General features: G+C 65.2%; 379 protein-coding genes, 6 tRNA genes, 1 pseudogene and 1 riboswitch. Of the genes and pseudogenes, 213 read left to right on the top strand and 173 right to left on the bottom strand.

The window, feature by feature from the left end; translation table 11 throughout:
- The coding region (locus tag ACM43_RS25315) for a chemotaxis protein CheA (protein WP_271543680.1) at positions 1–1,674 on the bottom strand (1,674 nt) is incomplete at its 3' end.
- Positions 1,675–2,098: 424 nt separating this feature from the next.
- Entirely contained in the window at positions 2,099–2,581 is a 483-nt protein-coding gene (locus tag ACM43_RS25310; RefSeq protein WP_271543678.1) for a response regulator, read from the bottom strand.
- A gap of 422 nt (positions 2,582–3,003) precedes the next feature.
- Here ACM43_RS25310 and ACM43_RS25305 point away from each other — a divergent pair, with 422 nt between their 5' ends.
- From ACM43_RS25305 to ACM43_RS25290, 4 genes are all read left to right on the top strand, one after another.
- A complete protein-coding gene (locus ACM43_RS25305) occupies positions 3,004–3,162 on the top strand; it encodes a hypothetical protein (protein WP_271543676.1) in 159 nt (52 codons plus the stop codon).
- Between the two features lie 185 nt (positions 3,163–3,347).
- On the top strand, positions 3,348–4,046 hold the full coding sequence (locus ACM43_RS25300; protein ID WP_271543699.1) for a Crp/Fnr family transcriptional regulator: 699 nt from the start codon (positions 3,348–3,350) through the stop codon (positions 4,044–4,046).
- 155 nt (positions 4,047–4,201) lie between these two features.
- The gene (locus ACM43_RS25295) at positions 4,202–4,576 is read left to right on the top strand and encodes an Hpt domain-containing protein (protein WP_271543674.1); all 375 of its coding nucleotides are present in this window, start codon (positions 4,202–4,204) and stop codon (positions 4,574–4,576) included.
- A 141-nt stretch (positions 4,577–4,717) separates the two neighbouring features.
- Positions 4,718–4,966: a hypothetical protein gene (locus tag ACM43_RS25290; RefSeq protein WP_157286442.1), complete on the top strand. Its 249-nt coding sequence runs from the start codon at positions 4,718–4,720 to the stop codon at positions 4,964–4,966.
- Between the two features lie 62 nt (positions 4,967–5,028).
- On the opposite strand, the gene ACM43_RS25285 is transcribed toward ACM43_RS25290, so the two are convergent.
- A complete protein-coding gene (locus ACM43_RS25285; RefSeq protein WP_271543672.1) occupies positions 5,029–5,670 on the bottom strand; it encodes a helix-turn-helix domain-containing protein in 642 nt (213 codons plus the stop codon).
- A gap of 336 nt (positions 5,671–6,006) precedes the next feature.
- Here ACM43_RS25285 and ACM43_RS25280 point away from each other — a divergent pair, with 336 nt between their 5' ends.
- The 3 genes from ACM43_RS25280 to ACM43_RS25270 all read left to right on the top strand — a co-directional run bounded on the left by ACM43_RS25280 (position 6,007) and on the right by ACM43_RS25270 (position 8,931).
- Positions 6,007–7,170 carry a hypothetical protein gene (locus ACM43_RS25280; protein WP_271543670.1) on the top strand — a complete coding sequence of 388 codons (1,164 nt, stop codon included), beginning with the start codon at positions 6,007–6,009 and terminating at the stop codon, positions 7,168–7,170.
- Positions 7,171–7,421: 251 nt separating this feature from the next.
- Positions 7,422–7,673 (top strand): hypothetical protein, encoded by a 252-nt coding sequence (locus ACM43_RS25275; protein WP_271543668.1) that lies wholly within the window; start codon positions 7,422–7,424, stop codon positions 7,671–7,673.
- A gap of 49 nt (positions 7,674–7,722) precedes the next feature.
- A complete protein-coding gene (locus ACM43_RS25270) occupies positions 7,723–8,931 on the top strand; it encodes an EAL domain-containing response regulator (RefSeq protein ID WP_157286446.1) in 1,209 nt (402 codons plus the stop codon).
- Between the two features lie 42 nt (positions 8,932–8,973).
- Here the strand turns inward: ACM43_RS25270 and ACM43_RS25265 are convergent, their stop codons facing one another.
- Positions 8,974–9,828, bottom strand: a complete 855-nt coding sequence (locus ACM43_RS25265) for an NAD(P)H-dependent oxidoreductase (RefSeq protein WP_271543666.1) — start codon at positions 9,826–9,828, stop codon at positions 8,974–8,976.
- A 96-nt stretch (positions 9,829–9,924) separates the two neighbouring features.
- Here ACM43_RS25265 and ACM43_RS25260 point away from each other — a divergent pair, with 96 nt between their 5' ends.
- Positions 9,925–10,860: a LysR family transcriptional regulator gene (locus ACM43_RS25260; RefSeq protein WP_271543664.1), complete on the top strand. Its 936-nt coding sequence runs from the start codon at positions 9,925–9,927 to the stop codon at positions 10,858–10,860.
- 16 nt (positions 10,861–10,876) lie between these two features.
- Here ACM43_RS25260 and ACM43_RS25255 read toward each other — a convergent pair whose 3' ends face one another.
- Positions 10,877–11,737 carry a DMT family transporter gene (locus ACM43_RS25255; protein ID WP_271543662.1) on the bottom strand — a complete coding sequence of 287 codons (861 nt, stop codon included), beginning with the start codon at positions 11,735–11,737 and terminating at the stop codon, positions 10,877–10,879.
- A gap of 426 nt (positions 11,738–12,163) precedes the next feature.
- Positions 12,164–13,282 (bottom strand): FAD-dependent oxidoreductase, encoded by a 1,119-nt coding sequence (locus tag ACM43_RS25250; protein WP_271543659.1) that lies wholly within the window; start codon positions 13,280–13,282, stop codon positions 12,164–12,166.
- A gap of 593 nt (positions 13,283–13,875) precedes the next feature.
- On the opposite strand from ACM43_RS25250, the gene ACM43_RS25245 reads away from it, so the two are divergent.
- Positions 13,876–15,222 (top strand): DUF4365 domain-containing protein, encoded by a 1,347-nt coding sequence (locus tag ACM43_RS25245; protein ID WP_271543657.1) that lies wholly within the window; start codon positions 13,876–13,878, stop codon positions 15,220–15,222.
- Entirely contained in the window at positions 15,219–16,670 is a 1,452-nt protein-coding gene (locus ACM43_RS25240) for an argonaute/piwi family protein (RefSeq protein WP_271543655.1), read from the top strand. Before ACM43_RS25245 ends, ACM43_RS25240 begins: the two co-directional genes overlap by 4 nt.
- A gap of 307 nt (positions 16,671–16,977) precedes the next feature.
- Here ACM43_RS25240 and ACM43_RS25235 read toward each other — a convergent pair whose 3' ends face one another.
- The 4 genes from ACM43_RS25235 to ACM43_RS25220 all read right to left on the bottom strand — a co-directional run bounded on the left by ACM43_RS25235 (position 16,978) and on the right by ACM43_RS25220 (position 20,638).
- Positions 16,978–17,592, bottom strand: coding sequence for a GDYXXLXY domain-containing protein (locus ACM43_RS25235; RefSeq protein ID WP_271543653.1), 615 nt, complete (start codon positions 17,590–17,592; stop codon positions 16,978–16,980).
- Positions 17,589–18,860 carry a DUF2157 domain-containing protein gene (locus tag ACM43_RS25230; RefSeq protein WP_271543651.1) on the bottom strand — a complete coding sequence of 424 codons (1,272 nt, stop codon included), beginning with the start codon at positions 18,858–18,860 and terminating at the stop codon, positions 17,589–17,591. Before ACM43_RS25230 ends, ACM43_RS25235 begins: the two co-directional genes overlap by 4 nt.
- A 124-nt stretch (positions 18,861–18,984) precedes the next feature.
- Positions 18,985–19,500: a nuclear transport factor 2 family protein gene (locus tag ACM43_RS25225; RefSeq protein WP_271543649.1), complete on the bottom strand. Its 516-nt coding sequence runs from the start codon at positions 19,498–19,500 to the stop codon at positions 18,985–18,987.
- A 76-nt stretch (positions 19,501–19,576) separates the two neighbouring features.
- Complete coding sequence (locus ACM43_RS25220) at positions 19,577–20,638, bottom strand: aldo/keto reductase (protein ID WP_271543647.1); 1,062 nt, start codon at positions 20,636–20,638, stop codon at positions 19,577–19,579.
- Between the two features lie 92 nt (positions 20,639–20,730).
- Here ACM43_RS25220 and ACM43_RS25215 point away from each other — a divergent pair, with 92 nt between their 5' ends.
- Positions 20,731–21,633 carry a LysR family transcriptional regulator gene (locus ACM43_RS25215; protein ID WP_271543645.1) on the top strand — a complete coding sequence of 301 codons (903 nt, stop codon included), beginning with the start codon at positions 20,731–20,733 and terminating at the stop codon, positions 21,631–21,633.
- On the opposite strand, the gene ACM43_RS25210 is transcribed toward ACM43_RS25215, so the two are convergent.
- Entirely contained in the window at positions 21,634–22,614 is a 981-nt protein-coding gene (locus ACM43_RS25210) for a Bug family tripartite tricarboxylate transporter substrate binding protein (RefSeq protein ID WP_271543643.1), read from the bottom strand. It abuts the gene before it with no gap.
- A 73-nt stretch (positions 22,615–22,687) separates the two neighbouring features.
- Positions 22,688–24,328 carry an FAD-dependent oxidoreductase gene (locus ACM43_RS25205; protein ID WP_271543641.1) on the bottom strand — a complete coding sequence of 547 codons (1,641 nt, stop codon included), beginning with the start codon at positions 24,326–24,328 and terminating at the stop codon, positions 22,688–22,690.
- A 111-nt stretch (positions 24,329–24,439) separates the two neighbouring features.
- On the opposite strand from ACM43_RS25205, the gene ACM43_RS25200 reads away from it, so the two are divergent.
- Positions 24,440–25,351 (top strand): LysR family transcriptional regulator, encoded by a 912-nt coding sequence (locus ACM43_RS25200; RefSeq protein WP_271543639.1) that lies wholly within the window; start codon positions 24,440–24,442, stop codon positions 25,349–25,351.
- Positions 25,352–25,387: 36 nt separating this feature from the next.
- Here ACM43_RS25200 and ACM43_RS25195 read toward each other — a convergent pair.
- A tRNA-Ser gene (locus tag ACM43_RS25195) sits at positions 25,388–25,477 on the bottom strand.
- A 137-nt stretch (positions 25,478–25,614) separates the two neighbouring features.
- Between ACM43_RS25195 and ACM43_RS25190 the strand changes: the two genes are divergently transcribed.
- Positions 25,615–26,478 carry an alpha/beta fold hydrolase gene (locus tag ACM43_RS25190; RefSeq protein ID WP_271543637.1) on the top strand — a complete coding sequence of 288 codons (864 nt, stop codon included), beginning with the start codon at positions 25,615–25,617 and terminating at the stop codon, positions 26,476–26,478.
- 174 nt (positions 26,479–26,652) lie between these two features.
- On the opposite strand, the gene ACM43_RS25185 is transcribed toward ACM43_RS25190, so the two are convergent.
- A complete protein-coding gene (locus tag ACM43_RS25185; RefSeq protein ID WP_157286461.1) occupies positions 26,653–27,780 on the bottom strand; it encodes an ROK family protein in 1,128 nt (375 codons plus the stop codon).
- A gap of 332 nt (positions 27,781–28,112) precedes the next feature.
- On the opposite strand from ACM43_RS25185, the gene rplU reads away from it, so the two are divergent.
- The 3 genes from rplU to ACM43_RS25170 all read left to right on the top strand — a co-directional run bounded on the left by rplU (position 28,113) and on the right by ACM43_RS25170 (position 29,627).
- Positions 28,113–28,499, top strand: coding sequence for a 50S ribosomal protein L21 (gene rplU, locus ACM43_RS25180; RefSeq protein WP_157286462.1), 387 nt, complete (start codon positions 28,113–28,115; stop codon positions 28,497–28,499).
- Positions 28,500–28,601: 102 nt separating this feature from the next.
- The gene (gene rpmA / locus ACM43_RS25175; protein WP_025032812.1) at positions 28,602–28,871 is read left to right on the top strand and encodes a 50S ribosomal protein L27; all 270 of its coding nucleotides are present in this window, start codon (positions 28,602–28,604) and stop codon (positions 28,869–28,871) included.
- A gap of 162 nt (positions 28,872–29,033) precedes the next feature.
- Positions 29,034–29,627, top strand: a complete 594-nt coding sequence (locus tag ACM43_RS25170; RefSeq protein WP_271543633.1) for a GNAT family N-acetyltransferase — start codon at positions 29,034–29,036, stop codon at positions 29,625–29,627.
- Positions 29,628–29,804: 177 nt separating this feature from the next.
- On the opposite strand, the gene ACM43_RS25165 is transcribed toward ACM43_RS25170, so the two are convergent.
- Positions 29,805–30,719 carry a DMT family transporter gene (locus ACM43_RS25165; RefSeq protein WP_157286464.1) on the bottom strand — a complete coding sequence of 305 codons (915 nt, stop codon included), beginning with the start codon at positions 30,717–30,719 and terminating at the stop codon, positions 29,805–29,807.
- 270 nt (positions 30,720–30,989) lie between these two features.
- On the opposite strand from ACM43_RS25165, the gene ACM43_RS25160 reads away from it, so the two are divergent.
- The 3 genes from ACM43_RS25160 (at position 30,990) to ACM43_RS25150 (ending at position 34,519) form a co-directional block, all read left to right on the top strand.
- Entirely contained in the window at positions 30,990–31,472 is a 483-nt protein-coding gene (locus ACM43_RS25160) for a MaoC family dehydratase (RefSeq protein WP_157286465.1), read from the top strand.
- An 85-nt stretch (positions 31,473–31,557) separates the two neighbouring features.
- Positions 31,558–32,598: a GTPase ObgE gene (gene obgE / locus ACM43_RS25155; RefSeq protein ID WP_271543631.1), complete on the top strand. Its 1,041-nt coding sequence runs from the start codon at positions 31,558–31,560 to the stop codon at positions 32,596–32,598.
- Between the two features lie 286 nt (positions 32,599–32,884).
- Positions 32,885–34,519, top strand: a complete 1,635-nt coding sequence (locus tag ACM43_RS25150) for an alkaline phosphatase family protein (RefSeq protein ID WP_271543629.1) — start codon at positions 32,885–32,887, stop codon at positions 34,517–34,519.
- A 164-nt stretch (positions 34,520–34,683) separates the two neighbouring features.
- On the opposite strand, the gene ACM43_RS25145 is transcribed toward ACM43_RS25150, so the two are convergent.
- Positions 34,684–35,649 carry a Bug family tripartite tricarboxylate transporter substrate binding protein gene (locus ACM43_RS25145; protein ID WP_271543627.1) on the bottom strand — a complete coding sequence of 322 codons (966 nt, stop codon included), beginning with the start codon at positions 35,647–35,649 and terminating at the stop codon, positions 34,684–34,686.
- Positions 35,650–35,838: 189 nt separating this feature from the next.
- Here ACM43_RS25145 and proB point away from each other — a divergent pair, with 189 nt between their 5' ends.
- From proB to ACM43_RS25095, 10 genes are all read left to right on the top strand, one after another.
- Positions 35,839–36,960 carry a glutamate 5-kinase gene (proB, locus tag ACM43_RS25140; protein WP_271543625.1) on the top strand — a complete coding sequence of 374 codons (1,122 nt, stop codon included), beginning with the start codon at positions 35,839–35,841 and terminating at the stop codon, positions 36,958–36,960.
- A 106-nt stretch (positions 36,961–37,066) separates the two neighbouring features.
- Positions 37,067–38,362: a glutamate-5-semialdehyde dehydrogenase gene (locus ACM43_RS25135; protein WP_271543623.1), complete on the top strand. Its 1,296-nt coding sequence runs from the start codon at positions 37,067–37,069 to the stop codon at positions 38,360–38,362.
- A gap of 19 nt (positions 38,363–38,381) precedes the next feature.
- On the top strand, positions 38,382–39,026 hold the full coding sequence (locus tag ACM43_RS25130) for a nicotinate-nucleotide adenylyltransferase (protein WP_271543621.1): 645 nt from the start codon (positions 38,382–38,384) through the stop codon (positions 39,024–39,026).
- A gap of 209 nt (positions 39,027–39,235) precedes the next feature.
- Positions 39,236–39,592 (top strand): ribosome silencing factor, encoded by a 357-nt coding sequence (gene rsfS / locus ACM43_RS25125; protein WP_128265207.1) that lies wholly within the window; start codon positions 39,236–39,238, stop codon positions 39,590–39,592.
- A gap of 91 nt (positions 39,593–39,683) precedes the next feature.
- Positions 39,684–40,166, top strand: coding sequence for a 23S rRNA (pseudouridine(1915)-N(3))-methyltransferase RlmH (gene rlmH, locus ACM43_RS25120; RefSeq protein WP_271543618.1), 483 nt, complete (start codon positions 39,684–39,686; stop codon positions 40,164–40,166).
- Between the two features lie 32 nt (positions 40,167–40,198).
- Positions 40,199–41,563 carry a murein hydrolase activator EnvC family protein gene (locus tag ACM43_RS25115; RefSeq protein ID WP_157286472.1) on the top strand — a complete coding sequence of 455 codons (1,365 nt, stop codon included), beginning with the start codon at positions 40,199–40,201 and terminating at the stop codon, positions 41,561–41,563.
- Positions 41,560–42,921: a S41 family peptidase gene (locus ACM43_RS25110; RefSeq protein WP_157286473.1), complete on the top strand. Its 1,362-nt coding sequence runs from the start codon at positions 41,560–41,562 to the stop codon at positions 42,919–42,921. The genes ACM43_RS25115 and ACM43_RS25110 overlap by 4 nt, the downstream gene beginning before the upstream one ends.
- Before the next feature lie 146 nt (positions 42,922–43,067).
- Entirely contained in the window at positions 43,068–44,291 is a 1,224-nt protein-coding gene (locus ACM43_RS25105; RefSeq protein WP_157286474.1) for a divergent polysaccharide deacetylase family protein, read from the top strand.
- A 75-nt stretch (positions 44,292–44,366) separates the two neighbouring features.
- Positions 44,367–44,873 carry an RNA pyrophosphohydrolase gene (locus ACM43_RS25100; RefSeq protein ID WP_157286475.1) on the top strand — a complete coding sequence of 169 codons (507 nt, stop codon included), beginning with the start codon at positions 44,367–44,369 and terminating at the stop codon, positions 44,871–44,873.
- A 198-nt stretch (positions 44,874–45,071) separates the two neighbouring features.
- On the top strand, positions 45,072–45,572 hold the full coding sequence (locus ACM43_RS25095) for an RNA pyrophosphohydrolase (RefSeq protein WP_271543613.1): 501 nt from the start codon (positions 45,072–45,074) through the stop codon (positions 45,570–45,572).
- 164 nt (positions 45,573–45,736) lie between these two features.
- On the opposite strand, the gene ACM43_RS25090 is transcribed toward ACM43_RS25095, so the two are convergent.
- The 5 genes from ACM43_RS25090 to ACM43_RS25070 all read right to left on the bottom strand — a co-directional run bounded on the left by ACM43_RS25090 (position 45,737) and on the right by ACM43_RS25070 (position 50,815).
- Positions 45,737–46,144 carry a F0F1 ATP synthase subunit epsilon gene (locus ACM43_RS25090; protein ID WP_271543611.1) on the bottom strand — a complete coding sequence of 136 codons (408 nt, stop codon included), beginning with the start codon at positions 46,142–46,144 and terminating at the stop codon, positions 45,737–45,739.
- Between the two features lie 86 nt (positions 46,145–46,230).
- Positions 46,231–47,673 carry a F0F1 ATP synthase subunit beta gene (atpD, locus tag ACM43_RS25085; protein ID WP_036008750.1) on the bottom strand — a complete coding sequence of 481 codons (1,443 nt, stop codon included), beginning with the start codon at positions 47,671–47,673 and terminating at the stop codon, positions 46,231–46,233.
- Positions 47,674–47,707: 34 nt separating this feature from the next.
- Positions 47,708–48,583: a F0F1 ATP synthase subunit gamma gene (locus ACM43_RS25080; protein WP_225158377.1), complete on the bottom strand. Its 876-nt coding sequence runs from the start codon at positions 48,581–48,583 to the stop codon at positions 47,708–47,710.
- A gap of 142 nt (positions 48,584–48,725) precedes the next feature.
- On the bottom strand, positions 48,726–50,255 hold the full coding sequence (gene atpA / locus ACM43_RS25075) for a F0F1 ATP synthase subunit alpha (protein WP_057026554.1): 1,530 nt from the start codon (positions 50,253–50,255) through the stop codon (positions 48,726–48,728).
- A complete protein-coding gene (locus ACM43_RS25070) occupies positions 50,255–50,815 on the bottom strand; it encodes a F0F1 ATP synthase subunit delta (RefSeq protein WP_271543605.1) in 561 nt (186 codons plus the stop codon). Before ACM43_RS25070 ends, atpA begins: the two co-directional genes overlap by 1 nt.
- 659 nt (positions 50,816–51,474) lie before the next feature.
- Here ACM43_RS25070 and ACM43_RS25065 point away from each other — a divergent pair.
- On the top strand, positions 51,475–51,969 hold the full coding sequence (locus tag ACM43_RS25065; RefSeq protein WP_036008760.1) for a septal ring lytic transglycosylase RlpA family protein: 495 nt from the start codon (positions 51,475–51,477) through the stop codon (positions 51,967–51,969).
- 228 nt (positions 51,970–52,197) lie between these two features.
- On the opposite strand, the gene ACM43_RS25060 is transcribed toward ACM43_RS25065, so the two are convergent.
- Positions 52,198–54,402 (bottom strand): primosomal protein N', encoded by a 2,205-nt coding sequence (locus tag ACM43_RS25060; protein ID WP_271543602.1) that lies wholly within the window; start codon positions 54,400–54,402, stop codon positions 52,198–52,200.
- A 112-nt stretch (positions 54,403–54,514) separates the two neighbouring features.
- Here ACM43_RS25060 and ACM43_RS25055 point away from each other — a divergent pair, with 112 nt between their 5' ends.
- The gene (locus ACM43_RS25055; protein ID WP_157286481.1) at positions 54,515–55,480 is read left to right on the top strand and encodes a tyrosine recombinase XerC; all 966 of its coding nucleotides are present in this window, start codon (positions 54,515–54,517) and stop codon (positions 55,478–55,480) included.
- A 249-nt stretch (positions 55,481–55,729) separates the two neighbouring features.
- Positions 55,730–56,317, top strand: a complete 588-nt coding sequence (locus ACM43_RS25050; RefSeq protein WP_157286482.1) for a DUF4337 domain-containing protein — start codon at positions 55,730–55,732, stop codon at positions 56,315–56,317.
- A 189-nt stretch (positions 56,318–56,506) separates the two neighbouring features.
- On the opposite strand, the gene ACM43_RS25045 is transcribed toward ACM43_RS25050, so the two are convergent.
- The 10 genes from ACM43_RS25045 to zapE form a co-directional block, all read right to left on the bottom strand.
- Positions 56,507–57,037 carry a hypothetical protein gene (locus ACM43_RS25045; RefSeq protein ID WP_157286483.1) on the bottom strand — a complete coding sequence of 177 codons (531 nt, stop codon included), beginning with the start codon at positions 57,035–57,037 and terminating at the stop codon, positions 56,507–56,509.
- A gap of 34 nt (positions 57,038–57,071) precedes the next feature.
- Entirely contained in the window at positions 57,072–58,472 is a 1,401-nt protein-coding gene (gene lpdA, locus ACM43_RS25040) for a dihydrolipoyl dehydrogenase (protein WP_157286484.1), read from the bottom strand.
- Between the two features lie 52 nt (positions 58,473–58,524).
- Positions 58,525–59,286 (bottom strand): SDR family oxidoreductase, encoded by a 762-nt coding sequence (locus ACM43_RS25035; RefSeq protein ID WP_128265196.1) that lies wholly within the window; start codon positions 59,284–59,286, stop codon positions 58,525–58,527.
- Positions 59,287–59,340: 54 nt separating this feature from the next.
- Entirely contained in the window at positions 59,341–60,582 is a 1,242-nt protein-coding gene (gene odhB, locus ACM43_RS25030; RefSeq protein WP_271543598.1) for a 2-oxoglutarate dehydrogenase complex dihydrolipoyllysine-residue succinyltransferase, read from the bottom strand.
- 139 nt (positions 60,583–60,721) lie between these two features.
- Positions 60,722–63,679: a 2-oxoglutarate dehydrogenase E1 component gene (locus ACM43_RS25025; RefSeq protein ID WP_271543596.1), complete on the bottom strand. Its 2,958-nt coding sequence runs from the start codon at positions 63,677–63,679 to the stop codon at positions 60,722–60,724.
- Between the two features lie 137 nt (positions 63,680–63,816).
- The gene (gene sucD / locus ACM43_RS25020; RefSeq protein ID WP_036008780.1) at positions 63,817–64,701 is read right to left on the bottom strand and encodes a succinate--CoA ligase subunit alpha; all 885 of its coding nucleotides are present in this window, start codon (positions 64,699–64,701) and stop codon (positions 63,817–63,819) included.
- 36 nt (positions 64,702–64,737) lie between these two features.
- A complete protein-coding gene (locus tag ACM43_RS25015; protein WP_271543593.1) occupies positions 64,738–65,217 on the bottom strand; it encodes a DUF1579 family protein in 480 nt (159 codons plus the stop codon).
- A 4-nt stretch (positions 65,218–65,221) separates the two neighbouring features.
- Positions 65,222–66,421 (bottom strand): ADP-forming succinate--CoA ligase subunit beta, encoded by a 1,200-nt coding sequence (sucC, locus tag ACM43_RS25010; protein WP_036008785.1) that lies wholly within the window; start codon positions 66,419–66,421, stop codon positions 65,222–65,224.
- Positions 66,422–66,624: 203 nt separating this feature from the next.
- Positions 66,625–67,593: a malate dehydrogenase gene (mdh, locus tag ACM43_RS25005; RefSeq protein WP_025032846.1), complete on the bottom strand. Its 969-nt coding sequence runs from the start codon at positions 67,591–67,593 to the stop codon at positions 66,625–66,627.
- A 240-nt stretch (positions 67,594–67,833) separates the two neighbouring features.
- Positions 67,834–69,021, bottom strand: a complete 1,188-nt coding sequence (gene zapE, locus ACM43_RS25000) for a cell division protein ZapE (RefSeq protein ID WP_271543589.1) — start codon at positions 69,019–69,021, stop codon at positions 67,834–67,836.
- 161 nt (positions 69,022–69,182) lie between these two features.
- Here zapE and ACM43_RS24995 point away from each other — a divergent pair, with 161 nt between their 5' ends.
- Both ACM43_RS24995 and ACM43_RS24990 read left to right on the top strand, forming a co-directional pair.
- Entirely contained in the window at positions 69,183–69,437 is a 255-nt protein-coding gene (locus ACM43_RS24995) for a type II toxin-antitoxin system VapB family antitoxin (RefSeq protein WP_157286488.1), read from the top strand.
- Entirely contained in the window at positions 69,437–69,841 is a 405-nt protein-coding gene (locus ACM43_RS24990; protein WP_271543587.1) for a type II toxin-antitoxin system VapC family toxin, read from the top strand. The genes ACM43_RS24995 and ACM43_RS24990 overlap by 1 nt, the downstream gene beginning before the upstream one ends.
- A gap of 17 nt (positions 69,842–69,858) precedes the next feature.
- Here ACM43_RS24990 and thpR read toward each other — a convergent pair whose 3' ends face one another.
- Positions 69,859–70,395: an RNA 2',3'-cyclic phosphodiesterase gene (gene thpR, locus ACM43_RS24985; protein WP_027572985.1), complete on the bottom strand. Its 537-nt coding sequence runs from the start codon at positions 70,393–70,395 to the stop codon at positions 69,859–69,861.
- A 175-nt stretch (positions 70,396–70,570) separates the two neighbouring features.
- Positions 70,571–71,206: an arylesterase gene (locus tag ACM43_RS24980; RefSeq protein WP_271543582.1), complete on the bottom strand. Its 636-nt coding sequence runs from the start codon at positions 71,204–71,206 to the stop codon at positions 70,571–70,573.
- A gap of 55 nt (positions 71,207–71,261) precedes the next feature.
- On the opposite strand from ACM43_RS24980, the gene ACM43_RS24975 reads away from it, so the two are divergent.
- The 4 genes from ACM43_RS24975 (at position 71,262) to ACM43_RS24960 (ending at position 76,398) form a co-directional block, all read left to right on the top strand.
- Positions 71,262–71,981 carry an ABC transporter ATP-binding protein gene (locus ACM43_RS24975; RefSeq protein ID WP_036024603.1) on the top strand — a complete coding sequence of 240 codons (720 nt, stop codon included), beginning with the start codon at positions 71,262–71,264 and terminating at the stop codon, positions 71,979–71,981.
- On the top strand, positions 71,978–74,545 hold the full coding sequence (locus tag ACM43_RS24970; RefSeq protein ID WP_271543579.1) for an ABC transporter permease: 2,568 nt from the start codon (positions 71,978–71,980) through the stop codon (positions 74,543–74,545). Before ACM43_RS24975 ends, ACM43_RS24970 begins: the two co-directional genes overlap by 4 nt.
- A 282-nt stretch (positions 74,546–74,827) precedes the next feature.
- Positions 74,828–75,619: a Bax inhibitor-1/YccA family protein gene (locus ACM43_RS24965; RefSeq protein ID WP_128265191.1), complete on the top strand. Its 792-nt coding sequence runs from the start codon at positions 74,828–74,830 to the stop codon at positions 75,617–75,619.
- Positions 75,620–75,867: 248 nt separating this feature from the next.
- Complete coding sequence (locus ACM43_RS24960; protein WP_157286491.1) at positions 75,868–76,398, top strand: GNAT family N-acetyltransferase; 531 nt, start codon at positions 75,868–75,870, stop codon at positions 76,396–76,398.
- Between the two features lie 109 nt (positions 76,399–76,507).
- Here the strand turns inward: ACM43_RS24960 and ACM43_RS24955 are convergent, their stop codons facing one another.
- From ACM43_RS24955 to acnA, 3 genes are all read right to left on the bottom strand, one after another.
- Positions 76,508–76,879 carry a DUF2794 domain-containing protein gene (locus ACM43_RS24955; protein ID WP_271543576.1) on the bottom strand — a complete coding sequence of 124 codons (372 nt, stop codon included), beginning with the start codon at positions 76,877–76,879 and terminating at the stop codon, positions 76,508–76,510.
- Between the two features lie 533 nt (positions 76,880–77,412).
- Positions 77,413–78,189: a DUF1223 domain-containing protein gene (locus tag ACM43_RS24950; protein WP_157286493.1), complete on the bottom strand. Its 777-nt coding sequence runs from the start codon at positions 78,187–78,189 to the stop codon at positions 77,413–77,415.
- 231 nt (positions 78,190–78,420) lie between these two features.
- Complete coding sequence (acnA, locus tag ACM43_RS24945; RefSeq protein WP_036008823.1) at positions 78,421–81,141, bottom strand: aconitate hydratase AcnA; 2,721 nt, start codon at positions 81,139–81,141, stop codon at positions 78,421–78,423.
- A 241-nt stretch (positions 81,142–81,382) separates the two neighbouring features.
- Between acnA and ccmA the strand changes: the two genes are divergently transcribed.
- The 5 genes from ccmA to ACM43_RS24920 all read left to right on the top strand — a co-directional run bounded on the left by ccmA (position 81,383) and on the right by ACM43_RS24920 (position 84,364).
- Entirely contained in the window at positions 81,383–81,985 is a 603-nt protein-coding gene (gene ccmA / locus ACM43_RS24940) for a heme ABC exporter ATP-binding protein CcmA (RefSeq protein WP_271543698.1), read from the top strand.
- Positions 81,986–82,058: 73 nt separating this feature from the next.
- Positions 82,059–82,727 carry a heme exporter protein CcmB gene (gene ccmB, locus ACM43_RS24935; RefSeq protein WP_025032861.1) on the top strand — a complete coding sequence of 223 codons (669 nt, stop codon included), beginning with the start codon at positions 82,059–82,061 and terminating at the stop codon, positions 82,725–82,727.
- A 91-nt stretch (positions 82,728–82,818) separates the two neighbouring features.
- Positions 82,819–83,592, top strand: a complete 774-nt coding sequence (locus tag ACM43_RS24930; RefSeq protein ID WP_271543571.1) for a heme ABC transporter permease — start codon at positions 82,819–82,821, stop codon at positions 83,590–83,592.
- Positions 83,589–83,774 carry a heme exporter protein CcmD gene (ccmD, locus tag ACM43_RS24925; RefSeq protein ID WP_036040763.1) on the top strand — a complete coding sequence of 62 codons (186 nt, stop codon included), beginning with the start codon at positions 83,589–83,591 and terminating at the stop codon, positions 83,772–83,774. The genes ACM43_RS24930 and ccmD overlap by 4 nt, the downstream gene beginning before the upstream one ends.
- Entirely contained in the window at positions 83,771–84,364 is a 594-nt protein-coding gene (locus ACM43_RS24920; protein ID WP_271543568.1) for a DsbE family thiol:disulfide interchange protein, read from the top strand. The genes ccmD and ACM43_RS24920 overlap by 4 nt, the downstream gene beginning before the upstream one ends.
- Positions 84,365–84,529: 165 nt before the next feature.
- Here ACM43_RS24920 and ACM43_RS24915 read toward each other — a convergent pair whose 3' ends face one another.
- Positions 84,530–85,132: a septation protein A gene (locus ACM43_RS24915; protein WP_036008846.1), complete on the bottom strand. Its 603-nt coding sequence runs from the start codon at positions 85,130–85,132 to the stop codon at positions 84,530–84,532.
- Between the two features lie 122 nt (positions 85,133–85,254).
- Complete coding sequence (gene ftsY / locus ACM43_RS24910) at positions 85,255–86,199, bottom strand: signal recognition particle-docking protein FtsY (protein ID WP_271543565.1); 945 nt, start codon at positions 86,197–86,199, stop codon at positions 85,255–85,257.
- Positions 86,200–86,256: 57 nt separating this feature from the next.
- Between ftsY and ACM43_RS24905 the strand changes: the two genes are divergently transcribed.
- Positions 86,257–86,958: an RluA family pseudouridine synthase gene (locus ACM43_RS24905; RefSeq protein WP_198399943.1), complete on the top strand. Its 702-nt coding sequence runs from the start codon at positions 86,257–86,259 to the stop codon at positions 86,956–86,958.
- A 258-nt stretch (positions 86,959–87,216) separates the two neighbouring features.
- A complete protein-coding gene (locus ACM43_RS24900; RefSeq protein ID WP_271543562.1) occupies positions 87,217–88,326 on the top strand; it encodes a DUF2336 domain-containing protein in 1,110 nt (369 codons plus the stop codon).
- Positions 88,327–88,465: 139 nt separating this feature from the next.
- On the opposite strand, the gene mtaB is transcribed toward ACM43_RS24900, so the two are convergent.
- Positions 88,466–89,719 (bottom strand): tRNA (N(6)-L-threonylcarbamoyladenosine(37)-C(2))-methylthiotransferase MtaB, encoded by a 1,254-nt coding sequence (gene mtaB, locus ACM43_RS24895; protein ID WP_271543560.1) that lies wholly within the window; start codon positions 89,717–89,719, stop codon positions 88,466–88,468.
- Positions 89,719–90,594 (bottom strand): diaminopimelate epimerase, encoded by an 876-nt coding sequence (dapF, locus tag ACM43_RS24890; protein ID WP_225184116.1) that lies wholly within the window; start codon positions 90,592–90,594, stop codon positions 89,719–89,721. Before dapF ends, mtaB begins: the two co-directional genes overlap by 1 nt.
- A 245-nt stretch (positions 90,595–90,839) precedes the next feature.
- On the opposite strand from dapF, the gene ACM43_RS24885 reads away from it, so the two are divergent.
- Complete coding sequence (locus tag ACM43_RS24885) at positions 90,840–91,598, top strand: GyrI-like domain-containing protein (RefSeq protein ID WP_271543555.1); 759 nt, start codon at positions 90,840–90,842, stop codon at positions 91,596–91,598.
- Positions 91,599–91,603: 5 nt separating this feature from the next.
- Entirely contained in the window at positions 91,604–92,308 is a 705-nt protein-coding gene (locus ACM43_RS24880) for an SIMPL domain-containing protein (protein WP_271543553.1), read from the top strand.
- 154 nt (positions 92,309–92,462) lie between these two features.
- On the opposite strand, the gene ACM43_RS24875 is transcribed toward ACM43_RS24880, so the two are convergent.
- Entirely contained in the window at positions 92,463–93,527 is a 1,065-nt protein-coding gene (locus ACM43_RS24875) for an MBL fold metallo-hydrolase (protein WP_271543551.1), read from the bottom strand.
- Positions 93,528–93,984: 457 nt separating this feature from the next.
- On the opposite strand from ACM43_RS24875, the gene ffh reads away from it, so the two are divergent.
- From ffh to leuC, 6 genes are all read left to right on the top strand, one after another.
- The gene (gene ffh, locus ACM43_RS24870) at positions 93,985–95,541 is read left to right on the top strand and encodes a signal recognition particle protein (RefSeq protein WP_271543549.1); all 1,557 of its coding nucleotides are present in this window, start codon (positions 93,985–93,987) and stop codon (positions 95,539–95,541) included.
- 130 nt (positions 95,542–95,671) lie between these two features.
- A complete protein-coding gene (gene rpsP, locus ACM43_RS24865; RefSeq protein ID WP_025032875.1) occupies positions 95,672–96,004 on the top strand; it encodes a 30S ribosomal protein S16 in 333 nt (110 codons plus the stop codon).
- A 6-nt stretch (positions 96,005–96,010) separates the two neighbouring features.
- Positions 96,011–96,565: a ribosome maturation factor RimM gene (gene rimM / locus ACM43_RS24860; protein WP_271543697.1), complete on the top strand. Its 555-nt coding sequence runs from the start codon at positions 96,011–96,013 to the stop codon at positions 96,563–96,565.
- 117 nt (positions 96,566–96,682) lie between these two features.
- On the top strand, positions 96,683–97,438 hold the full coding sequence (gene trmD, locus ACM43_RS24855; protein WP_271543546.1) for a tRNA (guanosine(37)-N1)-methyltransferase TrmD: 756 nt from the start codon (positions 96,683–96,685) through the stop codon (positions 97,436–97,438).
- A gap of 110 nt (positions 97,439–97,548) precedes the next feature.
- Positions 97,549–97,929 carry a 50S ribosomal protein L19 gene (rplS, locus tag ACM43_RS24850; protein ID WP_212486588.1) on the top strand — a complete coding sequence of 127 codons (381 nt, stop codon included), beginning with the start codon at positions 97,549–97,551 and terminating at the stop codon, positions 97,927–97,929.
- Between the two features lie 445 nt (positions 97,930–98,374).
- Complete coding sequence (leuC, locus tag ACM43_RS24845; protein ID WP_036024581.1) at positions 98,375–99,781, top strand: 3-isopropylmalate dehydratase large subunit; 1,407 nt, start codon at positions 98,375–98,377, stop codon at positions 99,779–99,781.
- A 214-nt stretch (positions 99,782–99,995) separates the two neighbouring features.
- On the opposite strand, the gene ACM43_RS24840 is transcribed toward leuC, so the two are convergent.
- A complete protein-coding gene (locus ACM43_RS24840; RefSeq protein WP_271543542.1) occupies positions 99,996–100,559 on the bottom strand; it encodes a hypothetical protein in 564 nt (187 codons plus the stop codon).
- Between the two features lie 502 nt (positions 100,560–101,061).
- On the bottom strand, positions 101,062–101,337 hold the full coding sequence (locus tag ACM43_RS24830; protein WP_271543696.1) for a hypothetical protein: 276 nt from the start codon (positions 101,335–101,337) through the stop codon (positions 101,062–101,064).
- Positions 101,338–101,493: 156 nt separating this feature from the next.
- On the opposite strand from ACM43_RS24830, the gene ACM43_RS24825 reads away from it, so the two are divergent.
- The 4 genes from ACM43_RS24825 to ACM43_RS24810 all read left to right on the top strand — a co-directional run bounded on the left by ACM43_RS24825 (position 101,494) and on the right by ACM43_RS24810 (position 104,266).
- The gene (locus ACM43_RS24825; protein WP_157285946.1) at positions 101,494–101,892 is read left to right on the top strand and encodes a metallopeptidase family protein; all 399 of its coding nucleotides are present in this window, start codon (positions 101,494–101,496) and stop codon (positions 101,890–101,892) included.
- 242 nt (positions 101,893–102,134) lie between these two features.
- Positions 102,135–102,740 carry a 3-isopropylmalate dehydratase small subunit gene (gene leuD / locus ACM43_RS24820; RefSeq protein ID WP_027573022.1) on the top strand — a complete coding sequence of 202 codons (606 nt, stop codon included), beginning with the start codon at positions 102,135–102,137 and terminating at the stop codon, positions 102,738–102,740.
- A gap of 79 nt (positions 102,741–102,819) precedes the next feature.
- Positions 102,820–103,605: a hypothetical protein gene (locus ACM43_RS24815; protein WP_271543538.1), complete on the top strand. Its 786-nt coding sequence runs from the start codon at positions 102,820–102,822 to the stop codon at positions 103,603–103,605.
- 241 nt (positions 103,606–103,846) lie between these two features.
- The gene (locus tag ACM43_RS24810) at positions 103,847–104,266 is read left to right on the top strand and encodes a hypothetical protein (protein ID WP_271543536.1); all 420 of its coding nucleotides are present in this window, start codon (positions 103,847–103,849) and stop codon (positions 104,264–104,266) included.
- A gap of 8 nt (positions 104,267–104,274) precedes the next feature.
- Here ACM43_RS24810 and ACM43_RS24805 read toward each other — a convergent pair whose 3' ends face one another.
- Positions 104,275–105,048: an N-acyl homoserine lactonase family protein gene (locus ACM43_RS24805; protein ID WP_271543534.1), complete on the bottom strand. Its 774-nt coding sequence runs from the start codon at positions 105,046–105,048 to the stop codon at positions 104,275–104,277.
- A gap of 11 nt (positions 105,049–105,059) precedes the next feature.
- A complete protein-coding gene (locus ACM43_RS24800) occupies positions 105,060–105,953 on the bottom strand; it encodes an AraC family transcriptional regulator (RefSeq protein ID WP_271543532.1) in 894 nt (297 codons plus the stop codon).
- A gap of 209 nt (positions 105,954–106,162) precedes the next feature.
- On the opposite strand from ACM43_RS24800, the gene ACM43_RS24795 reads away from it, so the two are divergent.
- Positions 106,163–106,918 carry an SDR family NAD(P)-dependent oxidoreductase gene (locus ACM43_RS24795; protein ID WP_271543530.1) on the top strand — a complete coding sequence of 252 codons (756 nt, stop codon included), beginning with the start codon at positions 106,163–106,165 and terminating at the stop codon, positions 106,916–106,918.
- A 51-nt stretch (positions 106,919–106,969) separates the two neighbouring features.
- On the opposite strand, the gene ACM43_RS24790 is transcribed toward ACM43_RS24795, so the two are convergent.
- On the bottom strand, positions 106,970–107,158 hold the full coding sequence (locus ACM43_RS24790) for a hypothetical protein (protein WP_271543528.1): 189 nt from the start codon (positions 107,156–107,158) through the stop codon (positions 106,970–106,972).
- A gap of 78 nt (positions 107,159–107,236) precedes the next feature.
- Between ACM43_RS24790 and ACM43_RS24785 the strand changes: the two genes are divergently transcribed.
- Positions 107,237–108,109 carry a Crp/Fnr family transcriptional regulator gene (locus ACM43_RS24785; protein ID WP_271543526.1) on the top strand — a complete coding sequence of 291 codons (873 nt, stop codon included), beginning with the start codon at positions 107,237–107,239 and terminating at the stop codon, positions 108,107–108,109.
- A gap of 41 nt (positions 108,110–108,150) precedes the next feature.
- On the opposite strand, the gene ACM43_RS24780 is transcribed toward ACM43_RS24785, so the two are convergent.
- Positions 108,151–109,032 carry an HpcH/HpaI aldolase/citrate lyase family protein gene (locus ACM43_RS24780; protein WP_271543524.1) on the bottom strand — a complete coding sequence of 294 codons (882 nt, stop codon included), beginning with the start codon at positions 109,030–109,032 and terminating at the stop codon, positions 108,151–108,153.
- A 100-nt stretch (positions 109,033–109,132) separates the two neighbouring features.
- Between ACM43_RS24780 and ACM43_RS24775 the strand changes: the two genes are divergently transcribed.
- The 13 genes from ACM43_RS24775 to trmB all read left to right on the top strand — a co-directional run bounded on the left by ACM43_RS24775 (position 109,133) and on the right by trmB (position 121,020).
- Positions 109,133–109,774: a carbonic anhydrase gene (locus ACM43_RS24775; RefSeq protein WP_271543522.1), complete on the top strand. Its 642-nt coding sequence runs from the start codon at positions 109,133–109,135 to the stop codon at positions 109,772–109,774.
- Between the two features lie 159 nt (positions 109,775–109,933).
- Entirely contained in the window at positions 109,934–110,629 is a 696-nt protein-coding gene (gene tsaB / locus ACM43_RS24770; RefSeq protein WP_271543520.1) for a tRNA (adenosine(37)-N6)-threonylcarbamoyltransferase complex dimerization subunit type 1 TsaB, read from the top strand.
- Positions 110,626–111,111: a ribosomal protein S18-alanine N-acetyltransferase gene (gene rimI, locus ACM43_RS24765; RefSeq protein WP_157285952.1), complete on the top strand. Its 486-nt coding sequence runs from the start codon at positions 110,626–110,628 to the stop codon at positions 111,109–111,111. Before tsaB ends, rimI begins: the two co-directional genes overlap by 4 nt.
- Positions 111,112–111,151: 40 nt before the next feature.
- Positions 111,152–111,607 carry a Fur family transcriptional regulator gene (locus ACM43_RS24760; protein WP_109141846.1) on the top strand — a complete coding sequence of 152 codons (456 nt, stop codon included), beginning with the start codon at positions 111,152–111,154 and terminating at the stop codon, positions 111,605–111,607.
- A 195-nt stretch (positions 111,608–111,802) separates the two neighbouring features.
- On the top strand, positions 111,803–112,483 hold the full coding sequence (locus ACM43_RS24755) for an HAD family hydrolase (RefSeq protein WP_271543517.1): 681 nt from the start codon (positions 111,803–111,805) through the stop codon (positions 112,481–112,483).
- A gap of 197 nt (positions 112,484–112,680) precedes the next feature.
- Entirely contained in the window at positions 112,681–114,075 is a 1,395-nt protein-coding gene (gene miaB / locus ACM43_RS24750) for a tRNA (N6-isopentenyl adenosine(37)-C2)-methylthiotransferase MiaB (RefSeq protein WP_271543515.1), read from the top strand.
- 64 nt (positions 114,076–114,139) lie between these two features.
- Positions 114,140–115,135 (top strand): PhoH family protein, encoded by a 996-nt coding sequence (locus tag ACM43_RS24745; RefSeq protein WP_036008958.1) that lies wholly within the window; start codon positions 114,140–114,142, stop codon positions 115,133–115,135.
- A 59-nt stretch (positions 115,136–115,194) separates the two neighbouring features.
- Positions 115,195–115,704, top strand: coding sequence for an rRNA maturation RNase YbeY (gene ybeY, locus ACM43_RS24740; protein WP_271543512.1), 510 nt, complete (start codon positions 115,195–115,197; stop codon positions 115,702–115,704).
- 1 nt (position 115,705) lies between these two features.
- A complete protein-coding gene (locus ACM43_RS24735; protein WP_036008986.1) occupies positions 115,706–116,824 on the top strand; it encodes a hemolysin family protein in 1,119 nt (372 codons plus the stop codon).
- Positions 116,821–118,434 (top strand): apolipoprotein N-acyltransferase, encoded by a 1,614-nt coding sequence (gene lnt / locus ACM43_RS24730; RefSeq protein ID WP_271543508.1) that lies wholly within the window; start codon positions 116,821–116,823, stop codon positions 118,432–118,434. The genes ACM43_RS24735 and lnt overlap by 4 nt, the downstream gene beginning before the upstream one ends.
- Positions 118,435–118,653: 219 nt before the next feature.
- Positions 118,654–119,067: a helix-turn-helix domain-containing protein gene (locus ACM43_RS24725; protein WP_018319423.1), complete on the top strand. Its 414-nt coding sequence runs from the start codon at positions 118,654–118,656 to the stop codon at positions 119,065–119,067.
- Positions 119,068–119,152: 85 nt separating this feature from the next.
- Positions 119,153–120,310, top strand: coding sequence for a M20 family metallopeptidase (locus ACM43_RS24720; RefSeq protein WP_271543506.1), 1,158 nt, complete (start codon positions 119,153–119,155; stop codon positions 120,308–120,310).
- Positions 120,307–121,020 carry a tRNA (guanosine(46)-N7)-methyltransferase TrmB gene (trmB, locus tag ACM43_RS24715; RefSeq protein ID WP_271543504.1) on the top strand — a complete coding sequence of 238 codons (714 nt, stop codon included), beginning with the start codon at positions 120,307–120,309 and terminating at the stop codon, positions 121,018–121,020. The genes ACM43_RS24720 and trmB overlap by 4 nt, the downstream gene beginning before the upstream one ends.
- Positions 121,021–121,145: 125 nt before the next feature.
- On the opposite strand, the gene ACM43_RS24710 is transcribed toward trmB, so the two are convergent.
- Positions 121,146–122,228, bottom strand: coding sequence for a DUF2336 domain-containing protein (locus ACM43_RS24710; RefSeq protein ID WP_271543502.1), 1,083 nt, complete (start codon positions 122,226–122,228; stop codon positions 121,146–121,148).
- Between the two features lie 358 nt (positions 122,229–122,586).
- Here ACM43_RS24710 and rimP point away from each other — a divergent pair, with 358 nt between their 5' ends.
- The 9 genes from rimP (at position 122,587) to ACM43_RS24665 (ending at position 133,889) form a co-directional block, all read left to right on the top strand.
- Positions 122,587–123,342 carry a ribosome maturation factor RimP gene (gene rimP, locus ACM43_RS24705; RefSeq protein ID WP_271543500.1) on the top strand — a complete coding sequence of 252 codons (756 nt, stop codon included), beginning with the start codon at positions 122,587–122,589 and terminating at the stop codon, positions 123,340–123,342.
- Between the two features lie 2 nt (positions 123,343–123,344).
- On the top strand, positions 123,345–124,955 hold the full coding sequence (gene nusA / locus ACM43_RS24700; RefSeq protein WP_036024506.1) for a transcription termination factor NusA: 1,611 nt from the start codon (positions 123,345–123,347) through the stop codon (positions 124,953–124,955).
- A gap of 23 nt (positions 124,956–124,978) precedes the next feature.
- Positions 124,979–125,662 (top strand): RNA-binding protein, encoded by a 684-nt coding sequence (locus tag ACM43_RS24695; protein ID WP_025032907.1) that lies wholly within the window; start codon positions 124,979–124,981, stop codon positions 125,660–125,662.
- A gap of 70 nt (positions 125,663–125,732) precedes the next feature.
- The gene (gene infB, locus ACM43_RS24690) at positions 125,733–128,441 is read left to right on the top strand and encodes a translation initiation factor IF-2 (protein WP_157285962.1); all 2,709 of its coding nucleotides are present in this window, start codon (positions 125,733–125,735) and stop codon (positions 128,439–128,441) included.
- A gap of 155 nt (positions 128,442–128,596) precedes the next feature.
- Positions 128,597–129,028 carry a 30S ribosome-binding factor RbfA gene (gene rbfA / locus ACM43_RS24685; RefSeq protein WP_271543496.1) on the top strand — a complete coding sequence of 144 codons (432 nt, stop codon included), beginning with the start codon at positions 128,597–128,599 and terminating at the stop codon, positions 129,026–129,028.
- The gene (truB, locus tag ACM43_RS24680; protein ID WP_036009001.1) at positions 129,025–130,143 is read left to right on the top strand and encodes a tRNA pseudouridine(55) synthase TruB; all 1,119 of its coding nucleotides are present in this window, start codon (positions 129,025–129,027) and stop codon (positions 130,141–130,143) included. The genes rbfA and truB overlap by 4 nt, the downstream gene beginning before the upstream one ends.
- Before the next feature lie 2 nt (positions 130,144–130,145).
- Positions 130,146–130,415: a 30S ribosomal protein S15 gene (rpsO, locus tag ACM43_RS24675; RefSeq protein ID WP_008540131.1), complete on the top strand. Its 270-nt coding sequence runs from the start codon at positions 130,146–130,148 to the stop codon at positions 130,413–130,415.
- Positions 130,416–130,791: 376 nt separating this feature from the next.
- A complete protein-coding gene (gene pnp, locus ACM43_RS24670; RefSeq protein ID WP_271543493.1) occupies positions 130,792–132,954 on the top strand; it encodes a polyribonucleotide nucleotidyltransferase in 2,163 nt (720 codons plus the stop codon).
- 203 nt (positions 132,955–133,157) lie between these two features.
- Positions 133,158–133,889 (top strand): superoxide dismutase, encoded by a 732-nt coding sequence (locus tag ACM43_RS24665; protein WP_271543491.1) that lies wholly within the window; start codon positions 133,158–133,160, stop codon positions 133,887–133,889.
- Between the two features lie 91 nt (positions 133,890–133,980).
- Here the strand turns inward: ACM43_RS24665 and katG are convergent, their stop codons facing one another.
- The gene (katG, locus tag ACM43_RS24660; RefSeq protein WP_271543490.1) at positions 133,981–136,146 is read right to left on the bottom strand and encodes a catalase/peroxidase HPI; all 2,166 of its coding nucleotides are present in this window, start codon (positions 136,144–136,146) and stop codon (positions 133,981–133,983) included.
- 114 nt (positions 136,147–136,260) lie between these two features.
- Here katG and ACM43_RS24655 point away from each other — a divergent pair, with 114 nt between their 5' ends.
- Genes ACM43_RS24655 through ACM43_RS24640 form a run of 4 tightly spaced genes read left to right on the top strand, consistent with a single transcriptional unit; the run spans position 136,261 to position 139,182 of the window.
- The gene (locus tag ACM43_RS24655) at positions 136,261–137,187 is read left to right on the top strand and encodes a hydrogen peroxide-inducible genes activator (protein WP_271543488.1); all 927 of its coding nucleotides are present in this window, start codon (positions 136,261–136,263) and stop codon (positions 137,185–137,187) included.
- Between the two features lie 7 nt (positions 137,188–137,194).
- Complete coding sequence (locus tag ACM43_RS24650; RefSeq protein WP_271543486.1) at positions 137,195–137,662, top strand: GNAT family N-acetyltransferase; 468 nt, start codon at positions 137,195–137,197, stop codon at positions 137,660–137,662.
- 47 nt (positions 137,663–137,709) lie between these two features.
- Positions 137,710–138,573 carry a hypothetical protein gene (locus tag ACM43_RS24645; protein ID WP_271543484.1) on the top strand — a complete coding sequence of 288 codons (864 nt, stop codon included), beginning with the start codon at positions 137,710–137,712 and terminating at the stop codon, positions 138,571–138,573.
- A gap of 12 nt (positions 138,574–138,585) precedes the next feature.
- Positions 138,586–139,182, top strand: coding sequence for a glutathione S-transferase family protein (locus ACM43_RS24640; protein WP_109141855.1), 597 nt, complete (start codon positions 138,586–138,588; stop codon positions 139,180–139,182).
- 129 nt (positions 139,183–139,311) lie between these two features.
- Here ACM43_RS24640 and fabI read toward each other — a convergent pair whose 3' ends face one another.
- The 3 genes from fabI to fabA form a co-directional block, all read right to left on the bottom strand.
- Complete coding sequence (gene fabI / locus ACM43_RS24635; protein ID WP_271543481.1) at positions 139,312–140,109, bottom strand: enoyl-ACP reductase FabI; 798 nt, start codon at positions 140,107–140,109, stop codon at positions 139,312–139,314.
- Positions 140,110–140,247: 138 nt separating this feature from the next.
- The gene (fabB, locus tag ACM43_RS24630) at positions 140,248–141,471 is read right to left on the bottom strand and encodes a beta-ketoacyl-ACP synthase I (protein WP_036024480.1); all 1,224 of its coding nucleotides are present in this window, start codon (positions 141,469–141,471) and stop codon (positions 140,248–140,250) included.
- Between the two features lie 39 nt (positions 141,472–141,510).
- Positions 141,511–142,032 carry a bifunctional 3-hydroxydecanoyl-ACP dehydratase/trans-2-decenoyl-ACP isomerase gene (gene fabA / locus ACM43_RS24625; protein WP_036009034.1) on the bottom strand — a complete coding sequence of 174 codons (522 nt, stop codon included), beginning with the start codon at positions 142,030–142,032 and terminating at the stop codon, positions 141,511–141,513.
- Between the two features lie 346 nt (positions 142,033–142,378).
- On the opposite strand from fabA, the gene irrA reads away from it, so the two are divergent.
- Positions 142,379–142,867: an iron response transcriptional regulator IrrA gene (gene irrA, locus ACM43_RS24620; RefSeq protein ID WP_036009037.1), complete on the top strand. Its 489-nt coding sequence runs from the start codon at positions 142,379–142,381 to the stop codon at positions 142,865–142,867.
- Positions 142,868–143,012: 145 nt separating this feature from the next.
- On the opposite strand, the gene ACM43_RS24615 is transcribed toward irrA, so the two are convergent.
- Entirely contained in the window at positions 143,013–143,540 is a 528-nt protein-coding gene (locus ACM43_RS24615; protein ID WP_157285970.1) for an SH3 domain-containing protein, read from the bottom strand.
- Between the two features lie 319 nt (positions 143,541–143,859).
- Between ACM43_RS24615 and ACM43_RS24610 the strand changes: the two genes are divergently transcribed.
- Positions 143,860–144,861, top strand: a complete 1,002-nt coding sequence (locus ACM43_RS24610) for a 2-hydroxyacid dehydrogenase (protein ID WP_225129577.1) — start codon at positions 143,860–143,862, stop codon at positions 144,859–144,861.
- A 3-nt stretch (positions 144,862–144,864) separates the two neighbouring features.
- On the opposite strand, the gene ACM43_RS24605 is transcribed toward ACM43_RS24610, so the two are convergent.
- Positions 144,865–145,776: a LysR family transcriptional regulator gene (locus tag ACM43_RS24605; protein ID WP_271543472.1), complete on the bottom strand. Its 912-nt coding sequence runs from the start codon at positions 145,774–145,776 to the stop codon at positions 144,865–144,867.
- 112 nt (positions 145,777–145,888) lie between these two features.
- Between ACM43_RS24605 and ACM43_RS24600 the strand changes: the two genes are divergently transcribed.
- A complete protein-coding gene (locus ACM43_RS24600) occupies positions 145,889–146,896 on the top strand; it encodes an aldo/keto reductase (protein WP_271543470.1) in 1,008 nt (335 codons plus the stop codon).
- 9 nt (positions 146,897–146,905) lie between these two features.
- On the opposite strand, the gene ACM43_RS24595 is transcribed toward ACM43_RS24600, so the two are convergent.
- The gene (locus ACM43_RS24595; RefSeq protein WP_271543468.1) at positions 146,906–147,709 is read right to left on the bottom strand and encodes a HesA/MoeB/ThiF family protein; all 804 of its coding nucleotides are present in this window, start codon (positions 147,707–147,709) and stop codon (positions 146,906–146,908) included.
- Between the two features lie 263 nt (positions 147,710–147,972).
- Here ACM43_RS24595 and ACM43_RS24590 point away from each other — a divergent pair, with 263 nt between their 5' ends.
- Positions 147,973–149,325 carry a serine protease gene (locus tag ACM43_RS24590; RefSeq protein ID WP_271543466.1) on the top strand — a complete coding sequence of 451 codons (1,353 nt, stop codon included), beginning with the start codon at positions 147,973–147,975 and terminating at the stop codon, positions 149,323–149,325.
- Positions 149,326–149,690: 365 nt separating this feature from the next.
- The gene (locus ACM43_RS24585; RefSeq protein ID WP_271543464.1) at positions 149,691–150,434 is read left to right on the top strand and encodes a ParA family protein; all 744 of its coding nucleotides are present in this window, start codon (positions 149,691–149,693) and stop codon (positions 150,432–150,434) included.
- A gap of 234 nt (positions 150,435–150,668) precedes the next feature.
- Here the strand turns inward: ACM43_RS24585 and mutM are convergent, their stop codons facing one another.
- Positions 150,669–151,550, bottom strand: a complete 882-nt coding sequence (mutM, locus tag ACM43_RS24580) for a bifunctional DNA-formamidopyrimidine glycosylase/DNA-(apurinic or apyrimidinic site) lyase (protein WP_271543462.1) — start codon at positions 151,548–151,550, stop codon at positions 150,669–150,671.
- 81 nt (positions 151,551–151,631) lie between these two features.
- On the opposite strand from mutM, the gene ubiE reads away from it, so the two are divergent.
- From ubiE to ACM43_RS24520, 12 genes are all read left to right on the top strand, one after another.
- A complete protein-coding gene (gene ubiE, locus ACM43_RS24575) occupies positions 151,632–152,393 on the top strand; it encodes a bifunctional demethylmenaquinone methyltransferase/2-methoxy-6-polyprenyl-1,4-benzoquinol methylase UbiE (RefSeq protein ID WP_271543460.1) in 762 nt (253 codons plus the stop codon).
- A complete protein-coding gene (gene ubiB, locus ACM43_RS24570; RefSeq protein WP_225113801.1) occupies positions 152,390–153,964 on the top strand; it encodes a 2-polyprenylphenol 6-hydroxylase in 1,575 nt (524 codons plus the stop codon). Before ubiE ends, ubiB begins: the two co-directional genes overlap by 4 nt.
- Positions 153,965–154,020: 56 nt before the next feature.
- The gene (coaBC, locus tag ACM43_RS24565) at positions 154,021–155,463 is read left to right on the top strand and encodes a bifunctional phosphopantothenoylcysteine decarboxylase/phosphopantothenate--cysteine ligase CoaBC (protein ID WP_271543456.1); all 1,443 of its coding nucleotides are present in this window, start codon (positions 154,021–154,023) and stop codon (positions 155,461–155,463) included.
- Positions 155,460–155,918: a dUTP diphosphatase gene (gene dut, locus ACM43_RS24560; protein WP_225157651.1), complete on the top strand. Its 459-nt coding sequence runs from the start codon at positions 155,460–155,462 to the stop codon at positions 155,916–155,918. The genes coaBC and dut overlap by 4 nt, the downstream gene beginning before the upstream one ends.
- Before the next feature lie 205 nt (positions 155,919–156,123).
- Positions 156,124–158,628, top strand: a complete 2,505-nt coding sequence (locus tag ACM43_RS24555; protein WP_271543452.1) for a sensor histidine kinase — start codon at positions 156,124–156,126, stop codon at positions 158,626–158,628.
- Positions 158,625–160,142 (top strand): tRNA (adenosine(37)-N6)-threonylcarbamoyltransferase complex ATPase subunit type 1 TsaE, encoded by a 1,518-nt coding sequence (tsaE, locus tag ACM43_RS24550; protein WP_271543450.1) that lies wholly within the window; start codon positions 158,625–158,627, stop codon positions 160,140–160,142. The genes ACM43_RS24555 and tsaE overlap by 4 nt, the downstream gene beginning before the upstream one ends.
- 87 nt (positions 160,143–160,229) lie before the next feature.
- Positions 160,230–160,547 carry a PilZ domain-containing protein gene (locus ACM43_RS24545; protein WP_036009083.1) on the top strand — a complete coding sequence of 106 codons (318 nt, stop codon included), beginning with the start codon at positions 160,230–160,232 and terminating at the stop codon, positions 160,545–160,547.
- Positions 160,548–160,662: 115 nt separating this feature from the next.
- Complete coding sequence (locus ACM43_RS24540; protein WP_271543448.1) at positions 160,663–161,385, top strand: nucleotidyltransferase family protein; 723 nt, start codon at positions 160,663–160,665, stop codon at positions 161,383–161,385.
- 210 nt (positions 161,386–161,595) lie between these two features.
- A complete protein-coding gene (gene addB, locus ACM43_RS24535) occupies positions 161,596–164,742 on the top strand; it encodes a double-strand break repair protein AddB (RefSeq protein WP_271543446.1) in 3,147 nt (1,048 codons plus the stop codon).
- Positions 164,736–168,245, top strand: coding sequence for a double-strand break repair helicase AddA (addA, locus tag ACM43_RS24530; RefSeq protein ID WP_271543444.1), 3,510 nt, complete (start codon positions 164,736–164,738; stop codon positions 168,243–168,245). Before addB ends, addA begins: the two co-directional genes overlap by 7 nt.
- A gap of 70 nt (positions 168,246–168,315) precedes the next feature.
- Positions 168,316–168,636, top strand: coding sequence for a thioredoxin (trxA, locus tag ACM43_RS24525; protein WP_008540017.1), 321 nt, complete (start codon positions 168,316–168,318; stop codon positions 168,634–168,636).
- Positions 168,637–168,793: 157 nt separating this feature from the next.
- Positions 168,794–169,801: an ATP-dependent DNA ligase gene (locus tag ACM43_RS24520; RefSeq protein ID WP_271543695.1), complete on the top strand. Its 1,008-nt coding sequence runs from the start codon at positions 168,794–168,796 to the stop codon at positions 169,799–169,801.
- Between the two features lie 123 nt (positions 169,802–169,924).
- On the opposite strand, the gene ACM43_RS24515 is transcribed toward ACM43_RS24520, so the two are convergent.
- The 12 genes from ACM43_RS24515 to aroA form a co-directional block, all read right to left on the bottom strand.
- Positions 169,925–170,665 (bottom strand): metallophosphoesterase family protein, encoded by a 741-nt coding sequence (locus ACM43_RS24515; protein ID WP_271543442.1) that lies wholly within the window; start codon positions 170,663–170,665, stop codon positions 169,925–169,927.
- Positions 170,666–170,744: 79 nt separating this feature from the next.
- Positions 170,745–172,088, bottom strand: coding sequence for a bifunctional folylpolyglutamate synthase/dihydrofolate synthase (locus ACM43_RS24510; protein ID WP_271543440.1), 1,344 nt, complete (start codon positions 172,086–172,088; stop codon positions 170,745–170,747).
- Positions 172,085–173,026, bottom strand: a complete 942-nt coding sequence (accD, locus tag ACM43_RS24505; protein ID WP_157285988.1) for an acetyl-CoA carboxylase, carboxyltransferase subunit beta — start codon at positions 173,024–173,026, stop codon at positions 172,085–172,087. Before accD ends, ACM43_RS24510 begins: the two co-directional genes overlap by 4 nt.
- Positions 173,027–173,195: 169 nt before the next feature.
- A complete protein-coding gene (gene trpA / locus ACM43_RS24500; protein WP_271543438.1) occupies positions 173,196–174,032 on the bottom strand; it encodes a tryptophan synthase subunit alpha in 837 nt (278 codons plus the stop codon).
- Entirely contained in the window at positions 174,029–175,243 is a 1,215-nt protein-coding gene (trpB, locus tag ACM43_RS24495; protein ID WP_157285989.1) for a tryptophan synthase subunit beta, read from the bottom strand. The genes trpA and trpB overlap by 4 nt, the downstream gene beginning before the upstream one ends.
- Entirely contained in the window at positions 175,240–175,899 is a 660-nt protein-coding gene (locus ACM43_RS24490) for a phosphoribosylanthranilate isomerase (RefSeq protein ID WP_271543435.1), read from the bottom strand. The genes trpB and ACM43_RS24490 overlap by 4 nt, the downstream gene beginning before the upstream one ends.
- Positions 175,900–175,967: 68 nt before the next feature.
- Positions 175,968–176,360, bottom strand: a complete 393-nt coding sequence (locus tag ACM43_RS24485) for a lipopolysaccharide assembly protein LapA domain-containing protein (RefSeq protein WP_157285991.1) — start codon at positions 176,358–176,360, stop codon at positions 175,968–175,970.
- A gap of 82 nt (positions 176,361–176,442) precedes the next feature.
- Complete coding sequence (locus ACM43_RS24480; protein ID WP_124162406.1) at positions 176,443–176,748, bottom strand: integration host factor subunit beta; 306 nt, start codon at positions 176,746–176,748, stop codon at positions 176,443–176,445.
- Positions 176,749–176,920: 172 nt separating this feature from the next.
- Positions 176,921–177,901, bottom strand: coding sequence for a signal peptide peptidase SppA (gene sppA, locus ACM43_RS24475; RefSeq protein ID WP_157285992.1), 981 nt, complete (start codon positions 177,899–177,901; stop codon positions 176,921–176,923).
- Between the two features lie 374 nt (positions 177,902–178,275).
- Complete coding sequence (gene rpsA / locus ACM43_RS24470) at positions 178,276–179,982, bottom strand: 30S ribosomal protein S1 (RefSeq protein WP_036009120.1); 1,707 nt, start codon at positions 179,980–179,982, stop codon at positions 178,276–178,278.
- A gap of 266 nt (positions 179,983–180,248) precedes the next feature.
- A complete protein-coding gene (gene cmk, locus ACM43_RS24465; RefSeq protein WP_271543432.1) occupies positions 180,249–180,887 on the bottom strand; it encodes a (d)CMP kinase in 639 nt (212 codons plus the stop codon).
- Positions 180,884–182,221, bottom strand: a complete 1,338-nt coding sequence (aroA, locus tag ACM43_RS24460) for a 3-phosphoshikimate 1-carboxyvinyltransferase (RefSeq protein WP_271543431.1) — start codon at positions 182,219–182,221, stop codon at positions 180,884–180,886. The genes cmk and aroA overlap by 4 nt, the downstream gene beginning before the upstream one ends.
- A 158-nt stretch (positions 182,222–182,379) precedes the next feature.
- Between aroA and ACM43_RS24455 the strand changes: the two genes are divergently transcribed.
- The 3 genes from ACM43_RS24455 (at position 182,380) to ACM43_RS24445 (ending at position 183,351) form a co-directional block, all read left to right on the top strand.
- Entirely contained in the window at positions 182,380–182,787 is a 408-nt protein-coding gene (locus ACM43_RS24455; protein ID WP_036024433.1) for a TIGR02300 family protein, read from the top strand.
- Between the two features lie 94 nt (positions 182,788–182,881).
- A tRNA-Ala gene (locus ACM43_RS24450) sits at positions 182,882–182,957 on the top strand.
- Between the two features lie 157 nt (positions 182,958–183,114).
- Positions 183,115–183,351, top strand: a complete 237-nt coding sequence (locus ACM43_RS24445; RefSeq protein ID WP_271543430.1) for a GIY-YIG nuclease family protein — start codon at positions 183,115–183,117, stop codon at positions 183,349–183,351.
- A 4-nt stretch (positions 183,352–183,355) separates the two neighbouring features.
- Here ACM43_RS24445 and ACM43_RS24440 read toward each other — a convergent pair whose 3' ends face one another.
- On the bottom strand, positions 183,356–183,814 hold the full coding sequence (locus ACM43_RS24440) for a MarR family winged helix-turn-helix transcriptional regulator (RefSeq protein ID WP_157285996.1): 459 nt from the start codon (positions 183,812–183,814) through the stop codon (positions 183,356–183,358).
- Between the two features lie 155 nt (positions 183,815–183,969).
- On the opposite strand from ACM43_RS24440, the gene ACM43_RS24435 reads away from it, so the two are divergent.
- From ACM43_RS24435 to ACM43_RS24385, 11 genes are all read left to right on the top strand, one after another.
- Positions 183,970–184,395: an organic hydroperoxide resistance protein gene (locus tag ACM43_RS24435; RefSeq protein WP_036009140.1), complete on the top strand. Its 426-nt coding sequence runs from the start codon at positions 183,970–183,972 to the stop codon at positions 184,393–184,395.
- A 177-nt stretch (positions 184,396–184,572) separates the two neighbouring features.
- Entirely contained in the window at positions 184,573–185,775 is a 1,203-nt protein-coding gene (locus ACM43_RS24430; protein ID WP_036009143.1) for a CaiB/BaiF CoA transferase family protein, read from the top strand.
- 405 nt (positions 185,776–186,180) lie between these two features.
- Entirely contained in the window at positions 186,181–187,497 is a 1,317-nt protein-coding gene (gene ugpB, locus ACM43_RS24425) for a sn-glycerol-3-phosphate ABC transporter substrate-binding protein UgpB (protein WP_271543429.1), read from the top strand.
- A gap of 50 nt (positions 187,498–187,547) precedes the next feature.
- Positions 187,548–188,429 (top strand): sn-glycerol-3-phosphate ABC transporter permease UgpA, encoded by an 882-nt coding sequence (gene ugpA / locus ACM43_RS24420; protein ID WP_157285998.1) that lies wholly within the window; start codon positions 187,548–187,550, stop codon positions 188,427–188,429.
- Complete coding sequence (ugpE, locus tag ACM43_RS24415; RefSeq protein WP_157285999.1) at positions 188,429–189,277, top strand: sn-glycerol-3-phosphate ABC transporter permease UgpE; 849 nt, start codon at positions 188,429–188,431, stop codon at positions 189,275–189,277. The genes ugpA and ugpE overlap by 1 nt, the downstream gene beginning before the upstream one ends.
- Before the next feature lie 108 nt (positions 189,278–189,385).
- The gene (locus ACM43_RS24410; RefSeq protein ID WP_271543425.1) at positions 189,386–190,474 is read left to right on the top strand and encodes a sn-glycerol-3-phosphate import ATP-binding protein UgpC; all 1,089 of its coding nucleotides are present in this window, start codon (positions 189,386–189,388) and stop codon (positions 190,472–190,474) included.
- A 270-nt stretch (positions 190,475–190,744) separates the two neighbouring features.
- On the top strand, positions 190,745–191,170 hold the full coding sequence (locus ACM43_RS24405) for an Hsp20 family protein (RefSeq protein ID WP_024338612.1): 426 nt from the start codon (positions 190,745–190,747) through the stop codon (positions 191,168–191,170).
- Positions 191,171–191,220: 50 nt separating this feature from the next.
- The gene (locus ACM43_RS24400) at positions 191,221–191,493 is read left to right on the top strand and encodes a DUF1150 domain-containing protein (RefSeq protein WP_271543423.1); all 273 of its coding nucleotides are present in this window, start codon (positions 191,221–191,223) and stop codon (positions 191,491–191,493) included.
- Between the two features lie 395 nt (positions 191,494–191,888).
- Positions 191,889–192,530: a TetR/AcrR family transcriptional regulator gene (locus tag ACM43_RS24395; RefSeq protein WP_271543422.1), complete on the top strand. Its 642-nt coding sequence runs from the start codon at positions 191,889–191,891 to the stop codon at positions 192,528–192,530.
- On the top strand, positions 192,527–195,214 hold the full coding sequence (locus ACM43_RS24390; protein ID WP_271543420.1) for a molybdopterin-dependent oxidoreductase: 2,688 nt from the start codon (positions 192,527–192,529) through the stop codon (positions 195,212–195,214). Before ACM43_RS24395 ends, ACM43_RS24390 begins: the two co-directional genes overlap by 4 nt.
- A complete protein-coding gene (locus ACM43_RS24385) occupies positions 195,211–196,131 on the top strand; it encodes an FAD binding domain-containing protein (RefSeq protein ID WP_271543418.1) in 921 nt (306 codons plus the stop codon). The genes ACM43_RS24390 and ACM43_RS24385 overlap by 4 nt, the downstream gene beginning before the upstream one ends.
- Positions 196,132–196,339: 208 nt before the next feature.
- Here the strand turns inward: ACM43_RS24385 and ACM43_RS24380 are convergent, their stop codons facing one another.
- The 3 genes from ACM43_RS24380 to ACM43_RS24370 are packed head-to-tail and all read right to left on the bottom strand — an operon-like array spanning position 196,340 to position 199,908.
- A complete protein-coding gene (locus tag ACM43_RS24380) occupies positions 196,340–197,878 on the bottom strand; it encodes an acyl-CoA synthetase (RefSeq protein ID WP_271543417.1) in 1,539 nt (512 codons plus the stop codon).
- 57 nt (positions 197,879–197,935) lie between these two features.
- Complete coding sequence (locus ACM43_RS24375; RefSeq protein WP_271543415.1) at positions 197,936–199,066, bottom strand: DUF5938 domain-containing protein; 1,131 nt, start codon at positions 199,064–199,066, stop codon at positions 197,936–197,938.
- A gap of 38 nt (positions 199,067–199,104) precedes the next feature.
- Positions 199,105–199,908 (bottom strand): SDR family NAD(P)-dependent oxidoreductase, encoded by an 804-nt coding sequence (locus ACM43_RS24370; RefSeq protein WP_271543413.1) that lies wholly within the window; start codon positions 199,906–199,908, stop codon positions 199,105–199,107.
- 317 nt (positions 199,909–200,225) lie between these two features.
- On the opposite strand from ACM43_RS24370, the gene ACM43_RS24365 reads away from it, so the two are divergent.
- Positions 200,226–200,861: a TetR/AcrR family transcriptional regulator gene (locus tag ACM43_RS24365; protein WP_271543411.1), complete on the top strand. Its 636-nt coding sequence runs from the start codon at positions 200,226–200,228 to the stop codon at positions 200,859–200,861.
- 96 nt (positions 200,862–200,957) lie between these two features.
- Complete coding sequence (locus ACM43_RS24360; protein ID WP_157286008.1) at positions 200,958–201,584, top strand: GNAT family N-acetyltransferase; 627 nt, start codon at positions 200,958–200,960, stop codon at positions 201,582–201,584.
- 36 nt (positions 201,585–201,620) lie between these two features.
- Here the strand turns inward: ACM43_RS24360 and ACM43_RS24355 are convergent, their stop codons facing one another.
- The 11 genes from ACM43_RS24355 to ACM43_RS24305 form a co-directional block, all read right to left on the bottom strand.
- Positions 201,621–202,460 carry an outer membrane protein gene (locus ACM43_RS24355; RefSeq protein WP_271543409.1) on the bottom strand — a complete coding sequence of 280 codons (840 nt, stop codon included), beginning with the start codon at positions 202,458–202,460 and terminating at the stop codon, positions 201,621–201,623.
- Positions 202,461–202,685: 225 nt separating this feature from the next.
- Entirely contained in the window at positions 202,686–203,708 is a 1,023-nt protein-coding gene (locus ACM43_RS24350) for a glycoside hydrolase family 5 protein (RefSeq protein ID WP_271543407.1), read from the bottom strand.
- Between the two features lie 13 nt (positions 203,709–203,721).
- Complete coding sequence (locus tag ACM43_RS24345; RefSeq protein ID WP_271543405.1) at positions 203,722–205,005, bottom strand: O-antigen ligase family protein; 1,284 nt, start codon at positions 205,003–205,005, stop codon at positions 203,722–203,724.
- 348 nt (positions 205,006–205,353) lie between these two features.
- Positions 205,354–205,815, bottom strand: coding sequence for a PTS IIA-like nitrogen regulatory protein PtsN (gene ptsN / locus ACM43_RS24340; RefSeq protein ID WP_008141251.1), 462 nt, complete (start codon positions 205,813–205,815; stop codon positions 205,354–205,356).
- A gap of 229 nt (positions 205,816–206,044) precedes the next feature.
- Positions 206,045–206,650, bottom strand: coding sequence for a ribosome hibernation-promoting factor, HPF/YfiA family (gene hpf, locus ACM43_RS24335; RefSeq protein ID WP_036041026.1), 606 nt, complete (start codon positions 206,648–206,650; stop codon positions 206,045–206,047).
- 81 nt (positions 206,651–206,731) lie between these two features.
- On the bottom strand, positions 206,732–208,369 hold the full coding sequence (gene rpoN / locus ACM43_RS24330; RefSeq protein WP_271543401.1) for an RNA polymerase factor sigma-54: 1,638 nt from the start codon (positions 208,367–208,369) through the stop codon (positions 206,732–206,734).
- Positions 208,370–208,459: 90 nt separating this feature from the next.
- Positions 208,460–209,461, bottom strand: coding sequence for an LPS export ABC transporter ATP-binding protein (lptB, locus tag ACM43_RS24325; protein ID WP_157287273.1), 1,002 nt, complete (start codon positions 209,459–209,461; stop codon positions 208,460–208,462).
- A 223-nt stretch (positions 209,462–209,684) separates the two neighbouring features.
- Entirely contained in the window at positions 209,685–210,386 is a 702-nt protein-coding gene (locus tag ACM43_RS24320) for an LptA/OstA family protein (RefSeq protein WP_271543398.1), read from the bottom strand.
- Between the two features lie 5 nt (positions 210,387–210,391).
- Entirely contained in the window at positions 210,392–211,123 is a 732-nt protein-coding gene (gene lptC, locus ACM43_RS24315; RefSeq protein WP_271543396.1) for an LPS export ABC transporter periplasmic protein LptC, read from the bottom strand.
- Between the two features lie 270 nt (positions 211,124–211,393).
- Positions 211,394–212,008 (bottom strand): ribonuclease D, encoded by a 615-nt coding sequence (locus ACM43_RS24310; protein ID WP_271543393.1) that lies wholly within the window; start codon positions 212,006–212,008, stop codon positions 211,394–211,396.
- A gap of 207 nt (positions 212,009–212,215) precedes the next feature.
- Positions 212,216–213,505: a UbiA family prenyltransferase gene (locus ACM43_RS24305; RefSeq protein ID WP_271543391.1), complete on the bottom strand. Its 1,290-nt coding sequence runs from the start codon at positions 213,503–213,505 to the stop codon at positions 212,216–212,218.
- Positions 213,506–213,725: 220 nt separating this feature from the next.
- Here ACM43_RS24305 and ACM43_RS24300 point away from each other — a divergent pair, with 220 nt between their 5' ends.
- The 4 genes from ACM43_RS24300 (at position 213,726) to ACM43_RS24285 (ending at position 216,212) form a co-directional block, all read left to right on the top strand.
- Positions 213,726–213,983: a type II toxin-antitoxin system ParD family antitoxin gene (locus tag ACM43_RS24300; RefSeq protein ID WP_271543389.1), complete on the top strand. Its 258-nt coding sequence runs from the start codon at positions 213,726–213,728 to the stop codon at positions 213,981–213,983.
- A complete protein-coding gene (locus ACM43_RS24295) occupies positions 213,980–214,279 on the top strand; it encodes a type II toxin-antitoxin system RelE/ParE family toxin (protein ID WP_271543387.1) in 300 nt (99 codons plus the stop codon). The genes ACM43_RS24300 and ACM43_RS24295 overlap by 4 nt, the downstream gene beginning before the upstream one ends.
- A gap of 80 nt (positions 214,280–214,359) precedes the next feature.
- Entirely contained in the window at positions 214,360–215,625 is a 1,266-nt protein-coding gene (locus tag ACM43_RS24290; RefSeq protein WP_271543385.1) for an MFS transporter, read from the top strand.
- An 89-nt stretch (positions 215,626–215,714) separates the two neighbouring features.
- Entirely contained in the window at positions 215,715–216,212 is a 498-nt protein-coding gene (locus ACM43_RS24285; protein ID WP_271543383.1) for a lysozyme inhibitor LprI family protein, read from the top strand.
- Positions 216,213–216,372: 160 nt separating this feature from the next.
- Here ACM43_RS24285 and ACM43_RS24280 read toward each other — a convergent pair.
- Positions 216,373–216,459, bottom strand: a tRNA-Leu gene (locus tag ACM43_RS24280).
- 151 nt (positions 216,460–216,610) lie between these two features.
- Between ACM43_RS24280 and ACM43_RS24275 the strand changes: the two genes are divergently transcribed.
- Positions 216,611–217,576 carry a complex I NDUFA9 subunit family protein gene (locus ACM43_RS24275; protein WP_271543380.1) on the top strand — a complete coding sequence of 322 codons (966 nt, stop codon included), beginning with the start codon at positions 216,611–216,613 and terminating at the stop codon, positions 217,574–217,576.
- Positions 217,577–217,737: 161 nt separating this feature from the next.
- On the opposite strand, the gene ACM43_RS24270 is transcribed toward ACM43_RS24275, so the two are convergent.
- From ACM43_RS24270 to ACM43_RS24260, 3 genes are all read right to left on the bottom strand, one after another.
- Positions 217,738–218,478 carry an SDR family oxidoreductase gene (locus ACM43_RS24270; protein WP_271543365.1) on the bottom strand — a complete coding sequence of 247 codons (741 nt, stop codon included), beginning with the start codon at positions 218,476–218,478 and terminating at the stop codon, positions 217,738–217,740.
- A gap of 3 nt (positions 218,479–218,481) precedes the next feature.
- A complete protein-coding gene (locus ACM43_RS24265) occupies positions 218,482–219,807 on the bottom strand; it encodes an FAD-binding oxidoreductase (protein ID WP_271543363.1) in 1,326 nt (441 codons plus the stop codon).
- A 264-nt stretch (positions 219,808–220,071) separates the two neighbouring features.
- On the bottom strand, positions 220,072–220,878 hold the full coding sequence (locus ACM43_RS24260) for an undecaprenyl-diphosphate phosphatase (protein ID WP_271543361.1): 807 nt from the start codon (positions 220,876–220,878) through the stop codon (positions 220,072–220,074).
- Between the two features lie 169 nt (positions 220,879–221,047).
- Between ACM43_RS24260 and ACM43_RS24255 the strand changes: the two genes are divergently transcribed.
- From ACM43_RS24255 to ACM43_RS24245, 3 genes are all read left to right on the top strand, one after another.
- Entirely contained in the window at positions 221,048–221,740 is a 693-nt protein-coding gene (locus ACM43_RS24255) for a glutathione S-transferase family protein (RefSeq protein WP_036024387.1), read from the top strand.
- A 120-nt stretch (positions 221,741–221,860) separates the two neighbouring features.
- Entirely contained in the window at positions 221,861–222,997 is a 1,137-nt protein-coding gene (gene queG / locus ACM43_RS24250; protein ID WP_271543358.1) for a tRNA epoxyqueuosine(34) reductase QueG, read from the top strand.
- 37 nt (positions 222,998–223,034) lie between these two features.
- Complete coding sequence (locus ACM43_RS24245) at positions 223,035–223,832, top strand: acyl-CoA thioesterase domain-containing protein (protein ID WP_271543356.1); 798 nt, start codon at positions 223,035–223,037, stop codon at positions 223,830–223,832.
- Between the two features lie 122 nt (positions 223,833–223,954).
- On the opposite strand, the gene ACM43_RS24240 is transcribed toward ACM43_RS24245, so the two are convergent.
- Both ACM43_RS24240 and ACM43_RS24235 read right to left on the bottom strand, forming a co-directional pair.
- Entirely contained in the window at positions 223,955–224,422 is a 468-nt protein-coding gene (locus tag ACM43_RS24240) for a nuclear transport factor 2 family protein (protein ID WP_157287284.1), read from the bottom strand.
- Positions 224,423–224,451: 29 nt separating this feature from the next.
- On the bottom strand, positions 224,452–225,240 hold the full coding sequence (locus tag ACM43_RS24235; protein WP_271543354.1) for an alpha/beta hydrolase: 789 nt from the start codon (positions 225,238–225,240) through the stop codon (positions 224,452–224,454).
- Positions 225,241–225,491: 251 nt separating this feature from the next.
- Here ACM43_RS24235 and infC point away from each other — a divergent pair, with 251 nt between their 5' ends.
- Positions 225,492–226,031, top strand: a complete 540-nt coding sequence (gene infC / locus ACM43_RS24230; RefSeq protein WP_074447655.1) for a translation initiation factor IF-3 — start codon at positions 225,492–225,494, stop codon at positions 226,029–226,031.
- A 238-nt stretch (positions 226,032–226,269) separates the two neighbouring features.
- Here infC and ACM43_RS24225 read toward each other — a convergent pair whose 3' ends face one another.
- The gene (locus ACM43_RS24225) at positions 226,270–226,665 is read right to left on the bottom strand and encodes a hypothetical protein (protein WP_036024380.1); all 396 of its coding nucleotides are present in this window, start codon (positions 226,663–226,665) and stop codon (positions 226,270–226,272) included.
- Positions 226,666–226,939: 274 nt separating this feature from the next.
- On the opposite strand from ACM43_RS24225, the gene rpmI reads away from it, so the two are divergent.
- Both rpmI and rplT read left to right on the top strand, forming a co-directional pair.
- Positions 226,940–227,140, top strand: coding sequence for a 50S ribosomal protein L35 (rpmI, locus tag ACM43_RS24220; protein ID WP_008539890.1), 201 nt, complete (start codon positions 226,940–226,942; stop codon positions 227,138–227,140).
- Between the two features lie 80 nt (positions 227,141–227,220).
- The gene (gene rplT / locus ACM43_RS24215; RefSeq protein ID WP_028179126.1) at positions 227,221–227,580 is read left to right on the top strand and encodes a 50S ribosomal protein L20; all 360 of its coding nucleotides are present in this window, start codon (positions 227,221–227,223) and stop codon (positions 227,578–227,580) included.
- An 8-nt stretch (positions 227,581–227,588) separates the two neighbouring features.
- Here rplT and ACM43_RS24210 read toward each other — a convergent pair whose 3' ends face one another.
- Entirely contained in the window at positions 227,589–228,008 is a 420-nt protein-coding gene (locus ACM43_RS24210; RefSeq protein WP_271543352.1) for a hypothetical protein, read from the bottom strand.
- A gap of 152 nt (positions 228,009–228,160) precedes the next feature.
- Here ACM43_RS24210 and pheS point away from each other — a divergent pair, with 152 nt between their 5' ends.
- Genes pheS through ACM43_RS24195 form a run of 3 tightly spaced genes read left to right on the top strand, consistent with a single transcriptional unit; the run spans position 228,161 to position 232,474 of the window.
- Positions 228,161–229,243: a phenylalanine--tRNA ligase subunit alpha gene (pheS, locus tag ACM43_RS24205; protein WP_271543350.1), complete on the top strand. Its 1,083-nt coding sequence runs from the start codon at positions 228,161–228,163 to the stop codon at positions 229,241–229,243.
- A complete protein-coding gene (gene pheT / locus ACM43_RS24200; RefSeq protein WP_271543348.1) occupies positions 229,240–231,648 on the top strand; it encodes a phenylalanine--tRNA ligase subunit beta in 2,409 nt (802 codons plus the stop codon). Before pheS ends, pheT begins: the two co-directional genes overlap by 4 nt.
- A gap of 55 nt (positions 231,649–231,703) precedes the next feature.
- Positions 231,704–232,474: a sulfite exporter TauE/SafE family protein gene (locus ACM43_RS24195; protein ID WP_271543346.1), complete on the top strand. Its 771-nt coding sequence runs from the start codon at positions 231,704–231,706 to the stop codon at positions 232,472–232,474.
- A gap of 180 nt (positions 232,475–232,654) precedes the next feature.
- Here ACM43_RS24195 and ACM43_RS24190 read toward each other — a convergent pair whose 3' ends face one another.
- Positions 232,655–234,043, bottom strand: a complete 1,389-nt coding sequence (locus ACM43_RS24190) for a flavin monoamine oxidase family protein (protein WP_271543344.1) — start codon at positions 234,041–234,043, stop codon at positions 232,655–232,657.
- Positions 234,044–234,235: 192 nt separating this feature from the next.
- On the opposite strand from ACM43_RS24190, the gene ACM43_RS24185 reads away from it, so the two are divergent.
- Positions 234,236–235,201: a YiiX/YebB-like N1pC/P60 family cysteine hydrolase gene (locus ACM43_RS24185; protein WP_157287291.1), complete on the top strand. Its 966-nt coding sequence runs from the start codon at positions 234,236–234,238 to the stop codon at positions 235,199–235,201.
- Between the two features lie 219 nt (positions 235,202–235,420).
- On the opposite strand, the gene ACM43_RS24180 is transcribed toward ACM43_RS24185, so the two are convergent.
- Complete coding sequence (locus ACM43_RS24180; protein WP_157287293.1) at positions 235,421–235,696, bottom strand: metal-sensitive transcriptional regulator; 276 nt, start codon at positions 235,694–235,696, stop codon at positions 235,421–235,423.
- Positions 235,697–235,759: 63 nt separating this feature from the next.
- On the opposite strand from ACM43_RS24180, the gene ACM43_RS24175 reads away from it, so the two are divergent.
- The 3 genes from ACM43_RS24175 (at position 235,760) to ACM43_RS24165 (ending at position 240,071) form a co-directional block, all read left to right on the top strand.
- Positions 235,760–238,213 (top strand): heavy metal translocating P-type ATPase, encoded by a 2,454-nt coding sequence (locus ACM43_RS24175; protein ID WP_271543341.1) that lies wholly within the window; start codon positions 235,760–235,762, stop codon positions 238,211–238,213.
- 200 nt (positions 238,214–238,413) lie between these two features.
- Positions 238,414–238,860: a nickel-responsive transcriptional regulator NikR gene (nikR, locus tag ACM43_RS24170; RefSeq protein WP_271543339.1), complete on the top strand. Its 447-nt coding sequence runs from the start codon at positions 238,414–238,416 to the stop codon at positions 238,858–238,860.
- Between the two features lie 470 nt (positions 238,861–239,330).
- Positions 239,331–240,071 (top strand): sulfate transporter family protein, encoded by a 741-nt coding sequence (locus ACM43_RS24165; protein WP_271543337.1) that lies wholly within the window; start codon positions 239,331–239,333, stop codon positions 240,069–240,071.
- Between the two features lie 20 nt (positions 240,072–240,091).
- Here ACM43_RS24165 and nth read toward each other — a convergent pair whose 3' ends face one another.
- Positions 240,092–240,844 carry an endonuclease III gene (gene nth, locus ACM43_RS24160; RefSeq protein WP_271543694.1) on the bottom strand — a complete coding sequence of 251 codons (753 nt, stop codon included), beginning with the start codon at positions 240,842–240,844 and terminating at the stop codon, positions 240,092–240,094.
- Positions 240,845–240,866: 22 nt separating this feature from the next.
- On the opposite strand from nth, the gene ACM43_RS24155 reads away from it, so the two are divergent.
- Together ACM43_RS24155 and ACM43_RS24150 are read left to right on the top strand one after the other, a co-directional pair.
- A complete protein-coding gene (locus ACM43_RS24155) occupies positions 240,867–241,397 on the top strand; it encodes a DUF2244 domain-containing protein (protein ID WP_271543335.1) in 531 nt (176 codons plus the stop codon).
- Positions 241,398–241,451: 54 nt separating this feature from the next.
- On the top strand, positions 241,452–242,348 hold the full coding sequence (locus ACM43_RS24150; RefSeq protein WP_157287299.1) for a methylated-DNA--[protein]-cysteine S-methyltransferase: 897 nt from the start codon (positions 241,452–241,454) through the stop codon (positions 242,346–242,348).
- Positions 242,349–242,480: 132 nt separating this feature from the next.
- Here the strand turns inward: ACM43_RS24150 and ACM43_RS24145 are convergent, their stop codons facing one another.
- From ACM43_RS24145 to dnaK, 8 genes are all read right to left on the bottom strand, one after another.
- Positions 242,481–243,104 (bottom strand): 2,3-bisphosphoglycerate-dependent phosphoglycerate mutase, encoded by a 624-nt coding sequence (locus ACM43_RS24145; protein ID WP_157287300.1) that lies wholly within the window; start codon positions 243,102–243,104, stop codon positions 242,481–242,483.
- A gap of 24 nt (positions 243,105–243,128) precedes the next feature.
- Positions 243,129–243,944 (bottom strand): 4-hydroxy-tetrahydrodipicolinate reductase, encoded by an 816-nt coding sequence (gene dapB, locus ACM43_RS24140; RefSeq protein WP_271543333.1) that lies wholly within the window; start codon positions 243,942–243,944, stop codon positions 243,129–243,131.
- 165 nt (positions 243,945–244,109) lie between these two features.
- Entirely contained in the window at positions 244,110–244,421 is a 312-nt protein-coding gene (locus ACM43_RS24135; RefSeq protein WP_157287302.1) for a DUF1330 domain-containing protein, read from the bottom strand.
- Positions 244,422–244,442: 21 nt separating this feature from the next.
- Positions 244,443–245,153, bottom strand: coding sequence for an orotidine-5'-phosphate decarboxylase (pyrF, locus tag ACM43_RS24130; protein WP_271543306.1), 711 nt, complete (start codon positions 245,151–245,153; stop codon positions 244,443–244,445).
- 6 nt (positions 245,154–245,159) lie between these two features.
- The gene (locus tag ACM43_RS24125; protein ID WP_271543304.1) at positions 245,160–245,738 is read right to left on the bottom strand and encodes an NADPH-dependent FMN reductase; all 579 of its coding nucleotides are present in this window, start codon (positions 245,736–245,738) and stop codon (positions 245,160–245,162) included.
- A gap of 55 nt (positions 245,739–245,793) precedes the next feature.
- Positions 245,794–246,393 (bottom strand): class I SAM-dependent methyltransferase, encoded by a 600-nt coding sequence (locus ACM43_RS24120; protein ID WP_128265084.1) that lies wholly within the window; start codon positions 246,391–246,393, stop codon positions 245,794–245,796.
- A gap of 88 nt (positions 246,394–246,481) precedes the next feature.
- On the bottom strand, positions 246,482–247,618 hold the full coding sequence (gene dnaJ / locus ACM43_RS24115) for a molecular chaperone DnaJ (RefSeq protein WP_036024343.1): 1,137 nt from the start codon (positions 247,616–247,618) through the stop codon (positions 246,482–246,484).
- 272 nt (positions 247,619–247,890) lie between these two features.
- A complete protein-coding gene (gene dnaK, locus ACM43_RS24110; protein WP_036003245.1) occupies positions 247,891–249,792 on the bottom strand; it encodes a molecular chaperone DnaK in 1,902 nt (633 codons plus the stop codon).
- Positions 249,793–250,186: 394 nt separating this feature from the next.
- Here dnaK and ACM43_RS24105 point away from each other — a divergent pair, with 394 nt between their 5' ends.
- Both ACM43_RS24105 and pncA read left to right on the top strand, forming a co-directional pair.
- Positions 250,187–251,128, top strand: coding sequence for a hypothetical protein (locus ACM43_RS24105; RefSeq protein WP_036046067.1), 942 nt, complete (start codon positions 250,187–250,189; stop codon positions 251,126–251,128).
- 174 nt (positions 251,129–251,302) lie between these two features.
- A complete protein-coding gene (gene pncA / locus ACM43_RS24100; RefSeq protein WP_271543298.1) occupies positions 251,303–252,025 on the top strand; it encodes a bifunctional nicotinamidase/pyrazinamidase in 723 nt (240 codons plus the stop codon).
- A gap of 149 nt (positions 252,026–252,174) precedes the next feature.
- Here pncA and grpE read toward each other — a convergent pair whose 3' ends face one another.
- Together grpE and hrcA are read right to left on the bottom strand one after the other, a co-directional pair.
- Entirely contained in the window at positions 252,175–252,792 is a 618-nt protein-coding gene (gene grpE, locus ACM43_RS24095) for a nucleotide exchange factor GrpE (protein WP_271543296.1), read from the bottom strand.
- Between the two features lie 94 nt (positions 252,793–252,886).
- Positions 252,887–253,975 (bottom strand): heat-inducible transcriptional repressor HrcA, encoded by a 1,089-nt coding sequence (gene hrcA, locus ACM43_RS24090; RefSeq protein ID WP_036003234.1) that lies wholly within the window; start codon positions 253,973–253,975, stop codon positions 252,887–252,889.
- A 168-nt stretch (positions 253,976–254,143) separates the two neighbouring features.
- Here hrcA and rph point away from each other — a divergent pair, with 168 nt between their 5' ends.
- From rph to hemW, 3 genes are read left to right on the top strand one after another with little or no spacing between them, the layout of a single operon-like run.
- Positions 254,144–254,857 (top strand): ribonuclease PH, encoded by a 714-nt coding sequence (rph, locus tag ACM43_RS24085; protein ID WP_036024340.1) that lies wholly within the window; start codon positions 254,144–254,146, stop codon positions 254,855–254,857.
- Positions 254,858–254,868: 11 nt separating this feature from the next.
- Positions 254,869–255,504, top strand: a complete 636-nt coding sequence (gene rdgB / locus ACM43_RS24080; RefSeq protein WP_271543292.1) for an RdgB/HAM1 family non-canonical purine NTP pyrophosphatase — start codon at positions 254,869–254,871, stop codon at positions 255,502–255,504.
- Positions 255,491–256,648, top strand: a complete 1,158-nt coding sequence (hemW, locus tag ACM43_RS24075; protein ID WP_271543290.1) for a radical SAM family heme chaperone HemW — start codon at positions 255,491–255,493, stop codon at positions 256,646–256,648. Before rdgB ends, hemW begins: the two co-directional genes overlap by 14 nt.
- Positions 256,649–256,738: 90 nt before the next feature.
- Here hemW and ACM43_RS24070 read toward each other — a convergent pair whose 3' ends face one another.
- On the bottom strand, positions 256,739–257,971 hold the full coding sequence (locus tag ACM43_RS24070; protein ID WP_157285180.1) for a penicillin-binding protein activator: 1,233 nt from the start codon (positions 257,969–257,971) through the stop codon (positions 256,739–256,741).
- Positions 257,972–258,324: 353 nt separating this feature from the next.
- Here ACM43_RS24070 and rsmI point away from each other — a divergent pair, with 353 nt between their 5' ends.
- The 7 genes from rsmI (at position 258,325) to ACM43_RS24035 (ending at position 265,395) form a co-directional block, all read left to right on the top strand.
- Positions 258,325–259,275 (top strand): 16S rRNA (cytidine(1402)-2'-O)-methyltransferase, encoded by a 951-nt coding sequence (gene rsmI / locus ACM43_RS24065; RefSeq protein WP_271543288.1) that lies wholly within the window; start codon positions 258,325–258,327, stop codon positions 259,273–259,275.
- Complete coding sequence (locus ACM43_RS24060; RefSeq protein ID WP_036003220.1) at positions 259,262–259,663, top strand: YraN family protein; 402 nt, start codon at positions 259,262–259,264, stop codon at positions 259,661–259,663. Before rsmI ends, ACM43_RS24060 begins: the two co-directional genes overlap by 14 nt.
- 10 nt (positions 259,664–259,673) lie before the next feature.
- Positions 259,674–260,618: a glutathione synthase gene (gene gshB / locus ACM43_RS24055; RefSeq protein ID WP_036024326.1), complete on the top strand. Its 945-nt coding sequence runs from the start codon at positions 259,674–259,676 to the stop codon at positions 260,616–260,618.
- Positions 260,619–260,978: 360 nt separating this feature from the next.
- Positions 260,979–261,800 carry a Flp pilus assembly protein CpaB gene (cpaB, locus tag ACM43_RS24050; protein ID WP_036024324.1) on the top strand — a complete coding sequence of 274 codons (822 nt, stop codon included), beginning with the start codon at positions 260,979–260,981 and terminating at the stop codon, positions 261,798–261,800.
- Positions 261,801–261,810: 10 nt separating this feature from the next.
- Positions 261,811–263,328 (top strand): type II and III secretion system protein family protein, encoded by a 1,518-nt coding sequence (locus ACM43_RS24045; RefSeq protein WP_271543281.1) that lies wholly within the window; start codon positions 261,811–261,813, stop codon positions 263,326–263,328.
- 49 nt (positions 263,329–263,377) lie between these two features.
- Positions 263,378–264,109, top strand: coding sequence for a CpaD family pilus assembly protein (locus ACM43_RS24040; protein ID WP_271543280.1), 732 nt, complete (start codon positions 263,378–263,380; stop codon positions 264,107–264,109).
- Positions 264,106–265,395: an AAA family ATPase gene (locus ACM43_RS24035; RefSeq protein WP_271543278.1), complete on the top strand. Its 1,290-nt coding sequence runs from the start codon at positions 264,106–264,108 to the stop codon at positions 265,393–265,395. The genes ACM43_RS24040 and ACM43_RS24035 overlap by 4 nt, the downstream gene beginning before the upstream one ends.
- A 93-nt stretch (positions 265,396–265,488) precedes the next feature.
- Here ACM43_RS24035 and ACM43_RS24030 read toward each other — a convergent pair whose 3' ends face one another.
- Both ACM43_RS24030 and ACM43_RS24025 read right to left on the bottom strand, forming a co-directional pair.
- Positions 265,489–266,286 carry a tetratricopeptide repeat protein gene (locus tag ACM43_RS24030; RefSeq protein ID WP_271543276.1) on the bottom strand — a complete coding sequence of 266 codons (798 nt, stop codon included), beginning with the start codon at positions 266,284–266,286 and terminating at the stop codon, positions 265,489–265,491.
- A gap of 80 nt (positions 266,287–266,366) precedes the next feature.
- Positions 266,367–266,612, bottom strand: a complete 246-nt coding sequence (locus ACM43_RS24025; protein ID WP_018644993.1) for a PilZ domain-containing protein — start codon at positions 266,610–266,612, stop codon at positions 266,367–266,369.
- A gap of 229 nt (positions 266,613–266,841) precedes the next feature.
- Here ACM43_RS24025 and ACM43_RS24020 point away from each other — a divergent pair, with 229 nt between their 5' ends.
- From ACM43_RS24020 to ACM43_RS24000, 5 genes are all read left to right on the top strand, one after another.
- Positions 266,842–268,380: a YifB family Mg chelatase-like AAA ATPase gene (locus tag ACM43_RS24020; RefSeq protein ID WP_036003197.1), complete on the top strand. Its 1,539-nt coding sequence runs from the start codon at positions 266,842–266,844 to the stop codon at positions 268,378–268,380.
- Positions 268,381–268,489: 109 nt separating this feature from the next.
- The gene (locus tag ACM43_RS24015; RefSeq protein ID WP_271543273.1) at positions 268,490–268,957 is read left to right on the top strand and encodes a hypothetical protein; all 468 of its coding nucleotides are present in this window, start codon (positions 268,490–268,492) and stop codon (positions 268,955–268,957) included.
- Positions 268,958–269,165: 208 nt separating this feature from the next.
- Positions 269,166–271,409, top strand: coding sequence for a PAS domain-containing hybrid sensor histidine kinase/response regulator (locus ACM43_RS24010; protein ID WP_271543271.1), 2,244 nt, complete (start codon positions 269,166–269,168; stop codon positions 271,407–271,409).
- Positions 271,410–271,494: 85 nt separating this feature from the next.
- A complete protein-coding gene (locus ACM43_RS24005) occupies positions 271,495–272,124 on the top strand; it encodes a histidine phosphatase family protein (protein ID WP_271543269.1) in 630 nt (209 codons plus the stop codon).
- A gap of 71 nt (positions 272,125–272,195) precedes the next feature.
- Complete coding sequence (locus ACM43_RS24000; RefSeq protein ID WP_271543267.1) at positions 272,196–273,254, top strand: AI-2E family transporter; 1,059 nt, start codon at positions 272,196–272,198, stop codon at positions 273,252–273,254.
- A gap of 3 nt (positions 273,255–273,257) precedes the next feature.
- Here ACM43_RS24000 and ACM43_RS23995 read toward each other — a convergent pair whose 3' ends face one another.
- From ACM43_RS23995 to hisB, 8 genes are all read right to left on the bottom strand, one after another.
- Positions 273,258–275,228 (bottom strand): hybrid sensor histidine kinase/response regulator, encoded by a 1,971-nt coding sequence (locus tag ACM43_RS23995; protein ID WP_271543265.1) that lies wholly within the window; start codon positions 275,226–275,228, stop codon positions 273,258–273,260.
- A gap of 505 nt (positions 275,229–275,733) precedes the next feature.
- Positions 275,734–276,690 (bottom strand): type I pantothenate kinase, encoded by a 957-nt coding sequence (gene coaA, locus ACM43_RS23990; protein ID WP_036003185.1) that lies wholly within the window; start codon positions 276,688–276,690, stop codon positions 275,734–275,736.
- Positions 276,691–276,726: 36 nt separating this feature from the next.
- A complete protein-coding gene (locus ACM43_RS23985) occupies positions 276,727–277,050 on the bottom strand; it encodes a phosphoribosyl-ATP diphosphatase (RefSeq protein WP_271543263.1) in 324 nt (107 codons plus the stop codon).
- Between the two features lie 77 nt (positions 277,051–277,127).
- Positions 277,128–277,901 (bottom strand): imidazole glycerol phosphate synthase subunit HisF, encoded by a 774-nt coding sequence (hisF, locus tag ACM43_RS23980; protein ID WP_057025778.1) that lies wholly within the window; start codon positions 277,899–277,901, stop codon positions 277,128–277,130.
- 3 nt (positions 277,902–277,904) lie between these two features.
- Complete coding sequence (gene hisA, locus ACM43_RS23975; protein WP_271543692.1) at positions 277,905–278,642, bottom strand: 1-(5-phosphoribosyl)-5-[(5-phosphoribosylamino)methylideneamino]imidazole-4-carboxamide isomerase; 738 nt, start codon at positions 278,640–278,642, stop codon at positions 277,905–277,907.
- Positions 278,639–279,289: an imidazole glycerol phosphate synthase subunit HisH gene (hisH, locus tag ACM43_RS23970; protein WP_271543260.1), complete on the bottom strand. Its 651-nt coding sequence runs from the start codon at positions 279,287–279,289 to the stop codon at positions 278,639–278,641. Before hisH ends, hisA begins: the two co-directional genes overlap by 4 nt.
- Entirely contained in the window at positions 279,286–279,816 is a 531-nt protein-coding gene (locus ACM43_RS23965) for a DUF2628 domain-containing protein (RefSeq protein ID WP_271543258.1), read from the bottom strand. The genes hisH and ACM43_RS23965 overlap by 4 nt, the downstream gene beginning before the upstream one ends.
- A 64-nt stretch (positions 279,817–279,880) precedes the next feature.
- Positions 279,881–280,474: an imidazoleglycerol-phosphate dehydratase HisB gene (gene hisB, locus ACM43_RS23960; RefSeq protein WP_036044988.1), complete on the bottom strand. Its 594-nt coding sequence runs from the start codon at positions 280,472–280,474 to the stop codon at positions 279,881–279,883.
- A 191-nt stretch (positions 280,475–280,665) separates the two neighbouring features.
- Between hisB and hslV the strand changes: the two genes are divergently transcribed.
- The 5 genes from hslV (at position 280,666) to ACM43_RS23935 (ending at position 285,020) form a co-directional block, all read left to right on the top strand.
- Complete coding sequence (hslV, locus tag ACM43_RS23955) at positions 280,666–281,226, top strand: ATP-dependent protease subunit HslV (protein ID WP_036003154.1); 561 nt, start codon at positions 280,666–280,668, stop codon at positions 281,224–281,226.
- A gap of 190 nt (positions 281,227–281,416) precedes the next feature.
- The gene (locus tag ACM43_RS23950) at positions 281,417–281,899 is read left to right on the top strand and encodes a GNAT family N-acetyltransferase (protein ID WP_271543254.1); all 483 of its coding nucleotides are present in this window, start codon (positions 281,417–281,419) and stop codon (positions 281,897–281,899) included.
- Entirely contained in the window at positions 281,896–282,513 is a 618-nt protein-coding gene (locus tag ACM43_RS23945) for a DUF2585 domain-containing protein (RefSeq protein WP_271543252.1), read from the top strand. The genes ACM43_RS23950 and ACM43_RS23945 overlap by 4 nt, the downstream gene beginning before the upstream one ends.
- Before the next feature lie 49 nt (positions 282,514–282,562).
- Complete coding sequence (gene hslU / locus ACM43_RS23940) at positions 282,563–283,867, top strand: ATP-dependent protease ATPase subunit HslU (protein ID WP_036003145.1); 1,305 nt, start codon at positions 282,563–282,565, stop codon at positions 283,865–283,867.
- Between the two features lie 28 nt (positions 283,868–283,895).
- Complete coding sequence (locus ACM43_RS23935; protein WP_271543249.1) at positions 283,896–285,020, top strand: hypothetical protein; 1,125 nt, start codon at positions 283,896–283,898, stop codon at positions 285,018–285,020.
- Positions 285,021–285,178: 158 nt separating this feature from the next.
- Here ACM43_RS23935 and ACM43_RS23930 read toward each other — a convergent pair whose 3' ends face one another.
- From ACM43_RS23930 to ACM43_RS23920, 3 genes are read right to left on the bottom strand one after another with little or no spacing between them, the layout of a single operon-like run.
- A complete protein-coding gene (locus ACM43_RS23930; RefSeq protein WP_157285164.1) occupies positions 285,179–285,769 on the bottom strand; it encodes a Smr/MutS family protein in 591 nt (196 codons plus the stop codon).
- On the bottom strand, positions 285,766–287,301 hold the full coding sequence (locus ACM43_RS23925) for a murein transglycosylase A (protein ID WP_271543246.1): 1,536 nt from the start codon (positions 287,299–287,301) through the stop codon (positions 285,766–285,768). The genes ACM43_RS23930 and ACM43_RS23925 overlap by 4 nt, the downstream gene beginning before the upstream one ends.
- On the bottom strand, positions 287,279–287,986 hold the full coding sequence (locus ACM43_RS23920) for a Tim44/TimA family putative adaptor protein (protein ID WP_036044972.1): 708 nt from the start codon (positions 287,984–287,986) through the stop codon (positions 287,279–287,281). The genes ACM43_RS23925 and ACM43_RS23920 overlap by 23 nt, the downstream gene beginning before the upstream one ends.
- Positions 287,987–288,383: 397 nt before the next feature.
- Between ACM43_RS23920 and secB the strand changes: the two genes are divergently transcribed.
- On the top strand, positions 288,384–288,872 hold the full coding sequence (secB, locus tag ACM43_RS23915; RefSeq protein ID WP_036003132.1) for a protein-export chaperone SecB: 489 nt from the start codon (positions 288,384–288,386) through the stop codon (positions 288,870–288,872).
- On the opposite strand, the gene dnaQ is transcribed toward secB, so the two are convergent.
- Genes dnaQ through ACM43_RS23895 form a run of 4 tightly spaced genes read right to left on the bottom strand, consistent with a single transcriptional unit; the run spans position 288,863 to position 291,701 of the window.
- The gene (dnaQ, locus tag ACM43_RS23910) at positions 288,863–289,585 is read right to left on the bottom strand and encodes a DNA polymerase III subunit epsilon (protein WP_271543244.1); all 723 of its coding nucleotides are present in this window, start codon (positions 289,583–289,585) and stop codon (positions 288,863–288,865) included. The genes secB and dnaQ overlap by 10 nt on opposite strands.
- Before the next feature lie 29 nt (positions 289,586–289,614).
- Positions 289,615–290,214, bottom strand: a complete 600-nt coding sequence (coaE, locus tag ACM43_RS23905; protein WP_271543690.1) for a dephospho-CoA kinase — start codon at positions 290,212–290,214, stop codon at positions 289,615–289,617.
- Positions 290,215–290,237: 23 nt separating this feature from the next.
- Positions 290,238–290,846: a Maf family nucleotide pyrophosphatase gene (locus tag ACM43_RS23900; protein ID WP_271543242.1), complete on the bottom strand. Its 609-nt coding sequence runs from the start codon at positions 290,844–290,846 to the stop codon at positions 290,238–290,240.
- A 9-nt stretch (positions 290,847–290,855) separates the two neighbouring features.
- Entirely contained in the window at positions 290,856–291,701 is an 846-nt protein-coding gene (locus ACM43_RS23895) for a pyruvate, water dikinase regulatory protein (protein WP_036003121.1), read from the bottom strand.
- A gap of 462 nt (positions 291,702–292,163) precedes the next feature.
- On the opposite strand from ACM43_RS23895, the gene hemJ reads away from it, so the two are divergent.
- The 7 genes from hemJ (at position 292,164) to ACM43_RS23860 (ending at position 300,884) form a co-directional block, all read left to right on the top strand.
- The gene (gene hemJ, locus ACM43_RS23890) at positions 292,164–292,598 is read left to right on the top strand and encodes a protoporphyrinogen oxidase HemJ (protein ID WP_271543239.1); all 435 of its coding nucleotides are present in this window, start codon (positions 292,164–292,166) and stop codon (positions 292,596–292,598) included.
- Between the two features lie 255 nt (positions 292,599–292,853).
- Positions 292,854–294,119 carry a transcription termination factor Rho gene (gene rho, locus ACM43_RS23885; protein ID WP_008133567.1) on the top strand — a complete coding sequence of 422 codons (1,266 nt, stop codon included), beginning with the start codon at positions 292,854–292,856 and terminating at the stop codon, positions 294,117–294,119.
- 311 nt (positions 294,120–294,430) lie between these two features.
- Positions 294,431–295,786 carry a tRNA uridine-5-carboxymethylaminomethyl(34) synthesis GTPase MnmE gene (mnmE, locus tag ACM43_RS23880; protein ID WP_271543232.1) on the top strand — a complete coding sequence of 452 codons (1,356 nt, stop codon included), beginning with the start codon at positions 294,431–294,433 and terminating at the stop codon, positions 295,784–295,786.
- Between the two features lie 488 nt (positions 295,787–296,274).
- Positions 296,275–298,155 (top strand): tRNA uridine-5-carboxymethylaminomethyl(34) synthesis enzyme MnmG, encoded by a 1,881-nt coding sequence (gene mnmG / locus ACM43_RS23875; protein WP_271543230.1) that lies wholly within the window; start codon positions 296,275–296,277, stop codon positions 298,153–298,155.
- 23 nt (positions 298,156–298,178) lie between these two features.
- Positions 298,179–298,952, top strand: a complete 774-nt coding sequence (gene rsmG / locus ACM43_RS23870) for a 16S rRNA (guanine(527)-N(7))-methyltransferase RsmG (protein WP_404544981.1) — start codon at positions 298,179–298,181, stop codon at positions 298,950–298,952.
- 29 nt (positions 298,953–298,981) lie between these two features.
- Positions 298,982–299,848, top strand: coding sequence for a ParA family protein (locus ACM43_RS23865; protein ID WP_025033064.1), 867 nt, complete (start codon positions 298,982–298,984; stop codon positions 299,846–299,848).
- A 148-nt stretch (positions 299,849–299,996) separates the two neighbouring features.
- Positions 299,997–300,884 (top strand): ParB/RepB/Spo0J family partition protein, encoded by an 888-nt coding sequence (locus tag ACM43_RS23860; protein WP_036024286.1) that lies wholly within the window; start codon positions 299,997–299,999, stop codon positions 300,882–300,884.
- Positions 300,885–301,084: 200 nt separating this feature from the next.
- On the opposite strand, the gene holA is transcribed toward ACM43_RS23860, so the two are convergent.
- The 3 genes from holA to leuS form a co-directional block, all read right to left on the bottom strand.
- Positions 301,085–302,113: a DNA polymerase III subunit delta gene (holA, locus tag ACM43_RS23855; protein WP_271543225.1), complete on the bottom strand. Its 1,029-nt coding sequence runs from the start codon at positions 302,111–302,113 to the stop codon at positions 301,085–301,087.
- 64 nt (positions 302,114–302,177) lie between these two features.
- On the bottom strand, positions 302,178–302,729 hold the full coding sequence (lptE, locus tag ACM43_RS23850; protein ID WP_157285155.1) for an LPS assembly lipoprotein LptE: 552 nt from the start codon (positions 302,727–302,729) through the stop codon (positions 302,178–302,180).
- The gene (gene leuS / locus ACM43_RS23845; RefSeq protein WP_271543222.1) at positions 302,716–305,367 is read right to left on the bottom strand and encodes a leucine--tRNA ligase; all 2,652 of its coding nucleotides are present in this window, start codon (positions 305,365–305,367) and stop codon (positions 302,716–302,718) included. Before leuS ends, lptE begins: the two co-directional genes overlap by 14 nt.
- A 187-nt stretch (positions 305,368–305,554) precedes the next feature.
- Between leuS and ACM43_RS23840 the strand changes: the two genes are divergently transcribed.
- The gene (locus ACM43_RS23840; RefSeq protein ID WP_271543219.1) at positions 305,555–306,601 is read left to right on the top strand and encodes a GGDEF domain-containing protein; all 1,047 of its coding nucleotides are present in this window, start codon (positions 305,555–305,557) and stop codon (positions 306,599–306,601) included.
- Positions 306,602–306,660: 59 nt separating this feature from the next.
- Here ACM43_RS23840 and ACM43_RS23835 read toward each other — a convergent pair whose 3' ends face one another.
- Positions 306,661–308,364, bottom strand: coding sequence for a sensor domain-containing diguanylate cyclase (locus ACM43_RS23835; RefSeq protein ID WP_036003074.1), 1,704 nt, complete (start codon positions 308,362–308,364; stop codon positions 306,661–306,663).
- Between the two features lie 109 nt (positions 308,365–308,473).
- On the opposite strand from ACM43_RS23835, the gene ACM43_RS23830 reads away from it, so the two are divergent.
- Complete coding sequence (locus ACM43_RS23830; RefSeq protein WP_271543216.1) at positions 308,474–309,163, top strand: YggS family pyridoxal phosphate-dependent enzyme; 690 nt, start codon at positions 308,474–308,476, stop codon at positions 309,161–309,163.
- A 194-nt stretch (positions 309,164–309,357) separates the two neighbouring features.
- On the opposite strand, the gene ACM43_RS23825 is transcribed toward ACM43_RS23830, so the two are convergent.
- Positions 309,358–309,927 carry a L,D-transpeptidase family protein gene (locus ACM43_RS23825; protein ID WP_271543214.1) on the bottom strand — a complete coding sequence of 190 codons (570 nt, stop codon included), beginning with the start codon at positions 309,925–309,927 and terminating at the stop codon, positions 309,358–309,360.
- Positions 309,928–310,137: 210 nt separating this feature from the next.
- On the opposite strand from ACM43_RS23825, the gene ACM43_RS23820 reads away from it, so the two are divergent.
- Entirely contained in the window at positions 310,138–310,824 is a 687-nt protein-coding gene (locus ACM43_RS23820; RefSeq protein WP_008142830.1) for a response regulator transcription factor, read from the top strand.
- Between the two features lie 58 nt (positions 310,825–310,882).
- Positions 310,883–311,326 (top strand): cyclic nucleotide-binding domain-containing protein, encoded by a 444-nt coding sequence (locus ACM43_RS23815; protein ID WP_271543212.1) that lies wholly within the window; start codon positions 310,883–310,885, stop codon positions 311,324–311,326.
- Between the two features lie 122 nt (positions 311,327–311,448).
- Here ACM43_RS23815 and xth read toward each other — a convergent pair whose 3' ends face one another.
- From xth to ACM43_RS23775, 8 genes are all read right to left on the bottom strand, one after another.
- Positions 311,449–312,264: an exodeoxyribonuclease III gene (gene xth, locus ACM43_RS23810; RefSeq protein WP_157285151.1), complete on the bottom strand. Its 816-nt coding sequence runs from the start codon at positions 312,262–312,264 to the stop codon at positions 311,449–311,451.
- 160 nt (positions 312,265–312,424) lie between these two features.
- Positions 312,425–313,183, bottom strand: coding sequence for an outer membrane lipoprotein carrier protein LolA (locus tag ACM43_RS23805; RefSeq protein WP_271543686.1), 759 nt, complete (start codon positions 313,181–313,183; stop codon positions 312,425–312,427).
- Positions 313,184–313,335: 152 nt separating this feature from the next.
- Positions 313,336–315,816, bottom strand: a complete 2,481-nt coding sequence (locus ACM43_RS23800) for a DNA translocase FtsK (protein ID WP_271543210.1) — start codon at positions 315,814–315,816, stop codon at positions 313,336–313,338.
- A 9-nt stretch (positions 315,817–315,825) separates the two neighbouring features.
- A complete protein-coding gene (locus tag ACM43_RS23795; RefSeq protein ID WP_271543208.1) occupies positions 315,826–317,040 on the bottom strand; it encodes an aminotransferase class I/II-fold pyridoxal phosphate-dependent enzyme in 1,215 nt (404 codons plus the stop codon).
- A 323-nt stretch (positions 317,041–317,363) separates the two neighbouring features.
- Positions 317,364–318,812, bottom strand: a complete 1,449-nt coding sequence (locus ACM43_RS23790; RefSeq protein ID WP_157285148.1) for an ammonium transporter — start codon at positions 318,810–318,812, stop codon at positions 317,364–317,366.
- A 37-nt stretch (positions 318,813–318,849) separates the two neighbouring features.
- On the bottom strand, positions 318,850–319,188 hold the full coding sequence (locus ACM43_RS23785) for a P-II family nitrogen regulator (protein ID WP_008142813.1): 339 nt from the start codon (positions 319,186–319,188) through the stop codon (positions 318,850–318,852).
- Positions 319,189–319,497: 309 nt separating this feature from the next.
- Positions 319,498–320,796, bottom strand: a complete 1,299-nt coding sequence (locus tag ACM43_RS23780) for an ammonium transporter (protein WP_271543206.1) — start codon at positions 320,794–320,796, stop codon at positions 319,498–319,500.
- A gap of 134 nt (positions 320,797–320,930) precedes the next feature.
- Positions 320,931–321,269 (bottom strand): P-II family nitrogen regulator, encoded by a 339-nt coding sequence (locus ACM43_RS23775; RefSeq protein WP_008142802.1) that lies wholly within the window; start codon positions 321,267–321,269, stop codon positions 320,931–320,933.
- Positions 321,270–321,529: 260 nt separating this feature from the next.
- Between ACM43_RS23775 and ACM43_RS23770 the strand changes: the two genes are divergently transcribed.
- On the top strand, positions 321,530–322,408 hold the full coding sequence (locus ACM43_RS23770; RefSeq protein ID WP_271543204.1) for a DUF4339 domain-containing protein: 879 nt from the start codon (positions 321,530–321,532) through the stop codon (positions 322,406–322,408).
- Between the two features lie 140 nt (positions 322,409–322,548).
- Here the strand turns inward: ACM43_RS23770 and tesB are convergent, their stop codons facing one another.
- Positions 322,549–323,412: an acyl-CoA thioesterase II gene (gene tesB, locus ACM43_RS23765; protein ID WP_036003028.1), complete on the bottom strand. Its 864-nt coding sequence runs from the start codon at positions 323,410–323,412 to the stop codon at positions 322,549–322,551.
- 203 nt (positions 323,413–323,615) lie between these two features.
- On the opposite strand from tesB, the gene ACM43_RS23760 reads away from it, so the two are divergent.
- Positions 323,616–324,836: a ubiquinone biosynthesis hydroxylase gene (locus ACM43_RS23760; RefSeq protein WP_271543200.1), complete on the top strand. Its 1,221-nt coding sequence runs from the start codon at positions 323,616–323,618 to the stop codon at positions 324,834–324,836.
- A gap of 68 nt (positions 324,837–324,904) precedes the next feature.
- Here the strand turns inward: ACM43_RS23760 and ACM43_RS23755 are convergent, their stop codons facing one another.
- Positions 324,905–325,102, bottom strand: coding sequence for a Trm112 family protein (locus ACM43_RS23755; protein ID WP_271543198.1), 198 nt, complete (start codon positions 325,100–325,102; stop codon positions 324,905–324,907).
- A 344-nt stretch (positions 325,103–325,446) separates the two neighbouring features.
- On the opposite strand from ACM43_RS23755, the gene ACM43_RS23750 reads away from it, so the two are divergent.
- Positions 325,447–327,948: an EAL domain-containing protein gene (locus tag ACM43_RS23750; protein WP_271543196.1), complete on the top strand. Its 2,502-nt coding sequence runs from the start codon at positions 325,447–325,449 to the stop codon at positions 327,946–327,948.
- 14 nt (positions 327,949–327,962) lie between these two features.
- Here the strand turns inward: ACM43_RS23750 and ACM43_RS23745 are convergent, their stop codons facing one another.
- Positions 327,963–328,640, bottom strand: a complete 678-nt coding sequence (locus ACM43_RS23745; RefSeq protein ID WP_128265775.1) for an LON peptidase substrate-binding domain-containing protein — start codon at positions 328,638–328,640, stop codon at positions 327,963–327,965.
- Positions 328,641–328,745: 105 nt separating this feature from the next.
- Positions 328,746–329,669 carry a thioredoxin gene (trxA, locus tag ACM43_RS23740; RefSeq protein ID WP_025033093.1) on the bottom strand — a complete coding sequence of 308 codons (924 nt, stop codon included), beginning with the start codon at positions 329,667–329,669 and terminating at the stop codon, positions 328,746–328,748.
- A gap of 271 nt (positions 329,670–329,940) precedes the next feature.
- Between trxA (ACM43_RS23740) and ACM43_RS23735 the strand changes: the two genes are divergently transcribed.
- The 4 genes from ACM43_RS23735 to ACM43_RS23720 all read left to right on the top strand — a co-directional run bounded on the left by ACM43_RS23735 (position 329,941) and on the right by ACM43_RS23720 (position 333,512).
- A tRNA-Gly gene (locus tag ACM43_RS23735) sits at positions 329,941–330,015 on the top strand.
- Positions 330,016–330,090: 75 nt separating this feature from the next.
- Positions 330,091–331,077: an NAD-dependent epimerase/dehydratase family protein gene (locus ACM43_RS23730; RefSeq protein WP_271543189.1), complete on the top strand. Its 987-nt coding sequence runs from the start codon at positions 330,091–330,093 to the stop codon at positions 331,075–331,077.
- Between the two features lie 374 nt (positions 331,078–331,451).
- Complete coding sequence (locus ACM43_RS23725; protein WP_271543188.1) at positions 331,452–332,726, top strand: PQQ-dependent sugar dehydrogenase; 1,275 nt, start codon at positions 331,452–331,454, stop codon at positions 332,724–332,726.
- Between the two features lie 192 nt (positions 332,727–332,918).
- Positions 332,919–333,512 (top strand): c-type cytochrome, encoded by a 594-nt coding sequence (locus ACM43_RS23720; RefSeq protein ID WP_271543187.1) that lies wholly within the window; start codon positions 332,919–332,921, stop codon positions 333,510–333,512.
- A gap of 194 nt (positions 333,513–333,706) precedes the next feature.
- Here ACM43_RS23720 and panE read toward each other — a convergent pair whose 3' ends face one another.
- The 4 genes from panE to ACM43_RS23700 all read right to left on the bottom strand — a co-directional run bounded on the left by panE (position 333,707) and on the right by ACM43_RS23700 (position 337,498).
- Positions 333,707–334,630, bottom strand: a complete 924-nt coding sequence (panE, locus tag ACM43_RS23715) for a 2-dehydropantoate 2-reductase (protein ID WP_271543186.1) — start codon at positions 334,628–334,630, stop codon at positions 333,707–333,709.
- Positions 334,631–334,749: 119 nt separating this feature from the next.
- Complete coding sequence (locus ACM43_RS23710; RefSeq protein ID WP_271543185.1) at positions 334,750–335,364, bottom strand: 2-hydroxychromene-2-carboxylate isomerase; 615 nt, start codon at positions 335,362–335,364, stop codon at positions 334,750–334,752.
- Between the two features lie 102 nt (positions 335,365–335,466).
- Entirely contained in the window at positions 335,467–336,816 is a 1,350-nt protein-coding gene (locus tag ACM43_RS23705) for an MATE family efflux transporter (RefSeq protein WP_271543184.1), read from the bottom strand.
- Positions 336,817–336,904: 88 nt separating this feature from the next.
- A complete protein-coding gene (locus ACM43_RS23700; protein ID WP_271543183.1) occupies positions 336,905–337,498 on the bottom strand; it encodes a DUF2239 family protein in 594 nt (197 codons plus the stop codon).
- 150 nt (positions 337,499–337,648) lie between these two features.
- Between ACM43_RS23700 and ACM43_RS23695 the strand changes: the two genes are divergently transcribed.
- Positions 337,649–338,314 (top strand): glutathione S-transferase family protein, encoded by a 666-nt coding sequence (locus tag ACM43_RS23695; protein WP_271543182.1) that lies wholly within the window; start codon positions 337,649–337,651, stop codon positions 338,312–338,314.
- A gap of 29 nt (positions 338,315–338,343) precedes the next feature.
- On the opposite strand, the gene ggt is transcribed toward ACM43_RS23695, so the two are convergent.
- Entirely contained in the window at positions 338,344–340,095 is a 1,752-nt protein-coding gene (gene ggt, locus ACM43_RS23690) for a gamma-glutamyltransferase (RefSeq protein ID WP_271543181.1), read from the bottom strand.
- A gap of 100 nt (positions 340,096–340,195) precedes the next feature.
- Here ggt and ACM43_RS23685 point away from each other — a divergent pair, with 100 nt between their 5' ends.
- Complete coding sequence (locus ACM43_RS23685; protein WP_157285130.1) at positions 340,196–341,581, top strand: MFS transporter; 1,386 nt, start codon at positions 340,196–340,198, stop codon at positions 341,579–341,581.
- Between the two features lie 120 nt (positions 341,582–341,701).
- Here ACM43_RS23685 and purH read toward each other — a convergent pair whose 3' ends face one another.
- The 3 genes from purH to ACM43_RS23670 form a co-directional block, all read right to left on the bottom strand.
- The gene (gene purH, locus ACM43_RS23680) at positions 341,702–343,294 is read right to left on the bottom strand and encodes a bifunctional phosphoribosylaminoimidazolecarboxamide formyltransferase/IMP cyclohydrolase (RefSeq protein ID WP_271543180.1); all 1,593 of its coding nucleotides are present in this window, start codon (positions 343,292–343,294) and stop codon (positions 341,702–341,704) included.
- Between the two features lie 24 nt (positions 343,295–343,318).
- A riboswitch (ZMP/ZTP riboswitch) is annotated at positions 343,319–343,400 on the bottom strand.
- 59 nt (positions 343,401–343,459) lie between these two features.
- On the bottom strand, positions 343,460–345,178 hold the full coding sequence (locus ACM43_RS23675; RefSeq protein WP_271543179.1) for a heparinase II/III family protein: 1,719 nt from the start codon (positions 345,176–345,178) through the stop codon (positions 343,460–343,462).
- 157 nt (positions 345,179–345,335) lie between these two features.
- On the bottom strand, positions 345,336–346,682 hold the full coding sequence (locus ACM43_RS23670) for an RsmB/NOP family class I SAM-dependent RNA methyltransferase (protein WP_271543178.1): 1,347 nt from the start codon (positions 346,680–346,682) through the stop codon (positions 345,336–345,338).
- A 188-nt stretch (positions 346,683–346,870) separates the two neighbouring features.
- Here ACM43_RS23670 and ACM43_RS23665 point away from each other — a divergent pair, with 188 nt between their 5' ends.
- Entirely contained in the window at positions 346,871–347,080 is a 210-nt protein-coding gene (locus ACM43_RS23665) for a DUF1674 domain-containing protein (protein ID WP_271543177.1), read from the top strand.
- A 184-nt stretch (positions 347,081–347,264) separates the two neighbouring features.
- Here the strand turns inward: ACM43_RS23665 and cysN are convergent, their stop codons facing one another.
- From cysN to ACM43_RS23645, 4 genes and pseudogenes are all read right to left on the bottom strand, one after another.
- Positions 347,265–349,160 carry a sulfate adenylyltransferase subunit CysN gene (gene cysN / locus ACM43_RS23660; RefSeq protein WP_271543176.1) on the bottom strand — a complete coding sequence of 632 codons (1,896 nt, stop codon included), beginning with the start codon at positions 349,158–349,160 and terminating at the stop codon, positions 347,265–347,267.
- Positions 349,160–350,122, bottom strand: coding sequence for a sulfate adenylyltransferase subunit CysD (gene cysD, locus ACM43_RS23655; protein WP_271543175.1), 963 nt, complete (start codon positions 350,120–350,122; stop codon positions 349,160–349,162). Before cysD ends, cysN begins: the two co-directional genes overlap by 1 nt.
- Positions 350,123–350,127: 5 nt before the next feature.
- Positions 350,128–351,147: a sulfotransferase family protein gene (locus ACM43_RS23650; protein ID WP_271543174.1), complete on the bottom strand. Its 1,020-nt coding sequence runs from the start codon at positions 351,145–351,147 to the stop codon at positions 350,128–350,130.
- Positions 351,148–351,301: 154 nt separating this feature from the next.
- Positions 351,302–353,019: pseudogene (locus ACM43_RS23645) on the bottom strand (methyl-accepting chemotaxis protein).
- A gap of 203 nt (positions 353,020–353,222) precedes the next feature.
- On the opposite strand from ACM43_RS23645, the gene ACM43_RS23640 reads away from it, so the two are divergent.
- Positions 353,223–353,807, top strand: coding sequence for a thermonuclease family protein (locus tag ACM43_RS23640; protein WP_157285121.1), 585 nt, complete (start codon positions 353,223–353,225; stop codon positions 353,805–353,807).
- 53 nt (positions 353,808–353,860) lie between these two features.
- Here the strand turns inward: ACM43_RS23640 and ACM43_RS23635 are convergent, their stop codons facing one another.
- Both ACM43_RS23635 and acs read right to left on the bottom strand, forming a co-directional pair.
- Positions 353,861–354,376: a L,D-transpeptidase gene (locus ACM43_RS23635; protein WP_036024233.1), complete on the bottom strand. Its 516-nt coding sequence runs from the start codon at positions 354,374–354,376 to the stop codon at positions 353,861–353,863.
- 420 nt (positions 354,377–354,796) lie between these two features.
- Positions 354,797–356,743 (bottom strand): acetate--CoA ligase, encoded by a 1,947-nt coding sequence (gene acs, locus ACM43_RS23630; protein WP_157285120.1) that lies wholly within the window; start codon positions 356,741–356,743, stop codon positions 354,797–354,799.
- Positions 356,744–357,134: 391 nt separating this feature from the next.
- Between acs and ACM43_RS23625 the strand changes: the two genes are divergently transcribed.
- Positions 357,135–358,304 (top strand): DNA topoisomerase IB, encoded by a 1,170-nt coding sequence (locus ACM43_RS23625; protein WP_271543173.1) that lies wholly within the window; start codon positions 357,135–357,137, stop codon positions 358,302–358,304.
- Between the two features lie 110 nt (positions 358,305–358,414).
- On the opposite strand, the gene ACM43_RS23620 is transcribed toward ACM43_RS23625, so the two are convergent.
- Positions 358,415–358,870, bottom strand: a complete 456-nt coding sequence (locus tag ACM43_RS23620; protein ID WP_036002934.1) for an SRPBCC family protein — start codon at positions 358,868–358,870, stop codon at positions 358,415–358,417.
- A gap of 101 nt (positions 358,871–358,971) precedes the next feature.
- Between ACM43_RS23620 and ACM43_RS23615 the strand changes: the two genes are divergently transcribed.
- Positions 358,972–360,066, top strand: coding sequence for an adenylate/guanylate cyclase domain-containing protein (locus ACM43_RS23615; protein ID WP_271543684.1), 1,095 nt, complete (start codon positions 358,972–358,974; stop codon positions 360,064–360,066).
- 92 nt (positions 360,067–360,158) lie between these two features.
- Here ACM43_RS23615 and ACM43_RS23610 read toward each other — a convergent pair whose 3' ends face one another.
- From ACM43_RS23610 to tsaD, 3 genes are read right to left on the bottom strand one after another with little or no spacing between them, the layout of a single operon-like run.
- The gene (locus ACM43_RS23610; protein ID WP_271543172.1) at positions 360,159–360,572 is read right to left on the bottom strand and encodes an EVE domain-containing protein; all 414 of its coding nucleotides are present in this window, start codon (positions 360,570–360,572) and stop codon (positions 360,159–360,161) included.
- Positions 360,573–360,574: 2 nt separating this feature from the next.
- Entirely contained in the window at positions 360,575–361,555 is a 981-nt protein-coding gene (locus ACM43_RS23605; protein ID WP_271543171.1) for an NAD(P)H-dependent glycerol-3-phosphate dehydrogenase, read from the bottom strand.
- A 2-nt stretch (positions 361,556–361,557) separates the two neighbouring features.
- Positions 361,558–362,625, bottom strand: coding sequence for a tRNA (adenosine(37)-N6)-threonylcarbamoyltransferase complex transferase subunit TsaD (tsaD, locus tag ACM43_RS23600; RefSeq protein ID WP_271543682.1), 1,068 nt, complete (start codon positions 362,623–362,625; stop codon positions 361,558–361,560).
- A gap of 157 nt (positions 362,626–362,782) precedes the next feature.
- Here tsaD and ACM43_RS23595 point away from each other — a divergent pair, with 157 nt between their 5' ends.
- From ACM43_RS23595 to ACM43_RS23575, 5 genes are all read left to right on the top strand, one after another.
- On the top strand, positions 362,783–363,529 hold the full coding sequence (locus ACM43_RS23595) for a uroporphyrinogen-III synthase (protein ID WP_271543170.1): 747 nt from the start codon (positions 362,783–362,785) through the stop codon (positions 363,527–363,529).
- A gap of 64 nt (positions 363,530–363,593) precedes the next feature.
- A complete protein-coding gene (locus ACM43_RS23590; RefSeq protein WP_271543169.1) occupies positions 363,594–364,814 on the top strand; it encodes a COG4223 family protein in 1,221 nt (406 codons plus the stop codon).
- 36 nt (positions 364,815–364,850) lie between these two features.
- Positions 364,851–366,650, top strand: coding sequence for a heme biosynthesis protein HemY (locus ACM43_RS23585; RefSeq protein WP_271543168.1), 1,800 nt, complete (start codon positions 364,851–364,853; stop codon positions 366,648–366,650).
- Between the two features lie 99 nt (positions 366,651–366,749).
- A tRNA-Thr gene (locus ACM43_RS23580) sits at positions 366,750–366,825 on the top strand.
- Positions 366,826–366,958: 133 nt separating this feature from the next.
- A complete protein-coding gene (locus ACM43_RS23575) occupies positions 366,959–367,348 on the top strand; it encodes a hypothetical protein (RefSeq protein ID WP_157285113.1) in 390 nt (129 codons plus the stop codon).
- 172 nt (positions 367,349–367,520) lie between these two features.
- Here the strand turns inward: ACM43_RS23575 and ACM43_RS23570 are convergent, their stop codons facing one another.
- Positions 367,521–368,576, bottom strand: a complete 1,056-nt coding sequence (locus tag ACM43_RS23570; protein WP_271543166.1) for a polysaccharide deacetylase family protein — start codon at positions 368,574–368,576, stop codon at positions 367,521–367,523.
- 253 nt (positions 368,577–368,829) lie between these two features.
- Here ACM43_RS23570 and ACM43_RS23565 point away from each other — a divergent pair, with 253 nt between their 5' ends.
- Entirely contained in the window at positions 368,830–369,123 is a 294-nt protein-coding gene (locus tag ACM43_RS23565; RefSeq protein ID WP_036038816.1) for a hypothetical protein, read from the top strand.
- A 165-nt stretch (positions 369,124–369,288) separates the two neighbouring features.
- Positions 369,289–369,501 (top strand): hypothetical protein, encoded by a 213-nt coding sequence (locus tag ACM43_RS23560; protein WP_271543163.1) that lies wholly within the window; start codon positions 369,289–369,291, stop codon positions 369,499–369,501.
- 113 nt (positions 369,502–369,614) lie between these two features.
- On the opposite strand, the gene ACM43_RS23555 is transcribed toward ACM43_RS23560, so the two are convergent.
- Complete coding sequence (locus tag ACM43_RS23555; protein WP_271543161.1) at positions 369,615–371,303, bottom strand: MFS transporter; 1,689 nt, start codon at positions 371,301–371,303, stop codon at positions 369,615–369,617.
- A 136-nt stretch (positions 371,304–371,439) separates the two neighbouring features.
- Here ACM43_RS23555 and ACM43_RS23550 point away from each other — a divergent pair, with 136 nt between their 5' ends.
- The 7 genes from ACM43_RS23550 (at position 371,440) to ACM43_RS23520 (ending at position 379,301) form a co-directional block, all read left to right on the top strand.
- A complete protein-coding gene (locus ACM43_RS23550; protein ID WP_271543159.1) occupies positions 371,440–372,813 on the top strand; it encodes a hydrolase in 1,374 nt (457 codons plus the stop codon).
- A 35-nt stretch (positions 372,814–372,848) separates the two neighbouring features.
- Complete coding sequence (locus ACM43_RS23545; protein WP_271543157.1) at positions 372,849–374,219, top strand: cytochrome P450; 1,371 nt, start codon at positions 372,849–372,851, stop codon at positions 374,217–374,219.
- A gap of 50 nt (positions 374,220–374,269) precedes the next feature.
- Entirely contained in the window at positions 374,270–375,679 is a 1,410-nt protein-coding gene (locus ACM43_RS23540; protein ID WP_036038810.1) for an adenylate/guanylate cyclase domain-containing protein, read from the top strand.
- A gap of 298 nt (positions 375,680–375,977) precedes the next feature.
- Positions 375,978–376,499 carry a tellurite resistance TerB family protein gene (locus ACM43_RS23535; protein WP_271543153.1) on the top strand — a complete coding sequence of 174 codons (522 nt, stop codon included), beginning with the start codon at positions 375,978–375,980 and terminating at the stop codon, positions 376,497–376,499.
- A gap of 187 nt (positions 376,500–376,686) precedes the next feature.
- Entirely contained in the window at positions 376,687–377,466 is a 780-nt protein-coding gene (locus tag ACM43_RS23530) for an SDR family NAD(P)-dependent oxidoreductase (RefSeq protein ID WP_271543151.1), read from the top strand.
- 129 nt (positions 377,467–377,595) lie between these two features.
- On the top strand, positions 377,596–378,390 hold the full coding sequence (locus ACM43_RS23525; protein ID WP_271543149.1) for a glutamine amidotransferase: 795 nt from the start codon (positions 377,596–377,598) through the stop codon (positions 378,388–378,390).
- A gap of 98 nt (positions 378,391–378,488) precedes the next feature.
- Positions 378,489–379,301 (top strand): enoyl-CoA hydratase, encoded by an 813-nt coding sequence (locus tag ACM43_RS23520; protein WP_271543147.1) that lies wholly within the window; start codon positions 378,489–378,491, stop codon positions 379,299–379,301.
- A gap of 107 nt (positions 379,302–379,408) precedes the next feature.
- Here the strand turns inward: ACM43_RS23520 and ACM43_RS23515 are convergent.
- Positions 379,409–379,484 (bottom strand) — tRNA-Ala (locus ACM43_RS23515).
- A gap of 204 nt (positions 379,485–379,688) precedes the next feature.
- Here ACM43_RS23515 and ACM43_RS23510 point away from each other — a divergent pair.
- From ACM43_RS23510 to folD, 3 genes are read left to right on the top strand one after another with little or no spacing between them, the layout of a single operon-like run.
- Positions 379,689–379,979, top strand: coding sequence for a YggT family protein (locus tag ACM43_RS23510; RefSeq protein ID WP_036002872.1), 291 nt, complete (start codon positions 379,689–379,691; stop codon positions 379,977–379,979).
- 15 nt (positions 379,980–379,994) lie between these two features.
- Positions 379,995–380,360 carry a DUF167 domain-containing protein gene (locus ACM43_RS23505; protein WP_271543143.1) on the top strand — a complete coding sequence of 122 codons (366 nt, stop codon included), beginning with the start codon at positions 379,995–379,997 and terminating at the stop codon, positions 380,358–380,360.
- Positions 380,361–380,370: 10 nt separating this feature from the next.
- Entirely contained in the window at positions 380,371–381,255 is an 885-nt protein-coding gene (gene folD / locus ACM43_RS23500; protein ID WP_271543142.1) for a bifunctional methylenetetrahydrofolate dehydrogenase/methenyltetrahydrofolate cyclohydrolase FolD, read from the top strand.
- Between the two features lie 113 nt (positions 381,256–381,368).
- On the opposite strand, the gene ppa is transcribed toward folD, so the two are convergent.
- The gene (ppa, locus tag ACM43_RS23495) at positions 381,369–381,908 is read right to left on the bottom strand and encodes an inorganic diphosphatase (RefSeq protein ID WP_271543140.1); all 540 of its coding nucleotides are present in this window, start codon (positions 381,906–381,908) and stop codon (positions 381,369–381,371) included.
- A gap of 179 nt (positions 381,909–382,087) precedes the next feature.
- A complete protein-coding gene (locus ACM43_RS23490; RefSeq protein WP_024338772.1) occupies positions 382,088–382,597 on the bottom strand; it encodes a GNAT family N-acetyltransferase in 510 nt (169 codons plus the stop codon).
- A 267-nt stretch (positions 382,598–382,864) separates the two neighbouring features.
- On the opposite strand from ACM43_RS23490, the gene ACM43_RS23485 reads away from it, so the two are divergent.
- The 4 genes from ACM43_RS23485 to ACM43_RS23470 are packed head-to-tail and all read left to right on the top strand — an operon-like array spanning position 382,865 to position 386,024.
- Entirely contained in the window at positions 382,865–383,764 is a 900-nt protein-coding gene (locus tag ACM43_RS23485) for an alpha/beta hydrolase family protein (protein ID WP_271543138.1), read from the top strand.
- The gene (locus ACM43_RS23480; protein WP_271543136.1) at positions 383,761–384,228 is read left to right on the top strand and encodes a DUF2269 family protein; all 468 of its coding nucleotides are present in this window, start codon (positions 383,761–383,763) and stop codon (positions 384,226–384,228) included. Before ACM43_RS23485 ends, ACM43_RS23480 begins: the two co-directional genes overlap by 4 nt.
- Positions 384,229–384,236: 8 nt before the next feature.
- Entirely contained in the window at positions 384,237–385,556 is a 1,320-nt protein-coding gene (locus ACM43_RS23475; RefSeq protein ID WP_271543134.1) for an SDR family oxidoreductase, read from the top strand.
- Positions 385,557–385,616: 60 nt separating this feature from the next.
- Positions 385,617–386,024: a thiol-disulfide oxidoreductase DCC family protein gene (locus tag ACM43_RS23470; RefSeq protein WP_271543132.1), complete on the top strand. Its 408-nt coding sequence runs from the start codon at positions 385,617–385,619 to the stop codon at positions 386,022–386,024.
- Positions 386,025–386,047: 23 nt separating this feature from the next.
- Here the strand turns inward: ACM43_RS23470 and ACM43_RS23465 are convergent, their stop codons facing one another.
- The 6 genes from ACM43_RS23465 to ACM43_RS23440 form a co-directional block, all read right to left on the bottom strand.
- Positions 386,048–387,292, bottom strand: a complete 1,245-nt coding sequence (locus ACM43_RS23465) for a flavin monoamine oxidase family protein (RefSeq protein WP_271543130.1) — start codon at positions 387,290–387,292, stop codon at positions 386,048–386,050.
- Positions 387,293–387,393: 101 nt separating this feature from the next.
- Positions 387,394–389,220 carry a translational GTPase TypA gene (gene typA, locus ACM43_RS23460; RefSeq protein ID WP_036002847.1) on the bottom strand — a complete coding sequence of 609 codons (1,827 nt, stop codon included), beginning with the start codon at positions 389,218–389,220 and terminating at the stop codon, positions 387,394–387,396.
- Between the two features lie 238 nt (positions 389,221–389,458).
- Positions 389,459–389,746 (bottom strand): hypothetical protein, encoded by a 288-nt coding sequence (locus tag ACM43_RS23455; protein ID WP_271543127.1) that lies wholly within the window; start codon positions 389,744–389,746, stop codon positions 389,459–389,461.
- Positions 389,743–391,188, bottom strand: a complete 1,446-nt coding sequence (locus tag ACM43_RS23450) for a radical SAM protein (protein ID WP_271543125.1) — start codon at positions 391,186–391,188, stop codon at positions 389,743–389,745. Before ACM43_RS23450 ends, ACM43_RS23455 begins: the two co-directional genes overlap by 4 nt.
- Positions 391,185–391,901 carry a prolipoprotein diacylglyceryl transferase gene (locus ACM43_RS23445; RefSeq protein WP_271543123.1) on the bottom strand — a complete coding sequence of 239 codons (717 nt, stop codon included), beginning with the start codon at positions 391,899–391,901 and terminating at the stop codon, positions 391,185–391,187. The genes ACM43_RS23450 and ACM43_RS23445 overlap by 4 nt, the downstream gene beginning before the upstream one ends.
- A 67-nt stretch (positions 391,902–391,968) precedes the next feature.
- Positions 391,969–392,733 carry a Crp/Fnr family transcriptional regulator gene (locus ACM43_RS23440; RefSeq protein WP_128265822.1) on the bottom strand — a complete coding sequence of 255 codons (765 nt, stop codon included), beginning with the start codon at positions 392,731–392,733 and terminating at the stop codon, positions 391,969–391,971.
- A 178-nt stretch (positions 392,734–392,911) separates the two neighbouring features.
- Between ACM43_RS23440 and ACM43_RS23435 the strand changes: the two genes are divergently transcribed.
- Positions 392,912–393,292 carry a response regulator gene (locus ACM43_RS23435; protein WP_128265823.1) on the top strand — a complete coding sequence of 127 codons (381 nt, stop codon included), beginning with the start codon at positions 392,912–392,914 and terminating at the stop codon, positions 393,290–393,292.
- A 4-nt stretch (positions 393,293–393,296) separates the two neighbouring features.
- Here the strand turns inward: ACM43_RS23435 and ACM43_RS23430 are convergent, their stop codons facing one another.
- From ACM43_RS23430 to ACM43_RS23420, 3 genes are all read right to left on the bottom strand, one after another.
- Positions 393,297–393,920 carry a hypothetical protein gene (locus tag ACM43_RS23430; protein ID WP_271543119.1) on the bottom strand — a complete coding sequence of 208 codons (624 nt, stop codon included), beginning with the start codon at positions 393,918–393,920 and terminating at the stop codon, positions 393,297–393,299.
- 199 nt (positions 393,921–394,119) lie between these two features.
- Positions 394,120–395,661 (bottom strand): alkaline phosphatase D family protein, encoded by a 1,542-nt coding sequence (locus tag ACM43_RS23425; protein ID WP_271543117.1) that lies wholly within the window; start codon positions 395,659–395,661, stop codon positions 394,120–394,122.
- A 185-nt stretch (positions 395,662–395,846) separates the two neighbouring features.
- Positions 395,847–397,292 (bottom strand): TAXI family TRAP transporter solute-binding subunit, encoded by a 1,446-nt coding sequence (locus ACM43_RS23420; RefSeq protein ID WP_271543115.1) that lies wholly within the window; start codon positions 397,290–397,292, stop codon positions 395,847–395,849.
- A gap of 153 nt (positions 397,293–397,445) precedes the next feature.
- Here ACM43_RS23420 and ACM43_RS23415 point away from each other — a divergent pair, with 153 nt between their 5' ends.
- Entirely contained in the window at positions 397,446–397,736 is a 291-nt protein-coding gene (locus tag ACM43_RS23415) for a 4a-hydroxytetrahydrobiopterin dehydratase (protein WP_036002826.1), read from the top strand.
- An 89-nt stretch (positions 397,737–397,825) separates the two neighbouring features.
- Positions 397,826–398,218 (top strand): YkvA family protein, encoded by a 393-nt coding sequence (locus ACM43_RS23410; RefSeq protein ID WP_157285090.1) that lies wholly within the window; start codon positions 397,826–397,828, stop codon positions 398,216–398,218.
- A 29-nt stretch (positions 398,219–398,247) separates the two neighbouring features.
- Here the strand turns inward: ACM43_RS23410 and ACM43_RS23405 are convergent, their stop codons facing one another.
- On the bottom strand, positions 398,248–399,222 hold the full coding sequence (locus ACM43_RS23405; protein WP_157285089.1) for an NADPH:quinone oxidoreductase family protein: 975 nt from the start codon (positions 399,220–399,222) through the stop codon (positions 398,248–398,250).
- A gap of 132 nt (positions 399,223–399,354) precedes the next feature.
- Here ACM43_RS23405 and ACM43_RS23400 point away from each other — a divergent pair, with 132 nt between their 5' ends.
- From ACM43_RS23400 to ACM43_RS23385, 4 genes are all read left to right on the top strand, one after another.
- Complete coding sequence (locus tag ACM43_RS23400) at positions 399,355–400,194, top strand: SDR family oxidoreductase (RefSeq protein ID WP_271543112.1); 840 nt, start codon at positions 399,355–399,357, stop codon at positions 400,192–400,194.
- A 116-nt stretch (positions 400,195–400,310) separates the two neighbouring features.
- On the top strand, positions 400,311–400,979 hold the full coding sequence (locus ACM43_RS23395; protein WP_271543110.1) for an invasion associated locus B family protein: 669 nt from the start codon (positions 400,311–400,313) through the stop codon (positions 400,977–400,979).
- 178 nt (positions 400,980–401,157) lie between these two features.
- Positions 401,158–402,360: a 23S rRNA (adenine(2503)-C(2))-methyltransferase RlmN gene (rlmN, locus tag ACM43_RS23390; RefSeq protein WP_271543108.1), complete on the top strand. Its 1,203-nt coding sequence runs from the start codon at positions 401,158–401,160 to the stop codon at positions 402,358–402,360.
- 170 nt (positions 402,361–402,530) lie between these two features.
- Positions 402,531–403,025, top strand: a complete 495-nt coding sequence (locus tag ACM43_RS23385; protein WP_271543106.1) for a hypothetical protein — start codon at positions 402,531–402,533, stop codon at positions 403,023–403,025.
- The last annotated feature ends 245 nt before the right edge of the window (positions 403,026–403,270 follow it).

Raw genomic sequence — 403,270 nt, 5'->3', positions numbered from 1 at the left:
CAGATGGATCAGCGGCAGCAGCTTGTTGCGGAGCCTGAGCACCGCGGTGTCCTTGATGCGCTCGATGCGGTGCTCGCTATTGGCGCGGGCGCGGACCAATTCCACGACCGAGAGCTGCGGGATCGCAAAGCGGTCGCCGGCGGCTTCGACGATCAGCGCCGAGACGATGGCGAGCGTCAGCGGGATCTTGATGGTGACGGAGCTTCCTTCGCCGGCCACCGACTTGATGTCGATGGTGCCGCCGATCTGGTCGATATTGGTGCGGACCACGTCCATGCCGACGCCGCGGCCCGACACCGAGGTGATGGCAGCGGCAGTGGAGAAGCCCGGCGCGAAGATGAACTTGTGGATCTGGGCCTCGCTCATCTTCTCGAGCTCGGCCTCGGTGACGAGACCGGACGAGAGCGCCTTGGCCTTGATCTTCTCGGTGTTGAGGCCGCGGCCGTTGTCGGCGATGCAGATGATGATGTGGCCGCCCTCGTGATAGGCGGACAGGCGAATGGTGCCCTGCTCGCCCTTGCCGCTGGCGAGGCGCTCGGCGGGGGTCTCGAGGCCGTGATCGGCGGAGTTGCGCACCATGTGGGTGAGCGGGTCCTTGATCAGATCGAGCACCTGGCGGTCGAGCTCGGTGTCGGCGCCGTGCATCTCGAGCTCGATCTGCTTGCCGAGTTCGGATGAGAGGTCGCGGACGATGCGGGGCAGCTTCTGCCAGGCATTGCCGATCGGCTGCATGCGCGTCTTCATGACGCCTTCCTGCAGCTCGGCGGTGACGTTGGAGAGGCGCTGCAGCGGCACCTTGAACTCGGTGTCCTCGTTGCGGCGGGAGATCTCCAAGAGCTGGTTGCGGGTCAGGACCAGCTCGGAGACCATGGTCATCAGGTGCTCCAGCGTATCCACGTTGACGCGGATCGACTGGTTGGCGATGCGGTCGCCCTCGCCCGCCATCTCGTCGGCCATCGACTTCTTCGGCGCGGCCTTCTCCTTGGCGGGCTTTGCGGCTTCCTTCGCCACGGGCGCTTCAGCAGCCGGCTCGGCCTTGACCTCGGCCTTGGCCACGGGCGCGGGCACCGGCGCTTCGATCGCGGTCTCGCGGAAGGCGCGCTCGAGCTCGTCGAGCGAGACCTCGCCCGGACGCAGCGGGCGCTCCAGGGTCTGATCGACCAGCGTGCCCATGGTCATCTCCTTGGCGGGGGCGGCTGCAGCGGTGGGCGCTTCCGGCACCAGCGGCGGAGCTTCGGCGACGGGAGCCGCAGTGCCGGCAGTCGGCATCGGCTGCGCCGAGCCTGACATGGCGACCATGCCCTGCTCGACCATTGCCTCCAGCTTGTCGATGAGATCGCGGTCGTTCCCCTCCGGCTCGGCCTCGGTCGCCTCCAGGCCAGCCAAAATCTCCTTGATGCGGTCGATCGAGGACAGGATCACCGTCACCGCCTCGGCAGTCACAGGCATGCCGTCGCGGAATTTGCCCATCAGGGTCTCGCCGGCATGGGCCAGCGCTTCCAGCCGCGGCAGGCCGAGGAAGCCACAGGTGCCCTTGATGGTGTGGACCAGGCGGAAGATGTTATCCAGGATCTTGGCGTTGTTCGGCTCCTGCTCGAACTTCACCAGCTGATTGTCCACGGTGTCCAGGCTCTCGCTGGTCTCCGTCAGAAACTCCCGCAACAGATCATCCATGAGCTACGCCTTACTGACCCGGGCCGCAAACGCGACGTCCGAGCCACCCTTGGCACGGACGGACGCCCTATTTTGGATCGTTAGACATCCCCTTTCACAGTCCCGTTAATTTCATCCTCCGTGCTACTACGGATTTTGAAGAGAAGTTTGCGGTTCTGCCGCGTGTTGCAGCGCTTTTCGGCAAAGCCATCCCCGCGCCGCAACGGCGGGAGCCGCGCGGTAAACGAGCCACTAATCGCGCGACGAGACGCGTGGGAAAGGCCTGCTCGTGAAGAACGATAGAGCTGGGCCGCAGGCGGTTGGGGCGAGCCGCGCGCAACCGGCGGCGCTCTCGTCGCGCGCGTTCTTGGGCGTTGCCGCGATTTGCGCGTCTACGCTCGAGGTAAACGAAGCGTTACCCCGCGGGAAAGCGGCTCGTGTCGCGCTAACCGAGCTGCACGGCCGTGACAATGTCGGAGCGGGAGCGATGCTCTGCCCGGCAATCGTTGATGGCGGCGAGCAGCGCGTGCGGCGTGAACGGCTTGCGCAGACAGCGCGTGGCGCCGAGCTCCAGCGCCCTCCGCAGGAAGTCCGGCGCGGGCGAGTTCAAATTCGCGAAGGCGTAGCCGGACATCGCGATCAGCGGAATGACCGGAGCCAGCTCGTGGAAGATCCGGATCGATTCGAACCCGCGCATGTGCGGCATGAAGATGTCGATGATCATCAGATCGAATTGCTTGTGCTCGAGGGCGCGCAGTCCGGCTTCACCGCCCTCGGCGATCGTCACCCGAAAATTGTTGCGCTGGAGGTAGACCTCGATGGCCATGCACACCATCGCGTCATCGTCGACGACGAGAATATGGCGCACATCGTCTCGCCCTAATTGTCCTTCCAGTTTCGGCGATTCATCAATTGAATCGTGGGGCATCCTTTCCCCTTTGCTTTCGATGAGAGGTGAAACGAACATTCTTGCGGAAGCAGTCGAGGCGACGCGCGCTGGCCCGATGGCCAGCGCGACTGCAACGCCGTCCGGCTCCTGAGGCCCCCTTGCCGCTTGTTCCTGCGCAATCGTTTCAGGACAGCCGCCTCGTCAGCGAACCAGTGTGCGCTTCTTAATTCCGCCGCAAATGAGACAGGCTGTCTGCCCTCTAACGGGTATATGGACGATGCCACAACCTTTAGGTTAGCATGTTCGCGTCGTGCAACTGAGTGACGAGGGCGGCGCCCAGCGTCCATCGAACCCGCCGGATTGACCTGCATGACCGTGAGCGGCCACCAGCCCAACCAACTGCTGCAACTGCTCGATGCGGCGGATTTCGATCTGCTGCGTCCGCACCTCGCGACGGTTGAATGGTCAGCAAGTCTGTCCTGGGCGAGGTCGGCACTGCGCCGAGACATGTCTACTTCCCGCATAGTGCTTCCGAAGGACAGACGATGGAAATTGCGATGCTGGTCCGCGACAGCGTCGTGCGGGCTGGCGCGGCGCTCGCCGACGGAGCCGCGGCGTGACGGGAGCACGATGCGATCCCTGTATGCCGACGGCACGCGGCGTCGACGCATCGCCAGGGCCGGACAACTTGTCTCAATTGCCAATATGTCCCGCCGCGAAGATGATGGAATTTACCCGCGCACGACGTAAATCCGCGCGTTGCGATTCCCACGTGCAAGGTACGGGGGAGGCAGCTTTGGAAAGCATGGCGCGTCCGTCCAACGGCTTCCTGTCGGCATTGTCGGCGGACGATTATGAATTGATCCGCCCGCACCTGCGAACTGTGGATCTGCCCCACGGAGCGGTGCTGGTCGAGACCGGCGAGACGCTCAGGCGCGCCTATTTTCCTCACCGCGGCGTCATCTCGCTGGTGGTTGAACTGGCCAAAGGCGGGCATGTGCAAGTCGCCATGATCGGCCGCGACAGCCTGCTCGGAACGCTCGCCATGGTGGGCGATGCGTGTGCGTTGAACACCGCGATCGTGCTGGTTCCCGGCGTCGCCTCGGCGGTGGATCTGGACCGCCTGCGCATGGCCGCCGACCAGAGCAGCGTCCTGCGCACGCGGCTCACGCGTCACGGGTTGGCGGTCTACGCCCAGGTGCAGCAGACCGCGGGCTGCAATGCCGCCCATCCGGTGGAGTCGCGGCTGTCGCGCTGCCTGTTGCACACTCATGACCTGTCGGGCGAGTCGCGCCTGGTGCTGACCCAGGAGACCATGGCGCAGATGATCGGGGCCCGGCGCAACAGCGTTTCGCTGGTCGCCAATTCCTTGCAACAAGCCAATGTCATCCACTACAGCCGCGGACACATCCAGATCACCAACCTCGACGGGCTGCGACAGACGGCGTGCGAATGCTACGCCGCCGTGAAGGCCCAGTACGACCGGCTGCTCGGCCCGCCCTGAACGCCGCGCTCGCCTGGTAAACCGCAGGCTAACGCCGGCCTGCAAACACCGGCCATCCTGCTACCGGAACTGAAATTCGAAGGCCGTACACACGCGACATGCCTCGCGCCGCGACGTGCCGCGCGACAACGAACCGGATCAAGGCAGGCAAGGCCATGTTTGACGTCACCGTCGCGCTCGCAAAGGCACTCGATGCCGAACCCGCGCGCGAGCCGCGCGCGTACGAAGCGCTGGTGCGCGAGATCGGCGAGGATGGTGCCGGCGAAGTGCGCGACGTGTTCTGGAGCGAGACCTGCGCGCGCCTGCAATCGTTCCGAACGCTCTCGCCTGCGCAGCACCACGCCAGGATCGCGCGCGAAGCGCATTCGTTGAAGAGCGCGGCCGGAACGTTCGGCTATCTCAGGCTCGCCGCACTGTCGCTGCGGCTGGAGAAAACCGTGGAAAGCCTCGGCGAGGCCGAATTCCGCGCGCTCCTGGATCTGATGGATGCGGCCTACGCCGCCGCGCACGCGCAGGAGCCGCAAGGCTAGCTCGCGTTTGACGTGCAACTTCGCGTGAAAAGCGCCCCGAACTACCGGCGCGTGCACTCCCGCCGTACTTCTACGGTTTGCGATTTTCACAGAAGGCTAATCATAGCTGGCGATAGTCCCGGAAAACCAGGAGGGTTTTCCATGTTCACCTACGAGACCGCAGACCAGAAGGAGGTTCGTCGCTTCCGGATCGCACAGTTCAACGGCCGAATGGCGACGGTGCAGGCCGGCGAGTCGACCGTGACCGGTTTCGTGCGCTCGGTGCTGGAGCAGGAATCGAGCATGCCTCCCCGCTGGACCATCACCATCATTCCGAGCGCGCCGAAGGAAGAGATCAAGCCGCTGCGTCCCGTCTCGCGCGCACGTCCCTTCGCCGAGGATTATTTCTGAGCGCCAAGGGTTTCCAAATTTTCGAAATAGGCGTCGGGTCTCTGCGGGCGACGGGCCCGGCCTCAGTCGATCGAATGCAGCAGTGCCGCACGGACGAGGTCCGCGGTGTTGCGCGCACCGAGCTTGCGCATCGCCTCGGCGCGATGGCTCTCGAAGGTGCGCGGACTGATCTGCATGCGAAGCGCACCCTGCTTGTTCGAGTAGCCTTCGCTGATCAGCCTCAGCACCTCGCGCTCGCGCCTGGTCAGCCGCTTCTGGCCCGACGGGCCGATCAGATCGGCGCTCGGCGGCCGCGGCGGTTGCAGCACGCGGACGGCCTTCGATTCCGCTTCTTCGGACGGGCTGGGCAAGCCGCCCTTGGAGCCGCCCTTGGAGCCGCCCTTGGGCGGGCCGGCGAGCTGCTTGACCAGCCCGCAAACGCGCTCGGTCTGGGCCAGCGCGTTCTCCACCACCCGCTGCAAATAGGCGCGATCGCCGGTCGCGGGGACGAGCTGATCGCTGTGGTGCTTGATCTCGCCCATGTAGAGCAGCAGCGCGGTCAGGGGGCCATTGAGCTCGCGGGCGATGGCAGCCGCCATTTCGTCGGCCGCATTGGCACGCAAGGCGCTCAGGCGGGCGAAATCGGGCTCTTCAGCTGAAGCAGCGCTGCTCTCGTGCCATGCCGACGGCCGCGAATCGGTGGCCGTATCATTCTGTGACCCCATGTCACTCGTTTAGCGGAACCGGGGCGGGTCTGTGATTAACTTTCTGCTCCGTATGACTACGGTGATTTAGGCTCTTTTACGCTGAAATGACGACTTCGGCACAATTTGTGCTTGCGCGGCGTCGCCCGCGACCATGCAACGGTTGAGTTTTCTGCCAAAATCCTGGGCTGGGAAGGGGAAAAGCTCGTCGGCGGCCGCCTTGCTCCGACATCCATCCCCCGGATTTTACGGATTAATTAACGGCGACTTGCTTCTCTAGGGAGGTTGAGAGCGCGCAAATGCCTCCACGCATTGGGTCCGCAAGCCCGCGGGCCACGCTGCGAAAGATTGCGTGCCATGGACGAGATCGACCGGCTATCGGAATTTCTGCAGAGGCTGACGCCGCTGTCGCGCAGCTGTCTGCTCAGCGAGCTCGAACGGCTCGAGCTGTGCGGCATCGACATGCCGGGTTCGGCCGACATCCAGGCCCGCTTGCGCGCCGAATTCCGCAAGGACGGATCGACCCAGGTGCGCGCCACCAGCCCGTCGCGCTATTTCTTCGCGCCGCTCGAGCTGCTGCTGATCGACGGCGCGCCCGAGCATGCCAATATGGGGCGCATCTCGCGCAATACCCTCATCCCGATCTGGGAATGGATCTGCCGCGACCTGCTGCCGACGATGGCGCGCGACTACATCAAGGCGATCGGCGACCAGGTCGCGGCCAACAACCCGAAGGAGGTCCAGAAGATCGCCTCGACCTTCCAGATCAAGGTCGTCAAGGTCCTCGAGAGCACCCTCGCCTCGCCCGAGAGCACTGATGCCGCGCGCGCCAAGCTCGGGCAATACACGGCCTCGCGCACCGCCTTCGACGACGTCTTGAAGATGCTGCATGTGTTGCGCGCCGGCGATGCACTGCCGAAGTTCAACGAGAAGCTGCCCGACAAGATCGCGAAGTTCGACGACGGCCAGGTCGCCCAGATCACCGCGCAGCTCGACGCCTTCAAAAAGGCCCATCCCCAGGCGCTGCCCTTCGCGCTGACGCTGGTGGCGCGACGCCTCAGGACGTCCTGGCAATTGGTGCGGCTTGCCACCCGAGCCGCTGCGAGCAAGGCCGCCGCAGACGTCGCCGCCACCCCCTATGCCTGCGTCGTTCACATGGTGCTCGACCGGCTCGACGACAAGCGCCTCGCGCTTCGTGTCGCACTCCGGCACAACCGGGTGCTGATCGCCCGCGACCTGCTCGCGGACATCTACGACACCGAATATGCGCTCAAGGTCCGCATCGACGGCATCGAGCAATGCGAATGGGGCGTCCGCCTCCAGCAATTGATGGACGCGATCGCGGCGCTGGTCTCCGCCGAGGTGAGCCGCTTCCCTGCCAATGTCGGCCACATTCTCGGCTCGCGGCGGCTGCGCAGCCACGACACGCTCGGCGGCAAGCTGTCCTATCTGGCCTGGAAGGGACGCGACGCGATGCAGGACGGTGCGGCGGCGTTCCGCAAATTGATCGGGCAAACCTAAAGCGTTTGAGCATGATCTTTCCGGAAAACCGCTGCACACTTTTCCGGATCATGCTCTAGACCCGGTTCGGCCACGAAAAACCGTGTGCCGCGCGGCTAGCGCGGCAGGCACAGGAAGCGATCCATGAATCGCCCTGACAGCACGAACCTGAACCACCAATACATCATTCGCCGCATCGACATAGCTGTAATCCTCGACAGCCCTCCACCGGCTCGCGGGAGCTTTAGCGCGAGTGCGGCAACGCGCGTGTGATGTGCTTCACATTCTCGGCCGCCGGCGCGGACCCGTTGTCGCAGAACCGTCGCGAGCGAAAGGCGGCGGTGCGCGCATCGCGGGAAGACGCAAGCGTGAAAGCCGCCGCCGATTCACGTTGCGCCGGCTTCATCGCCGCCTCGCGACAACCGCGCACGCGCGGCGAAGATTTCGTCGACAAATTAGCTCGAATTGCAGGGCTTAACGTTACTCAGATAATTCAAGAACGAAGTGAAGCTCTCCTTATTTGAACCCACGCTCCGCGTTTATGAAACCGTCACGGAACGGGAGTGGTGTACGATGAACGATGGGATGATTGAACTCGTCGGACGAAGGCCTGTGACCTTCGGACGGCGAAAGGTGACGCCGCGCGCCTGCGTGGCCGACAGCAAGCGTCACTTGCGGGCGTTCCTCAGCGAGATCCTCGAGGATCTCGGCTTCGTCACCTGCGAATGTGCCAGCGCCGACGAGCTGAAGACGGTGCTCGCGAGCGAATTGCCGGACCTCATCCTGCTCGGCGTCGCCGCCGACGGCATCGAGCCGGGACGATTCCTCGAAGTCCTGGTGCGTGAGGCATTTGCCGGCAAGGTTCTCGCCGTCGGCGCCCGCGATTCGATCATCGTCAAGGCCGTGCGGCAGGTCGGCGACGAATACGGCCTTGCGATGCTGCCGCCGCTGACCACGCCCTTTGCCGCGGAGACGCTGCGCGAGCGCGTTGCGATGCTGCTGCCGGAGGAGCCGGCGCCGAGCCCGGCCGTGCATGTCGGCGAGGCCTTGCATGCCGGCTGGCTCGAGCTCTGGTACCAGCCCAAGATCGACGCGCGCACGCTGGTGCGCAACGGCGCCGAGGCCCTGGTGCGGATGCGGCATCCGACGTGGGGCGTGGTGCCGCCGGCCTATTTCATCCCGGAGCCGCACGATCCGCATTTTCGCGAGCTGTCGGAGTTTGTGATCGATCGCGCCATGCAGGACTGGCACTATCTTCTGGAGCAACAAAGTCCGGTCGATCTCTCGATCAATCTTCCCGCCGCCTATCTCAGGGAGCCGCAGGCGGTGCGCGATCTCTGCCGCCGCGTGCCGACGCATCCGGCCTTCGGCGGATTGACGGTCGAGATCGACAGCGAGGAGGCGATCCGCGAGCTCGATTTCCTGGCCGAGGTCGCGCGCGAGGTCGGCCTGCACAATATCGGCCTGTCGATCGACAATCTCGGCGCCAACTGGCCGTCGCTGATGGACCTCGACAAGATTCCCTTCGTCAAGCTGAAGGCCGACCGGCAATTCGTCACCGGCAGCGGCGGCGATCGGCTGAAGCGCACAGTGTGCCGTCACATCGTCGAGCTGGCGCAGACCTTTGGCGCGCGCGCTGTGGCGCAAGGGGTCGAGAGCCGCGCCGACCTCATCGCGGCGAGCGAGATCGGCTTCGATGTCGTGCAGGGCTTTCTGTTCGGCAAGCCGATGCCGCTGAAGAAGTTCGCGAAGGCCGCGCTGACGCGGACGGTGATGGGATGAGCGCGCTCCCGGCCTTGAGAGCGCGCCCGTGCAATCCCGCAACTACGCCGTTGCCGCGCGGAGATCCGCCGTCGACCGCATCGCCGCTGGCTTGCTGGGCGCGCCGCTTTCGTCAGCCTGATCGAGGTGGAGCGCGAAACCGCGCGCCCCGGGAGCCTCGAGCCCGGCGCGGAGCTGCATGCTCGGAATGACGTAATCGCCGCCATTCTGGCGCCGATAGGGAATCGGCAAAGTCGTCGCGAGCGTTCTCATGCGCTCGCGCAGGCGTTCGGCCGTCGCGCCGAAAGCGGCTTCATCGAACCTGTCGGCCTGATAGGCCACGAACGGCGGCAGGACGTCATAGCCGGGATAATAAAGAATGCCGTGATTGATCGGAAACAGCAAGTCGTCGATCGGCCCGTTGACCCCGCGAGCGGAATAATGGTCCTGCCAGCCGCCGGCCGTCACGATCAGCATCGCGCGCTTGCCCGCCAAGGTCCCTTCGCCGTAACGGTCGCCCCAGCGCTTGTCGCTGTGCTCGCCGACACCATAGCCGAAGCCGTAGGCGAACACGCGGTCGACCCAGCCCTTGAGGATCGCAGGCATGCTGAACCACCACAGCGGAAACTGCAGAATCAGAGCATCCGCCCACAGCAGCTTCTCGATCTCGCCCTTGACGTCGGCGGTCAGCGTGCCCGCCTCGAACGCCTGCTTGGATGCCGCGGCGACCGCGAGACGCGCATCGACCGGCAGCGACGGAAAGTCGCCGCGGTCGACCTCGGACTTCCAGCCCTCGGCATAAAGGTCGGAGACCCGCACCTCGTGCCCCTGCGCCTCGAGCTCTCTGACGGCGACATCCCGGAGCGAGCCGTTGAGCGAGCGCTGTTCAGGATGAGCATAGACGATCAACACTTTCATGTTCGGGCACCATTGGATTGAGGATTGTGGCTCGGCAGATAGCGCGGTGGCCCGCGATCCGGTAGACGTAGCCGATGGATAAGATTGTGCCGGAAAATGGATAGGTCGGAGGTTACGCTCGAGCGCATGCGCAGCTTCGTGCGCGTCGCCGAGCGCGGAAGCCTGTCCGCGGTCGCGCGCGAGCTCGGGGTCGGCCAGTCCACGGTGACTCGGCACATTCGGGAGCTGGAGCAAGCGGTCGGCGTGCCGCTGCTCACCAGGACCACGCGCAGGGTCACCGTGACGGAGGAGGGCCGCAATTACTACGCGGGCTGCGTGCATATCCTGCGTCTGGTCGAGCAGGCCGGTGATGAAGCGCGCTCGACGCGCGGCGCGCCGGCCGGAACGGTCCGGGTCTCCTGCACCGCTGCGTTCGGCGTGCTCCACGTCAGCCGCTTGATCTTCGCCTTCCAGGACGCTTATCCGGAGGTGTCGGTCGACCTCAGCCTGACCGACGAGCGGATCGACCTCATCAGAGAGGGCGTCGATGTCGCATTGCGTTTGGGACCGCTCGCCGAAAGCTCGATGAAGCTGAAGTCGCTCGGGCAGTCGCGGCGGCTGCTCGTGGCCGCACCCGGCTATCTTGCCGCGCGTGGCCGGCCTGCGCGCCCGCAAGACCTCGCCAAGCACGAGGGCGTTCGGATGTCCAACATCGCCGGCAGCGATGTCCTCGTGCTGCAGGGGCGCCGCGGTGGCCGCCATGCGATCCCCTTCGAGGGGCGGCTGCGCCTTGATCACGGGCTCGCCGCGCGTGAGGCGCTCGCGGCCGGCCGCGGCATTGCGCCGGCGCATCTGTGGCTGGTCAGCGACCTGCTCGCGGACGGCAGCCTCGAACGCGTGCTTCCCGATTATTCGCCGCCGCCGGTGCCGCTGAACATGCTGATCGTGCCGGAGCGGTCCGGCATTGCGCGCGTGCGCCTCTTGGTCGATTTCCTCGCCGGGGAGATCGCGCGACTACCGGGGATCGAAAGGCCTCAATCCGGCAGGAAATAAAGCGAGCGGGTGGCCCTCAAGCAAAGCGCCGTGCGAAGAAGACGCAGGCGACGACGATCGCGGTCGCTAGAATCATGCTTCCCGCGACCGGCTCGCCCAGCAGCAAACCTGCGAGCGCCAGACCAAAGAACGGCTGCAGCTGCTGCAGCTGGCCGACGCGGGCGATGCCGCCGACGGCGAGCCCGCGGTACCAGAAGATGAAGCCGACGAACATGCTGAAGACGGAGACATAGGCGAGCCCGATCCAGGCGGGCACAGAGATGCCGCTCCAGACCGGCGGCCACGTCAGCACTGCGAGCACCAGCATCAAGGGCAGCGCGAGCAGCAGCGCCCAGGAGATCACCTGCCAGCCGCCGAGGCGGCGCGACAGCGCGGCGCCCTCGGCATAGCCGAGGCCGCACAGCACGATCGCGGCGACCATCAAGAGATCGCCGGTGAGCGAGGCCGCGTCGTCGCCGGTGAGGGCAAAGCCGGCCACCGTGGCGCTGCCGAGACCAGCGAACAGCCAGAACAGCGGCCGCGGCCGCTCGCCGCCGCGTAGCACGCCGAAGATCGCGGTCGACAGCGGCAACAGGCCGATGAAGACGATGGAGCGCGCCGAGGTGATGTGCTGGAGCGCGAGCGCCGTCAGCAGCGGAAAGCCGACCACGACGCCGATGGCGACGATGGTGAGCGAGGCGAGATCACGGCGCTGCGGCCGCGCCTGCCGGAGCACGGCGAGCACCGCCGCCCCGATCAGCGCCGCGATGACCGCGCGCGCCGAGGTCAGGAACAGCGCCGAGAAGCCGCCGACCGCCACCCGCGTCGCCGGCAGCGAGCCGCTGAAGATGATGACGCCGAGAAGCCCGTTGCCCCAGCCGCTGGCCGAAGAGTGCATGTTGGTCTCGCTTGGGTAGGGGCCGGCGGATCGGGCCGCGGCGGTTGAACGCGTCGCGTGATGGCATGGAACAACAAAAGTTCGAAAACAACCCCATGCACAGTAGACGGGGGTTGCAAGATCAATGGGTTAGGTGGGGGGCGGGATCGGGCGCGCGTCGGGCGGGGTTTCGGGAGGCAAAAAGTCTAGTAAACGTGGTTTGTCGCGGCTGTTCGGCGCATCGGTGCAAGCCGACGAGATTGGCGGCGAGCGGTGTCGCCCATTCCGAATGACGTCTCCTGTCATTTGCTTCGTCGGGCAAAACAGGAGCATAGTGGCATCATCGCAGGAGGTCGGACAGGCAGGGCTTTCGCCCGGGTCTCTTGAAGGCGTCTGCCGCCGGACGGTGCGCGTTTTGTGCACTGTCAACGCAACATCCAGTACCGCTCAGGCGAATTGAGAATAGCGGGAAAGCTGAAAGAACGGTTCTGCCTGATAGGACGGATCGGTGGCAAGGCGAGCAAGCCTTTGCCCGATGGCGGGCGCGAACTTCGCACCGTGGCCCGAACACGCGGAGCAGACGATCAGGCGGGAATCCGGCCAGCGATCGATGATGAATTCCTCGCCCGCGTCTAGCAGGCGGTCGGCGGGCGCACTATTGGTGTAGAGGCAGACGTCGCGATCGATGATCGGCCCGGCCGCGCCGGGGACGAGGGCGGCCAATGCTTCGCCGATCGGGCGGAGCTCGGCATCGGTGGCCTGCGGACCCCAGTCGTCGGGGCCGACCACGGGCCCGTGGTTGTGAGGCGCAGCTTTGACGCCGCGCTGTTCGAAGTCCGGAAAGCCGTAGACCGTATCGTTCGGACCTCGGTCCAGAATGAAGATCGGGAAACGACCGAGCGCCACAGTGTCGGGGCGGGCCGGATCGAACCAGCCGACCGCCTGTCGGGTCACGTTCAGCAGCGCGCCTAGTCGCGGGAGCGCGCGACCGAGCCATGGGCCCAGCGCCAGTATAGCCCGCTCGGCGAAGAACTCTTCGGTCGCTGTGCGGATCGACACGCCGTCGCGGTGCGGCGCGAAGCTCGCGCGTTCCGCAATCACGCGGTTCCCGGCGCGTGCGCGCATCAGTTTCATGACCACCTCGGTCCGCAGGATCGCGCCGCCGTCCTGGACGACGACGTCCCAATCGTCAGGCAGGGTGAAAGCCGGAAATTCCTTGTTCGCTTGAGCCGCGGTCAACATCGGATCCGGCCGCCCATTCGCGATCGCGGCCGCGCCCGAGGACGCCACCATGGCGGAGCCGGGGCGGCCGGCCTCCAAAACAGGGGTTTCCGTCAGAACCGTTTGACCGCTTTCGCTCTGCAGCCGGATCCAGCCGGCATGAGCCTCGTCGCTCAGGCTGGTGTAGTTGGGGTTTTCGAAATTGAAGCGACGGAAAATGCGACATGAACCATGTGACGAGCCTCGATCCGAACCTGCTGCGACAGGGTCGAAGCCGAGCGCATCGACGCCGGCATCCAGCAATGCGCCCAGCGCTGCTCCGCCCATGAGCCCCAGACCCAGCACGGCAACTTCGCATTTTCGCATGAAGGCCTCGCGAGCGATGCTACGACGCGCCGATCATCTTGGTGATTTCGCGGGTTGACAAGGTCGACGGGAGGGCGGTTACGGCCGGCATCGACAACGCCGTATTAGATCAATGGTGCCGCATCGGCGCCATCAGGTCCGTTCCTGTCATCGATGGCCTGCTCGCGGCGACGGCGCTAATGCACGATCTGACGCTGGTGACGCGGAATGATCGGGACGTTGCGGGGCTGGGGGTGAGGGTGGTGAATCCTTTCGAGTGACGGGCATATTGCTCATTGCAGGCCCAATTCAGTCGCGCTTGCCAAACGGCCTTATCATTCGGCGCATTGTCGCCCTAGCGGCCGGTTTTCGAATCACACTGAGTACCCGTTTGACCCGTCGGGTAAAACAGGAGCATGATGCCATCATTGCAGAGCGTACGATTGACAAGGTCCCCCTAGACATTCGGAACATAGGCAATCCGCTTCCCTTCAGCGTCATCCTGGAAGCAACCTAAGGGCTGCGCGGCCTCGACAGGCGCGGCGCTCCTACGTCGAGAAGAAACTGAGCAAAACCCGAGACGGAGATGAGGCTTGAAGAAGATCGGGCGCAGCGACATCATCGGACAGAGAGGCATGTCTCTCATCGAGGGGGTCGTGCTTTCGATGGGCTTTATGTTCTACCCGACTGGTGGCGTTGAAGCGGGCATAGACGGCTTCATCGAGTTACGCGACACCGATACCGGCGAAGTAGGTAATTTGCTCCTGCAGGTACAGGGTAAGGCGACGGAGCGCGAACGACTGCAGGGCGACACAGGGGATACGTTCGAATTCCCATGCTCGGACGCTGACATTGCGTATTGGACCCAGGGCACGGCTCCGGTTCTTCTGATAGTCGCTTCGCTGAACGAGGGGAAAGCCTACTGGAAATCGATCAAGGAGTGGTTCGCCGACCCAGAGCGCATGAAGTCCCGCAAGGTCGTATTCGACAAGGCCAAGGACGAATTCACGCGAGCCTCCAAAGCTGCGCTGGTGTCGGTCGCAGCAGCGGTCAGGCCGGGCGCCTCGGGACCGAGCGTGAGGAAGAGCGAACAACTTCTCTCGAACCTTCTGGGGGTAAATTTCGCATCTAAGCTCTACTGGGCTCCGACTCCGCAATCGAACGATAAGACATTCGGAACTGCGCTCAGGGAGTTGGAGAAGAACGCGGGCAGCGAGTGGATCGTAAGGTCCAAATCGGTTCTGTCATTCCATCCCTTAGATGAATGGCCCTGGAATAAGCTCTGCGAATGGGAAGCTATGGAGGAATTCGACGTCGAAGAGTGGTCGAACAGCGATGACGAGGACCGGCAGCGCGACTTTGTAGCTCTCCTGAACAGGGCCATCGGCGAGTTCGTCAGACCGCAACTTTATCACGATCGCGATTCGGGTGTCTTCTATTTCCGAAAGCCGCGGGAACGGGACAACCTGAACTTCGCTTATCGCAGCCTGCAGAACACGACCACACGGCGCGTAGTGGGCCGCTACGGCAAGAAGAAGATAGATCCAACGAGGGCAGCTTACTGGCGCCATTCCGGCTTCATGCACCGCTTTGTCAAAATGGCTGGAAAGTGGCTCGTCGAAATTACCCCGACATACCACTTCACGCACAACGGCGAGGATGCGGACGCATTCGCAGGCGAGAGGCTCAAGAAAATCAAGGAGATCGAAAATAATGCCGCCGTAATGGGACAATTCGTGATGTGGCGCGATTTTCTCCTTACACATCGCACCGAGGATCTGCTTACTCAGCGCTATCCCTTTCTCTCCTTCAGCGCGACGGACCTGTTGGAGCTCGACATCGGCGTTCCGGACGAGCTCTGGAAATCGCAGGAATCGGATCCGTCCTCGCCACTGTTCGAATACGCGCTCTCCGGCGAGACCGTAGAGGACGTCTCGTGAAGCTGACTCATCTTAGCGAGCCGAAACTCGAGTTCGGGGGCGCGTTCCGACATCCCGACATACGCTTCGGAATCATGGACTATGGTCCGTTCGACGCGGGAATGGAAGGGGCGCCGAGACGCATCAAGCTGGGCATCGTTGGCAGCGCGGAAACCGTGGAAGGCACTGCGAAACTGATCGAACGATTCGCCACGGGCTTTCCGGCAAAGCAAAGCCGTCAGCCCAATCTATTTCCGCCGTTTCCCGGTGTGGATTTTGAAACCACGTTCCGGTGCGAGTTCATCACGTCTAGCGAGTTGCAGCGCGTGATGCCACCTCGCGAGATCGCAAGATTGGCCGCAATACCCGGGCAGCGGGAGGTCACTCAGGCGACCGTCGAAACCATCTCGACCGAGATCAGCGCCCTGTCCGAACGCACGGTGAAGCCGGACGTCGTTCTCGTCGCGTTGCCCGTCGAGATCATTGAGCGCACCTACAATGCGCGCGAAGTCGTCGGAAATGATGACGACGACGTGACGGAGGCAGGACCGACTCTGGACTTCCGTGGTATGCTCAAGGCCGCCTGCATGCGATTGAGGCTGCCAATTCAGTTGCTTTGGCCGACGACTTTCGATCCTTCGTTTAGGATTCCGAGAAAGCTGAAAGAGAGTAGCGAGAGGCGAACCCAAGATCCCGCCACCATCGCTTGGAATCTCTTGACGGCGACCTACTACAAGGCGGGAGGTTTGCCTTGGCGCCTATCTCGCGACGCGCGGCAGTTACGTACTTCTTTCGTCGGGCTGAGTTTCTACCGGTCCTTGGACGGCGAACAAGTTCACACAAGCACGGCCCAGATGTTCGATGAGCGCGGCGAGGGCTTGATCCTACGCGGCGGCCGGATGGTAGAAAGTGAGGAAGATCGCAAGCCGCACCTAACCGCAAGCGACGCATATGAACTACTGCGAAATTCGCTCAAGGTGTTCAGGGATCAGCACGGGCATTGGCCGGCCCGCGTCGTCCTTCACAAGACATCACGGTTCGACCGCAACGAACTCGACGGCTTCCACAAGGCGATCGACGAACGCGATATCGACTATGCGGATTTCGTTTGGGTACAGAAGTCTATGACCCGCCTCTATCGGCTCGGCGTCTATCCGCCGCTCCGCGGTACGCTGCTTCGCATCGACAAGGACCAAGCACTTCTCTACACGCGGGGCAGCGTCGAATTCTTCCGCACCTATCCGGGGATGTACGTTCCACGGCCCCTGATGCTGCGCTGCCAAGCACTGGGGCAGCCGCTTCAACACGTGGCGGAGGAGACGCTTGCGCTCACTAAGATGAACTGGAACAATACGCAATTCGACAACGGTATGCCAATTACGATCGCCGCGGCGAGGCACGTGGGCGAAGTACTGAAGTACGTTCCGGAAGGCGTGGAGATCGCGCCTAGATACAGCTTCTACATGTGAATGATGCGTCCAATTCGGAAACGGCTCGCCGCGTGCAACCGGTCGATGTTTCTGCGCAGCGCGCGGGAGCAGGTCTCGCCCCGAGCGGCGTCCACCTGAAGAATCTTCAAGGTGCACATCAGTATGGCGGAGAGGGAGAAGGGTTCGAACCCCGCGATGGCCTGCACCTACCCCGCGTTACGAGTGCGGTGCACTCAACCACTCTGCCACCTCCCCTGAAGGCGCCATTGAGAGACTGCGGACCCTCTCGCAAGCGGAAGAGGTGAACAAACGCCGCGGCAATCGATCCACCCAATCCCATCCCGCCCTAATACAACGGCTCCTCATACACCCGCTCGCCATCCAGCAGCAGCCGCTTGATCGCCGCGCGGCCGGAGGGCAGCACTGCGGCGACGATCCGGAGCTTCTGCTGGTTGCGGGCATCCTCGAGCTTCTTGCCCTCGCCTTCGGGCACGAAATAGCTTTCGAGGCCGTATTTGATCGGCAGCTTGTCGCAGAAGCGGCGCCGGTCGTCGCCACAGGATCCGCCGTAATTTCCGACGCGGCCGCGGATCAGCACTTCGGGGGCGGTGACGGGGACAGGCTCGGGATGCACCGATACGGCTTGATAGAGGCCGTTCGCATTGGGCGCGAGCTTGACGAAGATTTCGGGATGGCGCGCATCGGCGGGCTTGCCGGCGAGCGGGCCGGCCGGCACTTGCGAGATCTCGTAGCTGAGGACGACATAGTCGCCGCGCAGGAGATCGCGGGGATCGACCGGCTGCGTCTGCAAGGTCACCTCGACGCCTTCGCGCAGGATCTGCATGCGGTCGGCCACCATCAGCGCCAGCAACGCAGATTGCAGAAGGACGGCGGTGCCGAACAGCACGGCTTTGGGGATGCGCTGCCAGAACGCGGTGAGCGAAGCGATCAGCCCTTTCATCGCGCGGTCCTCGGCAGCATGCGGCCCATCGCGGTGGCAAAGGCGACGGCTGCGACGCCCGCCACTGCCAGGAAGACCGAGCGGCGCAGCAGCGAGCCCTTCACGGCCCAGGTGATGCCCGCGACCACGCCGGCGATGCCGAGCCAGCCGGCGACGATGCGCGGGCGCACATCGTCGAGCATGCCTGATACGACGAGGCACAGCATGGCTGAGAGCAGCGCGGCATAGGCGAACCAGGGCTCGCCGGCCGCAGGCGCCGGCCACAGCGGCGCGGCGAGCAGCACGAGGGCGATCGCGCCTGCCGCCAGCACTTCACCGGGGCGGCGGGTGAGCGCGGCGGACGCAAGCGCAAGGATCACGCCGGCGGCGCCGCAGACGATCGCCCACATCGGCTGCACTGAGGCCTTCGCGGTCCTGACGTGGATGATGTCGTCGACGGTCGTCACTTCGAGGAAGGCAACGCCAGCCAGCGACAGCGCGCCATAGACCGACAGCACGCCGCCGAGGCGGAGCGCGCGCGGCGACGATGTCGCGGCGACCGCGAGCCCGGCGCCGAACGCCAGCGCCGCGCCGTTGGCGAGCAGGAAGGACGGCTGGGCGCCATCGAGCTCGAAGCGAAGCGAGGTCGCGATCCACCACGGCAGCAGCGCGAGCGCGACGAGATGGGCCGCGACGCGCGAATTCCAGGCGAAGGCCGTCGCGGCGGCGACGAGCCAGACGATCAGGAACGGAAGATGCAGGATTTCGGGCGCATCATAGGTCCGCATGCAGGTCCAGATCGAGGCGGCGACGAGGCCGACCGCGAGCGCGCCGCGCGAGCCGGTCAGAAGCGCCGCGGCAAACGCGCCGATTGACCACAGCAGCATGCCGCCGGCAAAATCCTCGCCGAGATGGTACATCTGCCCGACCAGCGCGATACCGGCACCGAAGATGATGGCACCGACGCTGGCGCAGAGATCGGCGAGAACGTCGCGGCCGCGCGCGGCAAACCACGCGCCGAGGCCGCCGGCGAGGACCATTCCGGCGATCAGGATCGCAAACCGCGCCAGGCGCGCGATCTCGGTCCAGTGCGCCGCCACGAAGGCGAGGAACGCCGCGGCGATCAAGAGGCCGCCGAGGATGCCGACGACCACGGCGATGCTGATGCCGGGCGGAAGCGGCGGCAGCGCAGTGCGGATGGCGGCGGCCGCCGCCGGCGCAATCACGCCGTCGGCCTCCCATCGCGCAAGATCGGCTTCGAGGCGCTGCCGGTAGGTTTTGTCGAACATCGTGGTGGGGTCACCTGGGATCGCGCCGGATGGCGGGACCTTGCTAGGTCGGATCGTGCGGGCGATGGGTTCAACCGGGCACTGTCTGCGGGCTTGCTCCGCCTCTCCCGCTTGCGCAGCCGCCCTATTGGGCCGGCGCAGGAATACGCCGCAGGACGTCGTCATAGGGTGCGAGGTCGAGATAGGCCGTGACCTCCGCCGCCTTGCCGTCCTGCATCAGCAGGATCCACGCATAGCTGTTCGCGTAAGGCTTGCCGTCGCGCGCCACGCCGCTGCCTTGCCAATGCGCGATGACGTGGTCGCCATCAGCGAAGATCCTCACGGAAGTGGGGCGGACCGGTGTCGACAACCGGCTCGCGAACGGGCGGACCGCGCGATCGATGAAGACATCGCGGCCTCTGAACTCGCCGGCGCTTGGACCGGATCCCCTAATGCGCCAGACAACGTTCTCGTGCAGCAGGTCATTGAAGAAGGTGGTGCCTCCCGCCGCCCATCGATCGAACGCATCAGTGACGATCCGCTTGTTGTCGTCCTGCACGGAATTGGCCTGTCCGCAAGGTGCGGCCGTCGTCAGGGTGGAAGCGGTGACGATGACCGCGTAGACGCAGGACGCAAGCGCGCGGTTGAGCATGGTTGTCATTGGTGTCTCCCTTTCTGGTGCAACATGTCGTCTGCCCCGAAGTGATGCACGCAGGTCGGTCGCGTCGTTGCTCGACCTACCCGCGCCGCGCGACGGCGGCGCCGCCAAAGATGAGCTGCTCGACCATCGGGCGGCGCAGGAAGCGGCCTGGAAAAATGGGATCGGGCGCGGTCGCCTGGTCGAGGCGCGCCATCTGTTCAGGCGACAGCGATATCCCGACCGCACCGAAATTGTCTTCCGCCTGCTCCAGCGTGCGGGCCCCGATCACCGGCGCGGTGACTGCAGGATTGGCCAGCGTCCATGCGATGGCCACCTGCGAGGACGTGGCGCCGAGCTCCCAGGCGACGGATCGCACCACCTCGGCCGCGTCCAGCGATCGCTCGTTGAGAAGGCCTGAGGAGGCGATGATCGAGGCGCGCGTCGTTCCGACGGCGCGTTCCTGGGAATCCCTGAGATCAGCCCTTGTGTACTTGCCGGTGAGCACGCCGCCGCCAAGCGGCGACCAGGGCAGCACGCCGAGGCCAAGGCTCGCCGCCAGCGGAATGAGCTCATGCTCGATGGTGCGCTCGACCAGATTGTATTCGATCTGCAGGGCAACGAAGGGCGACCAGCCGCGCAGGTCTGCGATCGTCTGCAGCTGTGCAATGCGCCAGGCCGGCGTGTTGCAGATGCCGACATACAAAACCTTCCCGCTGCGCACGAGATCGTCCAGGCTGCGCATCACCTCATCCGGCTGCGTCGTCCCATCCCAGCCGTGGAGATAGAGCAGGTCGATGCGATCGGTGTCGAGCTGCCGCAGGCTCTGCTCCACGGAACGAACCATGTTGAGCCGGTGGTTGCCGCCGGAATTGGGGTTGCCGGGATCGCGGGCCATGGTGAACTTGGTGGCGAGCACGAGACGGTCGCGCTTGTCGCGGGCGAACTGGCCGACGAGGCGCTCGGACGCGCCGTTGGTGTAGTTCACCGCGGTGTCGATGAAATTGCCGCCGCGGTCGACGTAGAGGTCGAATATCCGGCGCGCCTCGCCGGCATCGGCTCCCCATCCCCACTCGGTCCCGAAGGTCATCGTGCCCAGGGCAAGGGGAGATATGCGCAGGCCGGAGCGGCCAAGCAGGCGGTATTGATCGAGCGACGTCATCAGAGCCTCCTTCGTATGGCTCGGAGATAGTCCCCGCTGAGAGGTGAGAGAAGTTGGCCAATGATGACTGGGGTGGTAAGCCTAGCTAACCAATGAGCACCGACCTGAACCTCGTCGCCGTCTTCATCGCGGTCGCGGAAGCGAAGAGCTTCCGTGGCGCCGCCGAGCGGCTAGGGGTGACCCGATCCGCCGTGAGCCAGGCCATCCGACGCATGGAAGACCAGCTGGGCGTGGCTCTCGTGCAGCGAACGACGCGCAGCGTCAGTCTGACCGAAGCCGGCCTGCGCTTGCACGAGCGCGTGGCCCCGGCGGTCGCCGAAGTCGAACGGGCGATCAACGGCGCCCGCGACCGGGACGCGCAGCCGACGGGGCAGCTGCGCCTCGCCGTCTCGTCGATCGCCGAGCGATTCATTCGCGGTCCGTTGCTGGCCGAGTTCACGCAGGCCAATCCCGGCGTGCAGGTCGACGTGACCGTGACCGATGAGGAATTCGACATCGTGGCCGAGGGCTTTGATGCCGGCGTCCGGCTAGGCGAAGTGATCGAGCAGGACATGATCGCCGTGCCTGTTTCGGGCGATCAGCGCCAGCTGGTGGTGGCAGCTCCGGCCTATCTGGAGCGGTTCGGCGCGCCCTCGCACCCGCGCGAGCTCTCACAGCATTGCTGCATCGGCTGGCGGCCGGCGCCGCACGTCGCCCCCTACCGCTGGGAATTTGCGGAAGGGGGGCGCGAGTTCGATGTCGCGGTGGAGCCGAGGATCACGACGAACGACATGTGGGTGATGGTGCGGACCGCCTGCGCGGGCGGCGGGCTGACCTTCGGCATGGAGGAGACGTTCAGGCCGTATATCGAACGCGGAGAATTGGTGCCCCTGCTGCAGGAATATTGCCCGTTCTTCCCCGGCTTCTTCCTCTACTTTCCGGATCGGCGGAATCTTCCGCCGAAGCTGCGCGCGCTGGTCGATCACGTGCGTTATCGGCCGGGCGGAAAGCGATAACTAGTTCGCCTTGATCCCGGCCTCGCTGATCAGCTTGCCCCATTTCGTGCTTTCGCTGTCAATGAAGCGGCCGAACTGTTCGGGCGAGGTCGGCGCAGGCTCCGCGCCGAGGGTCCGGATCTTCTCCGCCACGGCAGGATCCTTCAGCGCCTTGGTGAAGGCCTCGTTCAGCCGGGCGATGACCTCCGCAGGCGTGCCGGCGGGAGCAACGAGCCCGAACCAGCCGACGGATTCGAAACCGGCAAGGCCGCTCTCGGCCAGCGTCGGCACGTCGGGCAGGGATGACAGGCGGCGCGCGGAGGACACGCCGATCGCGTTGAGCTTGCCGTCGAGGATCAATTGTCGCGATGCCGGAATATCCAGCACCGCGAACGGGACATGGCCTGCGAGAACATCGACCGCCGCCGGCGCCGTCCCGCGATACGGCACCAGCTCCATCGCGATCCCGCTTTTCTGAGTGAACAGCGCGGCGGTCAGATGCATCGCCGTGGAGTTGCCGCCATGCCCGATCGAGAGCCCACCCGGCTTCGCCTTGGCGAGCGCGATCGTCTCCGCAGGTGTGCGCGCCGGGATGTTCGCGGATGCGACCAGCACAAAGGGAATTTCCGCGAGCAGGCTGATGGGCGCGAGATCCTTCAGCGCGAACGGCATGGAGGCATTGAGGTGCGGATTCACCGTCAGCGCGCCTGCCGGCGCCACGCCCAGCGTATAGCCGTCGGGCTTCGCCTGCGCGACCGCGGCCATGCCGATGTTGCCGCCGGCGCCGGCGCGGTTCTCGATCACCAGGCCCTGCTTGAGCTCGGCGGTGACCAGCGGCTCGAGCGCGCGGATGACCGTGTCGGCGCTGCCGCCGGGCGGGAAGGTCACGATGATCTTGATCAATTGCTCGGGATAGGCGGCTCGGGCTGCCGCCGGCGGCAACAGTGCGAAAGCGGCGGCCGTCAGCGCGGCCAGGATGCGGCGTCTTGCAACGTGAAACACGGTCTCCTCCTTGCGTTCTGTTCTTGAAACCAACCTGGCGAGCTGCGCCGCCAGGCCGTCCGCTCGTGTCGTCTTACGCCGCAGCACCGGTGATACGGGCCAGCAGGCCCAGCGGATTGTCCGGCGCGGACTGCCCGCGCCAGGCGATGTGCTGGTCGGGCCGCGCCAGCACGAGCTTCTCGACATAGGCGCCGTTCGCCTCCTCAGGCGCAATGTCGACCAGCGCGAGCGGCACGCCACGCTCCTTTGCAGCGTCTTGCAGCCGCGTCACATCGATTGCCGGGTCGAACCGCAGCAATGTGTAGCCAGGGCCGAAGGCGTCGTAGAGCGAGCGTCCGTCGCGCAGGAACAAATGCGGCGCGCGGGCGCCGGGCACGGTGGAGGGCGTGAAGCTGCCCATCGCGTAAGGCGGCGGCGTCTCGCCGTCATAGGCGATGATCGGCGAGGCATCGTAATAGTAGCCGAAGTTGAGGCCGGCGCAGCAATATTGCTGCACGTTGAGATCGTAAGCGGCTTTCGCCAGCGCCGCGCGCGCCGCGTGGCCGCGCGGCGTGTCATCCTCGATCTCGGCGGACACGCCGCCGCGCTGCGCCATCATCTTCATCGCATGGTCCATCGCAAAGCGCGACACCTGCTCGGTGATGGGCTGGCGCTCCGCCTCATAGGCATCGAGGATCTCAGCCGGCGCCCAACCGTTCAGATGCGCGGCCAATTGCCAGCAGAGATCGACGGCGTCCGCGATGCCGGCATTCATGCCGTAGCCGGCATAGGGCATCCACAGATGCGCGGCGTCGCCGCAGATGAAGACCCTGCGGTCGCGGAAGCGGTCGGCCACGAGGCGCCGTCCGACCCAATCCTCCTTGCTGAGCACGCGGTATTCGAAGCGCGCGTCGACGCCGAGGATGGCACGGATGGCCCAGTCGCGATCGACCGAGTCGAACTCGGGCTCATCCGGCTTCAGATGATTGTGAATCAGCCAGCGGTCGTGGCCGTCGATCGCAACAACGGTGCCGGAACGGCGCGGATTGAGCGAGAGCACCATCCAGGCCGGCTTGTGCGCCCCCATCAGCTCTTTCAGTTGCGGCGCTTCGATGAAGGTCGACTGCACGCGCTGGATCACCGGCGTGCCGGACAGGCTGGCACCGATTGCTTTTCTGACGAAGGATCGGCTGCCGTCGCAGCCGATCACGAAGCTGGCTTCGATGCGGAGCGAATTTCCGCTGTCGAGATCGCGCGCCAGCGCGACGACATGGTCGTCGTGCTGCTCGATGTCTGTGATTTCCGTGCGCGCCAGGATCTTGATGCGTGATTGCGCCGCGGCATGGCTGAACAGGATCGGCTCGAGATAGACCTGGTTGATTCGGTGCGGCGGCTCTGGCGTCGGCCACCAAGTGTCGGGGCCACCGGTCGCGCTATAGCGGCGCGCACGGGAGGGAATGTCGATGCGGCAAAGCTCGATCCCGGTCGCCGCGGTCCGATAGGAGCAATCGTTGGGAAAGTCCGCAGGGAGCCCCGCATCGCGCAAGCGGGCGGCAATTCCGAGCCGCCGAAAAATCTCCATCGAGCGCGCCGACACGTGATTGCACTTGACGCTGGGCGGATCGCCGGCGTGGCGGATTTCCGCGACGACGACATCGATTCCGCGCGAAGCGAGATCCATCGCTGCGGTCAATCCGACGGGCCCGGCCCCCACCACCAGCACTTGCGCTCTCATGCTCGCTCCAATCCTTGCCGCGGATTCTTTCCGTCCGCACAGCATGCATTTTATTGCAGGTCCGTTTATGCGATAAGTCGGAAAGAACTCATCAATTCATGAGCTTTCCAGATGAATGTTACACTGCGCCAGTTGCGGGTCTTCACCGGCGTGTACCGCACGCGCAGCATCACGCGGGCCGCCCGCGAGCTCGGCATCACGCAATCGGCGGCGAGCCTGTTGATCCAGCAGCTCGAGGCCGAGCTCAGCGTCAAGCTGTTCGACCGCTCCACGCGTTCGGTGCAGCCGACGCTGGCCGCCGACGAAGCGTTCGCCACTGCCGAGCGCATGCTGAGCGATGCGCAAGGCTTGTCGCGCCGCATGCGTGATCTCGCGCAGGCCCGCGCCGGCCGGGTCGTGTTCCTCGCCTCGGCCGGCACGGCATCGGCGCTGCTGCCCATGGTGCTGGCGAAATTCCGCGCTGGCCATCCCGACATCGAGATCGACATGCGCGACGTCGCCGCCGACGATCTCGTGCCACGGCTGAGCACGACCGATGCCGAGTTCGCGATCGGCAGCGTGGAGGGCGAATTCGCGGACATGACGATCGAGACGCTGACGAGCGGCCGCCTGAGCGCGATCGGCCGTCGCACCGCGGACTTCGCCGCGCGTCGGTCCCTGACCTGGGACGAGCTGGTGCAACTGCCCACCATCGCGATGCGCAGCGAGACACGCATCCGCATGCAGATCGATCAGGCCCTGAGCGCGCAGGGCAAGCGCCTCGATCCGACATATGAAGTGACCCTGATCAACACCGCGCTCGCCATGACGGCGCAGGGCCTCGGCCTCGCCATCCTTCCCGCGACGATGCTGCCAGCCGACCAGTTCCCGACACTGATCGCAAGACCGCTGGTGCGCCCCGCCCTCACCCGCCCCGTGTCGCTGCTGCAGCGCCAGGGCCGGACGTTGTCGCCGGCGGCGCAGGCCTTCGTGGCGACGGCGCGGATGGTGCTGGCGGGCCGAACGGCACCGGCATCAGGCTGATTTGACGGAGCTATTGCGGGAAGCTGGTCGTTGAGCTGGCGGAGAGGGAGGGATTCGAACCCCCGATAGGCTTGCACCTATGCCGCATTTCGAGTGCGGTGCATTCAACCACTCTGCCACCTCTCCTGAAGGCGCCATATTAGGAGCTGGGCCCCTGTGGTTGGGGGCGTTAATAGGCGAGGATGGCGGGCCAGACAAGGCGCGAACGAGCAAAATCCGCTGCCTCTTTTGCCCCGCGCCCGCCGCCTCTGGAAGGAACTGCCATGGAGCATCTCACGATCTCGGCCAATGGCGCCGATTTCCACCTGGTCCGCGCCGGACAGGGAAAACCGCTGCTTTTGCTGCATGGCTGGCCCGAATTCTGGCTGACCTGGGAGCCGGTGATATCGAGGCTTTCGGACCGGTTCACGCTTGTCGCGCCTGACCTCCGCGGCTTCGGCGACAGCGACAAGCCGGATGGCCCTTACGGGCCGGACGGCCATGCCGCCGACATGCTGGCGCTGATGGACCGGCTCGGCATCGACCGATTCGGCGTGGTCGGCCACGATGTCGGCGGCGCTGTCATGCAGCCGCTGGCCCGGCGGGCGCCCGAGCGGCTCGCGGGACTCTTCTTCTTCGATTTCGTCTATCCCGGGATCGGAGCGCGGATGGCGGCACCCGATCGGCTCAACCACATCTGGTACCAGTCCTTTCACCAGATGGAGATGGCGCCACAGCTCATCGGTGCGAGCCGGGAGAGCTGCCGGCTCTATATCAGCCATTTCCTCAAAGGCTGGGCGCACCGGACAAACGCCTTCGACGAGGTGCTGGACGCCTTCACGGACAATTTCCTGAAAGACGGCAACCTCGCCGGCGGCTTTGCGCATTACCGCGCCTCGCATGCCGGGCGCGTGGCGATGATGAAAGGCGAGGCGCCCAGGCTGCCGCCGATCGTGGTGCCGACCTGCGTGCGCTGGGCCGAGCACGATCCGCTGTTTCCCTTTGGCTGGACCGACCGGCTGTCCGAAACCTTCAGCGATCTCGACCTCGAGATGTTTCCCGGTGTCGGCCACTTCCCGCATCGGGAAAATCCGGATCGCGCGGCACGCGAGATCGCCGCGTTCTTTCAGCGTGTGGGGTGGAGCTGAGGAGAAAAACGGGGTGGGACCGCCAGACGCGGTAAACACTGGCGGTCCCGTGCCGCTCATTGAAATACTGGCCGTGAAGGGCGGCTTCGCCGGCCGAGTGGAAGCGACGATTCGACCCTAGCGTGCGGCGGGCGGTCCGCAACGCAATCCGGTCCTTAACCTAACCGGTCAAGGTTACTCCTTGTCCGCTTTACCTTTTTTCTTCCCGTTCTCCGTGGAATCCCGGTCCTTGCCGTTGCCTTCCTTGCGGCGGTTGGTGAAGCGCGCGTTGCCAAGTCCGGTGCCGATAGTGAGCACGCCCCAGCGCTGGACATGCTGCATGAACGGCACTTCCGACAGACCCTGCACCACGCCGTCATTGTGCATCAGGATCGCGGTGTCGTGCCCGCCAATCTGGGGAATCGCCTCCACGAGGCTCGCCGGCAGGTTGAACTTGCTGCTTTCCCAATTGCCGGGCAAGTTCTGCGCGCCCTTCTCGATCGAGCCGTTGGCAGCGATCACACCGGGACAGGCGATGCCGATGAAGGGTGCGAGCTTGAAGCCTTCGTTTTCGGCTTGCGTGACCAGCCCCTTCAGCATCTTGGTGAGCCGCTTCACCGCGCCTTCGCGGGTCGGCTCGTCGTCGGCATGACGCCACAGCTCCGAATGCACCACCTTGGCCTTCGACAGGTCCTGGGCCTTTTTCCAGCCGGTCTCGACGACGCCGCAGCGGATGTTGGTCCCGCCGATGTCAACAGCGAGAATGCTGTCATAGGCCTCGAAAATCCAGGACGGCGCGAGGTGCAGGGCTCCGATCAGGCCGGCATCGTCAGGATCGAAGCGGATCGGCACCAGGTCGACCTTGAAGCCTTCCGATTTCAGGATGATCTCGGCCCGGGCAATGGCGATCTCGCCGAGCCGGCTAGCGCGAAAGCCGCCCCCGACCACGATGCATTCGGTCTTGGCCCAGGCCTTGGTCTTGAGGAACCGCCGCGTGACGTAGGCGAGCTCCTGCGCAAAGTCCTCGATCGCGCTGTGCACGACGGCGGTCGCCTCGGTATCGTCGCCGACCAGAACGGCATCCAAGACCTTCTTGCTGATCTTGTCGGACGGCTCGTCGCCGAACGGATCCTCGCCGCTCTTGCGCAACGGCTTGCGCCATTCCTCGAGGATGTCGCGAAAGGCGCCCTTGCTGGCGCGGTCGCCGAGAAAGCCGTCCTCGTCCTTGATCTCGATGTTGAAGCTGTCGACATCGACCGACGGCAGCCGTTCGGCGCCATGCTGGGCGATGCCCGTTGTTTTGACCAGTTCGTCTGTTGCCATGAGAGCCCTTGCCCCGCTTGCTTGTTCCGGCCGGGACAACTGCGGGGGAACCCGTTTGTTGCAAAGCCCACCCGAGATTCGGCTGCGCGCTTTCAGCGCGGCCAAAGCCTTCAAATCCGGGCGGTTTTCGCCCAGTTTTCCTTGACTTGCGGCTGTTGGCCGCTATAAGTCCCACAGCCGGCGCGGGGCGTTTCTCGCGCCGCTTGTTTTTGCTTGGGTTTTCAAAGGGATAATTCCCGCCCACGCAGACTCGCATAAACCATAGCGACTGACAAAAAGCCGGCCCGGACGACGCTCGTCCCGAGGCCGGGATTGAACACGGAGAAAGAACGATGTTCGCAGTCATCAAAACCGGCGGCAAGCAATACCGCGTCGTGCCGGATGATGTTCTCGAAGTAGGCAAGATCGAAGGCGAAGTCGGCTCGATCGTGCAGCTGAATGAAGTGCTCGTGGTCGGCGGCGACACGCCGGTGCTGGGCGTCCCGACGGTCGCAGGCGCGTCCGTCGCGGTCGAGGTGCTCGACCACAAGCGCGGACCGAAGGTCATCGCCTTCAAGAAGCGCCGCCGCAAGAACTCGCGCCGCAAGCGCGGCTATCGCGACGAGATCACGGTTCTGCGCATCAGCGAGATTCTGACGGACGGCGCCAAGCCCACCAAGGGCCCGCGTCCGAAGAAGGAAAAGGCGGCGAAGGAGCCGGCAGCGGAAGCCGCCGAGTAACGGAAATCGATCACGCCAATTCACGAATTGATGCGTGCGACGTTTTGAAATGATTCCGTCAAGGAATTGACCTAGAACTACGCAGGATTTCGGAGACGAGCCATGGCTCACAAAAAAGCAGGCGGTTCATCGCGCAACGGTCGCGATTCCAAGGGCAAGCGCCTCGGTATCAAGGCGTTCGGCGGCGAGATCGTCACGCCCGGCAACATCATTGCGCGTCAGCGCGGCACGACCTGGCACCCCGGCCTCAATGTCGGCATGGGTACGGACCACACTCTGTTCGCCAAGATCGAGGGCCGCGTTGCGTTCCAAGCCAAAGCCAACGGCCGCACCTTCGTATCGGTGCTCCCGCTTGCCGAGGCTGCTGAATAGACGGTGGACAAAAACGGAGTCCGCCGGTCCCGACTGAACCGGCGGAGTCCTAGAGATCGCAAGAGATCGAAGGCTCCAAGGGGAGGCGGGAAACCAGCCTCCCCTTTTCTTTGCTCACTTTGTTCTTTGCACTTTGACTTAGTGACTTTCACGGAGCCGGACATGTTGCAGGATTTCTCGAGCGTGACCTTGGCCGAGGCGAGACCCAGCGTCGTCGCCACCGAGCGGCTGACCTTGCGGCGGCCGACGCTGGCCGACGTCAGGACCATCGCCCGGCTCGCCAACGACCGCCGTGTCGCCGAGAACACGCGCCGCCTGCCGCATCCCTATTCGCAGGACGACGCCGCCGAATTCATCCGCGCCACCGCCGAACTCGGAGCTGAGACCGTGTTCCTGATCGAGCACGACAGCGGGCCGGTCGGCATGGTCGGCATCGATTGCTCCAAGCCCGGCAATGCCGAGCTCGGCTACTGGCTCGGCGTCGAGCATTGGGGCCAGGGCTTTGCCACCGAGGCCGCGCGCGGCGCGATCGATTTCTTCTTCGAGGAGTTCGACGACGAGCATCTCTACGCCGGCGCGCGCGTCACCAATCCGGCCTCGCGCAAGGTGCTGGAGAAGTGCGGCTTCCAGTGGAGCGGCGTGCAGCTGCACCGCTTCCTGGCGCTGGGCTCCTCGACGCCCGTCGACTGCTTCCGCCTCTCGCGCGGCGTGTGGGCCTCGCTGAAGAGCTGGAGCAGTGCGAGGCGGCTGCGGTAGGCGAAGGCGCCGCACTCGCAATTGTCATCCCGGGGCGCGCGTAGCGCGAGCCCGGGATCCATAATCCCGGAGCGCATTGCGGGGCAAAGCGCCCACTCCCGGTCGTCGTTCAACTGCTCCCTGTGGGTATGGATCCCGGGCTCGCGCTTTGCGCGCCCCGGGATGACGTGAGGGTGGCTACGCCGGCGGATTGACCTCGTCGCTCTCACGTCCCAGATCGCGCTCCCGAAGATAGATGTAGAACCCGGCGCCGATGATGATTGCGGCGCCGACGAGTGTTGCGATGGATGGGACGTCGCCGAACACGACGAAGCCGAAGATCACCGCCCATACGATCATCGAATATTGATAGGGCACCACGACGCTGGCCGGCGCCAGCTTGAGCGAGCGGTTGACGCAGAACAGCGCCGTCACCGAAACGCATCCGGCGAGCGCGAAGATCACGAGGCTGCCGGGCGTCGGCGGCACCCAGTTGAACGCCGACAGCACCGCGCCCAGCGAAAAGGTGCCGACGAATTGCGAGGACGCCATCACGATGTCGGGCGTCTTGCGCAGGCTGCGCGTGATCAGCATCAGGGTTGCAAAGGAGAGGCTGCCGCCGAGCGCGATCAACGCCGGCAGGCTGACGGTCTGCGCCGACGGCCGCAGCGCGATCAAGACGCCGCAGAAGCCGATCAGGATCGCGGTCCAGCGCCGCCAGCCGACCTTCTCGCCCAGAAAGATTGCCGACATCGCGGTGACGAAGATCGGGCCGGCGAGATAATAGGTGATGACGTCGGCGAGCGGCAGATAGACGGTTGCGAGAAAGAAGGCCGCGACTTCCAGCGTCGACAGCACGACGCGAACCAGCTGCAGCCCCGGCCGCTCCAGATGCAGGAACAGGTGACGCTGCGTCCAGATCAGCGGCGACAGCAGCAGCAGCGCAGCGCAGGCGCGCAGGAACAAGAGCTGCCCCACCGAATAGGTCCCGACCAGGAACTTGCCCATGGCATCGCCGAACGAGAACATGAAGATCGACAGCACCATGAGCCCGATGCCGGCGAGGCGCGCGGAGCGATCGTCATAGGTGGAGAGATTCTTGAACAGGGGCATTGCGACGAGTTGCAGGTTCGGGGGCTCGTCATTGCGAGGAGCTCTTGCGACGAAGCAATCCAGAATCTTTCCGGGGAGGGATTCTGGATTGCTTCGCTGCGCTCGCAATGACGGGGAGAGAGCGGCGAAAGCAGGCGAATAGAGTCGCTTGCAGTCGTTTTAATGACGGCAGCCGCCGCGGCAAGCCCGCGCAAGCCGAATTGAACGGATTGTCGCATTGTTTGCATCGCGGTAGCGATAAGCGCCCAGCGACGAAAAGAGAGCTTTGACATGACCGACTTCGATCCCACCCGGCATCGCATGATCCCGACGCAACGCTGGTTTGAGGATTTCGTCGTTGGCGAACGTTTCGTGCTGCCGAGCCGCACCCAAACCTCGGCAGTGTTCGCCGCATTCCAGACCGCGAGCGGCGACACCCATCCCGTGCATTACGACTTGGAATATTGCCGCGCCCGCGGCATGCCGCATCTGCTCGCCCACGGCTTCCAGACCCTGATCCATACCGCGCCCGGCGCCGGCCTGTTTCCGTTCATGGTCGAGGACTCCCTGGTCGGCTTCCTCGAGCAGTCGAGCCGGTTCCTCAAGCCGGTGTTCGCCGACGACACCATCTATCCCGCGCTCGAAGTCACCGAGCTGGTGCCGGGGCGCAGCACCGGCGTGGTGACGCTGCGCAGCACCGTGTTCAACCAGCGCAAGGAGCTGGTGCTGGAGGGCACGCAGAAATTCCTGATCCGGCGGCGGCCGGCGGGTTAAGCAAGGGGTCCAATTCGCGGAATTTCGGCCGATTTGCGGACCGATCCGGGTTGCCGCAGGGGGCCGGCTGGCCTACCTATGGCCCATGAAATTCCTCGACGAAGCAAAGGTCTATATCCGCTCCGGTGACGGCGGGAACGGCTGCGTGGCGTTCCGCCGCGAGAAGTTCATCGAATTCGGCGGCCCCTCCGGCGGCAATGGCGGCCGCGGCGGCAATGTCATCATCGAGGTCGCCGACGGCCTCAACACGCTGATCGACTACCGCTACCAACAGCATTTCAAGGCCCAGAAGGGCGAGAACGGCTCGGGCTCGGACCGCCACGGCGCCAACGGCAAGAACATCGTGCTGAAGGTTCCCGTGGGCACGCAGATCTTCGACGAGGACCGCGAGACGCTGATCCACGACTTCACCAAGGTCGGCGAGAAGTTCGTGCTGGCCGAAGGCGGCAATGGCGGCTTCGGCAATGCGCATTTCAAATCGTCGACCAATCGCGCCCCGCGCAACGCCAATCCCGGCCAGCCCGGCGAGGAACGCTGGATCTGGCTGCGTCTGAAGCTGATCGCGGACGCCGGCCTCGTCGGCATGCCCAATGCCGGCAAGTCGACGTTCCTCTCCAAGGTCAGCGCGGCCAAGCCCAAGATCGCCGACTATCCCTTCACCACGCTGCATCCGCAGCTCGGGGTCGTGAATGCCGACGGCCGCGAATTCGTGCTGGCCGATATTCCCGGACTGATCGAGGGCGCGCATGAGGGCACCGGCCTCGGCGACCGCTTCCTCGGCCATGTCGAGCGCTGCCGCGTGCTCTTGCATCTCGTCGACGCCACCTGCGAGCATGCCGGCAAGGCCTACAAGACGGTGCGGACCGAGCTCGATGCCTATGGCGGCCAGCTCACCGACAAGATCGAGATCGTCGCGCTGAACAAGATCGACGCGGTCGAGCCGGACGAGCTGAAGAAGCAGAAGGACCGGCTGAAGCGCGCCGCCAAGAAGACGCCGCTGCTGCTGTCGGGCGCCACCGGCCAGGGCGTCAAGGAGGCGTTGCGCGCGCTGGCCGATGTGATCGGCGAAAGCCCGGTCTCCGCCAAGGCGAAGAGCGCGGCCGAAGCGGAGCCGTGGTCGGCTTGATTCGGATAATGTGACAACGCAGCGCTAATCCTGACACCTCCCCCGTAGCCGGGCAATCGCATTTGAATGTTGCAGAGGTCGTCATGCCCGGGCTTGTCCCGGGCATCCACGTTCTTTGTGCTGCGTGGAAAGGCGTGGATGGCCGGGACAAGCCCGGCCATGACGCTGTGGGGATAGTCGGTGCCCATAGCCACATCCCATATGCGATAGCCCTGCTACGGGAGAGGTTGTCATCGCCGCTTCTATATCGCAGCATCGAACGGCGAATTTGCGGAAAGGGCAAGGCATGGCGCGCGCGAAGAACGTTCTCTGGATCATGTGCGACCAGCTTCGCTACGATTATCTCGGCTGCACCGGTCATCCCACGCTGAAGACACCGAACATCGACGCCATGGCGAAGCGCGGCGTGCTGTTCAGCAAGGCCTATGTGCAATCGCCGATCTGCGGCCCGTCGCGGATGTCGTTCTACACCGGCCGCTACATGCGCTCGCACGGCTCGCACTGGAACGGCTGGCCGCTGCGGGTCGGCGAGCCGACACTCGGCGATCACCTCAAGAAGATCGGCGTGCGCAACGTGCTGGTCGGCAAGACCCACATGGCCCCTGATATCGAAGGCATGAAGGCGCTCGGCATTCCCCCGGAATCGGTGATCGGCGTGCATGTCGCCGAATGCGGCTTCGAGCCATATGAGCGTGACGACGGCCTGCACCCGACCGGACGGCCGCGGCCGAAATACGACGAATATCTGCGAAAGCACGGCTTTGAAGCCGCCAACCCCTGGGAGCATTGGGCCAATTCCGGCGCTGCCGAGGATGGCAGCTTGCAGAACGGCTGGCTGCTGGTGCACGCCGACAAGGCCGCGCGCGTGCCAGAAGAGCATTCCGAGACGCCCTACATGACGCGGCGCGCGATGGACTTCATCAGCGAGGCCGAGACCGACGGCCGGCCGTGGTGCCTGCATCTGTCCTACATCAAGCCGCACTGGCCCTATATCGCGCCGGAGCCCTATGCCAGCATGTATTCGACGGATGACATGATCCCGGTGATCCGCTCGGAGCGCGAACGGCAGAATCCGCATCCGGTGTTCGGCGCCTACATGGACATGCGCTACTCCCGCAACATGGCGCGCGATGAGGCCCGCGAGAAGGTGATCCCGACCTATATGGGCCTGATCACGCAGATCGACGATCAGATGGGCGTGCTGATGAAGTTCCTGGAGGACCGCGATCTCCTGGACACGACCATGATCGTGTTCACCTCCGATCACGGCGATTATCTCGGCGATCACTGGATGGGCGAGAAGGACCTGTTCCACGAACAGTCGGCGAAGATCCCGCTGATCATCATTGATCCCTCCAGGGAAGCCGACGCCACGCGCGGCACACGCAGCGACGCGCTGGTCGAGGCAATCGATCTCGCGCCGACCTTCGTCGATTATTTCGGCGGCAAGGTGCCGGGCCACATTCTCGAAGGACGTTCGCTGCTGCCGCTGCTGCGCGGGCCCACGCCATCAGATTGGCGCAAGGTGGCGTTCTCCGAATACGACTATTCCATGCAGGACGTGCGGCTGAAGCTGAACCAGCCGATCGAGCGCTGCCGCCTGTTCATGGTGTTCGACGGCCGCTGGAAATACATCCACGCCTCCGGCTTCCGCCCGATGCTGTACGATCTCGAAACCGATCCGGAGGAGTACGTCGATCGCGGCGACGATCCGGAATGCGCCGGCATTATCGCACGGCTCCAGGCCGAATTGTTCGACTGGGCGCTGCACCCGAACGATCACATCACCACGCCGCGCGAGAAGATCGCCGCCTATGCGGATAATCAGCTCCAGGTGAAGGGTGGGGTCTTGATCGGCATCTGGGACGAGAAAGAGCTTGCGGCGATCAAGGACGGCATCGCCCAGCGCGCGAAGATGTGAAGCACTTCGCCTCTCCCCGCTTGCGGGGAGAGGCCGGAATTTGCGAGAGCAAATTCCGGGTGAGGGGGACTCTCCGCGAGTCCAATTGCCAGCGGTTTCGCGGAGACAGCCCCTCACCCCAACCCTCTCCCCGTAAGAACGGGGAGAGGGAGAAGAGGCAGCCTTCAATTCGCGATCTTGTAGCCCGTCGCCTTCACGATCGGCTGCCACAGCGCGGTGTTCGCGGCGAGCTCCTTGGATAGCGCGTCCGCATTGCTGCCGATCGGAATCAGCCCGATCGCCGTCAACTTCTCCTTCACCTCCGGCTTGGCAAGCGCCGCGCTCGCCGCCGCCCCGAGCTTGCTCGCAAACTCCGGCGGGCTGCCGGCGGGAAGCCACATGCCGTACCAGGCGTCGGCAACGAGATCGATGCCGCTCTCCTTCAGCGTGGGCACGTCAGGCGCGAAGGGTGAACGTTCCGCGCTGGCGACCGCAATGATCTTCACGCCCTTGGCGCGATGCTGCGGCAGAGCGTCCGCCAGCGTGGTGATGCCGAACGAGATATGGCCGCCGACGAGGTCGTTGAGGATCGGCGCGCTACCGCGATAGGGCACGCGGGTCAGGGGAATGCCGAGATCCTTCTCGAGCTTGGAGCCGGTGAAATGCGGAATGGTGCCGTTGCTCGGCACTCCGAACGAGGTCTTGTCCGGATGCGATTTCAGCCACGCTACGAACGCTTTGAAATCGGCAGCATCAATGCCCGGGCCGATCACCAGCGCAAACTCGAAGCGCGCCAGCAGCGACACCGGCAGGAAATCCTTGGCCGTGTCGAAGCTCGGCGTCGCCTCCACCATTGGCAGCAGATACATGGTCGGCCCTGTCGTCACCAGCACCATGCTGCCGTCGGGGCTCGCGCCTTTCACCGCCTTGATGCCGATCAGGCCGTCGCCGCCGGTGCGGTTCTCGACCACGACGGTCCGCTGCAGCAGCGGGGCCATCTCCTGCGCGAGCAGCCGGCACAGCGTGTCGCCGCCGGCTCCGGCCGCAAACGGGAAGATGATCTTCGTCAGCCCGGCCTGCGCCCGCGCACCACCCGCCTGCGCGAACAGCGGCAGGCCGAGGCATCCGGCCATGAATTTGCGGCGATCCATTCGTTTCCTCTTTCGGCCCGTTTATCGTTGCCGCCATTAGAGCCAGATGGACGGCTGACACAAGGTCGACATGCGCCGTTTACCATCCCGGCTGCCTTGCGCCGGTCACCGTCCTGCTGCAAAAGCAGGGCTCATCGGCGCCGCCTGTCGCTCCGCCGTCATTCGCATCCAGCGCCAGCACAGAGAGACATGGCCAGCCCCGAACTCAGTCAATTCCGCCGCATCGTCGTCAAGGTCGGCTCAGCGCTGCTGGTCGATTCCGACAAGGGCGAGGTTCGGGCGTCCTGGCTCGCCGCGCTCGCCGACGACATGGCCAAGCTGCACCAGGAAGGGCGCGACGTCCTCGTGGTGTCCTCCGGCTCGATCGCGCTCGGCCGCAGCCGGCTCAAATTGCCGCGCGGCCCGCTGAAGCTGGAAGAGAGCCAGGCCGCGGCCGCGGTCGGTCAGATCGCGCTGGCGCGAATCTGGTCGGAGGTGCTTGGCGCCCACGGTATCGGCGCCGGCCAGATCCTGGTGACGCTGCAGGACACCGAGGAGCGCCGCCGCTATCTCAATGCGCGCTCCACCATCGGCAAGCTGCTGGAATGGCGCGCGATCCCCGTGATCAATGAGAACGACACGGTGGCGACCACCGAGATCCGCTACGGCGACAATGATCGCCTCGCCGCGCGCGTCGCGACCATGGCGAGCGCCGACCTGCTGGTGCTGCTGTCCGACATCGACGGGCTCTACGATGCCCCGCCGAAGAACAATCCGAACGCAAAGCTCATTCCCGTCGTCGACAGCATCTCATCGGAGATCGAGGCGGTGGCCGGCGATGCCGAGTCCGAGCTGTCGCGTGGCGGCATGCGCACCAAGGTCGAGGCCGCGAAGATCGCGACGACCGGTGGCACGCATATGCTGATCGCCTCCGGCAAGATCGAGCATCCCTTGCAGGCGATCGCCGATGGCGGCCGCTGCACCTGGTTCCTGACGCCGGCCAATCCCATCACCTCGCGCAAGCGCTGGATCGCGGGCACGCTGGAGCCGAAGGGTACGCTGACGATCGATGCCGGCGCCGTGACCGCGCTACGGGCCGGGGCCAGCCTGCTGCCGGCCGGTGTGATCAAGGTCGAGGGCCAGTTCGCCCGCGGCGATGCCGTGATCGTGCGCGGCCCCGACGGCAGCGAGGTCGGCCGCGGCCTGATCGCCTATGACGTCGATGATGCCGAGCGGATCAAGGGCCGCTCCTCCCCGGATGTGATGACCATCCTCGGTATCAGCGGCCGCGCCGAGATGATCCATCGGGACGATCTGGTGGTGGGCGGGTAAGGACCCCGCCACGCCCGCCGCCGGGAGACCTGCCATACCCTCCCCGCCCTTCGCAAACGCGGGATTTCCGTGCTAGGACACCGCCTTAGCAGAAGGTTTTGACCCCATGGCCGCCCCCCTCAAAGCCGTAGACGGCAATGCCGATCTTCAGGCGCTGATGTCCGATCTCGGAACCCGTGCCCGCGCTGCCGCGCGCGTGCTGGCGCTGGCGCCGCCGGAGCAGAAGAACCGGGCGCTCGAGGCGATGGAGCGGGCAATCCGCGCCAACTCGGCCGCGATTCTTGCCGCCAATGCCGAGGATGTCGCGGAGGCCCGCGCCGCCGGCAACATGACCTCCTCCTTCATCGACCGCCTGACGCTGACGCCGGCGCGCATCGAGGGCATGGCCGAAGGCATCGGCATCGTGCGCGGCATCGCCGATCCCATCGGCGTCGTCACCGAGCGCTGGCAGCGGCCGAACGGCATGTCCATCGAGCGCGTGCGCGTGCCGCTCGGCGTCGTCGGCGTGATCTTCGAGAGCCGGCCGAACGTTGCGGCCGATGCCGGCGTGCTGTGCCTGAAGTCGGGCAATGCCGTGATCCTGCGCGGCGGCTCCGACAGTTTCCGCTCCTGCCGCGCCATCCATGACTGCCTGGTGCAGGGCCTGCGGGAAGCCGGCCTGCCGGAAGCTGCGATCACGCTGGTGCCGACGCGCGACCGCGCCGCGGTCGGCATGATGCTGTCGGGCCTGAGCGGCGCCATTGACGTCATCGTGCCGCGCGGCGGCAAGAGCCTCGTCGCGCGGGTCGAGCAGGAGGCGCGCGTGCCTGTGTTCGCGCATCTCGAAGGCGTCAACCACGTCTATATCGACGGCAGCGCCGACCTCGCCATGGCGAAGTCGATCGTGCTCAATGCCAAGATGCGGCGCACCGGCGTCTGCGGCGCGGCCGAGACGCTGCTGATCGATCGTGCCGCCGCTGGCAAGAACCTGAAGCCGCTGGTGGAGATGCTGCTCGATGCCGGCTGCGAGGTGCGCGGTGACGAGGCCGTGCAGAAGGCCGATGCGCGCGTCAAGCCGGCGAGCGAGGACGATTGGGACACCGAATATCTCGACGCGATCATCGCGGCGAAGGTGGTGGACGGCGTCGACGGCGCGATCGCGCACATCCAGGACCACGGCTCGCATCACACCGATGCCATCGTGAGCGCGGATGAGGCCGCGGCGCAGAAATTCCTTAGCGAAGTCGATTCCGCGATCGTGCTCCACAACGCCTCGACGCAGTTTGCCGATGGCGGCGAGTTCGGTTTCGGCGCCGAGATCGGGATCGCCACCGGCCGCTTCCACGCCCGCGGCCCGGTCGGCGCCGAGCAATTGACGAGCTTCAAATATCGCGTCCGCGGCACCGGACAGACCCGGCCGTAGACGTCGCGGGGCGCGGGCATTGAGCAACAATCTCGTCGTGCCGCGCTTCGTGGCGCAAGCGGTTCCGCCCTCGACGCCGGGCATGCGCATCGGCCTGCTCGGCGGCTCGTTCAACCCGCCGCATCAGGCGCACCGCGCGATCAGCCGCTTCGCGCTGAAGCGATTGCAGCTCGATCGCGTCTGGTGGCTGGTCACGCCTGGCAATCCGCTCAAGGAGAACGGCACGCTGCACGAGCTCGGCGAGCGCATGCGGGCCGCGCGCGAGGTCGCCGATGATCCGCGCATCGAGGTGAGCTGTCTCGAATCCGTCATTCGCACCCGCTATACTATCGACACGATCAACACCTTGCGCCGCCGCTTCCCTGGCTTGCGCTTCGTCTGGATCATGGGCGCCGACAATCTCGCTCAATTCCATCGTTGGCAGGACTGGCGGCGCATCGCCGCCCAGGTGCCGATGGCCGTGATCGATCGCCCCCCGCAGAGTTTTCGCGCGCTCGGCTCGCCCGCGGCCCAGGCGTTATCGCGCTACCGTCTGCCCGAGAACAAGGCCGTCCAGCTTGCAGATCGGCCGGCACCGGCCTGGGTGTTCCTGACCGGATTGAAGCTGAATCTCTCCTCGACCGGCCTACGGAACCCGGACGGGAGCTGGAAAGGTACGAAGTGAGACGAAGTGTGCGGACTTGGTGGGGATTTCGGTCTCTCTGGCATATTGAAACCCTTAACCCCACATGATGTAGTGTAACCAGTGGGCGCCCGGATTCGGCGTTCGCGATACAGTGAAAGGAATGGTCCCTGACCGCATCTGTATTGTCCAAGCCTGTTTTACCCAAGGTTGCCAAGCCTACGCGTAAAACATCGACCAAAGCTGCGGCCTTGAAGGCGCAACCCGACGCCGACAAGACGCTGAGCCTGATCCTCTCCCGCCTCGAGGACATGAAGGCGGAAGAGACGGTCACCATCGACCTTCGCGGCAAATCGGCGTACTCCGACTACATGATCGTCACCACCGGCCGGGTGAACCGGCACGTCGGCGCGATCGCGGAAAACGTCACCAAGAGCCTCAAGGAAAACGGCATCAAGACCATCCATGTCGAGGGCTTGCCCAATTGCGACTGGGTGCTGATCGATTCCGGCGACGTGATCGTGCACGTGTTCAGACCCGAGGTCCGCGAGTTCTACAACCTCGAGCGGTTGTACACGCAGGGCCCAGGGGCGGCGAAGGCGATCTAGGCTCGAAGGCCGATTTCGAATCGGCTGACGCGCATGCTAGCGTCGTGCGCGCGCTTGTTGCGCGCGGTCTCGTCAACGCGACTCAAGAACCATGCGTGTTGCTGTCATTGCGGTGGGCCGGCTGAAGCAGGGCCCCGAACGGGAGCTTGCAGACCGCTATTTCGAGCGGTTCGAGGAGGCCGGCCGCAAGCTTGGATTCCGCGAACTCGGCATCCACGAAATTCCCGAAAGCCGCGCACGCGATGCGGCGACTCGGATGGCCGAAGAGGCCGCGGCGATCTCGGCGCATATACCTGAAAAGGCGGTCCTGGTGGCGCTGGACGAGCGTGGCCAGAATCTCGATTCCACCGTATTCGCACGGCATCTGGCGCGCTGGCGCGACGAAGGCGCCGGACATACTATCTTCGTGATCGGAGGGGCGGACGGACTTTCGCCCGAATTGCGCCGTAAGGCCAAGCTCGCGATCGCGTTCGGCTCTGCGACCTGGCCGCACCAAATGATCCGCGTCATGCTTCTGGAACAGCTGTATCGGGCCGCCACCATCCTGGCCGGCCATCCCTATCACCGCGCGTGATGCGCGCCACAACGAGCACCTTTGCCGACACGATGCGAGCGCCGCTCCTCAACCTGCTGCTGATCACCGGCCTCGCCGGCGCAAGCCTCTTCGCCGAAGAAAGCCTCGCGCAAGCTCAGACGCAAGGTCAGACAGTTGCGCCGCCGCAGACTGCTGCGGTCTCGCCCGACGCGATCAAGCAGCGCGAGCAGGAGCTGGAGGCCGCGCGCGCGAGGCAACGAAGCGCGGAAGAAGCGCAGGCCAAGCTGAAGGCCGAGATCACCGCGCTCGGCCAGGACCGCACCCAGCTCAATCAGCAGCTGATCGACACCGCCGCCAATGTGCGCGCCGTGGAAACCAAGATCGACGAGGCCGAGGCGCGGCTGCGAACGCTGAACGGCCGCGAGCAGCAGATGCGCGCTTCGCTGGATTCGCGCCGTGCCGACATCGTCGAGGTGCTGGCGGCCTTGCAGCGCGCCGGCCGGCGCACGCCGCCGGCGCTGCTGGTGCGGCCCGAAGATGCGCTGCAATCCTTGCGCACCGCGATGCTGCTCGGCGCCGTCGTGCCGGAATTGCGCGGCCGCGCCGAGAAGATCGCAAGCGAGCTCGGCGAGCTCGTGGCCTTGCGCAAGACCATAGCAACCGAGCGCGATCAGCTCGCCTCCGACCGCGACAAGGTCAGGAGCGACCAGACCCGGCTCACCGCCCTGATCGAGGAACGGCAGCGCCAGCAGTCCGCACGGGAAAAAGACCTCGATGCCGAAAGCGCGCGCGCGATCGCGCTGTCAAGGCAGGTCGGCGATCTCCAGGGGCTGATCGCCAAGATGGAGCAGGACCTGCAAACCGCCGCCAGGGCAGCCGAGAAGGCCGCCGAGGCCGCAAGGCAGGCCGAGGCCAAGGAGGCCAAATTGGCGGCCGCCAGCGCCAAACAGGGCCCGGGCGCGTTCAAGGACAAGTCCCGCACCACCCCGGCGATCGCCTTCGCCTCGGCCAGGGGTCTCCTGCCGCTTCCGGTTAACGGTAACAAGATCAGGGATTTTGGCGGTTCCGACGGGGTCGGCGGCGTCCAGAAGGGCATTTCGCTGGCGACCAAGCCTGGCGCCCAGGTCACGACGCCGTGTGATGGCTGGGTTGTGTATGCCGGCCCATTCCGCAGCTATGGACAACTCTTGATCCTAAACGCCGGGGGCGGGTATCATGTCCTGATCGCCGGAATGGAGCGCATTTCGGTCAACATCGGGCAGTTTGTGCTCACGGGGGAGCCGGTCGCGACCATGGGGTCGACCTCTCAGGTCGCCTCCATTCTCGCCACGAACGCGAGTCAACCTGTGCTGTATGTCGAGTTCCGTAAAGACGGCACTCCAATCGATCCAGGCCCATGGTGGGCCGCAAATGAAGGCGAGAAGGTTCGCGGATGATGCGCAAGACTTCAGTAATCCTCCTCAGCGCCGCAACCGGTGCGGCGCTGACGCTGTTCGTGACCCAGCCGCGCGCGGTGTTCATGGGCTCCAGCGCGCGAGCCGCCACCGCGGACACCTATCGCCAGCTCAACCTGTTCGGCGACGTGTTCGAGCGCGTGCGCTCCGACTATGTCGAGAAGCCCGATGACACCAAGCTGATCGAGTCCGCCATCAGCGGCATGCTTACCGGCCTCGATCCGCACTCGAGCTACATGGACGCGAAGAGCTTCCGCGACATGCAGGTGCAGACCCGCGGCGAATTCGGCGGGCTCGGCATCGAGGTCACGATGGAAGACGGCCTGATCAAGGTGGTCTCGCCGATCGACGACACGCCCGCCTCGCGCGCCGGCATCATGGCCAATGACATCATCACCAATCTCGACGACGAGGCGGTGCAGGGCCTGACGCTGAACCAGGCGGTCGAGAAGATGCGCGGTCCGGTCAACACCAAGATCAAGCTCAAGATCATCCGCAAGGGCCAGGACAACCCGCTCGACGTCACGCTGGTGCGCGACAATATCCGCGTCCGCTCGGTGCGCGCGCGCGTCGAGCAGGACGACATCGGCTATATCCGCATCACCACCTTCAACGAGCAGACCACCGAAGGCCTGAAGCGCGAGATCGGCAACCTCACGAACCAGATCGGCGGCGACAAGCTCAAGGGCTTCATCATCGACCTCCGCAACAATCCGGGCGGCCTGCTCGAGGAAGCGGTCACTGTCTCCGACTCGTTCCTCGAGAAGGGCGAGATCGTCTCGACCCGCGGCCGCAATGCCGAGGAGACCCAGCGCCGCGCCGCGCATGCGGGCGACCTGACCAAGGGCAGGCCGGTCATCGTGCTGGTCAATGGCGGCTCGGCCTCGGCGTCGGAAATCGTCGCCGGCGCGCTGCAGGACCACAAGCGCGCAACCATCGTCGGCACGCGCTCGTTCGGCAAGGGCTCGGTGCAGACCATCATTCCGCTCGGCAGCGGCAACGGCGCGCTGCGGCTGACCACCGCGCGCTATTACACGCCGTCGGGCAAGTCGATCCAGGCCAAGGGCATCGTGCCCGATATCGAAGTGCTCCAGGACGTGCCGGACGAGCTGAAGTCGCGCACCGACACCAAGGGCGAGGCTTCGCTGCGCGGCCACCTGAAGAACGACGGCGACGAGAAGACGGGCTCGCAGTCCTACGTCCCGCCGGACGCCAAGGACGACAAGGCGCTCAAGCTCGCCGGCGACCTGCTCCACGGCATCAAGAACAGCGCCTCCGCCGCGCCGACCCCGGGCGGCGACAACAAGGCGGCGACCGACAAGGCCAAAGCGGCGAACTAGGTCGGCGTATCACGCGATCCAGCGAAAGGGCGGCTTCCTGAAGCCGCCCTTTTTGCTTGGGAACTGCTGCTGCCTCCGGCCTATCCCGGCCTGCCGCCGCTTGACCTCGGCGTGGTATCGTCGGCTGGAGTGATTCGGGATCGCGCATGACTGAAACGGCCGATGATCTGAGCGCCCCGCTCGGACAGGATAAGCCGCGCCGCAAACGCCGGCTGCGGCTGCCGTTCACGTCTATGCAGCTGCTGGCTGTTCTGCTCGGCCTATTCCTGGTTACCTTTGCCGGCTTCGCCATCTTCAACAAGGACCCGCTCGGCGGTGAGCCGATGGCCAGGCTCGCGATCCGCGCTCCCACTGCCACGGACGAGAAACCGGCCGCATCCGGCCACGGCGCAGAGAGCAAGCCGGAGGGTAAGCACGAGACCAAGGAAGCGCCGAAGCAGGCCGCGCCCGGCGAGCAGAAGACCATCACCATGATCGACGGCTCCACCGGCGCCCGCCGCGACGTGGTGATCGGCGGGGGCGATGCTGCGGACAAGGGCGAGGCTGCATCCGCCCCGCCGCCCGTCATGACCGGGATCAATCCGAAGCTGCTGGAGAAATCGCGCTACGGCATGATCCCGGTAGCCGCCGACGGGCTCAGGCCGTTCAACGTCTATGCGGCGGACGCCGACCGCGCCAAGGCCGCCAAGATGCCGGTGGTCGCGATCGTGATCGGCGGCCTCGGCGTCGGCGCCGCCAAGACCCTGGACGCCATCATGAAGCTGCCGCCGGCGGTGACGCTGGCCTTCACGCCCTACGGCTCCGACCCCGGCAAGCTCGCCGAGCGGGCGCGGGCGCAGCGCCACGAGATCTTCCTCCAGATCCCGATGGAGCCCTACGACTTCCCCGACAACGATCCGGGGCCGCAGACGCTGCTGACCTCGCTCAGCCCCGACCAGAACATGGACCGCCTGTACTGGCACCTCAGCCGGATGCAGGGCTATGCCGGTCTCACCAATTTCATGGGCGCCCGCTTCATCGCCACGGAGCCGGCGATGCAGCCGATCATCCGCGAGGCGGCCAAGCGCGGCCTCGGCTTCTTCGATGACGGCTCCTCGCCCCGCAGCATCGCGCCCCAGGCCGCGGCCAACCAGGCCGTGCCGTTCGGCAAGGGCGATATCGCCATCGACGCGGTGCCGACGGCGACCGAGATCGACCGCGCCCTCAACAAGCTGGAATCGGCGGCGCGCGAGCGCGGCATCGCCGTCGGCACGGCCTCCGCCTTGCCCGTCTCGATCGAGCGCATCAGCGCCTGGACCAAGACATTGGGCGACCGAGGTATCCTTTTGGTGCCATTGACAACCGCGATGCTGAAATCAAAATCCAGCTAAATCAACGAATTGGTTCGGCGCGGGTCTCGCGGGGCCGGCATGCCTTCCCAAGAAGCAGGCAAGAGGTCTGGCGGAATGGCGCGTTACGAGGATCTGCCCTACCGGACCTGCGTCGGCGTGATGCTGATCAATCCAAGGGGACTGGTGTTCATCGGCCGCCGCGCCGGCGGCATCGAGCATGTCGACGACACCCATGTCTGGCAGATGCCGCAGGGCGGGGTCGATCCCGGCGAGGACACCTGGGAAGCGGCCAAGCGCGAGCTCTACGAGGAGACCAGCGTGCGCTCGGTCGAGCGGCTCGGCGAAGTCCCTGACTGGCTCACTTACGACATTCCGCGCACCGTTGCCGGGCGCGCCTGGAAGGGCCGCTACCGCGGCCAGCGCCAGAAATGGTACGCGGTGCGCTTCACCGGCAAGGACAGCGAGATCAACGTCGAGCATCCCGGCGGCGGCGGCCACAAGGCGGAATTCGTGAGCTGGCGCTGGGAGTCGATGAAGAATCTCCCTGAGTTGATCATCCCGTTCAAGCGCCCGGTCTATGAGCGCGTGGTGCAGGAATTTTCTGCGCTGGCGGAGGGGTGATCAGATCACCTGTCGCGGCTCTCTCGCCCGTCATCCCCGCGAAGGCGGGGATCCATACTCCCCAGGCAGAAGTTGTGCGAAGGATAGCAGCGACGTCCTTTAAACCGACTACCGCCTGTGGTTATGGATTCTCAGGTGCGCAATTGCGCACCAGAGCTCGCGCTTCGCGCGCCCCGGAATGACGAGAGAAGGTTACGCGTGACGACTCACAAGCCCTACCGCCCGAACGTCGGCATCGCGCTGTTCAACGCCGACGGCCGCGTGCTGATCGGCCATCGCTTCAAGGGCGATGGGCCGGAGATCATCCTGCCGGGGCTCGACTGGCAGATGCCGCAGGGCGGTGTCGACGAGGGCGAGAATTTGCGCGACGCGGCGATGCGCGAGCTATGGGAGGAGACCAACGTCGTCAGTGCCGACTATCTCGGCGAGACCGACTGGTTCACCTATGAATTCCCGCCTTACGACGGACCGCAGACGCACCGCCTCGCAAAGTTTCGCGGCCAGCGCCAGAAATGGTTCGCGCTGCGGTTCACCGGCACAGACGACGAGATCGATCCGCTGACGCCGCGCAACGGCCAGCCCGCCGAGTTCGACGCCTGGCGCTGGGAGCGCCTCGATCGTGTCGCCGAGCTCGTAGTGCCGTTCCGCCGCGAGGTCTACCGGGCCGTGGCGCAGGAGTTTGCGCACCTTGCCGACTGAACTCTCGAAAACAATCCCATGCAGAGTAGCGAAGCGTCTGACGCGCCGCGATAAAATAGGCGACAGCGATAGCGCAATAAAGTTTCAGCGCCCGCCACGACCGTGAGGAGCGCTGAAACTGTTCAGGAATTTGGAGATCGAGCCCCGGAGCGGTGCCCCGGGGCTTAGTGCATAGCCGTGGCGTTGAGCTGATGCTGGATGCTCTTGAAGTGGTCGAGCCGCTCGATAGCCTGATCGAGCTCGGTGCCTTCGTGCTCCTTCAAGTTCTCTTCCATCTCCGCGATCGTCTCGGCGAACTGGACACGGTCGAGCTCGTCCAGCGAGGTCGCGACGTCGGCGAGCACGGTGAGGCCCTTTTCGGAGACCTCGGCAAGGCCGCCGAGCACGATGATCTTCTCGTGCTTGCCGCCGGTGGTGACGGTGAGGATGCCGGGCCGGATTGCAGCCACGACCGGCGCATGCCCCGCCAGCACGCCGAAATCACCCTCGGCGCCGGGGATGTCGACCTGATCGGCCTCACCCGAGAAGGCGAGCTTTTCCGGAGAGACGAGATCGAAATGGAAGGTGGCCATGGGAAACCTGCGAATAGCGAGTGGCGAATGGCGAGTAGCGAATGGAAGCAGCGACTATTCGCTACTCCCCATTCGCCATTCGCTTCTTAAGCCGCTTCAGCGGCGAGCTTCTTGCCCTTCTCCACCGCCTCTTCGATGGTGCCGACCATGTAGAAGGCAGCTTCCGGCAGGTGGTCGTATTTGCCTTCCACCAGGCCCTTGAAGCCCTTGATGGTGTCGGCGAGGTCCACGAACTTGCCCGGCGAACCCGTGAAGATTTCGGCGACGTGGAACGGCTGCGACAGGAAGCGCTCGATCTTGCGGGCGCGGGCCACCGTCAGCTTGTCCTCTTCCGAAAGCTCGTCCATGCCGAGAATGGCGATGATGTCCTGGAGCGACTTGTAGCGCTGCAGCACCTGCTGGACCTGACGGGCGACGGTGTAGTGCTCCTCGCCGACGACCAGCGGCGAGAGCATGCGCGAGGTCGAGTCGAGCGGGTCCACCGCCGGATAGATGCCCTTTTCCGAGATCGCGCGCGACAGCACCGTGGTGGCGTCCAAGTGCGCGAACGAGGTCGCGGGCGCCGGGTCGGTCAAGTCGTCGGCCGGCACGTAGATGGCCTGCACCGAGGTAATCGAGCCCTTTTGCGTGGTGGTGATGCGCTCCTGCAGCGCGCCCATGTCGGTGGCGAGCGTCGGCTGATAACCCACCGCCGAAGGAATACGGCCGAGCAACGCCGACACTTCCGAGCCGGCTTGCGTGAAGCGGAAGATGTTGTCGACGAAGAACAGCACGTCCTGGCCCTGGTCGCGGAAGTGCTCGGCGACGGTCAGACCGGTCAGACCGACGCGGGCGCGGGCGCCCGGCGGCTCGTTCATCTGACCGAACACCAGCGCGCACTTCGACTTCACGCTCGGATCCGGATTGTGCGGGTCGGCGTTGACCTTGGACTCGATGAACTCGTGATAGAGGTCGTTGCCCTCGCGGGTACGTTCGCCGACGCCGGCGAACACGGAGTAACCGCCGTGCGCCTTCGCGACGTTGTTGATCAGCTCCTGAATCAGCACGGTCTTGCCCACGCCGGCGCCGCCGAACAATCCGATCTTGCCGCCCTTCGCATAGGGAGCGAGAAGGTCGACGACCTTGATGCCGGTGACGAGAATTTCAGCTTCGGTCGACTGGTCGGTATAGGTCGGCGCTTCCTGGTGGATGGCGCGGGTGCCTTCGGACTTGATCGGGCCGGCCTCGTCGATCGGCTCGCCAATGACGTTCATGATGCGGCCCAGCGTACCGTCCCCCACGGGAACCGAGATCGGCTGACCGGTGTCGGTCACTTCCTGACCGCGCACCAGACCTTCGGTGGCGTCCATCGCGATGGTGCGGACGGTCGACTCGCCGAGATGCTGCGCGACTTCCAGCACCAGGCGGTTGTTGCCGTTCTTGGTTTCGAGCGAGTTGAGAATGGCCGGCAGGTGGCCTTCGAACTGCACGTCGACGACGGCGCCCATGACCTGGGTAACGCGACCGATCTGTGTGGCTGCTGTAGCCATTTACTGTCTCCTTCGATCCGAATTTCGTGTCCGGTCAGACTGCTTCTGCGCCGGAGATGATTTCGATGAGTTCCTTGGTGATCTGAGCCTGACGCGTGCGGTTGTAGACCAGCGTCTGCTTGCGGATCATTTCCCCGGCGTTGCGGGTGGCGTTGTCCATCGCCGACATCTGCGCACCGTAGAACGAGGCGTTGTTCTCGAGCAGGGCGCGGAATATCTGCACCGCGAGGTTGCGCGGCAACAGGCGCGTGAGGATCTCGTCCTCCTCCGGCTCATATTCGTAAGAGGTCGCGCTGCCATTCGCAGCGCCTTCCTCGACAACCAGCGGAATGATCTGTTGAGCGGTGGGGACCTGTGCGATCACCGACTTGAATTGCGAATAGAATAGCGTGCAGACGTCGAATTCGCCGTTGTCGAAACGCGCCAGAACCTTCTTGGCGATCTCCTCGGCGTTGACGAAGCCGAGCTGGCGGACGCTGCGCAGGTCCATGTGCTCGACGATCTGCTTGTCGAACTGGCGGCGGAGCTGCTCGTAACCCTTGCGGCCGACGCAGAAGAATTTCACCTCCTTGCCCTGCGCAGCGAGCGCCAGAGCGCGCTCGCGGGCGAGACGCACGATCGAGGAGTTGAAGGCGCCGGACAGGCCGCGCTCGCCGGTGCAGACCAGCAGCAGATGAACCTGGTCCCGGCCGGTGCCGGCCAGCAGCACCGGTGCGCCGGGCGAGCCGACCGCGGCGCTGGCGATGTTGGAGATCACCGCGCTCATCTTGTCGGCATAGGGACGCGCCGCTTCCGCGGCGGTCTGCGCGCGGCGCAGCTTGGAGGCCGCGACCATCTGCATGGCCTTGGTGATCTTTTGCGTCGCCTTGGTGGAGGCGATGCGGACGCGCATGTCTTTAAGTGACGCCATTCTTCGTCCCCAGCGATCAGCCTGCGGCTCGACCGCGACCCTATCCTTTCGTCATGCCCGGGCGTGTCCCGGGCATCCACGTTCTCCGTCTTCCACGCACAAGACGTGGATGGCCGGGACAAGCCCGGCCATGACGGCCTTCTTATGAGAAAGACTTCGCGAAGCCCTCGACCACCGACTTCAGCTTGGCAGCGGTATCGTCGGAGAGATCTCGGCTATCGCGGATCGCGTTGAGGATGTCGGCGTGCTTGCCGCGCAGCAGCGACAGCAGGCCGTCCTCGAACGCGCGCACCTTGTTGAGCGGGAGCGGATCGAGATAGCCGTTGGTGCCGGCCCAGATCACGCAGACCTGCTCTTCCATCTTCAGCGGCGAGAACTGCGGCTGCTTGAGCAGCTCGGTGAGGCGCGAGCCGCGGTTGAGCAGGCGCTGGGTCGAGGCGTCGAGGTCGGAGCCGAACTGCGCGAACGCCGCCATTTCGCGGTACTGCGCGAGCTCGCCCTTGATCTTGCCGGCGACCTTCTTGGTGGCCTTGGTTTGCGCCGACGAACCGACGCGCGACACCGACAGACCGACGTTCACGGCAGGACGGATGCCCTGGAAGAACAGGTCGGTTTCCAGGAAGATCTGGCCGTCGGTGATCGAGATGACGTTCGTCGGGATGTAAGCCGACACGTCGTTGGCCTGGGTTTCGATGACAGGCAGCGCCGTCAGCGAGCCCGAGCCCATGTCCTTGTTCAGCTTCGCCGCGCGCTCGAGCAGGCGGGAGTGCAGATAGAACACGTCGCCGGGATAGGCTTCGCGGCCCGGCGGGCGGCGCAGCAGCAGCGACATCTGACGGTAGGCGACAGCCTGCTTGGACAGATCGTCATAGATGATGACCGCGTGCATGCCGTTGTCGCGGAAGTACTCGCCCATGGTGCAGCCGGTAAAGGGCGCGATGTACTGCATCGGCGCCGGATCCGACGCGGTGGCGGCGACGACGATCGAGTATTCGAGCGCGCCCTGCTCTTCCAGCACCTTCACGAACTGCGCGACGGTCGAACGCTTCTGGCCGACCGCGACGTAGACGCAGTACAGCTTGATGTTCTCGTCCGGCTGCGCGTTGAGCGGCTTCTGGTTCAGGATGGTGTCGAGCGCGATCGCGGTCTTGCCGGTCTGGCGATCGCCGATGATCAGCTCGCGCTGGCCGCGGCCGATCGGGATCAGGGCGTCGATCGCCTTGAGGCCGGTCGCCATCGGCTCGTTCACCGACTTTCGCGGAATGATGCCGGGCGCCTTGACGTCGACGCGCATGCGCTTGTCGGCCTGGATCGGTCCCTTGCCGTCGATGGGATTGCCGAGCGCGTCGACGACGCGGCCGAGCAGGCCCTTGCCGACCGGCGCGTCCACGATGGCGCGGGTGCGCTTGACGGTCTGGCCTTCCTTGATCTCGCGGTCGGCACCGAAAATAACGACACCGACGTTGTCGGTTTCGAGGTTCAGCGCCATGCCGCGGGTGCCGTTCTCGAACTCGACCATTTCACCGGCCTGGACGTTGTCCAGACCGTAGACGCGGGCGATACCGTCGCCGACGGACAGCACCTGTCCGACTTCGGAGACTTCAGCTTCCTGGCCGAAATTCTTGATCTGGTCCTTGAGGATCGCGGAAATTTCCGCGGCGCGGATGTCCATCAGCCTGCCTCTTTCATCGCGTGCTTGATCGAATTGAGTTTGGTGCGAAGCGAACCATCCACCATGCGGCTGCCCAGCTTGACGACGAGGCCACCGATGATCGAGGGATCGACTTTCACGTTCAGCGCGACGTCCTTGCCGGTCACCGACTTCAGGGCAACCTTGAGGGCATCGAGATTCTTGTCAGAGAGCGCCTCCGCCACCGTGACGTCAGCCGTCGTCTCGCCCTTGAACCGGGCCACGAGGGCGCGGTAGGCGCGGCTGACGTCGGCCACCGCGAACAGGCGGCGGTTGGCGGTCAGCACTTTCAGAAAGTTGGCGGTGATGCCGGCGATGCCCGCCTTGTCCAGCACGGCCGAAAGGGCCTTGGACTGGGCGTCGGCGGCGAACACCGGGCTGCGGACGAGGCGCTTGAGATCAGCGCTTTCGTTCAGCATGGCATCGAATTTATCAAGATCGGCTTTGACCTCGTCGACCACGTTCTGGTCGCGGGCCAGCTCGAACAAGGCCGTTGCATAACGGCCGGACACACCTGAAACGGACGTATCTTCTGCAGCCACAGACGCGCTCTTTTTGCTGTCAAACTCGCAAGGGAAAAACCGTCGCCACGAAGCGGCGCCTAGCGATCCAAGCCCTTGGAATTCAAGCGGGACTTCGATTTCCGACCAGCACGGGAGGTGCCGGGCTCGTTAAAATCGCGGCTTTGCTAACATAGCAGGTGCGCAGGTGCAACATGACGCCAAACTAAAGGCATGAGGTTCTGTCGCCAGTTCGTCGCAGCCTCGCAACACATTCCGCGCGAGAGGGGCCGACCGAGGCGGCGACCTGCCACGTCACGGAATTCAGCGCCGGCCCTGCCGCGACACCTCCCATTGGTTCCTGCCCCCAGCGCATAGCGGCCATGAACACGGATCGCTGAGGCGTGAATCCGTTCCCACGAGTTCCACCCGCCGAATACTTATCGAATTCTAAACGCTATAGGCGATGACTTCGCTTTACAGTATTCGCAAGTAACCTAGAAGTTAATAAATCGTTAAAGGCGAAGATTACGGGATATCGGATGAATATCTCGCGACGGTAACAAGATATTTCATGACGACACATACCGGATTTACTGCCCAATTCACGCCTCATTGGGAATCGAAACGCCAAATCGCTCACAAACTGATGGGGGCTCCACTTGCCACAAATGTGGCAATACTAGCTTAGGGACCATTAAATGCTGTCTTTGAAGACGCTGGGCTTTGTGACCCGGCCGCGAACGGCGATTGCTTTCGTCGCCGCAACTCTCCTTGTCGGTGGAACTGCCACCGAAGCTTCCGCCAAATCCAAGCATCGGCATCACCACCGCCACCACGCCCAGACCGAGGCCAACGCGACCTCCGATTGGCGCAATGCCAATGCGTCGATGACGCCGACCTCCGGCACGGGCCGCAGCTTCTCCGGCATCGCGTCCTTTTACGGCAATGAGTCCGGTAGCAAGACCGCCTCGGGCCAGCGCTTCAACCAGAACGCCATGACCGCGGCGCACCGTTCGCTGCCCTTCGGCACCAAGCTGCGCGTCACCCACGGCAGCCAGAGCGTCATCGTCACCATCAATGACCGCGGCCCGTTCATTCGCGGGCGCGTGCTCGACCTCTCCACGGGTGCCGCCCGCGCCATTGGCCTCACCAGTCGCGGCGTCGGCCGCGTCACCGCGGAAGTCGTCTCCTAAAGGCGCGATCCGCGCCTGATCGAGCGCGCAGTTTTCATCAGTTTGCTGCGCACGTGAAACAAGCCCGCGGTCTTGGGGGACCGCGGGCTTTTTTGTTTTGTCATTCCGGGGCGCGCGGAGCGCGAACCCGGAATCCATCGCGCGGCAGAGTCGGTGGAGGAATGGATTCCGGGCTCGCGACTTCGTCGCGCCCCGGAATGACGGCGGAGGATTTGGCTACGGCGATGGCTACAAAAAGCTCTGCGGATCGACGTCGACTTCCAGCTTCAGGTTGCCCGTCGGCTTCGGGCAGACCGCGAGCCAGTTGCGCAAATAGTCCGACAGGTCGAAACCGCGCGCCGATTTCACCAGGATGCGGAAGCGGTAGCGGCCCTTGATGACGGCGAGCGGGGCTTCGGCCGGGCCGAGCACGACGACGCGCTCGTCGCGCGGCGCCAGCGCGACGAGCTTGCGGCCGAAGCCCTCGGCGCCCGGGCGGTCGCCGGCGGAGATGATCAGGCTGGCGAGCCGGCCGAACGGCGGATAGAGCGTCTTCTCTCGCAGCTCGATCTCGCTGTCGTAGAAGGCCTCGCGGTCGCAGGCGATCAAGGCCCGCATCACGGGGTGATCGGGCTGATGGGTCTGGAGATAGCCGACGCCGCGGCCCTGCTCGCGACCGGCGCGGCCGATCACCTGGTTGAGCAATTGCCAGGTGCGCTCGGCTGCGCGCGGATCGCCGTTGGACAGGCCGAGATCGGCATCGACCACGCCGACCAAATTGAGCCGCGGGAAGTTGTGGCCCTTGGCCACGAGCTGCGTGCCGATGATGATGTCGACGCGGCCCTCCGCGATCTCGGCGAGCTCGCTTCGCATGGTCTCGATCGAGGTGATGAGATCGCTCGACAGCACCATGGTGCGCGCTTGCGGGAACAGCGCCGCCGCCTCCTCCTGCAGGCGCTCCACGCCGGGTCCGACCGCGACCAGCGATTCCTCGGCCGAACAGTTCGGGCAGATGTGCGGGCGCGGCATCGAGAAGCCGCAATGATGGCAGACGAGGCGCTGGCGAAAGCGATGATCGACCAGCCAGGCATCGCAGATGGTGCAGGCGAAGCGATGGCCGCAGGCACGGCACAAGGTCAGCGGCGCATAGCCGCGACGATTGAGGAACAACAGCGCCTGCTCGCGCCGCTCGATCGCGGTTCGGATCTCGCCGGCAAGCCGCGGCGAGATGAAGCGGCCGCGCGCGGGCGGCTCGCGGCGCAGGTCGATGGCCTCGATATGCGGCATGTGCTGGCCGCCGAAGCGCGAGGGCAGCGCGATGCGCTGGTAGCGGTTCTTGCGCGCATTGACCTCGGATTCCACCGACGGCGTCGCGGAGGCCAGCACGACCGGGATTTTTGCGATATGCCCGCGCACCACCGCCATGTCGCGGGCGTGGTAATGCACGCCGTCGTCCTGCTTGTAGGCCTGGTCGTGCTCCTCATCGACGACGATGAGGCCAAGATTGGCGTAAGGGAGAAACAGCGCCGAACGCGCGCCGACCACGACCGGCGCCGAACCTTCGGAGATCGCGGCCCAATTGCGCGCGCGGGTGCGCGGGGTGAGCTCTGAATGCCATTCGATCGGCCGCACGCCAAAACGCTGCGCGAAGCGATCGAGGAACTGGCCGGTCAGCGCGATCTCCGGCATCAGGATCAGCGCCTGCTTGCCGCGGCGGATCACTTCGGCGACCGCTTCGAAATAGACCTCGGTCTTGCCCGAGCCGGTGACGCCGTCGAGCAGCGCGACATGAAAGGTGCCGTTGGCCGCGAGCGCGCGCATCGCATCCACACCGGCACGCTGCAGCGGCGAAAAATCCGGCCGGCCGAATTCCGGATCGGGCGCCGGCGGCGGGGGCGGCGGCGGCATCGGCTCCACCGTGAGCGTGCCTTCATCGACGAGGCCGTCGATGACGCCCGAGGAGACGCCGGCCTCCTTGGCCGCCTCGGACTTGCCGTGCAGCAGCCGGTCCGACAGCAGCGCGATCACGCGCTGGCGCGCCGGCGTCAGACGCTTCGGCGGATTTCCGGTCAGGCGCACGCCGGCGCGCACCCGCTCCGGGCCGAGATTTTCGCCCATGCGCAGGCACATGCGCAGCACCATGCCGCGCGGGCTCAGCGTGTAATTGGCGACCCAGTCCACCACCGAGCGCAGCTCCGGCTTGAGCGGCGGAATGTCGAACTTCTCGCTGACCTCCTTGAGGCGGTTATGCAGGCGCGGATCGGGATTGGCGTTCTCGGCCCAGACCACGGCCAGCACCTCGCGCGGACCGAGCGGCACACTGATGAGATCGCCCGCCTTCAGCTCCATGCCGCGCGGCACCTTGTAGGAATAGGTCTGGTCGAGCGCGACCGGCACCAGCACGTCGACCATGCGGGTGGCGGGGGCGGTGGTGTTGCGCGGCGATTGGTCCATGAGCGGGGAATCGGAACCTTGAGGCCTTCAGGCTAGCGTCGCGCCGCGGCCTTAGCGAACGATAAACGAGTGTGATGCGATATACTGTGCGGAATCACCACGTCCAGAGCGCATGAGCAAAGCGGCCGCCCCACACATCGAGCTCGCCAGCGCCGATCCCTCGATCGCGCAGGAGATGGCGCGCTGGCTGGCGCATCTCGGCGCCGAGCGGCGGCTGTCGCCGAAGACGCTGGAGGCCTATGGCCGTGACTTGCGGCAGTGCCTTGATTTCCTCTGTGCCCATTGGGGCGAGCGGGTGACGCTGGAGCGGTTTGCAGCGCTGGAAGCCACCGATGTGCGCGCCTTCATGGCGATGCGCCGGGCCGACGACATCGCCGGCCGCAGCCTGATGCGCGCGCTGGCGGGCCTGCGCTCGTTCGGACGTTTTCTGGAGCGCGAGGGCAAGGGCAAGGTCGGCGCATTGTCGGCGATCCGCGCGCCGAAGGTCGCCAAGAGCCTGCCGAAGCCGCTGCCGATGGCATCGGCCAAACGTCTGGCCGATGCCGACGAGCGCGCCGGCGAGGAGCGCGAGACCTGGATCCTGGCGCGCGATGCCGCGGTGATGGCGCTGCTCTATGGCTCGGGCCTGCGCATCTCCGAGGCGCTGGGTCTCAAGCGCCGCGAGGTGCCGAAGCCCGGCGAGGGCGACGTGCTGGTCGTGACAGGCAAAGGCAACAAGACCCGCATGGTGCCGGTGCTGCAGAACGTGCTCGCATTGATTCAAGAGTACGTCGCGATGTGTCCGTATCCGCTGCCGGCGGAAGGACCGATCTTCGTCGGCGCGCGCGGCGGCCCCTTGAGCCCGCGCATCATCCAGCTCGCGATGGAGCGGCTGCGCGGCGCGCTGGGACTTCCCGACAGCGCCACGCCGCACGCGCTGCGGCATTCCTTTGCCACGCATCTGCTCTCGCGCGGCGGCGACTTACGCGCCATCCAGGAATTGCTCGGCCATTCCTCGTTGTCGACGACGCAGGTCTATACCGGGATCGATTCCGAGCGGCTGCTCGAGGTGTATGCGAGCGCACATCCGCGGCGGTGACGCTGACAAGCTCTCGTGCCCCGGACGCAGCGCAGCACTTCTTCAGTGATGCGCTGCTGAGCCGGGGCCCATCCTCCGGCGCGATCGTTTGCAGCTTCTGGGTCCCGGCTCAGCGTCGCAGCGTTACACGCCGCGCCGCGTCCGGGACAAGAGAGCCGACAGACTGACACACTCTCGTCATAGCTCGCGTGCCTCTTGCGCCGCGCACGCGGTTGGTTCAATCGTACCGAACCAGGACAGGAGAGACTTATGGGCGCACATGAAAGCATGGAGCATGCCGAGCACGCCGAACACGCGTCCGGCTCGAACAAGAAGATCGCCCTTCTGATCGCCGTGCTGGCGCTGTTCCTGGCGATCTCGGAGACGCTCGGCAAGGGTGCCCAGACCGAATCGATCAGCAAGAACGTCGAAGCCGCCAATCTCTGGGCGTTCTTCCAGGCCAAGAGCATCCGCCGCACCGTGGTGGTGACCGCGGCGGAGCAGGGCAAGCTGACACTGGCCGCCGCGGCCGATGCACAGAAGCCCGCCGTGCAGAAGCAGATCGACGACTGGACCAAGACCGCGCAGCGCTACCGCTCCGAGCCCGAGACCGGCGAAGGCACCGAGCAGCTTGCGGACAAGGCCAAGCACGCCGAGCATGCCCGCGACGAGGCGACCGCGAAGTACCACCATTTCGAGCTGGCCTCGGCCGCCTTCCAGATCGGCATCGTGCTGGCCTCGGCCACCATCATCACGGGCATGCTGGCGCTCGCCTATGTCAGCGGCGTGCTGACGATCGCCGGCCTGATCATGACGGCGCTCGGCCTGTGGTGGCCGCATCTGTTGCATTTGCATTGAGGGTAGCGAGCGTTTGCTCTTTCCGCGTCATTGCGAGGAGCGAAGCGACGAAGCAATCCAGACTGCCTCCGGCGAAAGATACTGGATTGCTTCGCCGCGCTCGCAATGACGGAGGATAGAGCGGGGACGCCTGTCCCGGATTGCGCTGCGCTCCATCCGGGCCACGGACGGTCCTTGTGGTGGCGAAGATCACCGCGCCTGATGCACGCTCTTCCTGAAGCGCTGGATCATACGCAGCGTGCGGTAGGACCAGCCCTCGCCGTTGCCGGCGATCAGCTCGCGGATGCGGCGCTTGATCGGGTCGACCAGCTCCGCGGCCTTGGCGCGGATCTTCAGCACTAAGGCGTAGATCCGCTCGAACCAGGGCATCTCCAGAAGCTTGGCGCGCGTGACGTCGAACACGAAGGCGGTGACGCCGACGCCGACGAGCTTTCCGAACACGATCGTGACGAACGCGCCGGTCCAGTATTCATGCGCGAGCAGCCACAGCCCGACCAGCTTGAGCGGAAACAGCGGGACGACGGGCACCGCGAACACGAGCAGCGTCATGGCCGGCGAGAGCGCATCGACGCGCTCCGTCAGCCAATGCTTGAAGCGCGCCAGCGGGATGGCTGCGACGATCCTGGCGACGATCGGCTCGAGATGATCCCACAGCCAGGCTTCGATCAGGAAAACGATCGCAAGCAGGACCCAGACCGGTTGAAGAAGGCGGCGCAGCATGTGTTTCCCGCCCGGTTCGGCGCTGGGCGCGTCGTTACATATGGATGGCTCGCTTGCCGACCGCAAGCGCGGCTTCCTTAACGGCCTCCGAGCGCGTCGGATGGGCGTGGCAGGTGCGCGCGAGATCTTCCGCACTGCCGCCAAATTCCATCAGAACACACGCTTCATGGATCATTTCGCCGGCTTCGCGGCCGATGATGTGCACGCCGAGCACGCGATCGGTCTTCGCGTCTGCGAGAATCTTCACAAAGCCGTCAGTGGTTTGGTTGACCTTGGAGCGACCGTTGGCGGTGAACGGAAACTTTCCGACCGTGTAAGCCGTGCCCGCCTGCTTGAGTTCCTCCTCGGTCTTGCCGACGGAGGACACTTCCGGCGTGGTATACACGACGCCCGGGATCACGTCGTAATTCACGTGGCCGGCCTGGCCGGCGATGATCTCGGCGACCGCGACGCCCTCGTCCTCGGCCTTGTGCGCGAGCATGGGGCCTGCGACGACGTCGCCGATGGCATAGACGCCCTTCAGGCTGGTGGCGAAATGCGGATCGATCTGGACCCGGCCGCGCGCATCGAGCGCGACACCGGCTTCCTTGAGGCCAAGGCCGTCGGTGTAGGGCACGCGGCCGATGCAGACGAGCACGACGTCGGCTTCAAGCGTCTCAGCGGCACCGCCGGAAGCCGGTTCGATTTTCGCGAGCAATGCCTTGCTGTTCACTTCGACGCCGGTCACCTTCGAGCCCAGCTTGAATGCAAATCCTTGCTTCTCGAGGATGCGCTGGAATTGCTTGGCGATCTCGCCGTCCATGCCGGGCAGGATGCGGTCGAGGAATTCGACCACGACGACTTCGGCACCCAGGCGGTGCCAGACCGAGCCGAGCTCGAGGCCGATCACGCCGGCGCCGACGATGAGGAGCTTGCCGGGGACCTTCTCCAGCGACAGCGCGCCGGTCGAGGAGACGATGCGCTTCTCGTCGATCTCGATGCCCTTGAGGCGCGCGATGTCGGAGCCGGTGGCGATCACGATGTTCTTGGTCTCGACCACCTGCGACTTGCCGTCGGCGGAGACCTCGACCTTGCCGGTGCCGAGGATCTTGCCGGTGCCCTTGAGCACGTCGATCTTGTTCTTCTTCATCAGGAACTCGACGCCCTTGACGTTGCCGTCGATGCCCTGCTGCTTGAAGTTCATCATCGCGGGCAGATCGAGCTTCGGCGCGGAAACGCTGACGCCCATCTTGGCGAAGGAATGGCCGGCTTCCTCGAACATTTCGGAGGCGTGCAGCAGCGCCTTCGACGGCATGCAGCCGACATTGAGGCAGGTGCCGCCGAGGGTCGCGTTCTTTTCGACCACGGCGACCTTCATGCCGAGCTGGCTCGCGCGTACCGCGCAGACATAACCGCCCGGTCCGGTGCCGATGACGACGAGATCGTAGGTAGCCATGAGAGAAAGTCCCGTAAGGTTAGGCGTGGTGAGGATGCGTCAGCGCGGCGCGTCAGCGTCCGCCGGACACATCGAGAATGGCTGAGGTGACGTAGGAGGCCTCGTCCGAGATCAGCCAGACGATGGCATTGGCGATTTCATCGGCGGTGCCGACGCGCTTCATCGGCACCAGATGGGCCAGGCGATGGGCGCGGTCGGGCTCGCCGCCGGCAGCGTGGATGTCGGTGTCGATCAGGCCGGGACGGATCGCGGCGACGCGGATGCCCTCGCCCGCGACCTCATGGCCGAGGCCGACGGTGAAGGAATCGACCGCACCCTTGGACGCGGCATAGTCGACATAGGTGTTGGGCGAGCCGAGCCGCGCAGCGACGGACGACAGGTTGACGATGACGCCGCCCGTGCCGCCGTGCTTGGTCGACATCCGCTTCACCGCCTCGCGCGCGCAGAGGATGGAGCCGGTGACGTTCACCGCCATCACGCGCTGGATGCGCTCGGCCGACATCTCGTCGACGCGCACGCCGCTCTTGCCGACGATGCCGCCATTGTTGACGAGCGCCCCGAGCGTGCCGAACTTGTCGGCCTCCTTGAACAGATTGAGGATGTCACTTTCCTCGGCGACATCGCATTTCACCGCGATGGCCTTGCCGTTGCTGGCCGCGATCTGCGCGACCACCTCGTCGGCGGCCTGCTTATTGCTGGCATAGCCGACCACGACGCGGAAGCCGCGCGCGGCCGCCGCAAGCGCGGTCGCCCGCCCGATGCCGCGGCTGCCGCCGGTGATGACAACGACTTTATCCGTCACGCGCGCCTCCATGGTTCGACACGCGCCGTCGCATCAGTTGCGACGGCGCTCGCAAAGCATCAGCGATCAGAGATCGAGCACCAGGCGCGCCGGATCTTCCAGGCTCTCCTTGACGCGGACCAGGAAGGTGACGGCTTCCTTGCCGTCGATGACGCGGTGATCGTAGGACAGCGCCAGATACATCATCGGGCGGACCTCGATCTTGCCGCCGACGACCATCGGCCGCTCCTGGATCTTGTGCATGCCGAGGATGCCGGACTGCGGCGCGTTCAGGATCGGGGTCGACATCAGCGAGCCGTAGATGCCGCCATTGGTGATGGTGAAGGTGCCGCCCTGCATCTCGTCGATCTTGAGCTGGCCGTCACGGGCGCGACGGCCGAAATCGGCGATGCCCTTCTCGATGTCGGCGATCGACTTGTGGTCGCAGTCGCGCACCACGGGGACGACGAGGCCCTTGTCGGTGCCGACGGCGACGCCGATGTGATAATAGTTCTTGTAGATCAAGTCGCTGCCGTCGATCTCGGCGTTGACGGCCGGAATGTCCTTCAGCGCCTGCACGACGGCCTTGGTGAAGAAGCCCATGAAGCCGAGCTTGCTGCCGTGCTTCTTCTCGAACGCGTCCTTGTAGTGCGCGCGCAGCGCCATGACGTTGGTCATGTCGACCTCGTTGAAGGTCGTGAGCATGGCCGCGGTGTTCTGCACGTCCTTGAGGCGGCGCGCGATGGTCTGGCGCAGCCGGGTCATCTTGACGCGCTCTTCGCGGGCAGCGTCATCGGCCGGCGACGGCGCGCGGACCTGCACGGCAGCGGCGGGCTGGTTGACCGGCGTCGGCGCGGACGCGGCGCGCTCGATAGCGGCCAGCATGTCGCCCTTGGTGACGCGGCCATCCTTGCCGGAGCCCGGAACGGTCGAGGCGTCGACGCCGCTCTCGGCCGACAGTTTTCGCACGGAAGGCGCGAGCGGCGCATCGGCCGGCGGCGCCTTCGCGGCCGGAGCCGGTGCGGCAGCGGCTGCCGCGGGAGCCGCAGCTGCGGCGGGCTTGGCGGGCGCAGCGGCAGGCTTGGCCGCGCCGACACCATCGGTGATCTGGCCGAGCAGCGCGCCCACGGCAACGGTCGCACCATCAGCAGCGATGATCTCGCTCAGCGTGCCGGCGGTCGGCGCGGGGACTTCGATGGTGACCTTGTCGGTCTCGAGCTCCACCAGGGGCTCGTCGACGGCGACGGGGTCGCCGGCCTTCTTGAACCAGCGGCCGATGGTGGCCTCGGTGACGGATTCGCCGAGCGTCGGCACACGAATTTCAGTCATGGTCTCTTCCTTAATCGTTTTTGGCCGTCATCGTCCGCGCAGGCGGACGATCCAGTACACCGTGACGATCATGGATCAAACGGACGCCGCGGCGTACTGGATGCCCCGCCTTCGCGGGGCATGACAATTGGAATTTCGGTCAGCTCAGTGCTTCGTCCAGGAACGCCTTCAGCTGAGCCTGATGCTTGGACATCAGACCCGTGGCGGTCGCGGCGGAAGCGGCGCGGCCGACATAACGCGGACGCCGGCTCGCGCCGTTCACCTGGTTCAGCACCCATTCCAGATAGGGCTCGATGAAGTGCCAGGCACCCATGTTGCGGGGCTCTTCCTGGCACCACACCATCTCGGCCTTCTTGAAGCGCGACAGCTCGGCCACCAGCGCCTTCAGCGGCACCGGATAGAGCTGCTCGACTCGCATCAGGTAGATGTCGTCGATGCCGCGCTTCTCGCGCTCCTCGTAGAGGTCGTAATAGACCTTGCCGGAGCACAGCAGGATGCGGCGGATCTTCTCGTCAGGGACGAGCTTGATCGCCTCGTTCGGCAGCATCTGGGCGTCATCGTAGAGGATGCGGTGGAAGGTCGTGCCCTTCGCGAGCTCGTCGAGGCGCGACACCGCCCGCTTGTGACGCAGCAGCGACTTCGGCGTCATCATGATCAGCGGCTTGCGGATCTCGCGATGCAGCTGCCGGCGCAGCACGTGGAAATAGTTCGCCGGCGTGGTCGGGTAGACCACCTGCATGTTGTCTTCCGCGCACATCTGCAAGTAACGCTCGAGGCGCGCCGAGGAGTGCTCCGGCCCCTGGCCCTCATAGCCGTGCGGTAACAGGCAGACCAGACCGGACATGCGCAGCCATTTGCGCTCGCCCGAGGAGATGAACTGGTCGAACACGACCTGCGCGCCGTTGGCGAAGTCGCCGAACTGGGCTTCCCACAGCGTCAGCGTGTTCGGCTCGGCGAGCGAATAGCCGTATTCGAAACCGAGCACGGCCTCTTCCGACAGCAGCGAGTTGATGACCTCGTAGTGGCCCTGCTCGTGGCCGAGATGGTTGAACGGCGTGTAGCGGCTCTCGTCCTCCTGATCGATCAGGACCGAATGGCGCTGCGAGAAGGTGCCGCGTTCCGAATCCTGTCCTGATAGCCGGACGTGGTGGTTTTCGTTGAGCAGCGAGCAGAACGCCAGCGCCTCGCCGGTCGCCCAGTCGATGCCGTTGCCGCTCTCGATCGCCTTGGCGCGGTTATCGAGGAAGCGCTGAATGGTGCGGTGAACGCGGAAACCGTCCGGCACCTTGGTGATCTTGCGGCCGATGTCCTTCAGCGTAGCGATGTCGACGCCGGTGACGCCGCGCCGCGCATCCTCTTCCTGGTCGGCGATCTTGAAGCCCGCCCACTTGCCGTCGAGCCAGTCGGCCTTGTTCGGCTTGTAGGAGGTGCCGGCCTCGAACTCGGCATCGAGCCGGGCGCGCCAGTCCGCCTTCAGCTTGTCGACCTCGCCCTCGGTGACGACGCCTTCCGCGATCAGGCGCTTGGAGTAAAGCGTCAGCGTCGAGGGATGGGCGGCGATCCGCTTGTACATCACAGGCTGGGTGAAGGCCGGCTCATCGCCCTCATTGTGGCCGTAGCGGCGGTAGCACCACATGTCGATGACGACGGGCTTGTGGAACTTCTGCCGGAATTCGGTCGCGACCTTGGCCGCGAACACGACGGCTTCCGGATCGTCGCCGTTGACGTGGAAGATCGGCGCATCGATCATCTTCGCCACATCCGACGGATAGGGCGAGGAGCGCGAGTAGCGCGGATAGGTGGTGAAGCCGATCTGGTTGTTGACGATGAAGTGCACGGAGCCGCCGGTGCGGTAGCCCTTCAGGTCGGACAGGCCGAAACACTCCGCGACCACGCCCTGGCCGGCGAACGCGGCGTCGCCGTGCATCAGGAGCGGCATCACCGAGATGCGCATGTCCGGGGGATCGCCGTGCTGGTCCTGCTTGGCGCGGACCTTGCCGAGCACGACGGGATCGACGATCTCGAGATGCGAGGGGTTGGCGGTCAGCGACAGGTGGATGCGGTTGCCGTCGAACTCGCGGTCCGAGGAGGCGCCGAGGTGATACTTGACGTCGCCGGAGCCTTCGACCGCGTCAGGATTGGCCGAGCCGCCCTTGAACTCGTGGAACAGCGCGCGGTGCGCCTTGCCCATCACCTGAGTGAGTACGTTGAGGCGGCCGCGATGCGGCATGCCCAGCACGATTTCCTTCACACCGAGATTGCCGCCGCGCTTGATGATCTGCTCGAGCGCGGGGATCAGCGATTCGCCGCCGTCGAGGCCGAAGCGCTTGGTGCCGGTGAACTTGGTGTCGCAGAACTTCTCGAAGCCTTCGGCCTCGATCAGCTTCTGCAGGATGGCCCTGCGGCCCTCGCGCGTGAACGAGATCTCCTTATCGGGTCCTTCGATGCGCTCCTGAATCCAGGCCTTCTGCGCGGCGTTGCTGATATGCATGAACTCGACGCCGAGCGTCTGGCAATAGGTGCGCTCGCAAATCGCGGTGATCTCGCGCAAGGTGCCGTATTCGAGGCCGAGCACGTGATCGAGGAAGATCTTGCGATCGAAATCGGCCTCGCTGAAGCCGTAGGTGCGGGGATCGAGCTCTTCGCGGTTGCGCTGGGCTTCGATGCCGAGCGGATCGAGCTTGGCATGGAAGTGGCCGCGCATGCGGTAGGAGCGGATCAGCATCAGGGCGCGGACGGAGTCGCGCGTGGCCTGAAGCAGGTCGGCGGAGGAGATGTCGGCGCCCTTGGCCTGCGCCTTGGCGGCGATCTTGGCGCCGACCGTCTTCTCGACCTCGGCCCAGTTGCCGTCGAGGGCGGAGGTCAGATCGTCCTTCGGGGTCAGCGGCCAGTTGTCGCGCTCCCAGGACGGGCCTTCCGCGTTCTTGCTGATGTCAGCCGGCGCATCGTTCAGGCTCTTGAAGAACTCCTGCCACTCGGCATCGACCGAGGACGGGTCCTTCTGGTAGCGGGCGTAGATTTCGTCGATGTAGGTGGCATTTGTGCCCTGCAAAAAGGATGACAGGGCAAAGGCTGCGTTCGCGTCCTGGCGAGACATACTTGAGTTCCTGGCGATTTCGGTTCGCGCATAACAAACGGCGCTGGCGCCGAGCTCCCCCGACAGGGCTCGACGCGACAGGCACCCTTTACCCTATTTGCTGCGAAACTTCGCCCGGAAAAGCACGAAGGAGTGAATTAGCCTTTCAACTTTTCGGCAAGCGTGTGGCCGAGGCGGGCGGGCGACGGGGACACTGTAATCCCTGCGGATTTCATCGCCTCGGTCTTGGAACCGGCGTCGCCTTTGCCGCCGGAGATGATGGCGCCGGCATGGCCCATGCGGCGGCCGGGAGGCGCGGTAACGCCGGCGATGAAGCCGACCATCGGCTTCTTGCGGCCACGCTTGGCCTCGTCCTTGAGGAACTGCGCGGCGTCCTCCTCGGCGGAACCGCCGATCTCGCCGATCATGATGATCGATTCGGTCTTGGGGTCGGCGAGCAACATCTCCAGCACGTCGATGAACTCGGTGCCCTTGACCGGGTCGCCGCCGATGCCGACCGCGGTGGTCTGGCCGAGGCCTTCCTGGGAGGTCTGGAACACGGCTTCATAGGTCAGCGTGCCCGAGCGGGAGACGATGCCGACCGAGCCGGTCTTGAAGATGTTGGCGGGCATGATGCCGATCTTGCATTCGCCGGCGGTCATGACGCCCGGGCAGTTCGGCCCGATCAGGCGCGACTTGGAGCCGAGCAGCGAGCGCTTGACGCGAACCATGTCGATCACAGGAATGCCCTCGGTGATGCAGACGATCAGCGGGACCTCGGCGTCGATGGCTTCGCAGATCGCGTCGGCTGCGCCCGGCGGCGGCACGTAGATCACCGACGCGTCGGCGCCGGTCTTCTCACGTGCCTCGCGCACGGTGTCGAACACCGGCAGGCCCAGATGCGTCGAGCCGCCTTTGCCCGGCGAGGTGCCGCCGACCATCTTGGTGCCGTAGGCGATCGCGGCCTCCGAGTGGAACGTGCCGTTCTTGCCGGTGAAGCCCTGGCAGATGACCTTGGTGTTCTTGTCGATCAGGATGGACATGAGGTCTGCTTTCGCGAAACTAACAGAGTGAGTGGGTCAGTGGATGCGGCGGTAGACGCCGGTGAGGACGTCGGACCAGCCTTCCGCGTCCGGCGAGAATTGAATCTTCAACGAGTAGGAATCCTCATTGATGATCTCGTAGACGTGGCGCGCATTGCCGCGGAGCGAGCCGCGCACCAGCGTCAGGGTCTTGCCGGCCCACCCGCCTGAGGCGGGCGAAGGCGGCGTGTAGCCGAGCGAGTCGTACCAGAACAATTTGTAGGTCCGGTCGTCGCGGTCGAAGGTGAAGATGCCGTGGGTGGCGAAGACCTGCTTGCCGTCACGCATCTGGACCGAGTCCTGGATCAGATAGAACCCGTTGAGATCCATGCGCGCGACGGTGCGCGAGGTCGCCGGCCCGCCCGCCGTCCAGCGCGACGGAAAGACCATCTCCTCACCAACCCATTCGCCGGCGAACGCGGCGAGGCGCGCGTGCTCGGGGAGTGGAGATGATGCGGCGAGATGGTCTTGGGCCATGGCGCTAGCCTCCCTTGACGGCCTTCACGATCTTCTGCGCAGCGTCGTCGAGATTGTCGGCCGGCACCACGTTCAGCCCGGATTCACGGATGATCTTCTTGCCGAGCTCGACATTGGTGCCTTCGAGGCGGACCACCAGCGGCACGCTGAGGCCGACCTCGCGAACCGCAGCCGTGACGCCCTCGGCGATCACGTCGCACTTCATGATGCCGCCGAAGATGTTGACCAGGATGCCCTTCACGTTGGGATCGGCGGTGATGATCTTGAACGCGGCCGCGACCTTCTCCTTGCTGGCGCTGCCGCCGACGTCGAGGAAGTTTGCCGGCGCCATGCCGTAGAGCTTGATGATGTCCATCGTCGCCATGGCGAGACCGGCGCCGTTGACCATGCAGCCGATATTGCCGTCGAGCGTGACGTAGTTGAGATCGTATTTCGACGCCTCGATTTCCTTGGCGTCTTCCTCGGTCAGATCGCGCAACGACACCGCGATCTCGGGATGGCGGAACAGGGCGTTGTCGTCGAAGGACACCTTGGCATCGAGCACGCGGAGCTCGCCCTGCTTGGTCACGACCAGCGGATTGATCTCCAGCATCGACATGTCCTTGGCGACGAAGGCCGCGTAGAGCTGCGCGGTGAGCTTCTCGGCCTGCTTGGCGAGGTCGCCGGACAGATTCAGCGCCTTCGCGACCGTGCGGCCGTGATGGCCCATGATGCCGGTCGCCGGATCGACCGAGAAGGTCACGATCTTCTCCGGCGTGTTGTGCGCGACGTCCTCGATGTTGACGCCGCCTTCGGTCGACACCACGAAGGAGACGCGCGAGGTCTCGCGGTCGACCAGGATCGAGAGGTAGAATTCCTTGTCGATGTCGGAGCCGTCCTCGATGTAAAGGCGGTTGACCTGCTTGCCGGCCGGGCCCGTCTGCACGGTGACCAGCGTCGCGCCCAGCATCTGCTTGGCGAATTCGTTGACCTCTTCCACCGACTTGGCGATGCGGACGCCGCCCTTGTCGCCGGCGGATGCTTCCTTGAACTTGCCCTTGCCGCGCCCGCCGGCATGGATCTGACTCTTCACCACCCAGACCGGGCCGGGAAGCTGTCTTGCGGCGGCGTCGGAGTCCGAGGCCTTGAGAACCGCTACGCCGCGCGAAATCGGAACGCCGAATTCATGCAGCAGCGCTTTGGCCTGATATTCATGGATATTCATATGGTCGCTCCCTGAACCCGCGGGCGGTGACCTCATGGGCCCACCTCAGTCTTGTGGCTGGCATACCATATACCACAGGAACTGCAACCCGGATTCTTTGACAATCGAGATCTGCCGAGACCGGAACCCCACCCCGGTCAGCCGGGGTCCGGAAGTGAAACCGCCGAAGACCGGGTTCGATCTTCGGCGGGTATTGCTTTGCTTTAGCGGCCGAGAAGATCGGGTGCGATCTTCTTGCAGGCATCGACCAAGCCCTGCACGGCACCGACCGACTTGTCAAACGCCTCGCGGTCCTTGCCGGCGAGTTCGATCTCGACCACGCGCTCGACGCCCTTGGCGCCGATCACGACGGGGACGCCGACATACATGTCCTTCACGCTGTACTCGCCGTTGAGATAGGCGGCGCAGGGCAGCACGCGCTTCTTGTCCTTCAGATAGCTCTCGGCCATCGCGATCGCGGAGGCGGCAGGGGCGTAGAAGGCCGAGCCGGTCTTGAGCAGGTTGACGATCTCGGCGCCGCCGTTCCGGGTGCGGTCGACGATCTCGTCGAGGCGCGCCTGTGAGGTCCAGCCCATCTTGACGAGGTCGGGCAGCGGGATGCCGGCGACGGTGGAGTACTTCACCAGCGGCACCATGGTGTCGCCGTGGCCGCCGAGCACGAAGGCGGTGACGTCCTCGACCGAGACGTTGAACTCGTCGGCGAGGAAGTAGCGGAAGCGGGCCGAATCCAGCACGCCGGCCATGCCGACGACCTTCTTGTGCGGCAGGCCCGAAGCCTTCTGCAGCGCCCAGACCATGGCATCGAGCGGGTTGGTGATGCAGATGACGAAGGCGTCGGGGGCGTACTTCTTGATGCCGGCGCCGACCTGCTCCATGACCTTGAGGTTGATGGAGAGGAGGTCGTCGCGGCTCATGCCGGGCTTGCGCGGCACGCCGGCGGTGACGATGCAGACCTTGGCGTTGTCGAGCGCCTCATAGGAGTTCGCGCCGGTATAGTGGGCGTCGAAGCCGTCGACCGGCGAGGACTGCGCGATGTCAAGCGCCTTGCCCTGCGGCACGCCCTCGGCGATGTCGAACATCACGACGTCGCCCAGTTCTTTCAGGCCGATGAGGTGAGCCAGCGTTCCGCCGATCTGGCCGGAGCCAATCAAAGCAATCTTGTCGCGCGCCATGTGAACCTGTCCTTTAGACACGTAAGGAGGGGAAACTGAGACGGGTGGTTATCCCTTTCGCCTCCCCCGTTCAAGTCGCCCAATGCCCAATTGTCGGGCTTGCCGAGATAGCAGCCAGCATACCCCGGCCGTCATTCCGGGGCGCGCGAAGCGCGAGCCCGGAATCCATAACCACCATCCGGACTATGGATTCCGGGCTCGTCGCTTTGCGACGCCCCGGAATGACGGCGGGGATAGGACTTAAGTCTCGACCAAGCCCTTGGTCGAGCCGCTGGCGGTGGAATCCTTGCGGCCGTGAGGCAGCGCCAGATAGGATTCCGAGCTCATTTCGATCAGGCGCGAGGCGGTCCGGTTGAACTCCATGGCCTCGGTGCCATCGGTCGCGAGGTAGAGCGAGATCGGATTGGCGTCGGCCGAGGCCATCAGCTTCACGGCGTTGTCATAGAGCGTATCGATCAGGGTGATGAAGCGCTTGGCCGCGTTGCGCTGGGAGAGGTCCATCACTGGAATATGGTCGACCAGGAGGGTGTGATAGTCGTGCGCCAGCCTGAGGTAGTCGGATGCACCGAGCGGCTGCTCGCAGAGGTCGGCGAAGGAGAACCGCGCCACGCCATGGGCCGAGCAGGGCACGTGCAGAATGCGGCCCTTGATCGAAATGTCGCGCGAGCGGCATTTGGCGCCGCCCGTCATCCGCTTCCAGGCGCGATCGAGCGCGGCATCCGCATCGCCATCGGCCGGTGTCAGCCACATTGGCACGCCCTGCAGCTTCTCCAGGCGGAAGTCGGTGCGCGCATCGAGCCGCGCGACGTCCATGTGGTCGGTGATCTGCTTGATGAAGGGCAGGAACAGCGAGCGGTTGAGACCGCCCTTGTAGAGATCGTCGGGCGCGACGTTGGAGGTCGCGACCACGACGGTGCCGAGCTCGAACAATTTGGCGAACAGGCGGCCCAGGATCATCGCATCCGCAATGTCGGTGACATGGAATTCGTCGAAGCAGAGCAGCCAGCTCTCCTCGAAGATCGCATTGGCCGTTAGAGCGATGACGTCGCTGTCGGCGATCTCGCCGCGCGCGATGCTCTGGCGATAATCGTAGATTCGCTCGTGCACGTCCGCCATGAACTCGTGGAAATGCGCGCGGCGCTTGTGCTCGACCGATGAGTGCTGGAAGAACAGGTCCATCAGCATGGTCTTGCCGCGGCCGACCTCGCCATGGATGTAGAGCCCGCGCGGCGCCTCGTCCTTGTCGCCAGAGCCGAACAGCCGGCTGAGCAGGCCTTGCTTGCGGGCGGGCTTGTAGGTCGAAAGCCGCAGATCCAGCGCCGCATAGGCTTCGGCAACCTCGGCCTGCGCGGCATCCGGCTCGATCGCACCGGACGCGATCTCGGCCTGATAGGCCTCGCGGAATGAGGGATTTGGGGTGGAGAGCATGGCTCTTTACCGCCAGAGACGGACGGAAATTGCAACTGCGTTTTGGCGCAACGGGCGTATGCGGCCTGCCCCTCGCGCTCGCGAGGCCGGTTCTCCCAACGAACTGTTCTTGCGCTCCTAGGCGGCTAGAATATACCTATTAAGGAACCAAGGAACTCGAAATGGCGCTTAGCATCAAGGACCCCGAAACGGAGCAATTGGCGCGAAGCCTGGCGCAACTGACCGGGGAGAACATTACCACAGCAACCCGGCGCGCCATTGAGGAGCGATTGCGTCGCCTTGGCGGTCAGAAAAACAAAGACGTGTTGCTCGAAGATCTGGCCGAGATCAGACGACGTTGGAGCGAAATGCGAGTTCTGGACGACCGCACACCGGAGGAAATTCTCGGATATGACGAGCACGGATTGCCACGCTGATGGTGATCGATACGTCGGTGATCGTGGCAATCGCGCTCAACGAAGACGACGCAGCGGATATCGAGCGACTGATCGTGGATGATCCGATCCGCCTGATCTCAGCGGCAACGGTGCTTGAAGCAACGATGGTGATCGAGACACGATTAGGTGATGCGGGCGGGCGCGAGCTTGATCTCTGGCTCGTCAAGATCGGCGCCGAGATCGTGGCAGTCGATGCCGGACAAGCCGATGCAGCACGGCGCGCCTGGCGGCGTTATGGAAAGGGGCGACACGCCGCGTCGCTCAACTACGGGGATTGCTTTTCCTACGCGCTGGCCTTGACCCGCAACGAGCCACTGCTGTTCAAAGGCGCGGACTTTGCGAAGACCGACGTGAGCCGGCCAGGCGCGGCGCCGCCGCCATAGCGCCCCGAAGTGAAAACCTACTCACACAGCTCGTAGGCGTCCTCGACCACATACGGGCCGCCGCCGGTGGATGCGCGCGAGGAGAACAGCACGAAGCGTTCGGCCATGAACGCCTTGCTCGGGAAATAGCCGCGCAGCGAGAGATAGTCGGCGACGTCGCGGTCGGAGGCGTCGTGCAGCCTCGCGAGCGTGACGTGCGGAATGAACTTGCGTCCCTCCGGGTCGAGGCCGATCCGCTGCATCATGCGCTCGAGCTCGGCCTGCAATTCCATCAGCGGCTTGCTCGGCGCAATCGTGGCGACCACCGCGCGGGGCTTGCGGCCGCCGAAGCTGGTGAGCCCCTGCACCTTCACCTCGAACGGCTTTCGGTCGACGCGAAACAGCATCGAGGCGATCTCGTTGGCGGAAGCGCCGTCGATGTCGCCGATGAAGCGCAGGGTGACGTGATAATTTTCGGGATCGATCCAGCGGGCGCCGGGGAGGCCACCCCTCAAGTTGGAAAGCGACTGGCCGATTTCGGCCGGAATTTCCAGACCCGTGAACAAACGCGGCATCGTTTCGCACTCCCGATGCTTGGGTACGGTGCTCGAACAGCGAGACCATATCCAAATTAGAGCCGGCGACGAATCACCGGTACCCTGATTCCTATCGCAGTTGTGTGACTCTGCGAAGCATGCCGCGCTTCACCCCGGTAAAACCCTGGGAATTAGGGTTGGCGCTGCCTGGTTTTCAACGCCGTTGCTCAGCGATCGTGCCAATGAATGCCTCCACCATGGGCATGATCCTGCCGACGATGATGTCGACGCCTTCAGCGGTCGGATGAATGCCGTCGGCCTGATTGAGCTTGGCCTCGGCCGCGACGCCTTCGAGGAAGAACGGATAGAGCGGCACGTCGAATGTCTTGGCCAGATCCGGATAAATCGAATTGAAGCGCGCGGCGTATTCGGCGCCGTAATTCGGCGGCGCCAGCATGCCGCAGAGCATGACCGCAATCTTGCGCGCCTTGAGCCGCTGGATGATGTCGGTCAGCGCGGCGCGCGCCACGTCGGGATCGATGCCGCGCAGCGCGTCATTGGCGCCGAGCTCGACGATGACACCGTCAGTTCCATCGGGCACCGACCAGTCGAGCCGGTCGCGGCCGCCCGAGGTGGTGTCGCCGGACACGCCGGCATTGGTCATGTCGACCTCTATGCCTTTGGCCCGCAAGGCTTTTTGAAGCTTTTGGGGGAACGCCTCCTGGGCCGGAAGGCCAAGGCCCGCGCTCAGGGAATCGCCGAGGACGACGAGCTTGACCGGTTTTGTCGCACCCGCCCAAGCGGGGTTCGCCATCGTCATGACGGCGAGCATCAACACGGCTATGTGCATGAACAATCCGTAACGCCTCTCGACCCCGCGTGCGGACTTGCCATATGACCGGACCATGGACACTCGCATCGACCCCTCTTCGCTCGCCGCTACCGCGGACACCATCGCCATCTCCAACGTCAACCTCTCATTGGGCACGGGCGCGGCACGCGTTCACATCCTCAAGGATATCAGCCTGCGGGTCGGCCGGAGCGAGACGATCGGCCTGATCGGCCCGTCAGGCTCGGGCAAATCCACGCTGCTGATGGTGATGGCGGGGCTGGAACGTCCTGATAGCGGAGAGGTGGTGGTGAATGGCACGCCTTTCAATGCCCTCGACGAGGACGCGCTGGCGCGCTTCCGCGGCCGCCAGGTCGGCATCGTCTTCCAGTCCTTTCACCTGATCCCGACCATGACGGCGCTGGAGAACGTCGCTGTGCCGCTCGAGCTCGCCGGCAACCCCGATGCCGCCAAGCGCGCGGCAGAGGAGTTGCAATCGGTCGGGCTCGGTGACCGCCTGCATCATTATCCGACCCAGCTCTCCGGCGGCGAGCAGCAGCGCGTCGCGCTCGCCCGCGCGCTGGCACCCGATCCCGCGATCCTGGTCGCCGACGAGCCGACCGGCAATCTCGACGAGACCACCGGTAAGCAGATCGTCGATCTCCTGTTCAGCAAACATGCCGAGCGCGGCATGACCTTGGTGCTGGTGACGCACGATTCCTCGCTCGCGCATCGCTGCGATCGCGTCATCCGCCTGCGCTCCGGGCGCATCGACACGCAGTCTGCGCCCGCATGAGCGCCGTGGCCGAATCGTTCGAGAAGCCGAACGCCGTTGCGCTGTCGCTGCGCTACGCCTTGCGCGAATTGCGCGGCGGCCTGCGCGGCTTCTACGTCTTCATCGCCTGCATCGCGCTCGGCGTGATGGCGATTGCCGGCGTCGGCTCGGTGTCGGCGAGCCTGAGCGACGGTCTCGCACGCGAGGGCCGCACGCTGCTCGGCGGCGACGTCTCCTTCGTGCTGTTCCAGCGCGAGGCCAAGCCGGAAGAGGTCGCGTTCCTGCGTTCGCGCGGCACGCTGTCGGCGGCTGCGACCTTGCGCGGCATGGCGCGTTCGACTGACGGCAAGCTGGCGCTGGTCGAGATGAAGGCGGTCGACAACACCTATCCGATGCTCGGCAAGTTGAAGCTTGCGCCGCAGCTGGAGATGTCCGATCTGCTCGCGGAACGTGACGGCGCGTTCGGCGCTGCCGCCGATCCGACGCTGCTGGCGCGGCTTTCTCTCAAGACCGGCGACCGCGTCACGATCGGGTCCGCAACGTTCCAGATCCGCTCCACCGTCGAGGCCGAGCCGGACAAGCTCGCCGGCGGCATCGGCTTCGGGCCCCGCTTTCTGATCAGCGAGGCGGCCTTGCGCGCCACCGGCCTGATCCAGCCCGGCAGCTTGGTGCGTTGGGTCTACCGGGTCAAGCTGCCGGAGGCCGCGAACAACGAGCGCGCCACCGAAGCCTTCATCGCGGATGCGCGCAGCGCCGCGCCGCAGGCCGGCTGGGAGATCCGCAGCCGCTCCAATGCCTCGCCGCAGCTCGAGCGCAACATCAACCGCTTCACGCAGTTCCTGACCCTAGTCGGCCTTGCCGCGCTGCTGGTCGGCGGCGTCGGCGTCGCCAATGCCGTCAAGAGTCACATCGACCGCAAGCTCGAGGTGATCGCTGCCTTCAAGGCCGTCGGCGCCACCGGCCGGGACGTGTTCGGCATCTATCTGGCGCAAGTGGTCCTGCTGGCCGCGATCGGGTCCGTGATCGGCCTGGCGCTCGGCGCCGCGATGCCGTTTGCGATCGTTGGCCTGTTCGGCAAGCTGTTGCCGCTGCCGGTGGTGCCGGCCGTGCACACCGACGAGCTCGCGCTGTCTTTCCTCTACGGCCTCCTCACCGCGCTCGCCTTCGGCCTGTGGCCGCTCGCGCGCGTGCACGACGTGCCGGTGGCCGCGCTGTTCCGCGACACCATCAGCTCCGAATGGCACCGGCCGCGCGCGAGCTATCTCGTGTTCATGGCCGTCGTGATCGCACTCCTCATCGCGGTCGTGATCGGCCTGTCGTTCGACAGGCGCATCGCCGCGGTGTTCGTGGCTTCCTCCGTGGTCGTGTTCGCCTTGCTGCGCGGCATCGCCGCCCTGCTGATGACGATCGCACGACGGCTGCCACGGACGCGGCTGCCGATGCTGCGGCTTGCGATCGCCAACATCCACCGGCCGGGCGCGCTGACGCCGTCCGTCGTGCTGTCGCTGGGACTCGGGCTCGCCGTGCTCGTCACCATCACCCAGATCGACGGCAATCTGCGCCGGCAGTTCCTGGCGGCGCTCCCCGACCAGGCGCCATCGTTCTTCTTCATCGACATTCCGAGCGCGCAGGCCGAGCAGTTCGATGGCTATCTGCGCCAGATCGCCCCCGGCGCCAGGATCGACGACGTGCCGATGCTGCGCGGACGCATCGTCGCCGCGCGCGGGGTGCGCGCCGAGGAGCTCAAGCCGACCACGGATTCCGAATGGGTGCTGCAGAGCGATCGCGGCCTGACCTACACCGCCGAGCTGCCGAAGGGCTCCAAGGTGGTCGAGGGCGAATGGTGGCGCGCTGATTATTCCGGCCCGCCGCTGGTCTCGTTGGAGAAGAAGATCGCCGACGGGCTCGGCCTCAAGCTCGGCGACGAGGTGGTGGTCAACGTGCTCGGCCGCGACATCCCGGCCAAGATCAGCAATCTGCGCACGATCGACTGGCAGGGTCTCGGCATCAATTTCGTCCTGGTGTTCTCGCCCAACGCCTTCAAGGGCGCGCCGCACACCCATATCGCGGCGCTGACGGAAGCGGGCGGAAAGGCGGGCGACGGCAAGATCATCAAGGAGGTCGCCGACGCCTATCCGATGGTGACGAGCGTGCGCGTGCGCGAGGTGATGGAGACGGTCGGCTCCGTGGTGACCAATCTGGCCCTGGCGATCCGCGGCGCCAGCGCCGTGACGCTGATCTCGGCGATCCTGGTGCTGGGCGGGGCGCTCGCCGCCGGCCACCGCCACCGGGTCTATGACGCGGTTATCCTGAAGACCCTGGGCGCGACGCGGCTGCGGCTGCTCGGCGCCTATGCCCTCGAATACCTCCTGATCGGCCTTGCTACCGCGGTGTTCGGGGTGATCGCGGGCAGCATCGCGGCCTGGCTGATCGTGACGCGGCTGATGACGCTGAGCTTCGTCTGGCAGGCCGGCAGCGCCGCCGGCGTGGTCGCCGCCGCGCTGGTCGTGACCGTCGGGCTCGGGCTTGCCGGCACGCTGCTGGCATTGAACAAAAAGCCCGCGACGGTGTTGCGAAATTTGTGACAAAATGTAGCGGCGGATCGAGCTGCCCGGAATCGGCCCGGTTTCCGCGATTAACCACGCTACCCCCGTCAGCTTCGCGTCAGGATTGACGCCGAGGGCGACATTCAGCCGCGCGTGGAAGGTTGCGGCGAATGTGTTAGTTTCCCACATATCGGATGGGTTCGGAGTCCCGATTGTGAGCCAAAATTAAATCGGCTGGCAGCGGTCTCCGAGATAGAATTTGACGAACCGGCGGCATGGCGACCCTCGTGCCGGACCGGACCAACCAACGGGAATTCGACCATGTCGGACCTAGACCGTAACTACGCTTCTCCTTTCGGCAGGGCCGCCGGGCGTGTTGACGCCGCGACGGTCGATGCCGGCCTGCGCGCCTATATGCTGCGCATCTACAACTACATGAGCATTGGCCTGGCCATCACCGGCCTTGCCGCGCTCGGCGTCTACATGGCCGCCGTGACCGACGTTCCGACGGCGGACGCCGTTCGCGTCGGCAAGGTGTTCCTGACGCCGTTCGGCTACGCCATGTTCGTCAGCCCCCTGAAGTGGCTGTTCATCCTGGCGCCGCTCGCGATGGTGTTCGTGATCTCGGCGGGCATCAACCGTCTGGCCCCCTCGACCGCCCAGATCCTGTTCTGGGTGTTCGCGGCGCTGATGGGCATCTCGCTGTCGTCGATCTTCCTGGTGTTCACGCACACCTCGATCGTGCGGGTGTTCTTCATCACCGCGGCGACCTTCGGTGCGCTGAGCCTCTACGGCTACACCACCAAGCGTGACCTGACCGGCATGGGCTCGTTCCTGTTCATGGGCCTGATCGGCATCGTTCTCGCCAGCCTGGTGAACCTGTTCCTGGCCAGCTCGATGCTGCAGTTCATCGTGTCGGTGGTCGGCGTGCTGGTGTTCTCGGGCCTGACCGCCTGGGATACCCAGCGGCTGAAGAACGACTACATCTACGGCTATGCCTCGGCCGGCGGTGAAGTCGCAGAGCGTTCGGCCATCACCGGCGCACTGTCGCTGTACCTGAACTTCATCAACCTGTTCACGCTGCTGCTGCAGCTCCTCGGCCAGCGCGAGTAAGCTCTGAGACGAGAGAACGGACACGAACCCCGGCCGAAAGGCCGGGGTTTTCGTTTGCGGGTACGGGCTCTCCTCGTCATTGCGAGGAGCTCGCGACAAAATTGCGCAGCAATTTTGCGCTGATGCGACGAAGCAATCCAGAGTCCCTCCGCGGATGCATTTCTGGATTGCTTCGCTGCGCTCGCAATGACGCTGCGGAGGCGGCGGAACCCCTTCCAGCAGTCGGACGAAGGCTCTATCCTTCCCCCATGTCCGCACCCGATATCAGGCCCACCACCGAGGCCGACCTTCCCGCCGTCACCGCCATCTACCAGCAGGCCGTCCGCGAGGGCACGGCGACATTCGAGCTGGAGCCGCCCGACCTCACCGAAATGACGCGCCGCTATCGCGCGCTGATCGACGGCGGCTATCCCTATTTCGTCGCCATGCTGGACGGGCGCGTGGCCGGCTATGCCTATGCCGGCGCCTACCGGCCGCGGCCGGCCTATCGCTTCACGGTGGAGAACTCGATCTATCTCGATCCCTCCTTCCACCGCCGCGGCGTCGGCTCAATGCTGCTGGAACGGCTGATCGCCGAATGCGAGGCGCGCGGCTTCCGCCAGATGATCGCTGTGATCGGCGATTCCGCCAATGCCGGATCGATCGGCGTGCACACGAGGTGCGGCTTCAAGATGATCGGCACGCATCCCAGTGTCGGGCTGAAATTCGGCCGCTGGCTGGACACCGTGATGATGCAGCGCGACCTCGGCGAGGGCGCAAGTACGGTGCCGACAAAGTAGGTGTCGTAGGGTGGGCAAAGCGAAGCGTGCCCACCGTTCGCCGCACTAGAGAAAGCGCGTGGGCACGGCGCTACGCGCCTTTGCCCACCCTACGGCACCGTTCGTTCGTCTACACCACCGCCAGTTTGCGATCGATCACCAGCAGCACCCGCTCGAGCTCGTGGCCGCGGCGCAGGATCAGGCCGGTCGCCGAGATCACGCTGTACATGCCCTGCTTGCGCGCCAGCCGCGGGTCCTTCTCGATGCGATAGATCGGCACTTCCGAGGCGCGGCGATAGACCGAGAACACGGCGCGATCCTTCAGGAAGTCGATGGCATAATCGCGCCACTCGCCGTCAGCGACCATGCGGCCGTAGAGATTGAGAATCCGGTGCAGCTCGAGCCGGTTGAACGTCACCCGGTTTGGCTGCGTAAGCGCCGCGGCAGGACGCGCCGCCGCGCGCTGCTCGCTCGGGTCGGCATCCTCCGACGTCAGACTCATGGGAAGCGCCTCCTCATCGCACGGCTATGACCCGCGTCCGCCAAGATCGTCCCCGGAACCGCGTTCGTGACAATTGCATGATTGCGCCAACCGTTCCGCATCGCAAGGGGCTCGACCCATCGAATCGGCGTCCATCAGGGCACACGCAAGGGTGGAACTCCGTCGCGGCAAACCGTCACGGGATCGTTAGCAGGAATCATAGTATCGCCGCTTTTCCGCCAACCGCCTGCCGCCCTGCACTGCGAAAAGGGTGACGTGCGTTGACCCGGTCCTTTCGGTTCCGGATTCCTCAGCCCCCAGCCCCCCGGGGTCGAACAGGATCGGGTCTGTACGCACGACAAGGAGGGCCAACGCAAGTTGGTCCTTTTTTGTTTGTGCCGGGATGTTTCCGGCGCCCGTCATTCCGGGGCGCGCGAAGCGCGAGCCCGGAATCCATTTCTCAGCTCGGATAATGGGATTGATGGATTCCGGGCTCGCGCCAAGTGGCGCGCCCCGGAATGACGAGAGACTGATGTCTCAAGAAGATCTGCGCTTCAATGCAGCGACGTGTACGCCGCACCCAGCATCGGGCCCGGTCGCTCGCGGCTGCCGTCCTGGACGTAGACCACTGCGCCGTCGACGCCGTCGCGCGTGAGGTTCTCGATCGGCACCGTCCAGCTCTCCGGGCGGCCGGTCCAGTCGCCGACCTTGAGCAGGCTACGCACCACGTTGTGATAGGTGACCTGCTGTCCCTTGTTCTCGCCGCGGGTGATCGCGATCGGCACCGACTTGGCGATCGAGCAGATCCAGACCTCGCCGCGCGAGACCGCGGGCTCCTTGCTGGCGGCGACCGAGACGTTGATCTGCTTGCCCGAGAGCGACATCGTCACCGGCACGCTCATCACGCCGGTGCCCTTGTCGGTCTTGCCGATCGCGTTCTCGATGCCGGCGCGATCGCTGCCGATGACATGGGTGGAGCCGTTGACCACGACCTGCGGCGTGTAGACCTCGCGGTCGCCGCGCATGCGCGAATAGGCACGCTGCCGTGCAGAGAAGCGCGAATCCGCCAGCGTGTCCTTCCAGCCGAGATAGTCCCAGTAATCGATCGGCATGCTCAGCGCGATCACGGAGGGGTCCTTGGAGAGATCGCCGATGATCTGATCGGCGGGCGGGCAGGAGGAGCAGCCCTGCGAGGTGAACAATTCGACGACGGCGCGGGGTTCAGCCTGGGCAGGACGAATGACGGCGATGATCGCACATATGCCGAGAGCTCCCGACCAGAGGGCGCCGGACCAACGTGGAATCAGATGGGAAGCCGTCATTGTCGTCATGTCGAACGCCGCACACCGTTGCTCTCAGGGGGAAATCTTATCGCCGGATGGTCACCGTAGTCTTACGGGGCGCGGTACATTCATCCATCCGGGCCACCGTCCAAAGGGAGGTTTTCCGCCGGGCGGGCCCATCTGAAGCGTACCGCAAACGCGCGAAGGCGGCCTTTGATAGGCCGCCTTCGTTAAGGCTTCTACTCACTTCGCAGTGAGCCATCATTCACAAATCCGCGTTTACGCCGCGAGCTTGCGCAGCACGTAGTGCAGGATGCCGCCGTTACGGTAGTAGTCGAGCTCGTCCAGCGTATCGATGCGGCAGAGCAGCGAAACGCGCTGCAGCGAACCGTCGCCGGAGACGATCTCCGCGGTCAGCTTCTGGCGCGGCTTGAGGTCGCCGACGAGGCCGCGGATGGTCACCTTCTCGTCGCCCTTCAGCCCAAGCGACTGCCAGGAGGTGCCTTCCTCGAAGGTCAGCGGCAGCACGCCCATGCCGACCAGGTTGGAGCGGTGGATGCGCTCGAAGCTCTGGCAGATCACGGCGCGCACGCCGAGCAGGCGCGTGCCCTTGGCGGCCCAGTCGCGCGAGGAGCCGTTGCCGTACTCGGCACCGGCGAACACCACCAGCGGCACCTTCTCTTCCTGGTACTTCATCGCGGCGTCGTAGATCGACATCTGCTCGCCGTCGGGCCAGTGCTTGGTCAGGCCGCCCTCGGGGATGTTTCCGTCCGCGCCCTTCAGCATGAAGTTCTTGATGCGGATGTTGGCGAAGGTGCCGCGCATCATGACTTCATGGTTGCCGCGGCGCGTGCCGTACTGGTTGAAGTCGGCCGGACGCACCTGGTGTTCGCTGAGATATTTGCCGGCGGGCGAGGTGAGCTTGATCGAGCCGGCCGGCGAGATGTGGTCGGTGGTGATCTTGTCGCCGAACATGGCGAGGATGCGCGCCTCGACGATGTCGGTGACCGGCTCCGGCTCCTTCTTCATGCCTTCGAAATAGGGCGGGTTCTGCACGTAGGTCGAAGACATGTTCCAGCGATAGGTCTCGCTCTCGACCGTCTTGATCTTGCGCCAGTTGGTGTCGCCCTTGAACACGTCGGCATATTTCTTCTTGAAGATCGACGCGGTCACGAACTTCTTCATGAAGGCGTTGATCTCCTTGGTCGTCGGCCAGATGTCCTTCAGGTACACCGGCTTGCCGTCCTTGCCCTCGCCGAGCGGCTCGGTGGCGAGGTTCTTGGTGACGCTGCCCGCGAGCGCGTAGGCGACCACCAGCGGCGGCGAGGCCAAATAGTTCGCCTGCACATCCGGCGAAACGCGGCCTTCGAAGTTGCGGTTGCCGGAGAGCACGGCGGCCGCGACGACGCCGTTGTCGTTGATCGACTTCGAGATCTCCTCGGGCAGCGGACCGGAATTGCCGATGCAGGTGGTGCAGCCGAAGCCGACCAGGTTGAATCCGACCTTGTCGAGATCGGGCTGCAGACCGGAATTGGCGAGATATTCCGCGACCACCTGGCTGCCCGGGGCGAGCGAGGTCTTCACCCACGGCTTGGCCTTGAGGCCCTTCGCAGCCGCATTGCGCGCGAGCAAGCCGGCGCCGATGAGCACGCTCGGGTTCGAGGTGTTGGTGCAGGAGGTGATCGCGGCGATCACGACGTCGCCATGGCCGATGTCGAAGTTCTTGCCTTCCACGGGGAAGCGCTTGGCCGGCTCCTCGGCCTTCTTGTACTCGCTGGCGAGCGCGAGCGAGAAGCCGTCGGCGACGGTCGGCAGCGCGATGCGGCCTTCGGGACGCTTCGGGCCGGCCATCGACGGCACGACGTCGCCGAGGTCGAGGGTCAGCGTCTCCGTGAACACGGGGTCGGGCGACTTGGCGGTGCGGAACAGGCCCTGCGCCTTGGCATAGGCCTGCACCAGCGCGACGCGGGCCGAGGCACGGCCGGAGGTCTTGAGATAATCGAGCGCGGCGGCATCGACCGGGAAGAAGCCGCAGGTCGCGCCGTATTCGGGCGCCATGTTGGCGATCGTCGCCTTGTCGGCGACCGAGAGGTGGTCGAGGCCAGGGCCGAAGAACTCGACGAACTTGCCGACCACGCCGAGCTTGCGCAGCATCTGCGTCACGGTGAGCACGAGGTCTGTCGCGGTGACGCCCTCCTTCAGCGCGCCCTTCAGCTTGAAGCCGACGACGTTGGGCAGCAGCATCGACAGCGGCTGGCCGAGCATGCAGGCTTCCGCCTCGATGCCGCCGACGCCCCAGCCGAGCACAGCAAGACCGTTGACCATGGTGGTGTGCGAATCGGTGCCGACCAGCGAATCGGGATAGGCCACCTCGAAGGTGCCGGTCTTCTTGCCGACGGTCATCTTCTCCTTCTTGGTCCAGACCGTCTGGGCCAGATATTCGAGATTGACCTGGTGGCAGATGCCGGTGCCGGGCGGCACGACGGAGAAGTTCGAGAACGCCTTCTGACCCCACTTCAGAAACTCGTAGCGCTCCTGGTTCTGCTTGTATTCCTCGGTGACGTTCTTGCCGAAGGCCTTGTTGTCGCCGAAGAAGTTCACGATCACGGAATGGTCGATGACGAGGTCGACGGGCACCAAGGGGTTGATCTTCTCAGGCTCGCCGCCGAGCTTCTGCATCGCGTTGCGCATCGCGGCGAGGTCGACCACCGCTGGCACGCCGGTAAAGTCCTGCATCAGCACCCGCGCCGGGCGGAAGGCGATCTCATGCTCCAGCGACTTCTTGCGCAGCCATTTCGAGACCGCGACGATGTCTTCCTTCTTGACCGAGCGGCCGTCCTCGTTGCGCAGCAAATTCTCGAGCAGGACCTTCATCGAATAGGGAAGTTTCGAAATTCCCTTCAGACCATTCTTCTCGGCGGTGGGCAGGCTGTAATAGACATAGGTCTTGGCGCCGACCTTGAGAGTCTTTTTGCATTTGAAGCTGTCGAGCGAGGTCATGTAGGAGATCCCAATTGCTAGTTATACCCGGCAGGGTATTTTAACACCGTCAGCGCATCAGGCTGGGCCGCTTGCAGGGGCAGGTTGAGTTGCTGCATCAAGTAGTTCCGGGCTTATAGAAGCTTTCTAACCGCGCCGCCACAGCCACTATCGTGCCGCAGCAATTCGCGAGCCAAAAATTCCCATGCGCTACCCCAAGATTTCCTGAGGCCCGGCTGTGAACGGACTGAACCAAGGCGACATGCGGCTGTCAGGTCACGGGCTGAGATGCGTGCGGGGCGGGCGCGAGGTGTTCGCCGGGCTCGATTTCGCGGCCGGGTCGGGCGAGGCCGTCGCGGTGATGGGGCGCAATGGATCAGGCAAGACCTCGCTGCTGCGGCTGATCGCGGGCCTGCTCGTTCCGGCCGGCGGGACGATCACGCTGAAGGGGGGCGATGGCGAGCTGACCCTGGCGGAGCAGTGCCACTATCTCGGCCATCGCGATGCCCTGAAGCCGGCGCTGAGCGTGGCCGAGAACCTGACGTTTTGGGCTGATTTTCTCGGCGGCGAGCGTTTCGACGCGGCCGAGAGCCTCGCCAAGGTGGGCCTCGACCACGCCACCCATCTGCCCGCCGGATTCCTGTCCGCGGGACAGCGCCGCCGGCTCTCGCTGGCGCGGCTGCTGACGGTCCGCCGCCCGGTCTGGCTCCTGGACGAGCCGACCAATGCGCTTGATGTCGCCGGTCAGGACATGTTCGCCGGCCTGATGCGCGAGCATCTTGCCGCCGGCGGCATGATCGTCGCGGCGACGCATGCCCCGCTCGGGATCGAATCGCGGGAGCTGCGGATCGGGGGCGCGGCGTGATTTTGATGCACCCTCAGCTTTCCGAAGTGTGCCTGGGGCTGTCGGATGCCTTCCCAAAAGCTGGGAGCGCCCCATGACCGCCCTTGCCGCCCTCATCCGCCGGGACATCAGGATCGCGCTTCGCGTCGGCGGCGGGGCGCTGATCGGCGTCTTGTTCTTCCTGACCGTGGTGGTGCTGATGCCGTTCGCGGTCGGGCCGGATCTGGCGCTGCTGTCGCGGCTGGGACCTGCGATCCTCTGGCTCGGCGCCCTCCTGGCCAGCCTGCTGACCCTCGACCGGCTGTTCATGGCCGACCATGAGGACGGCTCGCTCGACCTGATCACGATGAGCCGGACGCCGCTGGAACTCGCCTGCGCCGCCAAGGCGCTGGCGCATTGGCTCGCCGCCGGCCTGCCGCTGATTGTCGCAACCCCCGTGCTCGGCCTGTTGCTCAACCTCGACATGATCGCCACGGCTGCGGTGGCGCTGACGTTGCTAGCGGGCACTCCGGCGCTGACCTTCACCGGCATGATCGGCGCGGCGCTGGCGGTGACGCTGCATCGCGGCGGGCTGTTGATGGCGGTGCTGGTGCTGCCGCTGTCGATTCCCGTGCTGATTTTCGGGGTTGCGGCCTCGCAGGCGGTGATCGTCGGCCCGATGACCTTCGGCGCGCCGTTCTCGATCCTGTGCGCGCTGTCGCTGGTCAGCCTCGTGATCGGCCCGTTCGCGGCCGCAGCGAGCCTGCGGCATGGTCTCGATTGAAAAGGACCGGGCCGACCTTGACCCCGATCAACTTTCGCGACGGGCTTTCGTGTTGATTGCCTGAGCGGCCCCCGGTGATTATCAGGATACCATGACGCTGATCGACCTCGCCAACCCCACGCGGTTCCTCGCGCTGACAGCGCGGGTGTTGCCGTGGCTGGCGGCCGCGACAATCATCCTGCTCACGATCGGTCTCTATCAAGCTGCGCTCGCGCCCGACGACTATCAGCAGGGCGCGACCGTCAAGATCATGTTCGTCCACGTGCCCAATGCCTGGCTGTCGATGTTCGTGTGGGGCGTGATGAGCATCGCATCGTTGGGCACGCTGGTGTGGCGGCATCCGCTCGCCGACGTCGCCGCCAAGGCCGCAGCTCCGATCGGCGCCGCCTTCACCTTCCTCGCGTTGCTCACGGGCTCGCTCTGGGGCCGGCCGATGTGGGGCACCTATTGGGAGTGGGACGCGCGGCTGACCTCGGTGCTGATCCTGTTCCTGATGTATCTGGGCCTGATGGCGCTGTGGCGTGCCGTCGACGATCCCTCGCGTGCGGCGCGCGCCGCCGCGGTGCTGACCCTGGTCGGCGCGATCAACCTGCCGATCATCAAGTTCTCGGTCGATTGGTGGAACACGCTGCACCAGCCCGCCTCGGTGATGCGCATGAGCGGCTCGGCGCTGGACAAGTCGTTCCTGATTCCGCTGCTGGTGATGGCGCTCGCCTTCACGCTGCTGTTCGTCACGCTGCATCTGGCCGCGATGCGCAACGAGATTTTGCGCCGCCGTGTCCGCTCGCTGCAGATGATGCAGGCCAGTCGCATGGCGTTCTCGAGCGGAGTAGAAAACGCGTCAAAAGAAGCTGGGGCAGCATGACGATGTCGCTCGGTCCTTATGCCTCTTTCATCGTGGCGTCTTACGCAGCTGTCGCCCTCGTGGTTGCGATCCTGATCGGCTGGGTCATGCTCGATTATCGCAGCCAGACGCAGCGCCTACGCGAGCTGGAGCAGCGCGGCATCACCCGCCGGTCGGGCCGCAGCGCGACGGAGCCGCGATGAGCGATCAACCTGCCTCCGCTCCGCCGCAGCGCCGCGCCTTCCTGGTGATGCTGCCGCTGATTGTCTTCATCGGCCTGGCGCTTTTGTTCTGGTTCCGGCTCGGCAGCGGCGATCCCTCGCGGATTCCCTCGGCGCTGATCGGCCGGCCCGCACCGCAGACCGTGCTGCCGCCGCTCCAGGGGCTGCAGGACAACGGCACGCAGGTGCCGGGACTCGATCCCGCCGCCTTCAAGGGCAAGGTCAGCCTCGTCAACGTCTGGGCGTCCTGGTGCGTGCCGTGCCATGACGAAGCGCCGCTTTTGACCGAAATGGCAAAAGACAAGCGCTTCCAGCTGGTCGGCATCAACTACAAGGACGCCGCCGACAATGCGCGCCGCTTCCTCGGCCGCTACGGCAACCCGTTCGGCCACGTCGGCGTCGACGCCAACGGCCGCGCCTCGATCGAATGGGGCGTCTATGGCGTGCCGGAGACCTTCGTCGTCGGGCGCGAGGGCACCATCGTCTACAAGCTGGTCGGGCCGATCACGCCGCAAAATCTCAAGGCCGTGCTGATGCCGGAGCTGGAGAAGGCGCTGAAGGCAGGAAGCTGATGCCGCGCTCGTACCACACGCTCAACTGTCATCGCCCGACTTGATCGGGCGATCCAGTATTCCAGAGACGCCAGTCGTATACGGAGAAGCTGCGGCGTACTGGATGCCCCGGTCAAGCCGGGGCATGACAGCGGTATGTGGAGCGACGCTTCGCCTGTCCTTCGCCTATCCCTTGCTCACATCCCCCGCCTCGGCCTCGCTTCTCTCCAGCGAGACCGGCGCCAGATGATAGCGCTTGGTCAGCGGCATCTGGGCGATGGCGAAGATCATCGTGATCGGGGTGACGCCGAACACCTTGAAGTTCACCCAGAAATCCGTGCTCTGGGTGCGCCAGACGATCTCGTTCAGCACCGCCATTCCGGCGAAGAACAGCGCCCAGCGCAAGGTGAGGATGCGCCAGCCCTGCGGCGTCAGGTTGAACACCTGGTCGAACATCACGGCGATGAAGGAGCGGCCGAACAACAGGCCGCCGCCGAGGATCGCGGCGAACAGGCCGTAGATGATGGTCGGCTTGACCTTGATGAAAGTCTCGTCGTGCAGCACCAGGGTCAACGTGCCGAACACCAGCACGATCACCCCCGTGACGATCGCCATGATCGGGATGTGTCGCGTCACGATGTAAGAGGCGGCCATCGCGACCGCGATGGCCACCATGAAGGCGCCAGTCGCCGCGAACAGATTGAACTTCGCGTTGACGAAGAAGAACACGAGCAGCGGACCGAGCTCGGTCGCGAGCTTGAACAGCGGATGCGGCTGGGTTTTGTCCATTCTCTCTTCCGTATCTCCCATCCTTCGAGACGACCGCTTCGCGGTCTCCTCAGGATGAGGACCTCATGTGTGGCACGACCTCATCCTGAGGAGCCGCGCAAGCGGCGTCTCGAAGGATGACGCTATTCGATTCCGGCGATGGCGCGGGCGAAGTCGCGCGCGGTGAAGGGCGCGAGATCGTCGACGCCTTCGCCGACGCCGATGAAGTGCACCGGCAGCTTGAACTTCTCCGCGAGCGCCACCAGGATGCCGCCGCGCGCGGTGCCGTCGAGCTTGGTCATCACGAGGCCGGTGACCCCGGCGGTGCGATGGAAGGCCTCGACCTGCGACAGCGCATTCTGGCCGACGGTCGCATCCAGCACCAGCAGCACGGCATGCGGCGCAGTGTCATCCACCTTGCGGATCACGCGCACGACCTTCTCGAGCTCGTTCATCAGCTCGGCCTTGTTCTGCAAGCGGCCGGCGGTGTCGATCAGCAGCACGTCAATCGCCTGCTCCTTCGCTGCGGTGAGCGCGTTGAAGGCGAGGCTTGCGGAATCCGAGCCCTGCGCGCCTGCGATGACGGGCGTCTTCGTCCGCTCGCCCCAGACCTTGAGCTGCTCGATGGCGGCGGCGCGAAACGTGTCGCCGGCGGCCAGCATCACCTTGCGGCCTTCGGAGGCGAATTTCTGCGACAGCTTGCCGATCGTGGTGGTCTTGCCGGAACCGTTGACGCCGACGACGAGAATGACGAACGGCTTCTTGGCCGCATCGATCACGAGCGGTTTTGCCACCGGCGACAGCACCTTCTCCACCTCGGTGGCGACGACGTCCTTGACCTCCTCCGCCGAGATCGCCTTGTCGTAGCGGCCGGTGCCGACGGCATCGGCAATGCGCACCGCGACTGACGTGCCGAGGTCGGCGCGCAGCAGCACGTCCTCGATGTCGTCGAGCATGGCGCGGTCGAGCTTGCGCTTGGTGACGAGGTCGGCGACCGCGGTCCCGAGCGAGGACGAGGTGCGCTTCAGCCCGTTGGACAGGCGGCGCCACCAGCTCAGCTTGGGGGTCTCGGAGGTGGTATCGTTCATGGTGGCGTGTTAGCCGTTCCGGCCCGTAAACGAAAGCCTTGACCGAAAGTCCTGCGATTGCTCGATGTTCCCCAATTGACCGCCGATGAGATCTTGGCCCGCGTGCTCCATCGCGACGGCCTGATGCTGGTCATCGACAAGCCTGCCGGCCTGCCGGTGCATCGCGGCCCGAAGGGCGGCCCCAATCTGGAGGATTGCTTCGATGCGCTGCGTTTCGGCCTGCCGCGGCCGCCGGTGCTGGCCCACCGGCTGGACAAGGACACCTCGGGCTGCCTCGTGCTCGGCCGCCACCGCAAGGCGACGGCATCGCTGGGCCTTTTGTTCAAGCACGGCAAGATCGGCAAGACGTACTGGACCGTGGTCGAGGGCGGGCCTGCCGAGGATGAAGGCACCATCGACATGCCGCTCGGCCGGCTCAATGCCGAGCGCGGCTGGTGGCAGAAACCGGATCCCGAAGGCCAGAAGGCGATTACGAACTGGAAGGTGATGGGCCGGGGCGACGGTTTCACCTGGCTTGCCATGGAACCGGTGACCGGCCGGACCCATCAATTGCGGGTACATGCGGCCGCGAGCGGCTGGCCGATCTTCGGCGATAACATTTACGGCAACGGTCCGCGCTTCGGCGAGCCGCGCCTGCACCTGCATTCGCGCGAGATCGTGGTGCCGATCTCCCGGAACAAGGAGCCCGTCCGCGTCGTGGCGCCGGCCCCGCCGCATATGCATGAGAAGCTTCGGGCCTGCGGGTGGAACGGGGAGTAGGTGCCGTTCACCGCTCCCGCTTGCGGGAGAGGTCGCGCCGAAGGCGCGGGTTCTATCCTCTAGGGGATTGTCCCGTTGTGGAGACACCCTCTCCCCAGCCCTCCCCGCAGGCGGGGGAGGGAGCGCACCGCATTCGTGGCGGCATCTCGCTCAACGACCGCATCCCGACCATGGTTTACGAAACCTTCAGCGCTCGCCTCTAATGATAACGGTTGCTTAGAACAAGCTTCCGTAACCGCTCAGGACGAGCCGCGCGTGATGACCAGGGACGGGCTATCGATCATCGACGAGGTCGAATCCGCACTGCGGATCGGCTCGCCGGAAAAGGGCCTGGAGACGGCCAGGCGCGTCACCGAGCTGTTCCTCTCCTCCGCCGGCAATTTCGACGACGAGCAGATCGCGCTGTTCGACGACGTGCTCGAGCGCCTGATCGGCACCATCGAGCTGCGCGCCATCGCCGATGTGGCCGCGCGGGTCGCGCTGGCCGAGATCAGCGCACAGCTGGCGCCGATCGCGCAGGCGCCGCCGTCGGTGATCCGCCGCCTCGCCAACAATGACGAGATCCGCATCGCCGGCCCCGTGCTGCAGGAATCTGCGCGCCTCGATGACGGCGAGCTGGTGAAGATCGCATCAGCTAAGGGCGAGCCGCATCTGCTCGCGGTCGCCGGCCGCTGGTGGCTGAAGGAGATCGTCACCGACGCGCTGCTGGCGCGCCGCTATCCCAGCGTCAGCCGGCGGCTCGCCGCCAATCCCGGCGCCCGCGTCTCCGCAAAGGGATTTGCCACCATCGTCGGCCAGGCCGAAAGCGATCCGGAGCTCGCGGTCAGCGTCGGCGTCCGCGTCGACTTGCCCTCGGAGCTGCGTCGCCAATTGCTGCGCTCGGCGACGGACGCCGTGCGCACCCGCCTGTTGTCGCGCGCCCCGCCGCATCTGTTCGAGGAGATCCAGAGCGCGATCGCCGCCGTCACCATCGGCGCCGAGCGCGAAATGTCGGCGGTGCGCGATTTCGAGGGTGCCAAGCGCGCCATTGCCGGCCTGAAGGCTACCGGCCAGCTCAACGAGGCGACGTTGCTCGGCTTCGCCAGACAGCGGCGCTATGAGGAGACGGTGGCGGCGCTGGCGGCGTTGTCGGGGTCGACGGTCGAGGTGATCCGTCCGCTGATGCAGAGTCTGCGCGAGGACGGCCTGCTGGTGCCGTGCAAGGCCGCACAGCTCAGCTGGGAAACGACCAAGGCCGTGCTCGAATGCCGCTTCGCCACAGGCGCGATGAAGCCCGCGGACATCGCGAGGACACAGGGGCATTTTGTGAGGATGACGGCGGAGAACGCCAAGCGGACGCTGCGATTCTGGCAGGTCAGGGCGTCGTAAACTTTTTAAGGTCCTCTGCGCACCACTCCACGGTGTCATCCCCCGCGAAGGCGGGGGATCCAGTATTCCAGAGACGTTGGTGGGTACGGATAAGCCGCGGTGTACTGGGGCGCCCGGTCAAGCCGGGCGACGACACCGACTATGTGGTGAGCCGCTCGCCATCAACGCCGGCAATCAATCGTGGCACGATGCTTCCCACCCGCTCGCCCGCAATCGCCACCGGCAGATAATGCTCCGTGCGGCCCTGCCCCTCGCTCTCGATCAGCACCTCGCGCATCGTGCCGATCTCGGCTTGCAGGCGCTGCTGCAGCGCCGCCTCTCCTACCGCGCGCAGCCGCTTCGCACGCTCTTTAATGACCGGCCCCGCCACCTGCGGCATCCGCGCGGCCGGCGTGCCGGGCCGCGGCGAATAAGGGAAGACGTGCAGGAAGGTCAGGCCGCATTCGTCCACGAGATCCAGCGAACGCGAGAACATGTCCTCGGTCTCGGTCGGGAAGCCCGCGATGATGTCGGCGCCGAAGACGACATCGGGGCGCAGGCGGCGCACCTGCTCGCAGAAGCCAATCGCATCCTGCCGCGAATGCCGCCGCTTCATGCGTTTCAGGATCATGTCATCGCCTGACTGCAGCGACAGGTGCAGGTGCGGCATCAGGCGCGCATCCTCCGCGATGGCATCGAGCAGGTCGTCATCCGCCTCGATCGAATCGATCGAGGAGATGCGCAGGCGCTTGAGCTCGGGCACATGGCGCAGGATCTGCTTGGTCAGCCTGCCGAGCCTGGGCGCGCCGGGCAGGTCCGCACCATAGCTGGTGAGATCGACGCCGGTCAGCACGATCTCGGCATGGCCGCGCTCGACCAGGGTGCGCACCTGCTCGACCACCGCGCCCATCGGCACCGAGCGCGAATTGCCGCGGCCGAACGGGATGATGCAGAAGGTGCAGCGATGATCGCAACCGTTCTGCACCTGCACGAACACGCGCGGCAGGCCGCTCGCATAGCCATCGACGAGATGCGGTGCCATCTCCTTCACGCCCATGATGTCGCTGACGGCGATCTTCTCGCTGGCGCCAAGATCGAAAGCGTGGCGCGTCTCCCGCCACGCCGCGCCGCGCATCTTGTCGTCATTTCCGACGACGCGGTCGACCTCGGCCATGTCGGCGAACATCGCAGCCTGCGTCTGCGCCGCGCAGCCGGTGACGACGATGCGCGCCTCGGGGCGCTCGCGCTTCAGCTTGCGGATCGACTGGCGCGCCTGCGCCACCGCCTCGTTGGTGACGGCGCAACTGTTGATGACGATGGTGTCGGAAAGACCCGCGGCTTCCGCTTTGCTGCGGATCACCTCGGCCTCGAAGGCGTTGAGGCGGCAGCCGAAGGTGACGATGTCGACGGCCATCAGGCGACCGGCGCGAACAGCGCCGGATCGAAGCTGCCCTCATATTCGAAGGTCGCGGTGCCCGTCATCAGCACGTGATCGTCGCGCTCGCGCCATTCGATGCCGAGCTTGCCGCCGGGCAAGGTGATCTCGACCTTGCGCTCGGCGCGCTTCAGCCGCGCGGCGGCGACCGCCGTGGCACAGGCCGCCGACCCGCACGCCTTGGTCAGGCCGGCGCCGCGCTCCCAGGTGCGGATCGTGATGTGCTCGCGATCGACGATATGGGCGAGCGTGATGTTGGCGCGCTCGGGGAAGATCGGATGGTTTTCCAAGAGCGGACCGAAGCGGCCCAGATCGTAGGCGTTGACGTCGTCGACCCAGAACACCGCGTGCGGATTGCCCATGCTCACCACTGAGGGCGAATGCAGAATGGGATTGTCGATCGGCCCGATCTGCAATTCGATGTAGCGGGTGTCGCGAAACTCTTCCGCCAGCGGAATGTCTTGCCAGCCGAACTTCGGCGCGCCCATATCCACCGTGTAGAGGTCGGGCGCCGGACCCTGCCAGGCATTGAGCAGGCCGGCGGCCGTCTCGAAGGTCGCACTGGTCTGCCCGGTCTTCTCGAAGATGCGGCGCACGACGCAGCGCATGCCGTTGCCGCAGGCACCGGCCTCCGAACCGTCGTTGTTGTAGATGCTGATGAAGGCCTCGGTGCCGTCGAGCCGCGGCCTCGAGAGCACCATGAGCTGGTCGTAAGCCACGCCGCCGTTCGCGGACGCGACGGCGCGGGCATCGTCCGGCGTGACCTTGGCCGCCGAATCGCGCAAGTCGACAACGACGATCTCGTTGCCGATGCCGTTCATCTTGGCAAATGCGTGGTTGGCCAGCGCGCTCATGAAAATTCCCGAATTTCGCCTGCCTTATATGGCGATCCTCGGCCGCTTGGCCAGTGATTTGCCACCCGAGCCGGCACATCGGGCAAGGTGCCTGCCATGACGCATCTGTCATGGGACGAATTCGGCGCTCGCGTGTTAGAACGGCGCGGTTCGCGCGAACCGGGACGCGCGGCCGGGTTAAGGCCTTGGTGGGTAAGGCCTTGATGAATTGAGGCCCCGACGAAGCGGGCCTCGGGGAGAATAAAATGAACACTTTTCGTCGCCTCGCTTTGGCCGCGCTGATCCCGGCTGCGGCCTTGTCGCATGGGCTGTCAGGCGCTCTGGCGCAGACCGCGAGCCCGGCGCCGGCCGCATCGGCAAGTCCCTCGCCGGCCCCGTCGGCTTCGCCCGCCCCGGCTGCAAGTGCCTCGCCCGCCCCCGCGGCCACCCCCTCGCCTGCGGCGAGCGCCTCACCCGCTCCTGCAGCCTCGCCAGCGCCCGCCGCCAGTGCCTCGCCCAGCCCGCCTCCGGCGGCCGCCGCGACGCCGGCCCCGGTTCAGACCGCCGATCCCTTTGGCCTCGAGACCACGCTCGAGTCGAAGAAGGTCGTGATGGTCAAGGGCACCGCCAATTGGGACTCCGCTTTCGACACGTTGATCGACGCCTTCAAGGCGTTGAACGCGCTGCTGGACAAGCAGGGCATCAAGCCATCGGGCAATTCGATGATCGTCTACACCTCGACCGACGACACCGGCTTCACCTTCCTTGCCGAGATCCCGGTCGATCAGGACCCGAAGAACCTGTCCAAGGACATGAGCATCGGCAAATCGCCTGAAGGCAAGGCGCTGAAATTCGTCCATCGCGGCTCCTACGACAACATGGACAATACGTATGAGGCGATCACCAATCACCTCGACGACAAGAGGCTGGAAGCCAAGGACACCTTCATCGAGGAGTACCTCACCGATCCCCTGAAGACGGCCGAGGACAAGCTCGTGATCAATGTTTTCGTACCACTGAAGTGAGACTGATGAAAAAGCCTGCCCTACTTGCCGCCGTCCTCGCCACCACACTGCTCGCCGCGCCCGCGCGCGCCGAGGATTTTCCCTCCGCGATCTCGGTGAGCGGCGAAGCCTCCGTGTCCGCGGCGCCGGATCTCGCGCAAATCGATGCCGGCGTCGCCAACGACGCCAAGACAGCGAAAGAGGCTTCCGATGCCAACAACGCCGCGATGGGCAAGGTGCTGCTGGCGCTGAAGAGCGCAGGCATCGCCGAGAAGGATTACCAGACGTCGCGGCTGTCGCTGCAGCCGCAATATGGCCAGAACAAATCCACCGGCGCCTCGCCGGTCGTCGGCTTCCGCGCGAGCAACCGCGTCACCGTGAAGATCCGCGACGTAACCAAGGTGGCCGGCATCATCGACACCCTGGTCAGCGCCGGGGCCAACGACATCGGCAATATCTCGTTCGAGGTGACGCAGGCCTCGAAGCTGCTGGATGATGCGCGCGAGCAGGCCGTGGCCGATGCGCGGCGCAAGGCGGAGGTTTATGCGAAGGCTGCCGGTGTGACGCTGGGCGCGCCGCTCAGCGTCACCGAGGGCGGCGGCCCGGTGCCGCTGTTCAAGGGCCGCATGGCCGAACGGATGGCCGCAGCCCCACAGGCCGCAGTCGCACCGGGCGAGGAGACGCTGACGGTGACAGTGAATGTGAGCTGGGCGATCAAGCAGGGGCAGTAAGTCCCGTGTCCCGGACGCGCTGCGGCACGCAGTGACGCTGCGCAGAGCCGGGACCCAGAAAATTGCACGGTTCGGCGACATGGGCCCCGGCTCTGCAGCGCATCACTGACGTGCTGCGCTGCGTCCGGGGCACGAGCGGTATGCTTGGCGAGACCTAAATCTCCACCACCTGCCCCGGCAGCATCGCCACGAACCGCTCCTGCGGGATCTTCGCTGCAGCGAGCGCTTCGACCAGCGCTTTCGCCGGCGCGTCGATGGCTTCGTCCGTCAGCTGGAACGTGCCGTGATGATGGCCGAGCGCTTGCTCGGCGCCGCAATCGGCCAGCGCCTTCACCGCGTCTTCCGGATTCATATGCTGATCGCGCATGAACCAGCGCGGCTCGTAAGCGCCGATGGGGAGGATTGCGAGGCGCAGCTTGCCGTGCTTCTCGGCGACGCGGCGGAAATGGCGGCCATCGCCATAGCCGGAATCGCAGACCACGTAGATCTTCCCGGCCGGCGTCTCCAGGACAAAGCTCGCCCACAGCGCCTTGTTGCGGTCGAACAGGCCGCGCGCGGTCCAGTGCCTTGTCGGCACCAGATGCACCGCGACGCCTTCGCCGAGCTCGACGCGATCCTGCCAATCGAACGCTTCGACCTTGATCGTGGAATCCCAGCTGCGCATGGTGACGTCGTTGCCGAGCGGGGTGACCACGCGCGGGGCGAAATTCTTGGTGAGCCGCGACAGCGTCGCGATGTCGAGATGGTCGTAGTGGCCGTGCGAGACCAGCACGACGTCGATCTTCGGCAGCTTCTCGAAGGCGATGCCGGGGTCGTTGTGCCGCTTCGGCCCGGCGAAGGCGACCGGCGAGACCCGCTCCGACCAGACCGGATCGACCAGGATGTTGAGGCCGCCGGCCTGGATCAGCCAGCTGGCGTGGCCGACGAAGGAGAGCCGCACCTTGTCGCCGTCGACCCGCTCCGGCGGCGTATCGGCATGGGGACTGGGCGCCCAATCCGGCCAGGCCGCCCGCTGCCGCTTGCCGCCGAGCTGCCAGCGCAGCACCTCGCGCAACGATTTCGGCGGCGCCCCGTCTGGATCGAAGAAGGTCATGCCGTCGAAATGGTCGGAGGCGGGACCGTCATAGGTTTTCATGCGGGATATCCAGAGGGAGGGGACGCCGACCAGCGCACCGGCTCCGGCGAATAGTCCGAAAAGACGGCGGCGGGTGATCGGCATGGCGGGCTTCTAGGAATGGTCGGAGGGGTAAAGCATCACCGCCTATATGGGCGGGGCTGGCGGAAAAGGAACCTGCGACGAAAAGGATCACGTTTTCAGAACTTTGCCTTACCAAGGGCGGGCCGACACCCTAACTTTCCTTGACTTTTGAGCGGGAGCGGCGTTTAACCCCGCCACTTTCTCGGAAAGGCTTTCTTTTCGACCCGCCGACCGGCCTTAGGGCCGGAGGTCAACGCCCGACAGCGCTGTGCGCCCTCGGGCGCAAAGGTGTTTGGAAGATCGCTTATCCAAGGAAGTGGTCATCGCCCGACTTGATCAGGCGATCCAGTATTCCAGGGGCGGCTCGGCTGGAACCGAGGTGCCGCGGCGTACTGGATGCCCCGGTCAAGCCGGGGCATGACAGCGGTGAGTAACGGAGCGCTCTTCCCGTCGGGAAGACAGCAACAGGACAAGGGCATTGTTCGACAATCTGTCGGAACGGCTTGGTGGCATTCTCGATCGTCTGACGGGGCGCGGTGCGCTGACCGAAAAGGACGTCGACGCCGCGATGCGCGAGGTGCGCCGCGCGCTGCTGGAGGCCGACGTCGCGCTCGAAGTGGTCCGCAGCTTCACCGAGCGCGTGCGCGAGCAGGCGATCGGCGCCACCGTCGTCAAGTCGGTCACCCCCGGCCAGATGGTGGTGAAGATCGTCCATGACGAGTTGGTCAACACGCTGGGCGCCGAAGGCCAGACCATCGACGTCAATTCCGTGCCGCCGGTGCCGATCATGATGGTCGGCCTGCAGGGCTCCGGTAAGACCACCACCACCGCAAAGCTCGCCCGCCGCCTAGTCCAGCGCGACAAGCGCAAGGTCTTGATGGCCTCGCTCGACGTCTACCGTCCGGCGGCGATGGAGCAGCTGGCCGTGCTCGGCCGCGACCTCGACATTCCCACTTTGCCAATCGTTGCCGGCCAGCAGCCGCCGCAAATTGCAAAACGCGCGCTGGAAGCCGGCAAGCTCGGCGGCTACGACATCGTGCTGCTCGACACCGCCGGTCGCACCACGCTCGACGAAGAGATGATGGCAGAGGCGGCCGCGATCAAAGCCGCGGCCAATCCGCACGAAGTGCTGCTGGTCGCGGACTCGCTCACCGGCCAGGACGCCGTGAATCTGGCGCGCTCGTTCGACCAGCGCGTCGGCCTCACCGGCATCGTGCTCACACGCGTTGACGGCGACGGCCGCGGCGGTGCCGCGCTGTCGATGCGCGCCGTCACTGGCAAGCCGATCAAGCTGATCGGCACCGGCGAAAAGACCGACGCGCTGGAGGATTTCCACCCCGACCGTATCGCCGGCCGCATCCTCGGCATGGGCGACGTGGTGTCGCTGGTCGAGCGCGCCGCCGCCAATATCGACGCCGAGAAGGCCGCGCGCACCGCGGAGCGCATGCGCAAGGGTCAGTTCGACCTCAACGACATGCGCGAGCAGCTGCTGCAGATGGCCAATATGGGCGGCATCAGCGGGCTGATGGGCATGATGCCCGGCATCTCCAAGATGAAGAACCAGATCGCGGCCGCCGGCATCGACGACAAGATCTTGAAGCGTCAGGTCGCAATCATCGATTCCATGACGCGCGAGGAGCGGCGTCATCCGGACCTCTTGAAGGCCAGCCGCAAGAAGCGCATCGCGGCCGGCAGCGGCCAGAGCGTCGAGCACGTCAACAAGCTGCTGAAGATGCACCGGAACATGGCCGACGTGATGAAGGCCATGGGCTCGGGCAAGCGCGGCCCGCTCGCCGGCATCGCGCAGGCGATGGGCTTCGGCGGCGGCATGAAGATGCCCTCGCCCGAAGAGATGAAGGCGCTGCAGGAGAAGATGCAAGGCGCGGGCGGCGGACAAGGCCTGCCGAATCTGCCGAAGGATCTGCCCGCCGGCTTGCGCCAGGGGCTACCGAATGTGCCGGGGCTCACGGGCCTCAGCAACAAGCCGACCCTGCCCGGGCTCGGCGGCTTCCCAGGACTGGGGAAGAAGAAGTGACTTCACCGTCATTGCGAGCGCAGCGAAGCAATCCAGACTTTCTCCGCGGATGCTTTCCTGGATTGCTTCGCTGCGCTCGCAATGACGAACCAAACCAACCTTTGAATTAACAGCTACTCAGGAGACCAACATGTCCGTCGTTATCCGTCTCGCCCGTGCAGGCACCAAGAAGCGTCCCGTCTATCACGTCGTCGTCGCCGATTCGCGCTTTCCGCGCGATGGCCGCTTCATCGAGCGTCTCGGCCATTTCAATCCGCTGCTGCCGAAGGACAACGAGACCCGCCTCAAGCTCGACATGGACAAGGTGAAGGCCTGGCTCGCCAAGGGCGCGCAGCCGTCGGATCGCGTCGCGCGTTTCCTCGATGCCGCCGGCGTCAAGAAGCGCGAAGCGCGCAACAACCCCGAGAAGGCCGTGCCGCGCAAGGAGCGCAAGGCGCAGGCCGAAGCCGCCGCCAAGGCGTAAGGCCGGATCATGTCGGCGCTGGTCTGCGTCGCGCGGATCGGCGCCGCGCATGGTGTGCGCGGAGCGGTCAAGCTGTGGACCTTCACCGAGGATCCCTTCGCCGTCCGCCGCTACGGTCCGCTGTCGACCAAGGACGGCAGACGCCAGTTCGAAATCGCGCAGGTGCGCGAGGCCAAAGATCATCTGGTCGCGACATTCAAGGGTGTCGCGACCCGCGATGAGGCCGAGCGCCTCAACGGCATCGAGCTCTACGTCGCGCGCGAAAAACTGCCCGCGACGGACGAGGACGAATATTACCACACCGATCTGATCGGGCTCGCCGCCGTCACAACTGATGGCGATGCGCTCGGTCGCGTGCTCGCGATCCATAATTTCGGCGCCGGCGACATCATCGAGATCGCGCCGCTCAAGGGCCCGACCATGCTGCTGCCGTTCTCCAACGCGGTGGTGCCGGAAGTCGACCTCAAAGGCGGCCGCGTCGTGATCGCGCTGCCGCAGGAGATCGAGGGCGATCGGGACGATGCTCCTCCTCCCAATGCCGCCGAAGGCCGGGACCGATAACCACAGGCCGGAATTTTTCGCTAAGCTGATCGCTCCAGCTATCGCAAAACGAGCTGCGGTGGTTATGGGTCCCGGGCTCGCGCTTCGCGCGCCCCGGGACGACGAGATTAGGATGCAATGACCAACCCCACACCCTGGCGCGCGACGGTGCTGACGCTGTTTCCGGAGATGTTTCCGGGGCCGCTCGGCGTGAGCCTCGCAGGGCGGGCGCTCGCGTCCGGGCTCTGGCAGATCGAGGCGCGGGACATCCGGGCCTCCGCGACCGATCGCCACCGCAGCGTCGACGATACCCCTGCCGGCGGCGGGCCGGGCATGGTGCTGCGGGCGGATGTTCTGGCCGCGGCAATCGATGCCGCCGAGATCGGGCAAGACCCGTCAAAAGCGCGACCCCGCCTGCTCATGAGCCCGCGCGGTCGGCCATTGACCCAAGCGCGCGTCTCCGAGCTCGCTCGGGGCCCCGGCCCCCTCATCGTCTGCGGGCGGTTCGAGGGGGTGGACCAGCGGGTGATCGACGGGCGTGGCCTGGAGGAGGTCTCGATCGGCGATTACGTGCTCTCCGGGGGCGAAATCGCCGCCCTGGCCCTGATCGACGCCTGCGTCCGGCTGCTGCCGGGGGTGATGGGCAAGGAAGCCTCGGGAACCGAGGAAAGCTTTTCGGACGGCCTGCTGGAGTACCCCCAATACACCCGCCCGCAGCTGTTCGAGGGGGTTCCGATCCCTGCCATCCTCACCTCTGGCGACCACGCCAAGGTAGCGGCCTGGCGGCGGGCCGAATCCGAGGCTCTGACGGCCGCCCGGCGCCCGGATCTGTGGGAAAAAGCCGCGAATCGGGGGAGCGGCCAAAAAACGCCAAAAAACAAGACAGACGGGTGACAAACGCTCCGGCTTGCCTTATAGGAGCGGCCAAATCCGCAATGGCTGGATAGACGAATTTTGCGCAGCCCCCCGTTTCCAGGGCTGGGCGCGCCGATGGAGATTTACCCATGAACCTGATCAAGCAGCTCGAGCAGGAGCAATTCGACAAGCTGTCCGCCGGCAAGGACATCCCGGAATTCGGCCCCGGCGACACCGTGATCGTCAACGTGAAGGTCGTCGAAGGCGACCGCACCCGCGTGCAGGCCTATGAGGGCGTCTGCATCGGCCGTTCCGGCGGTGGCCTCAACGAGAGCTTCACCGTGCGCAAGATCTCCTATGGCGAGGGCGTCGAGCGCGTGTTCCCGCTGCTCTCCCCGATGATTGATTCGATCAAGGTGGTGCGCCGCGGCAAGGTGCGTCGCGCCAAGCTGTATTACCTCCGCAACCTGCGCGGCAAGTCGGCCCGCATCGTTGAGAAGCAGGACCGCGCTGCTGCCGTCGGCGAGTAAGCTTTCGCCACCAGGCAAGTCTTACGAAAGCGCGGGGCTCGGCTCCGCGCTTTTTTGTTGGCTCTGCTGTCATTGCGAGGAGCCCTTGCGACGAAGCAATCCAGACTGTCTCCGCGGATGCATTTCTGGATTGCTTCACGGAGCCTGTCATCGGGCCGCGCTACGCGCGGACCCGGTGGCTCGCAATGACGAGCTGAAACTCTCGCGCTTTAGTTTCCGCGTGCTATATACCTTCTAGAATGTTTCCAGATCCGACCAGCTTCGCCCGCATCCAGCGCATCGTCATCGACGATCGCTCGCGGCTGCCTGGCCGGTTCTTCGGACGCTTCGCGACCTCGGCAACGTCAGAGCTTAGCCGCGCAGCCTAAAAGCTGCGCTGACGATTTTGTTGCCCGCGCGCTCTGCCGCGCTCATCGCTGACACACATTCTTCGGAGCTCGAGCTCATGTCCAAGCCGACCACCCTGTACGACAAGATCTGGAACGACCATCTGGTGCACGAAGCCGAGGACGGCACCTGCCTGCTCTACATCGACCGCCACCTGGTGCACGAAGTGACCTCGCCGCAGGCGTTCGAAGGCCTGCGCGCCACGGGCCGCAAGGTCCACGCGCCCGAGAAGACGCTCGCCGTCGTCGACCACAACGTGCCGACCACCGACCGCACCAAGCCGAATCCCGACCCTGAAAGCATCGAGCAGATCAAGGCGCTGGCCGAGAACGCCAAGGAATTCGGCATCGAATATTACAACGAGTTCGACAAGCGCCAGGGCATCGTCCACGTCATCGGCCCCGAGCAGGGCTTTACGCTGCCCGGCACCACCATCGTCTGCGGTGACAGCCACACCTCGACGCATGGCGCGTTCGGCGCGCTCGCGCACGGCATCGGCACCAGCGAGGTCGAGCACGTGCTGGCGACGCAGACGCTGATCCAGAAGAAGGCGAAGAACATGCGCGTCACCGTCGACGGCAAATTGCCTGATGGCGTGACGGGCAAGGACATCATCTTGGCCATCATCGGCGAGATCGGCACCGCCGGCGGCACCGGCTACGTGCTGGAATATGCCGGCGAAGCGATCCGCGCGCTCTCGATGGAAGGCCGCATGACGGTCTGCAACATGTCGATCGAAGGCGGCGCGCGCGCCGGCCTGGTGGCGCCCGACCAAAAGGCGTTCGACTTCCTGCGTGATCGTCCGAAGGCTCCGAAGGGCGCGGCCTGGGATGCGGCGATGCGCTACTGGGAGAAGTTGCGATCCGATGACGGCGCGCATTTCGACCACGAGCTGCGCCTCGATGCCGCAAAGCTGCCGCCGATCGTGACCTGGGGCACCTCGCCTGAAGACGTGATTTCTGTCACCGGTATCGTGCCCGATCCCGACAAGATCGCGGACGAGGCCAAGCGCATCTCCAAGCATCGCGCGCTGAAGTATATGGGCCTGACCGCGGGAACGAAGATCACGGACATCAAGCTCGATCGCGTCTTCATCGGCTCCTGCACCAACGGCCGCATCGAGGATTTGCGCGCGGCGGCGAAGATTGCCGAAGGCAAGACCGTGTCGGCGAACGTCAATGCCATGGTCGTGCCGGGCTCCGGCATCGTGAAGGAGCAGGCCGAGGCCGAGGGCCTGGACAAGATCTTCATCAAGGCCGGTTTCGAATGGCGCGAGCCGGGCTGCTCGATGTGCCTTGCCATGAACCCGGACAAGCTGAAGCCGGAAGAGCGCTGCGCCTCGACCTCGAACCGCAATTTCGAAGGCCGCCAGGGTTTCAAGGGCCGCACCCATCTGGTGTCGCCGGCGATGGCGGCGGCGGCGGCGATCGCAGGCCACTTCGTCGACGTCAGGGACTGGCGCTAAGCTGGTTCCTGCAATCTGATGCGGTGGAAGGCTTCGTCGTGGAAGCTGAAGGATTGCTGTAGCCGCATTCTCCGTCATGCCCGGGCTTGTCCCGGGCATCCACGACCTTTCATCACATCAGCAAGAACGTGGATGGCCGGGACATAGGCGAGCGGAAGCGACGCCGTCCTTCGGACGGCTATGCCCGGCCATGACGCTGCTCGAATAATTCACATCACCAATAGTACCGGTACGGATAGTGCCAGCGGGGCCAGTGGCAGACGCGGCGCGGGCCGTAATAGGTCCAGATGATCCGGCAGCGGCGCGGATAAGAGTAGGAAGGATAGTAGCCGCCGACATAATAGGGCCGGTAGAAGTGACGATGGCGGAAATGGGGGCGATGATGGCCCCAGTGGCGGTGGACACCGCCATATCCGCCGTAGCGAAAGCCGTGATGACGATAACCGACATGCCTGTGATGAAAGGCTGGTGCGGCGCGGACACCACCGATATGGCCGCCGCGGAATCCGCCGCCATGGAAGCCATGTCCTCCACCGCGATGGAAGCCTCCTCCACGGAAACCTCCGCCGTGGAAACCATGCCCGTGCCCGCCATGCCCCTGGCGAACCTGCGTGACGAGATCGTCGGTCGCGGCCTTGGCCGCGGGCGACGTCGCCGGATTGATCAAGCTCAGCGCTTCAGCGCGGCGCGCGCTGCCGGCCGACAGCATCAGCGTCGCGGCGGCCGCGAGCCCGAGCAGGCGCACCGAGCCAGCCCGGCGGCCAAACATCCTCAGCATCGAATCCTCCCTGAATCCAGACGGCAGAGCTGCGACGTCTCCGCCGCGCCATTGCCGTTCAATTGCGGTCGCTCCCGGGATCAAGTTGCGGACAGCGATGTGAACGCGCCATGAATGAACGAGGCGCATCGCCGCGCTGCGACGCCGTGCCTCGCGCGATCGCAAAGCCGACGGTTCAAGGCGGCGCCTTACCAGAAGGGCCCATAGGTGAAGACGAACGGCGCCGGCACGCCATAGGGATAGGGACGATAGTAGACAGGGCGCGCGTAGTAGCGCGGATCGCGGCGTACGGCAGTCCGCGCCATGTCATACGTCCGCGCGTGTCGTCGCACATCGAAAACCGCGATCCCCGCCGACGCCTCCGGGACCGTCGCCCTTGGCGCGGCGGACGCGCGAGGCAGCCCAGTGGCTAGCGCGACGGCAATTGCCAATGCGATCCATCTCGCCATCACGGCCCTCACGAGACCACCACGAAGCTCGCTGGCGCGGGGCATCGACGGCGTCAGCCCCGGCGCCAGTAGCAGCTCACGCGCGGCACGATCACCGTGCCGCTCGGCCGGTACTCCTGCACATAGGTGGCGTTGCAGACCCGGACCGCGTCGGGGCCGGGATTGTAGCGGGGATAGACGCCGTCCGGGCTGTAATAGGGCGTGATGCGCAGGCGCGGCCGCTTGCGCAGCGGGGGGACATCGTCCGGCGAGACCAGTTGGGCCATCCGGATTTCGGAACTGGCGGCCTGCGCCTCGGCGCCGACGCAAAGCTGCGAAAACAACCCCATGCACAGTAGAGTCAGCGCTGTTTTCGCTCGCATTTTTCCGCCCACCCTGAAACGTCCCGTTGACGACCCACGCTCCCCGTTTTGGCGGCGCCCGTCAACCTCGCCGCGCTTATAAAGCCAGATGCATCAGCGGGAAACCCGCGCTAAGAGGTGCTCATGTGGACGGAATTGAAAGCCCCTTCGCTCGCCGAAATGGAGGCGATGGCTCACGACGTGTTCGAGCGCCTGCCGGCGGAATTTCGCAAGCTTTGCGAGGGCGTGATCGTCCGTGTCGAGGACTTCCCGACCGAGGAAGTCCTGGACGAGATGCAATGCGAGAGCGAGTTCGACCTGCTCGGCCTGTTCCAGGGCGTCGGCCTGCCCCAGCAGAGCTTTGGCGACGTGGCGCGGCTGCCCAACATGGTCTGGCTCTACCGCCGCCCGATCCTGGACTATTGGGCCGAGCACGACGAAAGCCTCGGCCACATCGTCCGCCACGTCCTGATCCACGAGATCGGCCACCATTTTGGTCTATCGGACGACGATATGGCCGCGATCGAGGCTAAGGCGGAGTAGGACGCTACAGAGACGGTGCGCTCCCTCCCCCGCTTGCGGGGGAGGATTGGGGAGAGGGTGTCTCCGCAACGGGACAGCCCCCTAGAGGAAAGAGCCCTCTCCCGCAAGCGGGAGAGGGAGCGCACCACCTCCGTGGCTTGATCCCACCAAGGCAGATTAGATCTGCCGAATTCGGCCTAGGATTTCCGGCCCGATCGCGATAAATAGCCGGTTCCCTGAACCACGTGCGGGAAAGCGCAACCATGGACAAGTTCACCACGCTGGAAGGCGTCGCGGCGCCGCTGAAGATCATCAATGTCGACACCGACATGATCATTCCGAAGCAGTACCTCAAGACCATCAAGCGCACCGGCCTTGGCAAGGGACTCTTCTCCGAGCAGCGCTACAAGGACGACGGCAGCGAGAATCCGGATTTCGTGCTCAACCAGCCCGCCTATCGCAATGCGAAGGTGCTGGTCGCCGGCGACAATTTCGGCTGCGGCTCCAGCCGCGAGCACGCGCCCTGGGCGCTGCTCGACTTCGGCATCCGCTGCGTGATCTCGACCTCGTTCGGCGACATCTTCTACAACAATTGCTTCAAGAACGGCATTCTGCCGATCCGCGTCAGCCAAGAGGACCTCGACAAGCTGTTCGACGACGCCGAGCGCGGCGCCAATGCGACGCTGACGATCGACCTGCCGAACCAGGAGATCCGCGGCCCCGACGGCGGCAAGGTCAAGTTCGAGATCGATCCGTTCCGCAAGCACTGCCTGATCAACGGCCTCGACGACATCGGCCTCACCATGGAGAAGAAGGCCTCGATCGACTCCTACGAGGACAAGCTCAAGCGCGAACGCGCCTGGGCCTGATCGCAAGTTTTTGTTGAGCCCCGGTGCCGCAAGCGCCGGGGCTTTTTCTTTGCCTGGATTGTCCCGTATAGATTTGCCCATGCTGCCCGAGATCGTCACCTTCTGGCATGGCCCGATGGATGCGCTGCGCCAGACCTGTCTGCGCTCGCAATTGGCTGCCGGCCACAAGGTCACGGTCTACAGCTTCGACCCCATTCCCGGATTGCCCGCAGGCGTCGCGAACGCGGAGGCCGAGGCGATCCTGCCGCACGCGTTCTCCGAACGCTTGCGGCCGCCGCAGCCTGACGGCAGCTGGCGCGACTGGACCATTCTGCAGTTCAGCGACTTCTTCCGCATGAAGCTGATGGCGAAGGGCCTCGGCCTCTGGTTAGATGCCGACGTGCTCCTGCTCAGGCCGGTCGAGATCGATCCGGCCAAACCGTACTTCGCCTGGGAGCGACCGCGCCAGCTCGGCAATTCCGTGCTCTATCTGCCGCCCGCGCACGGCATCGTTGCCGCCTTCGCGGAGCTGATGGAGCAGGAGGAGCTGACGCCGAACTGGCTGTCGCTGCGCCACCGCATCACCTTCATGATGCGCCGCCTGCGCGGCGGCTCGAACCGACTCGCCGATATTCGCGTCGCGATCTACGGTCCCGCGGCACTCACCGCGCTCGCGCGCCGCACCGGCGAGCTGCAGAACGCATTGCCGAAGCAATCGTTCTATGCCGTGCACGCCGAGCCAAAGCTGTTCTTCGATCCCTCGAGCTATCTTGGCCTCGTCGCCGACCCCGCCATCATCGGCCTGCACATCTCTCCCAAGGGCCGCGGCGGCGAGAAGCCGATTCCGGGCAGCCTGTATGCGTGGGCGGCGGAGCGGTTCAGGTAGCTGCTGCGCAGGAAGTGCGCTCCCTCTCCCGCTTGCGGGAGAGGGTTGGGGAGAGGGTGTTTCCGCAAAGGGACAATCCCCAAGAGGAAAGAGCCCTCACCCGCGCCTTCGGCGCGACCTCTCCCGCAAGCGGGAGAGGTGCGGAGGCCGCGGCTCCTTTCCCCATTTGATCCAGCGCAACGCGCCGCTGCATCATTGTGCTTATCTCGCTCCAATTCCGATCGTCCGAATGGAGCTTTCCATGAGCACCGCAACCAGGCCCTATCCCATCGTCCAGGATCTCATCGAGTCCTTTGCGAACTGGGTGAAGCATCGCCGCGAGATCAACGAGATGCGGCAGCTCGACCGCGCCGATTTCGACCGGATTGCCAATGATCTCAGGATCGCTCCCGACGATCTGGAGGAGCTGGTCCGTCATGGCCGGCACGCCGCCGACGAGCTGCCGAAGCTGCTCGATCAGCTCGGCATCAGCACTGAGGCGCTCGGCCGCGCGCAGCCGCTGCTGCTGCGCGACCTCGAGCGGGTCTGCTCGTTCTGCAATCACAAGGGACAGTGCGACCGCGATCTCGCCGACGGCACCGCCGCGGAGAACTATCACGGCTATTGCGCCAACGCCTCGACGCTGGAGACGCTCGAGCGTGCCGAACATACGCTGCGGTGAGCATTGCGTTACTCGATCCACTTCGGCGCGTAAGCCATCCCCTGGCTTTGCGCCGTATCGTGATTGATCCAGATTTCGGCGTTCTCGACCCGTAGCAGCTCGACCACCTTGGCCATCGACGCAACCGTCGCCTGCGGGTCGGCATTGAACGACGGTACGCGCATGTGCCGGAGGTTCTCCCGGTTGTGCGCGACGTCGCCGCTCAGCAGCACGGCGCCGCGCCGCGGCAGCCTTGCCATCAGCGAGCAATGCCCAAGCGTATGGCCGGGCGTGAAGATCATGCGCACCGCGCCGTCGCCAAAGATGTCGTGGTCGCCGTCGACGATCTCGAAAGGCCGCTCCCGCAACACCTCGTAGTGCGGCAGCGAGTAGCCGAACTCGTCGGGATCCGGCCCGAACATGGCTTCGAACTCGGCCCGTTGAGCGATCCATCTTGCGTTTTCGAACAGGTCGACATTTCCGATATGATCGAAATGCGCATGCGAGAGGAGGATCGTGCCGATGTCGCGGGGCCGCACCCCGATTTCATCCAATTGGTCCGCGAGAGGCCGGTGCACGATGCCGCGTATGCCGTGGGCGATGATGCGCCCTTCGGGAACCTTCGCCAGCTCATCCGCTATTCCCGTATCCCAGATCAGCCACTCACCGCGGTGACGGATGAGATAGGCATTGCAGCTCAACGTCATGGGAATGCCGACATTGATGCCGGGAGAATAGATCGAGCCGTCTTCGACCTGCGCAATGCCTCCGTCGAGGATGTAGATCCGGTCGATGGTCGCCATGTGAGAACTCTTCAAGCCGCCGATTCGACGCGCCGCTTCGCCTCGCGCATGTCGCGCCCAGGCGGCATGCCGAACAATCGGCAATATTCCCGCGTGAACTGCGTGACGCTTTCGTAGCCGACCCGATGAGAGGCGGTCGCGATGCTCGCGCCATCGGCCAGCATGGTGCGGCGCGCCTCTATCAGGCGAAGCTGCTTCTGGAACTGAAGTGGGGTCAGCGACGTGATGCTGCGAAAATGCAGGTGAAAGGCCGACTGGCTCATCCCCGCGGCCTTGGCGAGCCGGTCGACACGCAAAGGCTTGGCATAGTCGGCGCGAATGATCGCAACCGCACTGCCGATCCGTTGCGCATGGCTGTCGGCCATACCGAGCGCCCTGATGGCACCCCCGTGCCGACCGGCCAATAGCCAATAATGCAGCTCCCGCAGCACTTGGCTCTGGAGGATCGAGGCGGATGAGGGCCGATTGATCAGGCGCAACAACCGCAGCGCCGCATCGCTCACATCCCGCTCCGTCGGCTCGACCCGAAGCGGCTGCGACGGAACATAAGGCGCGGCCCCCATCTCGACGACCAGCCCCTCGATGACGATGGGATCGAGCTCGACGACGAGCGACAAATAGGGCACCGCGGCTGTGGCGCGCGTGATCTGGCTGACCGTCGGCACGTCGCTCGAGATCACCAGCGAATCGCCCGCACCCAGGTCGAAGGACGTGGCGCCGACCGCAACACGCTTGGCACCTTGCAGCACCAAAGCCACCAAGGGCTTGGCGATCGCAAATTGGAGCGCGCTCGGCGCGGTCTCACGAACGATTGAGATGCCGGCGAAAGGCGTTGACGCGAGGCCTTTGCCGTCCGCGTGAGCTGCGGCGTAATTGCTGGCGATCTGGAGCAGCGTTTCGGTCACGGGCCCAATCTAGGCCGAGCCAGGCACGCGGGCAATTGCCGAGCGGCGATCAGGCAATAAGACGGGAATTCCAGGCAAGCCTGAAGGGGCTACATCTGCCGCCGGCCGCATTCCTGGAGGATTGGGCAAGACGATCACAGGATCCGGCAACATGCGCTTCTCGATCACAGGCAGAAAGGGCCCGTCGAAACTTCACGAGGAATTTCCAAATGCCCACCATTTCGCTCGTCACCGGCGCCAGCCGGGGCCTTGGCCGCAATACCGCAATCGCCATCGCGCGCCACGGCGGCGACGTCATCGTGACCTATCGCAGCGGCGCCGCCGCCGCCCGCGAGGTCGTCACCGAGATCGAGGCGCTTGGCCGAAAAGCGGTCGCGCTCCAGCTCGACGTCACCTCCGTGTCGACCTTTCCGGAGTTCGCCGCAAAAGTCCGGTCGGTGCTGGCCGAGCACTGGCACACCGAGAGGTTCGATCATCTCGTCAACAATGCCGGCCAGGGCGAAATGGCCGCCTTGGCCGAGACGACGGAGCAGCAGTTCGACGCGCTGTTCGACACCCATGTCAAAGGGCCGTTCTTTCTGACGCAGGCCTTGCTGCCGCTGCTCGGCGACAATGGCCGGATCGTCAACTTCTCGAGCGGGCTGACACGCGTGTCTTTCCCCGGTTTCTCGGCCTATGCCGCCGCGAAGGGCGCTATCGAGGTTCTGACCGTCTACATGGCAAAAGAATTCGGCGGGCGCGGCATCACCGCCAACGTCGTTGCGCCGGGCGCGATCGAGACCGACTTCCTTGGCGGCGCCGTCCGCGACATGCCGGATCTAAACAAGCAGTTCGCGCAAATGACCGCGCTTGGCCGCGTCGGTGTGCCCGACGACATCGGGCCGATGGTCGCGAGCCTGCTCGGTCCGGAGAACCGCTGGGTTACGGCCCAGCGCATCGAGGTGTCCGGCGGCCAGACGATCTGAGTGCGGCGGCATTGGCGCACTCCGTCGCGACGCGACGGAGTGCGCGAGCCCTCAGCCCTTCCGCATCACCGCGATCGCATCCGCGATCTCGTCACCGCTACCGCCACCGAGAAAGACCCGACCACCTGCCGGACCGCTGATGGCAGCGTACAGCAGAGCTTTCACCTCTTGCGCATCGCCCGGTGGCAACGGGCGTAAATAGTATGACTGTTTGCGCGGCCAGGATGCGGGAAAGCTCACCGCAAATATCCGTGCTTGATCTCGACTATGAGCTCTGTTTGGATCGCTACCGTTCCGCAATTCGCATTTCGGATAATCATGGCGAATGAAACAGATGATTCCCGTCGTTCGTTGGGTGCTCGTTCAACAGAGGACACCGTGACTGCCCACCGCAAGGGCATCGGGAATCGGCTGTTGGCGGCGCTGCCGCCGGCGGATCTCGCTTTGCTGACGCCCCACTTCCAGAAGGTCTCGTTCGAACCAGATGCCGTCCTGGTGCGATCGGGCGACGAACTCGACCCGGTCTATTTTCCCCATAGCGGCGCGATCGCCTTCATGCTCGATATGCCGGACGGGCAAACGGTCGCGACCAGCTTGATGGGACGCGAAGGCGCTTTGGCCTCGTTCTCCGTGCTCGGCCCCTCGCCTTCGTCCGTGACCGCGATTGCTCGCACAGCCGGCACTGCATCGGTGATTTCCGCCGCCAAATTTCGCGCTGCCCATGTGCAAAGCGCAGCGATCAGGAATGTCGTGCAGGTCCACGCCCGCGCCGTGTTGCTGCAGCTCCAGCACGTCGCCGCTTGCAACGCGCTGCACCGGGTGGATGGCCGAATGGCGCGGTGGCTCCTGCAGCTTCACGACCGCGTTCCGGAGGACCTGCTTCCGGTGACGCAGGAGGCGCTGGCGCAGCTGGTTGGGGTACGGCGGACGACAGTGACTTTGACGATGAGCAAGCTACGCGAGGCCGGCGCCATCCCGTCCGAGCGGCGCGGGTTTGTCGAGATCCATCGGACGCGGCTCGAGAGGATCGCATGCGATTGCTATGCGCTCATGCAGCGCACGATCGATCGAATGTATTGCCAGGAATTGGCGGCGCCGCAGCCTGCCGATGCGCCGTTCCGGCAAAGCGCCATCGCCGCCTCCCACGGAGCAGGCGCTGAATTCAAGGCCGTTTCGCGGGCGGGACGATAGAGCGCAATACTTGCGGCGCGTGGAAAAGTTGATCTCGCGCCTCAGCCCTTCCCCATCGCCGCGATCGCGTCCGCAATCGCGATGGTGCGCCGGGCCATGTCGGCGTGCAGGCGCTCCACCATCGCACCGTCAAGGCGGATCGCGCCGCGCGAGGCGTTCTCCGGCAGTTCGAACGCCGCGATGATCTTTCGCGCGCGGGCGACTTCCTCCTCCGGCGGGGTGAAGATGGCGTTGCAGGCGTCGATCTGGGAGGGGTGGATCAGCGTCTTGCCGTCGAAGCCGAGATCGCGGCCTTGCGCGCATTCGGTGGCGAAACCGTCGGAATTGGCGATGTCGCTGTAGGGACCGTCGAGGATCTCGAGGCCGTGCGCGCGGCTCGCCAGGATGCAATGGGTGATCATCGGGATCATCGCGGCGCGGCCCGGCAGCATCCTGATCCGCGTCTCGCGCGAGATGTCGTTCGGGCCGAACACGAAGCCCGAGAGACGGCGCGAGGGATCGCGGCCGGCGGCGGCCAGTTCCTCGGCATGCAGCACGGCGCGCGCGGTCTCGATCATGGCCCAGACCTTGACGGTCGGCGCGGCGCCGAGTTCGGCCAGCTTGCGGCCGATGGCGTCGAGATCCTCAACACTCGAAACTTTTGGAACCAGGATGCCGTCCGGCGAGGCCTTGGCAGCCATGGCGGCATCATCCGGCCACCAGGGCGTGTCGAGGCCGTTGGTCCGGATCAGGACCTCGCGCCTGCCAAATCCCTTGGCGGCGATCGCCGCCGCAATGCCGTCGCGTGCCGCCGCCTTGGCCTCAGGAGCGACGGAATCCTCGAGGTCGAGGATCAGGCCGTCGGCGGGGAGATTGCGCGCCTTTTCCAGCGCGCGCGGGTTGGAGCCGGGCATGAACAGATGGCTGCGGCGCGGGCGGGTCATGCTGCGTTCCTTCCTGGTCTGTCGTCCCCCAGCCGATAGCATTTGGCCTGCCCATTCGAAAGGCTTGTCGGCCTTGGCGGTATGTGATTAGGCATGGGCCATGACGACATTCCCGACGCACTTGCTGGAAGGCTACAAGGCCTTCGCCACCCAGCGGCTGCCGACCGAGCAGAACCGCTACCGCGAGCTCTCGGTCAAAGGGCAGTCGCCTGAGACCATGGTGATCGGCTGCTGCGACTCCCGGGTCTCCCCCGAGGTGATCTTCGACGCCGGGCCGGGCGAGCTCTTCGTCGTCCGCAACATCGCCAATCTGGTGCCGACTTATCAGCCTGACGAAGGCGCGCACGGCGTCTCGGCAGCGCTGGAGTTTGCGGTGACAGTGCTGAAGGTGAAGCACATCGTGGTGCTCGGCCACGCCCAATGCGGCGGCATCCGCGCCTTCATCGACAAGATCGAGCCGCTCACGCCCGGCGACTTCATCGGCCGCTGGATGCAGATGTTCATCAAGCCGGGCGAGGTGGTCGAGCAGCGCGAGCACGAGACCATGGCGCAGTTCGTCGAGCGCATCGAGAAGGCCGCCGTGTTCCGCAGCCTGGAAAACCTGATGACCTTCCCGTTCGTCCGCAAGGCCGTGGAGAGCGGCCGGATGCAGACCCACGGCGCCTATTTCGGCGTGGCGGAGGGGTCGCTGTTCGTGCTGGACAAGGCGACCAAGGAATTCAGGAACGCACGCAAGGGATAATCCTGCTCGCCGGCGGGCAAGGCGGCTTGTCCGCAAGGCGCGCCTTTGCCGGCTCGCAAGAGGGCATATCGGGAGCTTGCAAATCGTGCGTGACGAATGGCGGACAGGCGCCTGGTTCGCTAGAGTGTTCTCCATTCGCCACTCGCCATTTGCTCCATCATGCTGATCCTTGCCATCGATACTGCGCTCGAAGCCTGCGCGGCCGCCGTTCTCGACACCGATGCCGGCGAGCTCCTCGCGCGGGAATCGCAGCTGATGAAGCGCGGCCATGCCGAGGCGCTGATGCCGATGATCGCGCGTGTGATGCAATCGGCCCGCCTCGCCTTCACCTCGCTCGACCGCATCGCCGTCACCGTCGGGCCCGGCAGCTTCACCGGCCTGCGCGTCGGCATCTCGGCGGCGCGGGGCCTTGCGCTTGCGGCGAAACGGCCGGCGGTCGGGCTGACGACGCTGTCGGCCTTTGCCGCTGGGGTCGTCGCCAAGAGCGGAACGGTGCCGGTGATCTCTGCGATCGATGCGCGGCACGATCACGTCTATTTCCAGATCGTCGCCGGCGACGGCAGCCAGCTGGTGCGGCCGGCTGTCGCCTCCATCGACGCGGCGATCGCGGCCTCGCAACACGGTGCGCCGCATCTGGTCGGCAATGCCGCCGGGATCCTCGCAGGTCGCTGGCCGAAGGACGGACCGCAACCCGTTGTGATCGACGCGCAGCCCGCGCCCGACATCAGCTGGGTCGCCTGGCTCGGCGCGGCGGCCAATCCCGACACCAATCCAGCGCGGCCGTTCTATCTGAAAGCGCCCGACGCCAAGCCCGCGGCATCGACGCCGCTCCCAGCACAAGCCGCGACCTCATGATGAGATGGCTGTCGGAGTGGTGGCGCGGTGGCACCGCCGCCGTCGAGCCCGCGACCATGCGCGATGCCGCGCGCCTCGCGCAGCTGCACGGCGCCTCCTTCGCGCACGGCTGGGGCGAAGGCGAGTTCGAGAGCATGATGAGCGAGCGCAACACGCTGGTGCATCGCTTGCGGCTCGGCCGCAAGACGATCGGCTTTGCGGTGTCGCGGATCGGCGCGGACGAAGCGGAGATTCTCTCGATCGCGGTGGACGGGGCTTATCGCGGCCGGGGGCTCTCCCGCACGCTGCTGATGACCCATCTCGGCCACCTCGCCGGGCGCGGCGTACGCACCATATTTCTGGAAGTGGAGGAGAACAACCAGCCGGCGCGGCGGCTTTACGATCGAGCCGGATTCGTGGTGGTCGGGCGCCGCGATCGCTACTATAAGCAGCCCAACGGGGAACAATTGAACGCCCTTCTGATGCGGCGTGACTTGTCGTAACATCGGCGGCAGAAAAGCGCCCGCCCAGGCAGACAACGCTATGACCACACTGAAACATTCTTCTGCGTCCAAGGCATCCGAGATCGAGGCGCGCTGCGCCGCAACGGGCATGCGCATGACCGAGCAGCGCCGCGTCATCGCCCGCGTGCTGGCGGAAGCGATCGATCATCCCGATGTCGAGGAACTGTACCGGCGCTGCGTTGCAGTCGACGACAAGATCTCGATCTCGACGGTCTATCGCACCGTGAAACTGTTCGAGGACGCCGGCATCATCGAACGCCACGATTTCCGCGAGGGCCGCGCGCGCTACGAGCAGATGCGCGACAGCCATCACGACCACCTGATCAATCTGCGCGACGGCAAGGTGATCGAGTTCACCTCCGAGGAGATCGAGAAGCTCCAGGCCGAGATCGCCCGCAAGCTCGGCTATCGCCTGGTCGATCACCGGCTCGAGCTCTATTGCGTCCCGCTCGACGACGACAAGCCGACGAATTGATGAACCTACCTTTCGGCGCGCTCTCTTCACCTCTCCCCGTTGGGGAGAGGTCGATTTGCGAAGCAAATCGGGTGAGGGGCCTCGGGTCCCACGAGAGATCTAAACCCCTCACCCGGCGCTTCGCGCCGACCTCTCCCTTTGGGAGAGGTGGTACCACCTACGCGGCACGAGAGTGCCCGACCAAGTAAGGCTCTGATGCCCATCGACCTCATCATCTTCGATTGCGACGGCGTGCTCGTGGACAGCGAGGTGATCTCATGCCGCGCGCATGCGGACGTGCTGACGCGCCACGGCTATCCGATCACGTCGGAGCAGGTGTTCGCGCGCTTCCTCGGCCGCTCGACAAAGCAGGCCAATCTCGAGATCGAGACCGAGCTCGGCCGCAAGCTGCCCGAGGCCTATCACGGCGATCTCCAGGACGAGCTGTTTCGCGCATTCGAAGCCGACCTCGAAGCGATCCGCGGCATCCATGATGTGCTGGATGTCGTCACGCAGGCCGTCTGTGTCGCCTCCAGCGGCTCACATCCGCGCATGCGCGTGAGCCTCGGGAGCACCGGGCTGTACGAACGCCTCGCACCAAACATCTTCTCGGCCTCGCAGGTGACGAACGGCAAGCCGGCACCGGACCTGTTCCTGTTCGCGGCGAGCCAAATGGGCGTGCCGCCCGAGCGCTGCGTCGTGATCGAGGACAGCCTGGCCGGCATCGCCGGCGCCCGGACCGCCGGCATGACGGTTTTCGGCTTTTACGGGGGCAGTCATTGCCGCGACGGATATGGCGAGACGCTGCGCCAGGCGGGCGCCGACTTGATCTTTGGCGACATGCATCAGCTGCCGGAGCTGGTCCGGCGGGTCGAGGCGGACGCCGTGGCGGGCTGATTGGTGCCGTCATTCCGGGGCGATGCGCCGGGACCGCGAAGCGCGGCCCGGAGCATCGAACCCGGAATCTGGCGCCAAAACCTCTGGATTCCGCTGGCGCGCGCCCCCGAATGACGAGCGGAAATGGCTCCATTCGCTGGATTTTCGGCCCTCCAGCCTATATCTGAGGGCCGTCCTCCACCTCCATTTCGGGTTCCATGACGCCGCCGCGCAAGCTGCACATCAAATCATATGGCTGCCAGATGAACGTCTACGATGCCCAGCGCATGGTGGACACGCTGGCCCCGGAAGGATTCGTGGAGACGGCGAGCGCGGAGGATGCCGACCTCGTCATCCTCAACACCTGCCATATTCGCGAGAAGGCCTCGGAGAAGGTCTATTCCGAGCTCGGCCGCCTTCGCGTCGCCAAGGACGAGGCCGCGCGTGCGGGCCGCGCGATGAAAATCGCGGTGGCGGGCTGCGTGGCGCAGGCCGAGGGCGAGGAGATCGTGCGCCGCGCGCCTGTCGTCGACGTCGTGGTGGGCCCGCAGAGCTATCATCATCTGCCGGGGCTGTTGAAGCGCGCCGAGGACGAAGGCCGCGCGATCGAGACCGAATTTCCCGCCGCCGACAAGTTCGGCTTCCTGGCCCAGCCGAAGCCGGACGCGATCCGCGCGCGCGGCATTTCCGCCTTCGTCACGGTGCAAGAAGGCTGCGACAAGTTCTGCACCTTCTGCGTCGTGCCCTATACGCGCGGCGCGGAGGTGTCGCGCCCCGTGGCGAAGATCGTCGAGGACGTGAAGCGGCTCGCTGACAACGGCGTGCGCGAGCTCACGCTGATCGGGCAGAACGTCAACGCCTATCACGGCGACGGCCCGGACGGAAAAACCTGGCCGCTCGGCCGGCTGCTCGAACATCTGGCGACGATTCCCGGCATCGCGCGGCTGCGCTATTCGACCAGCCACCCCCGCGACGTCGACGACAGCCTGATCGCGGCCCATCGCGACCTCGGTGCCCTGATGCCGTTCGTGCACCTGCCGGTGCAGTCGGGCTCGGACCGCATTTTGGCGGCCATGAACCGCAAACATACCGCCGATGATTACCGGCGGGTCATCGACCGTTTTCGTACCGCACGCCAAGACATTGCTTTTTCATCGGATTTCATCGTCGGCTTCCCCGGCGAAAGCGAGCAAGATTTTCTCGCCACCCTCGCGCTTGTCACGCAAATCGGCTACGCTGCGGCCTATTCGTTCAAATACTCCGCCCGGCCGGGAACGCCGGCCGCGGATATGCAGGAGACGGTGTCCCCCGCCGAGATGGACCAGCGATTGGAGCGGCTCCAGGAACTGATCGACAGCCAGCAATCGGCCTTCAACAAGGCCGCGATTGGCTCAACGGTCGACGTGCTGTTCGAGCGTCCGGCGCGCAAGGAGGGCCAGATCGTGGGCCGCACCGCCTACCTCCAGCCCGCCCACGTAATGGCCGCGCCCGACATCATCGGACAGATCCTGCCGGTCAGAATCGACAGCCTCGAGCGCTACAGTTTTCTCGGCGAGCTCGTGACGCCGCGCAAGATGCGCGAGCCCGCTTTATCGCAAGCCAGTGGAGCCTGAACCCTTGCCCAAAAGCGCATCGGATTCGTCTTCGTTCGCTCCCAGCCGCAAGTTCGACCGCGACATGCAAGTACCGCCCGAGACCCAGGTCGTCATCGACTTCGACGACAACCGCGCCGCTTCCGCGCTGGTCGGCCCCTACGGCCAGCACCTGGCGCAGATCGAGCGGCGGCTCGGCGTCATCGTCGATTCCAAGGGCAACCACATCACGATCGGCGGCACCCGCGACGGCTGCGACGCCGCGCGCCGCGTGCTGGAGATGCTCTACGCGCAGGCCGCGAAGGGCCACGATCTCGACCAGGGTGAGGTCGAGGGCGCGATCCGCGCCGTGATCGCGCAGGGCTCGCTGTTCGAGTTCGACGCCAAATCGGCCAAATCGACCTTCGACAGCATCAATCTGCGCAAGCGTCCGGTGCGGGCACGCACGGCGGCGCAGGATTCCTACATCCGCGCGCTGAAGCGGCACGAGCTGGTGTTCGGCATCGGCCCCGCCGGCACCGGCAAGACCTGGCTCGCCGTCGCGCATGCCGCGCAGCTGTTCGAGCGCAAGGAGGTCGACAAGATCATCCTGTCGCGCCCGGCGGTGGAAGCCGGCGAGCGGCTCGGCTTTCTCCCCGGCGATCTCCGCGAGAAGGTCGATCCTTATCTGCGGCCGATCTATGATGCGCTCTACGACCTCATGGATGCGCGCATCGTCGAGCGCGCGCTGCAGACCGGCGAGATCGAGATCGCGCCGCTCGCCTTCATGCGCGGCCGCACGCTGACCAATGCCGCCATCATCCTGGACGAGGCCCAGAACACCACGTCGATGCAGATGAAGATGTTCCTGACGCGTCTCGGCGAGAACAGCCGCATGATCGTGACGGGCGATCCCTCCCAGATCGACCTGCCGAACGGCCAGACCTCGGGCCTGGCCGAGGCGACCCGCCTCCTGAGCGGCGTCGAGGGCATCGCCCAGGTTCATTTCAAGGCGGAGGACGTGATCCGCCACGAGCTCGTGGCGCGGATCGTCGCCGCCTATGAAGGGCCGCCGCAGCGGCCGGCCACCGGTCAATCCTGACGAGGCAACACCGGACCCAAGAGGGCCCGAGCACGGCGCCCTTCGTCCGAGACAACACAATGTCCCATTCCAACCTTCCCATGACCGAGGTCCTCGTCGTCGCCGATTGCTGGCAGCGCGAGCCCGATTCCGAAGCCGTGATCCAGCGCGCACTGGCGGCGGCCGCCGAGAGCGTCGACGAGGACGTTGCCGACGCGGAAGTGGCCGTAATGTTGACCGATGATGCCGGCATCCGCACGCTCAACAGCAACTGGCGCGGCATCGACAAGCCGACCAACGTGCTGTCGTTCCCGGCGCTGCAGCCGGAGGGCGCCTGGAAGCCGGGCGATGCCCCGCGCATGCTCGGCGATATCGCGATCGCCTATGAGACCATGCGGCGCGAGGCGGACGAGGAGCACAAGCCGTTCGACCATCATCTGAGCCACCTCGCCGTGCACGGCTTCCTGCACCTGATCGGCTACGACCACGAGAACGACGACGACGCCGAGGAGATGGAAGCGCTCGAAACCGAGATCCTCGCTTATCTCGGCATCCCCGATCCCTATGCCGATCGCCCGGGGACGCACTGAGATGCCGGATTCCGAGCCTACCCACGACAATCCCCGCACCACGGCCAATTTGCCGGTTGTGGTGACGCCGGGCGAGGTGCTGCGCCCGAGTGCCGAAAGCTGGCTGCTGCGCGCCATCCGCACGCTGTTCGGCTGGAAGGCGGGGTCGGTGCGCGACGACCTCCAGGTCGTGCTCGACGCCTCGACGCCCGACGACACCGGCTTCTCCGCGGTCGAGCGCACCATGCTGCGCAACATCCTCAGCCTGCACGAGCGTCGCATCGCCGACGTCATGGTGCATCGCGCCGACATCGTCGCGGTCAAGCGCGACATCCCGCTCGGGGAATTGATGGACCGCTTCGAGAGCGCCGGCCATTCGCGCCTCGTCGTCTTCAACGAGACGCTCGACGATCCCGTCGGCATCGTCCACATCCGCGATTTGCTCGCCTTCATGACCGCGCGCGCCCGGGTGTCGGAAGCCACCAAGACCAAGCGCAAGAAGCCGCTGCCGGCCGGGCTCGATTTGCGCGCAGTCGATCTCGCGCTGCCGCTTCACGAGGCGCACATCATCCGCAAGCTGCTCTACGTACCGCCGTCGATGCGGGCGATCGACCTGCTCGCGCAGATGCAGGCCTCGCGCATCCATCTGGCGCTGGTGGTCGACGAATATGGCGGCAGCGACGGGCTGGTCTCGATCGAGGACATCGTCGAGCAGATCGTCGGCGAGATCGACGACGAGCACGACAGCGACGAGCCGCCCTCGATCGTGCGCCTGCCCGACAACGCCTTCATTGCCGACGCCCGCGCCAGCCTCGACGACGTCCGCTCGGTGATCGGCGAGGATTTCGTCACCGGCGAGGCAGGCGAGGAGGTGGAGACGCTGGGCGGCTATCTCGTCAGCTTCGTCGGGCGCCTGCCGGTGCGCGGCGAGGTGATCTCGGGCCCCGGCAATTACGAGGTCGAGGTGCTCGATGCCGATCCGCGCCGCGTCAAGCGGCTGCGCATCGCGACGCGGAAGGAACGCCCGGCGCCCCGCACCCAGCGCGAGAGCCGGCGGCGTGAAGCCACGCCGGAGAGCGGACAAGCGCCGGCCAGCGACACGCCGACATCGCCGCCGCGCGACGGGGCCGCCTCGCAGTGAGCCCATCGCAGCGCCTCCGGCAAATTGCGCTCGCCATCATCCTCACCTGGGGATGGCAGCGCGCAGTCGTCGCCATGGCGGCCGGAGCCTTGTCGGTGCTGGCGCTGGCGCCGTTCAACCTCTTTCCGGTGCTGTTCGTCACCTTCCCGGTGCTGGTCTGGCTGATCGACGGCGCCGGGGGCGGCCGCTATGGCGGCGTGCCCGCCGCCGCCTTGACCGGCTACTGGTTCGGGCTCGGCTATTTCGTGCCCGGCCTTTACTGGATCGGCTACGCCTTCTTCGTCGAAGCCGACACATTCGCCTGGCTGACGCCGTTCGCGGTGCTGGGCCTGCCGGCCTATCTTTCGATCTTCACGGCGATCGGCTTTGCGCTGGCGCGCCTGCTCTGGAGCAAGAACGCCACGCGCGTGCTGGCGCTCGCAGCGAGCCTCACCATCAGCGAATGGCTGCGCGGCCATGCGCTGACCGGCTTCCCCTGGAACACGTTCGGCTATGCGCTGTCCGAGCCATTGCCGCTGGCGCAGACGGCCTCGCTGATCGGCCTGTGGGGCATGACGTTCCTGACGATTGCGGTCTTCGCGAGCCCGGCGACGCTGATCGACCGCACGCCGGATCGGCGCCTGCAATGGCGGGTGCCGGCCGCGGCCGTCGCGCTCCTGCTTGTCATGGGCATCTTTGGCGCAATCCGCCTGTCGCTGCATCCGGCCACGATCGTATCCGGCCCCAAGCTGCGCCTGATGCAGCCCAACCTGCAGCAGGACGAGAAATTCAACTATGCCGCCAAGCCGGAGGTGATGAAGAAGTACCTTGCGCTGTCGGACCGCGCCTCCGGCCCGCAATCGACCGGCGTGCGCGATGCCACCATCCTGATCTGGCCGGAATCCGCCTTTCCGTTCTTCCTGACCCGCGAAGCCGACGCGATGGCGCAAATCGCCGATCTGTTGCCGAAGGGCACGGTGCTGATCACGGGATCGGTCCGCGCGCCCGATGTGCCGCGGGGCACGCCGATCACGCGCGCCTACAACTCGATCTACGTGATCGATCACGACGGCAGCGTGCTCGCCGTCTACGACAAGCTGCATCTGGTACCGTTCGGAGAATTTCTTCCGTACCAGCCGTTGATGGAGAAGCTCGGTTTCGAGCAACTGACGCGTGTGCGCGGCGGCTTCATTCCAGGCACCGTGCGGCATGCGCTCCCCGTTGCCGGCGCGCCGCCCGCGTTGCCCCTGATCTGCTACGAGGCGATCTTTCCCGACGAAGTGGCTGTGCGCAACGAACGTCCGGGCTGGATCGTGAACCTGACCAATGACGGCTGGTTCGGCATCTCGACCGGTCCCTACCAGCACCTGGAGCAGTCGCGAATGCGCGCGATCGAGCTCGGATTGCCGCTGGTCCGCTCGGCCAATACCGGCATCTCCGCAGTGATCGATCCGGTCGGCCGCACCGTCGCGAGCCTAGGTCTCGGCCTCGAAGGCATTTTGGACGCAAACCTGCCGGCCGCGATCCCACCGACCGTTTATGCACGGGTGGGTGATGTGCCCGCAATCATGCTCGTCGCGGTGGCCGTGCTGTTGGCGGTCCGCCGACGAATAGGCAAACGCCAGCCCTGATCGCACCGCCGCCGCAGCGGCCGGAATCCTTTGACAACCGTAGTCCCACGGTTGACAGACTGCACGCGGGCTCCCCATTCTGCACCGGCTGCGAAAGATGGCGGTGCATTGCTAAATTTCTCCGCAATGTTTCCCAATAACAGGGTTTGATTTTGACGGTGCTGCACCCGAGGCATGCTTGATCATTGCGCCGAAGGTGGTGTTTGGAGGGCTGAGGAAATGTCGAAAGCGCCCAACCCTGTTGACAAATATGTCGGCAGTCGCGTGCGCATGCGCCGCATCATGTTGGGCATGAGCCAGGAGAAGCTCGGTGAAGCTTTGGGCCTGACTTTCCAGCAGATTCAGAAGTACGAGAAGGGCACCAACCGGGTCGGCGCAAGCCGCATCCAGCAGATCGCGGAGATTCTGCAGGTGCCGGTGTCCTTCCTGTTCGAGGGCGGCCCGAGCGGCGTGCCGGGTCCGGATGGCTTCAGCGAAGGCGCCTCGCCCTCTTACGTCTCGGACTTTCTCGCCACCTCCGAAGGGCTCGCTTTGACCAAGGCGTTCACGCGAATCACTGATTCGAAGATGCGCCGCTCGATCGTCGATCTCGTCGAGCAGATTGCGGCCCGCGAAGGTCCGGACAAGCGTTGAAGCTCATGTCCCCCGCGATTTGAGACTGCATCAAATCTGGCCTATGTCGTCATTTACGACCGCGCTTTGATGCGCGTCCGCTTCGATGATGCGATTCAAAGGCACAGATGCGTCCATGACCGGCTCCAATTGGTTCGATTCACAAACTATTCTCGATGGCATCCGCCGCTGGGTGGAGATCGAGACGCCGACGGAAGCACCTGAACAGGTCAACAAGCTGGTCTCCGTGGTCGCGGAGCAATACGGCGACCTGCCCGTCACGCTCGAGCGCATCGCGGGCGTGGACGGCTGCGGCGACCATCTCGTGGCGCGCACGAATTGGGGGCAGGATCAGCCGGGCATCCTGGTGCTGAGCCATCTCGATACCGTCCATCCCATCGGCTTCATCGAGCGCCTGCCGTTCAAGGTCGAAGGCGACGTCGCGTTCGGTCCGGGCATCTACGACATGAAGGGCGGCGCCTACATCGGCCTCCACGCCTTCCGCGCGCTTTGCGCGACAGGCGATCGCTCGCCGCTCGGCATCACGCATCTGTTCACGTCCGACGAGGAGATCGGCAGCCCGACCTCGCGCGCGCTGATCGAGCAGGAAGGGCGCAAGGCCAAATACGTGCTGGTGACCGAGCCGGCGCGCGACGGCGGCAAGATCGTCACCGGGCGCAAGGGCGTCGGACGCTTCCGGGTATTCATCAAGGGCGTGCCCGCGCATGCCGGCTCGCGGCCCGAAGACGGCCGCAGCGCCGTCCGCGAACTCGGCAACGTCATCCTGGCGCTGGAAGGAATGAACGATCTTGCGCGCGGCGTGACCGTCAATGTCGGCGTGGTGCGCGGCGGCACGCGCCCCAACGTCACGCCCGAGGAGGCCTATGCCGAAGTCGATCTGCGCGTCGTGAGCCTGAAGGACGCGGACGAGTTCGTCGGCAAGATTCTCTCTTTGACCTCGAAGACCGGTGGCGTCACCGTCACGGTCACCGGCGAGCTCAACCGTCCGCCTTACGAGAAGAGCAATGCAGGCGCCGCGCTGTACGAGCATGCCAGGACGCTCGCCGGCGAGATCGGCTTCGAGCTGATCGACACCCACACCGGCGGCGGCTCGGACGGCAATTTCACCGCCCCGCACACCGCAACCCTCGACGGGCTCGGCGTCGACGGCAAGGGTGCACACACCCATTATGAGCAGCTCTATGTCTCCTCGCTCGCACCGCGCGCGCGGCTGCTCCATCGGCTTTATCAGACGCTGCGATGAGCGAACGTAAATCAAGCCCCGACCGCGACGACAGCGAGCGCGCCTTCTTCGGGCGCCGCAAGGGTCACAAGCTGAGGCAGCACCAGGCCGGCTTGATCGAGCAGCTGCTGCCGCATCTTGCCCTCGAGATCGACGGTCAGGCGCCGGCGGACGCGCGCGACATCTTCGATCCCGCAGCCGACGACGTCAGGCTCGAGATCGGCTTCGGCGGCGGCGAGCATCTCGCGGCCGAGGCGCAGAACTTCCCCGCCACCGGCTTCATCGGCTGCGAGCCCTATGTCAACGGCATGGCCAAGATCCTCGCGCAGATCGAGGCGGCCAACATTGGCAACATCCGCCTGTTCGCGGGCGATGCCGCCGAGCTCTTGGCCTGGCTTCCCAAGGAGTCGCTGTCGCGCATCGACCTGATCCATCCCGATCCCTGGCCGAAGCGGCGACACTGGAAGCGGCGCTTCGTCCAGGACCGCACCATTGCGGTGATGGCGCGCGTGCTCAAGCCGAACGGCGAATTCCGCTTCGTCTGCGACATCGACGATTACTGCGCCTGGACACTGTCGCATCTTGCGCGCTCGCAGGACTTCGTCTGGCTTGCCGAACGCGCCGACGATTTCCGTCTTCCATGGCCGGGCTACACCATGACGCGCTACGGCCGAAAGGCCGCGCGCGAGGGACGCAAGGCGGCTTATCTGCGGTTCAGGCGGGTGGGTTAGCCGTCATTGCGAGGAGCCCGCGACAGACTGCAAGGCAATTTGCGCTGGCGACGAAGCAATCCAGAGCGTTTTCGCGGAACGAGTTCTGGATTGCTTCGCTCCGCTCGCAATGACAAAGCGCGGAGCTAAATCGTCTGCCGGTTGCGCCAGAAATTCACGACGCGTTCGGCGGTCGTCGGCATCAGGCGCGTGAAATTCACGCGGGCGGCCTCGATGTCGGCATCGGCCGGCGTGCGGTTCGAACCGTACCAGAGCAGGATCAGCGCGCGCACCGTGGGCCAGCCGAGGTTCAGCACGCGGCCCAGGATCAGCAGCGGATCGTAGCGGTCGCCCGCGATCAGGCGGTCGAGGACCTGGAGGCGAACGCCCGACATCGCCGATAGCGCGGCGACCGATTCCTCGTATTTGTTCGCCTTGGCGAAACCGAGCAGCGCGCTCTCGCCGAGATGGCCTCCGCGGTGCAAGGTCAGCACGGTGTGCTGTGCCGCGGAGAAATCGCGGCGCGGGCCCGGCGGCAGCGCCGCCTCCTCGATCGCCGCCATCGCGCGCTTGATCTCGGCCTGGCGCGCGGGATTGACCACGGTGGAGAGACGGCGGCGGATGACGTCGAGCGTCCCGTCGAGCAGCTGCTTCAGGTGCTCCCCGGAAAGGTCGTTGCGCTGGCCGATCCTCAACGTCAGCACGCCGTCCTGCGCCGCGCGCTTGATCAGCTCGGAATAGCTTCCGGGCGAGAACACTGCACCGGCATTGGCTGCGGCACGGCGCACCACGTCGCGATCGCCGCGCTCAACCAGCACGTCGGTGACGACGGGCGACAAAGCGGGACGCTCGGTCATCGCCAGCAGATGACCCTGGCCCTTCAAGCGCGCGATCTCGACCAGAGCCGCATCGTCGAGCACGGGTGAGCGGCGCAGCACGGGGCCGGCGACCGCGATCTCGTTTTCGCGCGCGAGCTGATTGACGAGGTGCGGCGGCGCGTTGTTCAGGCGCGAGAAACGCTCGGCCAGATCGGCGCGCGAGGCCAGCTCGGCATGCGGGACGAGATCGATCAGGAGATTGTCGAAGAGATTGATCAGTTCGGGGCGGAGCTTTTCCGCGTCCTGGAAGAACAGCTGGGAAATGGCGCGCGCGATCTCGCCACGACGCCTCGGGTCGCCGCGCTTGACGATATCGTCCAGTCCAGGAATGAGCGACGTGGCAACGGTCATGAAAACGCAACTCGAACGGGGCACGCCGCGGGTGCGCCCTTGGTTCAAGCCGCCCCACAATCGGGAAATCTAGGCCTGCTTGATGAAGGAAGCGTTGCGCAGGGCCGGCTGACGGGCGCAAAAAGGCCCTGTTGCCGCTGCAATGGGCCTTGTCCGGGGGGTAGGAAAGCGCTATATCAGCGCCAATTCATCTTCTCATACGATCCGCGTAGTGAGAGTGGGCCCGCAAGGACCCGCTCTTTTTTATTACCTGAACGCGGCTCGGCGGGAGATGCGCCCGACGCGTCGTCGGGAAAGTTCCGAAGCGGGCTTTGAAATCGTAACCAAGCCTTAACCAACGAGCGCCCTGACCCTGGACATGACCGAACCGAACCCTGGTTCCACGGATGCCGAATTGCTGGCCGAGCCGCGGCTCGTGGTCGAGCCCGGCGTCGCGGCGCGGGTGTCCGCGGTGGCCGGTCCCGTGCTGCAGGGCATGGGCTACCGCCTGGTCCGGATCCGCATTTCCGGCGAAGCCGGCTGCACCGTGCAGATCATGGCTGAGCGGCCGGACGGCTCGATGCAGATCGAGGATTGCGAGGCGATCTCGCGGGCGCTGTCGCCCGTGCTCGACGTCGCCGATCCCATCGACCGCGCCTATCGGCTCGAGATCTCCTCGCCGGGAATCGACCGCCCGCTGGTGCGCCGCTCCGATTTCGAGCGCTATTCCGGGCACCTGGTGAAGATCGAGATGGCGGTCGCGCATGAGGGGCGCAAGCGCTTCCGCGGCACGCTCGGCGCCGTCGAGGGCGACCGCGTGCATCTGCATCGCGACGATGCCAAGGCCGGCGACGATGCCGACGTTCTCCTGACCATGGAGGATATCGGCGATGCCCGGCTGGTGCTGACCGACGAGCTGATCGCCGAATCCATGCGCCGCGGCAAGGCCGAGGCGCGCGAGATGCGGCGCAATCTCGGTCTCGAGCCGCCGCAGGCGCCGCACGCCAGAATCAGCGAGAAGATCACCAAGAACACCAAGCCGAAGAAGAAGCCGGCCCCGACCAACACGAAGAAACATCGCCTTGCCGCCGAACGCGCGCGGCGCGGCGAGATCGAGCCTGACCAAGGAGACTAGCCATGGCAGTCAGCGCCAACCGACTCGAATTGCTTCAGATCGCCGACGCCGTCGCACGCGAGAAGTCGATCGACCGCGGCATCGTCATCGCGGCGATGGAGGACGCCATCGCCAAGGCGGCGCGCGCCCGTTACGGCAGCGAGACTGACGTTCATGCCGAGATCGACCCGAAGAAGGGCGAGCTGCGGCTGTCGCGCCACATGCTGGTGGTCGACAAGGTCGAGAATCATTCCAACCAGATCTCGCTGGTGGACGCGCAGCGCGCCAATCCCGGCGCCCAGGTCGGCGACACCATCGCCGACACCCTGCCGCCGCTGGAATATGGCCGCATCGCCGCGCAATCGGCCAAGCAGGTCATCGTGCAGAAGGTGCGCGAGGCCGAGCGCGACCGGCAGTACCAGGAATTCAAGGACCGCATCGGCGACATCGTCAACGGCGTCGTCAAGCGCGTCGAATATGGCAGCGTGATCGTCGATCTCGGCCGCGGCGAAGCCATCATCCGCCGCGACGAGATGCTGCCGCGCGAAGTATTCCGCAATGGCGACCGCGTTCGTGCCTACATCTTCGACGTCCGCCGCGAGACGAGAGGCCCGCAGATCTTCCTCTCCCGCACCCATCCCCAGTTCATGGCGAAGCTGTTCGCGCAGGAAGTGCCGGAGATCTATGACGGCATCGTCGAGATCAAGGCGGTGGCCCGCGATCCGGGCTCGCGTGCGAAAATCGGCGTGATTTCCCGCGATTCCTCGGTCGATCCGGTCGGCGCCTGCGTCGGCATGCGCGGCTCGCGCGTGCAGGCGGTGGTCAACGAGCTGCAGGGCGAGAAGATCGACATCATTCCATGGTCGCCCGACATCGCGACCTTCGTGGTCAACGCGCTGGCGCCGGCGGAAGTCTCCAAGGTCGTGATCGACGAGGACCGCGAGCGCATCGAGGTCGTGGTGCCCGACACCAACAACCAGCTCTCGCTCGCGATCGGCCGCCGCGGCCAGAACGTGCGCCTGGCCTCGCAGCTCACCGGCTGGGATATCGACATCCTGACCGAGCAGGAGGAATCGGAGCGCCGCCAGGCCGACTTCGAGAACTCGACCCGCGTCTTCATGGAATCGCTCAACGTCGACGAAGTGGTCGGCCAGCTGCTGGCGTCCGAGGGCTTCACCTCGGTCGAGGAGCTCGCGATGGTGGACGTCAAGGAGCTCGCCGGCATCGAGGGCTTCGACGAGGAGACCGCGCAGGAGCTGCAGAATCGCGCCCGCGAATACCTGGAGCAGCAGGAAGCCGAGCTCGAGGCGAGGCGCAAGGAGCTCGGCGTCGAGGACGCGCTCAAGGACGTGCCCGGCGTGACCTCGAAGATGCTGGTGAAGTTCGGCGAGAACGACATCAAGAGCGTCGAGGACCTCGCCGGCTGCGCCACCGACGATCTGGTCGGCTGGACCGAGCGCAAGGAAGGCAGCGAGCCGACCAAGCACGCCGGTGCGCTCGACGGCATCGACATCTCCCGTGACGACGCCGAAGCGATGATCATGCAGGCCCGCGTCAAGGCCGGCTGGATCACCGAAGCCGATCTCGCCAAGCCCACCGAGGAGGCCGAGGCGACCGAAGATCAGCCGGCTTAAGGGCAAAGGAGAATGTCGCCCGGATGCTTGCAGATTCCGACCTCGAACTTGACCATGGGCCGCGGACCGAAAGGTCCGCGACCATGCGCATGTGCGCGGTCAGCCGCGAGGTCCGGCCGATTGACGAGCTGATCCGCTTCGTCGCATCGCCTGACGGACAAATAGTTCCCGATCTCAAGCGCAAGCTGCCCGGACGCGGGATGTGGCTCACCGCCTCCCGCAAGACGGTTGCGGAAGCGGTGCGGCGTCACCAATTTAGCAAGGCCTTCAAGCGCGAGCTGCGCATCCCTCAGACGCTTCCCACCGACATCGAGGCGCTCCTGGTCCGGAGCGTGACCGAAGCCCTTGGGATCGCCGCCAAGGCGGGCCAGGTCGTGGCCGGTTTCGGCAAGGTCGAAAGCGCCCTTCGGGAAGGCACGGTCGAGGTCCTGATCCATGCCAGCGACGGGGCCGCGGACGGAATCCGCAAATTGGACATGCTGGCGCGTCAGAATGCCGGGAATCGCGGTGCTAAGGCGCAGATTCCCGTCGTCACCGCTCTGAAATCGGTAGAATTGGATTTGGCACTGACCCGGTCAAATGTGATACATGCTGCCCTGCTCGCGGGCCCGGCGAGCAAGTCATTCCTGTCACGTAGCCAGATCCTGGTCCGATACCGGATGGCGGACGACGACAAGACTGCCGAAAAACCCGGCCAGGATTTCTGAGAGACAACGACGACCCGATTGGATGGTGCGGCAACGCACAACACTGATAAATCAGGATTAGGACTGCTGAATGGTTGATACCAAGACCCCTGGCGACAAGAAGCTGAGCGTTCCGAGCAAGACGCTATCGCTCAAGCCGCGCGTCGAAACGGGCACCGTGCGCCAGAGCTTCAGCCATGGCCGCAGCAAGCAGGTCGTGGTCGAGAAGCGCGGCAAGCGCCGCATTGGCGACGGACCCGAGCCGCACGCGCCCGAGGTGACGGCAAAGCCCGCGCCGGCCGCACCCGCCGCGCCGCCGCGTCCGGCTCCGCCCCCGCCGCGCAACGCCGGTTCCGGCGTGGTGCTTCGCACGCTGACCGAAGATGAGCGTTCGGCCCGTGCCAGCGCGCTGGCCGACGCCAAGCTGCGCGAAGTCGAGGAGCGCCGCCAGGCCGAGGAAGAGGCTCAGCGCCGCGCCGCCCGTGAGGCTGCCGAGCGCGCCGAGCGCGAAGCCGCCGAATCCCGCCGCAAGGCCGAGGAAGAGCGCCACCGTCACGAGGACGAAGCCAAGCGCAAGGCCGAGACCGAGGCCAAGAAGCGTTTCGGCGAGGGTGAGCAGCCGACATCCGCCGCGCGCTCCGCGACCGCAACACCCGCCGCTTCCGCACCGCGCCCCGGTGCGCCTGCGTCCCGGCCTGGAACCACTACCACAGCGCGCCCGGGAACCACGACGGCGCGTCCTGCAACCACGACCGCGCAGCGTCCGGGTGGACCGGCTGGCCGCGGCCCCGCCGTTGCGGCCGAAGCTGACGACGACGAGGCGCCGCGCCAGATCCGTCGCGGTCCCGGCGGCGCCGCGCGTCCCGTGGTAGCCCCCAAGCCCACCCACAAGCCCGGCCCGCAGAAGGAGCGCGGCCGCCTGACCGTCGTCACCGCGCTCAATGCCGATGAGGTGCGCGAGCGCTCGATCGCCTCGTTCCGCCGCCGCACCCAGCGCCTGAAGGGGCACGCCTCGAATGAGCCGAAGGAAAAGCTCATCCGCGAAGTGGTCATTCCGGAAGCGATCACGATCCAGGAACTCGCCAACCGCATGTCCGAGCGCGCGGTCGACGTCATCCGCATGCTGATGAAGCAGGGCGCGATGCACAAGATCACCGACGTGATCGACGCCGACACCGCGCAGCTGATTGCCGAAGAGCTCGGCCACACCGTCAAGCGCGTTGCTGCGTCCGACGTTGAAGAAGGTCTGTTCGACGCTACCGACGATTCGACCGACACCGAGACCCGCTCGCCGGTGGTGACCGTCATGGGCCACGTCGACCACGGCAAGACTTCGCTGCTCGACGCGCTCCGTCACGCCAACGTGGTCTCCGGCGAAGCCGGCGGCATCACCCAGCACATCGGCGCCTATCAGGTGACATCGCCTGAAACCGGCAAGAAGATCACCTTCATCGACACGCCCGGCCACGCAGCGTTCACCGCGATGCGCGCCCGCGGCGCCAAGGTGACTGACATCGTCGTGCTGGTGGTCGCGGCCGATGACGGCGTGATGCCGCAGACGGTCGAAGCCATCAATCACGCCAAGGCGGCCGGCGTGCCGATCATCGTTGCCATCAACAAGATCGACAAGCCCGATGCCAAGCCCGAGCGCGTGCGCACCGAGCTGCTCCAGCACGAGGTGCAGGTGGAATCTTTCGGCGGCGAAGTCGTCGACGTCGAGGTGTCCGCCAAGAACAAGACCAATCTCGACAAGCTGCTCGAGATGATCGCGCTGCAGGCCGAAATCCTCGACCTCAAGACCAATTCGGAGCGTCCGGCCGAAGGCACCGTGATCGAGGCCAAGCTCGATCGCGGCCGTGGTCCGGTCGCGACCGTGCTGGTGCAGCGCGGCACGCTTCGCGTCGGCGACATCATCGTCGCCGGTGCCGAAATGGGCCGCGTCCGCGCGCTGATCTCCGATCAGGGCGAGACCGTGCAGGAGGCCGGCCCCTCGGTGCCGGTCGAGGTGCTCGGCTTCAACGGCCCGCCCGAGGCTGGCGATCGTCTCGCGGTGGTCGAGAACGAAGCCCGCGCCCGCCAGGTCACCAGTTACCGCGCGCACCAGAAGCGCGAGAACGCGGCAGCCTCGATCTCCGGCATGCGCGGCTCGCTCGAGCAGATGATGTCGCAATTGAAGACGGCGGGCCGCAAGGAATTCCCGCTGATCGTCAAGGCCGACGTGCAGGGTTCGCTGGAAGCCATCCTCGGCTCGCTGGAGAAGCTCGGCACCGACGAGGTCGCCGCCCGCATCCTGCATGCCGGCGTTGGCGGCATCTCGGAATCCGACGTGACGCTGGCCGAAGGCTTCAACGCCGCGATCATCGGCTTCTCGGTTCGCGCCAACAAGGAGGCCGCTGCGGCCGCCAAGCGCAACGGCATCGAGATCCGCTACTACAACATCATCTACGACCTCGTGGACGACGTGAAGAAGGCGATGAGCGGTCTGCTCGCGCCGACCTTGCGCGAAACCATGCTGGGCAATGCCGAGATCCTGGAGATCTTCAACATCTCCAAGGTCGGCAAGGTCGCCGGCTGCCGCGTCACCGACGGCACCGTGGAACGCGGCGCCAATGTGCGCCTGATCCGCGACAACGTCGTCGTGCACGAAGGCAAGCTGTCGACGCTGAAGCGCTTCAAGGACGAAGTGAAGGAAGTCCAGTCCGGCCAGGAATGCGGCATGGCCTTCGAGAACTACCACGACATGCGTGCCGGTGACGTGATCGAGTGTTATCGCGTGGAGACGATCCAGCGCTCCCTGTAAGTCCAAATCTTACCGAAGCGTTCGGATCTTTTTGAACTGAGATTGCGGGAGTGCGATGGCCGGATTTTTCCGGCCATCCACCCCTCTTCGTTTCAACAGGACAAATGACAATGCCCGTGTCCCAGATGCGGACATGACGAGGTGATATTCGAATAATGCCACGGCATCATCAGAAGAAGAGTTCCGCGCCCGGCGGCTCGCAGCGTCAGTTGCGCGTCGGCGAGCAGGTTCGCCACGCGATGGCCGATATTCTGGCGCAAGGCAATGTGCATGATGCCGACCTCGAAGGTCACATCATCACCGTGCCGGAGGTACGGATGTCGCCCGACCTGAAGCTCGCGACGGTCTACGTGATGCCGCTCGGTGGCCGCGACGCCGAGATCGTCATCGCTGCGCTCGAGCGCAACAAGAAGTTCTTGCGCGGCGAGGTCGCGCGGCGCGTTAACCTGAAATTTGCACCTGACATTCGCTTCCGCGTCGACGAACGATTCGACGAAGCGGAACGGATCGAGAAGCTTTTGCGAACGCCTGCGGTGCAGAAGGATTTGGAACAGGATCCGGATTCGGATCGGGAAGAAGAGCAATGACCATGGACCCCGCTCACGGCACGATCGGCGGCAACGACACCGATCAGCGCGACGCGCAGACCAACGATTTCGCGGAGATGGGCGGCAATTCGCAGCCGCATCAGGAGCCGCGCCGCGTCAACAACGATCCGCGGGCCAAGCAGCAGAAGGGCAACCAGGTCCGCCGCGACCGCCGCGACGTCCATGGCTGGGTCGTGCTCGACAAGCCGATCGGCATGACCTCGACGCAGGCGGTCGCCGTGCTCAAGCGCCTGTTCAACGCCAAGCGCGCCGGACACGCCGGCACGCTCGATCCGCTCGCCTCGGGCGGCTTGCCGATCGCACTCGGGGAAGCCACCAAGACCGTCCCCTTCGTGATGGACGGCCGCAAGCGCTACCGCTTCACGGTCTGCTGGGGCGAGGAGCGCGACACCGACGACATCGAGGGCCGGGTGACCGCGACCTCGGACCAGCGCCCGAGCCGGGAGGCGATCCTGGCCCTGCTGCCCCGCTTCACCGGGGTGATCGAGCAGATCCCGCCGCGCTATTCGGCGATCAAGGTCCAGGGCGAGCGCGCCTATGATCTCGCCCGCGACGGCGAAGTCGTGGAACTGGCCCCCCGCCCGGTCGAGATTCACCATTTAACCCTTGTCGATCAACCAGATAACGACCGGGCCGTGTTCGAGGCCGAATGCGGCAAGGGCACCTATGTCCGGGCGCTCGCCCGCGATATGGGCCGGATTCTCGGCACTTACGGCCATATTTGCGCGCTGCGGCGGACCCTGGTCGGCCCATTTGGCGAAAACGACATGATTCCGCTGGATCAGTTGGAGGCTTTGTGCGATAGAGCCGCGTCCGGCGAGGGCAGCCTCGCCGACGCGCTTTTGCCCGTTGAGACCGCGCTGGACGACATCCCGGCACTGGCCGTCACTCGGGCTGATGCGGCAAGGCTCCATCGGGGCCAGGCCGTTTTGTTGCGCGGACGGGATGCGCCCACTTGTAGCGGCACAGTCTATGTCACGGTGGCAGGCCGTCTTTTGGCGCTTGCCGAAGTTGGCAATGGCGAAATCATCCCCAAGCGTGTGTTCAACCTGACCGGCCTGACTGCCAGCCCCGGTCGCAACGAGAGAAATTGACGATGTCGATTGCCGCAGAACGCAAAGCGGAAGTCATCAAGACGAATGCCACCAAGGCCGGCGACACCGGCTCGCCCGAGGTTCAGGTCGCGATCCTGTCGGAACGCATCAACAACCTCACCAACCATTTCAAGACCCACGTGAAGGACAACCATTCGCGTCGCGGCCTCTTGAAGCTGGTCTCGACCCGCCGCTCGCTCCTCGACTATCTCAAGAAGAAGGACGAGGCGCGGTACAAGGCGCTGCTCGAGAAGCACAATATTCGTCGTTAAGAGTTCCTGCGCGCGCCACCGGCGCGCGTTTTCGCGCGTGGTTTCGAACGAAAGCGCTTGTTTTAAGCTTTTTGATCGAGGTTGCGCGCAAGTCGGATGCGGATTGTTGATTCGCCTCCGGGCATGATGAGCGAAGATCGAAGTTTCGGTGTTCGCATTCGTGCCGACTGACAGTCCAGCAGCAATCCGGCGGCTGGGCACAACGGGCAAGGCGCCCGTATGACCCGAAAGGATGGACGCCATCCGACATCCAAAAACCATGGCAGGATCGCAGGACGCTGATCATCCGCTCCGATCAGCGTCCCGCAATCTTGCGCATGGTTTTTGTTTTTCGAGAGCCGTCCCTTCTTTCGAGAACCCATGAAAGAAGACCTCTATGTTCAATAAGCATTCAGTCGAGATCGACTGGGGCGGACGCCCACTCAAGCTCGAAACCGGCAAGATCGCCCGCCAGGCCGACGGCGCCGTCGTCGCCACCTATGGCGAGACCGTGGTGCTCGCCACCGTCGTCGCGGCGAAGGCGCCGCGCGAAGGCGTCGACTTCCTGCCGCTGACGGTCGATTACCAGGAAAAGGCCTACGCTGCGGGCCGCATTCCCGGCGGCTATTTCAAGCGCGAGGGCCGTCCGACCGAGAAGGAGACGCTGGTCTCCCGCCTGATCGACCGACCGATACGCCCGCTATTCGTCGACGGTTGGCGCAACGAGACCCAGGTGATCGTCACCGTGCTGTCGCACGACATGGAGAACGATCCCGACGTCGTGGCGATGGTCGCGGCCTCCGCGGCGCTGACGCTGTCCGGCGTGCCGTTCAAGGGCCCGATCGGCGCGGCCCGCGTCGGCTTCGCCAATGACGAGTTCATTCTCAACCCGACGCTCGACGAGATGGTCGACACCCAGCTCGACCTCGTCGTCGCCGGCACTGCCGACGCCGTGCTGATGGTGGAATCGGAAGCCAAGGAACTGAACGAAGACATCATGCTCGGCGCGGTGATGTTCGGTCACCGCCACTTCCAGCCGGTCATCAACGCGATCATCGAGCTCGCCGAGAAGGCCGCCAAGGAGCCGCGCGAAGTCACCGTCATCGACAACGCCGCGCTCGAGAAGGAGATGCTCGGCCTGGTCGAGCAGGAGCTGCGCGCCGCCTACGCGATTCCGATCAAGCAGGAGCGTTATGCCGCCGTCGGCGTCGCCAAGGAAAAGGTGATGGCCCACTACTTCCCGGAGGGCCAGGAGTCGAAATACGACAAGCTCCGTGTCGCCGGCGTGTTCAAGGAGCTCGAGGCCAAGATCGTTCGCTGGAACATCCTCGACACTGGCAAGCGCATCGACGGCCGCGACAGCAAGACGGTGCGCAACATCGTCGCCGAAGTCGGCGTGCTGCCCCGCGCCCACGGCTCGGCGTTGTTCACCCGCGGCGAGACCCAGGCGATGGTCGTGACCACGCTCGGCACCGGCGAGGACGAGCAGTACATCGACGCGCTGTCCGGAACCTACAAGGAAACGTTCCTGCTGCACTACAACTTCCCGCCCTATTCGGTCGGCGAGACCGGCCGCCTCGGCGGCACCAAGCGCCGCGAGATCGGCCACGGCAAGCTGGCCTGGCGCGCGATTCGTCCGGTGCTGCCGCCGCACCATGAATTCCCCTACACCACGCGCGTGGTGTCGGAGATCACCGAGTCCAACGGCTCGTCCTCGATGGCTTCGGTCTGCGGCGCCTCGCTGGCGCTGATGGATGCGGGCGTGCCGCTGAAGCGGCCGACCGCGGGCATCGCGATGGGCCTGATCCTCGAAGACAAGCGCTTTGCGGTTCTCTCGGACATCCTCGGCGACGAGGACCATCTCGGCGACATGGACTTCAAGGTCGCCGGCACGGAAGCGGGCATCACCTCGCTCCAGATGGACATCAAGATCGAGGGCATCACCGAAGAGATCATGAAGGTCGCGCTGGCTCAGGCCAAGGACGGCCGCATCCATATCCTCGGCGAGATGGCCAAGGCCCTCACCGCGGCCCGCGCCGAGCTCGGCGAATACGCGCCGCGCATCGAGACCTTCAAGATCGCCACCGACAAGATCCGCGAAGTGATCGGCACCGGCGGCAAGGTGATCCGCGAGATCGTCGAGAAGACCGGCGCCAAGGTCAACATCGAGGACGACGGCACCGTGAAGGTCGCCTCCAGCGACGGCGAGGCGATGAAGGCGGCGATCAAGTGGATCAAGTCGATCGCGTCCGATCCGGAAGTCGGCCAGATCTATGACGGCACTGTCGTCAAGGTGATGGAGTTCGGCGCCTTCGTGAACTTCTTCGGTTCCAAGGATGGTCTCGTCCACATCAGCCAGCTCGCGGCCAACCGCGTGCAGAAGACCTCCGACGTCGTCAAGGAAGGCGACAAGGTCAAGGTCAAGCTGCTCGGCTTCGACGACCGCGGCAAGACCCGCCTGTCGATGAAGGTGGTCGACCAGACCACGGGCGAAGACCTCGAAGGCAAGGACAAGGGCGGCGAGGGCGAGAAGGCCCCGCGCGAAGCCGCCGGCGAGTAAGGCCTCGCGACAGTCCGGAAACGCGAAGGGCGGCCGAGAGGCCGCCCTTTTTCTTTGCCGTGCCGCCTGCATCATCGCAGGCCATGCGCGCTTCCGCCGCAGCGTCGGAGTGACCGCGTTCGAAACCCGGAATGGCTGGTGTTGCGTAACTATCGTACCGCCGTACGCTTCATCAGCGGATCGTCCCAAGACAGGAGAACCAAATGACGTCCATATCCCGGCGCCGCCTCATGTTCACTGCAACCGGCCTCGTCGCGGCTGCCGCTGCCCCGCGCATGGCGTTTGCGCAAGCCGCCGCGGCGTCCGCAGGGCCGTTCAAGCTCGATCCTTTGGCCTATCCGGCGAATGCGCTGGAACCGCATATCGATGCCAAGACGATGGAGATTCATCACGGCCGCCATCACCAGGCGTTCATTACCAACCTGAACAATTTCGCGAAGGACAATCCCCAGATCGCTGGAAAGCCGGTCGGCGAGGTGCTCGGCAATCTCGGCGCCGTACCCGACGCGATCCGCACCGGCGTCCGCAACAACATGGGAGGCCACGCCAACCACACGATGTTCTGGCAGATCATGGGACCGAACGGCGGCAAGCCGGAAGGCGCCCTGCTCGCCGCGATCGACAGCGATCTCGGTGGCATGGAGAAATTGCAAACCGACTTCAACGCTGCCGGCGGACGGGTCTTCGGCTCGGGCTGGGTGTTCGTGACTGTCAGCAAGGATGGCAAGCTCGCCATCGAAACGCGACCCAACCAGGACAATCCGATGATGGACGGCAAGCGGGCGCTGCTCGGCAATGACGTCTGGGAGCACGCCTACTATCTGAACTACCAGAACCGGCGCGCCGACTATCTCAAGGCATGGTGGAACACGGTGAACTGGAAGGCGGTGGGCGAGCGCTACGCTGCCGCGAAGGCCGGCACACTCGACGTGTGAGCACAATCGGAAACCATAAAAAGGGCGGCCTCTCGGCCGCCCTTTCTCGTGACTACTGCGCTCTCTCTCGCAAGCGGGAGAGGTGTCATCCTCACGCCGCGAGGTCGTAGCGGTCGAGGTTCATCACCTTGGTCCAGGCCTTGGCGAAATCCTTGACGAACTTCTCCTTGGAGTCCGAGGTGGCATAGACCTCGGCGAAGGCGCGAAGCTGGGAGTGTGCGCCGAAGATGAGATCGACGCGGGTGCCGGTCCACTTCACCGCATTGGTCTTGCGATCGCGTGCCTCATAGGTGCCATCGGCAGCGGCCGTCCACTGCGCGCTCATGTCGAGCAGGTTGACGAAGAAGTCGTTGCTCAGCGTTCCCACCTTGGTGGTGAGCACGCCGTGCTTCGAACCGTTCGCGTTGGCGCCGAGCACACGCAGGCCGCCGACCAGAACCGTCATCTCGGGACCTGTGAGTCTGAGCAGCTGCGCGCGATCGACCAGAGCTTCCTCCTGCTGCATGAACTGATGCCGCTTGCCGATGTAGTTGCGGAAGCCATCGGCGCGCGGCTCCAGCGGTGCGAACGAGGCCGCGTCCGTCTGCTCCTGCGAAGCATCCATGCGGCCCGGCGTGAAGCCGACCTTGACGTCGACGCCGGCATCCTTGGCAGCCTTCTCGACTGCGGCGGTGCCGCCGAGCACGATCAGGTCCGCCAGTGAGACCTTCTTGGCGCCAGACGACGCGTTGAAGTCCTTCTGGATGGCTTCGAGCTTGCCGAGCACCTTGGCGAGCTGGGCCGGCTCGTTGACCTCCCAGTCCTTCTGCGGAGCAAGGCGGATGCGCGCACCGTTGGCGCCGCCGCGCTTGTCCGAGCCGCGGAACGTCGAGGCCGAGGCCCAGGCCGTCGAGACCAACTCCGGCACCGTCAGGCCCGAGGCCAGGATCTTCGACTTGAGAGCCGCGATGTCCTGCTCACTGACCAGCTCGTGGTTCACGGCCGGAATCGGATCTTGCCAGATCAGCGTCTCCTTCGGCACCAGCGGGCCGAGATAGCGCTGGATCGGCCCCATGTCGCGATGGGTGAGCTTGAACCAAGCACGGGCGAAGGCGTCCGCGAACTGATCCGGGTTCTCCAGGAAGCGACGCGAGATCTTCTCGTAGGCGGGATCGAAGCGCAGCGAGAGGTCCGTCGTCAGCATGGTCGGCCGATGCTTCTTCGACTTGTCGAAAGCATCGGGGATGATCGCCTCCGCGTTCTTGGCCACCCACTGGTTGGCGCCGCCCGGGCTCTTGGTCAGCTCCCATTCGAAGTTGAACAGGTTCTCGAAGAAGTTGTTGCTCCACTTCGTCGGCGTCTTCGTCCACGTGACCTCGAGACCGCTGGTGATCGCATCACCCGAGTGGCCCGTGGCGTGCTTACTCTTCCAGCCGAGGCCCTGATCTTCCAGCGCGCCGGCTTCCGGCTCCGGGCCGACCAGCGAGGGATCGCCGGCGCCATGGGTCTTGCCGAAGCTGTGGCCGCCGGCGATCAGCGCGACGGTCTCCTCGTCGTTCATCGCCATGCGGGCGAAGGTCTCGCGAATGTCCTTGGCTGCGGCGACCGGGTCCGGCTTGCCGTTCGGACCTTCCGGATTGACGTAGATGAGGCCCATCTGCACGGCGCCGAGCGGCTCGGCGAGCTGGCGTTCGCCGCTGTAGCGCTCATCGCCGAGCCAGGTGCCTTCGGGACCCCAATAGAGTTCTTCCGGCTCCCAGACGTCGACGCGGCCGCCCGCAAAGCCGAACGTCTTGAAGCCCATCGATTCCAGCGCGACGTTGCCGGCGAGCACCATCAGATCGGCCCAGGAAATCTTGCGGCCGTATTTCTGCTTGATCGGCCACAGCAGACGGCGTGCCTTGTCGAGGTTGGCGTTGTCGGGCCAGCTGTTGAGCGGGGCGAAACGCTGCTGACCGGCGCCGGCGCCACCGCGGCCGTCGGTGGTGCGGTAGGTGCCCGCGCTGTGCCAGGCCATGCGGATCATGAGACCGCCATAGTGGCCGAAGTCGGCGGGCCACCATTCCTGCGAGTCCGTCATCAGGGCGGTCAGGTCCTTGATGACCGCATTCAGGTCGAGTGACTTGAACTCCTTGGCATAATCGAAGTCCTTGTCCATCGGATCGGACTTGTCCGAATTCTTGTGCAGCACCTCGATGTTGAGCTGCGTCGGCCACCAATCGCGGTTTGTGCGCGTGGGTTTTCCGCCCGAAAACGGGCACTTCGAAGTGTCGTCCATGAATACCTCCTCTGGCGGCGTCGAACTCGCGCCCTTGACCAGGTAGAACCACTCTAAGCGCAGCGTCCTATCAGGGGAAGTTGACTTTAGTGATCGCTGCGATAGGATTTTCTGATGATAAATCTGACGCTGCGCCAGCTCCGGTATTTCGACGCGCTGGCCCGTCACGGCCATTTCGGCCGCGCGGCCGAGTCCTGCTCGATCTCGCAGCCGGCCCTGTCAATGCAGATCAAGGAGCTGGAGGAGGCGCTGGGCGGCCTGCTGCTGGAGCGCAGCGCCCGCCAGGTCGCGCTGACCCGGTTCGGCGAGGAGCTGGCGCAACGGGTCCGCGACATCCTGCGCTCGGTCGACGAGCTCGGCGATTTTGCGCGCGCTTCGCAAGACCGCTTCGCCGGCCGCCTGCGCATCGGCATGATCCCGACCATCGCACCCTACCTGCTGCCCAAGATCACCAAGAATCTCACGCGCATGCATCCGGAGCTCGACATCCGCGTGCGCGAGACCATGACGCCGCGGCTGATCCAGGAACTGGTGGAAGGACGGCTCGACACCGCCATCGTGGCGCTGCCGGTGTCGGAGCCCTCGCTCACCGAGGTCGCGCTGTTCGAGGAGAAATTTCTGCTGGTGCGGCCGGGCGCCGATGAAGGCACACCGGTGCCGTCACGCGAGATGATGCGCGAGATGCGGCTTCTGCTGCTCGAGGAGGGGCACTGTTTCCGCGACCAGGCGCTGTCGTTCTGCAACATGCAGGCCGCGCCGCCGCGCGAGATGCTGGATGCGAACTCGCTGTCGACGCTGGTGCAGATGGTCAGCGCCGGCATCGGCGTCACCCTGATCCCGGAGATGGCGGTGCCGGTGGAGACGCGGTCCGCCTCGGTCTCGCTGGCGCGCTTCCGCGACCCCGAGCCGTCGCGCACCATCGGCATGGTCTGGCGCAAGACCAGCCCGTTGGCGCGGCAGCTGCTGCAGATTTCCGAGGTGGTGTGCCTGTCGGCCGGCAAGGTGCGCGCGCGGCAATCCCTGCGCAGCCAGAAGGCTTGATCGGCGGATGTCGCATCCGGTCATCCGCCCCGCCCGCGCGGATGAGTACGACGAGATCGGGCGCGTCTGGATGGAGAGCTGGGTCTCGACCGGGCTCGCCGAAGCCAGCGACTTCCTGCTGGCGAACCTGCGGGCGCGCATACGGCGCGAGATCGAGAACGGCTGGAGCCTGTTCGTCGCCGACGATCGCGGCACGATCGCCGCGATGCTGGCGCTGCATCTGCCAAAGCTCTATCTCGACATGCTGTTCGTCGCGCCCGCCTATCAGGGGCAATCCCTCGGGCGGAAGCTGCTCGCCTTCACGCGCACGCAAATGCCCGACGAGATGTATCTGCGCTGCGTCCGCGAGAACGAAAAGGCCTGGCGCTGGTACGAACGCGAAGGCTTTGTGCTCGAGAAGGAAGAGATCGAGCCGTCGAACGGGTTCGTGATGAAGTGTTACCGGTGGAACCGGCCACGGCCAGGCGGCGGGTAGGACGAGCGGGTCTTCACCTTGCGGTTGCAATCGGCCCGCACTAGTAGATGTCTCTCGTCGACGAGAATATACCGGAAGCCGCAACCCGCATCAGCCGTCCCATGTTTCGCATCTGCTTGACTACGATCTTTCTGTTCGGGCTCATCGCAGGCGCGGCGGCCCAATCCGCTCCATCACCGGCTCGGCCAGCCAAGAGCGCCACGCCGAAAGCCCCCTCGAGCTCCAAACAGCCTGCCGCTGCGGATGCAGGACCGTGCGGGATTGGCCTTATTTCCGTCGTCGGCAACCGGTTCGGTGTTCAGCAGGTTGGCTTCACCATGTTTGGCAACGAGTACGCGCCCGTCGCGATCGATGGTTGGAGACTTGATGACATCGTCATGTCGCGGGTTCGCGCGGCCGCGTCCGGCAAATCCGTCAAGCGCCTCGCTTATTCGCCGAGCGCCTGGGCGCAGGCCGGTGGATCCGGATCGCCGATGCTGAGACGAAACCAGGAGCGACAGGAATTCGTTCAGCAGAGCGCGGCAGGCACCAAATGTCAGCTCTATGTCCTGGTCGAGAGATTCCAGAACGGCTTCAGCAACACGAACCAATCTGTCGAGGGATTTGGCATCGTGAAGTGGGGCAATCCCATCAAGCGACGCACGTTCCTGTTCGCGCTGACCTATATCACCGTGTACGACGGACAGTCGTTCGAGGTCGTCAAGAAAGGCGCGGCGTCAACGGATGCCGAACCCATGATATCACGCTTGATCGGGATCAACCCGATCAGCGGCCCCAACAAGGAATTGGATGAGACGGCCTTTCCGGCGTCTGCCAACGAGGTGGCGGGCAACCACGCGCTGCGCGATGGTGTCCGCACGCTGCTGACGACGAGTCTCGACAAGACGCTACCTCAGCTGCTCCAGCAATGAAGGTTCCCCGCCATGATCAAGCTCTATTGGTCGCCCCGCTCGCGCTCGTTCACGACGCTCTGGCTGATGGAGGAGAGCGGCCTGCCCTATGAGCGCGTGCTGACCGACATCTCGACCGGCGCGCAGAAGGCGCCGGACTATCTGAAGATCAACCCGATGGGCAAGGTGCCGGCGCTGACCGACGGCGATGCCGCGCTCGCCGAAGCCGCGGCGATCTGCGCCTACATCGCAGACCGCTATCCCGAGACCAAGCTCGCACCCGCCGTGACCGACCCGCGCCGCGCGCGCTACTTGCAATGGCTGTTCTTCTCTCCGGGCTGCATCGAGCCGGCCATCACCCAGATCTTCACCAAGATCGAGATCCCGACCTCGACGGCGGCCTGGGGCAGCGCCACGCAGGTGTTCGACGTGCTGGAAGCCGCGCTCGAAAAGGGTCCGTGGATTCTCGGCGAGGAATTTTCCGCCGCCGACGTCGTGATCGGCGCCGGCCTGAATTTCGCGGTACGCCTGTTCAAGATGGTGCCGTCGCGCCCCGCGTTCGATGCTTACCTCGCGCGCTGCACGGCGCGGCCGGCGTTCCAGCGCGCGGAGAAGATCGCGGCGGGATAGACAAGCTCAGGATTTGTAGGGTGGGCAAAGCGAAGCGTGCCCACCACCTTGCGTCGCGATCCTTGAGAGCTCGTGGGCACGGCGCGAAGGGCGCGCCTTTGCCCACCCTACAAGAGCTACGAAAGCATCCTATTCCGACTTCAAATCATCCGGCCGCGGCATCAGGATGACGTTGTAGCCCGAATCCACATAATGGATCTCGCCGGTCACGCCGCCGGACAGATCCGACAGCAGATACAGCGCCGAGCCGCCGAGCTCGTCGAGCGTGACGCCGCGGCGGAGCGGCGCGTGCTTCTGCATGAAGGCGAACATTGCGCGCGCCTCACCGATACCGGAGCCGGCGAGGGTGCGGATGGGGCCGGCGGAGATCGCATTGACGCGGATGCCGCGCGGTCCGAAATCAGCGGCGAGATAGCGCACGGAAGCCTCCAGCGCCGCCTTGGCCACGCCCATCACGTTGTAGTTCGGCATCGCGCGCTCCGAGGCGCCGAAGGTCAGCGTGATCATGCTGCCGCCTTCCGTCATCAGCTCGGCGGCGCGCTTTGCGACCTCCGTGAACGAGAAACAGGAGATCACCATGGTGCGCGAAAAATTCTCGCGGCTGGTGTCGGCGTAGCGGCCCTTCAGCTCGTTCTTGTCGGCAAAGCCGATCGCATGGATCACGAAGTCGAGCCCGCCCCACTTTTCGCGGAGCACCGCGAAGGTGGCATCGACGCTGGCGATGTCCTCGACGTCGCAAGGCAGCACCAGATCGACGCCGAGCTGCTCTGCCAGCGGCTTGACGCGCTTGCCGAGCGCCTCGCCCTGGAAGGTGAAGGCAAGCTCGGCGCCGTGGGCATGCAGCGTCCTCGCCATGCCCCAGGCGATGGAATGATCATTGGCAATGCCCATGATCAAACCGCGCTTGCCTTTCATCAGACCTTCCATTGCCTCGCGGCTCCTTATCATTCCGACGTCATCGCCCGCGCAGGCGGGCGATCCAGTATTCCGAGACAGTCGTGGTAGTCGTGAGGGCACGGCGTACTGGATGCCCCGCCTTCGCGGGGCACGACAGCGTCGCTGAAATCACGCATCCAGCCGGCTGAACACCAGGGTCGCGTTGGTGCCGCCGAAGCCGAACGAGTTCGACAGCACCGTGCCGATCTTGGCGTTGTCGATGCGCTTGCGCACGATCGGCATGTCGGCGAACACGGGATCGAGCTCCTGGATGTGCGCGCTCTCGCAGATGAAACCGTTGTTCATCATCAGCAGCGAATAGATCGCTTCCTGCACGCCGGTGGCGCCGAGGGAGTGGCCGGTCAGTGCCTTGGTCGCCGAGATCGGCGGGCACTTCTCGCCGACGCCGAATACTTTGCGGATCGCCTCGATCTCCGGCGGGTCGCCGGCCGGCGTCGAGGTCGCGTGCGGGTTGATGTAGTCGACCTTGGTCTTCACCGTCGACATCGCCATGCGCATGCAGCGCTCGGCGCCTTCGCCCGACGGCGCCACCATGTCGTGGCCGTCAGAGGTCGCGCCATAGCCGACGACCTCGCCGTAGATGCGCGCGCCGCGCGCCTTGGCATGCTCGAGCTCTTCCAGCACCAAGACGCCGGCGCCGCCGGCGATGACGAAGCCGTCGCGATTGAGGTCGTAGGGACGCGAGGCCGTGGCCGGCGTGTCGTTGTACTTCGAGGACATCGCGCCCATGGCGTCGAACAGCACCGACAGCGACCAGTCCAGCTCCTCGCAGCCGCCGGCGAAGATGACGTCCTGCTTGCCGATCTGGATGGTCTCATAGGCATTGCCGACGCAATGGTTCGAGGTCGCGCAGGCCGAGGAGATCGAATAGTTCACGCCCTTGATCTTGAACCAGGTCGCGAGCGTCGCGGACGCCGTGGAGGACATCGCCTTCGGCACCGCAAACGGGCCGACGCGCTTCGGTCCCTTGGAGCGGGTGATGTCGGCGGCTTCGACGATGGTGCGCGCCGAGGGGCCGCCGGAGCCCATGATGATGCCGGTGCGGATGTTGGAGACTTCGTCGGGCGACAGGCCGGAATCCTGGATCGCCTGCTCCATCGCGATGTGATTCCACGCCGCGCCCTGGCCGAGGAAGCGCATCGCACGGCGGTCGACCACCGTCGACGGATCGAGCGACGGCTCGCCTTGCACCTGCGAACGGAAGCCGAGCTCGGCATATTTCTCAGCCCGCGAAATGCCCGACTTCGCCTCGTGAAGGCTCGCAAGCACTTCCTGGGTGTTGTTTCCGATCGACGAGACGATGCCCATCCCGGTGACCACAACCCGCCTCATGACAGCCTCGCCTCAATCGTTGTCTTCTTAGTGATGCGCTCAGCCCAGGCTCGTGCCCTGCTTGAACAGGCCGACCTTCAGATCCTTGGCGCGATAGATAATCTGGTCATCGACCGAAAGCCACCCGTCGGCGATGCCGAGCACGAGCTTCGAACGCATCACGCGCTTGATATCGACGTTGTACACAACCTTGCGGGCGTCGGTCAGCACCTGGCCGCCGAACTTCAGCTCGCTCAGGCCAAGCGCCCGGCCGCGGCCTTCCCCCCCGCTCCAGCCGAGGTAGAAGCCGACCATCTGCCACAGCGCATCGAGTCCGAGGCAGCCGGGCATGACCGGATCGTTCTTGAAATGGCAGCCGAAGAACCAGAGGTCGGGCTTCACGTCGAGCTCGGCGCGCACCAGACCCTTGCCGAACTCACCGCCATTGTCGTTGATGTCAGTGATGCGGTCGAACATCAGCATCGGCGGCAGCGGCAGCTGGGCGTTGCCTGGGCCGAACATCTCGCCGCGGGCACAGGCCAGCAGATCTTCGTAGTCGTAACCGTTGCGCCTGTTCAGCATTCACGAGCCTCTGTTCAAATCCCGATTGAGCGGCGTTCCTGGCGAAAATGGGCCCGTCTGATCGGACCGCCAATCGCCACCGCCGGCCGCGACTTGCGCAAGCTTCGCATGGATTGCCGACCGGGCCTCCATGCCCGGCTGCGCCAAAATCGGCTAAGCGGAACCGCGCGCTCTCTAACACACGCCATTTCGGGTGGCAAAGCGCAGAGATGAAGGTAAAATGACGCGCTCCCCAACCGGTTCCGAGCCTGATTAGAACGTCTCTAGTTGCGAGAAACTTGCATCTGCATCTTTCTCTTCTTATGTTACAGGGAGATATTGTTCACGCGTGCCCGAAATCTTGGAAATGAACGAGAATACCGCGTCCCAACACGACGACGACCATGCCGCGGCCCTCCTGTCCGGCCGCCAGCCGGCCCTGACCGGGTGTCCCTGGCACGACGTCAACGAAATGCTGCAGTCCGCGGGGTTGCGGCCGACGCGCCAGCGCATGGCGCTGGGCTGGCTGCTGTTCGGCAAGGGCGCACGCCACCTCACGGCTGAAATGCTCTACGAGGAAGCCACCCTCGCCAAGGTCCCGGTGTCGCTGGCGACCGTCTACAACACGCTGAACCAGCTCACCGATGCCGGTCTGCTGCGCCAGGTCAGCGTCGACGGCACCAAGACCTATTTCGACACCAACGTCACCACCCACCACCACTATTATCTCGAGAACAGCCACGAGCTGGTCGACATCGAGGATCCGCATCTGGCGCTGTCCAAGATGCCGGAGGTGCCCGAGGGCTACGAGATCTCCCGCATCGACATGGTCGTGCGCCTGCGCAAGAAGCGCTGAGATCGATTCAAACTGCCGAGTTTGCCGTCATGGCCGGGCTTGTCCCGGCCATCCACGTTTTTGGACTGGGCGTGAAGGACGTGGATGCCCGGGACAAGCCCGGGCATGACGTTGGAGCGGCGAGCGCGCCCTCCGCCTATTGTCCTCAATTCACCTGCTCGTCGGCGTAGACGCCCCAGAGGCGCTCCTGCTGAATCCAGCCGTCGAAGCCGTTGCCGATGACACGGCACCAGCCTGCGGCGCATTTCTTGACCTGGGTGACGACGCCGGCCTGGAGCTTGGCCGCAACCGCGCTGTCGGGATCGGGCCGGTCATAGATCGGAGCGAGATCGTCCTTGTGCTTCATGGTGACGACCGCGGTGCGGCGGCCCGACAGCAGCGAGTGATAGACCCAGCCCTCGGCGCCTTCGGAATCGCGCACCCGGCGCCAGTTCTCGAACTCGGCGGTAATTTCGACCGGCAGGCCGGCGCGGGTGTAGACCCAGGCGACGTCGTTGTCCTTGGTCGGGCCGGCGCGGACGTTCACGTGATCCGATTTGAGGCTGACATAGCGCGGCACCGGCAAGCCGCTGCTGGCCTGCGGGGTATTGTCCTTCGAATGCGAGGGGTCGACCGAGGCGCTCAACCACATGCAAACGAGCGCCATCACCGAACAAAAACGCCCCAACGCCATCAACCCGTCTCCTTCAAGGACCCGGCAGACCGGACCTTCACCCCAACTTCAAACCCTGCCGCACCCGCTCCCTCTCCCGCCCCACGCGGGTTCCAAGCCTTGAGCCGTGGTTCTTGTCTTGGCCCGGCCTTCTGCTAGAGAGAACGGGCATTTGAGCAACCAATTGGCCCCGATTTTCCGGCCGGAAATGTCGGGTGAGCTTGGAGGAAACGCCGGGGACGGACACGGCAAGGGCAGTGTCGAACAACCGGGTTAATGAGGCCTCAACGACCGGCCTTTGGCGACAGAGGCGGCCTGCGATGCCTCATGAGAGCAGGACATGTCGGTGAAGAAAAAGCCCCTCGTCGTGGTGACGCGCAAGCTGCCGGATTCGATCGAGACGCGGATGCGCGAGCTGTTCGACGCGCGGATCAATCTCGACGACACGCCGATGTCGCCCGAGCAGATCGCGGAAGCCGCCCGCACCGCCGACGTGCTGGTTCCGACCGTGACCGATCACATCAGCGCCGAGGTGGTGAACCAGCCCGACTGCAAGCTCCGCCTGATCGCAAATTTCGGCAACGGCGTCGACAATATCGACGTCGCAGCCGCCCATGCCCGCGGCATCACCGTCACCAACACGCCGAAGGTCCTGACCGAAGACACCGCCGACATGACCATGGCGCTGATCCTGGCGGTGCCGCGGCGAATGATCGAAGGCGCCTCGATCCTGACCGAAGGCAAGCCCTGGCCCGGCTGGTCGCCGACCTGGATGCTCGGTCACCGCATCGGGGGCAAACGCCTCGGCATCATCGGCATGGGCCGCATCGGCCAGGCGGTGGCGCGCCGCGCCCGCGCCTTCGGCCTGCAGATCCACTATCACAACCGCCGTCCCGTCGCCCCCGTCATCGCCGAGGAGTTAGGGGCGACCTATTGGGAAAGCCTCGACCAGATGCTGGCGCGGATGGACATCATCTCGGTGAATTGTCCGCACACGCCGGCGACCTATCACCTGCTCTCGGCGCGGCGGCTGAAGCTGATCCGCAAGGACGCCTACATCGTCAACACTGCGCGCGGCGAGGTCACCGACGAGGACACGCTGATCAAGCTAATCGAAGGCGGCGAGATCGGCGGCGCCGGCCTCGACGTCTACGAGCACGAGCCCGCGGTCAACCCGAAGCTGGTGCGGCTCGCCAGGGCCGGCAAGGTGACGCTGCTGCCGCATATGGGCTCGGCCACGATCGAAGGCCGCGTCGAGATGGGCGAGAAGGTGATCATCAACATCCGCACCTTCCTCGACGCCCACAAACCGCCGGACCGCGTGCTGCCGAGCATGCTTTGAGGTTTACTTCCCGCGCCCTTCGCGCTTGCGCCAATCCGCAACGAAATCGATGAACGCGCGCAGCGCCGGCGGCGTCTGGCGCCGGCTCGGATAATACAGGAACGGGCCCGGAAACGGCTCGCACCATTCTTCCATCAGGCTGATCAGATCGCCGGACTTCACGGCATCGCCGACATAGCCGTCGAGCGTGGCCCAGATGCCGACGCCGTCGAGCGCGGCGCGCATCGCAAGATTCATATTGGTCGAGATCAGCTTCGCCGGCGGATCGACCTTCACGACCTGCCCGGCTCTCTCGAATTCCAGATCGTGCATGACGCCGCTCGAATAGCGCGCGCGGATGCAATCATGGTCGAGCAGGTCCTTCGGATGAAGCGGCCTGCCGCGCCGCGCGATGTAACCGGGCGAAGCGACCACGACATAGCGCTGCGGGCCGCTCAGCGGGATCGCCACCATGTCCTGCGCGAGATGCTCGCCATAGCGCACGCCGGCGTCATAGCCCCCGCTCACGATGTCGACGAAGCCGCTTTCGCTGACGATGTCGAGATCGACCTGCGGATGGGCGCGCAGGAACGGCCCGGCCAGCGGCGCCAGCACCAGATCGACCGCGGGCGGCGGCGCATTGATGCGCAGGCGGCCCGAGGCGACCTCGCGCAGGCCCCGCACCTGCTCCAGGGCATCGCCGACATCGCGCAGCGCCGGTGCGACGCGCGACAGCAGCAGCTCACCCGCCTCGGTCAGCGCGACGCTGCGGGTGGTGCGGTTCATCAGGCGCACGCCGAGACGTTCCTCCAGGTCCCGCAGCCGTTGGCTAAGGCTCGATACGGACACGCGAATTTCGACCGCCGCCCGCCGGAAATTGCGGGTGCGGGCAACCGCCACGAAGACATCGAGATCGCGCAGATCGGGCTCGGCCATTGTTCGCCAATGTGAACAAGGCGTTCTGGATTGTCCAGCTTATCGGCGCAATCGCTCCGGCTCATATCTGGCCTCGTGACGCGGCCCAGCCGCCTTCTCGAGGAGAAAAATCATGGAACAGCGCAAACTCGGTTCAACCGGCCCGACCGTCTCCACATTCGGCCTCGGCTGCATGGGCATGTCGGAGGTCTACGGCGCCGCCGATCGCGGCGAGGCCATCGCCACGGTGCACGCGGCGCTCGATGCCGGCATCACCCTGCTCGACACCGGCGATTTCTACGCCATGGGGCACAACGAGACGCTGTTGCGGGAAGCCCTGAAGGAGGTGCCGCGCGAAAAGGTGCAGCTCAGCGTCAAGTACGGCGCGCTGCGCGGGCCGGCCGGCGAATTCGCGGGAATGGACACGAGGCCGGCGGCGACAAAAAACTTCCTCGCCTATTCGCTGCAGCGCCTCGGCACCGACTATGTCGACATCTACCGTCCCGCGCGTCTCGATCCCAATGTGCCGATCGAGGAGACCATCGGTGGTCTCGCCGAGCTCGTGAAGGCCGGCTATGTCAGGCATATCGGCCTGTCCGAGGTCGGCTCCGACACCATCCGCCGCGCGCATGCGGTGCATCCGATCGCCGATCTCCAGATCGAATATTCGCTGATCGAGCGCGGCATCGAACGCGGTATCCTGAAGACCTGCCGCGAGCTCGGCATTGGCATCACCGCTTACGGCGTGCTCGCGCGCGGCCTGATCAGCGGCCACTGGTCGAAGGACTCAGGCAAGGCCGGCCGTGACTACCGGCTGATGACGCCGCGCTTCCAGGGTGCGAACCTCGACACCAATCTCGCGCTGGTGGAGCAGCTGCGCGCAATCGCAAATGAGATCGGCGCAACGCCGGCACAGGTTGCGATCGCCTGGGTCGCGGCACAGGACAACGCGATCGTGCCGCTGGTTGGCGCCCGCACCCGCAACCGCCTCAGCGAAGCGCTTGGCGCAACGAAGGTGACGCTGACGCCGGCGCATCTCGAGGCGCTGGCCAAGGCGTTTCCGCCCGATATCGCGGCCGGCACGCGCTACCCGGCCGAGCATATGGCGCATCTCGACAGCGAGAAGCCGGCGACGGCGTGACCGTAGCAATCAGCTGCGATGGAAGCTGAGATCCTCGAACACGGGCCCGTCGCCGTTGAGCGGATTGGCGGGATCGCGTGAATAGCGCAGCGTCTCGAAGCGCATCGCGCGCGCATCGATCATCAGGAGGCGGCCGACGAGGCCGTCGCCGAAGCCGACGATCTCGCGGATCGCCTCCAGCGCCATCATCGAGCCGAGCACGCCCGCGAGCGCGCCCATGACGCCGGCCTCCGCACAGGCCGGCACCGTGCCGGGCGGCGGCGCTTCCGGAAACAGGCAGCGGTAGGTCGGATTGAACTCGCCCTGCTCGTTCGTCTCATGCGCGCGGATGGTGGTCAGCGAGCCGTCGAAGGTGCCGAGCGCCGCTGATATCAGCGGCCGCTTGGCGAAGAAGCAGGCGTCGGAAACGAGATAGCGTGTCGAGAAATTGTCGGAGCCGTCGAGCACGAGGTCGTAATCGCCGATCAGGCTGAGCGCGTTATCCGCGTTGAGCCAGGTGGCGTGACCGATGAAGCGGACATGTGGGTTGAGCGCCGCGATCCGCTCGGCGGCACTCTCGACCTTGTGCCGCCCGATATCGGGCGTCGTATGGATCACCTGGCGCTGCAGGTTGGACAGCGACACCACGTCGTCGTCGACCACGCCGAGCGTGCCAATGCCGGCGGCGGCCAGATACATCAGCGCAGGCGCGCCGAGCCCACCGGCGCCGATCACCAGTACCGAGGCCCGCTTCAGCGCCGCCTGGCCGGGGCCGCCGACGTCGCGCAACACGATGTGGCGGGCATAGCGTTCGAGTTCGTCCGGGCTCAGCATCGTCTTACGCCTCTCCTACCAAGCCATCGCTTTCACGCCTCATGGTGAGGAGCGCGGAACGCGCGTCTCGAACCATGCAGGCCCGGATCTCACCCGGGGCCATCCTTCGAGACGCGGCCTTCGGCCGCTCCTCAGGATGAGGACCTGTGTACACGGCCCGACCTTAGGCCTGAACCGCCGCAACATTGTTCGCGACCAACGAGATGTGCTTCAATCGCATGCTTTTCAATGTTTTGGCGTTCAACGGGCTGGCTGGATTTGTCATGAGATCGATGCTTGCGGCAACACTGATGTTGGCGGCTGCCACGGGCGCGCACGCCCAGATGACGACGCCCCAAGTGCCAGGCGCCACCCCGAAGACGGTCCAGACCGTTCCGGTCAAGCCCCCTGCGATGCAGACGCCGTCCGCGACGGCCGATGCCATGGCCAAAGCCGAGCGGCTGGCCCTGCAGTCCGACCTCGCCTGGGTCGGACAATATAACGGCGCCATCACCGGCGACGTCAGCGAGCGCATGGTCAACGCCATCAAGGAGTACCAGAAGGCCAAGGGCGGCAAGCCGACCGGCGTGCTCAATCCGCAGGAGCGCACCGCGCTCACTGAGGCGGCACGCAAGAAGCAGGAGAGCGTCGGCTGGAAGATCGTGACGGAGCCGACCAGCGGCGCCCGGCTCGGCATTCCCGGCAAGCTGGTGCCGCAGCAGGCAAGCGACGCCAACGGCTCGAAATGGACCTCGCCGACAGGGACGGTGCAGGTGGTTCTCAGCCGCCGCAAGGAGACGAACCCGACCTCGGCCAAGCTCGCCGATCTCGAGAAGGAGCCGTCCGGCCGCAAGGTCGATTACACCGTGGTGAAGCCGGATTTCTTCGTGCTGTCGGGCTTGCAGGGCGAGAAGAAGTTCTACGTCCGCGGCACCTTCAAGGGCGACGAGGTCCGCACCATGACGATCATCTACGACCAGGCGACAGAGAATACTGTCGAGCCGGTCGTGATCGCGATGTCGAGCGCGTTCAACGCGTTTCCGTCGGGACCGCTGGCCGGGCCGCCGCCGCGCAAGACCGTCGAATACGGCACCGGCGTCGTCGTCAGCGAGGACGGCGCGATCGTCACCGACCGCCTCGTCACCGATGGCTGCCTTGCGATCACGATCGCCGGCCATGGCAGCGCCGACCGTCTCGCCGAGGACAAGGAGCACGATCTCGCGCTGCTGCGCATCTACGGCGCGCGCGACCTGAGGCCGCTCAGCCTCGCCGGAGGGGCCGCGAAGACCAATGTCGATGTCGTCGGCATCGCCGATCCGCAAAGCCAGGGCGGCGCGGCCGCCGTGTCGAACCTCAAGGCCGCGCTGACGCCGGCGACGAGCAGCAATTCCGCGCTCTCGCCGCCGCCGCCGGTCGGCTTCTCCGGCAGCCCGGCCGTCGACGGCGACGGCAAGTTCGCCGGCATCGCGCTGCTGAAGCCGGCGGTGGTCGCGGGACCCGCGACGTCGGCATCACAGGCGATGATGGTCTCTGCCGAGGCGGTGCGCGGGTTTCTCAAGGCGAAGGGCGTCAGCCCGAATGGCACGTCGACAGACGCCAAAGCCGCCGTCGTGCGCGTGATCTGCGTGCGGAAATAAGGCGCTGCCGGCATCTCAATCCTCGTGTCCCGGACGCGGTGCGGCATGAAATGCCGCTCCGCTGAGCCGGGACCCATATTTCAACAGTCGCGCTTGTGGCTTCTGGGCCCCGGCTCTGCAGCCCACCGCTATCGCGTTGCGCTTTGTCCGGGGCACGGACCGCCTCACGTACGATTACGGAGCCGGTAATGGTACGGATTCGCTGGCATTCGCGATTCCGCCATCATCGTTACCGTTGATTCGGACCTCCGCGATCCCCTTTGGATCGGGCCGGCACGTCCTGAGCGAGAAGCGCTCAGCATCCAGAAGCGATGCACGTTCGCGTGGCGTATCCCTGACCCAGCACTCCAAAGGATTGACCTTCAATGCACACGATCGTACTGGCCACCCAAAAGGGCGGCAGCGGCAAGAGCACGCTTGCCATCGGCCTCGCTCTGGCCGCCAAGCAGGCCGGCTTCACCGTCCGCCTGATCGAGACCGACCCGCAGGGCACCCTCTCCAACTGGCAGCGCCGCCGCTCTACCGACGATCTCGTCGTCGAGCCGATCTATCACGCCGCCGATATCGAGCCGCGTCTCAAGATGCTCGCCGGGAGCGGCCTCCAGCTCGCGATCGTCGACACTGCCGCCGGCCTCAGCGCCGCCACCACCGCCGCGATCCGCCATTCCGACCTCTGCCTGATCCCGGCCCGTCCCAGCGTCGCCGACATCGAGGCGACCGTCTCGACGCTCAGCGTCGCCCGTGCCTGGAAGCGGCCTTACAGCTTCGTGCTCAACCAGACGCCGATCCGCGGCCAGCGCATCGACAACGCCGCGACCGCGCTCGCCGAGGAAGCCGCGCTCGATCTTGCCGAGGTGCTCGCGCGTCCGCTGATCGTGATGCGCAACGATCACCAGGACGCGCTTGCGAGCGGCCTTGCCGTGAATGAATTCGCGCCGAACGGCAAATCGGCGGACGAGATCCGCGGCCTCTGGCGCTGGATCGAGACCCGGCTCGAGCTCGAAGCCACCACCAATGTCCTGATCGACCAGGTCATCTCGGCTACGCACGGCATGCTGCAGATCGCTGCAGGCAAGGCGTCGGACGAGACCACGACACTGGCGTCCTGAGCGGGGCGATCGCTCGGACGACAGTCGGGCTCTTCGCCATCCGGTGAAAGAGCCCAAGCGACGAAGCAGTCCGGCCACCAGCCCGGCCGGATTGCTTCGCCTCGCGCGTTGTAGCGAGGGCTCCCGTAGCCTGGATGAAGCGAAGCGCAATCCAGGAAGGTCTCTCCGCGGAGAGGCCGGCCCCGGATTACGCTGCGCTCCATCCGGGCTACGACGCTGCGGCAATCCCGATGGTCACTTCTGACATTTCGGGCACCAGAAGGTCGAACGACCGTTCTGCACGAACCGCTTGATCGTGCCGCCGCAGCGCGGCGTCGTGCATTTTTCGCCTTCGCGGTCATAGACCCTGAACGAATGCTGGAAATAGCCGAGCTCGCCCGAGGTCTGGCGGTGATCGCGCAAGCTGGAGCCGCCGGCCTTGATGGCGTCGTTCAGCACGGTGTGGATCGCGCCGACCAAGCGCTTGGCATGATCCGTCGGCTCGCCCTTCCTGGTGGATAGGGTCGCTGCAATGCGCCGCGGCGACAGATGCGAGCGGTGCAGCGCCTCGCAGACATAGATGTTGCCGAGCCCGGCCACCACGCGCTGGTCGAGCAGCGCGGCCTTCAGGCTCGTGGTCTTGCCTTGGCAGGAGCGCGCCAGCATCGCCGCGTCGAATTCATTGCCGAGCGGCTCGGGGCCGAGCCCGCGCAGCAGCGGATCGTCTTCGAGCGCGCCACGCGCAATCACTTTCATGTATCCGAAGCGGCGCGGATCGTTGAAGACGATGTCGGCGCCCGAGGACATCCGAAACAGCACGTGGTCGTGCGCGGAGTCTTTGGCCTTCGGATAATGAAACTCGCCCGGCTGAGCCTCGTTGTCCGGCTTGATGACGCGGAACGAGCCCGACATGCCCAGATGCATCAGGAGCACGTCGCCGGAGGCGAGATCGGCCATGAGATATTTTGCACGGCGCCCCAGCCCCGTGACGACCTGCCCCTTGAGCCGGGCCACGAAGTCGGGCTGGAACGGAAAGCGCAAATCTGGCCGGCGGGCCTCCGCGTCGAGGATTTTCGCACCCTCCATCACGGGCTGAAGGCCGCGGCGGACGGTCTCGACTTCGGGCAATTCAGGCATGGTCGGGCATTCACCTTATGAGGGCGGTGTGATAGCGCCATTGCGGCGGGCGGGCTATGGTCCGTCGAGTGGAGTAGAGTAATGGATCGGCCGGGCGAAACCACGCATTTTGGCTTCAGGGACGTTCCCCTCGGGGACAAGCAGACGCTGGTGAACGATGTGTTTCGCAGCGTGGCGTCGCGCTATGACCTGATGAACGATTTGATGTCCGGCGGCCTGCACCGGGTCTGGAAGGACATCATGATCACCGCGCTGGATCCGCCGAGGGGCGACCGGCCGTTCGCGCTGCTTGACGTCGCCGGCGGCACCGGCGACATCTCGTTCCGCGCCGCCAAGGCAGCCGGCCCCGGCTTCCACGCCACGGTGTGCGACATCAATGCAAACATGCTGGCCGTGGGGCGCGAACGCGCCGCCAAGCGTCATTTGGACACCCAGGTCGATTTCGTCGAAGGCAACGCCGAGGCGCTTGGCTTCGCCGACCGCAGCTTCGATGCCTACACGATCGCTTTCGGCATCCGCAACGTGCCGCGGATCGACCTTGCGCTGCGCGAGGCCTATCGCGTGCTGAGGCCCGGCAGCCGCTTCCTGTGTTTGGAATTCTCCACCGTCGAGATGCCCGGCCTCGACAAGCTCTATGATCTGTTCTCGTTCAAGGTGATCCCGCCGCTCGGGCGCATGGTCACGGGCGACGCCGAATCGTACCAATATCTCGTCGAGTCCATTCGCAAATTTCCAAGGCCGGCCGCCTTCGCCGACATGATCCGCGAGGCCGGCTTTGCCCGCGTCAGCTGGCAGACACTCTCCGGCGGCATCGTCGCACTGCATTCGGGCTGGCGTTTGTGATCTCTGCCGTCACCCACATTGCGCGCCTGATCCGCGCCGCGTTCGTGTTTGCGCACGAAGGCGTGTTCGGCGCGGTCGATCCGAGCCTGGTGCCGCCGCCGGGACAGCTCGCGCTGAAGCTGGCGCGCATCATCGAGCGCCGTGGCGCCAAGCAGGGACCGCGGATCTCGCGCGCGCTGACGCGGATGGGCCCGGCCTATCTCAAGCTCGGCCAGTTCCTGGCCACGCGCCCCGATGTGGTCGGCGTCATCATGGCGCGCGATCTCGAAAGCCTGCAGGACCGCCTGCCGCCGTTTCCGCAGCAGGAAGCCGAGGCCACGATCGCGACCTCGCTGGAGCGGCCGCTGACGGACATCTTTGTGAGCTTCGGCCCGCCGGTCGCGGCGGCCTCGATCGCGCAGGTGCATCGCGGCGAGGTGGTGCGCGACGGCATCCGCAAGTCCGTTGCGATCAAGGTGCTGAGACCCAACGTCGCCGCGCGCTTCCGCCGCGATCTCTCCGATTTCTTCTACGTCGCGCACAAGGCCGAGGCCTATTCGGCCGAGGCGCGGCGCCTGCGCCTGATCGAGGTCATCAACACCATGTCGCGCTCGGTCGCGATGGAGATGGACCTGCGGCTCGAGGCTGCCGCGCTGTCGGAGATGGCGGAGAACACGCGCGACGATCCCGATTTCCGCGTGCCCGCCGTCGACTGGGACCGCACCACGCACAACGTGCTGACGATGGAGTGGATCGACGGCATCGCGCTGAACGATCACAAGCGCCTCGCCGAGGCGCGGGTCGACCTGCCCGATCTCGGCCGCAAGGTGATCCAGAGCTTCCTGCGCCACGCGCTGCGCGACGGCTTCTTCCATGCCGACATGCATCCGGGCAATCTGTTCCTGGATGACGCCGGCCGCCTCGTCGCGGTCGATTTCGGCATCATGGGCCGGCTCGGCATGAAGGAGCGGCGCTTTCTCGCCGAGATCCTGCTCGGCTTCATCACCCGCGATTATCGCCGCGTGGCCGAGGTGCATTTCGAGGCCGGCTATGTGCCCGCGCATCATTCGGTCGAGAATTTTGCGCAAGCCATCCGCGCCATCGGCGAGCCGATCCACAACCGCACCGCCGAGGAGATCTCGATGGCGCGGCTGCTCACGCTGCTGCTCGAGGTCACCGGCCTGTTCGACATGACGACGCGGCCCGAGCTGATCCTGCTGCAGAAGACCATGGTGGTGGTCGAGGGCGTGGCGCGCGGCTTCGATCCCAAGCTCGACATCTGGCGGATCGCCGACCCCGTGGTGCGCGAATGGATCGAGCGCAACCTCGGACCCATCGGCCGCATCGAGGGCGCGCTCGCGGGGACCGGGGACATCGCGCGGGTCTTGATGCGCCTGCCTGAGATCGCCGAGCGGTCCGTGAAGGTGCTTGAGCAGCTCGAGACCATGACGCGGGAGGGCATCAGGCTGTCGCCGGAGAGCATCGCCGCCATGGGACGCAGCGAGGGCCGCAAGAACCGCTGGCGCACCGTGGCGCTCTGGATCATCGCCGCGACCTTCATCGGGATTCTGATCGCCGTCCGGAATCTGTGATTGCACTGCAATCACGCTGGTGATAGCATTGCTATCATTCCGTTCCGGAGGGCGTCATGGCCAGCCTGACCATCCGCAAGCTCGACGACGCCGTCAAAACCTATCTGCGGCTGCGCTCGGCCAAGAACCACAGGTCGGTCGAAGAGGAGGTCCGGGTCATCCTGCGGGAGCTGATCGAGGGCCGTGAGGAGCCGCTGACGCCGTTTGCGGTGCCCTCCGCCGCCCCGACGCCGCAGCGCAGCGGCGCCGTTCCCGAGGCCAGCGTCACCCTGATCATCGGCGGCGGGATTGCGGCCTATAAGTCGCTCGACCTGATCCGCAGGCTGAAGGAGCGCCGCATCGAGGTCCGCTGCGTGCTGACCAAGGCGGCCCAGCAATTCGTGACGCCGCTGGCCGCGAGCGCCCTGTCGCATGAGCGCGTCTATACCGACCTGTTCGACCCGCAGAGCGAGTTCGATGCCGGCCATATACGCCTCGCGCGCGACTGCGACCTGATCGTGGTGGCGCCGGCCACCGCCGACCTGATGGCGAAGATGGCGAACGGTCATGCCGACGATCTCGCCAGCGCCATCCTGCTCGCGACCAACCGCAAGGTGCTGCTGGCGCCGGCGATGAATCCGCTGATGTGGAGCAACGCGGCGACGCGCCGCAACGTCGCCCAGCTCCAGCGCGACGGCGTGGTGCTGATCGGCCCGAATGCGGGCGAGATGGCCGAAGCCGGTGAAGCCGGAACGGGCCGCATGTCGGAAGCCATCGAGATCGCCAATGCCGCCGAGCGCCTGCTGCGGCCGCCGACGCCGAAGCCGCTCGCGGGCACGCGCATGCTGATCACCGCCGGTCCCACCCATGAGGCGATCGACCCCGTGCGCTATATCGCCAACCGTTCCTCCGGCAAGCAGGGCTTTGCCATTGCCGCCGCTGCGCAGGCCGCGGGCGCCGAGGTTGTTCTGGTGAGCGGTCCGGTCGATCTCGACGATCCCCCGGGCGTGACGGTGAAGCATGTCGAATCGGCGCGGCAGATGCTGGAGCAGGTCAAGGCCGCGCTTCCCACCGACGTCGCGATCTTCGCCGCCGCAGTCGCCGACTGGCGCGTCGCCAATGAAGGCGAGCAGAAGCTGAAGAAAACCGCGGCCGGCATGCCGCCGCTGCAATTGGTCGAGAACCCCGACATTCTCGCCACCATCTCCAAGCTCGCCGACAACCGCCCGAGGCTCGTGATCGGCTTTGCCGCCGAGACCGAGCACCTCATCGACAACGCCAAAGCAAAATTCGCGCGCAAGGGCTGCGACTGGATCGTCGCCAACGACGTCTCGCCCGCCACCGGCGTGATGGGCGGCGACCGCAACACGGTCCACCTGCTCAGCCGCAAGACCGGTGCGCCGGACGGCGAGATTGCAGTTGATTCCTGGCCGGCGATGACCAAGGAACAGGTCGCCATCGAACTGGTCGCGCATATCGCGAAGAGCGTGACCGGCAAATCCCTGGAGTCCGCATCTTGAGCACGAAGGTTACCGTCGAGCTGCAACGCCTCGCCCACGCCGAGGGCCTGCCGCTGCCGGCCTATCAGACCAGCGAGGCCGCCGGCCTCGATCTGATGGCGGCGGTGCCGGACAACGAGCCCATGACGCTCGCACCAGGCCAATACGCGCTGGTGCCGACCGGCCTTGCCATCGCCTTGCCGCCCGGACACGAGGCGCAGGTGCGGCCGCGTTCGGGGCTGGCGGCCAAGCACGGCGTCACCGTGCTGAATTCGCCGGGCACGATCGATGCGGACTACCGCGGCGAGATCAAGGTGATCCTGATCAATCACGGCACCGCGCCTTTCGTGATCAAGCGCGGCGAGCGCATCGCCCAGATGGTGATCGCGCCGGTGCTGCAGGCCGCGCTGGTTCCCGTCGCCACGTTGTCGTCGACCGACCGCGGCGCCGGCGGCTTCGGCTCGACGGGGCGCTAACCCAAGACAGCTCCAGCCGAATCATCCGCAGAATCACGTGCGTTGGAACAACGCGCGGGGCATTTTTTTGGGGCGGCCTTTGCGTTCACGATCTGGACTCTTACCGGCGGAGTCGCGGTGAGGGTATTGTCTTTTGATTCGCGCGCGACGGGGGTCGCCGCGCGCAGATTCGTGCGGTCTTGAATTTCCGCGTCTTGGGGCAACTATGTCAGGCGTGATCGTGTCGATGCGTCGGACGCTGTTGTCGTGCACATCGCTGGCGCGCAACGGCTTGGTGGGAGGCGCTCTCGCAGCGCTGCTGCCGGCTGCGCCGGCCAAGGCCGCCGACCTCGTCGACACCCTCGCCCTTGTGATGGATCTCAACCGGCAGGAACTCGCGGTGCTCGCCACCGCGCTGGCCCTGCTCGGCTTCTCGGTGATGGCCGCGATCTTGTTGATGCGCACGCGGGTGCGCACGGCGAAGAACGAGGCGCGGCTGCGCGCGCGGATCGGGGAACTTCAGCTCCAGGCCGACCGCTTCGGCGCGCTGTTGTTCGCCGAGCCGCAGATCCTGATCTCATGGCCGGCGGGCGACAACCGCGCGCAGATCTCCGGCGAAATCGCGCTGGTGCTGCCGCGCGATTCCTCGCCGCAGCGTGTGCTGGCGTTCGGAACCTGGCTGCCGCCGGAACCGGCGCTGCTGATGGACCATGCGGTCGATGCGCTGCGCGAGCGCGGCGACGGGTTCCAGCTGACGCTGACCACCGCGCACGGCCATATGCTGGAAGCGATCGGGCGCGCCATCGGCGGCCAGGCCATCGTCCGCATTCGCGAGCTCTCGGGCCTCCGCCGCGATCTGGCCGAGACCAATCTGCGCTACAAGGCACTCTCCGACGAGACCGAGATGCTTCGCGGCTTTGCCGCGGCCGCACCGTGGCCGATCTGGGCGAAGGGCGAAAACGGCACGCTGACCTACGCCAACCCGGCCTATGTGCGCGCCACCGAGGCGGCCAGCGCCATCGATGCCCAGGAGCGCAAGCTCGAGCTGCTCGACAGCGACGACCGCAATGCGATGGAGCGGGGGCTCAAGGACGCCGCCAATTTCACCTCGCGGCTGCCGATCGTGGTCGGCGGCGAACGGCGCATCTACGACGTGCGCGCCGTCAATGTCGGCAGCGGCAGCGTCGGCGTCGCGATCGATGCCAGCGAGGCGGATGCGCTGAGCTCGGCGCTGGTGCGCATGGCGGAGGCGCACCGCCGCACGCTCGACCAGCTCTCCTCCGGCGTTGCCGTGTTCGACGGCCAGCGGCGCCTTGCCTTCTACAACGATTCCTATCGCCGGCTGTGGGATCTCGATCGCAACTTCCTCGACGCCCATCCGGATGATTCCAGCGTGCTCGACCAGCTCCGCGCCGCGCGCAAATTACCGGAGCAGTCGGATTTCCGCGCCTGGAAGGCCAAGCTGCACGAGGCCTATCGCGCGGTCGAGACCGCCAAGGACACCTGGTTCCTGCCTGACGGCCGCGCGCTCTCGGTCGTCACCACGCCGAACCCGGAAGGAGGCGTCACCTATCTGTTCGACGACGTCACCGAAAGTCTCGACCTCGCCCGCCGCTTCGACGGCCTGATCCGCGTCCAGCGCGAGACGCTGGACAGCCTCGCCGAGGGCGTCGCGGTGTTCGGCAGCAACGGCAAGGCGCAGCTGTTCAATCCGGCCTTCGTGCGGATGTGGAAGCTGTCGAGCGATGCGATGCGCGACGAGCCGCATATCCAGACCGTCGAAGGCTGGTGCCATCAGCTGTTCGACGATCCGCAAGTCTGGCGCCAGATCCGCGAGGCCATCACCTCGATCGAGAACCGCGCCGACGTGCCGCTGAAGCTGGAGCGCAAGGACGGCAGCGTGCTCGACGGCATGATCCGGCCGCTGCCGGACGGCGCAACCATGCTGACCTTCCAGGACATCACCGACACCGAGAATGTCGAGCGCGCGCTGCGCGAGCGCAACGAGGCGCTGGAGGCGGCCGACCAGATGAAGGTGGATTTCGTCCACCACGTCTCCTACGAGCTGCGCTCGCCGCTCACCACCATCATCGGCTTTGCGCATTTCCTCAGCGATCCCTCGACCGGACCGCTGACGCCGAAGCAGGCCGAATATCTCGACTACGTCACCAAATCGACCAACGCTCTGCTCGCGCTCACCAACAACATCCTGGATCTCGCCACCATCGACGCCGGCGCGATGAAGCTGGAACTCGGACAGGTCGACGTCAGCAAGGCCATCGAGCTTGCCGCCGAGGGCATCCAGGACCGGCTCGCCACCGACCGCATCCGCCTCAAGGTCGAGATCGCGCCCGACGTCGGCAGCTTCGTCGGCGACGAGAAGCGCGTGGTGCAGGTGCTCTATAACCTCCTCGCCAACGCCGTCGGGTTTTCTCCACAGGATTCCACCGTCGGCATCAGCGCGCGGCGCACCGAACGCAGCGTGGTCTTCACCGTGACAGATTCCGGCCCTGGAATACCTGCCGACATGAAGGACAAGGTGTTCAACTGGTTCGAAAGCCGCTCGCAAGGCTCGCGTCACCGCGGCGCCGGGCTCGGCCTGTCGCTGGTGCGCTCCTTCGTCGAGCTGCATGGCGGCAAGGTGCGGGTGGATTCGATCGTCGGCCGCGGCACGGTCGTGATTTGCGATTTCCCGACCGACCAGGCGGCGCATCGCGACGCCGCCGAATGACGGAAACAACCACATTCTCCGTCGCGCTTCACAACGAGACGGCCACGGCGCAGCTGATGGCCGACCTCGCGCTGCTGGTCGGCCCCGGGGACGTCATCACCCTCACCGGCGATCTCGGCGCCGGCAAGACCGCGGCGGCGCGCAGCCTGATCCGCTATCTCGCCGCCGACGATGCGCTGGAAGTGCCGAGCCCGACCTTCACGCTGGTGCAGGGCTACGAGCTGCCACCCTTCCCGGTGCTGCATGCCGATCTCTACCGCGTCGAGGACGAGAGCGAGCTCGAGGAGATCGGGCTGTCGCCGCTGCCCGATGCCACGCTGGTGCTGATCGAATGGCCGGAGCGCGCTCCGTCGGCGATGCCCGAGGACCGCATCGACATCGCGCTGACGCACCGGCCGGCGCTGGGCGCGAGCGCGCGTGCCGCCGACATCACAGGCCATGGCCAGAGCGCAGCTACAGTCGCGCGGCTGAAGGCGCTGCGCGAATTCCTCGACGCATCCGGTTACATCGATGCGACGCGCAGACGCATGCCGGGCGACGCCTCGACACGCTCCTACGCGCGGCTCGTGCGCGATGAGGAGATCGTCATCCTCATGAACTTCCCGCAGCGGCCCGACGGCGCGGCGCTCTACAACGGAAAATCCTACAGCGCCGCGGTGCATCTGGCCGAGAACATCAGGCCTTTCGTTGCCATGGACGAAGGCTTGCGCGTGGTGGGGATCTCGGCGCCCGCGATCCACCATTACGATCTCGACCACGGCTTCCTGATCTCAGAGGATTTCGGCAGTGAAGGCGTGATCGAAGGTGACCCGCCGCGCCCGATCGCCGAACGTTACGAAGCTGCGACAGACGTGCTGGCCGTGCTGCACAGAAGGACGTTGCCGGAGACGCTGCAGCTGCCGGATCAGACCTACACCATTCCTGCCTTCGACACCGAGGCGCTACTGATCGAGATCGGGTTGATGCCGGAATGGTATCTGCCCGATCGCAACGCGCCGCTGAGCGATGCGAAGCGCGCAGAGTTCTTCGCGATGTGGCGCGAGTTGCTGAAAAAGCCGTTGGCCGGGCCGAGGACGTGGGTCATCCGCGATTATCACTCGCCGAACTTGATCTGGCTCGCTGACCGCGACGCCATCAAACGCGTCGGCGTGATCGACTTCCAGGACACCGTGCTCGGGCCGCACTCTTATGACGTGGTATCGCTGCTGCAGGATGCTCGTCTCGACGTCCCTGAAACTCTCGAGCTGACGCTGCTGTCGCGCTACATCAAGGCGCGGCGGGCGCAGGATTCGAGCTTCGACGCCGTCGGCTTCGCCGAGAGCTACGCGATCATGTCGGCGCAGCGGAACACGCGCCTGCTCGGCACCTTCGCCCGGCTCAACCGCCGCGACGGCAAGCCGCATTATCTGCGCCACCAGCCGCGGATCTGGACCTATCTCCAGCGCTCGCTGGCGCATCCCACGCTCGCCCATCTGCGCGACTGGTATCTCGCCAACGTCCCGCCGCCGGGCTGATACAGGACCGATTTACCGGCCGTTAGCCAAGATGTCGCTATTCTGGCGCCGAGGGAGCCGGAACATTGCGGGGCTGGAGCGGGGCAGATGGCAGCGAAAGCGGATCAGCGCGGAAATAGCCGGGTTATTTTCGAGCGCGGGTTTTCGGCCCAGATGATGGGAATCGACGGCACCTGGCGGCGCGACTGCACCATGGAGGACGTCTCCGAGACCGGCGCCAAGCTGACCATAGACGGCTCGGTCGAAGGCCTGCATCTGAAGGAATTCTTTCTCCTGCTGTCCTCCACGGGGCTCGCCTACCGGCGTTGCGAGCTGGCCTGGGTCAATGGCGACCAGATCGGCGTCAATTTCCTGAAAGTCGGCGACAAGAAGAAAAAGGTACGTTCCACAGCCGTTGGGGCGTGACGGCAACACCCGTCGTACAACCGTCACGACGGGTGGTTAAGGCGGTCGAGATGCGGTGCGGCAATTCGAGCCTCGTGTTAGGATTGCGAACGCGAAAGGTCTGAGAAAGCGAAGGATGTCCGTCAAACCGACCAAAGCCATGGTGCTCGCCGCAGGGTTTGGCCTGCGCATGCGCCCCCTGACGGACAAGATGCCGAAGCCGATGGTGCCGGTCGCAGGCCAGCCGTTGCTCGACCACGTGCTCGACAAGCTCGGCCAGGCCGGCGTGACGGAGGCGGTGGTCAACGTGCACTATTTGCCGGACCAGATCATCGACCACGTCGCATCACGCCAGCTTCCGCGCGTGACGATCTCCGACGAGCGCAACCAGGTGCTCGGCACCGGCGGCGGCGTCGTCAAGGCGCTGCCGCTGCTCGGCGATGCGCCGTTCTTCCATGTCAATTCCGACACGCTGTGGATCGACGGCGTGCGCTCGAACCTGACGCGGCTCGCCGAAAACTTCGATCCCGATCGCATGGACATCCTGCTGCTGATGGCGCCGACCGCGACCAGCATCGGCTATGGCGGCCGCGGCGATTACGGCATGCTGCCCGACGGCGCCTTGCGCAAGCGCAAGGAGAAGGAGGTCGTTCCGTTCGTCTATGCCGGCGCCGCGATCATGTCGCCCGCGATCTTCGCGGACGCACCCAAGGGCGAATTCTCGCTGACCAAAATGTTCGACCGCGCCAACGAGCAGGAACGGCTGTTCGGCCTGCGCCTCGACGGCGTCTGGATGCATGTCGGCACGCCCGACGCCGTGCGCGCCGCGGAAGAGGCGTTTCTGGAGAGCGTGGCTTAGGGGCTGCCTCGAAGACGGTGCCGTAGGGTGGGCAAAGGCGCCCTTGCGCCGTGCCCACCATCTCTCTCCAAAAAATACGTGGGCACGCTTCGCTTTGCCCACCCTACGAGACCTGTTTCGGTCCGGCGAACAGCGGGGACTACTCGCCCGCACCCATGACCAATTGACCCCGTCTCCCTATATTGCCTGATCCTTCGAATCAGGCAGCTCATGCGCGTCTTCAGCGTTCCCATCTCAGTTCCGTTCCTGCGCACGGTCGTCACGGCCCTGCTCGATGGGCGGCTGGTGGAGGGATTCGAGGCGCGCAAGGAACCGGCGCGGCTGGCGGACGCCACGCTGTATCTGCCGACGCGGCGCGCCATGCGGATCGTGCGCGAGATCTTCCTCGACGAGATGAAAGCGGATGCCGTCGTGCTGCCGCGCATCGTCGCGCTCGGCGACATCGACGAGGACGAGCTCGCTTTCGCGGGCGAGAGCGAGCAGTTTTCCGGGACCGCGCCGCTCGACATTCCGCCGCGGCTGGGCGAGCTCGAACGGCGGCTGACGCTGGCGCAGCTCGTCGCCGCCTGGGCCAAGGGTCCGGTGCTGGCGCCGCTGGTCGTCGGCGGCCCCGCCTCGACGCTGGCGCTGGCGTCCGATCTCGCGCGCCTGATCGACGACATGGTGACGCGCGGCGTCGACTGGAGCGCCCTTGATGGCCTCGTGCCTGATAACCTCGACCGCTACTGGCAGCACTCGCTCGAATTCCTGCGCATCGCCCGCATCGCCTGGCCCAATCATCTCGCCGAGATCAACCGGATCGAGCCAGCCGCGCGACGCGACCAACTGATCGCCGCGGAAGCGAGGCGCTTGACCGCGCATCCAAATGGACCCGTGGTCGCGGCGGGTTCGACCGGATCGATGCCGGCCACCGCAAGATTTCTCCATGCGGTCGCTTCTCTGCCGCATGGCGCCGTGGTGCTGCCGGGCCTAGACACCGATCTCGACGACGACGCCTGGCGCAGCATCGGCGGCGTGCGCGATGCGCTCGGCAAGTTCGCGGAGCATCCGGCCTCGAACCATCCGCAATACGCCATGAACGCTCTGCTCGATCGCTTCGGCATCAAGCGCAGCGATGTCGAGATTCTTCAGCCGCCGGCGGAAGACGGCCGCGACCTGCTTGCGTCGGAATCGATGCGGCCGTCCGCCAAGACCGAGGTCTGGCACGACCGGCTGAAGCAGCCCGATGTCGCCGCGAAGATCGCGGGCGGCATGAAGAACCTCGCCGTGGTCGAAGCGCCCAATCCTGAAATGGAAGCGCTCGCCATCGCCATCGCGATGCGCGAGGCCAGGCACCTGGACAAATCCGCGGCGCTGGTCACGCCCGACCGCGCGCTGGCGCGGCGGGTGATGGCGGCGCTGACCCGATGGGATCTCGCCTTCGATGATTCCGGCGGCGACGTCTTGATGGAAACCTCCGCTGGCACGTTTGCGCGCCTTGCGGCAGAGGCGGCAACCAAGGGCCTGGAGCCGCCGACGCTGCTGGCGATGCTGAAGCATCCGCTGTGCCGGCTCGGCCGCGCGCCGGGCGCATGGAAGATGGCGATCGAGAGCCTGGAGCTTGCGGTGCTGCGCGGCACGCGTCCGCCTGTGGGCACGGCCGGCCTCCTCCGCGAATTCAACCGCTTCCGCGAGGAGCTGGCAAAGCTGTGGCGCAGCGAGGTCTCCGCACTGCATCGCGCCGAGCCGCGGGCGCGTCTCAAGGCCGAGGATCTCGATCGCATCCAGGCTCTGATCGACGCCCTGCAAAAAGCATTGGCGCCGATCGAGAGCCTGCCGCCCTCGAAGCCGTATGATTTCGCCGAGCTCGCGCATCGGCATCGCGAGATCATGATCGAGCTGTCGCGCGACGAGCAGGGTATTCCGCTCGCCTTCGAGGATCGCGATGGTCTCGCGCTCGCCGGCGCGTTCGACGATCTCCTGCGTGGCGGCACGACCAGCGGATTGCCGGTAGCGCTGCCGGACTATGCGGACGTCTTCCAGACCGCCTTCGGCGATCGCGCGGTGCGGCGGCGCGACAAGCCGGGCGCGCGCTTGCAGATCTACGGCCCGCTGGAGTCACGCCTGATGCAGGCCGACCGCATCATCATCGGCGGCCTGATCGAAGGCGTCTGGCCGCCGGCGCCGCGCATCGACCCCTGGCTGAGCCGGCCGATGCGGCACGAGCTTGGGCTCGATCTGCCGGAACGCCGCATTGGCCTGTCCGCCCATGACTTCGCGCAATTGCTCGGCGGCGATGAGGTCATTCTCACTCATTCCGCCAAGGCCGGCGGCGCGCCGGCGGTGGCCTCGCGCTTCCTGCATCGGCTGGAGGCAGTGGCCGGCGACGAGCTCTGGACGGCGGCCATTCGCGCCGGCGAGACATACGTGCAGTTCGCTGCGGCACTCGACCAGCCCGACGCGGTCAAGCCGATCAAGCAGCCGGAACCGCGACCGCCCCGCGCGACACGGCCGCTCAGGATGTCCGTCACCGAGATCGAAGACTGGCTACGCGATCCCTACACGATCTACGCCAAACGCATCTTGCGGCTCGATGCGCTCGACCCCGTCGACATGCCGCTCTCGGCCGCCGATCGCGGTTCGGCGATTCACGATGCCATCGGCGAATTTACGGAAAGCTATGCGGCGCGTCTGCCCGATGATCCCGCGCGGGTGCTGCGCGCGATCGGCGAGAAGCACTTTGCACCGCTGATGGAGCGGCCCGAAGCACGGGCGCTGTGGTGGCCGCGCTTCCAGCGTATCGCGCGCTGGTTCGGCGAATGGGAGACGGCACGGCGCGAGGCGATCGCGGCGATCGTCGCGGAGACCCGTGGCGAGATCTCGATCATGCTCGATCCTCAGCGCAGCTTCCGCCTTTCCGCGCGCGCCGACCGCATCGAACGCCGCCAGGGCGGCGGCTACGCCATCCTCGACTACAAGACCGGTCAGCCGCCGACCGGCAAGCAGGTCCGCATGGGCCTGTCGCCGCAGCTGACGTTGGAAGCCGCGATCCTGCGCGAGGGCGGCTTTCCCGGTATCGACGCCGGCGCCTCCGTGAGCCAGCTCGTCTATGTCCGCCTCAGCGGCAACAATCCGCCCGGCGAGGAGCGTATCCTCGAGCTCAAGTTCAAGCCGGGCGACGAGCCGCAGCCGCCGGACACCGCGGCGGCCGAGGCAAGAGCCAAGCTGGAAGCGCTGATCCGCGCCTTCGAGGACGAAAATCAGGCCTATACATCGCTGAACCTGCCGATGTGGGCGAATCGCTACGGCACCTATGACGACCTTGCCCGGATCAAGGAATGGTCCGCGGCCGGCGGATTGGGGATCGAGGAATGGTGAAGGCGCCGCGCCCCATCCCCGACGAGGTGCGCGCGCGGCAGGCGCGCGCCTCCGATCCGACTGCATCGGCCTTCGTCTCGGCCAATGCCGGCTCGGGCAAGACGCATGTGCTGGTGCAGCGCGTGATCCGCCTGCTGCTCTCGGGCGTGCCGCCGGAGAAAATCCTCTGCATCACCTTCACAAAAGCTGCCGCCGCCAACATGGCCGAGCGCGTGTTCACCACGCTCGGCCATTGGGTGACGCTGGACGATAATGCGCTCGACGCGGCGATCCGCGCGGTCGGCATCCCGCATCCCGGCGCAAAGCTGCGCCGCGATGCGCGAAAGCTGTTCGCCTGCGCGTTGGAGACGCCAGGCGGGCTGAAGGTGCAGACCATCCACGCGCTGTGCACCCGCCTGCTCCAGCAATTTCCGTTCGAGGCCAATGTTCCCGCGCGCTTCGCCGTGATCGACGAGCGCGACCAGACCGACATGATGGAACGCGCCAATCTGAAGGTGCTGCTGGAAGCCGCGCGCGATCCGGAGAGCGTGACCGGCCGCGCGCTGCTGACGGCGATGGCGAGCGCCGCCGATGTCACCTTCAAGGAGGTCGTGCGCGAGGCGTGCCTCAGCCGCGATCATTTCATGGCCTGGACCGACGAGGCCGGCAACGCGGAAGCCGCAGCGGCGCAGATGGCTGCGGTGCTGGGCGTTGACATCGGCGACCGTATCGAAGCCGTCGAGACGGAAATTCTCGACGGCCCGTTCCTGCCGCGCGCGCGCTGGGACGACATTGCCTTCGCGTTGGAGGACGGCAGCAAATCCGACAATGACCAGGCCGGGCGGCTGCGCGCGGCAAAGGTGTTTTCCGGCAGCGATCAGGTCGACGCCTATCTGTCCGTCTTCCTCACCGACGACAAGCTGCCGCGCAAGGCAGTGCTGACCAAGAAGTTCTGCGATCACAATCCGTCCGTGGCCCGCCTGTTCGAAGCCGAGGCGCAGCGCCTTGCAGGGCTGATCGAAAAGCGCCGCGCCGTGACGGTTCGGGACCGCACCGCGGCCCTGCTGCATATCGCGACAGCGGCCGCCGCGAATTACCGCCGCGAGAAGCAGGAACGCGGGCTGCTCGACTACGACGACCTCATCGACAAGACGCTGGCGATGCTGGACCGCATCGCCTCGGGCTGGGTGCATTACAAGCTCGACCGTGGCGTCGATCACGTGCTGATCGACGAGGCGCAGGATACCAGCCCGCGGCAATGGGACATCATCGCGCACATCATCTCCGAGTTCACGGCCGGCGAAGGTGCGCGCGAGGGGCTGAACCGCACCATCTTCGCCGTCGGCGACGAGAAGCAGTCGATCTTCTCGTTCCAGGGCGCGGCGCCCCACGAGTTCGACGCGCGGAGGCGCGAGCTGCACCGCAAGTTCACCGCCGCCGGGCTGAAATTCGATCCGGTCGCCTTCACCTATTCGTTCCGTTCGGGCGCGACGATCCTGCATTCGGTCGACCACGTCTTCCGCGATCCCGCGATCTACAAGAGCATCCATTCGGTCGAGATCGGCCATCCCCTGCACAACGCGCTCAGCGATGCCGGCCCGAGCGTGATCGAGCTGTGGGATCTCGCCGAGGCCGACGATCGGCAGGACATCGAGGGCTGGCGTGCGCCGTTCGACGGCGTCGCCGTGACCAGCCCCGAGGTCAAGCTTGCGCGACGCATCCAGGCCGAGATCAAGCGGCTGGTCGAGAGCGGCACGCTGACAGGGCACGAGGGCGAGCGCCGTCCCTTGCGCTATGGCGACATGCTGATCCTGGTGCGCCGGCGCGGCAACGCATTCGATGCCGTGATCCAGGCGCTGAAGCACGCTGGCATCCCGGTCGCCGGCGCCGACCGGCTCAAGCTCACCGAGCACATCGCCATCATCGACTTGATGAACCTTGCCGACGCGCTGCTGCTGCCGCAGGACGATCTCGCGCTCGCGGTGGCGCTGAAGAGCCCGCTGTTCGGGCTCGATGACGACGATTTATTCCAGCTCGCGTGGGACCGCAAGGGATCGCTGCGCCGCGCGCTCGGCGACCATGCGGCTGGCAACGAGAAGTTCACGACCGTGCTGCGTCGCCTGGAAGCCTGCGAGATCCGCGCCCGCGAGGAGACGCCGTTCGCGTTCTACGCCTGGCTGCTGGGCGGCGATGGCGGACGCGCGCGCATCCTGCGCCGGCTCGGCCACGAGGCCAACGACGCGCTCGACGAATTCCTGGAGCTCGCGCTGAACTACGAGCGCAAGGCGCCGGCCTCGCTGCAGGGCTTCATGGCCTGGCTCCGCTCGGCCGACACCGAGGTGAAGCGCGACATGGAGATCTCGCGCGACGAGGTGCGGGTAATGACCGTGCACGGCGCCAAGGGCCTGGAGGCCTCGGTCGTGTTCATGGTCGACACCACGTCTTCGCCCGCGGACTCGCAGCGGCTGCGGCTGATCCAGGTGCCCCGCGGCAATGGCGGCGAGGTCGTGGTCTGGGCCGGCCGCAAGGCCGACGATCCCAGGCCTGTCGCCGAGGCGCGCAAGGCGATGCTGGAGGAGACCGAGGACGAATATCGCCGCCTGCTCTACGTCGCGATGACGCGCGCGGCCGACCGGCTGATCGTCGGCGGCTGCATGCCCGGCAACATGAAGACGGTGCGCAAGCTGAGCTGGTACGACCTCGTTGACACCGGCCTTGCCGGCTCGGGCCTCGACAAGCAGGTGATCGAAACGCCGCTCGGCAAGGTGACGCGGTTCGCCCGTCCCGAGGACGTCGCGGCGCTGGGCGCGCCGGCGGCCTCCGTGCACCAGACCATCGCGCTGCCGGACTGGCTGCGGACACCGGCCCCGCGCGAGACCATCGACGAGGATTCCGTGCGCCCCTCAGGCCAGTCTGCCGAGGAGGGCCGCAGCGTCCGATCGGGCGAATCGGTGCAGTCGCGCGCGCTGGCGTTGCAACGCGGCACGCTGGTGCATCGGCTGTTGCAATCGCTGCCCGAGATCGCCGGCGAGCGCCGGCGCGAGGCCGCGCTCGGCTTCATGGCGCGCAACGCCGCGGACTGGCCGGTGGCCGATCGCGTCGCACTGGCCGACAAGGTGCTCGCCCTGATCACGGAGCCGCGTTTCGCGCCCGTCTTTGCCGCCGGCAGCCGGGCAGAGGTCGCGATCGCCGGCCGGCTGGAGCGGCCGGGCCGCACGCCGGCCCTGGTGTCGGGGCAGATCGACCGGCTGGTCGTGCGCCCCGAGGAGGTCCTGATCGTCGACTTCAAGACCAACCAGGCAGCGCCCAAAAGCGCGGCCGAGGCGCCGGCGACCTATGTCCGCCAGCTTGCGCTGTACCGGGCGGTGCTGTCGCGGCTTTATCCCCAAAAGCCGGTCAGGGCCGTCCTGCTCTGGACCGAGGCCCTTGAATATATGGAGATTTCGTCCCCCGCGCTGGACGCGGCGCTGGCATCCCTTCATCTCGGTGTGAGCGTCCTTGACCCGGCAAGGGGCCGTTCATAGGTTGACCGCATGATCCCGGGCGCGATTCCAGGTCGCGCCGATTCTCTTTCAACCGAGTGAGGTACTCCCAATGGCCGTTAGCAAGGTTTCCGACGCCGATTTCGAAGCCGAAGTGCTCAAGGCGAACGGCCCCGTGGTCGTCGATTTCTGGGCCGAATGGTGCGGCCCCTGCCGCATGATCGCACCCGCTCTCGACGAGATCGCCGGCGCGATGGGCGACAAGGTCAAGATCGTGAAGCTCAATGTCGACGAGAGCCCGAAGACCGCCTCGAAGTATGGCGTGATGTCGATCCCGACCCTGATGATCTTCAAGGGCGGCGAGATGGCTTCGCGCCAGGTCGGCGCGGCGCCGAAGGCGAAGCTGCAGCAGTGGATCACCTCCGCGGTCTGATCCACCGGCGCGGGATTATTGGCGCAAGATTATTTTCGGCAACGGCCGGCGAAAGCCGGCCGTTTGGCGTTGATGGGACGTGTTCAGCGTATGACGAGTCCCGCCCTTGCCTGCTCCTCCGCGAAAGCGCGACCGCAAGCCCACCTCTCTCGCCGCAATGGAGGCGCGTTCTGTCGACGCGATCCCGCGCGGCGGTGAATGGCAATATGAACCCAAGTGGGACGGCTTCCGCTGCCTGCTGGCGCGCAACGGCAGCAACGTCGATCTGCGCTCCAAATCCGGCGAAGACCTCGCGCGCTATTTCCCGGAAGTCGTCACTGCGGCCTTGGCGCTGAAGGCCGACCGCTTCACGCTCGACGGCGAAATCGTCGTGCCGCACGGCAAGAGCTTTTCCTTCGACGCGCTGCTGCAACGAATCCATCCGGCGGCCAGCCGCGTGAAGAAGCTCTCAGTGGAGACACCGGCGCTCTACCTCGTCTTCGATCTGCTCGCGACATCCGGACAGAAGGGCCTGGCTGAGAAGTCGCTGCGCGAGCGCCGGCCGGCGCTGGAAGCCTTCGCGAAAGCCAACCTCAAGAACAGCCTCTTCCGCCTCTCACCGGCGACGACGAGCTACGCCACAGCCAAAAAGTGGCTGGCGCAATCCGGCGGCGGCTCGGACGGCGTCATCGCCAAGCGCATCGACCTGCCCTACCAGGCGGGCAATCGCGACGGCATGCAGAAGATCAAGAAATTCCGCAGCGCCGATTGCGTGGTCGGCGGCTTCCGCTATGCCAGCAACAAGATCGCCGGCCGGAACGTTGTCGGCTCGCTGCTGCTCGGGCTCTACGAAGATGACGGCCTGCTGCACCATGTCGGCTTCACCTCGGCGATCAAGGCGGATGAGAAGCCAGCCTTGACCGATCGGCTCGAAGCACTGATCGGTGAGCCCGGCTTCACCGGCAACGCGCCGGGCGGGCCGAGCCGCTGGTCGACCGAGCGCTCCGCAAAGTGGTGTCCGCTGAAGCCGAAGCTGGTGATCGAGGTCTGCTACGACCATTTCAGCGGCGAACGCTTCCGCCACGGCACCTCGATCCTGCGCTGGCGCCCGGACAAGGCGCCGCGTCAATGCACGTTCGAGCAGTTGAAGCAGAAGGCGGCCGATCCGATGAAGCTGTTGAAGTGATGCGGTCTCGTGCCCCGGACGCAGCGCGAAGCGCTGCAGAGCCGGGGCCCAGAACCACGAGCTGGGTCCCGGCTCTGCGGCTCATCGCTTGAGCGATGCACCTTGTCCGGGACACGACATGTTCTAGCTGATCCACCCCGTTGCCAGCGCGTTGGCAAGCTCCGGCTGACCGTTGCGGCGCGCCAGCGCGGCCATGGCCTCGTGATCGTAGGCGACGTGGCGGAACGTCACCTGCCAGGCAGCCTCGACGCGTTCGAGGATCGCATAGCGCGCGTGCGGCGTGCCGGCCTCGACCACATGCGGGTACGGATGCTTGTCGCGATAGCCGGGGCTGCCGACGCTGCCGGGATTGACGATCAGCCGGCCGTCGCGCAGGCGCACCGCGCGTGCGAGATGGGTGTGGGCGCACAGGATCAGCGATTGCGTGATTCCTTGGGCGAGTTGCTCGATGTGGTCGAGCGCGGACAGCGCCACCGTGCCGTCGGGATGCACGCTGTCGAGCCAGTACACCTCGTCATTATCTGGCGTCGCGTGGCACAGGAACACCTGCTCACGGAAGACACGCGTCATCGGCTGCGCGCGCAGCCAGTCGAGGTGGGCGGCGTCGAGCTGTTCGTAGGCAAGACGATCCCACGAACCCATTTTCTCCGGCGGACGGTCGAGCAAATAACGGTCGTGATTGCCAAGCACGTGCACGGCGTCGAGCGGCATCAGGATCTCAATGGTGCGGCGCGCATCGAGCGGGCCACTCAGCATGTCGCCGAGATTGACGATGTCGGCAATACCGAGCGCGCGGATGTCGGCGAGTACGGCCTCCAGCGCGAGGTAATTCCCGTGAATATCGGCAATCGCGGCAAAGCGCATTGTTGCTATCTCTCCTCTCGTGCCCGGACGCAGCGCAGCACGTCTTGCGCGATGCGCCTTGTCCGGGACACGAGACCATCTATGCAGGCGGCGTGCCGTTGATTGCCAGCACGTGGCCGGCGAGATACAGCGAGCCCGTGATCAGGATGCGCGGCGGCAGCTCGTAGGCGAGATGCGCCAGCGCACGCAGAGCGGCTTCGACGCCGGGGGCGGGCTCGACGCGCATGCCGAGGCTGCGCGCGGCGTCAGCGAGACGGTCGACCGGCATCGCATTCTCGGTGTCGGGAATCGGCACTGCGATGATGTGACGGGTGAGGCCGGCGAAATTGGCGAGGAAGGCGTGCGCATCCTTGTTGGCCATCATGCCGGCGATGATCACCAGCGGCCGCGACACCCGCTCTTCGAGATCGCCGAGCGCGGCGGCCGCCACGCGGCCGCCGTCGGCATTGTGGCCGCCGTCGAGCCAGATTTCCGAGCCCTGCGGACCCCAGGACAGCAACTCGCCCGAGGTGAGGCGCTGCATCCGCGCCGGCCAGTCGGCACCGACGATGCCGGCCTCGAACGCGGCGTGGTTGACCTTGATGGTCGGCAGCGCGCGCAGCGTCGCGATCGCGAGCCCTGCATTGGCGAATTGGTGGCGCCCGAACAGACGCGGCGCCGGCAGGTCCATCAAGCCGCGATCGTCGGAATAGACCAGGCGCCCGCGCTCGACACTGACGTGCCAGCTCTCGCCTGCGGCGAACAGCGGCGCATGCATGCGTCTCGCCTGCGCGTCGATCACGGCCATCGCTTCCGGCATCTGCTCGGCGCAAATCACGGGCACCCCGCGCTTGATGATCGCGGCCTTTTCGCCGGCAATCGACGCCAGCGTATCGCCGAGGAACTCCATGTGATCCATGCTGACGGGCGTGATCACAGAGGCCGCCGGCGCATCGACCACATTGGTCGAATCCAGCCGGCCGCCGAGGCCGACTTCGAGCAGCACGATGTCGGCCGGGTTCTGCGCGAACAGCAGGAAGGCAGCCGCCGTCTTCAGCTCAAATAATGTCGCGGCCTCGCCGGCATTGACGCGCTCGACCTCTTCCAACGCCGCGCGCAGCTCGTCGTCGCCAACGAGCACGCCGCCACTGAGGCGGCCGAGCCGGAAGCATTCGTTGATGCGGACGAGATAGGGCGAGGTGTAGGCGTGGACGCGAAGACCTGATGCCTCCAGCGTCGCGCGCAGATAAGCGAGCGTCGAGCCCTTGCCATTGGTGCCGGCGATGTGGATCACCGGCGGCAGCTTGCGTTCGGGGTGGCCGAGCCGTTCGAGCAGGCGGTGCATCCGCTCCAGCCCGAGATCGATGCGCTTCTGATGCAGAGCCGACAGCCGCCCGATCACTTCGTCGAGCGGCGTCTTTGCACTGTCAGGGGAGACGTTCACGCGTGCGGCGCTGCCGGCGCCGTCTCGGCGGCGGATACGATCTGCGCCGGGCTCGCCACCGGCTGCGCCGGCTTCGATGCACCTTCCTGCGCCGGCGCCTTGGTCAAGAGGCGGCAGAGCCGCGCCAGCGTCGGCCGCAGCTCGTGGCGATGCACGACCATGTCGACCATGCCGTGCTCCTTGAGGTACTCGGCGCGCTGGAAACCTTCAGGCAGCTTCTCGCGGATGGTCTGCTCGATCACGCGCGCGCCGGCAAAGCCGATCAGCGCGCCGGGCTCGGCGATCTGGACGTCGCCGAGCATCGCGTAGGACGCGGTGACGCCGCCGGTGGTGGGATTCGTCAGCACGACGATATAGGGCAGCTTTGCCTCGCGCAGCATCTGCACCGCAACGGTGGTGCGCGGCATCTGCATCAGGGACAAAATGCCTTCCTGCATGCGGGCGCCGCCGCTCGCGGCGAACACGATGAACGGCGACTTCTTCTCGACCGCGAGCTCCATCCCGCGCACGATCGCCTCGCCCGCAGCCATGCCGAGCGAACCGCCCATGAAGTCAAAGTCCTGCACGGCGACGACGACGGCGGCGCCTTCGAGCTTGCCGTAGCCGACCTTGACAGCGTCGTTCAGATTGGTCCGCGCCCGCGCGTCCTTGACGCGGTCGACGTATTTCTTCTCATCACGGAACTTGAGCGGGTCAGGCGTGACCTCGGGCAGCGCCACGTCGAACCAGGTCTCGTTGTCGAAGATCGACTTGAGACGCGCCACCGCGCCCATGCGCATGTGGTAGTTAGAGCCGGGGATGACGAACTGGTTGGCCTCGACGTCCTTGTAGAACACGAGCTGTCCGGAATCCGGGCACTTGATCCACAGATTCTCCGGCGTCTCCCGCCGCAGCATGTTGCGGATCTTCGGCCGGACCACATTGGTAAGCCAGTTCATGGTTTGCTCCGATGTGCGATCCCGCTGGGAATCGCCTGAAGGATATATGGCGGCCGGACATCTGCCCGGCAAGCCGCCGTGTCGCCCGCGTTGAGCATGATCCGGAAAGTGTGAAGCGGTTTTCCGACCGGATCATGCTCAAATTAAAGAGCTACAGCGGAATTATGGCCTATTCCGCCGCCTGCTGCGCGCCCTTGACGCCCTGGGCCAGAGCGGCCGTCAATTCGGCGACTGCGTTAACGGTTTTGGCGGTCGCCCGTCCCTCGGCGTCGAGGCTGTTCTTGAGGGCGTCGACCAGCGCGGTGCCAACCACCGAACCATCGGCCTTCTCGGCAATGGCGCGCGCCGCCTCCGGCGTGCGGATGCCGAAACCGACACAGATCGGCAGCCTGGTATGCCGCTTGATGCGCGCGACAGCTTCGCCGACGGCATTGGCGTCCGCCGCCGCTGCACCGGTAATGCCGGCGATCGAGACGTAATAGACGAAGCCTGATGTGTTCGCGAGCACCGCAGGCAGGCGCTTGTCGTCGGTGGTCGGCGTCGCCAGGCGAATGAAGTTGAGCCCCGCCTTCAGCGCGGGAATGCAGAGCTCGTCGTCTTCCTCCGGTGGCAAATCGACGATGATCAGGCCGTCGACGCCTGATGTCTTGGCATCAGCCAAGAACTTGTCGACGCCGTAGATGTAGATCGGATTGTAATAGCCCATCAGCACCAGCGGCGTGACATTGTCGTCCTTGCGGAAGTCGCGCACCAGCTCCAGCGTCTTCTTCAAGGTCATGCCGATCTTGAGCGCACGCAGGCCTGCAGCCTGAATCGAGGGACCATCCGCCATCGGATCGGTGAAAGGAATGCCGAGTTCGATGACGTCGGCGCCGGACTTCGGCAGCGCCTTGACGATCGCGAGCGAGGTCGCGGGATCGGGATCGCCGGCCATCACGTAGGTAACGAAGGCCGCGCGGCCTTGGCTTTTCAGCTCGGCAAAACGGGTGTCGATACGCGTGGTCACTTCTTGCCCCTCAGGATGTCGCCGACCTGCGGGACGTCCTTGTCGCCGCGGCCGGAGAGATTGACGACCATCAGGTGGTCCCGCGGCCGCTTCGGCGCGAGCTCCATCACCTTGGCGATGGCATGCGCGGGCTCGAGCGCGGGGATGATGCCTTCGAGCTTTGACAGCAGCTGGAACGCGGCGAGCGCCTCGTCATCGGTTGCGGAGAGATAATTGACGCGCCCGACCTCGTGCAGCCAGGAATGCTCGGGGCCGATGCCGGGATAATCGAGACCGGCTGAGATCGAATGCGCGTCCTGGATCTGGCCGTCGGCATCCATCAAGAGATAGGTGCGGTTGCCGTGGAGAACGCCGGGACGGCCGCCCGCGATCGAGGCCGCATGCAGCTGCGTCAGGCCATGGCCGGCGGCTTCGACGCCGAAGATCTCGACGGAGGGATCATCGAGGAACGGATGGAACAGGCCCATCGCATTCGAGCCGCCGCCGATGCAGGCCACCAGCGAATCCGGCAGGCGTCCCTCGATCTCCTGCATCTGTGCCTTGGTCTCGTTGCCGATGATCGACTGGAAATCGCGCACCAAGGTCGGATAGGGATGCGGACCCGCCACCGTGCCGATGCAATAGAACGTGTTATGCACGTTGGTGACCCAGTCGCGCAGCGCCTCGTTCATGGCGTCCTTCAGCGTGCGCGTGCCCGACTGCACCGGCATCACCTTGGCACCCAGCATCTCCATGCGGATGACGTTGGGCTGCTGCCGCTCGACGTCGACAGCGCCCATATAGACCACGCATTCGAGGCCAAAGCGCGCGCACAGCGTCGCGGTGGCAACGCCGTGCTGGCCCGCGCCGGTCTCGGCGATGATGCGCTTCTTGCCCATGCGCCGTGCCAGCATGATCTGGCCGAGCACGTTGTTCACCTTGTGCGAGCCGGTGTGGTTGAGCTCTTCACGCTTGAGGTAGATCTTGGCGCCGCCGAGATGTTCGGTCAGGCGCTCGGCGAAATAGAGCGGCGAGGGCCGGCCGACATAGTTCTTGAGATAGCCGTTCATCTCGGCCTGAAACGCCGGATCGGCCTTGGCCGCGGTGTAGGCCTTCTCCAGGTCGAGGATCAGCGGCATCAAGGTTTCGGCGACGAAGCGTCCGCCGAAAATGCCGAAATGACCGCGATCGTCGGGGCCGCTGCGGTAGGAGTTTGGTTTGGCGATGTTCATCGTACGCTCAACTCTTGGGTGCCGCGCGCGGCGCGGATGAAGGCCTTGATCATGTCAGGATCCTTGACGCCGGGCGCGATCTCGACGCCCGAGGACACGTCGACGCCGCCGGCGCGGGTGACGCGGAGTGCCTCGGCCAGATTGTCGGCGTGCAGCCCCCCCGAAACCATATAGGGCAGTTTCAGATCGAGCTTTTCGAGCAGGTGCCAGTCGAAGGGCTCCCCGAGACCGCCGGGCCGCGTCGCGTCCTTCGGCGCGCGCGCATCGAACAGGATGCGGTCGGCGACCGCGGCGTAGCCGGGCAGCACCGCGAGATCGGCCGCTGTCGCGACCGGCACCGCCTTCATCACCGGGCGGCCGAAGCGTTGCTTGATGTCGCGCAGCCGCGCCACGCTCTCCCCGCCGTGGAGCTGGAAGATGTCCGGCGACAGCGCGTCCATGATGTTGTCGAGCGTTGCGTCATCGGCATCGACCGTGAGCGCCACCTTGAGCGCGCGCCGGTTGACCTGACGGCCGAGGTCACGGCCGAGCTCCAGGGACAGGTGCCGGGGCGACGGCGGGAAGAACACGAACCCGACCATGTCGGCGCCTGCCTCGAGCGCCGTTTCGAGCGTCTCGCGCGTGGACAGGCCGCAGATCTTGACGAGCAGGGACATGGTCTCAAAGCGGGTAGAGGCCGCGGGGTCCGCGGCCGGAAAACGGGGCTTTTCGGTCGGGGCCGCTTCTACAACGTCGCGCGCTGCTTGTCTCGCCCGACGGGCCCGTACAGGCCCATCCCGGAGGGAACGGGAAGGCGCTGGGACTCCGCCTTCGCTGCAGTCGCCTGGGCCCGCAGATCGGCCAGTTCGGCCCTGACGGCCCGGGCCTCCGCGTCATTCCGGCGCGCCGCGCGCCGCCAGCGCCGCTGGCCGAACCAGACGGCGGAGCCGCCCGCGACAACGCCCAGGGCCGCCGCCAGGATCAGCAACAGGAACAGCGGCAGGGTGATCGACAGCGAGGGGTCGTCGGCAATGAAGGGGTCGAAGGAGACCGTGACGAAATGCCTGTTGGCGACGGCGAACGCCACCAGGATGAGGCCCAGCGGAAGTACGATCAGCGCGGTCAGGAACTTTCGCATCTGGCTTCGCTCGCCTTGAATCAAGCTTGCGGCCGCATCCTGTGCGACCGCGAAAAACCCCAAAGCGCGCTCACGTCGCGCTTCAGTCTGCGCCGCCGGGATCCGGATGGTCGCGGTTCAGCCGCTCGCGCATCTCCTTGCCGGTCTTGAAGAACGGAACGCTCTTCTGATCGACGGGCACATGGGCGCCGGTGCGTGGATTGCGCCCTGCGCGCGCAGGGCGGTGCTTGACCGAGAAGGCACCGAAGCCGCGCAGCTCCACGCGATCACCGCGTGCAAGCGCCGCTACGATCTCTTCGAGAATCGCATTCACAATGTTCTCGACATCCCGCTGGTACAGATGCGGGTTGTGCTCGGCGATACGCTGAACAAGTTCGGATTTGATCATCGAGAGATAGGACCCGGGAGCGTGCGGATGACCATTTCCGTGAAAATACCGTGATCTGTCAAGACGCTAAATCAAGGATGGGCGTCGTGAAAATGCGTGACAAATGCCGAAAAAGCAGGCTTCACCAGCACGCGTCAGACGCGAAAAAGCTCTGGAACTCGCCTGCCGACGGTCAGTTGGACGCAGCCGGCTGCCACAAGGCCAGCATTCCATCCATTCCGAGCCGATCCACAGCCTGCGCGACGCCGGTTTGCCCGATCTGGTGCGCGATCGAGCCCAAACCGAGCGCTTCCAGCGTCAATGCGGCCGCGGTCTTCAGGAACGGCAGGTCGCCGAAGCGCGGCTGAAGCTTGTAATCGCGCACCGGTAGCCCCTTCTTGACGCCCTTCTGCTCGACCAGCCAGGTCACGGCCGTCTTCTCGTCGCCGATCTGGTCGATCAGCTTCAGATCAATCGCCTGGCGCCCGGTGAAGACACGGCCGTCGGCGACTTTTTCGAGCTGCGTGTCATCCATGCCACGCCGCTCCTTCACCATTCCCTTGAACCAGGCATAGGAATCCTTCACCAGCGCATCGAGCGCGGCGCGCGCCTCGGGACTGGTCGGCTCAAAACCGTTGGGCGCCGCCTTCAGCGGCGAGGACTTCACCTCCTCGACCTTGACGCCGATGGTCTTCATGAGTTCGGAGAGGTTGGGGTACTGGAACAGCACGCCGATGGAGCCGACCAGGGAGCTTTGCTGGGCGACGATGTGGTCGCTCGCAATCGCGGTGATGTAGCCCCCGGAGGCGGCCAGCCCCTCCACCACCACCACCAGCGGCTTTTTCGCCTTGAGACGGACCAGCGAGTCATAGAGCTGCTCGGAGCCGGCGGTGGTGCCGCCGGGCGAGTTGATGTGAACGATGACGGCGGCGGCCTGCGAATTCTCGAGCCGCTCCAGCGCCTGCGTGCGGTCGGAATCGCTGCGGATCAATCCCTCGATCTGGACGCGCGCGATCGAGCCGGCGGATGCGAGGGTGCCGCGTGCACCGGGCGTCGCAATCAGCGCGAAGCTTGCAATCGCCGCGATCGCGATCAGTGCCGCCGTCACCCGCCAGAACGTCAGCTTGCGGCGGATCCTGCGGCGATCGACGATGATGTCCGAATCCAGCGACATCGGAATATCTCCAAATGAAGGCGCGTTGTGCCGTCACGGCGTGACCATTGGCTTATCTCGATACATCAATTGCGGGCCAATTTGAAGAAAACAAGGCCTGGTGTGGGGCGAGCAAGTCGCCGCAGACTCAGTCGTCATCCCCGCCTAGTGCGCGCAATTGCGCACGGGGGCGGGGATCCATAACCTCAAGGAGGAGTCGTCGAGGCGAGCTGGCAACTCCGAGTCTTCGTCAAACTCCTCCCTGGGGTTATGGGTCCCGGATCGGCGCTCCGCCTCGCGTCGCTTGTCCGGGACGACAGCGGAGTTCGTGGAGACAGCAACAAAAAAGCCCCGGCTCGCGCCGGGGCCTTGATGCAGCAAAACTTGCGTTTCGCTTACTTGCTGTCGCGGTTCTTCAGCGCGGTGCCGAGGATGTCGCCCAGCGTCGCACCCGAATCCGAGGAGCCGTACTGCGCGATGGCTTCCTTCTCTTCGGCGACTTCGAGCGCCTTGATCGACACCTGGACCTTGCGGGCCTTCTTGTCGAACTGGATCACGCGGGCATCGACCTTCTCGCCGACGGCGAAGCGTTCGGCGCGCTGGTCGTTGCGGTCACGGGCGAGCTCGGAGCGTTTGATGAAGGTGGTGAAGTCGGTACCGGCGATCTTCACCTCGATACCGCTTTCCTTCACTTCGAGCACTTCGCAGGTCACGACCGCACCCTTCTTGACATCGCCCGGCTCGGCGAAGGGGTCGCCTTCGAGCTGCTTGATGCCGAGCGAGATGCGCTCCTTCTCGACGTCCACATCGAGCACCACGGCCTTCACCATGTCGCCCTTCTTGTAGTTGTCGATCACCTGCTCGCCCGGAAGCTTCCAGTCGAGATCGGAGAGGTGGACCATGCCGTCGACGTCGCCCTCGAGGCCCAGGAACAGGCCGAACTCGGTCTTGTTCTTGACCTCGCCCTCGACCACCGAACCGGTCGGGTGCTTCTCGACGAAGACCTCCCAGGGGTTGCGCATGGTCTGCTTGAGGCCGAGCGAGATGCGGCGCTTGACGGAATCCACTTCCAGCACCTGCACGTCGACTTCCTGCGAGGTCGACACGATCTTGCCGGGGTGCATGTTCTTCTTGGTCCACGACATCTCGGAGACGTGGATCAGGCCTTCGATGCCCGGCTCGAGCTCGACGAACGCACCGTAGTCGGTGATGTTGGTGACGCGGCCGGTGAAGCGGGCACCCAGCGGGTACTTGGCTTCGATGCCCTGCCACGGATCGTCCAGCAGCTGCTTCATGCCCAGCGAGATGCGGTGCGTCTCGTGGTTGATCTTGATGATCTTGACCTTCACGGTCTGGCCGATCGAGAGCACCTCGGTCGGGTGGTTGACGCGGCGCCACGCGATGTCGGTGACGTGCAGGAGGCCGTCGATGCCGCCGAGGTCAACGAACGCACCGTAATCGGTGATGTTCTTGACCACGCCGTCGATGACCTGACCCTCTTCGAGGTTCTGCACCAGCTCCTGGCGCTGCTCGGCCCGGGTCTCTTCGAGCACCGTGCGGCGGGACACGACGATGTTGCCGCGGCGGCGGTCCATCTTCAGGATCTGGAACGGCTGCGAGTTGTTCATCAGCGGCGCAACGTCGCGGATCGGACGGATGTCGACCTGCGAGCGCGGCAGGAAGGCCACGGCACCGTCGAGGTCGACGGTGAAGCCGCCCTTGACCTGGTTGAAGATGACGCCGTTGACCTTCTCGTTGTTCTGGAACGCCTTCTCCAGCTTGCCCCAGCTCTCTTCGCGTCGCGCCTTGTCGCGCGACAGCACGGCTTCGCCGAGGGCGTTTTCGATGCGATCGAGGAACACTTCCACCTCGTCGCCGACCTTGAGGTCGCTCTCACGGCCGGGGCCGGAAAATTCGCGCAGCGCGACGCGGCCCTCGGTCTTCAGGCCGACGTCGATGACGGCCATGTCCTTTTCAATTGCAACCACCTTGCCCTTGACGACGGAGCTTTCCTGCAGGTTGCCGCCTGCAAAGGACTCGTCGAGCATCGCGGCGAAATCATCGCGCGACGGGCTATAGGTATCAGCAGAAGTCGAAGCCATTTGTTCTCCAGTTGCGGATGTCTTGCCGGCCGTTGGGTTCATGGGCGCATCGCGCGCGCAGTGTCGGAAGGTCCGCAAGACCTTCGAGCGACCGCTCGTTGCCCCGATCTAGCGACCAGAACAGCGGAAGCGGGCCGGCTGAGGCCCGCGCGTTCGATACGTTGAAAGCTTGTCCGGAACCTGGATCGCGCCGGTCCCGAAACCGGGACGAAGCGTATCGACCTCAAAGAGCGGGAGCGGGCACTTCCTCCAATGACGGCGGCGGCTTAACCCCGCGACCGGCCCGCTCGGACAGCCTCGATAATGTCGATGGCGGCCCGGACGCCGCCTTCTATATCCAGTTGGGAGTTATCTAGCAAGTAAGCATCCGGGGCCGGTTTCAAAGGCGCAATCGACCGATTCTTGTCACGTTCGTCACGCTGGAGGATGTCGGCGAGCACGGCCGCCTCGTCCGCCTCCTCGCCCCGCGCTTTGGCCTCCATGGTGCGGCGCCGCGCGCGGACCCTGGGGTCGGCGACCACGAAGATCTTCACGTCGGCATGGGGACAGATCACGGTTCCAATATCCCGGCCGTCGAGCACGGCGCCGGGCGGATCGGCCGCGAACTGGCGCTGGAAATTGACCAGAACCTCGCGAACCCGAGGGATTGCCGAGACGATCGAGGCACCCTCGCCGGCCTTCTGGGTCTTCAGCGCAGGATTGCCGAACTTTTCGGGATCGAGCTCCAGCGCGGCCTGCACCGCAGCCGCCTCGTCGTTGAGATCGTGCCCCGACTGCATCAGGGCATAGGCGACCGCGCGATAGATCACGCCGGTATCGAGATGACGATAGCCGTAATGGTGGGCGAGACGCTTGCCGAGCGTCCCCTTGCCCGAAGCCGCGGGCCCGTCGATGGCGATGATCATGAGAACTCGGCCCCTAGCGAACGCATCATCGGAATGAAATCCGGAAAGCTGGTGGCGATGAAGGCGGTGTCGTCGACGGTCACGGGCTGATCGGAGGCGCAGCCCATCACCAGCGCGGACATCGCGATGCGATGGTCCATATGGGTGGCGACAGTGCCGCCGCCCGGGACGTGGCCGCGACCCTCCACGATCAGATCGTCGCCGGAGACCTCGACCTTGACGCCGTTGACGCGCAGCATGGCGGCCGTGGCTTCAAGCCGGTCGGATTCCTTGACACGCAGCTCCTGCAGGCCGCGCATGATCGTGGTGCCTTCGGCGAACGACGCCGCCACCGCCAGCACCAGATATTCGTCGATCATCGACGGCGCGCGCTCGGGCGGCACCTCGACGCCGCGCAGCTTCGACGCCCGCACGCGCAAGCGCGCCATCGGCTCGCCGGCATCGCCGCGCACTTCGCTCTCCTCGATGGAGGCGCCCATTTCGCGCAGCGTGGTGAACAGCCCGGTGCGCAGCGGATTGGTCATGACGTCGGACAGCACGACATCGGAGCCCTCCGCGATCAGCGCCGCGACGATCGGGAAGGCGGCCGAAGAGGGATCGGCGGGCACCACGACATTGGCGCCATGCAGCTCGGGCTGGCCCACCAGCGTGATGCGGCGGCCGTGCCGGCCTTCCTGGACCGAGGTGATGTCGGCGCCGAAATGCTTCAGCATCAGCTCGGTGTGGTCGCGGCTGGCCTCGGTCTCGATGACCGTGGTGGTGCCGGGAGCGGCGAGGCCCGCCAGCAGCACGGCGGATTTGATCTGGGCCGAGGCCACAGGGGTCTTGTAGACGATCGGCAGGGGGTCGCGCGCGCCCTGGAGGGTCAGCGGCAGGCGCCCGCCCTCGCCGCCGGCGGTGACCCTGGCACCCATCTTCTCCAGCGGATCGAGGATCCGGCGCATCGGACGGCTGCGCAGCGAGGCGTCGCCGTCGAACACCGCCGAAATCGGGCAGCCGGCGACGGCGCCCATGACCAGCCGGCAGCCGGTGCCGGAATTGCCGAAATCCAGTGCTGCCTTGGGCTGGGCGAAGCCTCCTACCCCGACGCCGTTGACGGTCCAGGCGAAATCGCCGGTGCGCTCGACCCTGGCGCCCAGCGCCTGCATCGATTTGGCGGTGTTGAGGACGTCCTCGCCCTCGAGCAGGCCCGAAATCCTGGTCTCGCCGACCGCGAGCGCGCCCAGGATCAGGGCGCGGTGGGAGATCGACTTGTCGCCGGGCACCCGTACTTTCCCGGTCAGGAGACCGCTGGCGCGAGACTGGAGCGGCCTCGGTTGGTCGGAATGGGTCAAGATTGTGTCCTTGAATAGGCCCGGTGGGCTGGCGCGCAGGTACCACATGGTCCGCGCCCCGTCACGGGCATGTCGTTCTCCCGTAATGCGCTATTGACAGCGGGCCGCCAACTAGCCAAGTGAAGCACCGCTTTTCAGACATTCCCAGGATTCCTGCCGTGGCCAAGTCCGAACTCGGAACCAAACGTATTTGCCCGACCACGGGCAAGAAATTCTATGACCTCAACAAGAATCCGGTGATCTCGCCCTATACCGGCGAAGTGGTGCCGATCGCCCCGGTCGCTCCTGCCCGCGGGCCCCGTGCGGCCGAGGCCCGCAACATGGCCCAGGACAACGCGCCGGAGCCGGCGGAGGCCGAGGAGTTGGTCTCGCTCGAGGAGGCCGATGCCGAGGAGAACACCGGCAAGGTCAAGGCGGTCGTGCCCGAATCGGAGGACGATATCGAGGTCGACGAGACCCTCGACGACGATGATGACGACGATTCGACCTTCATTGCGGACGAGGAAGAGGGCGATGAGGACGTGACCGACATCATTGGTGATGTCGGCGGTGATGAAGAGACTTGAGATCAGCCCTGATCTGTGAAAAAGGGTGCACCGCGCGAGTCGGAAGGCTCGCCGGTCCGGGGTGATCGACCAGGTTCACTCCATCTAGGGTTAAGGGGCCATAGCTCAGCTGGGAGAGCGCTTGCATGGCATGCAAGAGGTCGGCGGTTCGATCCCGCCTGGCTCCACCAGCCTTCGCTGGCTTCGCCAGCTTCGGCTCGGCAAGCCAGCTCCGCTCCCTCGTGGCGAAGCTAGCGAAGGCTGCCGCGGCGTAGCCCGAAGGGCGAAGCCGGGCTTCAGCAAAACAAGGGCGGGTGTAAACTCTCTTCGACAACCGGGGGGAGTGCGATGAAGTACGTCTACATCTTGGAGAGCCTCGATTCCCTCCATTTCTACGTCGGGATCACCGACGACCTCCGCGCCCGACTGACAAAGCACAATGCTGGCGAGGTGCCCCACACTTCGAAATACGGACCTTGGCGGCTCAAGACTTACGTCGCATTCAGCGACGAGAAGCAGGCCGTCGCATTCGAAAAGTACTTGAAGTCGGCATCAGGCCGCGCCTTCGCCAAGAAGCGGCTTTAGCCCCCTACTCCCCGATCACCGCATTCAGCCGATCCCTCAGCGCCACGATCTCGTCCTTCATCGCGACCAGTTCTGACACCGAGCAGTCCGACGCCGCCAGGATCGATTGCGGCACGTTGCGCGCCTTCTCCTTCAGCGCATGGCCCTGCGCCGTCAGGGCGATCAGGACCTGGCGCTCGTCCTCGCGCGAGCGGGTGCGCCTGACGAGATGGGCAGCCTCGAGCCGTTTGAGCAGCGGCGTCAGCGTGCCCGAATCCAGGAACAGCTTCTCGCCGATCTCCTTGACCGGCACGTCGTCCCGCTCCCACAGCACCAGCATGACCAGATATTGCGGATAGGTCAGGCCGAGCCGATCGAGCAGCGGCTTGTAGACGCGGTTGAAGGCGTGCGTGGCGGAATAGACCGCAAAGCAGATCTGGTTGTCGAGGCGAAGCGGGTCTACCACCGTTGATTTCCGGGCCATGACGAATCTCGCGCGTTTCTCTCATTCTGGGCCCGGCCGGCGGCACATTCAATTGCGAACAATTAAATGTGAGGCGCGACGAATTAGATTGCGCGCAATCTAATTGTCTGCGATAAAGCTTGCACCCCAACCCGGAAAGACCCGAGGAGACGAAAATGTCTGTGAACGTCCTCTACAAGACCAGCGCCAAGGCCACCGGCGGCCGCGACGGCCATGCTGCGACCCTCGACGGCGCGCTCGACGTCAAGCTCACCACGCCGAAGGAGCTCGGCGGTGGCGGCGGCGCTGGCAACAATCCCGAGCAGCTGTTCGCGGCCGGCTATGCCGCCTGCTTCATCGGCGCGATGAAGTTCGTGGCCTCGCAGGGCGGCCCGAAGGTGCCTGCGGATGCCTCGGTCACCTCGACCGTCGGCATCGGCCCTCGCTCCGAGGGCGGCTTCGGCCTCGATATCGACCTTGCGGTCTCGCTGCCGGGCCTTGCCCGTGCAGATGCCGAGGCGCTGGTGGCGAAGGCGCACCAGGTGTGCCCGTACTCCAATGCCACGCGCGGCAACGTTGACGTTCGCCTGACGGTGGTCTGATCGGCAGCGCGGATCGGCTGGCCCGGGGCCTCCTCGGGCCGGCCACTTACGAGGAAATTTGCCACCCCGCGGCATGGCTGCACGGCGGCGCATACGGCTCCACGCTCGGCGCCATTGCTGGCGCAAACAAACCTCGCTAGGCCTGTGATCCAATGATCGACACAGGGAAGCGAAGGCATGACTGAAGCAGCAACGGGCGCCATGAGCGGACTGCGCGTCATCGATCTCACGCGCGTGCTCGGCGGTCCCTACTGCACCCAGATCCTCGCCGACCACGGCGCCGACGTGATCAAGGTCGAGCCGCCCGCGGGCGACGAGGTGCGCGAATGGGGCCCTCCGTTCCACGAAGAGGATGCGGCCTATTTCGTCGGCATCAACCGCAACAAGCGCTCGATCGGCCTCGACCTCGCCTCCGAGGGCGGCCGAATCGTGCTGCTCAAGATGCTGGAGACCGCCGACGTCCTGATCGAGAATTTCAAGCCGGGCACGCTGGAGAAATGGGGCATCGGCAACGACGTCCTCAGCAAGAAATATCCCCGCCTCGTGCATTGCCGGATCTGCGGCTTCGGCGCCGACGGCCCGCGCGGCGGCAACCCCGGCTATGATGCCATCATCCAGGCCATGACCGGCATGATCGCGGCGACCGGCTCGCCCGAGAGCGGGCCGATGCGGATCGGCGTGCCCTTGGTCGACATCACCACCGGACTTTATGCGGCGATCGGCATCCTGATGGCGCTGTCGGAGCGGCAGCGGTCGGGCAAGGGCCAGTTCCTGGAGACGACGCTGTACGAGACCGGCCTTGCCATCATGCATCCGCACACCGCGAATTATTTCATGCATGGCAAGCCGCCTGGTCTCACCGGCAACGAGCATCCGAACCTCGTCCCTTACGCGATCTTTCCGACCAAGACCGACAACATCTTCATCGGCGTCGGCAATGACGGCACCTTCCGCAAGCTGGCGAAAGAGATCGGCAAGCCCGAGCTCGGCACCGATCCACGCTTTGCCCGTAACAAGGACCGCATCGCCAATCGCGAGGCACTGCGCGCCGAGCTTGCCGCCGTGTTCAGCCAGCACGAGGCCGAGCCGCTGTGCAACCGCCTGCTCGCGGCGGGCCTGCCCGCGGGGCCGGTGCAGAAGATCGACCAGGCGTTGACGAACCCGCACACGATCGCGCGTGGCGATATTATCGAGAAGGACTGGTACAAGGGCGTGGCCTCGCCGATCCGGCTCGATCGCAGCAAGCCGAGCCTGCGCCGCGTGCCGCCGAAATTCAGCCAGCACGCGGCCGAGGTGCTGGGCGAGTTCGGCTACTCCAAGGCCGAGATCGACGCGATGGTCGAAAAGGGCACGGTCTGCGGTCCCGAGCGGAAACGCTGAGCTAAGGCGAGCGTCAACGGTGGTGCGCTCCCTCTCCCGCTTGCGGGAGAGGGTTGGGGAGAGGGTGCCTCCGCATTGGGGACAATCCCCCTAGAGGATAGAACCTTCACCCGGCGCGCGGGACGATGCTTCGCATCGCCCGGACGCGCCGACCTCTCCCGCAAGCGGGAGAGGTTTCTGAGCCCGCGGCTAATTACTCCGCATCAACCGATGCCGCACTGCGGCGCGCGCACGTATGTGCAGCGCGAACGGAGTTGGCTGACGGCTCCGTCTTGGCCTATTTGACGACTTCCCATCTGGCCGCGCTTGCTGCTTTCGTTTCTCCCGCTTACACAGTCATGTGAACGTCATATGGCGCTGCTAGCGCAAGCGCTTCTTTTTAGTGACGGGCAAGGGAGGTTCTTGATGGCTCTTCGACATTTTGGCACGGCGGCGGCCGTCGCACTCACAATTGGTCTCGGCGCCTCGCCGGCACTCGCGGTAACCGAAATCCAGTGGTGGCACGCCATGACCGGCGCCAATAACGACGTCATCGTCAGGCTCGCCAACGATTTCAACACCACGCAGAGCGACTACAAGGTGATCCCGACCTACAAGGGCAACTACGCCGATACGATGAACGCCGGCATCGCCGCGTTCCGCGCCGGCAACGCGCCGCACATCATGCAGGTGTTCGAGGTCGGCACCGCCACCATGATGGCGGCCACCGGCGCCGTGAAGCCGGTCTACAAGCTGATGGCCGAGACCGGCGAGAAGTTCGATCCGAAGGCCTACTTGCCCGCGATCACCGGCTACTACTCGACCTCGAAGGGCGAGATGCTGTCCTTCCCGTTCAACTCGTCCTCGACGGTGATGTGGGTCAATCTCGACGCGCTGAAGAAAGCGAATGTCGAGATCCCGAAGACCTGGCCCGAAGTATTCGACGCCGCCAAGAAGCTGAAGGCGGCCGGGCACGCCACCTGCGGCTTCTCCAACTCCTGGGTCACCTGGGTCAATCTCGAGCAGCTCTCCGCCTGGCACAACGTGCCGCTCGCCAGCAAGGCCAACGGCCTCGACGGTTTCGACACCGTGCTGTCCTTCAGCGGTCCGCTCCAGGTCAAGCATCTCGAAAATCTGGTCGAGCTCCAGAAGGACAAGACCTACGACTATGCCGGCCGCACCAACACCGGCGAAGGCCGCTTCACGTCGGGTGAATGCCCGCTCTACCTGACCTCGTCGGCGTTCTTCGGCAACGTCAAGGCGCAGGCCAAGTTCGCCTTCACCGCGGTGCCGATGCCCTATTACCCGGACGCCAAGGGCGCGCCGCAGAACTCGATCATCGGCGGTGCCTCGCTCTGGGTGATGGGCGGCAAGTCGGCCGACGAGTACAAGGGCGTCGCCAAATTCTTCTCCTTCCTCTCGGACACCGATCGCCAAGTCTACATCCACAAGGCCTCGGGCTATCTGCCGATCACCAAGGCGGCCTATGACAAGGCCAAGGCGGATGGCTTCTACAAGGACCAGCCCTATCTCGAAACGCCGCTGCTCGAGCTGACCAACAAGGAGCCGACCGAGAATTCGCGCGGCCTGCGCCTCGGCAACATGGTGCAGCTCCGTGACGTCTGGGCGGAGGAGATCGAGCAGGCGCTGGCCGGCAAGAAGACCGCCAAGCAGGCGCTGGACGCGGCCGTCGAGCGCGGCAACACCATGCTGCGCCAGTTCGAAAAGACCGCCGTGAAGTAAGGCGACAAGCGGCAGGCCGGTCAGCCGGCCTGCCGCCCCCCGCGGGCATCATGCAAAAGCAAGCCATTTTCCAATCGAAGCTGTTGCCCTATGCGCTGGTTGCGCCGCAGCTCGCGATCGTCCTGATATTCTTCTACTGGCCGGCCTTGCAGGCGGTAATCCAGTCCTTCCTGCTCCAGGACGCCTTCGGCCTGTCAACCAGCTTCGTCTGGTTCGAGAACTATATCGACCTGTTCAAGGAGCGCGCCTATTTCGAGGCGATCGTCCGCACCTTCTTCTTCTCGTTCGCCATCGCGATCTCGTCGCTGTCATTCGCGCTGCTGCTCGCGGTCATGGCCGACAAGCCGCTGCGTGGCGGCACGCTTTACCGCACGCTGCTGATCTGGCCCTATGCGGTGGCGCCGCCGGTCGTCGGCGTGCTCTGGATCTTCATGCTGCACCCTTCGCTCGGCGTGCTCGCGCGCTACTTGCGCACCCTAGGTATCGACTGGAATCCGCTGCTCGACGGCAATCAGGCAGCTGCCCTGATCATCATGGCGGCCGCCTGGAAGCAGATCTCCTACAACTTCCTGTTCTTCCTCGCCGGCCTCCAGAGCATCCCGCGCAGCGTGATCGAGGCGGCTGCGATCGACGGCGCCCGCCCGATGCGCAGGTTCTGGACCGTGATCTTCCCGCTGCTGTCGCCGACAATCTTCTTCCTGCTGGTCGTCAACATCGTCTACGCCTTCTTCGACACGTTCGGCATCATCGACACCATGACCCGCGGCGGTCCGGGCAAGTCGACGGAGACGCTGGTCTACAAGGTCTATACCGACGGCCTGCTCGGCGGCAACCTCGGCAGCTCCGCGGCGCAATCGGTGATCCTGATGATCATGGTCATCGTGCTGACGGGCATCCAGTTCCGCTTCGTCGAACGCAAGGTGACCTACTGATGGTCGAGGAAGAAGGCTTTCGGCGCTACATTGCCCATATCATCCTCTGGATCGGGATCGCGATCGTCGCCTTCCCGGTCTATCTCGCTTTCGTGGCCTCAACCCAGGACAACGCGGTGATCGCCAACGGGCAGATGTCGCTGCTGCCGGGTGGCCATTTTCTCGAAACCTACTATAAGACGATCTTCATCGGCACGAGCGGCTCCACCCGCGAGCCGGTCGGCAACATGATGCTGAACTCGCTGGTGATGGCGATGCTGATCGCGCTCGGCAAGATCGCGGTCTCGATCATCTCCGCCTATGCGATCGTCTATTTCCGCTTTCCGTTCCGGATGGCGATCTTCTGGATCATCTTCATCACTTTGATGCTGCCCGTCGAGGTGCGCATCTATCCGACCTACAAGATCGTCGCCGACCTGCACATGCTCGACAGCTATGCCGGCCTGTCGCTGCCGCTGATCGCATCGGCCACCGCGACGCTGCTGTTCCGCCAATTCTTCATGACGGTGCCGGACGAATTGCTGGAAGCCTCGCGCATCGACGGCGCCGGCCCCTTCCGCTTCTTCTGGGATACGCTCTTGCCGCTGTCGCGCACCAACATGGCGGCGCTGTTCGTGATCCTGTTCATCCTTGGCTGGAATCAATATCTCTGGCCGCTGTTGATCACCACGCGCGACGACATGCAGACCATCCAGATCGGCATCCGCAAGATGATCACCACCACCGACGCGCTGACCGAATGGCCGATCGTGATGGCAACCGCCGTGCTGGCCATGCTGCCGCCGGTGGTCGTCGTCGTCGCCATGCAGAAATTGTTCGTGCGCGGCCTGGTCGAGACGGAAAAGTGAAGATGGCGAATAGTGAATGGCGAGTGGCGAATGGGGTCGCTGCGTCCGCGTTGCGTGCTAACAAGTCCCCATTCGCCATTCCCTACTCGCTATTCGCTGGTGCAACCCATGGCTAACGTCACCCTGCGCAGCGTCCGCAAGACCTATCCCGGCGGCTTCGAGGCCATCAAGGGCGTCGATGTCGATGTCGGCGACGGACAGTTCTGCGTGCTGGTCGGACCAAGCGGCTGCGGCAAGTCCACGCTGCTGCGCATGGTCGCGGGGCTGGAGACGGTCACCGGCGGCGAGATCGACATCGGCGGCCGCATCGTCAACGGAGTAGAGCCCGCCGATCGCGACATTGCGATGGTGTTCCAGAACTACGCGCTCTATCCGCATATGAGCGTCTACAACAACATGGCCTACGGCCTGCGCAACCGCGGCATGGCGGAAGCCGAGATCAGAACCCGCGTCGACGAGGCCGCGCGCATCCTCGAGCTCACGTCGATGCTGGAGCGCAAGCCGCGTCAGCTCTCCGGCGGCCAGCGCCAGCGCGTCGCCATGGGGCGCGCCATCGTGCGCCAGCCGAAAGTGTTCCTGTTCGACGAGCCGCTCTCCAACCTCGACGCCAAGCTGCGCATCGCGATGCGGGTCGAGATCCGCAAATTGCAGCGCCGGCTCAACACGACGTCGATCTACGTCACCCATGACCAGCTCGAGGCGATGACGCTCGCCGACATTCTTGTCGTGATGAACGGCGGCCAGGTCGAGCAGGTCGGCAATCCGCTTGATATCTACGAGAAGCCGGCGACGACCTTCGTCGCCTCCTTCATCGGCGCGCCGCCGATGAACTTGATGTCGACGCGGCCCGAGGAGATCCGGTCGCAGCTCGCCGGCAGCGCCGCAGCCGACGCCGGCATCGTCGGCATCCGCCCGGAGGATTTTGTCATCACCGACGAGACGCCGGCCGGCGGCGTCGCCCTGCCGCTCACCGTCGAAGCCATCGAGCGCGTCGGCGCCGAGACCTTCGTCTACGGCTCGCGGGAGCAGGAGGATCAGCGCGTCGCCGCCACGCCCGGCGAGCTGCCGCCCGGCGAGGTCATCGTCCGCATTCCCGGAACCCAAGCGCCCGCCATCGGCGCGAGAATCCGGGTCGCGGCGGTGCGGGCCAAGCTGCATCTGTTCAGTGACGACGGGCGGACGCGGCTTAAGGGCTGAGCGGCTCCGGGGCCCGACGACAAAAGTGCGAAAACAACCCCATGCACAGTAGAAGGGGGTTTGTTTTTGTTGGGATAAATCGCCTCTCACGAAGCGTCATGCCAACCATGACGAACCAGGCATTCGGGCGATGGCGGAAAGGGGCCCGTCCACAACCTCCCCCGCTACGTCCTTGAACCCACAGGGGAACATGCCCATATTGCTGATCAAGGGGCGCCGCTCGCGGGCCCTGATGCACCAAAGTCGCTTTCTGCGAGGACTTTGTAAACTATGTCTCGTGTTCCAACGCTCTCCAGTCCCTTCCTGCTGGGCTTTGACGAGATCGAGCGCGTGCTCGATCGGGTCGTCAAAGGCGCCGACGGTTATCCTCCCTACAATATCGAGAGGTGCGACCGCACGGACGGCCAGCCCGAGCGTTTGCGCATCACGCTGGCGGTCGCCGGATTTACGCGCGACCAACTCGATGTAACCATTGAGGAAAACCAGCTCGTGATCCGCGGGCGACAGCAGGACGACAAGACCCGGCAATACATCCATCGCGGCATCGCCGCGCGCCACTTCCAGCGCACCTTCGTGCTGGCGGAGGGGATGCTGGTGCTGGGCGCGGATCTGAAGAACGGGTTGTTGTCGATCGATCTGGCCCGGCCTGAACCGGAGCGGATCGTTAAGACAATCGCTATCAATGAGCACGAATAATGGAACGAGTAGCGGACTCGACCGCTTAGTGTTCCAGAGGAGTCGAGACCATGAGTGAAGGTCACGTTGCGTTCGAATACGAAGCCAAGAACGTCTCTCCGGAGACGCTGGCAACCCTGGGCGAAGGCCATATCGCCTATGTGAAGCAGATCCGCTCCGAGGACGTGCCGGGCCTGTTCCCCGAGGCGCCCAGGATCGCGCCGGGCCTCAAGCTTTTCGCGCTCCACGCCGCCGACGGCACGCCGATCATGCTGACCGACAGCCGCGAAGCCGCGGTCGCCAACGCCTGGAGCAACGAGCTGCAAGCGGTGAGCGTGCACTGAGCACGCGCGCGTCGCAGGAAGAGTTTCAAGCGGGCATGCCTTCGCAAGAAGGCGTGCCCGTTTTCAATTGGGCGGCGAGGTGTTCGCGTCGCCATCGGCAGCCAACGGGAACTCGGCGATGCCCCTGCCCGCGTGCGGCAGGGCTATCGCATGTTAGACGTGGCTGGGACACCGACTGGTCCACGGCGTCATGGCCGGGCTTGTCCCGGCCATCCACGCCTTTCCATGCAGCACAAAGAACGTGGATGCCCGGGACAAGCCCGGGCATGACGGGCTCTCGAAATTCCGATGCAATGACCTCTCCTGCGCGTGCGGGCGGCCTTGGCTCATGCGCGCACGAGACCGTCATCAATCCGTGATTTGACATTTCGTTCTTCTTTGTCAAATCTGACAAAATGCAGGCCAAGGCCCCTCCCCAGGACCGGATCCTCGACGCCGCCTTGCGCGTGTTCCGGCGCCACGGCTTCCGCCGCTCCTCGATCGAGCAGGCGGCGGAGGAAGCCGGACTGACGCGGCAGGCGCTCTATCATCACTTCGCCTCCAAGGAGGCGCTGTTTCGCGCCGTGCTCGAGCGGATCTACGCGCAGGGGCTCGCTGCCGAAATCGCGGCCGCGAAGGCGGCGGAAGAATCCGGCCTCGAGCTTGCCGACATCCTGGTCGCCGAGATCGGCGCGCGGATGCAGTCGCTGCTCGCTTCGCTCAGGGATTCGCCCCACACCGAAGAGCTGTTTTCCGAGCACCTCGCGCAGGCGCGCGACCTCTACCAGAGCTATTCCAGCCGGTTCACCGAGGAGATCGCAACCACGATCACGCGGGTGTGCCGCAAGCGAAAGCTCAAGCTCGAAAGCGGCGTCAGCGTGCGCGAGCTCGCGCGCTGCGTCGAGATGGCGATCCACGGCACCAAATCCGCTTTCCCCGCCATGCAGCCGGTCGACGCGTTCCTGAAGCAGCTCGAGACCATGCTGCGCATGCTGATCGCCGGCGCGATGGCGCCGTCGGCAAAGAAGTCCCAACGCAAAACGGGAGTTCGAAAATGACCAGCACGACCATTAATGGACGGCCTCTGGTGCTGCCCGACGATCCGGATGCGCTCTTGATCGACGTGATCCGCGATGGCGGCCTCACCGGCACCAAACTCGTCTGCGGCTCCGGCGTCTGCGGCGCCTGCACCGTGCTGCTCGACGGCACACCGGTCGTGAGCTGCCTGTTGCCGGCGCAGGCGGCCGCCGACAAATCGCTGACGACCATCGAGGGCATAGGTAGCGCCGGATTGCATCCGGTGCAGAAGGCGTTCATGGCGCACGACGCCCTGCAATGCGGCTTCTGCACACCCGGCTTTGTCGTCGAAGCCGCCGCCTTCCATGACGGCTGGCGCGCGACCAAGGGCGCGGCGACACCCTCGCGCGAGGAGATCGCCGCCGCGCTATCGGGACATCTCTGCCGCTGCGGCGCCTATGAAGGCATCTATCGCGCCGTCGCCGAAGCATGCTCGGGCCGCTTCGACGGCAACGAGCCCATCGCGCCGCGGCTGGAGGCCCGCGACAAGGTGACGGGCCTCGCCCGCTACACGGTCGACATCCACCATGACGGCCAGCTCGAAGGCGTCATCCTGCGCGCGCCCGTCGCGCATGCGAGGATCACCGGGCTTGATCTGGCGCCGGCGCGCGCCATTGCCGGTGTTGCCGCGGTCGTTCCGCTGCTCGACGATGACAACATGGTCCGCTTTGTCGGCGCGCCGATTGCAGCCGTCGCGGCCAAGGATCGTCGCACCGCACTGCAGGCCATCGCCGCGATCAGCTTCAAGCCCGAGCCTTTGCCCGCCGTGATCGGGCTCGATGCAGCGCGACGCGACGATGCACCAATCGTGTTCGAGAAGAAGGACCGCAAGCGTGCCGGCAACGTGTCCGAGGGCGCAGGCGGCGCTCCGGTGTCGTGGAAGGGCAATGTGCGCGGGCCTTCGGCGCCGTTCTCGCAGAAAGCCAAGCGCGCCAAGAGCTGGCTCGACGAGGCGCGCCAGCAACGCAATCCGCTGCTGGTCGAGGAGACCTTTCGCGTCTCGACGCAACAGCACGCAAGCCTCGAACCACATGCCGCCGTGGCCAGGTTCGATGGCGATCAGCTCATTGTGCACATCTCGACCCAGGCCATCCACGAGAGCATGGAGAAGATCGCCAAGCGTTATGGTCTTCCGCATGACAAGGTGCGTGTGATCGCCGATCATGTCGGCGGCGGATTCGGCTCCAAGGGCAGCCTGGGGCTGGAGACCATCGCCGCGATCGAGCTTGCGCGCGCCGCCAAAGCGCCGGTGCGCGTCGCCTTCGATCGTGAAGAGGAGCTTTCCGTCACCGGCTATCGTCCGGCCGCCGAGCTGAAGCTGTCCTTGCTGCCTTCTGCGGAAGGCCGCCTCAAGGCGCTGTCGCTCACTGCCCATGCCGACACCGGCGCCGCCGTGAACTCGCTGATCGCGGGTCTGGCGCGGCTGATCTATCCGGCCGAGGCAAAAGAGCTCGTCGACTTCGACGTGCTCAGCAATTTGCCGCCCGGCGCGCCGTTCCGCGGCCCCGGCGGTCCGCCGATGTCGTTTGCGCTGGAGCAGGCGGTCGACGAAGCGGCGCTGCGCATGAAGATGGATCCGATTCACCTCCGCAAGCTCTGGGACCCCGATCCTAACCGCCAGCGATTGTACGACTGGGCTGCCGGACTCGACGTCTGGAAGAACCGCAAGCCGGCCGCCTCGCAAACCGGCCGCTACCGGCGCGGCGTCGGCGTTGCCACCGGCTACTGGCTCTATCTCTGGCAGACCGGCTCCTCGGTCGAGCTCGCGATCAAGGGCGGCCGCATCGTCGCAAGCTGCGCGGTACAGGATATCGGCACGGGCACGCGCAGCGTGATCGCCAACACCGTCGCGAAGGCGTTCGATCTCGAGCCGCAGGATGTGGACGTTCGCATCGGCCGCTCCAGCCTGCCCCGCGGACCGGGCTCCGGCGGCAGCCGCGTCACCGCCTCGGTGGTGCCGCCGACCTTGCTCGCCATCGACAAGCTGAAAGCGGAAATCAGGCGCACCGCGTCTCGCACACCCGCTCCGGGCTCGAACGCGCCCTGGCGCGAGATGATCGCGGCTTCCCCTGATATCGCCGTGTCGGCCAAACGCCAGGAGGACGGCAAGCCGCCGCCCGGCGTCAGGCCCGCGCTGCACGAGGCGGGCATCATGGGCCGGGTGTTCGGTTGGGTGCTGCGTCTGATGAGCCACATGGTGGTCGGCGCCGGCGTGCCGAGCTCGGTGCAGGTGATGGAAGTCGAGGTTGATACCTGGCTCGGCCATGTGCGCGTGCTCAACGCCTATACGGGCCTCGCGGTCGGCAAGCTCGCCGCGCCGGCGCTGGCCCGAAGCCAGGCCGCGGGCGCGGTGATCCAGGGCATCGGCTACGCACTCTATGAGTCGCGGGAGACCGATCCCTTGAGCGGCCACGTCCTGAGCGGCAGCATGGAGGATTACCGCATCCCAGGGATTGCCGACATGCCGAAACTGGAGGTGCATTTCGACGAAGCCGGTTTCGAGCATGTGCCGGGCGGCAGCGTCGGCATCGGCGAAGTCGCCACCGTGCCGACCTCGCCCGCGATCGCCAACGCCATCCGCGATGCGATCGGCGTGAGACTGACTGAAATTCCGTTCCGGCCCGATCGTCTTGTGGCCGCGCTGAAAGGGAGGGATGCAGCATGAGTGTCGCCGTCATGACCGCCAATCTCACGCCTGAATTCCGCGCCGGAGGCACCGACTTCAGCGAACGCCGCCGCAGCGGCGTGTCGCAGGGAATGCTGATCGATATCTCGGCCAACGGCGACAAGACGATCACCTGGGACGCCGACGGAGCAGCCCAGATCGGCGCGCTCACCACCATCGCCACGATCGCGACCGACGCGCGCATCGCCGCTGCCTATCCCGGTATTGCGGCGAGCGCGCAAGGGCTCGCCACGCCGCAGGTGCGCCAGGTTGCAACGCTCGGCGGCAATCTCGCGCAGCGTTCACGCTGCTGGTATTTCCGCCGGGCCGACATCGATTGCCTGAAGAAAGGCGGCAGCACCTGCCCTGCCCGGTCCGGCAATCATCTCTATGGCGTTGCCTTCGATCTCGGCGCCTGCGTCGCGCCGCATCCATCGACCATGTCGGCGGCTCTGCTCGCCTATGATGCGACCATCACCACCGACCGGCGCAGCGGATTGACGATTGCCGGCCTGCTCGGCGACGGCTCGCTCTCGCACGCCGATCATACGCTCGCAGCAGGCGAGATGATCAAGAGCATTGCGCTTCCTGCTCCGCTTCAAGGCGAGCGCGCGTCCTACAAGCGGGCGATCAGCCGGACCTATGCGGAATGGCCGCTGGTGGAGCTCTGCGCCCGCGTCGTCATCGCCGGCGGCAAGTTCGAGCTCGTGCGTCTCGCTGCAGGCGGCGTCGCGCCCGTGCCGCTCCGCCTCACCGCCGTGGAGGTCCAGCTCAGCGGCAAGGTTGCGAATGCGGCATCGATCGCAGAAGCGGCGAAAGCGGCGAGCTCGGGTGCCAAGCCATTGCCGATGACGGCCTACAAGCTCGATCTCCTGCAAGGGCTGGTGCGCGACGTGCTGGAGCGGCTTTCGGGCTAGAGAATGATGAGACCAGGTTTGATTGCTACAACATAAGTGCGCCCCCTCTCCCGCTTGCGGGAGAGGGTTGGGGAGAGGGTGTTTCCGCAGTGGGATAGCCCGCAAGAGGAGAAAGCCCTCACCCGCGCCTTCGGCGCGACCTCTCCCGCAAGCGGGAGAGGTTTGCACCGAGCACGTGGCGATCGATTCAACCTACACCCATCACGCTCTAACCGCCTGAGCGGCCGGCCAGCCGCGCGCGGATATCCGGCTTCAGCACCTTGCCGACCTTGGACCGCGGCAGATCGTCCCAGACTTCGATCTGCTTCGGTGTCTTGACGCTGCCGATCCGCTGCTTGACGAACGCCGCCAGCGCCGTCGCGTCGACGCTCTGGCCGGCACGGGGCTGCACCACGGCGACGATACGCTCACCCCATTTCTCGTCCGGAAGGCCAACCACGGCGCAATCCTGGACCGCCTCATGCGCCCGCAGCGCGTTCTCGACCTCGATCGAGTAGACGTTGAACCCGCCGGTGATGATCATGTCCTTGGCGCGATCGACGATGTAGAGGTAGCCATCGTCGTCGATGTAGCCGATGTCGCCGGTGTGGTGCCAGCCATGCGCGGAGGCCTCCGCCGTGGCTTCGGGATTCTTGTAATAGCCTTGCATCACCAGCGAGCCGCGAACCACGATCTCGCCGCGTGAGCCGGTCGGCAGCAGATTGCCGTCGCCATCCATGATGCCGGCCTGCACCAACGGGCTGATCCGCCCCGCCGAGGCGAGGCGCTCCATCGCGATCGCGCCATCGGCATTGTAATGCTGATCCGGTGCCATCATCGAGATCATCATCGGCGCTTCAGTCTGACCGAACAATTGCGCCATGGGCCCGATGCGCCGGAGCGCCTCCGCAAGCCGTGTGGCCGAGATCGGCGCCGCGCCGTACCAGAAGCATTGCAGAGACCCGAGCTTCGCGGAGTCGAGCTTGGGATGATCGAGCAGCATGTAGATCAATGTCGGCGGCAGGAAGGTGTGCGTGACATGGTAGCGCTCAATCAAATCGAGGAATTCGGCGATGTCGGGGCGATGCATGATCACGATGCGGCCGCCGAGCGCCATGATCGGGAAACACAGCACACCGGCCGCATGGGTCAACGGCGCGAGCGCGAGATAGACCGGACGCCCCCTGAAGGGATAGCCCATCAGCGTCAGCGCCGTCATGGCTTCGATGTTGCGGCCCGACAGCATGACTCCCTTCGGCTTTCCGGTGGTGCCGCCGGTGCCGGGAATCATCGCGAGATCGTCGACCGTCTCGCGTTGATATTGGTCGACCGAAAGGCCAGCGAGCCAACTGTTGAACGAGGGCGCGAAGGGCAGTTCGCGATCGAGGCAGACGAGGACACGCAGCTTCGGCAGCTCCGCCCGCACCGCCTCGACCATCGGCGCGAAGCTTGAATGAAACAGCAGCAGGCTGCAGTCAAATTGGTCGAGGACGAGCCGGTTTTCGGCCGCCTCGTTGCGCGGATTGATCGGGCACCAAACCGAGCCCGCCCGGGAAATGCCGAACACGCATGCAAACGCGACCGGATCGTTGCCGGAAAGGATTGCGACCTTCTCGCCGGCAGCAATACCCGATCGCGCGAGCCCGCGCGCGACGCGGTAGCTCAGCTGCTGCACCTCGCAATAGCTGAGATCGCGACCGTCCATGGTCAGGCACGGCGCATCGGGGCCGAGCGAGGCACCTTTGTCGAGGTAATCGATGAAGCGCATGATCAATCCCGGAAGCAGCTGGCGGGTGGCGCGCGGCCGCGCCACCCGTGATCTTGCTCAGTCGTGCACGGTGAGGACCGGTCTGCTGACCAGCCCGAAGCTGCGCAGCTGGCCGAGCAGTTCGTGGTGACCGAACGCCTGGCAACCGGAGGCGAAGCCCACGCGCTTGGGCGGCTGCTGCAGCAGGTGCGCCGCTGCATAGGCCTGCAGCAGGCCGGTCTGCTTGTAATTGCTGTTGCCGCTGATGACGCAGTGCGCGCGCCCCAATGGGCCGGAGGCATGCACCGAATCCAGCGACTTGTTGACGCGCGGGTTTTCGCGCGGCGGCATGGTGTTCATCACGCCGGCGGCGGTCTGCGCCAATGCGGCGTAGCGGTCGTCGGGGTTCATGTCCTTGGTCGCCTCCAGCGCGGCGGCGACGATCTGCGGCACGCCCAGCATCAGCGCGCGGTTGAACACGCCGCCCAGCACCTTCACGTTGGCCACGCGCGGATCGCGCTTGAACCACACCGGATGCGAGGTGCCGCCCCAGGGCAGCGCCAGTGCGAGCTCATGCTGGCCGGGGATGGCGAGGTTGTAGAGACCGGCATCCACCTGATGCTCGACATACTTGTTCTGCTCCAAATAGTAGGCCTTGGCCATCGCGGCGTTGACCAGGATGGTCTGTGTCGAGGCGATGGTCGGGCTGCCGCCCCAGAACACGGCGATATCGAGCGTGTCGAGGCCGGGCGTCTCCAGGCACAGCTGCGCGGCGATCTCGCCGGTGGTGTACATCTGCGCGATGCCCGGCGCGAGCAGCAGGCCAGCATTGGCGAACTTCGTGCCCCATTCCTGCTCGAGCGTGATCAGCCAGTCCTGCTCGCCGGTGGTGTCGGTGTAGTGGCATCGGGACGCCCAGCAGGCCTGCACCACCTCGCCGCCGAACCTGGCGAAGGGGCCCACGGTGTTGAGCACCACCGAGGCGCCGTTGAACAACTCCGTCAGTGCGCTCACGGTGTGCGGCACTTCCACCACCTCGTAGTCGGCGGTCTCGATACCGGCCACGTTCGCTTTCATTGCGGCGTTGAGCTTCTCCGCGCTGCGTCCGGCGGCGATGAAGGGGATGTTGTACTCGCGTAAGTATTCGCAGACCAGCCGGCCGGTGTAGCCGGACGCGCCATAGACGATGACGGGCTTCTTCGCGCTCATTGTCGTTCCTCCGAAATGTTCGTTGTCGGGTTTGCAGCTCACATTCCCATGCCGCCATCGACCGGCAGTCCGATGCCGGTGATGAAGCGGGCTTCGTTCGAGCACAGGAACACCGCAGCATTGGCGATGTCGCCGACCTCCGCGAGCTTGCCGAGCGGCGTCTGCTCCACGACCGAGCCGACCGCGGCGTTGACGTCGGGCGCGAGACCGATCTTGACGATGTCGTTGGCCAGCTGCAGGCCCATGTCGGTCGGGATCAAGCCGGGATAGATGCAGTTGACGCGCACGCCATAACCGAGCTTGCCGGCCTCCATCGCAGCGACCCGTGTCATGCGATCGACCGCGGATTTCGTGCCGGAATAGACCGAGATGCTCGGGAAGGCGATCGTCGCCGCGACAGACGCGATATTGACGATCGCGCCGCCTTTGCCCGCCGCTCCGCCCGGCCGCATCGCGCGGAAGGCGTGCTTCATGCCGAGCACGGTGCCGACGATGTTGACGTCGCACATCCGCCGCGCATCCTCGGCCCTGATCTCGCTGACCAGCGACGTGATCTCGATGCCGGCATTGTTGACGAGGATGTCGTAGCCGCCGAGGGTGGCGACCGTCGCAGCAGTCGCTTTCTCCCACTGCGCATCGTCGGCGACATCGAGATGCACGAAGCCGGTCTTCACACCGAGCCTGGCGATCTGGCCGGCGCTGTCCTTGCCGACGTCGTCGAGAATGTCGCCGATCATGACCGCCGCACCGGAGCGCGCCAGTGCTTCCGCAATCGCCGCTCCTATCCCGCGGGCTCCGCCGGTGACCAGGGCTTTGCGGCCATCAAGGCTCTTCTCACTCATCGCACGTCCTCCCTTTGCTTGGACTGATCTTTTGGACTGATCTGCTCGCTGATGATCGGTGCGCGCTGCGATTGGCAGCACGGTGCCGGCGCGGTTGCGCAACGGCATGCGAGTCCGTTCCGGCGGCGCGGCGCCGGTGGGTGCATTTCCTCCATTTGCTGGCGTCTTGACGACTGTCCAAATTTCTTGGCGCGCACACTCCTCCCGGAACTTGACGGTTGTCAAGGAAAAAATTTGACAGTTGTCAAAGAGGATGGTCTGTAGACGATGACCGACGACGTGATCGTGGTGACCAAGAGACGGGAGACAGCGCGACGATGGCGCGGCAAGCGACAGGAGCGGCGAAGCGGGAGGCCGTGGCGGAGATCGTGCGGGACGACAAGTTCAACGCGCGACGCATCGAGCTTGCCGAGGCCGCGCTCGAAACGCTTGGAGAGCTCGGCTTCGCCCGGACCAGCCTGCGGGAGATCGCGCAGAACTCGGCGTTCACGCACGGCGTGTTCCACTATTATTTCAGCGACAAGCTCGACCTGATCTGCTGCTGCGTTCGCCACTACAAAGCCAAGTGCGTGACGCGCTATGACGAGGTCGTCGCGACAGCAACGAGCCGCGACGAATTGACGGAGGGCTTCCTCGCCAAGCTCGCAGCAACGCTGCAGAACGAAGCCCGCATGCACCGGCTTTGGTACGATTTGCGCTCGCAGGCGATGTTCGAGGCGGCGTTTCGCAAGGATGTCCTCGAGATCGACAAGAGCCTGGAAGCGATGATCTGGCGCATTGCCTCTCGCTATGCCGAGCTCGGCGGCAAGCGGCCGGCGTCGTCGCCAGGCGCGCTCTACGCGCTGTTCGACGGTCTATTCCAGAGTGCGCTGCTCAAGCACCTCTCGGGTGACAAGAGGGCGGTCCCCGAACTGCTCGACGAAGTCCGGCGCCTGCTGCCGACGGTCTGCTGAAGCGCGGAAACGGCGCCCACGACGGCGTCGCCGCTCGAGAGCTGCACGTTGCGCCATCCAAATTGATCGTCCGACTCGAAACTGCTTAGATGCGGCATGCCGCCGAAAGTCGAACGTCTGCCCAAGCAGCAATTGTGGTTTCCGGCCGGGCGCTATTTTCTGCGCACGATCAAGCGCGATGACGCCTCGCAGCGCTGGGCGGACTGGTTGTCCGATCCCTGGACGGTGCATGTCCTCAACACGTCACCGCGTGCGATGACCAAGGCGGAGATCGCCGACTACATCAAATCCTTCGATCAGCGCGAACGGCTCCTGCTCGGGATATTCGAGCGTGGCAGCCGCATCCATGTCGGCTTCATCCGCCTCGACATCAACGCGGCGGCGAGCGAGGCGCTCGTCAGCGCCGTGATCGGAGAAAAGGAGCACCGCAATTCCGGAGCGACGGTGAACACCTTCATTCCGCTGCTCAGGTTCGTATTCGACGATCTCAAGCTGAGCCGCATCCGCGCCTTCGTGCTGGAGCGCAATCAGACGACCATTCAATATCTGTCGAAGCTCGGATGGACGCTCGAGCCCGAACCCGAAAAACCGGTGCGATCGCACACAGATGGATCGCTTCTGGCGCTGCGTCGGATGACCTGGGACCGGCCCGGTTTCCAGGCCTGGTTGAAGAGCCCGATCGGACAGCGGATCGTGAATCGCATGGAAGCGGCGCGAGGTTGAGCCCCGGCCGCTCCCTTTGTCTGCTCAAGCGATCAATCAGTACTTCGCGACGATGGGTGACCCGCCGAACCGATAGTTGATGCCCACCTTCACGATATCGATGTCCTGACGAATATCGATCAACGCGGTGGTGGCGGCGACTGGATTGGCGAACCCCACGCGCTTGCTGTCGAAGCCGTAGTGAGTGTACTCGATCAAGGCCGACCAGTTCGGGGCGAAGGCCCACTCGACACCGGCACCTGCCACCCAGCCGACACGATCGGTGCTGGCGCTGGAATTACAGGGCTCAAAAACGAGGAATCCCACACCGGGACAAACGAAGCCGCCAATCGTCGCGAAATTGTTCAGATTGTACCGGTCATGCGCAAACCCGACGCCGCCCTTGCCGTAAACGAGCAAGCGATCCCATGTGTAGCCGATCCGACCCGTGACGCTGGCGACCCAGTCGGTGCGGCTCGACAGAGTGGCGGGCGCACCGGTCTTTCCGGCAAAGAAGGGATCGTTGGCGGTGCCGTGAAGATCGGTGGCCGTGAAATCGCCGGCAATCCCGATCACCCAGTTGCTGGCAAATTGGTAGTCGCAACCAGCCTGAATGCCTCCGACAACTCCGACGTCTCCGTTTACCCCAATGCGATCACCAGGCACATTGCCTATGGTCATTGCAGGCGCGATGACCGCCCCCGTTCCGATGCCGGGATCCGTGAAGCCCGTTCGGCTCGCACCGCCGCCGACGTGACCCCCGATATAGCAGCCGGTCCAACTGAAAGGCACGGCCGCCGCAACCGGCGCTTTCGTGTAGGGACGAGCTCCCAGATCGGCACCTTGAGCAGAGCCTGCGAGAATCAGAGCCGACGTCGCCAGCAGCAGTCGTTTCATTCATCACCCCAAAGCAATCAGCATAGAAATCTTCGGCAAGGTACATCGGCCGACTTCCGCGCGCTGTATTCGGACAGCAACACTCCGACACATTTGGTAACTCGGTACTGTCTGAACACAACGCGACACGGCGCCTTAAGCTTGATGACGGCGCTCCAGGCTGAACTATCTGATCGTCGGATGGCTTCACGCCGGCGCGGCTGAGTTCAGGTCACGCCCGCCGCCTCAGCGCCCCGCCGGAATCAGCGCCCGCATGATCTCCGGCTTCCAGCTTTGACGCGCGCTGTCGAAGGCTGCGAAATCATGATCGAATTGCCAATAGGCCCAGGCCCAGCCGAGCCGCTCCGCGCTTCGCGCCACGAACGACAGATATCTCGTCCGTGCTTCGGCTGGCGCGGCCTCGTACACGCCGAACTCACCGAGATAGATCGGACGCTTTTCCCGTTCGGACCAGGACCGGATCTTGTCGAAATCGGCGCGCGCCTTCCGTTCGTCCTCCGGCGTGCCCCAATCAAGCGGGCCTATTTGCGAGAACGTCGGCGACCACGGTGCGCCCTGATGGGTGAAGCGGATCGGCGCGTAATAGTGAAACGTGACGATGATGTTTCGGTCATCCGGCGGCAGGACCAGGTCCTCGACGGGCATCTCGTCGACGTTGAGGACCGCGGCGATCACCGGCCGCCGGGGGTTGGTGGCGCGGATGATGCCGAGACATTCGTTCAGGAGGGCGTTCCAGGCGGCGGACGTCATCTGCCCGCCCGGCTCATTGAGCACCTCGAAGACGAGCCTCGGATATTTTCCGGCATAGCGCGCGGCGATTTGCGTCCAGAACGCTTTCAGCTTCCCGGCGCACTCGGAGACGTCGCGCTGACAGATATGGGTATCGTGCTCGTCCAGGATGGGGATGAGATTTCGGGCGAGCACCTCCTCGATCACCGCATCGAGCCGCCTCAAGACGATCTCGTCCAGCGCATTCTCCGGGTCCATGAACTTGAAGCCGAAGAAATTGATCCGGACGTGCGAGAAGCCGGCGCGCCTGATCGCGGTGAGGTTGTCCAGACGAAATGGCGCGTTCCGGCCTCCCTCCCAAATGCCGTCATAGCCGAGGATGTTGATGCCGCGACCCAATTTCGGGGGAGCGGGCGCGTGGCCTTGCGCTTTTGCCTCGGCCGGAAAGCGGATCCCAAGCACGGACAGCGCCAAGGCGAGGCCGAAAGCTACCGACCAGCGGACGCAGATGGCATTCATCCTGCCTGCCCCATCATTGCTGCAGGCCTTGCTGTGGCACCGGCCTGCACACCGCGAAGAAGAATGCGACGAGCAGCACCGAGGTGAACATCGTCGAGCGAAGGAACATCGTCTCCGTGAAATTCGATTGAAAGCTGAGGACGACGAATCCGATGATGAGAGCGCAGTGGCGACGGTCGATCGACCGCGTGGCGATCAGGTACAGGACCTTTTCCGAGAACAGATAGACGCTCGCCACGAACAGCACGTATCCCAGGAATCCCGTTTCCATCGCCACCGCGATGTAGCCGCTATGATAATTGTCCAGCACCCAGCCGTGGTTCTGGTTGAAATAGTCGTAAATCGCAGGGCGCGTCCAGAACCCGTTGATGCCGAAGCCCAGCAGCGGCGCATCGTCGAAATGGCTGATGGCGTACTGCCAGATGAAGGTTCGCTCGGTCAGATTGATGGTCGATTCGCCGAGGTGGATGGAATCGTAGCCCGTGACATAGAAATACAGGATCAGGAGAGCAGCCAGGATGCACATGACGACCGGCAGCACCGCGTAAATCCTCATGCAGCGGATCGACCATAGCGAGGTCATGAGCAGTGCACCGGCGGCAATTGCAACGGCACCGGCACCACGGGATTCCGAGGCGATGACGCATGTCGATGCCAGGAGAAACGTCAGCAGAAAAACTGTCCAGCCCAGGCCCGTCATCTTCTGATAGCAGGCAAAGAACATCAGATAGGCGCTGATGAAGCCGAGGGTCTGCTTCGATTCGTAGATTCCCTGCCACTGGCCGTTGTGCATCCAGCTCTGATCGACGCCAATCTCGGGCACGAAAACCGCACACAGGGCCGAGGCGGCGACCAAGATGAAGAGCCCCAGCGACGTCGCTCCGACGATCTCGTCGATGTCGATCCGCGTGATCAGGCAGTACGCACCGAAAGTCGTCATCACGAGGGCCGCGCTCTTCATGATCGCCGCGGTGGCGAGGCCGGTCCAGAGCACGGAGACAGCGGCGAGAGCATAGAATGCGACCAGCGCGATGAAATCGGGATTTGGCTGCACGCGCAGGCAGGGTCGCACGAAGGCACTGGCGTAGATCAGGATGACCCACATCAGAAGCGCAACGGCCTGTTGCACGAAGCTCCATTCTGCGGGAAGCAGCGCGGGGTTGAAGACACCCATCGACGCGATCACGTTGACGGTGATCGAGCCACGCATCACGATTCTGGCGAGCTTTTCCACGCCGACGCCGGGCGCTTGCCAGATCGCGCTGTCGTCCTCCTCGGAATCGTGCAGGCTGGTCATGAGCTGACCGCCTGACGCAGGGCGAATCTTGCCTCACCGCGCACCACGGGCGCCTTCGCACGCGCACCTGCCGCGGGCATCGGCCGGTCGAGGCCTGATTCCCAGGGCCGTTCTCCCGCCGCGGCCGCGAGGCGCAACGGCGTCATTCCATTCCCAGTCACGTCCGCTCAGTCCACGGCTTCGAACGGCTCTCAGCGGATGTTGGCGCCGCCCAATGTGCCGTGCGTCTCAAGCGGGAAGATTGTCCTACCTTCTACCTTTGAGATCAAGGTGGCATGACGGGACGCTGCCCTCACAATCAGGTGCGAGGGAAGATTGGACCTTTGCCGGGGCGAGAGGGACGGAAGGTTACGCCGCCGTTGCCGGCGGCAGCGCCAGCACGGAATAGATCGCCTGCGCATCGCGCGAGGCGCGGAGCTTCTTGGCGATGTCCTGGTCGCGCAGCAGGCGGGCGATGCGGGCGAGCGCCTTGAGGTGATCGGCGCCGGCGCCTTCGGGGGCCAGCAGCAGGAAGACGAGATCGACCGGCTGGCCGTCCATCGCCTCGAAGTCGATCGGACGATCGAGCCGCGCGAACAGGCCGAAGATCTTCTCCAGCTTGGGCAGCTTGCCGTGCGGAATGGCGACGCCATAGCCGACCGCGGTGGTGCCGAGCTTCTCCCGCTGCAGCAGCACCTCAAACACCGAGCGCTCGTTCTGCCCGGTCAGCTCAGCGGCCTTGGCCGCAAGCTCCTGCAAGGCCTGCTTCTTGCTGTTGACTTTCAATGCCGGGAGAATCGCCTCGGGTGCGACCAGATCGGTAATCGGCATGGAAGCTTTCCGAGGTGAATTAAACCGTCAGGTTCCGATTTGGCCGGCTTGATAGACCAAGCCCGGCCGGCGTCAATAACATGAAGCAGGAGGGGGACTTAGCCCGAAACCCCGCCAAGCCCAGATGTGGGGGGCTTCTACTCCAACGCAATCCCGGTGCCAACTCCCGCGTGCAGCTTTGCCCCCGTCATTGTTAAGGGCGGGATGGTACGGGCGCCGGCTGACGGGCTTAGCCACCGGCCTGGCCGTCCACCTTGGCTCCCGGCGGGTCGATCCAGCCCACATTGCCGTCCGCCCTACGGTAAATGATGTTCACCCGACCGGACGAGCCATGCTGGAATACCAGGCAGGGTGCCCCGCTGAGGTCGAGTTCCATGACGGCTTCGCTGACCGATAGCCGCTTCAGCGACGTGGTTTGCTCCGCGATGATGACGGGGCTGTAGCCGGCGACTTCCTCTTCGCCCTCTCCGGGCGCTTCCAGCACATAGCTGGTGGCGTCGAGCGCAGCCATCGCCTCGGAGGCGGCATGGGCCTTGCGCGCGGAGCGGTCCTTGAGCCGGTTCTTGTAGCGCCGCAGCCGCTTCTCGATCATCACCAGCGCCTGGTCGGCACTGGCATAGGCATCCGGTGCGTTCGAATCGGCTTCCAGCGTGATTCCCGAATCGAGATGCAGGGCGCAATCGGTGCGAAAGCCGAAGCCGTCCTTGCTCAGCGTGATGTGGCCGGAATAATTGCCGTCGAAATATTTGCGCAGCACCTCGTCGGTACGGTCGGCAACGCGGCCGCGCAGCGCCTCGCCGACGCTGATGCTCTTTCCCGAGATTCTGAGAGTCATGTGATGCCTCGCTTGGTTGGTGCCCAGCTTGGATCGGTCTCGATGGGGCATCGAGAGTAGCGCGATTTGGCGCCAGCGCAATCAGGCCGGTTCGGGATTGCGGGAGCGATCGGACAAGGCGGTAGAGAGGACGTTACCAAGAGCGCTCTGCTTGTCGCGGCGGCGTTGCACCGAGGAAGGTATGCGCATGGCTTCGCGGTACTTCGCGACCGTGCGGCGGGCAATATCAATGCCCGAGGCGCGCAAGCGTTCCACGATGGTGTCGTCCGACAGAATCGCGGAGGGCTCCTCCGAATCGATCAGCTGCTTGATGTGGTGACGCACCGCTTCCGCCGAATGCGCTTCGCCCCCGTCGGCCGAGGCGATCGAGGCCGTGAAGAAATATTTCAGCTCGAACGTGCCGCGGTTGGTCGCCATGTATTTGTTGGCGGTGACACGTGACACCGTGGATTCGTGCATCTGGATGGCGTCGGCGACGGCCTTCAGATTGAGCGGGCGCAAATGCGCGACGCCATGGGTAAAGAACCCGTCCTGCTGGCGCACGATCTCGGTCGCCACTTTCAGGATGGTGCGGGCGCGCTGGTCGAGCGCGCGCACGAGCCAGGTCGCGTTCTGCAACGCATCCGTGAAATAGGACTTGTCGCCGTCCTTGCCGACCTTCTTCGACAGCTCGGAATAATAGGTCTGGTTGACCAGCACGCGCGGCAAGGTGTCGCTGTTGAGCTCGACATGCCAGCCGCCGTCGGGGCCCGGGCGGACATAGACGTCGGGCACCATGGTCTGCAGGCGCGCCGAGCCGAACTTCATGCCGGGCTTGGGATTGAGGCGGCGGATCTCGCCGATCATGTCGGCGATGTCCTCGTCGTCGACGCCGCAGATCTTGCGAAGAGCCGCGATGTCGCGCTTGGCGAGCAGATCGAGATGCTCGACCAGCGCCTGCATCGCGGGGTCGTAGCGGTCGAGCTCGCGCAGCTGGATCGCCAGGCATTCGCTTAAGGAACGCGCGCAGACCCCGGGCGGATCGAATTTTTGCAGCACGGCGAGGACGCTTTCGACCTCGGCTTGCGATGCGCCGAGACGCTCGGCGGCTTGGCCGAGATCGGGCGGCAGATAGCCGGCCTCGTCGACGAGGTCGATCAGGTACTGGCCGATCATGCGTTGCGCGGGCGCGGTGAAGGCAACCGAGAGCTGCTCGGCGAGATGGCCCGACAACGTCGTCTCGGCCGCGACAAAAGCTTCGAGATTGTAGTCTTCGTCACCGGAGGCGCCGCCGCCCCATTCGGTATAGGTGGTCGGCGCGGCATCCTGAGCGTTGCGCGCGGCTGCCTCGGCCGGCTCCTCGGAGAAGACGTTGTCGAGGCCGGTGTCCAGGGTCTGCTCGATCTCGGCGCGGGTGCCGAGATCCTTGCTCATCCACTCTTCCTGGCCCGGCTCGAAGCCTTCCGCGCTACCGCCGAAGCCGTCCTCGCCCTGGCCATCGCCATGACCATCATCTTGGCCGCCCCCGGAATCGCCGTAACTGCCGGCCTCGGCCGAAGCTTCGCCCGCGGGGGCCTCGTCACTGGCCCGTTCCAGCAGCGGGTTTCGCTCGAGCTCCTCTTCCACGAAGGTCGTGAGATCGAGATTGGACAATTGCAGCAGCTTGATCGCCTGCATCAGCTGCGGCGTCATGACCAGCGACTGCGATTGCCGGAACTCTAATCTCTGCGTAAGCGCCATGAAGCAAGAACCGATCCCAAAAGTTGGTCCGATTTTTGCTTATCCTAGTCTCAGCCCGATGTACACGTCTTGACGAATTGGAAAATAGGGCTAGAGGCGGAATTCCTCGCCAAGGTAAAGGCGGCGCACGTCCGGATCGGCAACGATCTCATCCGGAGTTCCCTCCGTCAAGATTTCCCCGGCATAGACGATATAGGCACGGTCGGTGAGGCCGAGCGTCTCGCGGACATTGTGGTCGGTGATCAGCACGCCGATGCCGCGGTTGGTGAGATGGCGGACGAGATCCTGGATGTCGCCGACCGCGATCGGGTCGATGCCGGCGAAGGGCTCGTCGAGCAGCATGTAATTCGGCCGCGTCGCCAGCGCGCGTGCGATCTCGACGCGGCGGCGCTCACCGCCGGACAGCGCGATCGACGGTGATTTCCGTAAGCGCGTGATGTTGAACTCGTCGAGCAGGGAGTCGAGCTGCTGCTCGCGCTTCTTGCGCGAGGGCTCGACCACTTCGAGCACGGCGCGGATGTTCTGCTCGACGGTGAGGCCGCGGAAGATCGAGGCTTCCTGCGGCAGATAGCCGATGCCGAGCCGCGCGCGCTGATACATCGGCAGCTTGGTGACGTCGTGGCCGTCGAGCTCGATCGCGCCGCGATCGGCCTTGATCAGGCCGGTGATCATGTAGAACACGGTGGTCTTGCCGGCGCCGTTCGGGCCGAGCAGGCCGACGGCCTCGCCGCGGCGCACATAGATGCTGACGCCGCGCACCACTTGCCGGCTGCCGAAGGCCTTTTCCACACTATGCACAGCCAGGAATCCGGGCCGCTTCAGCAGCTGCGGCGCGCCGGCACCGTTGGACCTGGCGGCCGTTCGGACGGGATGAACCGCCTGCGGACGCGGCTCGGCCGGATAGTCGCCCGTGTAGTCACCTTGGAACTGGTCGGGCCCGCGGGGCTGGTCGCGGGCAATCGGCGTGTCCCTGACAGGACTGGGCACGAGGCCGCCGACGCTGTCCCCGAGCGCAGTGATGTCCTGACGCGCAAATCCTGGCCGGCCGCGCTTGGCGGGGCGCCGACGGAACATGCTGAAGAGATCGACCATCCCCGCCTTCTAGCCTTTGGCGTCGTCTTGCGCGAAATCCGCGCGATCTGTCGCGCCAGCCTGAGCGATTGGCCGACGCAGCATGGGTGAAGGAATGTCTCATGCCCAGTGAAACACGCCCGAAAAGCGGCGGACCCCGCTTCGAAAGCCCTGCGCGCTAGATACAGGCTCGCTCGCCAAGCTTCAACCTCGGATCGGGAGCACCCGATCCAAGTTGTTGAATTCATTTTTGTTTACTTGCGCCGGGCAATTGCAAGGGCGGCGCCGCGCCGGGTTTGGCGCCCTGGCTGCAATCATTGCTGCCGCCCTGCGGCAGCAGCGCCTGCACCCGCCCGTTGTCGGATTCCACGCGGGACACGCCGGTGGTCATGTCGACCATCAAGCGATCACCGCGCAGCACGTTCTTACACTGCGTCAGGACCACCTGGCCCGAGCCGCCGAGCATGGTGATGAGGTTGGTCTTGGTGTCGAACACGGCGGTCTCGCCCGTCACCACCTGGTCCTTCTGGGTGACCACGACGTTGCCGCGCGCCTCCAGCCGCTTGATCGAGGAGCTGCCGCCCGGACCGGGCTGCGCCGACTGCATCGGCGCCGATTTCGCGCCTTTCGCCGCGGGCTGCGGCGCGGCCGGCTTGTCGCCGCCGGACTCGTAGAACACCACCAGCGTCTTCGAGGTCATGGTGGTGTCGCCCTGCACGACCTTCACATTGCCGGCGAAGGTCGCCTCCTTCTTCTTGTCGCGCATCTCGAGCGAGGCGGCTTCGATCTGGATCGGCTGATCGCGGTTCTGCGAAAAGCCCTGCATCGCATTGGGCACACCCTGCATCGTGCTCTGAGCAAGGGCCGCACCCGTGACGAGCAGCGCCAGGCCGATAGCGAGCGCGGCCTTGCTGACAAAAACGTCACGCGGAAAACAGGTCATCATGAAAATCACTTCGAATTGGCAGACTTGTTCTGAGGCGTGCGTGTCTTCGTCGGCGCCGCCTCGGGTGGTGCAGGCTGCGTCGCGGCGGGCTCGTCGAGCTTGTCGAGGTGCATCACCACATTGCCCTCGAAGCGGATGACTTCGCCGCCTTCGGTAATTCGCAGGCGATCCGCACTCAGCGTGCCGTTGGTCAGCTTGACGTCGACGCGCTCGTCCGAGGAGACCGTGCCCTTGCCCATGTCGACGAAGGCCGAGTTCAGCCGGGCCTCGTAGCCGGTCGAGGTGCGCAGCAAGATATCCTTGCGCAGATCGAGCTGCTGCTGCTTGTTGTCGAAACGGCCGGTGCGGGCATCGAGGAATAGGGTCGACTTATCCTCCATCAGCACTTTCGCTCGCAGGTCATTGAGATCGACGTGATCGGGATCGGTGATGTCCTGAGTCGCGGTCTTGGCCCAGAGCTCGTAGGGCCGCTGGTCCGGCGTGTATCCGGCGAGGTGCGGCGATTCCATCGTGATCTTGGTGCCCGACACCACTAGATTTCCGGAGTCGAGCGGCAGCTTCGGCATCAGCATGCGGAACGGATTGAAGATCGAGACGCCGATGATGATAGCCATGGACAGCACTACAGCACCCGGGACCGCGATGCGCAGAATCCGCACCAGGCGGCTGTGGCGCGCCGCGCTGGCAAACTTCGCCGCAAGCGCGGCGTCGTAGGTGGGGTTCTGGGCCGAATTCACCGGGGTTCCTGCTTACCTGTCTCCTGACGTATCGCTCGCCTTGTCCGGTCGAGGGGGCGCACCCCATTCTATCCGGCGCCGCCGAAATATGCAGCCGGCGACAGGCCGTTACGAAAGTGTCCGAAACGGGGCGGTCGTCTCTCCCTCTCCCGCTTGCGGGAGAGGGCCGGGGAGAGGGTGTCACCGCAATGGGACAGTCTCCTGGAGGAGAGAACCCTCACCCGCGCCTTCGGCGCGACCTCTCCCGCAGGCGGGAGAGGTTAAAGCACCTCAGGAGTGCGCGAAAATGTCCTCCTCCGCCCAGCCCTGGAGGTCCAGCAGGGCGCGGGTCGGCAGGAAGTCGAAACAGGCCTGCGCCAGCTGGCTGCGGCCTTCCCGCACCAGCATGGCGTCCAGCCGCTCGCGCAAGGCATGCAGATGCAGCACGTCGGAGGCGGCGTAGGCGAGCTGCGGCTCGCTCAGGCTGTCGGAACCCCAGTCGCTGGACTGCTGCTGCTTGGAGAGGTCGATGTTGAGCACCTCGCGGACGAGGTCCTTGAGGCCGTGGCGGTCGGTGTAGGTGCGGGTCAGGCGGGACGCAATCTTGGTGCAATAAATCGGCCCGGTCATGACGCCGAAGGTCTGGTACAGCACCGCGATATCGAACCGCGCGAAGTGGAAGATCTTCGTGACCGCCGGATTGGCGAGCAGCGCCTTCAGGTTCGGCGCGTCGGTGTGGCCCTTGGGGATCTGCACCACGTCGGCGCTGCCGTCGCCGGGCGAGAGCTGCACCACACAGAGACGGTCGCGGTGCGGGTTCAGCCCCATGGTCTCGGTGTCGATCGCCACCGCTCCGGTGTAGCGGGACAGGTCGGGCAGGTCGCCGCGGTGCAGGCGTACGGTCATGAAACCCTCGGGTCGAATCGGTGCGTCGATATCATAGGCTAGAGCATGATCCGGAAAAGTGTGCAGCGGTTTTCCGAAAAGATCATGCTCAATCAATAACCTAAAGCGCGATGACGATTCATCTTAATCGCATCGCGCTTTAGTCGAATGGATCGCGATGTAGCCAGTCGCAACAGGTCACGCAAGCGGCCGTGACCTTACGGCCGGTCAGATCGCAGCGAGCATGATGCAGATCATCGCCGCGACTGCGGTGCGGCTGGGGCCGTCCCGGAACGCGTACAGGATCGGATCGTCCGGCATCTCGCGGCGATGCGCCATCATCAGCGCACGGCCGAACCAGTACAGCAGCAGCGGCGTGAGCAGCCACAGCATCCAGGGGCGGCTGTAGAGCGGCGTCACCGCCGAGGACGAGACGTAGAGCGAGAACACGGTCACCGCGTTCATGGCGCTTGCCGCCGCCATCGCGGCGATGACGTTAAGGTCGGTGACGCGATAGTCGCGGTTCGAGGGATCGGCGAGGCCCACGCTCTCGCGCATGCTGAGCTCGCTGAAGCGCTTGATCAGGGCGAGCGAGGTGAACACGAACAGCGAGAAGATCAACAGCCATTCCGACAGCACCACGCCGACGCCGACAGCGCCGGCGACGATGCGAAGCGTGTAGAGGCCGGCGAGCGTGACGATGTCGACCAGCATCTTGCGCTTGAGCGCGAGCGAATAGGCGATCGTGGTGACGAGATAGAGGCCGAGCACGCCGAGAAACAGCGGCGAGATGCAGAGGCTGGCGGCAAGCGCGAACGACCACAACGCAGGGATCGCCGACAGCGCTGACGAGATCGGCAAGTCGCCGGCCGCGAGCGCGCGGTGGCGCTTGGTCGGATGCTGCCGGTCGGCGGCGAGATCGAGCAGATCGTTCATCAGATAGGCGCCCGAGGCGCAGGCCGAGAACGCCAGGAATGCGAGCAGCGCGTAGCCGAGCGTCGAAAGGTTCAGGTGATGCGCCGTGAGCGCGGGCACGAACACCAGCGTGTTCTTGGCGTATTGATGAACGCGCAGCGCCTTCACCCAGGTGGCGAGGCCGGCTCTGCGGACCTCGCGATTTTCGATGCGCGCGATGGAGGCACGATCGAACGGGACGCTGCCCGCCGCAAGATCGGCCGTCGTAACGACGCCATCGAAGCCGAGATGCGCTGACATCGCCGCGGCATGAGCGGCGAGCCGATCCGCGACGAGATAGATCTTCTCGCCGCACGCCCGTGCCGCCAGCGCGCGGTTCATCACATCGGAATCATAGGGCAGATGGGCGTGGTCGATCTCGGCTCGCGCCAGGATCGCCGTGAGCGCCGCCATGCCCGCCCGTCCGCCCGCGCCGAAGCGCGCCAGCATGCGGCCGGGGCTGGAGAACAGCGCCTCCATCAGCAGTTCGGAACGCAGCAGCGCGCCTTCGAGGTCGATGACGAGGGTGCGGGCCGCCGACGGGGTTGCCGACGGCTCGGACACGCCAGGATCATACTGGGAGGCACGCTGCTCCATGCGAAAACGCTCTGACTTGCCGTGACATGACCGGCATTCGGCCGGGAGAGCAGGAAATGGATCGAGCAACCCTATGGGAACATTCACTAAAGGCGGATTAATCAGGGGCGGCGGGGGCAGGACACCGCTTGATACGCGGAGGGTTCAATAATAGTTATTAAAGCATGAGTCGTCGGAGAGGCGCGGTATGGCGGTAAGTGCAGACCTCGGCGAAGCCCTTGAAAGCTTTATAACAAAGCTCGTCGCGTCGGGACGCTATCACTCCAAGAGCGAGGTGCTCAGAGAGGGCGTGCGGCTCATTCAGGAGCGCGAGGCGCGGCTCGCTGCGTTGGATGCCGCGATCGCGCGCGGGCTCGACGATGCGGACGCGGGACGGACCAAGCCGATGTCAGACGTTTTTGACCGGCTCGAAGCGAGATTGGCCGATAAGGCCGATCGCACGTGATCGTCGTCCTCACCGCGGAAGCCGAGGCCGACCTCGAAGACATCGCATCATACGTTGCCGCGCAAAGCCCGCAAAGCGCACTCACGCTCATCCGTGGACTGCGGGAGAAGTGCGAAACACTCGCCGATGCACCGCGCGGCTACCCCTTGGTGCCGCGCTATGAGCAGAAAGGCATTCGCCGGCGCCCATTCGGGAACTATCTGATTTTCTATCGTGTCGGTCGCGACGCCATCGAGGTGATCCATATCCTCCATGGCGCGCGAGACTATGAGCCACTGCTCTTCCCGGCGGACTAGCGCCCACTGCAATTCGTCCCGCCGCACCCCATCTATTGCCGACCCCGCACTGTCTTGCCCCTCACTGCGACTGAGATCTGATGACCGAACCAACGCCCGCTGCGCCGATCGACGACCAGCGCCCGCGCGGATTTTCGCGCTACCAGGCGCTCCTCATCGCGCTGCTGGCGCTGACGCAGTTCACGATCATCCTCGATTTCATCATCATGTCGCCGCTCGGCGCCATCCTGATGCCCGCGCTCGGCATCACGGCGGGGCAGTTCGGCGTTGCCGTATCGGCCTACGCGTTCAGTGCAGGATTATCGGGCATCCTCGCCGCCGGCTTTGCCGATCGTTTCGATCGCAAGCGCCTCCTGCTGTTCTTCTATGTCGGCTTCACGCTGGGCACGCTGCTGTGCGCGGTGGCGCCGAACTACCATGTGCTGCTGATCGGCCGGATCGTGACCGGATTGTTCGGCGGCGTGATCGGCGCGGTCGTGCTCGCCATCATCACCGACTTGTTCTCGTTGCAGATGCGCGGCCGCGTGATGGGAATCATCCAGACGGCGTTCGCCGCCAGCCAGGTGCTCGGCATTCCCGCCGGCCTGTTTCTCGCCAATCACTGGAGCTGGCATGTCTGCTTCGTTGCCATCGTCGTGCTGTCGATCGTGACGATCGCCATCATCGCCTTCGCGATGGAGCCGGTCGACGCGCATCTGAAGCTGAAGCAGGACAGAAACCCGTTCCACCATCTGGTCGCGACGGTCAGTGAGCCGCGCTACACCCTCGCCTTCGCCGTCACGACGCTGCTGGCGACCGGCGGCTACATGCTCATGCCGTTCTCCAGCGCCTACACCGTGCACAATCTCGGCATCGACATCACGCATCTGCCGACGATCTATCTCGTTTCCGGCCTGTTCAGCATCGTCACGGGACCGCTGGTCGGCCGCGCCAGCGACGCGTTCGGCAAATATCCGACCTTCGTGTTCGGCTGCGCCATGACCGTCCTCATGGTGCTGATCTACACCCATCTCGGCCACGTCTCGCTCGCGACCGCGATTCTGGTCAACGTGCTGATGTTCGTCGGCATCTTCTCGCGCATGATCCCGTCGCAGGCGCTAATGTCGGCGATTCCCGATGCGAGCCAGCGCGGCTCGTTCAGCGCGGTGAGCGCCTCGCTGCAGCAGCTCTCCGGCGGCCTCGGCTCGGTGCTCGCCAGCGCGATCATCGCGCAAGGCGCGGACGGCGCGCTGCTGCATTTCGACCGGATCGGCTACGTCGTCGTGACCACGACGATCGTCACGCTGGTGATGATGTATTTCGTGCAGAGGGCGGTGGCGGAGCGGACGGGGCAGCAGGTGGTGTGAGGGAGCGGCTCCTGCTCCACATTCGGGTGAACCCACGCCGGATCTTCGGTGACCAAGGTTTGCATCGATGCGCCGAACGGAGATCTCCAGTGAAATTCAAACTTGCCGCCGCGATCCTCGCCGCAGGCCTCCCGCTGGCATCGATGGCTCTCGCCCAAGACACCACCCAAAGCACCGCGCCAGCCGACCTGGCCGTGATCGATGCCTGCCTGAAGAAGGTGGAGAAAACGGGCGGTTTCGGCGGCGCCTGCGTCGGGCTCGTCGCCGACCCCTGCATCAAGGCGGCAGAGGGTGCGAATGACGATGTCGCCAGATGGAAGGCCTGCGCGGCGCGCGAACTCGCCGTCTGGACGCAGAAAACCAGTGAGGCGCTGAAGAAGGTTCAGGCCGGCGGGTTCGCCGACGCGATCAAGGCGGTCAATGACTCGCAGAAAACTTTCGCCGCGTCGCGTGATCGCCTCTGCGCGGTCTTCGACAACGTCGACCCCGGCATGTACCGGGGCGGCGCGAGCTACTGCCGCCTGCGCGAGACCGCGAACCGCTCGCTGAGCCTGATCAAGCTCGGCGCTGCGGTCAACGAGCACTGAGGTCTCCTAGGGGAGCTCGGGGTCACCAAGCCTTGCCGGCATCTTCCGACGTGGCGACGACGGCCATTCGGCGCGCCATGAGCGCTGTGCTTCGGTGTCGTGGACCGGTCAGCAGCTCGATGTCCTGCGGATGAGCGATTTCAATCGCTTGAGCAGGGGATGGTGCCCAGGAAAGGACTCGAACCTTCACGGCCGTTAAGCCACTGGCACCTGAAGCCAGCGCGTCTACCAATTCCACCACCTGGGCATGCCGTTTGGGGCACGGAGGCGGTTACTACGGTTCGGTGACGCCGTTGTCAATTCATGCGTGAGGCCGGGGCCGGGATGCCGATTGCGCATCGCAAACCGGCCCGATACAAGCCTGACAAGACGCACTCTTTTCCGCAGGAACGGCTCCCATGGCATCGAATCTGGACACGCTGGTCACGGTTTTCGGCGGATCGGGGTTCTTGGGCCGCAGCGTCGTCCGCGCCCTGTGCAAGCGGGATTACCGGGTCCGGGTCGCGGTGCGGCGGCCGGAACTCGCCGGATACCTCCAGCCGCTCGGCCGGGTCGGGCAGATCCACACCGTGCAGGCGAATCTGCGCTATCCGGCCTCGGTCGAGGCGGCGCTGCGTGATTCGCATGTCGTGATCAATCTGGTCGGCGTGCTCACTGAGAGCGGCAAGCAGACTTTTGACGCCGTCCAGGCCAGGGGCGCCGAGACCGTTGCCAAGGCGGCGGCCGCCGCAGGTAGCGCGCTGGTGCATGTCTCGGCGATCGGGGCCGATGCGCAGTCGCCCTCACGCTATGCCAGGGCCAAGGCGGCCGGCGAAGCCGCGGTCCTGGCCGCGGTTCCCTCCGCCACGATCTTCCGCCCCTCCGTGATGTTCGGCCCCGAGGACCAGTTCACCAACCGCTTTGCCGCGCTGGCCCGGATGTCGCCGGTGCTGCCACTGATCGGTGGCGAGACGAAGATGCAGCCGGTCTATGTCGGCGACGTCGCCAGCGCGATCGCGGATGCTGCCGACGGCAAGGCCAAGGCGGGCGCCACTTACGAGCTCGGCGGGCCGGAAGTGCTGACCATGCGCGAGATCATCGAGGCGATCCTCGAAATCACCGACCGCAAGCGCATGCTGGTGCCGCTGACGTTCGGCCTCGCCCGCTTCCAGGCCAACTTCCTGCAATTCGCGCCGGGCGCGTTCAAGCTGACGCCGGACCAGGTCACGCTGCTCGAGCGCGACAATGTCGTGTCGGATGCGGCGAAGGCGGCCGGGCTGACGCTGGAAGGCCTCGGCATCACGCCCGATTCGCTGGAAGCGATCGCCCCGCAATATCTCTGGCGCTTCCGCCCGCAGGGCCAGTTCCAGCGGATGAGTGTGTGAAGCGCCTCTCTATCCGTCGTCATGCCCGGGCTTGACCCGGGCATCCACGTCTCGCTGCAGTCTCGGATACGCGTGGATGGCCGGGTCAAGCCCGGCCATGACGAGCTGGTGGGGCGAACGGGGCGAGGGGGCGCACCGCCGCTGGGGCCGTCACACGACTTTCAAAACTTCAGCTTCTTGAACACCGCTTCCGGCAGCGTCTTGATGATCAGCATCACGAGGCGCCATTTGCCGCTGACATAGACGATGTCGGTCTTGCCCTCGACGGCGCGAAGGATCTCAGCGCCGACGACGGGGGCTTCGACGGTGAGCGGGCCGATCAGCTTCATGCCTTCGGTCATCCTGGTGCGGACGAAGCCGGGCTTGACCGTGACGATGTGGACGCCGCCGCGGCTGGCGCGGGCGCGCAGGCCGGACAGGAAGGCGGAGAAGCCGGCCTTGGCCGAGCCATAGACATAGTTGGAGGCGCGGCCGCGATCGCCGGCGACCGAGGACACGCCGACCAGCGTGCCGCTGCCGCGGCCCAAGAACTTCTCCGCGAACAGGCCGAGGATCAGCGCCGGACCTTCGTAGTTGGAGCGCATGATCGCGGTGGCGTGGGCGAGATCGCTCTGCGCGCTCTCTTGCACACCAAGCAGGCCGACGATCGAGATGACGACATGGGGCAGCGCGGGCAGGCCGGCGACGAAGCCCTCGAACGAGGCGGTGTCGAGCACGTCGAATGTGTGAACACCGACCTCGACATTGTAGCGCGCGCGAAGATCGGCGGCGTCAGGCTCCAGCGCGGCGACGTCGCGGCCGGCGAGCGCCACATCGTATCCCGCTTTGGCAAAGGCGCGCGCCGTGGCGCGGCCCATGTCGGATGAGCCGCCCAGCACCAGTACAGACTTGCGCGACGTCACGGCCTAGACCTCATCGAACAGACGTTGTGAAAGCTTGGAGCGGATGTTGCCGGCAGGGTCGAGCGCTTTGCGGATCGCGTTGAAGCGCGGCAGGGCGGGATAGCCGGCTTTGAGCGTCTCGCGCGACTGGCGCGCATCCTTGGCGAGATAGAGCCGGCCACCGGCCGCGACAACGAGACGGTCGATCTCGTCGAGAAAATTCAGGATGTCGCCGCGCACGGGGAAATCCAGCGCCAGCGTGTAACCGGGCAGCGGAAACGACAGGATGCCCTCGCCCTGGCCGAGCTTCTTCAGCACCGCGAGGAAGGAGGCATCGCCGCGCCGAGCGACGCGACCCAGAATCTCGCCGAGCACGTCGCGCGCGCCGTTCTCCGGGATCACGCATTGATGCTGCAGGAAGCCGCGCTTGCCGTAGATGCGATTCCAGTTGGCAATGCTGTCGAGCGGAAAGAAATAGGGATAGAGCGAGACCACAGGGCTGCCGCCGGCGCGGCGCGCGCCCATGCGATAATACAGCTCGTTGAAGGCGCGGATGCCAAAGCGGTTCAGCGTCATCGAGGGCAAATCGATGGGCACGCCAAGACCGGGATGCTTGCCGGCGGGAAACGCTGCGGCGCCGGCAGGAAGCTCGTCCTTGCCGGCGTGCTCGCCGAGATAGATCAGCGAGCGGCCGAGATCCTTGCCGCGCGCAGCACAATCGATCCAGGCCACCGAATAAGTTGCGGCATCGCCTGCATCGAGCGCGCGCATCGCGGCATCGAGATCGGATGCCGAGATCACGCGCTCGCGGATCCATCCCGTTTCGACCTTGCGCAGCCGCAAGGTCGCTTCGAGGATGACCCCGGTCAGGCCCATGCCGCCGATGGTCGCAAGGAACGCATCGGAGTTCTGCTCGCGCGTGGCTTCGATCAATTCGCCCTCGCCCGTGCGCAGCAGGATGCTGTCGACGTAACGGCCGAAGCCGCCTTCGCAATGATGGTTCTTGCCGTGCACGTCGGCGGCGATGGCGCCGCCGATCGACACGAAGCGCGTGCCGGGCAGCACGAAGGGCAGGAAGCCGCGCGGGCCGAAGGTCTCGATCAGGTCCGAGAGCAGCACGCCGGCCTCGAGGCGGATTCGGCCGGTCGCCGGATCGAACCACCTGATGCGGTCGAAGCCCGTCATCGCGACGGTCCTGACGGCCCCGATCGCGGCATCGCCATAGGCACGGCCATTGCCGCGCGCCACGGTGCCGGACACGACGGCGTCGGCAACCGCCACGAACGCGCGCGGACGCAGCATCTCGGTATCGACGACCGGGAAGCGCCCCCAGCCGCTGACGAGGGTCATTGCTCAGCTCCTGCGCCGGGCGCGCCGCCCGGCATTGCGAAACTGAGTACCGATCAAAAGCTTATATTGCGTTGAGGGCAGGGCTGTCCGCCCACCTCTCCCCGACGGGGAGAGGTCGGATTGCGCAGCAATCCGGGTGAGGGGCCGCGGCCCTCAGTGAGACTGTAACCCCTCACCCGGATCGCATCTTCGATGCGATCCGACCTCTCCCTTCGGGAGAGGTGGACCGAGAGTGTCGCCCAAACATTGCTCGATCAGAGATGCCTACCGTCCCAGCGCCAGCGCGATCAGGCCGAGGGTGCCGACGATGACGCGCCACCAGGCGAACAGCAGGAAACCGTGCCGGGTGACATAGGTCAAAAACGTCTTCACCACGATGATCGCGGTGATAAAGGACACCACGAAGCCGATCGCGACGATGTTGATGTGGTCCATCGTCATCTCGGCGCGGCTCTTGTAGAAGTCGTAGGCGAACGCGCCGATCATGGTGGGGATCGCCAGAAAGAACGAGAATTCCGCCGCCGCGCGCTTGTCGGCTCCGAGCAACATCGCGGCGACGATGCTGGCGCCGGAGCGCGACACGCCCGGGATCATGGCCACGCACTGCGCGATGCCGATATAGAGATACATCAAGAGCGGAAATCTGGTGGCATCATGCTCGCGCGGCTTGAGCTCGAGCTTGTCGACCCAGAGCAGGATGGCGCCGCCGACGATCAGTGTGAAGCAGATGACCCACGGATTGAACAGCAGGAGCTTGATGTACTTACCGGCGACGAGGCCGACGATGACAGCGGGCAGAAATGCGACCAGCACGCCGATCACGAAGCGGCGAGCATAGGCATCGCCCGTGAACAGGCCGATCACGACGTCCCACAGCTTGCGAAAGTACAGCCCCACGATCGCGAGAATCGCGCCCAGCTGGATCAGAACCGTAAACGAATCCCAGAACGCGCCTTCGCCGAGATGAAAGAAGCGCTCGGCTATCAGGAGGTGGCCGGTCGAGGATACGGGAAGGAACTCGGTCACGCCCTCGATGATGCCGAGGATCACTGCCCGTACTGCGTCTGACATATTTACGGTCCATTTCGGCTGGAAAAGCGGGGCTCTTCTCGCCTATTCGACCCCATGCCGCAATCGCAAAATGCCAAATCACGCCCTTGCTTCGAGGTTTTGAAGGACTAGTGTGGCGCCGCACAAACATTGATGGATTCTTAAGCACCATCACATAGTCAAAGGCTTCATGTTTACGCTGTTTCATCATCCGTTCTGTCCGCATTCGCGCTTCATTCGCCTGATCGCGGGTGAATACGGGCTCGACCTGAAGCTGATCGAGGAGCGCAGCTGGGAGCGGCGCGAGGCGTTTCTGCTGCTCAATGCAGCGGGCACCACGCCCGTGCTGGTGGACGACGAGCAGCCGCCGATTCCGGGCGCGGCCATCATCGCCGAATATGTCGATGAGGCCTATGGCGCCGGGATGGGCCCCAAGCGCCTGATGCCGGAGACGCTTGCCGAGCGTGTCGAGGTGCGCCGGCTGATGGCCTGGTTCAACGAAAAATTCTTCGAGGAGGTCTCGCATCCACTCGTCACCGAGCGCATCTACAAGCGCTTCATGAGCGAGGAGAACGGCGGCGGGCCGCCTTCGGCCGACGTGATGCGCGCAGCGAAGGCCAATGTGCGCTATCATCTGGCCTATATCGGCTGGCTGGCGCAGACCCGCAACTTCCTCGCCGGCGACCGGCTCACCTACGCGGATCTCGCCGCCGCGGCGCATCTTTCGGCGATCGACTATCTGGGCGACGTGCCATGGAGCGAGGACGACGCAGCAAAGGCGTGGTACGCGCGGGTGAAATCCCGCCCGTCGTTCCGTCCGCTCCTCAGCGAATGGCTGGCCGGCGTGCCGGCCTCGCGGACCTACGTGGACCTGGATTTCTGATGAGGGCCGTCATGCCCGGGCTTGTCCCGGGCATCCACGTGCTTCCTGTCTCGGTGAGGATTACACAAGAACGTGGATGGCCGGGACAAGCCCTTCCATGACGACGTCGAGTGTGGATGCATGAACAACATCGACACAGACACGGATCGGTTGCGCAGCGCGCTCGAAGAGCAGGCGCACGCGCTCGGCTTCGACTGCATCGGCGTCACCGCGCCGGGCTCGATCGATGCGGCCGGACAACACTTCCTCGAATTCATCGCCTCGGGCGGCCATGGCGACATGGATTGGCTCGCGAACCAGCCGGAGCGCCGCGTCGACCCGCGCGGGCTGTGGGCCGACGTGCGCAGCGTGATCATGCTCGGCGTCAATTACGGTCCCGATTCCGATCCGCTCGCGATCCTGAAGCAGCGCGCGCGCGCGGCGATCTCGGTCTATGCGCAAGGCGACGACTATCACGACCTGATCAAGAAGCGGCTGAAGGCGCTGGCGCGCTGGCTGGTCGCGACCGCGCCGAGCGAGGTGAAGGTGTTCGTCGACACCGCGGCGGTGATGGAGAAGCCCTTGGCGCAGGCCGCGCATCTGGGCTGGCAGGGCAAGCACACCAACCTCGTCTCGCGCGAGTTCGGCTCGTGGCTGTTTCTCGGGGCGATCTACACCACGCTGGAGCTGCCGCGCGACGAACCCGAGATCGATCATTGCGGCTCATGCCGGGCCTGTCTCGACATCTGCCCGACCGCGGCGTTCCCCGCGCCCTACAAGCTGGATGCGCGGCGCTGCATCTCGTATCTGACCATCGAGAACAAGGGCCCGATCCCGCGCGAGTTTCGCGAGGCTATCGGCAACCGCATCTACGGCTGCGATGATTGCCTTGCCGCCTGCCCCTGGAACAAGTTTGCGCGAGAGGGGCGTGAGGCAAAACTCGGCGCACGCGACGAATTGCGTGCGCCTTCGCTCGCTGAGCTGGCACGGCTGGACGACGCGGCATTCCGTGCGCTGTTCACGAAGTCGCCGGTGAAGCGCATCGGGCGCGACCGGTTCGTGCGGAATGTGCTGATTGCGATCGGCAATTCGGGCGACGTGGCGCTGGCGGACGAGGCGCGGCGATTGCTAGTTGATGCAAGCCCACTGGTGCGCGGGGCGGCGGTGTGGACGCTGAGGCAGTTGCTGGCGCGCGAAGAGTTTGAGGCGATGAGATCTGCCGCTGAGAGCAACGAGCAGGACGATAGCGTGCGCGAGGAGTGGCGGGCCGCCTCCTGACTTGATTTCCCCGCCCATTCCCGCAATCTCGCGCGTCATGACAAACATGCCTTTCTTCACCCGCGACGGTGATACATTCCATCCGACGGAAGTCGCCAATGGTCCATGGGATCCGAAATCGCTGCACGGGCGCGTCGTCGTCGGCCTGCTCGGCTTCGTCGTCGAGGAGCGCCATTCCGGGCCGGAATTCGTGCCGGCGCGGCTCACGGTCGACATGTTCCGATTGCCAACCATCGACAGGCCGATCGAGGTGACGACGCGGCTGGTGCGCGACGGCATGCGCATCCGCGTAGTGGAAGCGGAGTTCTTTTCCGGCGGGGTCAGCATGGCGCGGGCTTCGTGCCAGCTGCTGCGCAAAACGCAAAATCCCGATGGCAATGTCTGGTCGCCGCCGAACTGGGACGCGCCGAAGCCGGCCGAGATCCCCAAGCCGACCGATCCCCGGCTCGGCATGAACGGCAAATGGGCGACGCGCCCCATCGTCGGTCATATGGGTTCGCTCGGCCCGCGCAGATTGTGGATGAGCGAGGTGCGCGAGCTCGTCGCGGGCGTTCCGATGACGCCGTTCGTCCGCGTCGCCACCGGCGCCGATTTCGCCAGCCCGTTTGCCAACGCCGGCGACCAGGGGCTCGGCTACATCAACAGCGATGTCACGATCTATCTGCACCGCCTGCCGGTGACGGAGTGGATCGGCTTCGAGGTGGTGAACCACCACGCCACCGACGGCGTCGCGATCGGCGAATGCTGGCTCTATGACGAACAGGGCCCGATCGGCACCGCGACCGTGGCCGCGCTGGCGCAGCGCAAGCCGATGGTGAATCCGTCGAAACGGTAGGGACTTTTTCCACCTGTCATTCCGGGGCACGCGAAGCGTGAGCCCGGAATCCATACTCCCGATGGTGGTTATGGATTCCGGGCTCGTGCTTCGCACGCCCCGGAATGACGAGGAGGATGCAGCTACCCCAAATGCCGCTGCATCTCCGGCCGCGCCTTCAGTTCGGCACCCTGCTTGGCGACGATCTTCGCGATCCGCTCCGGTACGAAGTTCAAATCCACGAACGCCGGCGCGGTGTTGGCGACCTCGTGATAGCTCGCGATCCTGCCCTCCTTCAGCGTCATGATCGCCACGCCCTCGAACATCGCCCGCGCGCCGTTCGCTTCCGGCAATGTCGATCTGTAGCTGAACGTGTAGCGCGCATAGAGCGTGGTGCCGTCGGTGACGGGATCGTGCATATCCCAACGGAAATCGGTCGCCGTGCGGTAGAACCAGTCGTCGATCATCGCGGCGATCTTCGCGCGGCCGGCGAAGGCGCCGTAGAAGACGTCGTGATAGACGCCGTCCTCGGTGAATAGCTCTGCGAAGGCTTTGCCGTTGCGCTGCTCGACGGCGTCGCAGAAGGCGCGCAGCATGGCGGTGGTCGTCATTGGATTGCCTCCTGAAGGAAGAAGGCACTTCACCCGATCTCAGCCACCGCCGCAAGAATGCGCGCGATGTCCTGCGGGCGGGAGAGGCGGTGATCGCCGTCCTGGATCATGGTCAGCACGACGTCGTCGGCCGGCAGCCGATGGGTCAGCTTGAACGCGTGCTGCCAGGGCACATCAGGATCTTTCGCTCCTTGCAGGATGCGGACGGGGCAGCCGAGATCGATGGCGCTGCCGAGCACGAGGTGATTGCGTCCCTCCTCGATCAGGTTCCGCGTGATCGGATAGGGCGAGCCGTCGCCATATTCCGACGGGCGCAGCCAGAAGCCCTTGGTCTCGATCTCCTTCTTCACCGCGGGCGAAAAATTCTTCCACATCAGCTCTTCGGTGAAATCGGGCGCCGGCGCGATCAGCACCAAGCCCGCAATCGACGCTTTGCCGGCACGCTTCTTGATCTCGCGCGCGAGCAGCAGCGCCATCCAGCCGCCCATCGAGGAGCCGATCAGGATTTGCGGGCCGTCGCAAAAGCGCTCGAACACCGCAACACTGTCCTCGAGCCAGCTGCCGATGGTCCCATTGGCAAAATCGCCGCCGGATTCGCCGTGGCCGGAATAGTCGAACCGGACGATTGCGCGGCCGCGCTCATAGGCCCAGCCATCCAACGCCACGGCCTTGCCGCCCTGCATGTCCGACTTGAATCCGCCCAGCCAGACCAGGCCGGGGCCCTTTCCGGGGCGGCGGCGCACCGCGATCCTGCGTGCGGACGGCCCCTCGCCCACATCGATGAACTCAAGCGCGGCATCGGCAATTGCGTCGGTCATGGAACGTTTACTCTGGCTGTGCGGTTTGAGCTGTCGGGACCTGTTCCGAAAGCGCGACCGGCATCGGTATTGGTCCTTTGGGACGCTTGCGGAACAGAGGCAAGGTGTCTATGTCGGTCAGCGTGCCGAGGGCCGTGACCAAAATGCCTCGCATTTGAGGGTTTTTCGCGCCTCGCACCAGCGACTTGCTTGCCGGCAAACGCATCTTCCTTCAAGATAGCCGCTTCTTTCACAACTTTGGAGAACCACCCATTCGCCGTCCTAATAAAGCTCCGCCCGCTGCCAGCAAAGACGGGCCGCGCATCAATGATGATATCCGCAATGCGCAGATCCAGCTGATCGACCAGACCGGTGACAACAAAGGTACGGTCGAGACCGTCGTCGCCATCCGCATGGCGCAGGAAGTCGGGATGGATCTGGTCGAGATTTCACCGAATACCAGCCCTCCCGTCTGCAAGATCATGGACTACGGGAAGTACAAGTATTCCGCTCAGAAGAAAGCCGCGGAAGCCCGCAAGCGGCAGAAGACCGTCGAGATCAAGGAGATCAAGCTCCGCCCGATGATCGACGACCACGATTACGACGTGAAAATGCGCGCGATGCAGCGCTTCTTCGAAGAGGGCGACAAGGTCAAGATCACGCTGCGCTATCGCGGCCGCGAAATGGCGCACCAGGAGATCGGCACCAAGCTGCTCGACAAGATCAAGACCGATGTCGCCGAGCTCGCCAAGGTCGAGCAGGACGCGCGGTTCGAAGGTCGCCAGGTCGTAATGGTGCTGGCGCCGCGCTGACGCGCAACGCTTTTAGGACTGAGTTCAACGGCCCGTCCGGATCCCCGGCGGGCCGTTTGTTTTTTTGGTCGAGGTGCAGCCGCGGACGCCGCTGCACCTCTCCCGCTTGCGGGAGAGGTCGACGCGCGTAGCGCGGCGGGTGAGGGCTTTCGCCTCTTGGGGGCTCTCGCTGGTGGAGACAGCCCTCTCCCCGATCCTCCCCCGCAAGCGGGGAGGGAGCGCACCAGCGTCTTTGGTGCTACGTCCTCGTCGCCTGCCAGGTTCCGCTGCACTGGTCGCCGGAAATGATGCCCTTCCACGACCCGGCGCCGTTCACGCCGGCGAGCCGGCCGCCGCCGCTGGCGTGGGAGGCGCCGACCGAGACCTGCACGGCGACAGCGCCGGAACGGTTGACCCGGCCCGAGACCCGGCCGCCGCCGGCGGAGGAGACGCGGGTGCCGGTCACGGTGAAGGGAACGCTGTAGCCCGAGCTGCAATTGCCGCGGGTGGTGGCGAAGGTGACGTTCCAGATGCCGTCATAGCCGCCGGCGCGGGCGTCAGCCGCCTGTGGCAGCGCAGCCGCGGCGAGCACAGCGAACAGCGCCAGAGGGCGCGGGCGGGCGAATGAAATCAGAAGTTGCGGGAAATGAGCCATTTTGGACCTGCTTCAGACGAGAAGGCTTGGACATGAGGGGTGGCAGCGTTCAATAGTCGGCGGGCGGGTTGCGGCGGTTCATCGTTGCCAACTGGCCTCTCCTCTGTCATAAGCCCAGCCTTCACCGCCCGGCTGATTTACGGGCTGCCGTGGCGGTGTCTCGTGCGGGTTTCGCGCCTGTCGCAAAACTTGAGCACAATCAACGCTCTAACGAGCATTTTTGACGGTCCAGCCGCCTTCGCGGGCGGATCTCTGTGGCCATTAGGAGAGCCAAATGCCCAAGCTGAAGACCAAATCGGGCGCTAAAAAGCGCTTCAAGGTGACTGCCACCGGCAAAGTGATGCACGCCCAGCGCGGCAAGCGTCACGGCATGATCAAGCGGACGAAGAAGCAGATCCGTCAGCTCCGCGGCACCCGCGTGCTGTTCAAGACCGACGGCGACAACGTCAAGAAGTACTTCTTGCCGAACGCCTGATCGCGTCCACGATCATTGCCATCCGTGCCGCGCATCCCGCGGCGATCCGATAACCAAAGTCATCTCTGAAGGATTCCGTCATGTCTCGCGTCAAACGCGGTGTGACCGCCCACGCCAAGCACAAGAAAGTCTACAAGGCCGCCAAGGGCTTCTACGGCCGCCGCAAGAACACTATCCGTGCCGCCAAGCCGGCGGTCGAGAAGGCGATGCAATACGCCTTCCGCGACCGCAAGCGCAAGAAGCGGACGTTCCGCGCGCTCTGGATCCAGCGCATCAACGCAGCCGTCCGTCCGTTTGGCCTGACCTACAGCCGATTTATCGACGGCATGGCCAAGTCCGGGATTACCGTGGACCGCAAGGTGCTGTCGGATCTCGCGATCAGCGAGCCCGCCGCGTTCCAGGCGATCGCCGAGAAGGCCAAGGCCGCGCTGGCTGCCTGAGACCAGCGCTAGCGGGCCTTTTGGCCCGTAGCCTTCAACGCGCGCTGCGAGTAACGCTGGGCGACCTGCGCCCGGCAAAAGGCTGTGAACGAGAGATACATGGTGCCGGACTTGTTCCGGTACTTGCGATCGCACGCCTGCAACTCGCGCTGATAGCCGAGCTTCTGCGGCAGCTTCAGTTGGCCGCCGAAATCAGCTTCGCATTTCTTCTCGACAACTTCGCCGAACTGCACGTCGCCGCTGGCGCCATATGCGCAGGCCTCGAACAGCTTCATGGCACGGCTGCAGCCAGGCGCCGCATTGAGGACTGCGATGACGTCGTCCATCGACGTCGATTTGGCCGGGCACTCCTCGGCGTAGGCCGCGCCACCCAAAACACCTTGAAAAAGAAGCAGGACCAGGCCGACCAGGCAGGATCTCGAAAGCATCGCAAAACTCTCCTCGTACCCCCCGTTGGTGCCGGGTCCCCGCGCAGGGTTCAACCCAGCCGGCCATGTGCCCGAAATGACCGGCTTTTCGCTTGACGTTACGGCCTTCGGGCGGCGACAACCCAGCCGAATTTAGAGCCAAGGATTTGACTGTGTCCGACCTCGCAACGCTCGAAACATCCATCCTCGACCAGATCGCTACCGCCGGCGATGAAGCCGCGCTCGAAGCCGTGCGCGTCGCAGCCCTCGGCAAGAAGGGCTCGATCTCCGCGCTGCTCGCCACGCTCGGCAAGATGTCACCCGACGAGCGCAAGACCCAAGGTGCGGCCATCAACCAGGCCAAGGACAAGGTCACCGAGGCGCTCGCGGCAAGGCGCGACGTTCTGAAATCGGCCGCGCTCGATGCGCGGCTCGCCGCCGAGACCGTCGACGTCACCTTGCCGCTGCGCGATGCGGCGGCGGAAGCCGGCCGCATCCATCCGCTCAGCCAGGTCTGGGACGAACTGACCACCATCTTCGCCGACATGGGCTTCTCGGTGGCCGAAGGCCCCGACATCGAGACCGACGACTACAACTTCACCAAGCTGAATTTCCCGGAAGGCCATCCGGCGCGCGAGATGCACGACACGTTCTTCTTCCATCCGAAGCAGGACGGCTCGCGCATGCTGCTGCGGACCCACACCTCGCCGGTGCAGGTGCGCACCATGCTGAGCCAGAAGCCGCCGATCCGCGTGATCTGCCCGGGCCGCACCTACCGCATCGATTCGGACGCGACCCACACGCCGCAATTCCACCAGGTCGAGGGCCTCGTCATCGACAAGAGCTCGCATCTCGGCCACCTCAAATGGATCCTGCACGAGTTCTGCAAGGCGTTCTTCGAGGTCGACCACATCAACATGCGCTTCCGGCCCTCGTTCTTCCCGTTCACCGAGCCGTCGCTCGAAGTCGACATCCAGTGCCGCCGCGACAAGGGCGAGATCCGCTTCGGCGAGGGCGAGGATTGGCTCGAGATTCTCGGCTGCGGCATGGTGCATCCGAACGTGCTGCGCGCCTGCGGCATCGATCCCGACGAGTACCAGGGCTTTGCCTGGGGCATGGGCATCGACCGCATCGCCATGCTGAAATACGGCATCGCCGATTTGCGCCAGCTGTTCGACAGCGACGTCCGCTGGCTGTCCCACTACGGCTTCAAGCCGCTCGAAGTGCCAACGCTTGCCGGAGGGCTGAGCACGTGAAATTCACCCTCTCCTGGCTGAAGGATCATCTCGACACTGACGAGCCGCTGGAAAAGCTCGCCGAGAAGCTCACCATGATCGGGCTCGAGGTCGAGAACATCGAGGACAAGGCGAAGGCGCTGAAGCCTTTCACCATCGCAAAGGTGATCTCGGCCGAGCAGCATCCGAATGCGGATCGCCTGCGCGTCTGCATGGTCGACACCGGCGACGGCGGTACGCCGGTGCAGGTGGTGTGCGGCGCGCCGAATGCGCGCGCCGGGCTCGTCAGCGTGTTCTCGCCGCCCGGCACCTACATTCCCGGCAAGGACATCACGCTCGGAATCGGCACCATCCGCGGCGTCGAGAGCCGCGGCATGCTGTGCTCGGCGGCCGAGCTGCAGATCTCCAACGACCATGACGGCATCATGGAATTGCCGACGGACGCGCCGATCGGCGCTACCTACGCCGAATGGGCCGGCCTCGGCGATCCCGTGGTCGAGATCAATCTGACGCCGAACAGGCAGGACTGCACCGGCGTGCACGGCATCGCGCGCGATCTCGCCGCCGCCGACATGGGCAAGTTCAAGGACCCGACCATCAAGCCGATCAAGGGCGAATTCCCCTGCCCCGTGAAGGTCACGGTCGAGGATGCCACGCTCTGCCCGGGCTTTGCGCTCCGTCTCGTGCGCGGCGTCAAGAACGGGCCGTCGCCGGAATGGCTGCAGAAGCGGCTCACCGCGATCGGGCTACGTCCGATCAACGCGCTGGTCGACATCACCAACTTCATCACCTACGACCGCGCACGCCCGCTGCACGTGTTCGACGCCAAGAAGGTGAAGGGCAATCTCGTCGTGCGGCGCGCGCGCGAGGGCGAGAGCCTGCTGGCGCTCGACGGCCGCACCTACAATCTCGATCCCGCCATTTGCGTGATCGCGGACGAGCACGGCGTCGAATCGCTCGCCGGCATCATGGGCGGCGAAGCATCGGGCTGCGACGAGAACACCACGGACGTGCTGATCGAGTCGGCGCTGTGGAACGAGATCAACATCGCCCAGACCGGCCGCAAGCTCGGCGTCAATTCGGACGCGCGCTACCGCTTCGAGCGCGGCGTCGATCCGGCCTTCATGGTGCCCGGAATCGAGCTCGCGACCAAGCTGGTGATGGAGCTTTGCGGCGGCACGCCGTCTGAAACATTCGTGGTCGGCAAGACCTTTGGCGACGATCGCCTGATCGAATTCCCGATCACCGAGGTCAAGCGCCTTTCGGGCATCGAGGTGCCGCAGGTCGAGATGAAGCGCATTCTGACCCATCTCGGCTTCATGATGGCGGGTCCCGGCCCGGTGGTGAAGGTCGCAGTGCCCTCGTGGCGCTCCGACGTGCACGGCAAGGCCGACATCGTCGAGGAGATCGTCCGCATCTTCGGCGTCGACAAGGTGCCGATGACGCCGTTCGAGCGCGGCGACGAGCCGCGCAAGCCGGTGCTGACGCCGCTGCAGCTGCGCACCCGCCGCGCGCGGCGCGCGCTCGCAACCCGCGGCATGGTCGAAGCCGTGACCTGGTCGTTCATCGCAAAATCTGCGGCCGAATTGTTCGGTGGCGGACAGCGCGAGCTCGAAGTGGCGAACCCGATCGCCTCCGATCTCTCCGACATGCGCCCGACCCTGCTCGCCGGTCTGATCGCGGCGGCGCAGGCCAATGCCGATCGCGGATTCGGCGATGTCGCGCTGTTCGAGGTCGGCCAGGTGTTCAAGGGCGATCGCCCGCAGGACCAGTTCATGGCGGCGAGCGGCGTGCGCCGCGGCCTTGCGTCGTCCGAAGGGCTCGGCCGGCACTGGACCGGCTCGGCGCAGGCCGATCTGTTCGACGCCAAGGCCGATGCGCTGGCGGTGCTAGCGGCCGCCGGCGCGCCGATGCAGGCGCTGCAGATCGTGGCGGGCGGTCCCAGCTGGCTGCATCCGGGCCGCTCCGGCACGATCCAGATCGGGCCGCAGAACGTGCTCGGATATTTCGGCGAAGTGCACCCCAGAGCGCTCGAGGCGTTCGGCGCCGACGGGCCGCTTGTCGTGTTCGAGGTGATCCTCGACCGCATCCCCGAGGCGAAGAAGAAGCCGACGCGCGCCAAGCCCTTGATCGAGCTCTCGGCCTTCCAGCCGGTGTCGCGCGACTTCGCTTTCATTGTCGACCGCGCCGTCAAGGCCGGCGAGATCGTTCGCGCGGCGCAAGGCGTCGACAAGAAATTGATCACCGGCGTCAATGTCTTCGACGTCTACGAGGGCAAGGGCATCGATGACGGCAAGAAGTCGATCGCGATCGCGGTCACGCTTCAGCCCCGCGAGAAAACCCTGACCGATCAGGAGATCGAGGCCGTCGCCACGAAGATCGTGGCCGAGGTCACCAAGAAGACCGGCGGCGTCTTGCGAGCATGACGCCGAAAAGTGCGAAGCGGTTTTCGGACAACGTCATGCTCAAAAGACATAGAGCATGACGCTCGCAGACTTCCTTCCGAAGGACGTCAGCCTCACGATCGCGGCGGCGCTCTGCGCCGTCGCTTTCGTTTCGGGCACAGCGCGCGGTTTCTCCGGCTTCGGTTCGGCGCTGATCTTCATGCCGCTGGCGAGCAGCATCGCGGCGCCGCGGCTCGTTGCTGCCCTGCTGCTCGTCATCGATTTCGTCGCGACCGTGCCGCTGCTGCCGGATGCGTGGCGAAAGGCCGATCGCAAGGCCACGGCCGTGATCGTGCTGGGCGCGCTGATCGGCGTCCCCATCGGCACCTATTTCCTCAGCGTGCTCGAACCCGTCACCACGCGCTGGATCATCTCCTGCTTCGTCGCGGCGCTGTTGCTGCTATTGCTGTCGGGCTGGCGCTATCGCGGCAAGGACCACGCCTGGCTGTCGGTCGGCATCGGCAGCCTCTCCGGCTTCTGCAGCGGGCTCGCGCAGACCGGCGGCCCGCCGATCGTCGGCTACTGGCTCGGCCGCCCGATCGCGCCGATGGTCGCGCGCGCCAATATCGTGCTGTTCTTCGGCGCCTCGGATTTCTTCTCGATGGTCAGCTATGCGACGACCGGCCTGATCAGCCGCGAATCGCTGGTGCTGTCGCTGATCGTCGGCCCGGTCTATGCGGTTGGCGTTGCGTTCGGCAGCTCATTGTTCGGCCGCGCCAGCGAGAAGGTGTTTCGCGGCATCTGCTATGCGCTGATTGCGATGGCGGTGATCTTTGGATTGCCGGTGCTGGATGGGGTGTTGCGATAGCTCTCTCCGCGGGTCGTCCCCGCGAAGGCGGGGACCCATAACCCCAGGGAGAAGTTATGGTGCAAGCTGGTCACCGCGAGTCTTCGCCAAACCAGGCCCTGTGGTTATGGGTCCCGGATCGGCGCGCGCCTTGGGGCGCGCTTGTCCGGGACGACGGCGGAATGTGTCGCCGCTTTATTGCTACTGCCGCGGCACACGCCGCTTCTTCGTCGACTGCGTCGGCACATCCGCCGGTTCGTCCTTCAGCGCGCCGATCTTGCGCAGGGCGGCGTCCGCGGCACGTTCGCCGCTCTCCCACGCGCCGTCGACGGTGCCCCAGAGCGTCTCGTGGGTGGCTTCGCCGGCGATGAACACATTGCCGATCGGCTCAGCCAGGGTCCTTCGCGACAGCTGGCCGCCGGGCGAGGCGGCCGACATCGCGCCCATGACGTAAGGCGAGGCGTTCCAGCGCGTGGCGCTGGTCTTTTGCACCACGGCAGCGGCCTCGCTACCGAACAGCTTTGTGATCCACTCCCGGGCAAAGGCCGCCATCGCCTTCTCGCCCTGGTCGGCGAGATCGCGGCCGAAGGAGCCGCCGACATCGATCGAGCAGAGCGAGGAGCCGCCGATATTGGCGAACATCAGCGCCGTGCGGGTCGAATTGCTCTGCTCGATGAGGATGTCGTCGCGCGACAGGCCGAGCGGATTGCCGGGCAGCTGCAGCACGATACGATCGTAGCTGCCGAGGCTGAGCTTCGATGCCGCATCCAGTGTCCGCTTGGGAATGTCGGGTGCGAACTTGATCGCGCCCGATGTCAGCACATTGGTCGAGACCGTGACGATGGCGGCGCGCGCCGCGATCTTGCCGGCTTGCGTCTCGATGCTGACGTCGCGATTGCTCCAGGCGATGCGGTTCGCCGTCGTCGACAACGCCACCGGCGCCTGCTCGGCGAGCTTGGCGATCAGCGTGCCCAGGCCCTGGCGGCAGGCGATCGCTGCGTTGCGGTCCTGCGCGCGTCCCTTGTCGATGGCAGACAGCTCCTTCAGGTCCTTGCCGGCAAAGCTCGCGCCCAGCATGAACTCGGCCGCGCCGGCCCAGTCGCCGAGATCCTTCGGCAGCACCGATGCGCAGGAGGTGTCCAGCTTGCCCCGCCCGGCCTCGTCGATGGCGCGGTTGGCGCGCACCAGGGCGGCCAGGAATTGCTCGGTCTCGCCGGCGCGGGCATTGCGGCGGCCAATGCGAACCTTCTGGCCCGAGGGCGCCGGCAGCACGTCCAGCCCGGCGCTGCGCGCCAGCCGGATCATCGGGTTGGTGTCGGGATTGTGCAACCAGCGCGCGCCGCGGTCGAACGGCGTGTCGAAGGTCGTGCTGTCGGTGATGCAGCGGCCGCCGACCTGCGCGGCCGCTTCCACCACGATGACCTTGCGGCCCGTCGCGATGATGCGCCGCGCCGCGGCAATTCCCGCCGCCCCCGCGCCGATCACGACGATGTCAGCCTCGCGCGGCAGGGGCGCGGCCGATGCGCGCAGCACCGGCATCGCCGCAAGGGCCGCCGACGCCGAAAGAAAGCCGCGGCGCGTGATTGTCATGTCATGGTTTCCGGGGACTTGCGGCGAACGTGAACAGCCCGCGAACCTTGCCGTATCCGATGTTGCGCAGCAACCAGGATGGTGAATCAACCATGCTTGATCTCACAGAGTGATGAACCGAATTGCAACACGTTTCGACCATGATAGAGAAGGGAAAAAGACGGCCGGAAAAGGCCGTGGGGGGAGTTCGGCATGGGGACGGTCCTGGATTCTGTCGGCAAGGTGATTGCCGCGTACCTCTCGAAGGAGGTGCCGGGCTACGAGCCGTTCACGCCGAGCGACCCCGAGCATCTGCGCGGCGTCATCGAGCCCGGCGACGTGCTGCTGGTCGAGGGCAACAACCGCATCTCCGGCATCATCAAATACCTGACGCAGTCGACCTGGTCGCATGCCGCGCTCTATGTCGGTCCGGTCGAGGGAGCAGAGGAGCCCAACGGCGAGCCGCATGTTCTGATCGAGGCCAATATCGGCGAAGGCGTCACCTCGGCGCCGCTGTCGAAATATTTCCCCTATCACACCCGCGTCTGCCGTCCGGTCGGGCTGTCCTATGAGGATCGCACCACGGTGTGCCGCTATGCGATCAACCGCATCGGCTTCGGCTACGACACCAAGAACATCGTCGACCTCATGCGCTATCTGTTCCCGCTGCCGATACCGCAGCGCTGGCGCCGACGCATGATCGCGATCGGCTCGGGCGACCCGACCAAGATCATCTGCTCGGCCCTGATCGCGCAGGCCTTCGACGCCGTGCGCTACCCGATCCTGCCGAAGATCACCAAGGCCGGCAGCCGCGCCGCACGGCGCGAGATCCTGCACATCCGCGATTCCTCGCTCTACATGCCCCGCGACTTTGATATCTCGCCCTATTTCGAAGTCGTCAAACCCACCATCGTGCACGGGTTCGACTACACCGCCTTGCACTGGGCCGACAAGCAGAAGCCGCTCGAGGAGGTGGCGGGCTCATTCAGTGTGTTTCCAGAAGCGCTCGTGGCGCCGCCGCTCGCTCCTGAAGCGGCTGACGAAGCGACGTCGGGTGAAATTCCGGCTCAAGAAGTGAGCGCGCCGGATGCGCGAGCCAGCGTGGCGTTCTCCGAGCATTTTGTGCAGCTGAGCGAGCTCGCGATGTATCGCGCGCGGGCGCGGGAGATGGCGGCTTAGGTTCGCCGTCTAGTACGGTGAGCAAAGGCGCGAAGCGCCGTGCCCACGTTCTGGCGCGATCACTGACGGATGGTGGGCACGCTCCGCTTTGCCCACCCTACGAGACGTCTCCTCCGTCATTGCGAGGAGCTTTTGCGACGAAGCAATCCAGACTGCCTCTGCGGTAAAAGTCTGGATTGCTTCGCTGCGCTCGCAATGACGACGGAGAGAGAGCGCGCGCTACCGATCCGCCCGTCCGATCACCGCCATCAGCTCCGCGATCTTGGCGCGCTGGTCGGCCTTGTCGCCGCTCGCGATGGCGTGCTCGACGCAATGGGCGACGTGATCCTTCAAAACCTCTTCCTCGACCCGGCGCAGCGCGGCGCGAACCGCCGCGATTTGCGTCACGATGTCGATGCAGTAGCGGTCTTCCTCTACCATTTTCGAGAGACCACGAACCTGGCCCTCGATCCGGCCGAGACGTTTTCCGACGGATGCCTTGATGTCCTTGCGCATGGGCTCTATATACCCCTACCGGGTATAGGTTTCAAGACCAGACGCAAAGGCCGGAACATGGCAATGAACAACAACGAGCACGAGCATCGTCACAACGCGGCGACGCATTCCGGATGCGGCTGTTCCACGAAAGCTGCAGCGCCGGCGGCGAAGCCCGAGCCTTCCTCGTGCTGCGGCGGTCATTCCGGCCACGACCATCATCACGGCCATGATCATGGCGACGCCGTAACCAAGCTCAAAGATCCCGTCTGCGGCATGAGCGTCGATCCCGCGACCTCGAAGCACCACATCACACAGCACGGCGAGACCTTCCATTTCTGCTCGGCCGGCTGCCGCACCAAGTTTGCCGCCGATCCCGCCAAGTATCTTGCCAAGGACAAGGCGCCCGAACCGGAGGTGCCCGCGGGCACGATCTACACCTGTCCGATGCACCCGCAGATCCGCCAGGTCGGCCCGGGCACGTGCCCGATCTGCGGCATGGCGCTGGAGCCTGAGGTCGCAAGCCTTGAGACCGGCCCCAATCCCGAGCTCGCCGACATGACGCGGCGCTTCTGGATCGGCGGCGTGCTGTCGCTGCCGCCGATCGCGCTGGAGATGGGCGGCCATCTCGCAGGCCCGCACAGCTGGATCGATCCGACCCTGTCGAACTGGATCCAGCTCGTCTTTGCAACACCCGTGGTGCTGTGGGCCGGCTGGCCGTTCTTCGTCCGCGGCTGGCAATCGCTGCTGACGCGCAATCTCAACATGTTCACGCTGATCGCGATGGGCACGGGCGTTGCCTACGTCTACAGCGTGCTCGGCACGCTCACGCCGCAGATATTCCCCGCCACCTTCCGAGGCCATGAGGGCGCGGTCGCAGTCTATTTCGAGGCGGCCGCCGTCATCACCGTCTTGGTGCTGCTCGGCCAGGTGCTGGAGCTGCGCGCCCGCGATGCGACCTCGGGCGCGATCAAGGCGCTGCTGCAGCTCGCGCCGAAGACCGCGCGCCGCGTCGACGCAGACGGCAGCGAGCACGAGGTCGAGATCGACACGCTGCATGCCGGCGATCGCCTGCGCGTTCGTCCCGGCGAGAAGGTGCCGGTCGACGGCATCATCCTCGAAGGCCGCTCGTCGCTCGATGAATCGCTGGTGACGGGCGAATCCATGCCGGTCACCAAGGAGGCTGGCGCAAAAGTCATCGCCGGCACGCTGAACCAGTCCGGCAGCTTCATCATGCGCGCCGACAAGGTCGGGCGCGAGACGCTGCTGTCGCAGATCGTGCAGATGGTCGCGGATGCGCAGCGCTCGCGCGCGCCGATCCAGCGCCTGGCCGACCAGGTCTCCGGCTGGTTCGTGCCGCTGGTGATCGTCATCGCCGTCGCGGCCTTTGCCGCCTGGGCCTGGTTCGGACCGGAGCCGCGGCTCGCCTTCGGCCTCGTCGCCGCGGTCAGCGTGCTGATCATCGCCTGCCCCTGTGCGCTGGGCCTGGCCACCCCGATGTCGATCATGGTCGGCGTCGGCCGCGGCGCGCAGGGCGGCGTCCTGATCAAGAATGCCGAGGCGCTCGAGCGGATGGAGAAGATCGACACGCTCGTGGTCGACAAAACCGGCACGCTGACCGAGGGCAAGCCCAAGGTGGTCTCGATCGCGCCGGCGTCCCGCTTTGCGGAAGACGATATCCTCCGGCTGGCGGCCACCGTCGAGCGCGCCAGCGAGCATCCGCTGGCCGACGCCATCGTGCGTGCGGCCAAGGAGAAGCAGCTCCCGCTCGGCCAGGTCGAGCAGTTCGATTCGCCGACGGGCAAGGGCGCGACCGGCAAGGTCGACGGCAGGACCATCGTGCTCGGCAATGCCAGATATCTGTCGTCGATCGGCATCGACACCACGGCGCTCGACGCCGAGGCCGAACGGCTGCGCGGCGATGGCGCCACCGTGATCAACATGGCCGTCGACGGCCGGCTTGCCGGCCTGTTTGCGATCGCTGATCCGGTCAAGGCCTCGACGCCGGAGGCGCTGAAGGCGCTCGCGGCGGAAGGCATCAAGGTGATCATGCTGACCGGAGACAACCGCACCACGGCCGAGGCCGTGGCGCGCCGGCTCGGCATCGCCGAAGTCGAGGCCGAAGTGCTGCCCGACCAGAAGAGCGCGGTGGTGACCAAGCTGCAGCAGGCCGGCCGCAGCGTCGCCATGGCCGGCGACGGCGTCAACGACGCGCCGGCACTGGCGGCGGCCGAGGTCGGCATCGCCATGGGCACCGGCACCGACGTTGCGATGGAGAGCGCCGGCGTGACGCTGCTCAAGGGCGACCTCGTCGGCATCGTCCGCGCGCGAAAACTGTCGCAGGCGACGATGAGCAACATCCGGCAGAACCTGTTCTTCGCCTTCATCTACAACGCCGCCGGAATTCCTATCGCCGCCGGCGTTCTCTATCCGGCGTTCGGTCTGCTGCTCTCCCCGATCATCGCCGCGGCGGCGATGGCGCTATCCTCGGTCAGCGTCGTCGGCAACGCGCTGCGGCTGCGTGCGACGCGGCTGTGAGGTGCCAGCGGCAACGAAGGCGCGCTCCCTCGCCCCGTTCTCCCGGGGAGAGCGTTGGGGTGAGGGGCTGTCCGCAATCCCGGTGACAGTTGGACTCGCGGAGAGTCCCCCTCACCCGGAATTCAAGCTACGCTTGAATTCCGACCTCTCCCCGCAAGCGGGGCGAGGTAAGAGAGAGCGGCGCCCGCGGAGAGGACCTGATGCAGCGGATTACCATCACGATCGAGGACGATCTCCTGGCGGAGATCGATGCGGCGGCGGAAGCGCGCGGCTACCAGAACCGCTCCGAGATCATCCGCGACCTCGCGCGCGCCGGCCTGCAGCAGAGCGCCGAGGACACCGCGCAGACCGGCCAATGCGTCGCCGGCCTCGTCTACGTCTATGACCACGCGGCGCGCGATCTGTCGAAACGGCTGGTGCAGGAATTCCACGGCCATCACGACCTCGCGCTGGCGACGCTGCATGTCCACCTCGACGACAACAATTGCATGGAGATGACGGCGCTGCGCGGCGCGGCCTCCGAGGTCAGGCATTTCGCCGACCACATCATCGCCGAACGCGGCGTGCGCTACGGCCGCGTGGTGATGATCCCGACGGGGGACGGCAAACAGGCGAAGGCGCGCAAGCACGGGCATAGACACGATTAGGCTGAATCTTACCCTCCCCTGGAGGGGGAGGGTCGGCACGTGATCGAGCGAAGCGAGATCGCGTGACGGGGTGGGGTGATCTCTCCACTCGGGCACTGTTCATCGCGGAGGGACCGTCACCCCACCCCGCTCGCGCTGCGCGCGATCGACCCTCCTCCTCCAGGCAGGGCTATCGCATATGAGACGTCGCTGTGGGCACCGGCTGCCGCCACAGCGTCATGGCCGGGCCTGTCCCGGCCATCCACGCCTTTCCACGCAGCACAAAGAACGTGGATGCCCGGGACAAGCCCGGGCATGACGACCTCTGCAATATCGACATGCGATCCATATGCGATAGCCCTGCTCCTCCAGGGGAGGGTGAGCAAGAGCTCGCGCCGCGTCCGCGGCCGAGGGCTGCTCAGCCACTCGCCCTTGCCGAAGCCGCATTGGGTGTCTACCTCTCGCGCAGTGTCTACCTCAGAGGGTCCCCCATGCTGGATGCCGCCATCAAGGCGCTGTCGCAATTGATCTCGCCGCCGATGCGCTCGATCCTGTGGCGGTCGATCGGGCTTGCGCTGGTGCTGATCACCGTGCTGGCGATCGGCTTGCAGCGGCTGCTCAGCTGGTTTGCGACCTCCGGCGAGGTGTGGCTGGAAGGCCTGCTCGGGCCCGGCTGGCATTCTTCGATCGAGGTTCTCTCCTGGATCGTCTCGATCGCGACGGGTCTCGGCGTCGTGTTCGGCGGCATCTTCCTGATGCCGGCCATCACCTCGGTGGTGGCGAGCTTGTTCGTCGACGACGTCGCCGACATCGTCGAGCGCGAGCATTATCCGGCCGAGCGGCCGGGCGCGGCCCTGCCGTTCAGCCGGGCGATCCTCGAGGGCATCAAGACCGCGCTCGTGGCCATCCTGGTCTACCTCGCCGCGCTGCCGCTGGTGCTGTTCGCCGGCGCGGGATTCCTGATCTTTTTCCTCGCCGCCGCCTGGCTGCTCGGCCGCGAATATTTCGAGCTCGCCGCGATGCGCTTCCGCCCGCCGGAGGAGGCCAAGGCGATGCGGCGCGACAATGCCGCGACGGTCTTCACCGCCGGCCTGTTCATCGCCGCCTTCGTCTCGATCCCGATCGTGAACCTGGCGACACCGATCTTCGGCATGGCCTTCATGGTCCACATGCACAAGCGCCTGTCAGGCCCGCGGCCCGAGCTGATCGAGCCGGCGCGGCAGGTGCGATAGCGGCCCGGCGCAGCGCTGTCTCACACCGTCTTCTCCGGCCAGCGACAGAGATCGTTGATCAGGCAGACCTCGCAGCGCGGCTTGCGGGCGAGGCACGTATAGCGGCCGTGCAGGATCAGCCAATGATGCGCGTGCAGCATGAACTCCGCTGGGATCACCTTTTCGAGGCCAAGCTCGACCTCGAGCGGTGTCTTGCCGGGCGCTAGGCCCGTGCGGTTGCCGACGCGGAAGACATGGGTGTCGACCGCCATGGTGTGCTCGCCGAAGGCCATGTTGAGCACGACGTTGGCGGTCTTGCGACCTGCGCCGGGCAACGACTCGATCTCCGTGCGCGTGCGCGGCACCTCGCCGCCGAATTCACCGAGCAGCTTGGCCGACAGCGCGATCACGTTCCTGGCCTTGGTGCGGTAGAGGCCGATCGTCTTGATGTACTCGCGCAAGCGCTCCTCGCCGAGATCGAGCATCTTCTGCGGGGTGTCGGCAACCTCGAACAGCGCGCGCGTCGCCTTGTTGACGCCGGCATCGGTCGCCTGTGCCGACAGCACCACCGCGACCAGCAGCGTGAACGGGTTGACGTGCTCGAGCTCGCCCTTGGGCTCCGGATTGGCCTTGCGGAAACGGCTGAAAACCTCGTGGACCTCGGCCGGCGTCCACGGTCTTGTGGCTTTAAGTGATTTCTTCGCGGGCGCTTTCGGCTTGGTCGCGACCGGTTTTGCCGTTTTCTTCGGCACCGCCGCTTTGCGCGGGACCGGCTTGCGGGTGATTTTCGCCATGATCGGGATATACTGATGGACGATGAGCACAGGCAACGAAATTGCGCGGCCGTCTGAGAGCGAGGATGAGCCTCAGATCTTCTCTGCGCTGCTCACGCCGCACCGCTCGCTGAACCGCACCGGCTTTCTCGCCGTGATGCTGTTCCTGAGCGCCGTCAGCTTCGTCACGGGCCTCGCTTTCCTGATGATGGGCGCCTGGCCAGTGCTCGGTTTCTTCAGTCTCGACGTGCTCGTGATCTGGTGGGCCTTCAAGGTCAATTTTCGCGCCGCACGGGCCAGCGAGGAGATCGTGGTGACGTCATCGGAATTGCGGGTGCGGCGCGTCAGCCATCGTGGCCAGGTTGCCGAATGGACCTTCAATCCGCTCTGGGTCCGGCTCGACCAGGAGGTCGACGAGGAATACGGCATCGAGCACCTCTATCTGATCTCCCGCGGCCGCCGCCTGCTCATCGCCCGCTTTCTTGGCCCGGAAGAAAAGGCAAGCTTTTACAATGCCTTGGTTGGCGCTCTCAACGCCGCGCGGCGTGGTCCGACCTATCATCCGGCGACCTGAGCGCAGTCGGAAATCGGGTGGTTTCGCGCGGGCCCCTCCCCTACATTTCTGGTCATGATGACCCTTGCGATACATGACCAGCGCCTGGCGAGGCCAGGCACCCAGAACGCCGCGTTGCGCGATTATGATTCTGTGCGCCGGGCGATCGCCTTCATCTCGGCGAACTGGCGCGCGCAGCCGACCATCGAGGCGATGGCGGATGCCGCCGGCGTCACTCCGGATGAGCTGCACCATCTGTTCCGCCGCTGGGCTTCGATCACGCCGAAGGCTTTCATGCAGGCGCTCACCCTCGACCACGCCAAGAACCTGCTCAGGGATTCCGCCAGCATCCTTGACGCGGCGCTCGACTCCGGCCTGTCGGGGCCGGGCCGGCTGCACGATCTCTTCGTCACCCATGAAGCGATGTCGCCGGGCGAATGGAAGAACGGCGGTGCCGGCCTCACCCTGCGCTACGGCTTCCACCCTTCGCCGTTCGGCACCGCGATCGTGATTGCCACCGACCGCGGCCTGTCGGGCCTCGCCTTTGCCGATCACGGCGAGGAGAAGATCGCGCTCGCCGACATGACGCGGCGCTGGCCAAACGCCACCTATGTGGAAGATCACGAAGGCACCGCGCCGCTCGCAGCGCGCATCTTCGATCCAAAATTGTGGCGGCCGGATCAGCCGCTGCGCGTGGTGCTGATCGGCACCGATTTCGAGGTGCGGGTGTGGGAGACGCTCTTGAAGATTCCGATGGGCCGCGCAGTGTCCTATTCCGACATCGCCTGCAACATCAGGAATCCCAAGGCTTCACGCGCCGTCGGTGCCGCCGTCGGCAAGAACCCGGTCTCGTTCGTCGTGCCCTGCCACCGCGCGCTCGGCAAGAGCGGCACGCTCACCGGCTATCATTGGGGCATCACCCGCAAGCAGGCGATGCTGGGCTGGGAGGCCGGGCAGCTGGGGCTGCAGTAGGCGCAACAAGCACGCTGCCGTAGGGTGGGCAAAGGCGCATCGCGCCGTGCCCACCATCTTTCTCAAATCGCTGACGCTGCGTGGGCACGCTGCGCTTTGCCCACCCTACGGCGCCGCGTGTACGGCGAAAGCCTACCCCGCCAGATCCAGCTTCGAGGCCACCGTCGAATCCGCGTTGAGGCGGTAGATGATCGGCACGCCGGTGGCGAGCTCGCGCTTCAAAATGCCTTCGGGCGAGAGCTTTTCCAGCACCATGATCAGCGCGCGCAGCGAGTTGCCGTGGGCGGCAACCAGAGTGCGCTTGCCGTTGAGCACACCGGGCAGGATCTCCTGCACGTAGTACGGCAACGCGCGCGCGAGCGTGTCCTTCAGGCTTTCGCCGCCGGGCGGCGGCACGTCGTAGGAGCGACGCCAGATCAGCACCTGCTCCTCGCCCCATTTCTTGCGGGCGTCGTCCTTGTTGAGACCGGAGAGATCGCCGTAGTCGCGCTCGTTGAGCGCGAGGTTCTTCGAAGTCGGCAGACCCTCCTGGCCGAGCTCGCCGAGGATGAGATCGAGCGTGTGCTGCGCGCGCGTCAGCACCGAGGTGTAGGCGACGTCGAACACCAGGCCTTGCGCCTTCAGCTTGCGGCCGGCTTCCTTGGCTTCCTTCACGCCGAGCTCGGTGAGATCAGGGTCCTTCCAGCCCGTGAACAGGTTCTTCAGATTCCATTCGCTCTGGCCGTGGCGCACGAGCACGAGAAGACGTTCGCTCATCAACTGCTTTCCGTGTTGTTCAGTTCAGATGTCGGACAGGCCGAGCACGTCGGCCATGGTGTAGTGCCCCGGCTTCTTGCCGTGCGCCCACAGCGCCGCCTTGAGCGCACCATGGGCGAACAGCATGCGGTCCTCGGCCTGATGCGACAGCGTCAGGCGCTCGAACGGGCCGAGGAAGGTGACGCTGTGGTCGCCGGCCACGGTGCCGCCGCGCAAGGAGGCGAAACCGATATTGCCCGGCCGACGGGCGCCGGTGATGCCGTCACGGCCGCGTTCGGAATGGTCATCGAGGTTGACGCCGCGGCCGCTCGCTGCGGCCTGGCCCAGCATCAGCGCGGTGCCCGAGGGCGCATCGACCTTCATGCGGTGATGGGTCTCGACGATCTCGATATCGAAACTCTGGTCGAGCGCCTTGGCGACGCGCTTGACCACGGCGGCGAGCAGATTGACGCCGAGACTCATATTGCCCGACTGCACCACCACGGCGCGATTGGTGACGCTCTTGATCACGGCATTGTCCGAGCCGGACAGGCCGGTCGTGCCGATGACGTGCACGAGGCCGCGTTCGGCGGCGATCGCGACATTGGCGATGGTCGCCGCCGGCACCGTGAAATCGAGGATGCCGTCGGCCTCCTTGCACATCGCCCAGAGATCGGCGGAGAGCTTGATGCCGTTGGCGGGCAGGCCGGCGAGCACGCCGGCATCCTTGCCGAGCAGCTCGGAGCCCGGCGCCTCCAGCGCGCCCGCCAGCACGGCGCCCTCGCTTTCGGCAATCGCCCGCACCAGCGCCCGGCCCATCCGGCCGCCGGCTCCCGCAACAATCAAGCGCATGTCGGACATGGTGTGATCCTCTTCGAGGCCGTTGTAGCGGGGGGAGGCAGTTCCGGCAACCGAGGGGACAACCTTCCGCCGTCATGCCCGGGCTTGTCCCGGGCATCCACGAAAGGCCACACAAGAGGGCGTAAAGACGTGGATGGCCGGGTCAAGCCCGGCCATGACGGAGTGTTATCCGTCAGACGGCTGCGGGCCGTCGTAGCCTTCGATGACGATGAGGTCGGCGATCGAGTGCGGCTGGCGCACCTTGATGTTGGCCTGGTATTCCGGCGAGTTGTAGCAGGCGAGCGCGGTCTCGTAGTCAGGGAATTCGATCACGACGTTGCGGTTGCGGCTGGCACCTTCGACGGCGGTGAACTTGCCGGCGCGGACGACGAAGCGGCCGCCCCATTTCTTGAAGATCGGGCCGTTGGCGATGGCGTAGGGCTTGTAGCCCTCGTCATTGCTGACGTCGACACGCCCGATCCAGTAACCCTTTGCCATTGGTCTTCTCCCTGTTGTTGATTAGCCAAGCGCCTGCGCGATCTCGGCCTGAATGGCCTCTGCGACGGCCTTCGGATCGGCGGCTTCCACGATCGGACGCCCGACGACCAGATAATCCGCGCCCGCGGCGATCGCACGCCCCGGGGTCATGATGCGCTTCTGGTCGCCGCTGGCGGCGCCCGCCGGACGAATGCCGGGGGTGACGAGGCTCATCTGGTGGCCGACGATCTTGCGCAAGGCCCCGACCTCCTCCGGCGAGGATACGAGGCCGTCGACACCGAGCACCTGCGCCTGCTGCGCACGTGCCTCGACCAGCTCCGACACGCTGAGCCGATAACCGGCCGCATGCAAATCGTCGTCGTCGTAGGACGTCAACACCGTCACGGCGAGAATCTTCAGGCTGGCGCTGCCGCGGCCTTCGACGGCGCCTTTCATGGTCTGCGGATAGGCGTGCACGGTGACGAAGGTCGCGCCCAGTTTGGCGACGCTCTCGGTGCCACGCGCGACCGTATTGCCGATGTCGTGCATCTTGAGATCGGCGAACACCTTCTTGTCCCTGTCGACAAGCTTGCCGATCAGCGGCAGGCCGCCGGCATAAGCGAGCTGATAGCCGATCTTGTAGAACGTGACGCTGTCGCCGAGCTTCGCGATCATCGCCTCCGCGGCATCAACGCTCGCCAGATCGAGCGCAACGATCAGGCGGTCCTTCGGGGCGATCTCGGCTGGCGTCATGTCATCTCACATCATGCGTTGGGAAACGTCGATCAACTGCGTCACCAGCTCCTTCAGCGCGGCGATATCGCCCTCGTTCTTCAGCCTGTCCCTATCGTCATAGGCCTGGTCGGCAAAGGCGAGCGTGAGCTGGCTGGCAATCACGTTGGCGTGGCAGGCGGAGAGGATCAGCCGCAGGGCCTGCAGCGCGCGGGCGGCACCTAACCGGCTCTGGGACGCGCCGGCAAGCGCATAGACGCGGTTGCGGAACACCTCGCCGCGCGCCTCGTGCAGCTCGTGCACGCGGCTGACCCAGTCGATCGCGTTCTTCAGCAGCGGCGGCACCGATGCGTTGTATTCGGGCGAGACGATGAGGACGCCGTGATGCGCGCCGATCATGCGCTTCAGATTGATCGCGTGCTTGGGCACGCCGGATTTGGCCTGGAGATCGCCGTCATAGATCGGCAGCGGAAAATCGGCGAGCGAGATGCGGGTGACGTCGACGCCGGCCTGAGCAAATTCATAGGCCGCCACCGCCGCCAGCTTCGCATTATGCGAGCCGGTGCGCAGCGAGCCGGGAATGATCAGGATCTTGGGAGCTGGCATCCAATCCCATGCGTTCGGCGAAACGAGCCCGCCGCGCAAAGAGGAGCCGGCGGAATTAATGCTTGCGATACACCCAGACGCGGGCCGGCGGAAGGTTCATCCAGATCCGTTCCGAGGCCTCTGTGGACACGCCGGACAGCGATTTCGGGATCGGCGGCACCACCGCATAGGTGAACTGGATGAAGGGCGCACCGGGCGCGAGCGCGGTGAAGGCATCGCGGATGAGCCGCAGCCGCGTCAGCATCGGCTTGGTGACGAGCGGCAGGCCGGACACGACCGCGCTGGCCGGCGTGCTCAAGACGTTCCAGAGCGTGTCGCGCAGGCGGTAGGCATCGCCCTGCACCACCTTGGCTTGCGGGTAGCGATCGCGCAGCAGCGCGCAGAAGCCGGGATTGTATTCGACGAGAACGAGACGCTTCTGGTCGATCCCGCGCTCGATCAGCGCGGACGTGATGGCGCCGGTGCCGGGTCCGAGCTCGACCACCGGTGCGTCGGAATCGGGATCGACATAATGAGCCATGGTCCGCGCCAGCAGCTTGCCGGACGGCATCACCGCGCCCATGTGCAAGGGCTTTTCGATCCACGACCTGAGAAAGCGCACCTCGTCATCGAGACGAGGCTTCTTCAACGCACGCGCGGACGATGGCAATGGCATGTCGGGACCGGACGGAACCGCAGGACCGCGGCGTGTCAGAAAATGGTCATAAAGACGTATAGGCCGGAGGCGATACGGTCAAGACGCGTCAGTTCGCCCGATTGCCGAAGAAATCCTTGACCTTGGCGAAGAAGCCCTCGGCTTCCGGCTGGGTGTTGCCGGAGGAGAGCTTCTCGAACTCGGCCAGCAATTCCTGCTGCTTTTTGGTCAGGTTCTGCGGGGTCTCGACCATGACCTGAACGTACATGTCGCCCATCTGGCGCGACCGCAGCACCGGCATGCCCTTTGATGCAATGCGGAATCGGCGACCCGACTGGGTGCCGGCGGGCACCTTCACCTTGGTCTTGCCCTTGTCGATGGTCGGCACCTCGAATTCGCCGCCGAGCGCGGCGGTCACCATCGAGATCGGCACGCGGCAATGCAGGTCCGCGCCGTCGCGCTGGAAGAACTGGTGCTGGGCCAGCGACAGGAAGATGTAGAGGTCGCCCGGCGGCCCGCCGCGCACGCCAGCCTCGCCCTCGCCGGCGAGCCTGATCCGTGTGCCGTCCTCGACGCCTTGCGGAATGTTGACCGAGAGCGTCCGCTCCCGGGTGACCCGCCCTTGTCCCGCGCAGGACGGGCAGGCGTCCTCGATCATCTGGCCGCGGCCCTGACAACCCGGGCAGGTTCGCTCCAGCGTGAAGAAGCCCTGCGACTGCCGCACGCGGCCGGCGCCGCCGCAGGTCGAGCAGGTCTTGGGCTTGGTGCCAGCCTTGGCACCGATGCCCGAGCAGGCCTCGCAGGTGACCGAGACCGGAATCTCGATCTGCGCGGTCTTGCCGCCAAAGGCTTCCTCGAGGGTGATTTCCATGTTGTAGCGCAGATCGGCGCCGCGCTCGCGGCCGCCGCGGCCGCGCTGCCCGGCCATGCCGAACAGGTCCTCGAAGATGTCGGAGAAAGAGGAGGCGAAGCCGGCACCGAAACCGGCGCCGCCGCCGAAGCCGCCGCCCTGCTCGAACGCGGCGTGGCCGTAACGATCATAGGCGGCGCGCTTGTCCTTGTCTTTCAGGACCTCGTAAGCCTCGTTGATTTCCTTGAACTTGACTTCGCTGGTCTCATCCCCGGGGTTGCGGTCGGGATGGAATTTCATCGCCAGCTTGCGGAACGACGATTTCAGCTTGCCTTCGTCGGCGTCGCGTTCGACTTCGAGGGTCTCGTAATAGCAGCGCTTGGTGGACGTGGACATGATGAGCTCGGTCTATCCAATCGCGATTCAAGTTGGCGCGGAACAACGCTGACATGCGGCGGAATGAGCGCCCTTCGACCTTGCGGCAGAGAGCAGCCTGGCAGCGCTGAGAATAACGGCTGGGAATTGATCGATCGTAACGGGGCCGACTTTGAAGGAGTCTTGAAAGGAGTCTTGGCCCGCCCGTCCCGACACGATGGCCTCCCCCGCGAGGGAGGAGGCCGGTAGCGTGTGTGGGGTCCAAGCCGTCCGCATCGTCACCCTCTCGGGGCTTAAGCGGACTTCTTGTTGTTCTTGTCGTCGTCGACCTCGGTGAATTCCGCGTCGACGACGTCGTCCTTGGCCGCATCCTTCTTGGCGTCGGCCTCGGCCTGCTGCTTGTACATGGCCTCGCCGAGCTTCATCGAAGCCTGCGCCAGCGTCTGGGTCTTGGCCTTGATCGCCTCGGCATCGTCGCCCTTCAGCGCTTCCTTGAGGTCGCTGACGGCATCCTCGATGGCGCGGCGCTCGCTCTCGGCAACCTTCGAGCCGTGCTCGGCCAAAGCCTTCTCGGTCGAATGCACCAGGCCATCCGCCTCGTTCTTGGCGGTGACGGCCTCGCGGCGCTTCTTGTCCGCCTCGGCATTGGCCTCGGCGTCCTTGACCATCTTCTCGATGTCGGCTTCCGACAGGCCGCCGGAGGCCTGGATGCGGATCTGCTGCTCCTTGCCCGTGGCCTTATCCTTGGCCGAGACGTTGACGATGCCGTTGGCGTCGATGTCGAAGGTCACCTCGATCTGCGGCATGCCGCGCGGCGCCGGCGGAATGCCCATCAGGTCGAACTGACCGAGCATCTTGTTGTCGGCCGCCATTTCACGTTCGCCCTGGAAGACGCGGATGGTGACGGCATTCTGGTTGTCTTCAGCCGTCGAGAACACCTGGCTCTTCTTGGTCGGGATCGTGGTGTTGCGGTCGATGATGCGGGTGAACACGCCGCCCAGCGTCTCGATGCCCAGCGACAGCGGGGTGACGTCGAGCAGCAGCACGTCCTTGACGTCGCCCTGGAGCACGCCTGCCTGGATCGCAGCGCCGATCGCCACGACTTCGTCCGGGTTGACGCCCTTGTGCGGCTCCTTGCCGAACAGCTGCTTCACGACTTCCTGGACCTTCGGCATGCGCGACATGCCGCCGACCAGCACGACCTCGCCGATCTCACCGGCGGTGACGCCGGCGTCCTTCAGCGCCTTGCGGCAGGGCTCGACGGTCTTCTGGATGAGGTCGTCGACCAGCGCCTCGAACTTGGCGCGGGTGAGCTTCATCGTCAGATGCTTCGGGCCGGTCTGATCCGCGGTGATGAAGGGCAGATTGATCTCGGTCTGCGTCGTCGACGACAGCTCGATCTTGGCCTTTTCAGCGGCTTCCTTCAGGCGCTGCAGCGCGAGCTTGTCGTTGCGCAGGTTGATGCCCTGCTCCTTCTGGAACTCGTCGGCGAGATAACCCACGAGGCGCATGTCGAAGTCTTCACCGCCGAGGAAGGTATCGCCGTTGGTCGACTTCACCTCGAACACGCCGTCGCCGATTTCGAGAATGGAGATATCGAACGTACCGCCGCCGAGGTCATACACCGCGATGGTACCGGCCTTGGTCTTGTCGAGACCATAGGCGAGCGCGGCCGCGGTCGGCTCGTTGATAATGCGCAGCACTTCGAGGCCCGCGATCTTGCCGGCGTCCTTGGTCGCCTGGCGCTGGGCGTCGTTGAAGTAGGCAGGAACGGTGATGACGGCCTGCTCGACCTTCTGGCCGAGATGGGCTTCCGCGGTCTCCTTCATCTTCTGCAGGATGAATGCCGAGACCTGCGAGGGCGAGTAGGTCTGGCCGTCGGCCTCGACCCAGGCGTCGCCGTTGGAAGCCTTCACGATCTTGTAGGGAACGAGCTTCTTGTCCTTCTCGACCATCGGGTCGTCGTAGCGGCGGCCGATGAGGCGCTTCACTGCGAAGAAGGTGCGCTCGGGATTGGTGACGGCCTGGCGCTTGGCGGGCTGGCCGACGAGGCGCTCACCGTCATCCGTGACGGCGACGATCGAAGGCGTCGTGCGCATGCCTTCGGAATTCTCGATGACTTTGGCGTTCTTGCCATCCATCACGGCGACGCACGAATTCGTGGTGCCGAGGTCGATCCCAATGACCTTTCCCATGGTCCTGATATCCTTCTTTTTGCGGCAGGTTGGCTGGGCCCAAGAGGCACCCGAACCGAAACCCCCTAAGATCAAACATCCGCGATATTGCGATGATTGAGGCTCATATAGGAGGGGGGGAGGGGCCCGCAAGGACCGAAGCTAGGTTTCTGCCGCTAAAACATCGGGTTTTGGAAGGTGATATCCGGGCTCAACCGCCCTTGCGGGTGAGGAATTATTAACAGGTCCGGGCCTCGGCAAGCCCCCGCACCCGCAAGCCCGCCCGCCCTGTTGCGGCGAGGCCAAACCGGCTAAAAGGCGGACCGACCGCACAGCCGGCGCAGCTGCTTCGCGCGACAAAGCGGCCCGGTGGCCGACCATCGAACGGCCTCAATGTGAACCAATCAGAGTGGCCATGAAGCTGATCCGCCCCCTCGCCGCGCTCGCCCTCCTCGCCGTAACAGCGCTTCCGGCCTTCGCCGCCGACGTCGTTTTCCCACCCGGCTTGCGTCTCGGCATGGTGCCGTTGATCGGCCTCAGCACGGCCAAGACCTTTCCGGGCTTCGAGAGCGAGGACGGCAACGTCAAGGTGCTGGTCACCGAACTGCCGCCGGCCGCCTATGGCGAGGTCGTGAGCGCCTTCAATTCCAATCCCGGCGGGACGGGCGGCGTCAAGCAGGACAAGGTCGAGACCCCCGCTGGCCTTGCCTATTTCACCACCGAAAGCGGCAAGGCCGGCGATACCCCGGTGAAGCGCTATTCGATGATCGTGCCCGGCGCCGGCTTCTCCGGCTATGTCGCGGTACAGATCCCGGAGAATGCGACCAAGATCTACACGGACGAGGCGGTGCGACAGATGTTCGCGAGCGCCACCACCCGCAGGCAGGTCTCGGCCGAGGAGCAGATCGCGCTGCTGCCGTTCAAGATCACCGATCTCGCCGACTTCAAGGACATCAAGACCCTGGCACCGGGCTCGAGCATCATCCTGGCCGACGGCGATGAGAGCGTGGGCTACGAGGCGAGGCCGTTCATGATCCTCGGCCTGATCGGCGCCACCCCGCAAGCCGCCGACGACCGCGCCCGCTTCGCCCAGGAGGCGGCGCTCCAGATTCCCGGCGTGCGCGAGTCGCGCATCACCATGTCCGAGCCGATCCGCATCAACGGCCAGCAAGGCTTCGAGACCCGGATCGACGGCGTCAGCGGCAAGGACAAGGTCCCGGTGACGGTGGTGCAGTGGATCCGCTTCTCGAGCGGCGGCGCATCATTGCGCATCATCGCCAGCGCCCCGCGCGACCAATGGCAAGCCGCCTTCACCCGCTTCCGCGCCGTGCGCGACGGGATTCAGCCGAAGGGGTAGCTGCGTCTCCGAACGAGATGCGCTCCCTCTCCCGCAAGCCAAGCGGGAGAGGCGCACCGAGCTCGCGGCTTAAGCTCGATTACTCACCAGTACCGGCTGCATTTTCGGGCTTCTGTTCGTACACGAACGGAACTAGGCTTCCCTCCCGTTGGATCACCTTCAGGGGAGGCATACATGCTAGATCGGCGACAAGTCTTGGCAATGCTTGGAACGACGGCGCTGGCGACGCTCGCGCCAAACGCGCTGTTCGCCGCTGCACCGATCAAGCCGGACGAAGCGTCCGCGCTGCTCGTGATCGACGTGCAGAACTGCTTCCTGCCCGGCGGCAGCCTCGCGGTGAAGGAAGGCGAGCAGGTGGTGCCGGTCATCAACAAGATCTCGAAGGCATTTGCGAATGTGGTGCTGACGCAGGACTGGCACACGCCGGGCCACGTTTCGTTTGCGTCGGTTCATTCCGGCAAGAAGCCATTCGAAACGGTCGACCTGCCCTACGGCAAGCAGGTGCTGTGGCCGGACCATTGCGTGCAGGGCACCGAGGGCGCGGCGCTGTCGAAGGACCTGTCGATCCCGCACGCCGAGCTCATCATCCGCAAGGGATTTCACAAGAACGTCGACAGCTATTCGGCCTTCCTCGAGGCCGACGGCAAGACCTCGACCGGGCTCGCCGGCTACATAAGGGGCCGCAAGATCAAGCGCGTCTTCGTCGCTGGTCTTGCGACAGATTTCTGCGTCGCCTGGACCGCGCTCGACGGGCGCAAGGCGGGCTTCGAGGTCTATGTGGTGGAAGACGCCTGCCGCGGCATCGACACGCAGGGCTCGCTCGCCAAGGCCTGGGCCGACATGGCCAAGGCGGGCGTGAAGCGGATTCAGTCTGCGGATATCGCGGTGAGCGCGTAGGCGGCGCGCCATCTTCCGTCATTCCGGGGCGCGCTTCAGCGCGAGCCCGGAATCCATTGTGCGGTTGTCTCTGCTGTTCGATGGATTCTCAGGTGCGCATTGCGCACCATAGTTCTCGACTTTGTCGAGCCCCGGAATGACGCCAACACTCAATTCGCCTCGCTGCTCGACTCGTTGCTGTTCGCCGCGGGCGCAGTCTTCGCGCCGCCCTTGGCGACGCCGACCAGCGCCGGGCGCAGCACGCGGTCACCAATGGTGTAGCCGGCCTGCATGATCTGCACCACGGTGCCCGACGGCACCGACGCGTCAGGCACTTCGTACATCGCCTGGTGGAAGTTCGGGTCGAACTTCTGGCCCTGAGGATCGAGCTTCTTCACGCCGTGTTTTTCCAGCGCGTTGAGCAGCGCGCGCTCCGTGAGCTCGACGCCCTCGATCAACGAGACCAGGCCGGGATCGGCCGCAGCACGCGCCTCCGCCGGAACGGCATCGAGTGCGCGCTGGAGATTGTCGGCGATGTCGAGCACGTCGCGCGCGAAGCCGGTGATGCCGTAGAGGCGGGCGTCGGCGACTTCCTTGGCGGTGCGCTTGCGCAAATTCTCCATCTCGGCCAGCGTCCGCAGCATGCGGTCGCGCGCTTCAGCCGCTTCCTTTTGCAGGGTTTCGACCGAACCCGGCTCGGGATCGTCGGGCATGATGTAGGGTTTCGACACCACGGGCTCGCCGGTCGCTGCAGTCGTGTCTTGGGGTTGCCGGTCTTGCTCGGTCATCGGCTCTGATCTCGAACTCGTTTCAGGGATGTTGGCCCGGATATCGTGCCTAAACTCGCGAAAATCAAGCGCCCGTGATCGGCGGAAAGGCCGGTCAGCCCCCCAAGAGGCGGCTGACGATGCGGGCGGCGTAGTCCACGGTGGGGATCACGCGGGCATAATTCAGCCGCGTCGGGCCGATCACGCCGAGAACGCCGACGATGTGGCCGGCGGCATCCCGATAGGGCGAGATGATGGTGGACGACCCCGACAGCGAGAACAGCTTGTTCTCACTGCCGATGAAGATGCGCACGCCTTCGGCGGTCTCGGCCCGGCCGAGCAGGTCGATCACGCCGCGCTTGGTCTCGAGGTCGTCGAACAACAGCCGAACCCGCTCCAGATCCTCCAGCGCATGCAGATCTTCGAGCAGGTTGGCATGGCCGCGGACGATGAGCTGGCGATCCTCGCTCTCGCCGCCGGACCAGCTGGCGATGCCGGCCGAGATCACTTTCTGTGTCAGCTGATCGAGCTCGGCACGGGCCTCGCCGAGTGCGGTCTCGAGCTCGAGCCGCGCCTCGGCCAGGGTACGGCCCCGGATCCGCGCATTGAGGAAATTGCCGGCCTCCGTCAGCGCCGAAGAGGGAACTCCGGGCGGCAGCGTCAACACGCGGTTTTCGACCTGGCCGTCTTCGCCGACCAGGATCACCAGCGCTTTTTCCGGTTCCAGGCGGACGAATTCGATGTGCTTCAGCCGCGCATTGGATTTCGGCGTCAGCACGACGGCGGCCGCCCGGGTCAGGCCGGAGAGCCGCATCAAGGCCTGGTCCAGCGCCGCCTCGACCGATTGCGCCTCGCCGACGGACGAGAGCTGGCTCTGGATCGCCTGCCGCTCGGCCTCGTTGAGGTCGCCGACCTGCATCAGGGCATCGACGAAGAAGCGCAAGCCCAGTTCCGTCGGCAGCCGGCCGGCCGAGGTGTGCGGGGCATAGATCAGGCCGAGCTGTTCCAGATCGGCCATGACGTTGCGGACCGAAGCCGGCGACAGCGGCATGGCGATCAGGCGGGAAATGTTGCGCGAGCCGACCGGCTCACCGGTCGCGAGATAGCTTTCGACAATTTGACGAAAGATGTCGCGGGAACGCTCGTTGAGCTGGGCAAGGCCTGCGCGCGGCGCGATCAGATGGATCGGATCGTGATGGGCCACAGACGGTAACTCCTCTCAGATACTTATAATTTGTCCATCCGGGCCGCTTCTGACAAGCGTCGCGTTTACAGGCCGGCGGTCAGGGGGTGAATAAGCCCTTGCCGCCCACCCCCGCCCCACCTACAAGCACCGCGAACAGCCTATTCCCGCGAGTTTTGGAGATTTCCCATGCGGCCAAGCCGCCGTGCGCCCGACGAATTGCGCCCCGTGACGCTGGAGCGCGGCGTGGTCAAATATGCGGAAGGCTCCTGCCTGGTGAAATTCGGCGACACCCATGTGCTGGTCACCGCCACGCTGGAGGACCGCCTGCCGCCGTGGCTGAAGGGCCAGGGCCGCGGCTGGGTCACCGCCGAATACGGCATGCTGCCGCGCGCGACCTCCGAACGCACCCGCCGCGAGGCCTCCGCCGGCAAGCAGAGCGGCCGCACGGTCGAGATCCAGCGCCTGATTGGCCGCTCGCTTCGCACAATCGTCGATCTCGAAGCGCTCGGCGAGCGCCAAATCACGGTCGATTGCGACGTGCTCCAGGCCGACGGCGGCACGCGCACGGCCTCGATCACCGGCGCCTGGGTCGCGCTTGCCGATTGCCTCAACTGGATGAAGGCGCGCAACATGGTGAAGGCCAACGTGATGCGCGACAACGTCGCCGCGATCTCCTGCGGCATCTACAACGGCACGCCGGTGCTCGATCTCGACTATGCCGAGGATTCGGAAGCCGAGACCGACGCCAATTTCGTCATGACCGGCGATGGCCGCATCATCGAGGTGCAGGGCACCGCGGAACGCGAGCCGTTCACGCAGGACGAGTTCCTGAAGCTGATCGCACTGGCGCAGAAGGGCATCGCGCGTCTGGTGGACTTGCAGAAACTGGCCGTGGCGTAGTCAATAGGCCCATGCACCGCCGAATCACCGACAAGCTCGTCATTGCCACCCACAATCCCGGTAAGCTCGCCGAGATGAGGGAGCTGCTCGCGCCGTACGGGATCGAGGCAGTGTCGGCCGGCGAGTTCGGCCTCCCCGAGCCCGAGGAAACCGGCAACGATTTCCGCAGCAACGCTGCGATCAAGGCGGTCGCCGCAGCGCAGGCGACCAAGCTTCCCGCCTTCGCCGACGATTCCGGCATCGCGGTCGATGCGCTGGACGGTGCGCCGGGAATCTACAGCGCGCGCTGGGCTGGTCCGTCCAAGGATTTCAACGCGGCGATGGCGCAGATCGAGCGCCTGCTGCAGGAGCGCGGCGCCACCACGCCGGACAAGCGCAAGGCCCACTTCGTCTCCGCGCTTTGCGTGGCCTGGCCCGACGATCATCGCGAGGAGGTCGAGGCGCGCGTCGACGGCACGCTGATCTGGCCACCACGCGGCACGGCCGGCTTCGGCTACGACCCGATGTTCCTGCCGGACGGGCACAGCCGCACCTTCGGCGAGATGACCAGCATCGAGAAGCACGGCCTGCCGCCGCTTGGCCTCGGCCTGTCGCACCGCGCCCGCGCTTTTCGGAAACTGGCGGAGATCTGCCTTGAGCCGCGCTAACAAGGATGCGTTTGGCGTCTATGTGCACTGGCCGTTCTGCCTGTCGAAGTGCCCCTATTGCGACTTCAACAGCCATGTCCGCCATGCCGCGATCGACGAGGCGAGGTTTACCGCCGCCTTCGCGCGCGAGATCGCAACGACCGCCGAACGCGCGCCCGGCCGCGAGGTCACCTCGATCTTCCTCGGCGGCGGCACACCGTCACTGATGCAGCCCGCCACCGTCGGCGCGGTGTTAGACGCGATCGGCAAGCACTGGACCGTCGCAGGCGACGTCGAGGTGACGCTGGAAGCGAACCCGACCAGCGTCGAGGCCACGCGCTTTGCCGGCTATCGCATCGCCGGCGTCAACCGCGTCTCGCTCGGCGTGCAGGCGCTCGACGACGCCTCGCTCAAAGCGCTCGGCCGCATGCACAGCGCGCGCGAAGCGCTCGATGCCGTCGCCATCGCGCGCCGCGCGTTCGACCGCTATTCGTTCGACCTGATCTACGCCCGCCCCGACCAGACGCCAGCGATGTGGGCGGGCGAGCTGCGGCACGCCATCGATGAAGCGGCCGAGCATCTGTCGCTCTATCAATTGACCATCGAGGAAGGCACGCCTTTCTTCGGCCTGCACCAGGCCGGCAAGCTGAAGACGCCGGACGAAGCGGTCGCCCGCGCGCTCTACGACGTCACGCAGGAGACCTGCGACAAGCTCGGGCTGCCCGCTTACGAGATCTCCAATCACGCGCGGCGCGGCGCCGAGTGCCGGCACAATCTGGTGTACTGGCGCGGCGAGGAATATGCCGGCATCGGCCCCGGCGCACATGGCCGCCTCGACATCGACGGGATCAGGCACGCCACCGCCACCGAGAAGCGTCCCGAGGCCTGGCTGATGCGGGTCGAGACCAACGGCGACGGTGTCGTCAGCGACGAGCTCCTCAACAGCGAGGAACGCGCCGACGAATTCCTGCTGATGGGACTGCGGCTCGCCGAAGGCATCGATCCCGAACGCTACAAGGCCCTCGCCGGCCGCCCGCTCGACCCCCGCCGTATCGCGCTCTTGCGCGAGGAAGGCGCGATCACGGTGGATGCAACGGGACGCCTGCGCGTGACCAGCAGCGGTTTTCCGGTGCTGGATGCCGTGGTCGCGGATTTGGCTGCGTAAGGAACTCTCGTAGGGTGGGCAAAGCGAAGCGTGCCCACGCAACTTTCATTATCGAAAGAGATGGTGGGCACGGCGCAAGAGCGCACCGAGCTACGCCCCAAAGCTCTTCGGCGAGCCCGCCACAGCGACGCCGCCGCCTTGCGTCACCTTCATCACGGCAAGCCCGCGTTCATTCGTGCCATCCGCACGGAAGCGGAACAGGCCGTCGATACCGGCAAAGCCGGAGGGATTGGTGAGCACGTCGGAGGAGAAGCGCTGGCCGCCTTGCGTGCGCGCCAGCGCGGCAACGAGCGCGACCGCGTCATAGGAAAGGGTCGCAGTGCGGATCGGCTCGGCGCCGTATTTCGTGCGGTAGCGGCCGGAGAAGGCGCGGAAGCCGGCCGGATCGGGCGCGGCGTAAAGGCCGCCCTGCAGCGCGGCGCTGGCATAGACGCGCGGATTGTCCCAAAGGCCGGTGCCAAGCAGCTGGATGTTGCGCAAGTTCGCGCCCGCGGCAGTCATGGCGTCCGCGACTGACACGACGGCATCGCCGTCATCGGCAATGAACAGCGCGTCCGCACTGCCGAGCTGCTGCGCCACGGTGCGCGCCGGCGTGGCGCGATCGGCGCCGTATTTCTCGAACGCGACGATACGCCCGGCCCGCCGCGGCACCGCCGCCTTCACCGCGGCCTCGACGACATTGCCATAGGCGTTGTCGGGCACCAGCACGGCGAAGGAGCGCTTTCCGATGCCGGCGGAATATTCGACGATGCGGTTGACGTCCGACTCCGGCAGGAACGAGAGCAGATAGACGCCGCGTCCGGCGATGCTGGAATCGGTCGAGAACGCGATCACGGAAATGCCGCGCGTGCGCGCGACCTGCGCCACCGCCGGCACCGACTGTGCGAACAATGGTCCCAAAATGATCTCGGCGCCCTCGTCGACCGCCTGCTGCGCGCCGGCCTGCGCGCCTTGCGGGCTGCCATTGTCGTCCTTGATCAGGAGCTGGATGTTCGGGTTCTGGAACTCGGCCAGCGCCATCTCGGCGGCATTGCGCATCGATTGCGCGGCGAGCCCGGCATTGCCGGCAGCTGAGAGTGGCAGGATCAGGCCGACCTTCACGCCGCCGGTGCCGGCGGTCGTCGCCTGCTGCTGCGGGCCAGCCGGCTGGGCCGGCGGTGCGGAGCTCGAGAACGGGTTGGAGAACTGGCTGAGGCTTTGCTGCACGCCGGCGCAGGCCGACAGCACGGGCGCGCCGAGCAACAGGCCGAGCGCAGTCCGCCGGGTCGCCCCTGGCGATCGGGATCCCGGAAGGTGAGACTTTGGATGACGCGGGCCGACCATGGCAGCTTCTCTTCTGACCCGCCGTCGCCGGCCGATCACGACATTGCTTTCCGCGACACAGGCCGCGGATTCAGGCAGTGTGTCGGCAAATAGTTAACCAAAACAAAAGGATAACAATCGCTTAACGCGGCCGCAATCCCGTCCCGGCTACTCTTCGCCGTCACTCATTCACTCATCAAGGCGGCGTTTCCGTCGCGAATATGGCGCGAGGGCCCCTCCTGCCTCCCGGCGCGATCTCGACCGATCACATTCCCGTCCGTTCCTCGCCCCTCACCCGGATACGATCCTTGGGCACGATCTTTTTCGGCGAGCCGGTTCCCAGCCTTAGCGATCGTGCCTAAGTTGGCTCCATTATGCGCGCAAAGCCGGCCCCGATAAATACGCCTGAAGCTCAAGACGCCGCCTCGCGCGGTTTCTCCATCGATGTCCATCGGCTCGCGGCGCCGAAGGCCGCGCCGGGCCTCCATCTGGTCGCGACCCCGATCGGCAATCTCGGCGACATCACCCTGCGGGCGCTGCAGACGCTCGCCGGCGTCGACGTCATTGCCTGTGAGGACACCCGCATCACGCGCCGCCTGACCGAGCGCTATGCGATCACCGCCCAGCTCAAGCCATATCACGAGCACAATGCGGAGGCCGCGCGTCCCAAAATCCTGGAAGCCCTGGGACAGGGCGGCTCGGTCGCGCTGGTGTCGGACGCCGGCACGCCGCTGATCTCCGATCCCGGCTTCAAGCTGGTGCGCGAGGTCTGCGCCGCCGGCCACGCCGTGTATGCGCTGCCCGGCCCGTCCTCGGTGCTGGCCGCGCTGTCGGTCGCCGCGCTGCCGACCGACCGCTTTTTTTTCGAAGGCTTCTTGCCGGCGAAATCAGCCGCGCGGCGCAGCCGTCTTACCGAGCTCGTCCGCATCGACGCGACGCTGGTGATGTTCGAGTCAGGCAACCGCGTGCAGGATACGCTGGCCGATCTCGCCGAGATCATGGGACCGCGCGAGGCCGCGATCTGCCGCGAGCTGACCAAGCTGCATGAGGAGATTTCGCGCGCAACGCTGAGCGAGCTGGCGCGCGAGGCTGCAACGCTGGAGACACGCGGCGAATTCGTGCTGGTGATCGCTCCGCCCGCGGCCGACGCCGAGGTTCTGACATCGGACGCGCTCGATAGTCTGTTGCGCGAGCAGCTTGCCGCGCACAGCGTCAAGGATGCCGTGGCGCACGCGGTCGCGTTGTCGGGCCGGCCGCGCCGCGAGGTCTATGCCCGCGCGCTCGAGCTCGCAAAGGATTCGCGGGGCAGCGATGGCGAAGACTGAGATTCCTGCGGAACCGAAGGTCGCGTCGCCCGAGCGCGTCGCAGCGTTCCAGACCGGTATTTCCGCGGAGAGCCGTGCCGCCGCCTACCTCATGGCAAAGGGCTACCGCATTCTCGCCAAACGTTACCGCACCCCGCATGGCGAGATCGACATCGTGGCGCGACGCCGCAACCTGATCGCCTTCGTCGAGGTCAAGGCCCGCGCCACGCTGGACGAGGCCGCATTCGCCGTGACGCCGCGCCAGCAGCAGCGCATCATCGACGCCGCCCAAGGCTGGCTCGCAGCGCATCCCGAGCATGCCGAATTCGAATTGCGATTCGACGCCATGCTGATTGCGCCGCGCTCGCTTCCGCGCCATGTGTTGGCGGCATTCGACGCCTCGACCTGAAAGGCAGCCCATGAAACTGAACGTCGCCGTCCAGATGGACCCCATCGCCCGCATCAACATCAAGGGCGATTCCACCTTCGCGCTGCTCTTGGAGGCGCAGAAGCGCGGCCATGGCCTGTCCTATTACACGCCCGACAAGCTCTCGATGGTCGGCGAAGAGCTGGTCGCGCCGGTTCAGCTCCTGACCGTGCGCGACGAGCCAGGCGACCATTTCACCCTCGGCGAGCCCAGGCGCGAGGCGCTGAACGGGTTCGACGTGGTGCTGCTGCGCCAGGATCCGCCGTTCGACCTCGCCTACATCACCTCGACGCATTTCCTGGAGCGCATCCATCCGAAGACGCTGGTCGTCAACGATCCCGCCTCGGTGCGCAACGCGCCGGAAAAGCTGTTCGTCATGAATTTTCCGCAGCTGATGCCGCCGACGCTGATCTCGCGCGACCTCGATGAGATCAATGCGTTCCGCGACAAGTACGGCGCGGTCGTCATGAAGCCGCTGCACGGCCATGGCGGCGCGGCGGTGTTCCGCGTGATGCCGCAGGACATGAATTTCGGCTCGCTGTTCGACATGTTCTCGGTGACGTTCCGGGAGCCCTGGGTGATCCAGCAATTCATCCCCGAGGTGAAGCACGGCGACAAGCGCATCATCCTGGTCGACGGCGAGTTCGCCGGCGCGGTGAACCGCGTGCCGGCCGCCGACGACCTCCGCTCCAACATGGTGCGCGGCGGCGCGGCGCAAGAGACCGAGCTCACCCCGCGCGAGCGCGAGATCTGCGCCACGGTCGGCCCGGCGCTGCGCGAGCGCGGCCTGTTGTTTGTCGGCATCGACGTCATCAACGGCAATCTCACCGAGATCAACGTGACCTCACCGACCGGCATCCGCGCCATCGCGCGGCTCGGCGGGCCTGATGTGGCCGCGAAGATCTGGGACGTGATCGAAGCGAAGCGGAAGAAGTAGAGCTCTGCGCGCAGCCCGGATGGGGCGTTAGCGAATCTGAGACGCCCCCCACTTGCACCGGCCCCGGATTACGCTTGCTCTCCATCCCGGCTATGGACGACGCTCGCGGCCACCTCGCACGCTAACGACGTATTCACCATGACGCCGCGCGCGTCGTGCGAACGTACGTGCCCGCGTAGGTGAAACTACGGGGTCGTTGGCCGACCCAATAACGCCGCGTTCACCATCAGCCGAAAACCAGCATCGCGGCCGGCGATCGCGTTCGGCCTCGCAACACCCCTTATACTTTTGCTCCCTACTCATCGATGCGGGGGAACACGCCACGTGCGGTTCGAGTGCCCCGCGTAAGAGTAGAAGCGTATGAATACCGCACGCATTGTCGTTCTCGTCATCGCACTCGGCGCCGGCGGCGTCGCTGCATATCTGGCGAGCGGCTATCAGAATCCGCCCGCGGCCGTCCTGCCCGTCGCCGAGAAGCTGCCGACGGTCGAGGTCCTCATCGCCAAGAACGACATCCAGCTCGGCCAGGCCGTCAAGCCCGAGGACCTGCAATGGCAGGCCTGGCCCGCGGCAACCGCCAGCAGCGCCTTCATCCGCCGCGACAGCAGGCCCGAGGCACCGACCCAGATCGCGGGCTCGATCGCGCGCGTGCCGTTGATGCAGGGCGAGCCGATCCGCGAGCAGAAGCTGGTCAAGGCCGAAGGCTCCGGCTTCATGGCCGCGATCCTGCCGTCCGGGATGCGTGCCGTCTCCACCGAGATTTCAGCCGAAACCGGCGCCGGCGGCTTCATCCTGCCGAATGACCGCGTCGACATCGTCCTGACCCGCCGGCTGAAGAATCCGGACGGCGGCAACACCAACGGCCCGACCGGCGGCAACGACCTCATCCTGTCCGAGGTCATTCTCACCAACATCCGCGTGCTCGCGATCGACCAGGCCCCGAAGGAAAAGGAGGGCCAGAACGCGGTGGTCGGCAAGACCGTCACGCTCGAGCTGCGGCCCGACCAGATCGCCACGCTTTCGGCCGCACGCCAGGGCGGCACTCTGACACTCGCGCTGCGCAGCATCGTCGATGCCAACGCAGTCGACGGCACGCCCGAGGACCAGGCGATCAAGCGCCCGGGCGGCGTGAACGTAATCCGTTACGGCGTCCAGGCACGGCAACTGACGTCACAGAAGTGATGGGGACAGCATGAACTATGGGGGTGATCGGACGGGCATGCGCATTCGGGGGAAGCGCGCGCGCTCGGTCCTGGCGGGGACGATGTTGGTGCTGGGGCTGCTCGCGGCTTCCGGCGTCCTCAGTGCTGCGGAGGCGCCGGTCGGCGACCAAGCGCCGATGCAGGCGTCGGATCTCGGCTTATCGTCGGTTGGGACGATCGCACCGGCGCGGTCGCGCTTTCTGTCGCTCGGCATCGGCAAGTCCGTCGTCATCGACCTGCCGCGCGAGGTCAAGGACGTGCTGGTGGCCGATCCCAAGATCGCCAATGCGGTGATCCGCTCGGCCCAGCGCGCCTATATCATCGGCGGTCAGGTCGGCCAGACCAACGTCGTGTTCTTCGCGGCGGACGGCCAGCAGGTCGCCTCCTATGACATCGCGGTGAAGCGCGACCTCAACGGCATGCGTACGGCGCTGCGCCAGGCGCTGCCGGGCGTGCAGATCGAAGGCGTCGGCGACAGCGTGATGCTGACCGGCTCGGTGTCGAGCCCGGTCGAGGCCCAGCAGGCCGGCGACGTCGCCGCAAAGCTGGTCGGCGGCGCGGACAAGGTCGTCAACAACATCGTCGTGCGCGGCCGCGACCAGGTCATGCTCAAGGTCGTGGTCGGCGAAGTCCGCCGCGACATCGTCAAGCAGCTCGGCGTCGATCTCAGCGCCAGCCTGAATGCCGGCACGGCGGTGGTGAATTTCAACAATTCCAACCCGTTCTCGGTCTCTGGCGGACCGATCGTCAGCAGCAATGGGCTCGGCGTCACCGGCCTCGCCAAGGGCGTCGCCACCGTCAACGCCACGATGCGGGCAATGGAAAGCGCCGGCGTCATGCGGACCCTGGCCGAACCGAGCCTGACCGCGATCTCGGGCGAATCCGCCACTTTCGTCGCCGGCGGCGAATTCCCGATACCCGGGGGCTATGCCTGCGATCCGGTCACTCACGTCTGTACCACCCAGGTCACCTACAAGAAGTTCGGCATCTCCCTGAACTTCACCCCGGTCGTGCTCAGCGAAGGCCGCATCAGCCTGCGCGTGATGACCGAGGTCTCGGAACTGTCGAACACCAACTCGATCACGTTGACGCAGTCGGTGTCCGCGGGCTCGACCAACTCGATCACCATTCCTTCGATCCAGACCCGCCGCGCCGAAACCACCCTGGAAATTCCCTCGGGCGGCTCGATGGCGATGGCCGGCCTGATCCAGCAGCAGACCAAGCAGGCGATCAACGGACTGCCTGGTGTCGACCAGGTGCCGATCATCGGCGCGCTGTTCCGCAGCCAGGACTTCGTCAACAACGAGACCGAGCTGATGGTGATCGTGACGCCTTACGTGGTGCGCGCGGTCGCTCAGAAGGAATTGTCGCGGCCCGACGACGGCTTCGCGCCGGCCTCGGACGCACAGAGGGCGCTGCTCGGCAGGGTCAACCGCCTCTATGGCATCGCGAGCCGTGTCGATCCGGTGGCCGGCACGCCGGGCGATTTCGGCTTCATCATCGACTGAGACGAACGGTTTGGGGACCGGGCAAGGCAGGGGCAGGAGGGATCAGGGGATGACGACAATATCAGCCGATCGACGTCGCAATTTGCGGCTCGCACTGGCACTGACGGGCCTCTCCGTCATGCTCGGCGCCTGCAACACCACCGAGATCGTCACCCAGACGGTGCCGACCGATTATCGCCAGCGCCATCCGATTGCGGTGCAGGAAGGCAAGAAGTCGATCGTGATCTTCGTCGGCAAGAGCAGAGGCGGCCTCTCGGCTGCGCAGCATTCGGACGTCGCGGGCATCGCGCGGGACTGGATGCGCGAAGGCACCGGCTCGGTCGTCGTCGATGTGCCGGTCGACACCGCCAATTCGCGCGCGGCCGCCGCAACCTATCAGGAGATCCGCTCGGTGCTCACGTCCGGCGGCGTGCCGTCGCGCGCCATCGTCCAGCGGCCCTATCGCCCTGATGATCCCGGGCTGCTGCCCACCATCCGCCTGAGCTATTCCAAGATCACCGCGGTCGCCGGCCCCTGCGGGCTGTGGCCCGAAGACGTCGGCCCCAACATCCTCAACCCCGGCTACACCGAGAACCGCCCCTATTTCAATCTGGGCTGCGCCAGCCAGCGCAATCTCGCCGCGATGATCGACAACCCGGCTGACCTCGAGCAACCGCGCGCCGAGACGCCCGCCTATACCGCACGGCGCGACATCGCGTTCGATCGCTATCGCAAGGGCACGACGACGACCACCACCTATCCAGAATCCGACAAGGCCAAACTCAGCGATACCGCCAAATGACAGGCATCCACGACGAAGACGCGGACGATCCGCAGCATCCCGAGGAACACATCGCGCCGGTTCCGCGCATTTCGGTGCAAGCCTTCTGCGAGACCGAGCAGACGCTCAAGGCGGTGACGGCGGCTGGCCAGGATCGCCGGCTCGCCAAGGCCCATCTCAGCGCCAAGGACGGCGGCCTCGCCGCGGCGATCGAAGCCTATGAATCGATGCCGACGCCGAACGTGATCGTCATCGAGTCCGACGGCACGCGCGACATCCTTGAAGGACTGGACGATCTCGCCGGCGTCTGCGATCCCGGCACGCGCGTGGTCGTGATCGGCAGCCCCAACGACACCGCGCCCTATCGCGAGCTGGTGCGCCGCGGCGTCAACGATTACGTAGTCGGACCGGTCGAGACGATCGACGTGGTCCGCTCGATCTGCAGCCTGTTTTCGGCCTCCGAGGCCATCATCACCGGCCGCGTCATTGCGGTGGTCGGCGCCAAGGGCGGCGTCGGCGCGTCCACCGTCGCGCATAATCTGGCCTGGACCATCGCCCGCGACCTTTCGCTCGATTCCGTCGTGATCGATCTCGACCTCGCCTTCGGCACCGCGGGCCTCGACTACAATCAGGATCCGGTGCAGGGCATAGCCAATGCGGTGCTGTCGCAGGACCGGCCGGACACGGCGCTGATGGAGCGCCTGCTCGCCAAATGCACCGATCGCCTGAGCCTCCTGGCCGCGCCCGCCACGCTCGACCGCGTCTACGATTTCGGTGCCGAAGCGTTCGATGCCGTGTTCGACACGCTGCGCATGACGACGCCCTGCATCGTGCTCGACGTGCCCCATCAATGGTCCGGCTGGACCCGGCGCGCGCTGGTGAACGCCGACGACATCGTGATCGTGGCCGAGCCCGATCTCGCTAACTTGCGCAACACCAAGAACATGCTGAGCGTGCTGAAGGCGGCGCGACCTAACGACCGGCCGCCGCTGTACTGCCTCAACCAGGTCGGCATGCACAAGCGCGCGGAGATCGAGGTCAAGGCTTTCGCCAAGACCATGGAGAGCCAGCCGATCGCGGTGATCCCGTTCGATTCGAAACTGTTCTCGACCGCGGCCAATAACGGCCAGATGATCGCGGAGGTCTCCAGGACCCACCGCACCACCGTTCTGTTTCAGAACATGGCGAACCGCCTCGCCGGCCGCGGCGAGGTGAAGAAGCCAAAGCGCTCGCTGCTCGAGCCGCTTTTGAAGAAGCTGAAGGGCAAGTCGGGACGCAGCTCGGCCCCGCATCGCAAGGCGTCGTAGGGCGCGGCTTATTTGAGCATGATCTTTTCGGAAAACCGCTTCACACTTTGCGCTGACGCGGCCCTTCGGGTCGGGATCATGCTCTAGGGCGGACTACCTGTCCGCCCGCTGCTGCTTTTTCGCCAGCAACTGCTTCAGCGCCGCGACTTTGGCCTCGGCCTGGTCCGGCGGCAGATCTGCCTTGACGAGGATTTCGGCCTCGGCCTCGCGACCCTGCAATCCCAGCACGAGCGCCAGATTGGCGCGGACCCGCGCATCGTTCTGATTGCGCTGATGGGCGCGGCCGAGCACCTGTTCGGCCTTCGATAGATTATTCTGCAGCATGTAGGACAGGCCGAGATTGGACAGCACGGTCGGCTCGTTCGGCACGATCTTCAACGCCGCGGCGTAATATTGCTGGGCTTCCTCGTTGCGGCCGAGCTGGTCGAGCACAGCGCCCTGCGCCGACAGGATGCGCCAATCGGGATCCTCGGGCGAATGCGCCCGGCCGAGGACGTCGAAGGCCTGCTGGAAATTGCCGTTGTCGGCGAGCGCGCGGCCGTAGCCGGCGAGCAGCGCCTTGTTGCCGGGACGGGCGAGCACGGCCTGCTCCAGCACTGCGACCGCCTGCGCGCGCTGGCCGCTGCCACGCAGCGCCTTGCCGTATTCGAGAGCAATGGCGGGATCGCTCGGCTTGGCGCGATAACGCTCGCGAAGTGCGTCCATCTCCGGCGTGGGGTCGGCCTTGCTGTCGGACTTGCCGTCAAGCTTGGCGGCGGACTCCCGCTTGCCGCCGAGCGCACCGGTGACGTCGTCGATGCCGGCCGTCTGACAGCCGCCGAGGGCGAGGATCAGGACGGCGGAACACAGATATCCCGCCGGGGGAAAGGCGAGGAACGAACGCTTGGGCATACTCTGATCACTCGGCAACTGATCAGAGATGCTTACCGATTAACGCTAAAGTCCCGTTAAGGAGGCGCGTCTGTTGAGGTTCAGTCGACGAACTCGGCACCGAACTCGCAGCCGATGCGCCAGCGCAGGCGGCATTGGCGGGAATAATCAGGCGCGAAGATGATGGTGAATTGCGGCGGCACTTCCAGAAATTCCGCCACCACTTTCACGCCGCCATCCGAAATATCCGTGATCGTGCAATCCCGCGGCAGCGAGCCCGCGCCAAAATGGATCTTGGCGAGGCGGCTGCACACCCGACGTTCGCTTCTCCGGCGATTTGCAAGCATTTGAACTGTTCACCCGTTAGACCACGGCCCATCCCGCAGCCCTAGGAGTAGCGGACATTCGTTGGAATGTGCTGAGGAGAGGAGGTGGCATTCGAGACGTAGTGTCGGGACCGCGTTTACGCCTGGTTAGGATTTGACTGGGCCGCCAGGCGATTGTTCCCGTATTGTTCTTGCGGAAACGGCCGCGCTCTGCTACCCCTAATTGCAGCAATGGGCAGGCTGGTTCGGCATGGTTCAGCGGGTTTCTACCGTCGCCTTTGAGGGGATCGAGGCCCGCGCGGTCGACGTGCAGGTGCAGGTCGCGCCCGGCCTGCCGGCCTTTGCCATCGTCGGCCTGCCGGACAAGGCAGTGTCAGAGGCGCGCGAGCGGGTGCGCTCGGCGCTGATCGCCTCGGGGCTGGCGCTGCCGGCGCGGCGGATCATCGTCAATCTGGCCCCGGCCGACCTCCCGAAGGAGGGCAGCCATTACGACCTGCCGATCGCGCTCGGGCTGATGGCCGCGATCGGCGCCATCCCGCCGGATGCGCTGACCGGCTTCACCGTGCTCGGCGAGCTCGGCCTCGACGGCTCGATCGCGCCGGTGGCCGGCGTCCTTCCCGCCGCGATCGGCGCCAATATGCGCGAGGAAGGCCTGATCTGCCCGGCGTCCTGCGGCTCCGAAGCGGCGTGGGCGAGCCCGGACATCCAGATCATTGCCGCACACTCGCTGATCCAGATCGCCAACCATTTCAAGGGCACCCAGGTGCTGTCGCGGCCGACGCCGAAGGTGCACGAGGCCGCCGCCTCGACGCTCGACCTGCGCGACATCAAGGGCCAGGAAAGCGCCAAGCGCGCGCTGGAGATCGCGGCCGCCGGCGGGCACCACCTGCTCATGATCGGCGCGCCGGGCGCGGGCAAATCGATGCTGGCCGCGCGCCTGCCCTCGATCTTGCCGCCGCTCTCGCCGAGCGAGCTGCTCGAGGTCTCGATGATCGCCTCGGTCGCCGGCGAGATCGAAGGCGGCGCGCTGACGGCGCGGCGCCCGTTCCGCTCGCCGCACCATTCCGCCAGCATGGCCGCGCTCACCGGCGGCGGCGCGCGCGCCAAGCCCGGCGAGATCTCGCTGGCGCATCAGGGCGTGCTGTTCCTCGACGAATTGCCGGAGTTCGATCCGCGCGTGCTGGATTCGCTGCGCCAGCCGCTGGAGAACGGCGAGGTCGCGGTGTCGCGCGCCAATCACCGCGTCACCTACCCTGCCCGCTTCATGCTGGTCGCGGCGATGAATCCCTGCCGCTGCGGCAATGCGTTCGAGCCCGGCTATGCCTGCAAGCGCGGCCGTATCGACCGCTGCACCGGCGATTACCAGGCGCGCATCTCCGGTCCTTTGATGGACCGCATCGATCTGCGCATCGAAGTGCCGGCGGTGACGGCCGCCGACCTGATCCTACCGCCGCCGTCGGAAGGATCGGCCGAGGTCGCCGCCCGCGTGGCGGCGGCGCGCGACATCCAGCTGGCGCGCTATGCGGATGCAGGCCTGCCCCATGTCCGCACCAATGCCGAAGCCCCCGCTTCCGTGCTGGAGGAGATCGCAAAGCCGGACGCGCAGGGTCAGAAGCTGCTGCGCGACGCCGCCGAGACCATGCGCCTGTCGGCGCGCGGCTATCACCGCGTGCTGCGGGTGGCGCGCACGCTGGCCGACCTCGACCATGCCGACAAGATCGGCCGGCTGCACCTCGCCGAAGCGCTGTCCTACCGCGCACTCGCGGAGGATGTGCGCCAGCTGGCTTGATCATTCCGCGCATCAACCCGGCGGTAACGACTTTCCTTTACGCTCTGCAAACCATAAGGCCCGACGCGTTTCGGTTGTGAGTTCCCCGGGGCCTAGCGAGTAGAGCGTCATGTTGCGTTTCAAGTTCCTGGCCTCGGCTGTTCCCGTGCTGGCGGCTGCGGTGTTCGCCCGCGCCGAGATCGGATCGGTGTCGCATCCCTGCATCGCGCTGGGCGACACATCGGTCGAGCTCACCTCGCTGTTCTGGACCGCCGGCGTGCATGTCGCCTTCACCGACGATCCCGCGCAGGCCACGGTGCGGGTCCAGATCACCGAGGATGCCGACGCCGCGGATTTCGCCGTGGTCGACGACGGCCTCGGCTCCGAGCCTGACACCTGCCAGGCCAGCCCTTCGACACGTCTCGTCTCGATCGCCGCGCAGCCGGTCGACGGCGGCCAGGTGGTCTATCTCTCCAGCGAAGGACCGGCGGATTACCGCATCTATGTGCGCTCAAAGACGTTCTCGCCGCGCGAGGCGGCTGCGCTGATCGTCGGCGCCCGCGGCGGCCACGGCCGCTTCCAGGCGGCATCGCTTTAGAGCTTTGTGTTTGAGCATGATCTCCGCGCAAACGCGTCCCGCGTTTGTCGCGAAGGAAAACCGCTGCACACTTTTCCGGATCATGCTCTGACCCGTTAACGTCTCGTCAACCCTGTTGGGAGGCGGCGCCACCGCCGCAATTTGTTCGCAAGGTCGGCGGGCCATCGTCGCACGCGGCGGCGGGGATTTCAGGCAAGGGTCGGTTGCGATGGGTCGGACGTTCCGGATCAAGGTGCGCATGCGTCGTTTCAGGCGACGGCATCCGAGGCTCGCCTTCGCGATACGCTCCTTCATGATCTTCTCGGCGACGTTCGGCGGCGCCTATGGTTTCGTCTCCGGCAGCCGGTCCGACAATTCCGGCTACGATCCCCACACCTTTGCGATCGGCGCCAGCTTCCTGTTCGCGCTCGCCTGCCTCGGCCTTGCGACGCTGAGCATGCGCCTGCGCTTCGTCAACAAGCGGCTGCGGACGCTCGCCGCCCACAACGAAGCCCTGATCGACCGCAATTGGGAGCTGAAGGAAGCCGAAGAGCGCGCCCGCAGCCTGTTCGAGCAGCAGGGCGACCTGATCGTGCTGCGCGCTACCGACGGCCGCATCACCTTTGCCAACGAGGCCTATTGCGCGCTCGCAGGACAGGCGCGCAGCGCGCTGGTCGGCACGCGCTTCGATTTCGACGTGCTGGAGCAGGGCGACAGTGCCCGCGAGAGCAGCGGCACGCGCATCCACGACCAGAAGATCGCAACCCCGCTCGGCGCGCGCTGGATCGCCTGGCGCGAGGGCTATGTCCGCCTCGATGCCGGCCAGCCCGCCGAGTTGCAGAGCGTCGGACGCGACGTCACCGACCGCACCGAGACCGAGCGCGCATTGTCCGACGCGCGCGACCAGGCCGACGCCGCCAACCGCGCCAAGTCGCGCTTCCTGGCGATGGCCTCGCACGAAATCCGCACCCCTCTGAACGGCATCATCGGTATGGGCGGCCTATTGCTCGACACCGATCTGACGCCGGAGCAGGCGACCTATGCCAGGGCGGTGAAGACCTCGGGCGAAGCCTTGATGGCGCTAATCGAGGAGCTGCTCGACTATTCCAAGATCGAGGCCGGCAAGCTCGACCTCGATCAACGTCCCTTCGCGCTCTCGACCCTGGTCGAGGAGATCACCGAGCTGCTCGCGCCGCGCGCGCAGGCGAAGTCGCTCGAGATCGCCGCCTATGTCGACGAGCGCCTGCCGCTCGAAGTGGTCGGCGACGCCGCGCGGCTGCGCCAGGTGCTGCTCAATCTCGCCGGCAACGCGATCAAGTTCACGAGCAGCGGCGGCGTGGCACTGATCGTCGAGCCCGGCATCTGGCCGAACGAGATCAGCTTCCTGGTTCGCGACACCGGCATCGGCATCGCAGCCGAGGCCCAGCAGCGCATCTTCCGCGAATTCGAGCAAGCCGACGAGCGCGTCGCCCGCACCTATGGCGGCACCGGCCTTGGCCTCGCCATCAGCGAGCGCATCGTCAAGCGCATGGGCGGCCGGATCACGCTCACGAGCGAGCCGGGCAAGGGCTCGACCTTCGAGGTCGCGGTGCCGCTTCCGCCGTCGCAAGGCGGCGCCGGGCAGACCGCATTTCCGAGTCCCGACCTCACCGGCAAGTCGATGCTCCTCGTCGCCGACGGCATCGAAGCCTCGCTCATCGCCCGGCGCCTCGAACGCTGGGGCAGCCAGACCTGCCTGATTGCAGATGCGGCGGTCGCCGAAGCATTGCTGCCGGAACGCTCCTGGCACGCGGTGCTGATCGATCGGGCGATCGGTCCAGCCGCAGCCGATCAGCTCGGTGAGGCCGCCCGCGCGCATGCCTTGCAGCGCCTCGTGCTGCTGACGTCGAGCTCGCGCCACGAGAAGCTGTCGCCGGCTTTCACCGGCTTTCTGGTGAAGCCGCTGCGCGCGGCCTCGCTCGCCGCACGCCTTGCCCTGACGCCGGAGGTCGCCTCGCCCGATCTCGCGCCGGAGCCGCCACCGGCCTCCGCCGGCCCCGCGCCAGCGAAAGGCCTGTCGATCCTCGTCGCCGAGGACAACGAAATCAACGCCTTGCTGATGCGCTCGCTGCTGACCAAGCTCGGCCACCGCGTCGTCATTGCCGTCCATGGCGAGGCCGCGCTGGAATCCTGGCTCGCCGCCTCATCGGCCGGCACGCCCTACGATCTCGTGCTGATGGACATCCAGATGCCGCAGCTCGACGGCATCGAGGCGACAAAGCGCATCCGCGCGCACGAGGCCGCGCTGGGCGATTCCCAGACGCCGATCCTGGCGCTCACCGCCAACACGCTGGTGGAGGATCGTTATGCCTGCTTCGAGGCAGGCATGAACGGATTTCTGATCAAGCCGGTCGACCGTGAGAAGCTCGAGGAGGCGCTGGCGGGCCTTGCCGCGTCCCGGCACCAGACGGCTCCGGATCTCACGGGAACCTGATCTCGTCTGACGATCGCAATTGAAATCGAGCGCGTTGCGCGTCACGATCACTCCGGGGGCATTTTGCAACCAAAGGATTTTGCGCATGAACGTGCTTTGCCGCCTCGCCCTGATTGTTCTCCTGGCTGGAATCTCCCGCCACGCAGCCGCCGACACACCGGACCTCATCTCGTCGCTGAAGCAGGGCGGCTACGTCCTGATCTTCCGACACACCGCGACTGACGACAGCCAGAAGGATGTCTATCCCTTCAAGTTCGACGACATGAGTGCCCAGCGTCAGCTCAGCGAGAAGGGCAGGGACGCGGCGCGCCAGATCGGGACGGCGGTCAAGGACCTCGCGATCCCCATCGGCGACGTCTACACCAGCCGCCTGAACCGCGCGGTCGAAGCCGGCAAGCTGATCTCCGGCCGTGAGGTCAAGCCGGTCGATGCCCTGACCGACAGCAGCAACGCCAGCGCATCGGGAATGGCAAACCCGACCGGCGCCAATACCAAGGCCGGGCAGGCCGTGCGTCAGCTCGTCGATGCGCCGCCGCAGGCCGGCACCAACACCGTCCTGGTCACCCACAAGACCAACATCGCCGATGCCTTCGGCAAGGACGCCGGCAACGTCGGGGAAGGCGAGGCCTTCGTCTACAAGGCCGGCGGCTCGGGCCCCGCCACCTTCGCAGGTCGCATCACGCTTGCGGATTGGATCGCGAAAGCGGGCAGGTGAGGACCTGCCGCTCCGCCACGATGTTGTGCTACGGACATCATCTGGCGAACGAGCGAAGAGCTGGCGAACACGTGAGAACATCGGAGAATCGTTCATTCCTCATCCTGCTCGGCGCGATCTCCGTCGCGTTCGTCTGGGTGCTTTGGCCGTTCTCCGGTGCCGTGTTGTGGGCCACGCTGCTGGCCATCATCTTCGCCCCGTTCTATCGGCGGGTCCTGAAATCCGTGCCCGAAAAGCACAACCTTGCCGCCCTCGCCACCGTCATCGTGGTGGTCGTCATGGTCCTGATCCCCGTGGCGATCATCATCGCGTCGCTGATCGACCAGGGCGGGGAGCTGTATCAGCGCGTTCAGAGCGGGGAGATCAGCCTGGCTCATCCCCTGCAGCAGCTGAAATCCGCGCTGCCCGCCTGGGCTGCGTCGCTCGGGGACCGCCTGGCCGGCATCGATCTTTCGGCCCTGAGGGAACGCCTGTCGGGTCTGGTCGTCCCGGCCGGCCAACAGCTGGCCGGGCACGCGATCAACATCGGTCAGGTGACGCTGGAGTTCGTCGCAAGCCTGCTCGTGATGCTGTACCTGCTGTTCTTCCTGCTGCGCGACGGTGACGAGCTCAATGCCCGCATTCGCGAGGCGCTCCCGCTGAGCCCGAGCCATACCGCCGAAATTCTCGATGTCTTCACCCTGGCGGTTCGTGGAACGATCAAGGGCATCGTTCTCGTCGCTTTGATACAGGGAGCGCTCGGCGGGCTCATCTTCTGGCTGCTCGGCCTCACAGCGCCGCTGCTGGCGGGCGCACTGATGGCGCTGCTCTCGCTGCTGCCGGTGCTCGGCTCCGCGCTGGTCTGGGTTCCAGTTGCGCTTTACCTGCTTGTTGCAGGTTCGGTCACGAAGGGCCTCATCCTGCTCGCTTTCGGCACCTTCGTGATCGGCCTTGCGGACAATTTTCTCCGCCCGATCCTGGTCGGCCAGTCGATCCAGATGCCGAGCTATGTCGTGCTGCTTGCCACGCTGGGCGGCCTTGCGACGTTCGGAGCGAACGGGTTCGTCATCGGCCCGCTCGTTGCTGCGATGTTTCTGACGACTTGGCACATCTTCGTCGTCGGGAAAGCGCGAGATGACGTCCGAAAGTGACCTTCATTCCTTGGCCGGCCGGTCTAGGATCTCGCGCACACGCAGCGCCAGCTTCGCTTGCGAGACGGGCTTCTCGAGAACATCGACCCCTTCATCCAGGCGGCCCTGGTGGACGACGGCGTTCCTGGAATATCCGGTCATATAAAGAGTCTTGAGTCCCGGCCGAATCTGCTGCGCCCGTCTCCCGAGCTCGCGACCGTTGATTCCGGGCATGACGACATCGGTTAGAAGCAGATCCACTCTCGGCTCCTCCTGGAGCAGAATCGTCAGAGCGCCTTGAGCGCTCGGCGCGGAGAGGACGCGATAATTGAGGTCGCGCAGGACATCGCACACATAGGCCCTGAGGTCGGCATCATCCTCGACAACGAGAAGGGTCTCAATCTTCTCGCCTTCGGGCAACACGTCTTCCGGCTCGTTGGCAGGCGCCCGGCTCGTGCCGAGATAACGAGGGAAGTACATCTTGATGCTCGTGCCGTGGCCGACCTCGCTGTAGATCTTCACGTGCCCGCCGGATTGCTTGACGAAGCCATAGACCTGGCTGAGACCGAGTCCCGTGCCGTGCCCCGGCTCTTTCGTCGTGAAAAAGGGCTCGAAGGCATGATCGAGCACCTCGCTCGACATTCCGCTTCCGGTGTCGGTCACACAAATTACGACGTACTGACCTGGCGACAGCTCGGGATTGATGCGGCTGTAATCATCATCGGCCGAGACATTCACGGCCTCGACGGTGAGCTTGCCGCCGTCCGGCATGGCGTCGCGGGCGTTGATGGCGAGATTGATGATCGCCGACTCCAGATGGTTTGCGTCGGCTTCGATCTGCCACAGGCCCGCGCTCCCGACAGTCTCGACTTCGATCCGTTCGCCGAGCGTACGCTGCAGGAAATCCTGCACGCCGTTCAGGAAGTTGTTGACGTTGATCGGCTTCGGATCAAGTGCCTGGCGGCGCGAGAAGGCAAGCAAGCGGCTGGTCAGCGCCGCAGCTCTCTGGGCACCACGCTTGGCGTGGCCGAGAGCGCGCTGGAGATTGCCGCTGCCGGCCAATTGGCGGGCATTGCGCTCCGCAGTCTCGATGTTGCCCAGCACGATCATGAGCAGGTTGTTGAAATCGTGCGCGATGCCGCCGCTGAGCTGTCCGACGGCCTCGAGCTTCTGCGAGGCGAGCAGTTGCTCCTGAACCTGCTTGAGCTCGTCCTGTGCGCGCTTGCGTTCGGTGAGATCGCGCGTGACCTTGGCGAAACCGATGACCTCGCCTGTCTCGCCGACGATTCGATCGATGATGACGGACGCCCAGAAGCGCGTTCCATCCCTTCGTAACCGCCAGCCTTCGGCCTCGAAGCGGCCGTGCTCGCGAGCTTCTGCCAACGCGCGCTTGGGGACTCCGCTTGCGATATCTTCCGGCGTGTAGAACCGGCTGAAATGCTGCCCGATGATCTCATCCGGAGCATAGCCTTTGATGCGCTGAGCCCCTGGATTCCAGGTCGCGACGTTGCCCTGCGGGTCGAGCTGGAAAATGGCATAGTCGATCACGGCCTCGATCAAGCGACGGTAGCGTCGCTCACTCTCGAGCAGCTCGGCGTGCGCTTGCTGCCGCTCGGTGATATCCCGCGTCACCTTGGCAAAGCCGATCAGGCGGCCCTGCTCGTCCCTAATCGCGTCGAGGACGACGAGGGCCCAGAACCGGCTGCCGTCCTTGCGCACCCGCCAGCCCTCGGAATGGAAGCGCCCTGTCTCACGCGCTGTCGTCAGCGCCCTGTCGGGCAGGCCCGCGGCGCGATCCTCGGGCGTGTAGAACGCCGAGAACGACTTGCCGACGATTTCGCCTGCGGAATAACCCTTGAGACGCTCGGCCCCCACATTCCAGGTCCGTACGATCCCATCGGTATCGAGCATGAAGATCGCATAGTCGACGATCGCGTTGACCAGCAGCTCGAGACGGCGTCCGTCCTCGAGCTCGTCGAGCGGCGTTTGACTCATGCGGGTCCTCGAGACGCGAGCAACGGGCGGGGTTGCTCAACGAATAGGCAGCAACAAAAGTTCCCGGCACTAAGATATATCTACGCTGATGGGTCCGCCCGCTCGACTAGGCTGTGCGGGAACGACCGAACGAGCCCACTCGACCGCTTCTGGCGAACCGACTACATGCCGCATGAGTGAGGAATCGGGGGCCGCAAGTCGATCGGGCGGCCCCTGAGTGCCCTTGAAGACCGTGTCGGTCTGAGCTGCGCGCTTGCAATGCGGGCAAACGAAGAGATGCGCGATGATCGGGACCGGCTCGTCCGCGAGCAATTCGGAGCGATACCATCTCATCTCGACGTGGCAGTCCGGACATGTCGGCGCTTCCAGATGCTCTGCAGCGCTTCTGAGACGATCAACCATGGCCCCTCACGTTGTCGAAGGCCATAACCCAATACCCTTTGCCGGTCTGCATCAAAAGATACTCAGCGGGAAAATTGCAACCGGCTCGGCTGTTCCGGCTTGGCTACAGCCGCCTGAGCGCCACGCTCTCCACCGTGTGGTCGGCGCCCTTCTTGAGGATCAACGTCGCACGGGGCCGGGTCGGCAGGATGTTGTCCTCGAGATTGGCGAGGTTGGTGCGCTCCCAGATCGCGATCGCGGTCGCGGTGGCTTCCTCGTCCGACAACAGCGCATAACGGTTGAAGTATGATTTTGGATTGGTGAACGCGGTGTCGCGCAGCGCCAGGAAGCGCTTGATGTACCATTGCCGCAGCGCCGCTTCGTCGGCGTCGATATAGACCGAGAAATCGAAGAAGTCGGAAACCACCGGCACCGCCTTGCCGTCGCGCGGCAGCTTGCCGGTCTGCAGCACGTTGACGCCCTCGACAATCAGTATGTCGGGCTGGTCGATCTCGGCCCATTGGTTCGGCACGATGTCGTAGGTCAGATGCGAATAGACCGGCGCACGGACGTGGCGGCGGCCGGCCTTGATGTCGGAGAGGAAGTTGAGCAGCATCGGCAGATCGTAGCTCTCCGGAAAACCCTTCTTCTGCATGATGCCGTGCCGCTCGAGCACCGCGTTGGGATAGAGAAATCCGTCCGTGGTGATCAGCTCGACCTTCGGCCGCGGCGACCAGCGCGCCAGGAGCGCCTGGAGCACGCGCGCCGTGGTGGATTTCCCGACCGCCACCGAGCCGGCGACGCCGATGATGTAGGGCACCTTGCGGTCCCTGATGTTGAGGAACTGGCGCTCGGCGTAATACAGCCGCTGCATCGCATCGACGTAGATCGACAACAGGCGCGACAGCGGCAGATAGATGTCTTCGACCTCCTGCAGGTCAAGGCGATCGTGCAGCGAACGCAGCCGGTCGAACTCGCCCGGCTCTAGCGTCATCGGCGTATCGTCGCGCAGTCGCGCCCATTCCTCGCGCGTATAAACGCGGTAGGGATTGTACTGCTGCTCGGGTGCGCGGATATCCATGACGCCGCCTTTCCGTTGCGATCTATTCGCCCTTGCCTAGCCGCCCTTGCGCGACGCCTTCTCTTCCAGCCCGGACATCGTGGTCCGCTTGTCCAGCGCGGCCTCGACCTCTTCCAGCTTTATGCCGCGTGCCTTCAGCAGCACAAGGAAATGATAGAGCAGGTCGGCACTTTCAGCGATCAGATGCGCGCGATCGTTTTCGACTGCAGCGATTACGGTTTCGACTGCTTCCTCGCCGAACTTCTTGGCGCAATGCTCGGGGCCCTTGTCGAGCAGCTTGCGGGTATAGGACGCGTCGCCGCCGGACGCTGCGCGGGCGTCGATGGTTTCGGCCAGATCATGGATCGTGAAACGCGGCATCGGACTCACTCGGAAACACATGGGACCACGGCGGCTATCCCCAGCCACCAGCGTAGCATTCTTATGAACGGGAGTCGTCAGGCATCGAGGCGCATCGGCAGCCCGCGTCGCGCCATGTGCTCCTTGGCCTCACGAATCGTAAATTCCCCGAAATGGAAGATCGAAGCCGCCAGCACCGCCGTGGCGTGCCCGTCGCGGATACCGTCGACGAGATGGTCGAGATTACCGACGCCGCCCGAGGCGATCACGGGAACGGGAACGCTGTCGGCGATCGCCCGGGTCAGCGGAATGTCGAATCCCTGCCTTGTGCCGTCGCGGTCCATTGAGGTGAGCAGGATCTCGCCGGCGCCGAGTGAAACCACCTCCTGGGCGTATTCGATCGCGTCGATGCCGGTCGAGTTGCGCCCGCCATGAGTGAAGATCTCCCAGCGGTCGCCGCCCGGACGCTTGACGCGCTTGGCGTCGATCGCGACCACCACGCACTGCTCGCCGAATTTTTCCGCGGCTTCCTTGACGAATTCGCGCCGCGCCACCGCGGCGCTGTTGATCGACACCTTGTCGGCGCCGGCGCGCAGCAGCGTCTTGATGTCGTTGACCTCGCGCACGCCGCCGCCAACGGTGACAGGCATGAAGCAGGCTTCCGCCGTGCGACGGACCACGTCCAGCATGATGCCGCGGTTCTCGTGGGTCGCGGTGATGTCGAGGAAGGTGAGCTCGTCGGCGCCGGCGGCGTCATAGGCGATGGCGGCTTCGACGGGGTCGCCGGCATCCCTGAGATCGACGAAATTGACGCCCTTGACGACGCGGCCGTCCTTGACGTCGAGGCAGGGGATCACGCGCACCTTGAACATGGGTCAGCTCCTGCGCGTGTCGCGAATCAAGGTGAGGGCCACAGTTGGATCGAGCCGGCCGTCATAGAGCGCGCGGCCGGCGATCGCGCCGGCGAGCTTCTTCGCGCGCGGCGTCAGCATGGCTTTCACGTCCTCGATCGAGGCGAGGCCGCCGGAGGCGATCACGGGAATCGAGATGGCATCGGCCAGCGCGATGGTCGCCTCTAAGTTCAAGCCCTTGAGCAGGCCGTCTCGCGCGATGTCGGTGAAGATGATGGCGGCAACGCCCGCATCCTCGAAGCGCTTGGCAATCTCGAGCACAGTCACCTGCGAAGTCTCGGCCCAGCCTTCGACCGCGACCTTGCCGTCACGGGCGTCGAGCCCGACCGCGACCCGCCCGGGAAATTTCTTCGCCGCAGACTTCACCAGCTCCGGATTGCGCACCGCGGCGGTGCCAATGATGACGCGGGTGATGCCCTTGTCGAGCCAGGCTTCGACGGTCGCGAGATGGCGAATGCCGCCGCCGAGCTGCACCGGAATCTTGATCGTCTTCAACATCGCCTCGACCGCCCCGGCATTCACCGGCTTGCCGGCGAAGGCACCGTCGAGGTCGACGACGTGGAGATATTCAAAACCCTGCTCGGCAAAGCTCTGCGCCTGCGCGGCCGGATCGAGGTTGAACACGGTCGCGCGCGCCATGTCGCCTTGCTCGAGGCGCACGCACTGGCCGTTCTTGAGGTCGATCGCGGGAAAGAGAATCAAGGTTTCCATCGCAAGAAGTTCGAGATCAGGGCCAAACCAAAACGCTGGCTCTTTTCGGGGTGAAACTGCGTTCCGATGGCGGTGTCCTTGCCGACGATCGCGGTGACGGGCCCGCCGTAATCGGCGCGGGCGAGCACGTCCGCCTCGCTGGCAGGGTTGAGGTGATAGGAGTGCACGAAATATGCGTGCTGACCCTTCGGACCGAGCGGCAGCTTGTCCAGCAACGGATGCTCCCTGAGCACCTCGAGCGTATTCCAGCCCATGTGCGGAATCTTCAGGCTTTCATCGCGCGGCGTGATCTTCTCGACGTCGCCGCCGATCCAGTTCAGGCCTTCGGTGACGACGTGTTCCTTGCCGCGGCTCGCCATCAGCTGCATGCCGACGCAGATGCCGAAGAACGGCCGCGCCTTGACGCGCACCGCTTCGGTGATGGCCTCGACCATGCCGTTGACGGCATCGAGCCCGCGCCGGCAATCGGCGAAGGCACCGACGCCGGGCAGCACCAGGCGGTCAGCCTCGTAAGCCTGGTCCGGATCGCTGGTAACAAAGACCTTTTGCGGGCTCTCCAGGCTGCGCGCGGCGCGCTCGAAGGCCTTCGCGGCGGAATGCAGATTGCCGGAACCGTAATCGATGATGGCGACGCTCATCTTGACCCTCCCGGTTCTGGAAACAACCCAATGATGCCGCCGGCCGGAAGCGGCGGCGGGTTCGAGAATGGCTGACCCGGCACATTGCGGGTCGGCGGAGGGCCGCCGCGATCGACGGCCCATTGATCGCCAGCGCTGCCGTTCTGCTTCTGGCTCCAGCGCTCGAAGAAGCGGCGCTCCGCAGTATCGCTGTCGTCGGCGACGACGATGTCGAGCTGGCGCCATTTGCCGCGCGACAAGGTCCAGCGGCGCAGGCTCGAGGCTTCGAGGCCCATCAGCAGCGCGACGATGCAATCGGCGAAGAAGATCGAGGAGCGCCCGACGCCGAGGCTCGACAGCCCCGCGTTGAACGCGGCCAGGAAGATCAGATAGCCGATCAGCGCCAGCCACAGCCGATTCCACAACAGCCAGAACGGACCGAAGATCATCGCCCAGAAATGGAAGCCGTCGCGCACGAACACGATCCTGTCGGTCGCGCGCGGGTCGGCTCCTGCGGGTGAGGGAGCGTGAACTGTGTAGACAGGCATGGTGATGCCCCGTTCTCGAAATTCAGTGATGCCGCCAGCAGCCTTCGCCGCAAGACGGAAGATGTCAGCCGCCGAGCGAGCCCTTGGTGGACGGGATTTCGCCCGCCGCCTTCGGATCGATCGCCACGGCCGTGCGCAACGCCCGCGCCAGACCCTTGAAGCAGGACTCGGCGATATGATGGCTGTTATCGCCATATAGGGTCTCGACGTGGAGAGTCACGCCGGCGTTGATGGCAAAGGCCTGGAACCATTCGCGCACCAGCTCGGTGTCGAACTCGCCGATCTTGTGCCGGGGGAAGTCGGCCTTGAACACCAGGAACGGGCGGCCCGAGATGTCGATCACCACGCGCGTCAGCGTCTCGTCCATGGGCATGTGCACGCCGGCGTAGCGGGTGATACCCGCCATGTTGCCGAGCGCCTGCTTGACCGCCTGGCCAAGCGCGATGCCGGTGTCCTCGGTGGTATGGTGATAATCAATGTGCAGATCGCCCACCGCCTTGACCGTGAGGTCGATGCGGGAATGGCGGGCGAGAAGATCGAGCATATGGTCGAAAAAGCCGATGCCGGTCGCGATATTGGCCACGCCGGTGCCATCGAGGTTCACGGAGACCTCGATGTCGGTTTCCTTGGTCTTGCGCTTGATCGTCGCGGTGCGCATTGAAAGCTGGCTTTCATCCTAGCTAGGGAGCCGAAAACGCCAGTCTCTTAACAGCCAAATGACACCTTCGCTACTGCGGGAACGGCCGGCCGGACCTCTACTTCTGCCTATGGTGAGCGAAATTCGGCCCGGAACGGCCCGTTGTGCCCTTGGTCCCGACCGCCTAAATCAGGCCGGACAGTGAGGTATTCATGCAGGACTCCCAGAACAGCTCGCCGGGCTGGCACGGCACCACGATTCTAACGGTCCGCAAGGGCGGCAAGGTGGTGGTCGGCGGCGACGGCCAGGTCTCGATCGGCCAGACCGTGATCAAGTCCAATGCCAAGAAGGTCCGCAAGCTCGGCAAGGGCGACGTGATCGGCGGCTTTGCCGGCGCCACGGCTGACGCCTTCACGCTGTTCGAGCGGCTCGAATCCAAGCTCGAGCAATATCCGGGGCAGCTGACCCGGGCGGCGGTGGAGCTCGCCAAGGACTGGCGCACCGACCGCTATCTGCGGCGGCTGGAGGCCATGATGATCGTGGCTGACAGGGACGTCTCCCTGGTGCTGACAGGCACCGGCGACGTGCTCGAACCCGAGGCCGGCGTGATGGCGATCGGCTCCGGCGGCAATTACGCGCTGGCGGCGGCCCGGGCTCTGCTCGACACCGACAAGGACGCCGAGACCATCGTCCGCCGCTCGCTGGACATCGCCGCGGACATCTGCGTCTACACCAACCGGAATCTGACGATCGAGAGCCTGGCTACGGGGTAGGGCGGAGGGGTCATTTGTCCGAGAGCCTCTCCGCACGATCGGTGCAGCCTCTCCCTCTTGCGGGGGAGGTCGGCGCGAAGCGCCGGGTGGGGGCTCTTCCCTCTGGGGGATTGTCCCATTGCGGAAACACCCTCTCCCCAACCCTCTCCCGCAAGCGGGAGAGGGAGAGCAGCACCGCTGTGGGCGCTAGATGACGCAAAGCTACACCTTCCGTCCCATGACCGCGGCCGACATGCCGCTGATCCGGCGCTGGCTCGACGCACCGCATGTCGCCGAGTGGTGGCATGATCCGGAGACGCTTGAATTCGTCGGCGGCGACCTCGATCATCCTGACCTGGCGCAATTCATCGTCAGCCGTGACGGCCGGCCTTTCGCCTACCTGCAGTGCTACCGGCTCGGCGATTGGCATGTCAGCTTCGGCCCGCAGCCCGTGGGCACTCGCGGCCTCGATCAGTTCATCGGCGAGGCTGACATGCTCGGACGCGGCCACGGCTCCGCTTTCATCCGCGCCTTCATCGACCAGCTCTTCGCGCGCGGTGTGCCGCGCATCGTGATAGACCCGAGTCCTTCCAATGCGCGCGCGATTCGTGCCTATGAGAAAGCTGGCTTCGTGCCGCAGCACGAGATCGTCACGCCCGACGGTCCCGCACTCCTGATGATCCGAGACCCATGACGCTCGCCGCAAGCCCCGCTGCCAAGACCACCTTCCCGCCGCTCGCCTGGGTCGGCATCGCGCTGCTGCTGCTGGCGCTGCAAGCCGCGATCCTGCTTGCGATGGGACGGGTGCCGATCTGCGCCTGCGGCACCATCAAGCTGTGGCACGGCGTGGTGAACAGCTCGGAGAATTCCCAGCAGATTGCAGACTGGTACACGTTCTCACACGTGCTGCACGGCTTCCTGTTCTACGGCCTGACCTGGCTGCTGTTCGCGCGGTTACCCTTCCTGCCTCTCTCCTGGCCCGCACGGCTGATCATCGCGATGCTGATCGAAGGCGCCTGGGAGATCGTCGAGAACTCGCCCTTCATCATCGAGCGCTACCGCGCCGGCACGATCTCGCTGGATTATTACGGCGACAGCATCCTCAATTCGGTCTCGGACAATCTGGCCATGATCTTGGGGTTCCTGGCCGCTCGCGCGCTGCCTGTCACCGCGACTGTGCTGCTGGGGCTGGCCTTCGAGATCGTGCTGGCGCTCCACATTCGCGACAATCTGACGCTCAATATCCTGATGCTGATCCATCCGATCGATGCCGTGAAGCAGTGGCAATCCGGCCCGCCGATCATCTGACCCAAAATGCGGCTTGTCCTTGGCCGTCTCCCGCCCTAGCTAATCAGACATGACAGACTTCTCCCCCCGCGAAATCGTTTCCGAACTCGACCGTTTCATCGTCGGCCAGGGCGACGCCAAGCGCGCCGTCTCGATCGCGCTGCGCAACCGCTGGCGCCGGCAGCAGCTCACCGGCTCCTTGCGCGAGGAGGTGCTGCCGAAGAACATCCTGATGATCGGCCCCACCGGCGTCGGCAAGACGGAAATCGCGCGGCGGCTCGCCAAGCTCGCAAATGCGCCGTTCCTGAAGGTGGAAGCGACCAAATTCACCGAGGTCGGCTATGTCGGCCGCGACGTCGAGCAGATCATCCGCGATCTCGTCGAGGTCGCAATCGCGCAGGTGCGCGAGCGCAAGCGCAAGGACGTGCAGGCGCGCGCCCAGCTTGCCGCCGAGGAGCGCGTGCTCGATGCGCTGGTCGGCGCCAATGCGAGCTCGGCGACGCGCGAATCCTTCCGCAAGAAGCTGCGCGCCGGCGAACTGAACGACAAGGAAATCGAGATCGAGACGCAGTCGTCGGGCGGCGGCATGCCGATGTTCGAGATCCCGGGCATGCCGGGCGCCCAGATGGGCGCGATCTCGCTCGGCGACATCTTCGGCAAGCTCGGCGGCCGCAGCAAGACGCGCCGGCTGACGGTGGAGAGCTCGCACGAGATCCTCGTCAACGAGGAATCCGACAAGCTCTTGGACACCGAGCAGCTGACGCTGGAGGCGATCAGCGCGGTCGAGAACAACGGCATCGTGTTCCTGGACGAGATCGACAAGATCTGCGCCCGCGACGGCCGGGTCGGCGGCGACGTCTCGCGCGAGGGCGTCCAGCGCGATCTGCTGCCGCTGATCGAGGGCACCACGGTCTCGACCAAGCACGGCGCGGTCAAGACCGACCACATCCTGTTCATTGCGTCGGGCGCCTTCCACGTCGCCAAGCCGTCCGACCTCTTGCCGGAATTGCAGGGCCGCCTTCCGATCCGCGTCGAGTTGCAGGCGCTGACCCGCGACGACATGCGCCGCATCCTGACCGAGCCCGAGGCCTCGCTGATCAAGCAATATGTCGCCCTGATGCAGACCGAAGGCGTGACACTCGACATCACCGACAGCGCCATCGACGCGCTGGCCGACATTGCGGTTGCCGTCAATTCGACGGTCGAGAACATCGGCGCCCGGCGGCTGCAGACCGTGATGGAGCGGGTGCTGGACGAGATCTCCTTCACCGCCCCCGACCGCAACGGCGAGACCGTTCGGCTCGATGCGGATTACGTGCAAAAGCACATCGGCGACCTCGCCAAGAACGCGGATCTCAGCCGGTTCATTTTGTAATTCAGGGCGGTCACGCTATGGATGCGGCGTGACCGTACGCATCCTGCAAAATCCCTGGCGGCTCCTGCTCGCGATCAACGCGGCGGTCATCGTTGGCGTGCTCATTCACAAGATCCAGCTGCCGCCCTATGTCCCGTACATCCACCTCCTGGTCGACTATCATTTCGGCTTCATCAAGCGCGCGCTGATCGGGGCAATCGTCGCGCTGTTCACCGACAAGGTGCCGGTATGGCCAGTGTTCGCGCTCGGCGGGGCGACGTGGCTTGCAACGCTGGGCCTCTATGCCAGGCTCTTCCAGAACACGTTCGGCTTCTCCGCGAAAACGCTGCCGCTGTTCGTCTTCACCGCCGGCTCGCCGTTCTTCCTGAAGAACTTCATGCACACGCTCGGCCATTTCGACATCTATGGCTGCGCGCTGGCGATCATCCTGCTGCTGATGCCGGCGGGCTCGCTGGTCTTCGTGGTCATGGCTGCGCTGTTCTCGATCGTTCTCGTGCTGATCCATCACATTCATCTCTTGATGTACGTGCCGACGATCATCACCATCGTCGTGATCCGGCATTACCTTGCTTACGGCTGTGACCGCAGCAATGTTGTCTTCGGCGGGGTCGCTCTCGCCATTGTCTCCGCGCTGTTCTTCGCCGCGCAGTTTCTGGGAACGATGCCGGTCCCCGAAGCGGACTTCGTCGCCTATCTCAAAAGCCGGATGGCCGATCCTGCGCGCATCGACCTCTTGCAATTCGCCTACATCTGGTACCAGCCGCTGGCGAAGGAGGTTGCCGACACCTGGGGCCGCCTGCCGCACAACATCCTCGGCGTGCCCGTGTTCGCGCTTCTGATCTGGCTGCACGCGCCGCTGTGGCGCTTCTTTGCCAGCCTGATCGGCGCGCTCGCCGGCGATCTGCACAAGCGGCTCGTCATCGCAGCACTGGTCGGCATCAGTGTCGCCTATCTTGTGATGTTCGCTATGGTGTTCGACTATTCACGCTGGATCTCGAACTGGGCGGTCTGCATGTTCCTGATCCTGCACGCGGTGAAGATGCTGCCGGCCAAGCAGGAAGCAGCGCCGATTCCGGCGGAGGATCGGAAGACCAACATCTTCGGTTTGATACTCACGCTGATCCCACGCGTCGGAATCATCCGGCCGTTTTAGAGCTCTGCTTGCGCGGCATCGGAGGTGCGCTCCCTCTCCCGCTTGCGGGAGAGGGTTGGGGAGAGGGCTTTCTCGGCGGCGGGAATCCCCAAGAGGAGAGAGCCCTCACCCGGCGCTTCGCGCCGACCTCTCCCGCAAGCGGGAGAGGTGTAGAACCGCTAACCCCTGGGGCGCCTGATCCGCACATACAGCGCCCCCTCGCCGCCATGGCCGATCGCGGCTTCCTCGAAGCCGACCACGAAGGCGCGGAATTCCGGCAGGCTGAGCCATTCCGGCACTTGGCGGCGGAGCACGCCGCTTTCGCCGCCGCTGCGTCCCTTGCCGGTGATGACGAGCACGAAGGTGAGGCCGTCCTGATGGGCGCGGTGCAGGAAGCCGGCCAGCGCGCGATGGGCGCGCATCTGGGTCATGCCGTGCAGGTCGAGCCGCGCCTCGATCTCGCTGCGGCCGCGCGACAGCTTGGTCCGCTCGCGCTTGCCAAGCGGCGCCAGCGGCGGAATAGACGGCTTTGCAACGCGCGGCGCCGGTGCAGCGGCAACCGGCCTTGACGGTGGCGAAGTCCTCGTCACCTGGGACCCGGGCGAAGATTCGGCGCGCGGGGTAGCATGCGCCTTGGCCGCGCGATGCTTTCGCAGCGGCTTGACATGCTTTGCGACGAGATCCCACAGCTCGCGCTCCTCCTCGCTCAGCGCGCGACGACGCGGCGAGGGGCGAGGCTCCAGCACGGGCGGACGGGACGGCCGTTTCATTGCGGGCGATGGGGACGATTCTTCGCCGGACGGCGCGGCTCAGGGGCAGGCTCGATCGCGGGACGTGGCACGGGCAGGGGAATGGGGCCGGCGACCGCAATCGTTTCGGTCTTGCCTTGCGTTGCCGCGGCGACAGGCGTGCCAGTCTTCGCCGGATCGGTTTGCGGAAACAGCTTTGCGATCTTCTCGGCGGGCCTTGGGTCCGGGATCGGCAGCTTCGCGGCGCGCGGGGCGGGATCGAGGCTCTTCGGCACTAGCATCACGAATTGCATGGGGTGGCGCAGCCGGCCGGAGACACGGCCGGCATCCGCGCCGGCGCCGAAAAACAGATCGGCCCGTGCGGGCCCGATGATGGCAGAGCCGGTGTCCTGCGCGATCATCAGCCGGCGGAACGGCGTCTTGGCGCGTTCCGACTCGATCGGAAGCTCGCCCTCGATGAAGAACGGCGTGCCGTAGACATGCAGCGATTTGTCGACCGCGATGGAGCGCCCCGCGGTCAAGGGAATGCCTTGCGCGCCGACTGCCTCCTCCTTGTCGGAGAGGTTGACCTCGCGGAAGAAGATGTAGGCGCGGTTCGCGCGGCGCAGCTCCTTGGCGCCGTCGGGGTTCTGCGCCATCCACTCCCTGATCTTCTGCATCGACATCTCCTCTCTCGGGATGATGCCGCGCTCGATCAGGATGCGACCGACCGCCGTGTAGGGATAGCCGTTATAGGCATCGTAATTGAGCCGAACCGAGCTGCCGTCGTCGAACTTGATGCGGGCCGAGCCCTGGATCTGCGCGAACAACAGATCGGTCGGATCCTTCAGCCAGGCAATCTCGAGCCCGCGGCCGGCGATCTTGCCGTCCTCGATCTCGCCGCGGTCGTAATAGGGCACCAGCTTGCGGCGGCCGATCTTGCGATAGACCGGGCCCTTGTTGGGCAGGCTGAGCGCATCCTGCTTGTAGCCGCGCACGAACAGGTTCGAGGGACGGCGATAGACCGGCACGTTGTAGACATCGGTCTGCGTTCGCGATCCCTCCAGCACCGGCTCGTAATAGCCGGTGACGAATCCGTCGGGCTCGCCGAGCCGCGAGATCCGCAGCGGCGTGAAGTTCTCCTCGAAGAAGCTCTTCGCTTTGCCGTCGTCGACGAGATCGAGGGTTTTGGCAACCCGGCAGGGCTCGCCCAGCGAGGTGCCCAAAGCTTTGGGCTCGGCCTTGGCTTCGCCGTTCTGCGCATTGATCGGCTTGCAGCTGGCGCGGAAGGTCTTGTACGCGGCGAGATGATTGTCGTCGCCCCATCCCTTCACGTCCGCCCAGGCCAGCGGCAGATATTGCGCGCCGGGAATTTCGAACGGCAGGGTGAGCTGCGGATAGGGCAAGGCCCGCGGCGGAGCGGCAGGCGTTCGCGGCAGATGGTGGTAGTGGCTGCGATGGTGACGCCGCGCCGCCTCGGCACCGAGCGAAAACGACGACAGCGCGACGGCGGCTGCGCAAAGCGCCGTCGCGCCGTTCTTCAGGAAGATCTTAATTCGCGCTTCCGGTGCCAACCAGCTTCCAATTCGGATCGCGAGAGGAGGTGTCGCGGGCGAAAGTCCAGATATCGGTGATGTCGGCGACCGTGTCGGCGCTGCCGTCGACGATGTTGCCGGCCTTGTCGCGCGTGGCCGAGATCATCTGCGAGACGAAGCGCACGGTGAGCTGCGCACTGCGATCGCGCAACTCGGCGCCGACGAGCTCGGCCTTGTCGATCGACACGAACCGCGTCTCGGTCTTCTGCTCGTTCTTCTCGCGCTCCTTGATCGCGGCGTCGAAGCTGTCATAGACGTCCGACGACAACAGATCGCGCAGCGCGCGGCGGTCGCCATTGGCAAAAGCCAGCACGATCATCTCGTAGGCGCCGCGCGCACCCGAGAGGAAATGGCGCGGGTCGAAGCTGGAATCCTTCTCGACGATGGCATCGAGACCCTGCGCCAGCGGCGTGCCCGGCTCGGTCAGCCCCTTCCAGCGATCGGCCGGCGCGGTCGGCTCGGCCGTCGGCGCCAGCGGGGCCTGGTCGATCACCTTGCCCGGCATGGTCACGACGTTGTTGTCCTGGGCGCCTCCGAGCGCGTTGCGGGCGGCGGTGCGATCGAACGGCGGCCGCTCGTTGCCGGTACGCTGCCCCAGCACGCTACGCAGCCGCAAGAAGATGAAGACGGCCAGCGCCAGGAATATGATGGTGTAGATGTCCACGTCGTATTCGCTTTCTGGTCTTTGCAGGGCTCGTTGCCGGGAAAATCAATCCGGCCAGTAGACCGTTCCTTACGGAAACGGCAAGACTACATCACCATTTTGGGTCCACGTCAGGTCCGTGGGATGTAGGCACGAAATCTGGCCCGGCCAATGGCGCCTTTTGGCACAGCGCCAAGTGTAGCGCGTTTTATGCTTAAGGGGAAACCCGATCCTGTCCGGAAATGGCGCATCTTCAATCGTTTAAGGCGAAATTTCGCGGAAAAGGCAGGAGGAACGTCAAAGGCGCGATTGCGGCCCGAATTCCTGGTCCGGGACCGTTCGTCCTTGTGGAACGAGCCGGCCCTATGTTAGCCAACCGCCGCGAAATTCAGCCCCAATCGGGTAAGGAGACACTTTCATGACCAACGGTAACGGTACCCCTCCCGAGGCGGCTCAGGCTCCCCAGCTCAACGTGCTGGCGCAATACACCAAGGACCTCTCGTTCGAAAATCCCAACGCGCCGAGCTCACTTCAGCCGCAGAGCCAGCCGCCGCAGATCAACATCCAGATCAACGTCAACGCCAACAATCTCAGTGAACAGGAATTCGAGGTGACGTTGTCGGTCGAGGGCAAGGCCGAGACCGCCGGTAAAGTGATGTTCTCGTTCGAGCTCGCCTATGCCGGCGTGTTCCGGATCGTCAACGTGCCCAAGGAGAACCTGCACCCGCTGGTCATGATCGAGTGCCCGCGCCTGTTGTTCCCGTTCGCACGCGAGATCATTGCGACGGCGGTTCGCGATGGCGGGTTCCCGCCGCTGATGCTGGATCCGGTCGACTTCGTCGGTCTCTACCGCCAGAACATGGAGCGGCAAATGGCCGCTCAGGGCGGACAGGCCGGTCAGGCCTGAGCCGCCGCCAGCACGGCTGGAGCGGGCAGGTACTCGTTCCAGATCGCCTTGTCGCCGAGCGTTGCGATGAAGGCCCGATGGGCCTCGCGCTCGGCTTCGGAAATCCGCGGCGCGAGCGGCACCGGGCGTTGCCGCCGCGGCGCATCGCCGGTGCTACTGACCCTGATCTCCTCGGCGTCCGAGGCCAGCAGCAGCTGCGACTGCCGCGCTCCGACCAGATCGACGTAGACCTCGGCGAGCAGCTCGGCGTCCAGCAGCGCGCCGTGCTTGGTACGGTGTGAATTGTCGATCGAATAGCGCGAGCAGAGATCGTCGAGCCGGTTGGACACGCCGGGATGCTTGCGACGCGCCAGCAGCAGCGTATCGACCAGGCGCTCGCGCGGGATCGCAGCGCGCTTGATGCGGTCGAGCTCGGCATTGATGAAGCCGATGTCGAACGAGGCGTTGTGGATCACCAGCGGGGCGTCGCCGATGAATGCCAGAAAGTCGTCGGCGACCTCGTGGAACAACGGCTTGGTCGCCAGGAACTCGGACGACAATCCGTGCACCGCAAACGCTTCCGCCGGCATGTCCCGCTCGGGGTTGATGTAGACGTGATACGTCTGTCCGGTCGGCATGCGGTTGAAGATCTCGACGCAGCCGATCTCGACCAACCGATCGCCGCGCAGCGGATCGAGGCCGGTGGTTTCGGTGTCGAGGACGATTTCGCGCATGTCTCTTGGAAGCCGTGTGAGGCGGCGAATCAGGTCCGCCGCTGCGGCATCTTAACGACCTCGGCCAGGATGTGCGCGATTTGGGCCCGCACAGGGTCAAGTCCGTGTGAGGTATCCACCACGAAATCGGCCCGCTTGCGCTTCTCGGCATCCGGCATCTGCTTGGCGATGATGGCATCGAGCTTGGCCTCGTCCATCGTGCCGCGCGCCAGCACCCGCTGGCGCTGCAGCTCCGGCGAGGTCGAGACGACGACCACGGCATCGACCCGTTTCTCGCCGCCGGTCTCGAACAGCAGCGGGATGTCCAGCACCACGACCGGCGCCTTGGCGGCCTCGGCGTCGGCAAAGAATTTCTGCCGGGACGCGCCGAGCATGGGATGAACGATCTGCTCGAGCTGCTTGATCGCGACGGGATCGTGAACGACGCGCGCCGACAGCTTTTGCCGGTCGACCTTGCCATTCGCGGTGGTGCCGGGGAAAGCGGCCTCGATCGCGGGGGCGGCCTCGCCCTCATAGAGCTGATGCACGGCGGCATCGGCGTCGTAGACGGGGACGCCGGCCTCCGCGAACAATGTCGCGGTGGTGGATTTGCCCATCCCGATCGAGCCGGTCAGTCCGAGAATTCGCATCAGCACCCAGCCTTCTCTCGCATCTACACCGCAATTAGCTGCTCGCTGCGCAGATACGCAAGCAGCGGCAGCAGCGGCAGGCCGAGAATGGTGAAATGGTCGCCCTCGATGCGCTCGAACAGATGGATGCCGAGGCCCTCGAGCTGATAGGCGCCGACGCTACTGGTCACAGCGTCGCCCGCGGCGTCGAGATAGGCCGAAAGCTCGGCTTCGCTCATTCCCCGCATGGTCATGCGCGCCACGGAAATGTCCTCGAAGAGAATCCTGCCATCCTGCGCCACGGCGACGGCGGAATTCAGCTCGTGCGTCTGACCGGCGAGATCGCGCAATTGCGCCAGCGCCTGGGTGCGGCCTGCCGGCTTGTTGAAGAGACGGCTCCCGAGCGCCAGCGTCTGGTCGGCGCCGATCACATGATGTCCGGGATAACAGGCAGAAACAGCCTTGGCCTTTTCGCGGGCCAAGAGCAGGGCGATCTCGCGCGGGTTGGAGAGCTTTGACGCGGCCTGGATGCCACGCTCGTCGATATCAGCGGTGACGGCTTCGAAGTCGAGCCCGGCATTGGCCAGCAGCATTTTGCGCGCGCTGCTTTGCGAGGCCAGGATCAACGGACTTTTGCCGCGCCACAGACTCATCGACGACACTTACTCGGACGGCCGGTTGCGCTGGCGATCGCTATACAGCTTCATGATCGCCGCCGCGGTTTCCTCGATGGAGCGGCGCGTGACGTCCAGCAGCGGCCAGTCATGCTTGGCGCTCAGCTTGCGCGCGAACGCGACCTCCTCCGTGACCGACTGCTTGTCGGTGTAGGTATCGCTGCCGCTGCTGGACTCGGCGCCCATGGACAGCAGGCGGTTCTGCCGGATCTGAATCAGGCGTTCCGGCGTCGCGTGCAGGCTAACCACCAGCGGCCGCGTCAGCGTCTCCAATTGCGGGGGCACCGGAATGCCTGGCACCAGCGGCACGTTGGCGGTGCGAATGCCGCGATTGGCGAGATAGATCGATGTCGGCGTCTTCGATGTCCGGGACACCCCGACCAGTACCACGTCGGCCTCGTCGAGACCTTCGACATGCTGACCGTCGTCATGGATCATCGTGTAGTTCAAGGCATCGATGCGCTTGAAATATTCCGCGTTGAGCACGTGCTGGGCGCCGACACGGCCGGTGGTCGCTGCTCCCAGATAGGCCTCGAACAGCTGCATCACCGGCCCGATGATCGAGAGGCTCGGAACATTGATCTGCTTGCACTTATCCTCGAGTCTGGCGACCAGATCCTTCTCGAGCAGCGTGAACAGCACGATCCCCGGAGCTTCCTCGATCTCATCGAGCACGCGGTCGAGCTGCTTCTGGCTGCGCACCAGCGGATAGACGTGCTCGACCGGCGTCACGTTGGCGTATTGGGCCGCGACCGCGCGCGCCACGGTGATGAGCGTCTCACCCGTGGAGTCCGAGACCAGGTGGAGATGGAAATAATTGTTCGAGGTCGGCACAAAAACCCTTTGAATTTCGTTGGGGTGGTTTGTGGATTTCTGTGGAGCTTAACCTCTCGGAAAGGGATGCGCGACACCAGGGGCGGGACAAGGCGTGATTTTCTTCACACCGCTGCCGGTCAGGACAAATCCGACGCCCCGCCGAGAGGGAAACGGGATTGCGCGGACAAGTCCCTTGATAAGCTGCCGATACAATCGCGCAAGCCTTTGAAGCCGGCTGACTTATCGGAAGTCGACAAAGGCGGTCCGGAATATGTGGATGGATGTGAACAAGCGCACGTGAACGCGCGGACGGAATTGTGTGAGTCCAATCCACGGTCACATAGACTCAAACCTTAAGAATCTAAGATTCTAGATTTGAGGAAGGCGCTACGGAGGGATATGTGTGCGGGGTAAGACCTTAACGGGTTCTTACTATCCCCAGCGTTCCCCGCGCTGGGCAGCAAGCCGGACCCCCCGAAAATGTTCGAAGACGTCTATCTCTGGATCAAGGCGCTACACGTGATCGCCGTCATCTCCTGGATGGCCGGCATGCTCTACCTGCCGCGGCTGTTCGTCTATCACTGCGAGGCCGAAATCGGCTCGAAGCAGTCGGAGACGTTCAAGGTGATGGAACGCCGGCTGCTCAAGGCAATCATCAACCCCGCGATGATGGTCACCTGGCTCGCCGGGCTCTATCTCGCCTGGTCCGGGCATTGGTTCTCGTTCGGCTGGCTGCACGTCAAACTGGCACTGGTCCTGGTGCTCTCGGCGGTCCACGGCTATTTTTCACGCTGGGTCAAGGATTTCGCCGCCGATCGCCGCCCGCGAAGCCAGAAATTCTATCGGATTATCAACGAGGTGCCGACCGTCCTGATGATTTTCATCGTCATCTTGGTGATCGTGAAGCCGTTCTAGGCAGCCCGCGCGACGATTCGCTCAGCGCTTCGGCTTGCGGAGCGCTAGGCGATTTTCTATATTATCGATATCCCACCCAACGCAGGCGGATGTGGTTGTGTCCGAGCCTTCCAGAGGCCGGACCCCGCATCAGGATTGAAGCCTCACCGGCGTTCACCTTGCCAGACCTGCGGACCTTACCTGCACCTGCTCGCGTCCGCATTTCAGAGCCTCCTCGCACCCCCTCTTTTCAGGTTACCCCACAGGACCACCCCAATGCGGGAAATCAAACTCGAAGACCTCAAGTCCAAAACGCCGGCCGAGCTCGTCTCGTTCGCGGAGGAGAATGGGGTCGAGAATGCCAGCACCATGCGCAAGCAGGAGCTGCTGTTCGCCATCCTTAAGCAGCTGGCGCTCGCCGAAACCGATATTGTCGGCCAGGGCGTCGTCGAAGTTCTCTCCGACGGCTTCGGCTTTCTCCGCTCGCCCGACGCGAATTATCTGCCGGGCCCCGACGACATCTACGTGTCGCCCTCGCAGATCCGCCGTTTCGGCCTGCGCACCGGCGACACCATCGAAGGCCACATCCGCAGCCCGAAAGAGGGCGAACGCTACTTCGCGCTGCTGAAGGTCAACACGCTCAATTTCGAGGACCCGGAAAAGGCCAAGCACAAGGTCAATTTCGACAACCTCACGCCGCTGTTTCCGAATCAGCGTTTCCGCATGGAGATCGACGACCCCACGCGGAAAGACCTGTCGGCACGCGTGATCGACATCGTCGCGCCCATCGGCAAGGGCCAGCGCGCCTTGATCGTGGCGCCGCCGCGCACCGGTAAAACCGTGCTGATGCAGAACATCGCGCATTCGATCACGCACAATCACCCCGAATGCTATTTGATCGTGCTCTTGATCGACGAGCGTCCGGAAGAAGTCACGGACATGCAGCGCTCGGTGAAGGGCGAGGTCGTGTCCTCGACCTTCGACGAGCCGGCGGTCCGCCACGTCCAGGTCGCCGAGATGGTGATCGAGAAGGCAAAACGCCTGGTCGAGCACGGCCGCGACGTCGTGATCCTGCTCGATTCGATCACGCGCCTCGGCCGCGCCTACAACACCGTGGTGCCGTCATCCGGCAAGGTGCTGACCGGCGGTGTCGATGCCAACGCGCTGCAGCGTCCGAAGCGCTTCTTCGGCGCGGCCCGCAACATTGAGGAGGGCGGCTCGCTGACCATCATCGCGACCGCGCTGGTCGATACCGGCAGCCGCATGGACGAAGTCATCTTCGAAGAGTTCAAGGGCACCGGTAACTCCGAACTGATCCTGGACCGCAAGGTCTCGGACAAGCGCACCTTCCCGGCAATCGATATCTCGCGCTCCGGCACCCGCAAGGAGGAGCTCATCACCGATCCGCAGGTGCTCAAGAAGATGTACGTGCTCCGCCGCATCCTCAATCCGATGGGGACGATGGACGCGATCGACTTCCTGCTCGACAAGCTGCGCTCGACCAAGAGCAATTCGGAGTTCTTCGACTCCATGAACACCTGAGTGCACTGCAATAAAGAATTCTGGGGCGCCTTCAGGCGCCCCTTTTTGCTGCGGTTTTGCTGCAGCGAATGTGCAGCATGAGCGGCAGCCGCTACCCGATCTCCGTTTCTCTTTAAGCTGTTGATATCGAAAAGTAATACTTGAAATTCTGGTCGGCCTCTCCTCTTCCGATCAGGCAAACTGCAGCAAAAGGCTGCGGTTATATTGCGATGCGAAATCGATTTGCTGCAGAATCTGGTGCAGCAAATCCGGTTGGTTCGATCGCGAAAAACGGACGTTTGCGTTTTCGGCCGCAGCCGGACAAATAGGCTATGCATCCGCGAGACCAGACCATTTTTGCGCTGTCATCCGGGCGGGCGCCCAGCGCGATCGCAGTGGTCCGCGTCTCCGGCTCGCAAGCCGGCGCGGCGCTGACGGCGCTTGCGGGCCGGCTGCCGGCGCCGCGACAGGCGAGCCGTCGGCTGCTCCGGGACGGCGCGGGCCAGCCGATCGACGATGCAGTCGTGCTCTGGTTTCCAGGACCGGCCAGCGCCACCGGCGAGGATGTTGCCGAGTTTCACGTTCATGGCGGCCGGGCGGTGCTGGCGGCGCTCTTCGCTGTGATTTCCGATATCCCGAATACGCGTGCGGCCGACCCCGGCGAGTTCACGCGCCGCGCCTTCGAGAATGGCAAGCTCGACCTGACCGAGGCCGAGGGGCTGGACGACCTCATCCACGCCGACACGGACCGCCAGCGCCGCCAAGCGCTGCGCCAATTGCAGGGCCTGCTCGGCGACCGTGCGCGCGACTGGCGCGAGCGCATCATCGAGGCCTCCGCGCTGATCGAGGCCGGCATCGATTTTTCCGATGAAGGGGACGTGCCGGCGGAGCTGCGGGCACCGGCGGTGAAAGCAATCAGAGCGCTTCACGATGAAATCACGAAAGTCCTTGCGGCACAGGGGCATTCTGAACGGCTTCGCGAGGGCCTCGTCGTTGCCATCGCCGGCGAGCCGAATGTCGGCAAGTCGACGCTGATCAACCAGCTCGCGCGCCGCGAAGTCGCGATCGTCTCGCCGCATGCCGGCACCACGCGCGACGTGATCGAGGTGCAGCTCGATCTCGACGGTTATCCCGTCACGGTCATCGACACCGCCGGTATCCGCGAGACCGACGATCCGGTCGAGCAGGAGGGCGTGCGCCGCGCCCGCGCGCGGGCCGAGGACGCCGACCTGGTGCTGTGGCTGGTGGAGGGCGGGCAAGCCGTTGATCCGGCTACAACGCGCTCGCGCTGGACTTCGGCGGACGGCGCTGCTTCGCGCGGCGGCTCAGTTTGGATCGTGCGCAACAAGATCGATCTCGGCGGGGTCGGAAGAGCCAAGCCGAGCGAGTTTGGGATTTCGGCAAGCCGGGGCGACGGCATGCCTGAGCTGGTCGAGGCGCTGGTGAAATTCGCTTCGGAGTTCTTCGGAACCACCGAGGGCGCCATGGTGACCCGGGCCCGCCAGCGCGAGTTATTGAGCCGGGCCTCAGACAGCTTGCGCCGGAGTCTGGACCTTGTAGAACACGGTGAGGAGCTCGCGGCCGAAGAGCTGCGGACGGCCGCCTATGCCTTGGGCCGGCTCTTGGGCCGGGTAGACGTCGAGGACGTCCTTGGGGCCATCTTCCAGAAGTTCTGCATCGGAAAGTAGCGCTAGTTCTTCATTGTAGAACTAGCGCTTGTTCCATTTCTTCTGTTTCACGTGAAACAGCGCCGGGGCCGCCATGTCGGTCGGCCGTTCCGATCTACAGAGAGAGCGCGAAGGCGATGGCTGTGCTTCGAATCGCGTCATTGCGAGGAGGCCTTGCGAAAAGCAATCCAGACTGTTTCTGCCGCGAAACTCTGGATTGCTTCGCTACGCTCGCAATGAGGGCGTATGATGCGGTTCCCCGCGTTCCACTGGCAGCTCCGGTACCAGGCAAGGGGCACGTGATAGGGCTCGTGTGCTCGGCCCATCTACCGCAGTAAGCCCCCGATCTTGTTTCACGTGAAACACCATATGGCTCAATGCCCCTCCTACCGTGCATGGGGTTGTTTTCGCGAAAGTGCTGCCGCCCTGGGCCGCGCTTGTTTCACGTGAAACACGGCCCACGGAGTTTCCACTTCCGGCTTGCTCGCCGCTAAGCTAGAAGTCCGTCCATGCGAACAGAGCGAGAGAGCTTCGACGTCATCGTCATCGGCGGCGGCCACGCCGGCTGTGAGGCCGCGGCTGCTTCTGCCCGGATGGGTGCAACGACCGCTCTGGTAACGCACCGTTTCTCCACCGTTGGCGCGATGTCCTGCAATCCCGCCATCGGCGGCCTCGGCAAAGGGCATCTGGTCCGCGAGGTCGATGCGCTCGACGGCCTGATGGGCCGTGTGGGCGATGCGGGCGGCATCCAGTTTCGCGTTCTCAATCGTCGGAAAGGTCCTGCCGTCCGCGGTCCGCGGGCCCAGGCCGACCGCAAGCTCTATGCGGCGGCGATGCAGGCCGCGATCCTCCAGACCGAAGGTCTTTCCGTCATCGAGGGCGAAGCCGACGAGCTGGTCGTGGTCGATGGTCGGGTGACCGGGCTTCGCCTGGCCGACGGCCGGGAGCTCCGGGCAGGGGGCATTGTCGTGACCACCGGCACCTTCCTCCGCGGTCTCATCCATCTCGGCGAGAAGAACTGGCCCGCCGGACGTGTCGGCGAGGCGCCTGCGATGGGCCTTTCCAGCTCCTTCGAGCGCGCCGGCTTCACTCTTGGGCGTCTCAAGACCGGGACGCCGCCGCGTCTCGACGGCACCACCATCGACTGGTCCGTAGTCGAGATGCAGCCCGGCGACGAGCCGCCGGAGCCGTTCTCGGTAATGACCGAGCGGATCACGACGCCGCAGATCCAGTGCGGGATTACCCGGACCACGTCCGCGACCCATGAGGTGATCCGGGCCAATGTCCATCGCTCCCCGATGTACTCCGGCCAGATCAAGAGTTCCGGTCCACGCTATTGCCCCTCGATCGAGGACAAGATCGTCCGCTTCGGCGACCGCGACGGTCACCAGATCTTCCTGGAGCCGGAAGGGCTCGACGACACGACCGTCTATCCCAACGGCATCTCGACCTCGCTCCCCGAAGAGGTCCAGCTCGCGATCCTCGCCAGCATTCCCGGCCTGGAGCGGGTGAGGATGGTCCGTCCCGGCTACGCCATCGAATACGACCACATCGATCCCCGCGAGCTCGATCCGACCCTCCAGACCAAGCGTCTGCGCGGTCTCTTCCTGGCCGGGCAGATCAATGGCACCACCGGATATGAGGAGGCCGCCGGGCAGGGCATCGTCGCCGGCCTGAATGCCGCGCTCTCCGCCAGCGGTGCCGCGCTCACCGTGTTCGACCGTGCCGACGGCTATCTCGGTGTGATGATCGACGACCTCGTCACCCGCGGAATCAGCGAGCCCTATCGGATGTTCACCTCGCGGGCCGAGTACCGGCTGACGCTGCGGGCCGACAATGCCGACCAACGTCTGACCGAGAAAGGGATCGCTCTGGGATGTGTCGGCAGCGCCCGGATCAGGCATCATCGCGCCAAGATGGACGCCCTGAACGCTGCCCGGACGTTGTCGAAGTCCCTGACCATCACTCCGAACGAAGCCATCAAGCACGGGCTGTCGCTGAACCGGGACGGCCAACGCCGCTCGGCGTTCGAGCTGATGGCCTATCCGGAGATCGGCTGGAGCCAGGTCCGCGCGATCTGGCCCGAGCTGTCGGCCATCGATCCCGTCATCGCCACCCATCTCGAGATCGACGCCAAGTACGACGTCTACCTGGAGCGACAGAGTGCCGACGTTGAAGCCTTCCGGCGCGACGAGGGCATGGTGCTGGCGGATGTCGATTACCAGCTCGTTCCCGGTCTCTCCAATGAAGTGCGCGCCAAGCTGGAGAAGGCACGACCGTTCACCGTCGGCCAAGCCGGCCGGATCGACGGGATGACGCCGGCGGCGCTCGGCATTCTTGCGGCCTATCTCCGCCGCGAGGCACGGAAGACTTCCAAAGCAATCGCATAAAGCCAATCGCATAGGCGTTTCACGTGAAACAGCGCGGACCGGGCGGAGATCGACCGCCATCGCGACGACCCGGAGCGGGTGAGGGCGCTGGGCGGCGAATTGAATCTGGGTCGGCCAGCCCGAAGATCAGCAAGGCCACAGCCAACGACAAGGCGCTCGATTCCATCATCGCCGCGGACAAGATCGCCGCCCTCAAGCTCGCTCCCGTTTCACGTGAAACCGAGGAGCGGCTTGATCGCTACATCGCGCTACTCCGGGAGTGGCAGGCCAAGACCAATCTCGTCGCGCCATCGACCTTGTCAAACCTCTGGACCCGGCACATCGCTGACTCGCTCCAGCTGCTCGATCTCGCACCGGCTGCAAAACGCTGGGCTGATCTCGGGAGCGGCGGCGGATTTCCCGGCGTCGTGCTCGCCTGCGCCATGGCCGGCAGGCCCGGGGCGAGCGTCCATCTGGTCGAGCGAATCGCCAAGAAGGCCGCCTTTTTGCGCGAAGCGATCCGCGTCACCACATCTCCGGGGGTCGTACATCTCGCTGAGATCGGGGATAATGTGGATAGAATCACCGGCCCCGTCGATTGCGTCACCGCGCGTGCGCTGGCTCCGCTACATCAACTCATCGGCTTTGCGGAGCCGCTGATGCGCCAGGGCGCAAGAGCGTTGTTTCTCAAGGGTCAAGATGTAGAGGCTGAATTGACCGAAGCCGCTAAATATTGGAGTATTCGGCCGCAGCTCCACCAAAGCCGCACGGGCGACGGTTGGATCGTGGAGCTCAATGCCGCCGAACGGCGCAGCTGAGGCGTTGAGGGGTGAGTGGGGGAATTGCGATGAGCGTGATTGACGAACCGCAGCAAGAACAGACGGCCCAAAAGACCGACGAGGTCCCCCACGGCCATCCGCGCATCCTCGCGCTGGCGAATCAAAAGGGCGGAGTGGGGAAAACAACCACAGCGATCAACCTTGGTACGGCGCTCGCGGCGATTGGCGAGCGCGTCCTGATCGTCGATCTCGATCCCCAGGGCAACGCCTCGACCGGCCTCGGCATCGATCGCCGCAACCGCTCCTGCTCGACCTACGACGTGCTGATCGGCGAAGCCGCCTTGCGCGAGGCGGTGGTCTCGACCGCGGTGCCGCGGCTGCACATCGCACCATCGACCATGGATCTCTCTGGCCTCGAGCTCGAGCTCGGCACCACGCCCGGCCGCGCCTTCAAGTTGCGCGACGCGATCGGCGCGCTCAACAACAACGTCTCCCCGGACGCCGACTACACCTACGTGCTGATCGACTGCCCGCCCTCGCTCAACCTGCTCACGGTCAACGCGATGGCGGCCTCGGATGCGATCCTGGTGCCGCTGCAATGCGAGTTCTTCGCGCTCGAAGGTCTGTCGCAATTGTTGCAGACGGTGGAGCAGGTGCGCTCGACACTCAATCCGAACCTGTCGATCCACGGCATCGTGTTGACCATGTTCGACTCGCGCAACAACCTGTCGAACCAGGTCGTCGCCGACGTCCGCCAGTTCATGGGCGAGAAGGTCTACAAGACCATGATCCCGCGCAACGTGCGCATCTCGGAAGCGCCGTCCTACGGCAAGCCGGTGCTGGTCTACGACCTCAAATGCGTCGGCAGCGAAGCTTACTTGCGCCTCGCCACCGAAGTGATCCAGCGCGAGCGCGAGTTGCGCACCACGCATTGACGCTGCCGTAGGGTGGGTTAGCCGAAGGCGTAACCCACCGCGGTCTATCTCCGTGGAAACAGAGGAGGTGGGTTACGCTTCGCTAACCCACCCTACGATTCGAAATTCAGTTCTGGAGTGCTGCACTGTGAATCCAAGGGAGCTGGCGATGGCCGACGAAGCGCGTTCGCGACTGGGCCGGGGTCTTGCAAGTCTGATCGGTGACGTCGGCGGCGAGGCTCAGCATGTCGATCGTCCGCGCGCGCAGCGCAAGGTGCCGATCGAATTCATCAAGGCCAATCCGCGCAACCCGCGCCGCACCTTTTCGGACACCGAGCTGAAGGAGCTCTCGGAGTCCATCAAGCAGCATGGCGTGATCCAGCCGATCGTGGTGCGTCCGGTGAAGGGCGCGCAGGACCGCTTCGAGATCATTGCCGGCGAACGACGCTGGCGCGCCTCGCAGATGGCCGGCCTGCACGAGGTGCCGATCGTCCCGGTCGACATCAGCGACAGCGATGCGCTGGAGTTCGCGATCGTCGAGAACGTGCAGCGCGAGGACCTCAACCCGATGGAAGAGGCGCAGGGCTATCATGCGCTCGCCAACGAGTTCAAACGCAGCCAGGAGGACATCGCCAAGGTAGTCGGCAAGAGCCGCAGTCACGTCGCCAACATGATGCGGCTGACCAAGCTGCCGGCGGAAGTGCAGGCCTTCATCGCGACCGGCGAGCTGACGGCTGGCCACGCCCGCGCGCTGATCGGCGTGCCCGATCCACTCGCCGCCGCCAAGCGCATCGTCGAGGAAGGTCTCAACGTCCGCCAGGCCGAGGCGCTTGCGCATGAAGAGGGCGTGCCGGAGCGCAAGCCGCAGAAGGCGCGCGCCAGCGGGGGCAAGGAGAAGGACCCCGACACGATCGATTTGGAGAAGCGCGTCAGCGACGCGCTCGGCCTCAAGGTCACCGTCAATCACCGCGATCCCGGCGGCTCCGTGCAGATCAACTACCGCAACCTCGATCAGCTCGACGAGGTGATGAAGCGGCTGGCCAAGGGCGCGCTGTAGACCGAATCCTCGGCGTCGTTCCCGCGTTCGAGAACGACAGGGCGTGCGTGGGTGCGCAACTATTTCCACATCGTCATTGCGAGCGCAGCGAAGCAATCCAGAGTCCCTCTGCGGAGAGATTCTGGATTGCTTCGCTCGGCTCGCAATGACGGGTGGAGAGAGCTGCGCTCGCAATGACGTGGAGAGAGCGGGGACCTAGACTAGCCCCGCCGTTTCGCATTCGCGGCGATCGCCATCAGCGCGCGTTGGGCGATGGCGGCGGCGAGGGTGGACTGCTTGCGCGTGTCGAGGGCGGCGGTCGCCAGCTGCTCGATCACAGCGGCGAGCCGCGCCGGGCTGAAGTTGCGCAGCGCGGTTTCGACCGCCGGCTTTCGCGAGAAATGCAGGCGCGGAAAGCCGCCGTCGAGCACGGCGGAGGCAGGCGTGCCGTCGGCAATCGCCAGCGCGGATTTGTGCAGCCACGCGGCCTGGCGTTGCGCGGCCGAGATGATCACGCCGGGATAGGTCCCGGCGATCATCGCCTTTGCAAACTCGGTCTCGACGATGTCGGGCCGACCGGCAAAGGCGCCGTCGACGATCGGATCGAGCTTCAGCTCCGAGGCATCGGCGACCACGGCCATGACGTCGTCCAGCGTGACCTCGCCCTTGCCGTGGGCGTAGAGCGTCAGCTTGCGCAGCTCGTTACGCGAGGCCTGACGGTCGCCGCCGAGGAACGACATCAGCGCCGCGCGGGCGTCCGGCGCGATGCGCAAATTCGCGATCCGCAGCTCGTCGTCCATCAGCTTGGCAAGATCGCGCTCGGTGTCGGGATAACAGCCGATCGCCACGGCGGTCTTGGCTTTCTCGCAGGCCTTGCGCAGCGGCGATTCCGGGCGGAGCTCGCCGGCCTCGATCACGATGCGGCAATCCCTCACGTTCATCTCGGTCAGGGTTTCGATGCCGGAGGCAAAGCTGCGCGAGCCGGCGCGAACGCGGATGGCGCGTCGGCCGCCGAACAGCGGCACCGTCATGGCTTCGTCGACGAGGCGCGAAGGCTCGGCGGAGAGCTCGTCGCCGTCGAGCTTGACCAGCGAGAACGGATCGTTGGGATCGTCGACGCCGGACGCGATCAGCGCGTCGGCGCGCTCGCGCACGAGGCCGGCATCGGGACCGTAGAGCAGGATGATCGGACGGCCCGCATCGGGGCGGGCAAGGAAGGCGTCGATCTCTTTTCCGCGCAGTGCGACCATATTGTCCGATACTCGTCATTCCGCAATGCCTCGTCAGAGGCGAACCCGGAATGACGGAAGGGTACTACGTCCCCGCGGTGAAGTACGAGGCGAGCCGGGTGGTGATGTTCTCGGCGATCTCGTTGGCGGCGCGATCCTCGGCATCGCGCACCGCGCGGGTGCGCGAGAAGCGCTGATAGGACCCCGGCATGTCATAGGACACGCGCGAGAAGGTCGAGCCGGTCATCACCGACCGGCCGGTCGCGACCTCGACCAGATTGTACTGGGCGTCGATGCCAAGATTTTCGCTGGTCGGCAGTCCCGTCGCGGAGCTGACGATCAGGGAGGAGCGGTTGGTGGTGAAGCGGATATCGAGCCGGTGGGTCGGCGGCATGCCCGTCGCGGTGCCGTAAAGCTTGAAGGCCAGCGCATTGCGGATTTCGACGCCGACGCGGGCCTCGCGGGAGGCATTGGGCTTGTTGATCGGGGGCAGCTCGACCCCCATCAGCTTCTCGCGCAGGCCCGGGGTGCCGTCGCTGCGCTCCGCATACATCGGCTGGAAGCAGCCGGCCGTCAGCGCCGCCAGTGCGGCGACTGCCAGCAAGCGGGCTGCGATACGGGTCCTAGCCGACAACATTCACGATCCTCTTGGGGACGATGATCACCTTGCGGACGGGCTTGCCGTCCAGGGCCAGCTTTACCGCATCGAGGGCCAAAACGGCAGCCTCGATTTCCGGATTTTGGGCCGCTGTTGCAACTGTGACCTCACCTCGCTTCTTGCCGTTGACCTGCACCACCAGGGTCACGCTGTCTTCAACCAGCAAATCGCGTTCGATTTGCGGCCAATCGGCCTCCGAAACCAGCCCCTTTCGGCCAAGACCATTCTCAAAAAGCACCTGCCAGCACTCCTCGGCGAGGTGCGGCATCATCGGCGAGAACAGCTGGACCAGGATCTGGCTGGCCTCCTGGATCGCCCAAGCCAAATCTGGAGCGAGATCCGGGGCAGGTTGGCCGGGGCGCTGGAGCACCTCCGAGAAGGCATTGGTGAATTCGCGGATATGGGCCAGGCAAACGTTGAAGTGCAGCCGCTCGATGCCGGCGGTGACCTTGTCCAGCGCGCCGTGGGCGGCCTTGCGCAACGCCGTGGCGTCCGGGCCGAAGCTGGCCGGCCGGGCCGCCGGCGCAGCCTTGCCGAGGGTGGCGGCATCGTTCACCAGCCGCCACAACCGCTGCACGAAGCGCGAGGCACCCTGGACGCGCTCGTCGCTCCAGATCACGTCGCGGTCGGGCGGGGAGTCCGACAGCATGAACCAGCGGGCCACGTCGGCGCCATAGGTCTCGATGATGTCGTCGGGGTCGACTGTGTTCTTCTTCGACTTGGACATCTTCTCGATCGGGCCGATCGCGATGTCTTCGCCCGTCGTCAGCAGCGTGGCGCGGCGTCCGTTGCCGCCGACCTCGACCTTCACCTCGGCCGGCTGCACATAGCTGCCGTCGGCCTTCTGGTAGGTCTCGTGCACCACCATGCCTTGCGTGAACATGCCGGCGAACGGCTCGTCCAGCGCGATATGCCCAGTCGCTTTCATCGCGCGGGTGAAGAAGCGGCTGTAGAGCAGATGCAGGATCGCGTGCTCGACGCCGCCGATATATTGGTCGACCGGCAGCATCCCGTTGGCGACTGCAGGCGTAGTCGGCGAAGCCTCGTTCCAGGGATCGGTGAAGCGCGCAAAGTACCAGGACGAGTCCACGAACGTGTCCATGGTGTCAGTTTCGCGTTGAGCCTTGCCGCCGCATTGCGGGCAGGTGACGTGCTTCCAGGTCGGATGATGATCGAGCGCGTTGCCCGGCTTGTCGAAGGTCGCATCGTCCGGCAGCTTCACGGGCAGATCGGCATCCGGCACCGGCACCACGTCGCATTTCGGACAGTGAATGACGGGGATCGGGCAGCCCCAATAGCGCTGGCGCGAAATGCCCCAGTCGCGCAGACGGAAATTCACCTGGCGCTCGCCGACCGGCGCATTGCCGCGCAGCTCCGTCTCGAGCCGCTTCGCCACCTCTTCCTTCGCCTGCTCGATGGTCATGCCGTCGAGGAAGCGCGAATTGATCATGCGGCCGTCGCCGTCATAGGCGGTATCAGTGATGACGAAGCTCTTCGGGTCCTGGCCTTCCGGGCATACGACGGGCGTGTTGCCGAGAGCGTACTTGTTGACGAAGTCGAGGTCGCGCTGATCGTGCGCCGGGCAGCCGAAGATGGCGCCGGTGCCGTATTCCATCAGCACGAAATTGGCGACATAGACCGGCAGCTTCCAGGTGGGATCGAACGGATGCACCGCGCGGATGCCGGTGTCGAAACCCTGCTTCTCCGCGGTGTCGATGATCTCCTGCGCGGTGCCGATTTTCTTGATCTCTGCGATGAACTCCGCAAGCTCAGGGTTCTTTGCGGCGGCGGCCTGCGCCAGCGGATGATCCGCCGAGATCGCCATGAACTTGGCGCCGAACAGCGTGTCCGGGCGCGTCGTGAAAATCTTCAGCTCGCTCTCGCCGGCCGGCGTTGTCGCCGCATCCAGCGCGAAGCGGATCAACAGGCCTTCCGAACGACCGATCCAGTTGCGCTGCATCAGCCGCACCTTGTCGGGCCAGCGGTCCAGCCCGTCGAGCGCCGACAGTAGCTCCTGCGAGTACTTCGTGATCTTGAAGACCCACTGGTTCATCTCGCGCTGCTCGACGACGGCGCCCGAACGCCAGCCGCGGCCGTCGATCACCTGCTCGTTGGCGAGCACGGTCATGTCGACGGGGTCCCAGTTCACCTTGCGCTTCTCGCGCTCGGCAAGCCCTGCGCGCAGAAAGTCCAGAAACATCTTCTGCTGGTGCTTGTAGTAGGAGGGGTCGCAGGTCGCGATCTCCCTGGACCAGTCCAGCGACAGCCCGATCGAGCGGAGCTGCTTCTTCATCGCGGCGATGTTGTCGTAGGTCCAGGCCTTCGGCGCGACCTTGCGCTCGATCGCGGCGTTCTCGGCCGGCAGGCCGAAGGCGTCCCAGCCCATCGGATGCAGCACGTTGAACCCCTTGGCGCGCATGAAGCGGGCCAGCACGTCGCCGAGCGTGTAATTCCGGACATGGCCGATATGGATGCGCCCGGACGGGTAGGGGAACATCTCGAGCACGTAATATTTTGGCCGCGGATCGTCGTTCTTGGAGACGAAGATCGCCTGCTCGTCCCAGAGGCGTTGCCAACGCGGTTCGGCGTCGCGGGCGTTATAGCGTTCGGAGGTCATGGAATCGTTGGGTTTTCGTGGTTCGGCCGTCTCAAGACGGCGGACTAGGCCATAGAAGCCCTTAAGGGGTCAATGGGTTGCCGCGTTTTGGGAACCGACCCCCTCCGCATAACTACGAGGGTCCGTGTTGGGGTGTGATTAAGGCGTCGATGCCAAGTTGCGATCCGACAAGGTCGCATTACCGCACATGGATTCCAGCTTCGACGATCCCGATTACGACTATGCCGCGTCCGTCGCAGGGCGGGCGATGCGGAGCATGGCCGAACAGCGGATTGCACCGACCCCTGCCAACTTTGCCGTCTGGTTCCAGTATTTCGCGGGCAGCCATGACGATCTGCGCAACGCGATCGATCTCCTGATCGACCACAATCGTCCCTTCGACCCCCAAACCAATCAGGATCTGTTCGAGACCTACATCGCGCCCCAGGTGAGTGCCGTCGTGGTCGACACGTCCGAGCGGCTGCAGGCGCTGATGGGGACGGCGAAGGAGTTTCTGGCGATGGCGATCGCCGACAATCATTCGCAGATGCAGGTCATCAGCCAGGTGGCCGACCAGGGCAAGGCCGGCGTCGATCCAAAGCTGCTGGTTGCCCAGCTCATGAACGAGCTGGCGCGGGCGGCCACGCGGGCGACGCGGCTGGAGGCAGGCTTTGCGGAAAAGACCCGCGAGCTCGACGTGATTCGCGATTCGCTGTCGCGGTCCGAGCAGCGCGCCCGGACCGACACGCTGACCGGGCTGGCGAACCGGCGGGCCCTCGACGAATTCCTGCGCAAGGCGCAGACGACCGCGGAATGGGGCGAGCCGCTCAGCGTGCTGATGCTCGACATCGACCACTTCAAGTCCTTCAACGACAATTTCGGCCACGGTGTCGGCGATCAGGTGCTGCGCCTGATGGCCAAGGTCCTGCGCGAGAAGGTTCGCGCGCAAGATCTGCCGGCCCGCTATGGCGGCGAGGAGCTGATCGCGGTGCTGCCGGACGCCGATCTAGCCGCTTGCGCCGAGATCGCCGAACGGATCAGGCGCGCGATCGCAGATTGCACGATCACGCGTCGTTCGACCGGCGAGACCCTGCCCGGCATCAGCGTGTCCATCGGCGTGGCGCAATACCGGACCGGCGAGGCGATCACGGATCTGATCGAACGCTGCGACCGCGCGCTCTATCTCGCCAAGGGCGGCGGCCGCAATCGTGTGGTGACGGAGATCGAGCTCGAGCGGGCCGGGGCTGCGGGGTAGCGGTCGACCGCGATATGCTCCCTCTCTCCGCAAGCGGGGCGAGGTGAAGAACCAGCGCTTTAGGCGCTCGCCACCATCATCATCTCGGCCGTGCCGGTCGCGATCGCCTGCACGCCGTGCTCGACGACATTGTTGCGGCCACGATGCTTGGCAGCGTAGAGCGCGGCGTCGGCGGCTTCGATCAGGTCGCCGGGACGCAAGGATTCGCTCGGCTTGGTCGCGGCGACGCCGATCGAGACCGTGACGATCATGTGGTTCGAGGTGATGTGAGGCAGGCAGAGCCTCAGCACGGCCGAACGCACCTGCTCGCCGATCGCGACGGCGCGCGTCACGTCGGTGTTCGGCAGCAGCAGGCAGAACTCCTCGCCGCCGTAGCGGGCCGCGAAGCCCATCGTGTCGGCGGCGATGCCGGACAGCGATTCGCCGAGCCGCGTCAGGCAGGAATCGCCTTCGAGATGGCCGTAGGTGTCGTTGAAGAGCTTGAAATGGTCGACGTCGATCATCAGAAGCGCCAGCTCGCTGCCATATTGCTGCGCGCGCATCCATTCGAAATCCAGCCGGCTCTGGAAGCCGCGGCGGTTGGCGAGACCGGACAGCATGTCGATCGACGCCATCACCGTCAGGCGGTCGTTGCTTGCGATCAGCTCGCGCTCGCGCTGGCTCAGCTGCGCGGCCATCGCGTTGAACGCGCGGGCCAGCGGCACGAACTCGGCGGGCAGGCGATTGCGCGCGGCGCGCGCCGACAGGTCTCCCTCGCCGAGCCGCTTGGCCATGTCGGCGAGCATCTCGATCGGCTTGATCACGAGCTTTTCGGCGGCGATCAGCGCGCCGAGCAGGACGAACATGAGCACGAAGGCGAGCTGCAGATAGGCGGTGCGGATGTCGCGGCTGACCGCTGCGGACACCTTGTCTTCGTCGATGCTGGCGATCAGGCGGGCATTGGTGCCGGCGATGCGGATATAGCTGACCGCGCGGCGGGAGCCGTCGGCGGCGAGAAAGGACAGCGAACCCTCATCCTGATCAGAGCGCAGCGCCTTGTCGGCGATCGCGGACATCAGCGGCATGTTGTCGAGCGGACGGCCGACCGCGCTGTGCTGATCGGCCGGGGCCGCCAGCACGGTGCCCGCGCTGTCGACCAGCACCGCAGTGATGCCGGCGCGACCGCCCAGATTGTTCATGACCTTCGACATCCAGTCGAGATTGACGGTGGCGAGCACGACGGCATCAGCCACGCCGCTGAAGGCGGAGACCGGATAGACCGCCATCACCGTTGGCGACGGTACCGGTCGCGACATGATGAAGTCGCTCAGCACGAAGCGGCCGGTTTCCTGGGCCTGCTGGAAGTACGGTCGGTCACTGAGATCGAGGCCAACATACATGTTGTTGGTGGCGCATTGGATGCGGCCGTCCTGGCCGGCGATCAGAAGCGTGCGGATCCAGGGCAGGCTCGACGGCAGGCTCGCGCGTAGCACGTCGCAGCTCTTGCTGATGCCGCCGGCGGAGGCGCGGATGAAGGCCTCCGATTTCAGAATGGTCTCGACCGACGAGATCACCTGGCGCTGCGCATCGGCGCTGTGCCTCGCCACCGTGGTGAATTCAGCCGCGGCCTGCGCAACTTGCCGCGCGCGCGTGTCTTCGAGGGAACGGATGCGCTCGATCATCAAGGGCGTCACGAGAATCACCGCGAGCAACGCAAGCCGCGCCCGGATACCGAGAACCTGCTTGAGTTTCGCGCGCTTGCGGTTGAGACTGACGCTTGCCATTTTCGCTACCCACCCCGCGGGCTAAGGTAAAGCGAAGGGTTCAAAAACTGTTTCTTGAACTCGGTAAAATTGGACCTAACTCGGGTTCGGGTCACAACCAAGAGACGTCATGACGGAAGCCAACGTCGCGCCGGTAACCGGCGATTCACCAACCGCGCTCGCCGCGGTCGAAGCCGAAATTGCACGCGCCTGCAGGGACGCGCAGCGTGAGCGCGCCTCGGTCACGCTGATCGCCGTATCCAAGACGTTCGCGGCGGATGCAATTACCCCGGTAATCGCCGCCGGACAGCGCGTATTTGGCGAAAACCGGGTGCAGGAGGCCAAAGCCAAGTGGCCGGCGTTAACGTCTGCTCACCCCGATATTGCGCTGCATCTGATCGGGCCGCTGCAATCCAACAAGGCGAAAGAGGCGGTCGCGCTGTTCGACGCCATCCATTCGGTCGACCGTCCGAGCATTTGCCAAGCGTTAGCCAAGGAAATCGAATCCCAGAACAAGCACCCGCAGCTGTTCGTTCAGATCAATACCGGCGAGGAACCGCAGAAGGCCGGAATTGCTCCCGGCGAGGCCGATGCCTTCATTGCGAGCTGCCGCGACACCTACGGGCTGACGATCTCCGGATTGATGTGCATCCCGCCGGTCGACGAGCCGCCCGCCGCACACTTTGCGCTCACCGCCAAGATCGCCGCGCGCAATGGCTTGACGAATCTTTCGATGGGCATGAGCGCCGATTTCGCGACCGCCATCATGCTGGGCGCCACCCATGTGCGCGTCGGCAGCGCGATCTTCGGGCGTCGCTAGCCGTTGGCGAGGATCTGTCGTGTCCCGGACAAGCCGCAACGCCAAAGCGGGACCCAGAGCAATGCCTTCATGTGCCGCGAATGGGCCCCGGCTCTGCAGCGCACCCTTAAGGAGCGCTGCGCTGCGTCCGGGGCACGAGCAGCAAAATGCTGCCCCTCGACCTGGAGCGGGACAGATCGCAATGACGGCGCCTCTCAACCGATGATGATCTTTGTGCGCGGGCCCAGGCGCCGCAGCAATTGCAGCATCGCGGATTTCGTCATGGAGACGCAGCCGGCGGTCGGGCCGAAATTGTCGCGGGCAAGGTGCAGGAACACCGCACTGCCGCGGCCGGCGATGCGGGGCCGGGTGTTGTGGTCGATCTCGATGATGAAGTCGTAGAGATGGTCGGCGCGCTGGAGCCGGTCGCCGCCCTGCCCCTCGCCGAGCCGGATGCTCTGGTTGTAACGGCGGTCCCGCGGATCCTCGCACCAGGCGTCCACGCCGGTGATCACCCGGGCCGGCAGGAACGTCCGGGGACGGCTGTGCCGGTCGCCCCGCCACCATAATTGCCTGGGCCGGAAGCTGCCTCTGGGGGTGCCGCCATCGCCCTCGCGCTTGTTGGCGAGAATGCCGCCTCGCCCCAGCGCAACCGGAATGGTCAGCGCTCCCGCCGTCAGCCAGCCCCGGCGCGGATTGCCGGCAGCAGGCTTAACGCGGATCGCCGAGAGCGGCCCGGGGCCTCGATTCCTGATGTAACCGATTGAAGCTGCTTTATTTTTCATGCGAACGTGCAATGTCGAATTCATTACAGGACATTCATCCAAACGTCCTGCTATCTTGGGTTAGAGTGCTTCCGGCTTGTGAATCGGTAACAGCCCACTACTTCAACACGAACAACAATAACAATAATGACGAACGACCTTAAACTTCCCCTCGCGGCTGGGTGCGGCATGGATGTGCTGCCGAGCCGGACCCCAAAAGGATGACCCCCCATGGCCAATGCCCGCAAGATCCTGATCGTGGATGACGATACCGATCTGCGCGACACGTTGGTGGAGCAATTATCGCTACACGAAGAATTCGAAGCCTCTGCGGTCGATACCGGCGCCAAGGGCGCCAGCGCCGCGAAGGCCAATTCCCCCGATCTGGTCCTGATGGATGTCGGCCTGCCCGACACCGACGGCCGCGAGGTTGTCCGCTCGCTGCGAAAGGGCGGCTTCAAGGCCCCGATCATCATGCTGACGGGGCACGACACCGATTCCGATACGATCCTGGGCCTGGAATCCGGCGCCAACGACTATGTGGCAAAGCCCTTCCGTTTCGCCGTGCTGCTGGCGCGCATCCGCGCCCAGCTCCGTCAGCATGAAGCCAGCGAGGACGCGGTGTTCTCGGTCGGACCCTACTCCTTCCGCCCCGGCTCGAAGATGCTGACCGCGGCCAATGCCCGCAAGGTCCGCCTCACCGAGAAGGAAACCGCGATTCTCCGCTTCCTCTACCGGGCCGGCCAGATGCCGGTGTCGCGCGAGACCCTGCTCCAGGAGGTCTGGGGCTACAATTCCGGCGTCACCACACACACGCTGGAAACCCACATCTACCGCCTCCGCCAGAAGATCGAGAAGGACGCCGCCAACCCGGAGATCCTGGTAACGGAAGCCGGTGGCTACAAGCTGGTGCCGTGATACGCTTCGATGGCGTGCGAATCGTTTTAGATCGCACGCCTTCGAGCCTCGGACCTGAATGTCAATCGACGATGATGTAGCGCTTCTCGAGCGTGTCCCGACACTGCGCCTGTTGGGAGACGCCTCGTTGCGCATGCTGGCGATCGGCTCCGAGCAGCGTGACTTCGTCCGCGGCGACGTCCTGTTCAATCTCGGGGACGACGCCGACGCCGGCTTCGTGGTCCAGCGCGGCGCCTTCCGGGTCGAGGACGGCGCGGGCGCCGAAATGATCGCCGGCCCTGGCGCGCTGATCGGCGAGCTCGCGCTGGTGGTGCCGATGAAGCGGCCGTCGAGTGCGATGGCGCTGGAGCATTCCTCCGTCATCCGCGTCGCACGCAGCCTGTTCCAGCGCGTGCTCGAAAGCGATCCCGCTGCGGCGGTGCGCCTGCGCGACGAATTCGCGGTCCGCTCCAGCCAGATCGCCAGCGATATTTTGATGGCCGGTGCGAAGCTGACGAGCTGAGCCCTCGTCATTCCGGGGCGCGACGAAGTCGCGAACCCGGAATCCATTGAGCGGCAGAGTCAGTTGATGAATGGATTCCGGGCTCGCGCCAAGTGGCGCGCCCCGGAATGACCCACCGCGGCTCACACCTCCAGCGTCACCGTGACGGGCACGTGGTCCGACGGCCGCTCCCAGCTGCGCGCATCGCGCAGAATCTTGAAATCGCTGACTGCATCCTTCAGCGCGCGCGAGACCCAGATGTGGTCGAGCCGGCGGCCGCGATCGCCGACGGTCCAGTCGGCGGAGCGGTAGCTCCACCACGTATAGACCTTCTCCGACATCGGAATGCGATCGCGCGCGACGTCGACCCATTCGCCGGCTTCGAGCGCCGCCTTCAGCTTCTCGGTTTCGATCGGCGTGTGCGAGACCACTTTCAGCAGCTGCTTGTGCGACCACACGTCGTTCTCGTGCGGGGCGACGTTGAGATCGCCGACCAGGATGTGGCGATCCTCGTCACGCGGATGCAGCGGCTCGCAGGCCGTCATCTCGTCGAGGAAGCGGAGCTTGTGGTCGAATTTCTCGTTCAGTGCGGGATCGGGAATGTCGCCGCCCGCGGGTACGTAGAAATTATGCAGCACCAGCGGTTTTGCGATGCCCGCTTTTTCACCGAACGACACCGAGATGTGGCGCGAATCCACCTTGTCGCAGAAGGTGCGGATGTCCTTCGATTCGAACGGGATCTTCGAGACGATGGCGACCCCGTGATAGCCCTTCTGCCCGTTCAGTGCGACGTGCTCGTAGCCGAGCCGCTTGAAGCGCTTAAGCGGAAAGGCATCGTCGATGCACTTGGTCTCCTGCAGACACAGCACCTCCGGCCGCGCGCTCTTGAGAAACTTCGCGACCAGGTCGATGCGCAGCCGCACCGAATTAATGTTCCAGGTTGTCAGGGAAAGACGCATGGGAAATGCGTCTTAGCATGGATTGACGCGGGGAAAATGCTTGTCCACAGCGAGCTCTCGTAGGGTGGGCAAAGCGAAGCGTGCCCACCGTGATGGCCGTGAGGAGAGGTGGTGGGCACGGCGCAAGAGCGCCTTTGCCCACCCTACGGCAGCGGAGCGCTCAACCCCGCGATGGCGTGTTGTAATTGGTGAAATCGATCTTGAACATGTTGGGGTCGAGCTTCTTGCTCGAGTCCAGATTGTACACCGCGATCGTCGTGTCGTAGCCCTGCGGATCGGTGACGGTCCACTGCTTGAGCTGGCCGTCCTTGGCGCCGAACATCAGCAGCAGGCGGCTGGTGCCGACCAGGGCCTGCTTCTCCTCGATGGTGACGCTGACGAAGACGTCGTCGGCCGAGACGCCAACGACATTGGTGTCCTTCATCAGGTCGATGCGGTCGGACAGGAGAAAGCGCAGCGGCGTCTGCGACAGCGGGTAGACGTCCTGAGTCGCGAGCTTGCGGTCGCGCACAACGAGCGAGGAGCCGTCGGCGACGATGTCGATCGGGCTCGGCGCGTCATATTCGAAGCGTACCTTGCCGGGTTTCTGGATGTAGAAATCGCCCTGCGTCTTGCTGCCGTCGGGACCGACCTGGACGAAATTCCCGACCAACGTCTGCAGCGACGACAGATAGGCACTGACCTTGGCCGCCTGCGCTTTCTGGTTGGCGTCGAAGGTCTGGAAGATGCTGCTCGGAACGTTGCGCCGCGGATCCGGGATCACCGGATTGGGCGGCGCCTGCGTCGCGCCGGTGACGGCCGGTCCGCCGGCGGATGCGCCGCCGTCACGCCCCTTCGGCGCGGGTTTCGGCACCGGCACGGTCTGAGCGAACGACGCAGCGGTCACTATCGCGGCGGTGACGAGAAGCACGCCGGCCACGCGCGCGCTTCGCGCGGCGATGGTGGCAGCGAATCGAATGTCCGGATGTCTGATCAACGCGTCGTCCTGTGTGGCTGGGCGCCCTTTTACCGTGATTTCGGGCAAAAGCAGATATCGAATTTGCGTGAAATGTTGCTCAGAGGCTCCTCGCCTCACATATGGCTGTCTTCTTCCTCGACCAGAATCTCGCGCTTGCCGGCATGGTTGGCGGGGCCGACGATGCCCTCCAGTTCCATGCGCTCCATCAGCGATGCGGCGCGGTTGTAGCCGATTTGCAGACGGCGCTGGATGTAGCTGGTCGAGGCCTTGCGATCGCGTTTGACGATCGCAACCGCCTGCTGGAAGAGATCGCCGCCGCCATCGCCGCCCATGCCGGTGGCGTCGAACACGGCACCGTCCTCGTCCTCGGTCGGCTCTTCGGCGGTGACGGCTTCGAGATATTCCGGCTGTCCCTGCGTCTTGAGGTGACGCACCACCTTCTCGACTTCCTCGTCGGAGGCGAACGGTCCGTGCACGCGGCTGATACGGCCGCCGCCCGCCATGTAGAGCATGTCGCCCTGGCCGAGCAGCTGTTCGGCGCCCATCTCGCCCAGAATGGTGCGGCTGTCGATCTTGGAGGTGACCTGGAAGGCGATGCGGGTCGGGAAGTTCGCCTTGATGGTGCCGGTGATGACGTCGACCGACGGACGCTGCGTCGCCAGGATCACGTGCAGGCCGGCGGCGCGCGCCATCTGCGCCAGACGCTGCACCGCGCCTTCGATGTCCTTGCCGGCGACCATCATCAGGTCGGCCATTTCGTCGACGATGATGACGATGTAGGGCAGCGGATCGAGCGAGAGCTTCTCTTCCTCGTAGATCGCCTTGCCGGTTTCCTTGTCGAAGCCGGTATGCACCGTGCGCGTCGGCTCCTCGCCCTTGGCCTTCAATTCGAGCAGGCGCGTGTTGTAACCGTCGATGTTGCGCACACCGAGCTTGGCCATGTTCTTGTAGCGCTCTTCCATCTCGCGCACGGCCCATTTCAGCGCGACCACCGCCTTCTTCGGGTCGGTCACGACAGGCGTGAGCAGATGGGGAATGCCGTCATAGACGGAGAGCTCGAGCATCTTCGGATCGACCATGATCAGGCGGCACTGGTCCGGCCGCAGCCGGTAGACCAGGCTGAGGATCATGGTGTTGATCGCGACCGACTTGCCCGAGCCGGTGGTACCGGCGATCAGCATGTGCGGGGTGCGGGCGAGGTCGATGATGACGGGGTCGCCGCCGATGGTCTTGCCGAGGCAGAGCGGTAGCTTCGCCACCGTGTCGGTCGCCTCCTTCGCCACCAGCAATTCGCGCAAATAGACTTTCTCGCGATGCGCGTTCGGCAGCTCGATGCCGATCGCGTTGCGGCCGGGCACGACGGCGACGCGCGCCGACAGCGCGCTCATCGAGCGGGCGATATCGTCGGCAAGGCCGATCACGCGCGAGGACTTGATGCCGGGCGCCGGCTCCAGCTCGTAGAGCGTAACGACGGGACCGGGATTGGCCTTCACGATCTCGCCGCGCACGCCGAAATCCTGCAGCACGCCTTCGAGCGAACGGGAATTGTTCTCCAGCTCGGCCTTGCTGAGCGGCTGGCGATCGCCGGCCTTCGGTGCGGCCAGCATGGAGACGGACGGGAGGTCGAACTTGTCCGAGGATTTCTTGGAAGCGGGCTTCGGCGCGGCTTTCTTCTTCGGGGCGCGCGCGGCGGGCTCCTCCTCTTCCTCCTCCTCGTCCTCCAATTCGTCTTCGTGCTCGTCCTCGTAGTCCTCGTCTTGAGACTGCGGCGAGATCGACGGCGCCGAGCGGCCGCCGCCGAGATTCGGCTCCTGCCGGCTGAACTGGGCGGCCTTGGTCTTCGGTCCGCTCGAGACCAGCGAGCGGTAGGCGGCACCACACAGCCAGATCAGCCGCGCCTTGGTGCTCATCAATGCATGGAACAGCCAGCCCAGCGAGACCGAACCCCGATCGCTCTCCTCGTCTTCGTCGAGCGGCTTGTCGTCATCGGCGACCTCAGCGGTCTCGTCGTCCTGCTCACGCGCGCCGAGGCCGCAGGCGATCAGGAAGGTCGCGGTCATCGCGGCGAACAGGATCGTGCCCAGCACGATGCGATAGATCGTACCGGCCGGCCCGAAGATCACCGCGGGGGCGCGCACCAGCGCATCGCCGACCACGCCGCCGAGGCCGGTCGGCAGCGGCCAGGCCCCGCCATGCTGAAAGCAACTGACGAAGCCTGCCGCGATCACCGTGCAGAGAATCCAGGAGCCGAGCCGCAGCGCCTCGCGGTCGAACGGCCGATGCGTCATCATGCGCCAGCCCCAGACCGCAACGGTCAGGACCAGCATGATCGCGCCGAGCCCCAGGATCTGCATGGCGAGATCGGCGCCGATCGCGCCGGCATAGCCGAGGATGTTGCGGATCGGCCGCGACGTCGCGTGGCTGAGGCTGGGGTCCTGCACCGACCACGTCATCAGCGCCGTCGCGGCGACGCCCGCCAGCGCGATCAGGCCGAGGCCGGCGAGCTCGCGCATGCGCCGCGCCAGCCCCTCGCGGATCGAGGGCGGCAGATGGCCGACCAGAGGAATGACGCGTTCGATTGCCGACATGCTCACGGGCCCCGCCTAACCCAGAGTCTCGACCAGCCGGTGCAGCGCCTGCGCCGTGGTCTCGCCGTCCTGCACCAGCGCGAGGCGGATATAGCCTGCGCCGGGATTGAATCCGTCAGGCTGCTGTCGCGCTAGGAAGCTGCCGGGCACCACGCGCACGCCGGCTTCCCTGAACAGCTTGAGCGTCACCGACACGTCGTCGCCGATCTCGGAGGTGTTGAGCCAGACGCAGAAGCCGGCATCGGGGCGGCGATAGCCGTAACGATTGCCGATGATCTGGTCGGCGAGGTCGAACTTGATCCGGTACAGCCGCCGATTCTCCTCGACATGCGCCTCGTCGCCATAGGCGACCGTCGCGACATGCTGCAGCGGCACCGGCACCTGGGGCGCTGCGATGTTGCGCAGCTCGAGGAACATGCCGATGAACTTCCTGTCGCCGGCGGCAAAGCCGACGCGCAGGCCCGGCAGGTTGGAGCGCTTCGACAGTGACTGGAACGCGACAACGCGTGTGAAGTCGGGGCCGGCGCATTCCAGCGCGCTGCCGGGTGCCTCGCGGGTGTAGATCTCGGAATAACATTCGTCGCTTAGGATCACGAAGCCGTAGCGGTCGGCGAGCTGCTTCAAGCGTTTGAAATAGCCGGGCCTCGCGACCGAGCCCTGCGGATTGGCGGGCGAAGCCAGGTAGAACGCCACCGTGCGCGCCAGGGTCGCCTCATTGATGGCGTCGAGGTCGGGCAGGAAGCCGTTCTCGACCGTGGTCGGCAGATGGACCGGCTCGCAAGCGGCCGCAAGCGCGCCCGCGCCGTAGACCGGATAGAACGGGTTCGGCATCAGGATCGCGGGCTTGCCCGGACGCGGGCCGACATAGCGCGCGGCCGCGATCGCGGCGAGGAACAGCCCCTCGCGGCTGCCATTGAGGACGAGAATCTCGCTCTCCGGGTCGAGCGGCCGCGGCAGCTTGAACCGCGTCGACAGCCAGGCCCCGGCGGCGTTGCGGAACGGGTCGGTCCCCTTGTTCGCGGGATAACGGCCGAAATCGGCGATGTGCTTGGCCAGCACCGGGCCGACGAAGTCGGGTACGGGATGCTGGGGCTCGCCGACCGCAAGCGAAATCAAGGGCTTGCCCGGCTGATGCGGGGCCAGCAGCTCGTTCAGCCGGACGAAGGGCGAGCGTTCGGAATCGGAGCCATTACCGCCCTGCGGCGCACGGGATGAAGCGGTCAGAGCCATTCGTTGGGCGCCAGTACTCTTGGAACGGCCGGTCGCTACCATAGGCGCCGGCGGGAAGCGGTTCAGTTCACCATAGATAGGGCGAGGTTAAGACGCGATTAACCATCGGCCGCCGCCCGCGTCCAGCGCGGGAAAAATGGGGCGAGATAGGGGCGTGCATGGACGGTCCACCCTCCCCTGGAGGTGCCTGCAGGCGGAGCCATCAAAAGAAAGGGGCTCCAGCTTGCGCTGGAGCCCCTCAACGGTCAGGGCATTGCCGGGTATGTGCCCGAACCGTAGTTGTGGACGCGGTCCCCGAAGCGACCGCGCCCGGGAGGAGACGGTTACATGTTGTAGGCGCGCTCGGTGTGCTCGGTGATGTCGAGGCCTTCACGCTCGCTCTCGACATTGGCGCGGAGGCCAACGATCACATCGACGACCTTGAAGAGGATCGCCGAGCCGATGCCCGACCACACCAGCGTGGTGCAGACGGCCTTGATCTGGGCGAGCATCTGGGTGGCGAAGTCGTAATCGGCGACCTTCGGCGGGATCGCCGAGTAGTCGATGATGCCGGCGCCGCCGAGCGCGGGGTTGACGAGAATGCCGGTGCCGATGGCGCCGACGATGCCGCCGACGCAGTGCACGCCGAACACGTCGAGGGAGTCGTCGTAGCCCAGCGCGTTCTTCACGACGGTGCAGAAGAACAGGCAGACCACGCCGACCACGAGGCCGAGGACGATCGCGCCCATGACGCCGGCAAAGCCGGCCGCAGGCGTGACGGCCACGAGGCCCGCGACGGCGCCGGAGATCACGCCGAGCACCGACGGATGGCCCTTGATGATCCACTCCGCGAACATCCACGACAGCGCAGCGGCCGCGGTGGCGACGAAGGAGTTGGTCATGGCGAGCGCCGCGCCGCCGCTAGCTTCCAGGTTGGAGCCGGCGTTGAAGCCGAACCAGCCGACCCAGAGCAGCGAGGCGCCGATCATCGACATGGTCAGCGAGTGCGGAGCCATTAGTTCCTTGCCGTAACCGACGCGCTTGCCGATCAGCAGAGCGCCGACGAGCCCGGCGATGCCGGCGTTGATGTGCACCACGGTGCCGCCCGCGAAGTCGATCGCGCCCATCTTGAAGATCCAGCCGGCGTCGGCGTTGAGCTCGTCGAGCTTGGCCTGGGCCGCGGTCTTTGCCGCAGCGTCAGTGGCGGCAGCGAGCGCCTTGGCCGCATCCTGGATCAGGTCCGGGCCCTGCCAGTACCAGACCATGTGCGCGATCGGGAAATAGATCAGGGTAACCCAGAGCGGAATGAAGAGCGCGATGGCCGAGAACTTCATGCGCTCGGCGAAGGCGCCGACGATCAGGGCGGGCGTGATCGCCGCGAAGGTCATCTGGAAGCAGACGTAGATGAGTTCGGAGATGTTGGCGTCGACCGAGAAGGTCGCTGCCTTCGTATCGGTGGTGACGCCCATCATGAAGGCCTTGGAGAAGCCGCCGATGAAGTCCGAGCCTCCGGTGAAGGTGAGGCTGTAACCGTACACGGCCCAGATCACGGTGACGACGCAGACGGTGTAGAACACCTGCATCAGGACCGAGAGCATGTTCTTGGAACGGACCAGACCGCCGTAGAACAGCGCGAGGCCGGGGATCGTCATCAACAGCACCAGCACTGTCGATGTCAGCATCCAGGCGTTGTCTCCCTTGTTGACCGTTGGCTCGGCGTAGGCTGCGGTCGCAGCGAACAGGCCGACTGCGAGAGCCGCCAGTCCCGCGCCATAGGGACGCTTGAACGTCATATTGTTTACTCCTGCTTGAATAAGGTTGAGCGCGAAATCAGAGGGCCGCGGCATCGGCCTCGCCGGTGCGGATGCGCACCGCGTGGTCGAGGTTGATGACGAAGATCTTGCCGTCGCCGATCTGTCCGGTTTTCGCGGCGGACGTGATGGCGTCGATGGTCTTGTCGACCTGGTCGGAGGCGACAGCGACCTCGATCTTGATCTTGGGCAGGAAGCTCACGGCATATTCGGCGCCGCGATAGATTTCCGTATGGCCCTTCTGGCGGCCATACCCCTTGACTTCCGTCACCGTGAGACCGTGAACGCCGATGGCGGTCAGGGCGTCACGGACTTCTTCAAGCTTGAATGGCTTGATGATCGCCATAACAATTTTCATGGGTCCTATCCCCGCTTGGGCCCGGTCCGGACGTGGCCGGGCGTTCTCGACTGGTTCGCCACGAGGGAGAAGTTTCACTACGCGGGCACAGCCGGACCCCTAGAATCAAATGCCGTGCCAGATCGGGCGCATTGCCTAACGGACTATGAAAACGGGCGTTTTCGCCTTCGGCGGGTGTTGCAATGCAGTGCGCTATTACGTCGCGCTCAAAAGATGGTCACGCCTGCTCAAAACTGCAGCAGGACAGGCTCCCGACACAATGTTGCTCACGTGTCGGGCAGCCGGACGGTATTTGCGTAGCGACAACGCTTATTGCAGCGCTTCACCGTGCTGCGAAATATCCAGTCCCTCAAGCTCGTGCTCACGGGATACGCGCAATGGCACGAACAGGCCGACCAGCTTGAGCAGGATGAAGCTGATGCCCGCTGACCAAGCGAAGGCGACTGCGACCCCATAGAACTGGATCAGGAGCTGTTGCGGATGGCCCTCCAGCAGACCGGCGGTGCCGCCGATGGCGCTGGTCGCGAACACGCCGGCAAGCAGGGTGCCGGTCAGGCCGCCGATGCCGTGGACGCCGAAGACGTCGAGCGAATCGTCGTAGTTGAAGCGGTGCTTCAGCCAGGTACAGGCCCAATAGCAGAGCGCACCGGCGATGATGCCGATGACGATGCCGTGCCATGGCGCGACGAAGCCCGAGGCAGGCGTGATGGTGCCGAGACCTGCGACCGCGCCGGAGATCATGCCGAGCACCGAGGGCTTGCGCCGCGTCGACCATTCGATCGCGCCCCAGGTCAGCGCGCCGGCGCAGGCGGCCAGATGGGTGGCGATGATCGCCATCACCGCGCGCGAATTGGCCGCGCCCGCCGAGCCGCCGTTGAAGCCGAACCAGCCGACCCACAACAGGCCGGTGCCCATCACCGCGAGCGACAGATCGAACGGCGCGAGATTCTCGGTGCCGTAGCCGTGACGGCGTCCCATCACCTTGGCTGCAACGAGGCCGCCGGTGCCGGCCGACAGATGCACGACGAGACCGCCGGCGAAATCGAGCACGCCCATGCTGGCGAGGAAGCCGCCGCCCCACACCCAATGCGCCAGCGGAATGTAGACGAAGATGAACCAGGCGACCGAGAACAGCAGATAGGCGGAGAACCGCATGCGGTCGGCGACCGAGCCCGCGACCAGCGCCACCGTGATGATGGCAAACGTCATCTGGTACAGCATGAACAGTGATTCCGGGATCGTCTTCGCCGCGGGGTTGACGCTGTCCATGGTCATGCCGGCGAGAAACCAGCGATCGAGCGTGCCGATCCAGGGGCCGTCGCCGACGAAGCACAGCGAGTAGCCGAACGCCACCCAGAGAATGGAGATCAGCGTCACCGCGGCCAGACTCTGCGCCATGGTGGCGAGCACGTTCTTCTTGCGCACCATGCCGGAATAGAACAGCGCAAGCCCCGGGATCGTCATCATCAGCACCAGCGCTGTCGCGACGATCATCCAGGCGGTGTCGGCGGTGCTGATCTCGTTTGCCGCGTGCGCCGGCGCAGCTAGGATGGACACAAATCCGATTGGCGCAGCCATGGCAGCTGCGCGGCGCGACAATCCCGCCATATCGTTCCCCCCGGCATCAATTGGCGTCGCACATCGTGGCGTATTTGCCCGGTGCGATCGAAGCAGTCGTGTCAAAGCGTTTTCGAGCGAAGTGGATACTGGTTCGCGTGAAGAAAACGCGTCAAAACAAAAAGTCAGAGCGCGTCGCTGTCGGTCTCGCCGGTGCGGATGCGCAGCGCGTGGTCGATCGGCGTGACGAAGATCTTGCCGTCGCCGATCTGGCCGGTGCGCGCCGTCGCGGTGATCACGGCGACCGCTTTGTCGGCGACGTCGGAAGCGACCGCGATCTCGATGCGCAGCTTCGGCAGGAAGTTCACGACATATTCGGCGCCGCGATAGATCTCGGTGTGGCCCTTCTGCCGGCCATAGCCTTTCACCTCGGTCACGGTCATGCCGTGCACGCCGATCGCCGTCAGGGCCTGGCGGACCTCATCGAGCTTGAAGGGTTTGATGATCGCGACGACGAGTTTCATGGTCAGGCCTATTCCCCGGGATGCGCCGCGCCGTATGTCCCCGGCGCTGCGTCAATCTGGCATCTTTCCGGGCAAATGGCACAAAAAAGTTGCAGATTGAAGCGGAAAAACGTTTGGCCAAGAGCGGTCATGTGAACGGCCGCCTCTGTACAGGGCAGCTGTTCATCATTCACAATGCATTTTTGGCATGGATGCGGTGAACCCAGGCGTGAACCGAAGCGTCCCGGCCGGTACATACGTAAGTTCGAGGGGGACGTTCCATGGCGAGTTGGTTTTACGCATCCGAGGGCAAGCAGCAGGGGCCCTTTCCGGAAGGGCAATTCCGCGACCTCGTTGCCCAGGGCGTCGTGCGTCCGGACACCTTGGTCTGGACCGAGGGCATGGCCGGCTGGCAGAAGGCCGCCGAAATTCCCGGCCTGATCGGCGGCGGTGCGCCGCCGATGGTCCCGACGGGCGGAAGTGGCTATGGCGGCACCGCCGGCTATGCAAGCGGTGGATCGCTCTCGGTCGATTTCAGCATCCTCGAATTCACCTGGCGCAGCATCGTCCTGCTGATTGGAATGATCTTCGTCATCCCGGCGCCCTGGGCCTTCGTCTGGTACACCAGATGGATCGTCTCCTGCGTGAACGTCCCCGGGCGGCCGAACCTCGGCTTCACCGGCAATGCGATGACGTTGGTGCCGTGGTATTTCGGCTTCATCGTTCTCGCCATCGCGCTTGGCTTCGTCGGCAGTGAGATCCTGAGCAATCTGCTGTTCATCGTGCAGATCGTGCTCTACTGGCTGCTGATCAAATGGATGGTCGCGAACCTCGCCTCCAACGGGCAGCCGCTGGGCCTCAGCTTCACCGGTTCGGTCTGGGCCTATATCGGCTGGAACCTGCTGTTCGCGATCTCCATCATCACCATCATCGGTTGGGCCTGGGTGGCCGCGGCGCAGATGCGCTGGTTCTGCCGCAACATCGAGGGCACGCGGCGCGAGATCGTCTTCAAGGGCAGCGGTCTCGATATCCTCTGGCGCGGCATCGTGGCCGCCATCCTGATGTGCTTCATCATCCCGATCCCGTGGGTGTACCGCTGGATCATGAACTGGTTCGCCTCGCAGACCGAGCTCGCGCCGCGCGGCTCGCTCGGGGCATGATCTGAACGGCTTCAGGCGCTGCTCGTCGCGCTAGAGCATGATCCGGAAAAGTGTGAAGCGGTTTTCCGAAAGATCATGCTCAAACAATAACCTAAAGCGCGATGACGATTCATCCTAATCGCATCGCGCTTTAGAAGCGATCAGGCCTTCCGTTCGCGCACCGAGCCTTCCTGCGCGACGGAGGCGACCAGCGTGCCGTCCGGCTTGAAGATCGAGCCGCGGGTCAGGCCCCGGCCCGATTGCGCGCTCGGCGAATCCTGCGCGTAGAGCAGCCATTCGTCGGCGCGGAACGGGCGATGGAACCACATCGCGTGGTCGAGACTCGCCGGCATCATGCGCTTGTCGAACAGCGTGCGGCCATAGCGCGCCATGATCGCATCGAGCAGCGAGAAGTCCGAGGCGTAAGCGAGCGCGCACATGTGCAGCGCCGGATCGTCGGGCAGCTTGGCGGCGGTCTTGATCCAGACGTGGATGCGGCCGTCGTCGATCTTCTGGCCGAAATAACGGCCGAGCTCGACCGGGCGCAGCTCGATCGGCCGATCGGATTCGTAGTAGCGGCGGATGAAGTCCGGCATCTCCTTGAACATCGGCTGCTTCGCCACCTCCTCCGCCGTGAGCTTTTCCGGCGGCGGCACGTCCGGCATCTTGTCCTGGTGGTCGAACGCAGTCTCCTCCTCGGCGTGGAACGAGACCATGATCGAGAAGATCGCATTGCCGTGCTGGATCGCGGTGACGCGGCGAGTCGAGTAGCTTTTGCCGTCGCGCAGGCGCTCGACCTGATAGATGATCGGGATCTGCGGATCGCCCGGCAGGATGAAATAGCAATGCAGCGAATGCGGCAGCCGGCCCTCCACGGTGCGGCAGGCCGCGACCATCGCCTGCCCGATCACCTGGCCGCCGAACACCCGCTGCCAGCTCGTCTTCGGGCTGTTGCCGCGGAACAGGTTCACCTCGAGCTGCTCGAGGTCGAGGATCCCGATGAGGTCGATCAGTCCTTTGGACATGATGGTGCTTTCCAGTGATGCCTCATTCCGGGGCGCACGCGGTGCGAACCCGAAATCTCGAGCTGATAAACCTCCGGATTCCGGTACGCGCGTTACGCGCCCCGGAATGACGGAACGAAGGGCTAGCGGTCCTCGTTTCACCGCACTGTTTCGCCCAGCTCAAGTCTGCTAGCAAGACCGAGAATTGTCCGGGAAGCTTTGGTATGTCGGTACAGGGTAGCATTGTCATCGGTGGCGGCGCGTTTGCCGGCCTTGCGCTGGCCTTGGCGCTACGCCAGGGGCTCGGGCCCGAGATCCCAATCGTCGTCGCCGATCCCGCGCTCGGCACGCGGCCGAGCCGCGACCCCCGCGCCACCGCGATCGTCGCCGCCTGCCGCCGCCTGTTCGAGACGATCGGCGCCTGGGACGACGTCCGGGATGAGGCCCAGCCGATCCTCGACATGGTCGTCACCGATTCCAAACTCGAGGACGCCACCCGCCCGGTGTTCCTGAACTTCGCCGGCGATGTCGCGCCGGGCGAGCCGTTCGCCCACATGGTCGAGAATCGCCGCCTGATCGACGCGCTGGTGGTGCGCGCCGAGGCCGAGGGCATCGATCTTCGCGCCACCCCGGTCGCGTCCTACGATGCGCGCACTGACGGCATCGACGTGACGCTCGGCGACGGCAGCGTGATCGCGGCGGGCCTCTTGGTCGCCGCCGATGGCGCGCGGTCGAAGCTGCGCGAGCGCGCCGGCATCGTCACCCATGGCTGGGAGTACGACCAGTCCGGCATCGTCGTCACCGTCGGCCACGAGCGCGATCACGAGGGCCGCGCCGAGGAACACTTCCTGCCGGCCGGCCCGTTCGCGATCCTGCCGCTCACCGGCAAACGCTCCTCGCTGGTGTGGACCGAGCGCCGCACTGAGGCCGCGCGCATCATCGCCCTCAGCGACGAGGAATTCCACGCCGAGCTCGAGCAGCGCTTCGGCCTGCATCTCGGCGAGGTCAAGGTGCTCGACAAGCCGCGGGCGTTTCCGCTGTCTTATTTCGTCGCGCGGTCCTTCATCGCCGAGCGCCTCGCGCTGGTCGGCGACGCCGCCCATGTCATCCACCCCATCGCGGGCCAGGGCCTCAACATGGGCCTGAAGGACGTCGCTGCGCTGGCGGAAGTGGTGGTAGATGCCGCGCGGCTCGGCCTGGATATCGGCGGGGCGGACGTGCTCGAACGCTACCAGCGCTGGCGCCGGTTCGACACGATGGCGATGGGCGTCGCCACCAACTCGCTGAACTTCCTGTTCTCCAACCAGTCGACGCTGTTGCGCACGGTGCGCGACATCGGCCTCGGCCTCGTCGACCGCGCCCCGCCGCTGAAGAACCTCTTCATCCGCCAGGCCGCAGGCCTCACCGGCGAGGTGCCGCGGCTGTTGAAGGGCGAGGCGTTGTAAGGGGCGAATGGTGAGTGGCGAATAGCGAGTAGGTCCATTCGCCATTCGCCACTCCCCACTCGCTGTTATCAATCGATCTTGCGCGCCTCTTCCGGCAGCATGATCGGGATGCCGTCGCGAATGGGATAAGCGAGCTTGGCGCTGCGCGAGATCAGCTCCTGCCGCTCAGAATCGAATTCCAGCGGGCCCTTGGTCAGCGGGCAGACCAGGATCTCCAGCAATTTTGGATCGACGCTGGCTTCGGGACGTTCGTTGGGCGCGTTCATGGAAGTCTCCGGCACTTGCCTGCCTTTAGCATAGAAATTCGCGCCCGCCATCGCGCTTTAGGCGGAGACCATCGCCAGGAGCTCGCCGAGCATCGTCCGCGGCCGTGATTGACGGGCGAGCCCACGCATCCGCGGCCATCTCCAGAGCGTAATCCGCAAACGCGCGCAGCGGGCTTCCGGCGCGACCGGCGCGCGGAACGTGTTAGCCCGAAAGATCAAATTTTCCGGACGGTGTTGACGTGGCGCTAAGCATGCGATCAGGCGCGGCACAAAATTAACGCGAAGGGCGATTAGCCGGTCCAGCATCGACAATATCAACAATATCGACGATGGGGCGAGACTGAATGTTCCGCGTTTTCTCCTGTCTTACGGCCGAGCACGATTGGCGGCTCGTCGTGCTCGCTGCTCTGGTCTGCTTCGTTGCCAGCATCGTCGCGGTCAGCATCTTCCACCGCGCGATCGCAACGCGCGGGAGAACCCGGTGGATCTGGATCGCCATTGCCGGCGCGGCCATCGGATACGGGATCTGGGCTACGCATTTCGTCGCGATGCTCGCCTACGAGCCCGGGGTCTCCACGGGCTACGGCATCGTGTTAACGGCGTCCTCTCTCGCGGCGGCAATGCTGCTGACCTCGGTCGGCTTCGGCGTCGCGGTCGTCACGTCCGGCCGCTGGCGCGCGGCGGCTGGCGGCGTCATCATCGGCGGCGGCATTGCCAGCATGCACTATCTCGGAATGTGGGCGCTCGAAGTGCCGGGCCGAGTCTCCTGGTCCGTGGACCTCGTGCTCCTCTCCATCGTTCTGGGCATGTGTTTCGGCTACGCTGCGCTGGCGGCAGCGCTCACCCGTCAGGGTTATAGCGGCACGCTGGCAGCCGCCACCCTGCTGACGCTCGCCATCGTGTCGCATCACTTCACGGCCATGGGCGCCGTGAAGATCACACCGGATCCGGCGCTCGCGACCGATACGCTTTCGCTGTCTCCGGCCTTCCTCGCGCTCGCCATCGCCGGCGTCGCATTGTCCGTGCTGGGCATGAGCCTGATCGGCGTGCTGGCCGATCGTCGTCTGGCGACCAGAACTGCCAGGTTCGAGGAGATCATCAGCCAGCTCTCCATCGCCCGGCAGCAGCTCGAAGGGTCGCAGAACGAGCTCAAGGAGCAGAAGCTGAGGCTGGACACGGCCATCAACCACATGGTCGAAGGCCTTTGCATGTTCGACGCCGAGAAGCGGCTCGTCATCTGCAACGAGCGTTACGCCCGGTTGTACCGGCTGCCCCCGGAATTGCTGCGTGCGGGAACTCCGCACCGCGACATCATCAGACATCGCGTCACGAGCGGCGTACTCGAAGGCGAGGCCAGCGATTTCGCCGCCGAACGGCAGATCGCCAGGCTCGATGCGCTGCCGATCCATGTCGTTTCGAGCCGCATCGATGCGTTTGCCGATGGGCGGCTGATCTGCGTGACGCGGCAGCCGATGGCCGGCGGCGGCTGGGTGGCTACGCATCTGGATGTCACCGAGCAACGCCGGTCCGAAGCGAAGATCACCTACATGGCGGAACACGATGCGCTCACCGAGTTGCCGAACCGCGTGCTGCTCAAGGCGCGTCTGGAGCCCGCTCTTGCCGATACGCGTGGCGGAAACCTACATTTGGCGGTTCTCTTGCTCGATCTCGACCGCTTCAAGGAGGTCAACGACACGCTCGGACATCCGGCGGGCGACCTGCTGCTGCGCTCGGTCGCGGCGCGCTTGCTGGACTGCGTCAGGGAAACGACGTTCGTCGCCCGACTGGGCGGCGACGAATTCGCAATCGTCGACTACGTGACCAATCCGGCTGCGGACGCGGCCTCTCTCGCCGAGACGATCCATGGCGCGCTCAGCGAGCCGTTCGATCTCGGCGATCATCAGGTCGTCGTAGGCACCAGCATCGGGATCGCCCTTGCGCCCCGAGACGGCGCCGATTCCGACACGATCCTCAGGAGCGCAGATCTTGCCCTCTACTCGGCCAAGAGCGGCGGACGTGGCGCATTCCGCTTCTTCGAGCCGGAGCTGGACCGGCTCCTGCAGGCGCGCCGCAACCTGGAGCGGGATTTGCGGAAGGCGCTTGCGAGGAGCGAATTCGAACTCCACTACCAGCCGTTCGTCAATTTGAAGAGCGGCGAGACCTGTGGCTTCGAGGCGTTGCTGCGTTGGCATCATCCCGAGCGCGGTCTGGTCTCGCCCGGCGAATTCATTCCCGTCGCAGAGGAAACCGGCTTGATCCTGCCGCTGGGGGATTGGGTGTTGAGAACCGCCTGTGCCGAAGCGGCGAAATGGCGTTCCGACTTGAAGATCGCGGTCAATCTGTCTCCAGCGCAATTCAGGAGCAAGGAGCTCGTGTCGACGATCGTGGGCGCACTGGCGGCTTCGGGGATCGCTTCAGATCGGCTCGAGCTCGAGGTCACCGAAACCGTCATCATGCACGACAGCGGGATCGTATTCGCAGCACTCAGCCAGCTTCGCGAGCTCGGAGTGCGGATTGCCCTCGACGATTTCGGCACCGGCTATTCGTCGCTCAGCTTTCTGCAGAAGTTTCCATTCGACAAGATCAAGATCGATCGCAGCTTCGTCAGCGAGCTGTCCAATCCGATGGAGGAGCCCCATCGCATCGCGCGGGCCGTGGTCCAGTTCGCCACGAGTCTCGGCAAGACGTCCACCGCCGAAGGCGTCGAAACCGCCGAGCAGCTGGAGGTCCTGCGCCAAGAGGGCTGCGTCGAGGCGCAGGGCTTCCACCTCAGCCCGCCGGTACGGGCCTCGACGATCGCGCGGCTTGCGGATCGAAGGGCCGAGGCCGGCGAGTTTGCCGCTTAGCTCGCGCTTGCCGATCACTGCAGCGGCGGATCGCCGCTGGTGCGCTTCTTGGCGAGGTCCATTTCGGTGACGGCGATCAGGATCTCGGCGCGGGTCTTCAGGTCGGGCGCCTCCAGCATGGCCTGCTTCTCGGCGGGGCCATAGGGCGACATCATCGCGAGCGCGTTGACGAGGGCTTCATTGGGCGCGCTCTCGACGCCCTCCCAGTCGACCTTGAGGTTGTTGGCCTTCAGGAAGTCCGCCAGCACCGCCAGCAGCGCCTCGCGGTCGACCTCCTCCTCGCCGCGGCGCGCGGTGAAATCGTCGACATAGGCGAAGAAGTCCACCTTGCACTGCCGATAGGGGGTGAGCACCTCGAGCTCCTCGACCACCTTGAAGCGCGAAACGCCGGTGAGCTCGAGGATGTAGCGGCCGTCGCCGGACTCGGCGAGCTGGGTGATGCGGCCGACGCAGCCGACGCTGAACAGCGCCGGCTTGTCGGAATCCTTCCGAGAATGCGCGATGTCGGGCTGGATCATGCCGATCAGGCGATGGCCGTCGCGGAAGGAATCGTCGACCATCGAAAGGTAGCGCGGCTCGAAAATGTTGAGCGGCATCTGGCCGCGGGGCAGCAGCAGCGCGCCCGGTAGCGGGAAGACCGGAATGATCTCCGGGAGATCGGCGGGCCCGCGATATTCGATGTTGATCGGCATCTGCCCGGTCCCCTGGCGTTGCTAGCGCATGATCCGGATCCGAAGGACCGCGTTAGCGCAAAGTGTGGAGCGGTTTTCCGAACAGATCATGCTCAAAAAAGGCCGTTACGAAAACAGGATCGTCGACAAACGTTTGCGGCCTTCGACGGTTGCATCATCCGTGCCGCCCCAGGCCTCGAAGAACTGCACCAGCTGCTTGCGGGCGCCGTCGTCGTTCCATTTGCGGTCGCGCTTGATGATCTCGAGCAGCTGCTCGGTCGCCGCCGCGCGGTTGCCTTGGGCGTTGAGCGCGGTGGCGAGGTCGAACCGGGCCTGATGATCGAGCGGATTTGCGGCGACTTTCTGTTCCAGCTCGGCAACCGGTCCGAGCGATTTCGCCTGCTCGGCGAGATCGATCGCGGTCTGCACCGCCTTCACGGCCGGGTCGTTGCGCTTGGATTCCGGCACCATGGCCAGCGTCTGCTTGGCCTGCTCCATCGCGCCGGAAACGGCATAGCACTTCGCAAGGCCCGCAAGCGCCGCGATGTTGGTCGAATCATGCTGCAGCGCCTCGGCATAGATCTGCGCCGCCGCCGCCGCGTCGCCCTCGGCGAGCACCGCGTCGGCCTCCTGCACGATCTCGGCGACGTTGACCTCGCCCGGCGCGGTGACGCCCTTGGTCAGCCGCTCGATGAAGGCGTTGACCTGGCTCTCCGGCACCGCACCCATGAAGCCGTCGGCCGGCTGGCCGTTGACGAAGGCGATCACGGCCGGGATCGACTGGATGCCCATCTGGCCCGGGATCGCCGGATGGTGGTCGATGTTCATCTTGACCAGCTTGACCTTGCCCTTGGCCGCCTTCACGGCCTTCTCCAGGACCGGGGTGAGCTGCTTGCAGGGGCCGCACCATTCCGCCCAGAAATCGATCAGCACGGGCTGGCGCTTCGATTCCTCGATGACGTCCTTCACGAAGGTCTGGGTGGTGGTGTCCTTGATCAGGTCGGCCGCAGCCGGGCCCGCCGCTCCGTTACCCTGGTCGATGATCGTCACGGGATTCCCTCGTCATGTCTGGAATGGCGGCTCTTTAGCACGCCGCCGCGTCATATGCTTGTGGTCGGCTCCTAAATTGGGCCGAATGGGCCGAATTTCAATCCAGGCACCCCGATTCGCCGGTTCCGAGACGTATCCGGTCGATTTGGCCGGCTTCGGGCTCCATACGGGGTCCGAATTGCGAATTGAGGCCGCCCGTAGCTGTTGCATTCCCCTCCCGCTTTTGGCATACGACAGCCGTTGCCGGCGCGTCACGCGACCGACACAGGATGCGGGTGTAGCTCAGTGGTAGAGCACGACCTTGCCAAGGTCGGGGTCGAGGGTTCGAGCCCCTTCGCCCGCTCCAGTTTTCTCCAAAGCATCCAGCCAAACCGGATCAGGCCGCGGTTTTCCGCGCCGCTGGCGGCTGTTCGGGTCTCACATGACAATTCTGGTCACAGGCAGCGCAGGTCACCTTGGCGAGGCCATCCTGCGGGCGCTGCGCGGGCGCGGCTCGCCTGCCCGCGGCCTTGATCTCAAGCCCTCCCCCTTCACCGACGCCGTAGGCTCCATCGTCGATCCCGCCTTCGTGCGGCGCCAGATGGACGGCATCACCGGGGTGATCCACACCGCGACGCTGCACAAGCCGCATGTGGCGACCCATTCCAAGCAGGATTTTGTCGACACCAACGTGTCAGGCACGCTGAACCTGCTCGAGGCGGCCGCGGCAGCCGGCGTGAAGAGTCTTGTTTTCACCAGCACTACCAGCGCGTTCGGCTCGCAGCTGCGGCCCGAGGCGGGGCAGGCGGCGGTGTGGGTCACCGAGGAGCTGCCGTCGGTGCCGAAGAACATCTACGGCACGACCAAGCTGATGGCCGAGAACCTCTGCGAGCTGTTCTTTCGCGAGCGCGGTTTGCCAGTCGTGACCTTGCGGACCTCGCGCTTCTTTCCGGAGGACGACGACGATCCGGCGATGCGATCGGCCTACGCGGTGGACAACGCGCAGGCCAACGAGATGCTCTACCGCCGGCTGGATATCGCGGACGCAGTGAGCGCGCATCTAGCTGCCGTCGAGCGTGCGCCCGGCATCGGCTTCGCCCGCTACATCGTCTCGGCGACGAGCCCGTTCGAGCAACGTCATCTCGGAGCGCTGGCGCGCGATGCCGCCACTGTCGTGCGCGAGCTCTATCCGGAGTGCGCGCAGCTCTATGCGGCGCGCGGCTGGCGGCTCTTCCCCGCGATTGACCGGGTCTATGTCAACGAGCGCGCGCGGCAGGAGCTTGGCTGGCGACCCGAATTCGACTTCGCGCACGTGCTGCGCAGCCTGCGCGATGGTCGGGAATTCCGCAGCACGCTGGCGCGCGAGGTCGGATCGAAAGGCTATCACGACACGTTGTTCGACGACGGACCCTACCCCGTCGCTCCATAATTGATATTTTGCTCGACGCTTCAAATGACTGTCCGGCGTCGCCGGGAGCGGATCAACTTGCGTCGTTCTACTGTGCATGGGGTTGTTTTCGCACTTTTGTATGTCCATCCCTCGGACCGCCCGACGATGATGCGCGCGCGCTGTTGATTCCGCGTTGCAGCGCGAGGCGCGGTCGTCGCAGCGTTCATCCGTTCATTGACATTCCGTCTCAATTTTTGCTGCGCGCAGCCGCGCTGCATCGGGCGCGCTTCTCACGATGGGCAGATGTGCTAACCTTTCTGCGTCTGTCGTCCCGACGGGCTCAAAACTTCGCCTCTCGACTAGCAAAACAAAATAACGCGCAGCCCTGATGGCTGCCTTAGGGGAGTGATGCGATGACATCGATGTTCCATCGATCCGTGTTAGCGCTTGCAGCCGTGGCCCTTCTCGCCGGGACCGGCGCCGGCAACGCGCAGCAGCAGGACAAGAGCAAACCGCTGAAGAAATACGATTCCAGCACCAAGGAATTCTGGACCCATCCGCCGGACGATTGGTTCCTCGGTGACGAGACCGAGGCGCAGAAGGGCCTCGCGCCGCCGTCGGGCCCGCCGACCGGCGCCTCCGACGCCGAGCTCGCCAACATCGTCAAGAAGATCAAGCTGCCGCCGGGCTTCAAGATCGAGGTCTACGCCTCCGGCGTGCTGGCCGCGCGGCAGATGGCCTGGGGTGACAAGGGCACGTTGTTCGTCGGCTCGTTCGGTCTCGGCAACGTCTATGCCATCAAGGACAACAACGGAAAGAAGGAGGTCAAGACCGTCCTCAAGGGCCTGAACATGCCCACCGGTCTCGCCTTCCGGGACGGTGCGCTCTACGTCATCGCCGTCGACAAGCTGATCCGCTACGACAACGCCGAAGCCAATCTCGACAATCTCGGCCAGGGCAAGGTCGTCTATGACGACATGCCGTCCTATGCCGCGCATGGCTGGAAATACATCGCGGTCGACAAGGAAGGCTGGTTCTTCCTGCCGTTCGGACCGCCCTTCAACATCGGCATTCCGCCGACCAGTGTGTCGCAGATCCGGCGCGTCGATCCCAAGACCGGCAACGCCGAAATCTGGGCGCTTGGCGTTCGCAACTCGGTCGGCGGCGACGTCGATCCGCGCACCGGCAAGCTCTGGTTCACCGAGAATGCCCGCGACTGGATCAGCGATGATCTGCCCTCGGACAAGCTGAACATGATCAACCGGATCGGCGAGCATTTCGGCTATCCCTATTGCCATCAGGGCAATCTGCCTGACGACAAGTTCGCGATGGGCCACAAATGCTCCGAGTTCACGCCGCCCGTACTGAACCTCGGTGCCCATGTCGCGCCGCTCGGCATGAAGTTCTACACCGGCGATCAATTCCCCGCCGACTACAAGAACAACATCCTGATCGCGGAGCACGGCTCCTGGAATCGCCACAAGTACCAGGGCGCGCGGATCGTGCGGGTGATCGTCGGGCCTGACGGCAAGAACCCGAAGCGGGAGGTCTTCGCCTCCGGCTGGCTCGAGGGTGACCAGGGCTATCTCGGCCGTCCCAACGACATCATCATCGCCAAGGACGGATCGATCCTCGTGGCCGACGATTGGGCCGGCGCGATCTATCGCATCAGCTACAGCAAGAAGTAGCGCGACCTGACGGAGAAGCTGCGACCGCGTGACGCCCGCAGCTTCTTCCATTTTGAAGCCCCACGCCGTCGTTCCGGATTGCGCGCCACTTGCGCGCAAGTCCGGAACCCGTAACCACGAACGGGATTATGGATTGCGGCCGCGCCAAGCGGCGCCCCCCGGAATGACGCAGGACAGAACGGATTTCCAATCATGCGCCGTCAGTTCTCTTGGTCCGTAATCGGCGCGCTATCGCTCGCAGTGATCGCCTTCATTCAAGCCGAGGCCGCCGACAATGCCGCGATCAAGGAGAAGGCCGCCGCCTGCTCCGGCTGCCACGGCGAGAACGGCATTTCGCAGACCGAGAACATCCCCTCGCTCGCCGGCCAGCCCGATCAATTCCTGCAATGGCAGCTCGTGTTCTTCCGCGCCGGCGCGCGCAAGAACGATCAGATGCAGCCGATCGTGGAAGGGATCAGCAACGAGGACATCCGCAATTTCGGCGCTTACTTCGCCTCGCTGACGCCGCCGAAGGGACCCGAGGACGGGGATCCCGACCTGTCGAAGAAGGGCGCGCAGGTTGCCGCCGGCCGCCGCTGCGCCTCATGCCATACCGACAGCTATGCCGGTACCAAGGCGGTGGCGCGGCTCGCCGGCCAGCGCGAGGAATATCTTGTCAAGGCGCTGCACGATTACAAGGCCGGCCAGCGTGTCGGCGGCGGCGTCGCCGCGATGGCCGACGTCGCCTATCACATGAGCGATGAGGAGATCACCGCCGTCTCGCACTATCTCGCGCATTTGAAATAGCGCGGGATGCTGCGGCAAGCACAGCCGTCATCCCGGGGCGCGACGAAGTCGCGAGCCCGGGATCCATAGCCACAGGCAAGAGTTTTGCGAAGACTCTGGAGTCACCACTTCGCCCCATGACCACTCCCTGTGGTTATGGGTCCCGGGCTCGCGCGGCGCGCGCCCCGGGACGACACCGAATGTGTGGTTACGCCCTACCCCGCCCGCTGCTTCTCATACGCCTTCAGATGCGTATAGGCGATGCGCAGCTTCGGCACCGGCACCTTGGCGGCGTCGGCGCGCGCGATGAGATCGCCGATGACGTGATCGGCCTCGACAGGCAGGCCGGCCTTGATGTCGCGGAACATCGATGCCGTCAGCGGCGAGCCCTCGGTGGTGAGATTGCCTTTGACGCGATCGAAGAACGGGCCGCCCGGCGGATAGCCGGACGCCGTGGCAACCGCGCTGGTCTCATCCAGCATGCCGAGCAGGAACTCCCGGCCGCCGGGCGCGGCGAGGATATTGCCGACGGATGTCCGCATCAGGCTGGTGCTTGCTGCGAGCGAGGACAGGAACACCCACTTCTCCCACATGTCCTGCATGATGTTCTGGCTGGCGCTGGCGCCATTGATGCCGCTCTTGAAGGCCTCGTCGATCGCCTTCACCCGGTCCGACATCCCGCCGTCGCGCTCGCCGTAGCTGATCGACTGCATCGGCTGGAGCTGCACCACCTCGCGCTTATCGTTCAGCGTCGCGGCGATGGCGCAGAGGCCGCCGAGCACGCGTTCCTTGCCGAACCTCGTATCCAGCGTGTCGAGATGCTTCATGCCGTTGAGCATCGGGATGATCGCGGTGTTCGGCCCCACCGCCGGGGCAAACGACTTGATGGCATCGTCGAGGTCGAACGCCTTGCAGCTGAGCAGCACGACCTCGAATTTGTCCTTGATCGCGTCAGCTTGAACCGACGGCGGGTTCTTCAAGGTCACATCGCCGTTCGGGCTCTTGATGACGAGGCCGGCGCTCGCGAGCTCGCCGGCGCGGCGCGACCTAACCAGGAAGGTGACGTCGCGGCCGGCCTGCAACAGCCTGCCACCAAAATAGCCGCCGATGGCGCCGGCGCCGACCACGAGGATGCGCATGGGAGAACTCCGTTACTGTTGTTCTTCAGAAAGAGGCGAATGGCGAATAGGGAGTAGCGAATAGAATAGCAAGTTACGAAACGCGAGTAACGTTTCCACTACTCGCCATTCGCCATTCACTACTCGCCTTTCTCGAGCACCATCTCCTCGACCTCGCGCAGCTGCTCCTTGCCGAAGAACATCTCGCTGCCGACGAAGAAGGTCGGCGAACCGAACGCGCCGCGGGCGACCGCCTCCTCGGTGTTCTTGATCAGTTTGGCCTTGACCTCGGGTTCCCCGGCGCGGGCGAACAGCTTTTGCGCATCGAGACCAGACGACGCCAGCGCCTTCGCCGCGATCTCGGGATCGTCCATCTTCTTCGGCTCGCGCCACATGTGGTGGAAGGCGGCCTCGACATATGTCTCGAACACGCCCTCGAGCTGCGCCGCGATCGCGGCGCGCATCAGGTTCAGCGTGTTGACGGGAAAGTGCGGATTCCAGACATAGGGCTGGACATGGAAGCGCTTGATGAAGCGCTCGGTCTCGACCTGCTGGAACTCCCGCTTGTTCTTGATGCCGGCGAGCGTCTCGGCCGGCGACTTGTTGTTGGTCGACTTGAAGATGCCGCCGAGCAGGATCGGCACGTATTCGAACTTGACGCCGATCCGCTGTTCGATGGCCGGAATCGCCAGATGGCTGAGATAGGCGTTGGGGCTACCGAAATCGAACAGGAATTGCGGGGCGGTGCGGGTCAAAATTATTCTCCCTGGTCTTAGCATTCTGAGTGGCTTTTTTTCATTGTGGCGCAGGCCGCGCCACAGGTCCATCGTTTAATGATGGTCATAATACTCTGACGATCAGATCAGGCGCTGGATCGCCCGCTTGCGCCACACCAGATGGTAATAGCCCATCTGCAGAATCAACATGGCGCAGAATACGATGGGATAGGCAGCCCACACGCCGGTCAGGCCGACCGTGCGGCTGAGGATGATTGCAGCCGGCAGCTCGATTGCGGCGATCGCGAAGATCGACAGCAGCATCGGCGTCAATGCGACGCCGGCGCCGCGCATCGCGCCCGAGAACACGGTGGCGAGCCCGAACGGCACCGAGCTCCACAAGGCGATGTTGAGCAATCCCTTCGCCAGATCCAGCACGGCGCCGTCGGTGATGAAGATACCGAGCACCGCGCGTGGCGCGAGATAGATCAGCGCCACCAACCCGCCGGTCAGGACGATGTTGAACGCAAGGCCCATCCGCACGATGCCGTCGAGCCGGGCCCGGTCGTCGCCGCCGACGGCCTGGGCGCCGAGGATCGAGACCGCGATCGAAATCGACATCGCCGTGAACTGGGTGTAGCCCATCACCTGGTTGACGGCGCCATAGGCCGCGGTGGCATTCGAGCCGAAGCCGTTGACGAGGCCGAGCAGCACAAGCTCGGCGATCGCCATCACCACCATGCCGATCGCGCTCGGCAGGCCGATGCCGAGGACTTTGCCGAGCACGGCGCCGTTCAGCCGGAGGTGACGCAGCAGCGTCGCATCCGGCGCGAGCGTGTGCTTTCTCCGCAGCAGATAGGCAGCCAGCACGATCAGCGTCAGCGTGTTCGAGATCGCAGCCGCCCAGGCAGGACTGGTGATGCCGGCCACCGGCAATCCGAACGTGCCGCGGATCAGCATCGGCGTCAGGATCAGGCCGATCGCCGTCGACAAGGCCAGCGCCAGCAGCGGCGTCAGTCCATCGCCGACGCCGCGGATCATCGCCGTCATCAGCAGGAAGATGAAGCCGAGCGGCATCGTCAACAGCATGATACGCGCATAGGCGCTGGCTTCATCGAGAATGTCCGCGGGAGTGGCGAGCATGGCCATCAGGGGCCGGCTGAAGATCCCGCCAACGAGTGCAATCGCTATCGAGAGCAGCAGGCCGACGGCGAGTGTCGTGCCGACGATGATCTTGATCCGGCCATGCTCGCCGGCGCCGAAGGCCTGGCCGATCAGCACGGTGGCGCCGGTGCTGAGGCCCATGACGAAGGCGAACAGGAAGAACATCACGGGGAAGAACGCCGACACCGCGGCGAGCGCGCCGACGCCGACCATCTGGCCGAGATAGACGTTGCTGACGGTGCCGAACAGCGATTGCAGCGCGTTGCTCAGCATCAGGGGTGCGAGGAAGCGGAGGAATGTGGTCCAGAGTGGCTTTGCGGCAGACATGGAATTGGCCTTTCATCAGGGCGTGCGAAGCCGTTGCCGCGCAATGCGCGGCTCGGCCGTCGATGAGTTGTGAGAAGCGGCGCGCGGCTTAGGCGCGGTGGCTGTAAGCGAGCTGGACGATGTGGTCGCGGATGTCGGCCGGCCAATCGGCGATCAGCGAGGTGAAGCGTCGCCGGTCACCCGCGAACAGCGCGCGCGAGGCCTCCTCGAACTGCGGCAGGTCGCCGGCCATGGTCGACATGAAGTGGTAGGCCGCATCGCGCGCCTGCCGCTCGCGGTCCTTGTCGCCGCTGGCGCGCCTGGCCTCGTCGACGAGCTTGCGCAGCGCGACCGAAGCGCCGCCGGCCTGTGCGTTGAGCCACTCCCAGTGCCGCGGCAGCAAGGTCACCTCGCGCGCGACCACGCCGAGCTTCGGCCGGCCGCGCCCGCGCGGCTCTGCGGGTGCTTCGGCCGTCTCGGCTTGCGGCATGAGCGTTGCCAGCCGGGCCAGCACCTCGCGGTCGTCGCCGCGCAGGTCGAAATCGATCGACCGCCCGGTGCTATCGTCGAAGATGACAATTGGCTGGTCCAGCGGTTGCGTCGCCCGCTTGACGGCAAGCGCAACCTCGCCTGCCGTGCCGGAGGTCAGCCGGCGCTGGCCGGCGAAGGCTGTGTAGGTCCCTTGCATTGGAATCATTGCCATATTGATCGCGTTGCTGATTTAATACCCGGGTAAATTCCTCGCGTCAATATACCCGGGTGAAAATATCTGCGGCGACGGCTCGACATTGTGTTGCCGGGCTGGCACCAACGGCGCGGCCGATGACCACGACCAAGCCTTGAGGACCCCGCGATGCTGACCGTTCACCACCTCAACAATTCCCGCTCGCAGCGCGTGCTGTGGCTGCTCGAGGAGCTGGGCGTTTCCTACGAGATCGTGCGCTATCAGCGTCAGCCGGACATGCGCGCGCCGAAGGAGCTGCGCGCCATCCATCCGCTGGGCAAGTCGCCGGTCATCACCGACAACGGCAACACCATCGCCGAATCAGGCGCGATCATCGAATATCTCATCGCCACCTATGGCAACGGGCGGCTGATCCCGCCGCCGAACACGCCGGAGCGGCTGCGCTACACCTATTGGCTGCACTATGCGGAAGGATCCGCGATGCAGCCGCTGCTGCTCAAGCTGCTGTTCACGCTGATGCCGAAGCGTGCGCCGGCCTTGCTGCGCCCGCTGGTGCGCAAGGTCTGCAACCAGGCACTGACCGCGCTGGTCAATCCGCAGCTCAAGCAGCACATGGACTATTGGGAAGGCGAGCTCGCTAAGAGCGAGTGGTTCGCCGGCAGCGAGTTCAGTGCGGCCGACATCCAGATGAGCTTTCCGCTCGAAGCGGCGCAAGCCCGCGGCGGGCTCGAGCAGGGCCATCCCAGGGCGATGGCGTTCCTGGAGCGCATCCACGCCCGCCCTGCATATGTGCGCGCGCTGGAAAAGGGCGGGCCGTATCAGGTCGGGCGGTAAAGTTTCCACCCCGACATGCCGGGAGCACGTTACTGCCCCGCCGCCTCCGCCCCGCGCGTGCGCGGATCGGCTGCGCCCAGCGGTCCGTTCGGTGTCACCAGAATCGAGTTGGCAGATGTCTGCCCCATAGGCTCGACAACGAGGTGCCCCATCGCCTTCAGCTCGAGCAGCACGCCCTCGGGAAAGCCGCGCTCGACGCGCACTTCATCCGGCAGCCATTGGTGGTGCAGCCGCGGCGTTGCGACGGCGGCCGCAACATCCATCTTGTAGTCGAGCACGTTCACGATCACCTGCAGCACAGTCGAGATGATGCGGCTGCCGCCGGGCGAGCCCGTCACCAGCACCGGCTTGCCGTCCCTCAGCACGATGGTCGGCGACATCGACGACAGCGGCCGCTTGCCGGGTCCGGGCAGATTCGCCTCGAAGCCGACGAGGCCATAGGCGTTGGACGCACCGACCGCCGCGGTGAAATCGTCGAGCTCGTTGTTGAGCAGCACACCGGTGCCGTCGGCGACGAGGCCGACGCCGTAGCTGAAGTTCAGCGTGTAGGTGTTGCTGACGGCGTTGCCGCGGGCGTCGACGACGGAAAAATGCGTGGTGTTGCTGCCCTCACGCGGCGCGGCAGAAGCAGACACGAGCTCCTTCGAGGGCGTGGCGCGTTCGGAGGAAATGTTCGCGCGCAGCTTCGCGGCATAGTCCTTCGCAATGAGGGTCTCGATCGGCGCGTTGACGAAGGCGGGATCGCCGAGATAGCGGGCGCGGTCGGCATAAGCGCGCTTCATGGCTTCGATCAAGAGATGCAGCGACGCCGCCGATCCCTGCTTCAGATCTGCCAGAGGGAAGCCCTCGAGGATGTTGAGCGTCTCCATCAGCACGACGCCGCCGGATGAGGGTAGCGGCATCGACACGATGTCATAGCCGCGGTAGCTGCCACGCACCGGCGCGCGGATGACCGGCTGATAGGCCTTGAGGTCGGCCGGCGTCATGATGCCGCCGGCATCGGTCACGGCCTTGGTGAGTTTCTCGGCGACCGGCCCCTCATAGAATCCCCGCGGCCCCTGTGCAGCGACGGCCGCCAGCGTTTCGGCGAGATCGCCCTGCACCAGCCGATCGCCTTCGCCCAGCGGCGTGCCATCCGGACGCGAGAAGATCCTGGCCGAAGAAGGCCAGCGTGCCAGCCGCCGGTGCCAGCTCGGCAACGTATCGGCCATGTCGTCGCTGACGATGAAGCCATCGCGTGCGAGCGCAATCGAGGGTGCCAGCAGTTGCGCCAGCGTGAACTGACCCGAGCCGTATTTCTCGAGCGCGAGCGCGAGGCCGGCAACGGTGCCGGGCACGCCGATGCCGAGCGCGGAGTCCCGTGACTTCGTCGCGTCGGGCTTGCCGTCGGCGCCGAGGAAGATCTGCGGCGTGGTGGCGGCCGGCGCGGTTTCGCGATAGTCGATCGTGATGTCTTCATTGCGATCGGCGGAATGGATCACCATGAAGCCGCCGCCGCCGATATTGCCGGCACGCGGATAGGTCACGGCCATCGCAAAGCCGGTCGCGACCGCAGCGTCGATAGCATTGCCGCCGCGCCGCAGGATGTCGGCGCCGATCTGCGCGGAGATCTTCTCCTGCGCCACCACCATGCCGTGCTCGGCGGCGACGGCGCGCACCGCCTCGCGTGCGGGCGGAACATAGCCCTGCCGTGCATCCTGAGCGGTTGCAGGCGCGAGACCGAGCACCAGGGCAGCAATGGCGGCTAAAAATCTCCGCCGTGTCGAATATGACGACATCATCGAATTCCTGCCGTGGCGTTGAACCGGTTCACACCCGTCACCGTAATGCTATACCGTTTGCTCTAAGAGAGGCAAAACTGTTCGTGATGGGTACTGCGTGATGACGACAATCGCCCCGGATGCGCGCATGGCCGGCGTGGCGCGGACCTATCCGCCGCGCGCCGCCGTCGTGAGTTGGATCTTCTTCGATTGGGCCGCGCAGCCATATTTCACGCTGATCACGACCTTCGTGTTCGCGCCCTATTTCGCGACGGCCATTGCGCCAAATCCCGCCGCCGGTCAATCCTTGTGGGGCTTTGCGATGGCGGCCGCGGGCCTCGCGATCGCGCTGTTGTCGCCGGTGCTCGGCGCCATCGCCGACGCTTCGGGCCGCAGGAAACCGTGGATCGCAGGTTTCGGTACGGTGCTGGTGCTGGCGTCCTGCACGCTCTGGATCGGCAAGCCCGGCGATCATGCCGTCATTCCGCTGGTGCTCACCGCAGTTGCGCTCGCCAGCGTTGGTGCGGAATTTGCCACGCTCTTCAACAACGCGATGATGCCGACCCTGGTGCCGCCGGAGCGGATCGGCCGTCTCTCCGGCACCGGCTGGGCCACGGGCTACATTGGCGGCATCGTCAGCCTGATCATCGTGCTCGGCCTGCTCGCCGCCAATCCCGAGACCGGCCGCACGCTGCTCGGCGTCACGCCGCTCTTCGGTCTCGATCCCCTCACACGTCAGGGCGATCGTGCCGCGGGGCCGCTGACCGCGCTGTGGTTCATCATCTTCGTGACGCCGATGTTCCTGTTCACGCCGGATTATCCGGCGAAGCGCCCGCTGGGCGAGGCGTTGCGCGAGGGCCTCTCGGAGCTGAAGCAGTCGATCAAGAGTCTGCCGAGGCAGAAATCGCTCGCGGCGTTCCTGCTCGCCAACATGATCTACACCGATGGTCTGGTGTCGCTGTTCGCCTTCGGCGGCATCTATGCCGCGGGCACCTTCGGCTGGCACACGATCCAGATCGGGACGTTCGGCATCATGCTCGCGATCGCCGGCGCGCTCGGCGCCTGGCTCGGCGGCAAGCTGGATGATCGTCTCGGGCCGAAGCGCGTCATCGCCGGCAGCCTGCTGGTCCTGCTGCTGTCGGTGGCCGCGATTCTTCTGGTCGACAAGGACAGCGTCCTGTTCGTCAAGACCGCGCCGCCGCAAGCGGGCGCTGCTCTGTTCTCGAGCGCGGCCGAGCGCGCCTATCTGGTGCTGGGCTGCCTGATCGGTGCCGCCGGCGGCCCGCTCCAGGCCGCTTCCCGCACGCTGCTGATCCATCTCGCACCGAAGGATCGCATCGCGCAATATTTCGGCCTGTTCGCGCTGACGGGAAAGGTGACGTCCTTCATCGGCCCGCTCCTGATCGGCCTGGTCACCGCGGTGACCGCCAGCCAGAAGGCCGGCATGGCCGTGCTCGTCGTGTTCTTCGTCGCGGGATTAGGCCTGTTGATGCGGGTGCGGGATTAGCTGCACCACGCAACTCTATCCTCGTCATTGCGTGGAGCACTTGCGACGAAGCAATCCAGACCTTCCTTGCGGAGAGAGACTGGATTGCTTCGCTTCGCTCGCAATGACGAATCGATGGTCTCAATGCCTGAAGTGCCGCGTTCCCGTGAACACCATGGCGATGCCGTGCTCGTCCGCGGCCTTGATCACCTCGTCGTCGCGCATGGAGCCGCCGGGCTGCACCACGGCGGTGGCGCCGGCTTCGATGCAGGCGAGCATGCCGTCGGCGAACGGGAAGAATGCATCCGAGGCCACCACCGAACCCTTGGTGAGCGGTTCGGCGAGCTTCAGCTCGGCCGCCGCATCCTGCGCCTTGCGTGCGGCGATCCGCGCTGAATCCACCCGGCTCATCTGACCCGCGCCGATACCGACGGTGGCGAGATCCTTGGCGTAGATGATGGTGTTGGACTTGACGTGTTTTGCCACCCGGAACGCAAACTTCAGATCACGCATCTCCGCATCCGTCGGCGCGCGCTTGGTGACGACCTTGAACGTCATGTCGTCGACCACGGCGTTGTCGCGGCTTTGCACCAGCAGGCCGCCGGCCACCGTCTTGGCGGTCAGGCCCGGCGCACGCGGATCGGGCAGGCTGCCGGCGAGCAGCAGGCGCAGGTTCTTCTTGCCGCCGATGATGGCGATCGCCTCTTCGCTGGCGTCGGGCGCGATGATGACCTCGGTGAAGATCTTGGTGATCTCGCGCGCGGTATCGGCATCGAGGGCGCGGTTCATCGCGATGATGCCGCCGAAGGCCGAGGTGGAATCGCAGGCCAGCGCCCTGCGATAGGCCTCGACGAGGTTCGGCCCTTCGGCGACGCCGCAGGGATTGGCATGCTTGACGATGACGCAGGCCGCGGTGCGCTTGGCGTCGAACTCGCCGATGCATTCATAGGCGGCATCGGTGTCGTTGATGTTGTTGTAGGAGAGCTCCTTGCCCTGGAGCTGCCGCGCGGTGGAGACGCCGGGGCGCTTGTCCGGTGTCGCATAGAACGCGGCGGTCTGATGCGGGTTCTCGCCGTAGCGCAGCGACTGGATCAGCCTGCCGCCGAAAGCGCGGAAGTCGGGCGCGTCGACCTCGAGCTGACGGTTGAACCAGTTCGAGATCGCGGCGTCATAGGCCGCAGTGCGGGCATAGGCCTTCGCGGCGAGCCGCCGGCGCAGCTTTAGCGTGGTCGCGCCCTTGTTGGCGGCGAGCTCGTCGAGCACGGCCCGATAGTCCTGCGCCTCGACCACGACGGCGACGTCGTCGTGATTCTTGGCGGCGGCGCGGATCATCGCGGGGCCGCCGATGTCGATGTTCTCGATGCAATCCTCGAAGCCCGCGCCTTTGTCGACGGTCGCCTCGAACGGATAGAGATTGACGACGAGCAGGTCGATCGCCGCGATGCCGTGCGCTTTCATCGCCTCCGCATGGTCCTTGTTGTCGCGGATCGCGAGCAAGCCGCCATGCACCTTCGGATGCAGCGTCTTGACGCGGCCGTCCATCATCTCTGGGAAGCCGGTGAGGTCGGAGACGTCCTTCACCTTAAGGCCGGCCGCGGCGATCGCTTTCGCGGTGCCGCCGGTCGAAACCAGCTCGACATTATGCGCGGCGAGCGCCTTGGCGAACTCGATCAGGCCGGTCTTGTCGGAGACGGACAGAAGGGCGCGGGTGACGCGGCGGGGATGGTCAGTCATGAGCAAGATCCTCTGTTCAGGGAGTGTCTATGCCCAGGCGCGCGGCTACTATGTCCCGCGCTTCCCGATGGTGCTCCATCCAAGGTCGCCAGTCGCGCGAGCGAGCGCTCGATAGCAGCTTTCGCCGCTTTTCACAACGGTGGGATAGGGCCGGATTGCGCCTGTTTACAACGGAAGTTCCGGCTCGCGGCGAGCGTTGCGGCGGGCATTGGTCACTGCAGGCGAGGCGGTGGAGCGGACAAAGCTCCAGCGGATCGAGGGGGCCTGGCGGGCGTTCTGACGGATCACGATCTGGGCGGTGCGGCGCGGGCCGTCATTGCCGGCCAGGAATACGCTGTCCTCGAGATCGACCTTGTCGTCCAATGCCTCGAAGGTCCAGACGTCGCGGTTCGGCAGCACCAGCATGACGCCGCGCGCATCCGACAGCCGGCTCGCCTTCACCGCCGGATGCAGATGGAAGCGCAGCGCGAAATCGGCATCGGCGCCCTTGAAGCGTCCGCCCTGCGGCGGCGACAGCGCGTCCTCGCCGTCGATGCGCGCGCCGTCATTGGCGATCATCAGCACGCGGCGGTGGATCGCGCCGAACTTGGCGAGATAGCCGTCATGCGAGGTCGTGAGCAGCGTGCCGTTCTGCACGACCTCGCGATAGCTCTCGACCTCGACCGGGCCGCTGGTGACGGGCGCGCCGTGCAGGAGCCGCTTCATCGCCGACATCTCGACGAACTGGCATGACGACGTCTCGTGATAGGTCAGGGTCGAATGCGCCGCTGTGCTGCGTGCGAACGGCCGCCAATTGTCCCGGCCGGTGGTCGGCATGCCGCAATTGGTGACGATGCGGCTGATGCCGGACGACAATTCGAACGAGAGGCAGCCGGCATGGGCGTCGTGGCTGACGCCGGCCGGCGGCGGCGGGCCGGTGTCGATGATCACAGTGGTCTGGCCGGCATCGAGGCGCTGAAAGCCGGTATGCGGCATGTTCGCCATCGGCACGCCGTGGGTGTCGTCATAGGCGAGCAGCGTGGCGAGCAGGTCGGACGAGGTCGCGCTCATGCCGTTGAACAGGGCGAAATTGCCGTCGCCGTGCCGGAAGAAGCGCAGCATCGGCATCATGCGGTCGATCGCATTGAGCAGCGCCGGCGGCGGCGCGATATTGCGCGCGGCAAAAGTCTGCCGCAGCGGCAAGAGGTCGATCAGGAGCTCGATCAGCGCCCCCGGATTGCGCGAGATGTGGCCGCCATCGGGCAGGATCTGCCGTTGCAATTCGTCGGACAGCTTCTTGGAGGCGGTGCGGATGTGACGCGTCTGGTTGGCGAGGCACAGGGACGCATAGCACAGCGCGATCAGCACCTGCAGCTTCGGCACCCCGTCCGGAATGTCGACCATGGTATAGCGCAGGAAGCGGATCTCGCGCGCCAGCGCCCGCAAGTAACGGCGGTAGAACTTGTTGTCGGTCTCGCTCAGCACCAGCGGCGCCTGCGACAGCAGCGAGATCACGCGCCGCGCCAGCACGTCGGCACGGCGCGCGACGGGGCGGCGCTTGTTGGCGGGATTCGAGATCCAGTCCTCGATCAGCGCGCGCGCATTCGCCCGCGTCAGCGCCGTATCGGCGGCGCGCAAGTGCCGCAGCCAGCCGAAGCCGAGCAGCGCAACCTCCCAATCCTCCGACGGCGGCTCGAGGTCGAAGATCGAGCGGCCGTGGCAATTGACGATCTTGCCGGCGAAGACGAAGCGACCGGCATAGATCTCGGCAGCGCGAGTCGCATCCGCGGTCCGCAGGTCATGCGGCGCGATGATCAGCCGGTCGGTGCGGCCGGGCCAGACTCGCGACAGCACAACGGAACCGCCGCTCGCGCGCGCGAGCATGTTCCGCGCGAAGCGGTTCATGACCAGCGTCGAGATACGTCTGCGTTGAGCGACCGACACGCCTTGCCTTGATGGGGGAGAGGATCAGTGACGAATCCTTATTAATCCCAAAATCGGACGCCTGACACCACCTTGAACGGCGCGAATCAGGGTCGTGGTCGCAAAATCCAGTGCAAAATCAGGATTTAACGAGCCGGGCCGCGAAAAATCCGTCGAGCCCGCCGAGCCTGGGATCGGCGTTCGGCAGATGGCAGGGCAGGGTGCGCAGGTCGCCGTCCCGGTTGAGGATTTCGTCGAGGCCCGCAACCTCCGATGCCACGATCGGAGCGCGGCGAAGCGCGGGCTCGGCGGCGAGCAGTGCCGCTACCGCCTGCTCGCCCTCCTCGGGTTCCAGCGAACAGGTGCAATAGACCAGCGTCCCGCCCGGCTTGAGCAGCGACACCGACTTGCGCAGCAGCCGCTGCTGGAGCGCGGCCAGGGTAGCGATGTCGGAGTCCTGCCGCAGCCATGCGACGTCGGGATGACGGCGGATCGTGCCGGTGGAGGTGCAGGGCGCATCGATCAGAACACCGTCGAACGCCTCGGCCGGGCCGGTCCATTCGACGGCGTCAGCGACGACGGTCTCGGCCTGCAGCGACAGCCGCGCCAGGTTTTCGCGCAAACGCGCCACACGCGCGGGCGAGCGGTCGATTGCCGTGACCTGCGCGCCTGAGAGCGCCAGCTGCGCGGTCTTGCCGCCGGGGGCGGCGCAGAGATCGGCAATGGACTTGCCTTTGACATCGCCGAACAGCCGGGCGGGCAACGCGGCGGCGGCGTCCTGCACCCACCATTGTCCTTCGGCGAAGCCGGGCAGCATGGTCACCGAACCGTGCAGCAGCATCCGCACCGTTCCGGTCGGCAACGTCTCGCCATGCAGGCGGCTCGCCCATTGGGCGGGATCCGATTTCACCGTGAGATCGAGCGAGGGCTCGTGGCCGAGCGCCGATGCCATGTCGCGTGCGGTCGCCTCGCCATAATGCGCGCTCCAGCGCGCGAGCAGCCATGGCGGCAGATCCAGCGATTGTGTCGCGACCTCCTCCACCAGCGCCTTGCCCTCGCGCGCACAGCGGCGCAGCACGGCGTTGACGAGCCCGGCATAGCGCGCGGCGCGGCGGTCGGATTGCACGAGCCGGACGGAGAGATCGACCGCGGCGTGATCCGGCACGTCCATCCAGAGGATCTGGGCGGCGCCGATCAAAAGTGCACTCTGCGCGCGTGGCGCGTCGGAGGGAACGCCCTTGTCGAGCAGGCGGGACAGCACATGGCCGAGAGTGCCGAGCCGGCGCAGCACGGTGGCGACCAGGCGCCGCATCAGCGCGCGGTCGCGATCCGCCAGCGTCTTCAGTCCGGGGTGGGCACCGGCGCCGTCAAGCTGGTCGTCGAGCGTGCGGTGCTTGTGCAGCACGCCGTCGACGATGTCGGCGGCTATCCGTCGCGCCGCAAGGCCGGGCACTTCGGACGGAGGGACGAAACGTTGAGATGGCATGCGGAAGCAAGGTTCTGAACGAGCGGCAGTTCCGCCGCAATGGGCGCATGCCTTGAGAAGTCGATCTCTGACACGCGAATATGCCAAATGTAAGAATCGCTTGCGGGTTTTTCAGCGCTCCGGGCCGATTTCAGGAATGCGTTATTGGGCATCGCGTTGTGCCCGGTCCTGCGCTAGAAAGCGCGGCGATGAGTAACCCCGTTCCCGATCGCAAGCCGCTGTCGCCGGCCGCCCAGCGTGCGCTGGCCGAGGCCGAGGCGCGCCGGCAGGCTGCGGCCGCCAGGGCCAACGATGAGGCCAAGAACGAGACCAAGGCGAAGGAGCTGCAGGGTCCAAAGGGGCCCGAGCCCACCCGCTACGGCGATTGGGAGCGCAAGGGCATCGCTTCCGACTTCTGAGGCGCTTATTTAACCTCTCCCGCTTGCGGGAGAAGTCGCGCCGCAGGCGCGGGTGAGGGCTTTCTTCTCTAAGGGATTATCCCATTGCGGATACACCCTCTCCCCAGCCCTCTCCCGCAAGCGGGAGAGGGAGCGAAGCTCCTTCGCGGCCGCATCAGACCGAATCTCGTCTTGCCTTGGCTCGCTACAGGTAATTGTGCTCTCGCAAGTAGCGGATGATGCGTTCGCAGGCCGCCTCGCTCGACAGCTCCGAGGTGTCGATGGTGATGTCGGGCGCCAGCGGCGCTTCGTAGGGGGCATCGATGCCGGTGAATGCCGGTAGCTGGCCCGACCTAGCCTTGCGATAGAGACCCTTGGGATCGCGGCGCTCGCATTCGGCAAGCGGCGTCGCGACATGGATCTCGATGAACTCGCCCGCTTCGAGCCGCTGGCGCGCCAGCTCGCGCTCGCTGCGGAACGGCGAGATCAGCGCCACCAGCGCGATCAAGCCGGCCTCGACGAACAGCCCCGCGATCTCCGCGACGCGCCGGACGTTCTCCGTTCTCTCCGCGTTGGAAAAGCCGAGGTCGCGGTTGATGCCGTGACGAAGATTGTCGCCGTCGATCAACGCGGCATGGCGCCCAAGCTCGGCGAGCCGGCTGTCGACGAGATTGGCGATGGTCGATTTGCCGGCGCCGCTCAGCCCCGTGAACCAGAGCACGCAGGGCCGTTGCTGCTTCAGCCGAGCCCGCACGGATTTGTCGACCGCAAGCCGCTGCCAATGAACGTTGGTGGCGCGGCGGAGCGACATGTCGATCATTCCCGCCGCGGCAGTGCGATGGCTGATCGGGTCGATCAGGATGAAACTGCCCATCTCGCGGTTGTCGCGATAGGCCTCGAACACCAGCGGGCGGTCGAGATCGAGATGGACATAGCCGATCTCATTGACGTCGAGCGTGGCGGCGCTTTCCCGCGCCATGGTGTCGATGGCGATCCGGTGCTTGAGCTCCGTGATCACCGCGCCGGTCGAGGCGGTGCCGCACCGGAGCAGATAGCGCCGGCCGGCGACCATGGCCTCGCCATCGAACCAGACGAGATGGGCCGCGAGCTGATCCGACACCGGCGCTGCAGATCCGGCGGTGAGCACGTCGCCGCGGCTGACGTCGATCTCATCGGCGAGCGTGAGGGTGATGGACTCGCCCGACCTTGCGTGATTGCGCTCGCCGGCGGGCGTGAGAATGCGCGCGATGCGGGTCTGGTGTCCCGATGGTTGCGCGCGAACGGCATCGCCCACCGCGATCGTTCCGCTCGTGATCCGTCCGCAGAAGCCGCGAAAATCCGCATGCGGCCGGCTCACCCATTGCACCGGCAGCCGGAACGGCTGCTGCGAGGCGTCGCCGGCGACGTCCACGGATTCCAGATAGGCCGTAATGGTCGGCCCCTCGTACCAGGGCATGCGCGTGCTCGCAGCGACGATGTTGTCGCCGTCGGGCGCAACGACCGGGATGCACTGGACCTGGGAGATCCCGAGCTGGCCGGCCAGAGTCAGGTATTCGGCGGTGATGGAAGCGAAGCGATCGCCGTCAAATCCGATCAGGTCCATCTTGTTCACGGCGAGCACGACGTGGCGGATGCCGAGCAGCGACAGGATGTGGCTGTGACGCCGCGTCTGCGTGATCACGCCCTTGCGCGCGTCGACCAGCACCACGCCGAGATCGGCATTGGAAGCACCGGTCGCCATATTGCGCGTATATTGCGCATGTCCCGGCGTGTCGGCGACGATGAAGCGGCGCAGCTTCGTGGCGAAGAAGCGGTAGGCCACGTCGATGGTGATGCCCTGCTCGCGCTCGGCCTGCAACCCGTCGACCAGCAGCGCGAAGTCGAGGTCGCCGCCGGTGGTGCCGGCGGTCTTGCTCTCCGAGGCGAGCGCGTCGAGCTGGTCGTCGAGCAGCGTCTTCGAATCGTAGAGCAGCCGACCGACCAGCGTGCTCTTGCCGTCGTCGACGCTGCCGCAGGTGACGAAACGCAGCGTCGGGCGATCCTCCTGGTCGAGCCGCGGCGCATCGGTGGCGGCAATGGTCGGTGCCTCGTGATAGGACATCAGAAATAACCTTCCGCCTTCTTGCGCTCCATCGATGCGGGACTGTCCCGGTCGATCATGCGTCCCTGTCGTTCGGAGGTACGCGACGCCATCATCTCCTGCACGATCTCGGGCAGGGTTGCCGCCGTCGAGCTCGTTGCGCCGGTGAGGGGATAGCAGCCGAGGGTGCGAAACCTGACGGAGCGCCATTGCGGTTCTTCGCCAGGCTGCAGCGGCATCCGGTCGTCGTCCACCATGATCAGCGCACCGTCGCGCTCGACCACCGGGCGCGACGCTGCGAGATAGAGCGGAACGATCGGGATGTCCTCGAGCAGGATGTAGTCCCACACGTCGATCTCGGTCCAGTTCGACAGCGGAAACACCCGCATGCTCTCACCGGGCGCGAGCCTCGTGTTGTACAGGCCCCACAGCTCCGGCCGCTGGTTCTTCGGATCCCAGCGATGCGCGGCGCTGCGGTGCGAGAACACGCGCTCCTTGGCGCGCGACTTCTCCTCGTCGCGCCGCGCGCCTCCGATCGCGGCGTCGAAGCCGTGGAAGTCCAGCGCCTGTCGCAGCGCTTGCGTCTTCATGACGTCGGTGTAGCGGGCCGAGCCGTGGGTGAAGGGGTCGACGCCCTGGCTCAATCCGTCAGTGTTGGTATGGACGATCAGGTCGAGCCCGAGCTCGCGCGCGCGTCGGTCCCGAAACGCGATCATCTCGCGAAACTTCCAGGTCGTATCGACATGCAGCAGCGGAAACGGCGGCTTGCCGGGATCGAAGGCCTTCATCGCCAGATGCAGCAGCACCGATGAATCCTTCCCGATGGAATACAGCATGACCGGCTTGCGGAACTCGGCCGCCGTCTCTCGCAGAATGTGGATGCTTTCCGCCTCCAGCCGGCGGAGGTGGCTGGCGACGTGACGCTGCTTGCCGCCAGCACCTTCATGGAGTGCGGAATCGGCTCCGGTGGGAATGTCCAGCATGACGATCACGCAGCCGCAGCAAACCAGTCGCCGAACAGACGTTGCGACAGTGCCGCATTCAGGCCGAGATCGCGAACGCAGGCGGCGACCGCGGCGCGATACGCATCATTGACCCCGCAGCGCTCCAGAGCCTCGCGTTGCGCTTCGCTCAGAGAGGCCGTCGCACGCCGCTGGTAGCGATAGGCACTGTCGGAGGTGTGCAGATTGGGCACCTTGTAGATCGTCGCTTCGCTCGGGAAGATGACGCGCGCATTGTTCGCGTGCGAGTCTCCCGGCTCACGCCAGGACGTCACGGCATTCTCGTTGAAGCTGCCCGAAAGGCCGATCCGTTCGAACAGGACACGAACCGAGGACACGGCCTCCTTGCTCACCTCATAAACGTAGTGAGTGACGGCAACGCCCTGTCGCTGGGCGTAGCTTGCGACTTGAGCCGCGTTGAGCGCGGCGACGACATAGTGCCGCAACAATACATCTGCAGGCGCGCGCGAGATCAGCTTGTCGAGCCACGATGCCAGTGAACTCGCCGGCTCACGGTCGAGCATGATGAGATGCAGCCGGTGCCGCGGATAGCCCGCCTCGATCAGCAGCTTGAGCGGATTGAACAGGCTCTCGGCGAGCACGTAGGGCCCGATCGTTTCCTTGCTGAAGATGTGCGGCTCGTCGTCTGCCGACGGCACGGCCCACGGCGCCGGCCTCTTGCCGACGAGCGCATCGCGCAGCATGGCCTTCAAAGGCTGATAATAGGAAGGCATCCCGGTCATGCCGAACAGATTGCTCAGGGCCGTCGATCCGACGCGCGCCTTGCCGCATGCAAAATAGAGCATGGGAAAGTCTTGCGGCGAGCGATGCCGGAAGCCGTCCGCCAGGCACTCCGTCACCTCGCGCATCAGCGTTTCGAGCGCGACGGTCCTGGTTTGGAACCCCTCCACCGGCGGAAGCAGCGTGGTGTCGAGAGAACTATCTTGCTGACGAACGAGTTCGGCGATTCGCTCGAGCGAATCGGGGGACGACGCATCGATATTCATGGCGGGGACTCGCTGAACAGGTTCCGCAAGCGAGTTGCTTACGGCTCAATATTCAACCTATTGTTGATTATGACCCCGGTCAAACCCGGGCAATCCCGGGGGCTTCATGAATGTCCGGCGAGCACGGCAATCGTGCTCGCCGCTTCGTTGCGCATTACGCGGCGCGCACGGTGCTGAGGAACTTCTCGACCTCCGTCTTCAGGAGGCTGCTTTCGCTCGACAGTGAACGCGCCGACGCCAACACTTGTCCCGACGCCGCGCCGGTCGCGCTCGCGCCATGGCTGACCTGGGCGATCTTGTCCGCGACTTCGACCGTTCCCTTGGCGGCTTCGCTGACGTTTCGCGCAATCTCGGCCGTCGCTGCGCCCTGCTGTTCGATCGTCGCGGCAATGGTCGTCGAAATATCGGAGATGCGGCCGATGGTCGTTCCGATTTCCTTGATCGCTCCGACGGAGTCCTGCGTTGCCGATTGCATGCCGGCGATCTGCGCGCTGATTTCCTCGGTCGCTCGCGCGGTTTGCGCCGCGAGCGCCTTGACCTCGCTCGCCACGACCGCAAAGCCGCGGCCGGACTCGCCGGCGCGGGCCGCCTCGATCGTTGCGTTTAGCGCCAGGAGGTTGGTCTGTTCGGCGATCGCCGTGATCAATTTGACGACGTCGCCGATGCGGCCCGCCGCCTTGAGCAGCTCGTTGATCCGGGCATCGGTGCGCTCGGCCTGCTTGACCGCATCGCCGGCGATACGGCTGGAATCGTGCACCTGACGGCCGATCTCGACGACCGACGTGCTCATTTCCTCGGCCGCGGACGCCACGGCCCCGACATTGGTCGAGGCTTCCTCCGAGGCGGCGGCGACCATTCCGGAGAGCTGCTGGGTTTGTTCGGCCGTACCCGACAACGTGCCGGCAGCGGATTCGAGCTCCTGGGATGCAGCCGACACCGAGTTGATGATGCCGCCGACCGCAGTTTCGAACGCGTTGGCAAGCCGCGTCATCTCCTGCTTGCGCTGAGCGGCCGCAGCGGCTTGATGGTTCTTCTGCTCGGCTTCCATCTGCTCGATGCGGATCAGATTTTCCTTGAAGGCCTGTGCCGCGCGGGCGTTGTCGCCGACCTCGTCGCCACGGCGAGTGTAGGGATTTCGATCGCCTTGTTGCCTCCGGCGAGCTGCAGGAGCACATTGCCGATGCGACGGATCGGACGGGCGACGTTCAAGACGGAAAAGACTGCGGAGCCGACCAACGTCAGGACGACGAATAGGCCGACGATCAAAGCGAAATTGGCGACGCGGTCCAGCTCGGCCAGCATCTCGCCCTTGCGGCGCGCGGCGAATTCGTTGGCGACGCCGACGAGATCGTCGATGCGCTTGCTGACTTCCTGCGCTGCCGGACGCATATGCTCTGCGAGAATGCTTGCCCTAGCCGACTCGGCAGCAAGCTTGGCGCCACCCGCGGGGGCGGCGATGACCGCCTTTTGCGCCGCGGCGAGCTCGACGCCGCTGGCCAGATACGCATCGACGAATTTCTTGGTCTCGCGGTAAGCGTCCTGTGTGACCTTGCGGGTCGCCCGCTCTCTCGCGGCATCGATTTCGGTGCCGGCTTCGCCGGCCCGGGTGCGGAGAAGCTCAAGGAGCCTGTCCACCTCTCCGGCTGACGGTGCCGAGCCGAGTTCGAGAGCGGCGAGCTGCGCGCGTGCCATCGCCGTCTGAGCCGCCTGCGCATTGCCCTTGTTGAGATAGTTGATCGTGACGAGGCGATTGGATTCGGCAATGGAGCGGTTGCCGAGCATCTGATTGGTCAGCATGCCGCCGACCAGCACGACGCTCACGCCCGTCACGATGCCGAGCTTTGTTCCAATGCGAAACCTGAATGACCTCACGGCAATCTCCCCTCGGTTTGTCGTATAACAGCTATTCGCAACCAATGATTGAGAATTGGAAAATATTCGCGAATCCCCAGTAGAACTACGGCTGACTTCTTTGAGAGACGGTACTTTCGTGCATGGCCTCCGGGCGCATTCGGCTTCGTTCATGGACGCGCTCATGCTTGTGAATTCCCCCGACTCAGTCATAGCGTGAGCTGATGCGTTTCCAGGATCGCCCCAATTCCTATCGGCCGCAGTTCAGCGGCTCGCCGTTCGGCCGCCGCTTCTCCGGCCTATTGCCCTGGATGTTCGTAGTGGGCATCGCGCTGGCCGTCGTGCTCACATTCCGCCATGGAACGCACTGGCCTGTTCCCGATACTGATCGCACTGGAGATGCCGAGATCGTTCTTCAGCAGACCGGCCACGCGGATGTGCGTCCCGTCGAATTCATCCGCGCCATCGATGGCGACACTTTTCTCGCCCGTGTTCGTCTGCACGAGGGACGCGATCCCGTGGTCCGCATTCGGCTGCGCGGCATCGATGCGCCCGAATTGAAAGCATCCTGCCAGGAGGAGCTGGACAAGGCCGAAGCTGCGGCCCGTGCCTTGCGCGATCTGCTCGGCCAGGGCGGAGTGACCATTACCAATCTCGCTCCCGACAAATACGGCCGAGTCCTCGCCGACGTCGCGACCCGGCGGACTGCGAACGTTTCGGCGGCACTGCTCGCCGGCGGCTTCGTGCGCAGCTACAATGGCGGCCATCGCGACGGCTGGTGCGCGCGCGGCTGGCGGTTCTGGCAATAAAAAGGCCGCGTCGAAGACGCGGCCTTTCATTTCATCTCGGCTGATTCAGGCGATCAGCGCGTCACGACCACCGTCGTGCCGACGGAGACGCGGCCGTAGAGATCGGTGATGTCGTCGTTGAGCATGCGGATGCAGCCATAGGAGACGAAGCCCCCGATCGAGCCCGGCACGTTGGTGCCATGGATCGCATATTCGCCGCCGGCGAGCGTCATCGCCGCAACGCCCATCGGGTTGCGCGGCGAGCCGCCCGGAATGACGTCGGGGATACCAGGCTTGTCGCGCTTCACCTCGGCGGGCGGCGCCCAGGCCGGATTGAGATATTTGCCGTCGATCTTCGTGGTGCCGGCCCACTGCTTGCCGGCTTTGCCGACGCCGACCGGATAGCGCACGGCCTGGCCGTTCCCGAGGATGAGATAAAGCCGCCGCTCGCTGGTTTTGACCACGATGGTGCCCGGCGAATAGTCGGCCAGGTGCGCCCCCACCATTTCCGGCCGCGCCTGCGCCGCCGTCGACGTCAAGGCCCCAGCCGCGATGGTGGCGGCCAGCGCCACCGCAATCCTCATCGACATCGATGCTTCCCCTTGCCCAAATCGGATCGTCCAAAATGACGCAGAACCGGCAATCGTCGCCGCACCAAGCCCTCGTCGATGCTCATTCTTAACGGCGCCCGTTAACCCAATGGTTTCCGCGCGCGGCTGCCGAGGGCAGGCCAGCAGGGGGAACAAAGGAAATGTTCGAAATAAAGTAAATGACCAGAAAACAACACTCGGCGGGAAAGATGCAGGCGCGCTGCCGCGCCCGCTGACAACAGCGTGAGGGTGTGAATGGCCGTTGGTTGAGAGGGACACGCGCTCTCGTGTCCCGGACAAGCGCAGCGAGGCGGACCGCCGATCCGGGACCCAGTTCTTTCTTTCGGTCGATCGCTGGGCCCCGGCTCAGCAGCGCACCGCTGAAGGAGCGCTGCGCTGCGTCCGGGGCACGAACTCGCCTTACGCCGACTTCTTGTTCTGCCGGTTCTTGACGAGATCATCGACAACGGCGGGATCGGCGAGCGTCGAGGTGTCGCCGAGGCTGCCCGGCTCGTCCTCGGCGATCTTGCGCAGGATGCGGCGCATGATCTTGCCGGAGCGGGTCTTGGGCAGGCCCGGGGCGAACTGGATCTGGTCGGGCGAGGCGATCGGGCCGATCTCCTTGCGCACCCAGGTCACGAGCTCCTTGCGCAGTTCGTCGCTCGGCTGCACGCCGGCCATCAGGGTGACATAGGCGTAGATGCCCTGACCCTTGATGTCGTGCGGGAAGCCGACGACGGCGGCTTCCGACACCTTCTCATGCGCGACCAGCGCGCTCTCGACTTCGGCGGTGCCCATGCGGTGGCCGGAGACGTTGATGACGTCGTCGACGCGGCCGGTGATCCAGTAATAGCCGTCGGCGTCGCGGCGGCAGCCGTCGCCGGTGAAGTACTTGCCCTTATAGGTCGAGAAATAGGTCTGCTCGAAGCGGGCATGGTCGCCGTAGACCGTGCGCATCTGGCCCGGCCACGAGCGCGTCAGGCAGAGATTGCCTGATGTCTCGCCTTCCAGCACCTTGCCGTCGGCATCGACGATCTCAGGCACCACGCCGAAGAACGGTTGCGTCGCCGAGCCGGGCTTCAGCTTGGTCGCGCCCGGCAGCGGCGTGATCAGAATGCCGCCGGTCTCGGTCTGCCACCACGTGTCGACGATCGGGCAGCGGTCGTCGCCGACGACGCGGTGATACCACTCCCAGGCTTCGGGATTGATGGGCTCGCCGACCGAGCCGAGCAGACGGAGCGAGGCGCGCGAGGTCTTCTTCACCGGTTCGTCGCCGGACTGCATCAGCGCGCGGATCGCGGTCGGCGCGGTGTAGAAGATGTTGACCTTGTGCTTGTCGATGACGTTCCAGAACCGCGAATTATCCGGATAATTGGGCACGCCCTCGAACATCAGCGTGGTCGCGCCGTTGGCGAGCGGCCCATAGAGGATGTAGCTGTGGCCGGTGACCCAGCCGACGTCGGCGGTGCACCAGTAGATGTCGCCGTCGTGATAGTCGAAGACGTATTGATGCGTCATCGAGGCGAACACGAGATAGCCGCCGGAGGTGTGCAGCACGCCCTTGGGCTGGCCGGTCGAGCCCGACGTGTAGAGGATGAACAGCGGGTCCTCGGCGTGCATGTGCTCGACCGGGCATTCCGTGGTCACCATCGCCGCCGCCTCGTGGTACCAGAGGTCGCGCGTCGGGTTCATGTCGACCTTGGCGCCGGTGCGCTTGACCACGACGACCCAGTCGACGCCGTCGGCCTTGCTGAGCGCCGCATCGACATTGGCCTTCAGCGGCACCTTCTTGCCGCCGCGCAGGCCTTCGTCCGCGGTGATGATCACCTTGGATTGGCAGTCGTTGATGCGTTGGGCGAGGCTGTCAGGCGAGAAGCCCGCGAACACCACGGAGTGGATCGCGCCGATCCGCGCGCAGGCAAGCATCGCGTAAGCAGCTTCCGGGATCATCGGCAGGTAGATGGTGACGCGGTCGCCCTTCCCGACGTTGCGGGTGCGCAGGATGTTGGCCATCCGGCAGACCTCGTCGTGCAGCTCCTTGTAGGTGATGTGCTTGGACTGCGAGGGATCGTCGCCTTCCCAGATGATCGCAGTCTGGTTGGCGCGCGCAGGCAGATGCCGGTCGATGCAGTTGTAGGCGACGTTGAGCACGCCGTCCTCGAACCATTTGATCGAGATGTTGCCCGGCGCGAACGAGACGTTCTCGATTTTAGTCGGCGCCTTCATCCAGTCGATGCGCTTGGCCTGCTCCGCCCAGAAACCGTTCGGGTCCGAGATCGAACGGGCGTACATCTCCTTGTACTTGGCCTGGTCGACCCAGGCGCGCTTCGCCCACTCCGCGGGGATATCGTAGATCTTCTCGGACATGCTTCCCTCCACATGCGGCAAGCTCAGGCAATGCCGGCAGCATCATTCGATGGATTATGCGTCGGGCTAACCGGACCCGACAAGGAGCACAAGCTGGACCTTCGACGGGCAGCCGGCCATGCGGAGGATCAAGGTCTGGGCGGGTCGCTGTCGCAAATCTGAAACAGGGCGACGGGCGCCTTCCGGCTCTTTACCCAAACCGCCAGCAGGGACGCTGCAGACCCCCCATGCGCCGAGGAGAGGTATTTAGCAACCTCTTCTCGCTGATTCGGGACTCGCAATCGTGTTCGGAACACCCTAAATGGCCAACCCGGGTCCAAAGAGACCCCTCGGAACAAAAATCACAACAGCGGCATTGATCGACAACAGGACAGGGCTAAGGCGTAAGACCATGATGGATCAGCAGAATCTCGGGACGATACGGCCCGCTTCAGCCGATCCTGCAGCCATTGCCCTGGCCAAGGCCCTCGGACAATGGCCGAAACCGGGCGGTTTCAGGCGCCCGAGCCCCAAGAAGACCTATGACACGGCGCCTGCGGCGACGGTCGAGGCCCTCGCCAAGGAGCTCGGCTTGCGGCTCGGCGACCAAAACGAGCTGACCATCCGTCGTATCAGGCGCGGCAAGGGCTATTCCTTCGTCCGTCCCAACGGCGCGCATATCCGCGACGCCCGCACCATCCGGCGGCTGCACGCCATGGCGGTGCCGCCGGCCTATCGCGAGGTGCGCTACTCCGCCGATCCGAACTCGCACCTTCAGGCGGTGGGCCGCGATGCCGCGGGCCGGCTGCAATACCGCTATCACGCCGACTGGGAGAAGGTCCGCGAGCAGCGCAAGGCGCATCGCCTGGCAAAGCTCGTCGGCGCGCTGCCGAAAATTCGGCGCAAGGTCTCGGCGTTCCTGTCAGGGGACGAGCCGACGCGCGAGTTCGCGCTCTCGGCCGTGATCGAGCTGATCGCGCGCACCGCAATCCGCCCCGGCAATGAATCTTACGCCCGCCTCAACGGCACCCGCGGCGCGACCACGCTGCTGAAGTCAAACGTCACGCTGGAAGACGATTGCTTCGTGCTGACCTTCAAGGCCAAGGGTGGCAAGGCGGTGCGCAAAGAGTGCGACGCCGCCAAGCTGGTGCGCGCCATTGGCATTTTGCAGAGCGTTCCCGGCAAGCGCATGTTCCAGTATCGCGATGCCTCCGGCATCGTGCGCGCGGTCAACACCACCCAGGTGAACGCGTTTCTGCGCGAGATTGCCGGCATCAAGATCTCGCTGAAAGATTTCCGCACGCTGATGGCGTCCGCCGTCGTGGTGGAATCGCTGTCGCGGATCACGCCGGCGAGCAGCCAGCGCGGCCGCAAGAAGCAGGTGCTGGATGCGATCCGCGCCGCCGCCGACCAGCTCTCCAACACGCCGGCGATCTGCCGCAAGAGCTACGTCCACGACACCATCGTCACCGCCTTCGAGGATGGCATCCTCGAGCGCTTCGCCGCGACCATGACGGGTCAGCGCTCGCAGGCCAGGCGCGAGCAGTTGCTGGCGCAGGTGGTGGCAACCGCGGCGGTGTAACGAAGTGACGCTCTCGTAGGGTGGGCAAAGCGAAGCGTGCCCACCATTTGCCCATGGTGACGGGTGGTGGGCACGGCGCGAAGAGCGCGCCGTTGCCCACCCTACGAGAGCTACTTCTTATCTGACACACCCTTGTCCGGACCGGGATCGCCGCCTGCGGCTGCGATCGTGAGCCGCTCAAGGTAGTGCGCCCAACCCGTTGCATGAGCGGCCGCCTGCGCTTCGTTCGGCAGGCCGCTGTGGGTCATGCGCAGCAGCGTGCCGCCGTCCTGCTCGATCAGGTCGATCTCGATCAGGCTCGAGCCGGGCGGCACTTCCTGACCGCCCTCCCACCCGAACGTGTAGGCCAGACGATGCACCGGCACGACCTCGCGGAACGCGCCGCGGGCGGCGGCGCCGTCCGGGCTGACGCCCTTGAGCAGGTAGAGCCCGCCGGGATAAGGCTCCGTGGTTGCGTCGGAGCCCATCCAGCTCAGGATCTTTTCGGGGTCGGTGAGGTAGGCGAAGACAGTGGCGCGCGGCGCCGCGATCTGGGTCTCGCGTCGCACTATGAATGGCTCGGGCATCGGCGATCATCCCTGGTCTGACGATGGGACATGGCGGCGGCCCTGCGCTTCGTCAAGGATTGCCCGTGGCAAAGACGGCCCTGTTTCGCCATGATCGCCTGATGCAGCTCTCCCCGACCCTCGCCTGGCTCCTCGATGCGGCCTCGGATTGTCGCGGGGCCGACCACCTGCTCGCGGAGCTCGGCGCGCATCTGGTCGCCGACGGCGTGCCGCTCGCGGCAGGCGCCCTGACGCTGGAGGTGCCGCATCCGCTGATCGCGAAGCGGACCTGGCTGTGGCGTGCCGATAGCGGCCAGGTGATCGAAGCGCTCGGCTTCGCGCCGGGCGGCCTCGCGCCCGATCCACCCGACGACGCCGGCCGCCGCTGGCTGCGCGATATCGCGCGCGGCGAGGTGCATGAAGATGTCGCCGGACGGCCTGCTGGACCGCTGCTCGGCTGGATCGGACCGCGCCCATTCACGGCAGATGAGATCGAGCAATTGCGTCAGGCCGCGCGTTTCGCCGCAACGCCGCTGGCCGTGCTCGCCGCGCGCGCCACCTTGCGGGCAACGCTCGATGCATACCTCGGCACGCGCAGCGCGGAGCGGGTACTGGCGGCGCCTCTGCGCCGCGATCTCGGCGAGACCATCCAGGCCGCACTGCTCTATGCGGACCTGCGCAATTTCACGAGCCTGTCGGAGACCACCCCGCCGGCCGGTGTCATTGCGGCGCTCGATGCCTGGTTTGATCGCATCGCCGGCGCGGTTCACGCCTTCGGCGGCGAGGTGCTGAAATTCATCGGCGACGGCGTGCTCGCGATCTTTCCGGTGCTCGAGGCGTCACCGCGCCGCGCCTGCGATGCCGCGCTGCGCGCGGCAAGCGCAGCCGAAGCGGGCATGGCGTACCTCAACAAGGAGCGCCGCGCGCAAGGGCTGCCGCCTTTGTCGTTTGGCGCCGCGCTCCATCTCGGCGAGATGCTCTGGGGCAATATCGGCGCCGCCAACCGGCTCGACTTCACCGCGATCGGCCCCGCCGTCAATCTCGCCAGCCGTCTGGAGGGATTGTGCAAGCCGCTGGGCCGGACGGTGCTGGTGTCGGGCGCGCTCGCCGCCGAGACGGAGATGCCGCTGGTTGCGCTCGGGTCGCACTCGCTGCGCGGCATTGCCGCACCGTGCGAGGTGTTTGCGCTGGAGGAATCGCAAGCCCGGATATCGTAGCCCGGATGGAGCGAAGCGTAATCCGGGATCGGGCTTCAATCGAGACTTTCCCGGATTGCGCTGCGCTCCATCCGGGCTACGAAACGACGTAACTACAGCCCGCCCATCTTGCAGACGAGCTTCCACTCCTCCGCCGTCACCGGCTGCACCGACAGGCGCGAATATTTCACCAGCGCCATATCCGCGAGCTTCTTCTCCGCCTTGATCGCGACCATCGTCACCGGCGTCTTCAAGGGTTTGTCGGCCTTGATGTCGACGCAGACGAATTTGCCGGTCTTGTCGGTTGGATCGGGATAGGCCTCCTTGATGATCTCGGCGATGCCGACGATCTCCTTGCCCTCGTTGGAATGATAGAAGAACGCCTTGTCGCCCTTCTTCATGTTCACGAGGTTCTGACGCGCGGTGAAATTGCGCACGCCGGTCCAGGCCTCGCCCTTGGCGCCCTTCGCAACCTGCTGGTCCCAGGACCACACCGACGGTTCGGATTTCACGAGCCAGTACGCCAAGCTTATTCCTCCGCCTTGAAGGGGCGCGTCATCAGCGCCGAGATCGCGGCATCGATCGTGCTTCGGCCGCTCAGGATCGATGCGACCGCCTCGGATACCGGCAATTCGATGTCTTGCGAAGCCGCGAGCTCGATCAGCACGGGGGCGGTGAACTCACCCTCGGCGAGCTTGCCGGCGGGCGGCTGCTCGCCGCGTCCGAGCGCGAGGCCGAGCGCGAAATTGCGCGATTGCGGGCTCGAGCAGGTCAGAATGAGATCACCGAGGCCCGACAGGCCGGTGAGCGTCTCGCTGCGTGCGCCGAGCGCACGGCCGAGGCGCGTCAGCTCGGCAAAGCCGCGGGTCGTGAGCGCCGCCTGCGCGGAGGCGCCGAGCTTGCGCCCGACCGCAATGCCGACCGCGATCGCCAGCACGTTCTTGGCGGCGCCACCGATCTCGACGCCGCGAATGTCGGTGGAGTGATAGGGGCGGAATGTCGGCGAGCCCAGCGCCTGCACCAGGCTGCTGGCGAGCGCCTCATCGCTTGCCGCCAGGGTCACTGCCGTCGGCAGGCCGCGTGCGACGTCGTCGGCAAAGCTCGGCCCCGACAGGATCGCCGGCCGCGCGTGCGGCGCGGCCTCGGCGATCACGTCGGTCATGAACTTGTGGGTGCCGTGCTCGATACCCTTGGCGCAGGCGACGATCGGCACCGCTTTCGTGATGTGCGAGGCCAGCATGTTGACGGCACCGCGCAAATGTTGCGCCGGCGTCGCGATCAGCAGCATGTCGGCACGCGCGGCGAGCGCCAGATCGCTCGTCACGACGATCTCAGGCACGATCCGAATCCCGGGCAGCCGCGGATTGTCGCGCGTCGATGCGATCCGCACGCTATGTTCGGCATTGCGTGCCCACAGCGTCACGTTTCGCCCTGCTCGCGCCGCCACCGTCGCCAGCGCCGTACCCCAGGCGCCCGCGCCGATCACTGCGACGGATTGGAACGCGGCCATCCCTAGAATCCCGCCCGAGTCTTGCCGTAGCCCGCGGGCGCCGTCGCGTTGGCATCGAGCAGCCAGCGTGCGCGCGGCTGCGCGTCCATCGTGTCGGTCAGGCCGAGCGCCAGGCGCTCGGCGCCGGCCCAGGCGATCATGGCCCCGTTGTCGGTGCACAGCGCGGGCGGTGGCATGATCAGCTGCGTCCCGGCCTGCCTCGCGACATCGTCAAGCGCGCCGCGGATCGCCTGATTGGCGGCGACGCCGCCGGCGGCGACCAGCGCGCGCGGTGCGCCGAACTGCTCGCGGAAAAGCTTCAGGCCGACGCTCAGCCGGTCGGCCGTTGAATCGAGCACGGCGGCCTGGAAGCTCGCGCAGAGATCGCTGATGTCCTGCGGCATGAGCTCGGCCAGCCGGCTCGCTTCGGTGCGCACCGCCGTTTTCAGTCCCGACAGCGAGAAATTGGCATCGGGGCGCCCCTGCATCGGCCGGGGAAACGCAAAGCGCGTGGCATCGCCGCCTGCCGCCGCGCGCTCGACCTGCGGGCCGCCGGGATAGGGCAGGCCCAGCATCTTCGCGACCTTGTCGAAGGCCTCGCCGATGGCGTCGTCGACCGTGGTGCCGAGCCGCACATATTGGCCGACGCCGGTGACCGCGACGATCTGGGTATGGCCGCCGGAGGCGAGGAAGAGGCAATAGGGAAATTCGATGCCGTCGGTGAGACGCGGCGTCAGCGCATGCGCTTCGAGATGGTTCACCGCGACCAGCGGCGTGTCGTGCACCATCGCGATCGCCTTCGCGGTGGTGAGTCCGACGATGACGCCGCCGATCAGCCCGGGCCCCGCGGCCGCCGCGACGCCGTCGAGCTGAGCATACTCGATGCCGGCCTCGTTCATGGCGCGATCGATAATCCCATCGAGCACGTCGACATGCGCGCGCGCGGCGATCTCCGGCACCACGCCGCCGAAGCGGGCATGCTCGGCGATCTGCGACCGCACGATGTTGGACAGGATCTTGCCCTTGCCGTCGGCCGCGCGTTCGATCACGGCCGCGGCGGTCTCGTCGCAGGTGGTTTCGATGCCCAGCACCAGCATTGGCGAATTGTTATCCAATTTGCGCCCTTGCGCTCATCCATAAAGCAGAGTTCTGGTACGTCCGGTAGCATCCCGGGGTCGGCTTGCGCAATCGTCACGCGCAGCCGTTCTGGTCAATGCGTCACCGCCAAATGGTCCGGGAACAGCAGCGATGTCCATTCTTGTCACACGGCCGCATCCCGACAATGCGGCGACGGCGGACAATCTGCGCACGCGCGGGCATGCGGTACTGCTTGCGCCGGCACTCAAGCTCGAGCCGGTCGCCTTCCAAGGCGAGAGCGAAGTTTCTTATGATGCCGTTCTCGTCACCTCGGCCAACGCGATTCGCGCCATAGCGCCGCAATTGCCGGACCTCGGTCTGCTGGAGCTACCATTGTACGCGGTCGGCGAACATACGGCTGCAGCGGCGCGAGAGGCTGGTTTTGCCGAGGTGATCGTCGCCGGGGGCGACGCAGCGTCCTTGCGCGACAAGGTGATGCAGAGCGCGTGCGACAAGGTGCTGAAGAAAAACAGCACGCTGCTGTATCTCGCCGGCGCGGATCTGTCGCGCGACCTCGGCGGCGAGCTCGGCGCGGGAGGTTTCCGCGTGGTGACGCAGACGACCTACCGCATGGCGCCGGTGAAGCATCTGCCGCGCGAGGTGTGCGAGGGCTTTGCCGCCCACGGGATCGAGGCGGTGCTGCACTACTCCCGGCGTAGCGCACGTGCGTTCCTCGATGCGGCGCGGGACGAAGGTGTCGAAATTTCGGCGCTGGCGATCCCGCATTGCTGCCTGTCCGAGACCGTTGCGGGCGTGCTGCGCGATGCCGGCGCGTCACAGGTTCTGGTGGCCGCAACGCCGGACGAAACTGCCTTATTCGACACCTTGGAGCGTGCGTTGCGGACCCGTTTGGCGTAAAGGTCGGGCCGAATCCGACGCAATCTAATCCATCCCTGGTATGGAAGTGTGAGGAACCGTCACGATGGCCGACGACAAGCCTGAAGACGCTGGATTGGCGCCCGAGCCGGGTCGTGCCAAGCGCACCCCGCCCACCATCGACCTCGAGGCGACGGAAGTCTCGACCCAGCCGCAGCAGGTCGCGGGCGAGCCCGAGGCATCCGAGCACGTCGCGCAGGAGCCGGCCAGGGTGGAGGAGCCCGGCTCGGAACAGGTCAAGGCCGAGCCTCAGTCCGAATCGGCAGAGCAGCAGGCCTCCGCGGCGGCGCCTGTATCGGCGCCGATTTCCCCCTGGATCATCGCGCCGTTCTCCGGCGTTGCCGCGGCTGCGGTCGTGATCGCAGTCGGCTGGATGCTGGGCTGGCCCGCGGTGCAGGCCCCGCCGGCCGCGCCGCAGGTCACCAGTGCGACCGTCGATGTGCTGAGCGGACGCGTTGCCGCGGTCGAAGCCAGGGCCGCGAGGCCCGCGGCCGATCCGGCCCAAGTCGCGCGGATCGACGCGTTGGAGAAAGCGGCGAGCGCACTGCGCGGCGACATCGCCAATTTGCGCGCGCAGTTCGACAAGACGGCGAGCGCGCTGAACGATGCGAAATCCGCACCGCCGAGTGCCGCGCCCGATCTTGCCGCGCTCACCGACCGCATCGCTCAGCTCGAGCGCGCGAGCAAGACCGAGCGGGCCGAGCTCGCGCAGCAGGGCGAGAAGATCGCCGAGGCCAAGACGATGGACGACAAGCCGCTACGCTATGTGGTGGCGGCGTCCCTGCTCGACGTTGCCGTTCGCCACGGCGATCCCTATCAATCGCAACTGGCCGCGGCGCGGTCGCTGGCGACCAAGCCCGATATGCTGAAGCCGCTCGAGGTGTTTGCATCGTCCGGCATCCCGACATCGGCTGCTCTGAGCCGCGAGCTCCTCAATATCGTGCCGAAGCTGTCGCCGCCGGCTGAAGCTCCGTCGAGCGAGGCCGGCATTGTCGAGCGGCTCCAGGCGGGCGCGTCGAAGCTCGTGCGGATCGAGCGCACCGATGGCGTCGGCAACGATCGCGGCGCTATCGTGACGCGCGTCACGGCGGCGGCGCTCCGCAGCGATTTCGCCGAAGCGCGGCGCGAGCTGAAGACGCTGCCCGAGGCTGATCGCGCCCCGGCGCAGGCCTGGCTCGACAAAGCCGACGCCCGCGACGCCGCGCTCGCCGCGTCCCGCAAATTCGCCGACGATGCCATGGCGGATCTCGCCAAATCTACTCAATAAGATTCGCGCAACAATCGGCGCGTATAGGGATCGACCATGCTTCGCATCGTCCTCTTTCTCGTCTTGATCGCACTGGCGGCGGCCGGCGCGGCCTGGGTCGCCGACCAGCCCGGCGATCTCGTCCTGACCGCGGGCAGCTTCCGCATCTCGACGACGCTGCCGAGGTTCGTGTTCTTGCTCGGCCTCTTCGCCGCTTCCGTCGTGCTGGTCTGGAGCATCCTGACGATGATCTGGCGCATGCCAGGGCGCTTGCGCCGCCGCCGTCATGACAAGCGCCATGCCCGCGGTCGTCATGCCATCACCCATGGCCTGCTCGCGATCGGCCACGGCGATTCCGCGCTCGCGCGCCGGCACGCCGAGGCGGCGCGGCGGCATGCACCGAACGATCCGCTCGCGCTGCTTTTGCACGCGCAGTCGGCGCAGCTCGAAGGCAATCGCGACGAGGCGCAGCGCGTCTTCCGCGCCATGGCCGAACGCGAGGATACGCGGCTGCTCGGCCTGCGCGGTCTCTTCATCGAGGCGCAGCGCGCCGATGATGCGGTCGGCGCCGTGATGATCGCGGAGGAAGCGATCAAGCTGTCGCCGTCCGCGACCTGGGCCTCGCACGCGGTGCTCGGCTTCCGCTGCGCGCGCGGCGATTGGAGCGGCGCGCTCGCGATCCTCGATTCGAATCTGTCCGCGGGCCTGATCGACAAGCCGACCTATCGCCGGCAGCGCGGTGTGCTGCTCGCCGCGCGTGCGCTGGAGCTGGAAACGATGGACCGCGACGTCGCGCGCGAGAGCGTGATGGAGGCGGTCAAGCTCGCGCCGACCCTGGTGCCGGCGGCCGTGCTCGCGGCAAAATTCGAGAGCGAGGCGCATCAGGTGCGCCGCGCCATGAAGATGGTCGAAGCCGCCTGGCTCGCCAATCCGCATCCAGATCTCGCGGATGCCTATGCGCATGTGAAGCTCGGCGATTCCGCATGGCACCGCTTGCAGCGGGTGGAGACCCTCGCCGCGAAGACCCCCGCCGACAAGCCCGGTTATGTCGAAGGGCAGCTCGCGATCGCGCGTGCTGCGATCGAGGCCTCGGAGTTCGCCCGCGCACGCGAGGTGCTCTCGCCTTATCTCAAGGATCCGACCCAGCGCGTCGCGCTGCTGATGGCCGAGCTCGAGCGCACAGAGCATGGTGACGGCGGCCGCGCCCGCGCCTGGACCTTGCGCGCGGTGCGCGCCCGGCTCGATCCCGCCTGGACCGCGGACGGCTATGTCAGCGACCGCTGGCGTCCGGTCTCCCCGGTCACCGGCCGCCTCGATGCGTTCCAGTGGCAGGCGCCGGTCGCGAGCCTGCCCTCGGACAAGGGCCCCACGCTCGAATCCTCGGCCTTCGAGGAAGCCATGCTGGCCGCTCCGCCGCCGAAGCGGGTCACCGCCGCTCCCAGCGAAGCCGCGGTGGAACCGCCGGAGGTGGCCCCGCTGCCGGCACCGGCCGCGCAGGACAATTCACCCCCTCAGGCCAAGGACGCCGCGAAGGAGGCTGCCAAGGAAGTGGCCAAGGAGACTGGGGAGCAAACTGCGAAGGTCGACGAGCCGGTCGTCACGCCCGCCGAGCCGGCGAATCCGGCTCCGGCGCCCGCCGAATCATCGCCGCCGGCGCCGACGCCGGTCTTCCGGACCCGCGCCGACCTCAGTAAGCCCACCTCGGCGCCGACCCAGACCGTCATCCCGATCGTCCGCGCACCGGACGATCCCGGGATCGACGACGACGGCCCAAGCGACGAATTTACGGAACAAATCGGCACGCCCAAAGCCCAGGCGGGCGGCTGGCGCGGATTCTGGTCCCGCTGGGGCGCGTGAGCGGTATTTCGCCTCCCGCTTGTCCTTGCCAATTCGGGCCATGCCCGATATCAGGGGCGCGCGTATCGGGGCCGGCATTGCTTTGGTCCCGGCAGGTTCGCCGCAATAGCTCAGTCGGTAGAGCACGTCATTCGTAATGACGGGGTCGGGGGTTCGAATCCCTCTTGCGGCACCAGCGCCCCGGTTCATCCGATCCCCAAGCGCTCCGATCGACCAGGCATCAGGCTCGCTCAGCTGCGTGATCGCGATCACATAATCGCAGCCATGGCTCCCCTACCGTCCGTCACGCCAACACGGGGAGACCTCACATGCGCAAGATCATTCTGATTGCCGCCATGCTCCTGGCTTCTGCCTCCGCCCAGGCAGGCGGCTCCCGCGGCCTGTCGCTCGCCGCGGCAGACGAGCAGACCTCCACTCCGCAAACTGCGACATCGGCGAGCACCGTGACCACGCACGTGAGCGAAGCCGCGCCGGCCACCGAGGCTCCGAAATATTCCGATCGTCCGCCGGCGGTGTCGCTCTCCGCGCCGGCTGCGGTGAGCGCTCCGACGGCGACCGCACCTACGACGGCCGCGCCGGTCATGACGGCCAAGCCCGCATCGAAGAGCGCAGCAAGGTCAGACAAGCCGAAGCCCAAGCGCAGCTGGACCGAGCGCCGCATCATCAGCGAACTGCATCGCCACGGCATCTATTGGTAGGCCGCAGACCAGTACCCCGATCTCGCCGTCATGCCCGGGCTTGACCCGCCTGCGCGGCCGAAGCCGCTTCGGCGCGGTGAAGGCCCGGGCATCCACGTCTTCGCGCCTGATCCAAAAACGTGGATGGCCGGGACAAGCCCGGCCATGACGCGAGAGTTTCGATTTGACGCGCTTATTGCGAGACCGTCTGGACCACACTGGCGATCGGGCGCGTGTTCGTGCCTGCGGTCGGCACCTTCATGTCCTTCATCAGCGCCTCGTCATATTCCGGCAGCGTCTGGAGGCTCGTCTTGGCCTTCATCTGCACGACCTTGTAACCGCCGGCCTTCAGCCGCGCGAGCAGCGTCGGCAGGGCGAGGCCCGTGTTCTTCTGGAAGTCGTGCATCAGGATGATGCCCTTGCCGAGCTTGTCCAGCCTCGTCATCACGGTCTCGACGATCTTCTCCGGCGTCGCGCCCTTCCTGAAGTCGAAGGAGTCGATTTCGGTCGAGAACATCGCGACGTTGCGGGTGCCGAAATAGCTCACCATCGCCGGATTGTGCTGAAGCTGCGGAAAGCGGAAGAACGGCGCCGGATTGGTGCCGAGCGCGAATTTCACCGCGCTGAAGCCCTTCTCGACCTCGTCCTTGACCTGCTGCTCGGTCAACTTCTTGCTGTTCAGATTGACATGCGACCAGGTGTGCGTGCCCACCGTGTGGCCCTGGGCCAGCACCTGCTTCAGGATCTCCGGATGGTAGGTCGCGTGCTTGCCGACCGAGAAGAACAGGCCCTTGGTGCATTCGTCCGCGAGCGCCTTCAACACCGTAGGCGTGTTGACCGGCCACGGACCGTCGTCGAAGGTCAGCACGACCTCCTTCTCGGTCAGGAAGTCGAACTGCTTGAAATGCTCGAAGCCGAAGCCGGGACCGCCCGTCGTGTCGATCTCGACGACGCGGGACACACCCAGCGCGTTCGGATTGGCGCAGGCCTGCCTCGGCTGCATCGGCATGACCGGCACGGGGGCAGGTGCTGGAGCTGCAGCGGCCGGCTTGGCCGCGACGGCCGCGGTGGTCTCGACGTCGTCCTTGGCGGCGAGCTTCGCCTGTGCCGGCAATGGGTCGGCGGCACGGGCGGCAACTGTCTTGGGAGCGCCCTGGTCGGCGCGCGCGGAATAATAAAACCAACCGCCGGCGGCGATCACGACCGCCGCAACTACACTGGCCAGCATCAGGCCCAACGCATTACGCATCGCTACTCTTTCCAATTACGCAACCAAACCGGCGGAATTTCCCGCGCGACGAGCCATTAATGCGAAGTAAGAGTTAACGTGACACCAACACGACAGCGGTTGCGAAGGAATTTCAGTGGGCTGCGTCTGAGTGACTGAGATCACAGAGGACGGGTCTCCCGTGAGCGTCATCACAGTGGAAACGGTTTTGCCGGAGCATCGTAGCTCCCATCGACAACGGGCCCCGCTGTGGCGGCGCCAATGGGAGCTTCAAATGACCAAGTCGTTTACCGGCAAGATCCGCGACACCAGCCTGGCCCTGGGCTTTGCCGCCATCGTCTCGATCGCTTCGACGGGCGCGAGCTTCGCCTTCTCGGCCGAGGCGCAGCAGATGTGCACGGGCGATGCCTTCCGTCTCTGCTCGGCCGAGATCCCCAATATCCCGAAGATCACCGCGTGCATGATCAAGCATCGCTCGGACCTCAGCGCCGGCTGCCGCGCGGTGATGGACAAGACCCTCGCCAAGGGCGCTTCGCGCAAGGTCGCTGACGCTCAGGACACACAGTAACCAAGACGCCGGCGGTTGCGCCGGCATCTCCCCTCGCCATGTCCCTCGGCATGAAGCCAGGGTGATGCGGCGGCGCCCTGTAGCTAGTCAACAAAGCCGTTGCAGGTGCGTGATCGTCGCACTAGCTTCGCCCGCACGTCTTTCCGGGTAAGAGGCAATTGCGCAATGACCAGACTGCTGTTCGTTACTTTGCTCCTGTGCGCATCGAGCGCCTCCGCACAACAGCAGCCCGGCCATGATGCCTGCGCGCGCGACGTCACGCGCTTCTGCCGCGCGGTGATGAACAATGGCGATGGCGCCGTGCTCGCCTGCCTGAAGCAGAACCGCACCCGCCTCAGCAAGGGCTGCGACAAGGTGCTGACGGATCATGGGCAGTGATCGTCATTCCGGGGCGCGCCGTTAGGCGAGAGCCCGGAATCCATCAGGCGGCAAATTCCTGAGAGAAATGGATTCCGGGCTCGCGCTTCGCGCGCCCCGGAATGACGAAAGACCTACGTACTGCTTCCCGCCGCGGTCGCGACCACCGGCAGCACCTCGCTGTTGGCGCGGTCCGGCGTGTCGTCCTTCCAGCGCACCGAACCGAATGGGCGCTCCAGCATGCGGCGGATCCGCACCGGCTCGGGACCGATGTGGAAATCGATCGCCTGCTGATGCAGCGCGCGTTCGGACTGGGTCGCCCGGTTGCGCTGACGCAAATAGTCGAGCCAGGTCGGGCAGTGATAGCGCTCGGTCCACAGCTCGGGGTCGGCGATGTCGCGCGCGATCGACCAGCCATAGGCGCCATTGCGTTGGCGGGAGAGCTGCACATCCTGCATCACGTTGTGGAACGCGCGCGCGTTCTCTTGCGCGACGCGATATTCGATCTCGACCACGAGGGGCCCGCTGCGTCCGGTCAGCGACAGCTTCACTTCGGGATCGGCCAGCATGTCCGCATCCTCGTTGCGGGCGCCGACGCGCGGCATCGTAAGCCAGATGCCGAGCAGCGGCGAGATCAGCATCAGGCCGGCTGCCGTCAGCAGCGCGATCTCGACGCCGGCATAGTCGGTGAGATGGCCCCAGCCCCAGGCGCCAATCGCGATGCCGCCGGCGATCGCGGCCTGGAACGCCGCGAGCGAGCGGCCCGCGACCCAGCGCGGCGCCGAGAGCTGCACGCCGATGTTGAACAGCGCGATCGCCGCCATCCAGACCGCGCCGCCTAGCACCAGCGCGGCCGCCGTCAGCACCGGCTCCGTGCTCAGGGCGAGGGCGGCCATGGCGAAGGCCATCGTGATGGTGCAGGCGCGGATCGCAGCCTCGCCGCTCATGCGCTTCCGCAATTCGTGAATGTTGAGCGCGCCGATCACGGCGCCCATGCCGAAGGCGCCGAGCATGATGCCATACATCTGCGCGCCGCCATGCAGCAGGTCGCGCGCGACCAGCGGCATCAGCGCCATCACGGCGCCGCCGATCAGGCCCATCACCAGCGTGCGCAACAGCACGATCTTGATCGGCGGCGAATTGGTGATGTAACGCACGCCCGAAACCATGGCACGGTTGAGCTTCTCCCGCGGCAGGCGCGACGCCTCGGTGTTTCGGCGCCAGAGCAGCAGCACCACCAGCAGCGGCAGATAGAGAATCGCGTTGCAGGCGAACGCCGCCACCGCACCGAGCGCAGCGACGATGACGCCGCCGACCGCCGGGCCGAAGCTGCGCGCGATGTTGTAGCTGATGCCGTTCAACGCCACCGCGGACGCCAATGCCTCGGGTGGCACTTGTTCGCTGACCGAGGACTGCCAGGCCGGGCCGAACAGCGCATTGCCGCTGCCGACGATGAAGCAGAAGGCGAGCAGCAATTCCGGGGTGATCAGGTTGAAGCCGGCCAGCACGGTGAGCACACTCGCGCCGATCAGCGCGATCGACAGCGAAATCACGCTGACGATGCGACGGTCATACATGTCGGCGATGGCGCCGGCCGGCATCGAGATCAGCATGATCGGCAGCATGAGCGCGGTCTGCACCAGGGCCACCTTGTCTGCCGAGGCCGCCATCTGCGTCATCGCCCAGGCCGCACCCACGCCCTGGATCAGGAGGCCGAGATTGGAGAGCAGGCTGGCGAGCCAGATCCGCCGGAACACGGTGTACCGCAGGGGCGCAGTGATGCCGTCGGCGGCCATTTTCGGGCGGTTCGGCTGCTCGGTCATATCCCCTTCCATGTCGGATGGCAGAAGTGGTCGTGGTGATTCCGGCCAATTCAGTGATGCCCGCGAAAGTCCTTCGCTGTCCAGTGCTTAGGCCGGTATAAGCAGTGCAAAGAGCTAGGCTTGCCGGGAGGAACTGATGAAGCTGTCGCGACGGACGATCTTGCAAGGGGCTGCGAGCGTGCCTTTCGCACTTGCGAGCTTGCGGACGGGCGCGCTGGCCCAGACCGCGCCTGCCGCCGCGCCCGGCACGGAGCTGCCGCCGATTCTGTTCGTCCACGGCAATGGCGATTACGGCGCGCTCTGGATGACGACCTTGTGGCGGATGGAGTCCAATGGCGTTGCACGGGATCGCATGATGGCGATCAATTTCACCGATCCCCTGGCGCGCAACGACGACAAAGTCGAGCAGGCGGGCCGCTCCTCGACCGAGGACCAGCGCCGCGAGCTCGCTGCTGCGATTGCTGAGCTGAAGCGCCGCACCGGCGCACCTCGCGTGGCTCTGGTCGGCAGCTCGCGCGGCGGCTACGCGATCCGCAATGTCATCAGAAACGGCGGCGCCGGGGATGTCAGTCATGCCGTGCTGTGCGGTACGCCCAATCACGGTGTGTTCGCGACCGACGACCAGCCCAACAACGAGTTCAACGGCCGCGGCACGTTCCTGCGCAGCTTGAACGAAGGCGAGAGCGAGGTGACGCCGGGCGTTGCCTTCCTCACGCTGCGCAGCGATGGCATGGACAAATTTGCGCAGAGCGACGGCCGCTTCATCGGCAAGCCCGGCACGCCGACCAATGTCACCGCCCAAGGGCCGGAGCTGAAGGGCGCCATCAATATGGTGCTCGGCGCCCTCGACCATCGCGAGGTGGCGTTCCACCCGCGCGCGTTCCGAGAGATTTACAAGTTCATCGCGGGGCGCGAACCTGCGCGCATCGCGATCGTGCCGGAGACCAGCGTGAGATTGAGCGGCCTCGTCACGGGCACGCCCGGCGGCGTGCCGACCAATCGTCCGGTCACGGGTGCAACCGTCGATGTCTTCCGTGTCGATCCCGATACCGGTGAGCGCAAGGGCGGTGCGCTGTACAGCTCGACAACGGGCTCCGATGGCCGCTGGGGGCCGGCGCAGGTCGATCCCGCCTGGTCGCTGGAATTCGTGCTGACCTCGCCGGATGCGCCGACGACGCACATTTACCGCTCGCCCTTCCCGCGCTCGTCCGAGGTCGTGCATCTGCGGCCCGCGCGGCCGCTCGGGCCTGCCGACAAGGACGCTGGCGCCGTCGTGATCATGTCGCGCCCGCGCGGCTATTTCGGCCTGCCGCGCGATGTGGTGCTGCTCGATGGCAAGGAGCCGGCCGACGTCAAGCCGGGCGTGCCCACGGATGCGGCAGCAACCCTGCGGCTTCCGGCCAGCGAGGTTGGACGTAACATCGTGGCCCAATTCGGCGAAGAACGGATTGTGACACGCGCCTGGCCTGCGTCCGAGAACCGGATTGCCATCGCCGAGCTGACTTACTAGCTATTTACCTGCGTCCCATCTTGCGGGAGAGAGCCATGAATATCGCCAGCGTGCGTCGGCCCATCATCCCTCCGGCTCCCCCGCGGGCGCCCGACGATATGTCGTTCTACGCCCGGCTCGCGGTTATCAGGCAGAACATGATCGCGACCTGGGGGCAACGCGCCTATGAGGAAGAAGTCATCCCGGGCCGCTTCATCTTCCGCAACAGCTTCATCCTGAACCAGCCGGACGCGATCCGGCACGTGCTGCTCAGCAATTACGAGAACTACACGCGCACCCCGGCCGGCATCCGCATGCTGCGCCCCGTGCTCGGCGACGGCCTTCTGATCGCGGAAGGTCATTCCTGGACGTTTCAGCGCCGCACGCTGGCGCCGGCCTTCACGCCGCGCGCGACCGCAAACCTCGTTCCGCACATGACGGCGGTGCTCGACGAGACCATCGCCAAGCTGGACGCGCAAACCGGCGAGCCGGTCGACCTGCGCGCGATCATGCAACGCATGACGCTCGAGATCGCCGGGCGCACGATGTTCTCGTTCGGCATGGACCAGCACGGCGCGACCCTGCGCAACTTCATCATGGAATATGCCGCGCGGTTGGGACGTCCCTATTTCCTCGACATGGTGCTGCCGGTGTCCTGGCCGAGCCCGATGGATTTCGCCCGCGCCCGTTTCCGTAAGCGCTGGACCGAGTTCGTGGCCATGCTGATCGCCGAGCGGCGTAAGGCGGGCAAGAAGGACGGTGCGCCGCCGCGCGATTTGTTCGATCTCATGGACGAGGCACGCGATCCCGAGACGGGCCAGGGCTTCTCCGACGAGCAGCTGGTCGACGAGGTCGCGACCATGATCCTCGCCGGTCATGAGACCACGGCAACGGCGCTGTTCTGGGCGCTCTACCTGCTCGCGCTCGATCCTGATACGCAGGAGGAGGTGGCGTCCGAGACCCGCGGCGAGCATCTCGACAGCATGGCCGACATCGATCGCCAGAAATTCACCCGCGCGGTGATCGACGAAACCATGCGGCTCTATCCGCCGGCCTTCCTGGTCGCGCGTGCCGCGCGCGATAAGGACAATGCGGCCGGTGTCGAGATCAGCAAGGGCGACATCATCATGATCGCGCCCTGGCTCTTGCACCGGCACGAGAAGCTGTGGGATCAGCCGAACGCTTTCATTCCAAAGCGCTTCATGTCGAAGGAGGCGCCGGACCGTTTTGCCTATCTGCCGTTCGGCGCAGGTCCGCGCGTCTGCATTGGCGCACCGTTTGCCCAGGCCGAATCCGTGCTGGCGCTTGCGCGGCTGATCGGCGCATTCCGAATCGAGCTTGCCGACCCCGCGACCCCCGTGATCCCGCTCGGCGTCGTCACCACCCAGCCGGACCATTCACCCCTGTTCCGCATCACGCGTCGGTGACAGGCTCGCGTCTGGCCGCTGGCGTGACCCACCCTAGATAGAGTTCCGCCATGAGCGACATTCAGGCCCAGTTCTCCGTTCTGAAGCAGACCGCCGACCCCGTTGTGGTGGAGGCCATCGCGCAGCTGATCGCCAACGGTCATGATCGCGATCTCAACCGGATCAATGCGCTGGATTTTGCCGACCGGACCGGGCTCGACCAGGAGAAGGTCATTTCCGGCTTCCTGCACGCCTCGCGGCTCGGCCTGTTCGATATGAGCTGGAACGTGCTGTGTCCCGGCTGCGGAGGCGTGCTGGGCGCGCACGCCACGCTGAAGTCGTTGAAGCACGACGACTACAATTGCGCGCTCTGCGCCGCCGGATATGAGGCCTCCGTCGACGAGATGGTCGAGGTGGCCTTCACCGTCAGCCCGCGGGTCCGCCGCATCGGTGCTCATGATCCCGATACGTTGCCGATCTGGGAGTATGTGCGGCAGATGTTCTGGAGCTCAGGCGTCGACATCAACGACGAATCCTTTTCCCGCCTGATCAACCAGGTAACGCTCGAAGCCCTCGAATTGCCCGCCGGCGAGAAGGCGATCCTCTCACTCAATCTGCCGAGCCAGTTCATCATCGTGTTCGAGCCGGTCACCCATTCCGCCCATTTCCTGGACGTTCAGGGTGAGCCGACCAGCGAGCGTCAGCAGCTGTCGATCATGTTCAACAAGCTGGAGGCGCCGACGGGGACCACCGTGATGCGCCCCGGACCGTTGCGTCTCATGCTTGAGAACCAATCGGACAGTCGCGTATTGCCCTCGGTCTGGATTGCCGACCACGCGTTGCACGAGATGATCGGCAAGCGCAAGCCGATCCTGACCGCCAAGCGCATGCTGTCCAACCAGACGTTCCGCGACGTCTTCAAGGCCGACAACCTCAATGTCGACCAGCGACTGAAGATCACGTCCCTGACGTTCCTGTTCACCGACCTGAAGGGTTCGACGGCGCTGTATGAGCGGGTCGGCGATCTCAATGCCTTCGATCTCGTGCGGGCGCATTTTCGCGCGCTGCTGGAGATCATCGCCGCCGAGAAGGGTGCGGTCGTGAAGACGATCGGCGATGCCGTGATGGCGACCTTCGTCAGGCCCGAGCACGCCATCACCGCGGGACTACGGATGCGCGCGGCGATGGACGAATTGAACAAGCAGCGCGGCGCCAACGACCTCATTCTCAAGATCGGGATCCACGAAGGCCCCTGCCTCGCGGTCATGCTCAACGAGCGGCAGGATTATTTCGGCCAGACCGTCAACATCGCCGCGCGCGTGCAGAGCCTCTCGACCGCACAGGAGATTCACATCACCGGTCCGGTGCTGGACGCTCCCGCCGTTGCCGAAGTGCTCGAGCAGCGCGCGATCAAGCCGATCCAGAAGCAGGCCGCGCTCCGTGGCATCGCCGACAAGATGGTGGTGTACGAGATACCGTGAGGCGGGGGATGCGACTGCTTGCTCCGTCATTGCGAGGAGTCCTTGCGACGAAGCAATCCGGGCCGCCTCCGCGGAAAGATTCTGGATTGCTTCGCTGCGCTCGCAATGACGTTGTGGAAGCGGACGTGCGCCCCACTCTCCATCGTCAAGCCCGGCCATGACGGCAGAAAGCGCGCCCAGATTGCCGAAACGTAATACGCGCGCGGAACTGACGCACGTTGCGCCGGTTGGGTTTCCTGCTCATATAATGCTGGTAACGGCCGCGCTCCTTGCGGCGTCATCAATCTCGGTAGGATCCATGCTCGACGGCTTGCGCCAATTCATCGCCGACATTGTCGGTCCCCAAGCCCAGGACCGCGCATTTGGCGACAGCGATTACCGGCTGGCCGCGACCGCGCTGCTGGTCCATGTGGTCTCGCTGGACGGCCAGCCCAGCGCGGCCGAGCAGCGCAAGCTGCACAGCCTGATCGAAAACCATTTCGGGCTCGACCGCGGCACCGCCGACCGTCTCATCGCCGACGCGACCCAGGTCGAAGGCGAGGCCGTCGACCTCTATCACTTCACCAGCGTCATCATGCGCTCGCTCGATGAAGCGGGTCGCAAGCGAATCGTGCAGATGATGTGGGAACTGGTCTATGCCGACGGAGAGGTCAGCGAGTTCGAGGACAATGTGGTCTGGCGCGCGTCCGACCTGCTCGGCATCGCCCAGCGCGACCGGATCGAGCTGAAGCACGCTGTTGCGGAGCGTGCTGGTGGCCAGGTCAAGGATCGCGCCGTCGGACCTGTCCCCGGCGGATTGCCTGGCCTGCGAGCCACATGACGAAACTTTAATATAAGCCCGGCGGTCCCCCGCTTTGCGGATTCGACTGCAAATACCGGGCTTTCCTGCTTCCCCTGTCGCTCTCACAAGCAGCCATGCTGCCGCCGCCGCTTGCCTGCCACGCACGGCTTATGCTCTCGTTCTGGTATTGCCGGGGCCACAGAGTTCAATTCAAGAGACTTCGATCGTGACTGAGCGGGTAACGTTGATCACCGGTGCCTCGGCGGGCATCGGGATGGAGCTGGCGCGTGTGTTTGCCGCCAATGGACATCGCCTCGCATTGACGGCGAGACGGGTGGATCGGCTCGAAGCGCTCGCGAACGAGATCGCCGCCAAGGGTGGCAAGAAGCCGATCGTGATCGCCTGCGATCTCGAGGACCCGCATGCCGGTGAGAGGATCGCCGCGGCACTTGCCGCCGAAGGCGTCGAGCTCGATCATCTCGTCAACAATGCCGGCTTCGGCGTGTTCGGCGATGCGATCGAGCGCGATCGCGCCGAGCAGCTCGGCATCGTCGATGTCAATGTCCGGGCCCTGACGGATCTGTCGCTGCGCTTCGCCGATCAGCTCATCCGAAACAAGGGCGGTCTTCTCAATGTCGGCTCGGTCGCAGGCTTCCTGCCCGGCCCCGGCATGGCCGTCTACTACGCGTCCAAGGCCTATGTGATCTCCTTTACCGAAGCATTGCGGGCGGAGCTTGCGCCCCGCGGCGTCCGCGTCACCGTGCTTTGTCCGGGCCCGGTCCCCACGGAATTCCAGGCCCGCGCCGGCGTCGGCTCGCAACATGACACGGCCTTTCTCAACGTCTCAGCTGCCGAGGTTGCGCAGGAGGCGTATCGCGCTCTGATGGCCAACAAACGGGCAGTGCTGCCCGGCCTCGGCAACAAGATTGTGCCGTTCGCGCTGCGCTTCTTCCCGCGCGGCTTCATCCTGGCCGCCACTAGCCGGTTCCAGCGGCAGCGGCGCTGAACGCCGCCGCCCACGTCCGTAGTGGCCCGGAGCTTGCTTCCAGACGTGCGCGTGTGTGCGCAAACTCACACGATGTTAACCATCGCTTAGCTATGCTGGCGGTCTGAACCGATAGCACTCGCAGAGGCCATGTCGTTCCGGACGGACAGGTTTGGTGGCGCAGAGGTGGTCGCCTTCCCACAGAGGGCGGCGAGCGTCGCCGCCGCTGAAACCCGGCTGCCGGTGCTGATCGTCCTGCATCAGGAATGTTCGACACCCGGGCGCGTCGGCAATGCGCTGCGCGCACTCGGCCATCGCCTCGACATCCGCCGTCCCCGCTTCGGCGATCCCCTGCCCGAGACGCTCGATCAGCACGCCGGTGCCGTGATCTTCGGCGGGCCGATGAGCGCCAATGATTCCGACGACTACATTCGCCGCGAGATCGACTGGATCGAAATTCCGCTCCGCGAGCAGCGCCCGTTGCTCGGCATCTGCTTGGGGGCGCAGATGCTGGCGATGCAGCTCGGGGCCCGTGTCGCGCCGCATGCGCAGGCGCTGACGCAGATCGGGTACTACCCGATCAGGCCGACCCTCGCGGGCCGCGCGCTCTGCCCGCACTGGCCGGCGCAGGTCTATCACTGGCATCGCGAGGGCTTTGAGCTGCCTGAAGGCGCCGACTTGCTCGCCGAAGGCGATGATTTCCCGGTGCAGGCATTCCGCACGGGCAATGCTTTCGGCGTGCAGTTCCACCCCGATGTGACCTATGCGATGATGTGCCGCTGGACCACGCGCGGTTACGACGGCTTCAGCGCGCCCGGTGCACGGCAGCGGCATCATCATTTCGCGGATCGCGCCGTCTACGATGTCGCCGAACGCGCCTGGCTCGATCATTTCCTCGACGGCTGGCTGGAGCGCCGGCCGATGCTGGCGCAAGCCGCCGAGTGATCGCGGCTTCGCGCAAGTCCTTCTCCCATCCCTGGGTATGCTAGGCTCGCTTCTAACGAGCGCGTGCCAACGCGTGCCGGCAAACAAGGGAGAGCGTCATGGCCTACGAACACATTCTCTATGAGGTGAGCGACAAGATCGCGACCATCACGCTCAACCGCCCCGATCGCATGAATGCATGGACGCCGGTCATGGAGCGCGACGTGCGCCACGCTATGGAGGCATCGAGCACCGACGACAATGTCCGCGTCATCGTCCTCACCGGCGCGGGCCGCGCCTTCTGCGCCGGCGCCGACATGGATGCGCTGAAGGGCCTCGATCCCGACGACGTCAGGCGTGCCTCGAACCTGCCGCCGTTCGATATGAATCGCCGGCCGGACTGGCAGACGCGGTACGGCTATTATCCTTCGATCAAGAAGCCTGTGATCGCCATGCTCAACGGCGCGACGGCTGGCATTGGACTGGTGCATGCACTCTATTGCGACCTGCGCTTTGCTGCCGACAATACCGTGTTCACCACGGCCTTCGCGCGGCGCGGCCTGATCGCCGAGCACGGCATCAGCTGGATGCTGCCGCGCATCGTCGGCCACGCCAATGCGCTGGATCTGTTGCTCTCGGCGCGGCGCGTGTCGAGCGAGGAGGCACTGCGGATGGGCTTGGTGAACCGGCTCTGGTCGCCGGAGAAGCTGCGCGAGGAGACCTATGCCTATGCGCGCGATCTCGCCGATTTCGTTTCGCCGAGTGCGATGGCCGTGATCAAGCGCCAGCTCTACGAGGTGCCGTTCCAGACGCTGGCCGAGGCGACGATCGAGGCCAACCGCGAGATGATGGTGGCGCTGAACGGGAGTGATTTCCGGGAGGGCGTGGCGAGCTTCATGGAGAAGCGGCCGCCGCGGTTTACAGGGAGGTAGGGGAGGAGAGATTCCGAGAGAGCCCGGCTTCGCCCTTCGGGCTACGCCGCGGCAGCCTTCGCTACGAAAAGGCTTGCCGAGCCGAAGCTGGCGAAGCCAGCGAAGGCTGGTGGAGCCAGGCGGGATCGAACCGCCGACCTCGTCATTGCGAACGACGCGCTCTCCCAGCTGAGCTATGGCCCCTTTGCTGGCCGCTCTGGTGAACGCGGCCGACAACCGGGCGCCATTTAAGTCCCCGCCAAGGTCAAGTCAAGGACGGGCGTAACCCGGTTTTAGCTCTCAGGGTGCCGACTTCCCTTGTTTGGGCCTGACGGAACCGATATCTAGCAAACGGGGCGTCAATCCCGACCGAGCCAGAGTTTTCAAAAGCCAGAGGCCTCATAAGCCATGCGTGCCGTTCTCGACATCGTCATCATCGTGCTCGACCTCTACGTCTGGCTGCTGATCGCCTCCGCGATCCTGTCCTGGCTGATCGCCTTCAACGTCGTGAACACGCGTAACCAGTTCGTGTCGGCGGTGGCGGAGTTCCTCTATCGGATCACCGAGCCTCTGCTGGCGCCGATTCGCAATTTCCTGCCCAGCCTCGGCGGTCTCGACATCTCGCCGATCATCCTGATCCTGATCATCATGTTCATCGAGCGGGTGATCCTGTACTACATCTATCCGAACGTGGTCTAAGCGGGCGGGAGCGCCTTGGTTGCCAACAAGGAGCCTTGTTGTCAGGAGCCTTGCCCTAAGGACCCTTGGCGCTACTCGGCCGCAGGAATCAGCATCGCGCTGCGGGTGACTCCGCGCGGCGGCCGCGACGACATCGACGGGATCGAGCAGCTTTCGGATGGCCGCAGCGTGGTCAAGGTGCGGGTGCGCGCCATTGCCGATGGCGGCGAGGCCAACAAGGCCGTTCTGGCGCTGCTGGCGAAATCGCTCGGCGTGCCCAAGAGCAATGTAAAGCTGCTATCCGGAGCCACGTCGCGGTTGAAGCAGATCGCGGTCGACGGCGATCCGGCGCGTCTCGGCGAAACCCTGCGCCAGCTCACATCGGCCAAATCGACAGATTGAGAGAACGGATATGACCGCTGATATCATCGATGGAAAAGTCATTGCGGCGGAACTCCGTGGCCGCGTCGCCAGCGAGGTCGCCCGCGTCAAGCGCGAGCACAATCTGGTGCCGGGCCTTGCGGTGGTCCTGGTCGGCAACGACCCCGCCAGCGAAGTCTATGTCCGCTCAAAACACACCCAGACCCAGGCCGCGGGCATGGCCTCGTTCGAGCACAAGCTGCCGGCCGACGTCTCGCAGGCAGACCTGCTGGCGCTGGTGGCAAAGCTCAACCGCGATCCCGCCGTGCACGGCATTCTCGTGCAATTGCCGTTGCCGAAGGGGTTGAACACCGAAGCGGTCATCAATGCCATCGATCCCGCCAAGGACGTCGACGGACTGCATCCGAACAATGCCGGCCGGCTCGCCGGCGGCTTCGAGGCGCTGTCGCCCTGCACGCCGCTCGGCTGCATCATCCTGACCAAAAGCGTGCACGCCTCGCTCGAAGGCATGAACGCCATCGTCATCGGCCGCTCCAACCTGGTCGGCCGCCCGCTCGTGCAATTGCTGCTGAACGAGAACGCCACGGTGACGGTCGCGCATTCGCGCTCGCGCGACCTGCCTGGCCTCGTGAAGAAAGCGGATCTTGTCTATGCGGCGGTGGGCCGGCCAGAGATGGTGCGCGGCGACTGGCTGAAGCCGGGTGCGACCGTGATCGATGTCGGCATCAACCGCATCCCGAAGGAGGACGGCAAGACGCGCCTCGTCGGCGACGTCGCCTATCAGGAAGCGCTTGCCGTTGCCGGCGCGATCACGCCGGTGCCGGGCGGTGTCGGCCAGATGACGGTGGCGTGCCTGTTGGTGAACACGCTCCGCGCGGCCTGCGCGATCGCCGGCCTGACGAAGCCGGCGGTGTAAGAAAGCTCTCCTGTCCCGGACGCGACGCCGAGCCGGACCCATCGCGCCACTGTGCTGGGCCCCGGCTCAGCAGCGCATCGTTTCACGGGGCGCTGCGTCCGGGGCACGGAAGCTCAGCCCTTCTTCTTCTTCTTCTCGCGCTCGATGCCTTCTTGGATCAGCTGGTGCGCTTCCTCCGGGCCGCCCCAGCGCAGGATCTTCACCCACTTGCCCTTTTCGAGATCCTTGTAGTGCTCGAAGAAGTGCTGGATCTGCTGCAGCGTGATGTCAGGCAAATCGGAATACGACTTCACCTTGTCGTAGCGCTGCGTCAGCTTGGACGACGGCACCGCCAGGATCTTCTCGTCGCCGCCGGCTTCGTCCTCCATGAACAGCACCCCGACCGGGCGCACGCTCATGACGGCGCCGGGGATGATGGCGCGGGTGTTGATGATCAGGACGTCGCAGGGATCGCCGTCATCCGACAGCGTGTGCGGGATGAAGCCGTAATTACCGGGGTAACGCATCGGCGTGTAGAGGAAGCGGTCGACCACCAGCGTGCCTGCCTCCTTGTCCATCTCGTACTTGATCGGTTCGCCGCCCACGGGGACCTCGATGATGACATTGACGTCGTGGGGGACGTTCTTTCCAATCGAGACCGCATCGATACGCATTCAAGGCTCCGTTGTTGCCGAGGATAAATCGCGCCCGGCAGCGATTTTGGCGCTGTCATACGCGGGCTTGGCCCGCTGATCCATCGCGTTTTTGTGAAATAATGAATCCGGCGATCACCGGCGCAAGCGGCCTGCGGTATCGACGGATGGGAACGCTGCCCGGCTAGAGTTTCAGCAGCTCAATTGGTCCAAGCGAAGGCAACCTTGTCGAGCGCCTTCGGTCCGAAACGCTCCGACGAGCGCGCCACCATGCGGCCCCCCAGGGCGCGATAGAACTCGGTAGCGGGGTCGTTGTCCGAGAGCGCCCACACCACCATGCTCTTCAGGCCGCTCTGCATCAGGTCGCGGCGGGCGGCGGCAAACAGGCGGCGGCCGAAGCCGAGGCCCTGAAATTCGGGCCGCAGATAAAGCTCGTAGATCTCGCCGTCGAAATGCAGGCTGCGGGCTCGGTTGCGGCCGTAATTGGCATAGCCCGCGATCTTGTCACCGAACACCAGCACGCTGACACGGCTGCCCTTGCGGATCGCGCTGTCCCACCATTGCGGACCGCGGCGGTTGATCAGCTTCTCCAGCTCGGCGCCGGGAATGATGCCCTGATAGGCCGAACGCCACGCTTCGTCATGGGTCGACGCCACCGCAGTTGCATCTGCAGCTTTGGCCGGCCGGACCTCGATCAGGGTTGTGCTCATGGACGCGATCAAACCAAGTCGCCGCGCCGGCGGCAAGACCTATCGTTAATTATCGGTTAACCTGTGGACTTTCTGCATCAGTATTTTGGCCATGTTGTGCCGAAAAAGGACAGGGCCCAATGCTGAGGGCACCGGCGGGCCGTGCCTCGGTGCAAAACTCCTGTTGCGGCAACGAAGGAACGGCGATGGGCACCGCAGAAAGTCCGCCCATGCTGATTCGTTCCTACTAGTGTGGCTGTCGCTGTTCTTGTTCGCCCTCGGCAATTCATGCGGCTCCTCAACACCATCGCGCTCCTGCCTCTGCTGGCCTTGCTGACTGCGTCGCCTCTGTGCGCGCAGGTCGGGTTCGGTCCAACCGGAGAAGAGGGCGAGCCGTTTCGTCGGCAGGCATGGCGCGTGCCAACGCCGGATACCGATCTTGCTGCGCATGCCCTGCTGTTTCGCCCCTCGGGCCCAGGTCCGTTCCGGCTCGCGGTGATCGCACACGCCTCAACGCAGAACACGCTGCGTCGGGCGCAAATGCCGCAGCCGGAATACCGCCCGCTCGCCGCCTATCTCGTCGCGCGCGGCTTTGCGGTGCTGGTGCCGGAGCGGCCCGGCCATGGTGCTACCGGCGGCCGCTACCTCGAGGATCAGGGCGGCTGCGACGAGGCCGACTACGCGCGCTCGGGCCGCGCAACGGCCGACGCAATCAAGCTGGCGCTGGTCCATCTGCAAAAGCAGGACTTCATCCGCAAGGATGGCGCGATCGTGATCGGACATTCCGCCGGCGGATGGGGTGCGCTGGCGCTCGCCGGTGCCGATCCGAAGGTGATCTCCGCCATCACCGTGTTTGCACCGGGACGCGGCGGCCATGCCAATGATGAGCCGAACCGAATCTGCGCGCCGCACACCCTGCTCGCCGCCGCAGCGGAATTCGGCAAGACCGCGCGCATTCCCGTCACTTGGCTTGTTGCGCCCAATGACAGCTATTTCGCGCCAGCATTCTCGCAGAAACTCGTCGATGCGTTTCGCGGCACGAGCGGCAAGGCCGAGTTTCGCCCGCTGCCGGCCGTCGGCAGCGAAGGCCATTGGATGATCGAAACCGAAGCCGGCGTCAAAGCCGCCAGCGGCGAGCTCGCGCGGGCGCTGAACCCGCCCAAGCCTGTGGCGACCAAGAAGCCATGACGCTGTATTTCCTGTTCAAATTTGTTCACGTCCTCGGCGCCATCGTCATTCTCGGCACCGGGACCGGCATCGCCTTCTTCATGCTGATGGCGCATCGCACGCAGCAGCCGGAGTTCATCGCCCGCACCGCTTCGGTCGTGGTCATCGCGGATGCGATCTTCACGCTGTCGGCCGTGATCCTCCAGCCGGTCAGCGGCGGCGTGCTGATGATGCTGTCGGCGACCTCGATCACGGAGGGCTGGCTGCTGGCCTCACTCGCGCTCTACGCGATTGCCGGCTTGTTCTGGGTGCCAGTCGTGTTCATGCAGATCGAAATGCGCGACCTCGCGCGCAAGGCTGCTGCGCAGCGCAGTGCGCTCCCACAGCGCTATTTCGTACTGTTCCGCCGCTGGTTCGCGTTCGGCTTCCCCGGTTTTGGGGCAACCGTGCTGATCCTGTGGCTGATGATCGCAAAACCGTTTTGAGAGACGTGATGAACCAGCGCACCATTCTCGTACTCGGCGCCTCTGGCCTGATCGGCCGCTTCGTCACCGATGATTTGCGCACGCGGGGCTTTCGCGTCGTCGGCGTGGCGCGGAGCCTGTCGCCGGCGCAGAGGATGAGCGCGCTGGACATCGAGCTGCCGATCCTCATCCTCGACACGGCCGCGCTGACGCGTCTCCTCAGCGAGCACGCGGTAGACGTCGTCGTGAACTGTCTCGGCGTGCTCCAGGATGGTCCCGGCAGCAACACGAGCGCGGTGCATCGCGATTTCGTCGCGCGACTGCTTCAGGCGATCGGCGGCAGCGGCCGCGCAATCCGGTTGGTGCATATCTCGATCCCCGGCTCCGCGGAGGCGGACCGCACCGCCTTCGCTACGACCAAACGCGAGGCCGAGCGCCTGATCGGGGCTAGCAGCATTCCCCATGCCATCCTGCGGCCCGGCTTCGTGGTCGCACCGTCAGCCTATGGCGGCAGCGCCCTGCTCCGCGCGCTTGCAGCCTTTCCGATCGATTTGCCGGCCAAGGACATGGCAACGCCATTTCAGCCCGTGGCGATCGAGGATATTACGGCGACCATCGCCTGGCTCGCCGCGCGCGACATTGACGATGCCTCGTTGAGGGCGGTGAGCTGGGACCTGATGCAGGCCGAACCGGTCACCATGGCCGGCGTCATCAAGCCGTTTCGCCATGCGTTCGGCACGGCCGGTTGGCCACGCAACGCGATGCCGCGCTTCCTGCTTGATCTCGGCGCGAAACTCGGCGATGTCGCCAGCTATCTTGGCTGGATGCCACCGATGCGCTCCACCGCCATTGCCGAGCTCCGTCGCGGCGTGACTGGCGATCCGACAGCGTGGATCGCCGCGACGGGCATCGCGCCGAGGAGGCTGGCTGAATTAATCGGACGCCACCCTGCCAGCATCCAGGACAAATGGTTCGCGCGTCTGTTCCTGGTCAAGGCGCTGATTTTCGCAAGCCTGGTCGCGTTCTGGGTCGTCTCGGGCTTTATCGCCTTGTTCGTGTCCTACGGTGCCGCCGCCGGCATCTTGACCGCGCACGACTTTCCGCCCGCGTTGGTCGATCCCATCACCATCGGCACCAGCCTGATGGACATGAGCATCGGTGTATTGATCGCCTTCCGCCGGACGGCTGCGATCGGCTTGGTCGCGGGTATTTTCGCTTCGCTCGGCTATATGGTTGGCGCAGCGATTCTCACGCCCGACCTCTGGATCGAGCCGCTTGGCGCGCTGGTGAAGACCGGGCCGGCGATCGTGCTGATGGTCGTCGCGCTTCTGATGCTGGATAACCGATAGCGTTTTCGAGCTAAGTGGATTTCGGTTCGCGTGAAGAAAACGCGTCAAAAAGAGAGTCTGATGCCCAAATGGCCTAACGACGACGTCATTCTGTTCGACGGCGTCTGCATCTTCTGCTCACGCTGGGTCCGCTTCGTCGCCAAGCGCGACACGGCGAGGCAGTTTCGGTTCACGCCGATCCAGTCGGATTATGGCGCCCGGCTCGCGCACACGTTCGGCATCGACCCCGATGATCCCGACACCAACGCGGTTGTCCACGGCGGCGAGGTGTTCATGAAGTCGGATGCTGCGCTGACGGTGCTGTCGCAGCTCCCAGGCTGGGGCTGGGTGCGTGGGCTGTTCGCCGTGCCGAAGCCGCTGCGGGACGCGGTCTACAGCCTCGTCGCGCGCAACCGCTATCGCATTTTTGGGAGGTATGACGCCTGCTTCGTGCCGGATGCCGATTTGCGGGCGCGGGTGATCGAGTAGCTCGCACTGACGGAGCTTGCGGGTTATGGCTTGCCCAGAGCCGCCAGCGCTTCCCCCGCCGCCCGTTCTCCGCTATCCCGCGCGCCATGGGCGGTCGTGAAGAAATTCGGCGACGTCGCCTCTCCCGCAAAAAACAGTCGCCCATCGACCGGCGCGGCCAGCACTGCGCGATCCCTCGCGTGCCCGGGCAGCGCATGCGAATACGACCCCCGCGCGAACGGATCGCGGGCCCAGCGCGATTCGTACAGCGGCTTCAGCTTGCGCCTGATGTCGTTGCCGAGAAAACCCGCGATCTCGTTGATGGCTTGGGCGGCGATGGCGCCGGCGCCGGCATCCTCGAGCTCGCGGGCAAAGCTGCCGCCGAAAAAGCCCTCGATGCAGGGCTGGCCGAACGGGCGGATGTGATAGGTGCCCATCTCCGTGCGCATGGTGGCGCCGCGCAGGTTCCCCTCTATCGGGAAGGTCTCGGCGTCCTCAAGCGCCAGCGTCACCTTGTCATCGACACCGAGCGGCAGGCCGGCCGCTGCGCTCACCTTTGCGGGGAGCGGGGGCGAGAAGCGGATGGCTTCCTCCGCAATGAGATTGGTCGGCACGGTGACGATCACCTTGTCCGCGGTCAGCGTGCCCCGCGACGTCTCGATGCGGATGCGCTTGTCCGAATGATCGATCAGCGCGACGTTGCAGTTCAGCGCCACCGGGCAGGGTGCACCATAGGCCGCAATCAGCGCGCCATAACCGCGGCGGACGCGCCAGTTGAAGTTGGTGTCCTCATAGGCGTCCCAGTCCAGCGTCGACATATCCTTCAGCTCGCAGCCGTTGATATAGGTCGAGATCGCGTCGATCATCGGATTCCAGCGATTGCCCGGCTCCAAATGCGAGCTCGCGGGCTCGTCCTTACCTGTTTGCGCTGCTTCCCACAGACGCTCATAGAACGCGTCCATCGCGCGCATGAAATCGTCGCGCTCGCTTTCCGGAAAGGCATTGCCGTAGGCCCGCTCGCGCCAGGGCGGCAGGTCCTTGTTGAGCTCGAAGCCGAGCTGTCGCGCGATCGGCACGAAGCAGTTCTTGTCGGCCGAATGCAGCCAGCCGCAGCCGACGTCGAACGTCACCTCGGGTGAGGCCTGCACCGTCCAAGCCCGGCCGCCGAGCCGGTCACGGGCCTCCAGCACGATCACGGAGAGGCCGGTGTCCGTCAGCGCATGGGCTGCGCCGAGGCCGGCAGCACCGGCGCCGATGATCGCAACGTCGACGGAGGAGGGGAGGGACATGGAGAAGCGAATAGTGAGTGGCGAATGGCGAATAGAGTATAAGAAACGCCGCTTCTGGCCAAACGCCCCTATTAGCTACTCGCCATTCCCCATTCGCTCAGTCACGCCACCGCTTCCTTGGCCTTTTCCGCGCGCTTGCGCTCGTTCGGGTCGAGGTGCTTCTTGCGCAGGCGGATCGACTTCGGGGTGACCTCGACGAGCTCGTCGTCCTCGATATAGGCGAGCGCCTTTTCCAGCGTCATGCGGATCGGCGGGGTCAGGCGCACCGCCTCGTCCTTCGAGGTGGTGCGGATGTTGGTGAGCTGCTTGCCCTTGAGCACGTTGATCTCGAGATCGTTGTCGCGGGTGTGCTCGCCGACGATCATGCCGCGATAGACCTTCCAGCCCGGCTCGATCATCATCGGGCCGCGGTCTTCCAGCTTGAACATGGCGTAAGCCACCGCTTCGCCCTGGTCGTTGGAGATCAAGACGCCGTTGCGGCGGCCCTGGATCTCGCCCTTGTAAGGGGCATAGCCGTGGAACAGGCGGTTCATGATCGCGGTGCCGCGGGTGTCGGTGAGCAATTCGCCCTGGTAGCCGATCAGGCCGCGGGTCGGCGCGTAGAACACCAGGCGCTGGCGATTGCCGCCCGAGGGCTTCATCTCGATCAGCTCGGACTTGCGCTCGCTCATCTTCTGCACGACGACGCCGGAATGCTCCTCGTCGACGTCGATCACGACCTCCTCGATCGGCTCCATGGTGGCGCCGGTCGCTTCGTCCTTCTGGTAGACGACGCGCGGACGCGACACCGAGAGCTCGAAGCCTTCGCGGCGCATGGTCTCGATCAGGATCGCGAGCTGGAGTTCTCCGCGGCCGGACACTTCCATTGCGTCCTTGTCGGCGGATTCGACGACGCGCAGCGCGACGTTGCCCTCGGCTTCGCGCAGGAGACGGTCGCGGATCATGCGGCTCGTCACCTTGTCGCCTTCGGTGCCGGCGAGCGGGGAGTTGTTGACGATGAACGACATCGACACGGTCGGCGGATCGATCGGCTGCGCCGGCAGCGGCACCTCGACGGTCGGATCGCAGAAGGTGTCGGCGACGGTGCCCTTGGTGAGGCCCGCGATGGCGACGATGTCGCCGGCTTCAGCTTCATCGAGCGGGGTGCGCTCGAGTCCGCGGAACGCCAGGATCTTGGTGATGCGCCCGGACTCGACCAGCTTGCCGTCGGCGTTCAGCACCTTGACCTGCTGGTTCGGCTTCAGCGTGCCGGAAGAGATGCGGCCGGTGATGATGCGGCCGAGATAGGGGTTGGCTTCGAGGATGGTGCCGATCATGCGGAACGGACCTTCCTCGACCTTCGGCGGGGCGACGTGGCGCAGGATCAGGTCGAACAGCGGCTCCATGCCCTTGTCCTGCGGACCTTCGGGGCTATCCGCCATCCAGCCCTGCTTGGCCGACCCGTAGAGGATCGGGAAATCGAGCTGCTCCTCGCTGGCATCGAGCGCCGCGAACAGGTCGAACACCTCGTTGATGACTTCGGTCGGACGCGCGTCGGGGCGGTCGACCTTGTTGATGACCACGATCGGCTTGAGGCCGACCTTGAGCGCCTTGGAGACGACGAACTTGGTCTGCGGCAGCGGGCCTTCGGCGGCGTCGACCAGCACCAGGGCGCCGTCCACCATGTTCAGGATGCGCTCGACCTCGCCGCCGAAATCGGCGTGGCCGGGGGTGTCGACGATGTTGACGCGAGTGTCCTTCCACTGCACCGAGGCCGCCTTGGCCAGGATGGTGATGCCGCGCTCGCGCTCCAGATCGTTGGAGTCCATGGCGCGATCGGTCACCTTCTGGTTCTCGCGGAACGTGCCGGATTGCTGCAGGAGTTTGTCGACCAGGGTCGTCTTGCCGTGGTCGACGTGGGCGATGATGGCGACGTTACGAAGATTCATGAGTGAGCTTCTTTGCGGTCGAACAATGGGTTAAGCGCGATCTCGCCGGTCGGACCGGGACCTCTTCTCGAAACAACGCTGGAAGACTGGAAACGGGGCGCTTTCCGCCCAAAAAGGAAGCCCGGCCATATCGACCGGGCGCCCTGCGCGTTGCGGCGCAATATATGCAAAAACGGCCAAAAAACAATGTGTTCTTTGGCCGTTGGTTGACTGAATTTTGTCCGGGAATCCCCGGGGCTTAGGGCTGGGTCGGGGGATGAGCGGGGACCCTGCGCCCCTTGATCGCCGCCCAGATCATCGCGACCCCGCCGATGCCCACGACCAGTCCCAGAAGGACGAACGGCGCGATGTCGCCAGCGATCTTGCCGTCCTCGAACATCGACACTCCGCCGAACAGGAGTGCGCAGAGACCCGGCAGCAGCATGAAGATCCCGGCGATCGCCATCAGGGCGGTAAGGCAGCCGCTGCGAGCTGGGCCGGGCGTTGGTGCGGGTGGCGGTAGAACCGGCGGTGGCGTGTCGCTCATCGTGGTGCCTCCTCGGTTTGCCTCGCCTCGTGATAGGTCTGCCCCTCGAGCCCGGCGCGAATCCGGGAGATGGCGCCATTCCGATAGAACAGATTGTAGGTGTCGAACGGGATGATCGCCCCCTGCTCGGTCACGAAATGGATGCAGCTGCGCTTGACGTTGCCGACGCAGAAATTGAAGCGGTCGAGAAACTGCACGACGGTGACGCGGAAGACGTTTTCGTAGGTGAGCCCGTCCGGCACCTGAAAGCTCGGCAGGCAGCACAACAATTCGCAGACGCGCTCGGACGTGTTGAGGGGCCCTGAGGAGAGCGAGAACAGGTCGATGAACTTTTCCCGCAGCACCGGATATTTCTCCGGGCTGATTGTGTTGGGCATCACCGCCACCAGCTGCTCCTGCGGGATCAGCGAGGTCAGCGGCAGCACCTTCTCGCCGTTGCGCAGGCCATAGCCGATCGAGATGCTCTCGGGGTTGCAGGGCAGCGGGATCATGTCCTTGTCCCCGAACACGCCAGTCTCGACGACGCGCTTGCGGATCTCCGACAGCATGATGCGGTCGGTATTCTTGTTGAAACTCTCGTTGCGGCCGGCATCCTGGACCGGCTGCAATGTCACCCCGCGCACGCACGTCCAGGTCAGCGCGTGGCGCACGATGTCGCCGATCTCGGAATCGTTGACGCCGCGCTTGATGGTCGCGACCAGCGTGGTCGAGATGCCGTAATGCTCGAGATTTTCCAGCGCCTGCTGGCGGATTTTTCGCAAGTCCGCGCCGCGCAGATTGATCAGCGCGTCGCGCTGCAGCGAATCGAACTGGAGATAGACCTCCAGCCCGCGCCTGTTCTCGGCGAGCCGCGCCACGAAATCCTTTTCGCGGGCGATGCGCAGGCCGTTGGTGTTGATCATGACATGGCGGATCGGGCGCGCGCGCACCGCGTCCAGGATATCGAAGAAGTCAGGATGCAGCGTCGGCTCGCCACCGGAAATCTGCACGAGATCGGGCTCGCCCTCGCTCGCGACCAGCGCATCGAGCATCTTCTCCACCGTCGCGAGCGGCGTGAATTTGGTTCGTGCCGGCGAGGACTCCGCGAAGCAGACGGGGCAGGTGAGGTTGCAATGCTCGGTGATCTCGATCAGCGCCAAGCAGGAATGCTGCTCGTGGTCGGGACAGAGACCGCAATCATAGGGGCAGCCGAATTGGGTTCGTTCCTGGAATTGCAGCGGCCGGTCGCCCGGCTTGATGAAATCCTTGCACAACCGCCAATAGGCGGCATCGGTCGACACCAGCGTCGATTGCACGCCGTGCTCCCTGCAGCGTTTTTCGTACCAGACCTCGTTGCCGAGGATCTGGATCTTAGTCGGCACCAGCTTCAGGCAGGTCTCGCATAGGGATTGGGTCTGGCCCCAGAAGATGTAGGGGCGCGACTTACGCAACGGCGCGTTCATGCAAGTGACTCTTTTTGCAAGCGTCTCGCTTTGGGTGCTGTTGCCAGCATGAAGGCGGCGTAGAGCAGGATCGACAGCGACAGCAGGTGAAACAGGGTCAGGGGCCCAACCAGCGTGCCATAGGGTTTGAGAAATTCCCACAGAAAGCGCTGCGCTCCGTAATAAGCGAGCACCAGGTAGAAACCATTGGTGATCGTGAACGCGTTCCGGTTCAAGACCGCCAGCACATAGGCGAGCGCGAACAGGGCCATGGCCGCGCTCTCGTAGAGCTGCACGGGATGGCGGCGAACGCCGTCGCCGAAATCATGGCCGAAGGGCAGCGCCGTCGGCGTGCCATAGGTGAAATCGTCGAGGCCCGCGAGGTAACAGCCGATCCGGCCGATCGCGATGCCGAGCGCCAGCGGCAGCGCGAAGCGCGCGCCGGTTCGCACCGTGACGCCTGCGGACCATTTGTAGAGCTCGATCGCCACGATGCCGCCCGCCAGCCCGCCCTCGACCGAGCGCGCAATGCCGCTTTGCCCCGACAGCCACAGATTGGCGGAGCCGAACAGATAGGCGCCAAGGCCTGCGCCAAACACCAGCGTGGCGATATAGGGCAGCGCGAAGGATTGCGAGGGAAACTGCAAGCCCCGTCGCGACAGCCAATAGATGGCGGCCGCCGCCGCCAGCCAGGCCAGGATGTCGAAGAGAGTGTGAAGCAAAGCCCCGCTCATGCGGGCGGCAGTATAGCACGACCGCGGTTACAACGGCGCGCCGCGCATTATTGCAGGGGAGAAGAAGCTACCCGGCCTCCCGCTCCTCGGTCGGATAGACCCCGCGCAGCACTTCCTCGAAATGCATCTTTACGGCATCGTTGCACAGGCAGGCGCGCAGCCTCAGGCCGTCGCGGTTGCGGACCAGGATCGAGCCGCGCCGCGTGTCGAGCACGCCTTCGGCCTTGAACGACTGAAGCACGCGGCTGGCATAGGAGCGGCCAACGCCGAGCAAAGTCGCGAGCTGTTCGTGGGTCAGCGGCACACTGGTCTCGTCGCCGGTCCGCTCCATCGCCGCCAGGATCCATTTGGCGGTGCGCTGCTCGATCGAATGGATCGCGTTGCAGGCGGTCGACTGGAAGATCTGGGCCAGCATGCAATCGGCATAGCGGGCAAAGACGTTGCGCAGCGACGCCGAGCGCAGCTTGGCTGCTTCCAGCTTGGCGACGTGAATGCGCGCAAACGGTCCACCGAATTTGACGCAGATCCGGGTATAGGCCGGCAGAAACCCCTCGCTGACGATGCCGCCCACCGCGCCCTCGCGGCCGACCAGAATGGTTTCGACGTCGCGGCCATCCTCGTTGGGGACGAGGAAAGTCGCGAGCGATGGGCCGCAGGGGAAATGGACGACCTGCACGTCATCGCCGGGATTGTAGAGCAAGTGCCCGGCTGCAGAGTCCTCGACGGTCACGTGCGGCGCCAGGAGGCCGTAGTCGACCTGACTCAAGCGCCGCAGCAGATTGTTGGCCGGCCGGCTCTCGACCTCGGTGACCTTGCCGATACGCGCATCCATCCTGAACTCCCACCTTCCTCCCACCTTAGCGAGTTCCATCCGTTTCCTGTGTGCACAAGTGGACAGACCAGAGAACGAGGATGTGGTGAGTTTCGTTCCGGGAACCCTCCGATGCGCTGGGCGCAGGCATCGTGTCGCGGCAGTCCTGATCCCAAAACCCCCGAACCAAGATGCGATCATGGCACCTGCAAACTGCAATGGCACAGGCCGGCCGGCTGATGTTCTGATCGTCGAAGACGATCCGATCATCGCGATCGATTTCGAGGATCGCCTGCTCGGATTTGGTGTGGCCACCGTGCGGACCGTGGGGTCGGTAACGCAGGCGTTGAATGCCATCGCAAAACGGGCACCCGATTTCGCGCTGCTCGATGTCGAGCTGATCCGCGAGACGAGCTTTGCGATCGCCGAGCGGCTGATCGCGCTGAAGGTTCCGTTCGTGTTCGTCACCGGCTACGGCGCAGAGGTACGCATTCCGTCCGAACTGGCGGGCCGGCCGCGGCTGCAGAAGCCGTGCTCGAGCGAGGCGCTGGAGGCGGCGCTGCAGGCACGGGACACCTGATCGCCTATTTGCCGGAGCGAATGCAGAGCTCGGCGAGGTCGGTCTCGACGCCCTTGAAGAATGTGTGCGGAAACGGCGGCGGCGATGAGGCCTTCTTGATCGCCGCACTCTGCGCAATCGCCTCTTGATCGGACAATTGCAGGAAACGTTTCAGCGCTTTCGAACGACTCTTGCTGGCGAACGTCTCCAACCGCTCTTCCGTTGCATCGGTCGGATTGAGACGGAGCAGAGCTTCGTTGCCTGTCTGCAATGGATAGACCCCTCCAAGTTTCACGCGGGCGATCACGTTGTAGCGGTCGAAATGCTCGAAGATCAAATCCAGGATCTTCGCCTGACGTATCGGCTCTTCCATCGCGAGATAGCGCTTCACATCCGGATTGCTCTTCAGGCTTACCAATTCGGCTGCGCCGGCAAATGGATTGTCGGAGATCTGCCGGTCGATGAACGCCGATGCGCCTTCCAGCATATGCGTGCCCCATCTGATGACAATATCGCGGCCGCGCGGTTCGAGCTGGTCGGCAGCCAACCCCTTGTCCGTCAGACATGCCGGGTCGGCGCTTGCGCGCAGTGACTTGCCGAGCTCGGCGGTCAGCGCCTTGCCGTAAGGCGAAGCGAGGGCCTCGCGCACCAGCGTCGCTCTGTCCTGGGTTTGCGCGCATGTGGGGGATGCTGCGCTCAGCAGCAGCGCGATAACGATCGTTGGGCGGCTGAACGGCACGGCATCAACTCGAACATGGCTCGGACGGCATCACGCCCTCGAAAATGCGCGGGCGCCTGCAATTGTCGTCCGGGCCGGGCGGATGGTTCATCCGGGTTCGACTTGGCCGTCACGCAAGCTTCGGATCGAGCGTGGTCGACCACAGCGCGACGTCGGCGCGATCGCGCAGGGTCACCGTCATCCGGCCGGACGCGCCGTCGATCTTGACGTGACCAAAGAACTGCATACCCGCGGACGGCGGCAGATTCTGGCTGTCCTTGCCCGGCGCCTTGACGAAGCGCACCTCGGGGCCAAAGGTATTGTCGAGCGCGTTCGGGCCGAACGTGCCGGCATGCAGCGGGCCCGAGACGAATTCCCAGAACGGCTCGAACTCCTGAAATTGCGCCTTGTTCGGATCGTAATGGTGCGCGGCGGCGTAGTGCACGTCCGCGGTCAGCCACACCGTGTTGCTGATCGGCGCCATCTTGATGAAGCGCAGGATGTCGGCGATCTCGAACTCGCGGCCACGCACCGGGCCGTCGCCCTGCGCAACGGCTTCCGAGCCGCCCTTCGGCGTGTCGGAGACGATCAGGCTGATCGGCATGTCCGATGCGATCACCTTCCATGTCGCGCGCGAATTCAGCAGGCCGCGCTTGAGCCAGGCGATCTGCTCCGGGCCGAGGAAATAGCTGGCGGGGCCATAGGCGGTTTCGAGATTGGCACCGTTCGGCCCGCGATAGCTGCGCTCGTCGAGCACGAATACGTCGAGATGCGGGCCGTAGGAGATCTGGCGATAGACGCGGCCGGGCTCGATGATGCTCTCCCGCATCGGGTACATCTCGTGGAAGGCCCGGCCCGCGCGAGCTGCGAGCAGTGAGATGTCGCGCACCTTGTAGGCGGCCGGCAAGTCTTTCGACAGCGACCAGTTGTTGGTGACCTCGTGGTCGTCCCACTGCACGAAGACCGGCACCTCGGCATTGAAGGCGCGGAGATTGTCGTCGGTGAGATTGTATTTGTACGCGGCGCGGTACTCGTCCAGCGTCTCGGCGACCTTGGCTTTCTCCGGAATGGTGAGATTCTTCCAGATCTTGCCGTCGGCGAGCTTCACCTCGGGTTGGATCGGACCGTCGGCATAGACCGTGTCGCCCGAGTGCAGGAAGAAATCCGGCCGGTGCTTGCGCATGGTCGAGAAGGTGACCATGCCGCCGTCGTCGGGATTGATGCCCCAGCCCTGCCCTGCGACGTCGCCGCCCCAGACGAAGCTGACGTCGCGGCGGTCGGCCGGCGCGGTGCGGAAGCGGCCGGTCACCGCCTCGCCCTCGATGGCGCTGTGCGAGAGATCGCGGAAGCGGACGCGGTAGAAGATGTCCTGGCCGGCGGGAAGATTTTCGACCAGCATCTTGGCGGTGAAGTCGCTTTCGGGCAGCGCCGCGATCGGCGGCAATGTGCGGGCGTCCCTGAAGGACTCGCTCGTGGCGACCTCGACCAGCATCTGCGCGGGCCTGTCGGTTCGCGCCCACACCACGCCGCCGTCGACGGTAACGTCGCCCGCTTGCACGCCGTGGGTGACCGCCGGCCGATCAGCCGCGCGCGAAAGATACGGCATCGCCATCGTGCCGAGCGCACCGGCGCTGCTGGTGAGGAAGCGGCGGCGGGAGAATGTGATGGTCATGAGGCTCCGACCCCGGGCTTGCGGGCGAGTCCGTCAATCCGGGGCGCGCGTAGCGCGAACCCGGAATCCATGTCTCCCCGCGAATGCTGCGCAATGGATTCCGGGTTCGATGCTTCGCATCGCCCCGGAATGACGTTGGGAGCTATATTGAGACAATGTGACGCAGCAATAACGCGCGCGGGCGCTCACGCGTTGCCGGCGGCCCGGAACTGCGCGCTGGCACGTTGCAGGTTCGGCGGCAGGCTGAACAGCACAGCCTTGCGGTCGGCGACGGCGGCGTGGAATTGGTCGAGTGCGATGTTGAAGGCGGTGAGCGCGGCTTCCTCGATGGCGCCGTGATCGAAGCAGCGCAGCGTGTCGCGCAGGATCTCGTCGGCCTCGGTCTGCATCTGGTCGAGCTCTTCGGTCGTCTCGCACTTGCGTGCCGCGGCGATCATGTCAAGCAGGCGTTCGCGCTGGTGATTGTTGTTGTCGCGCTCGTCCTTCTTCAGATAGCCGGCGAACCAGGCGCCGACCGAGCCCATGGCCGAGAGCGCCATCAGGCTCCACCAGATGTAATCGCTGTATTTGTCGAGGAAGGTCTTCTCCTCGCCGTCGACGAAGGCGGCCGCACCCGGATGCACCGGGATCACCGCATCCTTGTCGGTGTCGGGCGTCTCGATCTTCGCCGCCAGCGGGAATTCCGTCACCAGTTGCTGGCGCACGGCGAAGAGCTGGCGCGTGAACGCTGCGATGTCGGCCTCGGACACGCCTTTGCGCGCCACGATGTGGTGCGCGAAGCTGATGGTCTTGACCTCGTCCTCGGGACGGTCGGGCGAGCCGCCGTAGGTGCCGGCGGGGATCTCGCCCGCTTCATAGACTGGATGGTTTTGCGCGATCGCATCGGCGGAATCGATGGCGAGGAAGGTTGGCGTGCCGCCCTCCCTGACCGATGCCGAGATCGCCTCCGCGGTGATCTTGCTGTTGACCGGGCCTGCCGCGAGGTAGACGTCGGCCTTCTGCGCCTTGATCGCCTCGGCAACTTCGTTGGCGGGAAATTGCACGATCTCGACCTTGGCCGGGTCGACGCCGTATTGGTGCAGGATCACCTTGAGCAGATTGACGTTGGCCTGGGTACGGCCGACGACGCCGATGCGGTGACCGGCGAGCTGTGCGACTTTGGTGATCTTCGCGCCCTTCTTCTTGCCCTTGGCGGGCACGGACCACAGCACCACGACGTTCTTGCGCAGGGTCGCGACCGCCTGTGCGTTCTTCGGCACGTCGAGATCGCCACGCACGATGGCGAGATCGACCTTGCCTTCGGCGAGCGCATTGGCGCTGGCGGTTGCGCCGTCGGTTTGGATCGGGCGCAGCCGCACGTAGCTCTTGTGCTGCGCAAAGCCTTGCGTCAGCGCCTGCACGACCTTGACGTCGTCGCTGTTGGCGGGGCCGACCGCGATTCTGAGCGTCACGGGACGCATCGCGAAGTAATAGCCGCCGGCAACCACGCCGACGATCGCAAGCAGGAACGCCAGAGACACGAGCGCCGTCTTCCGCGCCGCGGATCGCGGCGAAGGCGGAGGGGGCGCTTCGGCCAGGTCCAATCCCCCGGTCATCGGTCTCCCAAACAGGCGCTTCAGGCTCAGTTTCATCTTGGCCGGCGATTTACGTCCGCAATTGTAGCAAATTTCTTGTCCGGCGGGGTTACATCTCCGTCATGGTTAGCGGATGGAGGAAATCCCCCGTATGAACCCGGGCGTCGGCACGGTGTTAGGGTAAAGTTCCTCCGAAGGATGGAGATGGTGATGGCAGAACGGCTCTCGGCGGAGGCGCGCAGGCAGGCGTTGGGCGGATTGTCCGGCTGGACTGACGTCCAAGGCCGCGACGCCATCGGGAAAACCTTTGTCTTCAAGGATTTCAACGAGGCGTTCGGCTTCATGACCCGCGCCGCGCTGGTCGCCGAGAAGATGGATCACCACCCCGAATGGCGCAACGTCTACAAGACGGTGGAGGTGGTGCTGTCGACCCACGACGCCGGCGGCGTCACCGCGCGCGACATGGCGCTCGCCAAGGCGATGAACGCCATCGCAGGCTGACACCAAGCAGACGCCTTGCAGGGACCGGCTGCATCCCCATCTTGTGATCAGCCGGGATCGGGCGGTCCTCCGCCGGGGAGCATTTGAGCATGGCTGCCGAGCACAGCGTTGGCTTCGAGCCGGCCGATCGGCTCGCGGAAGATCGCGAGAGCGTGCGCCGCCGCTTCTGGCGCAAGCTGAAGCGGGTCGCTGCGCATCTGCCGTTCGCGGAGGATCTGCTTGCCGCCTATTACTGCGCGTTCGACCGGCAGACGCCGCGTCACGTCCAGGCTTCGCTGCTCGGTGCAATCGCCTATTTCGTCCTGCCGTTCGATTTCGTCGCGGACGTGATGCCCATGCTCGGCTTCGCCGATGACGCTGCCGTGCTCGCCACCGCCATCCGCATGGTTGCCAGCCACATCACGAACGAGCACCGCGAGGCCGCCCGCGCCGCGCTGAAGCGTGGGGTGGAGGAGGCGGACGGCAAAGCAGAAGTCGCGTAGCCGACGCGACTTCAACCACCTGCATCAGCTCACGGATGCAAGATCACCTTGCCCATCGCCTGCCGTCCCGCCAGCACCTTCAACGCATCCGCCGTCTGAGCCAGCGGGAAGGTGCGGTCGACATGCGATGAGATCTTGCCTTCCGCGGTCCACTTCACCAGCTTCTCGAGATTGGCGCGGTTCTTGGCCGGGTTGAGCCGGGTCCAGGCGCCCCAGAACACGCCGCGGATGTCGCAACCCTTCAGCAGCGCGAGGTTCAGCGGCATCTTCGGAATGTCGCCGGCGGCAAAGCCGATGACGAGGAAGCGGCCTTCCCATGCGATCGAGCGCAGCGCCTGTTCGGCGTAAGCACCACCAACGGGATCGAAGATGATGTCGACGCCCTTGCCGCCGGTGAGCTTGCGCAGGCCTTCCTTCAGATCTTCCTTGGCGTAGTTCAGCGTCAGCTCGGCGCCGTGCGCCTTGGCGAATTCGAGCTTCTCGTCCGACGAGGCGCAGGCGATCACCTTCAATCCCATCAGCTTGCCGAGCTCGCAGGCCGCAAGGCCGGTGCCGCCGGCTGCGCCCAGCACAGCGAGCGTCTCGCCCGGCTTGGGGCTGGCGCGATCTTCCAGCGCATGCAGCGCGGTGCCGTAGATGATGATGATGCCGGCCGCGCGGTCGTAGTCCAGATTGTCGGGGATCTTCACGATCGAGGTCGCCGGCAGCGCGATCTTCTCGCGTGCGCCGTTGTGGCCGCAGGAGGCGACGACGCGATCACCGACCTTGAGATCCGTGACGCCAGCGCCGATGCTCTCGATCACGCCCGCAACTTCCGCGGCCGGCGAGAACGGGAACGGCGGCTTGATCTGGTACTTGCCTTGGATCATCAGGATGTCGAAAAAATTCAGCGCCGCCGCCTTGATCGCGATCACGGCTTCGCCGGGCCCCGCCACCGGATCCGGCACCTCAGTCAGGACGAGGTCGTCGGGCTGGCAATATTGCGAGCAGAGGATGGCTTTCATGGCGGCACCTTGAGGGCGTTTCGGGTGGAATTATAGTTTGGCCGTTTCTGCCGGATTTAGGCAGTGGCGACAATCCGGATTCTTTGTCTGGGGTCAGCGACGGCCTAAATCCGCGGAGAAAGGATTCAAACGATGTTTGAAACAGGCCTGCTCAAGAACAAGCGCATCCTCATTACCGGTGGTGGTTCGGGTCTCGGCGCTGCAATGGGGCGTCGCTTCCTCGCGCTCGGCGCCGAGCTCGTGATCTGCGGCCGCAAGCTCGAGCGGCTCGAGGCGACGGCGCGCGAGATGCGCGACGAGACCGGCGGCACGGTCACGACCATCGCCTGCGACATCCGCGACGGTGCGGCGGTCGACGGCATGATGGATACGATCTGGCGCGAGGCGCCGCTCGACATCCTCGTCAACAATGCCGCTGCCACCTTCATCGCACAGAGCGAGCATCTCTCCTTCCGCGCCGCGGACGCGATCCTGGCGCCGACACTGCATGGCGCGATGTATTGCACGCTCGCCGCCGGCAGGCGCTGGATCGAGGCCAAGCATGGCGGTGTCGTGCTGTCGATCCTCTCGACCTCCACCATCACCGGCCGCGCCTTCACCGTTCCCTCGGCGATGGCGAAATCCGCACTGCTGGCGATGACCAGGAGTCTTGCGGTGGAATGGGGCCCGAAGGGCATCCGGACCGTCGCGATCGCGCCGGGCTCGTTTCCGACCGCAGGGGCCACCGGGCAGCTCCGTCCCGAAGGCCGTGACGAAGGCTGGACCGCGCGCAATCCGCTTGGACGTACCGGCGAGCACGGCGAGCTCGCCGATCTCGCCAGCTTCCTGGTCTCGGATCGCGCCGCCTACATCAATGGCGAGATGGTGGTGATCGACGGCGGCGCGCATCTGCGCAGTTCCGGCGTCGAGGATTTGCTCGGCTGGACCGAGGCGCAATGGGCCGCGCAACGCGCCGCCCGATCCAGGGCCTAGCCGCCGAAGATACCGCTAACTGCCTTCCCAAATTGAACTTTCCCGGCTATCCCTGCCCGGGGACAAAGCGCGCTCGGGCCATCTTCCAGTCACAATATTGAGGGAACCAACGCGGCATGTGGCGGGTGCTGATTTTAGCTTTGATGACTGGCGTGGCGGCCGGGGGAATCGCCGTGTCTGCGCGGGCGCAGACGGCGCAACCGGCGCCCAAGTCCAGTCCAGCTCCAAAAGAGGCGGCACCGAAGCCGGCGGCGCCGCCGGCCAACACCAACGCAAAGGCGGCCCCGAAGCCCGAGAGCAAGCCGGCGGCCCCGGCTGCAGCCGTTGCGGGGGGCGCGGAGCCGACCCTGATCGGGCAGTTCGGCACCTGGGGTGCCTATTCAGCGACGCCGAACGGCAAGAAGGTCTGTTTCGCGCTGGCCAAGCCGTCATCGTCGAAAACCAACCCGCCGAACCGGCCGCGCGATCCCGCTTATGCCTTCGTCTCGACCCGGCCGGCGGAGAAGGTCAACAACGAAGTTTCGGTCATGATCGGCTATGCGCTGAAGCCGGGCTCGGAATCGACCGCCGAGGTCGGCGGCGCCTCCTTCGCCATGTACACGCAGGGCGACGGGCTCTGGATCAAGAACGCGGCCGAGGAGGAGCGGATGGTCGAAGCCATGCGCAAATCCGCCGATCTCGTCGTCAAGGGCGTCTCGGCCAAGGGTACCGAGACGACCGACACCTTCTCGCTGAAAGGCCTCGCCCAGGCGCTAGACAAGATCGCGCAGGATTGCCGGCGTTAAGACTGCGGGCGATAAGGTCGCAATCGGCGGTTCCGGTTGTTATATAAGGCCGGTTCCATAAATTCGGTCGTCATGGCCGTGCTTGTCCCGGCCATCCACGCGCTAGCCACAGGCGAAGAGAACGTGAATGCCCGGGACAAGCCCGGGCATGACGAGACAGCAACTATTCAGGCAACCAATGCAACCGACGACCGAGCCGCACAACGCAACATTGGTGGAGAAGACTCCGCTCGAAACCTATGTGCCGCCGGCCAAGCCGTCGCTGATCGGCCTGTCGCGCACCGAGCTTGCCGATCGGCTCGGCGAGATCGGCGTCGCACCGGCCCAGCGCAAGATGCGCGTGCAGCAGCTGTGGCACTGGATCTATTTCCGCGGTGCCCAGAGCTTCGACGAGATGACCTCGATCTCCAAGGGCATCCGCGCCGAGCTCGCCCAGCATTTCACTGTGGACCGGCCCGAGGTCGTGGCCGAGCAGATCTCCAACGACGGCACCCGCAAATGGCTGTTGCGCCTGCCGAGCGGCGACAATGTTCAGAAGGCGCATGAAGTCGAGTGCGTCTACATCCCCGAGACCGACCGCGGCACGCTCTGCGTCTCCTCGCAGGTCGGCTGCACGCTGAATTGCGCCTTCTGCCACACCGGTACCCAGCGCCTGGTGCGCAACCTCACCGCCGGCGAGATCGTCGGGCAGGTGATGGTCGCGCGCGATCGTTTGAATGACTGGGCCGATCGCGAGGACGGCACGCGCCGCGTCACCAACATCGTGATGATGGGCATGGGCGAGCCGCTCTACAATTTCGACGCGGTGCGCGATGCGCTTCTGATCGTCGGCGACAACGAGGGCATCGGCATCTCCCGCCGCCGCATCACGCTGTCGACCTCAGGCGTGGTGCCGAACATCGTGCGCGCCGGCGAGGAGATCGGCGTCATGCTCGCGATCTCGCTGCATGCCGTACGCGACGAGCTGCGCAACGAGCTGGTGCCGCTCAACCGCAAATATCCGATCAAGGAGCTGCTGCAGGCCTGCCGCGACTATCCCGGCGCCTCGAACGCGCGCCGTATCACCTTCGAATATGTGATGCTCAAGGGCGTCAATGATTCGCTCGATGATGCGAAGCTGCTGGTGAAGATGCTCAAGGGCATTCCGGCCAAGATCAACCTGATCCCGTTCAATCCCTGGCCCGGCACCGCCTATGAATGCTCCGACTGGGACCAGATCGAAAAGTTCTCCGAATACATCTTCAATGCCGGCTATTCCTCGCCGGTGCGCACCCCGCGCGGACGCGACATTCTCGCCGCCTGCGGCCAGCTCAAGTCGGAGACCGAAAAGCTCTCGGCGCGCGAGCGCCAGGCGCTGCGCGCCATGGCGATGACGGATTAGTGTGTCATGCCCGCGCTCTCGCCTCCTCGTCATTGCGAGGAGCGTAGTGACGAAGCAATCCAGATCGCCTCCGCGGACGCATCTCTGGATTGCTTCGCTGAGCCTGTCATCGGGCCGCGCTTCGCGCCGACCCGTTGGCTCGCAATGACGACAATCGGGACTTCTTCGTCATGTCCCTGATCGGCCGCCTCGTTGTCATCTTCATCGGCTTCCTCGCCGCCTGCTTTGTCGGCGGCATGATCGTTGTCGTCGCGCTGCTGTTTCCGGAGTTCGCCGATCTCGGCGCCGGTCCGGTCGATCAGGGCACGATCGACATCCTGCTCGGCTTCGGCTTCATCTTCGTGTCCGGCTTTGCCCTGGTGCCGGCAGCGGTGATCGTCGCGATCACCGAGGCGCTCTACATCCGTAGCGCGCTCGCCTATGCCGTCGGCGGCGGCCTTGTCGGGCTCGCCTGCTATCTCGGCCTCGTTCCGTTCCATTCCGACACGCTGCAGTTCGAGGGCATCGTACGGCGTCACCTGGAGATCATGACCGGCGCGGGCATCGTTGCCGGCTTCGTCTATTGGCTGATCGCCGGCCGCAACGCCGGCGCCTGGCGGATCCCGCCGCCCCCGCGCAAACCACCGCCGCCATTGCCATCGAATTCAAGGCCGGATGCGCGGTGAGTTTCTTATCCTCCCCTGGAGGGGGAGGGTCGGATCGCATCATCGATGCGATCCGGGGTGGGGTGACAGACGATCCGCGATAGCGGTGTCGAGGATTGGAGTTTGGGGACGGACGAGAGACCATTTGTGTGGCTTCACCCCACCTCGCTCGCGCTTCGCGCGATCGATCCTCCCCCTCCAGGGCAGGGCTATCGCATGTGGCCTAGGAGTTCGAAGAAGAAGGTATCGTTCCAGCCGGCGCGCTT

The organism is Bradyrhizobium sp. CCBAU 45321 (assembly GCF_028128975.1).
Lineage (GTDB): Bacteria > Pseudomonadota > Alphaproteobacteria > Rhizobiales > Xanthobacteraceae > Bradyrhizobium > Bradyrhizobium yuanmingense.
This window is presented reverse-complemented; position numbering and strand designations above follow the sequence as displayed.

Coding starts and splice junctions, on each gene's coding strand:
- ACM43_RS23900 (WP_271543242.1), bottom strand. CDS start 290,846: ATGAGTCTGTGGCGCGGCAAAAGTCCGTTGATCCTGGCCTCGCAAAGC.
- ptsN (WP_008141251.1), bottom strand. CDS start 205,815: ATGCCGATTACCGATCTGGTCGCACCCGAGGCGATTCTCCCGGCATTG.
- ACM43_RS24960 (WP_157286491.1), top strand. CDS start 75,868: ATGTCCGCACCCGATATCAGGCCCACCACCGAGGCCGACCTTCCCGCC.
- ACM43_RS24445 (WP_271543430.1), top strand. CDS start 183,115: ATGAAGTACGTCTACATCTTGGAGAGCCTCGATTCCCTCCATTTCTAC.
- ACM43_RS24650 (WP_271543486.1), top strand. CDS start 137,195: ATGTCGCATCCGGTCATCCGCCCCGCCCGCGCGGATGAGTACGACGAG.
- ACM43_RS24190 (WP_271543344.1), bottom strand. CDS start 234,043: ATGACAATCACGCGCCGCGGCTTTCTTTCGGCGTCGGCGGCCCTTGCG.
- ACM43_RS24440 (WP_157285996.1), bottom strand. CDS start 183,814: ATGGCCCGGAAATCAACGGTGGTAGACCCGCTTCGCCTCGACAACCAG.
- ACM43_RS23760 (WP_271543200.1), top strand. CDS start 323,616: ATGTCGGTACAGGGTAGCATTGTCATCGGTGGCGGCGCGTTTGCCGGC.
- ACM43_RS23490 (WP_024338772.1), bottom strand. CDS start 382,597: ATGAGCACAACCCTGATCGAGGTCCGGCCGGCCAAAGCTGCAGATGCA.
- ACM43_RS23415 (WP_036002826.1), top strand. CDS start 397,446: ATGGCAGAACGGCTCTCGGCGGAGGCGCGCAGGCAGGCGTTGGGCGGA.
- ACM43_RS24255 (WP_036024387.1), top strand. CDS start 221,048: ATGTTTACGCTGTTTCATCATCCGTTCTGTCCGCATTCGCGCTTCATT.
- ACM43_RS24805 (WP_271543534.1), bottom strand. CDS start 105,048: ATGGCGACCATCGACCGGATCTACATCCTCGACGGAGGCATTGCGCAG.
- mutM (WP_271543462.1), bottom strand. CDS start 151,550: ATGCCTGAATTGCCCGAAGTCGAGACCGTCCGCCGCGGCCTTCAGCCC.
- addA (WP_271543444.1), top strand. CDS start 164,736: ATGGTGAAGGCGCCGCGCCCCATCCCCGACGAGGTGCGCGCGCGGCAG.
- ACM43_RS24555 (WP_271543452.1), top strand. CDS start 156,124: ATGTCAGGCGTGATCGTGTCGATGCGTCGGACGCTGTTGTCGTGCACA.
- ACM43_RS23695 (WP_271543182.1), top strand. CDS start 337,649: ATGCTGACCGTTCACCACCTCAACAATTCCCGCTCGCAGCGCGTGCTG.
- rimP (WP_271543500.1), top strand. CDS start 122,587: ATGACCGAACCGAACCCTGGTTCCACGGATGCCGAATTGCTGGCCGAG.
- trmB (WP_271543504.1), top strand. CDS start 120,307: ATGAGCGAACGTAAATCAAGCCCCGACCGCGACGACAGCGAGCGCGCC.
- ACM43_RS24225 (WP_036024380.1), bottom strand. CDS start 226,665: ATGGCTCATTTCCCGCAACTTCTGATTTCATTCGCCCGCCCGCGCCCT.
- ACM43_RS23835 (WP_036003074.1), bottom strand. CDS start 308,364: ATGGCAAGCGTCAGTCTCAACCGCAAGCGCGCGAAACTCAAGCAGGTT.
- ACM43_RS25055 (WP_157286481.1), top strand. CDS start 54,515: ATGAGCAAAGCGGCCGCCCCACACATCGAGCTCGCCAGCGCCGATCCC.
- hemJ (WP_271543239.1), top strand. CDS start 292,164: ATGTTCGAAGACGTCTATCTCTGGATCAAGGCGCTACACGTGATCGCC.
- ggt (WP_271543181.1), bottom strand. CDS start 340,095: ATGATGTCGTCATATTCGACACGGCGGAGATTTTTAGCCGCCATTGCT.
- ACM43_RS25285 (WP_271543672.1), bottom strand. CDS start 5,670: ATGGGGTCACAGAATGATACGGCCACCGATTCGCGGCCGTCGGCATGG.
- ACM43_RS23985 (WP_271543263.1), bottom strand. CDS start 277,050: ATGCCGCGTTTCACGATCCATGATCTGGCCGAAACCATCGACGCCCGC.
- ACM43_RS23670 (WP_271543178.1), bottom strand. CDS start 346,682: ATGCCATCTCAACGTTTCGTCCCTCCGTCCGAAGTGCCCGGCCTTGCG.
- ACM43_RS23395 (WP_271543110.1), top strand. CDS start 400,311: ATGTGGCGGGTGCTGATTTTAGCTTTGATGACTGGCGTGGCGGCCGGG.
- ACM43_RS24595 (WP_271543468.1), bottom strand. CDS start 147,709: ATGCTGAGCCCGGACGAACTCGAACGCTATGCCCGCCACATCGTGTTG.
- leuC (WP_036024581.1), top strand. CDS start 98,375: ATGTCCAAGCCGACCACCCTGTACGACAAGATCTGGAACGACCATCTG.
- coaA (WP_036003185.1), bottom strand. CDS start 276,690: ATGGATATCCGCGCACCCGAGCAGCAGTACAATCCCTACCGCGTTTAT.
- holA (WP_271543225.1), bottom strand. CDS start 302,113: ATGGTCGCACTGCGCGGAAAAGAGATCGACGCCTTCCTTGCCCGCCCC.
- ACM43_RS24755 (WP_271543517.1), top strand. CDS start 111,803: ATGCCCATCGACCTCATCATCTTCGATTGCGACGGCGTGCTCGTGGAC.
- trpB (WP_157285989.1), bottom strand. CDS start 175,243: ATGAACATCGCCAAACCAAACTCCTACCGCAGCGGCCCCGACGATCGC.
- rho (WP_008133567.1), top strand. CDS start 292,854: ATGCGGGAAATCAAACTCGAAGACCTCAAGTCCAAAACGCCGGCCGAG.
- ACM43_RS24930 (WP_271543571.1), top strand. CDS start 82,819: ATGACGCTGATCGACCTCGCCAACCCCACGCGGTTCCTCGCGCTGACA.
- rpsA (WP_036009120.1), bottom strand. CDS start 179,982: ATGGCTTCGACTTCTGCTGATACCTATAGCCCGTCGCGCGATGATTTC.
- dnaJ (WP_036024343.1), bottom strand. CDS start 247,618: ATGTCCACGTCCACCAAGCGCTGCTATTACGAGACCCTCGAAGTCGAA.
- ACM43_RS24185 (WP_157287291.1), top strand. CDS start 234,236: ATGGGGACGGTCCTGGATTCTGTCGGCAAGGTGATTGCCGCGTACCTC.
- ACM43_RS23595 (WP_271543170.1), top strand. CDS start 362,783: ATGTCCATTCTTGTCACACGGCCGCATCCCGACAATGCGGCGACGGCG.
- ACM43_RS24375 (WP_271543415.1), bottom strand. CDS start 199,066: ATGAGCGCGAAGAAGCCCGTCATCGTCTATGGCGCGTCCGGCTACACC.
- ACM43_RS24515 (WP_271543442.1), bottom strand. CDS start 170,665: ATGCGCTTTGCCGCGATTGCCGATATTCACGGGAATTACCTCGCGCTG.
- ACM43_RS23405 (WP_157285089.1), bottom strand. CDS start 399,222: ATGAAAGCCATCCTCTGCTCGCAATATTGCCAGCCCGACGACCTCGTC.
- ACM43_RS23830 (WP_271543216.1), top strand. CDS start 308,474: ATGACGGAAGCCAACGTCGCGCCGGTAACCGGCGATTCACCAACCGCG.
- ACM43_RS24235 (WP_271543354.1), bottom strand. CDS start 225,240: ATGACCGACGCAATTGCCGATGCCGCGCTTGAGTTCATCGATGTGGGC.
- ACM43_RS23700 (WP_271543183.1), bottom strand. CDS start 337,498: ATGGCAATGATTCCAATGCAAGGGACCTACACAGCCTTCGCCGGCCAG.
- mtaB (WP_271543560.1), bottom strand. CDS start 89,719: ATGGCCGTCGACATCGTCACCTTCGGCTGCCGCCTCAACGCCTTCGAG.
- ACM43_RS23480 (WP_271543136.1), top strand. CDS start 383,761: ATGACGCTGTATTTCCTGTTCAAATTTGTTCACGTCCTCGGCGCCATC.
- rplT (WP_028179126.1), top strand. CDS start 227,221: ATGTCTCGCGTCAAACGCGGTGTGACCGCCCACGCCAAGCACAAGAAA.
- ACM43_RS24720 (WP_271543506.1), top strand. CDS start 119,153: ATGATGCGATTCAAAGGCACAGATGCGTCCATGACCGGCTCCAATTGG.
- ACM43_RS24310 (WP_271543393.1), bottom strand. CDS start 212,008: ATGACCGTACGCCTGCACCGCGGCGACCTGCCCGACCTGTCCCGCTAC.
- ACM43_RS24640 (WP_109141855.1), top strand. CDS start 138,586: ATGATCAAGCTCTATTGGTCGCCCCGCTCGCGCTCGTTCACGACGCTC.
- ACM43_RS24710 (WP_271543502.1), bottom strand. CDS start 122,228: ATGACCGTTGCCACGTCGCTCATTCCTGGACTGGACGATATCGTCAAG.
- ACM43_RS23465 (WP_271543130.1), bottom strand. CDS start 387,292: ATGTCCCTCCCCTCCTCCGTCGACGTTGCGATCATCGGCGCCGGTGCT.
- ACM43_RS23865 (WP_025033064.1), top strand. CDS start 298,982: ATGAGCGTGATTGACGAACCGCAGCAAGAACAGACGGCCCAAAAGACC.
- ACM43_RS24540 (WP_271543448.1), top strand. CDS start 160,663: ATGTCCGTCAAACCGACCAAAGCCATGGTGCTCGCCGCAGGGTTTGGC.
- ACM43_RS25220 (WP_271543647.1), bottom strand. CDS start 20,638: ATGACGTCGCTCGATCAATACCGCCTGCTTGGCCGCTCCGGCCTGCGC.
- ACM43_RS25235 (WP_271543653.1), bottom strand. CDS start 17,592: ATGAAAGGGCTGATCGCTTCGCTCACCGCGTTCTGGCAGCGCATCCCC.
- ubiE (WP_271543460.1), top strand. CDS start 151,632: ATGGATCGGCCGGGCGAAACCACGCATTTTGGCTTCAGGGACGTTCCC.
- ccmA (WP_271543698.1), top strand. CDS start 81,383: ATGCGGCTGTCAGGTCACGGGCTGAGATGCGTGCGGGGCGGGCGCGAG.
- acnA (WP_036008823.1), bottom strand. CDS start 81,141: ATGACCTCGCTCGACAGCTTCAAATGCAAAAAGACTCTCAAGGTCGGC.
- ACM43_RS23545 (WP_271543157.1), top strand. CDS start 372,849: ATGAATATCGCCAGCGTGCGTCGGCCCATCATCCCTCCGGCTCCCCCG.
- ACM43_RS24885 (WP_271543555.1), top strand. CDS start 90,840: ATGAACACTTTTCGTCGCCTCGCTTTGGCCGCGCTGATCCCGGCTGCG.
- cpaB (WP_036024324.1), top strand. CDS start 260,979: ATGAATACCGCACGCATTGTCGTTCTCGTCATCGCACTCGGCGCCGGC.
- ACM43_RS23450 (WP_271543125.1), bottom strand. CDS start 391,188: ATGAACGCGCCGTTGCGTAAGTCGCGCCCCTACATCTTCTGGGGCCAG.
- ACM43_RS23650 (WP_271543174.1), bottom strand. CDS start 351,147: ATGAATATCGATGCGTCGTCCCCCGATTCGCTCGAGCGAATCGCCGAA.
- ACM43_RS24665 (WP_271543491.1), top strand. CDS start 133,158: ATGACGTCCATATCCCGGCGCCGCCTCATGTTCACTGCAACCGGCCTC.
- ACM43_RS24435 (WP_036009140.1), top strand. CDS start 183,970: ATGTCTGTGAACGTCCTCTACAAGACCAGCGCCAAGGCCACCGGCGGC.
- ugpE (WP_157285999.1), top strand. CDS start 188,429: ATGGTCGAGGAAGAAGGCTTTCGGCGCTACATTGCCCATATCATCCTC.
- ACM43_RS24485 (WP_157285991.1), bottom strand. CDS start 176,360: ATGCGAAAGTTCCTGACCGCGCTGATCGTACTTCCGCTGGGCCTCATC.
- ACM43_RS24125 (WP_271543304.1), bottom strand. CDS start 245,738: ATGCCAGCTCCCAAGATCCTGATCATTCCCGGCTCGCTGCGCACCGGC.
- zapE (WP_271543589.1), bottom strand. CDS start 69,021: ATGCTCTCCACCCCAAATCCCTCATTCCGCGAGGCCTATCAGGCCGAG.
- ACM43_RS24920 (WP_271543568.1), top strand. CDS start 83,771: ATGAGCGATCAACCTGCCTCCGCTCCGCCGCAGCGCCGCGCCTTCCTG.
- ACM43_RS25215 (WP_271543645.1), top strand. CDS start 20,731: ATGAGCACCGACCTGAACCTCGTCGCCGTCTTCATCGCGGTCGCGGAA.
- ACM43_RS24400 (WP_271543423.1), top strand. CDS start 191,221: ATGAGTGAAGGTCACGTTGCGTTCGAATACGAAGCCAAGAACGTCTCT.
- ACM43_RS25190 (WP_271543637.1), top strand. CDS start 25,615: ATGGAGCATCTCACGATCTCGGCCAATGGCGCCGATTTCCACCTGGTC.
- ACM43_RS23550 (WP_271543159.1), top strand. CDS start 371,440: ATGAAGCTGTCGCGACGGACGATCTTGCAAGGGGCTGCGAGCGTGCCT.
- ACM43_RS24195 (WP_271543346.1), top strand. CDS start 231,704: ATGACGCTCGCAGACTTCCTTCCGAAGGACGTCAGCCTCACGATCGCG.
- ACM43_RS23575 (WP_157285113.1), top strand. CDS start 366,959: ATGCGCAAGATCATTCTGATTGCCGCCATGCTCCTGGCTTCTGCCTCC.
- katG (WP_271543490.1), bottom strand. CDS start 136,146: ATGGACGACACTTCGAAGTGCCCGTTTTCGGGCGGAAAACCCACGCGC.
- dnaQ (WP_271543244.1), bottom strand. CDS start 289,585: ATGCGCGAAATCGTCCTCGACACCGAAACCACCGGCCTCGATCCGCTG.
- ACM43_RS24210 (WP_271543352.1), bottom strand. CDS start 228,008: ATGCTTTCGAGATCCTGCCTGGTCGGCCTGGTCCTGCTTCTTTTTCAA.
- ACM43_RS23420 (WP_271543115.1), bottom strand. CDS start 397,292: ATGAAACTGAGCCTGAAGCGCCTGTTTGGGAGACCGATGACCGGGGGA.
- rdgB (WP_271543292.1), top strand. CDS start 254,869: ATGCACCGCCGAATCACCGACAAGCTCGTCATTGCCACCCACAATCCC.
- nusA (WP_036024506.1), top strand. CDS start 123,345: ATGGCAGTCAGCGCCAACCGACTCGAATTGCTTCAGATCGCCGACGCC.
- atpD (WP_036008750.1), bottom strand. CDS start 47,673: ATGGCTACAGCAGCCACACAGATCGGTCGCGTTACCCAGGTCATGGGC.
- ACM43_RS23730 (WP_271543189.1), top strand. CDS start 330,091: ATGACAATTCTGGTCACAGGCAGCGCAGGTCACCTTGGCGAGGCCATC.
- ACM43_RS24840 (WP_271543542.1), bottom strand. CDS start 100,559: ATGCTGAGGATGTTTGGCCGCCGGGCTGGCTCGGTGCGCCTGCTCGGG.
- tsaE (WP_271543450.1), top strand. CDS start 158,625: ATGACGGAAACAACCACATTCTCCGTCGCGCTTCACAACGAGACGGCC.
- ACM43_RS24265 (WP_271543363.1), bottom strand. CDS start 219,807: ATGACCCTCGTCAGCGGCTGGGGGCGCTTCCCGGTCGTCGATACCGAG.
- ACM43_RS23720 (WP_271543187.1), top strand. CDS start 332,919: ATGCGCCGTCAGTTCTCTTGGTCCGTAATCGGCGCGCTATCGCTCGCA.
- ACM43_RS24965 (WP_128265191.1), top strand. CDS start 74,828: ATGTCGGACCTAGACCGTAACTACGCTTCTCCTTTCGGCAGGGCCGCC.
- ACM43_RS25160 (WP_157286465.1), top strand. CDS start 30,990: ATGACCGACTTCGATCCCACCCGGCATCGCATGATCCCGACGCAACGC.
- fabI (WP_271543481.1), bottom strand. CDS start 140,109: ATGGAAGGTCTGATGAAAGGCAAGCGCGGTTTGATCATGGGCATTGCC.
- mnmG (WP_271543230.1), top strand. CDS start 296,275: ATGCGAACAGAGCGAGAGAGCTTCGACGTCATCGTCATCGGCGGCGGC.
- ACM43_RS23585 (WP_271543168.1), top strand. CDS start 364,851: ATGCTTCGCATCGTCCTCTTTCTCGTCTTGATCGCACTGGCGGCGGCC.
- ACM43_RS24145 (WP_157287300.1), bottom strand. CDS start 243,104: ATGAGCGAACGTCTTCTCGTGCTCGTGCGCCACGGCCAGAGCGAATGG.
- ACM43_RS25145 (WP_271543627.1), bottom strand. CDS start 35,649: ATGGATCGCCGCAAATTCATGGCCGGATGCCTCGGCCTGCCGCTGTTC.
- ppa (WP_271543140.1), bottom strand. CDS start 381,908: ATGCGTATCGATGCGGTCTCGATTGGAAAGAACGTCCCCCACGACGTC.
- ACM43_RS24955 (WP_271543576.1), bottom strand. CDS start 76,879: ATGAGTCTGACGTCGGAGGATGCCGACCCGAGCGAGCAGCGCGCGGCG.
- ACM43_RS23755 (WP_271543198.1), bottom strand. CDS start 325,102: ATGAACGCGCCCAACGAACGTCCCGAAGCCAGCGTCGATCCAAAATTG.
- ACM43_RS23950 (WP_271543254.1), top strand. CDS start 281,417: ATGACGCAAAGCTACACCTTCCGTCCCATGACCGCGGCCGACATGCCG.
- ACM43_RS23590 (WP_271543169.1), top strand. CDS start 363,594: ATGGCCGACGACAAGCCTGAAGACGCTGGATTGGCGCCCGAGCCGGGT.
- ACM43_RS25110 (WP_157286473.1), top strand. CDS start 41,560: ATGATGCGCAAGACTTCAGTAATCCTCCTCAGCGCCGCAACCGGTGCG.
- ccmB (WP_025032861.1), top strand. CDS start 82,059: ATGACCGCCCTTGCCGCCCTCATCCGCCGGGACATCAGGATCGCGCTT.
- ACM43_RS24320 (WP_271543398.1), bottom strand. CDS start 210,386: ATGATGACCTGTTTTCCGCGTGACGTTTTTGTCAGCAAGGCCGCGCTC.
- ACM43_RS23750 (WP_271543196.1), top strand. CDS start 325,447: ATGTTCCGCGTTTTCTCCTGTCTTACGGCCGAGCACGATTGGCGGCTC.
- ACM43_RS25090 (WP_271543611.1), bottom strand. CDS start 46,144: ATGGCCACCTTCCATTTCGATCTCGTCTCTCCGGAAAAGCTCGCCTTC.
- rpmI (WP_008539890.1), top strand. CDS start 226,940: ATGCCCAAGCTGAAGACCAAATCGGGCGCTAAAAAGCGCTTCAAGGTG.
- ACM43_RS24015 (WP_271543273.1), top strand. CDS start 268,490: ATGTTGCGTTTCAAGTTCCTGGCCTCGGCTGTTCCCGTGCTGGCGGCT.
- hslU (WP_036003145.1), top strand. CDS start 282,563: ATGACAGACTTCTCCCCCCGCGAAATCGTTTCCGAACTCGACCGTTTC.
- hpf (WP_036041026.1), bottom strand. CDS start 206,650: ATGACTCTCAGAATCTCGGGAAAGAGCATCAGCGTCGGCGAGGCGCTG.
- ACM43_RS24390 (WP_271543420.1), top strand. CDS start 192,527: ATGACCAGCACGACCATTAATGGACGGCCTCTGGTGCTGCCCGACGAT.
- ACM43_RS23555 (WP_271543161.1), bottom strand. CDS start 371,303: ATGACCGAGCAGCCGAACCGCCCGAAAATGGCCGCCGACGGCATCACT.
- sucC (WP_036008785.1), bottom strand. CDS start 66,421: ATGAATATCCATGAATATCAGGCCAAAGCGCTGCTGCATGAATTCGGC.
- ACM43_RS24300 (WP_271543389.1), top strand. CDS start 213,726: ATGGCGGTAAGTGCAGACCTCGGCGAAGCCCTTGAAAGCTTTATAACA.
- proB (WP_271543625.1), top strand. CDS start 35,839: ATGGCCAGCCCCGAACTCAGTCAATTCCGCCGCATCGTCGTCAAGGTC.
- lptB (WP_157287273.1), bottom strand. CDS start 209,461: ATGGTCGATCTCTTCAGCATGTTCCGTCGGCGCCCCGCCAAGCGCGGC.
- ACM43_RS24020 (WP_036003197.1), top strand. CDS start 266,842: ATGGTTCAGCGGGTTTCTACCGTCGCCTTTGAGGGGATCGAGGCCCGC.
- ACM43_RS24030 (WP_271543276.1), bottom strand. CDS start 266,286: ATGCCCAAGCGTTCGTTCCTCGCCTTTCCCCCGGCGGGATATCTGTGT.
- rpoN (WP_271543401.1), bottom strand. CDS start 208,369: ATGGCGCTTACGCAGAGATTAGAGTTCCGGCAATCGCAGTCGCTGGTC.
- ACM43_RS24290 (WP_271543385.1), top strand. CDS start 214,360: ATGACCGAACCAACGCCCGCTGCGCCGATCGACGACCAGCGCCCGCGC.
- trmD (WP_271543546.1), top strand. CDS start 96,683: ATGACCAACCCCACACCCTGGCGCGCGACGGTGCTGACGCTGTTTCCG.
- odhB (WP_271543598.1), bottom strand. CDS start 60,582: ATGACTGAAATTCGTGTGCCGACGCTCGGCGAATCCGTCACCGAGGCC.
- tsaB (WP_271543520.1), top strand. CDS start 109,934: ATGCTGATCCTTGCCATCGATACTGCGCTCGAAGCCTGCGCGGCCGCC.
- ACM43_RS23625 (WP_271543173.1), top strand. CDS start 357,135: ATGATGGATCAGCAGAATCTCGGGACGATACGGCCCGCTTCAGCCGAT.
- ugpB (WP_271543429.1), top strand. CDS start 186,181: ATGGCTCTTCGACATTTTGGCACGGCGGCGGCCGTCGCACTCACAATT.
- typA (WP_036002847.1), bottom strand. CDS start 389,220: ATGAATCTTCGTAACGTCGCCATCATCGCCCACGTCGACCACGGCAAG.
- ACM43_RS24745 (WP_036008958.1), top strand. CDS start 114,140: ATGCAAGTACCGCCCGAGACCCAGGTCGTCATCGACTTCGACGACAAC.
- ACM43_RS23410 (WP_157285090.1), top strand. CDS start 397,826: ATGGCTGCCGAGCACAGCGTTGGCTTCGAGCCGGCCGATCGGCTCGCG.
- ACM43_RS24395 (WP_271543422.1), top strand. CDS start 191,889: ATGCAGGCCAAGGCCCCTCCCCAGGACCGGATCCTCGACGCCGCCTTG.
- ACM43_RS25115 (WP_157286472.1), top strand. CDS start 40,199: ATGCGAGCGCCGCTCCTCAACCTGCTGCTGATCACCGGCCTCGCCGGC.
- ACM43_RS24980 (WP_271543582.1), bottom strand. CDS start 71,206: ATGCACATAGCCGTGTTGATGCTCGCCGTCATGACGATGGCGAACCCC.
- ACM43_RS25015 (WP_271543593.1), bottom strand. CDS start 65,217: ATGGCCCAAGACCATCTCGCCGCATCATCTCCACTCCCCGAGCACGCG.
- addB (WP_271543446.1), top strand. CDS start 161,596: ATGCGCGTCTTCAGCGTTCCCATCTCAGTTCCGTTCCTGCGCACGGTC.
- ACM43_RS25265 (WP_271543666.1), bottom strand. CDS start 9,828: ATGAAAGTGTTGATCGTCTATGCTCATCCTGAACAGCGCTCGCTCAAC.
- ACM43_RS23965 (WP_271543258.1), bottom strand. CDS start 279,816: ATGCCTGTCTACACAGTTCACGCTCCCTCACCCGCAGGAGCCGACCCG.
- ACM43_RS25050 (WP_157286482.1), top strand. CDS start 55,730: ATGGGCGCACATGAAAGCATGGAGCATGCCGAGCACGCCGAACACGCG.
- ACM43_RS24380 (WP_271543417.1), bottom strand. CDS start 197,878: ATGCGCTTCATCGATTACCTCGACAAAGGTGCCTCGCTCGGCCCCGAT.
- ACM43_RS24875 (WP_271543551.1), bottom strand. CDS start 93,527: ATGCCGATCACCCGCCGCCGTCTTTTCGGACTATTCGCCGGAGCCGGT.
- ACM43_RS24735 (WP_036008986.1), top strand. CDS start 115,706: ATGCCGGATTCCGAGCCTACCCACGACAATCCCCGCACCACGGCCAAT.
- ACM43_RS25105 (WP_157286474.1), top strand. CDS start 43,068: ATGACTGAAACGGCCGATGATCTGAGCGCCCCGCTCGGACAGGATAAG.
- purH (WP_271543180.1), bottom strand. CDS start 343,294: ATGACTGACCATCCCCGCCGCGTCACCCGCGCCCTTCTGTCCGTCTCC.
- ACM43_RS23640 (WP_157285121.1), top strand. CDS start 353,223: ATGCGTTTCCAGGATCGCCCCAATTCCTATCGGCCGCAGTTCAGCGGC.
- rlmN (WP_271543108.1), top strand. CDS start 401,158: ATGCAACCGACGACCGAGCCGCACAACGCAACATTGGTGGAGAAGACT.
- ACM43_RS23820 (WP_008142830.1), top strand. CDS start 310,138: ATGGCCAATGCCCGCAAGATCCTGATCGTGGATGACGATACCGATCTG.
- ACM43_RS24785 (WP_271543526.1), top strand. CDS start 107,237: ATGGCGAATGAAACAGATGATTCCCGTCGTTCGTTGGGTGCTCGTTCA.
- ACM43_RS23775 (WP_008142802.1), bottom strand. CDS start 321,269: ATGAAACTCGTCGTCGCGATCATCAAACCCTTCAAGCTCGATGAGGTC.
- ACM43_RS23745 (WP_128265775.1), bottom strand. CDS start 328,640: ATGCCGATCAACATCGAATATCGCGGGCCCGCCGATCTCCCGGAGATC.
- cmk (WP_271543432.1), bottom strand. CDS start 180,887: ATGATCATCGCCATCGACGGGCCCGCGGCTTCGGGCAAGGGGACGCTC.
- dnaK (WP_036003245.1), bottom strand. CDS start 249,792: ATGGGAAAGGTCATTGGGATCGACCTCGGCACCACGAATTCGTGCGTC.
- ACM43_RS25170 (WP_271543633.1), top strand. CDS start 29,034: ATGTTGCAGGATTTCTCGAGCGTGACCTTGGCCGAGGCGAGACCCAGC.
- pncA (WP_271543298.1), top strand. CDS start 251,303: ATGCTAGATCGGCGACAAGTCTTGGCAATGCTTGGAACGACGGCGCTG.
- ACM43_RS24410 (WP_271543425.1), top strand. CDS start 189,386: ATGGCTAACGTCACCCTGCGCAGCGTCCGCAAGACCTATCCCGGCGGC.
- ACM43_RS23785 (WP_008142813.1), bottom strand. CDS start 319,188: ATGAAAATTGTTATGGCGATCATCAAGCCATTCAAGCTTGAAGAAGTC.
- ACM43_RS23705 (WP_271543184.1), bottom strand. CDS start 336,816: ATGTCTGCCGCAAAGCCACTCTGGACCACATTCCTCCGCTTCCTCGCA.
- ACM43_RS23725 (WP_271543188.1), top strand. CDS start 331,452: ATGACATCGATGTTCCATCGATCCGTGTTAGCGCTTGCAGCCGTGGCC.
- ACM43_RS23615 (WP_271543684.1), top strand. CDS start 358,972: ATGCAGCTCTCCCCGACCCTCGCCTGGCTCCTCGATGCGGCCTCGGAT.
- ACM43_RS24165 (WP_271543337.1), top strand. CDS start 239,331: ATGCTGGATGCCGCCATCAAGGCGCTGTCGCAATTGATCTCGCCGCCG.
- ACM43_RS24365 (WP_271543411.1), top strand. CDS start 200,226: ATGGCGCGGCAAGCGACAGGAGCGGCGAAGCGGGAGGCCGTGGCGGAG.
- fabB (WP_036024480.1), bottom strand. CDS start 141,471: ATGAGGCGGGTTGTGGTCACCGGGATGGGCATCGTCTCGTCGATCGGA.
- pyrF (WP_271543306.1), bottom strand. CDS start 245,153: ATGACGCCAGCCGAGATCGCCCCGAAGGACCGCCTGATCGTTGCGCTC.
- ACM43_RS24240 (WP_157287284.1), bottom strand. CDS start 224,422: ATGACGACCACCGCCATGCTGCGCGCCTTCTGCGACGCCGTCGAGCAG.
- ACM43_RS24795 (WP_271543530.1), top strand. CDS start 106,163: ATGCCCACCATTTCGCTCGTCACCGGCGCCAGCCGGGGCCTTGGCCGC.
- ACM43_RS25275 (WP_271543668.1), top strand. CDS start 7,422: ATGTGCTTCACATTCTCGGCCGCCGGCGCGGACCCGTTGTCGCAGAAC.
- ACM43_RS24120 (WP_128265084.1), bottom strand. CDS start 246,393: ATGCCATTGCCATCGTCCGCGCGTGCGTTGAAGAAGCCTCGTCTCGAT.
- rph (WP_036024340.1), top strand. CDS start 254,144: ATGCGGCCAAGCCGCCGTGCGCCCGACGAATTGCGCCCCGTGACGCTG.
- ACM43_RS25295 (WP_271543674.1), top strand. CDS start 4,202: ATGTTTGACGTCACCGTCGCGCTCGCAAAGGCACTCGATGCCGAACCC.
- ACM43_RS24010 (WP_271543271.1), top strand. CDS start 269,166: ATGGGTCGGACGTTCCGGATCAAGGTGCGCATGCGTCGTTTCAGGCGA.
- ACM43_RS24815 (WP_271543538.1), top strand. CDS start 102,820: ATGCTGCCCGAGATCGTCACCTTCTGGCATGGCCCGATGGATGCGCTG.
- ACM43_RS23400 (WP_271543112.1), top strand. CDS start 399,355: ATGTTTGAAACAGGCCTGCTCAAGAACAAGCGCATCCTCATTACCGGT.
- ACM43_RS23825 (WP_271543214.1), bottom strand. CDS start 309,927: ATGAAAAATAAAGCAGCTTCAATCGGTTACATCAGGAATCGAGGCCCC.
- ACM43_RS24355 (WP_271543409.1), bottom strand. CDS start 202,460: ATGAAACGACTGCTGCTGGCGACGTCGGCTCTGATTCTCGCAGGCTCT.
- ACM43_RS24600 (WP_271543470.1), top strand. CDS start 145,889: ATGGAACAGCGCAAACTCGGTTCAACCGGCCCGACCGTCTCCACATTC.
- coaBC (WP_271543456.1), top strand. CDS start 154,021: ATGGCCAGCCTGACCATCCGCAAGCTCGACGACGCCGTCAAAACCTAT.
- coaE (WP_271543690.1), bottom strand. CDS start 290,214: ATGCGAATTCTCGGACTGACCGGCTCGATCGGGATGGGCAAATCCACC.
- ACM43_RS23780 (WP_271543206.1), bottom strand. CDS start 320,796: ATGGCGGGATTGTCGCGCCGCGCAGCTGCCATGGCTGCGCCAATCGGA.
- lptE (WP_157285155.1), bottom strand. CDS start 302,729: ATGTTGTCGGCTAGGACCCGTATCGCAGCCCGCTTGCTGGCAGTCGCC.
- ACM43_RS25025 (WP_271543596.1), bottom strand. CDS start 63,679: ATGTCTCGCCAGGACGCGAACGCAGCCTTTGCCCTGTCATCCTTTTTG.
- ACM43_RS23790 (WP_157285148.1), bottom strand. CDS start 318,812: ATGACGTTCAAGCGTCCCTATGGCGCGGGACTGGCGGCTCTCGCAGTC.
- ACM43_RS24880 (WP_271543553.1), top strand. CDS start 91,604: ATGAAAAAGCCTGCCCTACTTGCCGCCGTCCTCGCCACCACACTGCTC.
- ACM43_RS25270 (WP_157286446.1), top strand. CDS start 7,723: ATGAACGATGGGATGATTGAACTCGTCGGACGAAGGCCTGTGACCTTC.
- xth (WP_157285151.1), bottom strand. CDS start 312,264: ATGCGTCTTTCCCTGACAACCTGGAACATTAATTCGGTGCGGCTGCGC.
- hisH (WP_271543260.1), bottom strand. CDS start 279,289: ATGAGCGTCGCCATCATCGATTACGGTTCCGGCAATCTGCATTCCGCC.
- ACM43_RS24060 (WP_036003220.1), top strand. CDS start 259,262: ATGGCGAAGACTGAGATTCCTGCGGAACCGAAGGTCGCGTCGCCCGAG.
- ACM43_RS23605 (WP_271543171.1), bottom strand. CDS start 361,555: ATGGCCGCGTTCCAATCCGTCGCAGTGATCGGCGCGGGCGCCTGGGGT.
- irrA (WP_036009037.1), top strand. CDS start 142,379: ATGAACGAGAATACCGCGTCCCAACACGACGACGACCATGCCGCGGCC.
- ACM43_RS25255 (WP_271543662.1), bottom strand. CDS start 11,737: ATGCACTCTTCGGCCAGCGGCTGGGGCAACGGGCTTCTCGGCGTCATC.
- sppA (WP_157285992.1), bottom strand. CDS start 177,901: ATGTCGCTGGATTCGGACATCATCGTCGATCGCCGCAGGATCCGCCGC.
- ACM43_RS24150 (WP_157287299.1), top strand. CDS start 241,452: ATGATGACCCTTGCGATACATGACCAGCGCCTGGCGAGGCCAGGCACC.
- ACM43_RS24260 (WP_271543361.1), bottom strand. CDS start 220,878: ATGTCAGACGCAGTACGGGCAGTGATCCTCGGCATCATCGAGGGCGTG.
- secB (WP_036003132.1), top strand. CDS start 288,384: ATGACCAACGGTAACGGTACCCCTCCCGAGGCGGCTCAGGCTCCCCAG.
- leuS (WP_271543222.1), bottom strand. CDS start 305,367: ATGACCTCCGAACGCTATAACGCCCGCGACGCCGAACCGCGTTGGCAA.
- hslV (WP_036003154.1), top strand. CDS start 280,666: ATGCAGGACTCCCAGAACAGCTCGCCGGGCTGGCACGGCACCACGATT.
- nikR (WP_271543339.1), top strand. CDS start 238,414: ATGCAGCGGATTACCATCACGATCGAGGACGATCTCCTGGCGGAGATC.
- ACM43_RS25100 (WP_157286475.1), top strand. CDS start 44,367: ATGGCGCGTTACGAGGATCTGCCCTACCGGACCTGCGTCGGCGTGATG.
- ACM43_RS24490 (WP_271543435.1), bottom strand. CDS start 175,899: ATGTCCCTGCTCGTCAAGATCTGCGGCCTGTCCACGCGCGAGACGCTC.
- ACM43_RS23540 (WP_036038810.1), top strand. CDS start 374,270: ATGAGCGACATTCAGGCCCAGTTCTCCGTTCTGAAGCAGACCGCCGAC.
- cysN (WP_271543176.1), bottom strand. CDS start 349,160: ATGTCCTATCACGAGGCACCGACCATTGCCGCCACCGATGCGCCGCGG.
- ACM43_RS24275 (WP_271543380.1), top strand. CDS start 216,611: ATGGCATCGAATCTGGACACGCTGGTCACGGTTTTCGGCGGATCGGGG.
- ACM43_RS25310 (WP_271543678.1), bottom strand. CDS start 2,581: ATGCCCCACGATTCAATTGATGAATCGCCGAAACTGGAAGGACAATTA.
- ACM43_RS23510 (WP_036002872.1), top strand. CDS start 379,689: ATGCGTGCCGTTCTCGACATCGTCATCATCGTGCTCGACCTCTACGTC.
- ACM43_RS24780 (WP_271543524.1), bottom strand. CDS start 109,032: ATGACCCGCCCGCGCCGCAGCCATCTGTTCATGCCCGGCTCCAACCCG.
- ybeY (WP_271543512.1), top strand. CDS start 115,195: ATGTCCCATTCCAACCTTCCCATGACCGAGGTCCTCGTCGTCGCCGAT.
- ACM43_RS24995 (WP_157286488.1), top strand. CDS start 69,183: ATGGCGCTTAGCATCAAGGACCCCGAAACGGAGCAATTGGCGCGAAGC.
- rimI (WP_157285952.1), top strand. CDS start 110,626: ATGATGAGATGGCTGTCGGAGTGGTGGCGCGGTGGCACCGCCGCCGTC.
- ACM43_RS24025 (WP_018644993.1), bottom strand. CDS start 266,612: ATGCTTGCAAATCGCCGGAGAAGCGAACGTCGGGTGTGCAGCCGCCTC.
- ACM43_RS23475 (WP_271543134.1), top strand. CDS start 384,237: ATGAACCAGCGCACCATTCTCGTACTCGGCGCCTCTGGCCTGATCGGC.
- ACM43_RS23435 (WP_128265823.1), top strand. CDS start 392,912: ATGGCACCTGCAAACTGCAATGGCACAGGCCGGCCGGCTGATGTTCTG.
- ACM43_RS23945 (WP_271543252.1), top strand. CDS start 281,896: ATGACGCTCGCCGCAAGCCCCGCTGCCAAGACCACCTTCCCGCCGCTC.
- ACM43_RS23570 (WP_271543166.1), bottom strand. CDS start 368,576: ATGCGTAATGCGTTGGGCCTGATGCTGGCCAGTGTAGTTGCGGCGGTC.
- ACM43_RS23840 (WP_271543219.1), top strand. CDS start 305,555: ATGGATTCCAGCTTCGACGATCCCGATTACGACTATGCCGCGTCCGTC.
- ftsY (WP_271543565.1), bottom strand. CDS start 86,199: ATGAACGATACCACCTCCGAGACCCCCAAGCTGAGCTGGTGGCGCCGC.
- pnp (WP_271543493.1), top strand. CDS start 130,792: ATGTTCAATAAGCATTCAGTCGAGATCGACTGGGGCGGACGCCCACTC.
- rlmH (WP_271543618.1), top strand. CDS start 39,684: ATGCGTGTTGCTGTCATTGCGGTGGGCCGGCTGAAGCAGGGCCCCGAA.
- ACM43_RS24360 (WP_157286008.1), top strand. CDS start 200,958: ATGCCGCCGAAAGTCGAACGTCTGCCCAAGCAGCAATTGTGGTTTCCG.
- ACM43_RS24695 (WP_025032907.1), top strand. CDS start 124,979: ATGCTTGCAGATTCCGACCTCGAACTTGACCATGGGCCGCGGACCGAA.
- ACM43_RS24405 (WP_024338612.1), top strand. CDS start 190,745: ATGTCTCGTGTTCCAACGCTCTCCAGTCCCTTCCTGCTGGGCTTTGAC.
- ACM43_RS25035 (WP_128265196.1), bottom strand. CDS start 59,286: ATGGAGGCGCGCGTGACGGATAAAGTCGTTGTCATCACCGGCGGCAGC.
- dapF (WP_225184116.1), bottom strand. CDS start 90,594: ATGAGCGCGCTGGCCAACCACGCATTTGCCAAGATGAACGGCATCGGC.
- infB (WP_157285962.1), top strand. CDS start 125,733: ATGGTTGATACCAAGACCCCTGGCGACAAGAAGCTGAGCGTTCCGAGC.
- acs (WP_157285120.1), bottom strand. CDS start 356,743: ATGTCCGAGAAGATCTACGATATCCCCGCGGAGTGGGCGAAGCGCGCC.
- ACM43_RS24950 (WP_157286493.1), bottom strand. CDS start 78,189: ATGACGACAATGACGGCTTCCCATCTGATTCCACGTTGGTCCGGCGCC.
- ACM43_RS25045 (WP_157286483.1), bottom strand. CDS start 57,037: ATGCTGCGCCGCCTTCTTCAACCGGTCTGGGTCCTGCTTGCGATCGTT.
- ACM43_RS23860 (WP_036024286.1), top strand. CDS start 299,997: ATGGCCGACGAAGCGCGTTCGCGACTGGGCCGGGGTCTTGCAAGTCTG.
- ACM43_RS23685 (WP_157285130.1), top strand. CDS start 340,196: ATGACGACAATCGCCCCGGATGCGCGCATGGCCGGCGTGGCGCGGACC.
- rbfA (WP_271543496.1), top strand. CDS start 128,597: ATGCCACGGCATCATCAGAAGAAGAGTTCCGCGCCCGGCGGCTCGCAG.
- ACM43_RS23675 (WP_271543179.1), bottom strand. CDS start 345,178: ATGAACCGCTTCGCGCGGAACATGCTCGCGCGCGCGAGCGGCGGTTCC.
- ACM43_RS23385 (WP_271543106.1), top strand. CDS start 402,531: ATGTCCCTGATCGGCCGCCTCGTTGTCATCTTCATCGGCTTCCTCGCC.
- rplU (WP_157286462.1), top strand. CDS start 28,113: ATGTTCGCAGTCATCAAAACCGGCGGCAAGCAATACCGCGTCGTGCCG.
- ACM43_RS24775 (WP_271543522.1), top strand. CDS start 109,133: ATGACGACATTCCCGACGCACTTGCTGGAAGGCTACAAGGCCTTCGCC.
- ACM43_RS24975 (WP_036024603.1), top strand. CDS start 71,262: ATGGACACTCGCATCGACCCCTCTTCGCTCGCCGCTACCGCGGACACC.
- ACM43_RS24645 (WP_271543484.1), top strand. CDS start 137,710: ATGTCTCTCGTCGACGAGAATATACCGGAAGCCGCAACCCGCATCAGC.
- ACM43_RS25300 (WP_271543699.1), top strand. CDS start 3,348: ATGGCGCGTCCGTCCAACGGCTTCCTGTCGGCATTGTCGGCGGACGAT.
- ACM43_RS24480 (WP_124162406.1), bottom strand. CDS start 176,748: ATGATCAAATCCGAACTTGTTCAGCGTATCGCCGAGCACAACCCGCAT.
- ACM43_RS23440 (WP_128265822.1), bottom strand. CDS start 392,733: ATGGATGCGCGTATCGGCAAGGTCACCGAGGTCGAGAGCCGGCCGGCC.
- ACM43_RS24825 (WP_157285946.1), top strand. CDS start 101,494: ATGTGGACGGAATTGAAAGCCCCTTCGCTCGCCGAAATGGAGGCGATG.
- ACM43_RS23620 (WP_036002934.1), bottom strand. CDS start 358,870: ATGCCCGAGCCATTCATAGTGCGACGCGAGACCCAGATCGCGGCGCCG.
- ACM43_RS24585 (WP_271543464.1), top strand. CDS start 149,691: ATGCACACGATCGTACTGGCCACCCAAAAGGGCGGCAGCGGCAAGAGC.
- ACM43_RS23770 (WP_271543204.1), top strand. CDS start 321,530: ATGGCGAGTTGGTTTTACGCATCCGAGGGCAAGCAGCAGGGGCCCTTT.
- ACM43_RS24830 (WP_271543696.1), bottom strand. CDS start 101,337: ATGGGGTTGTTTTCGCAGCTTTGCGTCGGCGCCGAGGCGCAGGCCGCC.
- ACM43_RS23930 (WP_157285164.1), bottom strand. CDS start 285,769: ATGAAACGGCCGTCCCGTCCGCCCGTGCTGGAGCCTCGCCCCTCGCCG.
- ACM43_RS24760 (WP_109141846.1), top strand. CDS start 111,152: ATGACCACACTGAAACATTCTTCTGCGTCCAAGGCATCCGAGATCGAG.
- ACM43_RS23485 (WP_271543138.1), top strand. CDS start 382,865: ATGCGGCTCCTCAACACCATCGCGCTCCTGCCTCTGCTGGCCTTGCTG.
- ACM43_RS23520 (WP_271543147.1), top strand. CDS start 378,489: ATGGCCTACGAACACATTCTCTATGAGGTGAGCGACAAGATCGCGACC.
- accD (WP_157285988.1), bottom strand. CDS start 173,026: ATGAACTGGCTTACCAATGTGGTCCGGCCGAAGATCCGCAACATGCTG.
- obgE (WP_271543631.1), top strand. CDS start 31,558: ATGAAATTCCTCGACGAAGCAAAGGTCTATATCCGCTCCGGTGACGGC.
- ACM43_RS24005 (WP_271543269.1), top strand. CDS start 271,495: ATGAACGTGCTTTGCCGCCTCGCCCTGATTGTTCTCCTGGCTGGAATC.
- folD (WP_271543142.1), top strand. CDS start 380,371: ATGACCGCTGATATCATCGATGGAAAAGTCATTGCGGCGGAACTCCGT.
- ACM43_RS25280 (WP_271543670.1), top strand. CDS start 6,007: ATGGACGAGATCGACCGGCTATCGGAATTTCTGCAGAGGCTGACGCCG.
- ACM43_RS23425 (WP_271543117.1), bottom strand. CDS start 395,661: ATGACCATCACATTCTCCCGCCGCCGCTTCCTCACCAGCAGCGCCGGT.
- rpmA (WP_025032812.1), top strand. CDS start 28,602: ATGGCTCACAAAAAAGCAGGCGGTTCATCGCGCAACGGTCGCGATTCC.
- ACM43_RS25230 (WP_271543651.1), bottom strand. CDS start 18,860: ATGTTCGACAAAACCTACCGGCAGCGCCTCGAAGCCGATCTTGCGCGA.
- ACM43_RS24900 (WP_271543562.1), top strand. CDS start 87,217: ATGACCAGGGACGGGCTATCGATCATCGACGAGGTCGAATCCGCACTG.
- ACM43_RS23525 (WP_271543149.1), top strand. CDS start 377,596: ATGTCGTTCCGGACGGACAGGTTTGGTGGCGCAGAGGTGGTCGCCTTC.
- ACM43_RS25165 (WP_157286464.1), bottom strand. CDS start 30,719: ATGCCCCTGTTCAAGAATCTCTCCACCTATGACGATCGCTCCGCGCGC.
- miaB (WP_271543515.1), top strand. CDS start 112,681: ATGACGCCGCCGCGCAAGCTGCACATCAAATCATATGGCTGCCAGATG.
- ACM43_RS24155 (WP_271543335.1), top strand. CDS start 240,867: ATGAGCACAGGCAACGAAATTGCGCGGCCGTCTGAGAGCGAGGATGAG.
- ACM43_RS23535 (WP_271543153.1), top strand. CDS start 375,978: ATGCTCGACGGCTTGCGCCAATTCATCGCCGACATTGTCGGTCCCCAA.
- ACM43_RS25305 (WP_271543676.1), top strand. CDS start 3,004: ATGGTCAGCAAGTCTGTCCTGGGCGAGGTCGGCACTGCGCCGAGACAT.
- ACM43_RS23795 (WP_271543208.1), bottom strand. CDS start 317,040: ATGGCTCTGACCGCTTCATCCCGTGCGCCGCAGGGCGGTAATGGCTCC.
- ACM43_RS24385 (WP_271543418.1), top strand. CDS start 195,211: ATGAGTGTCGCCGTCATGACCGCCAATCTCACGCCTGAATTCCGCGCC.
- ACM43_RS24590 (WP_271543466.1), top strand. CDS start 147,973: ATGAGATCGATGCTTGCGGCAACACTGATGTTGGCGGCTGCCACGGGC.
- fabA (WP_036009034.1), bottom strand. CDS start 142,032: ATGCTGAACAGGCGCAACGGTTACGACTACGAAGATCTGCTGGCCTGT.
- ACM43_RS24180 (WP_157287293.1), bottom strand. CDS start 235,696: ATGCGCAAGGACATCAAGGCATCCGTCGGAAAACGTCTCGGCCGGATC.
- ACM43_RS24725 (WP_018319423.1), top strand. CDS start 118,654: ATGTCGAAAGCGCCCAACCCTGTTGACAAATATGTCGGCAGTCGCGTG.
- queG (WP_271543358.1), top strand. CDS start 221,861: ATGAACAACATCGACACAGACACGGATCGGTTGCGCAGCGCGCTCGAA.
- ACM43_RS23665 (WP_271543177.1), top strand. CDS start 346,871: ATGAGTAACCCCGTTCCCGATCGCAAGCCGCTGTCGCCGGCCGCCCAG.
- ACM43_RS25200 (WP_271543639.1), top strand. CDS start 24,440: ATGAATGTTACACTGCGCCAGTTGCGGGTCTTCACCGGCGTGTACCGC.
- ACM43_RS24990 (WP_271543587.1), top strand. CDS start 69,437: ATGGTGATCGATACGTCGGTGATCGTGGCAATCGCGCTCAACGAAGAC.
- nth (WP_271543694.1), bottom strand. CDS start 240,844: ATGGCGAAAATCACCCGCAAGCCGGTCCCGCGCAAAGCGGCGGTGCCG.
- ACM43_RS23565 (WP_036038816.1), top strand. CDS start 368,830: ATGACCAAGTCGTTTACCGGCAAGATCCGCGACACCAGCCTGGCCCTG.
- ACM43_RS25135 (WP_271543623.1), top strand. CDS start 37,067: ATGGCCGCCCCCCTCAAAGCCGTAGACGGCAATGCCGATCTTCAGGCG.
- ACM43_RS23635 (WP_036024233.1), bottom strand. CDS start 354,376: ATGTCGATGAGGATTGCGGTGGCGCTGGCCGCCACCATCGCGGCTGGG.
- ACM43_RS24370 (WP_271543413.1), bottom strand. CDS start 199,908: ATGAGTGAGAAGAGCCTTGATGGCCGCAAAGCCCTGGTCACCGGCGGA.
- ACM43_RS25205 (WP_271543641.1), bottom strand. CDS start 24,328: ATGAGAGCGCAAGTGCTGGTGGTGGGGGCCGGGCCCGTCGGATTGACC.
- ACM43_RS25080 (WP_225158377.1), bottom strand. CDS start 48,583: ATGGCGTCACTTAAAGACATGCGCGTCCGCATCGCCTCCACCAAGGCG.
- hisF (WP_057025778.1), bottom strand. CDS start 277,901: ATGTTCAAGGTGCGCGTGATCCCCTGCCTCGACGTCAAGGACGGCCGC.
- ACM43_RS25260 (WP_271543664.1), top strand. CDS start 9,925: ATGGATAGGTCGGAGGTTACGCTCGAGCGCATGCGCAGCTTCGTGCGC.
- ACM43_RS25060 (WP_271543602.1), bottom strand. CDS start 54,402: ATGGACCAATCGCCGCGCAACACCACCGCCCCCGCCACCCGCATGGTC.
- ACM43_RS24430 (WP_036009143.1), top strand. CDS start 184,573: ATGACTGAAGCAGCAACGGGCGCCATGAGCGGACTGCGCGTCATCGAT.
- ACM43_RS24035 (WP_271543278.1), top strand. CDS start 264,106: ATGACAGGCATCCACGACGAAGACGCGGACGATCCGCAGCATCCCGAG.
- ACM43_RS24105 (WP_036046067.1), top strand. CDS start 250,187: ATGAAGCTGATCCGCCCCCTCGCCGCGCTCGCCCTCCTCGCCGTAACA.
- ACM43_RS24810 (WP_271543536.1), top strand. CDS start 103,847: ATGAGCACCGCAACCAGGCCCTATCCCATCGTCCAGGATCTCATCGAG.
- ACM43_RS25065 (WP_036008760.1), top strand. CDS start 51,475: ATGCTGTCTTTGAAGACGCTGGGCTTTGTGACCCGGCCGCGAACGGCG.
- ACM43_RS24970 (WP_271543579.1), top strand. CDS start 71,978: ATGAGCGCCGTGGCCGAATCGTTCGAGAAGCCGAACGCCGTTGCGCTG.
- ACM43_RS24040 (WP_271543280.1), top strand. CDS start 263,378: ATGACGACAATATCAGCCGATCGACGTCGCAATTTGCGGCTCGCACTG.
- hisB (WP_036044988.1), bottom strand. CDS start 280,474: ATGCGCACCGCGACGATCAAGCGCAAGACCAAGGAAACCGACATCGAG.
- lpdA (WP_157286484.1), bottom strand. CDS start 58,472: ATGGCTACCTACGATCTCGTCGTCATCGGCACCGGACCGGGCGGTTAT.
- ACM43_RS25150 (WP_271543629.1), top strand. CDS start 32,885: ATGGCGCGCGCGAAGAACGTTCTCTGGATCATGTGCGACCAGCTTCGC.
- trxA (WP_008540017.1), top strand. CDS start 168,316: ATGGCCGTTAGCAAGGTTTCCGACGCCGATTTCGAAGCCGAAGTGCTC.
- gshB (WP_036024326.1), top strand. CDS start 259,674: ATGAAACTGAACGTCGCCGTCCAGATGGACCCCATCGCCCGCATCAAC.
- ACM43_RS23995 (WP_271543265.1), bottom strand. CDS start 275,228: ATGAGTCAAACGCCGCTCGACGAGCTCGAGGACGGACGCCGTCTCGAG.
- ACM43_RS25185 (WP_157286461.1), bottom strand. CDS start 27,780: ATGGCAACAGACGAACTGGTCAAAACAACGGGCATCGCCCAGCATGGC.
- ACM43_RS24545 (WP_036009083.1), top strand. CDS start 160,230: ATGGCAGCGAAAGCGGATCAGCGCGGAAATAGCCGGGTTATTTTCGAG.
- ACM43_RS23455 (WP_271543127.1), bottom strand. CDS start 389,746: ATGAGCGACACGCCACCGCCGGTTCTACCGCCACCCGCACCAACGCCC.
- cysD (WP_271543175.1), bottom strand. CDS start 350,122: ATGCTGGACATTCCCACCGGAGCCGATTCCGCACTCCATGAAGGTGCT.
- ccmD (WP_036040763.1), top strand. CDS start 83,589: ATGACGATGTCGCTCGGTCCTTATGCCTCTTTCATCGTGGCGTCTTAC.
- ACM43_RS23560 (WP_271543163.1), top strand. CDS start 369,289: ATGACCAGACTGCTGTTCGTTACTTTGCTCCTGTGCGCATCGAGCGCC.
- ACM43_RS25225 (WP_271543649.1), bottom strand. CDS start 19,500: ATGACAACCATGCTCAACCGCGCGCTTGCGTCCTGCGTCTACGCGGTC.
- truB (WP_036009001.1), top strand. CDS start 129,025: ATGACCATGGACCCCGCTCACGGCACGATCGGCGGCAACGACACCGAT.
- rpsP (WP_025032875.1), top strand. CDS start 95,672: ATGTCCGTCGTTATCCGTCTCGCCCGTGCAGGCACCAAGAAGCGTCCC.
- ACM43_RS24610 (WP_225129577.1), top strand. CDS start 143,860: ATGTCGGTGAAGAAAAAGCCCCTCGTCGTGGTGACGCGCAAGCTGCCG.
- dapB (WP_271543333.1), bottom strand. CDS start 243,944: ATGTCCGACATGCGCTTGATTGTTGCGGGAGCCGGCGGCCGGATGGGC.
- sucD (WP_036008780.1), bottom strand. CDS start 64,701: ATGTCCATCCTGATCGACAAGAACACCAAGGTCATCTGCCAGGGCTTC.
- mnmE (WP_271543232.1), top strand. CDS start 294,431: ATGCATCCGCGAGACCAGACCATTTTTGCGCTGTCATCCGGGCGGGCG.
- ACM43_RS24615 (WP_157285970.1), bottom strand. CDS start 143,540: ATGGCGTTGGGGCGTTTTTGTTCGGTGATGGCGCTCGTTTGCATGTGG.
- rsmI (WP_271543288.1), top strand. CDS start 258,325: ATGCGCGCAAAGCCGGCCCCGATAAATACGCCTGAAGCTCAAGACGCC.
- ACM43_RS24345 (WP_271543405.1), bottom strand. CDS start 205,005: ATGACCAGCCTGCACGATTCCGAGGAGGACGACAGCGCGATCTGGCAA.
- ACM43_RS24045 (WP_271543281.1), top strand. CDS start 261,811: ATGAACTATGGGGGTGATCGGACGGGCATGCGCATTCGGGGGAAGCGC.
- ACM43_RS25290 (WP_157286442.1), top strand. CDS start 4,718: ATGTTCACCTACGAGACCGCAGACCAGAAGGAGGTTCGTCGCTTCCGG.
- mdh (WP_025032846.1), bottom strand. CDS start 67,593: ATGGCGCGCGACAAGATTGCTTTGATTGGCTCCGGCCAGATCGGCGGA.
- ACM43_RS24520 (WP_271543695.1), top strand. CDS start 168,794: ATGGAGGCGCGTTCTGTCGACGCGATCCCGCGCGGCGGTGAATGGCAA.
- leuD (WP_027573022.1), top strand. CDS start 102,135: ATGGACAAGTTCACCACGCTGGAAGGCGTCGCGGCGCCGCTGAAGATC.
- ACM43_RS23445 (WP_271543123.1), bottom strand. CDS start 391,901: ATGAGCGGGGCTTTGCTTCACACTCTCTTCGACATCCTGGCCTGGCTG.
- ACM43_RS24070 (WP_157285180.1), bottom strand. CDS start 257,971: ATGGTCGGCCCGCGTCATCCAAAGTCTCACCTTCCGGGATCCCGATCG.
- ACM43_RS24245 (WP_271543356.1), top strand. CDS start 223,035: ATGACAAACATGCCTTTCTTCACCCGCGACGGTGATACATTCCATCCG.
- rplS (WP_212486588.1), top strand. CDS start 97,549: ATGAACCTGATCAAGCAGCTCGAGCAGGAGCAATTCGACAAGCTGTCC.
- thpR (WP_027572985.1), bottom strand. CDS start 70,395: ATGCCGCGTTTGTTCACGGGTCTGGAAATTCCGGCCGAAATCGGCCAG.
- atpA (WP_057026554.1), bottom strand. CDS start 50,255: ATGGACATCCGCGCCGCGGAAATTTCCGCGATCCTCAAGGACCAGATC.
- ACM43_RS24655 (WP_271543488.1), top strand. CDS start 136,261: ATGATAAATCTGACGCTGCGCCAGCTCCGGTATTTCGACGCGCTGGCC.
- ACM43_RS23470 (WP_271543132.1), top strand. CDS start 385,617: ATGCCCAAATGGCCTAACGACGACGTCATTCTGTTCGACGGCGTCTGC.
- ACM43_RS24915 (WP_036008846.1), bottom strand. CDS start 85,132: ATGGACAAAACCCAGCCGCATCCGCTGTTCAAGCTCGCGACCGAGCTC.
- grpE (WP_271543296.1), bottom strand. CDS start 252,792: ATGACCGAGCAAGACCGGCAACCCCAAGACACGACTGCAGCGACCGGC.
- ACM43_RS24350 (WP_271543407.1), bottom strand. CDS start 203,708: ATGAATGCCATCTGCGTCCGCTGGTCGGTAGCTTTCGGCCTCGCCTTG.
- ACM43_RS24175 (WP_271543341.1), top strand. CDS start 235,760: ATGAACAACAACGAGCACGAGCATCGTCACAACGCGGCGACGCATTCC.
- ACM43_RS24135 (WP_157287302.1), bottom strand. CDS start 244,421: ATGGCAAAGGGTTACTGGATCGGGCGTGTCGACGTCAGCAATGACGAG.
- ACM43_RS24605 (WP_271543472.1), bottom strand. CDS start 145,776: ATGGCCGAGCCCGATCTGCGCGATCTCGATGTCTTCGTGGCGGTTGCC.
- ugpA (WP_157285998.1), top strand. CDS start 187,548: ATGCAAAAGCAAGCCATTTTCCAATCGAAGCTGTTGCCCTATGCGCTG.
- tesB (WP_036003028.1), bottom strand. CDS start 323,412: ATGTCCAAAGGACTGATCGACCTCATCGGGATCCTCGACCTCGAGCAG.
- ACM43_RS23815 (WP_271543212.1), top strand. CDS start 310,883: ATGTCAATCGACGATGATGTAGCGCTTCTCGAGCGTGTCCCGACACTG.
- panE (WP_271543186.1), bottom strand. CDS start 334,630: ATGCGCATCCTCGTGGTCGGCGCCGGCGCCATCGGCGGCTATTTTGGT.
- rpsO (WP_008540131.1), top strand. CDS start 130,146: ATGTCGATTGCCGCAGAACGCAAAGCGGAAGTCATCAAGACGAATGCC.